Here is a 450054-nt window from a genome sequence, read left to right as displayed (position 1 = left end):
CCATACTCCGGCCCAGGTGCAGAAGGTCTGCGAGGTTTTCGATGCGGCCCGCCGCGCCCTCAAGGAGTGGGAAGCCGCGCAATCCGCCGCCGAATAGGGGCCGCCGCCGAATAGGGGCCGCCGCCGAATAGGGGCCGCCGCTACCTGAACGCGCCCTTGCGGTAGAGCTTCCAGAACAGCACCGACGAGGCCAGGACCGGATGGCGGCGCTGCCAGGGCGTCACCTCGATATTGACGCCCGAGTGCCGCTCGATCTTCCACAGCAGGTACTGCGCGCCATCCTGGAAGGTGAAGGCCGCCTTCACCAGGCGGGCCACCGACAACAGCTTGCCCTGCCAGCGGCGCAGCAGCCATTTGAGGTTCGGGCGCGGCTGCGCCGGCGCCTGCCAGCCGCCGCCCGCCGCCCGCGCGCCCAGCAGCGGCAGCACCGTCGCCGCCACCTCGCCGTAATGGGCGGCGTTGGCCTGGTAGATCTCCTCCGCCCGCTCCGGCGGTTCGGCGCGCAGCTCGGTGCGGTAGGTCTGGCGGAACACGGAAACCCAGAGATCGCGGCTGTTGAAGACACCGTCGACCAGGGCCAGCCCCTCGCCCGCCACCTTGCGCGCCGACCCGCAGAGCGCCGCCACCACCCGCGCGCGCACCGCCGCGTCGCGGCAGTATGGCAGGCGGCAGGGCTGCGCGAAGCGGGCCCAGAGATAGGGATGGAACCAGCGCCCCGAGGCACCGCGCTCAAAATCGGCCAGCGAGACCAGCGCGTACTTGGCGCGCACCTGGCGACCCTCGAAAGGCGCTTCCAGGTAGAAGACGTTGGGCGGCAGCACCCAGTTCAGGAAAGCCCGCAGGCCCCGGCCGTAGACCGCGGCGTAGCTGTCGACCAGCAGATAGAGATCGACAACCTTGCCGTCGTCGTCGCCCAGGCGCAGGCAGGAGCCGTAGAAGATCACCGCCGAGACCGCCGCGCCGTGGCGCGCGCGCGCGGCTTCGACGATGGCGGCGATCGGCGCGGCCACCGCCTCGGCCGTCTCCGCCTCCCGCAAAGCCGTCAGCGCGTCGCCGGGCACCGTTCACAGCCTCACGAAACGGGCTTCGTCGGCGGCGCTCAGGACGATCTCCTTGCCCGGTGCCGGCTCGAAGATCTCGCCGTCCAGGGTGAAGGGACAGTCCATGGCCAGCGCCACGCGCCGCGGGCTGCGGCTCAGATAGGTCTCCGGCGGCAGCTTGCGCTGGGGGCCGCCGTAGAGGATGCGCAGGGCGTAGCGCAGCATTCCCTTGGGAGGATAGGCGATGGCGGTGAATCGCAAATGGCCCCCGGGCTCGTCGCCCCCGCCGTCCCAGAAGGGCCGGCTGCCGAGGATCAGCTTGTCCAATGTGGTCGCGAGGATCAGCAGACTCTCCAGCGTCTGTGTCGGGGCGTCGTCAAAGGTCATCGCGATCCTGTCGCCGTAGAAGATGCTTCCTCCCTCGCGGCCGTTCCCCCCGCCGCGCAGCAGCCAACTGCCCAACAGGCCCGCCAGGGTCACCGCCGCCGCCGAGTCCGACTTGATGTTGTAGGGATGGACCTTGCTGCGGCAGGCATCGATGGCGCGGGTGATCCCGGCGCCGCCGAAGAACATACCGTATTGCGGCGGCAGGTTCAGGGCGTTCTCCAGGCGCAGGATGCGCCGCGAGAGGCAGGCGCGCGCCAGGATCTCCGCATCGGCGGCCAGCAGCCGCCGCAGCCCCGCGAGGCCGCGCCGCTTCAGGCCGACGTCGGCGGCGATCATGTTGGTCATGCCGCGCGGCACCACCACCAGCAGCGGGTCGCTTTCGAAAGGGCGCTGGCCGTAGAGCTCGGTCAGCGCCGCCTGCACCGTGCCGTCGCCTCCGGCCACGGCCACCACGCCAACCTCCTGCCGGGCGAAGCCGCGCAGGATCTCCGGGATGTCGGTGATCTTGTCGAGCACGGCGTGCTCGACATTGGACGCGCCGTCGAGCAGTTCCCGCAGTTCCCCCAGGCCCGCCTTGTTGCGCTGGCTGCCGGGGTTGGTGATGACGCCGATCCTGGGCTTCCCGCCGCCGGCGCTCACGCCGGCCCCGCCATCCAGGAATTCAGCCTGCCGCGGCGCGCCGCGAAAAGCGCCTGCAGGATCTGCAGGGCATGCAGCAGCAGGCAGACCGCCGTCCATACGGCCACCGCGGCGAGACCCAGGTCCGGGCGGCCAAAGAGCGCGAAGAGGGTCAGCAGCACCAGGTTGGGATTGCGCCGCGCGGTGAAAAGGCGGAACCAGGTGTCGATCTTGCGCCAGACGTGGATTTCCAGGCCCAGGCGCCAAATGGCGAGGCCCTCGATCACCCGCTGCAGCACGTAGCCGGCGACGATCACGACAAGCATCAGCGCCAGGCTGTCCGGGCTGACGGCCTGCTGCAGGCCGACGCCCCAGGCCCAGTACCAGAAGGGCGGATGCACCAGATCGATGCCGTGGTCGAAGACGTTGCCCCACTTGCTGGACTGCAGGGTGATGCGGGCCAGCTTGCCGTCGACGGTGTCGAGGAAGGTCATGCCCCAGGCGGCCAGCAGGCCGGGCAGCCAGTTGCCCTCCCAGAACCAGTAGAAGGCGGCGACGACCAGGATCGCACTCAGCGCCGTCACCTGGTTCGGCGTGATGCCGAGCCGCGCGCAGAGCTTGGTCGCGTGAAAGGCCGGACGCGGCCAGAACCACTTGGTGACGAAGTCGGTGGCGCCTTTGTAGGTGCCCATGAACATGCGCCACTCGATGGGCTTCAGGCTTTCCGCGCGTAAAAGCAGGGCATAGGGCTCCTCTCGCTTGCGCAGCGCCTGCCAGTAGGAGGCGCCGAGGTCGCCGCTGGTGACGGCCTGCAAGCCTTCGGGCAGTTCCCCGGCGCCGTCGTGCCGCAACACTTCGGCCGCCGCGCCGGCCAGTCCGGCCGGAGCGTGAACCGCCAGAGGCACGCCCGACGGAGCGCCGTTGGAGAGCAGCACCGCGCCCGGCGCCGCGAGCAGCGCCTGGAGCAGCGGCGTGTCGATAACGCCCTCCGAGCGCAGCAGCAGAACGGAGCCTTCCTGCCCGGCCAGCGCGCCTTCCTCGACGATCTCTGTGACGCCGGCTCGGGCGAGCTGACGGCGCAGGCGCTCTCCAGCGCTGGCGCACCACACCCGGGGATCGGCGGCGCCGACGATGGCGGCGACAATTGGCCGTGGCTCCTTCTCAGCGGGCAAGTGAACTCTCACTATAGAACATTGGTATGAAAATCAGGGCCTTGGCGAGCCTCTTCCGGACGGCGCCAAGGCGCAAGAGGGGCGGTTCCGCTCCATTAATCGGACCCGGCGGCGCTTGTCAAGAAAGCCTCCCTAAGCCGGCCGCTTCTTCAGTTCGTGCCAGTAGATGACGCTCATGGCGACGGCGGTAAGGGCCACCAGGGGCACGGCGCTGGCGATCAGCGGCGGCAGCAGCCCCACCTCGCCCATCGCCAGGGTGATGCCGTTGAAAATGAAGAAGGCGAAGCCGATGGCAATGCCGCCGAGGAACAGCAGCTCGACCCGGCCGCTGCGCTGCGACTGCTGCGCCAGGGCGGCGCAAAGCAGCAGCATCAGCAGCGGCACCAGGCAGGTGCTGAACTTCTCGTAAAGCCAGGTGCGGTAGAGGTAGGGCGCCCAGGTGCCCTGCCCATCGCCTCCGGCGAAACGGCTGATCTGATCGAAAGAGAGATGGCGGGGATGGGCGCTGAGATTGCGCAGGCTTTCCGGGTCCAGCGAAATGCGCCAGTCGCGGCGGGCACTCTGCCTCAGCACGCCGCCCTGGGCGCTGCGCTCCTCTATGCCGCTCAAAACCCACAAGCCGCCGGCATAGTGGGCCTCGGCAACGTCGAGCCGGGCCAGCAGGCCGCCGTTGTCGTCACGCTGGAAGATCGTGAAATCGTCGAGGCGTCCTTCCCCGATGTTCGCGGTGGGCACCCGCACGATGTCGCGGCCGACATGGATCCAGGTCACGCCTTCGGTCAGGCCGGCGCCGTCCGCCCGATCGTACTCACCGATGCCCCACTCGCGCAGGCCGTCGAAGCCCACGGGCACCGCGAAATCGTCGACGGCGAACTGCAGGCCGCCCAGCACGACCGCCAGCGGAATGAGCCGCAGGAAGAGTCCGAACTGCGAAATGCCGGCGCCCCAAATCGCCGTCAGCTCCCCATGGCGGATCAGAGTCGCGAAGGTCAGCAGCCCGGCCAGCAGGGTGGCAATCTTGATGAGGTCGGAGACGATGGTCGGGCTGCGCAGCAGGATATAGCGGACCAGCGGCTCGATGCCGCCGCCCTCGGTCAAGAGGCTATTGGCGTTGACCATCAGGTCGAGGCCCAGCAGGAAGGCGCCCATACCGAAGAGCAGCAGCAGGAAGCGCATCACCAGCAGCCGCGTGAGATAGCCTGCCAGGGTCTTCATGTCGCCGATCCGCTCATTCCGCCAGCCCGTTCATGCCGCCAACCCGATCAATCCGACGGCCGGCGCCGCTTCATGCGCAGGCCGGCGCGCAGGGTCTGCACCGCATCCTCCAGGATAGCAATCGGAGAGAAACGGCCGGCGCCGCCCGGCGGCACCACGAAAGCGCTGCGGTAGTAGAGCCAGGCGCTGCCCAGCGCCAGGGCGGCGAAAGGCAGCCATTGCCCGAGAAGAGGCGGCACGCTGCCGATAGAAGCCAGCGACTTGCCGATGCTGAGGGCCTGATTGTAGGCCACCAGAATCAGCAGGCCCGCGGCGATGCCGTAGGACTGCCGCGCACGCCGCGGCCCCAGGGCGAAGGACACCGCCAGGAAAGGCAGAAAGAGAACGGAGAAGCTGCGCACGAGGCGATCGTGGAAGTCCGCCAGCATCTGGTCCGTCGTCACCCCCTGCGGCGGTGCGTGGCGATAGCGCCAAAGCTCGAAGAGGGTGAGCTCGCGTTCATCCTCGCCGCGCGGCCGGAACCCCTCTTGTCCCACCAGGTCGATGGGCACCTGAAGCTGGTCGAACTGCAGGGCGCCTGCCTGGCCGGCGGAACTGCGGCTCTCCGCCCCGGCCTCGTCCGGCTTTTCGATCGGCGTTTCCAGCCGCACGCCGTCACGCAGCAGCAAGGTCGACTGCTCGCCCTTCGGGGCCACGTGGAGGCTGCCTCGCTCGGCCGTCGTCGCGATCGCCTGGCCCTTGTCGTCCTCCTGGTAGATGAAGACCTTCGCAAACTCCTGACTGTTGCGCCAAATGCGCTCGGCCATGAAGGTCACGCCCTTCACTTCCATGAAGGTTCGCTCCTTCAGATAGACGTTCGCCGCCGCCTCCGACACATTGTGCACCAGGGCGCGATAGATGTAGCGCGTGTAGGGTTGGCCCACTGCGAAATTCGCTGCCGAGAGGACCGAAAGGCCGATCCCCAGAAGGACCACCGGGACCATGAGGCGCGACAGGCTGATGCCCGCCGACCCGAGCGCGTCCAACTCACGGCTGTGGTGCAGGCGGCTGAAAGCCAGCAGCACGCCAAGAAAGAAGGCGACCGGCAGCGCCAAAGCCATGTAGTGCGGCACCAGGAAGGCCAGCATCTGCAGCAACACCGTCAGCCCGCCGCCGGTATCCAGCACCAGGTCGAGCAGCCGCAGCATGCGCTCGGTCAGCAATACCAGCAGTGCGATGCCGATGGCCGCGAAGAGCGGACCCAGCGTCTGCCGCAGGATGTAGCTGTTGATGGTCGACATGGCAGGGCCGCTAACGCTCTCCGTTCTCGTCAGCCGGCCGGGGCCGGCCAAACCGCCCTTACCGCAGCGGCCAGTTCGTCCAGCTCCGCGGGCTCCGGATGGAGGCCGCCGGCGAGCGCCGGGGCCGCCGGCCAGCCGGTGTCCTCGAAGACGAGTCCCTGGAACTCCTGGGCCGCGTCATAGCGCGGCAGGACGTGGAAATGCACGTCCTTGTCCACCATCATCAGCATCAGGTAGTTGATCTTCCGATAGGGGCGGAAGGCGCCGAGCCCCGCCTCGATGTCGCCGATCACCTGCTGCAACTCCGCGAAGGCTTCGCCCGAGATGTCGCCGAAGGCCTGCGCCTCGTCCTTGCAAACCAGCACCAGGGCGGCCAGCGTCGCCTGATGCGGGCGCAGCAGCACCACCCAGCGGCGGTAATCGCGGATCAGGCTGCCGGGGTAGCCGAACTTGGCCATGGTCTCGTTGGGCTTACTTGACAAAGTCACGCTGCGGTCATACCTCGCTTGAACTGACGCTGGCCCGGGCTCTCGCGGGAGCCGCGGGGGGATGGCAACCGCCCCCGCCCCGTAATATCAGATGGTGCCGCCTCGGGCATCCTTCCGGCTTGCAATGAATGGGAATGCGAAGATGGGTCCCAGTTCCCGTACGGTCCAGACAAAAGATGCCTTCCTGCCCCTGCTGACGGCCGTCTTCGCCGCCGCCGCCCTGACCTGGGCCGGATCCTCCCCGGCGCGGGGCGAGGAACCCCTGGAGGCCAAATGCACCGCCCCGGTGGCGGCCGCAAGCGATCCAGCGGCCAGCACGATCCAGGTGACGGTGGACAACGTTCGCAACTCCAAGGGCCTGATCACCGCCGTTCTCTATTCGGACGACCCCGAGACCTTCCTGAAGAGCGGCAAGAGGCTCGACCGGATCCGGGTCGAGGCCCATGAGGGCGAAACCGTGCTTTGCCTGGAGGCCCCCGCCAACGGCCGCTATTCGGTTGCACTCTATCATGACGAGAACGGGAACAAGAAATTCGACCGGGACTTCCTCGGCATCCCCACCGAAGGCTACGGTTTCTCCCAGAATCCCGGTTTCCGCTTCGGCAAGCCGGAGTTGGAGGAAACGCTGTTCAGCATCGACAGCGGCCTTACCAGCCTCCGCATATCGATCCTCTATCTCCAGGGCTGACACCGCTTACAGCGCGTAGCTGCGGGCCTCCTGGAAGCAGCCGCGGGCCGCGTCGAAGCCCCGCGCCCTGACGCCGACGCGCCAGCCCTTGCCGTCGCGCTCGATATCGTAGAGCTGGTAGTGGGCGATCGGATGCTTGCTTGCCCGGCCGGCGGAAGCGGAGGGCACGCCGATCACCGGCACATCGCCCCCGGGCCCTGGGATCCGCTCTACGCCGAAGTTGTGGTCGTGGCCGTGCAGGATCAGCTCGGCACCCGCCTCGGCGATCACCTCGCGGAAAGGCACTGCATCCACCAGACGCTTGCGCCAGGCGATGTTGTCCAGGCTCGGCGGGTGGTGCAGCAGCACGACGCGGAACCGCCCCTCTTCGCCGAGGCGCCGCAGCAGCGTCCTGAGGCGCTCCAGTTGCGCCGTCCCCAAGGTGCCGTGCGCACAGAACAGCGGCGTCGCCTGGGCCGAGGAGAGGCCGACGATGGCCGCCGGGCCGCGGTAGCGCACGAAGGGGAAGCTTTCCGGCCCGCCGCGGTGGCTGGCATCAGCACCGGCATCGCCGCCCTGCCCCGCCTCGCAGGTCATGAAGGGCTGCCACTTGGCCAGCGACGTTTCCCAGGGCACCGCCACATAGGCATCGTGATTGCCCGGGATCACTGAGACGCCCTCCGGCGTCCCCAGGCCCTGCAGCCACTCGGCGACCCGCGAGAACTCCTCCAGGAGAGCGATGTTGGTCAGATCGCCGGTCACCACCAGATGGTCGGGCGCGAGAGTACCCAGGTCCTCGGCCAGGGCCGCCAGCACCTCCAGCCGGTGGATACCCCGGCGCCGCCGCATCCACGACAGCCAGCCGAAAAAGCGCTTGTTCATCAGATCTCTGACACGAACCCTCGGCAAGGGGCCGAGATGCGGGTCTGAGATATGGGCCAGGGTGAACATCGGGCAGGGTCCGCCGCCGCAGGGCAGCTCAGAGGTTGACGTAACACAAGGAACATGTGATCAAAACCGCCTGCGTGAAAGCCAAAAATCGCCACCTGGGATCCATTCCGCGTTGAAAGCCTTGATTATCGGCGCCGGCCAAGGCAAGCGCCTGCTCCCCCTCACGGAAGTGGAGCCCAAAGCCCTTCTCGAAGTCGGCGGCAAATCGCTGCTGGAATGGCAGATCGAATCGCTGGTCGCCTGCGGTGTCGAGGACATCGTGGTGCTGGCCGGCTTCAATCTGGCGGCCGTCGAGGCACGTCTGGAGAGCTTTGCCCGGCGCTGGCCCTCGGCAAGCTTCCGCTGCGTCTACAACCCCTTCTACGGCGTCGCCGACAACCTGGCGACCTGCTGGATGGCCCGCCACGAGATGGCCGGGGACTTCCTGTTGCTGAACAGCGATACCCTGTTCAGCCTGCCAGTGCTGGAGACCCTGCTGGCCAGCCCGCCGGCCCCGGTCAGCCTGGCGGTGGACCACAAGGAGAAGTACGACGACGACGACATGAAGGTGGAACTGCAGGGCAGCCGCCTGCTCGACATCGGCAAGAAGCTGCCGGCCGAGCGCGTCCAGGGCGAGTCCATCGGCATGCTGTATTTCCGCGGGGACGGTCCGCGGCATTTTGCCGCAGCGCTGGAGGCCGCAATGCGCGATCCGGCGGCGCTCCGCCAGTGGTACCTCTCGGTCATCGCGGCCCTGGCCCCGCAGGTCGAGATCCAGGCCGTTACCATCAGCGGGCGCGACTGGTGCGAGATCGACTATCCGGTGGACCTGCAGACGGCCAAGCGCATGGTCGCCTCCTGGCGCCCCAAGCCCGACGACAATCTGGCTGCCGCCGAGTCGTCCTAAGCCCGTTTACGCTCTCGCCAGAATCTCTTCGACCAGCGCCAGGTCTTCGGGCTTGTCGACGTCGATAGCCGCTTCGGCGAAGGGCATCTTGACCGCAGCCACGGCGACCCCCAGGCGTGCCGAGACGCGCGCCATGGCCTGGTCCAGGGTGAAGCGGCGCAACAAATAGCCGAGCAGCAGCAGCGGGCCGAAAACGGCGGCGATGCGCCAGGGCTGCTTGCGCTGCCGTTCGACCCGCAGCCACAGTTCGGGCAGCGCCAGTGCCGCCGGGCTCATCAGCGTGAAGAGGTTGCTGCCGGAATAGCGCTCGTCCTTGAACGCGAGGTAGGTACGCCTGGACTGCGGATAGCGCGCCAGCAGCTCCGCCGAGGCGGTCAACCCCGCCGTCACCGCCGCGCCGCTTGCCCGGCTGGCGGTGCAGAAGTGATCGACCATCGCGGTCGTCAGCAGGGCGTGATCGGCGGTGGTGACGAGCAGCGGAAAGGCTTCGCCGAGATCCCGGGCCGCCTGCAGCACGCTGCGGCTGGGCGAGCCCGCCGCCTGCAAGGCGACCAGCCGCCCCTCCTCCACCAGCGGCGCCAAGGCCGGCAGTTGCCCCAGCAGCGCCGGGTCGCGCAGGGAAACGGCGATGCGGCCAATCTGGGCGCTGGCCGCCAGGGCGGTGACCACCCGTTCCAGCATGGCCTTGCCGGCGACCGGCGCCAGGCACTTGTGCGCCACCCCGGCGGCCCGCGAAACCGGATCGTCGGGCCCGCGGTCCGCCGCCAGCACCAGGGCGGCAAAGCGCGCCGGCGTCCCCTCGCTCATGACCCGAGCCCGCGGGCGTAGATGCGATAGGTCTTGTAGGCTTCGCCGCCGAACTGCTCGATCATGCGGCGCATGGGCAGGTTGTCCTCAAGTATCCAGGACAACTCGCCGCTCTCCACACCCAGCGCCTTTTGCGACTCGCGGATCCTTTCGATGACCGATATCGCCAGGGCCGCGCCCAGCAGGGAACTGTGATAGGCCTTGCGCACCCCCATCAGCGGCACCCGCGCGGTCTTCGTGGTCCTGACCTTCAGGCGCCACAGCAGCTTGGCCCAGCCAAAGGGCAGCAGGCGCCCGTTCAGATCCGCGATGGCCTCGTTCACGTTGGGCAGGCCGATGGCCATGGCGACCGGCTCGCCGCCAAGCTCGGCGATGGCGATCGACTGCGGGCGCACGATGGGCTTCAGCTCCTTGGCCATGTGCTGCAGGTCCGCCTCCGACATCGGGATGAAGCCCCAGTTTTCCGACCAGGCATCGTTGAAGATGTCGCGGATAACGCGCAGATCCTGCGCGTAGTTCTTCATGTCGAGCGGCCGGATCACCAGATCCTGCGACGTCATGGCCTTGCGCATGACATGGGCGACCGCCGGCGGCAGGTCGTTCCTGGCATCGTAGTGGTAGCAGATCAGGTCCTTGATCTTGGCGTAGCCCAGTTCCTCCAGTCGCGCCGCATAATAGGGCCGCGCGTGTCCCATCATCAAAGAGGGCGGATAGTGGAAGCCCTCCACCAGCAGGCCGGACTCCTCGTTGATCGAAAGACTGAAGGGCCCGGCGATGCGTGTCAGTCCCCGGCCGCGCAGCCAGTCTTCCGCCGCCTGCAGCAGCGCCCGGAAGGTCTCGGCGTCATCTTCGGCTTCCAGCATGCCGAAGTGGCCGGTCGCGTCGTTGTGGCGATCGAGGTGCGCCCGGTTCACCTGGGCGGAGATACGGCCCACCGGACGGCCGTCGCGCAGCGCCAGCCAGAAGCGCGCCTCGGCCTTCTGGAAGAAAGGGTTCTTCTTCGGGTTCAGGTGGTCGCGCCGCTCCATGAGCAGTGGCGGAACCCAGGCCGGATCGTCGCGGTAGAGCGCCCAGGGCACCCGAATGAAGGCTTCGCGGTCGCCGGGGGTTTCGACGGCCTTTACCGTCACGGAACCTTCCTTGCGCAAAGCCCGGGGCGCGGTCATTCCTCGCGGCCGCGCCGCAGTACCGCGCTGCCGGGCGCGATGCCGGACAGCGAGGCGACCCAGGGAAAGCGCGCGGACTCCGCTCCGGTGTAACCCAGATTGAAGACCGTCTCGCTGCGCGGAAAGGTCTTGGGCTCGGCGTAGAAGGTGCCGAACAGCCGGTCCCAGAAGTAGTTGGTGATGCCGTAGTTGCCGTGCTCGCTGTGGAAGTGGTGCGCCAGGTGATAGCGCTTGATACGGCGCAGCCACTCCCGCTTCGGCGTGAAGGGCAGATGCTGGATGCAGTGGCAGAACTCGTAGAAGCAGGTCGTCAGCATCCCCGCCGCCGCCGCCAGGGCCGCCGCCGCCGGCCCGCCGATCAACCAGCCGATCGGCAGGGTGACCAGCAGGATGGTCGGCAGCGTCGTGTAGAGCGCGCCGAAGAGGACGCCCAGGTCGTTGGGGTCCTGGTGGTGGTCGAAGTGGATGCGCTTCCACAGGGCGGCGGTCTGCGGAAACTTGTAGAGCGTGCGGCCGTGCAGCACGAAGCGGTGCAGCAGATACCAGACCAGGGGATAGACCAGGACCGTCGCCGCCCCCGCCGCGGCCAGGGCCAGGGGCTCACCGCCCCAATAGGCCGCAAGCGCGATGCCGGCGAGGCCGAGTAGCGCATAGACCTGGATCGCCGGGTAGGTCGCGTAGGCCCACGCCAACTCCCGCAGGGTCATCTTGTCGAGAAAGTACTTGCGGCCGGACCAGGGCGTTCTGGCGAACAACACGTGAGGGACTGCCTTTTCTTCAGGAACGCGATTCGCGCTCAAAACTAAGAGCAAGGCGGGCAACAATCAACGCCCTGCCCCAACCCGGCGCAACGCCGCTAAATCCAGGAAATCCGCGTGCCCGGCTTGTGCTTGTTGATGAATTTGCGCAACCGGCTGCTCCAGCCCGCGGTCAATTCCCGCCGGCCGGCGACATTCAGGCCCGCGTCCAGGGTGTAAACCACCGGCAGGGCGGTGGCGATGCGGAACCCCGCGGCCTCTTCGCCGCTCAGGCCTTCGATCTCGCGCACCAGCCCGCGGATGCTGCTGGTGTGGGCGACCACCAGGACGTTCTCGCCCTGGCCGAGACGCGGGGCCAAGAAGTCCCGCCACCAGGGCGCCACCCGCGCGGCCGCCTGCTCCAGGCTCTCGCCGCGCGGCAGCAGCGCCGGGTCGATGCCGGCATAGAGGGGATCGAGACACGGCAGGCGCGGATCGCCGTCCGGCAAGGCCGGCGGTTCGGCGGTAAAGCTGCGCCGCCAGGCCGCGACCTTGTCGTTGCCGTACTGCAGCGCCATCTTGGCCCGGTTGAAGCCCTGCAGGGCCCCATAGTGGCGCTCGTTCAGGCGCCAACTGCGCTCCACCGGCAGATCGCGCTGGCCCAGTTCCTCCAGCAGGATTTCCAAGGTCTTGGTGGCCCGGCTGAGGTAGGAGGTGCAGCAGAGATCGAAGCGCAGGCCGGCGGCGGCCAGGCTCTGCCCGGCGAGCCGGGCCTCCTGCTCCCCGGTGGCGCTCAGCGGCGCATCGGCCCAGCCGGCAAAGCGATTCTGGCTCGACCACTCCGTCTTGCCGTGTCGGACCAGAACTAAGATAGACATAAATTCCCGTATCGCTTGGGGATCTGCGGAACTCCGTGGGGCCTGACACGGCTGCCTGCGTCGATCAGCGCGCTTTACCCCGCTGGCCGCTGGATATAAACCCTATGTCCAGGCGTCGGCAATGACCCTGTCACGGGATTTCGTGGAGGAAGCCGCGCCCCATCGGTACTTGAAGCCACCGGTTTTCGTCCCTCTTATGCCCGTTCTGGAGCCGCGCACAGCCGAGATGGTGCCCCATCCGGACCAAGACCGTCCCCCCGCGGCGACGCCGCGGCTGTGGCTGCTGCTCGACGACCGCCCCGGCCACACCACCCAGGCGGTGGGCCTGGCCGAGGCGCTGGGCTGGCCCTACGAGACCCGCGAGCTGCGATTCACGGCTTTGAACCGCCTCAGCAACCGACTGCTGGGCGCCAGCCGCCTCTCGCTCGACGCCGCACGCTCCGACGCCCTCTCGCCCCCTTGGCCGGACCTGGTCATCGCCATGGGCCGCCGCACGGCCCCCATCGCGCGCTGGATCAAGCGCCAGAGCGGCGGCCGCAGCAAGCTGGTGCAACTGGGCCGCAAAGCGGCCAACGTGGCAGGGGACTTCGATCTCTCCGTCGCCTGTGCCCACTTCCAGCAGCCCGCCCACCCCAAGCGGCTGGAACTGCTGCTGCCGCCGACCCAGGTGACGCCGGCGCGCCTGCAGGCTGCCGCGGCGCGCTGGCCCGATCTCTTCGACGGCGCGGCCCGCCCGCGCGTCGCCCTGCTGGTGGGCGGCACCACCGCGCACCACCGCCTGACGGCGGAGACGGCGGCACGCATGGCCGGCGAGGCGCAGGCCTTCGCCGAGGCCCTGGGCGGCTCCCTCACCTGCGTGACCAGCCGGCGCAGCGGCGCCGCGGTGGAGCAGGCCTTGAAAGAAGGCGCGCCCGCGGCCGCGATGCATTTCTGGCGCCGCGACCAGCAGGACAATCCCTATCTGGGCTACCTGGCCCAGGCCGATATACTGGTGGTAACCGGCGAGAGCGAGTCGATGCTGGCCGAGGCCGCCGGCGCCGCCAAGCCGCTCTACATCTATCCCGTCCCGCCCAAGCCCGAATCCCTGCGTGCGCGGCTGGCCACCGGGGTGCTGAAGGCCGCGCAGGGCCACGGCAAGTCTGCCGGGGACCAGGGGCTCTGGGCACGGTTCTGCGAGGGCCTGATCCAGCGCGGGCTGGTGGTGCCGCCACGCGATCTGGAGCTGATGCACCGGGGCATGATCGCCGCGGGCGTCGCCCGGGCCTTCGGCGACGGCCGCCCGCCGGCCGCTGCGACCCAGCCACCCCGGCTCGACGCCCTGACCCAGCGCGTGCGGCAGCTCGTGGAGGCGCGCTGACCGTGGTCGAGGCCTCCCCCCAGACCCCCGCACCGGCGGAGGGCTTCCTGGTGCGCTGCGGCCAGGCCAGCAATCCGGGGGAGCGGACGTTCTGGTTCATCGGCCGCAAGCGCGGCGACTTCGAAACCGCGCGCTGTCTGATCGCGGCATTGGCCGAGCGCTATCCGCGCCTCGACATCCTCTTCACCGCGCCGGACCTGGAGACGCGCGAATGGCTTCGCGCAGCCTATCCGCAAGCGGTGGTCCTGCCGCCGCCCCTGCCCTTCGCCTATATCGCCAATCGCTTCCTCATCAATCTCAACGTCCGCTGCCTGATGATCCTGGGCGACCTGCAGCCAGGCGACCGGCCCATCCTGCGCGCCGCCAACCGCCGCGCCACGCCCTCCGCCATAGGGCAGATGCCCGGCGGCGCGGCGGCGCCGGACGCGCGGGCCCTGGGGGCCGGGCCGGAGCGCATCGAGCACCATTTCGTCCTCGACGCCGCCGCCGCCGACCGCCTCGCCGGAGCAGGAGTGGCGCGGCAGCGGATCAGCCTGCTGGCGGGTGCGGCCGAAGACCGTACCGCAGCCGCCATGCCGGTGCTGGCCCGCCTGCTGATGCAGGACTTGAAGCTGAACCGCAGCAAACAGCGGCCGATCCGGCGGCGGCTGGAGGCCTTGGCGCTGTGGGCCATGGCCCAGCCGCGGCTACGCCGCCTGCTGGCCGGCCACGTCCGGCGCCTGGACGATATCGAAGCCCTGCGCCGGGCGCTTGGTGATCCGCGGACCATCCTCTGCCTCGGCAACGGCCCCTCCTCGGAAGCCCCGGAAGTCGGCAAGGTCGAGTACGACGTTCTGTTCCGCGTCAACCATAGCTGGCTGGAGCGCGGCTTCCTGACCCGGCCGGACATGGTCTTCACCGGCTCCAAGGCGACCTTGGCGACGGTCAAGGGCGCGATCTTCGGCCTCCAATCCATCAAGTCGGAGGCCCGCCTGCTGGTCACGCGCCTGATGCGGCCAGACCTCAAGGGCCTGCGCTACGCCACCATCGAGCGCTTCGGCCTCTACCTTTCCGAACCGCGCTGGGACGGGGTGCGCCCCACCAACGGCGCCGCCATGCTGGCCGTCGCCGTGGCGCTGCAGCCCGCCCGCCTCGTCATCTCGGGGGTCGACCTCTACAGCCACCCGGCGGGCAGCTATCCCGGCGACAGCAGGATTCCCAACGCCTATTCGCCCGGCCACGAGGCGGAATCGGAGTTGGCGCTGCTGATGGAGGCGCTGAGCCTGTATCAGGGCGAGCTGGTGATCCTCAGCCAGGCCCTGCAGGACCGCTGGGACGAGTACCGCCGGGCCGGGGCCGCGGCGATCTGAATCTTGCCTGAAAGCCCCCCTTGTTCTAAACGTGATCGGTCTGCTGACCGATTTTTGGCTGGGTCCGGCGCCGCCAGTGGGGGCGCAGCCGCCGGGGCCCGGAATGAGGCTGAACACGCGGTCCTTGGCCGGCGGCGGCTGTGACCACCCATTGTTTTGCGGGCGCGAAGACCGTCTTCCGCTTTGACCCATTTCTGCTGAAGAGAGTTTAGTTCCGTGACCCTCGCCCAACCGAGTTTCAAGACCAAGTACTACCACAAGCGATGGGGGCATCTGCTGCGGCTGGAGCGTGACCGGCCCGCGGGCACCCGCGACGAACCCGAACTGGTGGCGATCGACCCGGACCCCGGCGTCGCCCCCAGCGGGAAGCCGCCGGTGCGGATCTTCCTGGGGACCGAACCGGCGCAGCACCGCGCGGAACGCATCTTCGTCTGGTCGGTCCTGCAGCACCGCGATCCGGCGCGGCGCTACGAGATCTACCTGATGAAGGATCTGAAGGGTTACGACCGGCTGAAGTGGAAGACCGGCTTCACGGCCTACCGCTATGCGATCCCCGACCTGGCGGGCAAGACCGGCCGGGCGATCTACAACGACGTCGACCAGATCTACCTGACCGACCCGGCCGAGCTCTTCGATATGGACATGAAGGGCGCCGGGCAGCTCTGCATCACCGAAAAGGAAACCGCAGTGATGCTGCTCGACTGCGAGAAGATGTCCAAGATCTGGCACCATGAGGACGCCCAGCGCGGCGAACGCCACAAGTTCTTCCGTCACCGCGTGCACGACAACAACCTCTGGGGCTTGCTGCCGGGGGTTTGGAACTCCCGCGACCACGAGTACGAGCCCGGCGTCTCCAAGCTGCTGCACTACACCACCCTGCAGATGCAGCCCTGGCGTCCCTTCCCCAAGGTTCTCAAATACAAGGAGAACCCCAACGGCGAGGTCTGGTTCGAGATGGAGCGCGCGGCCGACGCCGCCGGCTTCACGCTCTTCACCGAGGAGAACCCCAGCCCGCGCTACAAAAAGCTGGTCGAGATGTACAAGACCATGCATCAGGAAGGTTCCCCCGAGGCCGGGCGCCCGGCGAAGAAGACCTTCTCCGGCAAGTCGCTGATCGAGCATGTCGGCCCGATCGCCAACCTGATCAAGGAATGCGACGCCACGACGCTGCTCGACTACGGCTCCGGCAAGGCGCAGTTCTACAAACCCTACCCGGGCGAAGCGGCGGAATCGCGCTTCAAGGCGCAGGACGAGTGGGGCGCAACCAAGGTGACGTGCTACGATCCGGGCTATGAGCCCTTCTCCGGCCCGGTCGAGCCGAAGTACGACGGCGTCATCTGCACCGACGTGCTGGAGCACATCACCGAAGAAGACATCCCCTGGGTGCTGGACAAGCTGTTCCGCCATGCGCGGCACTTCGTCTATGCCGTGGCGGCCTGCTATCCGGCCAAGAAGTTCCTGCCGGACGGCCAGAACGCCCACTGCACCCTGCAGCCGCCGGAATGGTGGCGCGAGCAGCTGGAAGCGGCGGCGCGGCGCAATCCGGGCGTCAAATGGCAGCTCTGCGCCCAGCTGAAAGCGAAAATCGGCAAGGGCAAGAGCGACAGGGTCTTTCGCGGCTGAACCACGGCGCCGCTAGCAGAACGGAACGACATGGCAGAACTTGGATACTCCAAGCTCAAAGGAGTGCGGCGGCGCTTGGCCAAGCTGCGCTTCGGCATCGCACGCAGTCTGATGGGGCGTTGCCGCCTGCGCGACGAAGAGCACAGCTACCGCATAGATCCGGTGTCATTCCGCGAGCTGTGGCGCGTCTCCAGCATCTATCTGAAGGAAACGGGGACCGTCGAGCTGATCCGCCGGGAACTGCGCGACGGTGACGTGTTCTGCGACATCGGCGCCAACATCGGCCTCTACAGCCTTATGGCCGCCGCCCGGGTCGGCCCCAGCGGCAGGGTCTATTCCTTCGAACCCCTGGCCGCCAACTTCGCCAGCCTGGTGGAGAACATCCGCCTCAACGGCTACAGCGACCGCATGACACCCTTCTCCCTGGCGCTGACCGACGAGGCCGGCGTCTTTCCGTTCCACTATCTGAGCGTCGAGCCGGGGTCGTCGGGCAGTCAGCTCCACGAAGCGGTGGACATGAACGAAGCCGACTTCACCCCCCTGGTGACCGAGATGAAGTACGGCGCCAGCCTGGACGGACTGATCGAGGCCGGCGCGATGCGCGCACCGGACGTCATCAAGATCGACGTCGACGGCAACGAAGCGCGCATTCTGCGCGGCATGCGCGGCCTGCTCGCCGGCGCGCAGCGGCCGCGCGTGATCAGCGTCGAGGTGAACGCCCGCGAGAAGGATGCCCTCTTCGGCTTCATGCAGGCCCAGGGCTATGCCTTTTCCGGCCGCAACGACACCATGGGCGGCTTGCGCCAGATCAATGCGGGCAAGGACCCTGAAGAGGTTGCCTACAACGCAATTTTCCGCCCAGCAGAGGCCAAGGCAGCAGCATGCTGAAATTTGACGCGATCAAGTTCGACTACGAACCCTATCCCATCGGCATCGCCCGCGGCGCCATCGATCCCGACTTCTACAAGGAGTTGGTCGAAACCTTCCCGGACGACAAGACTTTCGTCCTGAAAGAGTTCAACGGCGTCAAGTACTCGCTGTCCAAGCACAACAACAAGGCCGGCTACTTCGATCACCTGAGCAAGAACGCCGCCTGGGGCCGCTTCTACGCCTACATCAAGAGCGAGCAATTCATCACCGATACCATGGCGATGCTGAAGTCGCACAACATCGACCTGGGCTTGGCGAACATTCCCTTCAAGGAGCGCATGATCCGGCGCTTCAAAGCGCTGAAGAAGGGCAGCCCGCAGCCGCATTTTCCGAGACTGCGGTCACGCTTCGAGTTCTCTTCCATGCCGGTGACCGGCGGCAGCATCCGCCCGCACACCGACCATCGCTCCAAGGTCGTCACCATGGTGATCCCGATCCTGCGGGAGGGCGAGTGGAACGACGACTACGGCGGCGGCACCAGCATCGTCTGGCCGAAGGATCGCACCCGCAGCTACAACTACACCAATGCCTACATGGACTTCGACGAAGTCGACTGCGTGAAGACCTTCCCCTTCGAGCCCAACCAGTGCCTGGTCTTCGTAAAGACCTATAACTCCTGGCACGCGGTCTGGCCGATGACCGGCAACGATCCCTCGATCCTGCGCCGCACCCTGACCATCAATATCGAAAGCGACTGAGGGCTCAGGCGGGGCGTTTCAGACCGCGGCCGTCCTTCACCAATTCGATCGCGCCACCGTCCACGCGGTAGGTGCGCTCGGCGATCTCGGTCCAGGCTTCGCGGTGGGTGATCGCCAGGATGGTCATCTCGTCGCTCAAGGCGTCGATATTGCGGCAGATGTCCCGCTCGGTGCTGGGATCGAGCGCCGAAGTCACCTCGTCGAGGATCAGCAGCTTGGGCCGCCCGGCGAGTGCCCGGGCCAGGGCGATGCGCTGGCGCTGGCCGCCGGAGAGCTTTGCGCCCTTCTCGCCGACGATGCTCTGCAGCCCCTCCGGCAGATCGCTGACGAAATCCCAGGCGCCGGCCGCTTCCAGGGCGCGCTGCGCCTCGGCTTCGTCGATGCGCGGGTCGCCCAGCGTGACGTTGGCCAGCACGGTGTCGTGGAACAGAATCAGATCCTGCGGCACGTAGCCGACCATGCCGCGCCAGGCCTCCAGGTCGATCCGGCTGAGCGGCGTGCCGTCGATGAGGACCTCCCCGGCCTGCGGCTGGTGAAGCCCCAGCAGCAGATCGGTAAGCGTGGTCTTGCCCGACCCGGAGGTGCCGGTGATCACCGTCAGGCCGCGTGCCGGAATATCGAGGGTGACGTTGTTCAACACCGGCTCGGTGGTGTGGGCGAAGGACACCCTCTCGAAGTGGCAGCCCTTTTCCAGGGTCGGCACGGCGGTCCCCGGATTCGGCTCCTGTGCTGCCGCCGCCTCGTCAATCAGCTTGCGCATGGCCCAGTAGGGGCTTTCCAGCAGCACCGCCTTCTGGAACTGGCGCTGCATCTTGCCGACGCTGGACACCGCCTGGTACAGCAGGATGCCCATGACGATGAGCTGCTGCACCGGCACGTCCCAGCGCGTGGTGGCGACGAAGAAACCCACGCCCACCGCGATGGCAACCAGCATCTCCTCCATGTTCTTCAGCGCGTACTGGCTGACCACCTGACGGCGCAGCGCCCGCTTCAACTGCTCGATCTTGCGGTCGAAAAGATTGGCGAACTTGCCCGACTTGGCCATGGCCTTCAGCGGCTTGATGTTGCTGAGGGCGTCGCTGAGATAGATCACCAGTTCGGAGGTGCGCTCGGTCTGGCGTCGCCCCGCCTTCTTGCTGATGCGCACCAAAAAGTGCAGCGACAGCGCGATGGTCCCGCCGAGGGCGAGCGCGGCCAGGGCGAGCCGCCAGGACACCATAGCGGCGACGACACTGTAAATTACCGCCTGGATGACGTTGACCTGGAAGTTCGCGGCCATGAGGTAAGCCTGTCCGGCGCGGGTCGAATCGACGCTGACCGCGTTGGCGATACGCCCCAGCGGCTGATGGGTGAAATAGCCCCAGCGCACCTTCAGCAGGCGCTTGATCAGCTCCGCGCGCAGGCTGGTGGCGACCTCGGCCACGGCGTAGCCGACGTACTTCATGGCCACCATGGTCAGCAGGCATTTGAAGACGATGCCGCCGACCACCAGGGTGAGCAGCAGTTCCAGCTCGGGCGCCAAGCCCAGCAAGGCTAAAGCTTCCTCGACATAGACCGTAATGGGTGAGGAATCACCGGCACCGTCACTAATGGCGAGGGACAGCAGCGGCAAGAGGGTGGCCAGGCCGATGCCCTCGGCGATGCCGGCCAGCAGCAGGCAGGTCAGCACGAGCCAGGGCTTGGTGCCCCGGGCGCCGTAGAAAATACGAAGGATACCGATCATCGCCCCATCTATTTGCGGGAATCCAGTGCCGGTCAAGCGATTTACGGGCCTGCCGGGTGCAGCGCGGGGCTGAGACGCTTCGATCTTCGGGCCCGCGGCCGGGCCGGCACCCCCATATCGCGGCCTGCGGGTGGCGCCGCAGGCCCCGGGCCGGCCCCTCCCGGCGGCCGGTACGCCCCCCGGCGCTGCTGTGCCATCGTCCCGCGCAGCAAATCAACGCCCGTGGCATCCTTCCGGTGTTACCTTGGCGGCGACAAGCGGAAAGGAGGCCCGGTCCGGACATGGCTGACGGAAGCGACTGGCTGGCCGACAACGTCGCCGGAATCGCCGTCTCCGCGATCAAGGAGATGGCCATGCGCGCAGCGTCCCTGGAGGATGTCGCCTCGCTGACCTGGGGCCTGCCCTCCTTCCAAACCCCGGCCTACATCCGCACCGCCGTGAAGGACCTGCTGGACAGAGACCCGCAGTCGGGCATGTACAGCCTGCCCGACGGCCTGCCCTCCCTGTGCCGCGCCGTCGCGGCGGGGCACGAGGCGGCGACGGGGATCGGGGTGAACCCTGACCGCAACGTCGTCATCACCGCCGGCAACATGCAGGGCCTGAACGCTCTGTTCCATACGCTGCTGAACCCGGGCGACGAGATCATCGTCACCGAGCCCGGTTTCGCCTCCCACTTCCAGCAGATCCGCCTGTGCCGCGGCGTGCCGGTGTTCTGGCCCCTGGACGCCGCCGAGGGTTGGCGGCTCGCCCCGGAGGCGCTGCCCGGGCTCATCACTCCGCGCACCAAGGCCATCGTGCTGGTCTCGCCCTCCAACCCCACCGGCAAGATCTTCACCGAGACCGAGCTGCGCCGCGTCGGCGAGATCGCCCGGCAGCACGGCGTGAAGATCCTGCTCGACGACCCCTACTCGCAATTCTGCTACGAGAACCGGGACCGCTATTTCAATCTGGCTTCGGTGCCGGAGCTGGCCGATACGCTGATCTACCTCTTCACCTTCTCCAAGGCCTACGCCATGACCGGCTGGCGCATCGGCTACATGATCCTGCCCGAGGCGATGAAAAAGGAAGTTCTGAAGGTGCACGACGCGACGCTGATCTGCGCGCCGCGCGTCTCCCAGCTTGCCGCCGAGGCGGCACTGACCGGGGAGCCGGTACACCTGAAGACATTCGAGACCATCCTCGCCCGCCGGCGCGAGCTCATCTGCGCGCGCCTCGACCGCCTGCCCCACGTCTTCGCCTACCGGAAACCGGAAGGCGCCTACTACATCTTCCCGCGCATCGTCGCGGACCACGGCAACGCCCATGACTTCTGCATCGATGTCCTGGAAAAGGCCCACGTCACGCTGACTCCCGGCGCCGCCTTCGGCCCCAGCGGCGAGCACCACCTGCGCATGGCCTACTGCGTCGCCGACGAGGTTATCGACAGCGCCTTCGACCGCCTGGAGAAGCTGTTCGGCGTCTAGGCGGGCCCGGTATCCGGTTTGTTGACCCCGACCACGTCGGGGGGCTAGCTTCCAGACCATGACCGCCCCCACGCCGCGTTCCAGCCCGCAATCCCGTCCCGGCGCCCCCGGCACCGGCCTGCCCGAACACGTGAAGGCGGCGGCCGTCCTGCGCAACCGCGCCGTGGCAGCGTTGAAGCAAGGCCGCGGCGCGGAGGCCGAGGCCCTTTTGCAGGAAGCCGTCAGGGTCTTCCCCGGCTTCGCCGAAGCCGAGATCCGCATCGGCAACATCCGCCGCGCGCGTGGCGACCTCGAGGGCGCGGTCCAGGCCTACCGCCGGGCGCTGAAGATCAAGCCCGACTACGCCTGGGCCCACCTGGAGCTGGCCATCTGCCTGCAGCGCGGCGGCGACACCGAGAGCGCCCTGGACCACTACCGCCAAGCCGTGCGTCATAATCCCAAGCTTTACAAGACCGTGCTCTTCGCCATGGTCGACCAGCCGCAGGGCAGCTTCTGGCTCGATATCGAGGCCCTGAAACGCGAGCTGCGGATCGACGCGCCGGCGCAGGGTCCGGGAAAGGACACCGCATGAAAATCAAGTTCCGCTGCTTTCCCGAGTTGGAACCCCACCTGCCCAAGCCGCAGCCCGCCAAGCGCAGCTCGCCCGACTGGCTGAAGACCATGCCGCTGACCGCCTGGGCCAACGACTTCGAGGAAGAGGTGAAGACGGTGAAGGGCTGCCCGCCGGTGATCGACGCCATGACCCACGGCTTCATGCTGCCGCTGGCCTGCGACCTGCACGTCGACCGCGGCCGCTTCGAGTGGCACTGGGAGGGCCTGCCCGACGACCTGCCGCCGCACGTGCCACGCTCGCCGATCCACTTCCACGTCGCCGAACAGGTCGAGGGCTCGCCGCTGTTCAAGCCCGGCTGGATCCCGGTGAAGTTCCGCAACCTCTGGGCCGCCGAGCCGGAGGACGGCTGGTCGATCCTCTATACCCACCCGATGAACCGCCTCGACCTGCCCTACCGCACCATCACCGGCCTGGTCGACAACGACCGCTACCACGACGTCTTCACCCATATTCCGGCGGTCTGGACCGATTCCGACTTCGTGGGCACCCTGCCCGCCGGCACGCCCATCGCCCAGGCCATTCCCATCCGGCGCGAGACCCTGGAGATGGAAACCGCGCCCATGACTCCCGCCGAGCTCGACGTCTTCCTGGAAGCCACCCGCTCCATCAACGAGAATCCCGGCGAGTACAAGCGGCTCTATCGGGTGGCGCGCTAGGTCTGCCGCCTTGGTCCTGGCGGCACAACAAAACCTTCGATACCGAACTTCGATTATATTCGTTTGTCTCTCCGCCCAGCCGGGGAGAGGATAGCCATTCGGAGCACCAGTCATGTGGGAGCCTCGAGTATGGCAACGCAATCCTCTTCCGGGACACAGCCGCCGAATTTCCTGCTTCGCTACTGGCGCGGAGAAGGGGAACTCTGGAAGGTTTTCTGGCTGTACGGCGTGCTCGCAAGCACCGTCCTGGCCTGCCTCTACGCCGCGGCGATCTATGCAGGCAACCTCGCCGCCGCACAGCTTCTGTTGCCGCTTCTGCTCGTCTATACCGCCTGGATCGTCATTTCGGTCTGGCGCTGCGCCCCAAACGTCGGATGGGATTTCTACACCCATCTCTCCCGCGGCCTGACCATCGCCTGGGCCCTCAACGTGATCTTTGCCCTTCTGGGTCTGCAAATGGATCTGCTTGCCGTCTATGCCGGTCCGCCCGCGTAGCGCGGGCCCGCCTCACCCGGCGCAGCAGGGGTCGGCAGCCGCTGCGTGTCACGCCTCGAAAAGCGCAGCCAACCGTTATCCGCCAGGCGGCGGCACCAGCTCTTCGCAACGGGCGATATTGTGCGCGTGAACCCGCTGCATCTCGCGAAGGTCATGCAGAAGTTCGTCGTCGGCGATCCTTGCGCAGGCTTCCTCGAGCTTACGCACGACCCAGCCTTGTCCGCGGTTCAGCAAGGTAAGGCGCTCGGCCGGCGCGTCGAGCGCCAACACCTTGCCGTGAAAGGCGCCGACGGCGGCACTCGGAGAGCCGCCGAGGCGCCGGACATGACGGGACAGCATGGCGCAGAAACGGGCCTCGTCCATCGCGACGTCCCGCAGGGTGGCACGTTCCGCCGCCTCCCTCGCCTCGCGCCCCATTTCCGCCAGCACGCGGGCGCCCGCACGCTCGCCTTCCAGCAGCTCGTTCAACAACGAAAGCGTCTCCTCCCGGCTCATGTAGCCGAGGTAGCTGGGATCCAGCTCGTGCATGCTGCAGGGCGGCGAGGCATAGCTTCCCCCCGCAGTCCCGCTGGCCGGGCCCTGCCCGCCGCCGGAGACGCCGGCGGGGGTTAGCGGCACGCCACGGTAGCGATGACGGGTCACGCCGGCCTCGGTGACGATGGCATCGAGCGGAATGTCATGCGGCTGCGGGGAGATGGTCGCGAGACGACCGCAGGCATAGCCGACCCCGATGGTCAGCGGCCGCGGATCGAGCGCAGCCAAGGTGCGGTCGTAGTAGCCGCCGCCGTACCCCAAACGATAGCCGCCCTCGTCGAAACCCACCAAGGGCACGAGCAGGGCGGTGGGCCGCACCGGATGACGCTCGGCCGGCACCGGAATGTTCCAGAAGCCGCGCGACATCTTCATACGCGGACGCCAGGCCCAAAACTCCACCGGCCGGTTTTTTTCCACCACCACAGGCAGGGCGGCCTCAGCACCCAGGCTCACGAAATCCCGTACCAGGTGCCGAAGGTCGATCTCGGCCTTGATGGGCCAGTAGAAGCCGATACAGGCATGGCGCAGCTCGGGGAACTGCAGGTGAATCTGCCCACCGATCAAGGGCCGCAGAAACAGCCTTTCGCCACGCGGAATCGACGACCGCCGCGCCAGCAGCGCGCCGCGGGTCTCGCGGCGCCAGCTCCGCACCTCGTCCCAAGCCCGCACCGGCGGCGCTTTGCTCATCCGCCCTCACCCTCCCGGTCCGCCAGCCGCCGCAGTGTCCTGCGGGCCTCCTGAACGATCTGCCCGATCCGCTCGGCGGCCGGGACCACGCGATCCACCACGCCGCAAACCTGGCCCGCATAGAGGGCCAGCACTTCCAAGTCGCCACTGGTGCTCTTCAAAGGCGAGTCCGTGCTGAAGCGATAGAGCGGACGCCCCGCATCCTCCGCCACCACCTGACGCTCGAAGTCCTCCGGCCGGTAGCCGTGCAGGCGCGCGCCAAGGCTGGCGGTCAGGCTGTTGGCGATCACCCGCACCGGCGAAGCCGGGGGCCAGTTGATGGCGAAAGCATCGGTGTGCAAGGTATCCTGCGACCGGGCCGCGACGACACGCTGCTTGTGATAGCCGTGCGCGAAGGACTCCTCGGTGGCCAAGAAGGCGGTGCCGCAGTGAATTCCCTGAGCCCCCAGCGCCAACGCCGCGACCAGGCTTTCGCCGGAAGCGAAACCGCCGGAGGCGACCACGGGGATCGACACCGCCGATACCACCTGCGGCAGCAGCACCAGCGAGGTGAGTCCGCCGCGGACGTGCCCCCCCGCCTCGTAGCCCTGGACGATTACGGCGTCGGCACCGGCCGCCTCGGCGGCGCGCGCCTCCTCCACCGATCCGACCTGGTAGAGCACCTGGCAGCCGGCCTCCTTGGCGCTGGCCACCGCGCGAGCGTCCACTTCCCAGAAGAAGCACAGAGACGGCACCGCCTTCTCGAAACAGACGGCCAACTGGTCGGTCAACAGACCGGGGTCCGTCGCCGCCGGGATGAGATTGACACCGAAGGGCCGCTCGGTACGCGCCCGTACCCCGTCGATCTCTTCGGCGATGAGCTTCGGCGGCTCCCGCACCATGCCGAGAAAACCGTAACCTCCCGCCTCGGCGACGGCGGCGACCAGTTCCGCTCGGGCGACGCCTCCCATACCCGCCTGCAGCACCGGATAGCGGCAGCCGAGGAGATCGCAAAGCGGTGTCGCGAGGACCCCGCCTGCGGTCACAGGCCGCCTCCCCCTCGCCGGCCGTGCCGCGCCAAGGGCGCCTTCGACACGACGGCGTCCCCGCAAGTTTCGTTATTGGCGGCAAAGGCCCAGATCGCCTTGCTCTGGCCGACGCCGGCCGAGAAGCCGCCGATGGCCGCCGGCCCGCGCCCGATCCCGCGAAAGTAGTGTTCCAGAACTTCCTCCTGTCTCTCCTGGCTCTGGGCCTGGCTCTGGGCCTGGCGCTGGGCGCTGGGCCCGGCGCTGGGAGGGATGGCGCCGCAGCCGGGCGGCGGCGTCCTGCCGGTCCTACCCCGGCGACGGTGTGGCCTGGTGCCATCCCACCCGAGCCGCTTCAGGATAGGAACTACGGATTCTTTTGACAAACAACGATTCTGAGCATTTGATATCGAATTATTCGATATTATTTCAATCGAACGCTTTACGACACTGCGGAGGACGGGCCTTGGATACCGAACTCGCACGGACGTTCCTCACCGTCGTTGCCGCGGGCAACTTCGTCGGCGCCGCCGAGCGGCTTCACGTCACGCAATCGACGGTCAGCGCCCGCATCCATGCCCTGGAGAACCATCTCGGCTGCACCCTCTTCGTGCGCAACAAGGGCGGCACCACACTGACGCCCGCGGGGCGCCAGTTCGAGCGGCATGCCTCAACCCTCGTTCGCACGGTGCAGCAGGCGCGCCACGACGTCGGCGTCCCGCGCGGCTTTCGGGCGTCGCTGACGGTGGGAGGACGCTTCGGCCTGTGGGAGCAGCTCCTGCTGAACTGGCTGCCGCACATGCGCGCGGCAGCCCCCGACGTGTCCATCCGCGCCGAGATCGGCTTCGAGCCCGACCTCATGCTGGGGCTGGTCGAGGGCCGCATCGACATCGGCGTCATGTATACCCCGCAGAGCCGCCCCGGCCTCAAGGTCGAGCAGCTCTTGGAGGAACGCCTGATCCTGGTGTCGACCGATCCGGAGGCCGCGCCGGAGCCCGGGCCCGACTACGTCTACATCGACTGGGGACCGGAGTTCTATGCCCGCCACAGCGCCAGTTTCCCCAACTTCATCGGCCCGGCCCTGACCGCCAACATCGGCTGGCTGGGGTTGCAGCACGTGCTGGCCCGGGGCGGCGCCGGGTACTTTCCGGCCCGCCTGGTAAACGACCACCTCGAGGCCGGGCGTCTGACGCACCTGGAGGCCGCGCCGGTTTTCGCCCTGCCCGCCTACGTCGTCTATCCCGTGGACCTGAATGAGGAACTGACGGGCGCCGCGCTCGGCGCCATGCGCAAGCTGGCGGCCCACACCGAAGGCGCCTTCTACTGAGCACCTCCGGACACCTCTGCCGGGCCTTGGACTTCCGCAATAAGAAACATATGATATGCTTCTTATAGGAGGCCCCGTAGCTAGGAGGCCCCGCAACGGAGACCGGCAATGCGACTGACCGTCTACAGCGACTACACCCTGCGGGTACTGATGTACCTCGGTCTGAAGGGCGGCGGACGGGCGACCATCCAGGAAATCTCCGACTGCTACGGCATCTCCAAGAACCATCTGATGAAGATCGTGCAGGACCTCGGCCACGAAGGCCTCGTGACGACGGTGCGCGGCAAGAGCGGCGGCCTGCACCTGGCGCTGCCGCCCGAGGACATCTGCGTCGGCGAGGTGGTACGCAAGACCGAGCCGGACTTCCGCATGGTCGAGTGCTTCGGAGAAGGCGCCGTCGACTGCCTGCTCCATGGCAGCTGCGTGCTCGCAACGGCGCTGGACGAAGCCCTGGAGGCCTTCCTGGAGGTGCTCGACCGCTACACCCTCGCCGACCTCATCAAGTCCAAGCGGCGATTGCGCCAGCTTCTCGACCTCACGTCGGCGCCGCCCGCCTAGAGCCCTTTGCATCCTCCGGGGAAATACCCCGGCACAGCGGGGCCTCCGTGACGAGGGCGCCCTGCCGTGGCGATCAGACTTCGATCACGGTGGTTCCGCCCGCGGACTGAATGTAAGCGGCACTGGCGCCGAGCCCCTTCAGGACGCCTGACGCCTTGCCGTCCGGCAGGACGCTGAGCGCCGTGGAGGCGGCATCTGCGACCGTCGCCCGGAGCGCGACCACCGAGACCGACCGCCCCGGCGGCACCGAGCGCCCGTTGCGCGGATCCAGCAGGTGGCCGTAGCGCCCCGCGGCGTCGAACATCAATCCGTAGCCCCCCGAGGTGGCAAGGGCCGCGTCGGACAGGTCCAGCCGCCGCGCGATACCGCCAGCGCTCTCCGCAGCGGAGAGGCCGACGCGCCAGGGCGCGCCGTCCGGCCGCGAGCCGAGCGCGCGGATTTCTCCGAGGTCGATCAGCACGGAGGTCATGCCGGCATCGCGCAGCAAGTCGCCCACCCGGTCGGTGATATAGCCCTGGGCGATGCCGTTCAGCGTTACCGCCATGCCGGAACGCGCGAAGGCAAGACGCGCCGGTGAGACCTCCAGGCCGCGCCAGTCGACGAGCGGCAAGACGTCGTCGAGCCGCGGCCCCCGCGGATCCGCGTGCGGCGCCTGGAAATGCCGGCGCAACCGCAGCCACAGCGGCTGGATCGTCACGTCGAAAGCGCCCCCGGTCAGCGCACTGACCCGGCCGGCGTACGACAGCAGTTCAACCAGTTCCAAAGGCGGCCCCTCGAGCGCGCCGTCGCGGTTCAAGCGGCACAGCGCCGACTCTTCCCGGTAGAGGCTGAATATCCTCTCCAGGCGCTCGATCTCGTCGACGCAGCGGCGCAGCAGCGCGCGGCCGGCGACAGGATCCGGATGCGCCAGCCGAAGGCTCGCTGCCGCTCCCAGGGCGACGCCGCGCCATTCGACCAGCGGCGCGGCGGCGGCCCGGCCCCGACCGGGCCAGGCGCCGGTGGCGGCGCCGGCGACGGCAGCGGAGATGGCGATGAAGCGCCGCCTGGTCACGCCCCCATGGTTCAGCTTAGTGCGCGTCATGACTGCTCCCTTCGCCCTGTGGCAACTGCGGCGAGCCGAGCACATAGTCGGCCGGCACCTCCGCAAGGCGGACGACGCGCCCGCCATACTCCGCCGCGAAGTCCCGTGCTGCTTCGGATGTGCCGAAAGGCACCACTTCCGGCAATCCCATACCCCCCATATGCCTGCTGCCGATAACCAGCCAGGCTTCTTTCAGCATGACCCAGGTGCCGGGCTCCGGCTCCGTCCAGTCGGTCGCCGCTCCCATGTCGTTGACGTAGATCGCGGCGACGTTCTTGGGTTCGCCTTCCAGCAAAGTGAAGGCGACGGTATCCCTGACCGAGGAGAACCACAGCGGCGTAGCACGGCTGGAAAGATGTACCTGCCCCTTGGGTCCGCTGTGTTCGGCCAGCAGCATGTTGCAGAAGTAGCCGACGGCTTCGCCGCCGTACTCTTCGGGCGGCGGCACCGCCACGGTCTCCTCGCCACCGTCGCAGCCCGCGGCGAAGACCAGGAGCAAGGCGGCAAGAAGAGGGCTTCGACAGCGGCTCATATCTGCCTCCGGGAGAAAACCACCGCGGCAAGACCCAGCGGCACCATCACCCAGGCCGCCAGCGCCGCCAGCAGGACGGCCGGCGAAAGGCCCGACTCGCCGGGCCCCGCCATGCCCGCGTAAACGCTCACGTCTTCGCTGCCGGTCAGATTGAACAGCCGATAGGCGTCCGCCGGATTGAGCAGCAGCAGGGCATCGAACACGGCGGGCCCGACGAAGCGCCCCTGGTCCGCCACCAGCAGCCCCAGCAGCGCCGTGTCGTAAAGCAGTACGAAGAGGAGCCAAACGGCGACGGCGATACCCGCGGCCGTCGCCCTTTCGCGCACGATGACGCTGGCGAGGCTGCCAAGAGCGAGAAAAGCGGCGCCGAGCAGGACCGAGCTGCCGAGCATGGCGACGAAGGCAGGCCAGCCGTCGGCGCCCAAGCCGTCGCGCAGCAACAGTACCGCCACCGCGCTGCCGTAGCCGACGACCGTCGCGAAAGCGAGGATCACCGCCTGGCCGAGGAACTTGCCCAGCAGCACCTCCCAGCGGGCGACCGGGTAGGCCAGCAGCAGTACCAGACTGCCGCGCTCCTGCTCGCCGACGATGGTATCGAACGACAGCAGCAGGGCGATCAGCGGCAGCAGGAAGATCGTCAGGCTGGACAGGCTAACGACGACCACCGCCAGAGAGCCGGCATCCACCGTGCCGGTGGGGGCGCTGCCCAGCAGAGTAAGGCTCAACGCCAGGGCGGCGAGCAGCAGTGTGGTGGCGATAATCCAACGATTGCGCAGGCCGACGCGGATCTCCTGACCCGCGATGACGTGAACGGCTCTCATTGCCCCTCCTCCTTGCCGACGAGCCGGCTGTAGACCGCCGGCAGGCCGGGCACCTCCAGCGCCACGTCCTCCACCACTTCCCAGAGCTCCCCGAGGTTGCCCAGAAGCCGCGCCTTGGCAGCGGGAGCGCAGGCCACTTCCAACAGCCGCTCGCCGCGCGCCACCACCTCGACCTGATCGCCGAGACGTTCGAGCAGCCGCCCGGTGCTGCACGGGGCGACCGTGAAGCGCAGATGGATGGGAAGGGCCGCCGCCTGTCGCAGCTCGGCGACACCGCCCAGGGCGATGAGCCGGCCGCCGTGCAGCACCGCGATGCGGTCCGCGTGATCTTCGATCTCGGCCAGCGCATGGGTGGAAATCAGCACCGTCACGCCGTCACCGCGCAGCTCGTCCACCGCCCGGTAGAAGTCGGCGCGCGAGGCCGGATCGAGGCCGCTGGTCGGCTCGTCGAGCAGCAGCAGTTCGGGGGCGCCGATCAGCGCCTGGGCGAGTCCGAGGCGCTGGCGCATCCCCTTGGAATAGGTCCCGACGCGCCGCTGCGCGGCTTCGCCGAGGCCGACCCGCTCCAGCAGCTCGTCGAGCTGCGCCAAGGAGCAACGTTTCAGCCGGGCGTAGAATGCCAACAACTCCCAGCCCGTCATGGCGCCGTGAAAGGCGACGTTTTCCGGAAGGAATCCCAGCCTGCGGCGCGCCTCCGAGGCCCCGGCGCGGGCCGGGTTGCCGTCGAAGACGCGAACCTGGCCCGCGCTTGGAACGATCAGCCCCAGTATGAGCTTGACCAGCGTGGTCTTGCCGGCGCCGTTGTGGCCGGCCAGAGCCAGGACCTCGCCCGACCGCAGCTCCAAGCTCACGTTCTCGACCGCGGTCAGGGCGCCGTAGGTCTTCGTCGCGCCGGCCAGTGTGACGATGTTTTTCATCGGGCCGCCTCCGGAATAGCGCGAGCCCGGGGCGGCTGCATCAGCGGCGCGCTGTCGACGACCCCGCCGGGATAGAGGGCGGGAAAGCGCGACTGCGCCCAACGGATGGTCGTCACCGCCGGACTGTTGAGCAGCAGCTTGGCCTGCGGCAGCGTCCACAGAATCTCATCGATAAGGTCGTTGGGCCGGTAGGGCTTGTCGGAGATGCCGTCGCCGTCCAGATCGAAGGCCGGGTGATCGCTGTAATAGTTGCCGCGCTCGTCGACGCTCCACTCAACGGTCCGGGTGCCGACGTACTTCACCTGCGTGCGGTTGCCGATGAAGGCGTTCCCGGTCACCCGGTTGCGTTCCGAGCCGGCGGTGAAATGAACCCCGATGGGGCAGCCCTGAAAGAGATTGTCGGCGACGAGGTTCTTGTTGGCGTTGTAGATGAAGACGCACTTCTCGCCGCCGTCACGCACGATGTTGCCGGTGATCTGCGATTCGTTGGTGGCATTCAGCATCAATCCATGATCGCGGTCCCGGATGCTGACGTTGTCGCGGATCTCCAGGCGGTCGGAAAACATGATGGCCCAGCCGACGTGATTGTCCTCGGAGCGGTTGCCGATCACGCGGCTGTCCTGGGTGTACATGTAGTGAATCGCGAAGCGAAGATCCTTGAAGCTGTTGTCCTTGAACAGGTTGTCGCGGCTGGTCGTGACGAAGATGCCGTCGCGGCCGTAGCGGATTTTGTTGCCCGTCACCTGCGCGCCCGGCGCGTTCCAGATCGACACGCCGTTGCCGACTTCCGAGAGGCGCAGGTCGTCGTGGCCGATGATGACGTTGTTCTCCACCAAGGAGCCGGCCGCTCCGTGCAGGTAGACGCCGAAGAGGTTTCCCTCGAAGCGGTTGTTGCGTATTACCGCCTTCGGCGCCTGCTGCCTGACGAGGATGCCCGAATCCATGGCCGGCAGATCCCGGCCGGAGCCGCGGATGGTCAGGCCCTCTATGCGGATCCCCGGCGCCGTCAGGGTCAGCACGCTGCCCTTGCCGTTCCCCACCAGCTCGACGCCCTCCTCGCCCGTCAGCGTAAGCTGCCGATCGATCACGGCCGGACCGGAATGCACACCGGGAAGCAGGCGCAGCACGTCGCCGTCCCGGGCCGCCGCGACGGCGTCGGCCAGCGGCAGTCCCGGTGCCACGTCACGCACTTCGGCCGCGACCGGCGCGGCGGCCAGCAGAGACAGCGTCGCAAACGTGCACACGATTTCGCGTATCATGATATCACTCAACCGAATCCTGTTTGGCCAAGCCGGCCTGACGAGGCCGGCCGGCGGCGACGCCGCCGGCCGGCCCAGGTCGGAAGACCCGGCGTCAGGTCGATCGGGGCTCGACCAGCATGCGTCCCTTCATCTCCATGTGCAGCGCATGGCAGAACCACTGGCAGTAGTACCAGTGCACGCCCGGCCGGCCGGCGATGAAGGTGGCCGAGGCAGTCGCCTGCGGCCCCACCTCCATGGCGACGCCGTGGTTGACCAGCGTAAAGCCGTGCGTCAGATCCTCCACGTCGTCGATGTTGGTGAGATAGATCGTGACCTCGTCACCCTGCTTGACGGTGAACTTCTCGAGGCTGAACACCGGAGCGGCAGAGTACATATAGACTCGCACCTTGTTGCCGTCGCGGATCACCTCGGCGGCGTCCTCCAGCACCACCCCGTCGGCTTCCGCCTGGCGGCGTGCGTCTTCCCACATGGGGTCGTTTCGATCCCAGACATGGACCGGGTTCACCTTGGAACGATGGACGATGGTCGCGTCGTGCGGCTCGGCGAAGCTCGGGCCGTCGTGGACGATGCGCATCTCGTCGCCGGAGATATCGATCAACTGGTCGTTCTCCGGCTTCAAGGGTCCGACATTGAGGAAGCGGTCCTTGGAGAACTTGTTGAGCGACAGCAGCCACCGGCCGTCGGCCTCCTTGGTTTGCCCCATGGAGGTGTGGTTGTGGCCCGGCTGGTAATGCACATCCAGCTTCTGGACGATCGGATCGACATCCTCGCCATTGAAAGCGCGGATCGCGTCTGCAATGTTCCATTTGCAGACTTGGCTATCGATGAACAGCGTCGTAAAGGCGTTGCCCTTGCCGTCGAAGGCCGTGTGCAGCGGGCCAAGGCCCAGTTCCGGTTCCGCCACGATAACGCCGCGGGGCTCGATCTTGTCCTCGAAGAGGTCGTCGAAGCGGCGCACGTCCATGACCGAGACGGTCGGCGACAGCTTGCCGTTCGCCACCACGTGGATGCCGTCCGGCGCGGTGTTGATACCGTGCGGACTGTTGGGGATCGGCACGTAGCGGGTGTAGCGCGAACCGTGGCGCCCGTCGATCACGGGGACGCCGTGCATCTCGGTGAAGTCCCCGTTGCGCACCGCTTCCTCGATCCGCTCGATGTTGAAAATGACCACCCAGTCCTGCTCGGCGGCGGTCATCTCCGCCAAGGTCACGCCGCCTTCGGAGTTGTAGCAGGTGGAGAAGCAGTACTTGCCCTGATAGTCGGCATCGACGTTGTCCAGGTTGCCGTCGACCATGACCTGCCAGGCAATCTTCATGGTGTCGCCGTCGATCGCGGTGAAGACGCCGTGATACTTATCCGGCTCGTCCAGGATCTTGCCGTCGTTGGGCAGCGGCAGGCGGTCTTCGCCGTTGGCGAAGACGTATCCGGTGCGCGGGAACTTCTGCACCCGCAGCCCGTGCACCGCCTCCATGTTCGGCACCTCGATGATCTTGTCGCACTTCATGACATCGCAGCGGACGCGGGCCACGCGCGAGTTGGCCTTGTCGTTCATGAAGACGTAGCGTCCGTCGTAGGTGCCGTCCGTGAACGACATATGCGGATGGTGCAGGTCGCCGTTCAGATAGATCCCGCCCTGGCTTTCCAGGTATTCCCGCGTCTCGGGCAGCAGACCCTCGGTGAGGATCTTCTTGCTCTCGTTGGTCAGGCCCCAGCCGGTGGCGCTGCAGCGGTTGAACACCGGCACCCGCATCAGCTCGCGCATGGAAGGGCAGCCGACGATCCGCATCTCGCCACTCTGGCCGCTGGAGAAGAAGATATAGTATTCATCCAGCTCGCCGGGCGCGACTTCGCCTCCATGGGCCTCTTGGGCTTGGCTCACTTTCGGCGACATCAGGGCACCGCCGGCGAAACCGCCGGTCAGGCCGCCCAAGCCGGCGAGAGTGGCCGCCTTGGCGGTCCCGCCCATCAGGTCACGCCTGGATACCCCTGTCTCTTCGTTGTTGCGTTTCGTCATTTCGTATTCCTTCCAAATAGAGGGGGCACCCCCTTGATGCCCGCCTGCGTTGCCGGCCCGCCCCTAGCGCGCCGCCTGGCCGGAATCCGGCCCCATCCCGGGTGACGAGAGCGCCGCCCGCTTCTCGCGTTTCAGGCGGCGCTGGATCATCACCGGACACTTCCGGTCGTGGTGGTAGAGAACCTGACAGTGCAAACAGGAGATGCATTCGTTGGGATTGATATGCCCTTCCGGATGAATCGCCTGGACCGGACACTCATTGTGACAGCGCATACAAGGGTTGCCGCATTCACGGTAGCGCTTCAACCAATCGAACATGCGCAGCCGCCCGGGGATCGCCAAGGCTGCCCCCAGCGGGCAGAGATAGCGGCAGAAGAACCGCTCTATGAAGAGCCCGGCCGCCAGCAACGCCGCTGCAAAGAGCACGAACCACCATTCGCGCATGAAATGCAGGATGATCGCCGTCTTGAAAGGTTCGACCTCGGCAAGCTGCTCGGCCAGGGCAAGCGAACCCAGAGAGACGCCGAACAGGCCGAGGAAAATGATGTATTTGACGGGCCACAACCGCTCGTGCAGCCACCACGGCACGGTGATTTGCGGAATCTTGACCAACTTGGCGAGGCGATTGCTCAGCTCCTGCAGCGCGCCAAAAGGGCAAAGCCAGCCGCAGAAGGGTCCCCGCCCCCAGAACAGAAGAGCCGCCGCGACCGCGAACCAGAGAACGAAGATCAGCGGGTCGATGAGGAAGTACGACCACTGGAAGTCGGTCCGCAGCGAGTTGGTGAAGGCCAGCACGTTGACCACCGAGAGCTGCGCCTGGGCCACCCAGCCGAGCCAGAACAGCGTCACCGCCAAATAGGCGAGGCGCAGGCGGTCGAAGAGGACCGGCCGCTTGACGAACCAGTCCTGGAAGAAGAACAGGCCGGTCAGAGCCAGAAGCATGACGCCCAGGATCCCGATGGAAGCGACCTTGCTGCGCCACAGTCTCTGCCACAGCGGCGGCTGGTCGTCGCCGACGGCGGGCGCGGCCGAAGGCGCCGACGGCGCCGGCGCCGCCGCGGCGGGCTGCGCCTGCTGGCCGTCAAGGACGCTGGCGTCGCGCTGGCGGTACTGCTCGGGAATCCGATAACTGACCTCGAAACTGGTAAAGGCTTTGTCCAAGGCGCCGATCGGACGCTGCACCAGAAGCTGCAGGCGCCAGGGCGCCGCGGGATTGAAGTTGGCGCCTTCCGGAATCGCAAACACGCCGATCTCGCTGAAGTGTGGCGCGCCTTCGGCGGCAAGATCACCGACGCGGCGGTGCAAGCGGTCGCGGAACCGAATCGTCTCGGTGCCCTGGATCAGCTCGATGCGGTCGAAGATGCCTCCGCGCACATAGCCCGAGCCCTTGAAGGAGTAGCGCCCTTCCCCGGCGATGAGAATCGCGTGCTGGCCCTCGTCCAGAAGGTTCTGCAGGTTGGCGTATTCGGCCTCGCCCAGCAGGCTGCGCCCAATCGCCGGCTGGCTGACCACAGCCATGTAAAGATCGATAAAGGGATCCTCGGGCTGGCCGCGCTCACGCCGGCGCGCCGCCTTCTCGTTGCCCGAGCGCGCGAAGGACTCGTTGACCTGGCCCACGGAGAGACTGAGGCGGCGCACCGCCCCCTCGCCCAGGAGGGTCTGCCAGTCGGAGACTTCGCCGGCCTCGAGATCGAGGGTCCAGGCGGTTTCCTGCCCGCCGGCCAGCGAGAGGCCCAGTTGCTGCGCCGCCCGGGCCGCAGCGCGCACCAGGCTGTCGCCGATGACCAGCACCGTTACCGTGGCGCCGCTGACGATATCCACCTCGGGGGCAGAGCGCCCCGCCGCTGCCGCTCGGATCGGATTGTAGCCGATATAGGCCGACATGAACTCGACGATGGGCGCCTCGGGAATGCCGATCAGCACGATGGGTTCGTGATGCTCGACCAGTTTGGCCGCCAAGATGGTGCCTTCCGCATCGATTGCGGCGATCACGTCGATGGGCTTGCCGGAATAGCCGGTGGTGTCGACGAAATCGGTGGTCAGAAATGCGTAGGCGATGGGTGTGCCGTCCCGCATCAGGGGGATCAGCGGCGGGCTGCCTTGCAGCGCTCCGAATTCTTGCGCCTCGGCGACCAGATCGGCGGGCGTCAACTCGCCGATCAGCCCTTCCAGCCGCGATGCGTTTTGACCAAAGCCATCTGCCGAATTGATAAAAATCAATACTGCAGTTAACAAACTTATAAGTAATTGTCCCCGGCGTTTGAAACACTCGGAAGGTTTTTCTCGCATCACGGTAGTCGCATATTCTCCTAGGATTACGGATAACTATGTTATTACAGCACAATAGGAATTGATCTTAGTCAATGCCGGAATTTTTTATTTTGCGCCTGATGACAGCCTCGGCGCGGCCGTCACTCCGTACGGCCCCGCCCGACGGCCGGAGGACTTAAAAGAACGCATGATCGAGCGACCGCCGCTGCTAACGTCCGACCCCAGCGTCAGGATCGACAGCCTGGAGGCCTTGTTGGGTCTCGCCAATGCCATCGAGCACGAGGCGGTGGCCCGCTACGGCCAGCTTGCGGAGCTGATGGAGGCCCGGGGCGAAGGATCGACCGCTGCGGCGTTCCGCGAGATGCGGGAGCTCGAACTGCAGCATGTCGACTGGGTCTTACGCCTCGGCGAGAAGCTCCACCAGCCGGTCCCCGCAGCCGGCAGCTTCACCTGGACGCTGCCCCCGGAGCTTGCTGAATCCTGGGACAGCGTGCGCGACAGCAGCCTGCTGACCCCCTACCGCGCTCTCGCCATCGCCGTCACCAACGAGGAGCGCGCCTTTGCGCTCTACAGCTATGTCGCCGCTCATGCCGAGGATGCCGAAGTCGCGCGCGAAGCTGAAAAGCTGGCCCGGGAAGAGTTGAGCCATGCCGCCGAACTGCGAGTGAAACGGCGCCTTGCCTTCCACGACAGCCAGGCGGAGGCCGCGCGGCGCCCGCCGCTGCAGATCACCACGCTGGACGACTTCCAGGCGCTGGAGGCACGGCTGGCGGGCGAGGCCGCCGTGGCGCTGCGCGCCGCCGCCCGGCGGCTGGACCAGCTTGGCGACCGGGAGAGCGCGCGGCTGCTCGGCGAACTGGCCGAGCGCGAAGCCCGCCGGGGGCCGCCGACGGCAGCCTTGGACGAGAAGCCGGCGGCACCGGAGGGCGGCGCGGCCGCTGTGCTGCAGAGAGCGCTGCGGGTCTTGGAAAGCGCCAGCGAGATCTACGAAGACTTGGCCGCCCGGACGGAGCAAGAGGCCTTGCTGCCGCCCGCTCAAGCCTCGCTCGAGCGGATGGTCGAAGGCATCAGCCTCCTCACCGCCCGCCTTGCGAAGACCGCCGGCCGGCACGAAGAACCACTGCATTAGCGCCCGGCCCGCCTGGCCGAGTCTCCAGCGGCCGCCGCATCAGTTGACGAGCGCCCCGATCAGCCCCAAGGGATCGCGGGTCAAGGCGACCGACACCACGAACCCGTAAATGAGCAAGGCGGCCAACCAGGCGGAGAAGCGGGCCGTTGGTGAACGCCGGCCGCCAAGCGCCACGATGCCGAGACCGACGTAAACGGCCAGCAGCGTCACCTTCACGGTCAACCAGCCGTCGACGAAGGGATACTGCCCGACGGCGGTCATCAGCATGAGCGCTGCCGTCAGCAACACCGTATCGATGGCGATGCTGAGGTGCCAGAGGGGCGCCGCGCGCGGCCAGGCCGCGCCCAGAACACCGGCAAGGCCGCGCAGGGCGAAGAGCAAACCGCTTGCGACCACCGCCCAGACATGGACGAGTCGGATCTCGGCGTAGAACTCGCTCATGGCTGGAGAGCGGGCCTCGCGTCTCCCGACACTCAGCGCCCTCGGGCCGGTGACTCGCCGGGCGCCGGCCCCGGCTCGCCTTCATCGGCTCTGCGCCCTTCACCCTCGCGCCGTGGCGAGATCCACAGCCCGGCGACGAAAACCGCCAGCGCAACGGCGCCGATCGAAAAGATGATGTCGCCGGGCACCCGCATCCATACGAGCAGGTCGACGATGGGCTGCTGCATGAATTCGGCCGAGCGCGCATAGGCGTACCCGTTGTCGATGGCCGCAAGCAGCTGCAGGGTGCCGAGCGGCAACAGGGTCAAGAGCGCCATGAGAGCCAGACCGATGTTGAAGCACCAGAAACTGACCTTGAGGATGCCTTCGTGCCAGGCCAGGTCGGGCTTCAGCCCGCGCAGGCAGAACAGCACCAAGCCGATCCCCAACATGCCGTAGACGCCGAAGAGGGCCGTATGCCCGTGCAGGGGTGTCAGGTTGAGGCCCTGCATGTAGTAGAGCGAAAGCGGCGGATTGATCAGGAAACCGAAGAGGCCCGCGCCGACCAGATTCCAGAAGGCCACGGCGATGAAGAACATCACCGGCCAGCGGTAGCGCCGCATCCAGGGTGTCGAGCCGCCGAGACGCCAGGTGTGATAGGCCTCGAAGCCGACATAGGCCAGCGGCACGACCTCCAAGGCCGAGAAGCTGGCGCCCAGCGCCAGCACCGGCGTCGGGGAGCCCGCGAAGTAGAGGTGGTGAAGCGTGCCGAGAACGCCCCCCGACATGAAGATGATGGTCGCGAAAAGCACCGCGACGGTCGCCGTGCGCACCGCGATCAACCCCAGACGGGTGAAGAGGAAGGCGATGACGGCCGTCGCAAAGACCTCGAAGAAGCCCTCGACCCAGAGATGGACCAGCCACCAGCGCCAGTACTCCACCATCGATATATGGGTGTGTTCCCCCCACATCAGCGCGGCGGCGAAGAAGACGCCGATGGCGACCGTGGAGAGGAACAGCAAGCCAACGATCGAGCGGGTCTCCGACCTGCCTGTCAGCTCCGGCCAGAGGGCCCGGCCGACCAGGAGCAGCCACAGCATCAGACCGATGAAGAGGAACCACTGCCAAAAGCGCCCGATGTCGGCGTATTCCCAGCCCTGGTGGCCGAACCAGAAATTGTACTCCAATCCCAGGGTCTGCATGACGGCCAGCCACTGCCCGGCGAAGGCGCCCACGACGATCACCAGCAGGCACAGCCAGAGGACATTCACTCCGGCGCGCTGGAAGCGCGGCTCGTGCCCGGAGATGGCCGGGCCGATGTAAAGGCCCGTACCGAGCCAAGCGACCGCGATCCACAACACGGCGAGCTGCGTGTGCCAGGTACGGCTCAGCGAATAAGGCAGGTACTGGGACAACTCGAAACCATAAGCGTCCTGGCCCTCCACCTGGTAGTGAGCGGTAATGGCGCCAAAGAGAATCTGCACCAGAAACAGCGCGAGCAGGACCCAGAAGTACTTTGCCGTGGCGCGCATGGAGGGTGTGACCTTGACCAGGCGCAGCGGGTCGTGCATCGGCGGAGAGTGAGGCGTCTCTCCGCGGCCATGCGTTACCGCATGGTGCCAGCCAAGCAGGGCAACACCGGCCAGCAGAAAGAGCACGCTGAAGGCGGACCATACGAAGGTGCTGGCGGGCGGGCGGTTGCCGACGAGCGGCTCGCTCGGCCAGTTGTTGGTATAGGTGATGGTGCTGTCCGGGCGCTCAGTCGTCGCCGCCCAGGCGGTCCACCAGAAGAAGGCGCCGAGCAGTCGGCGGTGCTCCGGGTCCGGCACGGTGTCGTTCTTCATCGCATAGGCTTCGCGCAGCCCCGCCGTCTGCGGATCGGTGCCGAAAAGGCTCTCGTAGTGCGCAGAAACCTCGGCTATCGCGGCGGCGCGATCGTCACTGACCGTGATGGTGCCATCCGCGGGCGCATAGGTGTTCTCACGCAGACGGTCTTGCAGGCGCCCCTGCAGCGCGGCCTGCTCCTCGGGGGCAAGGCTCTCGTATCCCCCGCCCCCGGCCTCGCGCGCCCAAATATCCATGAGGGCCAGGGCTTCGCGGTGCAGCCAATCGGCGCTCCAGTCGGGCGCGACGTAGCCGCCATGCCCCCAAATCGACCCCAACTGCATGCCGCCCATGGATTGCCAGACCTGACGGCCGCGCTCGATCTCGGCGCGGCCAAAGACCGTTTCGCCGCTTTGCGTGACGACTGCCTCGGGGACAGGCGGTGCGGCCTCGTAGATGCGGCTGCCCGACCAAAGCAGCACCCCGAAGGAAACAAAAATTATCGCCGCCAGAATGATCCAAAGCTTCTTCGTGCTGTTCATTCCGTAAAATCCTTCATCCCCAACTTGTGCTCGCAAAAGCTCTTCGGCGCTCCATCGACGGAGCGTCATCGATTACCGGCTCGCAACGCTGGTTCCTTTCGCAGAGTCCGCGGCCGGCCGTTGCCGGGTGCGGCAGGCGCAACCGGAGCCCACGGCTCTGCGACCTTCACGACGGAGAACCCGCCTGCGGCAATGCCGGTGGACGATGCCGAATCCCATGACCGAGGGTCGTCGCGGCGCATGATCTTAAAACATGCATTTTTGATCAATCAAATAATCTCGATTCCCACTATCGATGGAATCGATACGATCCGCCCCGGCGCCTCTCGATCCAAGGCACCGGCAACAATCTCCCGATTTGATTCAATGACGCGGCGAATCAGACGCCGCAAAGATTTGCTGCTGGTTGGCAATCCGCGGGGCGGCGCGGCCCAACGTCCCCACCCACCTGACCGTATCAAGCGGTGGCCCTTCCCCGCCCCAGCCGGCTGCGGAAGGCTTGCGGACGCGTGCCCAGGCTACGCGCCGCCGGCGGCCGTCCGGCTTCTGCTTGGGGTGTGAAAGGACGAGGCGTTGGAGACCGCCGTACCGGCCCTGCGCGCCGCCGCGGCGATGGGTTTCGCCAGGCGCTCGTAAACCACGACTTCGTCTACGGCGCCCAACGTGCAGACCTTGCGGACCGGCTTGCACCACTGCGCCACTCCGGCGGCGACCAGCACCTTCTTCGCCGCCCGCTGCAGCATGGCGCGCTTCACCGTGGCGGCAACCGAGGTCTCCTCATAGGGCCCTTCCCTGGTCAGCGCCGAGGCCTCGACGACGGCTACGTCCGCATGGAACTGCTTCAAGTACTCGACGGTATCCTCGCCGCCGACGCAGCCTTCCGCCGGATTGTAGACCCCGGGCAGGAGAATCACTTGAATAGTCGGGTTCTTCGCGACCACCGCCGCAATGGCGGCACTGTTGGTGACGACGATCAGGTTGACCGAGAGCCGCGCGAGCTCTCGCGCAGTGTGCAGAACGATACCGCCTCCGCTCAGCATGACGGTCTGTCCAGGCTTCACACGTTGGGCGGCTGCGGCCCCAATTGCGGCCGCTTCATCGACGCCGCCGCCATCGGCCACGCGGCCGCCGGCCTTCGCGCCCCTCGGCAACGGCGCCGTGGCGCCGCCGTAGGCCCGATCGATCAGGCCGCTCTCGGAAAGCTCGTCGAGATCCCGGCGCACGGTTTCCGTGGAGACGCCGAGCCGGTCCGCAAGATCGGATATCCGCACGAAGACACAGGACTTGGTCTCATCGAGAATCCTCGAATGGCGGTCCTGTTTACTCAGTCTGCAAGGCCGTGTCATTCGGTGTATCGCTTTGCTTTCCAGGTAGGCCGGCCCCAGATGCGGTCGCGGCCGGTCGTCGTCGGTCCGGCCCTGCGGCGCTCCGCTTCCGGTCGCTATAGCCAAGGCTCAAGCGGGGCGGAGCCGCCGCTCGGCCGCTTCGGGTTGATAGATGACTGCGATGACTTCCGCCCGCGTGTCTTCTCCATGGAGATCCTGAACCGTGACCTTGTCTCCCGGGCGCCGGCCCAGCAGGGCGAGCCCCAAGGGAGTCGTCACGGAGAGAGCCGCGCCCAAGGGGTGGCTGTCGTCGCTGACGGAGACGACCCGGGTCTCCGCCAGCCGGCCCTCGCGCCGAAAGCGGACCCGAGAGTCCAGTGTCACGATCTGCGCCGGGATTTCGGCCGGGGCGAGAACCACGGCCGAGGCAAGCTTCTCGCACATCTGCTCCTGAAGCCGTGCGGCGCCGAGGCGCTGACTGCTGACGAGGTTTTGCAGGACAACGAAGTCCCTCGCCGTCAGTTGGCACGTTGCGTATCTGCTCATCGTTTACCTCCGTGCGGCCAAGCCCGCGCTGAAGCCCGGGCCTGGGCCGCCACAACTTGAAAATCAGTCCTTGAGACGCGCGGAGCTATTCGACCGCCTGCACGGTCAGGCGCCGCTGCTGGCTTCGCCCTCGGCACATGATCGATTGGCCTTTGGAAAGGCCCAGAAGTGCGATTCCCACCGGAGTCAGAATCGAGATCTTTCCATCGACGATGTTCGCATCGACCGGCAAGACGAGGGTCACCCGCTGGGGCAGCCCTTCGTCTGAGGAGAAGGTGACGGTTGAGCCCAGGCGGGCAATGCCGCGCGGCAATCCCTCCGCGCAAACCACCTTGGCGCGCTCCAATTCGGTAAGGAGGGACTCCGCGATTTCGGGTATGCGCCTGAGCGCGGCCGAGGCAATGGAGACCAACTGATCGTAGTCGCTATCGGACACGACGATGTTGGGCAACGACTGAGAAGCAGTATTTTCGAGCAAGACCACCTCCTGTGCGCTGAGGCAGCCGGGCGCTTCCGCCCAGGCCCTAGCGGCTCCTGGTTCGCACTGAGATCGGATGTTTGGAGCGTCCTTGGAGGCTAAAAAAGCCCGGCAAAGCTATAAACGGCTATGAAATGGGAAGCCTCGCCCCCAGGCTCGGGGGACGCACGATGGCCGAGCCGGGGGTCAATGTCCTGCGAGAGGATTGCCCAGTCGAAGAAAGTTCGAGGTAATCGGAAAAGCCATCATAATGTGTTTAGATTGCCTCTCCCAACCCCGTTGTCAAGCGGGAAAGCCAAAGCCTTTCAGGGAGACCGCCGCTTTGACGCCAAGGCCGGTGGAAATCGCCCTGGTCCCCGCCCTGCGACGGGCTTCGCTTAGCTGGCGGCACTCGCCCCGCCGGTCGGATCGGCCGGCATCGCCGAAGTGCAGGCGGTTGTCTGGCGCCGGCTGGTACAGGCCGCTATGCTCGGCGCGCAGCGAGAAAAGCGCCCGAACTCGATAGCCATCCGTCAAAGAGAAAAGATCCCCCGCCGTGCAACTCTCAATCGTCGCCGCCCTCGTCGGAAAGCTCGCTCCACTGGGCCGACGCGGCGTTGCGAGCGGTATTCTCAAGCGGCCGGTGTCCGGCGCCGTCGAAGTTGCGCGAAGCGGCCTGGAGGGAGACGAGCAAGGAGACAGGAAGCATCACGGCGGCCCGGAGAAGGCGGTTCACCACTACGCTTTGGACCACTATCCGGCCTGGAGAGCGGAATGTCCGGGGATCGCGGGACACCTCGCGGCCCCGGGCGCCTTTGGCGAGAACATCTCGACCCGAGGGATAACGGAAGCCGACGTCTGCATCGGTGACGTTTACCGGCTTGGAACGGCGACGGTACAGGTCACTCAGGCCCGGCAACCGTGCTGGCGGCTGAACGAGCGCTTCGGGCTTCCGACGATGGCCCGCCGCGTCCAGGAATCGGGACGCACCGGGTGGTACTACCGGGTTCTGGACGAAGGCCGCGTCGGGCCCGGCGACGGTTTCGCCCTCGTCGACCGCTGCGCGGAAGACTGGCCCCTGGCGCGCATCCTGCAGGTTCTTTACCACGACACCCTCGACAGGGACCTGCTCCGCCAGCTCGCCGAACTGTCCCCTCTCGCCCCGTCTTGGCGCGGCCTCGCGCGCAGGCGCCTGGAACGCCATAGCGTCGAGGATTGGTCCCGGCGCCTCGACACCCCCACGGACCACCCCTAGCCGGGGCGGGTTTCTTAAAAGAAGTATTTTTCATATTGCTTACTGAACCGCAGCCAACTAGGCTGATCCGCGAAGCTTACGCCTTGCCTGTGCCACTGCGGGGAAACTTGCCATGACATCACCGAATCCCGCCCCCGAAGCCCGGAACCTGCTGCGGCGGCCGGTGCACCCGGACATCACGGAAGAGATGATACGGGCGCTGGTGCATACCTTCTATGACAAGGTCCGCGCCGACGCCGTCCTGGGCCCGATCTTCGACCGGGTCATCGGCGAACGCTGGGACGACCACCTCGCCAAGATGTGCGACTTCTGGTCATCCGTGACGCTGGTGAGCGGCCGCTACAAGGGCCGGCCACTGCCTGCCCACATGCGGCTGAAGGACGTCCGTCCGGAGCACTTCACCCAGTGGCTGGCGCTGTTCCGGAAAACCGCCAAAGAGGTCTGTCCGCCCGATATCGCCGCCGTCTTCATCGAGCGTGCGCAGCGCATCGCCGAGAGCTTCCAACTCGGCATGTTCTTCCATCCCGGCGGCCCTCTCTCCGTTCCCCCGGCGCCGCAGGGAACGGCGCCGTGACCCGGGGCGGCACGCGCTCGATCTCCATTCGTCGTCCCGCCAGGTGTCAAGCCGGGGGCCTGCACACCCGCCGCGCGGCGCAGCGACAGCCGGCGGGCCCGACCGGGCCGCTGCTGCCGGACGCCCCGGCGCCCGCCCCGCGATTCAGCTTCTGGACCGCCCGCGCGTCATTTCCGTAAGCCCTCGATCTCCTCGACCTTGCGGCCGTCCCTGCGGCGGTATGCCGGCATCGACCAGTTGTAGGTGATGGCCAAGCCGCGCACCGCGAAGGTAACCGCGACGCCCGCCGCACCCGCCGCCAGGCTGGGCAGCGCCAGTGCCGCGAGGGCCACGTAGGTACAGGCGCCGAGCCCCGAGGCGGTGACGTAGATCTCACGACGCAGGATGACCGAGGGCTCGTTGCCGACGAGATCGCGCACGATCCCGCCCACCGTGCCGGTGATCACGCCCATGACGACCGCGACCACCGCGCCGGTGCCGTTGTCCAGGCCCTTGGCGGTCCCGGCGACGGTGACCAGTGCGAGCCCCAGGGCGTCGAACCAGAGCAGCAGGCGGTAGCGGGATTCAACGAGATGGGCCGAGAAATGCACCGCCACGGCAGTGACGAGGCAGGCGACGATGTGATGGGGCGCGACCATCCAGAAGACCGGCACATCCAGGAGCAGGTCGCGCACGGTGCCGCCGCCGACGCCGGTCAGCACGGCGAGCCACATGAAACCGACGACGTCCAGGCTCTTGCGCGAGGCCGTCAGGGCGCCGGAAACCGCAAAAACCACCACCGAAAGAATATCGACGGTCAAGAGGAGCTCGGTCGGGGCGACAAGGTTCATCATGGGCGGCCTGCCTTGCTAGGTTCGGGGTCGGTGCCGGCTCTGCGCCGAACACCGCCCCACAGTCTAGCCGACCGCAGGAGAAGAACGCCACGCGAAGGGTACGCGCGTGCTCTGCCCCTTAGACCGCGTCCCCCAAGCGGGTACCTTCAACGCCATCAAAAAGGTGCAGCCTGTTGCGGGAAACCGCGAGGCGCACCTCAGAGCCCTCCTGCAACCGCTGCAGAAAGCGCTCCTCGAATACCCCCTTCATAACAATGCCGGATTTCCGCAGCGTCACGATTCCGCGCGCGCCCAGCAACTCGACGAACTCGACCAGGAAATCGATGGTGCCTGCCGTCTCCTCCCCGGCCAGGTCCTCCGGAAAGTAGAAGTCATCCGGCCTGAGGCCCATCGTCACCGGGCTCTTCTCCGGCAGGCCGCCGGTCGCGATCCCGAAAGCTCCCAGTTCGGTGACCAGCCTGCCGTCCGCCACGGTTCCCTGCAGAAAATTCATCGAAGGGCTGCCGACAAACCCGGCCACCATGACGCTTGCGGGCCGAAAGAAGATGTCGGCGGGCGTTCCCATCTGCTCGATTTGCCCACCGTTCATCACCACGATGCGGTCCGCCATGGTCATGGCTTCTTCCTGGTCGTGCGTCACGTAGACGGTGGTCGCACCGAGTTCACGGTGCAGCCGCAGCAACTCCGTGCGCATCTCGACCCGCAGCTTCGCGTCGAGATTGCTCAGAGGTTCGTCGAAGAGGAAGAGGTTCGGATTTCGGACGATCGCCCGCCCAATCGCCACGCGTTGCTGCTGGCCGCCGGAAAGCTGCTTGGGCTTGCGGTCCAGAAGGTCCGACAAGGACAGCAGGCGCGCTACCTTCTCCACCCGGTCGGCGATTTCCGCCTTCGGCATGTTCCGCGCTTTCAGGCCGAACCCCATGTTCTCGGCAATGGTCATGTTGGGATAAAGCGCATAGTTCTGGAAAACCATGGCAACGTCGCGCTGCCTTGGCTCGAGATCGGACACATTGCGCCCGGCGATCCAGATCTCGCCGGACGTCTGGCGCTCCAAGCCAGCCAGCAGCCGCAGGGTCGTGGACTTGCCGCACCCCGAAGGGCCGAGGAAGACCGTGAATTCGCGGGGCTGGATGGTGAGATCTATGCCCTTGAGTATCTCGACCGCGCCGAATTTCTTGGTGACTTGTATCAGTTGGGCGCCTTCCATAGGCGGAACCTCACGTCTTGACTGCACCGCCGCCGAGGCCGCGGATCAGATGTTTCTGAACAAAGAAGGAAACGACCAGAATCGGCACGACGGCAAGCAGGATGGCCACAGCCATCTTTCCCATATCCACGCCGCGGAAGGTCCAGAACCCGGCTATGGCCACCGGCAGCGTGCGACTCTCGCCACCGGTCAGGATGAGCGCGTAGAAGAGGTCATTCCACGACAGTACGAAGCCGAAAACCGACGCAGCCGCGATCCCCGGGCGGATGGTCGGCAGCACGACACGCCAGAAGGCCTGGAACTGGGTGCAGCCATCGATCATCGCCTGCTCCTCCAGCTCGCGCGGCACCTCGTCGAAAAAACTGATGAGGAACCAAGTGACGACCGGAACGACGAGCGTCAGATGGGTAATGATCACGCCCGCCAGACTGTCAATCAGCCCCAGCCGGTAGAAGACCAGAAACAGCGGCAGGATCAGGATCGCCGGCGGCATCATTTCCGCGGCCAGGATGGCGAAGCGCGAAGCTCCGCCCGCCTTGAACCGCGAAAAGGAGTAGGCCGCCGGGCATCCGACCAGCAGCGCGATCACCACCGTCGATACGGACACGATGAGGCTGTTGAGGACGTTCCGGGGGACTTCCGAGCCGGCGACCACCTCGATCCAGTTGCTGAGCGAGGGAGTGAAAACCCAGACGTCCGGTTCGGATACGAGGTGCGACGGCTTGATCGAGGCGAGGAAAATCCAGATAAAGGGGAACAGCACCACCGCCACCGCCGCGGCGACGACAATTTCGACGGCCAGTTGTGCGATTTTCGCCGAGTATCGCTTGGTCTTCATACCGCGGGCCTCACCTGCGTCTCGTCGACATATAAAGGGCAACAACCAGCGCCAGGGTTATCGTCACCAGGACGAACGCCATCGACGCGGCTTCGCCGAGCCGGAAGAACCGGAATCCGGTCTTGTAGATCAAGAACTGAATGGTCTCCGTCGCGTCGCCGGGACCCCCGCGCGTAATCGCATAGACATATTCAAAGACCTTGAAGGCATCCAGTGCCCGGATGATGACGGCAACGACGATCACCGGCTGCAACATCGGCAGGGTCAACTTGCGGAAGGTCAGCCAGGCCGAGGCGCCATCGACCCTGGCGGCCTCAAAAGGCGACCGCGGCAAGGCCTCCAGCCCCGCCAGGAGCATCAGAACCATGAACGGCGTCCACTGCCAGACGTCGATCAGGATGATGCTGAACAAGGCGAGATCCGGGCCGAACCAGTCTACGGTGATGCCCAGAGCGGCGAGATAATGGGGAATCACGCCGAGTTCGGAATTCAGAAGAAAGCGGAACATCAACCCGACGGCGATCGGCGTGATGAACATCGGCGCCAGTAGTATGGCGCGAGCGACGTTCTGAAACCGCACCAGCTTCTGCAGCAGCAGCGCCAAACCGAGGCCGATGACCAGTTCCAAGGTGACCGCGCCGCCCACGAAAACGAAGGTGTTGCTGAGCGCGTTCCAGAACGAACCGTCGGAGAGTATGAACTCGTAGTTGCCGCTGCCCTCGAAACGCACATCGTCAATTCGGGTCAGCCGGTAGTCGTGCAAAGATATCCAGCCGGAGAAAGCCAGCGGATAGATCATGATGCCCGCGAGCAGCAGGGCCAGCGGCAGGATCAGACGAAGACGCAGCGACACGCGGGCCGGCTCCTCAAAAGCAAACGGCCGGAGAAAATCTCCGGCCGTATGCCAACTGCGGATTACTGGGCGCGCTCGACACGGCGTGCCGCATCCTTAAGCGCGTCCTCGACGGACTTCTGCTCGGAAACGGCGGCGCTAAGCTCCGTCCCCACGATCTCGATGACCTCCTCGGCGCTGTTGCCGGTTGCAAGCGGCGCGGCGTCCTCGAGAATCGACAGAACGGTCTTGTAGTATTCCTCGCCGAATCCCTGCTCCCAAACCTCAGGGTCCGAGACCACGCTCGTCCGCATGGGCGCTCCACCGGCGATGACACGCTGCTTGTCGACCTGCTTGCTGGTGATCCAGGAGACGAACTGCCAGGCGGCGTCCTTCTGCTCCGAATTTGCGGTGACGGACCAGTGCCAGGCCCCCAAGACCGCCTTTCCGCCCGGCACCTCGTAGAGCTTGAACTTACCGGCGAGATCACCCGCGATTCCGTCCTTCTTGTTCAAGGTCGGCAGCATCCAGTTGTAGCTGAGCATGGTCGCGGCGCGGCCGGAAGCCACCGCCCGCAGCGCCTCGTCGAAACCCCAGTTCAAGGAGCCTTCCGGCGCGGCGGCCTTGTAGGTCTCGATGTAGAGGTTCAGGGCCTGGGCGGCCTCCGGGCTGTCGATGGTGACATTGCCCGACTCGTCGGTCACTTCGCCACCGGTCGCATAGAGCCAGTTCTTCCATTCCTCCATGATCTTATAGCCACGCTGCGGCTGCATCGCGACGCCCGCCATCCCATCGGTCGTGAGTTCCTTCACCACCGAGACATAGTCTTCCAGGTTCGAGGGAACGGTCAGCCCTTTTTCGTCGAAGATGTCCTGGCGGACAATCAACCCCAGGGCATAGTTGTAGTAGGGAACGCCGTAGATCTTGCCATCCACCACGCCGACGTTGCGGATCGGCTCGATGAAGTCCTCGAAGTCGTAGCCCTGGCTTTCGGCAATGCGCCCGTCCAGTTCCTCAAGGTAGCCGGCGCGGGCGAACTGCTGCATCCAGGGATTATCGACGATGATCACATCGTAGACCGCCGAGGGCGCCAGAGAGGACGTCAGGATCTTGTCCCGCATCGCATCGAACGGCATCGCGTCAAAGGTGATGGTGATATCGGGATGTGCTTTGGTGAACTCCTTGCTGAGTTCACGCACGATATCGTACTCGGGCACTTCCTCGATGATGATGTTGAGTTCCGCTGCCTCGCTTGCGCTCGCAGTCGCCGTTAGCAAGCAGCCGATTGCGAAACTTCCCAGAAGATACTTTGCTTTCCTATTCATCGTTTTGTCCTTTTGCCTCCACGTCATTGTGCTGTTTCTTCGGAAAAATACTCAGGCCGTCGCCAAACCGCTCCTCGCGGCGGCGAGAATCTCCGGGAGTTCGTCCAGGCCCGTGATCCGGCGATCCGCCGGAGATAGCCGCACGCCGTCCGCCGAGATGGCGACGGCGAGACATCCGGCCGCGGCGGCGCTGCGCAGGCCGGTTTCGCTGTCTTCGACAGCCACCACCTGCTGCGGGACCAGCCCCAGACGGTTGGCCGCCAGGCGATAGGGAGTTGGGTCCGGCTTACCCTTGGCCACGTCGTCGAGGCTCAAGGAAAAATCGAATATGCCGCTGGCGCCCAGCATCTCCAGGTTGACGTCCACGACGCTGCGGTTGGAGTTCGAGACCGCGACCTGGCGAAGCCCGAGGTCTCGCGCTTTCAGAATGGTCTCCACCGCAAAAGGCTGTATCCGAAGTTCGCGGCGGAGCTTTCGATAATGGTCGTTGATCCTGGCGATCCACTCGTCGCGCCCCAGGCGGGCCGGAAATCTCCGCACAAGCGCTTCCCAGACTCCATGGACGCTGACTCCGACGAAGGTATCCTCCGGCAGGTCCGAGATATCGACGCCGTAGCCGTCGCAGGTCGCGATCAGGGCTTTCAAGTGGGTGGGCTCGCTGTCGATCAGCGTTCCGTCGATGTCCCACGCGATGGCTTCGATCTTCATGGTCTGCTCTTGGGTTCGACGGCGGCCATGGCGCGGTACGTCTGGCGAAAACGCCCGTAGCCCTCCTGGTAAACCTGGGCGTTCGCCGCGTTTGGCCGGATCACCTCGCCTTCCCGGATGTATTTGCGGGAACCGGTCCAGTCCTGCGAGAGGCCCGATCCGATCACCGCCATCCAGGCCGCCCCCAGGCAGGACCCCGGATGACCGGTGAGAAGCTGAACCGGCTGCTGCAGGATGTCCGCGACGATCTGCATCCACAGCCGGGAGCGGGCGCCACCGTCGGAGGCCACGAAGCGGCGCGTCGGGTGCCCCATGTCGTTCAACACCTCGATGTGGTGGCGAAAGGCGTAGCCGAAGCCCTCCAGGAGCGCGCGCCACATATGCGCCGGGCGATGATTGAAACTGAGCCCCGTCACGATGCCGCGGGCATCCGGATCGTGGATCGGCGTCTTCTCGCCCAGAAAATAGGGAATGACCTGAACGCCGCCGGCACCCGGCGGGATCTCCTCCGCCAGGCGGTCCAAGTAGGCATGGGGCGTCACCCCCTCGCGGGCGGCGGCGGCCGTCTCGCCGGCCGCGAAGTGATCGACGAACCAGTTGAGCGCCGACCCGCCGCTCGCCATGCAGCCGTTCGGCATATAGAGACCCGGGACCAGGTGATAGTCCAGGTACATGCGCGGGTCCGGCACGGCCCGTTCCGTCGCGATGAGAATGTCCGCGGCGCCGCCGAACTTCAGCAGCACGTCACCGCTGCCCGCGATGCCGGCGGCAAAAGCCGACGCGATGTGATCCGCCGCTCCGCCGACCACCGGCGTGCCAGCCTTCAGACCCGTCTGCGCCGCGGCCTGCGCGGTTACCTGCCCGAGAACTTCGTGCGATGCGACCAGGGGCGGTATCGCCGTCTCGGGAATGTGGGCAAGAGCGATAAGATCGGCGGAAAGCCGTCTTTCATGCACGTCGACGAAGCCGGCTTCCAGCGCCCAGTTCTGCTCGACGGCGCGGCGGCCCGTCAGCCGCCAGTTGATGTAGTCATAGGATCCGCAGACCGTGGCGATCCGCGAAAACACGTCAGGTTCATGCTTTTCTATCCACCGCAGCTTCGCGGTCACGAGCTGCTGGTTGATGCCGTTGCCGGCCCTGGCGAGAAAATCGGATTCCGGCACCTCCGCCAGCAGATCCTCGACCTCCCGCCCGCAACGTCCGTCCGACTGCTGGATCGAGGGGCGCAATACGCGCCCCTCCTCATCCAGCAGCACGACGGCCGGCAGCATCCCCGCGACACCGACTCCGGCAATGTCGTCGGCCTTCATCCCGCTCTCGCTAAGAAGCTGCGGAACGATCGCGCAGACGTTGGCCCACCACTCTTCGGGATCTTCCTCCGCCCAACCCGGTTGCGGCGCCTGAAAGGTCACCGGCCGCGAGGCCAGGCAAAGGCCCTCCTCGTCCGGGCGCAGAATCACGCCGATCGTCGAGGTCGTACCGATATCGATGCCGAGAACCGCGGACATGATACGCCCTAACGAAGCCCTTCGACGACGTCCATGAACCGCTTCACCCGGCTGCCGTCGACGGCGTTCCAGGTATTGCCGTCGACCTTGAAATGCGTACCGATGACGCAGCCGTCGGCCACGGAGAGAACGTCTTGGACATTGTCGATGTTGACGCCGGTATTGGCAAAGACGGGCACGTCGTCGATCACTTCCGCAACCTTGCGCAGATCGGAGGAATCCGCCGGCTGGCCGGTGATCGGACCGGACACCAGGATGGCATCGGCAAGAGAGGAGAAACGAGCGCTCTTGGCGCGCAGTTCGATCGGCCTCTGGTCCAGGCTGTGCGCGAACTCCGCATTGATGTTGAACAACAGCTTCATGTCGTCGCGGCCGAGGTTCCGGCGCAGACGCATCGGCGTCGCGCAGTCAGGTGCCCAGACGCCCATGTCGGAAGCGAACACACCGGTAAAAATCTCACGCACGAAGGAAGCGCCGGTCACGGCGCCGATGGAGACCGAAGCAACCGGATCCCACAGGTAGTTCACGCCGAAGGGGACCTTGATTTCCTCTTTGGCCACACTCACGACAGTGGTCATCGCGGCGATGCTCTCAGGAGTCGCGTTCAGCAGGTAGGGCCTGTCGTTTTCGTTGCCGAACATGATGGCATCGACGCCGCCGGCCTGCAGCTTGCCGATATCGCTCAGGACATCGTCAATGAGCTTGTTCATGCCCCCATCGGCATCGTAAAGCGGCGAGCCCGGAAGCGCTCCGATGTGCGCCATGGCTATTACAACTTTCCGTTTTTCACCGAAGCATTCGAAAATCATAAGGTCCTCTTTCTGAAACGATGCGTCACTCGGCAACGCACACTTTGACACCAGCCTCGTGAAGCTTTTCCGCGAGGCTGCCGGTTGGCTCCTGATCGCACACCAGGGCATTGATCGAACTGAGATCGGTTATCTTGACGATCGAAAGGCGCCCGAACTTCGAACTGTCGAGCAGCACTGCGCGCCGCTCCGCGGATTCGATCATCGCCCGCTTCACTTCGGCATCTTCCAGCGAGTAGTCGAAGAGGCCCTCGTTCGCGAGCCCGCTGGCCCCGAGAAACGCCCAGTCGAAGCGAAAACTCTTGAGCTGATTGCGGGTCATCGATCCCACGGCCGAGGGTTCGGAGCCGCGGATCTCGCCGCCGGGCATATAGAGCCGCGGCACCCCCGACGACAGGAACAGGGCAATCTTCAAGCTGTAGGTGAAAACCCGGATGTCCATGTCCTTGACGGCATGGGCCATGCACAGCGCGGTCGAGCCGATGTCCAGGGCGATCGTCTGTCCCGGCTCCACAAGGCTCGCGGCCAGCTTGCCGATGCGCGCCTTGGCATCGCTGTTGCGCTGGATGCGCTCGTCGATTTCCGGCTCCAGGAGATCGATCCCCCAGGTCCGCGTGCTGGTGATCGGCACCGCACCGCCATGCGCGCGCTCCGCAACCCCTTTCTCCACCATCTGGTCGAGGTCCCGGCGAATGGTCATTTCCGACACATTCAGGTGCTCGGCCAGTTGAGAGATCGACAGGTAGCCGGACTGGGCCAGAAGCAAGGCCAGCCGGTCACGCCTGTCCGGTCCGGAAAGGCGCTTCTCCGGCTTCGTGGTTTTGATTTCGCTTTCGCTGGTCATCGATCCGCAACATCCTTCTGATGTGAAAAACATCACATAGTTTGTGATTAATCAATCAAATTTTGTTATTTCACTCACAAATCTATTGAATCCTGAGCTTCCCCGTCGGAAAATTACAGGATTAACAAACAGCGGGGTCCCCATGAAAACCGAAACCGTTCTGATCACAGGCGCAGCAAATGGCATCGGCCGCGCCACCGCCCTGGCCTTTGGCCGAGAAGGAGCGCAGGTCGCCGTCACCGACAAGGACGAGCAGGGCGCCGCGGCCGTCGCTGCGGAAATCGGTCCGAGAGCGCGCGCTTTTGGCCTGGACGTGACCGATGCCGCCGCCGTCGCGCGGGTCTTCGACGAAGCCGCCGCCGCGCTCGGCCCCATCACGGTGGTGCATGCCAATGCCGGCGTTTCGAGCATGAAGCGGGCGGTGGATCTGACGGAAGCGGACTGGGACTTCAATTTCTCGATCAACGCCAAGGGCGTCTTTCTGACCAACCAGGCCGCCGTACGCCATTTCCTGGCCCATGGCACGAAGGGCGTGATCGTCAACACCGCATCGCTTGCCGCCAAGGTCGGCGCCCCGCTGCTGACCCACTATTCCGCGAGCAAGTTCGCCGTCATCGGCTGGACACAGGCGTTGGCGCGCGAGGTCGCGGCCGACGGCATTCGCGTCAACGCCGTATGCCCCGGATTCGTGAAAACGCCGATGCAGGACCGCGAGGCGGCCTGGGAAGCGGAACTGCTCGGCACGACACCGGAGGCGGTCCTGCAATCCTACATCGACCAGACCCCCCTCGGACGCCTCGAAACCCCCGAGGACGTCGCCGACGTCGTCGTCTTCCTCGCCTCGGACGCCGCGCGCTTCATGACCGGACAGGGCATCAATGTGACCGGCGGCGTCTACATGACGTAAGGCGCCGCCACGGCGCGGCGCCGGTAAACCATGGCGCCGCGTCGTGCCAGAGGCGGGTCGAGAACGAGCGAGAGGCTAATGTATGGTCGAGAGGAAGGCCTTCAGGCGGTCGCTCTGGGCGGAGCCGAAGAAATGATCCGGCGAGCCCTCGTGCTCGATCCGCCCGTCCTCCATCAGGACCAGGCGGTCGGAGATCTGGCGCGCGAAGTTCATCTCGTGCGTGACGATCATCATCGTCATGCCGCTTTCGGCGAGTTCCCTGATCACCGCCAGCACTTCACCGGTCGTTTCGGGATCGAGAGCGCTGGTGGGCTCGTCGAAGAGCATCAGGTCGGGATCCATGGCGAGGGCACGGGCAATGGCGGCGCGCTGCTGCTGTCCGCCTGAGAGCTTGAGCGGATAGGCGTGCGCCTTCTCCGCCAAGCCGACACGCTCCAATAGCGACATCGCCCTGTCGATAGCTTGCTTCTTCGACTGCCCAAGCACGAGCACCGGCGCCTCGATGATGTTTTCGAGCACCGTCATATGCCAGAACAGGTTGAACTGCTGGAACACCATGCCGATGTGGCGCCGCTGGGCGACGATTTGGCGGTTGCCCAAAGGCACCAGCTTGCCTTGCCTTTCGCTATAGCCGATGAGATCGCCGGCCACGAACAGCCGCCCCCCCTGATAGGTTTCGAGCTGGTTGATGCAACGCAGAAAGGTGCTTTTCCCCGAACCTGAAGGGCCGATGATCGAGACGACTTCGCCCCGGGAGACATTCAGGCTCACGCTTTTCAGCACCTGGTGCTCGCCGAACCACTTGTCCAGGTTCTCCGCGCGAACCAGCCAATTCGATCGATCGTCCATAGTCATCGCCTGTCGTCAGCCCCGGCCCGGCCGAGCAGATAGTAGCTCATGCTCTGACGCCAGCCGGAGACAGCTTCGTCTAGTTCGTGGGCCCGCAGCCTGGTCTCGATGATGCCTTGTACGATGTTCCAGATGGTGGTCAGGAGCAGGTAGTTGAGCGAGACCAGAATCAGCAGCTCGAAAGTCTTGAAGGTTACCGCCGACATACTCTCGGTAAGCAGAAATATCTCCTGCACGCCGATCACGCTCGCCAGCGAGGTCGTCTTCAGCATGTGATTGAAGTCGTTGCCGAGTGGCGGGACGATTACGCGCGTGGCCTGGGGCAGGACAATCCGGCGCGTTACCATGAGGGTTCCCATCCCCAAGGATTTCGCCGCTTCGATCTGGCCGCGCGCCACTGCCTGGATCCCGTTACGCACGATCTCGGCCATATAGGCCCCTTCGTGAATCGCAAGGCCGATCACGGCAGCCTGGAAGGAGGCCGAGAGCGTGATGCCGAAAATTGTAAGATCCGAGAACCTGAAGAACCCGGCCGCCGCGAGGCCGGAGAAGAAAAACACCAGCAGCACCAGGACCGGAATGCCCCGAACCAGCCAGACGTAGAACGCACAGAGGCCACTCAGCAGCTTAAAGCGCGACAACCGTCCGAAGCCCACCAGCGTTCCGATGGCCAGCCCCAGCAACATCGCCAGGACGGCCATCGCAACGGTTCGGCCAAGGGCCATCAGGAAGGCATCTCCCGGGTTTACCAGGCGGTCCCAGAAGAAATACCAGTCGAACTCCATATCAGAGTTCCGATCCCTGCATGTTCCACTTTTCGATCAGCTTCGTATAGGTCCCGTCCGCCATGATGGAGTCGAGACTGGCCTGGATCGCCGAAACGAGCTCTTCGTTGCCTTTGCGAATACCGATCCCGGTGAGGATCAGCCCGAACGGCTGGCCTTCCAGGCGAAACGCCTCAGGCCGCAAGCCGACGTAGTAGGACGCCGCCGTCGTCGTGGTTCCGACGTATTCGACCTGGCCGGTCGCCAATTGATGGAAGGTTTCGGTCGTCGTGGGCAGGACGACCAGATTGATTTCCGGCTTGCCCTCGGCCTTCAGCTTCTCGTTCGCTTCATTGGCGAGATTGTGGATGGTCGTGCCGTTCGGAACGGCCAGTTTCTTGCCTGACAGCGCCTCGAGGCTGTCGACGGTCTCGGCATTGTCCTTGGGCGCCACGATGCGCTGGCCGGTCCGCGAAAACGGAACCATCTCGATAATCTCGAGGCGCGAGGGCTTGATGAACAGTTCCTGCATAAGCGCGTCACACTGCTGCGCCTGCAGCGCCGGGATGAGGCCGACGAACTTGAGCTGCACCCAATTGACCTCAAGCCCCATGCGGGCGGCGATCTCGGTGCCGAGTTCGACCTCGAATCCGACCGGACGCCGCTCGGTGTCGTAGTTGGCGCGCGGCGGGTTATCCAGCGTCGCGCAATAGGTGATGGTCCCCTTGTCGGCGAGCTCCGCGGGCGCCGCCAGTTGGCCGGCCGCCGCCGGCGCGGCATTTGCCGCCAGGACAACGGCAACCGCCAGGCTTCCAAGCGAAACGGCCGCATTTCGCAGGCTCGACTGCGGCGCACCTAAACGCCACTTCATTGCAGACAGCTGGTTCATCGATCGCACCCCTGTTCCATAGGTTTGGGAAACAACTTGCGCCATCCTTGATCGCTTCGTCACAAACAAACAATGATGAGCACATTTTTGTTTGATTATGTTGGAACAAATCTCAGATTCGATCAAGCGGGATTGCGCGGAACAGCGTCGTATTCTGATTCGTCGCCTCGCGGGTTGGCACATCTAAAGCCATTTAAAACCTTAGATTTTAGATGAAGGCAAGCCGGCGTTGAGGAGATCGCGAAGTCTGCAAAGCCCCAGATAGAGGCAGAGCCTTGAACAAAAATAAACACAATCACAATCGAATATGTTCGTTCCACGGGCGGCATGCTAAGCTGGCTTGCAATACGTGCCTCATCGCCCGCAGGATTACGCCATGATTGACGATACCAATCACTTGAATCAGGCGGGAGACACCGCCGGCCCGAAGGAATCGCGTCCCCGAATCCCCACGCGGAAGCGGCATCTCTGCATTCTCGACCAGCTCTCGGCGGAGCGCGCCGTTACCGTCTCTGCCCTGGCGGCGGAACTCGATGTATCGGATATGACGATACGGCGCGACCTGATCGAGTTGGAACGCGAAGGACGCCTGGTGCGCGTCCACGGTGGCGCCATCGCGCCCAGCGCGCCGCCCCCGGTCACAATGGACAAGGACGAGCCGAGCTTCGACTCCCGCCTCCAACAGAGGCGGGAGGCCAAACTCGCGATAGCAGGCGCCGCCGCGGAGATCGTCGCGAAGTACCGCACCATCGCGTTGGACGTCGGCACCACCACATTTCTCTTGGCGACATTGCTGCGCAAGCTGGAACACACCAAGATCTTCACCAACAGCATGCGGATCGCCGCCGAACTCGATGGTACGGCCGCGGACGTCTACATCGCCGGCGGCCGGCTGCGCGACGGCGAGCAATCGGTCTGCGGTCCTTCGGCCGTGGCACAGTTCGAGGCCTTGTGGTTCGACGTTTCCGTAATAGGCGTGTCCGGGGTCACAAGCGAAGGGCTGTTCGACTATTCCTTCGAGGAAGTGGACATGAAACGCGTCTACCTGCGGCGCGCCGCCCTCAAGATCGCGCTCTGCGACTCCGCCAAGTTCCAACGCATGTCGCTGATGAAGATCGCGCCGCTGGAGGACTTGGACATCCTCATCACGGATGCCGCGCCGCCAAAAGCGCTCGCCGCCGCCCTGGACGCGGCCAACGTCGATGTCCGAATCGCACGCCCCGGCCTTCCTTCGTAACCTAAGTCCACCCCACGCCCGGAGGATCCGTCACTCCACCTCGTCTCCGAGGCTCAGCGTCTTTACATGAGGCTCCACAGAGACCGTAGTGTCTCACATATGCGCATTTTCAGACGGGCAGTCTCACATCGGCGGACAGCCGCTTGGCGCCAGGAGCGGAATTCCTGTCTCGCCGATCAGCGGGGTGGTTAGGCGCTGACTTTGCCGGCAGCACGATTCTCCGCATGATTGTCTCTCGCGGTCAACGAGGCCGAACGGCAACGAACCACGCTTTTCTGGAAGCTGTTCTGAGGTATCGGGCCTCCTGACGATGCCGTCATCTCCCACGAGCCCTTTTTGGCAGGTCACCACATCTAGGCTGACGAGGCCTTCGTCGCCGCGCATCCACTGATCGAGCCCCCCTGCTACGTACGAGGCGGCACCTTCCTAGGCCGGACAGGCGGGCCGCTTAGACGGAAGCAGTCGAGGCGACCCGAGTACGGCGCCAGAGCCACGCCTCGCCATGACGGGTGTTCTAATCGAGGATATCGATCTCGCCGGAAAGCCAGGGCCATCGCCCGAACAACGTGCCGACAAGCATCTCCTGCAGCGTTTCCCGGGCCGATCCGGCAAGCCTCTCCGGTGCGGCCCCCAGATATCCGCTTCGTCCAATCATGGTAAGGATCCTCGAAAAGACGTGGCGGCGCAGCGGCACGGCTTCCACCCGATCCAGGACGCCTACGTCGTTCATCAGGCACAATGGTGTGGAAAGACTCCAGCCGAGCCCCTTTGCAACGCTGGAATGCAAGCCGGCAATGCTGTCGAACTCCATTCGGAACGGCAGATCCAGCTTCATCCGATTGATCTGCCGCTCCACCTTAAGGCCGATTGCAGAGCGCTGAGAATAGCGTATGAAGGGCCGCCGGCTCAGATCCTCCAGGTCGATGCGCTTGAGCCGCCAGGATTTGGGTACAATGACGATGAAATTCTCTCGGACAAGTGCATGCCGCTCCAGGCTGTCCATATCATCCAGTTCATCCGATGCGGTGATGATGATGTCGGCGGCGTGGTTCAACAGCTCGGCATGGTTGTTCAGAGAACTGCCGACCCAGATCCGCCATCGGTTCGATATGTCACTCATCTCGTCGACCAGGACGGGCCCTAGAATATTTGCCATGCTTTCGACCATTGCCACGGTCAAGCTGGAGAGCCCCACCTCTCGCACTTCGCGGACGGCGTTGTAAGCCTCTGCCGTGGCCCGCAAGACCTCGCCGGACACCCGATAGAGACGAACTCCGGCATGCGTCAACTTGATGGGCCGCGTGTTGCGATCGAACAGGTCCGCTTCGAGCGCCCCCTCAAGTTGCGCAATTGCTTCCGACACACTCGATTGAGTGGTGTTCAGCAGACGCGCCGTCTTTGTCATGTTGCGGGACTCGGCCACCATGGAGAATATCCGTAGCGCCTTTAAGTTGAACTCCGGCGGAAGCTCCATTCTTTAACCCCGAGAAGAGAATTGACTGCCAGGATTGGTCATCCCGGGTTTCCACCAAAAGGATTGAGGACGCAGCGGACGCACCCTCGACCGTTCCCGCTTTCGTAGCCTCGGCACCAAAGAACGGCTCACACCGTCAACGGCTGCCGGAAGTAACCCACCCGGGCCGACTCTTTCGGCGAATGACGATCTTGATAGCATAGCATGCCACCACCTGTCGGCTTGCTACGCATCGTCCCCCGCGAACAGTACAATCGAATTTTCCGATGGTCTCCCTTAGTCGCTTCAGTTTCAACAGAAAGTGTCCTTCACTTTGCCTATTGGTTTGACCAGCCGATAACGAGGCTCCCGCCAAGGGAAGCCGGAACGGACCGCAAATAAAGGGCGAACCGCGGCCGTCACCTGGTCGGCAGACTGCTGATAGGACAGGGGGATCCACCGCATGAAGCACTTACGTATCGCCGCTGCGACAATTGCCTTGTCGATTGCCGGAACCATGAGCGGCTCGGCCGCATCCGAACCGACACAAGGCGGCACGTTCATCATCGGCATCGAGGGTGAGCCGTCGACCGCAACCGCTCATATGGCAACCGACACGACGGCCTTGATGGTGGCCTCCAACGTGTTCAATGGCCTGATCTCGATTGACTTCAACTTCGAGCCGCAGCCCGACCTGGCAACCGGCTGGGCCATCTCCGATGACGGTCTGGTTTACACCTTTCACCTTGCGGAGAATGCGACTTGGCATGATGGCGTGCAGGTAACCGCCGAAGATGTCGAGTTCACATTCAATGAAATCATAGCGAAGGTTCACCCCCGCGCCGCATCCTGGTACAGCAATGTCGCTTCCGCGGTCGCAACAGACCGCTTCACCTTCGAGATCACGCTTAAAGAACCCTACGCGCCGTTCATGACAGTAATCGGGAACGTCCTCGGCTCCGGTACGCTTATCCTGCCAAAGCACGTTTACGAAGGAACCGATCCCAAGACCAACCCGGCGAACTTTGCGCCGATCGGAAGCGGACCCTTCAAGTTCGTGAAATGGGAGCGCGGCAGCTATATCGAGTTGGAGCGTAACGACGACTATTTCAAGAATGGGCAGCCCTATCTCGACCGGGTCATCGTTCAGTTTCTCCCCGACGCAGCCTCCCGTCTTCTCGCCTTTGAGCGCGGAGAAGTCGACTTCCTGCACTGGTACATCGTGCCATACGACCAAGTCGCCCGCTTCCGCAAGGACGATGCCTTCAAGGTTGTCGATCGTGGCGGCGAAGGGGCGGCGACGAACGAGTTCCTGCTCTTCAACCACAGGAACGAGTTTCTCAAAGACGTTCGTGTTCGTCGCGCGATTGCCCACGCGATCGACCGGAAGAACATCGTTGAGAAAGCCCTGTTCGGCGAGGGCCGGGTTGCTCACAGCCATGTCAACAGCGGCCTTGGCTGGATCTTCGACGACCGGAACGACCTCTATACCAACGTGGATGTCGATGCCGCCAATCGACTGCTCGACGAGGCCGGGCACGCTCGGAATGCTGATGGAATCCGCTTCAGCCTGAGGATTGCCTGGGCGACCGGCCGGGAATACGAAGGCCGGGCCGCCGAGATCATCAAGGACAATTTAAGCAAAGTCGGCATCGACGTGCGCATCGAAGCCTCCGACCGGTCCGCCTTCATTGAAAAGGTCTTCCGGCAGTGGGACTTCGACATGGCGCATCAACTGTTCACCACCGGCCCCGATCCGACCATCAGCATCACCCCCCGCTATCACAGCAAGCAGATCAAGAAGATCCCCTTCGTGAACGGCATGGGCTACTCCAACCCCGATCTGGATGCGATCTTCGACAAGGAGCACGCCATCACCTCCCGTGAGGAGCGGGCGGCCCTGTGGCGCCAGGCCCAGGAAATACTGTTCGCCGACCTGCCGGCCCTGCCTCTGTTCGAGGTGCCGGTCGTGAACCTGGTATCGTCGCGCTTCGCGGACGTTATCACGACTCCTTTCGGGTACATTCAGTCGCGCGAGCGCGCCTACCTGAACGACTAAGCAAGGCGCAGAGGGATTCGGGCCGAATCCCTCTGAACCACCTCTCTCCCTCGTAAACTTCCGGGGATCGTCTGATGGCGGCAACCCACCTGCTAATCTACGCCTTGCGCCGCGCTCTGCAGGCGATCCCCCTTATTTTTGTCATTATCATCATCAACTTCTTCCTGATTCACAGCGCACCTGGCGATCCTCTCGACGTGCTCACCGGCAACATGGAGACGACCGAGGAGTACTTGGAGCAGTTGCGAACCGAATTCGGCCTCGACCGACCTTTGATCGAGCAACTGGGCCTCTATCTTTATAAAGCGATCCAGTTCGATCTCGGATACTCCCTTCGCTACCGCCAGGACGTCATCGATCTGATCGTCAGCCGCCTGCCGCCGACCCTCCTGTTGATGGGAACGGCGCTGGTGCTGTCCAGCGGCCTCGGCATCCTCCTCGGCGTGGCCGCCGCGCGGCGCCCCTACTCCTTCGGCGATAACGCCATGACGTTCGTCGCTCTGGCCAGCTATTCGATGCCGGTGTTCTGGCTCGGTCAGATCCTGTTGCTGATCTTTGCCTTGCACCTGGCCTGGTTCCCGGTCCAGGGCATGTACTCACTCCGCGCGCCAAGTCAGGGATTCGGAAGGCTGATGGACCTGCTGCATCATCTGGTCCTCCCGGCCGCGACCTATTCCGTCTATCACCTGACGCTGATCTTTCGACTGACGAGGGTGAAAATGCAGGAAACGATGACCCTCGACTACATCACCACGGCGAGAGCTAAGGGCGTGTCCGAAAGGCGCGTGGCATGGCGGCACGCGCTGCCAAACACGATGATGCCGGTGGTCACCGTAATCGGTCTGAATTTCGGCTTCATGCTGGCCGGGTCGGTCCTGACCGAAACCGTCTTCGCCTGGCCGGGCACCGGGCGCCTTCTCTATGAAGCGATCATGGCAAGAGACTATCCGGTTTTGCTGGGCCTCTTCACCGTCCTTTCGATCATGGTCATCACCGCAAACGTCATCACCGATGTGATCTACGCCTTGCTCGACCCGCGAGTGGTATACAAATGACGCAGGCGGCGGATCTCGAGACACCGGTCGCAAGGGCACCGGGCGTGTGGGCGATCTTCAGGCGCAACCGCCTGTCGACCCTGGGGCTTGCTATACTGGTCCTGCTCCTGGTCCTGTCGCTGGCCGGCCCCTGGCTGTCCGCTCATTCCCCCACTGACACCAACGCCGGCAACCCCTTGGAGCCGCCAAACCTCGCACACTTGATGGGCACCGACGAACTCGGCCGCGACCTTCTGAGCCGCGTCCTGGTCGGTATCCGGGTCTCCCTGATCGTCGGTGTCATCGCGGCCGCGGTGGCTACCCTGCTCGGAATCACAATCGGCTCAGTGGCGGGCTTCTTCACCGGCCGCGTGGATGACGTTCTGATGCGTGTGACCGAGATCTTTCAGGTCATTCCACGATTCTTCCTCGCGGTGGTGCTGGTCGCCTTCTTTGGCGCCAACCTGGTTAACATAATACTGGCGATCTCGCTGCTCTCCTGGCCGGAGCTCGCACGCATCGTCCGGGCGGAGTTCCTGAGCCTGAGAAACCGCCAGTTCGTCGATGCGGCACGCGTTGCCGGCGCCAGTACGTTGTTTCTGATCTTCGTCGAAATCCTGCCCAATGCGCTCATGCCAGTGGTCGTCAACGCAACGCTTCAGGTCGGTCAGGCCATGCTGTTGGAGGCAGGACTGAGCTATCTCGGGCTTGGCGACCCGTCCCAGATCAGTCTCGGCTTGATGCTCCATCAGGCACAGCAGATCATGCGGACTGCGTGGTGGTCGACCTTGTTCCCCGGCCTCTTTCTCGCCCTCGCCGTCCTTGCCATCAACTTGGTCGGCGACGGCTTGAACGACGTCTTCAGCCCACGATCACGCGAGCGCTAGCCATGTCACCCCTGCTTGAGGTCCGCAACCTTGTCACGAGACTCCGCAGCGAAACGGCCAATGTGACGGCTGTCGACAACGTCGCGCTCTCGGTCGAACCAGGCGAGTCCGTCGCCCTCGTCGGTGAGTCGGGATGCGGAAAAAGCATGACCGCGCTCTCATTGATGCGTCTGCTTCCGCCGATCGCGGAGATCGATCCGAAGTCGTCGATCCGACTGAATGAAACGGAGCTCGTCAACCTGCCACCAGACCGCATGAAGAGCGTACGAGGCAGTCAGATGGCGATGATCTTCCAGGACCCGATGACATTCCTCAATCCGGTCATGCGTATCGGTGACCAGATCGTTGAGGCGATCGCGGCTCATGGCACGAAAAACCACGCGGACTGCGCCCTGCTGGCTCTGGAGGCACTGAGGCGGGTTAAGATTCCGGCGCCTGACGTGGTGCTCCGCTATTACCCTCACCAGCTTTCCGGCGGCATGCGTCAGCGTGTTCTGATCGCGATCGCGATCTCGTGCAATCCGGCCCTGTTGATTGCGGACGAGCCGACCACCGCCCTGGACGTGACGATCCAGGCCCAGGTCATGGACCTGCTGAGCGAGCTTCGCCGCGAACTCAACAGCGCCCTCCTCCTCATCACCCATGACCTTGGGCTCGTGGCCGAATATGCCGAGCGCGTCTACGTAATGTACGCGGGACAGATCGTCGAAGAAGCCCCCGTCGACGAGTTGTTCCAGGATCCGAAGCACCCCTATACCCGGGCCTTGCTCCGCTCTTCGCTCTCCATCGAGCACAAAGTCGAGGCTTTCGAGACCATCGAGGGCAATCCACCCAATCTGTCGGCATTGCCCGGAGGCTGCCGGTTCCGCCCTCGCTGTCGCGAAGCGGTTGATCGCTGCCACCGCGATTCCCCAGACCTTCTCGAGCTGTCCGGACTGCGCAAGGGCCGGTGCTTTCTCCTGGAGGAAAGATCGTGACGCCCCTGCTGGAGGTAAACGATCTCAAAGTTCACTACCCTCTGAGCGGCGGGGCCTTCCGACCATCGCCCGGCACGGTAAGGGCTGTCGATGGCGTCAGTTTCTCCGTCAACCGGGGGGAAGTCGTTGCCGTCGTCGGCGAATCCGGTTGCGGCAAGACAACCCTGGCCCGGTCGATCCTGGGACTGGCCCATGTCACCTCCGGCGAAGTCGCCCTCTCCGGAAAGTCTGTCACAAGCAGCGGCACCCTGCGCGACAACGATTTCCGGCGGCGGGTCCAGATGGTCTTCCAAGACCCCTTCGAGTCGCTGAACCCGCGGCGCACCATTCTGCAAACCCTATCTCTGCCCCTGCGCGCCAATGCCGTGGTCCCCAAGGCCCTGCTGCGCGAGGAAGCGATTCGGCTGCTCGACATGGTTGGCCTCAGCCCCGGCGCCGACTTCCTGGAGCGGTATCCACACCAGTTCTCCGGCGGTCAGCGGCAACGCGTAGGAATTGCCAGGGCGATCGCCGTCCGGCCGAAACTGGTTATTGCCGATGAAGCGGTGTCGGCGCTCGACATTTCGGTAAGGGCACAAGTTCTGGCCTTGATGCGGCGTCTGCAACAGGATCTTGGCCTGTCCTATTTGTTCATCACGCACGACCTGGGCGTCGTTCGCTCCCTGGCCGACCGCGTCCTCGTGATGTACCTGGGCCAGGTGATCGAGGAAGGCGGCACCGACGATGTCTTCAACCTTCCCCGCCATCCCTACACCCGCGCCCTGCTCGCAGCCAGCCCTATTCCCGACCCGGAGCGGGCAAGACGACGTCGCCGTATACCGCTGACCGGAGAAGTTCCCTCAGCCATCAATCCGCCGACGGGATGCCGCTTTCACACCCGCTGCCCGATGGCCGGTGCGCGATGCCGCGAGGAAGTCCCGGTTCTCCGCAGCTTCGGCGAGACCCGCACCGCCTGTCACTATGCCGAGGAGGCCGAACCGCGCCGCAATGAGGCTGTGAAATGACGCCGACGCAGGCCCTTGCGCAGCACATCGCCGAGACACCAAGGGCCTGGCCGGACGCGGTGGTTCAGCGAGCCAGACTGGCATTCATCGACACCATCGGCTGCATGCTGGCCGGTCACAGCAGTCCGCAGACCGGGCAAGCCAGCCGCACCGCGCGCTTTACCGCGCCAGGCCGGATCATGATGCCGGGAGCCAACCTTCCGCTGTCACCTTCCGGCGCCGCCCTGGTCGGCGGTACGGCCGCTCATTCGCTTGAGCACGACGATGTCTTCGAACCCCTCCGTTCCCACCCCAGCGCAGTCCTCGTTCCCGCCATTCTCGCGGCGCGGCTGCTCGCTAATTCAGATGGTGCGGACTTGCTTGATGCCTACGTGATTGGTCTCGACGCCCAAGCTGTCATCGCGGGAATCAGCGGAGAGGAACACTACAAGAGGGGCTGGCATTCGACGTCGACCGCCGGTTCCATCGCGGCGGCTGCTGCGGTAGCCCGTCTACTGCGCCTCACCAGCGACCAAGCCACTTCCGCCCTGGCACTGGCCCTCGGCATGGCCGCCGGCTCGAGGCGGGAAACCGGGTGGCCGGCAGAGGCGTTGCTGGCGGGCATGGCGGCCCAGAACGGCGTCATGGCTGCGCTGCTTGCCCGGAGCGGTGCCCGCGCGCGTCCCGGCGCCCTGGAGGGCGTTTGGGGCTTCACGGGGATCTATAATGGAAGCTGCCCGGCGGAAACGGCATTGCCGCCCCTCGCCCAGCTCACTCCGTCGATTGACAATCCCGGATTGTGGTCGAAGCCCTATCCCTGCAGCATTGCGACCCATCGCGCAATCGACGCGATCCTCGACCTCAAGCGGCAGGGAAATCTCCCTCCCGACGGAATCGACCGCATAGAGGTGACAGTGAGCGACGTGGAGGCGCAGAGCCTCACCGGAGATGACACAACGACCGGCCCGGCAACCGCCCGTTTCGACATGAGCCACTGTGTCGCCGTTGCAGTACTCCATGAGCCGACCGAGGAAGCGCCCTTCAGCGATCCGCAGATAATCAACTCTACGCGGATGCAGCACTTGCGCTCCAAGGTTTCGGTGCACAGCCATTCTCACGGTTCGACCGGACCGGAACAGGATTGGGCCGAGGTTCGGATTCGTCCAAAACAGGGAAATGCCCTCTCAAAGCGCATCACTTACTCCCTCGGGCATCCGCAGAACCCGATGGACGAGGACGCGATCCGGCGCAAGTACGCCCGCGGCAGTGCGAACGTGCTGTCCCTCGGCCAGATAGAGCGGACCCTGGATGTGCTGCTGCATCTCGGGGAAACGCCGGTCGATCCGCTGTTCTTCGATCAATTCGCCGCCCCCAGCCACTAAGCTTGATAGGACAAGGAGCAGTTACATGAGTAAGCCCCAACCAGACCTCCGGGCCAGTTCGGAAGCCATCGCCTTTACCAGGGATCACTTCGTCTTCGACTGCCTGTCGCTGTTCTATGTCCTTGACGATGAGTATGCCGAGCGTTGCCTGCAGGCCGGCGTGAATGCCTGCAACATCACCTTCGGGGCCGAAACCGACTGGGCGACGATGATCGCCAACATCGAAAGCGGCCTGGAGAAAGTCGAGAAGAGCGGCCTGCTTACCCTCGCCACGACCTCCGCTGACATCGAAAAGGCGCAAGCCGACGGGAAGCTTGCCATCATCATCGGCACCCAGGGCTCTGTCATGGTCGAGGATAAGCTGGATCGCATCCCGATCATGCACCGGCTCGGCATGCGCTACTTCGGCCTCGCCTACACCGGCGCGACCCTGCTGGCTGACGGTTGCGGTGAAACCCGCGATGCCGGCGTCAGCTTCCTGGGGAAGGAAGCTATAGAGATCGTCAACCGCCTCCCTTTGATTCTGGACCTTTCGCACTGCGGCCATGCAACCCGCGCCGAGGCCACTGAACTGTCTCGCGCCCCGGTCTGCACACACTCGAACGCCTATTCCATCAATGCCAACGACCGGAACACCAAGGACGAAACCGCCAAGGCGATCGCTGCCAAGGGCGGCGTCATCGGTATCTGCGGCCTGCCGAAGTCGGTCCGCGCCAAGGATCCCGAGATTGATCACATGCTGGACCACTGCGACTACTATCGCGATCTCATCGGATGCGACCATATCGGGCTGGGTCTCGACTTCACCGAGGCCTACCGGGCCGATGGGCACATCATGCCCGCTTCTCGCCGGTGGCGCACCTATCGGCCGGACATCTTCGGTACCGTCGACGAGTTCCTGACGCAGACCTATCCGAAAGGACTGTCTACGATTCTCGAGCTGCCGAACTTCACGCAAGGTCTCATCGACCGGGGGTACAGCGAACAGCAAGTCGCGGCGATCCTGGGGGGCAACTGGCTGCGGAATTTCCGGACCTTTGTGGGCTGATTGACGGTCGCGCGTGGACTCCCTGGACGGTGAACCCGATAACGCAGCAGACCACCAACATTCGCGCACTTAGGAAAAACGGCCACCCGGCCCGCCCGACCACAGCATGAGCAACGCGCTGCTCAGCAAGGAAAATGCCATGAGTGATCAGTTCCCCGTTGTGATCGGCATCTGCCTTGATGCCGAAGCCATCTGGACCGGCAAGCTGCCGGCCGATGCCTACCGGCCGGTACTCCTCTCGAACGGGGCCTTCGCCATCAAGGAAGGGCTTAAACCCGTCCTCGAGTTGCTCGACCATCACGGAATCAAGGCGACCTTCTTCATACCGGGGATTACGGCCGATACCTATCCCGAAGCGCTTGCGGAGATTCGCCGTCGCGGACACGAACTGGGCAGTCACACCTACAGCCACCGTTCGGTCCTGGGTCTGACACCAGCGGAAGAACGACAGGAGATCGCGCGCGGCATCGAAGCGGTCGAGCGCAACGGCGGCGTCCGGCCCACGGCGTGGCGCTCAGCCTCCTGGGAATGGTCAAAGCACACACTTGATTACATCCTGGAAGAGGGTGTGACGGTGTCTTGCAACTTCCAGGACCGGATTCGCCCTTATCGTCACTTCAGAGACGGGCTTCCTACCCCGGTTGTCGAACTGCCGGTTCAGTGGCATCTCGCAGACGCACCTTTCTTTCTCTACGGCGGCGACGTGCAGCGGCGCATCCGGCCTGCAGCGGAGGCGGAGAGCGTCTGGATGGAGGAATTCGACGCGACTTACGACTGGCCGGGCGCCTTTTTTCACCTGACGCTGCATGTCCAGCTTATCGGGCACCCCGGCCGCCTGAAGATGCTGGACCGTTGCCTCACTCATATGCGAGGCCGCAACCGGACTCGTTTCCTCACTTGTGCAGAGGCGGCTCTCTTAGTCGAATAGCTTAAAGAAGACCAAGCAGGGTTGCCTGGCAGCCTCAGGGAAACGCTGAAGCACATCTATCTTAGGGGTCTGTACAGGGGGCGGATACGATGGATGGTGTCATCTCGTTCGAGTTCAGGGAGTTAGAGACATTTGTCGCCGTTGCGCGCGCAAACAGCATGACAGGCGCGGCCCAGGTCCTAGGTCTCACCCAGCCAGCGGTCTCCCAGATCATCAAGAACCTCGAGGAGCGTCTGGGAGTCGCCCTCCTGGACCGGCAGACCCGCCCGCTAAGGCTGACCATGGCCGGCGACAAGCTGTACGACGCAGCACAGGATCTTCTCGCCCGCTCGACCAAGGTTGCGGCCGAATTCAACGGGCAGAACCAGTTTCTCAGCCATCGTCTGAGTGTTGCTATCATTGACAGTCTTTCTGGAATCCTCGCTCCGCGGCTCGCCGGGCGTATGGAGAACGCCGTCAGCCGTTGGCAGTTCTTCGCCGGCCTGACACCGGATCGGGAGCAGGACTTCTCAACCGGCCGCTGCGATGTGGCAATTGTGGCGGAGGGACAAGCGACATCGCAGGTCTTTGTCGATCAGAGCCTGATTCTCAGGGAGCCGTACCTCAAGGTGTTCCCCCGCACCTACAATAAAGATGTCCATGATCTGAAAGAAGTCTCCCGGGCGTTGCGTTTCGTACGCTATTCTCTCGCCTCCACGGCCGGCCGCTCCGTCGAGCAGCATCTCAATCGCCTGCGCCTGCGTCTGCCCCTCTGGATCGAGAGCGACAGCCCCCTGGCTCAGCTTCAACTCATCGCCGGCGGCGGCTGCTGGGGTTACCTGACTCCGACATTTCTGCTGAACGCACCGCATCTCCTGGACCAGATCAAGGTCATTCGGCCGCGCGGCCCGAAGTTCTATCGTCGGATCGTGCTGCTTTCCCGACATGGTCAGTTCGACAAGTTGCCGGACACCCTCAGTACATGCTGCCGCGCCGTCATCGCAGAGGACTTGCTGCCTTCGCTCTTCATGCAGTTTCCCTGGATCGAGGACTTTGTGGAGGTACCAGGATATTTCCCCGTTGCAGAAAAAGACCCGCAAGAGACCGCTTCCTCCGGCTTCTCTGTTGGACTGGCTTAGCGCTTCTCCGACATCGGCCGGCATCAGCCATTGAGATGACAGGCCGAATACCGTCCTGGCGCGATTTCCGTCAGCAGCGGTTTCTCCTGCCGGCAGCGCTCAGTCGCGTGCGGGCAGCGTGGATGAAAGTGGCAACCCGTCGGCGGCGCCAGAGGTGACGGGATTTCCCCTTTGATCGGCATGTAGTCGCGCCGCCGCGTATCGAGCCGTGGCACCTCTTCCAGCAGCGCCCTCGTATAGGGATGATTCGGCGCCTTGAACAACTGCTCTGTCGGTGCGCTTTCGACAATACGGCCCAGGTACATGATGCAAACCCGATCGGAGAGGTGTTCAACCACCCCGAGGTCGTGACTGATGAAGAGGTAGGTCAGGTTCAATTCCTGGCGCAGTTTCATGAAGAGGTTGATCACCTGCGCCTGAATCGAAACGTCGAGCGCGGCGATGGCCTCATCGCATACGAGGAACTCCGGTTTGACCGCCAGGGCGCGCGCGATCCCGACACGCTGACGCTGCCCCCCTGAGAACTGATGTGGAAAGCGATCCTTGAAAGCCGGATCCAGGCCCACGTTGATCATGACATTGTCGACATAATCCTCCAAGTCCTCGCGACCAATGATTCCGTGAACGCGCGGGGCTTGACCAATAATCTCACGAACCCGCATGCGCGGATTGAGCGACGCGTAAGGATCCTGGAACACCATCTGAATTCTCAGCCGCCAGGCGGCCAACTCCGCCGCCGGCAGCCCCGAGGCCGGCGTGCCTTGATAGGAAACCGTGCCCTCCGTCGCCTCCGCGATGCCGGCTACAATTCGGCCCAGCGTGGACTTCCCGCAACCGGACTCACCCACCAGGCCGACAACCTCTCCCTTTCCAACGGCAAGGTCGACCAGGTCGACGGCGTGCACCGTCTCCTCTGTGACGGACACACCCAGCCGCGCCGCCACCCGCTCGGCCAAGTCCAATGACCTGACAAACCTCTTCGAGACACCGTGCAGTTCGATCAGCGGGGCAGTCATGGCAAGTCCACCTTATCGTAGTGTAGACAGCGGACTTGTCGACTGGCGGCGGCCTCTTTCAATTCTGGCGCAGTGAGGCAAGCGTCATCGGCATAGCCGCAGCGTGGCCGGAATGAACAGCCCGCCGGCAAAGAGAACAGCGAAGGGGTCATCCCGGGGACCTGCTCGAGAGGCTGTCCTCGACGATTGCGACTCGGTACGGATTGAATGAGGCCGCGGGTGTAGGGATGCAGAGGCCGGTTAAGGACATCTTCGACCCTACCGCTTTCGACGATCTTTCCCGCGTACATGACACAGATCTTGTCCGCAAGCCCGGAGACGACCGCTAAGTCGTGCGTTATCCACAGCAACGCCGTTCCCCTTTCCTGACACAGCTTGCGAGCCTCGTGGAGGATCTGCGCCTGAATCGTGACATCCAGCGCCGTTGTCGGCTCATCCGCGATCAACAGATCCGGCTTGTGCAACAGCGCTATGGCAATGGCGACCCGCTGACGCATCCCGCCGGAGAACTGGTGCGGATAGGCTCTCATCCGCTCGTCGGGCGAAGGAATGCCGACCTGCCCCAGGGTATCCCGTGACAGCTCCAACGCGGCCTCTCTAGAGATGTTGGAATGCGCCAGAACCGCCTCCACCATCTGCGTATCGATCCGCAGGACGGGGTTCAGCGTCATCATGGGATCCTGAAAGATCATCGCGATACGATTTCCTCTCAGACTCCTGATATACGCATCGTCGGCCTGTCTCAGGTCATCACCCTTGAACAGAATCCGCCCGCCGACAATCCGGCCCGGATGGTCGACGAGTCCTATGATGGAAAACCCCATCACCGACTTTCCCGAACCTGATTCACCGACGAGGCCGACAATCTCTCCCCGATCGATGGAGAAGCTGACACCGTCTACGGCTCGGGCGACACCGACCTGGGTGAAGAAGTGGGTCTGCAGCTCTTCGACCCTCAGGGTGGGGCAACTCGCTTGGTCGGACACGATAAGGCCTCCTAGCGACTGAGCCGCGGATTAAGCACATCACGCAGCCTGTCCCCGACGAGGTTGATGCACACGATCGTCAGCAGAAGTGCGATGCCGGGGTAAACGCTGATCCAGTAGGCTCCGCTCAGCACATACTGGAAGCCATTGGCGATCAACAGGCCGAGCGATGGTTCTGTCACCGGCAAGCCCACTCCGAGGAACGATAGCGTCGCTTCCAGCGCGATTGCATGAGCCACCTGAACCGTGCCGATGACGATCAGCGGCGGCAGACAGTTCGGGAGCAGGTGCTGGAAGATGATCCGGCCGCGACCCAGGTTCAGGCACTCTGCGGCCTCGATGTACTCCTTCGCCCGCTCCACCAAGGCCGCACTGCGGATCGCCCTGGCGAAATAGGCCCACTGAGCGATGACCAGGGCCAGGATGATCTTGTCCACTCCCCGTCCCAACGTCGCCATGAGAATAAGGGCGATGAGGATCGTCGGAAAGCTCAACTGAAGATCGACGATACGCATGACGAAGGCATCGACGCGGCCGCCGAAGTACGCGCTCACCAGGCCGATTCCGCTGCCCAAGCAGAATCCGATGACACCGCTGGTGATCCCGACCATCAGGCTGGTTCTCAGCCCATAGAAGATGGCGCTGAGGATGTCCCGGCCCAAGCCATCGCTGCCCAGCACGAACGTGAAATCGCCCATAAAGCTGGTTTCCCCCGGCGCGAGCCGCGAGTTCAGTACATCTACGGTGGCGAGATCGTACGGGTTCGTAGGCGAGATCCAGGGGGCGAATGCGGCGCAAAGCAGGATCGCGAAGACCCCTGCGAGGCTCACCACGGCGAGCGGGCTTGCACAGAAATGGGCCGCAAGTCGCCCGGCTTGGGAAAACCGCGTCATGGCAACAGGAACCCCAACGGTACGGGGCGCCGTCTTACTGGTATCGGACATGGCTCAGCGTACCTCTCGCAGACGGACCCTCGGGTCGAGCACGGAGTATAGAATGTCGACAACCAGGTTGATGAGGATGAACATGAACACCACGACAATGAGGTAGGCGACAATGACCGGCCGGTCGAGAACCTCCATCGAGTCGATGATCAGCTTGCCCATGCCCGGCCAGGCAAAAACGGTTTCCGTGACGACCGCGAAGGCAACGATATTCCCGAACTCCAGCCCGAGCACCGTGATGACCGGAATCAAGATATTCTTGAGGACGTGAACGAAGAGAATGCGTTGCTTGGAAAGGCCCTTCGCTTTCGCGAACTTTATGTAATCCTGATGAATCACTTCCGCGGTGCCGGCGCGAGTCAAGCGAATCACCAGCGCCAGCTTGAAGAGCGCCAGATTAGTCGCCGGCAGCAGTAGATGCGATAGGCCATCGAGGGTGAGAAAGCTAAACTCGATCCCGATAAGCTCTCCGGTCTCCCCCCGCCCGCCTGTCGGCAGCCAGTTCAAGGTTACTCCGAAGAACAAGATCATCATCAACCCGATCCAAAAGGTCGGCAGACTGAACCCAAGAATAGACCCCGCCATAATTCCACGAGAGGTCAGGGCGGTCGGCCGCAAACCGGCCCACATGCCAAGCGGAATGCCGATGACGACAGCAATCAGCATCGCCGCGCTTGCCAGCTCCAGCGTTGCCGGCATCCGTTGGAAGATCAGATCGATGGCCGGGCTTCCGAAGACGAAGGACTCTCCCAGGTCGCCTTGCAGCGCGTTGTAGAGGAAACGTCCGTACTGATACCAGATAGGCTGATCCAGTCCGAGGCTGCGCACGACCTCGCGGATCTCTTCTGCGGTCGCCTCGGGGTTGATCAGGATGTCGACCGGGTTTCCGATCATGTACACCCCGATGAAAACGATCATCGACATGACCAGCATGACAACGGTGCTCTGCATCAGCCGGCGAATAATGAACACGGTCACGAAGCGATCCATCCCCCTAGGTGACTCAGTCCTGTGCGAGCGCGCAAACCGCGCCCCCGCACAGGGCCGATTAGAAGCATCGGGATGTCAGTCCTGCCTGCGGATTGACATGGCCGTTGTCGTTTCGTCGACACGGGGCGTCGCGACCAACCCCTTTCGCGTACCGATGACAACGAACTGGGTATGCAAGGGGATGCCGATCATCTTATCCACGATGTACGCCATCGCGTTCTGCATCTTCTTCTCACGCAGATCCGGATCCAGCTCGCGGACGGCGGCTTCGGTCATCTCGTCATAGCTCGGATCATGGAAGTGCGCGCGATTGCCATGCCCCATACGCCTTTCGCGATCGGGCGTGTGGAAGATGCTGGTCAGGAACGGTCCCGCCGTTCCCGTCGAGGCATTCCCCCAGCCGACGAGGATGAAACTGAAGTGTACCTTCTTGTAAGTGGCGATCTTCGGAAAGAAGACGTTCTTGGGCATGGTCTCGACCTTCATGTCGAGCCCGATGCGGGTGAGCATCTGCCCCACCACTTCACAGAGTTTGGCGTCGTTCACGTAGCGGTTGTTGGAACAGTGAATCGTCAGACCGAAGCCGTCGGGGTACCCGGCTTCCGCCAGCAAGGCACGCGCCTTCTCCGGATCGTATTCCAGCTCCGGAAGCTCCGGATTGAACCCGATAAACCCCTTCGGGACGAACTGATTGGCCTTCTCCGCCAGACCGTCCATCACGCGAGAGACGATGGCATCGCGATTGAGCGCCAAGGACATGGCAAGACGGACACGCCGATCCATCATCGGGTTCCTGATCTTAGATCCGTCCTTTCCGGTCACGAAGGGAGAATCCTCCCGTCCCACGTCCGGGATCAGGTAGATGACACGATCCGACGGCCGTTTGAATACCAGGGTATCTGCATGGTTTTCAATGGCCTTGACCTCGGTCGGCGGCGGGAAATCGATGACATCGATGTCACCACTCAGCAAAGCGGCGACGCGCGCCTGGTCATTCGGAATGATCTTGAAGGTTACCTCGCTCCAGGGCTCCACCTCACCCCAGTAATTCTCATTCCGTTCCAGCACCAGCTCCGCGCCTGGCGTATACTCAACGAACTTATACGGTCCGGTCCCGATGGCGGCGGTGCCTTTGCGGAAGTCGTCGGTCGTCGCGTTCTCCGCGGCCTTCTTGGAGACGATGAAGATATTGCTGAGCGGCCCCAACATCAGCGGGTCAGTCTGTGTGGTATGAATCCTTATCGTGTGGTCGTCGATCTTCTCGAGGTTCTTCACCGACCGCACATTGGCCCCGTAGGGATTCGGATTGTTCGGCACGTTGGAAAGACGATCGAACGAGAAAATAACATCGTCTGCCGTGAAGGGCGTCCCGTCGTGAAACTTGACCCCTTTACGCAGCGACATTTCCCACGTCAGGTCGTCGATGGGTTTCCATTCGACGGCGAGCCCCGGCACCCATTGCGCGTTCGCGTCCTTCTTCACCAAAGGATCGAAGATGTGCTGGGAGTACGCCACATTGGTGGTCAACCACTGGAAATGTGGATCGATCGCCGGGTCCGCACGGGCCCCGATGACCAGTTCGTCCGCCTCTGCACCGACGGTCGCAAAGGCGGCCGTCACGGCCACACAAGCCGCCGCCAATAATCTCTTGATCATTTTCCCTGTTCTCCTCTTGTATTCTGCAACTGGAATTTCCGGCCCCGTGTCATAACCGGTCCCACACCCGCTCGGCCACGCGCAGGAAGTTCCCGCCAAGTATCTTGTCGAGGTCGACCTCGTCGTATCCGCGCCGCAACAGCAACTCCACCATCTCGATAAGTTGCTCCGGTGCCAGGTACGATCCCGCCCGCCCGGCCTGCGGGTAGCCTGACGGGTAGGAATTCGGCGCTGCCGCGCGCTGCCGGGCCTTGTACGATTGGTAGTAGACGTGATCGATACCGATCCCGATGTGATCGGTCCCGACGAGATCGGCGATATGATCGATATGCGCGACGAGCGCGGCCGGCGTCGCAACCATGTCATCCGCCAGGAAGTGCCCTACGCCCGTAACACCGACAAGGCCGCCGGTCCGCGCGCAGGCCTTGATTTGATCGTCGTGAATGTTCCGGGCATGGTCGCACACGGCCTTTGCGTTGGAATGCGAGAACATGACCGGCTGCGTGGACATTTCGATCGCCTCCATACTGGAGCGATAGCCCGTATGCGTGCAGTCCAGGAGCATGCCGCAGCGCTCTATCTCCGCAACGGCGCGCCGGCCGAGCCGGCTGAGCCCTTCGTCTGTGCGTTCATGACAGCCGTCCGCCATCGCATTTTTCTGGTTGTAGGCCAGCAGCATGTGACGCACGCCCAGACGATAATAGAGGGAGATCATGTTGAGATCCTGGTCAAGCGGATTGGTCCCCTGGAAATGGAAACCAACCGCGAGCTTTCCCTGGCGTCGTGCCTCCCGGATGTCCGCCACCGTCTCGGCGAAGCGGATCCAGTGCGACCACGAACGTAGCCTCGCCCGCTCCCTTGCCACCCACTGCAGGGTTTCCTCGAAGCCCATGCGATCCAACCCGACGGTGAGGCTGACGAAGCCGAACCCGCTATCCCGATAACGGGGGAGGGTTTCCTCCTTGCCCTCTTCCCAGTTTCCCCATGGCAGGGTGAGATCGCAGATCAGCGCCCGCGAGTAGATCTCTCTGGCCTTGTCGGAAATGGTCAAGTCGGTCATCTCGCCCCCACCGCCCGCTATTTCCAAACCTCGCGGGCGACGCGGAGGAAGTTCTCGCCCATGATCGCGCGTATCTCGGATTCGCTATAGCCGCGCTCGATGAGCTTCTCGACCAACCGTACATAGTCATCCGGCCCCAAATAGGAACCTGGCCAGTCCGGCGGCGGGTAGCCCTCTGGATAGGTATCCGGACTGGAGCGCCGACGCGCGTGCTGCTGTTCCAGGTAGTAGACGTGGTCCAGGCCGATCGCTATGTGCTCGGGCCCGATAAGTTCGGCGATGTAGTCGACATGCCTGATCCAGGCTTCTGGCGTGGCCACCATGTCGTCCGAGAGAAAATGCCCCACCCCGTTGATACCGATGAATCCGCCGGTGGCCGCGCAGGCCTTGATCTGGTCGTCGCGCAAATTCCGGGCATGGGGGCAGATGTTGCGCGCATTGGAGTGGGAGAAAACGGCCGGCGCCGAGCTCATCTCCATCATCTCCATGCTGGAGCGGTATCCGCAGTGGGTCGCGTCGACGATCATACCGACCCGGTTCATCTCTTCCACCAGGCTCACGCCGAAGCGGCTCAATCCGCCATCGCTTAGTTCGTGACAGCCATCTGCCGCTCTGTTCCTCTGGTTGTAGGCGAAGAGCATGTGGCGAACGCCGAGCTGGTAGTAGAGCTCGACCATGTTGATGTCCCCGTCCAGGGGGTTGCTGCCCTGGAAGTGGAAGCCGACGGCAAGCTTGCCCGCCTCTCGGGCCACATAGATGTCATCGACCGATTCAACGAGGTGACAGGAGTCCCCCCAGTCGCGCATCAGTCTCTTGCGCTGAGCCGCAATATGCTTGACCGTCTCTGTCCGGCTCATGCGGTCGATGCCAACGGTCAGCGATATGAAGGACGCACCGCCGTCTTTCATTCTCGGCAGGATGGTGTCCTGGTTCTGATAGTCGGGACCCCAGGGCAGCGTCGTATCGCAAACGATCGTATCGGACAGCAGGCCGCGTGCCCGTTCGCCAAGACCGGACTTGGTTCTGTTGCTCATCTTGCCGCACCTTGCAGGCAGGCGAGTTCGGGGTTCGAGCCTAGCTTCACGGACACCGGCATGAGTGAAAGCGTCTCCCTCTGCAAATCGCAAACTGAAAACCTCGACGTCCCTCGTCGATAGCCGTCGCCTTACGGAGAAGTCAACGTCGCGCCTTCGTCATGGCACTCGGCTGCGGCAGGAGAACCACAAAAATCGCCATCGGCTTGTCCTGTGAATACAGTGGCTTGAACCCGAACATGCGTCCCGCTTATGGCGCCGATAAACTTCCCTGATGGAGAATGCGCCGCACTTCTACAGCCGGTAGAAGTGATCGTCGGGTCGTGTCACCGGCGCTGAAATGATCGCGCCGGCCCGCCTGACCGGTTGCGTTCACGACGACGGTTCGCCCAATGGCGACCTTCCGTCATTCCGCCTGCCCGGGTGGACCGGTTGATCAGAAAGTGAGGAGCGCTCCTGATGTCACTCAGCACTGAACGGGAACTGGCTCAGCACATCGCGGGACTGCGCTACGACAGCATCCCTGACGAGGCGATCGACGCCGCGAAAATGCTGCTGCACGACACTGTCGTCGACATCGTCGCGTCTCTAAGGAGCGACCTCTGCCGGTCCCTTCGTGACACCTGGAGTGCAGAAGCCGACGGCCCCTGTGCCTTACCGGGCACCGGTCGACGGACCGCGGCCACCACTGCCAGCTTCATCAACGGGGTGTTCGCGCACTGGTACGAATGGGACGACGTCCACTTCCCAAGCATCCTGCACGCCAGCGCGGTACTCTATCCAGTGCTGCTTGCGGCTGGCGAAGTCGAGGGCCGAACGGCCGGCGGCGATTCCTGGCGGGAATTCATATCGGCAACGGTTGCGTCGTTTGACGTCGCCGCCAGAGTCAGCGAATCCATCGTTGGCGCGATGCACAACGGCTGGATGCCAACCAGCACGGCGGCTATAGGTGCCGCTGGCGGCGCCGCACGCCTTCTGGGCCTCGACGTCGCCGGCATTCATTCAGCCATGGGAATTGCCGCCTCTACCATCGGTGTCAGCCGCCAGGCTATAAAGGACAGGGTCAACGGCAAGAACGTTCTCTGTGGCCTGGTGGCCGAAACGGCGATGCGCGCCGCTCTCCTCGCGCGTAGTGGAATTGAGGGACCTTCTGCCTTTGTCTTCGGCGACTTCGGGGCGGCCACCTTGTTTGCGGACAGGAAGGCTTCCTCTTCCGTCGCCCTGTCAGAGTTGGGAAAAAGGTTCTCGGTCACCGAGTCTTCGATCAAGCTGTATCCCTGCTGCTACTCCACGCATGGAAGTATCGACGCCACCCTCGACTTGGTGCAGGCGGCATCGGTCTCGCCGGATGCGGTCGAGAAGATTGAGATACGTCTACCGCAAAAGGCCTTCGAACTTGTTGGTGCCCCCTTCATCCCCGGGGAGCACCCCCGGGTCGCCGCCCAGTTCAGCGCCGCCTATGCCGTGGCCCTGACGATCTGCCGCGGCGCCCCCAGCATCGACCACTTTGACGACGACACCATCCGAAATGCCCGCGATATCCTCTCCCTCGTCGACAAGGTGGAAATCGGCATCAGCGCGGATGCGCGCCACGAGGTACAGCTCCGGTTAGTCGACGGTTCAACGCGCGTTGGTACGGCCTCGGCAGTGAGAGGCAGCCCGCAGCGGCCGGCCAGCAAAGCCGAAAGACAGCGGAAGACGGAAGACGGCCTTTCCATCCTGGATCCACGCACGCCGATCTCCAGCCTGGACGCGGCCCTCGACGGGGCCGCAAATGACGGAATCGGAAAGATTTCGCAGTGGATCAGTGATGCCCGCACCTCTGTTGCACTGCAGGGGCCCTCTTAGCCGATGCCACGACGTGAGAGGGAACCGGCAGCGGGCTGCAGCCACGCCCCGCAATCCATCCGAATGGGCCTCTCCTAGAGACGCCGGCAAGGAGGAATTCAGCGTAGGAAGGCACCACCCCCTTGACGGGGCGCCCTCTTAGAGCAAAAATAGACAGGTATAGACAAGTATTTTGCGGGAAGCACCAATGGCGCGCAAGGGCACCGTCGCCGCCGCGAAACCGGAGCGCATCGCGTCCACCCTGGAAGCGGACATCCGCTCCGGTCGCTTGGCCTATGGAGAGCGCCTGGAGAGCGAGCAGCAACTGGGCCGGCGCTTCTCGGTCAGCCGCACCACGGTGCGCAAGAGCCTGGAGGAGTTGTCCAGCAAGGGGCTGATCGTGACCCGCATGGGCGTCGGGTCCTTCGTCACCTTTAACGGCAAGACCATCAATGATGCAATCGGCTGGTCACGCGCCCTGGCCGACGCCGGGGCCGACCTGGAAACCCGCATCCTGCGTATCGAGGTCATCGACGACCCCGCCCTGGCCGCCGAACTGGAGATCGACAATCCCGCCTTCATCGCCGTCGACCGCCTGCGCAGCCTGGCGCGTGCGGAGGGCACCGCAGACGGCCGCGCGATCTCGGTCGAATTCAGCCGCCTGCCCTGGCTTCCTGCCCTCAAGGATCTGCCCCGCGGCGGCCTGCAGGAAGGTTCCCTCAGCAAAACCATGCGTGCGGCGGGGCTGGTACCGGACCACGGCCAGGAGTGGGCGGAAGTGCATCGTCTGAACGACGACGAAGCCACGCTGCTGGGCGCCGAGACCGGGGCCGCCTTCCTGCGCACGCGTCGCCTGGTGCGCGCCGCCGACGGCCGCCCTATCGAGCAGGTGGTCAGCCTGCTCGACCCGGACTTCTTCGCCCTGCACCTGGAATTCTGACCCCATGCCCGACCGCCCCGTGAAAATCGCCAGCAGAGACCTTCACATCCGCGACCTCCACGACCGTGCCCTGGGCGCTCTGGTGGGCGGGGCGCTGGGCGACGCCTTGGGCATGCCAACCCAGACGCTCTCCCCAGCGCAGATCAGGGCGACTTACGGGAGGGTGACGGGCTTCCTGGCCCCAAGTGAGGATCACCCGGTATCGCGCGGCCTGCCCGCCGGCGCCGTGACGGACGACACCGAGCAGACATTGCTGCTGGCCGAAATCCTGCTCGCCTCCGGCTCTCACTTCGACGACCTGAAGTGGGTCGAGGCCCTGATTGGCTGGGAAGACGACGTGCGGTCCCGTGGCAGCTACGACTTGCTTGGTCCTTCGACCAAGCGCGCCATCGACGCCATCCGCGCCGGCGCCCCGGCGGCCGAGGCCGGGCGCCACGGCGACACCAACGGCGCGGCGATGCGGATCGCACCGGTCGGACTCCTGATGCCCCCGGAGCCCCTCGGTTCCTTGATCGACAAGGTCGCGGAGACCTGCCGCGCTACCCACAGCACCGGTCTCGCCATCGCAGCCGCCGCAGCGGTGGCGGCCGCGGTCAGCTGCGGCCTGGACGGCGGCGACTGGCGCGCCGCGACGACGCTCGCCGGGCGTGCCGCTGCCGAGGCCAAGGACCACGGCCACTGGGTTGCCGGCGCGGATATCTCCGAGCGGATCGGCTGGGCGGTGGAGCTTGCCGCCAATCGTGACCGCACCGCCGCGCTCCAACAGGTCATCGACCTGATCGGCACCAGCGTCGCCTCTCAAGAGTCTGTCCCGGCGGCTTTCGCCGTGCTGGCAATGGCACAGGGCGACGCTTGGCAGGCCGCAGTCCTGGCCGCCAACCTGGGGGGCGATACGGACACCATCGGCGCCATCGCAGCTACGATGGCGGGTGCCCGCGCCGGATTCTCCGCCCTGCCCGGCGACAATGTCGCTGCGCTGCGCGGCTTCGACCTGGCCGCCGCCCGCAAGCTGGCTGAAGCCCTGGTGGAACGGCGGCAGAATGACGTCCGCCTGAAAAGCGCGTCATGACAGGAAGCCGCAGATGACCGGCAGTCCGGCCCTCGCGCGTATGCTGCACATGGGCGGCGCCGTGGTGGACTATGTCTACCGCGTTGCCGAGTTGCCGCCGCGCGGCGGCGAGGCAGTCGCCGCGACGTACGCCCGCCTGCCCGGCGGCGGCGTCAACCAGATGACTGCGGCACGGCGCAGCGGCCTGGCGGTCGCCTATGGCGGCGGCCACGGCAGCGGCCCCGATGGCGCCCTCCTGCGGGCGGCCCTCCGTGACCTGGAAATCGAGGTGCTGCAGCCCGCCAATCGGACGGTCGACAGCGGCAACTGCGTTGTGATGGTGGACGACTCCGGCGAGCGCAGCTTCGTCTCCTGGCCCGGCGCCGAAGGTCGGCTCGACCCGGCAGCACTCACGGCCATTCAAGTCCGCCCGACTGACTGGATCGCTCTGTCGGGCTACACCCTCAGCTACGCGGACAGCCGCAATGTCCTGTCGGACTGGCTCCAGGCTCTGCCGCCGGACCCGCCGGTGATCTTCGACCCCGCACCGGTTGTCGCGGCGATCCCGCCCGATCTTTGTGAGCGGGTATTGCTCCGCGCGACCTGGGTAAGCGCCAATCTCGTTGAAGCCCAGGTGCTGACAGGCGAGGAGCAACCCTCCCGGCAGGCCACCGCCCTGCTCGAGCGGCTCTCTCCGCGGGCGCAAGGGGTCCTTCTGCGTGCGGGCGCGGCCGGGTGCCATCTGCAACTCCGCGGCAAGGCGCCATCGCACCTCCCCGCCTTCGCCGTCGATACCATCGACACCAACGGCGCCGGGGATACTCATCTCGGCGTGTTCATCGCTTGCCTGGCGCAGGGTCACGCGCCGGAAACCGCCGCCCTGCGGGCCAACGCGGCGGCAGCGATCGCCGTCACCCGCGCCGGCGGCGCCAGCGCGCCGACTGCACAAGAAATCGATCTCTTCCTGGCAAAGCGCCAGAACGATCGGAGCGACGAGAAAGCCGGAAACGCCTGATACCAGAAAGGAACAGGGAATGAGCACCAAGATAAAGAACCACGCCATCGGACGCGGCCTGCTGGCCGCCACGCTGCTGGCCACCTTCTCCGCCGGCATGGCGCAGGCCGAGGAAATCCGTGTCCTGAACTGGAAGGGCTACGGCACCGACGAAAGCTGGGCTACGGAGGCTTTCGAGGCAAAGACCGGCTACGCCGTGGTGCACGACTACTTCAACTCCGAGCAGGAGATGCTCACCAAGCTGCGCACCAACCCCGGCACCTACGACGTGGTGATGATCAACGCCGCCTTCACCAGCCAGGCCCTGGAGGAGGGCCTGATCCAGCCGATCGACAGGGACAAGATTGCCAATGCCGCCGACCTGACCCCGGAAATGGCGCAGTCCGAACTGCTGAACTCCGGCGGCAAGACCTACGGCGTGCCCTGGGTGTGGGGCCTCACTTCCCTGGCGATCAACGACAAGGCCTTCGACCAGATGCCCGACAGCATCGAGGTGATGTGGGATCCGGCGCACAAGGGCAAGGTCGTGCTGCGCGACGACGCCCTGGAGGCGGTGCAGTTCGGCGCCATCGCGACGGGACAGGACATCAACGACATAAAAGATCTGGATGCGGTCAAAGAGAAGCTGGCCTCGCTGATGCCGCAGATCAGGACCTTCTGGAGTTCGGAGAACGACTGGAACCAGATGGTGGCCGCCGGTCAGATCGACGTGGGCACCTACTGGAGCGGCGCCGCCTCGCGCGCCAAGGTGAACTTCAATCTGCCGGTCAGCTTCGTCATCCCCAAGGAAGGCGCCGTCGGCTGGCTGGACGGCCTCTCCATCCCCGCCGGCTCCAAGAACGTCGACGCCGCCCTCGCCTTCATCGACTACATGATCTCGCCCGAGTTCTACGTCGAGTGGGTCAACAAGGTCGGCGCGCCGGTCTCCGCCAACCGGAAGGCCGTCGCCGGGCTGGACGAGTCTGCGTTCAATCGGGCGGTCCTGGGTGACCCGGCGGTCGCAGAGCGCGTCGTCTTCCAGAAGCCTGTGTCCGACGAAAACCGCGAGATGTATCTGCAGCTCTGGCAGGAGCTGAAGGCGGCGAACCAGTAAGGCAGACCGGCACGGCAGGGGTCGAACCGCGGTGGCGAAGAGTCTACCATCGGCGGGGCGCGGGCAGTTGAGACCCGCGCTCCCTCTGCTGCTGCCTGCCTATCTCTGGCTGACGGTGGCCGTCTTCCTGCCGTTGTCGGCAATGGTCTTCTTCAGCTTCGTGACCGACCTGCCGATGGCGGGACGCGAGTGGTCCGCAACGCTGGAACACTATGCGGCCTTCTTTCGGACCGATCTCTACGGCCGGCTGCTGCTGCGCTCTCTGCGCCTGGGTCTGGAGGTAACGCTCTACTGCACCATCATCGGGTTTCCCTGCGCCTATGTGCTGGCGAAGGTGCTGAAGGGCCGCAGCCGCGAGGCGGTATTCCTGCTGGTCATTCTGCCGTTCTGGAGTAACGGCCTGGTGCGTGTCTTCTCCTGGGCCGTCTTCCTGCGCAGCGGCGGCGTGGTCGACCTGACGCTGAATGCCGTGCTGCCCTTCGAGGTCTCCATCGACCTGATGTATTCCTACCCGGCCGTGGTCATCGGCCTGGTGCACTCCTACCTGCCCTACATGGTGCTGACCTGCTATCTCACCCTGCAGGCAATCGACGACTCGCTGATCGAGGCCGCGTGCTCGCTGGGCGCCTCGCGCCTTACCGTGCTGCGACGCCTGATCGTACCGCTGGCCATGCCGGGACTGGCCGCAGGGGCTGTGCTGATCTTCGTGCCCGTCGTCGGCTCCTTCATGGAGCCGCGCATCCTGGGCGGGCGCAGCGGCACCTTCTACGGCACGGTGATCGAGGATCAGTTCGTCGCCGTGTTCAACTGGCCTCTGGGCGCCGCACTCTCCTTCATCCTGCTGGCCGTCGTGCTGGCGGTTCTTGCCCTCGCGGCGCCGGTCCTGCGGAGGCATGGCGCATGACCCCGACCCGCATTCTGCACGGCCTCGGCCGCGCCTACGTCGGCCTCGTGCTCACCTTCCTTTATCTGCCGATCCTGATCATGGCGGTGATGTCGTTCAATGCCTCGCCGTTCTACCAGCTGCCCATCGACTGGTCGACGGACTGGTTCTCGGCACTGGCCGGAAACAGGTCGCTCATCTCCGCCGCCTGGAACAGCCTCTACATCGCCGCTATCACCACGGCGGTCGCCACGACGCTCGGAACCGCAGCGGCCCTGGCATTGCACCGCTATCAGTTCCGCGGCAAGAAACTGCTGCAAGCCCTGCTGTTTCCGCCCATCGCTATTCCCTGGCTGATCACCGGCACGGCCATGCTGATTTTCTTCTTTGCCGTCGGCATCGGACGCGGCCTGCACGCGATCCTGCTGGGCCATGTCGCCCTGGCGCTGCCCTACGTCATCGTGGTGGTCTCCGCCCGGCTGCGGACCTTTTCGCCGGAGCTCGAGGAAGCCGCCCTCTCCCTGGGCGCCAGCCAGTGGCAAGCGACCCGCCGCGTCACCCTGCCGTGGATCGCTCCGGGCGTCATCGCCGGCGCCCTCTTCGCCTTCGCCGTGTCCTTCGACCAGTTCGTCGTATCCTATTTCCTCTCGGCGCCCGGCCAAACCACCCTGCCGGTGCAGATCTATGCCGCGATCCGCAAGGGCTTCACGCCGGAGATCAACGCCGTCTCCACCATCATCATCGTGCTGTCCATGACCCTGATGCTGCTGATCGCCCGCTTCTTCCGCTTCGGAGGTGAAAAGTAATGGCCGAAGTCACCGTCCGCGACGTTTCGCGCTTCTACGGCAATCATGCCGTACTGCAGGACGTCTCCATCGACTTTCCCGACGGCGGATTCTACGGCCTGCTCGGCCCCTCGGGCAGCGGTAAGACGACCCTCTTGCGGATTATCGCCGGCTTCGACTCTCCCGACAGCGGCAGCATCGCCATCGGCGGCGCCGACGTCGTGGGCGCCCCGGTGCAGGACCGCCGTATCGGCATGGTGTTCCAGAACTATGCGCTGTTCCCCAACATGAGCGTCGCCGGCAATGTCGCCTTTGGTCTTAGCGTGCGCGGCATTCCGAAAGCCGAGATGTCGCGGCGCGTTTCCGAGGCGCTGGATCTCGTGCAGCTCGGCGGACTGGGCGGGCGCCGCCCCCACCAACTCTCGGGCGGCCAGCGCCAGCGCGTGGCCCTTGCCCGGGCCATCGTCACCCGGCCCCGCGTGCTGCTGTTGGACGAACCGCTGAGCGCCCTCGACAAAGCCCTGCGCGTCGGCATGCAGGTGGAGTTGAAGCGCATCCAGCGCGAGGTCGGCATCACCACGATCTTCGTCACCCACGACCAGGAAGAAGCGCTCACCATGAGCGACCGGATCGGCATCCTGCGGGACGGCCGCCTGGAACAGGAAGGCCCGCCGGCCGAACTTTACGACAATCCGGTCAGCGAGTTCGCCGCGACCTTCCTGGGCGACGCCAACATCTTCCGTGGTCGACGTGCCAACGGCTGCCTGCAGTTGGAAGACGGGACCCGGCTGCGCTGCCGCAGCGCACTGCCGGTCACGGCGGAGGGGACCGCCGCCTGTGCCGTGCGCCCGGAGCGCATCAGCCTTAGCCCCCTTGACGCCTCGGGCCCGGCCGAGGCCGCCGATGGAGACAACCGCTTGTCCGCCCGCGTCGCCAAGCGAATCTTCGCCGGCAACAGCATCTCCTACCTGCTGGACTGGCAAGGCGGTCCCCTCAAGGTCTTCGCCCAAAACACCGGCAGTCCTCCCATCGAGGAAGGCGCCGCCGTCATTTTGACCTGGACGGCCGAGAGCACCCTTCCTCTCGGCTGAGCGGCGCACCCTCGCAGATGTCAGGTCGGGCTGCAGTGTAACCAGTGCCGCAGCGGGTCAAAGCGTCTGTCACGCCGGGCATCGAGAAGAGACCGCTAAGAAACAGATGGCGGACCTCCTCCGCCCGTCACAGATGTGGCGTCTCACATATAGGAGACATCGAGTTCAGCGTAATTTCAGGAACTTAGTCAGAGATCGTCTCACATAAAACGGTACCGCTGTCTCACATATGCGAGCTTTGCGCCCCTTCAGTCTCACATAAGCAACTTTCGCCTGGCAGTGGCAGCCGGCGAGTTCTGTTGCCCCATGTTCCGCTTCAGCGCCCTTCACTGTATCATATTTGGTGAAATCCTTTGACCCACGGCGACTTTTAGGCGAGTTCTGGACAGCAACAATGAAGATTAGAAAAGTAAAAATCAAGAACTTCAAATGCTATTCCGATACATTTGAAGTCTCTTTGAATGACGGAATAAATATTTTTGTCGGCAACAACGAGTCTGGAAAATCAACAATACTAGAGGCAATTCATTTGGCGCTGACCGGCATACTGAACGGTCGGTACATTCGAAACGACCTCTCCAGCTATATTTTCAACCGTTCCGTCGAGCGAGCATATGTCGCGAGCCTCGATACACCAAGTCCTCTGCCTCCCCCAGAGATACTGATCGAGGTCTACTTTTCCGGCGAAAGCAAGGAACTCGCCCTTCTCCAGGGAGATGGCAATTCGGATCGCACAAAAGCCAGTGGCGTTGCCTATCAGATTCAGTTCGACGAGCATAACCACGCCGGCCCTTACGCTGAACTGGTGAAGGCCGGCCAACTCCGCTCAATTCCAATAGAATATTATACTGTGAAGATGGTCTCCTTTGCGCGACAGGGGATCACCCCGCGCAACATCCCAGTAAAATCTGCATTGATCGACTCGGCGAGCTCTCGCCTCCAGAGTGGGTCGGACATTTATATCTCTCGCATTATCAGGGAAAGCCTAGAAGAAAACGAGCGAGCATCGATATCCCAAGCACACAGGCAGCTGCGCGAAGCTTTTATGGCCGATAAGAATCTCATTGCCATCAACGAAAAAATCACGAGCGCTGCAAAAATCAGCGACAAAGCCGTGAGCATCTCAGTCGATTTGTCCTCTCAGAACGCCTGGGAAAACAGCTTGATGACATATATCGACAGCATTCCATTCCACTTCATTGGCAAGGGCGAGCAATGCATCATCAAGACAAAACTGGCGTTAAGTACGAAGAAAAGTGCTGAAGCAACGGTCCTCCTGATCGAGGAGCCAGAGAATCACCTTTCACATTCCCGTCTCAACCAGTTGATCCGCGACTTGACTGATGACAATAACGACAAACAGGTGATCATCTCGACGCACAGCAGCTTTGTCGCCAACAAGTTGGGACTTCAAAACCTATTGCTGCTGCGGCAATCCAAAATTGCTCGTGTCGTCGAGCTAAGATCAAATGACTTCTTCAAGAAACTTGCTGGATACGACACATTGCGGCTCGTTCTCGCGACCAAAGCGATCTTGGTTGAAGGTGATTCTGATGAGTTGATTGTCCAACGTGCATACAAGGACGCGCACAACGGCCGACTGCCGATTGAGGATGGAATTGATGTCATATCGGTCGGCACTTCGTTTCTCCGTTTTCTAGAACTCGCAAAACAGCTCGAGGTGCCTGTTGCGGTCGTGACGGACAACGATGGTGATATCGAGGCATTAGACAAGAAGTATGCCGACTACAGAGATACTTCCTATATCACCATCTGCTACGACGAGACGATCGACAAAGGCAACCTGCAGGTCCGAGAAAAACCTTTTAACTACAACACGCTGGAACCAAAGCTTTTAAAGGAGAATGGTCGCGAAACATTGGACGGTATATTTAAATCAGGCACGAAGTCGGATGACGACCTGCACACTTACATGCGCAACAACAAGACTGAATGCGCATTGGCGATCTTCGGCGCCGAAACGAAGATCAAGTATCCGACCTACATTACAAAAGCCATTGCCATATGACGGCGTCGAACAAAGTTGTCATCGCAGCCGCAGGTTCGGGAAAGACTACTTATCTGGTTCGCGAGGCACTCAAGGTGAAGGACGACAATGTCCTGATCACAACATACACTCAGTCAAACGAAGCGGAAATCAAACAGAAGATACTTGAGATCAATGGTCACATCCCCCCAAACATCGTGGTGATGACGTGGTTCACATTCCTCATCAATCATGGCGTAAAACCTTTTCAAGGTGGACTTTTTGAGTTTCCTGTAAGAGGAATGTTACTCGTCTCGGGCCCGTCTGCTGTGCGCTACTATAATAGTATGGGCAAACCGGTGCGTTGGCGTGAGGATGAGTTCGAGGATCACTTTTTTGATAGCCACCACCAGATTTATTCTGACAAGTTGGCCAAGCTGGTCGTGCGCTGTAACAAGGCCTCGGGCGGAGATGTGATAGATCGCATCAGTAGAATCTTTGGACACATTTTTGTCGATGAGGTGCAAGACCTTGCTGGCTACGATCTCGACATCCTCGTACTGCTTTTCAGAAGCGCCTCTCGAATACTACTTGTCGGTGATCCACGGCAAGTGACGTACCTGACTCACAATGAGTCCAAACACAAGAAGTACGCGGATGGAAAGCTGGTCCAGTTCCTGAGAAAAGAGCTACCAAAAAAGGTTGCCGTTGAAATAGACGATGTCAGTTTGAACGTCTCGCATCGTAACTGCGGCGAGATATGCAGCCTTGCCTCCAAGCTATACCCAGACTTGAGACCGAGCACTGCCTGCACGTGTGATGCATGTCGCGACATCGAGGTAGATGGGTCAGGCGTCTTCATAGTCAGGCCGATAGACTATGGCCGCTACATGGAGGCCTTCCGACCAATTCAGTTGCGCGACAACGTCACCGCTAAGGGGATCGATCGACGATTTCCGGCCATGAATTTCGGAGAATCAAAAGGCCTTGGATTTGACCGGGGAATCATACTTCCAACTCAAGATATGCTCCGATGGCTGTTAAATCCCGATCAGAAACTCAAGCCGCAGACGCGTGCGAAGCTCTATGTTGCCCTCACGCGTGCGCGGTACAGCGTCGCGGTTGTAGCAAATATTGATGAAGCAGAGCTTCCTGCTGGTTTCTCTCTGTATACATAGGCGCTGCGAATTTCTGGCGGCAAAATCACGATGCCTTGGTTGTCTGGCTGGCGTCACTCAACGGACTTATGTGAGATTCTGCGTCTTTATGTGAGACGCCACACAGGCCCCCTACCCCAGGTGCCTTGCCGCCTCGTCCAGGTCTTCCGGACGGTTGGTGTTGAAGAAGGGGTCGAGGGGGCCGGCGGAGGTCTCCATGTCCGGGAAACCTATCTCGACCAGCCTGTAGCGCGCGGTCCAGAGGTCGACCTTGCGAATTTCCTCCTCGACCATCGCTCTGCGCAGGTCCTCGCGCAGGCTGAGGGGCCAGAGGCCGAAGACCGGGTGGCTGCGGCCGTGGGTGACGGCGCAGGCCAGGTCCGCGCCTTCCGCACCGATGGCCGCCAGCATCTTCTCCACCATATTTTCCGGGAAGAAGGGCGCGTCACAGGCGAAGCTCGCCAGCCATTCCGCGCCGGGCGCGTTTTCCGCCGCCCAGTCGAGGCCGGTCAGCACCCCGGCCAACGGCCCGGCGTAGCCCTCCACCACGTCGGCGGCGACCGGCAGGCCGAAGTCCGCGAAGCGCGCCGGGTCGCCGTTGGCGTTCAGCACCAGTTCGCCCACCTGCGGGGCCGCGCGCTCGATGATGCGCGCCAGGATCGGCCGGCCGCCCAGGTCGCGCAGGCATTTGTCGCCGCCGCCCATGCGCCGCGACAATCCGCCCGCCAGCAGCACGCCGGCGACGTTACGCTTATCTGTCATCGCTGAACCGACTCACGCCGCGTCATCGGCGCGGCCGGACTTGCGCTGGTGGCGCGGGTCTTCGTCTTCCAGAGACTCCGGGTCGTGGTCGAAGACCAGGCGTTCGATCCCAGCGAGGGCGACGAAGCGCTTACCCTTGGCGCGGCCCACCAGAGTGAGGCCCGCCTGCCTGGCCAGGTCGACGCCCCAGGCGGTGAAGCCGGAGCGCGAGACCAGGATGGGGATGCCCATCTGCACGGTCTTGATCACCATCTCCGAGGTCAGGCGGCCGGTGGTGTAGAAGATCTTGTCCTCGGGACTGACGTTGTGCAGCAGCATGTAGCCGGCGATCTTGTCGACGGCGTTATGGCGGCCGACGTCCTCCATGTAGAGCAGCGGGCGGTCGCCCTGGCACAGCACGCAGCCGTGGATCGCCCCGGCCTCCAGGTAGAGGCTGGGCGCGGCGTTGATCTTCTTCGAGAGGCTGGCCAGCCAGGACGTCTTGAGCACCGCGTCCCGCGGCAGCTTCACCGTCTCGAACTTCTCCATGAGATCGCCGAAGACCGTGCCCTGCGCGCAGCCGGAGGTGCGCACCTTCTTCTTCAGCTTTTCCTCGTAGTCGGTCTCGCGCTCGGTGCGCACGACCACGACCTCCAGTTCCTCGTCGTAGTCGATGCCCTCGATCACGTCGTCGGGGCGCAGCATGTTCTGATTGAGCAGGTAGCCGACGGCGAGATAGTCGGGATAGTCGCCGATGGTCATCATGGTGACGATCTCCTGCCCGTTGAGGAACAGGGTCAGCGGACGCTCCACCACCACGGCGGTCTCCACCGCCTTGCCGTCCTGATCGACGCCCTCGACGCGCTCGGTGAGGCGCGGATCGTCGGGGTCGGGACGCAGCTCGAATTCGGCCAGGGCGGCCTCGCCGGCCTTGGCCTGGCCCTTGCGGAGCCGGCGCGGGGCCGGCCTATCGTCGTCTTGCTTGCTCATGAGGGAAATATGAAGCCCGGAACCGGCGCCCGCAAGGGTGCGGCCCCTTCCCGGGCAACCCGTGGGGCCGGAGACTTCATTTGGTCCCGGAGCGGCGAAAAGCTATAAGAAGGCCATGCGATTCCAGACCCTTGTCTTCGTTCTCGGCCTCGGCGGCGCGCTTGCGCTGCCCGCCGCCGCCCAGCAGACCCCTGCCCCCGCGCCGGCTCCCGAGCCGCCGGCCCTGCGCTTTGGCCTGGCCGCCGGCGACCTGCCGCCGCTGGCCGAACGCCTGCCCGCCGCGCCGCGCCGCGACCTGCCGGAGCGCGAGGATTGGCGGAGCGGGCGCTACGGCGGCAGCCTCGTCATGCTGGCGCGCGGCGGACGCGACGCCCGCGACCTGGCGCTCTTCGGCTACGCCCGCCTGGTGGTCTGGAACGAGGAGTTGGAGCTGGTGCCGGACATCCTGCACGACGTCCAGGTGCAGGACGAGAAGGTCTTTACCCTCACCCTGCGCGAGGGTCATCGCTGGTCCGACGGCACACCCTTCACGACGGAGGACATCCGCTTCTGGTGGGAGGACGTGGCCAGCAACGCCGAGGTCTCGCCGCGCGGTCTGCCGCCGGAACTGCTGGCCGGCGGTCAGCCGCCCAAGGTGGAGGTCGTCGACGCCACGCAGGTAAGGTTTTCCTGGCCGGCGCCCAATCCGCGCTTCCTGCCGACCCTGGCCGCCGCCTCGCCGCTGTTCATCTACCGGCCGGCCCACTACCTGAAGCGGTTCCACGCCCGGCACGCGCCGGCGGAAGAGCTGAACCGCCAGGCCGCAGCCATCGGCCTCGCGTCCTGGGCCGAACTGTTCCGCCGCAAGGACCGGATGTTCTTCTTCGACAACCCGGAGCTTCCCACGCTGCAGCCCTGGGTCAACACCTCGATGCCGCCGGCCGAGCGTTTCGTCGCCAGGCGCAATCCCTATTTCCACCGGGTCGACGGCGAGGGCCGCCAACTGCCCTACATCGACGAGGTGATCCTGGACCGCACGGAACCGCGCCTCATTCCCGCCAAGACCGCCGCCGGCGAGGTCGGCCTGCAGGCCCGCGGTCTGACCTTCCAGGACGGCGCGGTGTTGAAGCAGGCGGAGAAGGAGGGCCGGCTGAGGCTCCACCTCTGGCCCATCGGGCGCGGCTCGCAGCTGGCGCTCTATCCCAACCTCAACGCCGCGTCGCCCGGCTGGCGCGACGTGCTGCGCGAAGCCCGCTTCCGCCGGGCGCTGTCGCTGGGCATCGACCGCAAGGAGCTGAACCAAGTGCTCTACCAGGGCACCGCCCTGCCCGGCGCCAACACCCTGCTGCCGGGCTCGCCGCTCTACAAGGAAGACGGCCGCAGGGCCTGGGCGGCTTACGACCCGGAGCGGGCCAACGAACTGCTCGACTCCCTGGGCATGATCTGGAAGGACCCCGACGGCATCCGCCATCTGCCCGACGGCCGGCGCGCCGAGCTGGTGATCGAGACCGCCGAGGTCGACCCGGCCGAGACCGACGCCCTGGAGCTGATCAAGGCCCAGTGGGCCAAGATCGGCATCGCCGTCCTGGTGCGCAGCCAGCCGCGCCAGGCCGCGCGCCAGCGCATCGGCAGCGGCGCCACGCTGATGAGCGTCTTCTACGGCCTGGCCAACGGCCTGGCGAGACCGGCCATGTCGCCGGAGGAACTGGCACCCACCAGCGAGAAGCAGAACAACTGGCCGCTCTGGGGACTGCACTACGAGTCCGGCGGCAGCGCCGGGGAAGCCCCGGGGCTGCCGGCGGCACGCCGGCTGCTGGCGCTCTTCGAGGACTGGCGTCTCGCCACCGACCAGGCCACGCGCGCCAGTATCTGGCAGCAGATGCTGGAGATCCACGCCGACCAGGTCTTCACCATCGGCCTGCTGGGCTCCGTGCAGCAGCCGGTCGCCGCCGACCCGCGCTTGCGCAACCTGCCGGACAAGGCCGACTACCTCTACGAGCCCGGCGCCTACTTCGGCCGCTACCGCATGGACACTCTGTGGTTCGCCGGGGAATAGCCGGGCAAACGGGCACAAGTGACGGCGCCTTCGGCGGGCAGATTCCGGTCGTCAGAGTCTACTGGCCTCTATGGTTCCCCAGATCGCGGCGGCGGTGACCGCAAACGAGACCGCCGCGGCGGTCAGGGCGACGCACAGCAGGAGACCGTCTTCCTCCAGGAACGCAAAAGCGAGCAGCATGATTGCGAGGGTGGGAACGATGTTGCTCAGGGGAACCGGGACAAGAAGAGTCGCGCCCAGCAGAAGGATGACGAATCCGACAGCCCGCTTGGTCGTCTCGAACGGCATGGCCCATCGCGGTCGAATGATCCGCTCCAAGCGCTTAACCACAGGAATCAGGCGCCTAAGGATGCGCCGGAGCCGGATCTGCGAGATGCGGCGCGCGGCAAGCCGGCGGGGAAGAAGGGGTTCGTTGCGTCCCAGGATCATCTGAACGGCCGGAATTGCAAGCAGGATGCCGACGACGGGCGAAAGTCCCGGCACCAGACCCACAAGAGCGATCAACAACATCACGATGCCAAAGGAACGCTCCTTCAAATTCGCGACGATCCACTCCAGCGTCACGTCGCTCGGGGCGTCACGCAGCAGGCCTTCCAGAATGATCGACGTCGGAACGCGCATCGCTACCTCAACGAACAGGCTGCCTTGCTTCGACACTTCCACTTGAGCGCAGCCCCCGGCGCACCCATGGCCGGCAGATTTGGAGACGAGAGCCGCCTTGCGGCCCGCCGGCGCCACCGATAAGTGAGCCGCCTAACCCTATAGCAGTTGCATCGTTCCCCTCCCGGGCGCAGCCAAGGGCCCGCGACTGTCCCTCCGGCTCGACGCCTCGTCACAGTTACAAATGCCCGCCGTCAAGCAGCGCCCAGAAGAGATTCGCTTCGCGACCTTCCAGACACGGCAGGCAGGAGACCACCACAGCTTACTCTGCCAGGGCCGGAGCATAGACCGGCGCCTACCGCGCAATGTTACTAAAAATACACACGCTGGTAATTGAGGAAAATCCAAGAAATTATTCAATATTACATTAGCTAAAAACAGATTATCACTATACTTGTTATAATAATATTTTGCCTACTCATTGAAATTACGTCTCGTTATATCCACATAATACCTAACGGCAAATCACTGCCGGCATCACGAAAGGCGCTTCACATGTCGTTTAAGAAATTCTCCTCCGATCAGGACGCAGCGGGCAAAACCGGCAGTACCGAGAATCCCAAGGAAGCCACTCCCGCCGAGAACCCGGCGGCTCAGCCCACGCAGAAGCCCACGGAAGCCGCGCCGACGCCCAAGTCCTAGGCAGCGGACCGGAGGGGGCTGCCCCCTCCGCCACCCTCGCCGGCGCATGTGACGCACAATCGATGACCACCCGCATCATCGAGAAGACGGTTACCTTCCAACGGCCTTTCGTTCTTGCAGGGCTCGATGAGGTGCTGCCTGCCGGCGACTACCTTGTGGAAACCGAAGAAGAACTTATTGGCGGCCTGTCCTATGCCGCCTACCGCCGCATCTCGACGGTGCTCCGCCTGCAGGCGGAATCCGGGCTTCCTCACCTGACGCGGGCGATGACCGTCGATCCGGAGGAGCTGGACCAGGCGTTGCGGCGCGACTGCAATGGAGCCCACGATTGATTGGAGAGAATTCACGAATGCGAATGTCACGCCCCCTTTCGGTAATGATCCTCATGGCGGCCATGGTCGCGGGGGCCGCATGGTACGCGCCGCCACAGGGCAAGGTCACGCAGATAGCTGTGATGCTGCCGCTCGCCACCTACCACACACTCGCCCAGAGGGGCGAAGCGGAGGTCGATTCGACGGGGCATCCGCGATCCGTCGTGCGGGTCATAGAAGATCTCGCGGCGCGGTGAAGCGTTCCCGGAGCCGCCTCTCGCGGAGCCTTTCGGCCATCTAAGGAACCGAAGAAATGATCACCTCACGCAGCAACGCGAAGCAGACCTGTCCGGAGTGCGCAGCTGAGTACCCCAAGCCGGCTGGGCACGTCAGCAACTGCCCGAAATGCGGTGCCAAGCTCTCGGCCGGCCCCGGCGCGGAAGCATCCCCGCCGGTCCAGAGCGTGTGGGGCGCCCCCTTCCCGAAGTAAGAAAGCACATCGGAAACCGGAAACCGCGGCTTCCGCTGCGCGGAGATGAACGAGGCCGGCGGTAAACCGCCCAAGAAACGTCGCCACGCGTCAGGCGTCAACTTGGCTCGACCGCCCGGCGTCGTACTCCATCGCGGTTTCCAGCCGGCCGTCTCTCAGATGGAACAGGCGGTCGAAGCGATCGAATATCTTTTCGTCATGCGTGACGGCCAGGATCGCGGCGTCCTGTTCGGCCGCCACTTTCCGCAACAGGTCCATGACGATCCCCGCACGCTGCGAATCCAGCGCCGCGGTAGGCTCGTCGGCCAGTATGATCCGGGGCCGGTTGGCGAGCGCCCGGGCGATCGCGACTCTCTGGGCCTCGCCTCCGGACAGCTTGGAGGGCATTGCCTCCTTGCGGTGCCCGACGTCCAGATAGTCAAGAAGTTCGGTTGCGCGCTTCCTGGCCTCGACCGCGTCGAACCCCGCCAGATTGAGCACCACCGCCACGTTGTCGGCACTGTTGAGAAAGGGCAGGAGGTTGTGGAACTGAAAGATGAAGCCAACCTTCTCCAAACGCAGCCGGCGCAAGTCGGAACGCAGCCAACGCCCGTCGTAGACCGTTTCGCCGTCCAGCGCCATCCGGCCGCGGTTCGGTTCCAGGATACAGCCAATGACGTTCAGCAGCGTCGTCTTGCCGGACCCGCTGGGGCCGAGCAGCGCAACCACCTCCCCCGGATAGACCTCCAGACTCACGTCGCGCAGGGCATCGACGCGGGTTTCGCCTTCCCCGAAGTGCTTCGAGATATCGCTCACTTGGACGAGAGGTACTTTTCGGGACCTCGCACTCACGATCAACCTCCCAGCGCCGTCGCCGGATCGACCTTGAGGGCAAACCGTACGCCGAGACCGCTTGAGAGGATGCAGACCAGAATGACCACTGCGGCGAGCGCCAGTCCGTCCTCCGGCTGCAGCACGACACGGCGCGGAAAGAAGTCCTTGATGGTTGCGATCAGGAGCGCCCCCAAGCCGAAGCCGATGACACCCATCGCCAGCGCCTGCTGCAGAACCAGGCCGATGATTGTCCGGTCCGGCGCGCCGATCAGCTTCAGGGTGGCGATCTCCCGGATCTTATCCATGGTCATCGTATAGAGGATCAACGCAATGATGACGGCGGAGACCACGAGAAGGATCGCCGTGAACAGGCCGATCTGCTTGCGCGCCCGCTCCACGACCGAACTGGTCAGTATGTTTTCCTGCCCAGCCTGCGTCATGGCGGCCAGATGCTTCCACCGGCGCGCCGTGGCGGCCACGCTGTCCGCCGGCACGTTCGGTGAGACGCGGGCGACGACCGCGTTGATGGTATCCGTATCGCCGGCCCCGGCGCCCCGGGCGAGTGCGCGGCGCGCGGCGGGCGGAGCCAGCTCGAACTGCAATTCCTGGGAATCCCTCAGCGTGAGGTAAACGACCGGATCGCCGCCGGAGGAGACCTGTCCCTCCGTCAAGCCGACGACGGTAAAGGTGTCGCGGCCCAGCGGAACCCGGTCGCCAAGCGCCAGCCGCGTGCGCTTGTCGGCCACCATCTCGTAACGGCTCCGAGCGATGGTGCGCCCCGCGGCGATGCGATCCGGTCCGCCGGGGCGGCCAAGCTCGTAGCCGACCACATAAAGCCGCAGCTTGTTTCCTTCATAGGACGTCTCGACCGACTGGTAGGTTACGCTGCCGGCCGCCGCGACGCCCTGGAGGCGGGCGATCGCTTCGCGCGTGTCGCCGGGAATGCGGGAGGACTCGGCGAAAGGTCCGCGTGTGCCGGACTCCACCACCCAGACATCGACCCCGGGGGTGCGCACCAACGTCAGGGCGTCTTCGACCAGGCCGCGGTAGATACCGATCATGGACAGGACCACTCCCAGCAGGAGGCTGAGCCCGAAGCAGGTCAGCAGGAAGCGGCCGAGGTTGTGCCGGATATCCCGGTAAGCCAGGTTCATGGTGCCCCACCCTGCTTCACCGCCGCCGCCCGGCCTTCACGCAAGCCGGGGCGCAGGACGCGGACGACGGGAACGGCCCCGGGCAGACCGTCGACGATCTCCAGCCGGGAATCGAGCGTTCTCTCGCCGAAGGTCACGTTTCGCCGCCGCAGTTCGCCGTCCTCGACCGTCCAGACGGATCCTTGCAGTCCGTCGAAGCCGTCGACGGCCGCTTCCGGCACCAGCAGCGGATTGTCCAGCGTCGCGGTCCTGATGAAGACCTCGGCCTGCTCGCCGAGATGGAAGCTCTGCGGACAGAGGTCGCAGGCGATGTAGACGCGGCGCTCCTCGCTGACACGATCGCTTTCGATGGCGATGCGCGCGACATGGCCTCTAAAGGTCTGCCGGGGCAGCGACCGCAGGCGCACTTCGGCAGGCTGGTCCAGGCGGAGCCCGCCCGCCCGCGCCTCGTCGACGTAGGCGAGCACCCATACCGTCTCCGCAGCGACCAGGGTAAAGAGCGTTTCGCCCGCGGCCAGCACCGCGCCGAGCTCTTTGTGGCGTTCCACCACCACCGCGTCATAAGGCGCGATCAGTACGTGCTTGTCGAGCAGCACCCGTTCAAGCTCGTATTGGGCCTTCGCATCGTCGAGGGCGGCCTTGGTCACCTCGACATCACTGACCGCGACCGCGAGTTCGGCGGCGGCCACGTCTTCCTCCATCTGCGCTTCCTCGGCCACCTCGACGGAAACGGTCTGGCGGGCTACGAGCGCCTGCTTGCGTCTGTTCGCCTGCTTCTTCTGGGTCAGGACCGCGCGGGCCTTGCCCACGGCGGCCTCCGCCATCCTTACCGCGGCTTCGGCATTCGCGATCCCGGCTCTGGCTTTGGCCACGCGCGCTTCCTGCTCGGTGCTCTGCAGGCGCGCCAGAACATCACCCTTTTTCACCCGGTCGCCGTGATCGGCATTCAGCGCAGCGAGCGCTGCCCCGGTCTCGAACCCGACTTTCGACAGAATGCGTGCTTCGACCGTGCCCAGGCCGAAGACCTCTACCGGAACGTTTTCGGCGGGAAGCGACACCTCGACCTGCAGGGGACGCAGGTAGACGAACAGAAAGACGGCCAGGCCCAGCGCCGCAAGCACGAGCAGCGCCATGAGGGAGCGGACGATGCCTCTCTTCATGGCCGGGTCTCCCCGCGCCCTGCGGCCTTCTCTTTCGCGAGTCCGCTCAACTGGACTTCGAGAAGCCGTGCGCCCTCCCGCGACAGATCGAAGCCGCGTCCGCTGATCGACCATCTCACCGCGAGGCCCTGCACCAGACCGATGAGGAGGAAAGCCAGATCATCCGGGTCCAGATCGTCGCGCAGCTCACCCTCTGCCTTCGCGCGCCCGGCCTGCTCGGCGATGACCCCATGGAAACGGCTCATGAGACCGAAGAAGGCTGCGCGCAGCCCCTTGTTCTTGGTGTGCAGTTCTCGCGAGAACAGGATGGCCGGGATCGCGGGCGTCGACTGGATCAGCCGTAACTGCGCGGCGATCAACGCACGGATTTGGTCGAGCGGCGACGCCGCGGGGTTCCGCGCCTTCGCCCAGCGCGCCTCTACCATCGCGCCGACATGCGCGGCGACCGCCTCCCACAGATCCTGTTTTCTGGGAAAATGCCGGAAAACCCCCGGCTGTGTCAGTCCCACGGCCTTCGCGACGGCCTCGGTGGTCAGCCGCTCGGGGCCGAGTTCGTCGGCAAGGTGGAGGGCGGCATCGATGATCTCGGCCTTGCGGGCCTTTGCTGCTTTTCGAATGCGCATAGCCATCCTTAGTTAGTGATTAATCACTAACTAAGGATGGCGGTGAGAGATGTCAATGCCGCAGATCATTCCGGCATGGCCTGTCTCCCGGCGGGGTAGTCCTGCTGGAGAGATCTCGCTCCGTTGAGCGGTCTCCCCTCGGGTCGGCTATCCGGCTCGCGCAACCTGCCGGCCAAGGCCGACTACATCTACGAGCCCTGTGCATACTTCGGCCGCTACCACATGGACACGCTGTGGTTTGCGCCGGGCGGCTGAAGTTCGGCTGGTGAGTCAAGGCGGACATTTAGCTTATTCATGACTAAGCTGGTCTCGGCAGGACAGCCGGGAGTGACTTGATGGACCTGTGGGGGAAAATTGACGTTACCAAGTGGCAAAGTCTGCCACATATCGCGGGCCGAGCCGCAACTGAGAAGGATGTTCAAGACGGGCGAGCTGTATTCGTCGTCCCGTCTGGGAGCAAGCCTGTCAACATCGGGTTGCCGTTCTGGGCTTTGCAGATATCCGATAGGAACGAAAAAACGCCTGTTATCGCCATTCAGGCTGAAGAGGTAGATGGTGAGGTGATTGTTGGGATCCGATACCTAGATGGCGGTAATGGTGTCTGTACGCTTTCGGAGTTGAGAACTCTGGAATCACCAAATGAACCAGTTTGATTTCTGATTGACCGCTCTTGGCGCATAGCAGAAGTCCAATGCTGCACAATCGAATGATGTGCGCGAGTAGTTTCGCCTGCAGTTGATGGCAGCCACAGCACCGCGAATACCCGGAGCTGTCACCCGCGAACACTCCCGACCTTCTCACCCTCCGCGCAGATCCCTCGCCACCGCCTTCTGCCGGTCGAACTCGGCGCGGCGGCGCGCGATCTCCTCTGGGCTCAGGCGGTCGAGGTTCATGTAGTCCTGCTTCCAGGCGGCGCTGTCGCTCCAGCGCAGCGGCGACTGCAGGGTGGTGCGCGCCGCCGGCGCGCCTTCCAGCAGCTTGAAGGCCAGTTCCAGGGTGAAGTCCTGGGACTTCGGGTCGTGCGGCCGCCCGGCGGCGTTGCCCAGCGGGAAGTCGGAGAAGAGGAAGCGCGGCACGCCGACGTATTCGACGATGTCCTTGGCGCAGCCGAGTACCACGGTGGCGATGCCCGCCGCCTCCAACTGGTCGGCGGCGAGGCTGACGCTCTGATGGCAGACCGGGCAGTTGGGCACCAGGATCACGGCGTCCGCTTTGTCGGCGCGGCATCGCGCCACCACTTCCGGGCAGTCAGTGCCGAGGGTTACGCGATGGCTGCGGTTGGTGGGCAGGCCGTGAAAGCGCGGCGCCAGCGATCCGATACGCCCCTTCGCTGCCGCGCGGCGCAGCGCCGCCAGGGGGAAGTAGCAGCCCTGGTCGCCCTGGGCGTGGTGATCGCGGTCGACGGCGACATGGACGTTGCGCAGGTCGTGGTCCTTCGCGGTGTCGCCGGAATAGACGCTGTAGAACTTGGCTGCCGCGTTGTAGGGCGCCCCCGGCCCCTGGTCGCCCTTGTCCGGCTGGAAGGGCGCCGCCGTCACCACGAGGGCGACGCGGCATTGGCTGAGCGGTTTGCTGAGAGGATGAAAGGCCACCTCGGCCAGATGCGCCCACTCATAAGGCGCGCCGTAGCCCAGTGCCTGGTAGTAGTCGCGGATGCGCCGGCGATAGGGGATCGGCACGTCCTCGGCGGGGGCGAAGCCGAAAGGCGATCCCATCCCGGCGCGGTTGGTCGCGGCGTTTTCTTCCATGCCCCATGGTAATCCAAGGGTTCCATGGAGGTCCATGGCGCCGCGTTTCCCGCGCAATCTCCGCAAGAAAAATAAGGTCGTCTTGACCATCCCCGGCCCGCTAGTATGCCGACGAAGGGCCATGCCAAGTGGTGCGGAAAACAGTCCAGCCGGCCGCGTTGCCCTTGGTATGCCGTAGAACGACAACGAAGCGGCGGAGACCGGACGGGCCCATCGGGCGGGCCCAGCCGGAAAACCCTGTGTTCGAGGCAACGGAGAGTAAATCCATGGAGATGCGCGGCAAGCGCGTCCTCGTCTGCAACTGCGATTCCACGATGCCGCTGGACGACGCAGCCCTGACCCGCGCCTGCCAGGCCGTCGGCGCGGAAGGCAAAGCCGAGATCAACACGCAACTCTGCCGGGCCCAGCTCGGCAATTTCCAGCGCGCGATCCTGGGCCAGCAGCCCGTGGTGGTCGCCTGCACCCAGGAAGCGCCGCTGTTCGGCGAGATCGCCGCCGAAAACAACCCGCAGGCCGAGGTCGACTTCGTCAACATCCGCGAGACCGCGGGCTGGGCGGTGGAGGCCAAGGCCGCGACGCCGAAGATCGCCGCCCTGCTGGCCGCCGCCATGGTCGAGGCCGAGCCGACGCCCATGGTCCCACTCGCCTCCCAGGGCGTTTGCCTGGTCTACGGCCATGACGAGCAGGCCATCGAGGCCGCCAAGCAGCTCGCCGGCCGTCTGGACGTGACCGTGCTGCTCAGCGAGCCCGGCGAGATCATTCCGCCGCAGGTCATGGACGTGCCGATCTTCAAGGGGTCCGTCGTGCAGGCCAAGGGCCACCTCGGCAGCTTCGGCATTACGGTGAACGACTACGCCCCGGCGATCCCGTCCGGGCGCGGCAGGCTGGAGTTCGACGCGCCCAAGAACAACGCTTTTTCCGAATGCGACCTGATCCTCGACCTCACCGGCGGCACGCCGCTGTTCCCAGCGGCGGAGAAACGGGACGGCTACCTGCGCCCGGACCCCGGCGACCCCGCGGCGGTGCAGCATGCGCTCTTCGACATCGCCGACATGGTGGGCGAGTACGACAAGCCGCGCTACGTGAAGTACCGGCCGGAGATCTGCGCCCACTCGCGCAGCCGCAAGACCGGCTGCACCCGCTGCCTGGACGTCTGCCCGACCGGCGCCATCACCTCCGCCGGCGACACCGTCGACATCGACCCTCTGGTCTGCGCCGGCTGCGGTTCCTGCTCCTCCGTCTGCCCCACGGGTGCCGCCACCTACCAGCTTCCCGCCGGCGACAGCCTCTTCCAGCGCCTGCGCGAACTGCTCACAGCCTACCGCGCCGCGGGCGGCAAGCGCGCCACCCTGCTGCTGCATGACGGCGCCTACGGCAGCGAGATGATCGGCCTCATGGCGCGGCTCGGCCGCGGCCTGCCGGCCCACGTGTTGCCCTTCCCGCTGAACGAAGTGACCCAGGTCGGCATCGACTTCCTGGCGGCAGCCTTCGCCTACGGCGCGGACCAGGTGGTGATCCTTGCAGATCCGAAGAAGCGCGGCGAGATGAGCGGCCTGGCCGGACAGATCGGCCTGACGGAAAGCGTGCTCGGCGGCCTCGGTTACGGCGGCGGACGCTTGCACGTCATCGACGACATGGACCCCGACGCGGTGGAAGCCGCGCTCTACGGCCTCACCGCACCGGAGACGGCCATCGAGGCCGGCAGCTTCCTGCCGGTCGGCGGCAAGCGCAGCCGCGCCTTCCTGGCCCTGCGCCACCTGCACGAGAAGGCGCCGGCGCCGGTCGATGCGCTGGCGCTGGCGCCCGGCGCGCCCTTCGGCCGGGTCAAGGTCGACACCGAGGGCTGCACGCTCTGCCTGGCCTGTGTCTCCGCCTGCCCCGCCTCGGCGCTGCTCGACGACGAGACCCGGCCCTGGCTGGGCTTCCAGGAGGACGCCTGCGTGCAATGCGGCCTCTGCAAGGTGACCTGCCCGGAGCAGGTCATCACCCTGGAGCCGCGCCTCAACTTCACGGGGGAGGCCATGAGCGCGGTCACCCTGAACGAGGAAGAGCCCTTCGAGTGCATCCGCTGCGGCAAACCTTTCGGCGTGCGCAAATCCATCGAGCGCATCGCCGATCAGCTTGCGGGCAAGCATTCGATGTTCCAGGAGTCCGGACAGATCGAGCGCATCAAGATGTGCGAGGACTGCCGCATCACCACGCAGTTCGAAAGCGCCGACAACCCCTTCCAGGCAGGCGAGCGGCCGCGCATGCGCACCACCGAAGACTACATCCGCGAACGCGAAGCCGAACAGGCCGCGGCGAAGGTGAACGGCAAGCCCGGTAACGGGTCGGATGCCTGACGCCGCGTCCTGCCGCGGCGCCGGAGGTGGCTGAGCTCGAGGCCGCCTTCAACGGCCTGCACATGGTGCAGCTCCTGGCGGCCAATCTCATCGTGCTCGGCGCGACGGCGGTGCAGGCGGCCACCGGCATCGGCTTCGCCCTCATCGCCATCCCGCTGCTGGCCCTGATCGACCTCGCCTTCGTGCCTGGGCCCAGCGTCTTCGTCGCGCTCTTTCTCGCCCTCTTCATGACCTCGGCAGGCCGCAGTGCCATCGAAAAGCCGGAGCTCACCCGCATCGGCGGCGGCGTGGTGGCGGGCGCGGCCCTGGGCGCGCTGCTGCTGATCTTCATCGACCTGGACAACATGGCGCCGGTCTTCGGCGCCGTCATCCTCGCCGCCGTCGCCATCAGCCTCACCGGCCTGCACCTGCCCTTCACCACCAGGAACCTGATCGGCGTCGGCACCGTCGCCGGGGTCATGGGCGTGCTCTCGGGCATTCACGGCCCGCCGCTGGCGCTGCTCTACCAGCGCAGCGCGCCGGACAAGGCGCGCGCCATGATCGCCTCGGTCTTCTTCGTCGCCTACATCGCCACCATCGCCGCCCTGGCCAGCGCCGGCCATTTCGGCCTGCGCGAGACGATCCTCGGAGTGGCGCTTCTGCCGGGCTTCTTCCTCGGCTACTTTCTCTCCACCCGCTTCTTCAGGATCAGCAATCCCGCCGCCTTTCGGACCGGCGTCCTCGTCATCGCGGCAGCCAGCGCCGTCGCGTTGATGTTGAAGGGGCCCTGATGTTCGTGGGTTAATCGCGCCCGCCGTCTTCAGCAGGGCTTAACTTCCCCTCGCCTAGACTCGCCCGGCTGAACTAAGCTGCGGCTGCCATGAGCGATCTCGACCCCCGTCTGAACGCCTTTCGCGACGACCTTGCCGACGCCCGCCTGAAGGACCGGGTGGCGGCGCCGCGCTACGTCGAGGGCCGCCCGGCGGGGATCGCTCGCGGCATCGTCGACCTGCGCCGCGCGCCCGATGCGTCCTCCGGGCTCGATACCCAGCTTCTCTTCGGCGAGCGTGTGCGGGTTTTCGACGAGGCCGGCGGCTGGACCTGGGTGCAGAGCGAGACCGACGGCTACGTCGGCTACCTGGAGAGCGCCGCCCTGGGCCCGGCGGTCGAACAGCCGACCCACCGCCTGCGCGCCCTGCGCAGCTTCCTCTATCCCGAGCCGAACCTGAAAACGCCGGCGCTGGACTGTCTTTCCATCGCCAGTCCCGTCCAGGTCGTCGGCGAGAAGAACGGCTACAGCGAGATCGCCGGCGGCGGCTGGCTCTACAGCAAACACCTGCAGCCGCTGACCGAGAGCAGCCCCGACTTCGTGGCCACGGCCCTGGAGTTCCTCGGCACGCCCTATCTCTGGGGCGGGCGCAGTTCCATCGGCCTCGACTGCTCGACCCTGGTGCAGCTCTCTCTGGCCTGCGCCGGCGTCAACCTGCGCCGCGACTCCTACCAGCAGGCGGCCACGGCGGGCGAAGCGCTCAACGGCCTGCCGCAGGAGGTGACGCTGGAGCGCGGCGACCTCGTCTTCTCGCCCGGCCACGTCGCCATCATGCTCGATGCGGAGCACATCGTGCACGCCAACGGTTTCACCATGACGGTGGCCATCGAGCGCCTGCAAGCGCTGGAAAAGCGGGTGCTGGAAGAAACCGGCGGCAAGGGCTTCACCGGCGTGCGGCGGATAATGCCCTAGCCCACTTTTATTACGCGAAAATCAGCGGCGCCAATCCTCGCCCCTCAGAGGGCCGCCTGGAGATGGGCAGGCATCCTACCACTTCAGTCGATTCCTATCGCTTCCCCAATAGCTAGTGGTTATAGGCGTCGGATGGGCCCGACTCGTACTCAGGCCCGCTATCCTCTGGTGCCGTCCGGGTGCATCAAATCTGGCAGGAGACTCCAGTCATTGACGGGCAAATGGGAAAAGACAGTGAAAAGCTTCGAACTATTCGCGTTCGTGAGCCGTGGACCTCACAGCGGCAAGTTCCTCTATCCGCATCTGCACAATGATGGGCGTTACGCAGTTTCGATGACGCGCTTCGAATCGGATTATGTCTGGCTGAGCGACAGAAGCGAAATTCTGTCCTGGCTGGAAAAAGGGTACCGCCTGCGCATGTCAAACCCCGAAGATGGCATATCGGCGACAAGTTTGATCCGTCCGGGGGCGATCTACCGGCCCGTTGCAATGTCCCGCAAGTAGCAGGTTCCACTACCTCGGACGTAAACGATTGTTGCCTTCTCTTCCGCTTGCCGCCAAGCTGTCCGCGACGGTGCTTCCCCGCCAAGGGAAGTGAAACGGGAAGTCGGTGCGAAGCCGACGCCGCCCCCGCGACTGTAAGGAGTGTGATCTCCGCGTTCCACAAGCCACTGGCGCCGCGCGCCGGGAAGGCGAACGCCGGAGGAGCTCCAAGCCAGGAGACCGGCCGTCACCCTGTTCAACCAACTTGGGGCGGCGGGCCCCGGAAGGAGCAAAAATTGCGCTTTCTTTCTGTCTTCACGATCGCACTCCTAGTCACTTCGGCAGCGGAGGCCCATACCGGCATCGGCGCGGCTTCCGGCCTGGCCCACGGGTTCCTGCACCCGGTCGGCGGCCTGGATCACATCCTCGCCATGGTCGGTGTCGGGCTGCTGGGCTTCGTCATCGGCGGGCGCGCCTTCTGGCTGGTGCCGGCCGCTTTCGTCGTCATGATGGCGCTGGGCGGCGTTCTCGGCCTTGCCGGCGCCGGCCTTCCCTTCGTCGAAGCCGGGATCGCCCTGTCGGTCATCGTGATCGGAGCCGCACTGGCTTTCGGCAGCGGCGTGCCCTTGGCCCTCGCCATGGCCCTGGCCGGTGGCTTCGCCGTGTTCCACGGCCACGCCCACGGGGCCGAGATGCCGCTGGCGGCCTCCGGCCTCGCTTACGGTTTCGGCTTCCTGGCGGCAACGGCCCTGCTGCACGCCGCCGGTGCCGGTGCCGGATACGCCCTCGGCAAGCTGGCCGGTGCGGCCGCCCCTCGTGCCACACGGCTCGGCGGGGCCATGCTCAGCCTCTTTGGGCTGGCAATCCTGACAGGCGTTCTTTAGAGCCTAGGCCAGCCTGGCCCCGCCTACTGCGGCGGGGCCGGAGGGCCGCCGCCGCCAAGCTGGGCCTGGCACAGCGCTTCGGCGCGGCCTTTGAACAACCCGGCCTGCTGGGCGTTGATGGTCCCTTCGGCCAGCATGTTGTCGATGTCCTTCGCCCGTTCGGCGAAACAGAGCGCTACCGGGTCGTCGGGAGCGGCAACCGCCTGTTCCGGCGGAAAAAGGTCGTCGCGGTGCATGAAGGCCAGGGCCGCCATCATTGATAAAGCGACCCCCACCGCGACCAGCCGGGCGGCTGGGCGGTCCAGAAATGAGACCCCTTGGGACGAGTCCGTCATGGCATGCAAGGCTAGTGCGCCGCCGTCTCGGCGGCAACAGGAGAAAGCCGCGCCCCGCCCCCCGCAAAACCCCGGAAAGTCTGGGGTTTTCGACGCCATAGGCCCCAGAAAAGTTAGGGGCGAATTGGGCCGGGGCTGTTCCTATACTGGCCGGCATCCTATATAGCTAGGCACAAGAACGGACGGCCCCGCCGCGATACGGGGGCTGAAATTGGGTTGGGAGACTCCTGATGGCCGAGATGATCGATCCCTACGGCAGGGCGATCACCTATCTGCGCATTTCGGTGACGGACCGCTGCGACTTCCGCTGCAACTACTGCATGGCGGAAGACATGACGTTCCTGCCGAAGGCGGAGATTCTGACGCTGGAGGAACTCGACCGCGTCTGCAGCGCCTTCGTGCGCCAGGGCGTGAAGAAGCTGCGCATGACCGGCGGCGAGCCGCTGGTACGGCGCGACATCATGAAGCTCTTCCACTCCCTCTCCCGCCACCTGGAAAGCGGCGCCCTGGAAGAGCTGACGCTCACCACCAACGGCAGTCAGCTCAGCCGTTTCGCTCACGAACTCGCCGACCTCGGCGTCCGGCGCGTCAACGTCTCGCTCGATACGCTCGATCCCGACAAGTTCGCCGCCATCACCCGTTGGGGCAAGCTGGACAAGGTCATGGCCGGCCTGGAAGCTGCCAAGGACGCCGGCCTGGCGGTAAAGATCAACGCGGTGGCGCTGAAAGACGTCAACGACGACGAGGTCGACCGCCTCGTCCAGTGGTGCGGCGACGAGGGCTTCGACCTCACCTTCATCGAGGTCATGCCCATGGGCGATATCGGCGAGCAGCGCATCGACCAGTACTGGCCGCTCTCCATGCTCCGCGCGCAACTGGCGGAGAAGTGGACGCTGGAGGAGATCGACTACCGCACCGGCGGCCCGGCGCGCTACTGCCGCGTGAAGGAGACCGGCGGGCGGCTGGGATTCATCACGCCGATGACCCATAATTTCTGTGAAAGCTGCAATCGCGTGCGCCTCACCTGCACCGGCACGCTCTACATGTGTCTGGGCCAGGAGGACGCAGCCGATCTGCGCGAACCTCTGCGCATGGCCGAAGACGACGGGCCGCTGGAACAGGCGATCATGGAGGCCATCGGCCGCAAGCCCAAGGGCCACGACTTCATCATCGACCGCCGCCGCAAGCAGCCGGCCGTCTCGCGCCACATGAGCGTCACCGGCGGCTGAGCCCGCTTCCTCAAAAAACCAGCTTGAAGCCTTCGTGAGTCGCCTCGAAGCCGAGGGACTCATAGAAACGGTGGCTGTCGGTGCGGGACTTGTTCATGGTGAGTTGCACCAGCCCGCAGCCGCGCCGCCGGCATTCCGCGACGGCCCAATCGATCATGACATGTCCGAGACCCTGTCCGCGGCGTGACGAAGCGATGCGCACGCTCTCGATCTGGCCGCGCCACATGGCCTTCAACGACAGGCCGGGAATGAAGGTGAGTTGCAGGCAACCGACCACCGCACCGCCATCGTCGACCACCGCCAGGAACTGGTTGGGATCGGCAGCGATGGCCGCAAAGGTCTCGGCATAGCAGGGGTCGCCGGGCGCCTCGCGGGTCTTGCCCAATTCATCGTCGGCCAAGAAGTCGACAATGGCCGGAACGTCCTCTGCGGTGGCGCGGCGAATCTCAGGATTGGTCATGAAGGCTTCAATAGCCGAAGAAGCAGCGCAGAGCGACCCCTTATCCGCTCATGTCAGCTCTTCCCACAACGGCAGCGCGCCCAGCGCCGCCAGGCCGCAGAGGCCGAGCGCGACTTTGCGATAGAAACCCTCGCTGGCATGGGGGAACAGCCGCGCCCCGGCAAGGATGGCCAGCACGTAGGCCGGCAGCAGGATCAGCGCCTGGCGCAGCACCGCCAAGGTCAACAGGCCGTTCAGCCATAGAGTCAGGCCGGTCACCAGCCCGAGCAGGCCGAAGATGGCGTAGATGTTGGCGCGCACCTGGGCCGCGTCCGATTGCCCGCCCAGCCAGAACAGCACCAGCGGCGGCCCGGAGAGACTGGCCGCACCGCCCGTCACGCCCGCCACCGCGCCCACCGCCGCCGTGCCCAGGAAAGGCAGGCGACGCCGCAGCCGCCAGCCGGCGGCCAGCGCCAGGACGGCGGCCAGGATCGTCAGCGAGATTGCCCAGCGCATGATCAGCGGATCGGCGGAGACCAGCAGCGCCACCCCCAAGGGGACCGTCAGGGTGGCGCCCAGCAGGAGCGGCAGCACTTCCGCCCAGGTGCAGCGCCGGAAGGCACCGAGCGTGATGTGCAGGGTGGCCAAGCTGTCGACAAGGAAGAGCAGCGGGACGGCGACGGTCGGGGCCTCCAGCATGCCCGCCAGGGGGACGAAGATCATCGCCGCGCCGAAGCCGGAGAAGCCCCGCACCAGGCCCGCCAGGACTGCCGGGCCGGCCAGCCAGAGATAGTGCCCCTCGACCAGCCAAGCCCATACCCCCTGCCCCATCGTCCACCGCCCTTGCCCGTTACATCTCCGCCGTCGCGCCGCCATCTGGTGCGCGGCATCCGGCTGTGATACTCCTGCGAATATGCAGATCCAATTGAAATTGATGCAGTTTCTTGCTGCAAGTTTGCAGCGATGACGATCCCGCTGAACTGGGCCGACCTGCGGGTGGTGCTGGCGCTGGCACGCGGCGGCAGCCTCTCGGCGGCGGCGCAGAGCCTGGGCATCGACCAGACCACCGTCAGCCGGCGCCTGGACGCGGTGGAAGCCGCCCTGCGGGGACGCCTCTTCCTGCGCGAGCGGGGCCGCCTCACCCTCACCGCGCTGGGCGAGACGGCGCGCGGCGCCGCCGAGCGCATGGAGGCTTCGGCGCTCGCCCTGGAAGCCGCCGCCGGGGAGTCGGGGGAAACGGTCATCGGACGCGTGCGCATCACCGCCGTGCCCATTCTGGTGAATCAGCTCATCGTGCCGCGTGTGCCGGCGCTGCTGCGGCGCCATCCGGCGCTGGCCATCGACGCCAACGCCGACTCGCGCAACCTCAGCCTCAGCCGGCGCGAGACCGACGTCGCCCTGCGCTTCGCCCGGCCGGAGAGCGGCAGCGGCCTCTGCCGCCGGATCGGCGCCCTCTCCTTCTCGATCTACGCCGCCAAGGGAACGTCGCCGGAGGCCCTGCCCTGGGTCACCTACGAAGAGCGCTTTCTGCACTATCCGCAGGCGCGCTGGGTGGCCGACCATGTCGCGCCGGAGGATCTCTCGCGGCTGCGCATCAACGATGCCGAGGGGCTGGCGCAGGCAGTGCGCTCCGGCCTCGGCCGCGGCGTGCTGCCGGACTTCATGGCGGCCGGCGATCCGGCCTTGCAGCGGGTGTCGGAAACGCCGGTGCTGCACCGCGGCCTCTGGCTGCTGGTACATCCGGACCTGCGCAAGCTGCCACGGGTGGCGGCGGTCATAGACTGGCTCGCCGCCTTGCCCGGCCAACTGCACGCAGAGGTGCGGTAACCCCCTGGCCCTACGGCGTGACGGTTACTGAATTTCGATCTGGTGGGCGAAATCGCGGCCGTTGGAGATGGTGATCTGCTGGAAGCCGAGCATCTTCGCCAGGTCGAAGAAGGTGAAGAAGTCTTCCACGCCCAACTGGGCGAAGACCGGCAGCAACCGCGCCACCGCGGTCATCTGCGCGAAGATCGCGCGGGCACGGTAAATGGTATCGATACGCCCGTCCTCCAGCGCCACGATGATCAGCTTCTCGGCGTCGGAACCTTTGGCGAAGATGGCCGCTTGCGGCGGATAGGGCGCCTTGTTCTGCTCGTTGGTGATGCCGGTGACGAAGGCGATCCGTGCCTTGCGCGAGGCCTCCGGGCTGGTGAAGGAGCGCGCCTTGTAGACCTCCGAGGAGGTCAGTTCCGGATAATAGAAGCCCTCATGGCGGTCTTCCGCCAGGGCCCCGGCCGCCAGGCTGAAAACAACAACCGCCGCCAGCGCCGGCAGCACCCGCCGATACCAGTTTCCCATGCCAAACTCCCCCGTCGCCTAATACCTGTCATCCCTATGGTGGCCCGGCCCGCAGGCCGGACTGCGGAGCAGCCTGCGGCAGGCCCCCGCGTTTGGCAAGACGCTTGCCCCCGCCGCCGCCTCGTAGCCGGCCCTGGCGCCGGGCAGCGAGGGCGCTATACTCGCCGCGCGGTCCGGCTTTCGCCGAGTCGCGCCGAATTCGATCGATTGGCCGTGACCTGCGGGCGGGCCGAGAACGCACAGGACCAAGGGCCCGCAGCGCCATGAGTCGTCGAAGTTTCGCGCTGGTCGCCAGCGATACCCCCGAAGCCGCGGAGGCCAAGGCACGCCTGGAAGCGCGCTACGAGACCGCCGACGTGGATAAGGCGGAGGTCATCGTCGCCCTGGGCGGTGACGGTTTCATGCTGGAGACCCTGCACCGCTTCATGGAGCGGGCGGTGCCCATCTACGGCATGAACTGCGGCACCATCGGCTTCCTGATGAATCAGTTCACCGAAGACGGCTTGGCCGACCGCGTCGCCGCGGCCCAGCCGGTTACCCTGCACCCCTTGCGCATGAGCGCCGACACGGTAGACGGCAAGACCAGCGAGGCTTTGGCCATCAACGAGGTCTCCCTGCTGCGCGAAAGCCGGCAGGCCGCCAAGGTCGGCATCTCCATCGACGGGGTGATGCGTATGGAGGAACTGGTCTGCGACGGCGTCCTGCTGGCGACGCCGGCGGGCAGCACCGCCTATAACCTCTCCGCGCATGGTCCCATCGTGCCCATCGGCGCCCAGTTGCTGGCCCTGACCCCGATCAGCGCCTTCCGGCCCCGGCGCTGGCGCGGCGCCCTGCTGCCGGCCCGCGCCGAAGTGATCTTCGAGGTCCACGAGGCCGCCAAGCGGCCGGTCAGTGCCACCGCGGATTTCACCGAGGTCCGCGACGTGCTGCGCGTCACCGTACGCGAGGACCAGAGCGTCGACCTCAATCTGCTGTTCGACCCCGAGCACAATCTCGAGGAACGGATCATCAAGGAACAGTTCCAGCCCTGAAGCGCCCCTCCCGGCAAAAAAATCGGCGGCTCGAAGCATCCGGAAGCTTCAGGGGGCGAAGCGTCCGGGCGACGAGACCGCCGAGGGAAGGTTCCTTCGGTGCAGCAGGGGTCCGGGGGAGTGCCGGTGAACGGCCTCAGACGCAGCGCGACCAGACGGGCTTGCGCGCCATGACCTCGACCTCGATGCGGGTCAGGCCGATGTCGTGCAACTGGATATCCGTGAGCTTGCGCAGGCGGGCACGCTCTTCAGCCTGGTGTTGCCAGCAAACCATGACGGCAAAGAGGCACGCCGGAACCCGCAACAGAGCCCCGGCCAGTCCCCCGGCGAGCGCCAAAGCGGCCGGCAAACCCTGCGGCGTCTTGCGGAAAGCTGTCTGTTGCATGTCAGTACTCCTTATGTGACCCCCCTTACAGGGGCGTGCCGGAACTGGCGAATATTTTCGCTTTGCGGCAATGTCTTAGGGTCAGAGATATTGCGAATTGCTGAATCCGACAAACGATGATATTTCATAATTCGAATAAGATTTTCTAATTCGAAGAATGGCCAGAAAACTCCCGCCTTTGAACGCCCTGCGTGCCTTCGAGGCCGCGGCGCGCCGCCTTTCCTTCACCAAGGCTGCCGGTGAGCTGCACGTCACTCAGGCGGCCATCAGCCACCAGGTGAAGACCCTGGAGGAGCATCTCGGCCTGCAACTCTTCCGCCGCCTCAACCGACGCCTGGTGCTGACCGAGGCCGGACAGCGCTACCTGCCGGTGCTGCGCGACGCTTTCGACTCCATCGCCGAGGGCACCCGGCGCCTGCACCAGCATGAGGACAGCGGCGCCCTGCACATCAGCGTCGTGCCGTCCTTCGCGGCCAAGTGGCTGCTGCCGCGCCTGTCGCGCTTCCGCGAACGCCATCCGGACATCGACGTCATGGTTTCGGCCAACAACACCCTGGTCGATTTCGCCGACGGCGTGTTCGAGATGGGAATCCGCTACGGTCCGGGAAATTATCCGGGCCTGCGCAGCGACCTGCTGTTGAGCGACGAAGTCTTTCCGATCTGCAGTCCCAAGCTGCTGGCCGGGGCGCACCCGCTGAAGTCGCCTCACGACCTGCGCCACCACACCCTGCTGCACGACGAGGTCTCGCGCCACGACGAGAGTCCGGACTGGCGGAGCTGGCTGCAGGCGGCGGGGATCGAGGGGATCGACTGGCGCCGCGGCCCGGGCTTCAGCGACTCTTCCATGGTGATCGAGGCCGCGGCCGCCGGTCAGGGGGTCGCCCTCGGGCACCGTTGGCTGGCCGCCGCGGACCTGGAAAGCGGCCGCATCGTCATGCCCTTCGGGCCGGTCGTCCCCTCCAGGTTCGTTTACTACGTGGTCTCACCGCCAGCCCTCGCCGAGCGCCGCCGGGTGCGTCTGTTCCGCGAGTGGTTGATGGAGGAAGCCGAGAGGACTGGCGCCGATCCCGTCCCTCTGTCATCATAGAAACAGCTCTGCGTTCATCAGAGTTCCCTCCCGGGCCCTCGGGCCCTACGCCTGGAGTTATTTTTAGCGTGTCCGATCCCCTGAAAGCCGACAACCCGGCCATCAGGCCCGAAACCCGCGCCATGATCGAACGTCTCATCGCGTTCGACACCACGAGCCGCAACTCCAATCTGGAGCTGATACACTACGTGCGCGACTACCTGGCCGACCTTGGGGTCACGGCCAGCCTGGTGCATGACGCCGAGGGACGGAAGGCCAACCTCTACGCCACCTTGGGACCCGCCGACCGGCCCGGTATCGCGCTGTCCGGCCACACCGACGTGGTGCCTATCGACGATCAGGATTGGACCCGCGACCCCTGGCGGGTCAGCGAAGGCGACGGCCGCCTTTTCGGGCGCGGCACCTGCGACATGAAGTCCTTCATCGCCGTGGCCCTGGCCCATGCGCCGCGCTTCCTGGAAGCCGGGCTGCAGACCCCGGTCCACCTCTGCTTCTCCTACGACGAGGAAGTCGGCTGCAAGGGCGTGCCCAGCCTGCTGGACTTCCTGGCGAGCCAGCCGGTCAAGCCGGCCATGTGCGTGGTGGGAGAGCCGACGGACATGAAGGTGGTCACAGGCCACAAAGGCAAGCGCTCGGTCTGCTGCCGCGTGCGCGGCAAGGAGGCCCACTCCTCGCTCGCCCCCTACGGCGTGAACGCCGTCGTCGCCGCCGCGCGAGTCGTCGGTTACCTGGCCGACATGGCCGACCGCAAGGCCGCGGATGGCCCCTTCGACGCCGACTTCGACGTGCCTCATACCACCATCCACACCGGCACCATCGAGGGCGGCACGCAGCTCAACATCGTGCCCGGCCACTGCCGCTTCGAGTTCGAGTTCCGCTACCTGCCGCAGGACGACCCCGAGACCCTGCTGGGCGAGGTGAAGCGCTTCGCCGAGGAAACCGTCGCTCCGGCGATGCGGAAGATCGATCCGGCCACGGGCTTCTCCTGGGAGGAGCTCTCCAGCTTCCCCGGCCTCGATCTCGCGCCGGACGCGGAGGTGGTGGAACTGGCCAAGGCGCTTTCCGGGGGCAACGACACCGGCAAGGTCGCTTTCGGCACCGAGGCCGGCCTCTTCGATCAGCGCGGCATTCCGACGGTGGTCTGCGGGCCCGGCTCCATCGACCAGGCGCACAAACCGGACGAATTCGTCACCCTGGAGCAAGTGGCCCTCTGCGAGCGTTTCATGGACCGTCTGGAGGAACGCCTGCGTGGTTGAGAGCGCGGCCGGAGACAGCGTCGCACGGGAGCCCGTCGAGGCTGTCGTCTTCGATGTCGGCGGCGTGCTGATCGACTGGGATCCCCGGCACCTCTACCGCAAGCTTTTCGACGACGCCGAGGCCATGGAGCGGTTCCTGTCGGAGGTCTGCACCCAGAGCTGGAACGAACAGGTGGACGTGGGCCGCCCGACGGCGGAGATCACCGAAGAGCTGAGCCGCGAGCATCCCGACAAGCGTCCGCTGATCGAGAGCTACTACGCACGCTTCTCCGAGATGATCGCCGGCCCGATCGACGGCAGCGTCACCATCTTGGAACGCCTGCACCGCCACGGCCTGCCGCTGTTCGTGCTGTCCAATTTCTCGGCCGAGATTTTTCCGCCGACCCGCCGGCGCTTCTCCTTCTTCGAGCGCTTCGCCGGGTTCGTCATCTCCGGCAGCGAGGGTATCAAGAAGCCCGATCGCCGCATCTACGAGTTGCTGATCCGGCGCTTCGGGCTGCGGCCGTCGCGCACGCTTTTCATCGACGACCGTGCCGACAACGCCGAGGCCGCCCGCAATGCCGGCTGGCAGGCGCTGCACTTCCATTCGCCCGCGCAACTGGCTCGCGACCTTGCGGCGCTCGGACTGCCCGTCCCCAGCCCGGCCCATTGAGCTGATGCACCGCATGGATACCCTGCCGCCACCCGCCTTCGACCTTACGCCACCGGACATCTCCGGCTGGCGCCGCGGTGACGACAGCTCCAATCTTCCCGGCCCGGGCCACGTCACGCCGGATTACGTCCACAGTTTCGATTTCGGCGTCGCCGGCCACGGCATCGACTGCACCCCGGCGCCGCAACGCGTCATCGAGGTAACGGATCGCGTCACCGCGGCCAGCAACGACTTCACTTTCGTGCGGCCCTTCCGCGGCATGGACGTGCTGGCTCAGGCGGGCACGGTCATCGCCCTCGATCGCGGCGCGCCGGTGGTCACGCCTTACGACAACTGCATCCTCGTCATGCCGGTGGCCCATCCTCAAGCCGGCGCCACCGCGGTGCGCCTCGGCCGGGAGGTCGGATGATGGCGAAGCAGGCCCGACCGATCACGAAGCCGACGCGGAGCTGGCCGCCGCTCCACAAAATTTTGCTGGCGCTGGCGATCGGCGCCAGCGGCGGCTGGGTCGCCGATTACTTTCAGGTGCCGCTGGCCTGGATGCTGGGCGCCATGCTCAGCACCACCGTGGCCGCCATGGCCGGCCTGCCGGTCGCGCTGCCCGTCCTCTTCCGCCTCGCCATGATGGCGGTCCTGGGGGTGATGCTGGGCAGCGGCTTCGCACCGGAAATCCTCGACCGGCTGGGGGATTGGACCATCTCGCTGATCGGTCTTGCCGCCTACACCGCGCTGGCGACAGGAGCGGTCGCCCTCTTCCTGCGCAAAGTCGCCGGCTACGATCCGATCACCGCGTATTTCTCGGCAGCGCCGGGCGGCCTCTCCGAAATGGTGTTGGCCGGCGCCCAGAATGGCGGTGACGAGAGGGTCATCTCCCTCACCCATACTTCGCGCATCCTGCTGGTGGTGCTGGCCCTGCCCTTCCTGATGCAGATCACCTTCGGCTACACTCCGGGCCCGCGGACCAGTGCCGGCATCCCGCTGGTCGACGCCCAGCTCTTCGACATGCTGGTTCTCACCTTCTGCGGCGTTGCCGGCTTCATGCTGGCCCGGTTGGCGCGCCTGCCGGCCGCCGCCGTCCTCGGCCCCATGTTTCTTTCCGCCGCCTTCCACATGAGCGGCCTTACCGAAGCCAAGCCGCCGACCGAACTGGTCGCCGCCGCGCAGGTCGTGGTCGGCACCACAATCGGTTGCCGCTTCGCCGGCGTGAGCATGAAGCTGGTCGGGCACACGATCCTGGCCTCGATCGGCAGCACCGTCATTCTGGTGGCCGGAGGACTGCTCTTCGCCGTGGCGCTGCACCCGGTCACCGGCCTGCCCACCATCGGCATCTTCCTGGCCTATGCCCCGGGCGGCGTCGCCGAGATGAGCCTCATCGCCCTGGCCCTGTCGATCGATGCGGCGCTGGTGGCGACCCATCACATCGTGCGGATCTTCCTCATCGTGGTGTGCACGCCGCTGGTCTTCCGGCTGCTGCCGGCACGCCTGATCGGCCGCCGCGGCGTGCCCGCGCCTGGCGAGGACTGAAGCTTCTCCCTGCGACCGGGCCTGATCGCCGCCCGTTTCTTGACACACCGCTGTCACCCGCGACCCGGCAGGCTGCGATCAACAGCATCCGCAAGCCGGGAGATGCTGGACAGCAGCGGGGCCCTTTCATGTCGGATCGTCTTCTGGTCGTCTTACTGGCGTTGCTTCTCGTGGCGCCGCTGTGGTTCCTGCTCGACCTCGAGATCTTCGGGCCGGCCGAGCCCGAGACGGGCGAAGACCCTCTGCGGAGCCTGTCCATGGAAGAGATGATGCGTCACGCCGACGGCCTTATGGACCATGCGGCCACCCGCAGCGGCGCCTTGGCCGCCAACTAGATCCACTTCAGCCGGCGCAGCAGCCAGATCTCCAGCCCCGCAATGACGGCGAGCAGCAGGCAGACCGCGGCGAAAGCCCAAGACGATTCGACGCCGGGAATGCCGCCGACGTTGATCCCCAGAAGTCCGGTGATGAAGCCCAGCGGCAGAAAGACCGCGGCGATCACCGAGAGGACGTACATGCCGCGGTTCATCTCGTCGGAGATGCGGTTCGCCAACTGATCGTGGACGACGGATGCCCGCTCGCGACCGGCGTCCAGGTCTTCCACATAGCGAGTGATGCGGTCCGCGGCCTCGCGCAGCAGATGCCGCTCGCGCTGGTCCAGCCAGGGCGTCGCCTCCTGGTCGCCCGCCAGACGCAGCAGCGCCTCGCGCTGCGGGGCGAAGTAGCGGCGCAGCAGGATGGCCTGCCGGCGCACGTTCGCCAGGCGCTCGCGCAATTCCGGGCTGGAGCTCTCCAGCACTTCGTCTTCCAGGGCATCGATCCGGTCGTCGATCTCGGCGATGACCGGTTCCATGCGCGCCGCCAAGCGGTCCGCCAGCAGCGCGAGGAACTCGCCGACATTCTTCGGGCCGCGCCCCTGGTCCAGCATTTCGTCGATGTCGGTCACCGCCAGCAGGCGGCGCAGCCAGACGGTAAGAAGCTGGCGGCCGTCGGTCCAGATACGGATCGAGACCATGTCCTCCGGATCGGAATCCGGATTTAGGTTGACGCCGCGCAGGATCAGCAGCAGTCCGCCTTCCAGCGGCGTGCAGCGCGGCCGCGTCTCCTCGGCGGTCAATGCCTGGCGGACCAGGGGCGGAATGCCGCGTTCTTGGGCCAGCCAACGCGTTGCCGAGGCGGAGGTGCGCTGCAGGTGCGCCCAGCAGACCTCGTCGGTGGCGTGATCGTAAGCGCCGGCCGACTCCCGCCGGGCCCCGCCCCGGCCGTCGAAGACGCTGATGAAACTCCAGTCGCCGCTTGATCCGTCGCTCATGCCGCCTCCCTTGTTGTCCCACCTTCCACGCAGCGCTTCGCGCCCAGAAAGGCCTTCCTTCCGTCCAGCCGGCTGTTACCATCCCCGCCGACGCGAAAGATGGAGCCCCTCCCATGCCCGAATGGCTTGCCGATCCCGATATCTGGGCCAGCCTCCTGACCCTGACCTTCCTGGAAATCGTCCTCGGCATCGACAACATCATTTTCCTGTCGATCATAACCGAAAGAGTGGCCGAGCACCGCCGCTTGTTGGCCCAGCGCCTGGGACTCGGCCTGGCGCTGTTCGGGCGCATCGCCCTGCTGGCGGGGTTGGTCTGGCTGACCAAGCTGACCGCGCCGATCTTCGAGATCTTCGACCTGCCGGTTTCCTGGCGCGACATCATCCTCATGGGCGGCGGCCTCTTCCTGCTGGCCAAGGCCACGTCGGAGATCCATCACACGGTCGAGGGGCCGGCGGGGGAGAACGCCGCCGGCGGCAAGTCCGCCTCCTTCGCCATGGCCATTGCCCAGATCCTGGCCATAGACTTGGTCTTCTCGCTCGACTCGGTGATCACCGCCGTCGGCATGACCGACAAGCTGCCGATCATGGTTGCCGCCGTGGTCATCGCCATCGCGGTCATGATGTTCGCGGCGACACCGATCAGCGGCTTCATCCGACGCCACCCGACCACGAAGATGCTGGCGCTGTCGTTCCTGCTGCTGATCGGCGTCGCCCTGGTGGCAGACGCCCTGCACTTCCACGTGCCGCGCGGCTATCTCTACTTCGCCATCGCCTTCTCGCTGATGGTCGAGCTGTTGAACCTGGCTGCCACCAGGCGGCGCCGCAAGACAGGGGAAAACGCGGGCTAGAGCAGATCAGGGCCGGCCGGAAGCACCGAAGGCGACCCACCGTCCCTGTGAACCTGCTCTATACCTCTGGAGTAGATCGGGGCGCTTCCCCGCCCTGGGGCGGCGTCCCGAAGACAGGCCCGCAATCTGATCTACATCTCCCTCACGGATTGAATTTGAACTCACGATTTCTTTATCGGATGGCGAAATTTCGGGCGCCCATCAACTAATGAGAAGATTTTCCAGGTTTCATTTCGCGCCCGACAAGAGAAAACGCCGCAGTGAATTCCTTTTGTTTCAGCCTCTTAGAAGAGCCCTCTTGGGAGACAGGCGCCAACCGCTACTTCCGCGCGATTTTTACGGCCCAGGATAATCGTTTCTTAAGAAGAGTGGGTCATCAATGCGGCCTCTATAGATAGATTTTCTCCAGAATCAGACAACCAGCCCACCGGGGAACTTCGCCGGCTCACAGCCCAAGGCGCCGCTCCGGAGCAGAAGGCGAAAACCCTGTCTGGAGAACGTCCGCGGCAAAACCGGCAGCGGCGGGTCGGAGGCACAGTTCGGGCTTGGGAAAAGGGGGAGCCTCACTATGTTGAGCAAGAAGCAATCTGGCATTTCCGCAAACGAAGCGCGGCCTGCCGCCGCCAAAACCGCCGGCACCGGGCGCGGCGCGGCGGCTTCAGGGTCCGCAGGTCCGCTCGGCTTCGTCAACAACATCAAGATTTCGACCCGCGTATTCTCCGGCTTCGGCGTAATCCTGGTGCTGCTGGGGGCACTGGGCGGGCTGTCGGTCTACTCGCTCAACGCGACCAACGACGCTTTTACCGAGTACCGTGCTCTGGCGCGTCAGGGCAACGCGATCGGCCACGTTCAGGCGAGTCTGCAGATGACCCGCATGAACGTGAAGGATTTCATCATCACGAAATCCGACAACGACAAGAACGGCGTCTTCGACCACGCGGGCAAGACCGCGACGTTGATCGACCAGGCGCTGGAACTGGTTGAAGCCCCCGACCGGCGGACCCTGCTGACGAACATGAAGTCGCAGATGGAAGAGTACGTCAGTCACTTCCAGAACATCACCGAGATGAACGATCGCAGCAACGAGATCGTCGACGGCGCGCTGAACCAGATCGGACCTAAGATCGAGGAAGACCTGAGCGCCTTGGTGGCGAGCGTCTTCGACGACGGCGACGTGGAAGCCTCCTTCGCGGCGGGCAACGTTCTGCGCGGTTTCTTGCTGGCGCGCCTCTATTCCGCGACCTTTCTGGTCGACAATCAGGAAACCACTTACCAGCGGGTGATGGAAGAGTTTGGCGCCTTGGATCAGTCGACGGCCGAACTGATGGCCGGCCTTCCCGACCTGCATCGCCGCAGGCAGGCCCAGGCGGTGATCGAGGAGATCGCCTCCTACCGCGACGCCTTCGATCAGGTTTACGCCATCGTCGTACAGCGCAACGCCGTCGTAAGCCAACAGCTCGACCGCATTGGTCCAGCCATCGCCCAGCAGATCGACGAATACAATCTCTCCCTGCGGGAACGCCAGGGCGCGATAGGCGACAGCACCTCGACTGCGATCGACGAGGCGAGCCTCGTCGGCAGTGGGCTCTCGGTCGTAAGTATCGTTCTCGGCATCGCCTTTGCCTGGCTGATCGGCTTGAGCGTTTCGCGCCCGGTCAATCGCATGACCTCGGTCATGGTGGAACTGGCGAAAGGGAACAAGACCATCGAGGTTCCCGCCCAGCACCAGAAGGATGAAATCGGCGCCATGGCCAAGGCCGTCCAGATCTTCAAGGAGAACGCCCTGGAGGTCGATCGCCTGGCCGCCGAACGCGCAGAGCAGGACAAACGAGCGGCCGAAGAAAAGCGCCAGTCCATGCTGAAACTCGCCGACGACTTCGAAGCCTCGGTGAAAGTGGTCGTCGACGCGGTCTCCACCGCTTCCGGGGAGATCAAGTCCTCCGCGCAGGATCTGACCAACGCGGCCGAGGAGGCGACGGACAAATCCACCGCGGTCGCCGCAGCGGCGGAACAGGCCAGCGCCAGCGTTCAGACGGTGGCCGCCTCGTCCGAGGAGATGGCCAGTTCGATCAACGAAATCGCCCGCCAGGTCGACGAGTCGACGCAAGGCACCAGCGACGCCAAGACCGAAGCCGAGCAGACCGATTCGGTGGTTCGGGAACTGGCGAGCGCCGCGCAGAAGATCGGCGAGGTGGTCACGCTGATCTCGGACATCGCCGAGCAGACCAACCTGCTGGCCCTGAACGCCACCATCGAGGCGGCGCGCGCCGGGGAAGCCGGCAAGGGCTTCGCGGTCGTGGCGTCCGAGGTCAAGAGCCTGGCCCAGCAGACGGCGAAAGCCACCGAAGAGATCGCGAGCCAGATCGACGGCATCCAGACGACCACCGACTCCGCCGTGCAGGCCATCGCCCGCATCAAAAGCACGATCGTGAAGGTCGACGAAATCGCCGGGTCGATCTCCGCGGCGATCGAGGAACAGACGGCGGCGGTGGCCGAGATTTCCTCCAACACACAGCAGGCGGCGGCCGGCACCCAGGAAGTCTCCACGAATATCACCGATGTTCACAAACGGGCGGAGCAGACCGGCACCGCGGCGCGCCAAGCCCTGGAGGCCGCCACCGGGCTGAGCCAGCGTTCGGGCGAACTGAACCAGAAGGTCATGGAGTTCCTTTCCAGCATTCGCGCCGCCTAGAGCAGATCAGGGTCGGCTGGAATCGCCGAAGGCGATCCACCGGCCCTGTAAACCCGGTCTAGGCCAGGCCGCCGCAACCTGCCGGCGGCCGGCGCCTCAGCGCGCAAAACCCCGCACAGGCGCGCCCGATTGAGATGGGCGCCCGGTAGAGATCGCCGCTTCTCAGGAGCGGGCGTTCGGCATTCCGAGCGGCCTTGTTACCGACGTCCGCTCTGCCCGGCTCCACGCGAAACGGCCGGCCCAAGGTCGTTCTTCAGTTCCCGGTTTTCTTCCCGCCACAAGCAAGACATGGGCTGCGGCAATCACCGTCGCGGCCCAGCCGTCTTGCGCGCCTTCTCAGCCGGCGGAACCGTCAAAACCCTTAGTGGTCTTCTCGATTATTACTTCAATAAATAGTGGCGCAAATCAAACGGGGTTAAAGAAAAAAACTATACGTCTTAATCCATTAACACGTGTGCTTCTCGCAAATATCCATATTTCAATCAATGAGATGGTCCTCTTTCCCCTGAATTCGCAGAGAACAAGAACTACTCCAGATAGATCACACGCAAACCAGGTAATCGTTTTTTAGGGAGAAAAGCTCATTGCTATGATCATCGGCGCCAATCATTTCGTGTAGCAAGCAATCTCTTTGATCGAATACTTGCCCGAAGCACAACCTCAAGGTCGGCCCCGAAGAGCATGAGAAAGCGCAAGATGCCGCGGAGAGGGTCATCCCGAGAGGACCGGTGGCGGCTTGTTCGAAACACTCAAGATAGCTGATGAGAAAGAGGAAAGTCGCAAATGTTGAGCAAGAAGCACGCAAAGGACTCTGACAAGGATGGGCAGTCCGAGCCCACCGCAGCCGTCAGCGCCGACGTCAAGAGCCCAGGCACCGGCGGGATGCTGAATTTCGTCAACAACATAAAGATCTCGACCCGGGTCTTCACGGGTTTCGGCGTGATCTTGCTGCTGCTGAGCATTCTGAGCGGCATGTCGATTTACTCGCTCGACGCGACCAACGACTCCTTCACCGAATACCGGACCCTCGCCCGCCAAGCCAATGCCATCGGCCGGGTGCAGGCGAACCTGCTGATGACCCGCATGAACGTGAAGGATTTCGTTATCACGAAGTCCGACGCGGACAAGCAGGCCGTCATCGACTTCGCCGCCAAAACGGAAGCGATGATCGATGAAGCCCTGGAACTGGTCGAAGATCCCGACCGGCGCGCCCTGCTGGAGGGCATGAAGGCCCAAATTCAGGAATACACCGCCAGTTTCGGGAACGTCGTCGCCCTGAACGACAAGCGGAACCAGATCGTTCAGGATTCTCTGGACAAGGTCGGGCCGCAGGCCGAAGGGGACCTGACGGCGATCATGGAGAGCGCCTACAACGACGGCGATGCCCAGGCCGCCTTCACGGCCGGCATGGTCCTGCGCAATCTCCTGCTGGCACGCCTCTACGCCACGAAATTCCTGGTCGACAACCAGGAATCCTCATATCAGCGGACAACCGAGGAACTCGCCCGCCTGGCCGAGCTTTCCGGCGACCTGCTGGCCAGCCTGCAGAATCCGCACCGCCGGCAGCTTGCCCAAAGCGTGATCGCGGAGGTCGACACCTACCGCAAGTCCCTCGGCGAGGTGTATCAGGCCATCAACCAGCGCAACGCCGTCATCAGCGACCGGCTCGATCAGATCGGCCCGTCCGTCGCCGAGGCGATCGAGGGCTACAAGCTCTCGGTCAAAGACCGTCAGGACACGATCGGGCCCCGCGCTTCCGCCGCGATCGAGGCAGCCGAGACGTTCGACACCATCCTTTCCGTGGTCAGTATCGTTCTCGGCATCGCCTTTGCCTGGCTGATCGGCATGAGCGTCTCCCGCCCGATCAACCGCATGACCTCCATCATGGTGGAACTGGCCAAGGGCAACAAGACCATCGACATCCCGTCCCAGCACCAGAAGGATGAAATCGGCGCCATGGCCAAGGCCGTCCAGGTCTTCAAGGAGAACGCGCTGGAGGTCGACCGCATGGCCGCCGAACGCGCGGAGCAGGAAAAGAAGGCCGCGGAGGAGAAGCGTCAGTCGATGATGAAACTCGCCGACGACTTCGAAGCCTCGGTGAAAGTGGTCGTCGGTTCGGTCTCCACCGCTTCCGGGGAGATCAAGTCCTCCGCGCAGGACCTGTCCAATGCGGCCGAAGAGGCCACCGGAAGGTCGACGGCGGTTGCCGCCGCGGCCGAGCAGGCCAGCGCCAGCGTTCAGACGGTGGCCGCCTCTTCCGAGGAGATGGCCAGCTCGATCAACGAGATCGCCCGCCAGGTCACCGAGTCGACGCGAAGCACCAGCGACGCCAAGACGGAGGCCGAACAGACCGATTCGGTGGTTCGGGAACTGGCGAGCGCCGCGCAGAAGATCGGCGAGGTGGTCACGCTGATCTCGGACATCGCCGAGCAGACCAACCTGCTGGCGCTCAACGCCACCATCGAGGCGGCCCGCGCCGGAGAAGCCGGCAAGGGCTTCGCGGTCGTGGCGTCAGAGGTCAAGAACCTGGCCCAGCAGACGGCCAGGGCGACCGGCGACATCGCACAGCAGATCGACGGTATCCAGTCGACCACCGGCTCCGCGGTGCAGGCCATCAGCCGCATCAAGGAGACCATCGTCAAGGTCGACGAGATCGCCGGGTCGATTTCCGCGGCCATCGAGGAGCAGACCGCAGCCGTGGCCGAGATCACCTCCAGCACACAGCAGGCGGCGGCCGGCACCCAGGAAGTCTCCACGAACATCACAGATGTTCACAGAGGGGCGGAGCAGACCGGTATTGCCGCACGCCAGGCCCTGGAGGCGGCCACCGGCCTGTCGCAGCAGTCGGTGGAACTGAACCACAAGGTGGAGGAGTTCCTCGCCCGCATCCGCGCTGCCTAGAGCAGATCAGGGCCGGTGGATCGCCGACGGCGATCCACCGGCCCTGGCGACAAGCCACCCTGAGAGCGGAGGGGCAGCCAGCGATCATCGCCGGCTGCCCCTTCCGGTCTTACGGCCTTACGAGAACTTGGCGGTTATCCCGCCATCGACCACCAACTCCGCCGCCGTGACGTACTTGGCCTCGTCGGAGGCGAGGAACAGGGCGGCGTAGGCGACGTCCCAGGCATCGCCCATTCTTCCCATCGGGCATTGAGCGTCGCGCCTGCGGATCATTTCCTCGACATCGCCCTGCGCATAGGCCTCCTTCAGGGGCTCCACGATCATCGGTGTGTTCATAAGGCCCGGCAGCACCGCGTTGGCGCGTATGCCCTGCCCGGCATACTGCATCGCGATGGATCGCGTGAAAGGCACCACTGCGCCTTTGCTCGTCGAGTAGGAAATATAGGGTACCCCAGTGTCGCGGATGCCGGCGATGGAACCGATGTTCACGATCGCGCCGCCGCCTTGCCGCAGCATCACCGGGATGACGTGTTTGCAGGCCAGGAACATGGACTTGAGATTCACGTCGAGGACCCGGTCCCAACTCTCCTCACTGGTCTCCACCGGCCCGCCGACCTCCAGGATGCCGACATTGTTGTCCAATACGTCGATTCGCCCGAAAACCTCCAGGCAGCGCGCCACCATTGCCTCGGCATCGCCGGCATCGGCGCCATCGGCGCGGCAGGCCTCCGCGGCGCCCCCCTCCCCGCGGATGATCTCCGCGGTTTCCTCCGCCGCTGCCGCGTTAATGTCGACGCAGAAAACCTTGGCGCCTTCCCGCGCGAAGAGCACCGCCGCCGCCTTGCCGTTGCCCCAGCCAGGCCCGGAGGAGCCCGCGCCGACGATCACGGCCACTTTTCCCTCGAGACGTCCCACCATGACTTCTCCTTTCGCCGCCTGGCCCCCTCCTCCTTCATAAGAGAAGACGGCGCCTCTTAGAAGCCGGGATCGGGAAGGCAGGCGCCCGGAGACGGCCGGGAGGCTGCGGGAGGGTTGCCCCGCGGACCGCACCCAGGGGTGGATGAGGCTGCGGTCCGCGGGACGAATGACGGGCTGGGTGAAGGGGTGGGAGAGCCCTGGTCAACCCGTCATCTTTACATCACGCCCAGGCGCCCCCGGATAGGGGAACAGCGAGAGCGGCACAGGCAGCGGCAGCGGCCATCCCTGCCCCGCCAAGCGGGACCGATAGCGGCAGAGCCGCCTGTCCTCCCGTATGTCGCGGCTGCCTCGCCACCGGTTCAAACAAACTTCGCCCGGCGGACTCATCACGGCCCCAGGGAAACGCTGTGGCTGTAGGCGCTGTCGATCATCACCCGCGATATCTCGCCATAAGCCTTGGTCCAGGCCGCTTCGGCCGCCGGCGTGTAGTCGTCCTCCAAGATATCGGCCAGCATCCGCGTCAGGGCCTTGCCCAGCGACGGGTAATGCTCCGGGCGCACGCCGTAGGCCACATGGCGCAGGGCCAGGTCCTCCAGAACCGGCCGCAGCCCCTCGAAGTTCTGAAGCTCGGCAACGATGAGCCCCAGCTTGCTGATGAACTGGGCCCCCTGCAGTTCCATGTCGTTGAGAAAAAGCGCGCGCGTCTGCGGCGCGATCTCGAAGAGATGGGTGTAGAATCGGTCCGCCGCTTCCTGGCTTCTGTCCGCCACCTTGCGGAAACCGCCCTGCACCAGCTCCCTTTCCGCACTGCTCATGGCCATCGGCGGCGTGTCTCCGGGGTTGCAACCGCTGCTGCGCCGTGACCAGCGGTCACTCGCCACAGCGTCGTGAAAGGGATACAGAGACAAGCTGCGGACTTGAACCCGCGAAACCGCACAAGGAAAATGCAGCTTCGCATGTTCCCCGGAGGCCAGGAATGGACTGGGATAACCTGAAAGTCGCACTTGCCATCAGCCGCATGGGCTCGCTCACCCAGGCGGCCCAATCCCTGGGGATCGACCAGTCCACCGCGGGGCGGCGGCTCTCGGCCCTGGAAGCGGACCTGGGGGTCATCCTCTTCGTCCGCTCCAAGACCGGATTCGCCCTCACCGACGCCGGCGAAGCGGCCATCGCCCGGGCCTTGGAGGTGGAGCGCAGCATCGACCGCCTGAAGGACGCCGTGACCCCGGACGAGGAAGGCCCGGTCGGCATCGTGCGCCTGCTGGGCAACGCTTGGACCCTGGACCGCCTGGCGCGGAGCGTCATGGCGCCTTTCCTGGCGGCCAACCCGCGCCTCGACCTGCGCATCATGACCCTCACCCCGCGCGCCCAGACCCGCGGCGAGGCCACGCTGTCGCTGTGGTTCGAGGTCGAGCCCAAGGAGAGCGAGTTCGCCATCAAGCTGGGCGAGGTGCCCTATGCGGTCTACTGCGCGCGCGGCAAAGACCCGGACGAACTGGGCTGGGTGGCCTTCCATGACGAGGACGCCATGCGGCCCTCCATCGCCCGGGCCCACAAGAAGCTGCGCAGCCGCGGCGAAAAGGTCCGCGTGACCTCGACCGACGCCGGCATCATGCTCTCCGCGGTGCGCGAGGGCATCGGCAAGAGCCTGCTGCCCATGTGCCTGGCCGCCGACGACGAGCGGCTGGTCCGCGTCCAGGAGGGCGCGCCGGACTTCGTGCGCAGCCTGCACCTCCACGCCCACCCCGATACGGTGGAATCGCAGCGCATCCAGGCCACCATCCGCTGGCTGCGCGAGAACTTCAAGGCCGCCTTCCAGCCCCCCGCGTGAGACCTTACCCGGCCGCCCGACCGGACATGCCCCTCGCCCGCCCTTGCCTCCGGAGGCCGCCATGGGGCACAAGAAGGGCCTGCCCGTTCGATGGCTCAAGCCCGCTTGATGGAATTGGTAGATATACGAGACTTAAAATTTAATTGAAAATCAGTATGTTAGCGGATATTTCCCGCGTGTGGATAGGAAGAGGAGGTTTTCGAGAAACTCCAATCCGCTTAAGGAATTGATCTTCACGCGGATCAACGATCGCGATGTTGCAGAATGTTGCGGCAACATCCGCAACCACCTATAGGTTGAAGCCATTGCTTCGCGGGCGTGGCGAAATTGGTAAACGCAGCAGACTTAAAATTTGCCGGCCACTAGGCCTTGCGGGTTCAAGTCCCGCCGCCCGCACCACATTGCTGGAACGTCCAAATGGCCGATAAGCCTGAAGAGCAGGACGACTTTGACAATAGTAAATGGTCGTTCGACCTAAAGAAACTTCACGCCCACCTGGACGGTGACACCGAAGCCGATGTCATTATCAAAGGCCATTTGTATGTCGAGCACGTGCTCATCGAAACTCTACGAGAAGCCTTGGCAAGACCAGCGTTGCTCAATATCGAGCGTCTAAACTTTCCGGCAAAAGCAGAACTCTGTGCCGCAATGAATTTGATTCCCGAAGATGCGCTGCGGCCCGTGAAGTATGTGAACGCGATGCGAAACAAGATCGCCCACGACCTCGAGTTCGCAGTCGGCACAAAAGAGAAGCTAGAGTTCTTCAAACTGTTTCCCAAAATGGGCCAAGAGTTGATTAGGGAAGACAAAAAGCCAGGCCAGAGCAAAGACCCAGGAAGCATCAACTTGGGTCACTACTTTATGGTCCTGGCAATTATCATGGACTGCTTCCGCCTAAGATACATCGAGCAAAAGAAGAAGCGCGAAGAGGCGTACGAAAACGCGAAGCGCGTGTTGGACTTGTTCAAGGAGGATTCAGAAGGAGAATCAAGTGACGAAGAAACCCGTTGAGTCACTCCTACTCGTGTGAATTGTGGAACCCCACAAATCCATGCGAGCAATTGATTTCACCATTGCTCCATAAACAACTGATTCTAATAAGATTTCGACGAGACTTAAAATCTCGGGGCCGCAAGGCCGTGCCGGTTCGAGTCCGGCAGCGGGCACCATCGACAGCCATAAGCCAGGCCCCTTCCCGCGCAAGGCGCAACTTCGCGGCCCCAAGGAATAAATCCGGCGGTTTCGTGTTACTCTTGTAGGCGGTTTTGTAGCAAAGGAACAAAGATGAAGAAGATTGCTGCGGTAAGCGTCCTCCTAAGCTCCTTACTTCTGCTCGGCGGCTGCGCCTATGCGGTCGGCGGCGCTCTGGGCGCCGGCGGCACGGCCACCGGCTACGAAGTTCACCTCGACAACGAGCGTGACCGGGTCGAGAAGCTGTACAAGGACGGCAAGATCGACAAGCGGGAGTACGAAATCCGGCTCGACCAGATCCGCCGCGACTCCGCCATTCAGTAGGCCGCCTGGTCTCCCCACAACCCGCGACCCCGCGGCCCGGCCGGAACGTCCGGCGGCCGCCCCTTTGCCCTAAGGCTTGGCCATGAACAGCGCCGCGTGCGCGGTGATCAGGCAGGCCAGCAGGCTGCCCCCCATAACCGGCAGGTAGACGATGGCGTGCCAGGGGTCGCTGAAGTCGATGACGAAGAACAGCGCCGCGACCCCGACGGCGGCCAGGGCGACCTGCAGCCAGACCGTCCCGAAGCCCGGTGTCAGCGCCGCCGCCAGCCAGCCGTAGGCGGCCACCGTCGCCGCCAGCAGCACGGCGATGGCGCCGTAGGTCGCGTAGTAGCCCGCGTGGTAGACTGGGCCGGGGATCAGCCAGAACAGCGCGCCGGCCAGCAGGTGCAGAGGCACGATCGCATAGCCGGCGTAGCTGGGCAGGGTCATCCCGCTGGGTCCTTTCCTCTTTCCCCTGGCGGCAGCGCGGCCGTCACTCGGGCGCGCGGGGCTGGAGACGCCGCGGCGGGACCGGCTGCGGCTGCGGCGCCTGCGGCAGGACCCGCAGTTGCCTGGGCGCAGCCGCCCCGGCCCCCGGCTGGCGCGGCTCGACGGTCAGGCCGCCCGGCGCCGGCTGCACCGCAGGGTTCACCGCCGGCGCGCTGCATCCGAAAACGAAGGGTTGTTGCGGCACCGAGGCGATGACCCTGCCGTGCCGGTCGGTCAGCTTCAGGCCGAACTGGCGCGACAGCGTCAGCGGCAGATTGGCATGGCCCGGTGCCGGGACAGAGTTCCAATGGAGCGGTGCATCCGCGCCCTGGAACACCTTCTGGCCCGGCGTGATGCTGAAGTCGTACCTCTGCGAGAAGAAGGCGGTGCCGAAGAACATCATCTCGCCGCTGGCGTTGCCGCGGCCTTCCAGCACGGCGATCAGCTTCACCGTCTCGGGACAGATGCGGCCGTGCACCATCACCTTGCCCTGCGGCACCACCTTCAGCGTGGCATAGACCAACCGGTCCGTGGCCAGGCTCTGCGGCCCGCCTTCCGTGCAGTCCATGGTGTATTCGGCCCACTCCGAACGGAAGTTGTGGCTGACTCCGACCATGCGCACGAAACCGGTTTCGGCCCATTCGGTGTTCTGGATGTCGTACCAGTGGCTGAAGGTCGCGGTCCTCGACTCGCCGGTATTCACCGTCCACACCTGGCTCTGCTTGCCCTGCTGGTTCTTGTAGCGGAACTTCACCGTCGCGTTCTTCTGGTCGGTGGTGATCCAGCCGTCCAGGCGGATCTTGCAGACCCCGGTGACGCCGTACTGCTCGTAAATCGACAGACCCTTGTTCACGACCTTCGACGGCGGCGCGGCCAGGGTGGTGCTGGCCTGCGGGATCGCCGCGCCGGGCCACTTCTTGCACACGACCTCGACCTTCTTCTGGCTATCCCAAGGGACAGCAGCGACGAACACGCCGTTGCTTCCCGGACCGCTGTTGTTGACGTCGAGGCTGCTCACCACGCCCAGCACCAGCTTGCGGTCCTGGCCGAAGATCGCGGAGTTCGGAAGCCCCTGGGCGCGCAGGCGGCCCGCCAGCTCATTGCACTGCGTCCTCACGAAAGCCCCCCAGGCGTATTCCGGCAGCTCCAGCCGCTCGGTGCGATTGACGCTGTTCGGCCGGTCGTACCAGGGATAGGACTTGGATTTGCCGAAACTCTGGAACCACATCCGCACGCCGTCTTCGCGGGCCAGGCCCAGAAAGGCAGTCCAGGACTTCACCCCGCCGGCGAAACCGGTATCGATCTCCAGATGCACATCGGCCGCCAGCTTGGCGAGCGGATTGGTGCTGTGGTAGCTGCTGCCGTTGCTCTCGACCTCAAGGCGCGGGGAAGCAAGATGCGTCACTTCCGAGCTGTAGCTGTCGGCCCGGGCCGGGCCGCTCAACGCCAGCACGGCGGCCAGGCCGGCCAGAAGCGCAGCAGGAACGGGAGAAAGCGGGGAAAGGGTCCTATTCGGCATCATTCTCATGGTCTCTGGTCCTGGGTAAAGCGGTCCTAGGCGTCTTCTCTCCCGTAGGTCGTATGGATCGGCCGCGAGGTTCAACCGAGCCCGCGGCCACTTGACCAAAATGTTGGGGAGCGGCATTGGCCGCTCCCCCTCGTTCAGCCGGGCGTTTCCGCCGCCCGCCATACACCCCTTAGTTCAAGGCGCCGGGCACGATCACCACCGTAGCCTTGGGTTTGGCCGGCGCCGCCTTTTCCTGTTTGGCGCCGATCAGCGGGATACGGAAATCGGAGGTCTCGCAGGCCGCCGGTCCCTTGCCGACCGGGCAGACCCGAAGCTGCCAGCTACGCCCGCCGCTCAGGGCCGCCAGCGGGAAGCTGGCGTTCATGCCCTTCATCTGCTTGGGCAACTGCGCCGAGCTGACCTGCGTCACCTTGCCGCCCGACTTGCGGAAGAAGGACAGCTTGTAGGTCGCCGTCGGCTTGCCGCCGGTCAGGCGGATCTCGCCCTTCCGCACCGTGCCCTTGGGGGCCATGATGGCAAGCGGCAGGGCCTGCGGCTGGACCAGCACGCCCGTCGCGGCCTGCTGCGAAGCCTGGCCCGGCTTCTGGCCGCCCGTCAGGCCGCCGGCGCCGGCGATGCCCGTCGTCGAGATCTTCTGACAGGCGAAGCTCTCCGTCTTCTTCACCGTCTTCACCACGTAGTTATGCTCGTTGGCGAACTTCAGGGTGAAATCCAGCGTCTGCTCTGTCTGCGTCGCCGCATTCCAAGAGAGCTCATGCTCGGCGTCGTAGTTGTGGCCCCAGTTGGCCTCCAACTCGACGTCGTGCTCCTTGATGAAGGTCTCGCCGACATAGAGCACGGCCGTACCGCTCAGCGGCTGGTCGTCGCTCATGACGTTGCCGTGCAGGCGCACCTTCGCCGGGCAGACCCAGCCGGGCAGCTTCTTCTGGCCCAGGGTCGACAGCGACAGGGTCACCGACTTCGGCAGGTTGTCGTTGCTGGCGATGCCGCCGGGCGCGTTGTCGAACTGGGCATTCACCTCCGGCTTCTTGCACTCGAAGTTCTGTGCGGCCTCCAGCTGGTCGACGAGGTCGCCGACCGCATTGGTGACGTTCATGCGATAGGACACGTTCTGCTGGCCGGTCTGATTGCCCTCCCAGGACAGCGTGTGCTCGCCCTGGATGACGATCTGCTTACCGTCTTCGGCCTGGTACTGTTTCAGCACCTTCAGCTGGTTGCCGGCAAAGATCGCGACGCCGCCCGATACCTCGCCGCGGCCTTCAAGGATGCCCCAGATCTTTACCGTGGTCGGACAGATGCGGCCCCGGTACATGACCGTGTCGGCGGTGGCGATCCCTTCCAGGTGCGTCGCCTTGGGCGGCAGCAGGCTGACCTTGTCACCGGGGTTCTTGGTGCAGTCGGTCTCGTAGTTCGACCAGTTCGAGAAGAAGGCGTGGCTCTGTCCGACCATGCGGATCTTGCCGCTCTTTTGGCCGTTTCCGGCAGGATAATCGTGCTTGAAGGCGACCTCGCCGTCGCCGCCGGTGACCACTGTCTTGACGTCGCTCTTCTTGCCCTTGTCGTCGACATAGACGAACTTCACCTGGGTATTCGGAAGATCCGAGACGAGAGAACCCGAGAGCTCCAGATCGCAGGTGCCCTGGGCAACGATCTTCGTCACTGGTTTGACGTTCAGGTAGGCGCCGGTGATCGCCTGCGCCACGGGCTCGAGCGACTCCGAGGCCTGGCAGATGACATTGAGCTTCTTGAAGCTTTCGAAAGCCTCCACCTCGGCGGGCAAATCGTTCGACGCTCCCGTGGTGTTGTAGTTGATCCCCGCGCCGATCGCGACCTGGACCCAGCGGTCGGAGCCGAGGATCTCACTCTTGCTCATCCCCTGCTCCTGCAGCCGCTGGGCATGCGTGTTGCAGGCGACGACTGCAGTGCTGCCATAGTCTGCCCGGGGAATCGTGAAGTCGAACTCCTCGGTGACCTTCTTGGGCCGCGGGGAGTTGTAGGTCTTGTCGGCGCCGCTGGTCTTGAAGTTCCCCCAAACGGCGACATAGCCGGACTGCTGCTTCGAGATACCGAGGCGCGGCCAGGCGCTCCAGAACTCGACCCGGCCCGACCAACCGGCATCGACCATCAGCGCGATCGTCCCGTGGAGCGAGCTGCCCGACACGGCATCGGTATACTCGTTCCCGTTGGACTCGACGACGACGGTCGGGCTGTTGACCGACTTGACCTCGACGTCCCAGGTATCCGCCTGCGCCGGCCCAGCCGTGCAGACGGCGCCCAGGGCGCCGGCGAGAAGAACGCCCAATGTGAGTGCGAAGGAATGATTTTTTCGGCGGCAGCGGGCTGCGCACGGAATGTCACCAGACATGGCTCGGTTCCTGTTCTCTTGAGAATGAAGAGTCCCGGCCGCAGAGCCGGAGCGTCAGGCTCTAGTCGAGGAACGCGCCACCAAGGTTCAATGCGGCTGGGTCAATAGGTCATGGAATTACCGCCAAAGCCCGCCGCCTTGAAGCCGCGAAAGCGCACAAGGAGAATGCAGCTTTGCCGCATTGCTCACTCAAGCCCTTGAAAGATAATAAAAAATGAGAAGCAGGCCGCGCGGGCCGTACCTCCTCGGGGCGCCTTGGCTACCCCCTAAGGATGACGGGCGGCCGAGTCGCCGCCTGCGGCCGCCCGTCAGCGGAACCGCACGGAGGAAACGCGTGCCGCCCCACAGCGCACCGGCACCGCTTGGCGCCGGTGACATCCTTATGGTCGTGATCGCCCAACTCAGGGTTCAAAGAGAAACCGCCGCAGCCGCCTGCCGCAGCGCCGCTCGGCGCTGCGTTCATTCCTCCGGCAAGGGCATGGCGTCGTCGTCGCCGGGCACCGGCGCAAAGCGCCCTTCGCGCCAGTCCGCCTTGGCCGCTTCGATGAGGTCCAGGTCCGAAGCGACGAAGTTCCACCAGATGTGGCGCTTTCCCTCCAACGGCGCACCGCCCAGCAGCATGAGCCGGCTGGCGGGCCCGGCTGTGAGCGACGCAGCGGCCCCTTCTTTCAGAACCAGCAGGCGGCCCGGCGCGTATTCGCGGCCGCCCAGGCTGACACCGCCGCTGACCACGTAGACCGCACGCTCGTCATGGTCCTGCGGCAGGTCCAGCCGCGCCCCGGCTTCCAACTCAGCGTGCAGATAAAAGAGATCGGAAAAGGCCGGAGCCGGCGAAGTCTGGCCATAGGCGCGCCCGGCAAGGAGGCGCAGCCGGCTGCCCTCCCTTTCGATGAGCGGCAAGTCCTCCAACGGATGATGGGAAAAGCCCGGCGCGCCCTGTTCCTCGGCCAACGGCAGGGCGATCCAGGACTGCATGCCGTGCAGCTTCGCCTCCCTGGCCCTTTCGATCTCGCCGCTGCGCTCGGAATGGACGATACCGCGCCCAGCAGTCATGAGGTTCACCGCGCCAGGGCGGATCGCCTGCAGGCTGCCCAGGCTATCGCGGTGCAGGATCTCGCCCTCGAAAAGGTAGGTGACGGTGGCCAGGCCGATGTGCGGATGGGGACGCACGTCGATGCCCTCGCCCACCGGCAGCACCTCGGGACCGAATTCGTCGAGGAAGATAAAGGGCCCCACCATGCGGCGCTTGGCGAAAGGCAGGATGCGCTTCACGCCGAAGCCGCCGAGATCGCGCTTGCGCGGTTCGATCACCAGTTCGACGGGATCAGACTCGCTCATCGGGCTCTCCATGCGTTGTCTGCAACGAGCTCAGCGCGCGGTCTTCAGCCGCCAAGCCTCCCTGAGGGCGAAAACCGCCGGCAGCGCCGCCAGGGCGATCAGCAGCCAGCCGGTCCACAGAGCGCCCAGCCGGCGCTCGATGATCGCGGTGGCGTAGAACTCGTCGATCACCGGCTGACCCCAGCTCTCGTAGAACAGGGCCGCCACGCCCCAAACCACCAGACAGCCCGCGCCGGCGGCCAGCGCGGCCAAGCGGATGAGGGAGCGCGCCAAGTCGGCGCTACCCATGGCCAGGGCATAGACCATCAGGGCCGTGAAGAACAGCAAAGGCAGCAGCTCGATGGGGACGAGGCCCTGGCTCACGCCAGCGGTCCCGCCGCCCGGCCCGGACGCTGCTCAGGCGGACTGCCGGCCCGGCGGCGCATTTTCAGGTCCTTCCTCCCAGACACCCTCGACGCCGAGCCCCAGAAGCATGGCATCCAGCGCCGCGGCGGCCTGGGCCAGTTCGCCCTCCTCGGTGGAGCGCAGCACCAGGCGCGTGCCGAAAACACCCTCGCGGTTGAAGGGATAGCTGCCGATCTCGACGCCGGGATGGCCGTCCTGCACCGCGGCCAGGCCCGCGGCGACGAAGCTCTCGCCCATCTCCACTTTCACCGTGCGCGAACGCAGCGGCTTGCCGCCCACCAGGCTGTGCTTCAGGCTCTCGAACATGGCCTGCATGACGGCGGGGATGCCGGCCATGACGAAGACGTTCTCCACACGAAAGCCGGGCGCCTTGCTCACCGGGTTCTCGATCAGCGTTGCGCCCTCCGGCGTGCGCGCCATGCGCAGCCGCGCCTCGGTCAGCTCTCCCGCCGGATAGTGCGCCGCCAGAATCGCGCGGGCCCGGGGATTGACGGTGAGCGGCAGACCGAAGGCCTTGGCCACGCAGTCGGCGGTGATGTCGTCGTGCGTGGGGCCGATGCCCCCGGTGGTGAAGACGTAGTCGAAGCCGCGACGCACCTCGTTCAGGGTGTCGACGATCACCGCTTCGACATCGGGGATGACCCGCACCTCCGTTAGGCGGATGCCGAGATCGTTCAGACCCTGGCCGATGTAGGCGAGGTTCTTGTCTTGGGTGCGGCCGGAGAGAATCTCGTTGCCGATGATGAGCAGGCAGGCCGTCACCGCCCTCCCCCGCCTGGCTTCCCCCGGTCCAGCGGTCGGGGACATGCCCCTCAGAACTCCAGGCGCGGCAGCACGGTATCGGCCCGCGCGTAACCCTTGGATTCCATGCAGGAGGACATCAGCGACGTGCGCCGGTTGCGCAGGTCGTACTCGTCGACCCGCTTCTGCAGCGGCGCATAGCGCGACTCGTTCGACAGGGTATCGATGCCCGCGTTGCGGTCGTTGAGGTACTGAGCGTCACGGCGCGTCTGGCCCTGGGCATAGCGGTAGCAGTCCTCGACGTCGGCGCGGTAAGCCTCCTCGTCCTTGGGCGACTGCACGGCCCAGGTGGTGCCGTCGGGGCCCTCGATGACCACCGGTTCGCCGCCCGCCGGGGTCTTGCTCGCCGTCTCGGGCAGCCGCTCGTTCGGCGCCGGCTGAACTCCGGGGCTGGAAGGCTGATCCGGATCGGGCGGCGGCAGCGCCGTGCCGGTCTGCGCCGCCGGGCTTGCGGTTTCGCCGGAACTGTCGGGCTCCGCCGCGCAGGCAGCCAGCAGCAGGGCCGCCGCGGCAACGGCAGAGAACGTCTTCAAACAGGAGGGCACGAACATATGGCAATTCCTTGGGCGAGCGGGCGTCGCGGAGCGCTGGGAACAAGGTTAATGCATTGCAGAGTGGCGTTCCCCGCGTCAAGTTGCAAGCCTATGGCGACTCCGCTGCCGGCGCCGCCGCCGCTTCGAGACTTAGAATTAGCCCTCTTCCATGCAGTTTCCAGATCCCCTGATCCCCGGCCGCCTGCTGCGGCGCTACAAACGTTTTCTCGCCGATATCGCCCTGGGCGACGGCAGCGAGGTGGTCGCCCACTGCGCCAACCCCGGCTCCATGATGGGCCTGGCCGAGCCGGGTTCCCCGGTCTGGCTGTCCCCCTCGCGCAATCCGGCGCGCAAGCTGAAGTACTCCTGGGAGCTGGTGGAGGTACCCGGCGAAAAGGAAGGCGCCCTGGTGGGCATCAACACCGGCCGCGCCAACGCCCTGGTCGCCGAGGGCCTGGAGGCCGGCAAGGTGCCGGAGCTCGCCGGCTACGCCCAGCGCCGCGCCGAGGTGCGCTACGGCACCAAGAGCCGCGTCGATTTCCTGCTGGAGGACCCCGGCCGCCCCGCCTGCTACGTCGAGGTCAAGAGCGTCACCCTGAAGCGGCGGCCGGGCCTGGCCGAGTTCCCCGACGCGGTCACGGCCCGCGGCACCAAGCACCTGGGCGAGCTGGCTGAAATGGTGCGCCAGGGCCAGCGGGCGGTGCTGTTCTTCCTGGTCCAGCGCGGCGACTGCGACCGGGTGGCCCCGGCCAGGGACATCGACCCGACCTATGGCGAGGCCCTGGACCGGGCCCTGTCCGCTGGGGTTGAAATCCTATCCTATCAATGCAACCTGTCCCCGGCAGGCATCGCATTGGACGGACGCCTGCCGCTGGCGGTATAAGCAGGCAGTCTCGCGACGACGGTGGCGGAGATCCGGCGCCGGGCCGGCTGGAAATCCGGGCTGAAATGACTAAGTAGTACGGCAGTAAAGGCAAAGGGCCGAGCCAATGAAGCAAGGTTACAGTGCAGAGCGCGTCAGTCCCTCGGAGGGCGGCTACGTCATCCATGACGAAGCCGGCTTCGAAGGCATGCGCCGCGCCGGGCGGCTGGCGGCCGAAACCCTGGACATGATCACCCCGGAAGTGAAGCCGGGCGTCACCACGGAGCACCTGAACCGACTGTGCCATGACTTCATCCTGGCGGCCGGCGCCATCCCGGCGCCGCTGAACTACCGCGGCTTCCCGAAGTCGGTCTGCACCTCGGTCAACCATGTCGTCTGCCACGGCATCCCCAGCGAGGACAAGCGCCTGGAGAACGGCGACATCATCAACATCGACGTCACCGTCATCGTCGACGGCTGGCACGGCGATACCAGCCGCATGTTCTTCGTCGGCGAACCCAAGATCAAGGCGCGCCGCCTGGTCGAGGTGACCTACGAATCGATGATGCGCGGCATCGAGGTGGTGAAGCCCGGCGCCACCCTGGGCGACATCGGCCATGCCATCCAGTCCTTCGCCGAGAAGCAGCGCTTCTCCGTGGTCACCGACTTCTGCGGCCACGGCCTGGGCCAGGTCTTCCACGATGCGCCCAGCGTGCTGCACTACGGGCGCGCGGGCACCGGCGTGCCGCTGCGCGAGGGCATGTTCTTCACCATCGAGCCGATGATCAACGCCGGCCGCCCCGAGGTGAAGATCCTGCAGGATGGCTGGACCGCGGTAACCCGCGACATGAAGCTCTCGGCCCAGTTCGAGCATTCGATCGGCGTCACCGCCACGGGCTACGAGATCTTCACCCTCTCTCCCACCGGCTGGCACCAGCCGCCCTACGGCTAAACAGCCTGCCGCCGGATCCGCCGAAGGGACGATACCCCTCCGGTCAGCCGGCCAGGAAATCCGCCGCGATGCGCTTGTCCCGCAGCGGGCGCACCACCTCTATGGATTTCTCGTAGAGGGGATGGGCCTTGTAGGCGGAAAGCTGCGCTTCGTCCTCGAATTCGCCATAGACAATGAAATCCGGCCCGCCCGGGCTGAGGCGGTCGGTGCCGAAGTTGCGGCCGATTTCGAGGTGGCGTCTGTCGGGAATATCCAGCAGCAGGCTCAGCCCTTCGTAGATCGTTTCACGGTCTTGCGGATTCTTGGCCGTGAAGAAAACGATGTGACGAATCATAGCTTTGCGCCTGCCGGGAATCCGATTTCAGCGGTATCGGCCGGCAGTCTCGCAAGCAGCCGCGGCAAGGTCAAACGACTCTCCTTCTCCAGCCTTCGCTTTTCCCTCGCCCGCCGGGAGAGAGGGGGCGGCGCAGCCTGCTGCGCAAAGCAGCCTCACGCCGGCGCCGCCCCCTCACCCCGCTGCGTCTAGGCGCGCTTGCCTCGCCAAGACCCGGCGGCCCTCTCCTGTTTCGGGGAGAAGGTCTGGCTCCTCACACCACCTCGACTCGCAGCAGCGAGCGGACGTGCTGGATCTGGTTGAGGATGGTCACCTGCGGCGAGCCGGCAAACAGCAGACCGACGGCGAAGTTGTTGCGGTCGGCCACCAGAGAACCGGAGTCGCCGCCCGACGACATCGGCGTGGTGAGGATCTGGTCGCGGAAGCGGGCGACCTTGCCGCCGCCGTAGTTCACGTCGACGGTGGCGTTCACCGCGGTGATGCGCCCCGTCGTGTAGTTGGTGGTGCGTCCGGTTTTTTGCAGCACCGTGCCCACCTGCACCTGCGCGCGGGGGCGCCAGCCGCGCAGATGGCCGACCCAGTGAATCTCCCGCTTCAGGTCGTGGAACTGGCCTTCGGCCACCGCCGCGTCGATCAGGTTGCGGTGCAGGGGCCGCGGTACCGGCGGATCGAAGGTGATGGGAATGAAGCGGCTGAGCGCCGCGATGCGGTCGGTCGGGTCGACGCCGCCGTCGAAGGGGCCCGGCTGCAGGATGGCATCTCCCGGGGTGGCGTTGTTGGAGTTGGCCAGTACGTGGTTGTTGGACAGGATGTAGTAGTGCTGCGGCATGCCCACCGGGTTGCCGGGCGTGCCCACCATGTCGTAGACGCAAGTGCCGATGGTGCCGGCCGTGATATTGCGGTGGCCGACGCTGTAACCGCCCGAGGCCGGGCGCGCGCGCCGGGCGAGCAGCTCGATGCCGACCTCGATGGGCTCGGCCTGGCCGGCGAAGGGTTCGCCGATGGCCAGCACGTCGGTCTGCATCTCGCCGATCTTCTTCGGGATCATGTCGTTCGGGCCCAGTTCCTCCTTGTCGACTTTCTGGGAGACCAGCGCCAGCAGTGCCGGCTTGCCGGTCGGCTCGCCGTTGCTCCACTTCACGCCATAGCCCATGCCGACCACGTTGGCGGGGGCCGTGTCGGGCTTGAGGAACTCTTCGACCTTGGAGGCACTGGCTTTCTGGACCTTCTGAGCTTCCTCAGGGTCCAGCATCATCTTCTGTACATCCATCATGATCGTTTCTCCCGAATGGGCACGGCCGTGGTGCCCCGGCGCTCCCGCGGGGTCCCGCGCAGGGCGGGACCGCGGTGGAGCCGGACCCTACTGCGCCGTGATTTCGCCGATTTCCTCGACGTCGAGCGGGCAGCCGTCCAGTTCCTTCGGCAGGACCTGATCGCGCTGCAGTTCGGATTCCGGAACCTTCTTCGTGACCATGACCTTGATCACCGGCCGGCCCGCACGCTCCCCGACCGCAACGGCATTGACGTTGGGGTAGGCCAGCAAGGCGTCTTCGTGTTTTCTCAGCACGGCTTCGATATCCACGAGCATCTCCTCCGCTGTCTCGGCCGGGCCCAACCCGCGCCCGGTCGTTGTGGCAGGCTATCATGGCCGGTGAACGGCCGCAGTGAAGGCTCCGCCTCCGGCTCGACGCCAAAGGGGTGAGGCTGTTCATGGCCGCGCTACTGCGCGTCGCTTCATTGTCTTGGAAGGGGCCGCGGGGGGCGGCTCCCGCCTACCTGCTGCTCGCTACCTGCTGTTCCGTTGCGTGCGCCCGGCCGGGCCGCCGCCACACCTGGGCGGTGCTCGACAGGACATCGCCGTCCCGAGGCCTTTACACTCCGCACGCCGCGGCGGAAACCGGCGGGGCCGAGCCGTTGCGTGTGGAGCGACCGAGGAGGACGACCGACAAAACGCCTGTTGCGGTCATGAGCAGTTGAGCCGACGCTACGCCTGCGCGGAAAACCTGTCTATCGGTCGCCGGTTGAAAAGCTGGGCGAAATCGAGGTGTTTTTCCGGCGCAATGGGATAGCCGAGGCGAAAAGACCGCAGCACGGCAATTGTCCGCCGGGCCGCTCGCGCCCAATGCCGGGCACAAGGCCCGCGAGGTGTCGTGGGATCACCGGCACCATGGGTTCACAAACCGCCTTAAGAAGCAGCGGCGGCAGCGCTCAGCCGACGTCCAGCCCCCGCGCCGCGTGCTCGGCCGCGACTTCGGGCCGCAACCCCTTCTCGTGTGCAGCACGCCAGTTATAGCTGGTGGCCGTCAGCTCGTAGCCGAGGATCGCCAGTTCGCACTCAGCCCAGCTCATCCAATCGTTAAACTCGTCGGTCGGCGTGGCGGGGGCGGCGCGTACCGGAAAAGCGATCACATTGGCATCGGACATGACGAATCCCTTGATGACGTAGACCTTGACGAAGTTACCAGGGTGACTATCAACAAACCAATTATAGCGGCCGATTTGGTTAACAAATTGCTATCTCCGGGGCTGCCCGATCCTCCGGTTGAAGGTCTCTTCGTCCTGCTCTCTAATTGCGATACTGAGGATTCCGGCGACGGCGAGAGGCGGCAGGCGACAGATGAGCGAGGACGGCAGCGGCAAGCCCCACTACCACGGCCATCGCGAACGCCTGCGCGAGCGCCTGCTGACGCGCGGCGGCGACAGCCTCTCCGACTACGAGATCCTGGAGTTCCTGCTGTTCAGCGCCAAACCGCGCGGCGATACCAAACCATTGGCCAAAGCGCTGCTGGCGCGCTTCGGAACCCTGTCGAAGGTGCTGACGGCGCAGACCGAGACGCTGGCGCAGGTGCCGGGCATGGGCCGCGCCTCCATCGCCGCCCTGAGGATCGTCCCCCAGGCCGCCGAGCGCCTGGCCCGCGAAGAGGCCATGGAAGGCGACGTCATCTCCTCCTGGGACAAGCTGCTGGCCTACTGCCGGCTGAGCATGGCGCACCAGCCGGTCGAGCAGTTCCGCCTGCTGTTCCTCGACAAGCGCAACCGCCTCATCGCCGACGAGGTGCAGCAGCAGGGCACCATCGACCACACGCCGGTCTACACCCGCGAGGTGGTGAAGCGCGCGCTGGAACTGGGCGCGGCGGCCCTCATCCTGGTGCACAACCACCCCTCCGGCGAAGCCGAGCCCTCGGCCGCCGACATCGCCATGACCGAGGAGCTGGTCAGCGCCTCGCAAAAACTGGGCATCGTCATCCACGACCACCTGGTGATCGGCCGCGCCGGCCACGCCAGCTTCCGGGCGCTTGGCCTCCTATAGAGCCTAGAGCCTGCGCAGGACGTAGATTTTCGCCTTGAGGCCGATGCCCGGCAGGTGGTCGCCGTAGGCGTCGGACACGACCTCTATACGGCCCGCCTCGACCAGCACCTTGATGCGCGCCTCGTAGCTGGGGTCTTCCAGGGCGTGGTCGTTCAGGGAAAAGCCGAAGCAGCCGCCTTGCGGCAGCAGCGCCACGACCTCGTCGATCAGCGCGGCGGGCGCGTGGCCCGGGCTGAAGACCCCGACGGCCGTAATGTTCGCGTAGTCACCCGGCCTTGCGGGGATGGGCGCGTTCAGATCGCCTTTCAACAGCGTCCGGTAGACGCCCTTGGCGGCGGCGGCCTTCAGCATCTCCTGGGAGAAGTCGGTGCCGTCGATCACCGCGAAGCCGGCCTTATGAAGCGCCACGCCCGACAGCCCGGTGCCGCAGCCGAGATCCAGCAGGGGCGCGGCCTTGTCGGCGACGGCCTCCGCCATGGCCGCGGCGGTGCGGGCGGGGGAGGCATAGCGGTTCTCCTGCAGCTCCGCGTCGTAGCTTTCGGCCCAGGACTCGTAGAGCGCCCGCGTCTGGGAGGCGTCGCCCAGCTCGTAGGCTTTGTCCAGAAACTTGGTCTGCTTGGCCATCCTCGCCTCCGGCCCCCAGTCTAGGGACTCTGCCCTATTGGCGCAAAAACGGTCCCCGGACAGGCCGCCGGTGGCGTTGCCGCGGCCCCGCCCCGCGGCTATAACAGGGCCTTTCCGGCCCCCTCTAGACTCAGGAAGTTTTTCGCATGATCCCGCGCTACAGCCGCCCCGAAATGACCGCCATCTGGGAGCCGGAGAACAAGTTCCGCATCTGGTTCGAGATCGAGGCCCATGCCTGCGACGCCCAGGCGGAGTTGGGGGTCATCCCCAAGGAAGCGGCCAAGGCGGTGTGGGAGCGCGGCGCCTTCGAGGTCGACCGCATCGACGAGATCGAGCGCGAGACCAAGCACGACGTCATCGCCTTCCTGACCAACCTGGCCGAGCATGTCGGCGAGGAAGCGCGCTTCGTGCATCAAGGCATGACCTCCTCCGACGTGCTGGACACCTGCCTGGCCGTGCAGTTCACCCAGGCCAGCGACCTGCTGCTGGCCGACCTGGACCGGGTGCTGGCGGCGCTGAAGGCCCGCGCCTTCGAATTCAAGGACGCGGTCTGCTTGGGGCGCAGCCACGGCATCCATGCCGAGCCCACCACCTTCGGCGTGAAGCTGGCCGGCCACTACGCCGCCTTCGCGCGCTGCCGCGCGCGGCTGGAAGCGGCGCGCGCGGAGATCGCCACCTGCGCCATCTCCGGCGCCGTCGGCACCTTCGCCAACATCGATCCCTTCGTCGAGGAATACGTCGCCGGCAAGCTGGGCCTGACGCCGGAGCCGGTCTCGACCCAGGTCATCCCGCGCGACCGCCACGCTGCCTTCTTCGCCGCGCTGGGCATCGTCGCCTCCTCCATCGAGAATCTGGCCACCGAGATCCGCCACCTGCAGCGCACCGAGGTGCGCGAGGCCGAGGAATACTTCGCGCCGGGGCAGAAGGGCTCCTCGGCCATGCCGCACAAGCGCAACCCGGTGCTGACCGAGAACCTGACGGGGCTGGCCCGCGTGGTGCGCGCCGCCGTGGTGCCGGCGCTGGAGAACGTGACCCTGTGGCACGAGCGCGACATCTCCCATTCCTCGGTGGAGCGCATGTTCGGCCCCGACGCCACGGTGACCCTGGACTTCGCCCTCAACCGCCTGGCGGGCGTCATCGAGAAGCTGCTGGTCTATCCGGAGAACATGCAGAAGAACCTCGACCAGCTCGGCGGCCTGGTGCATTCGCAGCGCGTCCTGCTGGCGCTGACCCAGGCCGGCATCAGCCGCGAGGACGCCTACCGCCTGGTCCAGCGCAACGCCATGAAGGTCTGGGGCAACGAAGGCGACTTCCTGGAGCTGCTGAAGGCCGACCCGGAGATCGCCGGCAAGATCGCCGAGGACAAGCTCGCCGCCTGCTTCGATCCGAGCTACCACACCAAGCACGTGGACACGATCTTCGCCCGCGTCTTCGGCAAGGACGCGGCGGCCCAGGCGGCGGAGTAACGCTCCGAACGAAGGAGCACCCCTCCGGTTTCAAGGGAGACGCAGCATGGACCGCTTCACCGGCGGCTGCCTCTGCGGCAAGGTCCGCATCGTTGCGACGGGACAGCCCTACCGGGTCGGCCTTTGTCACTGCCTCGACTGCCGCAAGCATCACGGCGCGCTCTTTCACGCCTCCGCGGTCTTCCCCCAGGATGCGGTGACGATCGAGGGCGAAACCCGCGACTACGCCGGGCGTTTCTTCTGTCCCAACTGCGGCTCCACAGTTTTCGGACGCAGCGCCGACGAGATCGAAGTGAACCTGGGGTCCCTGGACGCGCCCGACCAACTGCAGCCGACCTACGAACTCTGGACCCTCCGCCGCGAGTCCTGGCTGCCGCCCTTTCCGCTGAAGAAGAGATTCGAGCGCGATCGCGACGCCACCGGCCGCGTTGAGGAGTAGCGGCACCCGCTCCCGAGCCGCAGAGAGGCCAACAGAAAAGGGCCGCCCCCAAGGGACGGCCCTATCTCGTTTCAGCGCTCGGCCGTGATGCCGGGCAGCCTATTCGCTCATGATCTGCTGCTTGGCCTCGGTCAGCAGCTCCTCCATGCGGTGACGCAGGCGGTGCTCGCTGAAATCGACGCCCTTGGCCTCGATGTCGGCCATGACCTTGCGCACGACGTCATCGATGCCCGGCTCGTCCAGGTCGGAAGCGACGACGTCCTTGGCGTAGCTTTCCACCGCCTCGCCTTCCAGCCCGAAGAGCTCCCGCGCGACCCACTGGCCCAGCAGCTTGTTGCGCCGGACCTCGGTGCGGAACTGCAGGTCCTGGTCGTGCTTGTACTTGTCCTCGAAAGCCTTTTCGCGTTCGTTGAATGTCGACATCGGTCGATAGGTCTCCTGAGGTGGCCCTTTCGTGGCCCCGGGAAGGCCTCCCGGGGAACGGCGTAGCCGACCCTTCACATAGCGGTTATGCTCGGCTGCCTGCGGCAGTAGCGGTTCAACAAGGGGGTTATAGCGTCCTTCGCGGCTGCGATAAACCTCTCCCTTGGGGATTTCTGCGGGTTTCCCCGCTTCCAAGCGGCCATCCACCTTCCTCTGAGCGATCTTCCCTCAAGATATGTGTACCCTCGTTATCCTGCGCCGCCCCCGGCACCCCTGGCCCCTGGTGCTGGCGGCCAACCGCGACGAAATGATCGACCGGCCCTGGGCGGCGCCCGGCCGGCACTGGCCGGACCGCCCGGAAGTCGTCGCCGGGCTGGACCGCACCGCCGGCGGCTCCTGGCTGGGCCTCAACGACCACGGGGTGGTGGCCGCCATCCTCAACCGGCGCTCCTCCCTGGGGCCCGCGCCCGGCAAGCGCAGCCGCGGCGAGCTGGTGCTGGAGGCCCTCGACCACGCCGACGCCGTCCAGGCCGCCGAGGCCCTGGCCGAGCTGAACCCCGCCGCCTACCGCAGCTTCAACATGGTGGTCGCCGACAACCGCGACGCCTACTGGCTGCGCAACCTGGGCACGCCGGAGGCCAAGGTCATCGAGGTGCGCCCCTTGCCCGAGGGCCTCTCCATGCTCACCGCCGACGACCTCAACGACCGCGCGAGCCCGCGCATCGCCCAACACCTGCCGGCCTTCCAGGCCGCCGCCGCCCCCGACCCGGACGCGCCCGGCGCGCCGGGCGGCGACTGGGCCGCCTGGCAGGAAATCCTGGCCCGCGGCGCCGTCAATTCCGAGACCGCCATGACCGTCGAACGGGGCGGATTCCAGACCGTCTCTTCCTCGCTGCTGGCGCTCCCGGCGGCGGCGCAGGCGCCCGGCGCGTGCCCGGCCGCACCGCTTTGGCTCTTCGCACCCGGGCGCCCCGACCGCAACGCCTACACGCCTCTTGAAGGCCTCGCGCCGTCTCTGAAAGAATTATAAAAATACATAAATATCAATAAGTTATATTGATACTCGTTGTGCCGGCAGGCGTCATTGTTTTGCCCCCCTTCTCCTGCTATATGACGTAGTCCCAAAGACTTCGGGGGCCGCAATCCGCCCAAAGCCACAGGGAAACGAACGCGCAGGCGGCGGACCGAGGACTGCGCGATGGGAACATAAACCCAACCCCGATGCACGCCGCCCAGCCGGACGGCCTTACTTTCAGGTGCAAGAGATGCGACGCAGACAGATCTACGAAGGAAAGGCCAAGGTCCTTTTCGAAGGGCCGGAGCCGGGCACGCTCGTCCAATACTTCAAGGACGACGCCACCGCCTTCAACAACCAGAAAAAGGGCGTCATTACCGGCAAGGGCGTGCTCAACAACCGCATCTCGGAGTACCTGATGACGCGGCTGGAGAGTATCGGCGTGCCGACGCACTTCGTGCGCCGCCTCAACATGCGCGAGCAGTTGGTCCGTGAGGTCGAGATCATCCCTCTCGAGATCGTGGTGCGCAACGTCGCCGCCGGCTCCATGGTCAAGCGCCTGGGGCTGGAGGAAGGCGCGCCGCTGCCGCGCTCCATCGTCGAGTACTACTACAAGAACGACGAGTTGGGCGATCCCATGGTCTCCGAAGAGCACGTCACCGCCTTCGGCTGGGCCAACACCCAGGACCTGGACGAGATGCTGCAGTACGCCTTGCGCGTGAACGACTTCCTCTGCGGTCTCTTCCTCGGCGTCGGCCTGCGCCTCGTCGACTTCAAGCTGGAGTTCGGCCGCCTGTGGGAGGAAGAGGAGATGCGCATCGTCCTGGCCGATGAGATCAGCCCTGACTCTTGCCGCCTGTGGGATGTCGCCACCAACGAGAAGCTGGACAAGGACCGCTTCCGCCGCGACATGGGCGGCGTCGAGGAGGCTTACCAGGAAGTCGCCCGCCGTCTCGGCGTGCTGCCGGAAGCCGGCCCGGTCGACATAAAGGGGCCCCGGCTCCTCCAGTAGAATCCTCCTGGCAAGCCGGCACTGCCGGACCGCGGCGGCCGGCGGATGCCGCCGCCTTCTTTGCGCTACGCCCCGGCGGCGGAAGCGCAGTAGAATGGAGCCATAGAGGTTGCGAATCTGACGAGGAGAATTCGATGCCCTTCCGCATTCCGGTGAGTCGCGCTTCGGCGATTCTGGTTGCCCTGGCGGTGCTGACCGTCGTAGCCGCCTTCACGGCGGCTCCGGCCCGCGCCGAGAAGGCGGCAACCATCGAGCAGCACTCCCGCGAGGCCCTGGCTCTGCTCAGGAAGAACTCCGCGCCTGCCGACAAGATCGCCGAGGATGCCGTCGGGATCCTGGTCTTCCCGAAGATCGTGAAGGGCGGCCTGATCATCGGCGGCCAATACGGCGAGGGCGCGCTGTTCCAGAACGACGCGGTGAAGCAGTACTACAGCACCGCCGCCGCCTCCTTCGGTCTGCAGGCCGGGCTGACGACCTTCGGTTACGCCGTCTACTTCATGAACGATCAGGCCCTCGGCTACCTCGACAACAGCGACGGCTGGGAAATCGGCACCGCCCCGAACGTGGTGGTTGTTGAATCCGGCGCCGCCGCCTCGCTCACCACGACCTCGGGGCGCAAAGACATCTATGTCTTCTTTTTCGATCAGAAGGGCCTGATGGCGGGCCTGACCATCGAAGGCACCAAGATCACCGAGATCAACCCCGACTGAGCTCCGCCGGCAGCACCACCTTCCTCCTTCACAGCCGCCGCCTATACGCTGTAGAGTTGCATCAGCACGCGTAGCCGGTGCAGGGGAGGAATGAACGATGTCCATTCGCGTACTGGTCACCTTGGCCTTCTGTGCCGCTGTCGTCGCCTTCAGCGACACCTCCGCCGCCGAGGACGCCGCAACCATCGAGCAAAAGTCTCGCGCGGCATTGGCATCCCTACTGAAGCAGTCCCCAGGGGCGGCTGCGATCGCCAAGGAATCCGTTGGCACTCTCGTATTCCCGGAAGTCGTCAAAGGCGGCCTTATCATCGGTGGCCTCTACGGGGAAGGCGCGCTGCTGGAGAGCCACAAGGTGACGGGCTACTACGAAACCGTCGCCGCCTCCATCGGCTTGCAAGCCGGCATCCAGAAGTTCGGCTATGCGGTGTTCTTTCTGGATCAGGGCTCCCTGGGCTATCTGGACCGCAGCGACGGCTGGGAGATCGGCACGGCGCCCTCGGTGGTGGTGGTGGACTCAGGGGCCGCCGGCAAGCTGACGACGACCTCGGCCCGCGAGCGCATCTATGTGTTCTTCTTCGACCAAAAGGGCCTGATGGCGGGCCTCGGGATCGAAGGCACCAAGATCTCTGAATTCAAACCCGAATAGCCCGGATGGTCTCTCGAGACACTGCCGGCGTGATCGCGCCGCCGCCGCTGATCTACCTTGCCGGGCTGGTGTTGGGCCGTGGCGCCGACTGGCTGCTGGATCTGCCGGCCCTGCCGGAGCGCAGCGCCGGCGGCGGGCTGTGGCTGGGCCTCGCCTTCGGCGGTCTCGGGCTGCTGCTGATCCTTTGGGCCGGCGGCCGCTTCTTCCGCGCGGGGACGCCCCTGCCGCCGCACCGTCCGGCCACCGCGCTGGTGACCGAAGGGCCCTACCGCCGCAGCCGCAACCCCATCTATCTGGGCCTCGCTCTGATCTATCTCGGCGTGGTCTGCGCAACTGCGAGCCTGGGGATCCTGGTTTCCTTCCCGCTGGTGATCCTGGTCATGGAATTCGGCGTCATCCGCCGCGAGGAGCGTTACCTGGAGCGCAGGTTCGGCCGCGACTACCTGGACTACAAGGCCCGCGTCAGGCGCTGGCTCTAGACCGTCAAGGGCGTCCGCCCCGCCGCCGGTGCAGCCCGCCGGAGGGCGGCTTTTCCACCCTGCGCGGCCGGTCTTCCCGGTTGTCTTGCCGGGCCGGCGCGGCTAATGTCCGGCCAACTTTCACCCCCGCGAGTCGGAGCGATTTGCCCATGAAGGCCCCCCTATGAAAGCAAGGGTTCATGTCACACTGAAAAACGGTGTTCTGGACCCCCAGGGCAAGGCCATCGAGCATGCCCTCTCCTCCCTCGGGTTCGACGGCGTCAACGACGTCCGCCAAGGCAAGGTCATCGAGTTCTCCCTGAGCGAGAGCGATCCGGCCAAGGCCCGCGCCGAAGTCGAAGCGATGTGCGAGAAGCTGCTCGCCAACACAGTCATCGAAAACTACACCATCGAGTTGAACGGCTAGCCGCCAAGTGTCCCAGATCGCCCGCGATATCTACTGGATACCCTGGGAAGAACCGGGCTGCGAGCACCTGAGCCTGCGCGGGTCGACCGGGGAAACCCACGCCTTGGGCATGATCCTGAGGATGCGCGACGAGCGGCACTTTCGTTGCCGCTACGAGCTGGAGACCGACGACCGCTGGCGCGTGAGACGGGTCAGCTTCGCGGTCAACGCCGGCGACGAGACGGCGCCGCGGCGCCTGCTGCTGGAAAGCGACGGCGCCGGCCACTGGCGGGTCGACGGCCAGGAAGCACCGGACCTGGAGGGCTGCCTGGACGTCGACATCCAGGTCACCCCCTTCACCAACACCCTGCCGATCCGCCGCCTGGATCTGGCCGAGGGCGACAGCGCGGACATCCGCGTCGTCTACCTGCCGGTGCCGGAGCTGACGCCCCGCCCCGCCGATCAGCGCTACACCTGCCTGCGGAAGCTGGGGGCCCAAGGCGGGCTTTACCGTTACGAGGGCCTGTTCCGCAGCTTCACCGCCGACTTGCCGGTGGACGCCGACGGACTGGTCCTCGACTACCCCGAAACCTTCAAGAGGAGCTGGCCCCTATGAAGGCCGCGGTCATCGTGTTTCCGGGCTCCAACTGCGACCGGGACGTGCAGGTCGCTCTCCGACGATCGATGGGCCGCGAGCCCCTGATGGTCTGGCACAAGGACAGCGACTTCGACAAAGTCGACCTCATCGTGCTGCCCGGCGGCTTCTCCTACGGCGACTACCTGCGCTGCGGCGCCATGGCCGCCAACTCCCCGGTGATGAAGGAAGTCGTCGCCCGCGCCCGGAAAGGCGTGGCGGTGCTCGGCATCTGCAACGGCTTCCAGGTGCTGGCCGAGACCGGCCTGGTGCCGGGCGTGCTGATGCGCAACGCCAACCTGCGCTTCGTCTGCCGCGACGTGACCATCAAGGTCGAAACCAGCCAGAGCCTCTTCACCGCCAAGTACGAGCAGGGCCAGGCGATCCGCGTTCCCGTCGCTCACCACGACGGCAACTACTACGCCGACGACGATACCCTCTCGGCCATGGAAGACCGCGGCCAGATCGCCTTCCGCTACTGCGATACCGAGGGCAATCTCTCCGAGGCGGCTAACCCCAACGGCTCCCAGCGCAACATCGCCGGGATCTACAACGAGACCAAGACGGTGCTGGGCCTCATGCCGCACCCGGAGCGCCTGGCCGATCCCAAGCTGGGCGGCACCGACGGGCGCGCCTTGTTTGACGGCCTCGTGGAGGCACTGTCGTGAGTTCCGCCATGTCCGATGAACGACCCCAAGATCCTCCCGTGACCCCCGAAGTGGTGCGCGAGCACGGCCTCAACGAGGACGAATACGGCCTGATCCTCGACATCATGGGCCGCGCGCCGAACCTGCTGGAGCTCGGCATCTTCTCGGTCATGTGGTCGGAGCACTGCTCCTACAAATCTTCGAAGAAGTGGCTGAAATACCTGCCCACCACGGGCCCGCAGGTCATCAAGGGACCGGGCGAGAACGCCGGCGTCATCGACATCGGCGAGGGCTTGGCCGCCATCTTCAAGATGGAGAGCCACAACCACCCCAGCTACATCGAGCCCTACCAGGGCGCGGCGACCGGCGTCGGCGGCATCCTGCGCGATGTCTTCACCATGGGCGCGCGCCCGGTGGCGAACCTCAACGCCCTGCGCTTCGGCTCGCCCGACCATCCGAAGACCCGCCACCTGGTCGCCGGCGTGGTCGCCGGCATCGGCGGCTACGGCAACTGCGTGGGCGTGCCGACCGTGGGCGGCGAGGTGAACTTCGATGCCTCCTACAACGGCAACATCCTGGTCAACGCCATGACCGTGGGCATCGCCCCGGCCGACCGCATCTTCTATTCGGCCGCCGCGGGCGTCGGCAAACCCGTGGTCTACGTCGGCTCCAAGACCGGGCGCGATGGCATCCACGGCGCCACCATGGCCTCGGCGGAGTTCGGCGAGGACTCCGAGGAGAAGCGGCCCACCGTGCAGGTCGGCGACCCCTTCACCGAGAAGCTGCTGATCGAGGCCTGCCTGGAGCTGATGGCCACCGACGCCATCGTCGCCATCCAGGACATGGGCGCGGCCGGGCTCACTTCCTCCTCCTTCGAGATGGCCTCCAAGGGCGGCTCCGGCGTCGAACTGGAGCTCGACAAGGTGCCCTGCCGCGAGGACGGCATGACGCCCTACGAGATGATGCTCTCGGAAAGCCAGGAGCGCATGCTCATGGTGCTGCAGCCCGGCAAGGAAGACCTCGCCCGGGGCATCTTCGAGAAATGGGACCTGGACTTCGCGATCATCGGCCGGCTCACCGATAGCGGACGCATGGTGCTGAAGATGAACGGCGCGGTGGTCGGCGACCTGCCGATCGACCCGCTGGCCGAGGCCTCGCCGGAATACGACCGCCCCTGGACGGCGACCGCGCCGCAGGACGAGATCGATCCCGCGAGCTTCACCCCCTCGGTGAAACCGTCCGAGGCGCTGAAGCGCCTCATGGCGACGCCCGACCTCTGCTCCAAGCGCTGGATCTGGGAGCAGTACGACCACATGGTCATGGCCGACACCGTGGGGCGGCCCGGCGGCGACGCCGCGGTGGTGCGCATCCACGGGAGCAACCGCGGCCTCGCCATGGCCAGCGACTGCACACCGCGCTACTGCAAGGCCGACCCGGAGCGCGGCGGCGCCCAGGTGGTGGCCGAATCCTGGCGCAATCTCACCGCCGTGGGCGCCAAGCCGCTGGCCATCACCGACAACATGAACTTCGGCAACCCCGAGCGCCCGGAGATCATGGGCCAGTTCGTCGGCTGCGTGGCCGGCATGAAGGCGGCCTGCGAGGCACTGGACTACCCCGTCGTCTCCGGCAACGTCTCGCTCTACAACGAGACCAACGGCCAGGCCATCCTGCCGACCCCGGTGATCGGCGGCGTCGGCCTGATCGACGACCTGGACCGCATCGCCGGCGCGGCCCTGCCCGGCCCCGGCCAGGACCTGGTGCTGATCGGCGAGACCGGCGGGCATCTGGGCGCCTCGATCTACCTGCGCGATATCGAGGGCCGCAGTGACGGCGCGCCGCCGCCGGTCGACCTGGAGGTCGAGCGCCGCCACGGCGACTTCGTGCGCGAGAGGATCCATGACGGCACCCTCACCGCCTGCCACGACCTCTCCGACGGCGGCCTCGCGGTGGGCCTGGCCGAAATGGCCCTGGCCGGCGACTGCGGCGCCGATATCACCGGCGCGGAGCAGGAGCCCGGAAATCCCCCTCTTGCCGCATGGTTGTTCGGGGAGGACCAGGCGCGCTATCTTGTGACGACCGCCCAGGCGGACGTCCTGCTGGCCGCCGCCGTGGAGGCCGGCGTGCCGGCCCGGGTCATCGGGCGGACCGGCCCCCGGGGCGCGGAGGCACGCTTGATCCTGGCGGAGGGAGAGGCCATATCCCTGGCGGAACTCAGGGCGGGACACGAGGGCTGGCTGCCCGGCTACATGGACCGCTGAGCGCGGTCCCCCAAAGGACAACACCACGGCCCGAGAACGAGGGGCTCCTGGCGGAGTCCGGAACGAACGAGAGATTGGGATCGACACTATGCCGATGAACCCCGGGGATATCGAAGGCATGATCAAGGCGGCGATGCCGGACGCACAGGTGCGGATCGAGGATCTGCGCGGCGACGGCGACCACTACGCGGCCTACATCGTGTCCGAGGCTTTCCGCGGCAAGACCCGGGTGCAGCAGCATCAAATGGTCTATGAGGCCCTGCAGGGCCGCATGGGCAACGAGCTTCACGCCCTGGCGCTGCAGACATCGGCGCCGGCAGAAGGCTAAAGGCCGAGGCCCGAGACCACACACATCAACAGCGGCCCTCTGGGAGGCCGGGCGGCAAGGCTGTAGGCACGCCGCCAAACGGGAAAGGAGTTCAGGTTGTGGATGATACGGTAGCCGCGCGGATCAAACAGGAGATCGACGACAACCAGGTCGTGCTGTTCATGAAGGGCACGCCGGTGTTTCCGCAGTGCGGTTTCTCGGCCGCGGTGGTGCAGATCCTCTCGCACCTCAACGTGAAGTTCAAAGGCATCGACGTGCTGCAGGATCCGGGCATCCGCCAGGGCATCAAGGACTTCTCCAACTGGCCGACCATCCCCCAGCTCTACGTGAAGGGGGAGTTCGTCGGCGGCTGCGACATCATCCGCGAGATGTTCCAGAGCGGTGAGTTGCAGGAATTCCTCGCCACCAACGGCGTCGACGCCAAGCCGGCCGCCTGATCAACCGACAAAGCCTTCCTTAGAAAGGGCCGCTGCTCCGTGAAGGACAGCGGCCCTTTCGGCGTCTCCGGCCTTTGTCAGTTGCCGCGCCGGTGCAGGGCGATGTGGGCGGCCATGCCCTCAATGTTCTCGCCGCGCCATGCCTCGTACTGCTGCCAGCCACTGTAGGCATCCAGGGTGATCTCGGCCTTCATCTCCTCGACGGACTTGCCCGCGCGCGCCGCCGCCAGCACCTGGTCGTAGAGGGTCTCCAAATAACGGCGGTGGTCGGCGGCGTCGGCCTTGGTGCCCATATCGCCGTGGCCCGGCGCCAAGATGTCGAAGTCGATCTCCTCGACCCGCGCGATGGCGTCCATCCACTGCGGGAAGTAGGCGTCGGAGAGCGTGCGGAAGGGCAGCCGCTTCACCGAGATGAAATCAACCGCGAAGACCACCCGCTCGGCAGGGAAGTGCATGACGATCATGTTGTCGGAGTGGTTCGGCCCGACGTGGACGAGTTCGACCGTCTTGCCGCCGAGGTTGAGGCTCATGCGATCGGTGAAGGTGATGTCCGGCACCGCGGTCGGCCGCCCCTCGCCGAGGATCGCCGCCTTTGCCCGCTCGTGAGCGATGATGGTTGCGCCGGCTTCGGCGAAGACCTCGCCGCCGGCGATGTGGTCAGCGTGGTCGTGGCTGTAGACCACGTAACGGATCGGCTGCCCGAAGCGCCGCTGCACTTCGTCGTTCAGCCAGCGCGCGGCCTCGGCATTGATCGGATCGCTGGCGATGACGCCTTCTTCGGTGACCAGGAACACCGAGAAATGGAAGTTGTTCTGAAAGCGATAGAGGTCGCCGGCGATCTGGGTGATCGCGCGTTGCGGGGCGCTCTGCTGCGCTGACGCCGGATGGACCGCAAGCCCAAGAGCCAGCGTTAGAAAGACTGCACATATCCGCCAAGCCATTGCATCTTTCCTCCAGTGATGGGACCTGCCGGAAGTGTACTTGAGGCCGCTACCCGGCAAAGCGCCACCGCTTGCAAGCGACCATCACTTTGCCGTGAGACGGCCCTTACCACTGCCGCTATGCCAGAGCGACAGAAATGGGCCGCTGCCTCCGGGCCGCGGCCCTCTCCTTGGTTGGTCCCGCGCCTAGGCTCAGGCGGACTTGCGCGCCTTCTTGCCCGGCGCCGGGGCGTTCTTGGCGGTGAAGCGGTGGCCCTCGACCAGCTTCAACAGGTCGAGCGAGCTGAGGATGCCGACGACGCGTTTCTCGTGCGTCACCACGACGTGATGGATGCGGTGCTTGCGCATGACGCGCGCCGCCGCGCTGACGTCGTTGTAGGCCGGCACGCAATAAACCCTGGTGGTCATGATCCGCTTGACCGGGGTCTCGCCCTTCAGCTTGCGCGCTACGTCCGCCGTGGTGACGATGCCCGCCGCCTCGCCCTCCGGCCCGACGACCGGCACCGCGTGGATGCGGTTGCGCTCCATGAGACCGCGCAGATGATCGACGCTGTGATGCGGCTGAGCGGAGATCACCCGCTTGGCCATGAGGTCGGCAATCTTGATGTTCACGGCGGGGCCTCCCCCTCTGCTGTCGATGCGATCCGCCATCTTCGCCCGCGCCGGCGGCCGCCCCCATGCGCCAGATCAATGCGCCCCGGGGGCCGCGGCCGTCGCCTCGGCCCAGTCCCGCGCGGCCCCTCTTAAAGTCGAATCTTAAGTCGAGAAAAGCTTCGTAATTACTTGTTTTAGATTAATATTTTTGAACATCTAAAGCGATACTCTTGAAGCCTGATCTGCAATCGCAATGCCGCGCCGGCATTCCGCTTCGGCCGGACCTCACCTCCTACATGAGGTTCCCGGCGGGGAGATTTCGGCGAACCGGGCCGCCCCGCCAACCTCCAGCCCCCGGTCCATGGCCCCCAGCCCATAGCCCATGGCCACGCCGTTCGGGACCGTCTTCTCCAGCCGGTCGAGGGGCGCCTTCCCGGCCCTCCGGCTGGGCAGCGGCACCTTCGAAAGGCCCCGGCCGCCGGCGTGGCGTGACCAGGCGGCATGGCCCTGGGTCCGCTGGCCACAACCTCGCCCGACAGATCATCTCTCTTATTTTTCCATTACAGACCAGAGGATTAGACCAATGTCTTGAAGACACTTGTGCGTTTGAACCTTACGGCGGGTAGAACCGACTACCAGGGAGATTCAACCCTGAGCAAGGAACCATCACATGTTCAAGAACCTGGTTCTGGCCGCCACTGCCGCCGCCATCGCCGTTCCTCTGACTGCGCCCGACTTCGCCGGCGGTTCCACCGCGCAAGCACGCTCGGCGCAGCACAGCGCCCAGTCCGGCCAACTCAAGGCGCCGGCGAAGCGTCCGGTCAAGCCGGCCCCCGGCCCGGTCAAGCCGATGGACGGCCTCGGCAGCAGGTTCATCGACCTCGCCGGCGAGTACATGAACCCGGTGATTCAGGAAGGTAAGGCCGGCAGCCACTACTGCTCCAGCGAGCCCGGGAACGGGCGCTCGCGCTACGTCCAGATCGTTGTCCGCAATAAGGGCAACACCTTTGCTACGCCGGTTCAGGTCTCCTTCACCTTCGCGACGGGCCAGTTCCTGACCCATACGATCCCGATGATCCAGGCCGGCGCCGCGAAGGGCTCCGCCGTGGCCATCCCCGATAGCGCCTGGAAGAACGGCAAGGCCCAATTCCACATCAGCATCGACCCGACCAACAGCATCGGGGAGTCCAACGAGGGCAACAACTCCTTCCACAGCTTCTGCACGGACCCCAACTGACCGGGAGCCGGTCGGCGGCGTCCGGTCAGCCGACCTCCTCGACCGTCACCGGATCGCCGTCGCGTGCCGCCGCCAGGGCGGTCACGTCGCCCAGGGCATCGGCCCAGACGTTGGCCGGCGAGGCCAGGCGGATCTCGCCGCCCTGGGAGACCGGCGTCGGGCCGAAGCCGATGGCGATGGCGTCGCCGTCGGTCCAGAAGGCGATCTCCCCTGGCTCCACCACCGCCTTGGCGTCCGGCTCGCGCGGCAGGCTGACGGGGGTGTCGAAGTAGACCTCCTCGCCCCAGGTCCGCGCCGTCGAGCGGAGCGGCAAGGCCGCCAGGATCGCCTCCGCGGTAGGCGTGTCCCGGGTCTCCACCTCGATGGCGGCGCTGCCGGCGGTGATACGTAGCTTGGCCATGTCCTGCGGTTCCTCCTCTGCCGCCGCCTCGGGGCCGTCCCCGGCGGCGCTTCAATCGTCACAGCGGCATTCTAACGCAAGCTTTTGATCGGAAAAAGAAAAGGGCCGGCGCGACCCTGACGGTCGCTGCCGGCCCTCTTGCGGGGTCTGGCTCGCGGCTTAGCGCGAGTAGAACTCGATGACCAGGTTCGGCTCCATGGAGACCGGATAGGGCACGTCGGCCAGCTTGGGCTCGCGCACGAAGGTGGCCTTCATCTGGTTGTGGTCGACGTTCAGGTAATCCGGCAGGTCGCGCTCCACCGACTCGACGCCCTGGAGGACCAGCGGCAGCTCGCGGCTCTTGGCCTTCACCTGGATCACGTCGCCTTCCTTCACCTGGTAGGAGGGAATGTTGACGCGCTTGCCGTTCACGGTGACATGGCCGTGGTTGACGAACTGGCGGGCCGCGAAAACGGTCGGCACGAACTTGGCGCGGTAGACGACGGCGTCGAGGCGGCGCTCCAGCAGGCCGATCAGGTTCTCACCCGTATCGCCGCGGCGCCGGTTGGCCTCGGCGTAATAGCGGCGGAACTGCTTCTCGCCGATGTTGCCGTAGTAGCCCTTCAGCTTCTGCTTGGCGGCGAGCTGGATGCCGAAATCGGTCGGCTTGCGGCGGCGCTGACCGTGCTGGCCGGGGCCGTATTCGCGCTTGTTGACGGGGCTCTTGGGACGGCCCCAGAGGTTGACCCCGAGGCGGCGGTTGATCTTGTACTTCGACGCAACGCGCTTGGACATGGCCGAGCGGCTCCTTTCTTTCACGATGCCGCCCCGTTCCGGGGTCGGCCTTATTGTTCCGGTAGTCCCAGGAAGCAGCCTGCGGAAACCTGTCCACAAGGCCGGCCGGAGGTTTCCAGCCTTTGCGAAGGTCCGCCAAAACGGGCTAACCTTCAGGAGCTTCTGGGCGGGGTCGAGGCCCTCTGGCCCTCCCACTTTCCCGGAAAGGAAGCGGGGACTATACGCAGAGCCGCAGGAAAGTCAATTAGGCTGGCATCCGCGCCCAAACAACCTTAGATTGCCTATAATCGTCACCCCACCACCCCGGCCCCAGAGCAGAGAAAAGCCCGGATTTATCCCCTGATGTCCGTCTCAGAACTCCACCTGCCCGACCATCAGAAAGGCCTGCTCCTCACCACCTTGGGGGTCGTGGTGCTGACCCCGGACAGCCTGTTGGTGCGCCTGGCCGGGATGGAGCCCTTCTCGCTGCTGGTTTGGCGCGGCGTGCTGCAGGCGATCGGCATCCTGGCGATCCTGGCGGTCCTGCACCGGGGCGGGATCCTGGCGCAGATCCGCTCGATCGGCCGCTGCGGCATCCTGCTGGCCGTGGTTTTCACCGGCAGCACGCTGTTCTTCATCCTGGCCCTGAGCCATACCACGGTGGCCGACGTGCTGATCATCATCGCCGTCGCGCCCCTGGTTGCCGCCCTGCTGAGCCGCAGCTTCCTGGGCGAGGCGGTACCTCTGCGCACCTGGCTGGCCATCGCCTCCACCCTGCTGGGCATCGGCCTGCTGGTCTCCGAGGATCTGGGCAGCGGCTCGCTGTGGGGCGACTTCGCCGCCCTCTGCTGCGCCATCTGCATCGGTGCCAGCCTGACCATCACCCGCCACGGACGCGCCGTCAGCATGATCCCCGCCATGTCCCTGGCCGGTGTCCTCACCGCCCTGGCCGCCCTACCCCTGGCACTGTGGCTGGAGCCGGGCAACATGATGCCGGCCGGGTCCCACCTCCTCGCCGTGCTGCTCATGGGCCTCGTCGTCGCTCCGGTCTCCTTCGCCCTCATCACCGCGGGGCCACGCTACCTGCCGGCAGCCGAAGTCGGCCTGCTGATGCTGCTGGAGACCGTGCTGGGTCCGCTGTGGGTCTGGCTGGTGATCGGCGAGTATCCCGGAAACCTGGCCATCGCGGGCGGCGCCATCGTGATCGCGACCCTGGCCGGCCACGCCCTGGCGGGCAACCGGCGGCGGCGCGCCGCCCTTCCGTGATTCTCCGAGAGAAGCAGCCCGGGGCATGATCAGGATCACCAACTCGGTGGAGCTCGATCCCGGCGAGATCGAGGAGACCTTCCTGCGCGCCGGCGGCCCCGGCGGCCAGAACGTCAACAAGGTCGCCACCGCGGTGCAACTGCGCTTCGACCTGCGCCACTCGCCCTCCCTGCCGCCGGCTCTGCGCGCCCGCGCCGAGCGCCTGGCCGGCAAGCGCCTGACCAAGGAGGGCGCGCTGGTGATCACGGCCAACCGTTTCCGCAGCCAGGAGCGCAACCGCGAGGACGCGCTGGAGCGCCTCGTCGAGCTGCTGCGCGAGGCCGCCATCCCGCCGACCCCGCGCCGCCCGACGCGCCCGTCCAAGGCGGCCAAGAAGAAGCGCTTGGAGGCCAAGACCCAGCGCGGCCAGATCAAGAAGCTGCGCCGCGGACCGCCCCGCGAGGACTGAAGCACCCTGCCGACGGCGCAGAAAGGAAACACCCCCTCCCGGACGGAAGGGGGTGATTCGTTACGGCGATGAGGGGCATGCCGACTGCCGAGCTGGACTGTCCGGCGGTTCCCGCGGTGGAATTTCCGGCTGATCCGGCCAATCCGGCGGGACCTCCGGCTCCGGCCGATCCGGATAATCCGGTGGAATCTCCACCGGCGGCTCTTCGGGCTCATCCGGGTCGGGCATCGGCGGCGGCACCGGTTCCGGCGGCCGCTCGGGCGGGGGCCTGGGTGTTCCCGTTTCGGGACTATCCCGCAAAACCGGAACGGCTCGCCGCATCACCGCCTCCCTAGCTCTCAGGACTCCGCGTCCGGCGCCTCGAGAACGTGGCTCGGCGCCGGATCGTGGGGTACCAGTGCTTTGTCCTCGCCTTCGCTCCACGACGCGATGCGCACACCGACCAACTTGGCGCCGTCGGAAGGGTCGTCGTCGACGGCCTCCCAGACATGTAGGCCTTCGTTGTCGAGGAAGAAGGTGTGATCTCCGAAGTTCTGCTTCAACAGCGGCATAGAGGGGTTGTCGTCCGGCACGACGCTGGCGCCGGTATGCTCCTGCACCCTCTGAGTCTGCAATTCGCTTAGCCGCATCTTCACTACCTTTCGATTTTCTTGGAGGGGACGCTCGCTCTGCCGGAAGAACTCTCGGCGGGCGCGTCGCTGCTTGAGCGTTGTCTCGGGTCCCTCTAATATATTTTCAACTCAAAAGTTTTCAAGTCAAAGGACTCTGGAGCCGCCGGAGAAGGATTCAAGCTTGTCATGGCGTTAGCAGAAGGTGCCGCTACAGGTCGGCGCAAGGTTCAATCGGATTCGGGGACCAACCGGGAGGATCCTTCGCAGGAGGTCTTGACCGCGCTCAGGCGTATCATCCGCGCCACCGACCTGCATTCCAAGCGGCTGACCCGAGAGGTTGGCCTGACGACTCCGCAGGTCGTGGTCCTGCAGGCGGTACGCGATCTGGGAGAGGTGACCAGCGGAGAACTGTCGCGCCACGTCAGCCTCAGCCAGGGCACCGTGACGACGATTCTCGACAGGTTGGAAAACCGCGGGCTGATCGAGCGCTACCGCAGCGCCAGCGACCGCCGGGTGGTGCACAGCCGCCTGACGCGCCAGGGCAGCGACCTGCTGCGCCAGGCCCCGCCCCTGCTGCACGAACGCTTCATCGAGGCCTTCGGGGACCTGCCGGCGGCGCGCCAGCGCGGGATCATCGAGACCCTGGACGAAGTCGCGGCGATGATGGGGGCGTCCGGCCTGGACGCCGCGCCGCTGCTGGACAGCGGCGCCTCGGCAAAGCGGGAGCGCTAATCAAGCCCCGTCGCCTGCGCAGAGAGCCCCCTAGCCGCGCCCGATGAAGGGCATCTTGGTGGACATGATGGTCATGAACTGCACGTTGGCCTCCAGCGGCAGGTCGGCCATATGGACGACGGCGTTGGCCACGTGGGCCGCATCCATGGTCGGCTCCGGCTTGATGGAGCCGTCGGCCTGCGGCACGCCTTGGCCCATGCGTTCGGTCATATGCGAAGCGGCGTTGCCGATGTCGATCTGCCCGCAAGCAATGTCGTAGGGCCGCCCGTCGAGGGAGATCGATCGCGTGAGCCCGGTGATTGCGTGCTTGGAGGAGGTGTAGGGTGCCGAACCCGGCCGCGGCACATGGGCGGAGATGGAGCCGTTGTTGATGATGCGCCCGCCCTGCGGCTGCTGGCGCTGCATCAGCTTGAAGGCCGCGCTGGCGCAGAGGAACATGCCGTTCAGGTTGACGTCGATGACCTTCTTCCAGGCGCTCCATTCCAGATCGCCGAAGTTGGTCGCGGGCACGTTGGTCCCGGCGTTGTTGAAGATCACGTCCAGGCGGCCGAACTCTCCGTCGATCTTGGCGAACATCGCCACCACCGAGTCGGGATCGGAAACGTCGCAGGTGATGACCAGCATGGCGCCTGCCCCTTGGTCGCTGGCCTCGGCGGCGGTCTCCCTCAGCGCCTCTTCGCGGCGCGCGCAGATGGCGACCTTGTAACCTGCCTTGGCCAGCGCCAGCGCCGCCGCCTTTCCGACACCCGAGCTGGCCCCCGTCACCAATGCCGTCTTCGCCATGACTTTCTCTCCAAGACTTCTGTTCCGGATTCTTCGCCGGACCGCTGACGCCGGCCCGGGCGCGCGGCAGTTTAGAGACTTGGACCGAACAGTCCTACGGGAAACTTGAGAGAAGAAAGCCCGGCGGCCCCGCCCTTCGTGAGTCGGGACCGCCGGTTGCGGGATTGAAGCTAGACCTGGATCATGAAGCTGCGTTCGCTGACGTTCACGTGGGTCCAGGTATCGTCGTCGCAGTTGACGATGGTCCGCTTGCGCGCGATGAGCCGCAGCAGGTAGCAGCAGCTCGTCGGGAAAGCGTCCGTCGCCACCGGGATGGTCAGCCGCATGGTCCCACCATGCCAGACCGGGGGCACGGCCCCCAGGCCCTGCGCGGCCGCATAGGTCGCCGCAGCCTGGACCGCCGGCGGCGACCAGGGCACCGGTGACGGCCCCAGCGGCGTCAAGGATCCGAAGGGCAGCAGGCTGTGCACCTGGTCCTCGCCCCAGTGCGCATCCAGGGAGATGCGCGCCAGGTGTCCGTCGGGATCGTAGGCGGCGAAGTCGATCTGCACTTGATCGTTCGGCGTCACCGGCACGTTGCCGCAGGGCGCCACGTTGGTGAAGCTGCTGTCGGGATGGATGATCCGGACCGAGATAATGTCGGTGTCGGGTTCCGTCGTGCAGACGTGCACCGTCCCGGCGCCGCAGGCCTGGCCGTTGGCGTTGGTCGGACCGCCGGTGGTCGTGCGATTGTCGAGCGCAACGACCAGGCCGTTGTCGTCCTGCGTGCCGCAGAGCGGCAGCAGCTCCGATGCCCCCAGCTTATTGCCGCTCAGCGTCCAGCTCCGCAAGCGCAGGCGATAGCGCCCGTCGGTGAAGAGCCCCGCGGTCTTCCAGGTCATCAGGCGGTACATGGTGATGCTCCACCAGAACCGCGAGGTGCCCCAGCTCGGCAGGTCGTTGTCCTTTTCGAAGCGCTGGCGGCTCTTGATCACGTAGTGGTCCGTGCCGCCGGTGTCCTCGACCAGGTTGAATCCGAAGGGAACCGAATGCCAGGCGGGCGGATCGGCGGTGCCCAGCTTGGGTCCCCAATAGAGCCTGGTGAAGCCGCCGGCCGCGCCGGTCGGCATGGCGTTCCAGGTCATCCCATCGTCGTCGGAGTACTCGAACTCGTAGTAGTCGACATCGGCGGCCAAGCCGAAGCGGCCGCTGATCGGCACGTTACCGGCGTAAGGTCGATCGCTCCAGGTGCCGCCGCCGGCCGGATTGCGGAAGCCGTCCGTCGGCAGGGCGACGCCAGGGGCAGCCGGCGGGTTGCCGCCGATGTTGGCGATGAGGTCGTTACAGATGCTGTCGATGACCAGGCAATCGCCTTCCGGTTCGTCGAAGTCGCCGAGGCAGCAGGCCTCGTCGTTGGACACCAGCGAGACGTCGAGAGTGGTCGGGATGTTCCAGCGCGTATCCCAGATCGACTCCTCGAGCACCACATGCTCCTGGCCGTCGCAGGTCTGCGTCGCCTCGAAGACGACATCCGGGTGGCAGTCCCACCACGGCAGCCAGGGGCGCCACGGCCAGACCCGCAGCCGCTCCAGCTCGGGCAGGCGCGGCAGGCGCTTGATCAGGCGGTCGGCCAGTTTCGGCAGCCGTTCCGGATCGATGGCGGTCACGCCGGGGTTGGCCGGCATGCCGTCGTCGGACAGCAGGGTCTGAAACACTTCCAGCGAGGGCTGCGGCGAAGGATCGCCGAGACGCGGCAGGTTCGGCTCGCGCAGCAGCTCGGGCTGAATGCGTTTGACGAGATCGGGCTCCAACCGCCAGAAGCGGTGGCGCCACCACCACCAGGGCCACCAGCCGCAGCACCAACGGAACTTGATCTCGAAGGCGCCGTTGGCGTCTGTCGTGTCGCAGGCGATGAGCTGGCGATTGCTCCACCACCAGAACCAGTCGACGTCGTAGGCGCAGACCTTGGCGCCGGGCACCGGCCGGCCGTCGGGGCAGCGCAGCACGCCGCGGATGGTGAAAGTGCGGCACCAGCGCAGCCACCAATGCCAGTAGTAGGGAGAGATCACCACCGGCGCGACTTTCAGCTCCGGCTTGCCGGCCCACTGACGGCCGCTGACGTCCAGGGTCACGGTCTGCAGCGCCAGCAACTCGTCGTCGGAGGCGTCGACCGGCCCCACCGCGACGCGCAGCTTCTTGGGCAGGGCCGCCAGGGTGAGGCTCGCCTGGCCCTTGCCTTCGCGCCCCAACTTCACCCTGTCGGAAACGATCTTCCCGTCGCTGTCGCGCGCGACGACCTTCAGTAGGGCGCCGCCATCGCGGTCGTCGATGCCGCTGGCATCGAGCGGCACGACGAGAGTGTAGGTCTTCCTCGACGGCTTCTTCTTTTCTTCGGCCATAAGTCTCTCCGTTCCTTAACCGGGGTGGCGGATGCAGAGAGGTAGGTCCGGCGGCACGAAGCTGCGCCTTCCTGACAGCAAGCTTTGAAGGCAGGCACCTGTCCCCGTGCCGCTTCGCTGCCTTTCTGTGCCCGCTGATGGCAACAGCTTCCGGCCCTCGCGCGCAACGGCGCAGAGGACTAGGCGATGTGTTAAATTTGTGGGGAAGGCGGCGCGGAATCGCCGGCACCTGCAACCTTCGCGCCGCGGACTTTCATGAGTGGAGACTCAATTGCACCGGGGGTTTGGCTCCGCCGGCGGCGGCTAAGTACCTCCGCCGCCCTTCTTGCCGCCGCGCAGCGCCGAGATGATTCCGTGCAGGGTGTTCACCTCGCCCTCTGTCGGGGCGATGCGGTGGAAGAGGTTGCGCAGGTTGCGCACCATGGTCGGACGTTTCTCCGGCGGCCAGAGAAACCCGGTCTCGTCGAGCGCCGCTTCCAGGCGCTCGAAGAAGTTGACGATCTCCGCCTTGCTCGCCGGTTCGCCGGGCCCGGTCTCCAGCTTGCGCGGCGCCGTCGCGTCGGCGGCCAGGAACCACGCATGGCCGACCAGCAGCACCGCCTGCGCCAGGTTCAGGGAGGAGAAGGCCGGATTGAGCGGCACGGTGAGCGCAGCATCGGCCAGCGCGATATCGTCGTTCACCAGGCCGGAGCGCTCGGGCCCGAACAGCAGCCCGGCCCTGTGCCCCGCCGCGGCCTCGGCGCGCAGCTCCGCCGCCGCCTGAGCGGGCGTCACCACCGGCTTCACCATGCCGCGCGGGCGCGCCGTGGTGGCGTAGACCCGCTGCAGGTCTGCGACCGCCTCCTGCGTCGTGTCGAAGAGACGCACCCCCTCGATGACCTGCCGGGCGCCGGAGGCTGCCGCCTCCGCCTTCTCGCTGGGCCAACCGTCGCGCGGACGCACCAGGCGCAACTCGGTGAGGCCGCAGTTCAGCATGGCGCGGGCCACCATGCCGATGTTCTCGCCCAACTGCGGATCGATCAGGATAACCGCCGGGCCGGGTGCCAGGTCTGCTTCGCGGGTGCGGTCGGTGCCGGACAAGAGTCTATCGCGCGTTCTATTGCGGCAGCAGGGTTTCGGCGCGCCGCACCGCATCGCCTAGCGGCATGCCGCTCTTCAGGTCCTGATGGAAGAACAGGCGGAAAACCGCCTGCCCCAAGGGAGTCAGCCCCGGGCCGCTGTCGGAATCACGCACCAGGCCGGTCAGCTCCGGCCCCAGCGTGACCCCGCCCAACCCCCAAACGGTCGCCAGGATGAAGGCGGCTTCGCGCGCACGGGCCGGCTCGTCGTCGGCCAGCAGCATGACGCCGCGGCGGCGCTGGTCCTTTTCGAAGACGAACATGAAGGGCCAGCGGCCCATCTCGAAGTTCGCCAACATGCCCTTGTTGAAACCGCCGGCGGCGGCGATCTCGGCCAGATCGAGGCGCGAGCCGACGATGATGACCAGTTCCGCTTCCGGTGCGAGCACGCCCAGGTCCTGCGCAGGCGTCACCGCCGGCCCGGTCTCCAAAAGAGATATCTCCAGCCCGGACACCTCGGCGAAGGGCGCCGCCACGCCTTCCAGCACGGGCCGCAGCGCTGCCGCGTCTTGCGCGAAGATCGCGATCTCCAAGGCGCCGGAACGGCGCCAGAAGGACTCCCGCGGCAAGCCGAAGAGGTTGCGCGCCTCGCCGCGGTCGACCAGCCGGGTGAAGGCGGCCAGCACCTCCGCCGGCGCCGCCGTCTCGCCCTCGCTGGCCTCCACCGCGGAGGGCGCGTCGGAAGGGCTCTCCGTCTGGGCGGCCAGCGGCAGCGGGCCCAGCAGCAGGACGGGGGCGATCAGCAGGGCGTGGAACGTCCAGGCGGCACGTCTCATTCGGCAACCTCCTGCGGAATCGACGCTCCATCCTGGAAAAGCTTCCAGGTGATGCCGTCGTGCAGGGCGTTGAAAGAAGCGTCGATGATATTGGTCGAGACGCCGATGGTGGTCCAGCGCCGGCCGCTGGCGTCGGCGCTCTCGATCATCACGCGCGTCACCGCGCGGGTGCCGGCCTGCGGCGTGAGGATGCGCACCTTGTAGTCCACCAGGCGCATGTCCTGGAGCTGCGGGTAGACCGGCACCAGGGCTTTGCGCAGGGCGGTGTCCAGCGCGTTGACCGGGCCGTTGCCGTCGGCCACCTCCATCTTAGCGTGACCGGCGACTTCGAGAGTCACCGTGGCCTCCGACTCGGTCACCAACTCGCCCTTCGCGTTCCAGCGCCGGTCGTCCATGATGCGGAAGCGGGTCAGCGAGAAGTAGCCCGGCACCTCGCCGCGCGCCCGGCGGGCCAGCAGCTCGAAAGAGGCCTCGGCGCCATCGTAGGCATAGCCCTCGAACTCGCGCGACTTCACCTCTTCCACCAGCTTGTTGACGCCGGGATCCTTGGGGTCGAGCTCGATGCCGACCTCGCTGAGGCGCGCCAGGATGTTGGAGCGCCCCGCCTGGTCGGAGACCACGATATGGCGGCGGTTGCCGACCAGGGCCGGGTCGATGTGCTCGTAGGTACGCGGATCCTTGGCGACGGCGGAGACGTGCAGGCCGCCCTTGTGCGCGAAGGCCGACTCCCCGACGTAGGCGGCGTTGCGCGCCGGCTGACGGTTGAGCCGCTCGTCGAGCAGCCGCGACACATGGGTAAGCTGCGACACGCCGTGATCGTCGATCCCGATGTCGTAGTCGCTCTTCAATTTCAGCGAGGCGATGAGCGAGATGATGTTGGCATTGCCGCAGCGCTCGCCCAGGCCGTTGAGCGTGCCCTGTACCTGGCGCGCGCCGGATTTGATCGCGGCCAGGGAGTTGGCCACAGCGTTCTCGGTGTCGTTGTGGCAGTGGATGCCGACGTGGCTGCCGGGGATCTTCTCGCAGACCTGCGCCACGATGCGCTCGACCTCGTCCGGCAGGGTGCCGCCGTTGGTGTCGCAGAGCACCACCCAGCGGGCGCCGGCCTTGTGGGCCGCCTCGATGCACTCCAGCGCATATTGCGGATTGGATTTGTAGCCGTCGAAGAAATGCTCGGCGTCGAACATCACCTCGTCCTTGCGGGTCAGGGCATGGGCGACGGAGTCGGCGATCATGGCGACGTTCTCGGCGCGGGGAATCTCCAGCGCCACGTCGACATGGAAATCCCAGGACTTGCCGACCATACAGATGGCGTCGGCCTTGGAGTTCAACAGCGCGGCCAGACCCGGATCGTTGTCGGCGCTGCGACCGGGCCGGCGGGTCATGCCGAAGGCGACGAAGCGGCTGGTCTTGAAGTCCGGCGGATCGGCGAAGAAGGCGTCGTCGGTCGGATTGGCCCCCGGCCAGCCGCCTTCGACGTAGTCGAGGCCCAGCTTGTCCAGGGCGCGCGCGATGGCGCCCTTGTCGGGCACCGTGAAGTCCACGCCCTGGCACTGCGCCCCGTCGCGCAGGGTCGAATCGAAAAGATAGACCCGCTTGTCGTTTACCATGATCCCGTCCTGACCTGCTCGCGCCGGGGCTTCTTCCCCTCGAAAACCCCAGGGGCGCTATTCAGCACAGGCCGGGGGGTACGTCAACTTGGGGCGGCCCGGCGCCCGCGGCGATGTCCGCCGCCGCTCGGCGCAATCCTGTGCAAGACCGCCTGCCCGAAGCGCCGCAAGATCCGGGCACAAGATGCGGATAGAGCGCATCCTCCGCCCCGCTTAGCGTAGACGTCATGACAACACCTGCCAAAACCGCTTCGCGGCTCACTTCACTTCAGCGGCACGTCCTGCGGCGGCGGCGCGGCGCCATGGGTGAAACTGCGTCCCTCCTCCAGCAGCCAGTCGCGGAAAGCGATGACCTTCGGCTTGCGCGCGGCGGCCCGGGTGGTGAGGGCGAAGTAGCTCATGGAGCCCTCCAGCGCCCGGTCGAAAAGGCGCACCAGGCGCCCCGCGCGCAGGTCGTCGTCGGCCAGCGCCGCCCAGGTCAGCGCCACGCCCTGGCCGTGCATCGCCGCCTGCAGCAGCATGTAGCTGCTGGGAAAGGTCGGCCCCGCATTGGCGTCGACGCCGGTGACGTTCAGAAGCGTCAGCCAGACTTCCCAATTGGCCATGGAATTCACCTCCAGGCGTACCGAATCGCTGTGCAAGAGGGTGTGGTGCTTCAGGTCGCGGGGCCGGCGCAGCGGCGGCCCCTTGGCCAGCAACTCCGGGCTGGCCACGGCAAAAACCGTCTCGTGCATGAAGGGCACCGCCGTCAGCTCGGGAAACGGTCCCTGGCCGAAGCGGATCGCCATGTCGACGCTGTCCGACTGGGCCAGCAGATCGATCACCATGGGATCGGGACGAATACGCAGATCGACTTCCGGGTGGCGCTGATAGAAGCGTCCCAGGCGGGGAATCAGCCACTTCACCGCCAGGGAGGGACTGGCAGAAACTGTCAGGATGCCGCCCTCCTCCGGCTGGCGCAGTTCCTCGATCTTGTCGAAGAGGCGGCGGAAGGCGCGCTGCGCCGTCTCGGCCAGGGCTTCACCCTTGTCGGTCAGCGTCAGGCCACGCGCTCCACGGTTGAAGAGAGCGAAGCCGAGGCTGGCCTCCAACTGCTTGATCTGCTGGCTGACAGCGCCTTGGGTGACGTGCAACTCGGCGGCTGCCTTGGTGAAACTGAGGTGCCGGGCCGCGACCTCGAAGGTGCGCAGGGCCGGCAGCGGCGGCACCGCCATCAGCACATCTCCCCGATTGTCCTTACATTAGTGCAGCTAATATTCAGCATTATTAATCGTCGTTTGCGAGTTTTGAGCAATCGCACGATATTTCAGGACAGAAGCCACTCCTTCTGTCAACGCCTCCGTCAACCTCAGCCAATCAGGTGACCTAATGACGAGCCTTACGACCGGGGCCTCCCGAAGGGTCCCCGACACTCCCCGTCTCCCCAAATCTCCGGGCGCCGACCTCGGCCGGCCGGAGCTGCGCTGGCAGCGCAGGGGCTCCCCCTTGACCCGCGTCCTGCTCTGGGCCTTTTTCGCCGCCGCGGCCCCGCTGGTTCTCTGGCAGCACCGCCTGCGCGAGCGCAATGCCCTGGAACGCTTGCCCGACTACATCCTGCGTGACATCGGCCTTCACCCCGCCGAGGTGCGTGAGGAAACGAGAAAGCCTTTCTGGCGGGCCTAGATCGAATACGCCAGAACCCTCACCTGCAGACTCACAAGCGGCGGAGGCCACCCGGCTCTCCGCCGTTTTTTTTGCCCTAATTGCCCCCAAGGGCCGCCATAAAGCCGCCGCACCGCCGGGTGAACCTGACGCAGGCTCGCGCCGACCTACCTCGACACCAGCGAAAGGGAGCCCATGCCCGCTTCGACCTTGCCGACCCGCCGCCGCTGCCTCGGCACCCTGGCCGGTAGCTTGGCCGGTGGCCTGATGCTGGGCGCGCTGCCGCCCGCCCGGCCTGCCGCCGCCGCACTCGCCTCCCGGAATCCGGCCCGGCGCCTGGCGGCGCGGCTCAACGCCGCCGCCCTGGCGCGCACCCGGGCAAAGGTGGTCTACGACCCCGCCTATGTGCGCCTCGCCTACCCCGGCGGCGACGTGCCTGCGGATCGCGGCGTCTGCTCCGACGTGGTGATCCGCAGCTACCGCGCCCTCGGCATCGACCTGCAGCAGCTTGTGCACGAGGACATGCGCACCGCCTTCGATGCCTACCCCAGGCACTGGGGCCTCAGCCGGCCCGACAGCAACATCGACCACCGCCGGGTGCCCAACCTGGAGACCTTCTTGAGACGCCAGGGCGCCGCCCTGCCGGCCAGCGGCGACCCGGCGGACTACCGGCCCGGCGACCTGGCGGCCTGGAACCTAAGGGGAAGTTCGGGCTTCCTGCCGCACATCGGCATCGTGACGGACCGCAGGGGGATCACCGGGCGGCCCAAGGTGGTGCACAACATCGGCGCCGGGCCGCGCCTGGAGGACGTGCTCTTCGACTGGCCGATGACCGGTCACTACCGCTGGCTGCCGCTCGAGCTTGCCAGGGATGAACGGGCTCCGGAGTAGTCAAGTCGCGCTAGGCGGAGTTGGTCTGCACCAGGATCACGCCGACGATGATCAGCGCGATGCCCGCCGCCTTGGCCAGGGTCATGGTCTCGCCGAAATAGAAGATGCCGACCAGGGCGACGCCGACCACCCCGACCCCTGCCCAGATGGCGTAGGTCAGGCCGACCGGCAGCGTCTTCAGGGTCTGGGCCAGCAGCAGGAAGGCGACGGCGTAGCCGACGACGACGATGCCCGCAGGCCAGAGGCGCGTCATGCCGTCGGAGGCCTTCAGCGCCGAGGTGGCGATCACCTCCGTCACAATGGCCAGGACCAGCAGCAGGTAGGGGATAACGGGCGCGGTCATGATCCGCTCTCCCCGCTCCGGGTCATCTCCCCGAGGCGCTTGAGCACCGCCTTGCGCTCCCGCGCCGAGAGCACCTCGATACCGAAGAGATCGTTCATCCACAGGCCGTCGGCGGCCAGGCGCACGATGCTGGCGGTCGTCGCATCCAGGCCATCGGCACGGCTGAGGTCGTTCCACGCCGTTTCATGCCGCCGCAGGCTGTCCAGCAGGCCGGGGTCGGTAGCCCCGGCGGCCAGCAGGGCGGTGGCGAGCCGGTCCAGCGGGTCTTGCCCCGAAGGGTCGACCGCGCAGGCGGCCAGGTAGGCGCGGGTCCAGCGGCCCGGTCCTTCGTCCTTGGCCATGGCGCGCTCGATGCGCGCCTCGGTCATCTCGATCAACTGGTCGACCATGCCGCTCAGCAGCTCTTCCTTGGTGGCGAAGTGGTAGAGCAGCCCGCCCTTACTGACGCCGGCCGCGGCGGCCACCGCCTCCAGGGTGAAGGCGCCGACGCCCTGGTCCAGCACGACCCGCCCGGCCGCCTGAAGGATTTCCTGCCGTCTGTCGCGTCTGATCATGCTTCAAACTATACCGTCTGGACGGTATAGTAAAGAGCGGCGGCGGATGCGAGCGGCGGCCCCGGCGGGGTCAGGTGTCTTCGTCGGGAAACTCGGACCCGGTCTGCGGCGCGCCGCGCAGCCGGGCGATCTCCTCGGCCACCCGCTGGGCGCCGGCAATACCGTAGAAGGCCTCGATGCGGGTGCCGCCGCCGGCGCTGCGCTGCCACCAGGGCAGCTTGCGGTCGTGAAAGACGACGGTGCCGAAGCCGGGCCCCGCCGCGCTCACCATGGGCGCGTCCAGATCGCCGGGCGCGAAGCTGCGCAGCCGCCGCAAGGGCCAGGTTTCCTGCACCAGAACCCGGCGGTCGGTGACGGCGTAAAGCGTCCCCACAGCAGCCTTGCGCGCCGTGACCTGCGCGGCGAGCAGCCAGAGGCAATAGAGCACCGCCGCCAGCAGAAAAAACGTCAGCAGCAGCCCGCGGCCGCCTGCCGGCCAGTTCGGCAGAAAACTCAGCCAGAAGAAGCCGGCGATGACCACCAGGCCCAAGGCCCCGCGGATCACCTGCGGCAGCCTGGAGCGCGCCAGCACCTGCGGGTCCGGGCGGTCGGCCCAGACCAGGGTCTCGCCCGGCGCCAAGAGGGCGCGGGCCGCAGCCAGGGAATCATCGGAAGGAGTCATGAATGTTCGGTCGCTGCCCTTTGGGAGGGCGCAGCTTCCCGGTTTGCCCGGCGGCGGTCAAGCGCCCCTCCGGGACGGCAAGCTACTCTTGCCCGGTGGGTGCGGTTAACCGCCGCGGAACAGCGCCCCCCGCGCGCGACTCCAAGGTTAACCGCGCTTCTTGAGGGGGTATGAGGCGGCTTTTCCTGTGGAAAAACCGGGCCTAAGCGCGTAAAACCGGCGGTCCGACAACATCAACGATACCTGAGAGTTAAGAAAGAGGACCGTCATGGCCACCCCCTGGGCGCCCGATAGCTGGCGCAGCAAGCCGATCCGGCAGGTGCCGGACTACGCCGACAAAGCCGCGCTGGAGCGTGTGGAGCAGCAGCTCTCCAACTATCCGCCGCTGGTTTTTGCCGGCGAGGCCCGCCGGCTGCGCGCGCAGCTGGCCCAGGTGGCGGAAGGCAAGGCTTTTCTGCTCCAGGGCGGCGACTGCGCGGAAAGCTTCGCCGAGTTCCACCCGAACAACATCCGCGACACCTTCCGGGTGATGCTGCAGATGGCGGTGGTGCTGACCTTCGGCGCCGGCTGTCCCATCGTGAAGGTGGGCCGCATGGCCGGCCAGTTCGCCAAGCCGCGCTCGGCGCCGACGGAGACCATCGACGGCGTCGAGCTGCCGAGCTACCGCGGCGACATCATCAACGGCATCGAGTTCACCAAGGACGCCCGCGAGCCGGACCCCGAGCGCCTGGTGCGCGCCTACAACCAGGCCGCCGCAACGCTGAACCTGCTGCGCGCCTTCGCCCAGGGCGGCTTCGCCGACCTGCACAAGGTGCACCAGTGGAACCTGGAGTTCGTCTCCGACGGCGCCCAGGGCCAGCGTTACGACGAACTGGCCGGACGCATCGACGAGGCGCTGAACTTCATGCGCGCCTGCGGCATCGAGCCGGCGACGGTGCCGGAGCTGCGCGAGACCGACTTCTACACCAGCCACGAGGCGCTGCTGCTGTGGTACGAGCAGGCGCTGACCCGCACCGACAGCCTGACCGGCCAGTGGTACGACTGCTCGGCCCACATGCTGTGGATCGGCGACCGCACCCGCGACCCGGCGGAGGCGCACGTCGAGTTCATGCGCGGCATCTGCAACCCCATCGGCATGAAGTGCGGCCCGACCACGGACCCGGACGATCTGATCCGCCTGCTCGACACGCTCAATCCGAAGAACGAGGCCGGCCGCCTGACCCTCATCGCCCGCATGGGCCACGACAAGGTGGCCGAGCACCTGCCGGCGCTGATCCGCGCCGTCGAACGCGAGGGCAAGAAGGTGGTGTGGTCCTGCGATCCCATGCACGGCAACACCATTAAGTCGGCCAGCGGCTACAAGACGCGGCCCTTCGACCGGGTGCTGGCCGAGGTGAAGAACTTCTTCGCCGTGCACCGCGCCGAGGGCAGCTACGCCGGCGGCGTCCACTTCGAGATGACCGGCCAGGACGTCACCGAGTGCATCGGCGGCGCCCAGGCGATCAGCGACGAGACGCTGGGCGACCGCTACCACACCCACTGCGACCCGCGCCTCAACGCCAAGCAGTCGCTGGAGCTGGCCTTCCTCATCTCCGAGGCCCTGAAGGACGAGCGCATCGCCCGCCAGAACGGCGACAGCGACAAGGTCGCCGCGGCCTCCTGAGCGTCACCCCGGCTAAGCGTCATCCCCGGCGGCCCGCCCTGCGGCCGCCGGGCAGCCGCTTCGCCGGCACCGCCCAGGCGCCTCGCCGGCACTAGCGGCCGGTACGGCGGAGCCCGGATTGCCTTGCTGGTTGATATTTGCAGACCTGCCAGTCGCCCTGCGCTCTGGTCCCAGCGGGCGCCTTCGCGCTAGACTTCGTCAAGCAGCCCGGCGAAAGATGACGGAGGCTGCAGCTTTCGGAAGGAAGAGCCATGCCCGAAGGCCCCAGCCGGCCCAAATCCCCTGAAACCGAGGCGGAGGGGTTGACCGCCTGCGGCGTCGGCTGGCCGACCGCCGAAGCCGACATCTCCGCCTGGACCGACGTCTACTTCAAGCGCACCCGCAAGGCGGTCGAGCGCTTCGGCGATATCCAGGCCACCTACGCCATCTTCATGCGCCGCCCGGTCATCTCCGCGCCGCGCCTGGCCCTCGACTGGCTGGCCGACATCGGCCGGCGCCGCGGCGTCAGCTTCGAGATCGACCTGCGCTATCCCGAGGGCAAGTGGGTCGGCGCCGGCGAGCCCATGTTCTACGTCACCGGCCCGCTGTCGCAGCTCTCGGACCTGGAGACCCTGCTGCTGCAGAAGCTGGGGCCGGCCTGCGTGGCCGCCTACAACGCCTATGCCATGTGCGCGGACCTGCCCAAGGTGGCCTTCCTGGCCATGGACGCGCGGCACTGCGCGGGCACGGAGATGGCCGAGTTGATGGCCTATGCCGCCTCCGTGGGCTCGGAGCGGGCGCGCCGCAAGGTCGGCGCGGTCGGCTTCATCGGCAACGCCACCGACGCCACCGCCCACTACTTCGGCCTCGACGCCGGGCGCGGGACCATGCCCCACGCCTTCATCGGCTACGCCGGCTCGACCCTGCGCGCCGCGGAAATGTACGACGAGACCTTCCCCGACGAGCCCATGACTGTGCTGGTCGACTACTTCGCGCGCGAGGTGACCGACGCCCTCACCTGCTGCCGGCGCTTCCCGCGCCGCGCCGCAGCCGGCAGCCTGGCAGTGCGCATCGACACCCCCGGCGGCCGCTTCATCGAGGGCCTGGACCCGCCGGAATCCTATGCGGTGCTGGAGCGCAACGCCCCCGGCGCCCTGCGCGGCTACCGCTCCGACGACGAGTTGCGCTACCTGGTCGGCCCCGGCGTCTCCGCCGCCGCCGTCTGGCGCATGCGCGAATGCCTGGACCGCGAGGGCTTCAACAAGGTGAAGATCGTCGCCTCCTCCGGCTTCGGGCCAGCCAAGTGCCGCCTCATGGCCGAGGCCAAGGCTCCGGTCGACGTCATCGGCACCGGCTCCTACCTGCCTTCGAAGTGGTCGGAAACCTACGCCACCGCGGATGTCGTGGACTACGACGGCGTGCCGCGGGTGAAGGTCGGGCGCGAGTTCCTGTTGCGCCGCTAGGCCGCATCCCGCATAACCCGGCCCATGACGCACACCACCGCCAACGACTCTCGCGTCGAGGAACTGATCGGCAACTTCTCCTTCCTGGACGACTGGGAAGACCGCTTCCGCTACGTCATCGACCTGGGGCGCAAGCTGGAGCCCATGGACGAGGCCCTGAAGACGGAGGAGACCAAGGTGCGCGGCTGCACCAGCCAGGTCTGGATCGTCGACGAGGTCCGCCCCGGCACGCCTCCCACCCTGCACTTCATCGCCGACAGCGACGCCCACATCGTCAAGGGGCTCATCGCCGTGCTGATGGAGATCTACGACGGCCGCACGCCGGAGGAAATCCTGGCGGTGGACATCAAGGGGGCCATCGGCCAGCTCGGTTTCGAGCAGCACCTGAGCCCCAACCGGGCCAACGGCCTGTTCTCCATGGTCGAGCGCATCCGCGCCCTGGCCGCCAAGGAAGCTCAAGGGAAGGCCTGAAAGCCGCCGCCGGCGCCCGGCGCAAAGCTGGGTTGCTGCGCGCCGTCTTGCCGCTCCCCCTCGGGGCAGGGTAAGTATCTGCCATGGCTGACGCTCTGAAGATCGCGCTCGCGCAGTGCAACCCCACCATGGGCGATATCGCCGGCAACCTGGCCCTGCTGCGCAAGGCGCGGGCCGAGGCCGCGGCGGCAGGCGCCGATCTGGTGGTCGCCTCGGAGATGGTCATCACCGGCTACCCCACCGAGGACCTGGTGCTGAAGCCGATGTTCCTCGACGCCGCCCTCAGCGCCATCGAGGCCCTGGCGCAGGACACCGCCGACGGCGGCCCCGGCATGATCGTCGGCGGCCCCTGGCGCCAGGACCCGAACGCCAAACCGCCGCTGTTCGGCAAGGTCTTCAACACCGCCTATGTGCTGGACGGCGGCAAGGTGGTCACTCACCGCACCAAGCACGAGCTGCCGAACTATGGCGTCTTCGACGAGAAGCGTGTCTTCGGCGCCGGCCCCCTGCCGGGCCCGGTGAACTACCGCGGCGTGCGCCTGGGCGTCATGGTCTGCGAGGACATGTGGCTCCCCGACGTCAGCGAGTGCCTGGAGGAGTCCGGCGCGGAGATCCTGGTGGTCATCAACGGCTCGCCCTTCGAGATGGACAAGATCGAAGAGCGCATGCAGCTCGCCGTTCAGCGCGTCACGGAAACCGGCCTGCCGCTGATCTACGTGAACCAGGTCGGCGGCCAGGACGAGCTGGTCTTCGACGGCGCCTCCTTCGCCCTCAACGCCGACCACGGCCTGCCGGTCCAACTCCCCGCCTTCGAGGAGGCGCTGGAGGTGGTCGAGTGGCGGCGCGGCGACGATAGCAATGGCGGGGGCTGGGCGGCGGCGGCGGGACGCCAGGTGGCGCCGGACAGCGATTTGGAACTGGCCTATCGCGCGCTGATCCTGGGCCTGCGCGACTACGTGAACAAGAACCGCTTTCCGGGCGTCATCCTGGGACTTTCCGGCGGCATAGACTCGGCGCTGACCGCCGCCGTGGCGGTCGACGCACTGGGGCCGGAGCGCGTGCACAGCGTGATGATGCCCTCGCCCTACACCAGCCAGGAAAGCCTGGACGATGCCGCGGAAGCCGCGCAGTTGATGGGCATCGAGATCGACAGCGTCTCGATCGAGCCGGCCATGAAGGCCTTCGACGAGATGCTGCAACCGATCCTCAACGGCTATGCTGCCGATACGACGGAAGAGAACATCCAGGCGCGCTCGCGCGGCCTGACCCTGATGGCTGTCTCCAACAAGCTCGGCTACATGGTGCTGTCGACGGGCAACAAGTCCGAGGTCTCGGTCGGCTACGCCACGCTCTACGGCGACATGGTCGGCGGCTTCAATCCCATGAAGGACCTCTACAAGACCATGGTCTTCGAGCTGGCGCGCTGGCGCAACCAGGCGCTGCCGCCGGGCGCGCTGGGCCCGGCCGGGCGAGTCATCCCGGAGCGCATCATCACCAAGCCGCCCTCGGCCGAGCTGAAGCCCGACCAGAAGGACGAGGACAGCCTGCCGCCCTATCCGATACTGGACGACATCCTGAAGGGGCTGATCGAGGGCGAGGAAAGCGTCGACGTCATCGCCGCGCGCGGCCACGACCGTGAACTGGTGAACCGCGTCTGGCACATGCTGGAGCTGGCGGAGTACAAGCGCCGCCAGGCCTGCCCCGGCGTGAAGATCACCCGCCGCGCCTTCGGCAAGGACCGCCGCTATCCGATCACCAACGCCTTCCGCGGCCCCGCGTAACGCGAGCTGCGCAGCGGCACCGCGACCTTACGGGAGCCCCCTTGCCGCTCGCCCGCAAGGGCGAAGCGGGGGCGCTTCCCTGCGCGAAAAAAGGCCCCGGCAAGTCGGAGACTGCCGGGGCTGAGGTAAGGGGGATGTGACGACGTGACCGTTGCCTGGAGCCTAGAGACTTGGGGGAACCCTGGAACTCCCGGTCACTGGAGCATCCGCTCAGGCGGCTTCGGACGCCTGAGCGGTGCGGCGGACGCCTCGTAGCTTATCGGCCACGTCTTCGGCCAGCTTCGGGCGAAACTTCAAAGAGATACGATTCGTCGTGGCGCTCACCACTTCGCCTTCCAGGCGGTTGCCGTGTCCGTCGATCTGCAGCACGGCGGCAGCGCCGATCTGGAAGTCGCAGCCATTGGCGCGGATCGCCGCGCCCGAAGGCGAGATGTCCACCATGCGAGCGCTAATGGTTTTTCCGTCGATAGTCAGCATGCAAGAAGCGTCGGTTTCCTCGCGCACTTCCTTGCGGCGGTCGGCGTGGCGGATGCGATCGATGAAGACCTTGGACTGTTCATCCAGTTCCTGCGCCTTGCCGCGCACGTCTTCGGAAGCGGAAGTCACCTTGCCGGCGCTCTGCCGGGTTTCCGCCGCCGCCGCGGAGACCGATTGCATGGCTTCCAGCACCGCTCCAACGCCCGTCGAGGTCTCGGCAACGCTGCGCGAAATCTCCTGGGTCACGGAGGTCTGTTCCTCGATGGCCGAAGCGATGGCGCCGGAGGCCTCCCCCATCTGCCCGATGGCCCTGGAAATATCGTCGATCTGATTGCCGACGCCGGAGGTCGCTTCCTGGATGGCCCGGACATGGCCCGCGATCTCTCCCGTGGCGTTGGCCGTCTGCTGGGCCAAGGACTTCACCTCGCCGGCGACGACCGCGAAACCCTTCCCGGCCTCTCCGGCCCGAGCGGCCTCAATGGTGGCGTTGAGGGCCAGCAGGTTGGTCTGCTCGGCAATCTCCTCAATCAGCCGGACGATGCCGCCGACCTTCTCCGCCGCCTCGTTGAGCCCGCCGACACTGTCGGTCATGGTCGCCGCCTTGGTCACGGCGGCATCGGTCACCCTTGCGGCGTCGCTCACCTGGGACGCGATCTCCCCGATCGAGGCGGAAAGCTCTTCCACGGCAGCGGCCACGGTCTGGGCATTGGAGTTGGCCTCCTCGGCGCCGTTCTTGGCGGTATCCGCCTGCTGCGCGGTTCCTTCGGAGTTGCTTTGCAGCCCCTCGGCTTCCGCCGAAAGGCCGGCGGAGGACTGCGACAGAGCGCCGATGATGCCCGCGATCACGTCGCCGAACTGATCGGCCAGGTCGTTGAGGCGGCTGGAGAAGTCGGCGTCCTTCTCGGCCAGGTAGACGGAGATGGCAAGGTCCATGTCCAAGGAGATCGCCTTGTCGATCGACTGGATCAGCTTGCTCGCCTTCGCCAGCCGCCCTTTGCCGTTGAAGCTCACCGCGCCCGCCGCCGCCTCCTTGAGGACCGCGGCGATCAGGGCCTGCTTGATCAGGCCGTAGCCGCCGATGTACCAGCCCGGCTGCAGGCCCAGTTGGCAGTGCGCCTTGCCGATGCGCGCGACGGAGTCGAAGTACTCGTCGTCGAACTTTCCGGAGAACATGCGCATCCAGTGTTTCGCCTGGGCCTCGCGGGCGTGGGCGGCGTGGGCTTCGTTGACGAACATGGACCGTAGTTCGTCTTCCTCGCCGATGTGGCGGTAGAAGTCGTCGAGGATCTGCGGAATCAGCTTTTCGACCGTCGGACGGAATTCACTCAGCAAGCTGCGCGCCTCTTGGTCGATACGAAGGTACTCAAGCTTCTTGGCGCGCGACTGGGACTCGGACATATCATTCTCCTGGCAAAATATCGGCGACCGCCGTCTAAATCCGTCTTTCCGGCAAACAGGCTCTCAGCCACTCGGCGGAGGCTTCCGCCCTTTCAATCCCGCATCGACTCAACCATTGGCAGCACTCCACCGACGATTGAGTTGCGTGTATTTCGGATCACTTTGCAATCTTTGGGTCATTTCCTAAAAAACTTCTTAATTGTCTTGTTTAGTTATATAAACCAACTAACTATAGGTAGATGTTCTCTGCGGGAAGTACTCCTTCCGGCAGTTGCCCACGCCGGCCAGAAAGCCCCCGTTCGACGGAGAGGTCTTTGCGGTGACCGCCGGGAGTGATACCTAGGGACCGTCCGGGCCGCCCGCCGCTTGTGGGGCGGCGGCTCTTTCCCGCCGGCCGGCCGGACGGTCAGACCGGCACCATGAATTCGCAGCACCGCGGCCCCGCCGCTCCCGTCTCGCCCGAGGCCCTGGTTGACGCTGAAAGTCCGTTTCGCCCCCAGTCCCACCGGTCTGCTGCACGTCGGCAACGTGCGCCAGGCGCTGATCAACTGGCTCTTCGCCCGCGCGGGCGGCGGACGCTATCTGCTGCGCATCGACGACACCGATACGGAGCGCTCGACGCCCGAGTTCGCCGCCGCCATCGAGCGGGACCTGCTGTGGCTGGGCCTGACCTGGGACGAGAAGGCGGTGCAGTCCGAGCGGCTGGAGCGCTACAGCGCCGCCGCCCAGCGCCTGGAGGCCGCCGGGCGGCTCTACCCCTGCTACGAGACGCCGGAGGAACTGGGCCTGAAGCGCAAGGTGGCGCTGGCCGCAGGCCGTCCGCCGATCTACGACCGCGCCGCCCTGGGCCTGAGCGACGAGGACAGGGCGAAGCTGGAGGCCGAAGGCCGCCGCCCGCACTGGCGCTTCAAGCTGGAACCGGGCGAGATCGCCTGGGACGACCTGGTGCGCGGCCCCGTCTCCTTCCAGGGCGAGAACCTCAGCGACCCGGTGCTGATCCGCGAGGACGGCCGGCCGCTCTACACCCTGACCTCCGTGGTCGACGACGTCGAACTGGCGGTCACCCACGTGCTGCGCGGCGAGGACCATGTCGCCAACACCGCCGTGCAGGTCCAGCTCTTCCAGGCGCTGGGGGGTGCCGTGCCGACCTTCGGCCACCTCTCCCTCATCGCCGGGGCCGGCGGCGAGTCCCTCTCCAAGCGCCTCGGCAGCCTCTCCCTCGCCTCGCTGCGGGAGAGCGGCCTGGAGGCCATGACCCTCAACTGCTACCTGGCGCGTCTGGGCACGCCCGACCCGGTGGAGCCCCTGCCGGACCTCGCAAGCCTGGCCGAGGGCTTCGACCTCTCGCGCTTCGGCCGGGCGACCCCCAAGTTCGACCCCGCCGAGCTGGAGCACCTGAACGCCCGCCTGCTGCACGTCACGCCCTTCGAAGCCGTCGCCGAACGCCTGCCCGAGGGCTTCGATACCGGTCTCTGGGCCGCGATCCGTCCCAACCTCACCCGCCTCGCCGAAGCCGCGGTGTGGCAGAACATCTGCCGCGGCCCGGTGATCCCGCAGGTCGAGGACGCCGGCTTCGCCCGCCAGGCCGCCGAGCTGCTGCCGCCGGAGCCCTGGGACGAGACCACCTGGGGCGCCTGGACCGGGGCGGTGAAGGCGGCCACGGGGCGCAAGGGCAAGGCCCTCTTCCTGCCGCTGCGCCTGGCGCTGACCGGGCTCGACCACGGCCCCGAGCTGAAGGCCCTGCTGCCGCTCATCGGCCGCGAGCGGGCCGAGGCCCGGCTGGCCGGCAAGACGGCCTGATCCGTTGCACTTGACCCCAATGCTCTTGACCTGGGCCCTGAGCGCCGTAAAGTCCGCCCCATGACGATCCGGATCGCCCTCTGTCCCGCGCGATGTCTGCCCTGCCCGGCCTGAAGCCGCCGGCAGACCCCTTCGCGTGGCCCGGATAAGCCCGGCCACCCCTTCCCAGACGATCCGGACTTCTTCCCCCAATGACTTCCATTGACCTGCAGTTTCACAACACGCTGACGCGCAAGAAGGAGCGCTTCGCGCCGCTCGATCCCCAGAACCTGCGCATCTACGTCTGCGGGCCGACGGTCTACGACCTGGCGCACATCGGCAACGCGCGCCCCGTGGTGGTCTTCGACGTGCTGTTCCGTCTGCTGCGCCACGTCTACGGCGAGGCCCACGTCACCTACGCGCGCAACATCACCGACGTGGACGACAAGATCATGCAGGCCTCCAAGGAGACCGGCGAGCCCATTGAGTCCGTGACCGCGCGCACCACCCAGGCCTACCACGACGACATGGACGCCCTGGGGGCCCTGCGCCCCACGGTGGAGCCGCGCGCGACCCAGCACATCGCCCAGATGATCGCCATGATGGAGGCGCTGATCGCCAAGGGCCACGCCTACGCCGCCGAGGGCCACGTGCTGTTCTCCGTGCCCTCGATGGACGACTACGGCGCGCTCGCACGCCTGGACCGCGACGCGTTGATCGCCGGCGCCCGGGTCGACGTGGCGCCCTACAAGAAGGACCCCGCCGACTTCGTGCTGTGGAAGCCCAGCAACGACGACCAGCCGGGCTGGGACAGCCCCTGGGGCCGCGGCCGCCCGGGCTGGCACATCGAGTGCTCGGCCATGTCGGCGGAGCACCTGGGCGAGACCTTCGACATCCACGGCGGCGGCCTGGACCTGGTCTTCCCGCACCACGAAAACGAAATCGCCCAGAGCCGCTGCGCCCACGGCACGCAGATCATGGCCAAGGTGTGGATGCACAACGGCTATGTCGTGGTGAACGGCGAGAAGATGTCGAAGTCGCTGGGCAACTTCTTCACGGTGCGGCAGTTGCTGGAAGAGGGCTTGCGCGGCGAGGCGATCCGACTGGCGCTGCTCTCCGGCCACTACCGCGCGCCGCTCGACATCACCCGCGAGAAGATCGCCGAGTGCAAAGGCCAGCTCGACCGCCTCTACGGCGCGCTGCGCGGCCTCGACGCCCGCGCCGGAGCAGACGTGCCAGCCAAGGTGCTGGCGGCACTGGCCGACGACCTCAACACGCCTCTCGCCATCGCCGAGCTGCACGAGATCGCCACGGCGCTGCACAAGGCGACGGACGAGACGGAGAAGCGGAAGCTGGCAGGATCGCTGCTGGCCGGCGGCCATTTGCTGGGCCTGCTGGAAGGCGACGCCGAGGCCTGGTTCAAGGGCGAGAGCGCCGCAGGCGGTCTGTCAGCCGACGACATCGAGAAGCTGATCACGGCCCGCGCCGAGGCCCGCAAGGCTAAGGACTTCGCCGAGTCAGACCGCATCCGCGACGAGCTGACCGCGCAGGGCATCGTCCTGGAAGACGGCCCCGCCGGCACCACCTGGAAACGCGCGAACTAGACCGGACCTAACCGTCCCATGAACCCTCGGGTCAAGCCCGAGGGTGACGACCCGGTCTTGGGCGCACTGCCTGGATTGAGGGTACGCACTGGCGCCCCTTCCTCCCCCACCGTCATGCTCGGGCTTGACCCGAGCATCCATTGTGCCGCCAACTCCTGGACGTGCAGTACTACGTCTACATCCTGGCCAGTGCGCCCAACGGAACCCTCTACATCGGAGTGACGAACGACTTGGTGCGCCGTGTCTACGAACACCGCGAGGCGCTGGCCCACGGCTTCACCAAACGGCACGGCGTGAAAACTCTGGTCTACTACGAGATCCACGACAGCCCGGAGCAGGCAATCCGAAGAGAGAAGGCCCTGAAACGCTGGAACCGTGACTGGAAGATCGCTCTGATCGAGCGCGACAACCCGCAGTGGGTCGATCTCTGGGACGGCCTGAGCGGCTGACGAATGGACCCTCGGGTCAAGCCCGAGGGTGACGATTGGGTGTGGGACACGCATCTGCACCTCGCCTACCACCACCGTCATGCTCGGGCTTGACCCGAGCATCCATTCCGATGAAGCGCTCCCTAGCCGGCAGCCTTGGCCGCTGCCGCCTCCCGACGCCGCTCCAGCCATTCCACGATCGCTGCCGCTGCAATTCCGAGGGGCAGCGTCAGATACCACCCATAAGCGGCCACCAGGATGCCCATCCCCAATACAGAAAAATTGAGCCCTCTGGCCCAGAAAGGCGGGTTGGGCAGAACGATATTCACAATCAGCAGCAGGAAGCCGTAGGACCCACCGATAAGCAGGTGCTCGATCACAACCGTCGAGCAACCAGCAACAAGTGCGCGGCCCAACAATGGCTCACAGCGCAAGCGCCAGCCGAAGCTCCAAACCACGACATAGGAGATGGCAGCCGCAATGCCGGCGGCCAGGCTGAAAGTTAGTCGGATCGCGAGAGCTTCGGAGAACGATCTGCCCGAGTGAGGGATCCCATGAAGCACCATGGCGGCCAAAACCGCAATCACTGCAGCGCCCGCGAAAATGGCTGCTCCCAGAAAGACGCTCCTGGAAACAATCGCCATGCCCCCTACTCCGCCGCCTTGGCCTGGTCGCCGGGGATGGGCTCGCGCATGGTGACGAACTCTTCGGCCGCCGTGGGGTGGATGCCGACGGTGGCGTCGAAGATCTGCTTGGTGGCGCCGGCCTTGATGGCGACGGCCATGCCCTGGACGATCTCCGGTGCGTCGAGGCCCACCATGTGGACGCCGACCACGCGCTGGCTGTCCTTGGCGACGATCAGCTTCATCATGGTCTTCTCGTCGCGGCCCGAGAGGGTGTGTTTGAGGGGGCGAAAGGTCGAGCGGTAGATGTCCAGCTCTCCATGCCGTTCGCGCGCCTGCAGCTCGGTGAGGCCGACGGTGCCGACCGGCGGATGGCTGAAGACGGCCGAGGGCACGTCGGCGTGGTCCATGGCGCGCGGCGTGCCGCGGTAGACCGTGTCGACGAAGGCCATGGCCTCCTGGATCGCGACGGGGGTGAGGTTGATGCGGTCGGTCACGTCGCCAACGGCGTAGATGTTGTCGACCGAGGTTTTGGAGAATTCGTCGACCTTGATGGCGCCGTTCTTGGCCAGCGCCACGCCGACCTCCTCCAGGCCCAGGTTGTGCACGTTGGGGCTGCGCCCGGTCGCCGCCATGACCAGGTCGCACTCGATCTCCGAGCCGTCGGAGAGGTGGACCAACAGGTCCTTCTCGCGCTTCTCGATGCGCTCGATTGTGGTCTCGACGATAAGGTTGATGCCCTTCTTGACGATCTCGCCGGCCAGGGTGTTGCGGATGTCGTCGTCGAAGCCGCGCAGGATCTGCGGGCCGCGGTAGATTTGTGTCACCTCGCTGCCCAGGCCGTTGAAGATGCCGGCGAACTCCACGGCGATGAAGCCGCCGCCGTTGATCACCACGCGCTTCGGCAGTGCTTCCAGGTGAAAGGCCTCGTTGGAGGAGATGCCGTGCTCCCAGCCCGGCTCCATGGGGAAGGTCGGGGTGCCGCCGGTGGCGATGAGGATGGTCTCGGCGGTGAAGGACTTGTCGCCCACCTCCACGGTATGGGCGTCCAGCAGACGGGCGTGGCCGTGGAAGAACTCGACGCCGGCGGTCTTTAGCAACTTCTCATAAATACCTTCCAGGCGGTCGATCTCCTGGTCCTTGTTGGCGATCAGCCGCGTCCAGTCGAAAGACGGCTCGGGCACGCTCCAGCCGAAGCCGGCGGCATCCTCGAAGTCCTCGTGGAAGTGGCTGGCGTAGGACAGCAGCTTCTTGGGTACGCAGCCGCGGATCACGCAGGTCCCGCCGTAGCGGTAGGATTCCGCGATGGCCACCTTCGCCCCGGTCGCCGCAGCCATGCGCGCGCCCCGGACCCCGCCGGAGCCACCGCCAATGACAAAGAGATCGTAGTCGTGCCCGGCCATAATTTATCCTTCGGTCTGTCCGCCGCCCCTGACTGAGCCTGGGCCCGCCAGGCAACCATCCGCCGGAAGGCCGGGTCGAGTCCGCGCCTGCCTAGAGATCAATCTAGGCAGGCCTACGCTGCACCGCAACCGCACGGGAGGCTTCGGCACGGCGGAGGGGCCCTTTAACCATAGAAAACGAGAGGGTTTGCCGACTCCGGGAAGAGCGCAACCCTCGGAAGATAGGGCCGAAGTCTCAGACAGTTGCACGGTTCAAAAGATCGCGCCAAGATACTGATAGGGATGCAACAAATAAAGGCATAACGAACGGTAAGCCCCTATAGGCGAATGAGGGGAAGAACATCCGGAGTTGAACCATGTTTTTCCAGAAGCTTCTGCAGAAGGTCATTAAGTCCGGTAATCTGCGCATCATCGACGCCAGCGGTAAGGCCCACGACTGCGGCGACGGCACGGGGCCGCGCTGCACGATGCAAATTCACAAGCGCCACCTCGAGTACAAGCTGGTCTTGAATCCCCCGCTCTTTCTCGGCGAAGCCTACATGAACGGAGGAGTCGACCTCACGGAAGGCACCCTGCGTGACTTCATCGGCCAGCTCGCGCGCAACTACCATCATCTCGAAAATAACAAGCTGGTGAAGTTCGGCTTCGCGCTGGGCGGCCACGTCCGCCGCATGAAGCAGTACAACCCCATCGGCAAGGCCCGGAAGAACGTGGCCCACCACTACGACCTCTCGGGCCAGCTCTACGACCTCTTCCTGGACGCCGACCGCCAGTACTCCTGCGCCTACTTCCGCAACGGCGACGAGACCCTGGAGCAGGCCCAGACCGACAAGAAGCGCCACCTCGCCGCCAAGCTGCTGTTCGACCGTCCGGACATGAAGCTGCTGGACATCGGCTCCGGCTGGGGCGGGCTGGGCCTCTACCTGGCCCAGGCCGGCGACTGCGAGGTGACCGGCGTCACCCTCTCGACCGAACAGCACAAGGTCAGCCAGGAACGCGCCAAGATGGCCGGATTGGACGACCGGGTACAGTTCCACCTGCGCGACTACCGCGAGGACTCCAACAAATACGACCGCATCGTCTCGGTCGGCATGTTCGAGCACGTCGGCAAGAGGAACTACCGCGAGTTCTTCGAGAAGGTGAAGGACCTGCTGGAGGACGACGGCATCTTCGTCCTGCACTCGGTCGGCCGCGTGAACGAGCCGGGCCCGGTCAATCCCTTCATCCGCAAGTATATCTTCCCCGGCACCGACGTTCCGACCCTGGGCGAGGTGCTGCCGGCGATCGAAGACGCCATGATGATCGTCACCGACGTGGAAGTCCTGCGTATCCACTACGCCGAGACCTTGCGCATCTGGGAAGAGCGCTTTCAGGCCAACCGCGACAAGATCAAGGAACTCTACGACGAGCGCTTCTGCCGCATGTGGGAGACTTACCTGATCGGTTGCGAGATGGGCTTCCGCTATCAGGGGCTCATGGTGTTCCAGATCCAGATCGCCAAGAAGATCGACGCCGTGCCGCTGACGCGGGACTACATCTACGAGTGGGAACACAAGCGCGCCGAGGAGGCCAGCCAGGCGGCGGAGTAATCCGCCTCCTGCGGACAAAGGAAGGGGCCGGTCCCGCCAAGCGCTCGGAGGGACCGGCCCCTTTCTTCGTTTTCGCTGTCCGTCACCCTCGGGCTTGTCCCGAGAGTCCAGGAGCAAACGCTCTACTACCCGCCCTGGATGCTCGGAACAAGTCCGAGCATGACACGGGGCGCGTGGATCACACGCCGCCCATGCAGAGGTACTTGACCTCCAGGAACTCGTCGATGCCGTACTTGGAGCCTTCGCGGCCGATGCCCGACTCCTTGACGCCGCCGAAGGGGGCGACCTCGGTGGAAATGAGGCCGGTGTTGATGCCCACCATGCCGGTCTCCAGCGCCTCGCCGACCCGCCAGATGCGGCCCATGTCGCGGGCATAGAAGTAGGAGGCCAGACCGAACTCGGTGTCGTTGGCCAGTGCCACACCCTCTTCCTCGGTCTTAAAGCGGAACAGCGGCGCCACCGGACCGAAGGTTTCCTCGCGGGTCACCTTCATCTGCGTGGTCACGTCGGTCAGCACCGTCGGCTGGTAGAAGGTGCCGCCGCGCTCGTGCCGGGCGCCGCCCAAAGCGATCTTGGCGCCCTTGGCGGTGGCGTCGGCCACATGCTCCTCGACCTTCTCCAGGGCCGCCACGTCGATCAGCGGGCCCTGGCTGACGCCGTCTTCCAGCCCCGGGCCGACTTTCAGCTTCTTCACCGCCTCGGCAAGCTTGGCGGCGAACTCGTCGTAGACGCCTTCCTGCACCAGAATGCGGTTGGCACAGACGCAGGTCTGGCCGGTGTTGCGGAACTTGGAGATGATGGCGCCCTCGACCGCGGCGTCCAGGTCGGCGTCGTCGAAGACCAGGAAAGGCGCATTGCCGCCCAGTTCGAGAGAGACCTTCTTGATGGTGGAGGCGCACTGCTGCATCAGCAGCTTGCCGACCTCGGTCGAGCCGGTGAAGGATAGCTTGCGCACGACCGGGCTGTGGGTCATCTCGCCGCCGATCTCGCTGGCCGAGCCGGTCAGGATGTTGACGATGCCCGCCGGGATGCCCGCGCGCTCGGCCAACTCGGCCAGGGCGAAGGCCGAATACGGCGTCTGGGTCGCCGGTTTGATGACCACAGGGCAGCCGGCGGCCAGGGCCGGGGCGCACTTGCGGGTGATCATGGCGTTGGGGAAGTTCCACGGCGTAATCGCCGCCACCACGCCGACCGGCTGCTTGACCACGACAATGCGCTTGTCGGGCTGGTGCTGCGGGATGGTGTCGCCGTAGATGCGTTTGGCCTCTTCAGCGAACCACTCGATGAAGCTGGCACCGTAGACCACTTCGCCCTTGGCCTCCGTCAACGGCTTACCCTGTTCCAGGGTCATCAGCCGCGCCAGATCCTCCTGGTTTTCCAGGATCAGGTCGTACCACTTGCGCAGGATGTTGGCGCGCTCCTTGGCCAGCAGGCCGCGCCACGCCGGCCAGGCCTTCTCCGCCGCCTCGATGGCGCGCCGGGTCTCGGCGGCGCCCATCTTGGGGACGGTGCCCAGCACCTCGCCGCTCGCCGGGTTGGTGACTTCGATCACCGCCCCGCTGTCGGCGTCGGCCCAGCGGCCATCGATGTAGCACTGTTCCCGGAACAGCCGGGGATCGGAGAGTTGTGGCGTGGCTGTCGTAATTTTCTGCGCTTGCGCGGTCATTTAGGGTCCTCCACTGTGGTCGGCAAGGATACCGACATTGTCAGATCTCGGCTGCGAGTATAGACCTGTCAGGCGAAGCGGCGAAAGGCCAGCCGCCGCCCATTCATGGGGACAGGCGCCCCCGGCCTGGCTGCCGCCCGCGGCCGCGTCCCGCAACCCGGAGACCCTTCATGGCCCAGCGCTCAGCTCTTCTCACGGCCACCGTCCTGGCGGCAGCCTGTCTCTGGCCGACCGGTCCGCAAGCGGCGGATTCGACCCGCTGCGCCGGCGAGGTCGGTCGGCATCTAGAGGAGCTTCCCCTGGCCGACGGCGAGGTCAAGAGCGTCCGCATCATCGAGCGGGTGAACATCGCCGACGACTTCGGGCCGGAGATCTTCGGCGTCGACGCCTGGGTACGCCTCAACTCCTGCAGCGGCTGGCTGGTCATCAACATGACCGCCAAGTGCTACGTCCGCCAGAGCTACACGCGCGGCGACTGCCGGGTCGAGGGCTTGTCAAATTTCTGAGCGGCCTACATTTTGCTTTAATCGTCCTTTCCTGAGACTTCCAGGAGCCCCGTCGATGCGATGGCTGCCGCTCGCCTTGTCCGCCCTTACCCTGCTCAGCGCGCCCGCCGAGGCCCTCGACTGCAGCCGCAAGGCGCAGGACGAATTAACGCGCCTGGAACTGGGCGAGGATGACATCCGCAGCATCCGCTACGTTCGAAAATACAACCCGAACGAAAACGGCCCGGACGTTCTGGGAGTGCGCGCCTGGGTGCGCCTCAAGGCCTGCGACAGCGGCTATCTGGTGATCGACATGACGCGTACCTGCTTCGTGCGTCAGAGCTACACCCGCGGCGACTGCCGCCTGGAAGACGTGACCGCCTACTGAGACCTGCCGGCCACCTTCCTCCTGCCATGCCATTTTCGCATCCCAGGGTCGCATGGCCTTGGGAAATGTCTCGTGCGGCATATCTGCTGGTTATGGAACACCCGCAGGAGCATTTCGCCATGATTGCGCAGCTTACCCGTCCTGCCGCCGCCCTCGCAGTGGCCCTTGCCCTCCCCCTCGCCGTCTCTACCATCGTCACGGCGGGCCCCGCCACCGCCGCCGCGCTTTGCCAGCCGCAGATCGACCGGACCCTGCAGGATCTCTCCGTACCGCAGTCGGAGGTGAAGTCCGTGAAGGTCGTGCGGCGTTCCGGCGGCGCACGCTCCGCCTCGAACTATCGGCTGGATGCCTGGATCGGGCTCGAGTCCTGCAGCAGCGGTCACCTGGTCATTGACATGACGCGCAACTGCGTCGTCCAGCAGTCCTACACGACCGGCGACTGCAGCCTGCCCGGTCTGCCCCAGCGCTAGACGCCGGAAGTTTCCACCGCGCGCCGGCGCCGCGTCACGCCGAACGGAGCAGGTCGCCCGCCTCGCGCTGTTGTGCCGGCAGAGCGATGGTCACCGTCGTGCCCTCACCCAGCACCGACTGCAGCGAGATCGTGCCCCGCTGCAGCTCGATGAAGCGCTTGGCCAGAGTCAATCCCAGGCCGGCGCCCTCATGCGACCGGTCCAATCCACGATCGGCCTGGGTAAAGGCATCGAAGCAGGAGTCGATCCGCTCTGCCTCGATGCCGATGCCGTTGTCGGCGACGGTGATGACGATGCCGTCTCCCGGCCGGTCCGTCAGCGTGAGGTCGACCCGCCCGCGCGCCGGCGTGAACTTCACCGCGTTCGAGAGAACATGGGCGAGGGCCAGCCCCAGGAGTCGCTCGTCGCCCTTGAAGCGCAACGCCGCGTCCGGCAGTACGACTTCCAGATGCTGCCCCTTCTCGGCGACCCGGGGCGACAGGCGCGAGGCCACCCGGCGGCAGAGCTCCGCCAGGTCGAAGTCCTGCTCCCGCACAATCAGGTCGTCGATCTCGACGCGTGAGAATTCCAGAACATCGGAAACCGTGTGGTAGAGCCGCTGGCCGCTCTCGCGGATGTCCTTGGCATAGGCCAGATACTGCGGCTTGCCGATCGGTCCCAGCATCTCCTGCTCCATGATCTCGGCGAAACCGATGATGGCGTTGAGCGGCGTCTTAAGTTCGTGGCTCATGTTGGCCAGGAACTCGGTCTTGCTCTGGTTGGCCATCTCCGCGTCGGTCTTGGCGCGCCGCAGCTCGCGCTCACGAGTCAGCAGCCGGCGCTCGGCCTTCACCCGCCGGTCGATGTCGCGCACCAGCAGAACGAAGACGCTCTCGCCGTCCTCGGTCAGCTCGCCGACCGTCAGATCGGCATAGAACAGCTCTCCGTTGCTGCGCCGGCAAACCAGGCGGCGCGGCCGCCCGGCGCTCCTGATCCGCCGCAGGGCTTCGGCGAGGCTCTGCCGGGCAATCGCGTTCGGCCGGGCCAGGAATTCGGAGAGGGAGCGCCCCTCGGCCCGGCCGGGGGTCCAACCGAACATACGGCTGGCGGCCTGGTTGATGGAGCGGATGTTGCCTTCGGCATCGGCGGTGACCAGCGCGTCGAATGCGTTCTGCGCCACAGCGCCCATCAGCCTCTCCGAGCGGTTGCGGGCCAGGGTCTCGGAGACGAGGCTGGCCGCGACGGAGCGAAAACGCATCAGGAATGACAGCGCACCGGCACCGAAGGAAGCCAGGGTGAAGGGCACGAGATCCAGCACCAGCGGCACCGCCGCCTGCAGCGTCACCGCCCCGCCCCACAGCACGGCGTTTGCGCCGCAGATGATGATGAAATTGGTGCCGTAGCTGCGGTTCCTGGTCAGGAAAGCCAGCAGCAGCACAAAGGCGGAGACCGAGACCACAAGGAACCAGAGCGGCGGTCGCTGGAGCGCCCGCTCCAGCATCAGGGACTGCAGCGCCAGCATCTGCACGATGACGCCTGGCATTACGCGGTGATTGGGGACCGCGAGAATGTCCCCCAGTTCGATGGCCGTGGCGCCGACATAGACCGGGCGCCCGGTGAAGGTATCCGCCGCGACATTGCCGCTGGCGACGTCGAAGTAGGAAAGGCGTGTAATGCTGGAGGCATCAATGCCGAAATCGATAAGGAAACTCCGTCGCGCGGCCGTCTGCGGCTGCAGCATGGCGGCGGCCACGCTCGGCAGCCTGCTGCCGCGCCAGGGGAGCGACATCTGGACTTCGCGCACCAAGCCGTCCCTGGAGGGAACGAGGTTGGCGGAGACAAGCCGTCCCTGCGCGGCGAAGCGGGGCAACGGCGCCGTATCGATGTAAGCCTGGTCCGTCGCGCTCCACTGCCGGAATGCCGCAAGCAGCGTTTTCCCGGCGCGGCGTGCCAGGGCGCCCTCCAGGGCGGCGTCTTCCGCCTCTGCGCTGGGGAGGCTGAAATCGATATCGAGAAAGACATCGCCGGCACCGGCCGCCGTGAGCCGGTCGAGCAGCAGCGCGTGCAGCGACCGCGGCCAGGGCCAGTGCCCGATAGCGTTGACCGATTGAGGGTCGATCTCGATGACGATCGGCAGGGGATGCGCCGGCCGCTCGACCAGACGCATCCTGAGATCGATCAGGGGCCGCTCGAGAGGTTCCAGGGCGCCTCCGCCAAGAGCGGCAAAAGTCACCAGGCAAGCCAGGAGGCAGGCGGCACAGCGCCTGGTGGAGACGCTCATTCAGTCCCCAGGTTACTTGTCCTGGCCCCTGCCATTGTCGCGGCCTTTGTCACCGCCATTGCCACCACCGTTGCCGCCGCCTTTGTCGCCGCCGTTGCCGCCGCCTTTGTCGCCGCCGTTGCCGCCGCCATTGCCGCCGCCGTTGCCGCCGCCGTTGCCGCCGCCATTGCCGCCACCGTTGCCGCCGCCATTGCCGCCACCGTTGCCGCCGCCATTTCCGCCACCGTTGCCGCCGCCATTGCCGCCACTATTGCCGCCGCCGTTACCGCCACTATTGCCGCCGCCGTTACCGCCGGCATTGCCGCGCGCATCGCCGGACTTACCGGGTGCGCTGGAACTGCCGGACGCGCTCGGCTTGGCGGAGTTCTTCGCACCGGACTTGCCGGGCGACGTGGCGCCTACGTCGACACCGGGCGCTCCGCTCGACGCCCGCGCCGTTTGGCCGGGCGTCACATCCACGGAAGTCCCGCCACCGCGCCTGTCGGACACGCCGACCCGGCCTTCCTGCACGGCGACGCTGGTTTCCTCAGCCTCGATGTCGACATCGAACTTGGTGCCCTTCACAACGGCCACGACATAAGGCGTGTGAACCGAGAAAGTGCCCGCCGGGCGCTTCTCGACGGTATAGGTCGCGCTGCCGGAGGTTTGATCGATCTCCATCCTGCCAAAGGTCGACCGGCGGGCTGCCACCACCAGGGAGGTATTGGCCCGCAGTTCGATACGGTCCAGGCCCTTGGCGACCACGGCCGCACCCGTCCCACCGGTTCGCAGCTCCGCGCCGTCCGGCACGCGGCTCTCGAGGGTCAGTTCCGCCCAGTCGCCGCTGCCCGCGGCGGCGCGCCATTCCGCCCTGCCGCTGGTGGCAAGGACCGACCATTCGGCGCTCGAGGAGGCCGGGTCGGGCCGCAGCATCAGCGCCGCGGCAGCGGCCATAAGGAGCACGCCGGCCGAAACAATGACCTGGCGGCGAAGATCCGACACTGCAAGCTTGGTCGAAAATGCCATGGTTCCATCTCCTGGAGATCCCGGACCGCCCTCGCTCCGACAAAGTGCTGACGAAGCCGGCGGGCCGTTAGCCGGGCATACCTGTCCCGGCGCGCCCTTCCTGAAAAGGTCGCATAGTTTTAGGAAATGAAGATGAACGACTCTTTACCCCACACTACCTATTGGAGAAAATCCCCGCGGCAGGCGCTCAAGACCGTTCACCAATTAAGGCCTTGATTAAGAGCGTAGAATCCAGGAAATCCGCGAAAAAAGCCGCTGAGCCACAAAGAAAAACTCTCCGCGGGGGCGAATTAGGCGGCTACTCATCGCGCGTGGGCAACTTTAGCGTACAAACGAGTCCTATTCGACCGTCACCGCCTTGGCCAGGTTGCGCGGCTGGTCCACGTCGGTGCCCTTGAGCACAGCCGTATGATAGGCCAGAAGCTGCACCGGCAGGCTGTAGAGGATCGGCGCAACGAAGGGATCGACCGCCGGCAATTCGACCACGTGGGCCGCCTGGTCGCCCGCCCGGGCGATGCCCTCGGCATCGGACAGCAGGATCACCTTGCCGCCGCGGGCGGTCACCTCCTGCACGTTGGCCGCCGTCTTTTCGAACAGCGGGCCGGCCGGTGCGCAGACCACGATGGGCACGTCCTCGTCGATGAGGGCGATAGGGCCGTGCTTCATCTCGCCAGCGGCATAGCCCTCGGCGTGGATATAGCTGATCTCCTTCAGCTTCAGGGCGCCTTCCAGGGCGATGGGATAGAGGGCGCCGCGGCCAAGATAGAGGACGTCGCGCGCCTCCATGATGTCGACCGCGATGGCGCGGATCGCGGCGTCATGGTTCATCACCTCGGAGACCCGGGCCGGCACTTCCATCAGCGCCTGCGACAGGGCCGCTTCACGCGCGGCGTCGATCGCGCCGCGCGCCCGCGCCGTGGCCAGCGCCAGGCAGGCCAGCACCGTCAGCTGGGTGGTGAAGGCCTTGGTCGAGGCGACGCCGATCTCCGGACCCGCCAGGGTTTGCAGGATCGCGTCGGACTCGCGGGCGATGGCGCTCTCGGCCACGTTGACCAGCGACAGGATCTTCTGGCCGCAGCGCTTGGCGTAGCGCAGCGCCTCCAGGGTGTCGATGGTCTCGCCCGACTGGGAGATGAAGAGGCTGACTCCCTTGTCCGGCATCGGCGCCTCGCGGTAGCGGAACTCCGAGGCAATGTCGACCTCCACCGGCTGGCGGGCGATCTGCTCGAACCAGTACTTGGCCACCATGCCGGCGTAATAGGCGGTGCCGCAGGCCGAGATGGTCAGGCGCGAGATATCCGAAAGGTCGATCCCCAGCTCCGGCAGTTCCACGTTGCGGTTCAGCGGATTGAGGAAGGTCCGCAGCGTGTCGCCGATGACCGCAGGCTGCTCGAAGATCTCCTTCTGCATGAAGTGACGGTATTCGCCCTTGCCGATCATGGCGCCCGAGAGAGCGGTCTGCTTCACCTCCCGCTCGACCGGGCGATCCTCGGCGTCGTGCACCTGGGCGCCCCCCTTCGTCAGCTCGACCCAGTCGCCCTCCTCCAGGTAGCAGATGCGGTCGGTCAAGGGCGCCAGCGCCAGGGCGTCGGAGCCCAGGTACATCTCGCCGTCGCCATAGCCCACGGCCAGGGGAGAGCCGCGCCGGGCGCCGATCATCAGGTCGTGCCGCCCGGCGAAGACGATGGCCAGCGCGAAGGCGCCTTCCAGGCGCTTCAAGGTGGCCGCAACCGCCTGCTGCGGCGTCATCTGCTGGTCCAGGAAGTCGGAGATCAGGTGGACCACCGTCTCGGTGTCGGTTTCAGTCTCGAAGCGGTGGCCGGCGGCTTCCAGCTCGCCGCGCAGCTCCTTGAAATTCTCGATGATGCCGTTGTGCACCAGGGCGACGCGTTCGTTGGCGTGGGGATGAGCGTTGATCTCGGTCGGCCGGCCATGCGTCGCCCAGCGGGTGTGGCCGATGCCGATGGTGCCGTCGACCGGTTGACGCTCGACCACGGCGGCGAGGTTGGAAAGCTTGCCCTCGGCCCGGCGGCGGTCGATCGAGCCGTTCATCAGCGTCGCGATGCCGGCGGAATCATAGCCCCGGTATTCCAGCCGCTTCAGCCCGTCGAGAAGCAGGGGCGCGACCGGCGCTTCGCCGATGATGCCGATGATGCCGCACATAGAGCCTGGATCCTTTCCTTGCGAGAACGCTGTTTAAGACGGCTTGCGCCTGGAACTCTTCCCAGCCGGCTTGGCCGCAGCCTCCTTGGCGGCCTGGCGCTCGTCACGGAAGCGCGCGGCCGAGCCTTCGCGGATGCGCTGCTCGCTGCGCTCGACAGCCAGGGCGTCGGCGGGAACATCCTCGGTGATGGTGCTGCCCGCGGCGACCAGCGCACCCTCACCCACGCTGACCGGCGCGACCAGCGCCGTGTTCGACCCGATGAACGCCTTGGCGCCGATCACCGTGCGGTGCTTCAGGAAGCCGTCGTAGTTGCAGGTGATAGTGCCGGCGCCGACGTTGGCCGCCGCCCCCACCGAGGCGTCTCCCAGATAGGTCAGATGGTTGGCCTTGGCGCCCTCGCCCAGCTCGGCGTTCTTGATCTCGACGAAATTACCGACATGAGCGGCGCGGCCCAGTTTCGCCCCGGGGCGCAGCCGCGCAAAGGGGCCCAGGATCACGTCATCGCCGACCTCGGCGCCTTCCAGGTGGCAGAAGCTGCGGATCTCGACCCGGTCGCCGACGGTGACGCCCGGACCGAAGAAGACCGAGGGCTGCACCGTGACGTCACGGCCCAGGCGGGTGTCGGCGGAGAGCCAGACCGTCTCCGGGTCGACCAGGGTCGCGCCTTCGGCCATGACGCGCCGGCGCAGACGCTGCTGCATGACCTTTTCCACCAGCGCCAGGTCGGCGCGAGAATTGACGCCCAGAACCTCCTCGGCCGGGCACTCGACCACACCGGCGGGCCGCCCCTCGGCATGGGCCAGGCCGAAGATGTCGGTCAGATAGTATTCGCCCTGGGCGTTGTGGCTGCCGAGGCGCTCGATGAGGTCGAAGAGGCGGCGCGCCTCGCCCAGGACAATGCCGGCGTTGCAGAGGCCGATCTGGCGCTGCGCGGTATCGGCGTCCGCGAATTCGACGATTTTCTCGATGCGGGCCGCCTCACCTGCCTTGGCGTCATCCAGGATCACCCGGCCGTAAGCCGCCGGGTCGGCCGGCCGGAAAGCCAGGCCGACAAGGTCCGGCGCCTGCGGTGCAGCGCGCGCGGCGGCCAGGCGCTGCAGCGTTTCGCTGGTCACAAGCGGGCTGTCGCCGAACAGCACCAGCAGGTCGGCACCGGCATCGGCCGCCGCCTTCAGGGTTTCTCGGGCAGCGTCAACGGCATTACCGGTGCCCAGGGGCTGCACCTGCACGGCACAGCGGCAGGGTGCTGCGGCGGCGGCCACGTCGTCCATTCCAGGCGCGATCACCACCACCGTCTCGGCCGGCGCCAAGGGCTCCACCGCGGTCAGCACGTGGCGCAGCATCGGCTGGCCGGCGACCGGATGCAGAACCTTGGCCAGGTCGGATTTCATGCGGCTGCCTTTCCCGGCGGCCAGGACAACGACGGCAAGCTTGCGATCGGACATAATCTGGTCAGAAGATCTCTACGTAGAAGGGACCTGGGAAGTATGCCTGCACAGTAAAACGATAATCGACTCGCCGCCCCGAACGGTGCGGACTTTGCCACAGCGCAAATTTTCCCATCAAATCAACAATTGTTGCTGGTTATTACAACCTGCCACGCGAAGAGACAACAAGTCCGCTCTGCGGCCAGGGAGGCAAAGGCGAAAAGGCGGAAGCGGGATCCGCCCCTCCGAAACCGGAAAGAGAAAGAGGCGGGTACCGCTGGGTACCCGCCTCCAACTGCTTTGCACCAGTAAAGCCGAAATCGCGTCGTCAGTTCTCAGCGATGCGCCAGGCCGTTCCGGTAGGAACCACCGGTCGCACGGGAGACCGCAGCAAGCCGGCTCGCCGTCGACGGACGCGAAGATGCAAGGCGGGCAGCAATCAGGCGACGCGTCGCAATGGCCTTACGCGAAGGCGTCTTGCGGGCGGTCGTCCGACGGGCCGCCGTCTTGCGAGCGGCACTCTTGCGAGCAGCCGTCTTGCGGGCCGTGGTCTTGCGGGCCGGGCTCTTGCGAGCCGCGGTCTTACGGGTCACGCGCTTCTTGGCGGCCGTCTTGCGAGCCGGGCTCTTGCGAGCAGCCGTCTTGCGGGCGGTCGTCTTGCGCGCCGTCGTCTTACGGGTCACGCGCTTCTTGGCGGCCGTCTTGCGAGCCGGGCTCTTGCGAGCAGCCGTCTTGCGGGCGGTCGTCTTGCGCGCAGCCGTCTTACGGGTCACGCGCTTCTTGGCGGCCGTCTTGCGAGCCGGGCTCTTGCGAGCAGCCGTCTTGCGGGCGGTCGTCTTGCGCGCAGCCGTCTTACGGGTCACGCGCTTCTTGGCGGCCGTCTTGCGAGCCGGGCTCTTGCGAGCAGCCGTCTTGCGGGCGGTCGTCTTGCGCGCCGTCGTCTTACGAGCGGTCGTCTTCTTGGCGGCCGTCTTGCGAGCAACCGTCTTGCGGGCGGTCGTCTTACGCGCCGTCGTCTTACGAGCGGTCGTCTTCTTGGCGGCCGTCTTGCGAGCCGGGCTCTTACGAGCAGCCGTCTTGCGGGCGGTCGTCTTGCGCGCCGTCGTCTTACGAGCGGTCGTCTTCTTGGCGGCCGTCTTGCGAGCCGGGCTCTTACGAGCAGCCGTCTTGCGGGCGGTCGTCTTGCGCGCCGTCGTCTTACGAGCGGTGGTCTTCTTCTTGGCAGCCGTCTTCCGAGCCGGGCTCTTGCGAGCCGTCGTCTTCCGAGCCGTGGTCTTGCGAGCCGTGGTCTTGCGAGCCGTGGTCCGCCGGGCCGTGGTCTTCCGGGCAGCCGTCTTGCGAGCCGTCGTCTTACGGCGCGCGGTGGTCTTCTTTGCGGTCTTGCGAACCGCCTTAGTACCAGACTTCCGGGAAGCCTGTTTGCTAGCGATAGCCATTGCTATTTCCTCGTCTAACTCCATAAACCCATTTGGATTTCGGCTAATGGCAAACGGTTATTATCCCGATTCAATTAATAAACGATTACCATTCCAGGTATCGACGAGACGCCTGATAGTACCGATTATTCCCAACTTATCTTGAATGCAGAGCAATGACTGTGATCATTTAGAGTCACTATAATATCATGTTTTTATTGGATAAAAAATTCAACCAGTGGTGCGATACAGCGGCGATTCAACGATCTCGGGGCCTTCTCTCGGCAAGGTTTCGGTCTACCACTTCATAGGGATTATTGGCCGCTGCATCAGTCAGGACATGGCCGGGGAGAGATTGTTTCTTGATTGTAACGAGGTAAGTCTTCGGCACTGCGAAAGAGCCGGATTTCCGGGCTTTTCAAGACCGCAAGCGGAGGGGGAGGCCGCGCTTGACAGGCCGGAGCGCCTGTCCTAAATCACGCTTCCCTTTTGCCAAAGCCCCCTTTCGGGCGTCGGCGACGGGCGATTAGCTCAGCGGGAGAGCGCTCCCTTCACACGGGAGAGGTCACTGGTTCAATCCCAGTATCGCCCACCATTCCCAGCAAAACGGCGATTTTTTCGACTTTGGTCGCTGGTTGCCCGCAACGGCGCCGGTCTCGGCGGCAGCCGGCCAGTCCCGATCTCTCCATCAGGCCGATTTGGCGGCCGGCGGGGTTTCTGCGGGCGCGTTGCCGTTGTCGGCCTCGGGAAGCTGCACCTGTCCCCTTTGCCGTGCAAGCCGGACCAGGCGCAAACGCAGCACCTCTTCCAGGCTGCGCAGCGGGCGCCGCAGGTAGGGGCTGACAATATCCTCGTCCCCCATGACCTTCAGCTACGTCGATGTTGTCGGTGGAGTGTCATGCGGAAATCCGCACTCGGTCACGCTTGAGCGGCCTCAGCCCTCGCGCCAGGCGGCAGTGGACTTGCAGCGCTTGCAGATCCGCTCGCCCGGCCAGGAGCTCTCAAAGCGGTCGCGGCACATGAGGCAGCGCCTGACTTTGGAATCCTCAGGCTCAACGGGGCCCGGCTTGCTGAGGGTAGCTTGCTTCATGCATGTTAGATAGGCCGCGATTCAAGATATTCAAGGGGTTAAGCCCACACATGGCACAATCCAAATACGACTCACGCGGGCATTTTTAAGCCTCCAACCCACCTGTCGGTCTGCGATCGCTTAGGCCGTCCGCGGGGTGGCGCCGCGGGCGAAACCGCCGGAAAGCCCGAAGAAAGGCCTGAGGGCAGTGCCGAGATAGCTGCCGCCCAGCGCCGCGGCGAACCACAGCCAGCCGTGCAGGCTGCCGGAGGCGATCCCGCTGAAATAGGCGCCGACGTTGCACCCGAAGGCCAGGCGGGCGCCATAGCCCATGAGCAGACCGCCCAGAGCCGCCGCCAGCACCCGGCCCCAGGGCAGGCGCCAGGCCGGATTGAAGCGCCCGGCCAGGCCCGCGGCCAGGAAGGCGCCGGCCAGCACGCCGAAGTTCATCACCGAGGTCGTGTCGGCGAAGACCGAGCCGGCCAGCGCCCTGCTGGGGAAAGGCCAGGTCCAGAAGGCATAGGCCGAGAGGTCGACGCCCGCCGCGGCGGCCAGCTTGCCGCCCCACAAGGTGTAGCCGAAGCTGATGGTCCAGGGATGACCGGCGGAGACCAGGGTGACGGCGTTGAGCACCGCCAGGGCCACCGCCCCCCAGACCAGCGGCCAGGGCCCGCTGACCAGCCGCTGCGCCAGCGGGCCGCCGGACGCCGTGCTGGCCGCCGCAAAATAAGGGTGGCGCCGCCGCTCGATGACCAGCGTCGCCCCGGCGATGGCCGCGAAGACGGCGAGCTGTGCGGCCAGCGCCGGCCACAGCCCCCAGGCCTTGAGGATCGAGATGCTGCCCAGGCTCGGCGCGCCGAGCCACCAGGGCAGATGCGCCGCGCCGACGACCGAGCCCACCATGAAGAAGATCAGGGTGAAGACCATGGCGGTGGAGCCGCCGCCCACGGTGTAGAGCGTGCCCGAGGCGCAGCCGCCGGCGAGCTGCATGCCGACGCCGAAGAGCCCCGCCCCGACCAGAACGGAGATTCCCAGCGGCGCCACGGCCCCGCCGACATCGACGCCGATTGCCGGGCCCTCGGCGATCAGGGGGAAGAACAGCAGCGTGGCCAGGCCCAGCATCAGCATCTGGGCGCGCAGCCCCTCGCCCCGCCCCTCGGTCAAGAAGACCCGCCAGGCCGAGGCGAAGCCGAAGGCGGCGTGGTAGAGCACCAGGCCCAGCGCCCCGCCCAGCAGGTAGAGGCCGGCCATCTTCTGGCCTTCGGCGCCGAAAATGTAGAGTGCGCCGCCGGACAGCAGCAGCAGGGCTGGGATCGTCACCCGCCAATCGGGCCGCCGGGTCTGAGAGGAAACGGACGGAGTCATCGCTGGGCGTTCTCTGTTGAGCATCCTGGTAACAGATAAAAGCGCCGCGGCGCCCGTCTGTCGAGGCGGACGCACGGCATCGTGAGCGGCCTTGACCGGCGCGCGCTTTATCCGGCGCGCGCGTTATTCGGTGACGGGCGTGCCCTGCTGCACCGGCAGCGCCGCCTGGGCGGACCAGTCGACCATGGAGCCGTCGTAGACCCGCGCGTTCTTCTGGCCCAGGATCTCGCTCTGGGCAAACCAGCCGAGCGCCGCCCAATGGCCGGTGTTGCAGAACATGATGGAGCCGGCGCCTTCGCCGTCCGGCGACAGGCCGGCGCGCTGCAGCAGGTCGCCGATGCCCTCGGCCTTCACGAAATGGCCCGCCGCGTCGACGAAGCTGGAGTCCGGCACCGAGACCGCGCCGGGAATGGTGCCCGCGCGCTTGGCCCAGGTATGGCGCTTCTGGCCCAGGTAGTACTCCACCGGCCGGGCGTCGATCAGCAGACCGCCCTGCGCGCGCGCCGCCTCGACATCGGCGCGGTCGGCCAGCAGTTCGGGGCGCAGCTCGGCGGAAAAGATGTCGGGCAGCGGGTCGACCCAGCCGCTTTCCACCGGGTTGGCGGGATCGGCCGTGTAGGCGCGGTAGCCGCCATCCAAGATCGAGACCTTGTCGTGGCCCACCACCTTGAAGGTCCAGTAGACACGCGCGGCGCTGCCGGCATCGAGGGCGCCGGTGCCGGCCGAGACGATAACCACCTGACTGTCGTTGCTGATGCCCAACTCTCCGATCAGCGCCTCCAGGGTTTCCAGCCGGGGCAGTTGGGCGGGAACGCCGTCGCGCTCGGTACGCCAGCCGGCCTTCAAATAGTCGCTGTAGATGGCGCCGGGGATGTGCCCGGCCCGGTAGACCTGCTCCGAACCGCCGTCGAGCTGGTTGCGGATGTCGAGCACCACCAGGTCGTCGCGCTCAGCATTGGCACGCAGCCAGGCGACGTCGACGAGCGGCGGCGCCGCTTCCTCGGCGAGGGCGGCGCGGGGGGCCAGGACGGCGGCGGTGGTAACGGCGAGCGCGCCCAGGGCGGCAGCCGCCGCCAGGCGCCGGGTCACCAGGCGCCATTTCAGCGGCAAGAGGGCCTGCATGACGGACCTTTCTGCTCCGGGGAATATCGGCAAAAAACACTATTTCACACCGTAGATTTATATAAAATTACATTTTTATAACGTTCTTTATGCCGCTATTTTGCCTCTTGTAGAGTCACCGCACAGTCGATTGAAGGTGTAGCTTCAGGTCCGTTCGCGGCCGGGCCCGGAATTCTCGAATTAAGGTGGACGTCGGCAATTTGGAAAGCGAATGGGGGTAATGTCTCCAGCTGTCGAACCGCCCGCGTTGGAGTTGGCGCCGGGGTCCGTGCTGGTCTACGTCGGCTTGGACCTGGTTGGCGACGGCCTGATCAAGCTGCCTTTCCTGCGCGCCCTGCGCAACGCCTTCCCCCACGCGCGCATCACCTGGCTTGCCGGCAAAGGCAAATCGGCCTACGCCCACGGCCTCGCGCCGCTGGTCCGCGGCCTCCTGGACGAGGTCGTCGAAGAGGCCGACGTCGGGCGGCACTGGCACGAGGCCTTGAGCCCCGCCCTCAAGGGTACCCCTATGGAGGGGCGCCGCTTCGACCTGATCATCGACAGCCAACGCCGCGCCGGCACGACGCTGCTGCTGCGGCGCATTCCGCACGAACATTTCATTTCCGGCGCCGCCGACTATTTCTTTTCCAGCCGCCGCCCACCCAAGCCGCGCGAGAAGCCGCCGGCCATGGTGCAGCAGCTCTTGAGCCTGGTGGAACTGGCCAGCGGCCGGCCGGCCGACACTTCGGGCGAACTGCCCGGCGATCCGCGGCTCGACGCCCTGGCCACCGCCCTGCTGCCGGCCGGGCGCCGCTACATCGGCCTGGCGCCGGGGGCCGGGGGCAAGCACAAGTGCTGGCCGCTGGAACGTTATCTGGACCTCGCCGAGGCGCTGCTCCACGCCGGTAGTACGCCGGTCGTCTTCCTCGGCCCGGAGGAAAGCGACTGGGCCGCGCGGGTCGCCGAAGCGGTGCCGGCGGCACTGCTGCCGTTGCAGTCCCAGGCGGTGGAGGACGCCGGCCCCTCGCCCCTGGTCACCATCGCCCTGGCACGGCGCCTCAGCCTGGCCGTGGCCAACGATGCGGGGGTCGGTCACATGATGGCGGCGGCGAACTGTCCGCTGATTTCACTTTTCGGCCCGACGCCGCCGGAAAAATTCGCGCCGCTGGTCGCTCATGCCCGGGTGCTGCGGGCACAAGACTTCGCAGGCGATGCGGCGGGGCAGACGGACGGCGCGGCCATGGAGCACATCCCGCTTGGCGCCGTTCAGGCGGCAATCGACGATCTGCTGCGGGAAATCGAAGACGCGCAAAGCGACAAACGGCATTTGACGGGACAGGGGCCGCCCAGTCGCGGCCCGGCGGGGAGAGCCGCCTATTCGGAGGGGAAAGTTAGATGAAAATCATCACAGGCATTGCAAAGCCGCTGGGCGTGGTCGCCGCGCTCTTCCTGGTGGGGCTCGGGGGATTTGCCTGCACCGAAGTGAAGGACACCTTGGACGGCGCCGACCGGACCCTGTCCGGCGCCCTCAACACCGACGATCCGGAATTCGAAGGGCTGAGCGGCGGCGAACTGGCCGAAGCCATCTATCAGAAAGGCCTTGGACTGCGCGACCAAGGCAGGAACGAGGACGCCTTCGCCCATTTCCTCGACGCCGCCGAACGCGGCCACGGCCCCGCCGCCTACGAGACCGGCGAGGCCTACAACGCCGGGCTCGGCGTGGAGAAGGATCTCAACGCCGGAGCCAAGTGGATCAACGCCGCCGCCGCGCGGGGCGAACCGCGCGCGCAGTACGCCGTCGGCGCCGCGCTCTACAACGGCGCCGGCGTGGAGCAGGACTACGTCCGCGCCGTGCGCTACCTCGGCAATGCCGCCAGCCAGGGCCACCCCGGAGGGCAGTACCTGCTGGGCGAGTGCTACGCCAACGGCCGCGGCGTGACCAAGAACCTGTCCTGGGCCGCGCGCTGGTACGGCAAAGCCGCAGCGCAGGGCCATGCCGATGGCGCCTTCTCCTATGGTGTGGTGCAGGCCGCGGGCCTGGGGCTGCCAAAGAACCTGACCTCCGGCTATGCCTGGCTCGACATCGCCAGCAACCGCGGCCACGGCAAGGCCGGCGAGGTGCGCGCCGCCATCGCCAACAAGATGACGCCGCTGCAGATCGAGGAGGCCAAGAGCCGCGCCAGCGCCTTCCGCCCTTCGAACGAGGCCGACTTCGCCGACAAACCGACGGTGATGTACGTCCAGCACAGCCTCAACCAGCTGGGATTCAATGCGGGGCCGGTGGACGGCCTGTCGGGGCCGCGCACGCGAAACGCCATCGGCGCCTACCTGAGCAGCGTCGGCGCGGAAGGCGAAGCCGACATCACGCCCGAAGTGTTGCAGAAGATCTTCGAAGGGCAGCAGGCAGGCGCCTCTTCGGTCTGAACATCAGGACCGAAAGCGCACTAGAAAAATCGCACTAGAAAAGGTCGAGCTGCGAGGGCGCGGCGGGCAGCTCCTCCTCGCGCAGCAGTTCGGCGTCGTCCTCACGCACGGAATTCACCCGCTTGGAGACCGGCGTCAGGGTCACCGCGGCGTCCGGCAGCGGCTTCAGCAAAGCCGCCAAGGCGTCGCGTGACGCGGCCGGGTCCAGCCAGGGGCCGACTTCCTCCGGCGTCAGGATCACCGGCATACGATGATGCACCTCGGCCATCTTCGCGTTCGCCTGCGTGGTGATGAGGGCGCAGCCCCCCGCCGGCTCCCCCTGCTCCCCGGCGGTGGGTTCCCAGATCGCCGCGAAGGCGAAGGGCGCGCCGTCGGTCAGCCGGATGCAATAGGGTTGGCGATTGCCGCCCTGGCGCCATTCGTAGAACCCGTCGGCGAAGACCACGCAGCGGCGCCGGGCGAAGGCATCGCGGAAGGAGGGCTTCTCCGCCACCGTCTCGGCCCGCGCGTTGATGAGGGGCGCCCGCCCCGGTTCTCCGGGATGCCGCCCTTCCTTCGACCAGGACGGCAGCAACCCCCAGCGCATCCACACGAAATGCCGCCGCGCCTGGTCGTCGCGGATCATCGCCGCCACCGCCTGGCTGGGCGCGATGTTGTAGCGCGGCTCCAGATTCGGCTGCTCCAGGAAGCCGAAAAGCCGCTGCACCGCTTCCGGCGGCGCGGTCAGCAGGAAGCGCCCGCACATGATTCAACCCTCCCCGTATACGGCACGACGAGAGATTCTTGTGGGTAACCCGGCCCGCACCCTTGCCGCAACGGCATCAGGCGTTACTATGGTAAATGTTCTTGCTTTGTTCACGATGACAGATTCAAGGCACCCGGTATAGATTGAGACCCATATCTGGTGTGGGCGATGGGCATCAGCCCCAGATATTGTTACCGTAATTGAATACCACAGTCATCCACAGGTGGATCAAACTGTGGACGGAGGGGAAAAAAGCATGGATGGATCGGGGATTTTCGGGCGCACCACGTCGGATGAATCCGGACCGGATCTTGTGGATAACGCAAGGTCGCTAGGAAAACAAGCCGAAGCCCTCCCCCCGATTCAGACGGCCCCGGTCCAGCCCGCCAACGACGACAGCGAGGACCTCTTCGACGCCCGGGAAGTGCGCGACGAGTTCCAGAACGCGCGCGGCATCAGGGTCCACATGGACCGCAGCCGCGACGCCAACCTGACCGAGTTCGGCAAGGCGACGCTCAGCGACCGCTACCTCATGCCGGAGGAGTCCTACCAGGATCTCTTCGCCCGGGTCGCGGCCCACTATGCCGACGACAGCGCCCATGCCCAGCGGCTCTATGACTACATCTCGAAGCTGTGGTTCATGCCGGCCACGCCGGTGCTGTCCAACGGCGGCACTAACCGCGGCCTGCCGATCTCCTGCTTCCTCAACGAGGCCGGCGACAGCCTGGACGGCATCGTCGACCTGTGGAACGAGAACGTCTGGCTGGCCGCGCGCGGCGGCGGCATCGGCAGCTACTGGGGCAACCTGCGCTCCATCGGCGAGAAGGTCGGCCACAACGGCAAGACCTCCGGCATCATCCCCTTCATCCGGGTCATGGATTCCCTTACCCTGGCGATCAGCCAGGGTTCGCTACGGCGCGGCTCGGCGGCCTGTTACATCCCGATCTCCCACCCGGAGATCGAGGAATTCATCGAGCTGCGCCGACCAACCGGCGGCGATCCCAACCGCAAGGCGCTGAACCTGCACCACGGCATCGTCATCTCCGACGCCTTCATGCGCGCCGTCGAGAAGGACGAGGAATGGGGCCTGACCAGCCCCAAGGACAACGCCGTGATCCGCAAGGTGCGCGCCCGCGACCTGTGGATCCGCATCCTCACCGCCCGCATCGAGACCGGCGAGCCCTACATCATCTACGGCGACCACGTGAACCGGCAGATCCCGGAGCACCACAAGCTGGCCGGCCTCACCGTGAAGATGTCGAACCTCTGCAGCGAGATCACCCTGCCGACCGGCGTCGACCACCACGGCGTCGACCGCACCGCGGTGTGCTGCCTCTCCTCGCTGAACCTCGAGAAGTATTTCGAATGGCAGGAGGAGGAAGGCTTCATCGAGGACGTCATGCGCTTCCTCGACAACGTGCTGCAGGACTTCATCGACAAGGCGCCCGAAGGCATGGCCCGCGCCAAGTACTCGGCCCTGCGCGAGCGCTCGGTGGGCCTTGGCGTCATGGGCTTCCACTCCTTCATGCAGGCCAACCGCATTCCCCTGGAAGGCGTCATGGCCAAGGTGTGGAACAAGAAGATCTTCGCCCACATCCGCAAAGGCGCCGACGCCGCCTCGAAGAAGCTGGCCGAGGAACGCGGACCCTGCCCCGATGCCGAGGAGTTCGGCATCATGGAGCGCTTCTCCAACAAGATGGCCATCGCGCCGACCGCCTCGATCTCGATCATCTGCGGCGGCGCCTCGCCGGGCATCGAGCCCATCGCGGCCAACTCCTTCACCCACAAGACGCTGTCGGGCTCCTTCAACGTGCGCAACAAGCACCTGACCGCGCTGCTGGAGGAAAAGGGCGAGAACAACGAGGACGTCTGGACCTCCATCACCATCAACGGCGGTTCGGTGCAGCACCTGGACTTTTTGGACGACGACGACAAGGACGTCTTCAAGACCGCTTTCGAGCTGGACCAGCGCTGGCTCATCGAGCACGCCGGCGACCGCGCCGAGTTCATCTGCCAGGCGCAGTCGCTGAACGTCTTCGTGCCGGCCGACGTGCACAAGCGCGACCTGCACCAGATCCACTACCAGGCCTGGAAGAAGGGCGTAAAGAGCCTCTACTACTGCCGCTCCAAATCGATCCAGCGCGCGGAGTCGTCCCAGCCGGCGGCCGTGGCGACGACGGTGCCGCATCTCGGCAAGATCGCCTCCAAGGATCTGCCGGCCGCGGCGGAATCGACCACCGACTATGAGGAGTGTCTCGCCTGCCAGTGACAAGGCTGTCGCGGCGGCTGCAGCGGCCGCGAGGCTAGAGACCTTCGAAGGGCTAAGGTGCGCTAGACGCGCTTCGGGGGTGAAAGGGGCCGGTGGTTCGGGGGGACCGCCGGCCCCAACTTCCCCCGGATACATTTTTGAGTACGAAATTTTTTGACAGACACGGCGATCGCGCCCGCCAGAGAAGCGCGATGCCATCCTTGGGAGAAACGACAAGATGTCCCTGCTCGATGCCAGCCCCGTCTACAAGCCCTTCCGCTACCCCTGGGCCTATGACGCCTGGCTGATGCAGCAGCGCCTGCACTGGCTGCCGGAAGAAGTGCCGCTGGCCGACGACGTGAAGGACTGGAACCGCAACCTGACGGACGCGGAGCGCAACCTCTTGAGCCAGATCTTCCGCTTCTTCACCCAGTCGGACGTGGAAGTGAACAACTGCTACATGCGCCACTACAGCCGCGTGTTCCAGCCGACCGAGGTGCAGATGATGCTCTCGGCCTTCTCCAACATGGAGACGGTGCACATCGCCGCCTACTCCTACCTGCTGGACACTATCGGCATGCCGGAGGCCGAGTACTCCGCCTTCCTCCACTACAAGGAGATGAAGGACAAGTACGACTACATGCAGGAGTTCGGCTGCGACACCAAGGAAGACATCGCCAAGACCCTGGCCGTCTTCGGCGCCTTCACCGAGGGCCTGCAGCTCTTCGCCTCCTTCGCGATCCTGCTGAACTTCCCGCGCTTCAACAAGATGAAGGGCATGGGCCAGATCGTCACCTGGTCGGTGCGCGACGAGTCGCTGCACACCCAGTCGGCGATCCGCCTGTTCAAGACCTTCATCGAGGAAAACCCGGAGATCTGGACCGACGCCTTCGAGAAAGACCTCTACAAGGCCTGCGAGACCATCGTGACGCACGAGGACGCCTTCATCGACCTGGCCTTCGAGCAGGGCGGCGTCGAGGGCCTGGAGCCGGTGGACGTGAAGGCCTACATCCGCTACATCGCCGACCGCCGCCTGACCCAACTGGGCCTGCAGCCGATCTACCGCTCGGCAAAGAACCCCCTGCCCTGGCTGGACGCGATCCTGAACGGCGTCGAGCACACCAACTTCTTCGAGAACCGCGCGACCGAATACTCCAAGGCCGCCACCCAGGGCACCTGGGAAGAGGCCTTCGACTAGGCCGACCCGCTTTCGGCAGGGGAACTGAGCCCCTCGCCCTCCTGCCTGCGCGAAGCCGAAGCGGCTCCGCTTCGGCGAAGGCAGGTCGAGATGCGCTCTGATGAGCGCTCCTCAGGGTGAGGGGCTTTTCATTTTGGGAACTTCAACGCCAGTAGCCTCATCCTGAGGAGCTTGCGCAGCAAGCGTCTCGAAGGATGACGTCGCACCGTCCGCCCCCCTCTCCATCCGTCACCCTCGGGCTTGTCCCGAGGGTCCTGGGGCCGCAGGCCCGACACCTGCCCTGGATGCCCGGGTCAAGCCCGAGGGTGACGGCGAGGAGACGCTATTCCGGCGGCTCCAGCGACACGCTGCCGTCGTCGTTGAGGGTCCAGAAGGGGTTGTAGGCGACTTCCCAGAGATGGCCGTCGGGGTCGGCGAAATAGCCGGAGTAGCCGCCCCAAAAAACCTTCTCGGCGGGTTTCATGAGCGTCGCACCGGCGGCCACGACCTCCTTCATGGTGGCGTCGACGGCCTCCGGGCTTGCGACGTTGTGGGCCAGAGTCATACCGCCGAAGTTCTGCCCCGGCTTCAGCTCGGCCAGAGGCACCGCGGCATCCTCGGCCAGAGCCTCCAGCCCATAGAGCCCGAGCAACCCGCCGCCGGCAAGCTGATAGAAAGCGACCTGCCCCTCAACGCCGTCGCTCAGCGTCCAGCCTAGCCCTTCTTCATAAAACTTCTGCGCCCTGGCGAGGTCCCGAACCCCCAGGGTCACCATGGTCATCCGCTGCTCCATCGACTCCGCTCCATTTCTGTTGGGCGGGGACCCTAGCCCAAGCGCCTCGGAACAATCTCCTGCCAATTCGCCGGGGCACGCCCCAACCGATGAGCCGCCTTCCCAGGAAAGCATCACGACTTTCCACTTTCTCGCGGCCCCTTGTCTCGCCTATCATTGGGGCCAACTCCTCATATAACCCACCTTCACGGAGAACGTTTCAGCCATGGGGCGATTTGGCGTAGGCCAAGGCCTGCGGCGGGTGGAAGACTCGCGCTTCCTGACCGGCCAAGGCCGCTATACCGACGACATTCAACTTGAAGGGCAGACCTTCGGTGCCCTGGTGCGCAGTCCCTTTGCCCATGCCGAGATCAGGTCGATCGACCTGGAAGAGGCGAAGGCGGCGCCGGGCGTGCTCGGCGTCTTCACCGTGGACGACCTGGACGCCGACGGAATCGGCAACATTCCCTGCGTCGTGCCGCTGCCGGGCAAGGGCGGCACCGAGACCATCATGCCGCCGCGCCCGGCGCTGGCGCGCGGCCGGGTGCGCCACGTCGGCGATCCTGTAGCCTTCGTGGTGGCCGAAACGGCGGCCACGGCGCGCGACGCCGCCGAGCTGGTGATGGTCGACTACGATCCCCTGCCGGCGGTGACCGACACCAAGACCGCCAAGGACCCGGGCCAGCCCCAGGTCTGGGACCAGGCCCCCGGCAACAGATGCCTGGTGTGGGAGGCCGGCAACGAAGCCGCCACCAAGGAGGCCTTCGAAAAGGCCCACCACGTCACCAAGCTGGAATTCGTGAACAACCGTGTGGTGGTCAACGCCATGGAGCCGCGCGCCGCCATCGGCGACTACGACGCGGCCAGCGAGACTTTCACGCTCCATACCGTCTCCCAGGGCTCGCACCGCATGCTGCCGTGGCTGGCCGATCACATCCTCAACGTGCCCAAGGAAAAGCTGCACATCATCACCCCGGACGTCGGCGGCGGCTTCGGCATGAAGATCTTCGTCTATCCGGAGATCGTGCTGGTGCTCTTCGCGGCGCGGCGCCTGGGCCGGCCGGTGCGCTGGATCTCTGAGCGCGGCGAAGGCTTCCTCAGCGACACCCAGGGCCGCGACCACGTCACCCTGGCGGAGCTGGCGACGGACGAAAACGGCAAGGCCTTGGGCATCCGAGTCACCACCACCGCCAACATGGGCGCCTACCTCTCGAACTTCGCGCCCTTCATCCCCACGGGTTGCTACGCTCCCATGCTGAGCGGGCTCTACACCTTTCCCACCGGCTATGCCGAGGTGACCACGGTCTTCACCAACACCGTACCGGTCGACGCCTACCGCGGTGCCGGCCGGCCGGAAGCGTCCTATCTGGTGGAACGCCTGATGGACGCAGCGGCGCGCGAGATCGGCATGGCGCCGGACGAATTCCGGCGGCGCAATTTCATTCCCAAGGACGCGCTGCCCTACACCACCGCCTTCGCCCAGACCTACGACAGCGGCGACTTCGCCGGCCTGCTGGCGCGCGGCCAGACGGACATCGACTACGCCGGCTTCGAGACGCGCCGCGAGGCCGCCGCCAAGGCCGGCAAGCTGCGCGGCCTGGGCTTTGCCTGCTACGGTGAAGTCTGCGGTTCCGTCGGCGAGGAGACGGCGCGCCTGAAAGTGAAGGAGGACGGCGGCGTCGAGCTGTGGGTCGGCACCCAGTCCAACGGCCAAGGCCACTTCACGGCCTACAGCCAATTGCTGGCCGACAAGCTGGGCGTGGAACCCGGCCAGGTGACCGTCCATCAGGGCGATTCCTGGGACCTTCCCCAAGGCGGCGGCACCGGCGGCTCGCGCTCGCTGCTGATGGGCGGCCAGGCGCTGGACGGCGCCGCGGACAAGGTGATCGCGCGCAGCCGCAAGGTCGCCGGACACCTGCTGGAAGCCGCCGAGGCCGACATCGAGTTCCAGGAAGGCGTCTTCACCGTGGCCGGCACCGACAAGACGGTCACGCTGACCGAGGTCGCCAAGGCGGCCTACGGCGACGACAGCCTGCCGGAAGAAATGAAGGGAGACCTGGAGGATCAGCACCACATCGTCGCCGGCCCCCAGACCTATCCCAACGGCAGCCATCTCTGCGAGTTGGAGGTCGACCCGGATACCGGCGTGGTCAAGCTGCTGCGCTATGTGGTGGTCGACGACTTCGGCGTGGTGGTGAATCCGCTGCTGGCCGCCGGTCAGGTGCATGGCGGCACCGCACAAGGCATCGGCCAGGCGCTGCTGGAGCATACGGTCTACGATAGCGACGGCCAGCTGCTGACCGGGTCCTTCATGGACTACACCATGCCGCGGGCCGACGACGTGCCGGCCATCGAGCTGACCATGGTGGAGGACACCCCCTGCACCACCAACCCCATGGGCGTGAAGGGCGCCGGCGAAGCCGGGGCCATCGGCTCCTGCCCGGCGGTCATCAACGCCCTGGTCGACGCCCTGGCGCCGCTGGGCATCCGCCACATCGACATGCCGGCGACGCCGGAGAAGGTGTGGCGCGCCATCCAGGACGCCAAGCGACAGGAAGCCGCCGAGTGAGCGAAACCGAGAAAACGCTTCAGGGAATCCTCGACCAGGACGAAGCCGGGGCCGACGACATCCTCGCGGTGCTGCGGCTCATCGCCGAACGCGCCGGCAAGGTGATCCTGGCCTACTACGTGGAGGCCGAGGAGATCGAGGTGCGCGAGAAGGACGACGCCTCCCCCGTCACCGAGGCCGACGAAGCGGCGGAGACCTTCATCCTGGGCGCCCTCAACACCCTGACGCCGGACATCCCCGTGGTCGCCGAGGAAGCCATGGCGGCGGGCGACGAGCCCGACATCTCCGGCGGCCGCTTCTGGCTGGTCGATCCCTTGGACGGCACCAAGGAGTTCATCTCCCGCAACGGCGAGTTCACCGTGAACATCGCGCTCATCGAGGACGGCCAGCCGGTCGCCGGGGTGGTCCACGCCCCGGCCATGGCCATGACCTGGGCGGGGATCTGCGGCGACACCCCGGACGGCGGCAAGGGCAGCGGCCGCGCCGTCTTCGCCGAGACCGACAAGCCGCTGGTGGAGATCCGCGCCCGCGAGATCCCGGAAGACGGCGCGGTGGTGGTGGCCAGCCGCCGCCACGGCAGCGGCCGCGAGCTCGACGACTTCCTGGCGAAGTACAAGGTGGCCGAACGGGTGACCGCCGGCTCCTCGCTGAAATTCTGCCTCGTCGCCAGCGGCCGCGCCGATCTCTATCCGCGCTTCGGGCGCACCATGGAATGGGACACGGCGGCCGGCCATGCGGTCCTGCTGGCCGCCGGCGGACAGGTCCGCGACATGGACGGCGACCCCCTGGACTACGGCAAGCCCGGCTTCGAGAACCCCCACTTCTACGCCATCGGCGTGGAGTGAGAGCGCCCCGCAGCGGCCCGGAATCGTTTTCCGCAACCCCAGCTTTGGTTTGGTCCGCGGTCTAGGCAATCGCTCGGTGAAGGACGCGCGCCCTATCGGTCGCGGGTGTTTTTTGCTGCGCTACGGCAAGGGCGGCCGCAGCCGCTGCGCTGTCCCGCCGCCTGCCTCGGCTGCAGCCGCTTTGCAGGCGCGAAAGACACGGCAAAAGCCCGGAAACCCGCCGATATTCCTAGCATTGGACTCTTGACCAAAGCACCCGCAGAGTCGCAAGCTAACCGCACGTGGCCGGGAAAAACCGGTGACGATTTAGCCGCCGCAAAGCCTGTGCGGTGACTCGTCAGGAAGCTCCCAACGTACCGCGGTGCGGAGCGGTCCTGTCAAGCGAGAGCGAAAGACCGGGGCCGTGAGCCCCGGTCTAGCTTTGTCGGCCCGCGGCCAACCGCCAGACTGAAAGTACCGTCGTATGGACAGGGCGGCCGAGACGCGGCAGTCTGCCGCCATGCCTGACGATTCGAAAAAGCCCGTAAAAGATGCCGATCCGCTGCGCAGCCACGGCGGCTTCGCCGATCTGGTCGGCTATAGATTGGCCAACTGGGAAGAGGATGTCGCCGAAGTCGGCCTGACAGTCGAGAAGCGCCACTTGAACCGCAGCGGCGTCATGCACGGCGGCGTGCTGACCACGCTGATCGACACCGCCTGCGGCTACTGCGGCTGCTACACGCCGGAGGGGGTGACGCCGCGCCGCGCCTTCACCCTGTCGCTGACCAGCAACTTCATCGGCACCGCCAAGGAAGGCCAGCGCCTGGTGGCCCGCGCCACCTGCAGCGGCGGCGGCAAGTCGCTGTTCTTCGCCGCCTGCGAAGTGCGCGACGAAACCGGCCGCGTCGTCGGCAGCGGCCAGGGCACCTTCAAGTACATCACCCTGCGGACGTAGGATCTGCCCGTCGCCATGGAGACCTGCCGGACCGAACGCCTGATCCTGCGCCCGCGCGGGCCTGCCGATTTCGAGGCCTGCCTGGAGATGGACAGCGACCCGGAAGTGATCCGCTACGTCGGCCCGCCCTGGTCCAACGAGGAAGAACACCGGGATTTCCTGCGGCGGCGCATCGAAGCGCGTTATCCGCCCGGCCTCGGCTACTGGTCGATCTTCGCCAAGGACGATCCCACGCGCTTTCTCGGCTGGGTCATGCTGCACCCCTACAGCGTAGCCGGCGCCGAGGTCGAGATCGGCTGGCGCCTGCGCCGTGACGCCTGGGGCCGGGGCTACGCCACCGAGGCCGCCGCGCCGGTGCTGGCTCAGGGTTTTGCGAAGGCCGACATGACCGGAATCGTCGCCGACATCCATCCCGACAACCACGGCTCCATCCGCGTGGCCGAGAAAATCGGATTGAGCTTCACCGGGATGGTTGACCATGATGGCGAGGCGGCGCGGCGCTACGGCATTGACCGTGCAACTTTCGCGGCACGCCGCGCGGCGGCGGGCGCTCAGCCGAACAGCAAGTAGAGCACATAGATCACTGCGGTCACGGTGAGCGCCCAGAGCCGCCCGCGGAACTGCTCTTCACCTTCCTCGCGGCGCAAGCGCTCGCTCTCGGCCAGGGAGCCGGCGTTCTGTTCCAGCTTCATGCGGATGCGCGCGACCGCCAATTCGCCTTCGTGATCGATACCGCCGACCATATCGTCCCTTTCCGCCCGTCAGGCGACGGTTTCCAGGCGCTCGCCAAAGCGCTGCTGCACCGTATCCGCATGGCGCGCGCTCACCGGAACCTGTTCGCCGTTGCGCAGCACGATCTTCAGGCCGCGCTTGCCGCTCTTCAGGGCCTCGACGCCGGCATCCGCCACCCAAAAGGAGCGGTGCACCTGCAGCCCCGATTGCCCTTCCAGTTCGCGCAGCGCATCGCCGAAGCGGTAAAGCGTGGTCACCGCGCCCTCGGCGGTCACCACCCTGACGTAGTGCTCCTGCGCCTGCACCGCCAGGACCGGACTTCTTAGCGGCGGATCGAACCGCTGGAAGAAGCTGGGCGCCGCCGGCGTCGCCGGGCGCAGCGTCACCGGCGCCGGAAAGGGCGCGCGCCCCGGCGCCCCGCCCTGCCCCGCATCTCTCTGTCCCGCATCGCTCCGTTCCGCTCCGCCGTGCTCCGCAGCGGCAGCCGAGGCCTGCAGTGCCATCACCACGCGGGGCAGAACGATGAGGGCGCAGAGCACAAGGTGATTGTCCAGGTGATAGAGCGATTCCATCGCGAAGAGCGCCGCCATACCGGAGGCCGAGGCCGCCGCCGCCGCGGCGCCGCCGCTGTCGGCGCCGAAACCGCCGATGCCGAGCTCCGGCAGGCCGAGCAGCAGGTCGAGCATGGTGACGCTCAAGGTAAAGAACGGCAGGGTGATCAGCGCCGCCGCCGGGGCCAGCCAGCCCCAGGCCCAGCGGCCCCGCAGACGCGCCCCCAGCGGCCCCATTTCCAGCAGCAGCAGGCAACCGGCAAACAGCAGATATGCCATCAGCAGCCGGACGGCCCAGTAGCCATAGCTGAACAGCAGCGAGAACTCGGCAAAAGCCTCGCGGGGATGACCGGCCAGAAGCAGACCGGTCAGCAGAGTCGCCACCAGTCCCCAGAAGGGCCAGGGCATCGACGTCGAGGACATGCGAACAGCCATCACGGGCCCTCCCGGGCCTGAATTTTCATGCTGCATGAAAATGCTACTCGAAGTTAAGTCCCGACCGGCACTGATTTTTTCGTGATCTTCAGCCCAGACGTTCGTGCAGTTGCACATTCGAGAAATAATTCGCGCCCTCCCCTGTTCGCAAACCCAGGCCCCGACTAGGCTTTCCAGGAAGAAGCGGCGGCTCCGGCGCCGGGCGAAACGGTCCCCCAAAGCCACCGGCCGCGACACCGGTCGGGACCGCCCCGAAATGCCCCTGCCCTGCCGGAGCCGCCGTTTCCCACCTTCGCGTCCGACAGACGACAACTCTTCAGGAGCCCGACCAGCGATGACCGCCCCTGCAAAGACCAAGCCGAAGGCCGCACCGAAAATCACCCAGGAGGTGATCGATCTCTATGACGACTACACCCACCTGACCCTGGACCGCCGCCGCTTCTTCGACCACCTGACCCGGGTGGCCGGCGGCAGCGCCGCGGCCTGCGCCCTGCTGCCGCTGCTGGAGAACAACTACGCCCAGGCAGCCATGGTGGCCCCGGACGACAGCCGCGTGACGACCGGCACCGTCACCTTCCCCGGCGCCAGCGGCGAGTTGAGCGGCTATATGGCGCGCCCGGCCAGTGTGCCGGTCACCGAGAAACTGCCGGCCGTGCTGGTGATCCACGAGAACCGCGGCCTCAACCCGCACATCGAGGACGTCACCCGGCGCATCGCGCTGGAGGGCTTCGTGGCGCTGGGCGTCGACTTCCTCTCGCCCGCCGGCGGCACGCCCTCCGACGAGGACCAGGCGCGCGAGATGATCCGCGCCCTCGACAGCGCCCAGACCATCCAGAACGCGGTGGCGGCGGTCGACTACCTCGCCAAGCACCCGGCTTCCACCGGCAAGGTCGGCGCCGTCGGCTTCTGCTGGGGCGGCGCCATGGCCAACCAGGTGGCGGTGAACGCGCCCGCCGTCTCGGGCACCGTCGCCTACTACGGCCGCCAGCCCTCGGCGGAGCAGGTGGCGAACATCCGCGCGCCGATGCTGCTGCACTATGCGGGGCTCGACGAGCGCATCAACGCCGGCATTCCCGACTTCAAGTCGGCGCTGGACGCCAACGGCGTGGCCTACGAGATGTTCACCTACGAGGGCGCCAACCACGCCTTCAACAACGACACCAACGCTGCGCGCTACGACCAGAAGTCAGCCGAGATCGCCTGGGGGCGCACCGTCAACTTCTTCAAGGAGACGCTGCAATAACAGGGAGGCCCCGGCGGTTGTCCGCCGGGCGGGGCGGCGCGACGGCAGAGCGGGCCGGAGCGCCGTCCCTTTTTTGCTCGCCCTACTCGCCCCGGAAGATCGGCTTCTCTTTCGCCCGGAAGGCGCGGATGCCTTCGCGGTAGTCGGCGGTGTCGCAGGACAGCAGCGGCTCGCGCCAGGCTTCGGCGTCCAGGGTCTCCGGGCGCAGCGCCTTCTTCGCGAGGCTCTTGTGCCAGCGCGCGGCCAGCGGGGCGCCGGCGGCGATGCGCTTCACCGCGGCGGCGGCTTCGGCCTCCAACTCGCCGTCGGGCACCACGCGGGTGAGCAGCCCCTTGGAGAGCGCCTCTTCGGCGGTGAGGATGCGGCCCTCCAGCAGGATCTCCAGCGCCGCGGCGCGCCCGGCCAGTTCGACCAGGGCGATCATCGCCGGGTAGGGCAGGCAGTGACCGATGCGGTTGATGGGAATGCCCAGGCGCGCGTTCTCGGACGCGATCCGCAGGTCGCACTGCACCGCCAGCTCCAGGCCGCCGCCGACGCAGGGACCCTCGATCACCGCCAGGGTCGGCGCCGGGCAGTCGGCCACGGCCTCGGTGGCGCGGTCCATGATCCGGGCGTAGTCCTCGGCCTGCGCGGCGCTGTAGCGCTTCTCGGGGAACTCGGAGATATCGGCGCCGGCGGCGAAGGCGCCGCCGCGCCCGCGCAGCACCAGGCAGCGCAGGCCGTCGTCGCCGGCCAGATCCAGCGTCAGGTCGCCGAGGCGCCGCCACATGGCGAGGTCGAAGGCGTTGCGCCGCTCCGGCCGGTTGAGCCACAGGGTCGCGACCGCCGCGTTCTCACCCACTACGGCGCGTTCCAGCTCGATCGATGGCGCCTGCCGCGCCGCCCCTGCCGCCGTCATGCCGCCTGTCCTCCCGTCCCGCTCCAGTTGTCTCATCTGGCTGTTCGGGCCGCAGCTTAAGGCGCGGGGCTGCGCCGCAAAACCCGTTTTCATCGCCGGGACAAAGCAGCCATGCAGCATGGACACTGGTCGGTTTACTTCCCATATAGCATGCTGGCAAAAGCGTCATCTTGTCGCCGCGGCGGGAGGGTGGCGCTTCTTTCGCCGCCGCCCCGGCCTTCACAACTCGGATTCTCTTCGCCCATGAGCGCGCCCGCGCAGCCCTCTTCGGATTCCTCGCTTTCCGCCGCACCGCGCCCGGCACTCGGGATTCTCATCGCGGTGACGGCGCTGGGGCCGCTGGCGCTCAACATCTTCATTCCCGCGATGCCGGGCATGGTCGCGGTCTTCAACACCGACTACACCACCATCCAACTCACCCTGACGCTCTATCTCTTCGGCGTCGCCATCTCCCAGCTCTTCATGGGGCCGCTCTCCGACCGCTTCGGGCGCCGCCCGGTGCTGCTGGGCGGCATCCTGGTGTTCCTGGCCGGCAGCCTGCTGGCGGCGCTGGCCGATTCGATCCTGCTGCTGATCGTCGGGCGCATCATCCAGGCCGTTGGCGGCTGCGCGGGGCTGGTGCTGGGCCGCGCCATCGTGCGCGACACTCACAGCCGCGAGGAATCCGCCAGCATGATCGGCTACATCACCATGGCCATGGTGGTGGCGCCGATGGTCGCGCCGCTGCTGGGTGGGCACCTGGACCAATGGTTCGGCTGGCGCTCGACCTTCTTCACTGTGGCCGCGGTCGGCGTGGTGGCGCTGGGTTTCGCGTGGATGCTGTTGCACGAAACCCATCACCAGCGCCATGTCTCCACCGGCCCGCTGGACATGCTGCGCGGCTTTCCAGTGCTGCTGCGCGACCGGGGCTTCAACGGCTATTGCCTGAACGTGTCCTTCACCACCGCGGTTTTCTTCTCCTTCCTGGCCGGGGCTCCTTACATCATGGTCGAGCTGATGGGCCGGCCGTCGAGCGACTACGGCAACTACTTCGTCCTCAACGCCCTCTGCTATATGGCGGGCAACTTCCTCTCCGGCCGTCTGGCCACCCGCGTCGGACCCGAGCGCATGGTGCTGAGCGGCAGCCTGGCGGCACTGGCAGGCACCGCCCTGCTGACCGCCCTGTCGCTGGGCATCGAGATGACGCCGCTGGCTCTCTTTGCCCCGGTGATGCTGGTCGGCCTGGGCAACGGCCTCAGCATGCCCAGCGCCACCGCCGCAGCCATCTCGCGCCGACCGGACCTGGCGGGCACCGCCTCCGGCCTGCTGGGCTTCACCCAGATGATGATCGGCGCATTTGTGACCCTGCTGGTCGGCTGGCTGCAGGCCGACACGGTCTATCCCATGGTGACGGTCATGATCGTCTCGGCGGTGATCGCATTCTTCGGCTATCTGCTGGCCCGCGAGCCCCTGCCCCTGGAGTGCCGCGCCCAGCCGGCGCCCGAGTCGGATTGAGTCCTCCGCCCATCGCCTCCATGGCGGGCGGCCCGATTGTCATTCGCGGGCTTTGGCGATAAACAGGGCGAACCGAAATTGAAGGGGCCCGCCATGCCGACCGCCGCATCCAGTTCCAGCGACATCGCCGAAATCACCGCCCGCATCCTGCTGGAAATCGAAGCGGTGCTGTTCCGCCCGGACGAGCCCTTCATCTTCACCTCCGGGCGGGCCAGCCCGGTCTACGTGGATTGCCGCAAGATCATCTCCTACCCGCGCGCCCGCGCGCAGCTCATGGATTTCGCCTGCGATACGATCCAGCGCCAGGCCGGCTACGAATCCATCGACTGCATCGCCGGCGGCGAGACGGCGGGCATCCCCTTCGCCGCCTGGATCGCCGAGCGCCTGGGCCTGCCGATGCTCTACGTGCGCAAGAAGCCCAAGGGCTTCGGCCGCGACGCGCAGATCGAGGGCTACCTGCCCGAGGGCAGCCGCGTCCTGCTGGTGGAAGACCTGGCGACCGACGGCGGATCGAAATTGAATTTCGTCGAGGCGATCCGCAAGGCCGGCGCCGAGATTTCACATACCTTCGTAATCTTCCACTACGGCATCTTCCCCCAGGGCGTCGCCGCCCTGGCGGAGAAGGGCGTGAAGCTGCATGCCCTGGCAACCTGGTGGGACGCTCTCGCCGCCGCCGAGAACAGCGGCTACCTGTCGCCGTCGCAGGTCGAAGAGGTGCGCAGCTTCCTGCAGGATCCGGAGTCCTGGTCGGCCGCCCACGGCGGCAAGGAATCCGGCGACGAGGATCGCACCTCCGGGACCTGACGCGGCAGCCTCTACCCGTAATTGCAGCTTCCCGCCCGATACCTCTCGGCGGAGTCCCATAGCTGGCGCAAGCTGCGAAATTAACCATAACGCCATCGCTTTTTTCCCCCGCAGGCCTTAGGGGCGCTTCTCTTCGCCGCCAAAATCAGTACTATCGAAGATGGAGCTCAGGGACGGGGGTCGATGAGCGAATATAGACGAAGAGACGGCATCATCCGGCGCGTGGTGTCGGCCTTGCAATCTGCGCCCCATGGCAGCCAGGAATTGGACTGCATGATTAGCTATGCCCTGAAACTAGCCCGGGGCGAGTTCGATCAGGTCATGATGGAACTGCTGGTCAATGAAGGCTTCTCCTGGGATGTCATCTCGGAAATCTGGGAAGGCAAGGTCGAGCCCTACACCCAGTCGCTCGACTGCGGCGTGGAAGGCGAGAACATCGCCTTCGTGATGAAATCCGAGCGGCGCGAGCAGTGGGCCGCGGTCCACAAGTCATCTGACGGCGAGGAATACGTCGCCTGGGCCCGGACCGAGATCCTTGCGCGGCGGCTGGCCGCCTTGAAGGGCATTATCGCCGAAGCGGAAAAGCGCATCGCCGACAGCGAAGCTTCGGACGGCAGCGACGACGAAGACGCCGAGGAAACACCCGCCGACCCGGAGCACCTGCGCATGGTCTCGGCGGCGGGCACGGCAAGAGATGCTGAAAACTGGACCGTCCTGTTCTGATCGGGAAGCCGATGGGCGCCAAGCTGCTCTAGCCTGCGCCGGGCCGGACCGTACCAACAGCGCCCTGGCGGCAAGCCGTCCGTAGAAGGGGGCATCGTGGAGATGCAACGCAGCAGCAACCGGCCGGAAGAGGCGGTGCCCTACGTCATCGTGATCGGCAGCGAGAAAGGCGGCACCGGCAAGTCGACGACGGCCGTCCATCTCGCCGTCGCTTTGATGAAGCTGGGCTTCCGGGTCGGCACCATCGATCTCGACGCCCGCCAAGGGACGCTCAGCGCCTTCGTACGCAACCGCGCCAGCTATGCCGAACAGCTCGGCCGCGGGCTGGAACTGCCGAAGCACCGCGCCATAGAACGCTCCACGTCGGGCGAACGCGCCGCCGCCGAAGCGGACGAGGCGGGCCGGCTGCAGGACGCTTTCGACGACCTGGCCGACTGTCACTTCGTCGTGGTCGACACGCCGGGCAGCGACACCTACCTCTGCCGGCTGGGCCACAATCGCGCCGACACCTTGATCACGCCCTTGAACGACAGCTTCCTGGACATCGGGGTGCTCGCGCAGATCAATCGCGAACGCCGCGAGGTCGAAGCGCCCAGCGTCTACAGCCAACTGGTCTGGGAGCAGAACAATCAGCGCGTGGTCACCGGCCGCCCGCCGATCGACTGGGTCGTCCTGCGCAACCGCCTGGCCCACATCGAGGCCCGCAACATGCGCGAGATCTCGGCCCTGCTGGATCTGCTGGCCAAGCGTATCGGGTTTCGCACCGCCCCCGGGATCAGCGAGCGGGTGGTCTTTCGCGAGCTCTTCATGAAGGGGCTCACCGCCCTGGACCTGCCCCATCAGGCCGGCGGCCAGGCGCGTGGTCAAGCGCGCGGCCGAGACAAGGGCGCGCTCGAAACCAGCAGCCATGCCGCGGCGCGGCAGGAGATTCAAGACCTGCTGTCCGCCATCGGCCTCTTCGAGTCGCAACCCGCTTGAGGGCGCGGCCTGCGGCCGCCGCGGGCGCCTCGCGCAAGAGACGGCCGGCCGGACCTAGAGCAGATCAGGGTCGGCTGGGATCGCCCAAGGCGATCCACCGGCCCTGTGACTCTGCTCTATGCCTTTGAAATAGATCGGATTCACACGATTAGGCAGAACCACATTGTGGTTCCGCCTAATCGTGATCCGATCTAGCGATCAGGGGCGTTGAGCCTGTTGCTCCGGGGCCCTGTGGCCCCCCGCCGGATCCTCCGGATCGTCCCGCACCACCTCGGTTTGCGGCTCTTCACCCGGCAGCGCGCGGCGTACCACGAGACAGCCCTGTCCCTCGGCTTCCAGGCGGCGGCAGACCTCGCGCGCCGCGCCGAGGTCGGCGATGGTGCCGCTGCGCACACGGAAGAAGGTGCCGGCACCGTCGACGCTGGCTTCCTGGACCCGCAATTCCAGGGCGCCCAGGAGGTTCGGATAAGCCGCCGCGAGACGGAGGCGCTCGCGCTCCGCAGCGGCACTCTGGCGCACCGAAGCCACCTGCAATTCGAAGTCGCCGTCCCGCGATAGCCGGGCGTTCGGCATCAGCCTGTCGCCGCGAACCGCCGGCTTCGGTTGCGGAAGGGCCACGCCGACATCCGCCTCGGATGTTTCCCGCGGCGTCACGGCGGCGCCGGCGCCGCCGCTCGACTGCGGCGCGGCCGGCACGCCGGGCGCGGGCTGCTCGGAGAGGTTCTCCCGCTCCGCCGGTGCGGGAATGGCAACCTTGCCGCGTTCCGTCTTGGGCACGAGGCTGAAGGCGTTGGCCCCAGGCACCAGCGAGGCATCGGGCAACACCACCCATTCGCCGTTGGCATCGGCCTGCACGCTGGCGATCGGCTCGCCGTTATTGAGCAGGATCCATTCGCTGCCCGGTGTCGCACGGCCGGCGATGATGGACTGGCCATCGGGCTCGATGCGGATGACGTCGAAGGAGGGTTCCGGAGCCTGCGCGGCGGCCCCTGCCGGAGCGGATTCCCCCATAAGCGGGATCGCGTCAGGCACATCCGCCAATCGAACCGCCGCTCCTGTCCCATTCGCCGCCGTCCCATTCGCCGCCGTCCCATTCGCCTCGGTCCCGTTCGCCGCCGTCCCGTTCGACGGAACTTCGGCCGCAGGCGTCTCGACCGGCGGCACTTCGGGGGCGCCGGAGAACGCGATGTAACTGCCCAGCCCCAGGGCGGCCCCGAGCAGCACCACCGCGGCGCTGCGCCAAGGCAGCGCCACGCCCGACGGCTTCGGAGGTGGCGCCGCGGTCGCGGCCTCGGGCGTCTGCGGCTTCGGTCGCGGCATGGGCGTGGCGCGTAGAGCCGCCGCCTGGCGCAGCGCTACCGTGGCCGAGAGCGCGGCCTCGGTGCCGAGCTTCTGAGACACCGCGGGCCTCACGGGGGCGGCCCCCGGCTTCAAGGCCTCCGGCGTCCCATCCGTCTGTGGCGCGCCCGGCTCTTCGGCCTCGATCTCCTCGGAGCCGTCCTGCTCGGCCGCCAACTCCGCCCCAGTCCGGCCCGAGACCTCGGCCTCGGCGGCCTGATCCCCGACGGTCTGGCACCCATCAGTCTGGGGCTCGTCCTCATCGTCCCGTGGCACGTCCTCGATGGCCGCGACATTCTCGTCACCGGAGACGGTTTCGGGCTCGGGCCCGGCGTCCATTCCTGAGGCGGCATCGCCGTTGCCGGCGGCGGCGGAATCCTCGGCTGGAGCGGGTGCAGGAGACAACTGCGCTTCCCCCTCCGCCTCGTCCGGCGCCGAATCTCCCAGCGCAGGGCGCCGCCCGTTCGCCTGGCGCAGCGCCCTCGCACCGCGATCCAGCAGGCTGGCGGGCGGACTCGGCTCGTCCGCCGTTTCGGCCACCGGCACGGCAGCGGTCCGCTCCGCCTTCTCCTCCGGCTCACGGGGCTCGGCGGTCTGCGTTCCCTGGACGCCGTCGTTTTCGCGCTCTCCCGCCTGCGCCTCGACGAAGGCGAGCAGCGGCAGTTCCTCGGGCTCCTTGGCCTTTCTCGCGGCGGCGCTGAGATTCATCCTGCGCACCCCCTCGGCGGCGCGCTTCGGCTTGAGTTTCCGCTCCTCCAGGGGGGCGCCCTCGATTTCCGCGATCAGGAGGCTGGCAGGCGAAGCCCTGCCTTTGCGCGCGAAGAGATTGCTCGTCAACGAGGCGGCCTTGTGCTGGGTCATCTCAGGCCCTGCCCTCGGCCTTGGTCTGCAGGGTCATGGCCGCCACGGGACCGGGGATCGACGGCAAGCGTCGCCGCCGCATTCCGCCCCCTTCCAGGCGATCCTGCAGATAGCTCCACAGTTCGGCGATCTCGTCGGCGGAGCGGGACTCGCCGGGCAGTTCCATCACCGTGCGGCCATCGATCATGGCCGCCGCGAAATCCACGCGCTGGTGGACGATCGACGGCGCCAGGGGGCCGTACTGAGACAGCAGGGTCACGGCCTCGTTGGTGATACGGGCCCGCGCGGCAGCCCCGTTGACGACGAAGACCAGCGGCTTGCCCAGATGTTCCACCAGTTCCATGGTCGCGCCGATGGAACGCAGGTCGTGCGGGCTGGGCCGGGTCGGGATAACCACCAGGTCCGCAACGCGGATCACATCGGCGATGGTCGCGGTCAGCGCCGGCGGCGTGTCGATGATCAACAGTTCCATGCCATGGGCGGCCAGTTCCCTGATGTCGTCGGCCAGCCGCGGCACTGCTGTCTGTATGAAGAAGGGGTTCGGCGCCGTGCGCTCGTTCCACCAGTCGGCCAGACTGCCCTGGGGGTCCACATCGATGAGGCCGACCGGCCCGCTTCCACTCATCTCCGCCTGGACAGCCAGATGCCCGGCGAGGGTGGTCTTGCCCGAGCCACCCTTCTGAGACGCAACAACCAAAACCTTCAACCTGCTTGCCCCCCGAAGTTCTCTGGGAGCCAACTATACTTGGCACACTGCGGCCCGACGCAGCGCCAGTGGCTCCGATCACGTCCGACACCGAAGACTAAGCCTCAATGCCCAGCAGCGAAAGTTAACAATTAGTTAATTTCTACTATATATAGCGTATCAATGGAAGGCGATGTTACAGGTCTTGCGGTAAAAATCACTTCCAGATTCCTTCTTACCCTGCGCCGCGGGCTTTGCGCAACGCAACCTGAGATAAAAATACCCGGAAAGACACTTATTCGAAGACGATCAAATCGGGGCCAGGCCGGCGTCCGCGCCAGGATACCGGCAAAGAAAATAATCGAAAATTGATGAGAGACGGCATGACAGGCGCCAGAAAGTAGATAAAATTTTACTCAAGTATAATATAAATTAGAATAAAACTGCTTTTTATTTATACCTTTACTTAAACTTCCGCAAATATTATTGTACCTGGCTGATTATATGCCTGGATTGAATGGAGGATACGATGCAGATCCAACCAGCCCCGGTGCCTCTCGCCAACACTGGCGCAGAGACCGCTGGCAAGACCCAGGAGGTCGCCGCCGGGGCCAAAGCGGAAACGCCGCGCCCGGTGGACGCGGCGCCGAAGGACCCTCCCCCGCGGTTCCCCTATCCGGAGCCCAACCGGGGACAGTCGGTCGACATAGAAGCTTGACCGCCGAACCTTCGCGCCGTCTGCGCCGGGGAACAAAGATGTCTCTACCCAGACCGCTCCGAAGGGAAAGCCCGGCTTTCCCTTCGGAGCGCTTCCGCTTGGCAGCCCTATCATAAACACTTGTGCGCAGAGGGCCGCTCTCCATATACAATCGAAGAACAGTGCGGTGTCGGAGTCGCCGGATGGTGCGCGGTCAGACGCCGCCAGACGGACCCGCGACGATGGCCGCCACTTCGATGACAACCGAGCCCCTATGCCCCTAGAGCCGCCCCTCTTGGCGCCCCTGCGGCGCAACCTCGGATTTCTGCGGCGCTGGCTGCAGAATCCCAAGGCGGTGGGCGCGGTCGTGCCCAGCGGCCGCAGCCTAGCCTGTGCCATGGTGGCCGGCATCGACCTGGAAGCCCCCGGCACCGTGGTCGAGCTGGGCGGCGGCACCGGCAACATCACCGCCGCGCTTCTGGAAGCCGGCGTTCCCAGCAACCGCATCGCCGTGGTCGAGCGCGACCCCGGCTTTGCCCGTGTCATCGCCGCACGCTTCCCCGAGGTCACCTTGCTGCAGGGCGATGCCGCGGAACTGCGCCGGCTGCTGCGTGATGCGGGCATCGGCCCGGTAAAGGCAGTGGTCTCCGGCCTGCCGCTGCTCTCCATCCCCGATCGCGTTTGCCTGCGCATCATCGCAGAGGCCGTCGAGGCGTTGCAGGAAGACGGCGTGCTGCTGCAATTCACCTACGGCCCGGCTTCGCCCGTGTCGCGGCGCATCCTGACCCGGCTGGGACTACAGGCGGAGCGCATCAACTGGGTGGTCGACAACATCCCGCCGGCCAGCGTGTGGCGCTACCGCGTGCCGCAGCGCGTCAGTCTGCAAACACAGCAAAGCGCCTGACGCAGCCTCTTCGCGCTTCCTTTTCCGGGAAACCCGCCGAAGGTCACTCCGCGGCGTCGACGCGGCGAATGATGCGGGCCGGCTTGGCCTGAATGCGCCGCTTAAAGTCCGTCGTGCGGATCATTTCACGCACCCGCGGCTGGATCTCCGTGCGCCAGCGCGTGCCGTTGAATACGCCATAGTGACCGACGCCGGGCTGCACATAGTGGTAATGGTCGTCGATGGGAATGTTGACGCAGAGATCATGCGCCGCCTCGGTCTGGCCCAGCCCGCAGATGTCGTCCAACTCGCCCTCGACGGTCATCAAGGCCGTCTTGCGAATCTTGCGGCAATCGACCGGTTCGCCGCGATGCATCATCCGGCCCTCCGGCAGGGCGTGGTCCTGAAACACGGTCTTCACCGTTTGCAGATAGAACTCCGCCGTCAGGTCCATGACCGAAAGATACTCGTCGTAGAACTTCTGGTGCTGCTCCACGGAGTCGCAGTCGCCCTCGATCAGGTGGCGGAACAGATCGGCATGGGCGTCCATGTGCCGCTCCAGGTTCATGGTCATGAAGCCGGAAAGCTGGACGAAACCGGGGTAGACGCGCCGCATGACGCCGGGGTTCGGGTAGGGCACCATGTGGATCACCGACTGCTCGAACCATGACAGCGGCCGCGAGGCGGCCAGCTCGTTCACCACCGTCGGATTGCGCCGCGTGTCGATGGGCCCGCCCATGAGGGTCATGGAGGCGGGCTGCATCGGATCGTCGGCCGCCGCCATGGCGGCCACCGCGGCCAGGACCGGAACCGACGGCTGACAGACGCCGATCACGTGGGTGTTGGGTCCGATGAACTGCAGGAACTCGATGATATAATCGATGAAATCGTCGAGGTCGAAGCCGCCGTACATCAGCGGCACCACGCGGGCGTCGCGCCAGTCGGTCACGTAGACGTCGTGTTCCGGCAGCATCGCCTTGACCGTGCCGCGCAGCAGCGTCGCATAGTGCCCCGACAGCGGCGCCACGATCAGCACCTTCGGATCGTAGCGTTTGCCGGCCGCACTTTCATCGCGCTTGAAGTGCAGCAAGTCGCAGAACAGCTTGGAATGCACCACCTCCGGTTCGACCTTCACGGGCAAACCGAAGATCTTGGTTTCGTCGATGCCCCACTCCGGCTTGCGGTAGCGGCGGGTCACGTTCTCGAAGACTTCGCAGGCCGCCGCCATGGCCTTACCTGCGGGCGTATAGGCGACAGGATTAAAGGCGCTGCGGTAGAAACGGCGCAGTGCGTCCGACTGCAGACGCAAAGGCTGCACTGCAGCATGAGTCATCTCGTAAGCGTGGTAAAGCAAGGTCACTCGGTCCCCAGAGTTGGCGCACCCTGTAGGGCACTCCCACTGTGCTGCCTTGTTTTTTGCGCTGAACCGGCACCGCCGCTCCGCACCGCGCCATCCTGACAGCTCATGTTGCGACGCAGCAAAACATTAGCATTCCCCCCACTTCGCGCGAAGCAAAAAGTCACGCCCCTTCCCGATGCCCCCCGGCCCCGCTTGACGCAGGTCAATGCCTTGGCAAAGCGGCAAAAATACCCTCTTCGGACAGTTCCGGCGCTTCGCTGCGAAGCTCAACCGGGAAGCTTCATCCCGACCCGAGGTGGAAGAAATGGCCAGCATCATAGATGCACTGCGCAGCGACCATTCCCGCTTGACCAAGCTCCTCGACGCCCTGGAACGCCAGGTCGACGCCTTCGGCGAGGGCGGCACCCTGGATTTCCAGATTGCCGACGGCGTCCTGCATTACTGCCGCACCTACCCCGACCTGCACCATCACCCGCGCGAGGACTTGGTCTTCGAACGTCTGAAGGCGCGCGATCCGGCGACCGCGGAGGCCCTGGGCGACCTGCGGGGCGAGCACCGCAAGCTGGCCCAGGCGACCGAGCGTTTCGCTGCCGCTTTGGAGGCCGTGGAACAGGACGTTCCCATGGAGCGGGACGAACTGACCGGCGCGGCCGGCGATTTCCTGAAAGCCTATCGCCACCACATCATGATGGAGGAGAAGCATTTCTTCCCCGCCGCACAGCGCGCCCTGACGCCGGAGGACTGGCGCCAGTTGGCCGCCCAATCGGCGCCGGTTGCCGACCCCCTGTTCGACATCCGCGAGGACGAACGTTTCGACGCCCTGTTCGAAGACATCGTCGCCTGGGACAGTAATCTGCCCAGCGGCGCCTGACCCCCCGTCTTTTTTCGGCCTGCCCATCGAAATCTCCTTCAGGCTTTGTTAGGGTCTGACTGACAGTTTGCCGCTCACCGGAGATTTCGTAAGCAGCAGACTTCATTATCAAAAATGAGATTCTCGGAGGCCAGGCGCATGAGGCCCCGCACGCTCGCCCGCAGCCTGATTTTCACAACCGTCCTCGCCGCCATGGCGGCCGGCGCCGCCAGCCCGCCGGCCCGCGCGGCCGAGCCCAGCGTGACCATCGGCACGGGCAGCCGCGCCGGGGTTTACTTCCAGGTCGGCCGCGCGCTCTGCCGCCTGCTGGCGCAGGGCTCGCAAGACGCCGTGCCGGCCTGCAGCGCGCTGCCGACCGCCGGCTCCATTGCCAACCTGCGCGACCTGCGGGCCGGCAAGCTGGACTTCGCGGTGGTCCAGTCGGACTGGCAGTACCATGCCCTGAACGGGACCGGCGGTTTCTCCGCCGACAAACCGGATTCCGGTCTGAGGGCGCTCTTCTCGGTCCACGGCGAGCCCTTCACCCTGGTCGCCCGGCGCGACGCGGAAATCGCCCGCCTGCAGGACCTGGCCGGCAAGCGGGTCAACATCGGCAATCCGGGTTCCGGCCAGCGCGGCACCATGGAAATCGTCATGCTCGCCATGGGCTGGGAAAAATCGACCTTCACCCTGGCCGAGGAACTGCCGGCCAGCCAGCAGTCCCTGGCGCTGTGCCACGACCGGGTCCAGGCCATGATCTACATCGTCGGCCATCCCAACGACTCGGTCGAGCAAGCGGTGCGGCTCTGCGACGCCGTCCTGGTCGAGGTCTCGGGCCGGCCCATCGACATCCTGGTGGCGAAGTACCCCTTCTATTCCCGCATGGAGATCCCCGGCGGCCTCTATGCCGGCAACCCCCGCGACGTACAGACCTTCGGCGTCAGGGCGACGCTCGTCACCTCCGCCAGGATCGACGCCGACACCGTCTATGCCCTCACCAAAACGGTTTTCGAGAACTTCAGCGCCTTCCGCGCCATGCATCCGGCCTTTCAGCATCTCATGCCGGAGCGGATGATCACCGACGGGCTCAGCGCACCGCTCCACGAGGGGGCGCTGCGCTACTACAGGGAACGCGGCTGGCTGTGAGGCCCATAGCGCCCTATGATCCCATCAGCACGGTCCGGCGGCACAGCAAAGGCGGAGAGCACTATGAGCGAAGGCGACACCACTCAGAACATGGCCCAGAACATGGCCGTCTTCTGCGACTTCGAGAACGTGGCCCTGGGCGTCAAGGACGCCAAGTACGCCGCCTTCGATATCGCCAAGGTGCTGGAGCGCCTGCTGCTGAAGGGCGATATCGTCGTCAAGAAGGCCTACTGCGACTGGGCGCGCTATAAGGAATTCAAGGCGCCCATGCACGAGGCCGCCTTCGAGCTCATCGAGATTCCCCACGTGCGTGTCTCCGGCAAGAACTCAGCCGACATCCGCCTGGTCGTCGACGCGCTGGACCTCTGCTACACCAAGCCGCACATCGACAGCTTCGTCATCATCTCCGGCGACTCCGACTTCTCGCCGCTGGTCTCGAAGCTGCGCGAGAACAACAAGACGGTGATCGGCGTCGGCGTGAAGAACTCGACCTCGGACCTGCTGACCGCGAACTGCCACGAGTTCATCTACTACGACGACCTGATCCGCGAGTCGGACAAGCAGCAGAAGGCCAAGCGCCGGCGCAGTGCCAAGAAGAGCACGGCCAAGAAAAAACCCAGCAGCGAGGAAATGCTGAAGCAGGAGGCTTTCGACCTGGTGACCGAGGTCATCGACGACCTGTTCAAGGAACGCGGCCAGCAGGAAAAGGTCTGGGGTTCCATGGTCAAGCAGACCCTGAAGCGCCGCAAGCCCGGCTTCAGCGAGAGCTACCACGGCTTCCGTTCCTTCGGGCAGCTGCTGGAGGAGGCCGAGGACCGTAAGCTGCTGGAACTGCAGCACGACGAAAAGTCCGGCGGCTACATCATCACCCGCCTGCTGGATTAGAGGGCAAGCATGGTCGAAATGGCGCCGATACCCGCTGTCGGCGGAACCTCGGGCGGCCGCCTATCGCGCATGCGTTGCGCAGAAATTCCATGAACGGGAGTTCGATTCGACCATTGCCCCGGTCGTACTAGAAGCCTAGCCTCCAAGTACAGGCCAACAGACGAGAGGCCAGTGATGGCGCGCCAGCAACGGAAATTGGCGGCGATCGTTTCGGCAGACGTCGTGGGTTACTCTCGGCTCATGCAGGCAGACGAGGCCGGCACCCATTCCCGCCTCAAGGCCCGCTACCAAGAGCTGGTGGCTCCTATGATCGAGGACTACGGTGGGCGCATCGTCAAGCTGATGGGTGACGGCCTGCTATTGGAGTTTCCGAGCGTCGTCAGCGCTGCCGAATGGGCGGTGGAAGCGCAGACTGCGGTCGTGGCGGCAAATGCCGTCGAGCGCCCGGAACATCGCATCGAATATCGTATCGGGGTCAACGTGGGCGACATCATCGTCGACGGTGACGACCTTTACGGCGACGGAGTTAACGTCGCTGCGAGATTGCAAGAGATCGCCGAGCCGAATGGCATCTGCTTATCTGATGCCGCTTTCCAGCAGGTGCGTAGCAAGGTTGATGCGGAATTCATTGGCGGCGAAGAGGTGGCACTCAAGAATATCTCGCTCCCTGTGCGAACTTGGCATTGGTCGACCACTGCTCCGGCGCCATGCGTCTCACCGCCACTAGGGGTGGCTGAACCGAGAACCACGCACGACAAGCCGTCCATCGCCGTTCTGCCCTTCGAGAACATGAGCGGAGACGCCGAGCAGGAGTATTTTGCGGACGGAATCACTGAAGACATTATTACTGAGCTTGCTCGGTTTCGCAGCATGTTGGTCATCGCTCGCAATTCTTCATTCACCTACAAGGGACGCAACTGCAAGGTTCAGGACGTGGCAGCGGACCTGAATGTCCGTTATGTCGTAGAGGGGAGCGTACGCAAAGCCGGCGATCGCGTTCGGGTAACGGCGCAGCTCATCGACGCGGCGAGCGGCAACCACCTCTGGGCCGACCGTTACGACCGCGAGCTGGTGGATATCTTCGCGCTGCAGGACGAGATCACTCAGACCATCGTCTCGATACTGCCGGGTCGGCTGGCGGAGGCCGACGCGGAGCGCGCCCGGCGCAAGCAGACATCGAACATGACCGCTTATGACCACCTATTGCTGGGGCTCATGCGGTTCCGGCGATTCACCCGGATTGAAAACGTGGTGGCGCGCGAGGAGTTCCGCAAAGCCATCGAGCTCGACCCGTTATACGCCCAAGCCCATGGACTACTCGCCGCGACCGATGTTTGGGACGTGTTCGCGGATTGGCAGAACAAGCCACTGGACGAGGCCTTCGAGGCGGCGCAGCGTGCCTTGACCCTCGACGAATACGACGGTTTGCCTCATGCGGTCCTCGGTTACATCTTTTTCCAGCACAGGCAGGATGCGGAAGCTGATATGGAGTTCCAGCGCGCTGTTGCCTTAAACCCCAACGACGCCGACGCGATCGCTTTCAGAGCCAACATTCTGGTCTATTTCGGCCGTTGGGAGGAGGCCCTCAAATTGATCAGGGATGCTATGCGCTTGAACCCGATTCCACCGAGCTGGTATTTCTGGTTTGAGGGGTTGGCGCTCTATTCCGGTCGCGACTACGAAGCGGCGGTGCGGGCCATCCGCAAGATCCGTCCCCAGCTTCGTCCAGGTCATGCTTACCTCGCTGCTTGCTTGGCATATCTGAACCGCAAGGACGAGGCCCGCACGGAACTCGACGCGTTCGTCGGCTGCGAGCAGCGGGATCTAGCAGGCGTTGACGAGTCCGCGCGTTACACATCTCGGGACTTGGCGCTGGAGCGTGCCAGCCGGTACAGGCTTGCCTCAGACGCCGAACATTTCCTCGAGGGCCTGCACAAGGCGGGGTTTCCTGAATAGACGACCCTGGGCACGAACGCCCCCAAGGGTTGAAGCGCGACCGACCACCCTTGAGAGCCGCCGGTCTCTCCGAGGGGAGGATCGGAAACCGGTCTTGAAGCCCACAGCGATGTGTCGCCCTGCCTCACCCGGCGATCGCCACCTCGCTGAGCACGGCGGTGAAATGGCAGGCCGCGGCGGCCAGGACGAAGGCGTGCCAGATGGCGTTCTGATAGGGCAGCCTTTGCCAGAGGTGGAACACCACGCCCAGGCTGTAGAGCCCGCCGCCGACGGCCAGCAGCACCAGTCCCGGCACGGAAATCGCGCTCAGCAGTGGCCCCGCCGCGACCACGATGCTCCAGCCGAGCAGCAGGTAGGCGGCGACGGAGAGGCGGTCGAGGCGGTTCGGCCAGAACAGCTTCAGCGCCACGCCGGCCAGCGCCACACCCCAGACAAAGGCCAGCAGGCCTAAGCCCCAGGCGTCGCCCAGCACCACCACCATGAAGGGCGTATAGGTCCCGGCGATCATCACGAAGATAGCGGCGTGGTCGAGGCGCCGGAACACCGCTTTCCAGCGGCCATGATTGGAAAGATTGTAGAGCGCCGAGCAGCCGAGCATGGCCAGCAGGCCCAGGCCGTAGAGCGCCAGCGCCAAGTGCAGCAACAGATCGTTGCTGGGCCAGGCGGCGATGGCCAGGGAGACGACCGCCGCCAGCCCGAAGACCAGGCCCAGTACGTGAACCACGCCGTCGGCGACGCGCTCGGCGCGGCTGTACTGCGGGTGCGTAATGTAGCTCTCGGCCATGTCCCCGTCCGACGATATGCTAGCCCTGGCCCTCCAGGTCCATCTTCAGGCTGAACAGTTCCAGCATGTCCTTCAGCACCACGATGCCGACCAGCCGGTCGCCGACGGCGACGATCAGGCGGCTGGCCCCCGTGCGGCGCATCAGGGCCATGGCCTCGATGGCGTCCATGCCGGGGTCGACGGTGTTCTCCTCGGTGCAGGGCGCCATCAGTTCGTCGACGCGGCGGTAGGGCCAGGCCTCACGCGGCACCGTCTTCACCTGGCGCGCCGAGATGGCGCCGAGGAGGTGGCCCTCCGCGACCACGGGGAAGAGGTCGTAGTGGTACTCGTAGACGTAGTCCTCGACGAAGGCGGCCAGCGGCAGATCCGGCGGCACGGCGACGGTTTCGTGGGTCATAAAACGGCGCACCGGCTCACCCTCGAAGAGGCGGCGGGTGATCATCTGCTGGTAGGAGGCCTCGGCGGCGCCGCGCACGAAGAGCCCGATGAGGAACCACCACATGCCGCCGATGAAGTTGCCGGTCACCACGCTGAGCAGCCCCAGCAGCATCAGCGCCATGCCGAAGCCCTTGCCGGCGCCCGAGGCGATGCGGGTGGCCTGGCGGAAGTCGCCGCGCCAGTGCCACAGGGCGGCGCGCAAGACCCGCCCGCCATCCATGGGAAAGGCCGGGATCAGGTTGAAACCGCCGAGCAGCAGGTTGATGAAGGCGAGGTAGCCCAGCACGCCGGTGACCGGCACCGGCAGCCCCTGCGCCCGGCCCAAACCGGCCAGCAGCCAGAAGGCCAGCGCCAGGAAGAAGCTGGCGATGGGTCCGGCGATGGCCATCCAGAACTCGACCTTGGCGCTCTTCGGCTCCTCGGTCATCTCGGCGACCCCGCCGAAGATGAACAGGGTGATGCCCTTGATCGGCAGGCCGTAGCGCCGCGCCACCAGGGAGTGCGAGAGCTCGTGGAAGATCAGGGAGAAGACCAGGCCCGCCATACCGGCGATGCCCATCCACCAGAAGGCCGCCTGGCTCAGGCCCTCGTCCGCGTACCAGGCCGGAAAGACGCCCTTGGCCAGGGACCAGGTCACCAGCAGGGCGAGGAAAATCCAGCTGATGTCGACCCGTATCTTGAAGCCGAGCAGTTCGAAAAGGGTGATGCCGCGTCCGTTCATCCCGAGACCATTTCTCCTGCCGTGCAGCGCCTTTGCGCTCTCAATTCTCCATATAATCACCGAAAGGTGATTTCCAACCAATCCCTTGCGGCGCCGAGGGGGTCCCACAGCCCCTTCGCGGCGCCGCGCCTGTCGGTTAGGATGGAGTCCCGGAATCGCCAGGGGGCGGAGAGGAAAAGGCATGCGCAAGCTGATACTGACGTTCTTCCTGGCGCTGGCCGCCTTTGCGTGGCCGCCCGCCGCCGCCGAAGAATTGCGCATCGGCATCTCCCAGTATCCCACCACCCTGCATCCCAGCCGCGAGCCCTCGGTCGCCAAATCCTACGTCGCCTCCATGACCCGCCGGCCGATGACGGTCTACGATCAGCAGTGGGAGCTGATCTGCATGCTTTGCACCGAGCTGCCGTCGATCGAAGCGGGAACGGCGGTGCCCGAAGACCTGCCGCCGGGCGTCGAGGGCGCGGGCGACGGGCGGGGCATCGCCCTCACCTACAGCCTGCGGCCCGACGCCACCTGGGGCGACGGTACGCCGGTCACCACCAAGGACGTGCTTTTCACCTGGAAGGCGGGGCGCCATCCCACCGCCGGCATCGGCAACCTGGAGCTCTACAAGCGTATCCACGCCATCGACGTGATCGACGACAAGACCTTCGTCCTGCACGCCGACCGCATCTCCTTCGAGTATGCGGCGATCAACGACTTCCGCATCCTGCCCGCGCACATCGAAGAGCCGATTTTCGACACGGCGCCGGAGGACTACCGCAACCGCACCACCTTCGACACCGACCCGACCGACAAGGCGCTCTACTACGGCCCCTACCGCATCACCGAGGTCGTCCCGGGCTCGCGCGTGGTGCTGGAGCCCAACGAGACCTGGTGGGGCAAAGCCCCCGCCTTCACGCGCATCACCGTGCTGATCATCGAGAAGACGACGGCGCTGGAGGCGAACCTGCTGTCCGGCAACATCGACATGATCTCCGGCGAGTTGGGCCTCACCCTCGACCAGGCGCTGGCCTTCGAGAAACGCCACGGCGACCGCTTCGATGTCATCTACAAGCCGGGGCTGCTGTACGAGCACATCGACGTCATGCTCGACAACCCGATCCTGGCCGACAAGCGGGTACGCCAGGCGCTGCTCTACGGCATCGACCGCGAGGCCATCAACGAGCGCCTCTTCGAGGGCCGCCAGCCGGTCGCCCACACCAGCGTCTCGCCGCTGGACTGGGTCTATTCCGAGGACGTGAAGACCTATCCCTACGATCCGGCCAGGGCCGCCGAGCTGCTGGAGGCCGCCGGCTGGAGTGAGATGAAGCAGGGCCTGCGCCACAACGCGGCGGGGGAGACCCTGCAGCTCGAGTTCATGACCACCGCCGGCAACCGCGTGCGCGAGCTGGTGCAGCAGGTGCTGCAGAGCCAGTGGAAACAGCTCGGCATCGACGTGCGCGTGCGCAACGAGCCGCCGCGCGTGTTCTTCGGCCAGACCGTGCACGAACGCCGCTTCACCGGCCTCGCCATGTTCGCCTGGGGCTCGTCGCCGGAGAACGTACCGCGCTCCACCCTGCATTCCGAGGAGATTCCCACCGAGGCAAACGGCTGGTCGGGGCAGAACTACACCGGCTTCAGGAACGCCGAGATGGACGAGCTCATCGAAGCCATCAACCTGGAGCTCGACCGTTCCAAGCGCGAGCAGATGTGGCACCGCCTGCAGGAGATCTATGCCGAGGAGGTGCCGGTGATCCCGCTCTATTGGCGCGCCAATCCCTACATCCTGCCGAAATGGCTGAAGGGCCTGCGCCCGACGGGACAGCAGGCCTCTTCGACGCTGTGGGTCGAGGAGTGGAGCGTCGAGGGGCGCTGAGCGAAGCATGCTCTCCTATCTCGCCCGGCGGCTGATCGAATCGCTCTTTGTGCTGGCCGTCATGTCGCTGGTGATCTACTGGCTCATCGGCCTCATGCCGGGCGATCCCATCGACATCATGATCTTCTCCGACCCGGAGATGACCCCGGCGGAGGCCGAGCGCCTGCGCGCCATCTACGGCCTCGACCGGCCGATCCTCGAGCGCTACCTGGCCTGGCTCGGCAACGCTCTCTCCGGCGACTTCGGCTATTCGCGGCTCTACAACCAGCCGGCCCTTGATATCCTGCTGCCGCGCCTGGGCAACACCGTGGTCCTCATGGGGCTCAGCTTCCTGCTGGCCCTGGCCATCGCCCTGCCCGCAGGGATCTACGCCGCGACGCGCCCGCAGAGCCCGGTCGACCACGCCATCAACCTCATCGCCTTCGCCGGCATCTCGGTGCCGCCTTTCTGGCTCGCCATCCTGCTGATCATCCTCTTCGCCGTCACCCTGGGCTGGCTGCCCGCCGGTGGCATGGGCGATGGCCGGGACTTCTGGGCCGATCTGCGCTACCTGGCGCTGCCGGTGATGGCGCTGACCATTGCCACGGTGGGCGGCGTCATCCGCTTCATGCGCGCCGCCGCCATAGAGGCCCTGCGCCAGGACTATGTGCGCACGGCGCTGGCCAAGGGTCTCAGCGGCCGCCAGGTGGTGCTGGGCCACGTGCTGCGCAACGCCATGATCCCGGTGATCACCATACTGGCGCTGCAGATGGGCAACCTCTTCTCCGGCGCGCTGATCACCGAGCAGATCTTCGCCTATCTGGGCATGGGCAAGACGATCTTCGACGCGGTCATCGGCAACGACTATAACGTCGCCCTGGCCGGCCTGCTGCTGGCGACGCTGACCACCCTGCTGGCCAACCTGCTGGCCGATCTGGCCTATAGCTGGCTCGACCCCAGGATCACGTACCAATGATGGAGACACCGCAGCCCCGGGGCCTGCTGGCCGCCGAAGCCGCCCACGCCCAGGGCGCGGCGCTGACCGTGCGGCGGATCTTCTGGCGCCGCTTCCTGCGCCACCGCCTGGCCGTGGCCAGCCTCGCCTTCCTGATCCTGCTGGCGCTGGCCTCCGCCGCCGCGCCGCTGGTGGAGGCGCTGCTGGACGTCGACGGCAACCTGGTCGATCTCTTCAACGCCAAGCAGCCGCCCTCGCCCGCCCATCCCCTGGGCACCGACGAGCTGGGCCGCGATCTTCTGGTGCGCCTGCTCTACGGCGGCCAGGTGTCGCTGGTGGTGGGCTTGGCCGCAGCGCTCTGCGCGGCGGTGATCGGCACGCTGCTGGGGCTCGCCGCCGGTTACTACGGCGGGCGCCTGGACGCCCTGCTGATGCGCTTCACCGACGGCGTCATCGCCCTGCCGATCCTGCCGCTGCTGATCATCCTGGCAGCCATCGACCTGGGCAAGATCGGCCTGCCCCAGGGCCTGGTGACTTCGGAGAGCATCAGTCTCTACCGCATCGTCTTCCTCATCGCGCTGGTCGGCTGGACCACCGTGGCGCGCCTGGTACGCGGCGCCACCCTGTCGATGAAGACGCGGGAGTTCGTGCGCGCCGCCGAAGCGCTGGGCGCCTCCGCGCCGCGCATCATGCTGGTGCACATCCTGCCCAACGTGGTCTCGCCGATCATCGTCGCCACGACGCTGTCGATCGGCGGCATCATCCTGCTGGAATCGGTGCTGAGCTTCCTGGGCCTCGGCATCCAGCCGCCGCTGCCCTCCTGGGGCAACATGCTGACCTCGGCGCAGGAGCTGATCTGGGACGCCCCGGCACTGGCGATCTACCCGGGGGCGCTGATCTTCCTCACGGTCATCGCCTTTAATTTCCTGGGCGACGGTCTGCAGGACGCGCTCGACCCGCGCGCCCTGCAAGGCGAGGACTGAGCGCTAGCTGGCAGGTTCCGGCGCAGGCTCAGCCTCCGGCGCCGCTTCGGGTTCCGTCTCGGCTTCCGGTTCTGCCTCGGGCTCTTCCTCAGGCTCCGGCTCCGGCAGGGCCACGGTCACCGTGGCCTGGTCGACGCCGTAAAACACCATAGCCACCTCGCCCTCGAAGCCCTCGGGCGCGCGGTAGCCGATGGCGCGCACCGGCACGCTGCCGCCGCAGGGCACGCTGACGCGCTGGCCGATGCCGGCGTCGTAGACCTGCCCCGTGGCCGGGCCTTGCGAGCCCTCGCCGCTGAACATTTCCTGGCTGGCGATCTCGAAGGTCGGCGGCGTCATGCCGCAGTATTTGGAGCGCACGCCGTAGACCACGACCTCCTGGCCCGGCTCGATGGCGAAGGTGCCGCCGGCGGGCACCCGGGGCGGGCCGGATTCGTAGTAACCGCGCGGCCCGCCACAGCCGGCGGTCGCCAGCACCACACCCGCGACGGCGAGCGCGCCTGCGCTCCATCGAAGCCCCTTCATCGTACCCCCTCTGTCGAACTGACGGCCGGCTGCCCCGCATTGGCGGGCAGGCCGGGATTCTGTGCCGGGGGAAGGTACTAAGAGCGGTCCCTTGCCGTCAAACCGCAAAGGGGGGAAGTGAGGGGGAGCCTAGGCCGGGCCGTGCAGGCCGGACCGGCGGCGCGCCAGCAGGTAGGAGAGGACGGCCCCGGCGATGAAACCGCCGGCATGGGCCTTCCAGCCGACCTGCGCCCCGGCCAGAAAATCGCCCAGCCCGGAGATGCCGAAGACCAAGTTGAGGCCCATGAAGACCCCGACGAAGGCCAGGGCGCGGCGGCGCTGGCCGGGCTGGCCGCTGGCGAACATGAAGCGCATGGCCGCCCCGGTCATGCCGTAGACGGCTCCGGAGGCGCCGATCAGGGCCACCGGCTCGGCGCCGCGGAACCAGAACTCCGCCAGCGCGCCCGCCGCGGCGGTCAACGCGAAGAGCAGCAGGTAGCGGATCAGGCCCAGGTGGCGCTCCACGAAGCTGCCGAAGGCCAGAAAGAAGCCCAGGTTCAGCGCCAGGTGCATGAAGTCGGCGTGCAGGAAGGCATAGGTCACCAGCGACGGCAGCGCCGTGAGGCTCGGCAGGTCGCTGCCCGGGGGCCAGAAAACCGGTGAAACGAAAGCCAGCGCCGACATGAACGAGGTCCAGGCCGGCCCCTCCAGGATGTTCTGCAGCGCAAAACCGGCCAGCACCGCCAGGGTCAGCCACAGCGTGCCCGGCGGCAGATTGAACGCCGGCTCGCGGCCCCCGAAACGCGGCGGCGGCGGTCCCTGACGGTCGTCTTGGGAAGGGTCGGGCTGGGCGGACATCTGGGGCGCAATCGGCTCCACCGAGGAAAAGCCCCTTTGATGTGACCTCTCGCCAGCGCCGGGGCAAGGGAAAAGGCGGGTCTTCTACACTACTTAGCGGGATCAGCGGGACCTCGAGCGCCCGGCCCGCTCGAAGCTGCCTTCCCGGCGGACCCTGCCGCGCTGCTCCACCACCACGATGAGCAGCAGGAACTGGTCCACGTTCCGGTGGTCGCCGGCCAGCGGCAGGATCAGGCGGTCGTAACGCAGGAAGCTCTCGCCGTCGCCGATGGGGAAGACCCGCTCGGAAAAGTGCGGTTCCTTCGACCGGCGCAACTCGTCGTAGAGCGCCTGGGCCGACTTCAGGTAGTCGCCCTGGTAGAGCTCGTCGAAGGTCTTGCCGGTGGGGTCGCGCCCGGCCCGCGAGACGATCTCGGTCCCCGCCAGGCGATAGCGGTAGCGGAAACCACCCTCGGCGGCCTCGACCGCGATCATGGCGACGCGCGGCAGCAGCTTGGGGAAGTCGGCAGGGTCGATGTCGTGGCGGCCCGGCAGGCCATCTGCCGGCTTGCGCGCCCGCCAATACTCGAAAAACCAGATGTGGTCCGGGTGCGACAGCGCCGACAGCGGCGCTGCCTCGGCCGTATAGCTGCGGTCTTGCGGTTTCTCGCTCATCCGACGTCTCCGGCAGGGGCCGAGAGAAGCAAGATACCCGGCTGGAAAGCGGCGCGGCCAGCCTTCAGTGCCCGATATCTCCAATGCGTAGCTTACCTCTTTCCCAAAGCGCGGCAACGACCGGATTCAGCTTTCACGGCGATAATCAGGCTGACTTCGGCAGGGTCTGCTCCACCAAGGTCGCCCAATAGCTGGCGCCGACCACGGAAATCTCGTCGTTGAAGTCGTAGTGCGGGTTGTGCACGGCGCAGCCGCCGGGGCCGCCCTCCGTGCCGTTGCCCAGCCAGACGTAGCAGCCGGGCTTGGCCTCCAGCATGTAGGCGAAATCCTCCGAGCCCATCAGCGGCTCGGCGCCCATCACCACCTTGTCCTCGCCCACCACCTTGGCGGCCACGGCGCCCGCAATGGCCGTCTCGGTTTCCGAGTTGACCAGCGCCGGGTAGCGCCGCTCGTAGCGCAGGGTCATGGTCGCGCCCTGGGACTCGCAGATGGCGCGGGCCATGCGGTCGATGTCGCGCTCCATCTGGTCCTGGGTTTCCTTCTTGAAGGAACGCACGGTGCCGCGGATGACCGCGGTCTCCGGGATCACGTTCCAGGTATCGCCGGCATGGAACTGCGTCACGCTGACCACCACGGAATCGAGCGGCGCCGTGCGGCGGCTGGCGATGGTCTGCAGCGATGTCACGATCTGCGCGCCGGTCACCACCGGATCGATGCCGAGCTGCGGCATGGCCGCGTGGGTGCCCTTGCCGGTCACCACGATCTCGAAGATATCGAAAGCCGCCATGGCCGGGCCGCTGCGCAGCGACACCGTGCCCACCGGCATGCCGGGCATGTTGTGCAGGCCGTAGACCGCTTCCACCGGGAACTGCTCGAAGAGACCCTCCTCCACCATGACCCGGCCGCCGCCCTCGTTCTCCTCGGCAGGCTGGAAGATGAAGGCGACGCGGCCGTCGAAGTTGCGGGTCTCGGAGAGGTATTTGGCCGCGCCCAGCAGCATGGCGGTGTGGCCGTCGTGGCCGCAGGCGTGCATCTTGCCGTCATGGCGGGAGCGGTGGTCGAAGCCGTTGAGCTCCTGGATGTGCAGGGCGTCCATATCGGCGCGCAGGCCGATGGCGCGCCCGGAGGCGTTGCTTTGTCCGTCCAGCACGCCGACCACGCCGGTGGTGGCCAACCCGCGATGCACCTCGATGCCGAACTCGGCCAGTTTCTCGGCCACGAAGTCGGCGGTGCGCACCTCCTCGAAGGCGGTCTCCGGATGGGCGTGGATGTCGCGGCGCCAGCCCTTGATCTCTTCGTGGAACTCGGCGATGCGGTTGATGACGGCCATGGGCGTGACTCTCCTACAGGCGCTTGTGTTCAGGTTTCGGTCGCGGCGGGCGGGCCCGCCCGCTCCACCTCCGGCAGCCGGCCCTCGGCCGCCGCGTGGCAGGATACCTCACCCGCCGCCGTCGCCAAGGGCCGCGGCGCCTCGCGGCGGCAGCGCTCTTCGGCGAAGGGGCAGCGCGGGTGGAAATGGCAGCCGCTGGGCGGCGCGATGGGGCTCGGCACCTCGCCGGCCACGGGGATGCGCGCACGCCCGGTCATCTCCAGGTCCGGGATGGCGTCCAGCAGCATGCGCGTATAGGGATGTTGCGGGCGGCGGAACAGGGCCTTGGCCTCGCCCCATTCGACCAGGCGGCCCAGGTACATGACGCCGACGTAGTCGGAGATGTGATAGACCACGGCGAGGTCGTGGCTGATGAAGAGGTAGGTCAGACCCAGCTCGCGCTGCAAGGTTTTCATCAGGTTCAGTATCTGCGCCTGCACCGAGACGTCGAGGGCCGAGGTCGGCTCGTCGCAGACCAGGAATTCCGGATTGCTGGCCAGCGCGCGGGCGATGGAGATACGTTGGCGCTGGCCGCCGGAGAACTCGTGCGGAAACTTCTCGCCGTCGGCCGCCGAGAGGCCGACCTGCTCCAGCAGTTCGCCGACCCGCGCGGCGATGGCGCTGCGTCCCGAGATGAGCTTATGGGCGCGGATCGGCTCGGCGATGATGTCGGCCACCCGCCAGCGCGGATTAAGGCTGGCGTAGGGATCCTGGAAGATCATCTGCAGGCGCTTGCGCAGGGCGGTCGCCTCGGCACGCTCGGTGACGCCGGCCATGTCCACGCCCTCGAAGAAGATGCGCCCGCGCGTCGCCCCGTAGAGCCCGACCACCAGGCGCGCCACCGTCGACTTGCCGCAGCCCGATTCGCCGACCAGGCTGAAAGTCTTGCCGCGCGGAATCCTGAAGGAAACGTCGTCGACCGCCGTCAGAAGAACGCGCTTCTGGCCTTGCAACAGCCGGTTCAGCAACGGCGGCGAAACGTCGAAGAGCTTGGCCAGCCCCTCGACCTCGACCAGGACGTCCTGCGTCGCTTCGACTGCGCGCGCCTCAGCCATCGGTGCCGCTCCGTTCGGATACTTCTCCATAGAGCCAGCAGGCCGCCTCCGTTTCGCCGCCCACCGGCGCCAGCTCCGGGCGCGCCTGGCGGCAGCGGTCGAAGGCCTTGGGACAGCGCGGATTGAAGGCGCAGCCCGTCGGAATGGCGTTGAGGCGCGGCATGGCGCCGTCGATCTGGGTCAGGCGTTCGACATCGTGGCCAACCAGGGGGATCGAGCCCATAAGGCCCTCGGTATAGGGATGCCGGGCGCGCAGCACCACGTCGGCCACGGGGCCGATCTCGACGATGCGCCCGGCATACATCACCGCGACCCGGTCGGCGGTCTCGGCGATCACGCCCATGTCGTGGGTCACCAGCATGACGGCGGCGCCGTGCTCCCGGCAGAGCCGCTTCAGCAGCGTAATGATCTGCGCCTGGATCGACACGTCCAGCGCCGTGGTCGGCTCGTCGGCGATGATGAGCCGCGGGTTGGCGCAGAGCGCGAGCGCGATGACCACCCGCTGGCGCATGCCGCCGGAAAATTCGTGCGGGTACTGGTCGATGCGCCGCTCGGCCGCCGGGATGCCGACTTCCTGCAGCAGCTCGATGGCGCGCTTGCGCGCGCCCTTTTCGCTGAGGTCGGTATGGGTGAGGATGGTCTCTGTGAGCTGCCGCCCGACGGTGTAGAGCGGGTTCAGCGAGGTCAGCGGATCCTGGAAGACCATGCCGATGTGGCGCCCGCGGATGCGCCGCAGCTTCTCGTAAGGCAGGTTGTCGATGCGCCGGCCGTCGAAGAGGATCTGCCCGCTGCCGATGCGGCAGGGCGGCTCCAGCAGGCCGATGACGGCGGCGCCGGTCAGCGACTTGCCGGCGCCGGACTCGCCGACCACACCCAGCACCTCGCCCTCGCCGATCGAAAAAGAGATGTCGTCGACGGCCACCAGGGTACCGCGGCGGCCGGGAATCTCGACGCGCAGGTTCTCGACCCGGAGCAGCGGCTGGTTGGTTCCGGTCTCGCTCATGCCCGTCACCGCAGCTTGGGGTTCAGGGCGTCGCGCAGCCAGTCGCCCAAAAGGTTGACGGCCAGCACCAGAATGGCGAGCGCGGCGCCGGGGAAGATGGTGATCCACCACGACCCGGAGAAAAGGAAATCGTTGCCGACGCGGATCAGGGTGCCCAGCGAGGGCGAGGTCGGCGGCACGCCGACCCCCAGGAAGGACAGCGTCGCCTCGGTGATCACGGCGATGGCCAGGTTGATGGTGGCGATCACCAGGACCGGTCCCATGACGTTGGGCAGCACGTGACGCAGCATGATGAGCAGCGGCGGAATGCCGATCACCCGGGCGGCCTGGACGTATTCCTTGCTGCGTTCCACCATGGCCGAGCCGCGCACGGTGCGCGCGTACTGCACCCAGAACGACAGGCCGATGGCCAGAACCAGTACGTAGAACCAGATCTCGCCGTGCAGATCGCGCGGCAGCACGGTACGGGAAAGCCCGTCGATCAGCAGGGCGATGAGGATCGCCGGAAAGGTGAGCTGCACGTCGGCGATGCGCATGATGATCGCGTCCAAAGTGCCGCCCAGATAGCCGCTCAGCAGGCCGAGCCCGACCCCCAGCACCATGGCGAAGAGCACCGAGGCGAAGCCGACGCCGAGCGAGATGCGCGAGCCGTAGATCATGGTCGAGAGAATGTCCCGGCCCTGGTCGTCGGTGCCCAGCAGGAAGCGCGGATCGCCGCCCTGCATCCAAACGGGCGGAATCTCGGAATCGAGCAGGTCGATGGAGGCAAGGTCGAAGGGATCGTAAGGCGCCACCAGCGGCGCGAAAAGCGCGGAGGCGACGAACGCCACGGTGATGACCGCGGAGATCATCACCACAGGCGAACGGGTGAAGGAGTGCCAAAGATCGCTGTGGAAGAAGCGCCTGACCCCATCCGCGAGGTGCGCCGCGAAGCCCACCCGCACGCCTGCTTGCTGGTTCTCGCCGGCAGTCATCGGCCCTCCGCTATTGATGCCCGCCGGACACGGCCTTGTCGGCGCGCAGGCGGGGATCGACGACGTAGTAGAGCAGGTCGACGACGAGATTGATGAAGACGAAGAAGAAACCGATCATCATCAGGTAAGAGGCCATGACCGGGATATCGACCTCGTTGATCGCCTGGATGAACAGCAGGCCCATGCCCGGCCACTGGAAGACCTGCTCGGTGATCAGCGAGAAGGCGATGATGGAGCCGAGCTGCAGCCCGGTGATGGTGATCACCGGCACCAGGGTGTTCTTCAGGGCGTGACCGAAGTTCACGGCGCGGTTGGTCAGGCCGCGGGCACGGGCGAACTTGATATAGTCGGTGCGCAGCACCTCCAGCATCTCGGCGCGCACCAGGCGCATGATGAGCGTCATCTGGAAGAGCGCCAGGGTGATCGACGGCAGGATAAGGGCCAGCAGACCGGATTTGGTGAGGAAGCCGGTCGACCACCAGCCGAGCTGCACCGTATCGCCGCGCCCGAAGGTCGGCAGCTGAGGTATCAGGTAGAACCCGGCGGCGGCGTTGATGTCCTGCGACATGACCCCGAAGATCAGGATCAGCAGGATTCCGATGAGAAAGGTCGGCAAGGACACGCCGACCAGCGAGACGCTGAGGAAGATTTGCGACAGCATCCCGCGCCGGTGCAGCCCGGTATAAACCCCCATAGGCACGCCGATGAAAAGCGCCAGAATGGCGGCGATGAGGGATAACTCCAGGGTCGCAGGCACCCGTTCGGCGATCAGCTCCGCCACCGGCCGGCGGTGACGGTAGGAGATGCCGAAATCGCCCTGCACGGCATTGGCAAGGAAGCGCCCGTACTGCACGAAGAAGGGGTCGTCGAGGCCCAGGCGCTCGCGCAGCTCCTGGCGCTGCTCCAGGGTGGTGTCCTGGCCCACCATGTTGTTGATGGGGTCGCCCACGTAGTTGAAGAGCGAAAAGGCGATGAAGCCGACCGCCAGCATCACCAGAATCGATTGAAAGAGCCGTCGGAGAACGAAGGCGATCATGCGTTGCTACTTCGATGCCTGAAACGGATGCCCGCGAAAAGCGAATCGAAGCGGGCCCGGACAACCTGTCCGGGCCCGCTTCATAGCACCTTGCCTACTTCACCGTCACGTACTGAAGGTGAAAGACGTTGTCGGGGCGCTGGGCCACGGTCACGCCGTCGCTGACGCCCCAGGACAGCGGCTGCTGATGCAGCGGAATGTGCCCGACGTCCTCGGCATGGATCCTGTTGGCCTCGTCGATCAGGGCCTGGCGCTTCTCCTGGTCGGTCTCCACCTGGATGAGGTCGGTCAGCTCGGTCACCCGCTCGTTGCAGTAGCCGCCGAGATTGAAGGCGCCCTTGCCGTCGACCCGGCAGGCCATCAGCGAGAAGAGTGCGTTGTGGGCGTCGAAGGTCGAAGGCGTCCAGCCCAGCAGGTAGAAGCTGGTGTCGTAATTGTTCTGCGCCAGCACCTTGCCGAAGTACTTCGACTTGGTCTGGGCCAGCAGGTCGACCTTCACGCCGATCTTGGCCAGCATGGAGGCGACGGCCTGGCAGATCCGCTCGTCGTTCACATAGCGGTCGTTGGGGCAGTCCATGGTGACTTCGAAGCCTTCGGGGTAGCCCGCCTCGGACAGCAGCCCCTTGGCCGCGTCGACGTCATAAGGCAGGCGTACATTGAGGTCGGGATTGAAGCCATTGATCTGCGGCGCGATCATCAGATTGCTGGGCGTCGAGGCTCCGCGCATGATCTTGCTCTTGATCGCCTCCATGTCGATGGCCTGAAAGAAGGCCCGGCGCACGCGCTGGTCCTTGAAGGGGTTCTTGCCCTTCACGTTGGAATACAGCAGTTCGTCGCGGTCCTGGTCGAAGCCGAGGAAGATGGTGCGTGCCTCCGGCCCGGTCAAGGGGCTGACGCCGCTCGCATCCTCAAGCCGCTTCCAGTCCTGCACAGGAACCGGATAGGCCATGTCCACGTCGCCGGAGATCAAAGCCGCCACGCGGGTCGCGTCCTGGCTGATCGGCGTGAAGATCGCCTCGGTGATGTTGCTCTTGTTGTCTCCCCACCAGTTGGGGTTCGGCACCAGAACGGAGCGCACGTCCGGCTGCCGCTCCTTGACCATGAAGGGGCCCGTGCCGTTCTCGTGCAGATTGGCGTAGTTGCCCTGGTCGTCGCCCTTGACGTTGGTGGCCTCGGTGGTGTTGTTCGCCTCCGACCACTCCTTGTCCATGATGTAGAAGATTTCGAGCTGCAGCGGCAGGATCGGATTGGGTTTCTCGGTCACCAGGTCCACGGTGAAGTCGTCCACCTTCACCGCTTCCTTGATCAGGCCCGAGATCACCTTCATGTCGGAGCCTTCGGTGCGGATGCGGTCGACGGAGAAGATCACGTCGTCGGCATCGAAGGTATTGCCGTTGTGGAACTTGACCCCCTGGCGCAGGGTAAAGCGCCAGACCGTGGGCTCGACGTTCTCCCAGGAGGTCGCCAGCGCCGGCTGCAATTTCAGGTCCGGCGTGCGGGTCACCAGGCCTTCATAGAAATTGGACTGGAAGCCCAGGGTAAAGGTCTCGAAGAGGCCATGCGGGTCGATCGTCTGCACATCGCCTTGAAACGCCCACTTGAAGGTCTTGGCCCCGGCCGGTGCGGCGCCGGGCAGCGCGGACATGACCAACAGGCCGGCGCCCAGCGCCGCTGCGAAGAAACCGCGCCCCGAAATGAACCCTTGTCGCAGAAACATTACCGCTTCCCCCTGTTCGTCCAAGTTGTGCGCAAATCGAGAGCGCCTGCTGGTTTGTTTTCCGGCGTCGCAACCTCTAATGAGATCTTCGGCCTGATTTGAAGCAGCCTAGCCTATTACGAGCCGCTTCCGGAAAACAAGCGCATTGCTGGGCCTTTTCCCCTACAAGAAGTAGGCTTTAGAGGCCCTGCTTGACGAAGCGGCCATCTTTCATGATCGCCGCCAAATGCGCGTCTTGGTTTTGCAGGAGGCTGAGGTCCGCCAGCGGGTCGCCATCGACCACCAGTAGATCGGCGAAGGCGCCGGGCGCGACGACGCCGAGATCGCCGTCGGCATTCAGCAGGGCCGCGTTGACCGAGGTGGCGGAGCGCAGAATCTCATCCGGCGCGAGGACTTCCGCGCGAATCGAGAACTCGCCCGACTGCTGGGATTGCATGGCGCCCAGCAGGTCGGTGCCGAAGCCGACCGAGACGCCGGCGGCCTTGAGAATCTCCAGCGACTTGACCCCGGCCTCGCGCACCACCTTCAGCTTCTCCAGGCTGACCGGCGGCAAGCCCAGTTCGGGCCCGAAGCGCTCCAGCGCCTCGTAGGTCACCAGGGTCGGCACCACGTAGGCCCCCGCCGCCGCGCAGGCCGCAGCGGCGGCTTCGTCGATCAGGTTGGCGTGCTCGATGGAGCGCACCCCGAAGGCGACGCAGCGGCTGATGGCCTCCGGCGTATAGGCATGGGCCATAACGTAGCTGCGCCAGGATTCCGCCTCCCAGACGATGGCGCGGATTTCCTCCTCGGAATACTGCAGGTTCCAGATCGGGTCGCTGGGCGAGGCGACGCCGCCCGAGGCCATGATCTTGATCTGCGTCGCGCCCTTGCGCAGTTCCTCGCGCGCGGCCTTGCGCACCGCCGGCACGCCGTCGGCGATGGTGCCGAAGATATGGGCGCTCTGGCCGCAGAAACAGTAGTCGCCGTGCCCCGCTTCCAGAGAGCGGAAGTCCGCATGGCCGCCGGTCTGGGTCAGCGCGCGCCCGGAGTAGAACAGGCGCGGCCCTTCGATGAGCCCGGCCTTGATCGCCATGGCCAGGCCATAGTCGGCGCCGCCGGCGTCACGCACCGTGGTGAAGCCGCGCTGGAGCGCCGCCTCCAGCAGGTGGCGCGCGTGCTGATGCAGGAAGGAGCGCGGCAGATCCTCCATCTTGGCGAAGTCCGGCTCCGCCGCCATGGCATGGAAGTGCGCGTCGATAAGCCCCGGCATGAGGGTGCGGCCCTTCAGGTCGAAGACCTCGGCACCGCTTGCCTTGATCGGCGTATCGGAGACTTCCTTGATGCGCTCGCCGTCGACCAGCACGTGCCGGCCGTCGAGCAGTTCCGTCCCCAGGCCGTCGAACAGCCGGCAGTTCTCAAACAGGATCATGTGTCGCAGCTTCCCTCGTTCACCCCTTGCCATTCCATGCTATGCGGCAGCGGTCGGGCTGCAAACCGGTAATCAACCGCCAACCGGCGGACGGCCGCTGCGCAATTCCCGCAGCGCCGCGCGGGCCAGCGGCTCGGCCTCGGCCCAGCCCATGCCGGGCTTCAGGCGCGGGTCGTAGAGTATCTGCAAAAAGAGGCGGTCTCGGGGCGTCAGATCCACCTGCTTTCCGGAATCGCTGAACACCGAATCCGCGTCCGGGTCGAGGCCGAATCTCGGGCCCAGGATCTCCGCCGTCTCCTGAACCAGGCAGCCCTTCACGGTGCGGGCGCCAAGACCGGTGCGGATGAAGACCACGCTGAAGTCGATGGTGCGTCCGCTGGGCCAGCCGCCCCACAGCAGGCCGAAGCAGGTGGCGCTCTGCTCCATGCGGGCAATGAGGTCGTCGAAGCTGCGGGTGTCGAAGATGCGGTGGGCGTAGAGCGAACGGTGGCGGCGCGCCGCGGCGAAGGGGTCGTCGGCGAAGAAGATCAGCAGGTTCGCCTCGCCCGCCGCGGCCTCGGCGATCTCCAGGCCGGTCAGCGCGCCGAGGTCGGCCAGGTGCCGCCGGGCCTCCTCCCGGTAGGCCTCCTCCGATTCCCCGACGAAGGCGGCGCGGATCGGGATTTCCCACTTGGCCAGGCGGTCGCCGCCCGGGCGCTCGGCGCCGTAGGTAACTTGCCGGAAATCGCTGAGCAGGGCTTCTTCGGCCGGGTCGGGCGGCGGCGCGGGCGCCGCGCAGGCTGTCAGGAGCAGTGCCGCCGCCATCGCCAATCCGCCGCCGGTTTTCCGCATCCTCATAACCGCTCTCCTGACAATTTCCGCTCCGGCGCCGCCGCCGCGGGCAGCCGCCCTGCCCGATTTGCACGGCTTCGCAGGAGCTTACCTGCTATTATCGGAGCAGGGAAAGCGGCCGCGCGATTGCCTCGCGCCGCCGGCGCCCCCAGATAAAGCCCGTCCACCCGATCCGCCATTCCGGAGCCAGCCGCAGCCAGGACCCGCATGTACGCCTTCTTCGAGCGCCTTTTCGACCCCCTCGCCCCCTCCAAGGTCACGCGGCCGCCCCAATCGACCGCGGCCTTCTTCTGGCATTTCCTGGGTCCGATCCGCTGGCTGCTGCTCATCACCCTGGCGATTTCCGGCATCGCCGCCGGGGCCGAACTGGCGCTCTACGCCTTCCTCGGCATGCTGGTCGACTGGATCACGGAAGGCGCGCCGGAAACCTTCCTGGAGGCTCACGGCTGGGCCCTGATCGGCATGGCCTTCGTCGCCCTGCTGCTGCGTCCGGTCGCCACACTCGCCTCCCGCGGGCTGATCAACCTGGCCATCGTGCCGGGCCTGACCAACCGGGTGCGCTGGCTGAACCATCGCTATGTGCTGCGCCAGAGCCTCACCTACTTCCAGAACGACTTCGCCGGGCGCATCGCCCAGAAGGTCATGCAGACCGGCCACGCGGTGCGCGAGGCGGTGGTCAACGTCATCGACGGCGTGTGGTTCCTGGCCATCTACCTCTTCGGCACCCTGGCGCTCTTCGCCGGCATCGACTGGCGCATGCTGCTACCGGTGCTGATCTGGACCGCCGCCTACGGCGCCGTCATCTACTTCATGGTGCCGCCGGTCCGGCGCAAGTCGGCCGCGGTGTCGGAAGCCAACTCGGCGCTGACCGGCCGCGTGGTCGACAGCTACACCAACATCCAGTCGGTCAAGCTCTTCGCCCACACCAGGCGCGAAGACGATTTCGTCGCCGAGGTGATCGACCGCCACACCACCGCCTTCCGCCGGTTGATGCGCGCCATCTTCGTGATGACGGTGACGCTGACGCTGCTCAACACGGTGCTGATCCTGGCGGTCACCGCGCTGGCCGTGGTGCTGTGGATGGACGCCAGCATCTCGGTCGGCGCCATCGCCGTGGCCATCGGCCTGATCATCCGCCTGACCCAGATGTCGGGCTGGATCCTGCGCACCATCACCCACCTCTTCGAGAGCATCGGCACGGTGCAGAACGGCATCGAGACCATCTCCCAGCCCTACCAGGTGACCGACCGGCAAGGCGCACCGGCGCTGCAGGTGAGCGACGGCGAGGTGCGCTTCGAGGACATCGGCTTCCACTACGGCCAGGAAGGCGGCGTCATCGACAAGCTGTCGCTGACCGTGCGTCCCGGCGAGAAGGTCGGCATCGTGGGACGTTCGGGCGCCGGCAAGTCGACCCTGGTGAATCTGCTGCTGCGCTTTTACGACCTGGAGAGCGGGCGCATCCTCATCGACGGGCAGGACATTGCCCAGGTGACCCAGTCCAGCCTGCGCGCGCAGATCGCCATGGTGACCCAGGACACCGCGCTGCTGCACCGCTCGATCCGCGACAACATCGTCTACGGCCGCCCGCAGGCCAGCGAGGAGGAGATGCTGCGCGCCGCCGAGCTGGCCGAGGCCAGCGGCTTCATCCCGGAGCTGCGCGACCTGCGCGGGCGCCGCGGCTACGACGCCCATGTCGGCGAACGCGGGGTGAAGCTCTCCGGCGGCCAGCGCCAGCGCATCGCCATCGCCCGGGTGATCCTGAAGGACGCGCCGATCCTGGTGCTCGACGAGGCCACCTCGGCCCTCGACTCCGAGGTCGAGGCGGCGATCCAGAGCCAGCTGCAGCACCTCATGGCCGGCAAGACGGTGATCGCCATCGCCCACCGGCTCTCCACCATCGCCGCCATGGACCGCCTGGTGGTCATGGACAAGGGCCACATCGTCGAGCAGGGCAGCCACGCCGAGCTGCTGGCCCAGGGCGGCCTCTACGCCCAGCTCTGGGAGCGCCAGTCCGGCGGCTTCATCGGCATCGACGAGGCCAGCGCCGCCGCGGCGGCCCTCAAGGCGTCCTGACGCCGTAGCTCGCGGGACCCCGACAGCGAGTATCATCATCCTTCGAGACGGGCTTTCAGCCCTCCTCAGGATGAGGCTCTTGCCGATCCTTGATCGCCCTCATGCTGAGGAGCGAGCGAAAGCGAGCGTCTCGAAGCACGAGGTCGATCAAGCACGCTCAGCCGAACAGCAGCCGGTCGAGGCCGCGGACCAGGCCCTTCACCTCACGCACCTTGCGCGCCGCGGCGAGGGTTCCCTCGACGTAGGGCTCCGCCGTCTCGCCGGCGTCGTGGCGCAGCGACATGCGCGCCCCGGGCACCGCGAAGACCGCCTCCACGGACCCGACATAGCTGGGCAGGCGCAGGGAGTGGACCTGCACGCCGTTGATCCTGCCGCCGCGGGCCTGGGGCGTGCCGCTGACCTTCTCCAGCGGGTGGCCGAGCGCGGGCTGGCACACCTCGCCCAGGCGCTCGGCCATCTCCCGCGCCGTGCCGCTGGGCGCGTCGGGCTTGGCCGCGCTGGCATAGTCGATGACTTCGAAATGGCCGATGTGCCGGGCGGCGATGAGGGCGAAGTGCTGCACCAGGGCGGCGGTGAGCGAGAAGTTGCCCGCCGCCAGCACGCCGACGCCGGCGGCCCTGGCATCTTCGTCGATCTCCGCATAGTCGGCCGCAGTGAGGCCCGAGGTCCCGACGACCACCGAGATGCCGCGGCCGATCGCCGCGCGGGTATGCTCCTTCACCGCCTCCGGGTGGGTGTAGTCGATCAGCACCTCCGCGCCCGCCAGGGCTTCGCCCACGTCGGCGGTGATGGTCACGCCCGTCGGCGCCCGCTCCAGGGCGTCGCCGACGTCCAGGCCCGCGGTCTTGCGCGCCAGGGCGCCGGTCAGTTCCAGGTCGCCGGCGTCCAGAATCCCGGCGGCGACCGCCCGGCCGGTCCAACCGGTCACCCCGGCCATGCAGATCTTGGTCATATTGCTGTCGTTCCTCAAAGCTTGCCGTTTCCCCTTCTCTAGCACCGAAGGCGCCGCCACTCCATGCGGCGGCTGTCCATGCAGCGGGCACAGCCCGCCTATGCGCCCGGCCCCGGCGTCAAAAGCTTGGCCGCGCGCCGGAGACGGGGTTAGGCTGCGGCAGCGCGAGCCTCGCCCGCGTCCTTCTGTCTTTAGGAGAATACCCATGAGTGTCCGGCCAAACTCGGCGGCCAGCCGTGACATCGCCTATCACCTGCACCCCTACACCAACGCCCGCAAGAACGAGAACGAAGGCTCGCTGATCCTCGACCGCGGCGACGGGGTCTACGTGATCGACGAGGACGGCAACCGCTATCTGGAGGCCATGGCCGGGCTGTGGTGCGCGGGCCTGGGCTTCAGCGAGAAGCGCCTGGTCGAGGCGGCGACGAAACAGATGTCGAAGCTGCCCTACTACCACTCCTTCGCCCAGAAGACCGCGACTCCGGTGGTCGACCTGGCGGAAAAGGTGGTGCAGATGACCCCGCCGCAGCTCACCAAGGTGTTCTTCGCCAGCTCCGGCTCGGAGGCCAACGACACCGCCATCAAGATGGTCTGGTACTACAACAACGCGCTGGGCCGGCCGGAGAAGAAGAAGGTCATCAGCCGCGTGAAGGGCTATCACGGCGTCACCATCGCCGCCGCCAGCCTGACGGCCATGCCCTACGTGCAGACCGACTTCGACGTGCCGATCCCCAACATCATTCACACCGGCTGCCCGCACCACTACCGCTTCGCCGAGGAAGGCGAGAGCGAGGACGCCTTCACCGACCGCTTGGCGCAGGAACTGGAAGACCTGATCCTCAAGGAAGGCCCGGAGACCGTCGCCGCCTTCATCGGCGAGCCGCTGCAGGGCGCCGGCGGCGTCATCGTGCCTCCGGAAGGCTACTGGGCGAAGGTCCAGGCGGTGCTGAAGAAGTACGACGTGCTGCTGATCGCCGACGAGGTCATCACCGGCTTCGGGCGCAGCGGCAGCCTCTTCGGCTGCGAGACCTTCGGCATCCGGCCCGACATGATGACCATGGCCAAGCAGCTCAGTTCCGCTTACATGCCGATCTCCGCCGTGCTGGTGTCGGACGCCATCTACCAGGCCATCGCCGACAACTCGGCCAAGCTGGGCTCCTTCGGCCACGGCTATACCTACAGCGCCCACCCGGTCTCCGCCGCCGTGGCGCTTGAGACGCTAAAGATCTACGAGGAGCGCGACATCGTCGGCCATGTCCGCGCGGTCGCCCCGCGGCTGCAGGAGGGCCTGCGCCGCTTCGCCGACCACCCGCTGGTGGGCGAGGTGCGCGGCATCGGCCTCATCGCCGCGGTGGAACTGGTGGCCGACAAGGCGACCAAGGCCCCCTTCGACCCCCTCGGCAAGGTCGGCGCCTTTTTCGCCGGCCGGGCCCAGGCCCACGGCGTGATCTTCCGCAACCTGGGGGACAGCATCGCCTGCTGCCCGCCGATGGTCATCACCGAGGCGGAGATCGACGAGGTGCTGGACGGTTTCGGCAAGGCTTTGGAGGAGACCGCGGCCTGGGCGGCCGAGCAGGGGCTCGGGCAGGTCGCCTGAAGAAGAGGCGGTCGGACCGCGCCGGCGGATAGCCCGCAACTATTTGAAATCTATGGATTTCAAAGATCCGGTGGGCCGAACGTGTCGATTTGACGCGGCCAAAGCGGCACCTTATTGATTTTAGTCAGGTTTAATCCCTGCCGCTTCTGATATCCTGCGGCTTTCCTGGCTTGCTGAGAGGGTAGGCAATCAGGGCCGGAGCGACCGGCGGTTAAAGGAAAATCCCGACACTTCAATACGTTAAGAGCATGGACTTCGAGCACTTCTTTGCACAGGAGATGGCTGGCCTCAAAGCCGAGGGCCGCTATCGAGTCTTCGCCGAGCTTGAGCGCCAAGCCGGCGATTTCCCGCACGCCCGGTGTTACAACGCCCAGAATACCGACGCCGTCACCGTCTGGTGCTCAAACGACTACCTGGGCATGGGCCAGCACCCGGAGGTTCTGGCCGCCATGCACCAGGCCATCGACAAGTGCGGCGCCGGCGCGGGCGGCACCCGCAATATCTCCGGCACCAACCACTATCATGTGCTGCTGGAACGCGAACTGGCGGCCCTGCACGGCAAGGAAGCCGCCCTGCTCTTCACCTCCGGCTACGTCTCCAACTGGGCGGCGCTGGGCACCCTGGCCGCGCGCCTGCCCAACTGCCACGTCTTCTCCGACGCGCTGAACCACGCCTCGATGATCGAGGGCATCCGCTATTCCAAGGCCCGCAAGACTATCTTCCGGCACAACGACCCGGCCGACCTGGATCGCCTGCTGAGCGAGGCCGACCCCGGCGCGGCCAAGCTGGTGGCCTTCGAATCGGTCTATTCCATGGACGGCGATATCTCCCCCATCGCCGAGATCTGCGACGTGGCGGAAAAACACGGCGCGATGACCTACCTGGACGAGGTTCACGCCGTCGGCCTCTATGGACCGCGCGGCGGCGGCATCGCCGAGCGCGAGGGCCTGACGGACCGCCTTACGGTGATCGAGGGCACCCTCGGCAAGGCCTTCGGCGTGATGGGCGGCTACATCGCCGCCTCCGCCGCGCTCTGCGACTTCGTGCGCTCCTTTGCCTCCGGCTTCATCTTCACCACGTCGCTGCCGCCGGCGGTGGCCGCGGGGGCGCTGGCCAGCGTCTCCCATCTGCGCCGCAGCCAGACCGAGCGCGACACCCACCAGGAGCGCGCGGCGACGCTGAAACGCCGCCTGACCGAGGCCGGACTGCCGGTCATGCCCTCCGAGAGCCATATCGTACCGGTTCTGGTCGGCGATCCGGTGGCCTGCCGCGCGGTCACCGACCGTCTGATGGAGCAGTACGCCATCTACGTGCAGCCGATCAATTATCCGACGGTACCGCGCGGCACCGAGCGCCTGCGCCTGACGCCGACGCCGCTGCACAGCGATGCCGAGATGGACCGCCTGGTGGCGGCTCTCTGCGAGATCTGGCAGGCCATGGACCTGCGCCGCGCCGCCTGAACGGCCGCTCCGGCCCCGTTATCAACCAACAATTGTTACAGCCGCCACGCCGGCAGGGCATTGCTCCCGCGGGCGCGGCGGGCAATGCTATGCGCCTGGAGGTACCGAAACCGAGCGCCACGGGCCAAGCCGGGACGCTCGAGCTGGGGGAAGGCAGCGCATGATCAACGGCAAATTCGAAGCCGCCGGGCGTTTTTCGGCGATGGCTGTGGCACTGGCACTGTTGGGTGCCGCCGCGCCGGAGGGCGCCCGCGCGCAGGAACCGGCGGCGGTGGAGACCAAGGCCGGAACCGAAGCCGGCGCGGCAACGGAGCCTGCCGGCGACGCAGCCGCCGAGCCGGGCGGCGCCGCGCCCGCAGCCGCGCCGGCTGAAGAGCCGGCCCCGCCGACGCCGATCGCCAAGCCCGATCCGGCGGCCCCCGCGACACCGACCCCCGATCCGGATAAGGCCGATCCGGCCAAGACCGATCCGGCCAAGACCGGCCCGGCCCCCTCCGAGGTGGCGCAAGGCCCACTGACGGTGGTGTCCTGGGGCGGCGTGTACTCGAAGAGCCAACAGGAAGCCATCTTCCATCCCTTCACCCGCGCCACCGGGATCGAGATCAAGGACAAGGTCTACGCCGGCACCCTGGACCAGATCCGCAGCCAGCAGGCCGAGGGCGCGATGACCTGGGACGTGGTCGACGTGGACCCGGCCGATGCCGAGGCCGGCTGCGAGGAGGGCCTCTTCGAGAAGCTGAGCTTCGTGCTTCCGGCCGCGCCCGACGGCACCCCGGCCCTCGACGACTTCCTGCCGGGCACGATCCATCCCTGCGCCATAGGTTCGGTCGCCTGGTCCATGGTGCTCGCCCGGGCCGGCAGCGAGGATGCGGCGCCGGCCGATGACCTGCGCCCCGACAGCCTGGCGGATTTCTTCGACCTGCAGACCTTCCCGGGCGGGCGCGGGCTGCGCCGCACGCCCATGGCGAACCTGGAGTGGGCGCTGCTGGCCGACGGGATTGCGCCGGAGGAGGTCTATTCTCTGCTGCGCACCGACGCCGGCGTCAAACGCGCCCTGGCCAAGCTCGACACCATCAGGGAGGCGATCGTCTGGTGGGAGGACGCCGGCGAGCCGGCCGCGCTGCTGACCAGCGGGCAGGTGGTCATGTCCTCCGCCTACAACGCACCGGCCTTCAACGATATCGCCGTGCGACAGCGCCCGGTCGAGCTGATCTGGGACCGCCAGCTCTGGGACATCGATCTCTGGGCTGTGCCGGCAGGCGCCCCGCACCGGGAGGCGGCGCTGGAGTTCGTGCGCTTCGCCACCGGCACGGAGCCGCTGGCACGACAGACCCGATGGCTGCCCTACGGGCCGGTGCGGCGCTCGGCGGCGCCCCTGGCCGGCGATTTCGTCCATACGGACATCGATATCGCCCCCTACCTGCCGACGACGCCGGAGAACCTGGAGACCGCCCTGCGCAACGACGCTGTCTTCTGGCGCGAAGAGGGCCCGGCCCTGGTCGACCGCTTCAACGACTGGCTATCTCGGTGAAATATCGGCCCAGCGAGCCAAATCCCGATAAATTAACGCCTAATAAGCCTGATTTCGTTCACAGAAGGGGTTGGGGTTTTTTGACGGTTTCATCCCTCGAACTGATCGGTTAGGCTTCGCCCGATAATACAAAAGAGCCGTAGGCTACAAGCTCCTAGAACGAGCATTGTGGTAATACTAACGGTAACTTCGGGGGCGCAGGGAGAAACCGCGGGTGAACAGCGGACAAGAGGATTTTATTGTCGAATTCGTCGGCGTGCAGAAGAGCTACGACGGCGAAACCCTGGTCGTCAAAGACCTCAACCTCAACGTAAAGCGGGGTGAGTTTCTCACCATGCTCGGGCCTTCGGGCTCCGGCAAGACGACCGTCCTGATGATGCTGGCCGGCTTCGAGGTGGCCACGCACGGCGACATTCTGCTCAACGGACGGCCGATCAACAATGTGCCGCCGCACAAGCGCGGCATCGGCATGGTGTTCCAGAACTACGCGCTGTTCCCGCACATGACGATCGCGGAGAACCTGGCCTTCCCGCTTCAGGTCCGCCGCATGGGCAAGGCCGAAGCCGAGGAGAAGGTGAACCGCGCGTTGTCCATGGTGCGCCTCGACGGGTTCGAGCACCGCCGGCCGGCGCAGCTTTCCGGCGGCCAGCAGCAGCGCGTCGCCGTGGCCCGCGCGCTGGTCTTCGAACCCGAACTCGTGCTGATGGACGAGCCGCTGGGCGCGCTGGACAAGAACCTGCGCGAAGAGATGCAGTTCGAGATCAAGCATATCCATGAGAGCCTCGGGGTTTCGGTCGTCTACGTGACGCACGACCAGTCCGAGGCCCTGACCATGTCGAACCGCATCGCCGTCTTCGACGACGGAATCATTCAGCAGCTGGCACCGCCGCCGGAACTCTACGAAGAACCGCAGAACGCCTTCGTCGCGGCCTTCATCGGCGAGAACAACCGCCTGACAGGCCGCGTCACCGGCACGAACGGGCAGAGCTGCACCGTGGAACTGGACAGCGGCGGCACCGTCCAAGCCTTGGCGGTCAACATCGCCGGCCAAGGTGAAAAGACGACGCTGTCCCTGCGGCCCGAGCGGGTCTTGATCAACCCGCCGCAGGATCAATATCCCAACACCTTCGAGGCCAAGGTCGAGGAACTGATCTATCTCGGCGACCACATCCGCACGCGGATCAATTTCGCCGGCAACGACCAGTTCGTCGTCAAGGTCCCCAACGCACAAGGACACGCCATCATCAATGAAGGCGGTTCGGTACGCGTGGGCTGGGCCATGGAGGATTGCAGGGCCTTGGACGCCTCCTGAGGCGGACCGGAGCCCTGATGGAGTCTCGCGCCGACGACCGGCGATTCCTGCCCGCGTTGACACGCAGACTCATACCTTTGCGAGAGAGCCGGCCTGTCCGGCGAAGAAAAACAGGGAGAATTTTTCTATGAAGAAAGCCTTGCGATACACAACCGTCTGCCTCGCCGGCGCCGCGACCATGGCCTTCGCGGCTTCGGTGCAGGCCGAGGAACTGAATGTGGTTTCCTGGGGCGGCGCCTACACCGCCAGCCAGCTTAAGGCCTATCACCAGCCTTACATGAAGGCCAATCCGGGCGTCACCCTCAACTCCGTCGACTACAGCGGCGGCCTCGCCGAGGTCCGCGCCCAGTCGGAAGCCGGCAACGTCACCTGGGATCTGGTCGACGTGGTCGTCTCCGACGCCATCCGCGGCTGCGACGAGGGCCTGTTCATGGAGATCGACCATGACGAGATGCTCGCCGCGGCGCCCGACGGCACTCCGGCGACCAAGGACTTCCTGGAAGGCACGCTGTCGGACTGCTTCATCCCGCAGATCATCTATTCGACGGCTTTCGCCTATCGCACCGATGCCTTCAAGGGCGAGCAGCCGAAGACCATGGCCGACGTGTTCAACCTCGAGAAATTCCCGGGCAAGCGCACCCTGCAGCGTGCGCCGATCAACAACCTGGAATGGGCGCTGATCGCCGACGGCGTGTCGCCCTCCGAGGTCTATGACGTGCTCGACACGCCGGAAGGCGTGGACCGTGCCTTCGCCAAGCTCGGCACGATCAAGGACGAGGTGATCTGGTGGACCGAAGGCGCCGTGCCGGCCCAGTTGCTGGCCGACGGCGAAGTGGTCTTCGGCACCGGCTACAACGGCCGCCTGTTCTCGGCCATCGAGGAAGAAAAGCAGCCGCTGGCCATCATCTGGGACGGCCAGGTGCTCGACATCGACGGCTGGGCGATTCCCTCCGGCGGCAAGAACAAGGACGACGTGCTGAAGTTCGTGAAGTTCGCGACGGACACCCAGCGCCTCGCCGACCAGGCCAAGTACATCTCCTACGGCCCGGCGCGCACGTCCTCGCTGCCGCTGGTCGGCAAGCACGCCGAACTCGGCATCGACATGGGTCCGCACATGCCGACCAAGTATGCCGATCAGGGTTTCCTGACCAACTTCCAGTGGTGGGCCGACAACCGCGACGAACTGAACGAGCGGTTCGAAGCCTGGCTGCAGCAGTAGAAGCCAGCGAAGGGGACGGGGCCTTCCCGTCCCCTTCGTTCTTTCTGTACCGGCCGAAAAACAAGCATCACCAAGAAAGAGCGGACGGACCATGGTTCAGGCGGTAGCGGATCAAGGCGATGTCATGCGGACAGCGGACGGAATGCCGCTGAAAGTCTCCATCGCACGCGCCATGCGGCGCAACAAACTGATGGCCCTGGCCCTCATCGCCCCCTTATTCTTCTTCATTCTCTTCAGCTTCCTCATTCCGATCTTCGACATGTCGCTGCGCAGCATCGACAATTCGGTGATCCCCGATGTGCTGCCCAAGACCGTGGCCGCGCTGGCCGAGTGGGACGGCGAAGACCTGCCGCCGGAAGACGCCTTCGCGGCGCTGGCCGCCGATATGAAGGCAGGCCGCGAGAGCCGCGACATCGGCAAGGTCGCCACGCGCCTGAACTACGAGCTGAGCGGCATGCGCGGCACCGTCATGGGCTCCGCCCGCAAGATCGCCAAGGTCGAGGAGGGCCCCTACAAGGAGGCCATGATCAAGGCCGACAAGGATTGGTCCGACCCCGCCGTCTGGCAATTGCTGAAGCGCCTTAGCTCGCCCTACACCATGGGCTACTACCTCAACGCCATCGACATGCGATTCAGCCCGGACGGCGCGATCGAGGCGCAGCCGGATTTCCGGCAGATCTACATCGACCTCTTCCTGCGCACCTTCTGGATGAGCATTCTCATCACCGGCCTGACCATCCTGCTGGGCTATCCCATCGCCCACCTGATGGCGACCATGCCGCTGCGCTACAGCAACCTGTTGATGATCCTGGTGCTGCTGCCCTTCTGGACCTCGCTGTTGGTGCGCACCACGGCCTGGATCGTGATGCTGCAGTCCGAAGGGGTGCTGAACGACATATTGGTGGCGCTGGGCCTCTTCTCGGACGACGCCAGACCGCAGCTTGTCTACAACAAGATCGGCACCATCGTCGCCATGACGCACATCCTGCTGCCCTTCATGGTGCTGCCGCTCTACAGCGTGATGAAGACCATCCCGCCGAGCTATATGCGCGCGGCGCGCTCCCTGGGCGCCAATCAAGCGACCGCCTTCATAAGGGTCTACGTGCCGCAGACGCTCTCCGGTATCGGCGCCGGCAGCATCCTGGTCTTCATTCTGGCCATCGGCTACTACATCACGCCGGCCCTGGTCGGCGGCACCTCGGGCACTTTGATCAGCAACCAGATCGCCTACCACATGCAGCAGTCTCTGAACTGGGGACTCGCCGCGGCTCTGGGCGTCATTCTGCTGGCCACGGTGATCGCGCTGTATTTCCTCTACAACCGTGTTGTCGGCATCGACAAGATGAAGCTGGGGTAACAGACCATGGCACTTCCTTCCTACGCCGGCCCCGGAGAGATCGCCTGGTACTACGGCTACCGCTTCGTCTGCGGGCTGATCTTCCTCTTTCTGATCGTGCCGATTCTGGTGATCATTCCACTGTCCTTCAACTCGGTGCCTTTCTTCACCTTCACGCCGGAGATGCTGAGCTTCGATCCGGCGGGCTATTCGCTGCGCTGGTACAAAGACTTCCTGAACAATCCCCAGTGGATCCACTCGCTGCAGAACAGCTTCATCATCGCCATCGCCTCGACCATCCTCTCGACGGTGCTGGGCACGCTGGCCGCGCTCGGCCTCAGCCGCCCCTACACCCCCTACAAGGCGGTCATCATGGGGGCGCTGATCTCGCCGATGATCGTGCCGCTGATCATCTCGGCAACCGGCATGTTCTTCTTCTACACCAACGTCGGACTGGCCCAGACGCACCTGGGAATCATTCTGGCGCACACCGCGCTGGGCACGCCCTTCGTGGTGATCACCGTCACCGCCACCCTGGTCGGCTTCGACCAGAGCCTGATCCGCGCAGCACAGAACCTGGGCGCCTCGCCGCCGACGGTGTTCTTCAAGGTCATCATGCCGCTGATCCTGCCGGGCGTGATCTCCGGCGGCCTCTTCGCCTTCATCACCTCCTTCGACGAGGTGGTGGTGGTGCTCTTCCTGGCCGACTTCGATCAGCGCACCATCCCCTTGCAGATGTTCTCCGGCCTGCGCGAGCAGATCAGCCCGACCATCCTAGCGGTCGCCACCATCCTGGTGACGATCTCCATCCTGCTGCTCACCTCGGTCGAACTGCTGCGCCGCCGCTCCGAGCGTCTGCGCGGCATGACCCCGCAATAATCCCAAGGGCCGCAGCGGCCGGGAAAATCGCGCGCCTGCAACCATCCTAATCCGCCCGGGCCTTCCCCAGGGAAGCGCCCGGGCAGCTCATTTCCGCGCCCGGCGACGAAGACCGGGCTCCCGAAGCAAGCTCACCTATTTGCGATTGCTTCTTATTTGCATTTATATGGACATTTAACCCGCCCTCGCCTATAGTCCGCAGCCTGGAAGCGGCGCGGCAATCGCGCCACATTCAAGATCCCGCAGGCACCAACCGGAATCGCCCGCCATGTACCGCGACAACACCCTGATCCCCAGCGAGGCCGTGCGGCTGCTGGCCCTGGGTATCCTAGCCAGCAAGCCGAAGAGCTATGCCGAGCTGGCGCGCGAGGTGCGGCATTTCACCGGCCGCATCGTCGGCCCTTCGCTGGACCTGGTCGGCGCCCCGCTGGAGGTACTGAAGGTCGAGGGGCTGGTGCAGAACCAAGGCGGCGCGCCCGACCTGCCGGACGACGATCCTGAGGCCGAGAACCAGTTGCTGACGGTCACCGAACAGGGCCGCGCCGAGCTGCTGCGGCTGCTCTCGGCCAACGTGCGTCCGCAGATCAGCGACCTCAACAAGCTGATCGTCGCCCTGAAGATGCGCTTCCTTCACCTCATGGACCCCGCCGACCAACGCGTCCAGGCGGAGCTGCTGCACGACATCTGCGAGCGTGAGCTGGCCCGCTTGATCGACCTGCGCCAACATCACGACGTCGAAGCCGGCCATCTGCACGACTGGCTGGATCTGGAAATCGCCCAGTCCCAGGCACGCCTCGACTGGACCGTCCGGCTGCGCGACCGCCTGGCCTGAGGTGCCGGCTCCCGCCATACAAAGGCTGTCGCCCCGGGACTTGGTCCCGGAACCCAATGCCGTCGGCAAGCAGCACTCACCGAGCGTGAAGCCCTCGCAGCCCGATCAGGCGGCAACGATCATGGGTCCCGGCAACGAGTGCCGGGATGACACGAGAGCAAAACCCAATTAATAGAGGTGCTGGCCGCCGGTGACGAAGATCTCGGTCCCGGTCACGTAGCCGAAGTCCGGCGTGCAGAGCCGGAACACCGTCGCCGCCACTTCCTCCGGCCGGCCCATGCGGTGCAGAGGAATGCGCGGGATCAACGCCTCGTATTCCTCCCCGATCATCGCCGTCTCGATTTCACCGGGCGCCACGGCGTTGACACGCACGTTCAGCTCGGCGAACTCCACCGCCATCTCACGGGTCAGCGCCGAGAGCGCCGCCTTGGAGGTCGAATAAGCCGAACCGGCGAAGGGGTGCACGCCGTGCCCGGCGATGGAGGTGATGTTGACGATCGCGCCCTGGCCCTTGCGCAGCGGCGCCGCGAAGCCGCGGCCGAGTGCCAGGGGCGCGAAGAAGTTCAACTCGAAGACTTCGCGCCAAAGGTCGAGGTTGCCGTTGAGGCAGCCGAGGCGCTCCTTGAAGGCCGTCTTGGGCGAGACCGCGGCGTTGTTGACCAGGGCATGGACCGGGCCGTCGCCGATGATCGACTTGGCCTCGGCGACGAAGTCCGCGACCGCCTTCTTGTCGGCCAGGTCGGCGGTGATGTGGTGGGTCCAGTTGGGGTCGCGCAGGCAGTGCTCCGGCACCTCCTCACGCGAGCAGGTGATGATCTCCCAGCCCTCGTCGCTGAAGCGCTTCACCGTGGCATGGCCGATCCCGCGGCTGGCGCCGGTCAGGATCACCCTCTGGCGTTGTTCCGTCATGGCGCGATCTTACTCTGGAAGCCGCGCGGCGCCACTGATGATTTCCCGGCCTTGGGCGTTTCGCCGCTTTGGGCGCTCAGCGGACCGAGACCACGCGGAAGGTCCGCAGCTCCCCGTCCTGTTCGCGGATTGAGACGTACTCGCCTTTATTGAAGATGTGGGACTCGAACTTAAAGCCGACCTCGTCGTCGTCGGGATCGCCTTCGATATCGTAGTGAAAGGCCCACTTGCCGCCGCGGGTATGGCGCAGGTGGCCGGTCTGGTCGTCTTCGCCCTGCCAGAAGCGCGTGACGGTGCAGTCCTTGCGCGCCTGACGCCAGCCTTCCGCATCGATGTGGCCCTCCGGCGTCAAGGGCGCCTTGAGAATATAGCCCCTGTCCGGACTACCGTTCGGGAAATCCTGGTCCCGGGCGAGTTCCAAACGGATCGTTTTCAAAGACATCCAACCTCCTGAGACAACCCTCTCCTCCGGGCCGCCTGCCGCGCCATCGACACAAAGCCGGGCCCGGCAACGCGGGCCCGGCCGCTAGCTTCGCCTATTCCCGCGCGCAGCGCAAACCTGCGGCCGGCGCGGCCGCGCGGATCGCTAAGGCTCAATGTTTCATCAGAACCGCGATCTTGGCATTCTCCAAGACGCCTTCGGTCGCACCGCCCAGAATGCGCTCGCGCAGACGGCTGTGGCCGTAAGCTCCCATCACCAGGCAATCGGCCCCGGCATGGTTGGCCTGATCGAGCAGTCCTTCGGCAATGGATTCCGACCCCGGCGTGTAGGCCCAGGTCTTGCCTTTGACCCCGTGCCCGGCCAGGAAGCGCGCTAGGGAACTCGGCTCCATCACCTCTTCATCCTCGCGCGCGGTGATGATCACCACCTCCGCGGCCTGCTTCAGCAGCGGCAGGGCGGCGGTGGTGGCCACGGCGCCCTCGCGCGAACCGTCCCAGGCGATGGCGACCTTGCTGCCGAAACCCGCCTTGAGGTCCGCCGGTGCCACCAGGACCGGCCGGCCGCTGCCGAAGATCGCGGCGTCCATGGAAGCCGTCTCGTCGCCCTCGGTGAGCGCCGGATGCGGCATCACGATCAGATCCGCCAAGCGGCCCCGACGCTCGATCTCCTCGGGCTGGCGCCCGGTCACCTGCTCCAGGCAGACCGCGAACTGCCCCGCCTCGGTCAATTCCTCGGGCTGGATCTCCGGCAGGCCCGCACCGCTGCACAAGCGCTTGTAGCTGGCCTCCACCGCTTCGCGACGCTTGGCATTGCTGGCCTCGACGGACGCCATGATCTGCTCCATCGCCGTGCCGGACATGCCCTCGCCCACGTAGGGCATCAGGTCGCGGGGATCGTTGGCCACGTGAAGAAGATCGACCCGCGCGCCGAAACGCTGGCCAAGGTCGATGGCGGCGGCCATGGCCGCGTCGCTGCCTGCGGCTCCGTCGGTGACGGCGAGAATGGTGCCCCAATCCATGGCTGGCTCCTTAATCTGAGGAAAAGAAATTCAAAATGATTCCCTGCCGGGCCCCGGCGATCCAAGCTTCGCCCGCCTGCCCGCCCGATGGAAGGATGAATAGTCCGGCGCGGCATTGACCTGCGTCAAGCCCCCCGCAAAGCAGGGCAGCCCTGCACCGTTCAATGGCCCGGCTCGCCGGCCGGGGCGTCGACCTCCGGCTCGTAGGGATCCTGGTGAACGATGACCTCGGCGCCGGGAAAGGCGTCACGCAGTTCGTTCTCCACGTCGTCGGCAATGTCATGGGCATTCATCAAGCTGAGCCCGGCATCCAGCTCGATATGGCATTGGATGAAGATCTGCGGCCCCGAGGCGCGGGTGCGCAGGTCGTGGAAGCCCAGAACGCCGTCGTGATTGACGATCACGTCGCGGATACGGTTGCGGTCTTCCTCCGGAAGTTCGCGGTCCATCAGCATGTCGAGGGCGCCGGCGGCGATCTGCCAAGCGTTGTAGAGGATATAGAGTGCGATGGCGATGCCGAAGGCCGGGTCGATGAAGCGCCAGCCGAACTGTGCCGCCAGAACCAAAGCCACGATCACGGCGCCGTTGACCAGAATATCCCCGGTGTAGTGCAACTGATCGGCGCTGATGGCCAGCGAGCCGGTACGCCGGATGACGTAGCGCTGCAGGGTGACCAGTCCCAAGGTGGCGATGATGGAGAAGATCATCACCGCGATGCCGACCTCGCTGTTGGTCAGCGGCTGCGGGGTGAAGAAGCGCTGGCTCGCCTCGATCAGCAGGAAGACGGCCGAACCGGTGATGAAGATCGCCTGGCCCACCGCCGCCAGGGGTTCCGCCTTGCCGTGGCCGAAACGGTGCTCGCGGTCGGCGGGCACCAGGGCGTGGCGGACGGCGATGAGGTTCACCATCGAGGCGGCTGCGTCCAACAGCGAATCGATCAGCGTCGACAGGATGCTGATGGAATCGGTCAGCAGGAAAGCGACCAGCTTCACCACGATCAGCACGCAGGCCGTCGCCACCGACGCGGTGGTGGCCAGGCGCAGCAGCCGGGACGCCTCCTCTCCCGTTGCCCGTGGCGCGGCCTGCTCCGACCCGCTCATGGCCCGACCCTCATAGCCCGTCTCTCATGGATACAGCCGCTCCGTCTGCCAGTCGTCCCCGGCGTCCTGGCGCGTATAGACCAGACGGTCGTGCAGCCGGAAGGCACCGTCCTGCCAGAACTCGATCAGCCGCGGCACCAGACGAAATCCGGACCAATGAGGCGGGCGCGGCACCTGAGCGACCGCATATTTGGCGGCATAGAGCGCAACCCTCTTCTCCAGCTCGAAGCGTCCTTCCAGGGGCCGCGACTGCTGGCTGGCCCAGGCCCCGATCTGGCTCTGTTTATGGCGGCTGGCGAAATAGGCGTCGGCCTCGGCGTCGCTCACCTGCGCCACGGCGCCCTCGATGCGCACCTGGCGGCGCAAGCTCTTCCAGTGGAACAGCAGCGCGGCCTTCGGCGTCGCCAGCAACTGACGGCCCTTGCGGCTCTCGTAATTGGTATAGAAGACGAAGCCGCTCTCGTCGTAGCCTTTCAGCAGAACCATGCGGCAGGACGGCATGCCGTCGCCGCCCACGGTGGACAGGGCCATGGCGTTGGGATCGTTGGGCTCCGATTCCTCGGCCTCGGCCAGCCAGGCCGCGAAGACCTCAAGGGGGTCGGCCGACCGGTCCGATCTGATCTCCATAAAAAGGGATTTCCCTAGCGTTCGGGTTGATATCTGAGTCCATGCCACCATATAGCGGCCCCAGGGCCTAGAAAAAGCGAGAAAACCCCTTAATCGGCGGGATTCTCCGCAGCTCGTCCGGCGGCGGGGATGGTTTTGCCGAGTCCCCCGTAAGACACAGGTAAATCCGGCGATTGCCATGAGATCGCCCTAATTTTGAGCCAAGTCATTCCCCAGGGCCATCCAGCGGGGCTATGAAGCCCAAAGATCCCGCAGGCCAACAGTTTATCAGGGCCGCCCCCTTGGGGCCCCGCATGTGGAGAGAGGGACGTTCTATGAAACTTCGAGTCGTCATCGCCGCCGGCGCCATCGCGCTGACCGCCGCCGCCTGTGAAAACAGCAGCCTGGGCGGCACCAAGCAGACCATCGGCACTCTGGGCGGCGCCGCCGCGGGCGGCCTCTTCGGCGCCCAGTTCGGCAGCGGCTCCGGCCAGCTTGCCGCCACCGCCGCCGGCGCCCTGCTGGGCGCTTTCATCGGCAGCGAGATCGGCCGCACCATGGACGAGGTCGATCGCCAGAAGGCGGAAGCCGCCTACACCCGGGCAACCACCGCGCCGGTGGGCGAGACCATCACCTGGAACAACCCCAACACCGGCAACAGCGGCACGATCACCCCGACCCGCGACGGCACCTCCTCGACCGGCGCCTACTGCCGCGAGTTCCAGCAAACCGTCATTATCGGCGGCAGGGAAGAAGCCGCCTACGGCGTGGCCTGCCGCCAGCCGGACGGTGCCTGGGAAATCCGCAACTAGCGGCGGCGAATCCACACCGCCGCAGCTCCCGGCGGGGCTCACAGAGCCCCTTGGGCGAGCGATTGGGAAGGGGTATTCTTCAACGGAATACCCCTTTTCCCGATTCCCCAACCTTAAACTTCCGGGGTCGCGACCGTAGAGCCTATGCAGGATCCCTATCAGCTGCTGAACGTCGACCGCAAGGCTTCGCAAGAGGACATCAAGCGCGCCTACCGCAAGCTGGCCAAGGAGCTGCACCCGGACATCAATCCGGGCAACGAGGCGGTCGAGCAGAAATTCAAGGAAATCTCCCAGGCCTACAGCATCCTGGGAGACGCGGAGAAGCGGCAGCGCTTCGACAAGGGCGAGATCGACGCCAGCGGACAGGAGACCCCCTTCAAGGGCGGCTTCTATCGCAACCACGCGGGCACCAAGCGTGGCGCCAAGTACAATCCCTTCGACTTCGGTGAGGACATCAGCGCCGACGACATCTTCGCCGATCTCTTCGGCGCCCGGAACCGCCGGGTCCGGCGCCCCGGCGCCAACGTCTCCTACACCGTGCCGATCACCTTCCTGGAGGCCGCCAAGGGCGCCAAGAAACGCATCAAGCTGGCCGACGGCAAGACGCTGGACGTGCGCATTCCGCCGGGCACGGAAGACCGCCAGACCCTGCGCCTGAAGGGCCAGGGCATGCCCGGAGTCGGCGGCGGGCCGGCCGGCGACGCCCTGGTCGAGGCGCACATCCAGCCGCATCCCTTCTTCGAGCGCAAAGGCAACAACGTGCACGTGGAACTGCCGGTGACGCTGCAGGAGGCGGTGCTGGGCGCCACCGTGACCGTCCCTACGGTGCACGGCAGCGTGTCGATGAAGATCCCTGCGGGCTCCAACAGCGGCTCGACGCTGCGCCTCAAGGGCAAGGGCATCAAGGCCCGCGACGGCGACGAGATCGGCGACCAGTACGTGAAACTGAAGGTGATGCTGCCCGAGCGCCCGGACCAGGAACTGCGCGACTTCATCGAAAACTGGAGCCGCTCGCACGACTACGACCCGCGCCGCAAGGCCGGCCTCACCTGAGCTTCATAAGCCCACCTAGAGCCCCACTCGGCCACGCTCGGGCAGGTTGTGGAGCAAAAGCTTGGAAGTGCTGTAGTGTGGTGCCGGCCACTCAAGGAGGGCGTGCCATGACCTACTTTCAGAACCTGGACCGGATCGCCAAGACGCTCGATATAGACCCTTCGACGAAAGACCATCCGATCAAGCGGATATTCGTCGTGGATGGCGAACATTTGACCGCGAACGTCGGGATTGTCAGGGACAGCGGCAACGCGCTTCACACGCAGAAGAACCATGATGAGGTGCTTGTCATCATCGATGGCGGCGTGAACTTTCGAGTGGGCGAGGAGATCGAGGAAGTGAAGCGCGGCGATCTGGTCTTCATCCCCCGCGGCACGCTCCACGGTCCGATTCTGGACGAGGGGCAGAGCTTTGCCGCCTTGTCGATTTTCGCGCCGAAATTCGATCGGTCACAGCCGAACATAGATTGGGACCGGGACCGCTGACCGGTCGGCGGCTCCGGGCAAACCGGGAACAACATTGGGAAGAGCCCCCGTAACAAGGGGGTGCGCCGGGCAGGCGACAGCGCAGGATCGGGAAGCGAGGGGGAGCGCATGCTGGTGAAATTCGACGAAGTGCTGGTCTCGGTCGATATCGGTGCCAGCGAACTGCACGCCTGGATCGAGCAGAACTGGGTGCTGCCGGTCGAGGAAGGCGGCGACTACTTCTTCGACGATACCGACGTCGCGCGCGTACGGCTGATCGCCGAACTGCGCAACGATCTGGGCGTCAACGAGGATGCCATCCCGGTGGTGCTGCGCCTGCTGGATCAGGTCTACAGCCTGCGCCGCGCCCTGGCGGATCTGAACGAGGCCATCCAGGAGCTCCCCGAATCGGCGCAAGAACAACTGCGGAGCTATCTCAGCGACAACGAGGACGACGGCGAGCGCACCGCCCACTGACGCGCGGCGGGGCCGGGGCTGTCCTCAAGGACTGAGCGCCGCCAGCTTGGCGCCGAAGCCGACGAAAATGACGCCGGTGACGGCTTTGAGCCAGCGTTGGAATCGGCCGCTGCGCGCGGCCCGCATCAGGCGCCCGAACAGCAGCACCATGGCCGAGAACCACAGAAGGTTCAGCAGGGCGTGGACGGTGACCAGCACGAAGGCGCTCCGGACCGCCCCCTCGCCCAGCGGCATGAATTGCGGAAAGGCCGCCAGGTAGAACATCGACACCTTCGGGTTCAGGGCATTGGTCAGGAACCCCTCGAGGCAGGCCTTGGCGAACTTGCGCCGGCGCTTCGCGGGGGCGACCTGGGCCACGCTTTCGACGCCCCGCCAGGCGTCCCGCAAGGCCTTGAGGCCGATCCAGCAGAGATAGGCCGCACCCAGGACCTTGACCACGAAGAAGGCCTCGGCCGAGCGCACCAGAAGGATGGAGATGCCGAAGATCGACAGGGCGCCGTGCAGGTAGAAGGCGCCGACGAATCCGGCAATGTTGGCGAAGCCCGCCGCGCGTCCCGACGTCGGCACCGTTTTGGCGATCAGGACGCCGTTGGGGCCGGGGGACATGACCAGCAGGCCGGCCACCGCCGCGAAGCCCAGAATATGCACAAGTTCCACTTCGGTCCCCTCTGTTCGGATTGATCCGGAAATCAGCGCTCGTCCTGCGGAGCCGGGTGCAGGCGCGCCACCCCGTCGGGCGGGTCGCTGGCCGTCGCCTTGTCGATCAGCGCCGCCAGACTCTTGCCCTTGACCGCGGCCCCCACCTGCCCCGCCTCGGTGACGATGGCCTCGACCCCTTCGGGCCAACCCTGCCCCGGGTCGAGAGTCAGGTCCAGCGCCGTCATGAGTTCGTCCAGATTGGCGGCGGTCAGGTCGCGGGCCAGGAAGAAGCGGCCGCTGCTGCGGCTGATGAAACCGCTCCGCTTCAAGGCTTGGAGCACCGCCGAGAGCTGGTCCAGGTCAGCCGGCAGGCCGCGCGTCAGGGCCGTCTCCTTCAGCACCGTGCCGCTGCGCGCGGCATTGCGCAGCCGGTAGAGCAGCGCCAGGGCCAGGGCCAGGCGGTGGCCGGCGCCCCTGCTGCCTTCATCCAGCCGGTCGACCAGCCGCCATTCCCGCGCCGCCGCCGCGATCTCCGCGCCGAACAGCACCACTGCCCAGGAAAGGTACATCCAGATCAGGAAGACCGGCACCGCGGCCAGCGCCCCGTAGATCGCCTCATAGGAGGGAAACTGCTTGAGATAAAAAGCGAATCCCCACTTAAGACCCTCGAAGAGGGCCGCCGCGACGACACCGCCGGCCAGCGCATGGGTGAAGGCGACACTGCGCGCCGGCACCACCATGTACAGCAGGGCGAAGCCCCCGGCGGTCAGGAGAAACGGCAGGAGCTGAGTCAGGCCGAAGGCGCGCTCGCCTTGCTCGAACACCGCCGTGGCGAAGCCGTAGCTGGACAGCGACATCGAGGTGCCGAGCAGGATCGGGCCGATGGTCAGCACCATCCAATAGGCCATGATGCGGATCATCAGCGGCCGCGGCTCGGTCACCCGCCAAATGGCGTTGAAGGCGCCGTTGACCGCCGAGAGCAGCAGGATGGCCGTGACCACCAGCGCCGCCATGCCGATTCCGGTCATGGAGCGGGCGTTCTCCACAAAGGTGGCGAGCTGGTCGCTGACCTCCACACCGGCGTTGGGAACCAGGTTCTCGTACAGGAAGAGCTGGGCATCCACCCGCAATTGTTCGAAGGCCGGAAAGGCTGAAAGCAGGCTGAAGCAGATGGCCAGGATGGGGACGATGGCCAGCAGCGAGGCATAGCTGAGTTGGGTGGCCCGGCGCAGGCACTGGTCGCCCAGAAAGCGGCGGCCGCAATAGCCCGCGAAACGGATCAAATTCCGCCAGAATCCTGATAAATCGGGCTTCTTCATGGCGTTTTCCCGGCTCCGGCCACACTCCCCCGAAAGATCGCCACTCTACAGCAAGAATCGGCGGAAATGTGGGATTATTCGGAGGTCGCAGCGTTGACCCCTGAATCCTTTGGTGTAGGATGCCGCACGTTTTGCAACGCCTTTGAGTCCAGATTTACATTGAGGAAATGGAATGACCGAGCCCCAACCGCTAATGGCCGGCAAACGTGGCCTTGTCATGGGGGTCGCCAATGACCGGTCCATTGCTTGGGGCATCGCCAAGGCCGCGCACGACCAGGGGGCCCAACTGGCCTTCACCTACCAGGGCGAGGCCCTGGAGAAGCGCGTGCGCCCGCTGGCCGAATCGGTCGGCTCCGACCAGGTCATCGCCTGCGACGTCACCGACGACGCCTCCATCGACGCCGTCTTCACCCAGATCGAGAAATCCTGGGGCAAGCTCGACTTCCTGGTCCACGCCATCGCCTATGCCGACAAGGAAGAGCTGAAGGGCAAGTACCTGGCGACCAGCCGCGACAACTTCCTGCGCTCGCTCGACATCTCCTGCTATTCGCTGACCGCGATCAGCCAGCGGGCTGTGCCGCTGATGAAGGACGGCGGCAGCATCCTGACGCTGACCTACTACGGCGCCGAGCGGGTCATGCCGCACTACAACGTCATGGGCGTGGCCAAGGCGGCGCTGGAAGCCAGCGTGCGCTACCTGGCCGCCGACCTGGGCGATCAGCACATCCGCGTCAATGCCATCTCCGCCGGGCCGATCAAGACCTTGGCCGCCTCCGGCATCGGCGACTTCCGCCATATCCTGAAGTGGAACGAGTTGAACTCGCCGCTGCGTCAGAACGTCAGCATCGAACAGGTCGGCGGCGCCGGCCTCTATCTGCTCTCCGACCTTTCGACCGGCGTCACGGGCGAGGTGCATCACGTCGATTCCGGCTACCACGTGGTCGGCATGATGTCGGTCGACGCGGCACCGCAGCTCGCGGAGCTGCTGAAGAACTTCACGCCTCAGTCCTGAGGCCCTCCTTCCACCCGCGAGGGCGATCCGGCGATGGCAGGCAACAGTTTCGGAGAGATCTTTCGCTTCACCACCTGGGGCGAGAGCCACGGCCCGGCCATCGGCTGCGTGGTCGACGGGGTGCCGCCGCGCATCCCGCTTGAAGCTTCGGAACTGCAGCACTGGCTCGACAAGCGCAAGCCCGGCCAGTCGCGCTTCACCACCCAGCGCCGCGAGCCGGACGAAGTGAAGATCCTCTCCGGCGTCTTCGAAGGGCAGACCACCGGCACCCCGGTCTCGCTGGTCATCGAGAACCAGGACCAGCGCTCCAAGGACTACGGCGACATCGCCGACAAGTTCCGTCCGGGGCACGCCGACTATACGTATTGGAAGAAGTACGGCATCCGCGACTACCGCGGCGGCGGGCGCTCCTCGGCGCGCGAGACCGCCATGCGGGTCGCCGCCGGCGGCATTGCCCGCAAGGTGCTGAACCACATCCTGACGCAGCCCGTCGTCATCCGCGGCGCCCTGGTGCAGATGGGCCCGCACCGGATCGAGCGCGGCAACTGGGACTGGGGCCAGATCGACGAAAATCCGTTCTGGTGCCCCGACGCCAAGGCGGCCCGGGACTGGGAGGGCTTCCTCGACGGCATCCGCAAGGCGGGCTCCTCCACCGGCGCGGTCATCGAGGTGGTGGCCTCCGGCGTGCCCGCAGGCCTCGGCGAGCCGGTCTACGACAAGCTCGACGCCGACCTGGCCAAGGCGATGATGTCGATCAACGCGGTCAAGGCGGTGGAGATCGGCGCCGGCCTGGAAGCGGCGGCGCTCAGCGGCGAGGAGAACGCCGACGAGATGCGCCTGGAAGGCAACCGCGTGGTCTTCACCTCCAACAGGGCCGGCGGCATCCTGGGCGGCATTTCCTCGGGCCAGGACGTGGTGGTGCGCTTCGCGGTGAAGCCGACCTCCTCCATCCTGACGCCGCGCAAGACCGTGGACCGCCACGGCAAGGAAACCGAAATCGTCACCAAGGGCCGCCACGATCCCTGCGTCGGCATCCGCGCGGTCCCGGTCGGCGAGGCCATGATGGCCATCGTGCTGGCCGATCACCTGCTGCGCCAGCGCGCCCTGGCCGGAAACGTCGAGGACTAGACAGGATGGCCGAGAAGCTGATCAACCTCTACAGCGATACCCAGACCCAGCCCTCCAAAGCCATGCGCCTGGCCATGGCCGAGGCCGAGGTGGGCGACGAGCAGCGCGGCGAGGACCCCAGCGTCAACCGGCTTTGCGAGATGACCGCCGAACTGCTGGGCAAGGAGGCGGCGGTCTTCCTGCCCTCGGGCACCATGTGCAACCAGCTCGCCATCCACATCCACTGCCGCCCGGGCGAGGAGATCATCGCTCACCGCTCGGCCCACATCCTGAACGCCGAGGGCGGCGGCACCGCCGCCTTCTCCGGCGCCCAGGTGCAGGGCCTCGACGGCCCCGGCGGCCTGTTTTCGGTGGAAGCGGCACGCGCGGCCATCCGCCCCAAGAGCCGCTACAATCCGCAGACCCGCCTGATCGCCGTGGAGCAGACCGCCAACTTCGGCGGCGGCACCATCTGGCCGCTGTCGGACATAGAGGCGCTGGGTGCCCTGGCGCAGCAGCAGGGCCTCGCCTACCACATGGACGGCGCGCGCCTGCTGAACGCCGTGGTGGCGGCAGGCGTATCCGCTAAAGACTTCTCCGCGCCCTTCGACAGCGTGTGGATCGACCTCTCCAAAGGCCTCGGCTGCCCGGTCGGCGCGGTGCTGGCCGGCTCCAGCGAGTTCATCGAAGAAGTATGGCGCCTGAAGCAGCGCACCGGCGGGGCCATGCGCCAGGCCGGCATCATCGCCGCCGCCGGCATCTATGCCCTGGAGCACAACGTCGAGCGCCTGGCCGAGGACCACGACAACGCGAAGCTCTTTGCCGAGTCCCTGCGCAACCTGCCGGGCATCTGGGTCGACGTCGACGCGGTGGAAACCAACATCGTCTTCTTCGACATCGCCGGCACCGGCCTTTCCGCCGAGACCTTCTGCGCGGCGCTGAAGGAAAAGGGCGTCGACCTGGGCGGCGCCGGCGCGCGCATCCGCGCCGTCACCCACCTGGACATCTCCCGCGCCGACGTCGAAGCGGCCATCACCGCCATCCGCGAAGTCCTGAGCGACGCCAAGGCGTAAGCGCTTCACCCCCTCCCTAACCCTCCCCCATCAAGGGGGAGGGAGTTAAACCGCGAAGCCGCTTCGCTCTTCGTCCCTTCCCCCTTGTGGGGGAAGGTTGGGATGGTGGGGGGGGGCCGCGCAGCGACCCTCAAAGGGATTCTACCGCGCGAAGACCGCGACCAGTTCCAGGTGTCCCGACCAGGGGAACTGGTCGATGGGCGTCGCCTCTTTCAGGCGGTAGCCCCCGTCGACCAGAATGCGGGCGTCGCGGGCGAAGGTCGTCGGATTGCAGGACACGGCGATGACGACCGGTACGTCGCTGGCGGCGATCTCCGCCGCCTGCTCGCGGGCGCCGTTGCGCGGCGGATCGAAGACCACCACATCGCCGCCGGACAGCTCGTCGGCCAGCACTGGGAAGCGCGCCAGATCGCGCAGCTCCGCCTGCACCCGTACAACGCCCGTGGCGCGGCGCGCGGCGGCGTCCAGGGCCATGAGCGAGTCCTCCGCCCCCTCCGCGGCGTAGACCTGCAGGCGTTCGGCCAGCGGAAAGGTGAAGGTGCCGCAGCCGGCGAAGAGGTCGGCGGCGGTCTCCGCGCCCTCGGGCACCGCGGCCATGACCAGGTCCACCAGCACGGCCTCGCCTTCCGCCGTCGGCTGCACGAAACCGCCGGGCGGCGGCAGCACCGGCACGCCGCCGAAGGTGAGGACCGGATCGCGGCGCACGGCGAGCGGCTCCGGCGCCTCGCGGCCGTCGGTCCAGGACAGCCGCGCCAAGTCGCTCGCCTCGGCAAAGGCGGCCAGGGCCTCGCGGTCGGTCAGGGTGGGTTCATGGCGTGAATCGAGCAGCAGGTCGACGCCGGTCTCGCAGAGCGTCGCCGTCACCCTTGCTCCTTCCTGGACCGCCAGGATCCGCTCCAGCAGACCGTGCAGCGGCGCGATGAGCGCCTGCAATTCCGGCACCACCAGCAGGCAGGCATCGACATCGGTCAGTTGGTGCGACTCGCGCTCGTAGTACCCGAGAAGCTGGCCGCGCGCCGTCTTCAGCGCGCTCCAGGTGATGCGCCGGCGCCGTCCCGGCGGCACCCGGCGCAGCGGATGCAGCGTCTCCGGCGCCAGGCCGCGGCGCTCCAGCGCCAGGCGCAGCAGGCCTTCCTTCCAGTCGACGTAAGCGGGCTCGGCCAGGTGCTGCAGGGCGCAGCCGCCGCAGGGCCCGAAGAAGGGACAGGGCGGCTCGGCCCGGTTGGGGCCCTCTTCCAGCAGTTCGATGACCTCGCCCTTGAAGCCGCCGCCGCGCTGCCCGGTGACCCGCGCCAGCACCCTGTCGCCCGGCACCGTCTGGGCCAGGAACAGCGGCCGCCCGTCACAGCTCGACAGGCCGTCGCCCTTGGCCCCCAAGGCCTCCACCGTCACTTCAAGCTGGCGGCCGCCGCCACGCCGCGCCTTACGCCGCATGGTCCGGCCTTTGAACTATCTTAAATCGCATATCCGCCTGTCTTCACGTCACGCCATCGCGCGCAGCGGACTTTGCGGGATCGCCCGCTCAAGCACAAGCGGCCAGACAGCCGCCCGGCGCCTTGCCCGCCTACCTCTTCCGGGCTTCCTTGAGCGAAAATTTAACTGGCCAGGGAAGGTCCGGGACGCTGAGATAGGGCCATGACCCGCATCATCATGTTTCTGCTGAAGTGCCTGCTCGGCCTCTTCGCGACGGTCGGCTTCCTGCTCATCGCCGGCATCGCCGCCACGGCGGTCTTCCTGCCCCGCTTCGACGGCCTGGAGCCGGCCGCAAGCGACGTGCCGGAGGAGACCGTCCTGCTGCTGGATCTTTCCCGCGGCCTCATCGAGCAGCGCCCCGTCAATCCCCTCGCCCGCGCCTCCCTGGGCCATGCCCTGGTGCTGCGCGAGGCGGTGGAGGCCCTGGAGGCCGCCGGCCGCGACGACCGGGTGAAGGCCCTGGTGATCCGCGCCGGCTGGGGCGCGCCGGGCCTGGCGCAGGTACAGGAACTGCGCGACGCCGTCACGGAGTTCCGCGCCCAGGGCAAACCGGTCACCGCCTTCGCCGAAACTTTCGGCGAGGCCGGCAACGGAACCCTGCACTACTTCCTGGCCAGCGTGGCCGGCGAGGTCTGGATGCAGCCCTCCGGCGACCTGGGCATCACCGGCTTCGCGTTACAGCAGCCCTTCCTCAAACCGCTGCTCGAGGAGATCGGCGTGCGCGCGCAGGTCGCCCAGCGCGAGGAATACAAGGGCGCCATGAGCTTCCTGACGGAAGACGGCCTGCCGGAGCCGCAACGCCGGAACCTGCTGCGCTATCTCGAGTCCGCCCTGGGCCAGATCGTCACCGCCGTGGCCGAGACCCGCGACATGGAGGCCGGCACCCTGCGCAGCCTCATCGACCGTGCCCCCTTCCGCGGGGCCGAGGCCCAGCGCCTGGGCCTGGTCGACCGTTTGGGCTACTGGGACGAGGTGGAGGCCCTGGTCCTGGAGGCCGCCGGTCCCGGCGCCGAGATCCTGCCGCTGCAGGCCTATCTCCGCGCCGCACCGGGGCCCGTCGCCGAAGGCCCCGTCGTCGCCCTGGTGCACGGCGAGGGGCCGATCGTGCTGGCCGGCGGCGAGAACGACCCGGTCTTCGGCAGGGTAACGGCAGGCGCCGTCGACATCGCCCAGGCCCTCTCCGACGCCATCGACGATCCGGAGGTGGAGGCGATCCTGTTCCGTGTCGACAGCCCCGGCGGTTCCTATGTCGGCTCCGACACCATCTGGCGCGAGGTGCAGCGCGCCCGCGATCTGGGCAAGCCGCTTGTCGTCACCATGGGCAACGTCGCGGCCTCCGGCGGCTATTTCGTCTCCGCCCCGGCCGCCGCCATCGTCGCCCAGCCCGGCACCCTGACCGGCTCCATCGGCGTGGTCAGCGGCAAGGTTTCGCTGCGCGAACTCTGGGCCGATTTGGGCGTGAACTGGGACGGCGTACAGGCCGGCCGCCGCGCCGCCATGTTCAGCCCCAACGCGCCCTTCAGCCGCGAGGAGTGGAGTTGGCTGCAGCAGACCCTCGACGCCACCTACGCCGACTTTACCGGCAAGGTGGCCGCCGGGCGCGGCCTCAGCCAGGACGCCGTGCAGGCTGTGGCCAAGGGCCAGATCTGGTCGGGAAGCGACGCCAAGGAAGCGGGACTGGTCGATGCCCTGGGCGGCTATCGCAAGGCGCTGAACCTGGCCAAGGAAGCGGCCGGCATCGACGCCGGCACGGCGGTGCGCCTGCGCCCCTTCCCCGAACCGCGCGATCCCTTCACCGCGCTGCTGGAAGGCGCCCTGGGCGGCGAAATCGAAAGCCCGGCGGCCCTGTCGCTGATCCGCAGCTTCGCACGCCTGGCCCAGGCCCTGGCGCCTTTGGCCGAAACCGTGGAGTTGCTGAACGGAGATCCGCGCAGCCATAGCTTGCAGATACCGGATACCGTTCTCGCAGATTGAGATTCTTCGGAACGAGATTCCCACAAAATAACGCGCGTCATGGCGAAGTGTGGGATTCTTTCCTGATTCCATCTTGTGACCGTCACCGGGCGCTGGCTATGCTCGGTAGCAAGGCACGAATGGGAGATCGTGTGACTACGCCAGCCATAGAAGCCCGAGGCCTGTCCAAGGTCTTCGGCGCCGGGACAGATGCGGTTCACGCACTTGACGACGTTTCGCTGACGATCCGTCAAAACGAATTTTTCACCCTGCTTGGCCCTTCAGGCTGCGGCAAGACCACGCTGCTGCGCCTCATCGGGGGATTCGAGCAGCCGAGCCAGGGCGACATCTTTCTGGAAGGCCAGCGGCTGACCGGCCTGCCGCCGTTCAAGCGGCCGATCAACACGGTGTTCCAGAGCTATGCGCTGTTCCCGCACCTGACGGTGGGGCAGAACATCGCCTTCGGCCTGGAGATGCTGGGCCGCCCCAAGGAAGAGCGCTCCGCCCGGGTCGAGCGGATGCTCGCCCTGGTGAAGCTGCAGGGCTATGCCAACCGCAAGCCGGCGCAGCTTTCCGGCGGGCAGCAGCAGCGCGTCGCCCTGGCCCGGGCGCTCGCCAGCCAGCCCAAGGTCCTGCTGCTGGACGAGCCGCTCTCGGCGCTGGACCTGAAGCTGCGCAAGGAAATGCAGATCGAGCTCAAACGCCTGCAGACGGAAACCGGCATCACCTTCGTCTTCGTGACCCACGACCAGGAAGAGGCCCTCACCATGTCCGACCGCATCGCGGTGATGGACAGCGGCAAGATCCTGCAGATCGGCTCGCCGACCGAAATCTACGAGCATCCTCAGCGCCGCTTCGTCGCGGACTTCATCGGCGAGACCAACTTCCTGGAAGGCCGCATCGAGGAGTCCGGCGGCACGTCCGTGGCGCAGCTCGCCTGCGGCCACCTCCTGCCTCTCGACGGGCAGGCCGGCGGCGGCGCCAAGGGGCAACAGGTGACCCTGGCGGTGCGTCCGGAGCGCGCCGAGATCGTACCGCCGCAGGGCGAGGGCCTGCCCGCCACGGTGGGCGCCGTGGTCTACATGGGCACGGACACCACCTATCACCTGACGCTGGCCGACGGCACCCCCTTCACGGTGCGCAGCCAGAACCACGAAGGCGCGCGGCTGGACCTGGCCAGCGGGGCCGCCGTGAAGGTCCGCATCGCGCCAGCCGCTATCCAGCGCCTGGCGGACTGACCGCCATGACCGCTGCCGCCAGCAGAAAACGCGCCCTGCAGATCGCCCCCGCTCTGGCGATCATCGGTTTCTTCATGCTGGTGCCGCTGGGCCTCATGGCCTACGTGTCGATCCTGGAGAAGGGACTGAACGGCGGTGTCGTCTGGGACCTGCACACGCCCGCAGCCTACGTGAACTTCATCTTCGAGCGCGACCTCGACGACAGCCTGCTGCTCAACACCGACTACCTGCAGATCTTCGCGCGCTCCTTCGGGCTGTCGCTGCTGACCGCCACCCTGGCCCTGGCCATCGGCTTTCCGACGGCGCTTTACATGTCCATGCAGCCGGAGGGACGGCGCAACCTGCTGATCTTCCTGGTCACCATTCCCTTCTGGACCAACCTGCTGGTGCGCAACTACGCCTGGATCCTGCTGCTGCGCAACGGCGGCTTGGTGGAGAATCTGCTGCATTGGCTGGGCATCGCCGGCGACCAGCCTCTGGGATTGCTCTACACGCCCTATGCCGTCTCCATCGGCCTGACCTATACCTATCTGCCCTTCATGGTCCTGCCGATCTACGCCAGCCTGGAAAAACTCGACTCGCGCCTCATCGAGGCCGCCTTCGACCTGGGTGCCGACCGCCGCCGGGCCTTGACCCGCGTCATCCTGCCGCTGGCCGCGCCGGGCGTCGCCGCCGGCTGCGTGCTGGTCTTCGTGCCGGCGCTGGGCGCCTACGTGACCCCGGAACTTCTGGGCGGCGGCAAGTCGATGATGATCGGCAACCTGATCCAGAGCCAGTTCGGCGCGGCGCGCAACTGGCCTTTCGGCGCGGCGCTGGCCTTCGCACTGCTGGCCATCGTGCTGCTGGCGATGATGATCTACCTGGTCCGCTTCCGCCGCGCGCCCTCGGGAGGTCACTGATGGCGGGAGATCACTGATGCGCGTCGACGTCACCAATCCGCTGTGGCGCTTTCGCGGCCTCCGCGCGACGACCTGGCTTTTCTTCGCCTACCTCTACCTGCCGATCGTCGTTCTCATCGTCTTGAGCTTCAACGAGAACCGCCTGGCGACGATCTGGAGCGGCTTCTCGACCCAGTGGTACGGTATCGTCCTGGACAACGACGACATCATCCGCGCCGCCGGCAACTCGCTGATCATCGCAACGGTATCGACCCTGGCCGCCACCCTCGCCGCCACCCTGGCCGCGCTGGGCATGTCGAAGGGCCGCTTCCGCGGCGCCGACGGCGTCTCCGGGCTCATCGCCCTGCCACTGGTGGTGCCGGAGATCGTGACCGCCGTGGCCACGCTTCTGTTCTTCATCCTGATCGGCTTCCAGTTGGGCCTGTTGACCGTGATCGTCGCCCATACGGTGTTCTGTATCCCCTTCGCTTATCTGCCGATCCGGGCACGGCTGGAAGGCATGGATAAGGCCCTGGGCGAAGCCGCCAGCGACCTTTACGCCAACGACTGGCAGGCGTTCCACCGGGTCACCCTGCCGCTGCTCTGGCCGGGCATTCTCTCGGGCGGCATGTTGGCTTTCATCATTTCGCTGGACGACTTCGTCATCACCTACTTCGTCGCCGGCGCCGGCGCGACCACGCTGCCGGTCTATATCTTTGGCATGATCCGCATCGGCATCACCCCGGAGGTCAATGCGATCTCCTCCCTGATGCTGATCGTGTCGATCCTCTTCGTCACCCTGTCGTTTCTGGTCGGCAGGATGCGGCGATGATCCCACGGCGGCGAAGCGGCGCCGCGCGGGACGGACGATAAATCCGCAAGGCTAAGATAATTGGAGGCTCAGATGGCATTTAAGAAACTCTTGGGAAGCGTCGCCTGCGCGGCGGCCCTGGCTCTCACGATGGGGCCGCTCACCGCGGGCAGCGCCCAGGCCGAAGGCGAGTTGTTCCTCTACAACTGGTCGAACTACTTCCCGCCGGACCTGCTGAAGAAATTCGAGGCCGATACCGGCATCAAGGTGACGCTCGACGTCTACGATTCCAACGAGACCATGCTGGCCAAGCTACAGGCCGGCGCCTCCGGTTACGACGTGGTGGTGCCTTCCGCCTACATGGTCAAGATCATGATCGACGAGGGCCTGGCCGAGAAGATCGACGCCGGCTCAATGCCGAACTTCAACAACGTCGTGGCCCCGCACAACAACTTGCCGGCCGATCCAAAGCGCGAGTATTCCGCGCCCTACATGTGGGGCACCACCGGCTTCACCTACGACGCCGCCAAGGTCGGCGAGCTGGAGAACTCCTGGAAGGAGGTTTTCGAGCCGCGAGATGCCCTGAAAGGCCAGATCGCCATGCTGAACGACGAGGTCGAGGTCTACAACGCCGCGGCCTACTACGTCGGCGTCTCCAAGTGCACCGAAGATTCCAAGGACGCGCAGAAGATCCTCGACGTACTGGAAAAGCAGAAGCCCTTCGTCGCCACCTACAACTCCGATGGCACGATCGACCGGATGGCCGCCGGTGAGGTGCTGGCGCACATGCAGTGGAACGGCGCCTCGCACCGCACCAAGGAGAAGCTGCCGACTGCGGCCTACCTCTACCCCAAGGAGGGCATCACCTTCTGGAACGACAACTTCGTCGTGCCGGCCTCGGCGCCCAACAAGGAAAACGCCAAGACCTTCATCAACTGGATGATGGCGCCCGAGAACGCCGCCGTGGCATCCAATTTCACCGGCTACATGAACGCCATCCGCGGCTCCGACGCCTTTATGGACGAGTCCCTGAAGGCCGACCCCGCGGTGGTCATGCCGGAGGAATACGCCGACCGACTGCGGCCGAACGAGAACTGCTCGCCGGCCGCCCGCGAGCTGCGCAACAAAGTGTGGACGCGCCTGAAAAAGTAAGCCGACCGCTCGGGGGCGGGCCGCGGCCCGCCCCCCCCCCGCGCCGCAGAGTTTGTACATGACAGTCCCCTCCTCCTTTACCTTGGCTCTCTGGGCCACCAATCTCTCGACACCGATCAGCGGTCTCGGCGCCTGGGCCGATCGTGTGGAATCCAAGATGGCCGAAGCCGCCGCGGGCGGCGCGAAGCTGCTGGTCATGCCGGAGTACGCGGCCGAAGCCTGGTTGTCCTTCAAGCCGGAAGGGCTCGCCTCCGACAGGGAGATCGCCTGGATGGCCGAGCAGGCCCCGAGCGCGCTGGAACTGCTGCGCGACCTGCCCGCCCGCCACGGCATCGGCCTGCTCGCCGGCACCATGCCCTGGCGCGTGGACACCAAGAAGGGGGGCGGCTTCAGCAACCGCGCCTGGCTGCTTCTGCCCGACGGCCGCGCCATTGCCCAGGACAAGCTTTCCCTGACCCCCGGCGAGCAGGAGCCGGACTACTGGAACCTGACGCCCGGCAACGAGCTGCACATCGTCGAGTGGGAGGGCCTCAGGATCGCCACGCTGATCTGCCTCGACATCGAGATGCCGGCGCTCTCGGTCCTGCTGGCACCGCAGGCCCCGGACCTCATCCTCGTGCCTTCGATGACCCACCGGCTCTCGGGCAATTCGAGGGTCTTCGGCTGCGCCAAGGCGCGTGCGGTCGAGCTGATTTGCGCGGTGGGCGCGACCGGGTTGATCGGACGTTCCCCCGGCACGACACTCAATCCCACCAACGTCGGCGCCTGCGCCCTGTTCCTGCCCTGCGAGCCCAGCCTCGGTATGCACGGCGTGCTGGAAGCCATTCCGCCGCTGGCGGAGCACGAGGCCGACGGCCCCCTGGTGTTCGCCCGCGACATCCCCTTCGCCGAGATCCGCCGGCTGCGCGCATCCGGCGCCGAAGTCTGGCCCGGCGCCTGGCGGGCCGACCACGTCACGCTTGTCGAGGATCCCCTCCCGTGAAGACCGTCTACAGCGAAAAGCACAAGCTTCATCACGCCAAGCTGGAGCTCATCAACGGCCAGATGGAGCCCGCCGTGGAGATGCCTTCGCGGGCCGAAACGGTGCTGGAGCGCGTGAAGGCCGTCGGCCTGGGCCCGGTATCGGGCCCCAGCGTGCACGGCCTGGGCCCGGTGCTGAAGGTGCATGACGCCAGCTATGTCGGCTTCCTGGAAAAGGCCTGGGACCTGTGGACCGCCGAGGGCCGCGACTACGACGCCCTGCCTCTGGTCTGGCCGGTGCGCGGCCTACGCCAGATCGAGCCGGAACACATCGACGGCAAGCTCTCCTACTTCTCCTTCGACGCCGGCACGCCGATCACCGCCGGCACCTGGGAGGCGGCCACCGCTGCCGCGGACGTGGCATTGAGCGGTGCTGACGAATTGCACCGGGGCGCGACCTCGGCCTTCGCGCTCTGCCGGCCGCCAGGCCACCACGCCGCGGCCGACTTCTACGGCGGCTATTGCTTTCTCAACAATGCCGCCATCGCCGCCCAGTCCTTCATCGACGCGGGCGCCGGGCGGGTCGCAGTCCTGGACGTCGACTATCATCACGGCAACGGCACGCAGGCAATCTTCTACGACCGCCCCGACGTCTTCTTCGCCTCGATCCACGGTGATCCCCGGCAGGAGTACCCCTTCTTTCTCGGCTATGAGGACGAGACCGGCGCGGGCGCGGGCGAGGGATGCAACGCCAATTACCCGCTTCGCTGGGGCAGCGGCTTCGACGTCTGGCGGGCGGCGCTGGAGGATGCCTGCAAGAAGATCGCCCACCACGGACCCGAGGTGGTGGTGGTGTCGCTGGGCGTCGACACCTTCGAGAAGGATCCGATCTCGCAGTTCAAACTGAAGTCCGACGACTACTTCGTCATCGGCGAGACCATCGCCGCGCTCGGCAAACCAACGCTCTTCGTCATGGAAGGCGGCTACGCGGTGGCGGAGATCGGCATCAACGCCGTCAACGTGCTGCTGGGGTTCGAGGGGCGCCGCTAAAGCCCTTAGGGGCGCCTCATTTCGTCACGACGAGACGGTAGCCGACGTCGCACTCTTCCAGGTCGAGCACCTTGGAGTAGCGCTGCGCCCAGGCGCCCGAGTTCAGGTCGTCTTCGAGTCTTTTCAGCCCCTCGGACACGTTCTCCAGCGTCCAGAAAGAAGACATGGCGGCCCGAATCTTGACGTCGAGATAGGCGGCGGGGCGCCGCCAGTAGGCATACAGGAACCCGTCGGTACAATCGTGTGGAACGGGCACGGCCGAGATCTCCACCGGGCCAAGCCACGTCTCGTAATCGGTCATTCTCGGCATGATCACGTCGTCCAGCGCCGCCAGCTCCGGAAAATAGTCGGTAAGCCAGGCGCCCCGTTGCGCGGGATCGAAGGTCAGCAGGACAACGGAACCCCTGGTCACGCGGCGCATTTCCGACAGGCCTTTGCCTTTGTCGGTCCAATGATGGACCGTCAGGACCGCCATGGAGGCATCGAAGGAATGGTCGCCGAAAGGCAGGCCTTCCGCATGGCCCTGAATGACCGAAGCGGCAGTCCCGGCGCGCTGCCGGATCATTTCCGCCGAGGGCTCGACTGCGGTGACCCGCCTGCCGGCGGGCTCATACGAGCCGGCGCCGGCGCCGACGTTCAAGACGGAGTCCGCGGCGCCCAGCGCCGTCGCGATCCTCGCCGCGATCCTTGAATCCGGCTTCCTGAGATTGGAATAGTTGACCCCGATCGTATCGTAGGATCTGCGTCTTGAACCGGGCGTCATGACGCCGCCTCCCCCTCAAGCTGTCTACCACCGCCGGACGGTCTTGCGCGCCACCAGCAGGAATTCCTTGTTCCCTTCGGGGCCGGTGACCGGGCTTTCGGTGACGCCTTCCACCGACCAACCCGGCTGGCTGTCGACCCAGGCCGCGATACGCGCGCAGACCTCTTCATGCAGGGCGGGGTCGCGCACCACGCCGCCCTTGCCGACCCTTTCCTTGCCGACCTCGAACTGCGGCTTGATCAGCACCGCCATGGCGGCTTCTGGCGCGGTGAGGGCCAGCGGGGCCGGCAGCAGCACCTCGAGGCCGATGAAGCTGGCATCGCAGACCAGCAGATCGACCGGCTCCGGCACCTGCCCGGGGGTCAGGGTGCGGGCGTTGGTGCGCTCCAGCACCACGACGCGGGGATCGTTGCGCAGCTTCCAGGCCAACTGCCCGTGTCCCACGTCGACGGCGTAGACCCTGGCCGCGCCGTGCTGCAGCAGCACGTCGGTGAAGCCGCCGGTCGAGGCACCGACGTCGAGGCAGATCAGCCCCGCCGGGTCGAGGCCGAAAGCCCCCAGCGCGTGCGCCAGCTTCAGCCCGCCGCGGCTGACCCAGGGGTGGTCCTGGCCGCGCACCTCCAGCGCCTGATCCTCGGCAACGCCTTCACCGGCCTTGGCCAGCTTGCGCTCCCCGGCGAAGACCTTCCCGGCCATGATCAGGGCCTGGGCCTTGGCCCGGCTTTCCACCAGGCCGCGCTCGACCAGCGCCACGTCGGCGCGGGTCTTGCCGGCCTTCGGCTTGCTCACGGGACTTTGCTCCTGGGGGCCTTGCTCATCGCTGGACGAGGCCTGCGTCAGGCAGGTAGCGCTGGCGGCGGTGGAAGCGCCAGATCACGGCCGAGGCAACGAAAGCCAGGCCGCAGGCGAGCCCCACCCAGACACCGCGGCCGCCCAGGCCGAGTGGAAAGGCCAGCACCACCGAGGCGACGAAGCCAATGATCCAATAGCCGCCGATGGCCAGCCACATGGGCACGTTGGTATCGCTGAGGCCGCGCAGGGCGTGGACGCCGATGACCTGGCCCCCGTCGACCAACTGGAACAAGGCGGCGATGACCAGGAAGGCCACGGCCAATTCCACGACCTCCGCGTTCTCCGGCGTCGAGAGGTCGAGGAAGAGGCCGACCAGGAAGTGCCCGGCAAACCAAAAGACCAGCGCCGAGCAGGTCATGAAGAGGGTGCCGGCAACGAGCGCCGCCCAGCCGGCCCGCGTCACCCCGTCGTGGTCTCGCGCGCCCGCGGCGAGGCCGACACGCACCACCGCCGCTTGCCCGATGCCCAGCGGCACCATGAAAGCGACCGCGGCGCACTGCAGGGCGATGGCATGGGCGGCCAGCGCCTCGGTGCTGATGAGCCCCATGAGGAAGGCGGCGGCGGAGAACAGCCCGGCCTCGGCGACGATGGTCAGACCGATAGGCACGCCGACGCGGAACAGCTCGAAGAAGCGTGGCCAGTCGGGACGCCAGAAGCGCAGCAAGATGGCATAGCGGCGGAAACGCCGGTCCCACTGCACGTAGCCGAGCAACGCCAGGAACGAGAGGATCTGCACGATGGAGCTGGTGACGCCCGCACCCATCAGCCCCCAGCGCGGCAGGCCGAAGTTGCCGAACATCAGGCCGTAGTTCGAAACCGCGTTGACGCCCACCGCGATGACGGTGATGACCAGCACCGAGCGTGGACGGGAATGGGCGGTGACGAAACTGCGCAGCACCACGAACCACAGGCTGGGCAACAGCGACCAGGCGACGGCCTGCAGGTAGTCCTGGGCCAGCAGCGCGATGGCCGGCTCCTGCCCGAAGGCCAGCAGGACCCAGCGGCCATAGAAGATGATCGCGGTGAAGACCGCCCCGAACAGCAGCGTCAGCCAGAAGCCCTGACGCACCGTGCGGCGCACACCGCGGAAGTCCCGCCCGCCCAGCGCTTGCGCGGTCATAGGCGCGACCACCGTGGCGATGCCCAGGCCGAAGAGGAACAGCGGGATGAAGATGTTCATGCCCAGAGCGCCGGCGGCCAGTTCCTCCGGCCCCAGCCAGCCCATCATCACGATGTCCGTGGTGTTGATGCCGATCATCGCCAACTGGGTGAAGACCAGCGGCGCAGACAGCCGCAGCGTCGCGAGGATCTCGCGGCGCCACAATGCAGCAGCACTAAGCTCGCCATCGGCAGCCAAGGCCGCGGCGTTGGGGAGAAGCGTTCCGGACATGGCGGCAATATGACCGGTTTCGCTGAAGGGGAGAAGCCACTTCGCGCGCAGGGCCGCTATGCGCGGCTCTTTCGATCCTTCCCGCGGTCAGCCAGCGGTCACGCGCGGGCGGGCGACTCCAGCTCGTCCTGGCCCAGCGCCCCCAGCACGGCGGCGAGGATACCGGCGCGGTCCAGGCCCGCCTGGGCGATCTGCACCTCCGGCTTGTCGTGGTCGATGAAGCGGTCGGGCAGAGTCAGGGGACGGAACTTGAGGCCCTTGTCGAAGACGCCTTCCAAGGCCAGGAACTGCATGACCTGGGTGGCGAAGCCGCCGATGGCGCCCTCCTCCACGGTCACCAGCACCTCATGCTCGCGGGCCAGGCGTCGCACCAGGTCTTCGTCCAGCGGCTTGGCGAAGCGGGCGTCGGCCACAGTGGTGGAAAGCCCGCGGGCCGCCAGGTCGTCAGCCGCCGCCAGGGCGTCGGCCAGACGCGTGCCCAGGGACAGGATCGCCACTTTGCCGCCTTCGCGGATGATCCGGCCCTTGCCGATTTCCAGCGGCGTGCCGCGCGCCGGCATCTCGATGCCCAGCGCCTCGCCGCGCGGATAGCGCAGGGCCGAGGGCCGGTCGTCGATCTGGCAGGCGGTCGCCACCATGTGCATCAGCTCCACCTCGTCGCTGGGCGCCATGATCACGAAATTCGGCAGGCAACCCAGATAGGTCAGGTCGTAGCTGCCCTGGTGGGTGACGCCGTCGGCGCCGACCATGCCGGCACGGTCGATGGCGAAGCGCACCGGCAGGCTCTGGATCGCCACGTCGTGGACCACTTGGTCGTAGCCGCGCTGCAGGAAGGTGGAATAGATCGCCGCGAAAGGCTTGAAACCCTCGCAGGCCATGCCGGCGCAGAAGGTGACCGCATGCTGCTCGGCGATGCCGACGTCGAACATGCGTTCCGGAAAGCGCTCGGCGAACTTGTTGAGACCGGTGCCCGAGGGCATGGCGGCGGTCACCGCGACGATGGTGTCGTCGTGCTCGGCCTCGGCGATGAGGCCCGCGGCGAAGACGTTCTGATAGCTCGGCGCCTTGGGCGTGCCCTTAGCCTGCTTGCCGGTGACCACGTCGAACTTGGCGACGCCGTGATACTTGTCGGCGGCGGCCTCGGCGGGCTCGTAGCCCTTACCCTTCTGCGTGACGCAGTGGATCAGCACCGGGCCTTCGTAGTGCGAGTCGCGCACGTTCTTCAGCACCGGCAGCAGGTGGTCCAGGTTGTGACCGTCGATGGGGCCGACGTAGAAGAATCCCAGTTCCTCGAACAGCGTGCCGCCGGTCAAGAGGCCGCGGGCGTATTCCTCGGCCCGCTTGGCGGCCATCTCGATGGGCCGCGGGAAGCGTTTGGCCAGCTCGCGGCCCAGCGAGCGGACCGAGAGGAAAGGCTTGGAGGAGATGAGCTGCGACAGATAGGCGCTCATGGCGCCCACCGGCGGCGCGATCGACATGTCGTTGTCGTTGAGGATGACGATGAGGCGCGAGTTCATGGCGCCGGCGTTGTTCATCGCCTCATAGGCCATGCCGGCGCTCATCGAGCCGTCGCCGATGACGGCGATGACCGCGTTGTCCTCGCCGCGGAAGTCGCGCGCCACGGAGAAACCCAGGCCGGCGGAAATCGAGGTCGAGCTGTGCGCCGCGCCGAAGGGGTCGTATTCACTCTCCTTGCGGCTGGTGAAGCCGGAGAGGCCGCCGCCCTGGCGCAGGCTGCGCATCCGGTCGCGCCGGCCGGTCAGGATCTTGTGCGGATAGCACTGATGGGAGACGTCCCAGATCAGCTTGTCCTTGGGCGTCTCGAAAACATAGTGCAGCGCCGTGGTCAGCTCCACGACGCCCAGGCCGGCGCCCAGGTGGCCGCCCGTCGAGGAAACGGCCTCGATCATCTCCGAACGCAACTCTTCGGCGAAATCGCGGAGTTGCTCTTCACCCAGCTTACGCAGATCCGCCGGCTCGTTGACCTGATCCAATAAGGGGGTGGGACGCCTGTTATGACCTATTTGTGCCACGCCTTAAATCACTCCTGCCGCCTTGCCGGCGTCTCGTTGTCACACCGCAACAATATTAACAATACCCCGTCGCGCCCGCATCCCTGCCGCCGCGAACTTCTCGTGGCGCCCCCTCAGGACCGGCGGGAGACGACGAAATCCGCCGCCTGCCTTAGAAGGTCCGACTTTTGGCCGAAAAGATCAAGCCGCGCACAAGCGGAGTGAACCAGCTCCCTGGCTTTTTCTCGCGCCTTTTCAACGCCAAGCTGGCCGACGAATGTGGCTTTTCCAAGGTCCGCATCCTGGCCTGTGGGCTTGCCCAGGGCCTCGGGCGTGCTCTCTTCGTCCAACAGGTCGTCGGCGATTTGGAAAGCCAGGCCCAGATCTTCCGCGTAGGCGACCAGGGCCTGCCGCTCGCCGGCCCCCGCCTCGCCGAGGATCGCCCCCGCCTCGCAGGCGAAGCGGATCAATGCCCCGGTCTTGAGGCTCTGCAGCTCCGATATCCCCGCCAGGTCCAGGCTGCCGCGCTGCGGCGAGATGTCGATCATCTGTCCGCCGACCATCCCCGCCGCCCCGGCAGCGGCCGCCAGCCGGGCCACCAGATCGCAGCGCACTTCCGCCTTCTCATGGGTGCGCGGGTCCGACAGCACCGTGAAAGCCTCGGTCAGCAGACCGTCCCCGGCCAGGATGGCGATCGCCTCGTCGAAGGCCAGATGCGCCGTCGGCTTGCCGTGGCGCAGATCGCTGTCGTCCATGGCCGGCAGATCGTCGTGGATCAGGCTGTAGCAGTGCACCATCTCCAAGGCCGCGCCGGCGCGCAGCGCCTGTTCGCCGGGCACGTCGAAGAGCCGGGCCGTTTCGCAGACCAGAAAGGGCCGGAGGCGCTTGCCGCCGCCCAGCGCGGCATAGCGCATGGCTTCGACGACCGTGCCGCGCGGGCCCGCGGCCGGGGGCAGCAGCCGGTCGAGCAAGCCGGTGACGGCCTCGGCCCGCGCCTTCAGCGCCTCCTGCAGGCCGCCGCCCTCCGGCGGCAGGCTCCGGGTCCGGGCCTGGCTATTCGACATCGAGAGCCTCGCTGCTCACGCTGCCGTCGGCGGCCAGGCTGATCTTCTCGATCTTGGCCTGGGCCTCGCGCAGCTTGGCATCGCAGTGCCGCTTCAGGGCGGCGCCGCGGTCGTAGTCGCCGATGGCGCTGTCCAGCGTGCCCTGGCCCTGTTCCAACTTGCCGACGATCGCCTTCAACTCGTCCAGCGCTTCCTCGAAGCTCATCTTGCGGATTTCGGCGGGAATGTCGTTGTCTGCCATGCTTTCGATCTCACTCCGTGGGGCCCCACGCCCCCCTTCACTGCTTGCGCCGCGGCGGAATCGCGGCGGGTTCTCCGCCGACCATGCCGGAAGCGCGGGCGGGAAAACAGCCCCTAGATAGCCAGGGGACACCATTTTCCGTCCGTTTGCCCCTTCTTTGCCCCATAAGGCGGGGTCTGCGCCCCGGCGCGGCCTTTCACCGCGCCATCAACGTGCGGACGTGGGCAGCCACGCTGCGCCCCAGGGCGGCGGGGTTGTAGCCGCCTTCCAGCACCGAGACCAGCCGCCCGCCGCAGGAGTTGCGCGCCAAGGCCATGAGCTGCTGCGTCGCCCAGACGTAGTCATCCTCGGTGAAGTTGAGGCCGGCCAGCGGATCCTCGGCATGGGCGTCGAAACCGGCGGAGATGAAGAGAAACTCAGGTTGGAAGCTCGTCAGGGCCGGCACGATGTTGTCGCGCATGCCCTGGCGGAATTCTTCCGAACCACCGCCGGGCGGCAGCGGCACGTTGACGATATTGGCGTTCACCCCGCGCTCCCGCGCCGCGCCGGTGCCGGGGTAAAGCGGCATCTGGTGGGTCGAGGCATAGAAAAGATCGGGATCGCTCCAGAACGCCGCCTGGGTGCCGTTGCCGTGGTGCACGTCGAAATCCACCACCGCGATGCGGTGCAGGCCATGCGCCGCACGCGCATGCAAGGCGCCGACCGCGACGTTGTTGAAGACGCAGAAGCCCATGGCATGGTCCGGCTCGGCATGATGGCCCGGCGGGCGCACCGCGCAGAAGGCGTTGTCAGCCTCGCCAGCCATGACCGCGTCGACGGCGGCCACAACGGCGCCGGCCGCGCGCAGCGCCGCTTCGCCGGAGCCCGGTGAAAGGATGGTGTCGGCGTCCAGGGCCCGCTCCCCCTCGCCGTCGCTTGGAACCGCCTGCAGGATGTTCGCGACGTAGTCGCCGGGATGGACCAGGGCGATCTGGCTTTCCTCGGCCCGCGGCGCCTCGCGCCGCTCCAGCGCGTCGAACTCCGAGGCGGAAAGCGCCTCGCGAATCGCCTTCAGGCGCACCGGGCTCTCCGGGTGCCCGATGTCTGGGATGTGGTCTTCGCAGGCGCTGTGACTGAAGAGAAGAGTGGTCATAAAGTGGCTCAATTGGGCTTTCGATTCGTCCGACTCGCCCAATCATAGAACCTGAAGCCCGCCAATTTAACCGAGCAATTTCCCTGCCGGGACGCGAAGAAGCGCCCCGAAAGGCGGAAACGCACCCCGCGGACGCGCCTTCAGGGCCCTGTCAGCAGTCCCGCCCAGGCTGCTTCTGCGGCATTGACTCACCTCCTAACTCACGCCAATTGTGGGAAATAGCTGATTTTTCCAGTGCGGACGGCGGCAGGACGCCCCTCCGCGACCCAAGGGCCAGTGGAGAGCGAAATTGATCGCGTACGTACGAACGGCAAAACGCCGCTCGGCAGTTGACGGCATTGCGCCGTCGGCGGCCATTCTTCTGGCCCTGACCGCCCTTTGGCTGGGCAGCGGCCCCGCCGCCGCCCAGCAGGATGTCGCGCGGGTCCGCGTCGACGCCGTGCGCAGCGAACCCTTGAGCCAGACCGTGCCGGTGATCGGCCGGCTGGTGGCCCGCCAGGCGGGCTCCGTCGCGGCGCGCATCAGCGGGCCGATCCTGGAATTCCGCGTCGAGGTGGGCGACCGTGTCACCGCCGGCGACGTCATCGCCGTGCTCGACGACGCCACCAAGCGGGCCGAGCGCGACCTCGCCGCCGCGGGCCTGGCGGTGGCGCGCGCCGAACTGAAGACCAAACAGGCCCAGATCACCTTGGCCCAGCAGGAACTGAAGCGCCTGGAAGGGCTGAAAAAGTCGGCCGCTTTCAGCCAGGCCCGCTTCGAGGACGCCCTGCAGGAAGTCGTCATCGCCGAGGCCGGGGCCCGCGAGGCCGAATCCTCCGTGACCTCGGCGCGCGCCCAGTTGCGCCTGGAGGAAATCGACCTGGAATATACCCAGATCACGGCGCCCTACGACGGCGTCGTCACCCGGCGTCTCAGCGAAGCCGGCTCCTACGCCTCGGCCGGCGACGAACTGGTGTACATGATCGCCGACCGGAGCCTGGAGGTGGAGGCCGACGTGCCCTCCAACCGGCTGCTCGGCCTTTCGGCCGGCACGCATGTCGACGTCACCCTGGACAACGGCACCAAATTCCAGGCCGCGGTGCGCGCCGTCATCCCCAACGAAAACCCCCTGACGCGCACCCGCGCCGTGCGCTTCCTGCCGGACTTCGGCGCGCAGGGACAGGCCGCCACCGGCCCGCTGGCCAATGAGCAATCGGTCACCGTTCAGGTGCCGATCGGCGCACCGCGGGAGATCGTCTCGGTTCACAAGGACGCCATCATCAAGCGGCCGAACGACACCGTCGTCTTCGTCGTCGTCGACGGTATGGCGCAGCCGCGCAGCATCGTGCTCGGCGAAGCGGTAGGCAGCCGCTACGAGGTGCTCGACGGGCTAGCCGTCGGCGAGTTGGTGGTGGTGCGGGGCAACGAACGGCTGCAACCGGGAACGCCGGTGAAGATCGAAGAGGCGTCTTGATGAACCTCATCAAGACAGCCATCGAACGTCCCATCGCCGTCATCGCCGCCGTGCTGATGGTGGTGATGTTCGGCCTGGTGGCCCTGCAGACCATCCCCATCCAGCTTGCCCCCGACATCAACAGCCCGGTCATCACCGTCACCACGGAATGGGCCGGCGCGGCGCCGGCCGAGGTCGAGCGCGAGATCACCAACCGTCAAGAAGAAGAGCTGAAGGGCATCGAGGGACTGGAGGAGATCACCTCGCGCTCCGAGCGCGGGCGCAGCCGCGTCACTCTGGAGTTCGCCGTCGGCACCAACATGGACCGGGCGCTGCTGCTGGTTTCCAACCGCCTGGACCGGGTCAACGGCTACCCCAGCGAGGCCGACGAGCCGACGCTGGACACCGCCGGCGCCGAGGACAACGCCATCGCCTGGTTCATTCTGACGCGCGAGCCCGGCAACGAACGGCCGATCAGCGAATACGGCGATTTCGCCGAGGACGTGATTCAGGAGCGCCTGGAGCGCGTCCCCGGAGTCAGCCGGATCAACGTCTACGGCGGCACGGAGCGGGAGATCCGGGTGACCGTCGACCCCCAGGTTCTGGCCCGCTACCGCCTGACGGTCAGCGAGGTCGTGGACTCCCTGCGCCGCGCCAACGCCTCCTTCAGCGCCGGCGACGTCGACGAAGGCAAGCGCCGCTATGTGGTCCGCACCGAGGGCGAGCTCAACACCGTCGAGGCAGTACGCTCCGTCGTGGTGCGCAGCGACGAGGACGCCGCCAGCGGCCGTCTGGCACGAGTCCTGATCGGCGACATCGCCGAGGTACGCTTCGGCTACAAGGAGGCGCGCGCCGCCATTCGCATGCGCGGCGACGCCGCCCTGGCCATGAACGCCATCCGCGAGACCGGAGCCAACGTCATCGAGACCATGAAAGGCATCCGCGCCGCGATCACGGAGCTGAACGAAGGCCCCATCCCCGCCGCCGGACTGAAGCTGCGCCAAGTCTACGACGAGACAGTCTACATCGATTCCGCCATCGACCTGGTGCAGCAGAACATCTGGGTCGGCGGCACCCTGGCGGCCATCATCCTGCTGCTCTTCCTGCGCTCCTTCCGCGCCACCCTGGTGATCTCCCTGGCCATCCCCGTCTCGGTGATCGGCGCCTTCGTGGCCATGGCCGCGCTGGGACGCTCGATCAACGTCATTTCCCTTGCCGGCATCGCCTTCGCCGTCGGCATGGTGGTCGACGCCGCCATCGTCGTGCTGGAGAACATCTACCGCCTGCGCGAGCAAGGCCGTCCGGTGCGCGAGGCCGCCTATCTGGGCGCCAAGCAGGTCTGGGGCGCGGTGCTGGTCTCGGCGCTCACCACGGTCATGGTCTTCATCCCGATCCTGGTCATGCAGTTGGAGGTAGGCCAGTTGTTCCGCGACATCGCGGTGGCAATCTCCGTCTCGGTGCTGCTGTCCCTGCTGGTCTCCATCACCGTGCTGCCCGCCTTGTCCAGCCGCCTGCTCGGCAACGGCAAATCGCGCTCCGATCACAGCGTCACGCGCCTGCGGCTGCCGGTCGTCGACCAGCTCGCCAGGGGCTTCGTCGCCACGGTGGTCGGCTTCACACAACTCGTGGTGCGCAGCCGCCTCGCCGCCCTGGGCACCGTTGCTGCGGTCACCACGGTGGCGCTCTACGGAAGCTGGCACTACCTGCCCAAGCTGGAGTATCTGCCCGAAGGCAACCGCAACCTGGTCTTCGGCATCATCATCCCGCCGCCCGGCTATAACCTCGACACCATGGTGAGCATCGCCGAGGGCGTCGAGACGGCGACCCGGGAGCACTGGACCGAGGAAGAAACCTCCCTCGAAGAGGCCGCGAAAGACGAGAGGCCTCTGGGGGAGCGGATCGGCGCCCTGCCCGGCGAGCTGCTGCAGGCTGCGCGGGACGCCGTCGGCGGCCTGCTCGCGGGCTTCGGCGCCGGCGCCGGGGAACGGCCACCGCCGAAGATGGACCGCTTCTTCTTCGTCGCCTTCAACGCCAATACCTTCATCGGCGCCACCTCGGCGGAGCCGCAGCGCGCGGCGGAGGTCATTCCCTTGCTGGAGGGCCCGGTGTTCAGCGAGCCCGGCACCTTCGGCTTCATCAACCAGCCCTCCATCTTCGGGCGCGGCATCGGCTCGGGGCGCAAGATCGATCTCAACATCTCCGGCCAGCACCTGGAGCCGATCCTGCAGGTGGCCCAGCAGGCGGTGGGACGCATCGCGCAAATCCTCCCCCGCGAGACGGGCAACCAGCTACGGCCCAACCCCGGCCTGGAACTGGGCGCGCCGGAGGTTCGGCTGTTCCCCGACCGTCTGCGTCTCGCCGACAACGGCGTCAGCGCCCGCCAGTTCGGCGAAGCCATCGATACCTTCAACGACGGCCTGCGCGTGCTGGAGGTGACGGTCGGCAACGACCGCCTGGACCTCATGCTGCAGGGGCCGGAAGCCAACGTCGCGGAAACTCAAGGGATTTCAAATCTGCCGGTGGTGACCTCCAGCGGCGACATCCTGCCCGCCTCCTCGCTGGCCGAGGTGGTCCTGACCTCCGGCCCCACAGAGGTGCGCCACCACGAGCGCGCCCGCACCATCACCCTGGAGATCCGGCCGGCGCCGGGCATCCCCCTGGAAGCCGCGCTGGAGATTCTGCGCGACCAGGTCATGGCGCCGATGGAGCAGGCGGGCCTGCCGCCGGGGGTAAAATTCAGCATCTCCGGCACCGCCGACAAGTTGACGCAGACCTGGAACGCCATGGTGCTGCAACTCGCCATCGCGATCGCCATCGTCTATCTGGTCATGGCGGTGCTTTTCGAGAGCTTCTTCTATCCGCTGATCATCCTGCTGTCGGTCCCCCTGGCCACCGCCGGCGGCGTCGCCGGCCTGGCGGTGCTGAACCTCTACGCCTATCAGCCGCTGGACATGCTGACGCTGCTGGGCTTCGTCATCCTGATCGGCATCGTCGTCAACAACGCCATCCTTCTGGTGCATCAGACTCTCTATCACCTGCGCGAAGAGGGCATGGCCGCGGGACCGGCGATCGTCGAGGCGACGCGCAACCGCATCCGGCCGATCTTCATGTCGACCCTGACCTCGGTCGTCGGCATGCTCCCGCTGGTGTTCTTCCCCGGCGCGGGCTCGGAGCTTTACCGCGGCCTCGGCTCCGTGGTGATCGGCGGTCTGGCGCTCTCGGCGGCGCTGACCTTGCTGATCATCCCGCCGATGCTGTCGCTGCTGGTCAGCCTGCTGGAAGGGCGGGAAGCTGTCGCGGCCCCCGCGCAGCCGCCCGGCGGCCGCGGAACCCAGCCAGCCCTCGGCGAATAGCCGGCGGTCCTAGATCGGGTTCACAGGGACGGTGGATCGCCTTCGGCGATTCCAGCCGACCCTGGTCTGCCCTAACCCGCCTTGCGGATACGAAACAGGAAAACCCCGTCGCTCTCCTGCCACTCCACCAACTCGTCGCCGGTGGTCTCGCAGAACGACTGAAAGTCCGCGACCGCGCCCGGATCCGTCGCCTTGACCTCCAGCACACCGCCCGCGGCGACGCCCTTCATCGCCTTGCGGGCCCGCAGCACCGGCAGGGGACAGCGCAGGCCGGTCGCATCCAAAAAAGTAGTAGTCACTGATCCCTTGTCTCTACTCTCAAAATCAACAGACAACTCAGATGGTTAGTTCTGGGCATAAAATCCACCTCCGCCCTTGACCATCGTCCTCGGCGAACAAGTTTCAACACTATGTCGTTCGGATCCCTCCTCCTGACCTCTGGCCGCGCCAGCCGTTTGCTCCGGGCGATGGGCAACGAGCGGCGCCTGATCATCCTATGCCATCTCTGCGATCGCGAACACTCGGTCAACGAGCTGTGTCGCCTGGTCGGGCTCAGCCAATCGGCTCTGTCGCAGCACCTGGCCAAGCTGCGCCGGGACAATCTGGTCAAGACGCGGCGTTCGGCCCAGACCGTGTACTACTCGGTCTCCAGTCCCGAGGTGGCGCCGATCCTGAAGGCCCTCTCCGAAGTCTTCCCCTCGGTCGCCGCGGCGGCCGCCAATGCACGCAACGACGGCACCTCCCAGCACCGGCCCTCCGGCGCGAGGACCGCGGACGCGCGCGCCGCCTGGCGCAAATCCAGCGCCTAGCCGTTTTATCGGCATCCCAAAAAAGTCACTCCCTTCCCGGCGGCCGAAGGGGCTATCCCCGGTAGTATGGTTAAGAGGCGCCTAAGCGCCCCGGTGAGTCCCGACGTGATCATTTTGCACGGTTGATCGCCGGAAACGGTTTGCGGTAAGCCTGATGCCGACATTGCCAGTAAAAAGCCCGTTTTTCACCCATCGCCGCTGGGTCGAACTGCCAACAGAGATCCAGAGAGTGACCGGAAAACCACGCCCTTCTTCCCCGACGCCAGATCCCATCGACATCGCCATCGGATCTCGCCTCCGCCTGCGCCGCCTGGCCATGGGCTTCAGCCAGGAGACACTGGCCCGCGCCCTCGGCATCACCTTCCAGCAGATTCAGAAATACGAACGCGGCACCAACCGCATCTTCGCCAGCCGCCTGTTTCAATTGTCCCAAGTGCTGCGCGTGCCCGTCGGCTATTTCTTCCAGGGCATTCCGGCCGACGGCGAGGCCCCGGCGCCGGAAGCGGCCGGCAGCGACGGCGAAGCGGGCTCCGACGCGCAGGTCGGGGCCTTGTTGGGCAAGAGCGATACGCTGAAACTGATCCAGGCCTATAACCGGATTTCCGATCCCAACGTGCGGCGGCAGATCTATGCCCTGGTGAAGACGGTCGGCGACTAGAACCGGCCCGCCGGCTCGCCCCCGGCCCCGCCGTGACGGCTCCATCCGGCCGCCATCCCGCCCCGAACGGACATTGCCTGGGCCACTGCGCCCTGGACGGCAGCCGCCGCAACCCGCTAAATGGCTCCAGCGGTGCCTCCGGGGTACCGGCACGCCCCCGCCTGCGGGGGAGCTAGGGGTCTCATGCCGGACGTCAGCCAGCGCCATTCGCAGCCGCCCCGCCCGCGGTGCGTCCGGGCGGCAGTCCTGGTGGCGGCCGTCCCGCTGGCGGCCGTCCTGGCGGCCGCGATAACGGCGGGCGCCGGAACGGCAGCGGCGCAGGACGCACGCCATTTCTCTCCCACCTATGCCGCGTCGGAGGGGTCGCCCTACAGCTCGGTCTACGCCCGCACCTTCGGGGCCGGAGGGCCGCCTCCCGCCGCTCCGGCAGCGCCGCTGATCACCAGCGCCGCTCCCTCGACCCCGGTCTCACCCGCCGCACCGCCGGGCCGCGGCCCGGAGGACGGCGCCGTATCCGCGCCGGGAAATGATGTCGTATACGTCATCGAGGGGGGCCGCCTGCTGACCTACCGGGCCGCAGACTATGCCCGCGGGCGCGGCGCCGTCGCGGGCGCGGCCATCCCCCCGGCGGTCACCGGCTCGGCCGGCGCCGCACCCGCCACCGAGCTTTCCGGCATAGCCGGCCGTCTCTACCGGCCCTCCCCGCCCGCGCCTCTGGCCACCGGCGCCGGACCCGGCGGGCCGATCCGGCTCATTCCGCCCTCCGGCCAGCCGGGAAACTAGACATCTTGGCCTGCCGCCGCCGCGGTGGTAGAGCCTCCCCCCAAATGAGAACCGACGACTTCGACTTCGATCTGCCTCGGGAACTGATCGCCCAGCACCCCATGGAGCCGCGCGACCAGGCGCGGCTGCTGCATGTGGGCGCCCCCGGAACCGAAACGGGCCGGGCCGACCGCCGCATCGCCGATCTGCCGGACCTGCTGCGCCCCGGCGACCTGCTGGTCACCAACGACACCAAGGTAATCCCCGCCCGCCTGACCGGCAGGCGCGGCACCGCCGGGGTCGAGGTGACGCTGCACCAGTCCCTGGACGGCGGCACCTGGAAGGCTTTCGCGCGCCCGGCCCGCAAGCTGAGCGTCAACGACCGCATCGACTTCGGATCTGACGCTTCGGGGGACTTCACCGCCGCGGTGATCGACAAGGGCGAGGCCGGCGAGGTCACGCTGCACTTCGACCGCCGCGACGGCGCCCTGCTGGCGGCCCTGGAAGAGCACGGCGTCATGCCGCTGCCGCCCTATATCACCCGCGGCAAGACCGGCGATCCGCGCGACCGCCACGACTACCAGACGGTCTTCGCCGAGCGCGAGGGCGCAGTGGCCGCGCCCACCGCCGGGCTGCACTTCACCCAGCCCCTCCTGCGGCGCCTCGAGGAACGCGGCGTCGGCCGCGCCAACGTCACCCTCCACGTCGGCGCCGGTACCTTCCTGCCGGTGAAGACCGAGGAGGTCGAGGCCCATGTCATGCACAGCGAATGGGGCGAGATCAGCGCGGAGGCCGCGACGGCGATCAACGCCGCGCGCGGCGCGGGCGGGCGCATCGTCGCCGTCGGCACCACGGCGCTACGCCTGCTGGAGAGCGTCGCCGCCGAGGACGGCACCCTCTCCGCCTTCACCGGCGAGACCAACCTCTTCATCCTGCCCGGCTACCGCTTCAAGGCCGTCGACCTGCTGATGACCAACTTCCACCTGCCGCGCTCGACCCTCTTCATGCTGGTCTGCGCCTTCGCCGGCAAGGCGCGCATGGCGGCGGCCTACGCCCACGCGATCGCCGAGGGCTACCGCTTCTACTCCTACGGCGACGCCTGCCTGCTGGAGCCGGAGCAGCACGCATGAGCGGCTTCGGTCTCGACTACGACGTCCAGGCAACGGACGGCGCCGCGCGGCGCGGCCGCCTGACCACCGCGCACGGCGTGGTCAACACCCCGGCCTTCATGACCGTCGGCACCGCCGGCACGGTGAAGGGCCTGACGACGGACCAGGTCAAGGACAGCGGCGCCGAGATCATTCTCGGCAACACCTACCACCTGATGCTGCGCCCCGGCGCCGAGCGCGTTGCCGCCCTGGGCGGCTTGCACAAGTTCATGAACTGGCCGGGGCCGATCCTGACGGACTCCGGCGGCTTCCAGGTCATGTCCCTGGAAGAGCTGCGCAAGATCACCGAGGAGGGCGTCACCTTCCGCTCCCACCTGGATGGCACGCCGCACAACCTGACGCCCGAGCGCGCCATGGAAATCCAGGAGCTGCTCGACGCCGACATCACCATGGCGCTGGACGAATGCACGCCCTTCCCGGCAACGGAAAAAGAGGCGCGGGAATCCATGGAGCGCTCCATGCGCTGGGCGGCCCGCTGCAAGGAGGCCTTCACGCGGCGCCCCGGCTACGGCCTGTTCGGCATCGTCCAGGGCAGCGTCTATCCGGAGCTGCGCCACCGCTCGGCGGAGGCCCTGAAGGAGATCGGTTTCGACGGCTACGCCGTGGGCGGCCTGGCCGTCGGCGAGGGCCAGGAGGCGATGTTCGAGGTGCTGGATGCCACGGTGCCGCACCTGCCGGCGCAGCGCCCGCGCTACCTCATGGGCGTCGGCAAGCCCGCCGACATCGTCGGCGCGGTGAAGCGCGGCATCGACATGTTCGACTGCGTGCTGCCGACGCGCAGCGGGCGCACCGGCCAGGCCTTCACGCGGCGCGCGACGCTGAACATCCTCAACGCCCGCCACCGCGACGACGCCCGCCCCCTGGACCCGGACTGTCCCTGCCCGACCTGCAGCGACTACAGCCGCGCCTACCTGCACCATCTCTTCAAGGCCAAGGAGATGCTTGGCCCCATCCTGCTGACCCGTCACAATCTGCACTACTACCAGCAGATCATGGCCGGCCTGCGCGAGGCCATCGAAGCTGGCCGCCTGGAGGATTTCGTTGCCGACTTCGAGCGACAAGCCGCGGAAGGCGATATCCCCGCCCTCTGACGACCTGAAGATCCGGATCCGCGAGCATGCGCTGGCGCTGGGCTTCGACGCGGTCGGCTTCGCTCCGGCGCGGGTCGCCGAGACGGCACAAGCCGAATTTCTCGACTTCCTCGACCAGGGCTGCCACGGCGACATGGACTGGCTGGCGCGCAACGCCGAACGCCGGGCCGATCCGCAAACGCTCTGGCCGGAGGCGCGCAGCGTCGTCGTGCTGGGCCAGAACTACGGGCCCGGCAGCGACCCCCTGGCCCTGCTGGAGCGCAAGGACCGCGCCTCGATTTCCGTCTACGCGCGCAACGCCGACTACCACGATCTTATCAAGAAGCGCCTGAAAGCGCTGGCGCGCTGGATGCACCAGGATCTCGCGGCCGATGTGAAGGTCTTCGTCGACACCGCGCCGGTGATGGAAAAACACCTGGCCCAGGCCGCGGGCCTCGGCTGGCAGGGCAAGCACAGCAACCTGGTCTCGCTGGAGCTCGGCTCCTGGCTGTTCCTGGGCGAGGTCTTCACCGACCTGGAACTGGCGCCGGACGGCGGCGAGGAGGATCACTGCGGTTCCTGCCGGCGCTGCCTGGATGTCTGCCCCACCGACGCCTTCCTCGGGCCCTACCGGCTGGACGCGCGGCGCTGCATCTCCTACCTCACCATCGAACACAAGGGGCACATTCCGCGCGAGTTCCGCGCCGCCATGGGCAACCGCATCTACGGCTGCGACGACTGCCTGGCGGTCTGCCCCTGGAACAAGTTCGCCCGGCGCAGCAGCGAGCCCGCCTTCCTGCCGCGCGCCGAGCTTTCGGCGCCGCGCCTGGCCGACCTGCTGCAGCTCGACGACGCCACCTTCCGCCGCGTCTTCGCGGGCTCCCCCATCAAGCGCGTCGGCCGCGACCGCTTCCTGCGCAATGTGCTGATCGCCGTGGGCAACAGCGGCGAGGCCGCACTGGCGCCACGCGCCGAAGTCTTGCTCGAGGACGCCTCGCCGCTGGTCCGCGCCATGGCCGTCTGGGCCCTGGCGCGCCTGCTGCCCAGGAACGACTTCACTGCCCTCCGTGGCCGGCGGATGGCTTTGGAAAGCGACACCGACGTCCTGGCGGAGTGGCGCGCGGGCAATGCCCCTTAGTCCGCGTCACGCCTCAGCTCGGCGCGCAGCCAGCGGCGGAAGGCTTTGCCGCCGGAGCTGAGCTCGCGACCCGCGGGGTAGTTCAGGAAGTAATGGCTGCCGGTATCGGCCGCCTGCCCGAAGGGTTCCACCAGACGGCCAATAGCCAGGTCGTCCTGCGCCAGGCTTCGGAAGAAGAGCGCCACACCGTGCCCGTCCAGCGCCGCCCGCCTGAGGGCGTTGGAGTCGTCCAGCCGCGTCGCCTGAAGCTCGCCGGTGTCGCTCACCCCGGCCGCCGCGAACCACGCGGCCCAGTCGCTCAAGCGGAATTCGAAAAACAACTGCCGGCCGAGCAGGTCCGCCGGCCGCCTGAGCCCGCCGCATCGATCCAGGAAAGCGGGCGAACACAGCGGCGTCATGGAGCCGTCGAGGACCCGTTCGGCGGCGACGCCCGGCCACTCTCCCGCACCCCAATTGATGCCGAGATCGATCTGGTCGCGCCGATAGTCGGGTGGCTCGTAGGAATGATGGAGCCTGAGGTCGATCTGCGGGTGCGCCTCGACGAACCCCATGATCCGAGGAGTAAGCCAGCAGGCCGAAAAATAGGGCGCCACGCTGACGGTCAGAACCGTCCGCGCCGGATGCGACGATACCTCGCGGACGGCCGCCGCCATCGCGTCGAGGCTGTCACGCAGGGCGGCGGACAGGGACCGGCCGGGCGCCGTCAGTTCGTTGCCCCGCGGCCGCCGCTCGACCAGCCGCACTCCCAGTTCGCACTCCAGAAGACGCACCTGCCGGCTGACCGCGGCCTGAGTTATGCCCAGTTCGTCGGCGGCGCGGGTGAAGCTCAAGCTGCGCGCCACGGCCTCGAAAGCCCGCAGCGCGGCGAAAGGCGGCAGGTAGCGCCGGGCCATTTCATTACCTCAGGTTATGTCTCTTCGCCGCAGAGTCATTTGCCCGAAGCTTCAGGTCAAGCCATTCATAGCGGCGGCTTCCGGCGACTGGTGCCGGTATATCGCAGTTTCTTCCAGGGAGATCACAATGACGGGAATGGCAAAGCCGCTATGCCGCAGCGCGGCCGAGATAACCAAGGGCGACCTGAAAGTTATGACGATCAGCGAGGCGGAGGTTCAGCGGCTGCTCGACCCCAGCGACTTGCTGGAGGGGCTCGCCGAGGGTTTCCGGGCGCTGGCACGCGGGGAGGTTCAAACGCCCGACCGCCCGGCCGTCACCCTGCCCGGCACAGGCTTCCTGCTGTCCATGCCGGCTTGGCGCGCCGGAGGCCCGATCATGGTGAAAATGGTCAGCGTCTTCGAGGGAAACCTGGACCTCGGCCTGCCCAACCACCTGGCCATGATCAACCTCTTCGACGAGACGACCGGCGCGCCGCTATGCCTGATGGACGGCACCTGCATCACCGGCATCCGGACCGCTGCCGCCGCGGTGCTCTCAGTCCGTCTGCTCGCCCGGCCGAAGGCGGCGGTGGCGACCATCATCGGCGCCGGCGTCCAGGGGCGCGAGCACCTGCGGCTGCTGCCCCTGGTGCGCGACTTCGACGAGATCCTGGTCACCTCCCTGAACTTCGACGATGCGCGGAAACTGGCGGCCGGCCATCCCCGGGCACGCGCGGTAGAAGATCCTGAAGCGGCGGTGCGCCGTTCCGACGTCGTCTGCCTGGCCAGCCATTCCTATGCGCCGGTCATCGAGCCTTCCTGGGTGAAGCCTGGAACCCACGTCACCTCCGTCGGCTACGCGCCGCCGCGGGGCGAGCTGCCGGCCGTGCTGGCCCACGACCACCAGCTCTATGTCGAGGACGGCGCAGCTTTCGCGGCGCCACCCGTCGGCTGCGGGGAACTGCAAGGCATCGACCCGGCCGCGGCGATCCACCTCGGGGATGCGCTGCTCGGCCGCGCGCCGCTGCGGGAAAACGACGAGGAGATCACCGTCTACAAGGCCATGGGGATCGCCATGGAGGATCTTGTCGCGGCCGAACTCGTCTACCGCCGCGCCCTCGCCGAGGGCAATGTCCCCAGCGCCCTTTTCTAGCCGCGGCCCACTAGTTCGACGGCACTTCGCCGTCCCGCAGCTTCTTGGTGATGTCCGGCGGGTAGCAAACATAGTTGACGCGGTTCGGCTGGCTGAGCGAGCAGCCGTTCCAGAACACATCCTCGTCTTTTTTCACCACGCGCCCGCCGTCGCAGCGGTAGATCGCTTCCGCTTCCACTTCGGCCGGCTCGTTGAACGCCGGGCTGTAGCAGATACCGATGGCCCGCGGCTGCAGACGCGGCAATTGGTTCTGGCCTTCGGCCTCGGCCGCCTCCATTGCCGCATCGGAGCCCCCGACCTGGAAAGGCGCCATGGAACAGCCCGCCAGCAGAACCGACGCACAGATCATCAGCAGAAGGCCAAGCGGCCGACGAAAGGACATGGGCGACTCCCCAGAACAGGCCCCGAATCAAGTGGTGCCCCTTGATACGGCAGATGCGCCTTGCCTGTCACCCGCCAAGCCCCAGCCTTCTTATTTTACTATTTTTATATGTGATAACGATAATTTTTACATCTTTATATGGACAAATAATATATTCAGCCCTACCTTCAGCGTGAAATAGGCCTGGGCGGCTGCGGCCGCCGGCCTGCGGCAAAACCCCAGGGATTGCGGCCCCAGGAAAGCGGACGTCGAAGGAAGCAGGAAAGCGTAGCATGCGGTATTTCCCGGCATTTCATGACCTTACCGCCCGCCCCAGCCTGGTGGTGGGGGGCGGTGAAGCGGCGGCCCGGAAGCTGCGCCTGCTCATGAAGGCGGGCGCCCGGCCTGTCGTGGTCGCCCCCAAGGCCGTGGCCGAGATCGCAGCCCTGGCCCGCCGGGGCGAGATTACCTGGCACCCGCGGGCCTTCCGGGCCGGCGACGTCGCCGGCTGCGGCCTGGTGATCGGCGCCAGCGGCCTGGCCGCCGTCGACGCGGCCGTCGCCGAGACGGCCCGGAGCCGCGGCGTGCCGGTCAACGTGGTCGACCGCCCCGACCTCTCCAGCTTCATCACCCCGGCGATCATCGACCGCGACCCCGTGGTCATCGGCATTTCCAGCGGCGGCGACGCGCCGATCCTGGCGCGCCAGATCCGCGCCCGCCTGGAAACCCTGCTGCCGGCCAACCTGGGCCGCCTCGCCCGCTTCGCCGGCGCCTTCCGCGGCGCCGTCGCCGCCCAGATCGGCGACGGCCTGCAGCGCCGCCGCTTCTGGGAGCGTTTCTTCAGCGGCCCGGTGGCCGACAAGGTGCTGGCCGGCGACGAGACCGGCGCCCGCGAGACCATGCTCGGCCTCATCAACGGGCGAGACGCCCAGCGCCAGGAGGCGGGCTCCGTCGCCATCGTCGGCGCCGGCCCGGGCGACCCGGACCTCATGACCTTCAAGGCGCTGCGCCGCCTGCAGGAAGCCGACGTGGTGCTCTACGACAAGCTGGTCGGCCCGGAAATCGTCGACTACGCGCGCCGCGATGCCGAGCGCATCTACGTCGGCAAGGCCAAGGGCCACCACACCAAGACCCAGGACGAGATCAACACCCTCATGGCCGAGCAGGCCCTGGCCGGCAAGCGGGTCGTGCGCCTGAAGGGCGGAGACCCTTTCATCTTCGGGCGCGGCGGCGAGGAGATGGATTACCTGCAGGCCCGCGGCATCGCCGTGGAGGTCGTGCCGGGCGTCACCGCGGCCGCCGGCTGCGCGGCGGCGGCGGGCATCCCGCTGACCCTGCGCGGCACCGCCCTGGCCGTGACCTTCCTGACCGGCCACGCCAAGGACGGCGAGCCGGAGCTGGACTGGGCGAGCCTCGCCTCGGGCAAGCAGACCCTGGCCGTCTACATGGGCGTCTCCACTGCCGCCACGCTGGCCGGCCGCCTCATCGAGCACGGCCTGGCCGCCGCCACCCCGGTGGCCGTCATCGAGAACGGCACCCGCCCGGAGCAGAAGGTGGTCACCGGCCGCCTGGATACCCTGGCCGAAAGGCTGGAAGTCGAAGGTGTCACCGGCCCGGCCCTGATCGTCATCGGCGAGGTGGCGCGTCAGGCGCTCGAGGCCGACATCACCGCCGACCTGCAGAACGCCGCAGCGGCCCTGCCGCAGGCCGTATAGAGAAAAGAGCCGCCGCCATGAGCAAGAAGAACGACAAGTTGAAGATCGTCACCGCCAACCGCCTGCGCGAGGGCGACGTCGTCTACCTGACCGACACCGGCAAGTGGTCGACGCACCTGAACCAGAGCCGCGCGACCCGCGACGCGGCGGAATTGGAGGCCATGCTTGCCCTGGCCGAGGAAGCCGTCGCGGCGCGCGAGATCGTCGCCCCCTACGACATGGAAGTGGTCGAGGTCGACGGCATTCTGCAGCCGCTCTCGGCGCGCGAGATCATCCGCGCCGCCGGCCCCACGGTGCGGGCCGATTACCGGGGAAATGAACAGCAGCGCGACCGCGCCGCCTGAAAGGAAGTCTGAGAGATGTACCGTTACGACGAGTTCGATGCGGCCTTCGTGCGCCAGCGCGTAAAGCAGTTCCGCGGACAGGTCGAGCGCCGCCTCGCCGGTGATCTGAGCGAGGACGAGTTCAAGCCGCTGCGCCTGATGAACGGAGTCTACCTGCAACTGCACGCCTACATGCTGCGCGTCGCCGTGCCCTACGGCACGCTGTCGTCACGGCAGCTCCGCAAGCTCGCCGGCATCGCCCGCGACTACGATCGCGGCTACGGCCACTTCACCACGCGCCAGAACATCCAGTACAACTGGCCGAAGCTGCAGGACGTCCCGGACATCCTCGCGGAGTTGTCCGAGGTCGAGATGCACGCCATCCAGACCAGCGGCAACTGCATCCGCAACGTGACCGCCGACCACTTCGCCGGCGCCGCCGCCGACGAGATCGAGGATCCGCGCATCTATGCAGAGATCATCCGCCAGTGGTCGAGCCTGCACCCCGAATTCTCCTTCCTGCCGCGCAAGTTCAAGATCGCCATTACCGGCGCGCCGAACGACCGCGCCGCCGTGCGGTTCCACGACATCGGCCTGCAGATCCGCCGCGACGAGGCCGGCGAGGTCGGCTTCGAGGTCATCGTCGGTGGCGGCCTGGGGCGTACGCCGGTGGTCGGCACGTCGATCCGCAAATTCCTTCCGAAGCGGCACCTGCTGAGCTACCTGGAAGCCATCCTGCGCGTCTACAACCAGCTCGGCCGGCGCGACAACCTCTTCAAGTCGCGCATCAAGATCCTGGTCCAGCAGACCGGCGCCGAGACCTTCAAGGATCTGGTCGAGGACGAGTGGCAGCAGATCAAGGACGGCGCCCTCACGCTGCCGGCCGACGAGATCGAGCGCATCGAAGCCTACTTCGCGCCGCCGCCCTTCGAGGCGCTGGAGAGCAACCAGCCCGCCTTCGAGGCGCGGCGCTTCGAGGACGGCGACTTCGCCCGCTGGGTGCGATCCAACGTCACCGCGCACAAGGCGCCCGGCTATGCCTGCGTCACCATTTCGCTGAAGCCGGAGGGCAAAGCGCCGGGCGACGCCAGCGCCGAGCAGATGGAGGCGGTCGCGGACCTGGCCGAGCGTTTCAGCTTCGACGAGATCCGCGTCACCCACGAGCAGAACCTGGTGCTGCCGCACGTAAGGCTCACCGACCTGGCGGAGGTCTGGGAAGCGCTGGTCGACAACGGCCTGGGCACGCCGAACGCCGGCCTGGTCTCCGATATCATCGCCTGCCCGGGCCTTGACTACTGCAACCTGGCCAACGCACGCTCCATTCCGGTGGCCCAGCGCATCACCCAGCGATTCAGCGACCTGAAGAAGCAGCACGAGATCGGCGACCTGAAGATCAAGATCTCCGGCTGCATCAACGCCTGCGGCCATCACCATGCCGGCCATATCGGCATCCTGGGCGTCGACAAGAAAGGCGAGGAATTCTACCAGATCACCCTTGGCGGCAGCGCCGACGAGAATGCGGCGGTCGGCAAGATCCTGGGGCCCGCTTTCTCCTACGACGACGTCGTCGACGCAGTCGAGACCATCGTCGACACCTATCTGGACCTGCGCCGCGACGGCGAGCGTTTCAACGACACCTATGCCCGGGTCGGCGCCGCGCCGTTCAAGGAGAAGCTCTATGCCGTTGCTTAAGAACGGAGAGGTCGTCGCCGATCCCTGGACGGCACTGGCCGAGGACGCCGCCCCTAACGGCGATGTCATCGTCAGCCTGGAGCAGTGGCGGACCGGCCGCGAGACGCTGCGCGCCCACAACGGCCGCCTGGGCTTGCGCCTGAAGAGCGACCAGTCGCCGGCCGAGCTGGCCGGCGATCTCGACCGCTTCGACCTCATCGCGCTGGAGTTCCCGCGTTTCGGCGACGGCCGCGCCTATTCCTATGCGCGCCTGCTGCGCGAACGCTACGGCTTCACCGGAGAACTGCGCGCCGTCGGCAACGTGCTGCGCGACCAGCTTTTCTTCATGGTGCGCTGCGGCTTCGACAGCTTCGAAGTGGCCGACGGCAAAGCCATCGCCGGCTGGCAGGAGGCCATGAACGAAATCTCGGTGCTCTACCAGCCGACCGGCGACCGTCGGCGGACAGCCTTCGCCCTGCGCCGCGGCGCGGGCAACGGCTGACCGGCCCTCAGGAGACTCCGGAGCCCTCATGACCCAGGCCGCCGCCCCGCTGTCCCGCCCTTCCCTGGTCGTCCGCCCGCCGGCCAATCAGGACAACGGACTGCGCCTCAGCGAGCGGGCGCGGCTGCTGGAACTGCGTTACCGTGGGCTGGACAGCCAGGCCATCCTGGACGCGGCCATCAACGAGGTCTTCGCCGGACGTATCGCCGTGGTCTCCTCCTTCGGGACGGAATCGGCGGTGCTGCTGGACCTGGTGGCCCGGGTCAACCGCCACACGCCGGTGATCTTCCTGGAGACCGGCCAGCACTTTCCCGAGACCCTGGCCTACCGCGACACCCTGGTCGACAGGCTGGGCCTGACCGACGTGCGCAGCGTCGGCCCCAGCGCCGGCGACCTGGACTGGGCCGACCAGGACGGCGCCCTGTGGCGGCGCAGCCCCGACCTCTGCTGCCAACTGCGCAAGGTGCTGCCGCTGGAACGAGCGCTCTCCGGCTTCAGCGCCTGGATCAACGGGCGCAAGCGCTTCCAGGGCGGCCGGCGCCAGCAATTGGGCCTCTTCGAGGCGGCCGAGTCGCGGATCAAGGTAAACCCCCTGGTGACCTGGGACACAAAGGATCTGGCCCGGGCCTTCGTTGAGCGCGATCTGCCGCGCCACCCGCTGGGCGCCCGGGGCTATCCCTCGGTGGGCTGCGCCCCCTGCACCTCCAAGTCCCAGGGTGACGGCTCGCGCGCCGGGCGCTGGGCGGGCAGCGGCAAGACCGAGTGCGGCATCCACAAGGCGCCCTGGAACGCCAGGGGGGCTTCCCAGGCACCCGCCAAGGGGCTGCGCTGAGCCCTTCCTCCGCGCCCCTTCCCAACGGCCCCTGCAGCGGCCCGTTAACCATCGCCGGGACTCGCCCCTCGCGACTCGGAGCGGCCTGGCGGCCGAAATCACAGATTTGCCCTCCCCCGCTCCGGCCGCCGCGCCCACGGAGGCCCTCCAAGGGCCTCAGTATTGATCCCCGAGAGTCGTCCCCACGCCAAGATTCAACCGCCCCGAGTCTAATAGAGGACCTATGAATCACGCTCCCGCAGTTGCGAGATTCATTGTAATGGAGTCCAGAATTCTTACTCGCTCGGCGAACACATCAGAGCACAAGAAAGTATTAGTTACCCTCGTATCCAAGCATACCTAAGTAAAAATCATCCAAAAGCAACATTGTTACCATTTTTTTCGGAAAACTTTTTGAAGATATACAGGATTAATAGTTAATTTTCTTAGGATTTTATGAGAATTTGTCTCAAATATAAGACGATTCTTCTTGATATCCCAGGTTAAGATTGTGTAAACCTTTGTCCGTGGACGAAGCTCCCCTGGGCCGGAAGAGCCCCTGCGGCGTTGCTTGAACCCCGAAAGGGGGACCCGCCGGCAGAGCAGGAAGGGCGGCAGGCCCCGACGAGAACCAGGGCACGTTCCACGGATTGTTCACAGGGTAATGGACGTTAGATGAACCGGATTGCAAAGATGCTGGCCGATTGGCGGCCGCAGCGGGACCGTTGGTTCGCTGCCGCCTGCCACGTGCTCACCGGGCAGCGCCATACCAGACACGGCCTCAGCACGAAGGCCGTTTGCTCCGCCCTCAGCGCGCCCTTCGCCTGCGTCATCGCCGGCGCGGCCCTGGCCGGTGTCGCCTCCAGCGACCAGGTCGACGAAGCCTGGACCCGGGTGACCGCCCAGAGCTTCATTCCCGTGGACGCCAAGGACATCGATCCCGATCAGTTCTACGTGCGCCAGGTCGGCATCAGCCAGCTCGATCTCGAGGAGCAGATCGCCAGCACCTTCACTTCGAACCCGGGCAAGCTGCGCGAAGAGCTGACCTGCCTGGCCCAGAACATCTATTTCGAGGCCCGCAGCGAGCCCCTGGACGGCAAGCTGGCCGTCGCCCACGTGGTGATGAACCGTGTCGCCTCGCGCTTCTTTCCCGATACCGTCTGCGGCGTGGTGCAGGACGGCACCGACGAGGTGCTGCACCGCTGCCAGTTCTCCTGGTACTGCGACGGCAAGGCGGATGAAATCGAGGACCAGGGCGCCTGGCAGGAAGCCACCGAGCTGGCGAGCCAGGTGTACTGGGGCCGCGCCGAGGATCCCTCCGGCGGCGCCCTGTGGTACCACGCCGACTATGTGAACCCGTTCTGGCGGAAGTCTTTCGCGGAGGGGCCGACGATCGGCCGCCACATCTTCTACACCCGCAAGCCGCAGACGGCCCCGACGCAGATCGCACAGGGCAACTGAAGGGCGCGGCGCGAGAACACGGCTTAGACAAGGCGAACGAGAAACGGCATCCCGAACGGGCCGGCGAAAGCCGGCCCGTTTCGTTTATGCGCGCTGCGGAGCGCTCAGCCCCGGCGCTGCGAGCGGCCGGTCAGGATACCTTCGATGGCGTTGTAGGCCGCGTCGGTCAGGCCGATAAAGACACCGCCCACCACGCCGTTGTCCCCCATTTCGCGGACAATCTCCACGGAGAGGCTCAGCGGCGCGCCCTGCGGCGCCTTCAGCTCCAAGCGGGACTGGGCGCCCAGCCGGAAACTGAAGGGCGTACGGTCGGTGGCGTCCAGCGCCGCGCCGAAGCCGGCGGCGCTGAGATCGGTCAGCACCACCTCATGGCCGCCCAGGGTGGCCTCCAGGTTCAAGCCGCGCCGCCGGTCGCGGCGGCGCTCCTTGCGCATGACCTTCATGCCGTTGCGGTTCACCCGCCCCTCCTCGTTCTTCTTGTCGCGGCGGGGAAGGACTCTAGGGCCGGCTTCTGTAGAAAACGTTACGCGCCGACAGGGATTTATTAACCATAACCTTGTTGTGCCGGTAGGTCATGACAGCGGCGACGACTCAATACCCGCTCCCAATTCATCACCGGACATCTTCAATCGATTGCCGTGACAGCAGAGGCAGACATCGTCCTATCGGTTCATGAACGCCGCTTGATACTTGGTTAACGACTTCCAGGCATGGTGTCTGGTCCGTAGCCAGTACCCAATGTGAGTCGGCGAATGAGTAAATCTTCGATACAAGGGCAAGAATACCGAAGCGCGTTCAAGCTCTACAGCGAGGACGGAAAACGGGCTGTTGACGTGCTGGAGTTCGAAAACGGTGAGACCTATATCGATGAGCAGGAATGGGTCGAAGGGACTACATTCAAGAACAGGCATTCAGGAAAGTTGGTCGGTCCCTTCGCTTCGCCAGCAGATGCAGAAAAGTTCATAGTGGCGACACCTTGGTTCTGCGGTAGCCACAAATAGTCGTTCGCTTTTCACCCGGCGCGGAAATTGCATCGTGATCGATGCTAAATGCTGACTTAGTGCGTCGCGCCGTCGCCCTGGGAGATGTAGTCACAACCAGCTTCAGCGTCGTCTCGTTTCCTGAATCAGGGTTTCGATGTCCGTTGCAGATAGAGCCTGGAGCTCATTGAATGCCGCGGCAGTGAGTTCTTGGTTTCCGGTTCCTTCTCCGCCTAGGCGGTAGCCAGTCTCGGAAGGATGGAGCACGAAATAGAACGGCGCGGCTGCATTACCTGGTACCGACATGACAACTACCGTGCGTCTATCGCTGCAACTGTAAACGAGCCACTGCGAACCGCCGAAAGCCTTTGTGGTCGGACCGATATCGCAAACCAAGTCTGTTGGCTCTGTCCCGGATTGCTGAGCATTTGCAATGCTTGTTTGGCTCAACACCAGCAATGCCAAGGCGAAGAGTTTTGCCAAATTTGTCACGGCTGCGTCCTTTTCAGGTGGCTACTGAGTCCATGCGTCGCGAAGCATGAGAAGCAGAATTTAAGAACTCCTTTCGCGTTCGCTTAGGTATGCCGCGATAGCCGGCGCTCAGTTCTCCTCTTGGCACACAGCGGCCAAGGCTTTGCGTCAGCAAGCAGGTCTGCTCTCCAGCGCTTACCCGAAATCCGTGGTCGGGTTCCGTGAGTGGCAGTGGCCGGTTTATACGAGACACCTAGTACAGCAGGTGGCGCGCCACCTTGCCGGTAGGGGTCAGGGGCAGCGCCGCCTGGAACTCGACCAGTCCCGGGCACTTGCCGTCGGGCAGCTCGCGCGCCAGCCAGCCGAGCAGGTCTTCCGCGGCCAGGCTGCAGCCGTCACGCAGCACCACGAAGGTCTTGGCCTCCTGACCCAGGTAGTCGTCGGGCACGCCGATCACCGCCGCCTCGGCGACCGCTGGATGGGCCTTCAGCACCGCCTCCACCTCGGCCGGGTAGATATGCTCCTCGCCGCGCAGGATCTTGTCGTCGGCGCGGCCCAGGATGTCGAGGCGCCCGGCCTCGTCGAAGCGGCCGATATCGCCGGTCCTGAGCCAACCGCCACGCAGCGTCCGTGCGGTGACCTCGGGCAGGTTGAGGTAGCCCTTCATCACCCCCGGTCCGCGCAGCAGGATCTCGCCCTGGGCGCCCGGCAGGGCGCTCAGGGCGCCGCCCGCCTCCAGCGCCACCTCGACGCCCGGCACCGCCGGGCCGACCGTGGTGGGCCTGAGGCCCCGTCCCGACAGCACCGAGCCGCCGTCCCGTGTCCCGCCCCAGGCGACGATCGAAGACGCTTCGGTGAGGCCGTAGCCGGGCACGATGGGCAGGCCGAAGCGCTCGGCGAAGGCCTCCGACAGGCCCGCCTGCAATGGCGCGCCGCCGGTGGCGCAGAGGCGCAAGGAGGCCCGCACCGCCGCGGTGTCGACGCCGTCGGCGCGCTCCATGAGATACTGGTAGTAGATCGGCATATGCACGAAGTAGCTGACGTTCCGCTCGACGATCAGCCGCCAGATCTGCGCCGGGTCGAAGCCTTCGACCAGCACCAGGGTCTCGCCGTTCAGCATGGCCAGGTTGAGCCCGCAGACCTGGCCCATGACGTGGAACAGCGGCGTCGAGATGAGCCGCACCCGGGTGCTCGCGCGCGGCGCCAGGGCCTGGTTGATGCGGGTCATGGCGAGCAGGTTCGCCTGGGTCAGTTCGACGCCTTTCGGGCGGCCGGTGGAGCCGGAGGTGTAGAGCAGCACCGCGGTAGCATCGGCCGCATAGCCGTGGGTCCGCGCGTGATCCGGCTGCCCCGCCATGAGGTCGCTGAGCGCCCGAGTGCCGGCGATGGGCGAGGCTGCGGCGATGTCGGCGGGAATGACCCAGGCCTGCCGGCAGGCCGCTGCGGCCTCGGCGGCGGCCAGGGCCTGCTCGCCGTAGCTGGCATCGCCCGGAGCACCTGCCGGGCCGTCGTAGGTCAGCAGGGCCTCGGCGCCGGAATCCTCAAGCTGGAAGCGGATGTCGCGCTCACGCAGCGTGGTGCTCAGCACCACCGCCAGGCCACCGATCTTCAAGATGCCGTAGTAGGCGGCGAGGAAGCCCGGCCGGTTGCCGCAGGCCAGCGCGATGCGGCTGCCAGGGCCGTAGCCCGCCGCCCGCAGGCCGTTGGCCACCTGGCCGGCCATGCTCCGCAACTGAGCGAAATCGAAGCTTCGCCCCTCGTGGATCAGCGCCTGGGCCCGCGGCTGCCGCGCGGCAGCGCTGTCGAGAAAGGACGCGACGTTCGACATGACTCTCTCTCCCTCTTGCGACGGGACTCAGCCCGGCTGCGCGCGCGCTTCGGGCCGGTAGATCCAGATCACCACGGCCAGCGCGACGAAGGTCAGCAGCGCGCCGACGAGGTACGGCCAGCCGACGCCAAGGCTGCCGAGGGCGAAGCCCCCCCAGACCGGCCCCAGGATGCGCGCGAAGCTGAGCACCGCGTGATTGAGGCCCATGGCGGAGCCCTGCACGCCATCCGGCGTGGCTTTCGACAGCAGCGATTGCAGGCAGGACAGGCACATGGCAATGCCCGCGCCCAGCAGCATCAGCGCCAGGGCGACCGCGAGGTCGCCGGGCCACAGCACGAAGAGCAGGAAACCCACGCCCATGGCGGCGCTGGCCCCGGCGGTCACCCGCCCTTCCCCGTAACGCCGGCAGAGCTTCGGGATCAGCACCCAGAGACTGAAGACCGCCGAGGCGCCGGCCAGGGTGAAGGCCAGCGAGACGTCGCGCGCATCCCAGTCCAGGACACGCTGCGACCATAACCCCAGGGTCGAATCCATGGAGGCGTAGACGAAGGACAGTACGGCCATAAGCGCGATCGGGGCGAAGCAGAGCGGCGCCATGACGATGCGCCGTGAGGACACTCTGAGGTGCGCCGACAGGGGCTGCCCAGGGGGCCGCCCGGCATCCGCCCCGAGCAGCAGCGTCAAGAGGATCGACAGCACCGCGAAGCCTGCGGCCCCCAGCGCGGCGCCGTGGTAGTCGTCGCCGCCGGCGCCAAGCAACTGCCGGCCCAACAGCGGCCCGATGATGAAAGCCAGCCCATAAGCTGCGTTCACATTGGCCATGCCCCAGACCCGGGTCTGCGTAGAAGTTCGGTCGGCGACCAGCGCCTGGATCACCGGGATCGCGGCATTGCTGACGCCGGCGCAGGCCCGCGCCAGGAACAGCAGCGCCAGGCCGTCGGCATGGGCCAGCAGCAGATTGGCGAAAGGCGCCGTCGCCATGGCCAGGAAGATCACCCGCCGCCGCCCCAAGCGGTCGCTGAGCCGGCCCCAGACCGGCGCCAGCAGCAGCACCACGACGGTATCGGTGACCAGCAGCAGGGAAACGGTCAGCGGACTCGCACCCAGCGCCAGCGCCTGAAACGGCAGAAAGGGATAGACGATCCCCAAGCCCACCAGATAGGCGAGCGCGATCAGCATCGGGACGGGCATGCTTCGGGCTCCCGGCGGTCAGGCGGCCGGCGCCGGGCAGATCCGCATCAGCAGCGGCCCGCGCGGGCGCAGCGTGATCATCGGCTCCGGCTCGACGTTCTGGCCGGGCAGCAGTTGCAGGTCGAAGCGCTGCACGATGGCCGAGATGGCGATCATGGACTCCAGCACCGCGAAGCGCTCGCCCAGACAGGTGCGCGGGCCGTCGCTGAAGGGGAAGTAGGCGAAACGCTGCCCCGCCGCATCGGCCGATTCCGTATCGAAGCGGGCGGGGTCGAAGCCTTCGGGATTGTCCCACAGTTCAGGCCGGCGGTGCACGGCGAACATGTTCAGCATGACGTTGGTGCCGGCGGGCACCTGCAGGCCGTCGATGCGGTCGTCGGCGACCGCGGTGCGCGAGAAGGTCCACAGCGGCGGATAGAGACGCAGGGACTCGTCGAAGACCATGCGCGTGTATTTCAGCGCCGGCAGTTCGGCGAAGCCGGCCATGCGTCCGTTCAGCACCGCGCGGGCCTCACCGCGCAGGCGGCGCAGGGATTCCGGATGCAGCGACAACAGATACCAGCACCAGGTCAAGGCGTTGGCCGTGGTCTCGTGGCCGGCCAGGATCATCGACTGGATCTGCCCGCAAAGCTGGCGGTCGCTGCGGCCGTTCTGGTTCGCCAGCAGTAGGTCGAGCAGGTCGCTCTCGGCGCCCTCCCCGCGCGGCGGTGCGGCGCGCCGCGCGGCCACCAAATCCAGAACGAAACGGTCGAAGCTGGCGAGCGCAGCGCGCACCTCGCGGTTACGCCGGGTCGGCAGCCAGCGCGGCAAGCCGAGCGGCGACCAGATACGCTTCTCGGCATCCTGCAGAATCACCGTCAGCGCGCGAAAAACCTCTTCATGCCGGTCTTCGAGACGCAGGCTGAAAAGCGTACTCATGAGGATGTCGAGGGTGAGGCGCATCATCTCCGGGATCACGTCGACGACCGTCCTTCGGGCCGCCAGGTCCGACCAGCGACGCTCCAGGTCGGCCACCGCCTCCTGCATGGACGCGGTCATGCTGCGCAGCTGGCAACCCTGGAAACTGCGCCCGGCGGTCTTGCGCTGGGACAGCCATTCCTCGCCTTCGGCCAGAAAGATGCCGTCGCCCAGGATGGAGCGCAGAACGTCGTAGAACTTGCTCTTCTCATAGTTCAGGCGATTGTCCTGCAACACGTGGCGGATCATCGACGGGCTGTTCAGCATCAGAACCCTGTCGGGGCCGACGGACAGCTCGACCGCATCGCCATGGTCGCGCGCGACACGGGTGAAGAACCGCAAGGGGTCGGCGCGCAACTCCGGCAGCACGCCCAGAAGAGGACGTCCCTTCAGCTTCGCCGGGGCAACGGCCGCCGCCTCGCCGCGACGGCCGGCGACAAGGTCTTCGGTTGCGTGATCGAAAGCCAAGCTCATCGGTCTTCTCCCCTTCCCCGCCGCCGCGCGGCGTCACCTCGCCGCGGGCGGCATGTTCCTCAACGACCGCTCAATGCCGCCGGGTTATCTCGCTGATGGAGGCCGGAGAGAACCGCGCCGTGCCGTCGCGGTCGACTTTGGCCAGAGACTTTTCCGACAGCGCGATGGAGTCGGATACCGCTTCCGCGGCAACGCCGATCAGGTGCGCCGCGAAATGCAATCCCGTGCGTCCGGCCTCGATACGCAGGTATTCGAGGCATCTCTTGATCGCCGCCGCATCCTGCAGCGGATCCAAGAGTTTCAGTTCGATCGGACCATTTTTCTCAGACATCTTGTCCTCCTTCATCTCAATCAGCGGCTCTTTGCCGGAGAGCCATGGGGGTCACGGTCAGGCAACCGCGGCTTCATCATGGAAGGGCGCGTTGCGAACTACGGAGTGCTGGATGCCGGCCACAGATCTCAGGCTGGCCAGCGTGGCATGGTTCATGTCGAAACGGCCGGTGTAAGCCAGTTCGCCATTGATGCGCGCCGCCCGGGACTGCCACTTCGGCGGACAGCCGAGGCGCGGCAGCAGACGCTCCATCCGGGCGTCGTAGACGGTGATGAGCTCGCGGATGCCGAGGGCGATGCAGGTTTCCGTCACCGCGCAGAGCAGGTGGCTGCTGGTGCGCCGGCGCATGCCCCTGCCCTCTACCGCGAAGCGGCTGCCCTCCCAGATCAGCGGATGGTAGGGCGCCTTGGCGCCGTACAGAAGTTGGGGAAAGACATTGCGCAGCATGTAGGGTCCGGTGGTCGGCAGGAAGCGCCAACTGCCCGCCAGGCGGCGCCCCTCGTCAAAGGCCAGCAGGTAGATGGGATAGTAGTCGTCGAACTGGTCGCGCTCTTCGCCGCCACTGGCCGGCACGTTCCAGCCCAGGCGCTGTTTGAAGACGCGATAGCGCTGCTGGAACATGAGCCGCAGCTCTTCGGCGTAGGCTGGGTAGAGATCCGGTGTTACGACATCGATCACGGCGGCCCGTTCCTCCATCATCTGACGGGAGGATTGGAGCGCGCGGGAAGTGCCGAGACAGCCCCCCAGAACTGGGGGGTGCGCGAAGCAGGCGACAGCCGGTAACGCGCGGCCGGGAGGGCCACGGACCAGTTAAATTGTTATGTTTCAGCTGTTTAGGGGACGATATATCCCTGGATAACGGCCTTGACCACGGCGTGGTGCTTGGAAAACACGCCGAGCTTTCGGGTCGCGTTCTTCAGGTGGAAGAGCACCGTTTCCTCGGAAATGCAGAGGATCTGCCCGACCTCCCAGGCCGTCTTCCCCCGTGCCGTCCACACCAGGCAGTCGCGTTCGCGGTCGGTCAGGCGCACGCGCCCCTGGTCGGGCGCGCTCTCGGCCAGGCTCAGGAAGGCCTGGTGCGTGTTGATGGCCAGCCAGACCAGGTCGCGATAGCTGCGCCGGTAGGCCTCCTGGAATTCGCTCTCGCTGCCGCCGCCGACGATGCTCAAGGTCGACAGGCCGCTGTCGGGACCGTGGATGGGAATGGTGGCGCCGTCCCTGATGCCGTGGTCGCGGGCCTCGTCGAGAACCTTGCGCTGACCGTTGGACAGGTCGTTGCGCGAGCCGATCTCACGCCACTGAAAGGGCATCACGCGACCGACAGCCGCCTGCAGAGTCGGATCCAGGTCTCCGTAGTCCTGAGCGAGATAATAGTCGACCCAGCTATCCGGCAGGCTGGAGAGGAACTCGTGAACCTGATTGCCGCTGCGCGAGCCGGACGGCACGAAAGAGCGCAGTTTCTTGCCCAGCGGGGGACGGACATGCACATAGGCGAAGCGCTCGAAGCCCATGTCCTTGAGGACGACGTCCAGCCTGACCCCGATTTCCGCCGTGTTGCGGGCCCCCGAGAGAGCCTCCACAAATCCTTCGACGCCGGTGCCGGGCAGGCTCGCTTTCATCCCCGCGCTCCCCGCCGCCGGGAAGCCGCCTCGCAGGGGCCCCAACACCCCCTGCGAGACAGTGCTTCAAGAGAGGAGCCGCATACGGAACGTCCGAGACGGAAGAAAAGCGGCGCGCCGCGGCTGGCAAGCAGCCGTGTCACCCTCCCTACCCGACTTGCCTCGCTGACGACCGTCGTAACCCCCTCCGTCGCTTCAAAAGCCCCGATCAGCTCTCTGTGGTGCGTCCCAAGGTCTTCAGCAATGACAAGACCTCGGCGCGCACCTTGGCGTCGGGAATTCTATAATAAGAACTGATAAGTTGCAGCGTTTCACGCTGATTCGTGAAATCGGGGTCGGAGGAATGGATCGTGCTGGCCACGGTGACACCTGCCTCCTGGCCCGCCGCCGAACCGGACTCCCCTTCGGATTCCACGCCCTCGAAGAAATAGGTCACGGGAACACTCAGAATCCGCGAGAGCTCGTAGAGTTTGCTCGCGCTGATACGATTTGCCCCACGCTCGTATTTCTGAATCTGCTGGAAGGTCAGTCCCAGCGCGTTAGCCAATTTCTCCTGAGAATAGCCCAAGAATACACGGCGGAGGCGCACACGGCCGCCGACATGGACATCTACGGGATGGGCCTGTCTGGCCTTCCCCATCGTTTGTTGAGCAAGCATCCGAACTCCATGCTAATCAATGATTCCATGACCCCGTCCACAATCTATGCGAATTAGCTAGGAAGTCACAAAGGAAAAATACCCGCTAAACTGGTAAATCGATAAACCCAACAGGATGATTTTGCTTCCTTAACGAGAGTCGATATTTAACCATGCCGGGTATTCAAATATTGCCGCGAGTTATACTGTTGCGGCATTTCACTTACGAATCACAACCTTAACGGCGCGAAAACCGCGATACCCGCCTAAAGCGAGCTAAAACCCTAGCCTCGCGGTTACGCCGGCGCACAGTTCCGGGTCGTTCGGTTTTACCTGAAGGGAGATTGGAGTAGCGTCAGTTGCAGACGGGCCAGCGAACTTCGAAGCAAGTGCCGCAATCCGGGCCGCTACTGCCTCCGGAACATTTCAGGCGCAGGTCGCCGCCCAGCGATCGCGCGGCCGAGCGCGCCACCGCGAGCCCCAGGCCCGTACCGTCAATGTTCTCTACTTCCTTGGCACGCCAGTAGGGCTTGAAAATCTGTTCCTGCTGGCCTTCGGCGATGCCGGCGCCGAAGTCGGTGACGGCAATCGCATACTCGCCGTCCTCTTTTGCCAGCCGGACCTTGATCGGCCCCTCGCCCTTCGAGTACTTGACGGCATTCTGCAGCAGGTTCGACAGCACCGTGTGCAAGGCCAATTCGTCCACCTTGGCAACCGGCGCGCCGATACCGTCTTCGAGTTGCAGTTCCTGTTTGGACCGCAGGGCCAGGGATACCTCCCGCCACATCGCCCGGCAGAATTGGGCCAGGTCCAACGCCGTTCCGCGCTCCCCTGCCCGTTCCCGCGCCGCATCGCTGCGCCCCATCACCAGGACGTCGTCCACCAGGCAGGCCAGGGTGCTGACGGCACGGCGGATGGTCCGCGTCTCCTCGCGCCGTTCGCCCTCGCTCATCTGATCGCCGAACCGGTCCAGCATGTCGGCCGAGGTCCCGATCGCCTGGAGCGGGGTTCGCAGCTCATGAGAAAACATCGACACGAAATCGGATTTCTGCGAGCGCCGCTGCTTTTCCTGATACAGCGAGACCGACAGGCGGCCTTCTCGCGAAACCATCGTTTCGACGCGCTTGACCGCAAGGAAGAGGAGGAAACCGACCGCCAGAAGCGAGACCAGGAGAAAGGGAGCGACACTCCAGAGCATACCATGGCCGTGCTGATGGTCGCGCCAGATGATGTTCCCTAAGACCTCGCCGTCAAGGCCCAAGACCGGGCACTCGTAGTAGCCTTTCGGCGCCGGGCCGCGAATGAAGTGCAAATCCTCGATGTGACCGCCGACGCCGGCGCGGTTGAAGAAGGTCAGGTCAAGCGGCTTCACGAAAATCATGACGTCGCCAAACCCGTCGGCGCCGGGCGTGTCTACCAAGGGGCTTACCAGGCTTGCGGCGATCAGCGAGACCTCCTGCTCATAAATCACGAGCCCCGCCGCCGGCACCTTGTCGATAGAATTCGCGCTGCGCGCGGACTCGATCAGCAGGCCGGCGCCCTGCGGCAGCGAGGGCGCTTTCGATTCACTGACGCGCTTGCCGTGCTCGAACGCCAGCCTGACGCGGTCGTCCGTCCCGACGACCCAACCTCCGGTAATGCCGAAGACACTGTGCAGATATTCCGACAGGCCGGTTTTCGCCCAACGCTCGTCGAGGATCACGCCGGAATCCACGATCGCCTCGTCCCACCAGGCATAATCGATCACAAGCTGACGCAGATTGTCCCGCCTGATCTGGACCATCGACTTGACGAGCGCGCGCTGCGATTGCACTTCGCGCTCGTTGAGCGAGTCGGCGCTCCAGTACAGCACCCCCGCCACCACCACGAGCGAGATGGCAACCAGCAAGAGAACGGGCAGCAGAAGATTGCGCCGCCGCTGCGCCAGCAGTTCGCGGGTCGCCTCGAAACGTGAGCGAGGCTCTCGCTCGCGCTCTATCGTGCTTACCATTCCCTCAAATACCTACGCTGGCGGAAATGCTTTAACGCGTCTGACGCAACAACGGGAATGAGAATTTAGGCCTCTTCTTTTAGCGCAAACACTATAAACGGATTGCGCGGACTGACCAGCCGCTCGGCGGCTTTGCTCCCCCAAAAAACCGCAACTAGCCGCCTTTCCAAGCCCAAAAATCAGGCAAAACACCGGACAAGTGAAGCGAAATGCCGGATTGCCCTTGCAGCTTGTGAGGGTGACGGCAAGGGCGGAGCCGCCGAGGATTCCCCGTTGGCGGGACTCGCCGCCAAGGTGCACACTCCCGACCGAGTCGCCGCATCCATAAGTCGATCCGCCAACTCCCCGGAAGGCCAGCCTGGGCAGATGCAAGAGACTTTTTCCCTATACCTCGGGCTCCCAACGGCTCCGCCCCCCTGTGGCCTGGGTGCCGTTGCCCGGGGAGGAGCGGTCTGCGAAATTGGCCGGGCGCCAGCGGCTGGAGAAAGAACCTGAGCGTATGACCCATCCGATTGCACCCAAGAACCCCACGGCGCCCCGCGAGATGCCGGGCCGGGAGTCCTCAGAACGCCTGGCGTGGTTGCTGTCGCGCTGCAGCCTTGGCGATCAGGCGGCCTTCGGCGAACTCTATGAGGCGACGTCCGCGAAACTCTTCGGCATCGCCTTGCGTATATTACGGCGGGAGGCTTGGGCCGAAGAGGCCCTGCAGGAGGCCTTCGTGAAGGTATGGCGGCACGCCGGCAGCTATGATCCCGGCCGAGGGCGGCCGATGACTTGGATGATCAATATCGTTCGAAACCAGTCCCTGGACCTGCTGCGGCGGGCCGACTATCGCGTAGCCGAGGAGGAATGGACCGCGGCGAAGGACCGGCGCACCAGTGCCGACAACCCGGCGGCCAGCGCGGAGACCAGCGAGGAGATGCAGAAGGTTCTCGCCTGCCTGGGCCGGTTGGGCGAAGAGCAGCGGGATTGCATTCTTCTGTCCTACCACCAAGGCCTGACACCGACCGAGATCGCGGGCCGCATGAAACGGCCGGCCGGCACCGTCAAGACATGGATTCGCCGAGGTCTGATGAAGCTGCGCGAATGCCTTGAGCAAAAGGGGGTGGGTCAATGAGATACGACGATCCCCACCTGCAGGAAGCCCTGGCCAGCGCCTACGTGGCCGGCGCGCTGCACGGTCGCGCGCGGCGCCGCTTCGAGGTGCTGATGCGTTCGCGCCCTGACCTGCGCCGCCGCGTCGAGGCCTGGGAAGATCACCTGACGCCGCTGAGCGACGCCACCCCTGCCGTGCAGCCGCCGGCGCGGGTATGGCAAGCAATTCGCAAGCGCGTGAGTCCCGACGGCAGGTCCGCGCCGGGGCGCGGCGGTTTCTGGAACAGCCTTGCCTTCTGGCGCCCTTTCGGCGCCGTGGCCGCCGTCTTCGCGATCTTGCTCGCCGGCTATGCCGCCCTGGAGACCGTGGCGCCCTGGGAAGAAGACCAGGTCGCCCGGGATACGCCGCGGCAAGCCAGCCCCAGTTACGTCGCCGTCCTGGAGGACGACGCAAGCCAGCCGGTCATGGTGGTGACCGCCTTCAAGGGCCCCTGGCGTGTGGTCGTGGAACCGCTGCGGGAGCTTTCGCCCAGCGCCGGCAAGACCTTCCAGGTTTGGGCGGTGGAGCGCGACAGCGGCAGCGTCCGCCCGCTGCTGCAGGTGAGCAGCGGCGAAGTGCTACGCCTGCCGCTGGACGACGACGGCTGGACCGCCATCAAGACGTCGGAATCCCTGGCGGTCACCTTGGAGGACGCCGGGGCCTCCCCCGCCGCGCCCACGGGCCCCGTGCTCTACTCGGGTCTCTGTCTCAACCTGAAAGGACCGGCCGAGACCTGAGCCCGCATTGCGGGCCCGCGAGAGCCGGTCCTTCACAGCGCGAAGGCGAGCAAGTGGTTGTCCCAAAGCACCGGCATCGCCGCCGGGTCATCGAGGCGCCGCATCTCGCCGCTCAGCGCATTGTAGCGCAGCAGCCTGCCGTGGCCGTTCGACAGCAGAAATCCGCCTGGCCCGCCCGAAGCGGCGACACCGCAGCCGTCGCTCAGCTCGACAGCCCCGAGATAGCTGCACCCGGCCATCGACCAGAAGGTGACGCAGCCGCCGCGCGGCGCCGAGGCCGCCAGCACCCGGCCGGAGACGTCCACAGCCGCGCTGCCGCAATATTGGCGCATGGCCCGCAGGACCGTCTCGTCCGCCTCCGGCAGGAAGATCTCCTCCTCGCCCCGGTGCAGGCCGACCAGCGGCACCAGGCGGTTGCGCGGTCCCTCGAACTGCATGACGAAGCCGACCTCGTCGTCGGAGGTGACAGCCAGATGGCGGATCGAGAGCTGGTGCAGGTCCGGCGCCAGGCGATGATCGTGCAGCAGCGCGCCGGAGGCCGTGTCGATGTAGGTCAGCGCGGGCTGCATGCTGTCGATGTTGAGCTTGCGCCGGCCCTTGTCCGGATGGGTCAGGATACCGCCGTTGGCCACGGCGAGCGTACGGCCGTCGGACATCAGCACCATCTCGTGCGGCCCGATGGCATAGGCCTCCAGCTCGCTTTCGCGGCGATAGGCGGCATCGGCATCGTAGACGCCGATACGGCCGCGCCCCTTGCCGTAGTCGTTCTCGCAGGCGAAGAGCCAGCGGCCGTCGGGGCTGAAGACGCCGTGGCCGTAGAAGTGATGTCCCGGCGGCGCATCGATCCGGCGGGCGGGGTCCGGCGACAGGGGATCGAAGGCCAGCGCGAAGCGGCCCGGCCGGCGCGCGAAGACGACGACCTCGCGCATTGCCGGACGCCGCGCCGCGCCGTGCCCGCGGCCGGGCAGCGGCAGAGTGGCGACCACATGACCGTCGTCGCGGACGACGCGGGCCAGTGTCCCGCCATCTCCAGCGGCGCAGGCGCTGACGACATAGCGCGCGGACGACGCCGCTTCCGCCCCCGTCCAGCGCAGGCCCCCGGCCGCCAGGAGCCCGGCGGCAGCGGCCAGAAAATGGCGTCTCTCAATCGCCGTCATAGCTGTTGAACCCGATTGGCAGATCGAGAACCTCCGAAAGCGGTCCGCTGAGCAGTTCCATGAGCCGGCCGGTTTCGGCGCGAACGGCATCCAGCTTTTCCCAGCCATCCGGCTGCCGCAGGGCCACGGCCAGAGACTCCGGCTGTGCCGCCAGCGCGGCCGACAGGCGCTCGAACGCGGCGCCGATCGCCCGGTCAAGCCCCGCGCCCTCGGGCTGCTCGCGCAGCAGCGAGGAAAGACTGACGGCGCCGGTGCCCCGATAGAGCGCCCGGGCGGCTTCGATATTGATGCGGACATTGCGCAGGGAGCGCGACGCGCGCCAGGACTCGGCCCGCGTCTGCCGGGCCGACGCCGGCTCGTCGCCCAGAGGCCGGCCGAGCTTGTAGTCCTCCACCAGCAGAAGAGCGCCGCGCAGGGCCTTGGCGAACTCGAGCGAAGCTTCCTTGGCATCGAAGTAGTGCTCATTGCCGTCAGCCGCCGACTTGACGACCTGCGCGTAGGAAGAACCGCCGTCCCGCCAATCGGCCAGCAGTGCGCCGGCGATGCCGCGCAGGTTGCCGCCGATGGCCAAGGCCAGAGGGCAGGCGAGCGGCGATGCCCGGACCGCATCGCCATCGTCGAACAGCAGCCGCTCCAGAGCCGGGAATCCTTGTACCGCGACGCTGCCTTCGGCGAAGGCCCGCGGCTCCAAGGCCTTGGTATCGCGCTGGGAGAGCATCCGCGCCAGGTGACGGCGCAGGGTACCGCGCTTGTCCGGCCAGAACTCGATGCGGTCGTAGCGCAGGAACAGCACGGCGGGCCCGAAGCGCAGGTGTTGCACGGCCATCCAGGCATCCATGGCATCGTTGTAGGCGGCGGCGCTTTCGCGTGCCTCCAGGCGGCCGTCGGCGCAGGCCTCCCGCAGCGAAGCCTCCAGCACCGCGGTCCGCTCGGCGAAGGCCGCGTAATGGGGGATGACGTAGCTGTCGACCAACGCGGCGTTGAGCGCCGCATAGTCGGGCGCCGCCGCCGCGGCGGGCAGCGTTTGACCGCCCAGCGCCAGCAGCAGGATCGTCGCCGCCGTCTTGAGCCTGCGCCAGAATCGCATAACTAAGTCTCCCAAACCGGACCGCCGGTCACAGCGTCCGCAGGAATGCCAGCAGCGCCTCGCGCGCTTCGGCGGGCAGGTCCACCACCTCCTGCTTGGCGGCTTCCGCCTCGCCGCCGTGCCAGAGGATCGCTTCCAGCAGGTTGCGGGCGCGCCCGTCGTGCAGGAACTGGGTGTGGCCGTTCACTCTCTCGGTGAGGCCGATCCCCCACAAAGGCGCCGTACGCCATTCCCGGCCGGATGCCCGGCCTTCGGGGCGGTGATCCGCAAGGCCCTCGCCCATGTCGTGCAGCAACAGGTCGCTGTAGGGCCAGATGAGCTGAAAGGACTGCTCCTCGCCCAGGGCGTCGCGCCGCGTCACGTACTTGGGCCGGTGACAGGCGATGCAGCCGCTCTCGTAGAAGACCTGCTTGCCGGCCAGGACCTGCGGGTCGTCCAAGTCCCGGCGCGCCGGCACCGCCAGATTGCGGCTGTAGAAGGCAATGAGATCCATCATCTCCGCCGAAGCCTCCAGGCCGTCGTGCTGGCGGCTGTCGCCGTTGGGCGCCTGCCTGCAGGCGACCTGCGCCTCGGTGCAGTCCCCCGCGGCCGCGGGCATGGTCGGCGCGGAAAGGCCGATGTCCCCGTTGATGGCATGGCTGCTCTGCTGAAGCAAGTTGGGCTGGCCCGCCTTCCAGCCGAAGCGGCCAGGCACCACCCTCCGCCGTACATCGTCCCAGACCCTGTTGACGCGGCCGGAGATGCCGTCGCCGTCCGCGTCCGCCGGATCGGCATGGCTTTCGATGTCCTCGTCGTGGACGGCCTCCAACAGACCGAGGCCGATCATCGGCGGCGCAACGCGCGGCGAGATCATGATGTCGGGGTGCAGCGGGCCATAGGCGAGATCGGTGATCGTGTAGGTGGGGCGGCGCAGCGAGACCTTGGTGCCGTCGGCCAGCACCACCTCCATCTCCTCGTATTCGATGTGCATCCTGCCTTCGGCCTTGTGCCCCTTGATCGCCAGATCCTGCAACTGGCCGCCGTAGGTCGGCTCGGGAATCACTCCAGCGCGGCCGCTGGCCAGCAAGGCACGCTGCTCGTCGTTCTGCGGCGCGATGCTGAGGCGCAGCAGCATGGAGACCGCCGAGTCTTGCGCCGAGGCCGGCGGATGGCCGCGCCCGTCCTTCAGGTGGCAGCGCTGACAGGAACGTGCATTGAACAGCGGCCCCAAGCCGTCGGCCGAGGTGGTCGAAGCCGGCGCGGAAACCCAGAGGCGCCGGAAGAGGCCGTTGCCGATCTTGAAATCGAGCTCGCGCTCGAAGCTCATGTTCGCGGAGGGATGGGAGAAGGCATCGCCGTTGACCGCATTGACGGAGGTCGCCGCACCGCCGGACTGCCGCTCGAATCTCTCCGGCCCGGTGAAGTCCTCCGTCGGCGCGATCGCCGCTTCGATACGCGCCTTTTCAGCAGGTGTCGGGGCGGCAGCCATGGCTGCCGGCCCCCCCCGCACTGCCGCTCGAATCTCTCCGGCCCGCCCGTCATCAACAGAAGACCCAGGAGGGCCGCGCTAGGATAGTTCATCGCTTTCTTTACTCAGCACAAACCCCGAAGAGCGCCTGCTCTCCGGGCCGTTTCCCCAGCGATCACTGGAACACGGCCTGCGGGTCGTCGAGGCTGTCCGACCCCTCGAACGCGATGGCCGAGAGGTCGAGTACGGCCACGGCGCGCTCGATCGCCTTGGTCTGGTCGGTCAGCGCCTGCACCACGGCCTCGATCACCGCGTTACCCTCGGCATTGCCCTCGCCGATCATCTGGTCGTAGGCCTCGACCGTCTCGGCGCGGTCGACCATGGCCTGCATGGTGCCCTTGGTCGCCGTGAGCTTGCCGCGCAGGTCGCGGTCCACCGCGCCGTCCTTTGCGGCGACCAGGTTTGCGAGGCTCGGGCCCGACACGACACTGCCGTCGACGCGGGTGTAGCTGCCGGTGTAGACGTTGATGACGCCCTGCTGGTCGTAGTAGTGCGAGTAGTGAGTGTTGTCGCTGAAGCAGTCGTGCTCTTCCTCGGGATCGTGAAGCATGAGGCCCAGCTTGATGCGCTCGCCCGCCAGTTCGCCGTAGGAGAGGCTGCCCATACCGGTCAGCATGGCGGCCAGGCCCGCGTCGGGCGCGCCCGACAGCAGGCCGCCGCGCGCCCCGCCGTCCGCCGCCCAGAGCGCCACCATGTCCTCCAGGTCGTCGATCAACAGGCCGGTCGCCGCTTTCAGATAGGCCGCCCGGCGCTCGCAGTGGCCGCCGGTGCAGCTGGTCTTGCTGAAGTCGCTGGCCGGACGCTTGCCGGCACCCGGGCCGGTACCGTTCAGGTCCTGGCCCCAGAGCAGAAACTCGATCGCGTGGTAACCGGTGGCCACGTTGGCCTCGACTTCCTCGGCCTCGTGCAGCACCTCCGCGAGCAACGTCTTGTCGATCTTTCCGGCGTCGACCATCTGGCCGTTCACGCGCAGCGTCTCGTTGGCAATGACATTGGCGGTGTAGATCGGGTTCTCGTCGGATTCGCTCCCGTAAGCGGACTCGTCCACGTAGTCGATGAGACCTTCGTCCAGCGGCCAGGCGTTGACCTTGCCTTCCCAGTCGTCGACCACCGCATTTCCGAAGCGATAGGCCTCCGTCTGCTGGTAGGGCACGCGCGCGGCGATCCAGGCCTCGCGCGCCGCTGCCAGGGTGACGTCGGAGGGATTGGCGATCAGCGCGTCGACCGCGCTGTCCAGCGTCCGCGCGGTAAGCAGTGAGTCCTCGTAGGCGGCATGGGCGATATCCGCGTAGGTCTTCAGGACCGCCCGCTTGTCCACCTCCGCCGCGCTCAGCGGCACGGCGAGCGGCCCCACAGCCAGCACCGTGGCCAATAGCGCGCTCCGGGCGGCTGTCTGCAACATTTTCATCGGTTGACTTCCCCTCTTCACATCGCTGGCGCGCGTCATCGCCCTAATCGCTAATAACACGCATTCTTAACAAAGCTGCCGGAAAAAGGCCGCCCCGGTGGAAGGAACGGCCCTGGCAAGCAAAGGCTCGAGGCGCGATCTTACACAGACCAGCGCGATTGACAATCATTATCATTCGCATCATGGTCGTCCCTTCAGCAAGACGGATTCCGGGGTCCGACCGATGCACCCTAGCCTTCTAGAAGTCCGTCTCGACAAGAAGGCTCCTGGCGCCGGCAAAGGCGGTTTACGCGGCGCCACGGCAGCCCGCCCGCCCCGCGGCGCTGCGCGGCACTTCGACCGCCTCAGGGACGATGCCGACATGTACCTCTGGCGTAATCTCCCCGAAGGGCAACTCAGCGCCGTCTTGCGCTGGGCTTGCGGAGCGCGGTCGTCATCGGCATCCGCGAGGGGGGCCGGACCTGCCGCGTCCGCTGCCCGGCCCCCTTTTCTCCAACGCCCCGTCGCCCGCCGGCTCCGGACGCGGCGGCGAGACGCTCAGGCCTCGCCGCGGGCGGGGTAGTCTTTTTCCTTGATAAAATCGATGGCTTTCAGAAGTTGGTCCAGCGGCGGACGAGCGAAGGGCAAGGTTTGGATGTAGGCGGCATAGAGCGTGCCGTCCGGCTTCATCAGGAAAAGGCCCGGCTCGCTGAACTGTGCCGGTTCCTCTATTCCGATCGAGGTCTTGCCGCGGCTGGTCGAGATCGGCAGCTCCAGTTCCCGCGCCTTTTCGATGCTGAGGCCATAGGCGACCGGTACTTCGGAGAGTTCCCAATCCTTCTTGGCCATCTCGGCACGCTCCTTGCCATCGCCGCTCACCGCGACCACGTCGACGCCTCGCGCCTTGAACTCGCTCATGCGCCGGTTCAGGTCCTGCAGGTAGTTCCGGCATAGCGGACAGTGAGCGCCCCGGTAGGTCACCACCATGGAGAGGCTTTCGGGCTTGCGCTCCGACAAGGTCCAGGTGCCGCCGTCGAGCAGCGGAAAGGACATTTCAGGGGCGGGGTGGCGTGTCTTCAGCATGTTCTTGACATCCTCTTGCATCTGATTTCTGGAACGATCATTCAAAAACAGGTCAAAAAAACTCAATCGAGCGATTCGAGTGCGATGCGCACCACGCTGCGCAGGGCGGCCCGCTCGGGCGACACCTTGGCCATCACGCGCAGGCCGTTCGCGGTGGCGGTGAGGAAGCGCGCCAGGTCGGCGGGCGACTTCCCGGCGCCGATCTCGCCCTCCTTGCGGGCGCGGGTCAGCACCCGGCGGAAGGCGGCCTCCATGGCCGCCATGTTGGCGGCCACGGCCAGCCGGGTGTCGCGGTCGTGCGGCGCCAGCTCGATGGCGGCGTTGGTCATGAGGCAGCCCAGCAGGCGCCCCTCGCCGACCGAGAACTCGATGACCTCTTTGAAGAAGGTGGCGATCTTCTCGCGCGCCGGCCCCGGCTCCTCCAGCTTGGCGAGGCGCCGGGCGCTGACGTGGCTGCGGTAGTGCTCCACCACCTCCAGGAAGAGGCCGTGCTTGTCGCCGAAGGTGTCGTAGAGGCTGCCGCGGTTGAGGCCGGTCGCGTCCACCAGGTCCTGCACCGAGGTCGCCTGATAGCCCTGGCGCCAGAAGACGCCCAGCGCCTTCTCCACCACCTCTTCACGTTCAAATCTGCGGGGCCGGGCCATGGGCCGGCTTCCTCCGCGCTCAGTTATGGAACGCTCATTCCATAACCTGCGGGAGGCCTCCCGTCAAGGACGGGGGCCAGAAGGAACAGGGAAGGGCACTATTCGCCGCAGTCGCGCCCTTCCCTGCGCCCGCAAGGCAGTCGGGAGACTAGGCCTTACGGGAGACGAACCAGACGTTCAAGGGGTCGTGGTCGAAGGTCGATTTCTCCGGCGCTGCGAAGCCCGCTTCCTTGAGCATCTCCAGCGCCGTTTCCCAGCCCCACATGGTGCCGAGGCCTGCGCCGCCCTGGCCCAGGGAGACCGGCATGCAGTGCATGCAGGAGGCGGTGTAGAGAAAGGCGGCCATGGGGAAATCCAGGTTGTTTTCCAGCTTCGCCGAGCCGCCGATATCCTGCATCAGGTAGACGCCGCCGGGCCGCAGCGCGCCGTAGAGGCCCTTCAATAGGCCCTGCGGGTCCTTCTGGTCGTGTACGGCGTCGAAGGAGGTCACGAGGTCGTAGGCGTCCTTCTCGTCGAAGCCGGTGAGATCGCGCCGTTCGAAGCGGATGTTCTCCAGCCCGGCGGCCCTGGCGGCCTGCTGCGCCCCGGCAACGGCGTCGGCGCAGAGGTCGTAGCCGGTGAAGCGGCTGTTGGGATAGCGCGCGGCCATGGCGATGAGGGCCCGACCGCTGCCGCAGCCCGCATCCAGCACGTCGATGCCCTCGGCCAGGCGGCCCGGCAGTTCCGGGGCCAGCGGCAGGATGAGGTCGAAGAGCTGCGCCACCACGGTCTGGCCGCTGTCCTCGGCCATCATCTGGTGGAAACAGGGATAGTCCTCGTAACGGGTGCCCTCGCCGGTCTCAAAGCATTCCACGATGCGGTCGTGGGCGGCGGCGATCACCGGGATGGCGTTGGCCGCCACCGCGAGGTTGCCCAGCGGCGCATCGCGGGTCAGGCAGGCGGCGTGCTCGGCCGGCAGGCAATAGCTTCCAGTCTTCACGTCATAGATGACGATGCCGCCGGTCACCATGGCGGCCAGCCATTCGCGCACGTAGCGCTCCGACAGTTCCGCCGCGTCGGCGATGGCCGCCGAGGTGCTGGGCGGCAAGCCGGCCAGGGTGTCGAAGAGGCCGCTGCGATGGCCCAGGGAAATCATCACCGTCACGGCCGCGGTGTTGACCATCCCGGCCATGCGTTCGGCAAAAGCCTCCGCAGCGGCCTCGTCGAAGGCCGGCAGGGCGCGTGTCGCTTCCATCATGTCGAATCTCACTCTCGAATTGGCGCGGCGAACTTCAATGCGGCGGGGAGAGATTGCAGAACGCGCCGGAAGAAGGTAAGTGGGAGAAACGCCGAAACAGAGGCGTTTCTGCCACGACAGCGAGGCCTCCGGCCATGGCCGCCCCCGCAGGAAGATCGGACCAGTCCGAAAATCCCATCCGCGTCACTATCTTGGCGCTGCCCGAAAGCTCCGCTTCGGTGCTCTACGGGCTCTATGACGTGCTTTCGAGCGCCGGGCGCCTGTGGTCGCAGATCACCGGCGAAACCGAGGCCGGCCCGACCATGGCCGTGGAGATCGTCTCCCCGTCGCGCGAGCCCTTCCGCTGCTGGGGCGGCGTGCCGGTCGCCCCGCAGGCGGCCCTGGCCGAGCGGCCGGAAAGCGATCTCGTGGTGGTGTCCGATCTGGCGATTCCCATCGATTTCGATCCGCGTGGCGCCTGGGCGGAGAGCGCCGCCTGGGTCCGGCAGCAGTACGAGGGCGGCGCCGTGGTGGCTGCCGTCTGCACCGGCTCGGTCCTTCTCGCCGAAGCCGGCCTGCTCGACGGCCGGACGGCGACCACGCACTGGGCCTTCGAACGCCTCTTCGCCACCCACTTCCCGGCGGTGAAGCTGAGCGTCAAGGACCTCATGCTGCCGGATGCCCCGGGGGGACGCATTCTTACCAGCGGCGGCGCCGCTTCCTGGGAAGACCTGGTGCTGCATCTCATCGCGCGCTTTTGCGGCGACGCGGAGGCCCGGCGCATGGCCAAAGCCTTCCTGATCGGCGACCGCAGCGACGGTCAACTGCCCTACGCCGCCATGGTCAAGCCGCGCCCCCACGACGACCAGGCGATCGCCGACTGCCAGCAGTGGATCGCCGAACACTATGCCGCGCCCAACCCGGTCAGCCGCATGGCCGAGCGTTCCGGCCTGCCGGAGCGCAGTTTCAAGCGGCGCTTTCAGGCGGCCACCGGCTTCAAGCCGGTCGTCTATGTGCAGACCCTGCGCGTGGAGGAAGCCAAGGAATACCTGGAGACCACAGACTGGCCGACCGAGCAGGTCGGCGCCACCGTCGGCTACGAGGACCCGGCCTTCTTCCGCCGCCTCTTCAAGCGGCACACCGGCATCACCCCCGCCCGATACCGCCAGCGCTTCCGCGGGCCGAGCAAAGCGGCCAGCGGCAGCTAAGCGACGACGATCTCAGCCGGAGTCCAGCGCTCGCGGCGGCGCCGGCGGCGTCCCGTCTCGTCCTCCGCCGAGTAGTCGGAGAGAATCAGCGTCCGAGTGAAGCGGGCGCTGTCAGCAAAGGCGTTTATGATGGCGACCGCATAAGTTCGCTCCCCGTCGGGCATGACCGCGGCCACGTAGACCCCACAGCGCCCGCAGAGATAGTAGTCGGCGATGCCGAGGCCGAAGCGGTAGCGCTGCACGGCGTCCTCATCGCGCAGGGTGAGCGTCACCTTGCCGGCCGGGTCGGACACCGCGCGCGAGGCATGCTTGCGGCAGAAGCTGCACTGGCAGGCCCGCACCTCGGTCTCCTCCGGCGCCACGTCGCTCTCGTAGGTGATGGCAATGGCGCCGCAGTGGCAGCCGCCGTGGTGTTTCACGAAAGCCTCCCCTCAGCCTTGTCCGCCGCGCAGGCGCTCCAGGAGGCCCGGCAACTCGCCGAGGCGCTCCAGGCGGTGGAAGCGTTCGCTCTCGGGATCCTCGTCGTGGGCCTCGTGGGCCCACAGCAGGGCGTAGGGCACGTGCACGCCGTGGCCGCCCAGCTCCAGGATAGGCAACACGTCCGAGGGCATGGAGTTGCCGACCATGACTGTGCGCTCCGGCGCGATGCCGTGACGCTGGAAGATGGCGTGGTAAACGCCGGCGTCCTTGCGCGGCACGATCTCCACCTGCTCGAAGTGGCCGGCCAGGCCGGAGCGTTCGATCTTGCTCGTCTGGTCGACGATGTCGCCCTTGGTGATGAGGATCACGCGGAAGCGCCCCTTCACCGCGTCCAGGGTCCGCTCGACATCGTCCAGCAGGTCGACCGGCGCCTCCATCATGGCCTTGCCGAGCCCAACGATCTCGTGGATATCTTCCGCCGTGATGCGGCACCCCGTAATCTGAATGGCCGCCTCCACCATGGACAACGTGAAACCCTTGATGCCGTAACCGAAGAGCGCGAGGTTCTTCATCTCCACGGTGAAGAGCGCGTCGTGGATGTCCTCGCCCGGGCGGTAGCGCTGCACGATCGCCTCCAGGGCCTTCTGGGTGTCCTGGAACAGGTGCTCGTTGTGCCACAGCGTGTCGTCGGCATCGAAGGCGACGGTATCGATCATTCTGCTTTCCCATCAGGATTTCGCCTCGCCCTTCGAGACGGGCTTTCAGCCCTCCTCAGGGTGAGGCGAGGTACCAGATTTGACCTCGTACTTCGAGGCGGCGCTGACGCGCCTCCTCAGCATAAGGTCAAATCTGTTCCCTCACTCCACCGCCTTGACGCGGCCCTCCACCTTGGGCGCGACCTCGCCGGCGGCGGCAACGAAGTCCATGACCATGGTGGCCATGTACTTGGCCGCGGCGGCGTCGATCAGGGTCTTGCCCTGGGTGAAGACGGTATAGCCGTCGCCGCCCTTGGCCAGAAAGTCGTTTGTCGCCACGGTGTAGGTCGCGGCCGGGTCCAGCGGCTTGCCGTTGACGCTGACCGACGTCACCCGTGCCCCCGGCGCCGCTTTGCGGCTCCACGTCATGGCGAGGCCGGAGGTGCTGGGAAAGCGCCCGGCGCCCTCCTCGACTCTGCTGACCCCGTGCTCCAGCGCTTCCCTGAGCTGCGCCCCGGTCAATTCCAGCTTCACCGTGCGGTTGCCGAAAGGCAGTTCGGTCTGGATATCGCGGCGGGTCAGCGTTACCCCGGCGGGATAGGTCTTGTCGCCGCGGATGCCGCCGCCGTTGGTGATGGCCACGTCGGCGGCCACGCCCTGACGGATCGCATCGGCGATGAGGTTGCCGATGGCGGTTTCCTCCCCGCGCACCGAGGCGCGGCGGCTGTCCAGCGGCGTCGCCGACTTCCCGACGGCAATGTCCAACTCCTTCGACAGCTTGTCGAGGTAGGCCTGCACCTTGGCGGCCATGGCGGCCTCCGGCTCGACGCCGGCGGTGGAGCGGATGCGGAATTGCGGCGTCCAGACGAAGGTCTGCTTGCCGCGGTTGTCGACCGTGTCCATGGTCACCTCGACCACCATGAGGTTCTCGCCCTGGGAGCCGGACTCCACGAAGGCGCGCTGGCCGTTGTAGTAGGTGATCTGCAGGTGGTCATGGCCGGACAACAGAATATCGATGCCGCTGTCGCCGTTGACCAGCTCCAGGTCCTCGGCGATGCCGGTGTGGGCCAGAGCGACCACCAGGTCGGCGCCGTTTTCGCGCAGATTGTCGCTCAGCTTGCGCGCGGTGGCGACCAGCGGCTCGAAAGTGACGCCCTCGGCGCTGGAGATCTCCGGCGTCTCCGGCGTGGTCAGTCCCAGGAAGCCGACGGTGTAGGGCCCGGCCTCGGCGGTCCAGGTGGCCAGGGTGCCCTCCAGCAGCGTGCCGTCCGTCATGGCATTGGACCCCAGGATCGTGAAACGCGCCTCGGCGACGCGCGCGCGCGTCACCGCCGCGCCGAAGTCGAACTCGTGGTTGCCCAGGACCATGATGTCCAGCTCGGCCTCGTTGAAGAGGTCCATCATGTGGGCGCCCTTGTCGAAGCCGGACAGCAGCGAGGGCGAGATGGTGTCGCCGCCGTGGGTGAAGATCGCGTGGGCCGCCGCCGCGCGCTCTTCATTGACCAAGGTCATGAGGCGCGCCAGACCGCCGCGGCCCTTGGAATCCTCGATGCGGTCGATGTCGTTGATGTGCAGGAGGGTCAGCTTGACCGGCTCCGCCGCAGACGGGGCGGCGAGCAGCAGGACAAGAGCGGAAGCGGCGAAGGCGATTTTTATCCTTTGATCAAACATCTTCGTTTCCCCTGTTGAAAAGCTGAAAGAAAACGTTTCGACAAAAATTCCTTCAGGGCGCCGCGAAGCCGCGCAGCGGCATGCCGGGGCCGCGCTGCAGCCAATTGTCCTCGGGATAGCGGCAGGCGCCGTCGATGAGGTGCAGGGTATAGGCGTGGCGCGAGCGCGCCGAGCGGTTGGGCGCACTGCCGTGCGGCAGCTTGCCGTGCAGCACCACCAGCGATCCCTTGGGGACCTCCAGCGGCACGGCCAGACTTTCATCCCAGGGTGAGGTGTCCAATCGCTCCATCGCCAGAGCTCCGTCCTTGCGCCGCCAGCGCTCGCGCAAGGGGCCGGCGTGACCGCCGGGCAGCGCCCAGAGGCAGCCGTTCTCCAGCGTCGCGTCCTCCAGGGCGAACCACAGACCGGTAACACTCAGGGGCTCGGTGTAGAGGAAGGTCGAGTCCTGGTGCCAGCCCACCTCGCCGCCGATGCGCGGCTGCTTGAAGATGTACATCGACTGCAGCAGCAGCGGCTCGGCGAGTTCCAGGTCGCCGGCCAGGGCCGCCAGCTGCGGCAGGCGCGAGAAGCGCGAGAAGACCGGGTCCAGGTCGTGCTGGGCATGGCCGATCTTGTTGATCGACAGGCGCTTGTCCTGGCGCAGCTCGCCCGCCGCGTCGAATGCCTCTTCCTCGAAGAAGAAGCGGATCTTGTCGCCGGACGCCAGGAAATAGTCGTCGCGGCCGTGCACCTGCCCGCGTGTCGAGAAGATGCTGGCGACCTCGCCGGGATCGAAGGCCGCCACCAGTTCCTCGGCCCGGGTCATGAGCGCGTCGCAGTCTGCGGCGGCGACCATATGCTCCAGCACCAGGAAACCGTCACGCGCGTAAGCCTCGCGCATCTGCGCGGTGAGGCGGCCGCCCGGCGGCGCGGCGAAGCGCGGCGGCTCGGAGGTTTGGCGGGCAGCAGTCGGGGCGAACATGCTCTTCAGACATCCTCCGCGGTGATGCGTTGATGGACGACCGGAGACGGTTCCGGTCCAGTCTCGCCGATCTGGAAGGCTTTCTGCAAGAGCGCCGCCGCCGCATCGGCGCCGGCCTCGTCGGCTGCGTGGACCACGGCCAGGGGGTCGGCCGCCGAAACCGTCTGTCCCAGGGGCACGATATCGTCGAAGCCGACGGCGGGATCGACGGCATCCTCGACGCGGCGCCGCCCGCCGCCCAGCTCGATCACCGCCAAGCCGACGGCGCGGGTGTCGATCGCGCCGACCACACCGGCCGCCTTGGCCTGCACCGCTCGGCGGACCGGCGCGCGCGGCAGGATCTCCCGGGCGCGCGCGAGGAAATCGGCTGGCCCGCCGAGTGCGGCCACCATGGCATCGAAGCGTTCGGCGGCCCGGCCCGAGACCAGGGCGTCCTCGGCCCTGGCCAGCGCGCTCCCGCGGTCGTCGGCCAGCGCACCGAGCAGCAGCATTTCGGCCGCCAGGGCCAGGGTCACCTCGCGCAGGCGCCGATCGCCCTGTCCGGTGACCAGGAGTTCGACGCACTCCATTACCTCGAGAGCGTTGCCGGCGGAGCGCCCAAGGGGCTGATCCATGTCGGTGATGAGAGCCGTGGTGGGCAGCCCGGCCCCGGCCGCCACCGAGACGATGCTCTCCGCCAGGTCGCGCGCCATCTCCGGCGTCGCGGCGAAGGCGCCGTTGCCGGCCTTCACGTCCATCACCAGGCCGCCCAGCCCGGCGGCCAGCTTCTTGGAGAGAATGGAGGCGGTGATGAGAGGAATGGATTCCACCGTCGCGGTGACGTCGCGCACCGCGTAGAGGCGCTTGTCGGCGGGGGCCAGGTCGGCGGTCTGGCCGATGATGGCGCAACCCGCCTCGGACACCACCTGCTGGAAGCGCACGATGTCCGGCGCGGTGTGGTAGCCGGGAATGGACTCCAGCTTGTCCAGGGTGCCGCCGGTGTGGCCGAGGCCGCGCCCGGAGATCATCGGCACGAAGGCGCCGCAGGCGGCCAGGACCGGCGCCAGGATCAGGCTCACCTTGTCGCCGACGCCGCCGGTGGAATGCTTGTCCAGCACCGGGCCCGGAAGATTTGCATCCTGCCAGTCGATGCGCCGCCCGCTGGCGGTCATGGCGCGGGTCAGCGCCACGGTCTCCTCCGGCGTCATACCGTTGAGGAAGACCGCCATGGCGAAAGCGGCGATCTGCCCTTCGCTCAAGCTGTCTTTGGCGATGCCCGCGACGAAGGCCTCGATCTCCTCGGCCGAGAGGCGCGCGCCGTCGCGCTTGTGGCGGATGATCTCCTGCGGCAGGAAAGCCATCAGTAAGTCCGTGACATATCCGGTGGGGCGGATGCAACCCCCAGAGCCGCCAACAGGTCGTCGAGCAGGCCGCTGGCGCCGAAGCGGAAGCGGCGCGGATTGGCCCAGCCCTCCCCCATGATGCGGTCGGCCTGCGCCAGATACTGCCCCGCCGTCTCGGTATCGCGGATCCCGCCGGCGGCCTTGAAGCCGACATCCCGACTTGTCTGGGGGCCGCTGTCCTTGATGGCCTGCAGCATGGCCTCCGCGGCCTCCAGGGTCGCCGAGACCTCGACCTTGCCGGTGGAGGTCTTGATGAAGTCCGCGCCCGCGGCGATGGCGTCACGGCTGGCCTCGTAGATCTTTTTCGTCTCGCCCAGGCGGCCGGTTTCCAGGATCACCTTCAGCAGCACATGTTCGCCGCAGGCCTTCTTGCAGAGGGCGATCATGTCCAGCGCCGCGGCGGTGTCGCCCGCCAGCCAGCGGTTATAGGGCATGACGAGGTCCACTTCGTCGGCGCCGTTGTTGACGATGTCCTCGGTCTGTTTCACCGCCTCGGCGATGTCGCCGCCCCCTGCGGGAAAGTTGGCGACCGCCGCCACGCGGATGCCGCTGTGCTCCAGCAGGCCGCGCGCTTCGGTGATGAAGCGCGGCCAGATGCAGACGGCGGCGACCGGCCCCGGCGCGGTGAGCGCGCGGTTGCACAGGACGGACACCGTTTCGACATCGTCATTGTCGCCCAGGCTGGTCAGGTCGAGCAGGCGGATGGCGCGCGCCGCCACCGCCTTGCGCTGCTCGGCTTGGTCAGACATCGCTCAGCTCCTCCAGAAAGGCGGTCAGCAGGCGGGTCATGTCGCCGGCCGCCGCCGTGGCATGCTTCATGGTGTGCTCGTGCGACAGGCTTTCCCCGGACAGGCCGGCGGCGAGGTTGGTGATCATGGAGAGCGCCGTGACCTTGAGGTCCAGCAGGCGCGCGACGATCACCTCGGGCACCGTCGACATGCCGACCGCGTCGCCGCCCAGCACCTGCGCCGCCCTGATCTCCGCCGGCGTTTCGAAGTGCGGGCCGCAGAACCACACGTAGACGCCCTCGCTGAGCGCGATGCCGAGACGCCCGGCAACATCCAGAATCTGCTCTCGCGCCGCCGGGTCGTAGGCGTCCACCAGGTTGACGAAGCGCGCGTTGCCCGCCAGCCCGAAGAGCGGCGAGACCCCGGCGAAGTTGATGTGGTCGCGCAGCAGCAGGAGGCGCCCTGGCCCTACCTGGGGGTCGAGGCTGCCGGCGGCGTTGGTGAGGATCAGGCGTGCACAGCCCAGTTCCTTCAGCGTCGTCAGCGCCAGGTTCATGCCGTCGGCGCGGCCGCACTCGTAGTAGTGGGCGCGGCCCTGCATCACCGCGACGCGGCGCCCCGCCAGCCGTCCCAGCACCAGGCTGCCGCCGTGGCCGGCGACCGAGGGCTGCGGGAAGCCCGGCAGGTCGGCGTAGCGCAGGATCACCTTCCGCTCCACCGCCTCGGCCACCGCACCCAGGCCGGAGCCCAAGACCAGCGCCACCTCCGGCGCTTCCGGGATCTGCTTGCGGATGAGATCGGCCGTCGCGGCCGCCGCCTCGAACATGCGGATGCTCACTCCCTGTCCAGGTTATCGGGACCGAAGGACAGCGGCAGCAGCTCGCCCAAGGTCACCGTCTTGCGCAGGCCCTCGGGCCCGCAGATGTGAATCGCCACCGCGTCGGCGGCGAACTCGCGCAGGCGCTGGCGGCAGCCGCCGCAGGGCGTCACCAGCTTGTCGCCCGCGCCCGCCACCGCGACCTCGGTGACGCGGGTCTCGCCGGCCATGACCATGGCCGAGAGGGCCGAGGTTTCGGCGCAGCAGCCCTCCGGATAGGCGGCGTTCTCCACGTTGCAGCCGGCATAGACCTTGCCGCTGGCCCCGCGCACCGCGGCGCCGACGGAGAAGTTCGAATAGGGCGCATAGGCTTTCGACATGGCGGCGACCGCCGCCTCGATCAGGTCCGCGCTCATGGTTCAGCGTTCCTTCACATAGGGCCTGCCGATGGCCTTGGGCGCCACGGCGCGGCCAATGAAGCCGGCCAGCAGCACCACTGTCAGCACGTAGGGCAACGCCTGGATGAGCTGCACCGGGATCGGCCCGATCACCGGCAGCTCGACGCCCTGCAGGCGGATGGCGATGGCGTCCAGGAAGCCAAACATGAGGCAGGCCAGCATGGCCGGCAGCGGACGCCACTTGCCGAAGATGAGGGCGGCCAGCGCGATGTAGCCCTGCCCCGCCGTCATCTCGCGCACGAAGGCGGCGTTCTGGGCGATGGAGAGGTAGGTGCCGGCGAAGCCGCAGAGCACGCCGTCGCAAAGCACGGCGGTATAGCGCAGCCGCGCGACCGAGATTCCCGCCGTGTCGACCGCGTTGGGGTTCTCGCCCACCGCCCGCAGGCGCAGGCCGAAGCGGGTGCGGTAGACCACCCACCAGGTGAGCGGCACCATGGCGAAGGCGACGTAGACCAGCAGGTTGTGGCCCGAAATCAGCTCGCTGTAGATCGCGCCGAGAACGGGCACGTCCGCCACGGCCTCGGCGCCCGGCAGGGTGATGGGCGTGAAGCGCGCGCTATTGGGCACCGACGGCGTCTGGCCGCCGCGTGCGAACCAGGCGGTGCCCAGCACCACCGTCAATCCGGAAACCAGGATGTTGATGGCGACGCCGCTGACCACCTGGTCGCCGCGGTGAGTGATGCAGGCAAAGCCATGCAGGAGCGCCAGACAGATGGAAACGGCAATGCCGGTCCCCAAGGCCAGCCAGGCCGAGCCGCTGACCGCGGCCATGCTGGCCGCCGCGAAGGCCGCCGCCAGCATCTTGCCCTCCAGGGAAATATCGATCACGCCGGAGCGCTCGGAGAACAGCCCGGCCATGGCGCAGAACACCAGCGGCGTCGCGACGCGCAGGGTGGCGTCGAAAGAGAGCAGCAGGTTCAGGAGAAGGTCGGTCACCGTCTAACCCTCCTGCGCCGCCGGGCGCTGCGTCATGCCGACGATGCGCAGGTAGGCCCGCTCCACCGGCCCCTTCATCATGTAGGCCAGCGCACCGGAAAAGAGAATCACCAGGCCCTGGATGGTCACCACCATCTCGCGGGTCACCTTGGGTTCCTCGAAGGCCAACTCGGCGCCGCCCTGGTACAGCATGCCGAACAACAGGCTGGCCAGGACGATGCCGATGGGATGGTTGCGCCCCATCAGCGCCACGGCGATGCCGGTGAAGCCATAGCCGGCGGTGAAGTTCAGCAGGAGGCGGTGGTGAACGCCCATGACCTCGTTGATGCCGACGAAGCCTGCCAGCGCGCCGGAGACGCACATGGCCAACATGACCACCTTCTTCGGATCGATACCGGCATAGACCGCCGCCGTCTCGTTGGCCCCGACGGTGCGAATCTCATAGCCCCAGCGAGTACGCCAGATGAAGAGGTAGACCAGCACGCAGCAGACCGCCGCCCAAACGGCGGACAGATTCAACGGCGAGGGAGTCACCGCAATGCCGAACCAGCCGAACATCTCATGCACGAAGGGCAGATGTCCGGCCTCGGCGAACTCACGGCTCTCGGGCGACATGTTGCCGGGCTGGATCAACACGTTCACCATCAGATAGACCATCAGCGCCGCGGCGATGAAGTTGAACATGATGGTGGTGATGACGATGTGGCTGCCGCGATAGGCCTGCAGGTACGCGGGGATGGCGGCCCAGGCGGCGCCGAAGGCGGCGGCCAGCAGGATCGACAGCGGCAGGAGGACGATGAAGGGCAGATAGGGGTCCAGCGCCAGGATACCGAGCCCGACGCCCAGGCCGCCGATGTAGGCCTGGCCCTCGCCGCCGATGTTGAAGAGACCGGCGTGGAAGGCGACGGCCACGGCCAGCCCGGTGAAGACGAAGTTGGTGGTGTAGTAGAGGGTGTAGCCCAGAGCCTCGTCATAGCCGAAGGCGCCATAGAGGATGATCTCCACCGCCTGCAGCGGGTCGACGCCGATGGCGAAGAGGATGACGCCTGAAACCAGGAAAGCCAGGGCGATGTTGACCAGCGGAATGAGGCCGACGTCGATCCAGACCGGTATCTTGACGGAAGCGGTGCTCATTCCGGCCCCACCGCGATCGCGCCGGGCAGGCCGGGATGGGTGGCCAGCGCCTCCTCTTCCGTCGCCGCGTTGGCCATCATGAGGCCCAGCAGACGCTCGTCGGCCTGCGCCGCCGGCACCTCGCCGACGATACGGCCCTCGAACATCACCAGTATGCGGTCGCTGAGCGACATGATCTCGTCCAGTTCCACCGAAACTAGCAGCACCGCGCTGCCGGCGTCGCGCATGGCGATGAGGTTCTTGTGGATGAACTCGATGGCGCCGATGTCGACGCCGCGCGTCGGCTGGCCCACCAGCAGCAGGCGCGGGCGGCGCGACAGCTCGCGCGCCAGCACCATCTTCTGCTGGTTCCCGCCGGAGAAGTTGGCCGTCTTCAGTGCCGGGGCCTGGGGGCGCACATCGAAGTCGGCCATCTTCTTGGCGCAGTCGGCACGGATCGCTTCGCCCTTCATGAAAAGTCCGCTGTTGTAGGCCGGGTCGCGGTGATAGCCGAGGATCGCCGATTCCTCGGCCTCGAAACCGCGCACCAGGCCACTGCGCAGACGGTCTTCCGGCACGTGAGCGGCTCGCATCGCCCGCATGGTGGCCGGATCCAGGGCGCGCGTCGCCGAGAAGCGCTCACCCAGCAGCTCAAAATGGCCGGAGGTAACCGGGCGGATGCCGGAAAGTAGTTCCAGAAGCTCGCTCTGGCCGTTGCCCGAAACCCCGGCGATGCCGACCACCTCGCCGGCGCGCACCCGGAAGCTCACATGGTCGACGCGAGCCACGCCGGCCCGGTCGATGAAAGTCAGGTCTTCCACCGAGAGCACGGTGTCGCCGACCTTCGGCGCCTGCTTTTCGACCCGCAGCAGCACCTTCCTGCCGACCATCAGCTCGGCCAGCTCTTCCTTGCTGGTCTCCGCCGTGACCCGGTCAGCGACCATCTCGCCGCCGCGCATGACCGAGACGTTGTCGGTGATGGCCATGATCTCGCGCAGCTTGTGGGTGATCAGCACAACCGTCACGCCTTGCCGGCGCAGCGAATCGAGAATGCGGAAAAGCTGGTCGGTTTCCTGCGGGGTCAGGACGCCGGTCGGCTCGTCGAGGATCAGGATCTCGGCGCCGCGATAGAGCGCCTTCAAGATCTCGACGCGCTGCTGCTGGCCCACCGGCAACTCGCCGGCCAGAGCGTCGGGATCGACATCCAGGCTGTAGTCGCGCTCCAGGCGTTCCAGCTCGGCACGGGCCTTGGCAACGCTGGAGGTGAGGATGGCGCCCGATTCCGCCCCCAGCATGATGTTCTCCACCACACTCATGGTGTCGACCAGCATGAAGTGCTGGTGGACCATGCCGATGCCCGCGTCGATGGCGTCGCGCGACGTGCGGACCGGCGTCGGCTTGCCACCGATGAGGATTTCGCCGCTATCGGCCTCGTAGAAGCCGTAGAGGATGCTCATCAGGGTCGACTTGCCGGCGCCGTTCTCGCCGATGATGCCGTGGATGGTGCCGGCCCGGACGGTCAGGCAGACGTCCTTGTTGGCCTGAACCGCGCCGAAGGCCTTGTTGATGTGACGCAGCTCGATGGCCGGCGGCGCAGCGTCCTGGCCGGGCTGTGCGCCGGGCGCTATATGCGTGTCTTCAGCCACGAGACCCCCTGCAGCCGCCCGGAGGCCCCGGTCCGGCGCAGGACCGGACGGGGCCTACCGGCCGGAAACTAGTAGCTGCAGCTGTCGCTGGCCATGTAGTCGTGGACCTGCAGCTTGCCGGCGACGATATCGGCGGACGCAGCCTCGACCTTGGCCTTCATCTCGTCGGTGATGAGATCCTTGTTGTACTCGTCCAGCGCCCAACCGACACCGTCCTCGGCCAGACCCAGCACCTGGATGCCGGAAGTCCACTTGTCGTCATGGGCGTCCTTGAAGGCGGTATAGGCGGCCACGTCGACGCGCTTCAGCATGGAGGTCAGCATGGTGCCGGGGTGCAGGTAGTTCTGGTTGGAGTCGACCCCTATGGCCAGCTTGCCGCTGTCTTCGGCCGTCTGGTAGACGCCGACCCCGGTGCCGCCGGCGGCGGCATAAACCACGTCGACGCCCCGGTCGAACTGGCTCTTGGCCAGCTCCGAGCCCCGGGTCGGATCGTTCCAGGCCGCCGGCGTGGTGCCGGTCATGTTCTGCACCACTTCGGTGTCCTTGCTGACGAACTTGGCGCCCTGCTCATAGCCGCAGGCGAACTTGCGGATCAGCGGGATGTCCATGCCGCCGACAAAGCCGACCTTGCCGGTCTGGGACTTCAGCGCCGCGATCATGCCCACCAGGAAGGAACCTTCATGCTCCTTGAACACGATGGAGCGCACGTTCGGCAGATCCACCACGGCGTCGATGATGGCGAAATGGGTATCCGGAAACTCCTTGGCCACCTTCTCCAACGCCGGGGCCTGCGCGAAACCGACGCCGACCACCGGATTGGCGCCGCGCTGGGCCATGCGCCGCAGCGCCTGCTCGCGCTGAGTTTCGTTGGTGACCTCGAATTCGCGGTATTCGAGACCGGATTCCTTCTTGAAGCGTTCGACACCGTTGTAGACGCCCTCGTTGAAGGATTTGTCGAACTTGCCGCCCATGTCGAAAACCACGGCCGGGCTGAATTCGGCCGCGGCGGCTGTGGACAAGGAAGCCAGTGACGTGGAAACGACCAGGGCCGCCGCAGCGGCGGTGACTTTGCGTAACATGAAGATGCCTCGCCTGAGTTCTTGTTGTTCGCTTCATATCGCAGCGCCGCGTGCAGCCGGAAGGTGGCCCGCAACCGCCGCGCACAAGAAGCTACGCTACCACGAACGCCCGGAAGCGCCAGTTCAAAGTGGCCTCCTTGCGCTTCAACCGGCGGCGAAAGCGGGAATGAGGGAAAGCGCGAAAAAAGACCGGGCCGCCTGGGGCCCGGCCCTGAGTGAGCTGGGGCTCTCGAACCGCTGCAAGGCCGGAATTCGCACCCGAAGCTGCGATCCCTGCCGCGGGGCGCGGACACCCGGCCGGCTACCGGCCTTAGGGGGTGCAGGCCGGTTCCCCGAACACCTCACAGCGCCGCCGGCCGCGACCCTTCCATAGGAGACCGGCCATTTCGCGAAACCGGCCGGAAGGTCAAAGGCGCGCCCGCGGCACCGCGCAGGATAGAGAGCCGAGGTTACGGAGATTTGTCCGCGGAATGACAATCGTGTCACCCCCGGGCCCGCCCCTGCGAAAACCGGCGGCGGAGCGTCGAGCTTCCGGCTGGCCCGCAAGCCCGGCTCATCGGCAGTCCCAGCCGGCCGATTGAGACCTGATTGTCACAAATAGGTCAGATCATTCTCATGCCTGCGGGCCAATATAGGGCAAAGGCCAAAGTGGCGTTGCGTGAGGGGAAGTTTCGATCGGCAACCGCGTCCCGCAAGGGGACGCAACGCAATCTGAAAGGCAGAATTCATGATCGAACAGCATGCGGTCCGGAAAACCGCCGCCCGGCGGCCCGCCGTCTCCGTGGCCCAGCGGGAGCCTGCCCGGCGAGAGCGGCCCGGTGCGGAACCGCCCGGACGCAAGCCCCAGGGGGAAACCGCCGACTGGATCGTCGGCGAACCCTCGGTGGAGGACCTCCTGCGCGATCCCCTGATCCATGCCGTCCTGCGGCGCGACGGCCTCGGCCTGCAGGACCTGCTGCAGGCCGTCGCCCTGGGCCGCAGCCGCCTGGCCCCGCCCAGGGTGGAGAACGACGCCGCCTGACGTCCGCCGTCGGCCGTCCCCGCACCCCCAGGACTTGCGGCGACGGCGCACAGCCGCTATTGGCTGTGACGCAGCGCGCCGCAAGGCGCGCCGCAGACCAACGGGCGACAAGCAGGCAAACGGGGCGGGGTATGCTGCGCATCGCAAGCATCGGCGAATGCATGATCGAGCTCTCGGAAACCGCCGGAGGTGACGGCGCCATGCACCTCACCTTCGGCGGCGACACCCTGAACACGGCGGTCTATCTCGCCCGCTCCCTCGGCGACTGCGATGCCGAGGTGCACTATGTCACCGCCCTGGGCGACGATCCCTTCAGCGACGAGATGCTGGCCGCCTGGCAGGGCGAGGGCTTGAAGACCGACCAGGTGCGCCGCCTGCCCGGCCGCCTGCCCGGCCTCTACATCATCCGCACCGACGAAAACGGCGAGCGCAGCTTCCACTACTGGCGCAACGCCGCCGCCGCCCGCGAGCTCTGCCGCCCCGAGCAGGCCGAAGCCCTGAAGGGCGCCCTCGCCGGCTTCGACTTGGTCTATCTCTCCGGCATCACGCTCGGCATCCTCGATGCCGAGAGCCGCGGGCGTCTCTTCGGCCTGCTGGAAACCCTGAAGCAGGGCGGTTGCCGCATCGCCTTCGACACCAACTACCGCCCGCGCCTCTGGGAGAGCCCCGAGGAGGCCCGCGAAGCCGCCACCAAGGTGTTGTCCCTGGCCGACATCGCGCTGCCGACCTTCGAGGACGACGCCGCCCTGTTCGGCGACACCGGCCCGGAGGCCACGGTCGAGCGCCTGTTCGGCCTGGGAGTCGAGGAAGTCGTGGTGAAATGCGGGGCCGAGCCCTGCGTCATCGGGCGGCGGCGCGGCATCGCCCGCGTCACGGGCGAGAAGGTCGAAAAGCCGCTGGACACCACCGCGGCCGGCGACTCCTTCAACGGCGCCTATCTGGCCGCGCGCTTGGCCGGCGCCGGGCCCGAGGAGGCCGCGGCCGCCGGTCACCGCCTGGCCGCCCGGGTCATCGCCACCAAGGGCGCCATCATCCCGGCCTGAGCCGCTCGCCTTTATAGACGACCTCACTTACCTGTTGATTTTTCAGCATTTCCTGGTCCAGCGCCGCCGCACGCCGCTCCATGTAAAATTTCCACGCGAAAAGGCTTGAAAGCCTCCGGGAATCTGCCTAAATCGAGGCCGATTTAGCACTCTATTGTGGAGAGTGCTAGCTGGTACAGGCAGCGATTCACAAGGGGAAAACCTATGAAATTCAGACCTTTGCATGACCGCGTCGTCATTCGCCGCGTCGAGGAAGACACCAAGACCGCCGGCGGCATCATCATTCCCGACACCGCCAAGGAAAAGCCCAGCCAGGGCAAAGTGGTCGCCGTCGGCCCGGGCGCCCGCAACGAGAAGGGCGAACTGGTCGCCCTCGACGTGAAGGCCGGCGACACCGTGCTGTTCGGCAAGTGGTCGGGCACCGAGGTGAAGATCGATGGCGAAGACCTCCTGATCATGAAGGAGTCCGACATCATGGGCGTGATCGAGGCCACCAAGGCCTCCAAGAAGGCCGCCTAAAGCGCAGTTCTTAGGAGAGAACGAACATGTCTGCGAAAGACGTCAAATTTTCCACCGACGCGCGCGAGCGCATGCTGCGCGGCGTCGACATCCTGGCCGATGCGGTCAAGGTCACGCTGGGCCCCAAGGGCCGCAACGTGGTTCTCGACAAGTCCTTCGGCGCGCCCCGCGTCACCAAGGACGGCGTGACCGTGGCCAAGGACATCGAACTGAAGGACAAGTTCGAGAACATGGGCGCCCAGATGGTGCGCGAAGTGGCGTCCAAGACCAACGACATCGCCGGTGACGGCACCACCACGGCGACCGTGCTGGCCCAGTCCATCGTCCGCGAGGGCGTGAAGGCGGTGGCCGCGGGCATGAACCCCATGGACCTGAAGCGCGGCATCGACCTCGCCGTGACGGCCGTGGTCGATGAGTTGCAGAAGCGCTCACGCAAGGTGACCGCCAACGAGGAGATCGCCCAGGTCGGCACCATCTCCGCCAACGGCGATGCCGAGGTCGGCGCCATGCTGGCCGAGGCCATGCAGCGTGTCGGCAACGAGGGCGTGATCACCGTCGAGGAAGCGAAGTCGCTGGAGACCGAGCTCGAGGTCGTCGAAGGCATGCAGTTCGATCGCGGCTATCTCTCCCCCTACTTCATCACCGACGCCGACAAGATGCAGGCGGTCCTGGAAGACCCCTACATCCTGATCCACGAGAAGAAGCTCTCCGGCCTGCAGGCCATGCTGCCGCTGCTGGAAGCCGTGGTGCAGTCCGGCAAGCCGCTGCTGGTGGTGGCCGAGGACGTCGAGGGCGAGGCCCTGGCCACCCTGGTGGTCAACCGCCTGCGCGGCGGCCTGAAGGTCGCCGCCGTGAAGGCGCCGGGCTTCGGCGACCGCCGCAAGGCCATGCTGGAGGACATCGCGACCCTGACCGGGGGCCAGGTGGTGTCCGAGGACGTCGGCATCAAGCTGGAGAACGTCACCCTGGATATGCTGGGCCGCGCCAAGCGGGTCATCATCACCAAGGAAGAGACCACGGTGGTCGACGGCGCCGGCAAGAAGGCCGACATTCAGTCCCGCGTCGGTCAGATCAAGGCGCAGATCGAGGAGACCTCCTCGGACTACGACCGTGAGAAGCTGCAGGAGCGTCTGGCCAAGCTGGCCGGCGGCGTTGCGGTGATTCGCGTCGGCGGCGCCACCGAAGTCGAGGTGAAGGAGCGCAAGGACCGCGTCGACGACGCCCTCCACGCGACCCGCGCCGCGGTCGAGGAAGGCATCGTCCCCGGCGGCGGCGTCGCCCTGCTGCGGGCCGCGGCCAAGCTCGCCAAGCTGGAAACCGAAAACGACGACCAGAAGGTCGGCATCCGCATCGTGCGCAAGGCCCTGGAAGCGCCGGTACGCCAGATCGCCCAGAACGCGGGGACCGACGGCTCCATCGTGGTCGGCAAGATCCTGGAGAACAAGGACGCCCAGTGGGGCTACAACGCCCAGACCGGCAAGTACACCAACCTGGTGAAGGATGGCGTCATCGACCCGACCAAGGTCGTGCGCGCCGCCCTGCAGGACGCCGCCTCGGTGGCCGGCCTGCTGATCACCACGGAGGCCATGGTCGCCGACAAGCCCGAGAAGAAGGAGCCGGCGATGCCCGCCGGCGACATGGGCGGCATGGGCGGCATGGGCTTCTAATCCTGCCCAACTCCGTAAACTCAGATGCGACTTTCGGGGCCGGTTTCGACCGGCCCCTTTCTTTTTTCGGTGGCAAGTCCTTGAAATCACAGCCCGCAAAGGGCCCGCCCGACGCTCCTCCTTGACGTCTAGAAAATATATTCATATATATGAAGATATGAACTTGCGAGACATGCAAAGCTCGGCCACGGCGGCCGCCGACCTGATGAAGGCGCTGTCCAGCGAGAACCGCCTGCTGCTGCTGTGCCAGCTCGCCGACGGCGAGAAGACAGTGGGCGAACTGGCGGAGACCCTGGGCCTGCGTCAGGCCGCGGTTTCCCAGCAGCTCGCCCTGCTGCGGCGCGACGGGCTGGTCAACGCCCGGCGCGACGGCCGCACGATGCATTACAGCCTGACCGGCCGCGAGGCCCGCGCCGTCATCATGCTGCTTTACGAACTGTACTGCGTGCCGGCGCGGCAGACGGTCGAAACCTGACCCAGCCCGCCGCTGCCCGGCACCCCGAACACGCCTGACGACGAGGAGTATCTAGAAAATGTCCACGCTCAATAAGATCGATGCGCACAAGGCCAAGTCCCTGATCGACAGCGGCGCGGCGATCCTGGTGGATATCCGCGAGAGCGACGAATTCGCCCGCGAGCACGTGCCCGGGGCGCACCATGTGCCGCTGTCGGGGTTCAGCCCCAGCGACTTCCCGCAGGACCGCCAGAAGGCCGCCATCTTCCACTGCGCCAGCGGAACGCGCACGGCCGAGGCCGCGCCGCGCATCCTGGCCAGCGGCTTCGCCGAGGTCTACATGCTGGAGCAGGGCCTGGCAGGCTGGAAAAAGGCCGGTCTTCAGACGGTGATCAACCGGAAGGCGCCGATCTCCATCCAGCGCCAGGTGCAGATCACCGCCGGCATGATGGTGCTGATCGGCGTGATCCTGGGCTTCACCGTCTCGCCCTGGTTTTTCGCGCTGTCCGGCTTCGTCGGCGCCGGCCTGACCTTCGCGGGCGTCTCCGGCACCTGCGCCATGGCAAGCCTGCTGGCCTTCATGCCCTGGAACCGCCGGGTGATGGCGCCCACCACCACCCTGGCACAGGGTTCCTAGTACGGGGTTCCCGGTGCGGGGCTTCTAGCCGCGACTCCGGGCGGAAGGCTAAACTCGTGGGCGTGACCATCGCCCGCGAAGAAGATCTCTACGAACCGGTGAAGGCCTTCCTGGAAGGCCAGGGCTACGCCGTGAAGGCGGAGGTGCGGGGCTGCGACCTGGTCGCCCGGCGCGGCGAGGAGCCGCCGGTCATCGTCGAGCTGAAGAAGGCCTTCAATCTGGCCCTGCTGCTGCAGGGCGTCGACCGCCTGAGCCTGAGCGAGCAGGTCTACCTCGCCTTCGGCGCCCCGGCCAGGGCGCTGACCTGGCGGCGCGACCGCAAGAGCGTGCTGAAGCTCTGCCGCCGCCTCGGCCTCGGCCTGCTCATGGTCCACCCGTCGAAGAACCTGGTGGAGCCTTTGCTCGACCCCCTGCCCTACCAGCCGCGCCTCAACCGCAAGCGCCAGGCTCTGCTGCTGAAGGAGTTCGCGCAGCGGGTCGGCGACCCCAACACCGGCGGCCAGACCCGCCGCCCCATTGTCACCGCCTACCGCCAGAACGCCTTGCGCTGCGCCGTCCTGCTGGACGCGCAGGGACCGACCAAGGCCGCCGAGGTGGTGCAGGGTGCCGGCGTGAAAACGGCGGGCACGATCCTGCAGCGCGACGTCTACGGCTGGTTCCGGCGGGTCGAGCGCGGCATCTACGCGCTCTCGCCCAAAGGGCGGGAAGCCCTCACGCTCTATGCCGACGTGATCGACGAGCTGAACGGCAAGCCCGGCAAGCGCAGGGGCCGCGGCGGGTGATCCGCTTTCGTCCCCTCGCCGATGCAGACCTGCCGATGCTGCTGGACTGGCTGCAACGGCCCCACGTGAAGGAGTGGTGGGACGACGGCGACGACACCTTGGAAAAGGTCTGCGCACACTACGGCGCCCGGGACGGCACCAGGCGCTTCATCGCCGAGCGGGAGGGGGTGGCAATCGGCTACTTCCAGTACTACCGCAATGGCGCGGGCGAGATCGGCTGCGACCAGTTCCTCGCCGGCCCGGAGAGCCTCTCGCACGGAATAGGCTGCGCCTGCCTCGAGGCCTTCATTGATCTGATCGCCGCCGCCGAAGCTCCCGCAACCATCCTCGTCGACCCGCACCCTGACAATGCGCGCGCCATCCGCTGCTATGAGAAGTGCGGCTTCCTGAGCGACGCGGAACGCTCATCGCCGGCGCTCTGCTGCATGACCAAGGTTCTGCCGGAAAGCTGAAACGGCCGGCTAGGCGGGGTAACTGGCCAGCGCCTCCGCGATCTCGCGCTGCGCCGGCAGGCTGGACTGGGCGCCCAGATGCCGGCAGGCAAGTCCGCCGGTAACGATGCCCTGGGCCAGACAGTCTTCCATCGCCCGGCCCGCCTCCAGCGCCGCCGCGAAGCCGCCGACGAAGGCATCCCCCGCCGCGGTGGTGTCCACCACCTCCACCGCCAGCGCCGGCAGGCGCCGCGATCCCGCCGCGCCATAAGAGGCCACGCCCGCGCGCCCCAGGGTGACGATGCAATGGCTGACGAAGTCGGCGGCGAGGCGCGCTCCGACGTCCTGCGGATCGCGCTCGGCGAGGCCGAGTTGGCCCGCGAGTTGCGCGGCCTCGGTTTCGTTGACGATGAGGACGTCGACCTGGCGCAGCACCTCCGCCGGCACTGGCCCGGCAGGCGCCAGGTTCAGCACCACCTGCGCCCCCGCCTGCTTGGCGAAGGCCACCGCCTCCCAGTTCTCCAGGTGCGGAACCTCCATCTGCAGCAGCAGCACATCGCCCGCCTCCAGGCCGGCCCGGCGAAGCTGCGCGGCCCGGGTCTCCAGGTTGGCGCCGCTGGCGACGATGATGAGGTTCTGCCCCGCCGGATCGACGCCGATGAAGGCGCAGGCGGTGCGCCCCTCGCGCTCGGCGATGGCGGCGAGGTCGACGCCCTCCTCGCGCAGGCTCCGCAGGGCGGTCTCGGCGAAGGCGTCGCGGCCCACCGAACCGACCATGCGGACCGCCGCCCCGGCGCGCGCGGCGGCCAGGGCCTGGTTGGCGCCCTTGCCGCCCGGCACCACCGTATAGTCCGGCCCGATCACGGTTTCGCCGGGCCCGGGCAGTTGCGCCACCTGGCAGACGAGATCGGCGTTCAGCGATCCGAAGACGGTAATCATGGGGCGGCCCGCTCGCGGTCAGGAAGGCGCTGACAGTATCGCCGCCCCGTCGCGCGTTCAAGCCGCCGCGCCGCAGGCTGCGCAGGCTCAGACAGCGACCCCGCGCGGCCTCTGCGCTTCCTCGGCGGCGGAAATCATGATGCTTGAAACCTGCCCGTAGGCCTCGCGCCACGCCTCCTCGACGTCGTGCGTCCAGTCCTCGCCGAGAGCGCGGCGCAGGGTCCACAACAGGGTAGCGCCGACCACCTTGTAGTGGTGCGGGCGCACGCCGTAGCCCACATGGCGGCGTCCAAGTTCCGCCAGGGTTGGCTCCAGCGCCTCCAGCCGGTCCAGGCTCGCCACCGCGAGGGCCAGAGCGCGCAGCAGCTTGGCACGCTGGGCCGCCATGTCGCTGTGCACGAAAAGCAGTCTAAGCGGCGGATCGACCTCGAAAAGGCGGTCATAGAACAGCTCGGCGACGGTGTCGCCGGCAGCGGCCGCCTGCTCCCAGGTACGGCGGATCAGCAGTTTCTTCTCAGGCGTCATGTGTCCGGGTCCTCGCGAAAAGGCATGGAGGTCTCGCGCAGCCGCCCCGCGGACAGCCACCTTCCTGGGTCGCCCGCCGGCTGGAAAAGGTTCACCCGGAAATTTCGGCGGTACGGCCCTGGCGGCGCCGAGGCGATCGAAGCCTGGCCCACTGCGAGGAAGCTCTACAGCACCCCCTGGCCCGATGTTCGTGGATTAGGGCAGTTCGCTTCTCATGGCGAACAGCATTCAGGTGTGAGGAAATCACCCCCACCCTAGCCCTCCCCCATCCAAGGGGGAGGGAACTGTGTGGTGAGGCCGCCATTTCGTCCCTCCCCCCTCGATGGGGGGAGGTTAGGAGGGGGGTGGGGCTACGGCCACGCCGTAACCTGCACCACGGAGCGCCTTACCGCGTCGCCACGGCGACGCCGGCGCCGATGAGCAGGCCGCCGGTGACCCGGTTCAGCCAGGTGAGCGCGCGAGGGCTTTTCAGCATCCGCCCGGCTCGGGCCGCCAGGTAGGCATAGAAAGTCAGCACCGTGAAAAGCACCAGGGTGACCACGGCGGAGAGCGCCGCCACGTCAGGGACGGTCAAAGCCGCAACGTCGACGAAGGTCGGCAGCAGGGCGCCGTAGAAAATGATGACCTTGGGATTCCCCAAGGTGACGAAGAAGCCGAGAGCGGCCGAGCGGTGCAAAGGAACCCTCGACGTCGCCGCCTCCTGCCCGGCGGCTTCCATTCGGGGCAAATCGGCCCGGCTGCGCCAGGTCTTCACCCCCAGCCATATGAGATACGCGGCACCGAGGATCTTCACCGCCAGGAAGAACTCGCCCATGACGGCGGCCAGCGCGCTAAGGCCCAGGATGGCCAGTACCAGAAAAAGGAGATCGCCCAGCACCAGCCCGGCGATGGTCGCCAGGCCCGCCTTCATCCCGCCGGTCAGCGCCCGCGCCACGACCATGAGGAAACCCGGCCCCGGCGAAGCGGCGAGCAGGAACATGGCGAGCGTGAAGGCCAACAGGGTTTCAAGCGACATCGACAGCATCATGGTGGCGGGGATCCCCAGAGGTGGTTGCAGCGCCAATCGTAGCAGATCGCCCCCTTGTCGAGGTAGAGGCTTTGGCAGCGGCGCGGAATTGGCCATAATCGCCTCGAGGAACCGAAGCCCCGGGGCGGAGAACCGCCGCAGGAGAGGGCCTGGAACAGGAGGAACGCCTCATGTCGGGCGAGGAACACACCAATCCCCCCGCGCAAGCGGGCGAAGACTTGCCCAAACCCGCCCCGCGGGTGCTGACCATCGCCGCCGGCGACATCGTCGACGCCCTGGACCTGGGCCTGCGCGATTTCCGCGCGGCGCCGCTCTACGGGCTCTTCTTCGGCGGCATCTATGCCGTCGGCGGCATGCTCATCGTGCTGACCGCCTCGGCCCTGCAGATGAGCTACGTCTCCTATCCCCTGGCGGTCGGCTTCGCCCTCATCGGCCCCTTCATCGCCGTCGGCCTCTACGAGGTGAGCCGGCGCCGCGAGAAGGGCGAGCCTCTGCAGTGGGGACCGGTCCTGGGTGTCATCTTCGCCCAGCGCCGGCGCGAGACCGGCTGGATGGCCTTCGTCACCCTCTTCATCCTGGTCATGTGGATGTATCAGGTGCGCGTGCTGCTGGCGCTCTTCATCGGCCTGCACGCCCCCACCACCTTCAACGGGTTCCTCGATGTGGTGGTCGGCACGCCGGAGGGCCTGATCTTCCTCGGCATCGGCCATGTGGTCGGCGCCTTCAACTCCCTGGTGCTCTTCTCGCTGACCGTCGTCTCCTTCCCGCTGCTGCTGGACCGGGAGGTCGACTTCGTCACCGCCATGATCACCTCGGTGCGCGCCGTCTTCACCAACCCCAAACCGATGATCGGCTGGGCCTTCATCATCATGGTGCTGCTGATGATCGCCATCGCGCCCTTCTTCATCGGCCTCTTCATCGCGCTGCCGATCCTGGGCCACACCACTTGGCACCTCTACCGCAAGCTGGTGGCGCCGGAGGGCGGCTGAGCCGCCCCTGCCTCGCCCTTCGAGACGCGCTAACGCGCTCCTCAGGGTGAGGCACTCTTTCTCCACCTCATCCTGAGGAGCCGCCGCACGGCGGCGTCTCGAAGGATGGCCCACATACTCAGTCGATCAAGCCTCGTTCGCGCAGGACCGGTTCCATCACGGCGTAACTGCGCATGCCCGGCTGGCCGCAGTTCTGGTGAGCAACATAGGGCAGGTCGCCAAATTTATCGGAGACAACATCGCTCCATTCGTCCAACACGACGACAAGATCGTCACCGATCTCTTGCTTGAACGCCAAGAGATCAATCGGTTTGAGAAAGGCCGTGGTGACCCACACCGCTGTCCAGGTTTTCCGCTCTTCGCCTTGGTAAGTCGTGGTGACGCGGAAGGTGATCTCCACCCGGTGGCTGACAATAGTCGGATCACTCGAGTTCCACTCGGGATAGCGGTAATCAACGGGTTGACCACGAAAGATGACCTCCGCCCCGTTGAAGTAGTTTTCGTAGAACGGCTTGTCCGCTTCGTAAGGCTCATCGAACATGCAGGCCCTGACTGGGCTTGCTTGCCCGGTCGTAATCACAGCCACCAGCAGGACGCCAGCAAAGCATCGAGCGAGAGTAACACCCTTCGTCATCCCTTCCCTGCCCCCTCCGGAAACAGCTTCGCCAACCCTTCCGGCGAGGCCTCGGCGATGCCGCGCTCGGTGATGAGGCCGGTGACGTAGCGCGCCGGGGTCACGTCGAAGGCGTAGTTGGCCACGGGGCTGCCCGCCGGCGTGATGGTCACCGTCTCGATGGTGCCCGCCGCCGTGCGGCCGGTCATCTGCGAGACCTCCTCGCCGCTGCGCTCCTCAATGGGGATCTCCTTCACGCCGTCGTGCACCGTCCAGTCGATGGTCGGCGAAGGCAGCGCCACGTAAAAAGGCACGCCGTTGTCCCGGGCGGCCAGCGCCTTCAGATAGGTGCCGATCTTGTTGCAGACGTCGCCGCTCGCCGTCGTGCGGTCGGTGCCCACAATACAGATGTCCACCTGGCCGTGCTGCATCAGGTGCCCGCCGACGTTGTCGGCGATCACCGTGTGGGGCACGCCGTGGCCCTTCAGCTCCCAAGCCGTGAGTGAGGCGCCCTGGTTGCGCGGCCGGGTCTCGTCGGCCCAGACGTGGATCGGGATGCCTTCCTCGAAGGCCATGTACATGGGCGCCGTCGCCGTGCCCCAGTCCACCGTCGCCAGCCAGCCGGCGTTGCAGTGGGTCAGGATGTTGACCGGCGCGCCTGCCGGCTTCCTCTCTGCGATCTCGCGGATCACCTTCAGGCCGTGGCGGCCGATGGACTGGCAGATCTCCACGTCCTCGTCGCAGATCTCCGCCGCGCGCTTGTAGGCCGCGGCCAGGCGCGCCTCGCGCGGCAGGTTGGCCAGGGTGGCGCGCATCTCGTCCAGGGCCCAGCGCAGGTTCACCGCCGTCGGCCGGGTGGCGTAGAGCAGCTTGTAGGCGCGCTCGAAAGCCTCGTCGCTCGCGTCCTCGCGCAGCGCCAGGCAGACGCCATAAGCCGCCGTGGCGCCGATCAGCGGCGCGCCGCGCACCAGCATGGCCTTGATGGCGTGGGCCGCCTCTTCCACCGTCTTCAAGGTCACGGTCTCGAAGCGGTGCGGCATCCGGGTCTGGTCGATGATCTCCACCGACCAGCCGTCGTCGTTCAGCCAGATGGTTCTGTAGGGCTTGCCGTCGACCTTCATGCTGCGTCCGTCACCTCTCGTCGTCCGGGAGGCGACATCCTAAAGGCCGAACCTCGCGCTGTCATCCGGCGCCGGGAACGGCCGGCCCTTATGGCTTCAGGCGGATTGCACCGGGGCGCCGCCCAGCTCCCGCAGACGGCGCCGCAGGCTCATCCTGTCCAGGGCGGCGACCGGCAGGTTCACGAAGACGCCGATGCGATTCTCGATCTGACCGTAGACCTCGGCGAAGGCCTGGCGCTTCTGTGCTTCCGGTCCCGCGACGGCGGCGGGATCGCGGAACGGCCAGTGCGCCGTCACCGGCTGTCCCGGCCAAACAGGGCAGACCTCGCCGGCGGCGTTGTCGCAGACCGTGATGACGAAGTCCATCCGCGGCGCGCCGGGCGCGGCGAACTCATCCCAGGACTTGCTGCGCAGCTCGCCAGTCGGGTGGCCGAGGCTGTGCAGCAGATCCAGAGCGTAGGGATTGACCCGCCCCGTCGGATGGCTGCCGGCGCTGTAGCCCTTGAACCGCCCTTCCCCGAGACGGTCGACGATAGCCTCGGCCATGACGGAGCGCGCCGAGTTGCCGGTGCAGAGAAAGAGGACGTTGTAAACCTTCCCGGTCTCATTCTCCGAGATCATGCCGTTTCCCCCTTGCGCCGGGCCGTGTTGTTGCCGGCCAGGCCGTCACAGATTTCCGGGCGCCCATGGCAGCAGTCGTCCAGCAGGAAACCGACCAGGCCGCGCATGGCCGCGAAGTCGGCGGCGTAGAGGATCTGGCGGCTTTGCCGCCGCGACACCAAGAGCCCGGCACGTTCGAGTTGGGCCAGGTGGAACGACAGAGTCGCCGGCTGCACGCCGATCTTGCGGGCCACCTCGCCCGCCGGCAGTCCGGCCGGGCCCTCCCGGACCAGCAGGCGGAACACCGCAAGGCGGGTCGGCTGCGCCAAGGCCGCCAGGGCCTGCGTCGCCCGGTCTTCTTGCATGGTTTCTTCCATATTTTGATAATCGTTTAAATATCAAAATATGGCAAGCCCCTTCCGGAAGCTTTATGACGAGGGCCAACAAGGAAGGCGGCAGGGGAAAGCGGGGCCGCCGCAGGGGAATGGAGTACCGATGCCGCAAAATGATGTGATTCTCGTCGTCAACGCCGGCTCCTCGAGCATCAAGTTCTCGCTCTATCCGGCGGCAGAAGACGGCGCGCCAGGGTACGGTGAGCCCCGGGGCGGCGGCCTCATCGAAGGCATCGGAGTCCACCCACAGTTCAAAGCGGACATCGGGGACAAGACCTTCAAGGACGGCTGGCCCGACGGCGCCGGGCTGAACCACGAACACTTCTACGGCTTCCTGCTGGACTGGCTGGCCCGCGAAGCGCCCCACTGCGCTGTCGCCGCGGCCGGGCACCGCGTGGTTCACGGCGGCACCGCTTTCGCCGCGCCGGTCGTGGTCGATGCCGAAGTGCTGAGCGCCCTGGAAGAACTGGTGCCGCTGGCCCCTCTGCACCAGCCGCACAATGTCGCCGGCATCCGGGCGCTGAGCGAACGCGCGCCGGATATTCCTCAGGTCGCCTGCTTCGATACCGCCTTCCACCGCTCGATCCCCGCCCGCGACCAGCTCTACGGCCTGCCTCTCTCCCTCGCCGATCAGGGACTGCGGCGCTACGGGTTTCACGGCCTGTCCTACGAGTTCATCGCCGGGGCCCTGCCGCACTACGATGCCGAGGCCGCCGCCGGGCGCACGGTCGTCGCCCACCTAGGCAACGGCGCCAGCCTCTGCGCCCTGCAGGACGGCCGCAGCCGGGCCTGCACCATGGGCTTCTCCACCCTCGACGGCCTCATCATGGGCACCCGCTGCGGGGCTATCGACCCCGGCGTGCTGATCTATCTGCTGCGCGAGAAAGGCCTGGATGCCGACGGCCTGGAGAAGCTGCTCTACAAGGAGTCGGGCCTGCTCGGCCTCTCGGGGCTCAGCGCCGACATGCGCGACCTGCTGGCCAGCGGCAAACCGGAAGCCCGGCAGGCCGTGGAGATGTTCTGCGACCGCGTGGCCCAGCAGGTCGCCAGCCTGGCGGCCATGCTGGGCGGCCTCGACGCCGTGGTCTTCACCGCCGGCATCGGCGAGCGCTCGGCCCCGATCCGCGCGGCCATCTGCCAACGCCTCGCCTGGCTGGGGGCGGAGCTCGACACCGCGGCCAACGAGGCCGGCACGGCGCGCATCGCCGCCGCCGGCAGCCGTCTCGGCCTGTGGGTCGTGCCGACCGACGAGGAAGCCATGATCGCCCGCCACACACGCCGCTTGCTGGCCGGCAGCCCAGCGGAAACCGCGCGCGCATGACCGCACAGCTTCTCGACGGCCTCGCGGCCGTGGCCTCCCGCTACGACGCCTTTCTGCTGGACCAGTTCGGGGTGCTGCACGACGGCACCGACGTCTATCCCGGCGTGCTCGGCTGCCTGGAGGCGCTGAAAGACGCCGGCAAGCGGGTCGTTATCCTCTCCAACTCCGGCACCCGGCGCGAGGCCAACCGCGCGCGCCTGGCCCGCCTCGGCATTCCCTGCGACCTCTACGAAGACTTCATCACCTCCGGCGAGGTCACCCGAAGCTATCTGAGTTCGGCGCCGGCGGAGCTTCGGGCAGAGGATTCGCACGGCGGCGCCCTGCGCTGCCTGCCGCTCGGCGCCTTGAGCGGCAGCGCTTCGGAACACGCCATCCTGGCGGGATTGGACATCGCGGAGGCCGCCGGCGTCGAGGAGGCCGACTTCGTCATGGTGGCGAGCTTCGGCCAGGAGCCGCCGCCGCGCGACGCCTTCGACACCGTGCTGGCCGCGGCGCGGCAGCGCGGCCTGACGCTGGTCTGCGCCAACCCCGATGTGAAGGGAGTGAGCCGCAAGGGCCTGATCCACGCTCCCGGCGCGGTGGCCGCCAGCTACGAGGCCGCCGGCGGCAAGGTGGTCTACATCGGCAAGCCACACCCGCTGATCTACCGCCATGTGCTGCAGAACCTGGCGCCGGTCCCGCATGCCCGGGTGCTGGCGGTAGGCGACTCGCTGTCGCACGACATCGCCGGCGCCCAGGGCGTCGGCATTGCCTCGGCCCTGGTGGTCGAGGGCATCCACCGGGAGGAACTGGGCGATCCGGAGCGGTCGGCAGCCTTCGAAAGCCGACTGGCCGCGCTGGAACGGCACTACCACGCCCAGGCCGACTACGTGCTGCGCTGCCTTTCCTGGTAGGCAGCAAGAAGGCGCGGCCGCCGAAGCAGCCGCGCCCTCTTGGGAATAGGCTTTTCGCGAATATCGGCCAGGGAACCCTGGCGGCTGAGGCCTAGCGGCTCTTGAAGCGGCTGCGCATGGCCAGATCGGCGCGTGCGGAGAGATCGGCCCGGGCCGAAAGATCCGCGCGCGAGGACATATCCGCCCGGCCGGCCATGTCGGCACGGGTGGTAAACTCGCCGGCGGTCATGTTGCTCGCGTTGCCGATGGCCGCATCCAGCAGAATCTCCTCCAGCCAGCCGGTGGCGACCTCGATGCGGACGGAGAAGTCGACCTTGTCGTAGCCCCACATCTTCACGTCCTTGAGGAACTTCTCGCCCATCATCTCGACGCCGAACTCGCTCATGGTCGGATCGTTGACGTTGATCGACTCGCCAGGGCCATGCACCAGGAAAACGTAGGGCGCGTCCAGCTTGTAGTAGCTGCCCTCGTAGGAGAAGCCATAGATGCGCGCGAGCTGCGGATCGTCGTTCGGGCTCAGCTTGCTCGCCAGGGTGCCGCCCTTTCCGGGCCCGCTCTGGCTGGCCATCTTCTTCAACCAAGCGGTATCGACACTGAGGCCGTCGAACAGCCGCCCAAAGAGCCTGATCTGCGATGAAGACAGAATCGAATCGTCGAAAATCGAAGCTCCCCCCGCAGGGCGTTTGCCACCTCTTGCCATCTTCCCCTCCTCGTCGTCGAAGCTCCGGCGCCGCGAATCCGCCGAGCTTTCTCCCCGGTTAAATTGAAAAAAGTCGAACGCGGCGGATCATAACACCGCTGTATCGAGTAACAAGTATGCTACCTCATACTAACGTGTGGATTACCTCACAATTGCATACGGAATTTGTGGTTGAACATACCGTACACACGGGCGTAGGCATCCGGATCGTCCAGCAGCGCCTCCGGCGCAGCGGCCGCCTGCGGTGACGCCCCGCGCCGGCGCAGCCATTTCCAGCGCGCCAGATAAGGCGCGGAGCGCGGCGGCGGCGCCTCGCGCAGCGGTGCGGAGTGCAGGGGAATGCCGCGTTCCTGGAAATTCTCCGCGAAGGCCCGCAGATTGGCGCCCTGGCCGATCTCAGCCATGACGTCCAGAAACGTCTCCGCGAAGTTCGCGTAACTCATATGCGCGGGCGAGAGCCGCTGCCAGGTCGCCGCCAGAGCGTAGCCGGTAACCTCCCGCGCCTCGATCAGGGATTCGATGAAGGCGTCGCGATTGCGCGCGACGGCGCCTTCATGCACGCTTTGAAATCCGGCGAGACTGCTCTCCACGCCTTCCCGGTCCCAGCCGCGCGGGTCCATTTCCGGAGGGATGACGCCACGGCGCGCCAGCCCGTCCTGATAGATCTCCACCAGGTTGTCGAACACCGCGCCGGTCAGCGGCTGCGCCAGGTGATGGCCATTGCGGTCCTGGCCGCTGGGGTCGATCCACTCACCCTCCGGCGACAGCCGCAAGGTGGCCAGGTCGTTCATGTGGGTCTCGTTGCAGGCGATGCGGATCTGCTCGTTGCGCCCCAGTTCGCCGACGCGGTTCAGCCAGTTCAGCACATAGAGATTGCCGCCGGTTTGGTCGATCAGGTCGTCCAGCATGGACTCGAAATGCAACGAGGAGACCAGCGCCACCATGTCGGACATGGACTCGTGGAACGCCAGGAACTGCGGCGTCAGGCTGTCGAAACCGGGGATGCCCATCTCCGAGAACAGCAGGGTGTGCCCCACCTCGTGCGCCAGGACATCGAAGTTCAGCGCGAAGGGGTGATAGGTGCCGGCTTGGTTCACCCGCCCGCCGGTTTCGATGAAACCGATTCCGGCGTGGGCGTTGTCCCAGTCGACCTCGGGCACCAGTTCGACGACGAAGCCGTCGCTCGGATCGTACCAGGCGACCGTCCTGCCCAGGTAATTCTCCCAGATGTCGAGGACGAAGCGCACCGAGCCGTACATATGCGCGGCGAGGAACTGACGGCTGCCGACGGGGATGTGATCGAAATGGCCGTCGGCGCCGGGGCGCGCCGGCGGAAAGACCGGGCCCTGGTAAGGCGGCATATAGGGAAACTCATAGGGCGCCGCCTTGCCGGCGGCATCGACGACGCGCATGGCGCCGTCGAAGGGACCGGCGGCGATCGACCCCGGCCGCGGCGACACGCGGACCGTCTCGGGTTCGGAAAAGCCCTCCAGCTCCGGCATCTGCGCGAACAGCCGGAAGCGGGTGCCCTCGGCGACGCCGGCGACCTCCTCCAATCCGTCCCACAGCATGGTCATGCCACATCCCCCAAGAAGAACCGGCCTGTTCTAACGCGACTCCCCGGCAAGCGCCAGATAGGCCCGCTCGCGCGCCAGGGCGTCAAGCAGGCTCTCGGCATCGGCGAAGCCCATCTCACGCGCCGCCTGCGCGCTATCCCGCGGCGCGGCGCGGCCCAGGCGGACCTCAAAATACCAGTCAACCAGGGGCTGAGACGAGAGCGCAGAGGGGGCAGTGTGTCCCTCGCCCGCCTTCTCGAGCCTTTGCCGCTTGTCGCGGGCGCGTGCGGCGAGCGCCGGATAGTGGCCCTCGCTGCGCAGCACGTCCAGCAACGCCGCCGCCAGGGCCGGACCGGCACTCTGTGCCCGGCTTTCCACGGCCGACTCGTAGGACAGCAGCCGATCCAGCCCCTCCCGGTCGAGATCGCAGTCCGCCGCCCAGGCCTCCAGCGCCGCGCGCGACATCAGGCCATGACGCCGCCGCAGCCGGTCCAGGGCCGCGCGCCGCGCCCCATCGTCGATTGGCGGCGCGGCCTCGGGCACCTGCAGTTGCAGCCGCAAAACCGCGAGGCGGCGCAGCGCCGCATGGAGATCGGGATCGAGGTAGAGTTCCTCCAACACCCGCGCCTCTTGCGCCGCGACGGGAGCGGCGGCGTCCGCGGACTGCTCGACGAACTGCGCCCAGAGGCTGGTGCGCTCGAAGACGAAGGCCTCGCGCTCGGCCGGCGGCTCCAGCCCGCTTTCGGACAGAGCCTCCAGCAGCGCCCGGGCATCGGCACGCTTCTGCGATATCCGCCCTTGCGGCAGCCAGGCCGTCAGGGCCGCGGCCACCGCCGGCTCCACCTCCAGTTCGTCCATGACTTCGGGCAGGGCGGCGAAGCTGCGCTCGCGGTAAAAGCGGCGCTTGAAGGCGGCGACCAGGCCGTCGCGCAAATCCTGGCCGATGATCCCGTCGCGCGCCGCCGCCGCCAGGGTCTCGCGCAGATCGACCATGGCGTCCGACAGCGCCGGGTAGGCCAGCTCCGCCGGCCCGTGAATCACCGCCACCTCGTCGTCGTCCTCGAAGAGTTCGCTGTCGTAGGGCGCATAGGTCCCGACCCGATAGGCCTCGTAGATCTTGCCGACGCCGATCATGCCGTGACGCTGCAGCTCGGCGGCGCGCAGCGCCCCCATGCTGGCGGCGCCGTAAACCGGAATGCCCTGGTCCAGCGCCCAGAGAATTTCCTTGTGCCAGACCGAGGGCACATCCTGGAAGTAGCCGTCGATCACGGCGATGGCCTGTGGCCGGCGCTGCTGCACGAGGCGGTAGATGTCGCCCTGGCGCACCGGCGGACGGTAGTCCGCATCGAGAATCTTCTCCGCCTCGGCGCGCGGCAGGCTGGGGCCGAGGAACACCGCCGTCATGACCAGTCCCCCTCCCCCAAGCCGCAAGCGAGGGCGCGCAGGCCGGGGCGATAGTCGCTGCCGGCGCCCTGATAGGCACCTTCCAGACCGGAAGCTACGACGCGGACCACCGGCAGGCCGACCTCGGGCTTGGTGAGGTCGACCGCCACGACCTGCGTGATGCCTTCGGCGGCCAGGCGGTCCAGCACCCGTTCCAGATCGCCGGCGACGGTTTCGCCGCTGAGGTTGGGAACGTCGTCGAAGCGGCGGCGCGGGGGGTCGGACAACCACAGCCTGGCGGTGCGGTTGCGCGCCAGCTTGGCCGCGCTGTCATAGGACTCCGGCACGTAGTCGTCGCGCGAGCCGGCGATCCGGGTGGTGCGCGACTGCGCGGCCTCCGTCAGGGCGCGCAGCAGGGCGACCTCCCGGTCGGGATGGCAGCCGGCGCCCAGCTCCGCTTCCACGGCGGTGTCGCTGCGCTCGGCCACCGCGCAGCAGAAAACCGGCACGCCCAGATCGGAGGTCACGTCCCAGAGGCCGATATCCAGGCCGGCGCGGGCGTAGTGCGCCAGCAGCGTGCGGCAGCGCACCGAGCCGACACTCTCCGGGTCCAGCTTGGCCGCGGCCCGCGCGCCGTCGCCGCCGAGGCGCCAAAGGCTGAGCGCGTCGCGCTCGATCAGCTCGCAGAGCGCGTGCAGCGCCGCCTCGGTGAAGGTGTTGCCGGAGGCCAGGCCGTTGGTGTTGGCGGGAAAGGCGAAACTGCCCTGGGGTTGCGGCAGGGTGTAGTTGGTGGAAACCAGTTCCAGCGGTACCCAGAGCGGTTCGCCGCCGGCCAGCGGCGCGCCCTCGATCCAGAGGATCTGCTGCGCCGGGTCGAAATCGCCGAGCCGAGAGCGCGGCAGTCCCTCGACCTCGATCACCCGGTGTCCGCGGCTCAACTCGTCGTAGGAGACCATCTTTAAAGGGGCGGTAATGGTCTCGCCGTGCCAGGTCTCCGCCGCCTCCATGAAAGCCGAGACCTTCGCCTCCAGCGGTGTCAGGCCCTTGCCCTGGGAGACCGCGATGGAGCGCGACAGCGGCCGGCAGGCCATGTAGACGGGGATGCCGATGCAGTCCAGCCCGGTAACGTTGGCCAGCCGCGTGATACCGATGCGCTCGGCCAGCGGCAGGAAAGCCTCCAACGTCTCTTCCGGACTGCGGCAGCGGTGGGTGCCGCCGCGGTAGGCCTTGGCAGACTCCCTAGCCGCCTCGGGGGGCACGCCGGCGCGGCGCCGTGAGACCGAAGCGTCCATCGGCACTCAACTTTCCCAGCGCCGGGCGGTCGCCAACAAGGCCCTGGCGGCGGCATAGTCGGGCGTTCCCGCCATGGCTTCCAGCCCCTGCAGGCGCGTCTCCAGAGTATCGCAGGCGTCGTCGATGCGGCCCTGGCTGCGCAGCAGGCCGGCCAGGCTGGTTGCGGCGCGCAGCGCCAGGGTGCGGGCGCCCTGATCGCTCGCCAGGTCCAGCGCGCTGCGGTAAGCGGAGACCGCGGGTTCCGGGTCGTGCGGCATGCGCAACTGCAGCAGGTAGCCGACGCGGCGGCGCAGCTCGGGCAGCCAGATTCGCAGGCCCATGGCCTCGAACTCCGCCTGGGCCGCCGTGGTCTCCTCCAACGCTTCGTCGATGCGCCCGTTCAGCGCCAGCACTTCGGCGAACATATCGTAATAGACCGGAAAGTCCTCGCGCGTGCCGATCAGTTTCTGGCGCTCCAGCCCCTCGCGGATCTCCGTCAGTCCCTTGGAAGGGTTGCCCAGCCGCGCGTTGGCCCAGCCGGCAAAGACCAGGGCCTTGGCACGGTGGTCGGTGAAGCCCTGTTCTTCGGCGAAGGCGATCATCTCCTCGGCGATGCGCAGCACCTCCGCTGCATCGCGGCGGTAGAGGCGATGCATGATGGTGATGTCCTTGTGGTGCATCCAGCTGCCGCCGTGTCCGAGGGTCTCCATCCAGGCCTGCGCCTGGCGCTCCGACTCCAGGGCCTCCTCCGGGCGGCCGAGCAGCCAGTAGACCAAAGACCGCTCGCCATGGCCGCAGACCTTGGCGTCGTGGTTCCCGTAGAGCGTCGCATGAGTGCGGTAGTCGCCCTTCTCGTAGAGATCCAGGCCGCAGTCGATGTGCTCCAGGCAGCCCTGGAAGTCGCCGCGGTTGAAGTGCGAGGCCCATTGGCAGTGATGCGCCTGCAGCAGCAGCGCCTCGTCCTTGCGCGCGCCGGCGCGGGTCAGCAGCTCGTCGGAGCGCTTGTTCATTTCGTTGAAGTCGCGCGACAGACGCCACCAGCCCCAGTAGACCGGGAAGTGATCCTCGGACTCCGGCAGGCTGCGGCACAGCTCGTAGCCCTTGGCGTAAATCTCCTCCACCTCGCTGGAGCCCGGTCCGTGCAGGGCGATCAGCGCCGGGCCCAGGCGGATCAGCACCTGGAGGCGCAGAGCCTGGGTCTGCGGCGTCTCGCGCAGCTGATCCAGGGCGTCCAGGCCGCGGCGCAGGTGGTGCACCGCCTCGACGATGGCCGAACGTGCCAGGCTGATACGCCCCGCCTGCAGCCACAGCTTCGCCGCTTCCTCGTGGCTGCCGCCGGCGGAAAGATGGTTGGCCAGCAGATCGGGCCTGTCCGTTTCGATCTCCGGCACCAGCTTCTTGAGCGCCGTCGCCGTCGAGGAATGCAGCCGCTGGCGTTCCTCGCGCAGCAGCGAATCGTAGGCCGCTTCCTGCACCAGGCCGTGCTTGAAGACGAAGGTCTCCTTCCCGCGCTGGTCGATCTCCCGATAGATCAAGCCGGCATCGGAGAGGGTCACCAGCGCCGACTCCAGATAGGCGGCGTCGAAATCGCCGACCTGGGAAATCATCTCCCGCGTAAAGGAACGGCCGAGCACGGAGCCGACCCGCGCCACCATCTTCGCCTGACCGACGCGGTCAAGCCGCTCCATGAGCGAGTCCTGCAGCGAGATCGGAATGGCCGAGCCGGCGCGGCGCTTCGGCTTGCGCCCCTTGGCCGACTGCTCGAAATCCAACTCCACGACGCTCTTGGTCAGCTCCTCGACGAAAAGCGGGATGCCGTCGGTCTTTTCGACGATCTCGCTGACCACGGCCTTGGTGAGCGAGGTTCCCTGGGCGAGGCTGGCGATCAGCGCCTGAGTGTCCTTCACCGGCAGGCGGCCCATCTCCAGCCGCGTCACATGCGGCAACGACTCCCAAAGCGCATAGCCGCTCTCACGCGACGTCACGATGACGTAGATCCGTTCATTCGGAATGACGTCGATCACCCGGTCCAGCAGTTCGATCGAAGTCGGGTCGAGCCACTGGAAGTCGTCCACCACCAGGACGATGGGGCACTCGCGGCTGCGCGAGACGAGGTTGTCGACGATGGCCTGAAGAAGACGTTCGCGGTTCTGCTTGGCGGCGGTCTGAGACTGCGGCTGGTCGATGGAGACGGGTGAGAGCAAGTCGGTGAAAATGTCCAGGCGCGCCTCGCGTTCCGGCCCGTCGCCCATCACCACCTTCTCCAGCTTGTGGCGGATGGTCGCCGCGCTGTCGCCGGGGTCGATATTGGCCAACTGGCGATAGCGCTGGATCAGGGGATGAAGCGGGCTGTCCTGGTTGTACGGCGTGCCCTGATAGGTCTGCACCATGGCTTCGTCGCTCACCTCGCGCAGAAACTGGTGCACGAAGCGCGACTTGCCGATGCCGGGCTCCCCCGTGATCATGATCACGCGGCCGGTCCCGCCCTTCACTTGGCGCCATTGACGGCGCGCCAGGTCGAGCTGATCGCTGCGGTCGGCGAAGGAGGTCTGGGACCAGCGCCCGAAGGTTACGGCGGCGCGGTCGCCCTGACGTTCGCCCAGCAAGCGCCAGATGCGTACCGGCTCGGAAATGCCGTGGAACTCCCGCCGGCCGAGATCCTCGAAATCGAACTCATCCTGCGCCAGGCGGTAGGTCACGTCGGCTACGACGATCTCGTTCGGCCCCGCCGTGCCCTGAACGCGGGCGGCCAGATTGGGGGCGATGCCGATGGCCGGCTGCTCCACCGCGGCGCCGGCGCCGATCAGGTCGCCGACGATGACCACGCCGGAAGCGATCCCGATGCGCACCGCCAACTGGGTGTCGGCCGGCAACTGTAGCTGCCCGATGCCTTCGGTGATGCCCAAGGCGGCGTGCAGTGCGTGGACCGGCGCATCTTCGTGCGCCATGGGATAGCCGAAGTAGGCCAGGATGCCGTCGCCGACGAAGCGCGCGATATATCCTTCGTGGGTGCCGATGATGGAGGCGCAGAAGTTCTGATAGCGGCGCACCACGTCGAGCAGATCCTCGGCTTCCAGACGCTCGGACAACACCGTAGAGCCGACGATGTCGCAGAACATCACGGTGAGGTGGCGGCGCTCGGCGGGCACCCGGTCCCCGGGGGCCGCCTGGGCGAGAGCTACGGCGGGCCTGGACCCCGCCGTCGCCAGAGACTGCGCCGCGCGCAGCAGCCGCTTGCGTTGACCCAGCGTCAGGCCGAGCTGGCGCAGATCCTCCTCGGTCAGCTCCGGAATGAGTTCGAGATCGACGTCGTTTTCCTCGAAGACCTCCGCAAGTCCGCCCAGGCCGATCGCCGTCAACCAGCGTCGAATGGCCATCGCCGCGCCCCTCTCTCCCTGCGGAAGCGACCGGGCGATCCCCGTCCCGCACCCTGCGGCCCGCACCGCCGCGCGACCGGCTGCCGCCTCCGCCGTCTGCAACCGCAAGTCGGCCGCCGCCCGCCCGCCCGGCAAGCGCCCTCACGCGCGGAATTGCTGAAATGGATGCGTGCCAAATCTGCCTCCCCCTTCGAGCCTCTATACTACTCCGTTGGAAAAGCCGTCGACGTGTTTTCTGTCACATTCCGGAGAGAATACAAAGCGATGCAGCCGCACCACGAAATACCTCGGCCAAACATGCGCGCGATGCGAGAAATCCGCGATTCCGGCAGGCTCCGAAACCGGGCGGGCTCCGAGGGTGCCGCTAGGGCACCACGCCGCCGATCTGCTCGGTGATTTCCTTGGCCGCCTGAACCACCCGCGCGCCCAGTTCGCCCAGCCGGGTCTCGGTCACCCGGACCGAGGGACCGGAAACGGACACTCCGGCAATGACCTCGCCGTGCTCGTTGTGAATGGTCGCCGCCACGCAGCGCATGCCGACGGTATGCTCCTCGTCGTCGACGCCCCAGCCGCGCGCGCGCGTCTTCGCCAACTCGGCCCGCAGCGCCGTCGGATCGACAATGGTCTTGTCGGTGAATCGCGGCATTCCCTTGCGGTGCAACAGGGCGGTCAGGGCCGCATCGTCGATTTCCGCCAGCATGGCCTTGCCGACCGCCGAAGCATGCATCGGCGCGCGCCGGCCGGGGCGGAAGAAGGCGCGCATGGGGGCATGGCTCTCGAACTGGGTCACGTAGACCAGCTCGTTCTGATCCTCCACGGCCAGGTTGACGGTCTCGCCGACATCCTCCATGAGGCGGCGCATGACCGGGCGGCCCAGGGTGACGAGGCGGCGGTTGCGCAGGAAAGCATTGCCGACGTTGAACGCGCCGACGCCGATCACCCAGACGCCGTACTCCTCGTCGAAGTCGGCGAAATGGCGCTGCTGCAAGGTGGTCAGCAGGCGATGAGTGGTGGAGGGCGCCAGGCCTACGGATTGCGCCAGATCGGTCAGGGTCATGCCGTCGGCCCCGGCCAGGCGTTCCAGGATTGAGAGGGCCCGGTCGAGCGACTGGACCTGCCCGCCCCCCTTGCCGGCGTCTCGCTTGGCGCCCCGGCTCTTCGCGGCGGTTCTCGGCATGATGAGCGATTCTCCCTTCCCTCGGCAGGCGCAGCATAGAGGGCAAAGCCCAAAGCTGTCAGCAGGCACGTCGCCCGCCACGCCTCAGGTATCTTTCGGTATCCAATTCCATTTTATAGTCCATAAAATACCACTGAAATACAGGATTTTCACAGCGGTCACGATTATTATTCCACGATACGGAATATAATTCCGTTTTCATTGACATATGGTATACCACCTGACATCCTCACGGCTCCAGCGAGACTCAGCATTCGATCAGGAAGTTTGGGCGGAGGAGAGACGATGACCCTGATGACCGCAGCAGAAGCCGCCGTTCGCGTGATGGAGAAGGAAGGCGTCAGCGTCGCCTTCGGGGTTCCCGGCGCGGCGATCAACCCGCTCTACGCCGCCATGAAGAAGCGCGGCACCCTGGACCACGTGCTGGCGCGCCACGTCGAAGGCGCCTCCCACATGGCCGAGGGCTACACCCGCGCCACGCCGGGCAACATCGGGGTCTGCATCGGCACCTCGGGACCGGCGGGCACCGACATGATCACCGGGCTCTATTCCGCCTCGGCCGATTCCATTCCCATCCTCTGCATCACCGGACAGGCGCCGCGCGCCAAGCTGAACAAGGAGGATTTCCAGGCCGTCGACATCGAATCCATCGCCAAGCCGGTCACCAAGTGGGCCATCACCGTGCAGGAACCCGCCCTGGTGCCGCGCGCCTTCCAGCAGGCCTTCCACCTGATGCGCTCAGGCCGGCCCGGCCCGGTCCTCATCGACCTGCCGGTCGACGTGCAGATGGCCGAGATCGAGTTCGACGACGAGACCTACGAGCCCCTGCCTGTCTACAAGCCCGCAGCCAGCCGCAAGCAGGCGGAAAAGGCGCTGGCGATGCTGAACGCGGCCGAGCGCCCGGTGATCGTCGCCGGCGGCGGCATCATCAACGCCGATGCCGCCGACCTGCTGGTCGACTTCGCCGAAGTGACCGGCGTGCCGGTGATCCCGACCCTCATGGGCTGGGGCGCCATCGCCGACGACCACCCGCTGATGGCGGGCATGGTGGGCCTGCAGACCAGCCACCGCTATGGCAACGCCACCTTCCTGCGCTCCGACTTCGTCTTCGGCATCGGCAACCGCTGGGCCAACCGCCACACGGGCTCCATCGAGGTCTACACCAAGGGCCGCAAGTTCGTGCACGTCGATATCGAGCCGACGCAGATCGGCCGCGTCTTCATGCCCGACTACGGCATCGTCTCCGACGCCAAGGCGGCGCTGGAGCTCTTCGTCGAGGTGGCAAAGGAATGGAAGGCCGCCGGCAAGCTGAAGGACCGCGGCTCCTGGTCGCGCGAGTGCGAGCACCGCAAGAAGAACATGCTGCGCAAGAGCCACTACGACGAGGTGCCGCTGAAGCCGCAGCGTGTCTACGAGGAGATGAACGAGGCCTTCGGCCGCGACACCTGCTACGTCACCACCATCGGCCTGTCGCAGATCGCCGCGGCGCAGTTCCTGCACGTCTACAACCCGCGCAACTGGATCAACTGCGGCCAGGCCGGCCCGCTGGGCTGGACCCTGCCGGCGGCACTGGGCGTGCGCAAGGCGCGCCCGGAGCAGGAGATCGTCGCGGTGTCCGGCGACTACGACTTCCAGTTCATGATCGAAGAACTGGCCGTCGGCGCGCAATTCAAGCTGCCTTACATCCATGTGGTTGTGAACAACGCCTATCTGGGCCTCATCCGCCAGGCGCAGCGCGGCTTCGACATGGATTACAACGTCCAGCTCTCCTTCGAGAACATCAACACGGCGGATCTCGGCGAGTACGGCGTCGACCACGTGAAGGTCGCCGAGGGCCTGGGCTGCAAGGCGATTCGCGTGAAGAGCCCCAACGAATTCAAGGAAGCCTTCGACGAGGCCCACCGGCTGATGCAAGAATTCCAGGTGCCGGTCGTGGTCGAGTTCATTCTGGAACGGGTCACCAACGTCTCCATGGGCACGGAGATCGATGCCGTGAACGAATTCGAGGAGACGCTGTGCCTCGATCCCACGCTGGGTCCCGACGGCCTGCCGAACGACAGGCAGCCGGAATTGGCGCCCGCCGAGTAGCCCGCCGCAAAAAGGGCTTGCCGTTCCGGCGACAAAGGCTATTCACCTGGCTATCATCAAGTTCCGCCCGCCCGGGACCGGCAAGCTGTCGAAAATTCAGGAGGAGTTCAAGAATGCCTAAGTTCGCCGCCAACCTGTCGATGCTCTACAACGAGCACGACTTCCTCGACCGCTTCGCCGCGGCCGCGAAAGACGGCTTCCAGGGCGTCGAATACCTCTTCCCCTACGCCTTCGGGAAGGACGCCTTGGCCGAAGCGCTGAAGGCCAACAATCTGACCCAGGTGCTGCACAACATGCCGGCGGGCGACTGGGACGCGGGCGAGCGCGGACTGGCCTGTTTGCCAGACCGCGTCGGGGAATTCCAGGACGGCGTGGGCACCGCCATCGACTACGCCAAGGCCCTGGGCTGCACCCAGCTCCACGCCATGGCCGGCCTGCGCCCCGAAGGCGCCGATCCGGACGAAATCGACCGCACCTACATCGACAATCTGCGCTTCGCCGCGGAGAAGACCAAGGAAGCCGGCATCAAGCTGCTGATCGAGGCGATCAACACCATCGACATTCCCGGCTTCTATCTCTCGACCTCGGCGCAGGCGCTCTCGGTCATCGACACCGTCGGATCGGACAACCTTTACTTCCAGTACGACATCTATCACATGCAGGTCATGGAAGGCGATCTGACCCGCACCATCGAGAAGAACCTGGCCAAGATCCCCCATATGCAGCTGGCCGACAATCCGGGTCGCCACGAGCCGGGCACTGGCGAGATCAACTACGGCTTCCTCTTCGATGCCATCGACAAGATGGGCTACAAGGGCTGGATCGGCTGCGAGTACAAGCCCAAGGCCGGCACCTCGGAAGGCCTCGGCTGGCTGCGCCCCTATCTCTCCGCCAGCGCCGCGGCGGAATAAGCCGCGCGCCTGCAAAAAATTCGAGCGAAAGGAACGGAAAGTCATGGCAAAGATCGGATTCATCGGCCTCGGCATCATGGGCGCGCCCATGGTCGGCCACCTGCTGGACGGCGGGCATGAGGTCACCAGCACCGTGCACCGCACCCCGGCGCCGGACGAGCTGACCGGCAAGGGCCTGAAGCTGGTCGACAGCGCCAAGGCGGTGGCCGAGGCGAGCGACATCATCATCACCATGGTGCCCGACACCCCGCAGGTCGAGGCCGTGCTGTTCGGCGAGAACGGCGTCGCCGAGGGCCTCTCCAAGGGCAAGCTGGTGATCGACATGAGCTCGATCTCGCCCATCGAGACCAAGGTCTTCGCCCAGAAGATCAACGAGGCGGGCTGCGACTACCTGGACGCGCCGGTCTCCGGCGGCGAGGTCGGCGCCAAGTCGGCTTCCCTGACCATCATGGTCGGCGGCACGGAGGCGGCCTTCGAGAAGGCCAAGCCGATCTTCGAACTGATGGGCAAGAACATCACCTTGGTCGGCCCCAACGGCGTCGGTCAGACCACCAAGGTCGCCAACCAGATCGTCGTCGCCCTGACCATCGAGGCGGTGGGCGAGGCCCTGGTCTTCGCCTCCAAGGCCGGCGCCGACCCGGCCAAGGTGCGCCAGGCGCTGATGGGCGGGCTCGCCACCTCGCGCATCCTGGAGATCCACGGCGAGCGCATGATCAAGCGCACCTTCGATCCGGGCTTCCGCATCGAGCTGCACCAGAAGGACCTCAACCTCGCCCTGCAGGGCGCCAAGGCGCTGGGCGTCAGCCTGCCCAACACGGCGACCGCGCAGGAGCTGTTCAACGCCTGTGCCGCCAACGGCGGTTCCGCCTGGGACCACTCCGCCATGGTCAAGGCGCTCGAACTCATGGCCGCTCACCCGGTCGCAAAAGATTCCGCCGCCTCTGCTGCGGCGGAATAGTAGGGGGACTTCTCCAAGTAGTCCTTCCCTGTGCCTTCGACTGAAGCCCGCCGGCGCCCACCGGCGGGCTTTTTTCTTTGGCGCCCGATCCCACGAAGCGCCTTGCCGCGGAAGGAGCAAAACGTCAAGCTTGCAGCCAGAAGAAAACCGCAGATGCAAACGCGCGCGCGGAAGGAGAAACCGGGCCTCCTCCTCGCTTCGTGGACAGCTTCGGGTGACGCCAGGCAATGGCGCGGCGATCCAGGGTTCTCATAGCGATGCAAGGAGGGCCAATGCGATGAAACTGGAGGACTTCTTCAATCAGCACAACATCATCGACCTGAGCTTCTTCAATTTCCGCAACGCGATTACGGCCTGCTACTTCGCCAACGAGGATCTGCAAGTCTTGAAGGTGAACGAAAACTTCAAGAGCTTCTTTCCCATCCTCGGCAACGTCACCAACGCCTACTTCCCCGACGTGCTGGAGCAACTGGGCGTCCCCGGCGCCCAGATCGAAAACTTCGTCACCAACCTGAACGGCGAAGGCTCAATCCTCATTCCCGAAATTCACATCCGATTGGACGGGGAGGACCGGGTATTTTCCCTGCTGTCCACACGCACCACGGACGATGTCTTCTCCTATCTCAACGGCGTCCAGGGCCAGTTCGTCGACCGCACCGCCGAGTGGCAGTTGAAGCGGGAACGGGAGGACCTGCTGGAACAGAAGATCCGCGACCGCGAAATCATCGAAGAGAAGAGCCGACAGCTCGAAAACCTCGCCACCCGGCTGGCCAAGTATCTCTCGCCGCAGATCTACCAGAATATCTTCTCGCAAACCGACGAGCAGTCCAGCGCCTATACCCGCAAGAACCTGACGATCTTCCTCTCCGACATCGTCCAGTTCACCGACCTGAGCGATACCCTTGAGCCCGAACGCCTGGCCAAGGTCGTGAACTCCTACCTTTCGGAGATGGCCTCCATCGCGCTCGATTGCGGCGGCACCATCGACAAGTTCATCGGCGATGCCATCCTCGTCTTCTTCGGCGACCCGGAAAGCGAGGGAGAGGCCGAAGACGCGCTGCGCTGTGTGGAGATGGCGCTGCGCATGCGCGCGCGGGCAGCCGAGCTGCAGAAATACTGGCGCAAGCTCGGCGTGACCCAAGGTCTGCATCTGCGCATGGGGATTGCCACGGGCTTTTGCACGGTGGGCAACTTCGGCTCCGAGCAGCGCCTCGACTATACGGTGCTCGGCAGCCCGGTGAACCTGGCCTCGCGCCTGGAAGTGGCGGCCAAGCCGGACGCCATTCTGGTGGACGAGGCCACCCACAGCTTGATCCACGGCCACGTTCGCTGCACGGCCGTCGAGCGCATCACGCCCAAGGGCTTCACCCGCCCCGTCCAGGTCTACCAGGTCGACGACTTCCTCTCCGAAGAGCACCGCAAGCTGCGCCGCCGCCTGTCGCGCATCGGCGAGCGGGTCGAGGTCAATGTCATCGACAGCTCGGATATCCGCGCTGCCATCGAGGAACTGCGGCGCATTCAGGAGGAATTCGAGGTGCAGTTCGCCGAAGGCCAGCGCGGCATCGAGACGACAACGGTTGGCAAGGAGCGCCCGGGCGACTAATCAGAAGGGGATGACCTATCCCAACCTGAAGCCCGCCGGATGATCCTGACCCTTGCCGTCGCCGGCTACCGCTCGCTGCGTGACCTCGTGCTGCCGTTGGACCGCCTCAACGTGGTCACCGGCGCCAACGGCAGCGGCAAGTCGAGCTTCTACCGCGCCCTGAGACTGCTGGGCGAAGCGGCGCAGGGCCGCATCGTGCAATCTCTGGCGGTCGAAGGCGGCCTGGAGTCGACCCTCTGGGCCGGTCCGGAAAGCTTCTCCCGCGCCGTGAAAGCCGGCGAAGCGCCGGTACAGGGTACGGTCCGGCGCGAAAGGGTGAGCCTGAAACTGGGCTTCGCCTCCGAGGACTATGGCTACGCCATCGACCTCGGCCTGCCGCAGCCGAGCAGCAGCCTGTTCGGCCACGATCCCGAGATCAAGGCCGAAGCGGTTTGGATCGGCGAGATGCTGAAGCGCAGCAACCTCATCGCCTCGCGCGGCGGCGCAGGCGTTCACATCCTGGACGAACAGGGCAAGCGCGCAACTGTAATCACCGACCTCGCCCCCTTCGACAGCATGATGACCCACGCCGCCGATCCGCGCGGCGCGCCGGAGCTGCTGGCCTTGCGCGAGCGCATGCGCGGCTGGCGCTTCTATGACCACTTCCGCAGCGATACCGAGGCGCCGGCGCGGCGCCCCCAGGTCGGCACCCGAACGCCGGTGCTGGCCGCCGACGGCGCCGACCTCGCCGCCGCCCTGCAAACCATCCGTGAGATCGGCAATCCGGCCGCCCTGAACCAGGCGATCGAAGACGCCTTTCCGGGCAGCTCTCTGGAGATTTCCGTGGCGGACGGCCTGTTCGAAGTGGCCATGCGCCAGCACGGCCTGCTGCGGCCACTGCGCGTATCGGAGCTTTCGGACGGCACCCTGCGCTATCTGCTGCTGGTGGCGGCCCTGCTGACACCACGTCCGCCCTCCCTCATGGTGCTGAACGAGCCGGAGACCAGTCTTCATCCCGACCTGCTGGCGCCGCTTGCCCGCCTCATCGCCGCGGCAGCCGAGCGATCCCAAGTCATCGTCGTCACCCATGCCGAGGCGCTGGTCGAGGCTTTGTCCGGCGAGAAAGTCGGTACCGTCTTCACCCTGGAGAAGGATCTGGGCGAGACTGTCGCCCCCGGCATCGAGGCGCCGGCCTGGGCTTGGCCCAAGCGCTAGTCAAATTGACTCCCGGGCCCTGAGGATCGCCGCTATGGAGCGCGCGATGTCGTCGTCGCTTGTCGCCCAGGAAGAAACGCTGATCCGCATGGCGGCACGCCCCTTCCAGACGGTTCCGCCGCACCAGCAGGTACCGTCGTTCTGAACTGCTGCGATAACGAGTTGCGTGCGGGAATCATCTCCGAAGCAGGCGACGACTTGGTTCAGCACCACCTCGTTCAGGATCTCGGCGCCGCCGGCCTGCAGGCCCTCGGCAATGCGGCGCGCCTGGCGGCAACTGCGTTCCACCATCTCGGTCAGGCCGGACCGCCCCAGCGCTTTCAGTGCCGCCCAGACCTCTAGGGCGCGGGCGCGGCGCGAGCTGTCGGGCGTCACGTTCATGGCGTCGCGGTGCTCGCTGGCCAGAAGATAGGACCCGCTGATCGACATGGCCCGGGCCAGTGCTTCGGGATCGCGGACTAGGGCAATGCCTGAGTCGTAGGGCACGTTCAGCCACTTGTGCGCATCGGTCGCCCAGGAATCGGCGCCGCTGAAGCCTCTGGCAAGGGGCGCGAGTTCGTCCGAGGCCAGCGCCCAGAGGCCGAAGGCGCCGTCCACATGGACCCAGGTCTCGCGCTGACGCGCCCAGGCGACGACCTCTTCGGCCGGGTCGAAGGCGCCGGAGTTCACGTTGCCCGCCTGAATGCAGACGATGGCGGGGCCGTCGATCCGCGGCAGCCTGTCGGCGCGCAGGCGACCCTGATCATCGGCCTCAGCGCGCAGCACCCGCTCCCGCCCCAATCCCAACAGCGAGAGCGTCTTGAAAAGAGAGGCATGCGCTTCGCCGCCGACGACGACGGGCAGGTCCGGCGCCCCAAAAAGCCCCTGGCGGTCGACGTCCCATCCCGCGCGCACAAGCAGATGGTTCCGCGCCGCCGCCAGGCAGGTGAAATTCGCCATGGTCGCGCCGGTCACCAGGGCGCCCTCGGCCGCCGCGGGTAGGCCTAATGCCTCCTTCACCCAGCGCAGGGCCGTGGCCTCGAAGCAGGCAACCGCCGGAGAGCTGACGAAGCTGAAGCTGTTCTGGTCCCAGGCCGCGGCGAGATACTGGGCAGCCAGCGTCGCCGGCAGCGCGCCGCCGGTCACGAAACCGAAGTACCTGCCGCCGGCGCTGGCGACGGTGGCGGGCGATCCGTAGCCGTCGAGAAAGGCAAGAACGTCGCCCGCCTCGCTCGGGCCGCCCGGCAGCGGGCCGTCGAGCGCCCGCATCAAGCGGTCTACCGAACCCGGCAGAGGCCCAACCTTCCGCGCGGGCAGACCGTCGAGATAGTCCGCCGCCCGCGAGGCCGCATCACTGAGAAGCTCTTGCAAGGAGGTGCTGTCCATCCTGCCTGCCAGCCTAACGCGGCACCGGGCGCCCGACAATCGTGGCGCGCCGATGCAGCCGCTGATCGTCGGCCGCCCGGCCTGAAGCCCGCCTCCGACCCCGCGGCTCCAAGCGACGGTGCGGAGAGATCATGCTCATGAGGAAGATCAAGTGCGGGTTCGCGAAATGCCGCTGTTTCGGTGACGGTCTTGCCGGCGCTAGCGGCGGAAGGTTTCCGTCGCCATGAAGATGCGCACGGCGGTGGTCAGCCAACAGAGGCCGCCGAAGACCCAGGCGAACCAGGAGAAGAGATCGGGAAAGAGGCAGATGGCGACGAAGAGGGCGATGGTCTCCGTCCCTTCCGTCAGGCCGCCCAGGTAGTAGATGGACTTGGTGCCGCGCGCCGCCGTGGTGATGCCGCGCTTGGCGGCCAAGGCCGCGAAAGCGAGGAAGGAGGCGCCGGTGCCGACGAAGCTGAAGATCAGGAAGGCCGCCGGCAGCGCCTCACCGGGCCGCCCCACGGCGAAGAAGAAGACCACACCGGAATAGAAGAGGAAGTCGAGGACGATGTCGAGATAGCCGCCCAGGTCACTGATGCGGGCATGACGCGCCACCGCGCCGTCCAGTCCGTCGGCAAGGCGGTTCAGCAGGATGCAGAAAAGCGCCAAGTGATAGCTTTGCAGCGCCAGCAGCGCCCAGCCTCCCGTGCCGACGAAGAAGCCGGTCCAGGTGACGCCGTTGGCGGTGACGCCCAGCTGCGCAAGGCGCCGCCCGAAGCGGTCGAGCGGCGGATCGATGATCTTGCGCAGGTGGGCGTCCAGCATGTCATTCCTTACCCTGCCCGCCCCGCGGACACCAGCGGGCAGAGGGTCACGCTTACGTCAACTCATATCCACATAGCGCCCGAGACGGACCGCCGAGGCACCGGGATCGAGGCGCCGCGAGGGCATGATCAGCACGCAATCGTCGTAGGGGGTGGTAACGGGCTTGTCGCCGTCGTAGCCGATAACGCTGCCGGCCTTGGGGATCACTTCAAGGCCGCTGTACCTCTCGACGAAGCGGAAGTTCTCGGTCTCGATGGTCACCGGCCCCGTCACCTCGATGAAGCGCTGCGGCGGCAGTTCGACACCGGCCAGCCCTTCGGCGGCCCAGTCGGCATCGACCATCTCGTTGACCAGCAGGAAGCGCAGGGCGGTGTGGATCGCCAGCGGCCCGGCCTCCGCTTCCCAATGCTGGCCGCATTCCATCAGCAGCGCGTTCTTGGGGCCGGCAGGATCGGCAAAGCCTTCGTAGTCGCGCATCCGCTTGCCGGCAGCGTGCCCGGCGTCGGTCACCACGATCTCCGGCAGGCCGACGGCCTTGGCCAGTTCGCGCCCCTTGGCCAGAGGACCCGCCATCATCATCGCCGGCTGCTTGCGCTGCATGGAGTGGATGTCCAGCAGCATGTCGACGGTGTCGATGAAGGGCCGTACGGTCCGGGCCCGGGTCAGCTCCACGGATTGGCGCGGCCCGTCCAGAACTTCGGCGGTCCACAGCCGGTTGAAGTCCTCGTCGACATAGCGCGATGTCGTCGGTGTGGCAGGATCAAAGCTGAAATAAGCATCGACGTTCATGAAGCCGAGGGAGAGCTTCCCGTGGAGCGGCTTGACGTCGTGCTTGAACAGCCAGTCCAAAGCAATGGCGCCGCAGAGCTCGTTGCCGTGCACCACGGCGGTGACCATCACGTGCGGGCCCGGCCGGCCGCTGTCGAAACAAGTGATGTAGTCGATGCCGGTGTTCCCGGCCTTGTAGGGCGCAATGTCCGGCGCCGTCAATTCAATGGGATACTCATTCTCTACGATCGGCGATGGCATCAGTCGTCTCCCTGCCCAACTTTTTTGTCCATATAGTCGTTCCTTTCGGCCACAACCGGCCAGTCCGCATCCCGCGCCAGGGGAAAGAGCCCGGCGGGTGCATGGCGATAGGGCAACCGCCCGAGATCGGCGGTGCCCCAGTCCGGCGTGTCGACGATCACGATGGCCGCGGCCAAGGGTTCGTAGACAGCACGGAAATGTGTCTTGGAGCGCAGCAGCACGATGTCCTGACCGCCGAAGTCGACGCCGAACTGTTCCAGCGCGTCCAGGTCGATGGCCGAAGTGCACACGGAGATCACGCTGACCGTGACCCCGCCGAAGCGCAGCAACGCCGAGGGGCCGAGGTCGATGCGCCGCCCCTTGCGCATGGGGCCGGTTCCGGTGAAGACCTTGCGGCCGGCCCAGATCACCTCCGCCTCGGCCTGGATCGGCCCGCCGGCGCGCTCGGAGGACTTGCCGCCCAGCGCCACCGCAAGCCGCGCGCCCCGCCCCGCCGCCACCGCGGCCTCGGCGGTTTCCGGGTCCCAGAGGTAGGGACAGTGCACCGCCAGGCCCCCGCCATCCGGATCGGCCGCTGCGGCGATCAGGCGGCGCAGCGCCCAGGTGGAATCGTTCATGCGGTCGGCGTGTTCCAACAGCACCACGGGCCGCGACTCGCCTTGCGCGATCCGCCTGGCTTTGGCGAGGCCGCCGTCGAGATCGTCGACCAGTTCCTCGTGCAGCAGCGCCTCGCGCGCGTCCCAGACGCGCCCCGCCAGGCGTTCGGCCTCGCGCTGCGCCAGAGCGCGGTCGCCGTCGGCCACCACGGCGACGGAAAAGCCCAGGTCCGGCGTGTCGGCGTAGGCGAAGCCGCAGAATACCGAGGCATCGATGATCCCAGGCACCCTCTCCGGCAACGTCAGGGAGTCGGCGACGATGTCCCGCAGCGGCGCCAGCGCGGTGGCGGTGAAGATGGACGGCAGCACCACCGGCGGCTTCACCAGGGCGAGCTGCGGATCGGCCGCCCCGTTCAGCCTGGCCAGCAGGCAGCGCGCGGCGCGGGCACCGGTTTCCGCCATGTCGACGTGGGGGGAAAAGTGAAAGCCGAAGAGCGCGTCGCAAAGCCGGGCCGTGCGCGGCGAGAGATTGGCGTGCAGATCGAAGGCCACCATGACCGGCAGATCGGACCCGAGCGCATCGCGCAGCGCCTGCAGCAGGTCGCCTTCCGGATCGGGGTGCCGGGGCGTGGTCATGGCGCCGTGCAGGAACAGCAGCACGCCGTCCAGCGGCCCCGCGTCGCGCAGGCGCCCGATCAGTTCGTCGCGGAAGTGATCGAAGGCCGCGTCGCTGGCGTGCCCCGCCGCCGAGCAATCGGTATAGACCAGCGGCACCGCTTCGGCTCCGGCCGCCGCCAGCACCTCCAGAAAACCGCCGGCCACCGTCGCGGTGCCGGCCAGGCTTTCGGCCAGGTCGCCGCCGCGCCGCGCCTCGCGTTCGAAATCGGCAAGTCCGGTTTCCAGCGGCAGGAAGGAAACCGATTCCAGGGCGAAGCCGCCCACAGCGATGCGCAAGCCCCGGGCACGCCCCGTTGTCATGATGTCATCCCTCACCCAGATAGACGTTGCCCATGGACTGGGCCAGATAGGCGCGCAGCGCCGCGAGGAGTTGCTGGGCCGGACCGGAGAAGCCGCGGTCGGAGAGATGCAGCACGCCGTAGCGATTGATCAGGCGCGGCGTCAGCGGCCGCGCCTCCAGGTCGCCGCGGCCGGTTCCGCCCCAGGACAGCGCGTTCAATATGGCGACGCCCTGGCCCAGGCGCACCATGTCGCAGATGGTGCCGGAGAGATTGGTCTCGGCGCGCAGGCGCATGGGCACCCCGGCGCGGCGGAACATCTGCTCGATACGGTGGCGCGACGGATAGCGCCGGGTCATGGTGATGAGCGGTACCTCGGCCAGATCCTCGACGCCGATCGCGCGCTTGGCGGCCAGCGGATGGCCAGGCGGCATGAGGACCACCGAATGGGTCTCGATCAGCGGGATGGCATCGATGCCGGGATGGCTTTCCAGCAGGGACGCGAAGGCCAGTTCCACCTGGTCGCGCAGCAGCCAGTCGATCATCATCTCGGTGAGGCCGGTCTCCATGGTGAGCACCAGATGCGGGTGCTCGAGGAGAAAGCCGTCCAGCAGCCGGTGAACGACCGCCTCGTAGAGCATCGGCGTGACGCCGATGCGCAGGCGCTCCGTGCCGTGACGGCGCACATCAGCGGCGGAGCGGCGCACCCGCTCGATGCCGTCCAGCGCCTGCCCGACGTCGACGGCGAGGCGGTGGGCTTCCGGAGTCGGGGTGAGTTTGCCCTTGGCGCGGAGGAACAGCGAGAAGCCGAGCTCTTCCTCAAACTGCCGCAGCAGGCGGCTGACGGCAGGCTGGGACACGCCCAAGTAGCGCGCCGCGGCACTCACGGATCCCGCCTCCATAACCGCCTGGAAAGCCTCCATCATTCTGGGCGTCGGCAAACGCCGGCCCTCCGGATAGGCTTGCGAATCGAGAGCATAGCTCATAACAAATTGTTATAGCCTCTATGACCCTAATGCTACGTTTTGCCTGAGCGAATACGTTCAAGCCTGGAATAGGCATTTCGCTTTGACAGCCTCGTTAGACACTCGCATTATACCCAGGAAGGTCCCGCCGTCGAGTGATGGGAAGGGTCCAAGAGCGATTTCCGGGTGGGCGGCGGCCCGCCACGGGAGACAGGAACAGGCGCATCAACGTCTTACGGGGAACGAACTCATGCGAAAGAGTACTCTGCTTTGCGCGGCCTCTCTGGCCGCCGTCTTGGTGTCACCGGTGCTGGCATCACCCGCCGCCGCGCAGGATCTGACCATCGGCGCATCGGCCGAGCCCTCGGCCCTGGATCCGCACTATCACAATCTCGGCCCGAACAACGCCATGCGGCGCCATGTCTTCGAGTCGATGGTGCTGCAGGACGAAAATCAGCGTCTGCAGCCGGGCTTGGCGACATCCTGGAAACCGCTCGACGACACCACCTGGGAATTCAAGCTGCGCGAAGGCGTGTCCTTCCACGACGGCTCGCCCTTCACCGCGAAGGACGTGATCTATACCGTCTGCCGCATTCCCAACGTGGAGAACAGCCCTTCATCCTTCACGGTCTACACCAAGGCCATCGCGGACATGCAGGCCCCGGATCCGCACACCTTGATCATCAAGACCGACGGGCCCTACCCGCTGCTGCCGGTCGAGGTCTCGACCTGGGGCGTGCTCTCGGCCGCCGCCAACGGCGTGACCGGCGACATCGGCTTCGGCCGCGAGGGCTGCAGCGGCACCGGCGACTACCCGAAGACCGACGACTTCAACACCGGTAAGGCCGCCATCGGCACCGGCATGTACAAGTTCGGCGAGTACAGCCGCGGCGACAAGATCGTCTTCCAACGCAACGACAACTACTGGGGCGGCAAGGCCGACTGGGCCACGGTCACCTTCCGGCCGATCACCAGCGACGGGCCGCGCGTCGCCGCCCTGCTGGCCGGCGACGTCGACATGATCGACAAGCCGCCGCTGCAGGACCTGGAGCGCATCAAGAACGAAGGCTTCCAGGTCTCCCAGGGACTTTCCAACCGCGTCATCTACCTGCACATGGATCAGGAGCAGGAGCCGACCCCGGGCGTCACCGGCACCGAGAAGAACCCCTTCAAGGACGTGCGGGTGCGTAAGGCGGTCTCCATGGCGATCAACCGCGATGCCATCGTGGCACGCATCATGGGCGGCGTTGCCGTGCCGGCCGGCGAGCTGTTGCCGCCGGGCATGTTCGGCTCGACTCCGGGCGCCGGCGCGGAGGAATACAATCCCGACGCCGCCAAGAAGCTGCTCGCCGAGGCGGGCTACCCCGAGGGCTTCGGCCTGACCATCGGCTCGCCGAACGACCGCTACATCAACGATGCCCAGGTCGCCCAGGCGGTCGCGCAGATGCTGACCCGCGTCGGCATCGAGACCCAGGTCGATGCAGTCACCGCCAGCACCTTCTTCAAGCGCCGGAACCAGTACGAGTTCTCCATGTACCTGGCCGGCTGGGGCTCGGGCACCGGCGAGATGTCCTCGCCGCTGCGCGCGCTGGTGGCCACCCGCAACAAGGACAAGGGCTACGGCGGCACCAACCGCGGGCGCTACTCCAACCCGGACCTCGACGCCCTCATCGACCAGGCCCTGGCCACGGTCGACGACGACAAGCGGGAGAAGATCCTGCAGCAGGCCAGCGGCGTGGTGATGGCCGACTATGGGATCCTGCCGTTGCATTTCGAGGTGACGCCCTGGGCCTTCCGCAAGGGCATCACCTACACGCCGCGGGCGGACCAGTACACCCTGGCTCTGGGTGTGAAGCCGACCAACTGACGGTCTGATGTTCCCACGCGGGGCGGAGAGGACTCTCCGCCCCGCTGTGGTATCTTCTTTATCCAAAGGTTCGACGAACCGCCAACTGCGGCAGGGCACAGCCGATGCTCGTCTATCTTCTGCGCCGCCTGGGCCAGAGCCTCTTCGTGGTCGCCGCCATGGCGGTGCTGGTCTTCATCGGCGTCTACGCGATCGGCAGCCCGATCGACATCATGATCAGCCCCGACGCCGATCAGGCGGAGATGGAGGCGGCCATTGCCCGCCTGGGCCTGGACAAGCCTCTCTGGGAACAGTTCTTCATCTTCGTCGGCAATGCGCTGCAGGGCGATCTGGGCAAGAGCTTCGTCTATTCCACTGACGCCGTCGGCCTCATCCTCTCCAAGCTGCCGGCGACCATGGAACTGGCCATGCTGGCGCTTATTTTCGCCGTCTTCATCGGCGTGCCGCTGGGCATGGTCGCCGGACTGCGGCCCAATTCCCTGGCCGGCAAGTCCATTATGACCGGTTCCATCCTGGGCTTCAGCCTGCCGAACTTCTGGCAGGGCATGATGCTGATCCTGCTGTTTGCCGTCGTCCTGAAGTGGCTGCCCTCCGGCGGACGCGGCGACACGGCCGAACTCTTCGGCATCCCCTTCAGCTTTCTCACCCTCGACGGCCTGTCGCACATGCTGCTGCCGGCGATCAACCTGGCGCTCTTCAAGACCTCGCTGGTGATCCGTCTGGCGCGCGCCGGCACCCGCGAGGCGGCCTTGCAGGACTATGTGAAATTCGCCCGCGCCAAGGGCCTCTCGCCGCACCGCATCGTCCTGGTCCACATCGCCAAGAACATCATGATCCCCGTGGTCACCATCCTGGGGCTGGAACTGGGCAGCATGATCGCCTTTGCCGTGGTGACCGAATCGGTCTTCGCCTGGCCCGGCATGGGCAAGCTGCTGATCGACTCGATCAACCTGCTCGACCGCCCGGTGGTGGTCGCCTATCTGATGCTGACCGTCTTCATGTTCATCATCATCAATTTCATCGTCGACATGCTTTACTGCGTGCTCGATCCACGAGTGCGCCTTTCGGAGGCCAAGGCATGACCGACGCGCTGAAGGACACGGAAACCAGGGCGACGGCGACGCGGCCGGATTGGCGGGCCTCGCCCCTGTTGCGCTTCGGCGCCGAATTCACCGAGAGCCCCATCGCCGTGGTGGCGCTGCTGGTGACGCTGCTGCTGGCCCTCATGGCCCTCTTCGCCGACTGGATCACGCCGCAGAATCCCTACGACCTGATGCAGCTCGACATCATGAACAACATGCTGGCGCCGGGGGAAACCACCTTCGACGGCGAGATGACCTTCCATCTCGGCACCGACGACCAGGGCCGCGACATGCTCTCGGCCATCGTCTTCGGCCTGCGGCTCAGCCTGGGCGTCGGCGCCATGAGCACTCTCATCGCGCTCTCCCTGGGCATGTCCATCGGCGTGCTGGCCGCCTATTTCGGCGGCAAGGTCGACGCCGTCATCATGCGCGTCGTCGACCTGCAGCTCTCCTTCCCGGCGATCCTCATCGCCTTGATCCTCCTGGCCGTGCTCGGCAAGGGCGTCGACAAGGTGGTCATCGCGCTGATCACCGTGCAGTGGGCCTACTATGCCCGGACGGTGCGCGGAACCGCCTTGGTGGAGCGGCGCAAGGAATACATCGAGGCGGCGACCTGCCTCGCCCTTTCCCACCGGCGCATCGTCTTCCGCCACCTGCTGCCCAACTGCCTGCCCCCGCTCATCGTGGTGGCCACGGTGCAGGTCGCCAACGCCATCGCGCTGGAGGCCACCCTCTCCTTCCTGGGGGTCGGCGTGCCGATCACGGAACCCTCGCTGGGCCTGCTGATCGCCAACGGCTACGACTACATGCTCTCGGGCAGGTACTGGGTCGCCTTCTTCCCCGGCGTCGCCCTGGTGGTCACCATCGTGGCCATCAACCTGGTCGGCGACCAACTGCGCGACGTGCTCAATCCCCGGCTAAGGCGATGAGGGGGCTGTGCCGATGACCACGCCGACGCTCGAAGTCAGAGATCTCCAGACCCACTTCTTCAGCAAGGAAGGCGTGGTCAAAGCAGTCGACGGGGTCAGCTTCCAGGTCGCCCCCGGCGAGGTTCTGGGCCTGGTCGGCGAGTCCGGCAGCGGCAAGTCGATCACCGGCTTTTCCATCCTGGGGCTGGTCGATGCGCCGGGGCGCGTCGCCGGCGGGCAGATCCTCTTCCAGGGCCGCGACCTGGTGCCGCTGCCGGAGAGCGAGCGCCGCAAGCTGCGCGGCTCCAAGATCGCCATGATCTTCCAGGATCCCATGATGACGCTGAACCCGGTGCTGCGGATCGACACCCAGATGACCGAGGCGGTGCTGGCCCACCGCGACGTATCGAAGGCGCGCGCCCTGGAGATCGCCCGCGAGGCCCTGGTGAAGGTGGGCATCGCCTCGCCGGACGAGCGCCTCGCCGCTTACCCGCACCAGTTCTCCGGCGGCATGCGCCAGCGCGTCGCCATCGCCATCGCCTTTCTGAACGAGCCCGAACTGATCATCGCCGACGAGCCGACCACCGCCCTGGACGTCACCATCCAGGGCCAGATTCTGCACGAGGCCCAGACCCTCTGCCGCGAGACCGGCACGGCGATGATCTGGATCACCCACGACCTGGCCGTCGTGGCGGGCCTGGCCGACCATATCTGTGTCATGTATGCCGGCCGCGTGGTCGAGCAGGGCCCCATCGACGCGGTGCTGGATCAGCCGGCGCATCCCTACACCGTCGGCCTCATCGGCTCGGTGCCCAGCCGCAACCGGCGCGGCGGGCGGCTTTTCCAGATTCCCGGCATGACGCCCTCGCTGCTGAACCTGCCCGAAGGCTGCGCCTTCCGCAGCCGCTGCCCGCGCGCCGACATCCGCTGTCTGGAAGAGCCCCCGGTGCACGCGGCCAGCAAGGGCCGCGAAGTGCGCTGCGTACACCCCCATGACGAACCCCTGGAAGAGGTGCTGTCATGAGCGCGCCCCACCCGAGCGATCCGGCCCGGAGCCCCGCGGAGCGGCGTATGATCCTGGAGGCCCGGGACGTCAGCAAACGCTTCGTGAAGCGTCTCGACCTGGCCGGCAAGATCGCTCAGCGCCTCGGCTCCTCGATCCACGAGGAGATCGTGCACGCGGTCGACGGCGTCAGCCTCTCCATCGGCGCCGGCGAAGTCCTCGGACTGGTCGGCGAGTCCGGTTGCGGCAAGTCGACCTTCGGACGCATGGTCGCCGGCATCCTGCCTCCCAGCGAGGGCTTCCTGAGTTTCGACGGCAAGCCGGTCTGGAACGACGGCAAGGTCACGGCGCGGGACACCGCCCTGGCGGTGCAGATGATCTTCCAGGACCCCTTCGCCTCCCTGGACCCGCGCATGCGCGTCGAGGACATCGTCGGCGAGGCGCCCCTGGTGCACGGCTTGGTGCCGCGCAAGGAGGTCGGCGACTACGTTGCCGAGGTCATGCTGCGCGTCGGCCTGGACCCGGACTTCCGCCGCCGATACCCGCACCAGTTCTCCGGCGGCCAGCGCCAGCGCATCGGCATCGCCCGCGCCCTGGCGGTGAAGCCGCGCTTCCTGGTCTGCGACGAGGCCATCGCCGCCCTGGACGTCTCGATCCAGGCGCAGGTCATCAACCTCTTCATGGACCTGCGCCAGGACCTGGATCTCACCTACCTCTTCATCAGTCACGACCTCTCGGTGGTGGAGCACATCGCCGACAGGGTCGTCATCATGTACCTGGGCCGGGTGGTGGAGATCGCCGCCACCGAGGACATCTTCGACGACCCCAATCATCCCTACACCCAGGCGCTGCTGTCCGAGGTGCCGCGCATCGAACTGCGCAAGCGCGACTACCAGCCGGTCAAGGGCGAGATCCCCTCGCCCCTCGACCCGCCGCCGGGCTGCCACTTCCATCCGCGCTGCCCCCACGCGACGGAGCGCTGCCGCGCCGAACGGCCGGCTCTGCGGGAAATCGCCCCCGGACGCTGGTCCGCCTGCCACCTGAACGATTGACCATGACCGAGAGCGCCGCCCCCTTCGACGAAAGGGCCTACGACCTCCGCCTGCCCGAGGGGCAGGAAGCGCCGCTGCTCCTCGACTCGCCCCATTCCGGCCGCGTCTATCCCGCCGACTTCCGGACCCGGGTGTCGGAACCGGTGCTACGCGGCGCCGAGGACTGGATGGTCGACGACCTGGTCGGCGAGGCGCCGCTGGAGGGCGCGACCTTGCTGGCCGCCCGCTTCCCGCGCGCCTATATCGACCCGAACCGGCGCCTCGACGACATCGACCCGGCGCTGATCGACGGCACTTGGCACGAGCCGCTGAACCCCGGCCCCAAGACCGCGCTGGGCATCGGCCTGTTCCGCGCCAAGACCAATGACGGCCAGCCGCTGCTCGCCGGGCCGCTGTCGGTGGATGGTCTGCGGGCGCGCATCGAGCGCTGCTGGCGGCCCTACCGGCAGACTCTCAGCGAGACGCTGGACCGCCTGCACGCCCGCCACGGCGCTGTCTGGCACATCGACATGCACTCCATGAAGTCGGTGGGCACGGCGATCACGCCGGACGGGCCCGGCGCGCGCCGCCCCGACATGGTGATCGGCGACCTGGAGGGCGAGAGCTGCGCCCCGGACTTCACCGCCCTGGTGGTGGAGAGCCTGCGCGCCAAGGGTTACAGCGTCGCCGTCAACGATCCCTACAAGGGCGCGGAGATCATCCGCACCTGCGGCCGCCCGGCGGAGAACCGCCATTCCCTGCAGATCGAGATGAGCCGCGCTCTCTACATGGACGAGGCGACGATCGCCGCCGGTCCGGGCTACGCCAAGCTGAAAGCCGACCTGCGGCAACTGGTGGCGGAGGTCGCCGCCTGGACCCGGGACGTGAAGGCGGCTTAGGCGTTATTCTCATGCAGTTCGGTGAGGTAGGTGTTCCACCCCCTCCCCATCCCTCCCCCATCAAGGGGGAGGGGGCTGTTCGCCGACCGCTCGTTTGAATTCCCTCCCCCCTTGCGGGGGAGGGTTAGGGTGGGGGGGTGAGGTTTCCCCTTACTCCGCCGCCAGGGAGGAACTGCGGCCGGGCAGTGCGCCGCGGATGACGTAGGCCAGGGTCTGCACCACCTGCTGCGGCGTCTCGCAGACCGCCAGCGCCGCGCCGTCGACTTCCTTCAGCGCGTGGGTCAGCGCCGGATCGTGCAGGGTGATGAGCGACTTGCCCAGCGCCGCCGCCGTGCCCGCGTCGAAGGCCGCGTTCCACTGCTTGTACTTGTCGCCGAAGCGCACCACCACGACGTCGGCCTCGGCGATCAGGGTGCGGGTGCGGATGGCGTTCATGCGCGAACCCTTCTGGTCGCGCCAGAAGGGATTCTCCTCCTCGCCCAGGATGACCGCGCCGCAGTCGTCGCTGTCCTCGTGCACGGTGATCGGCGCATCGAGGCGGACCGGCAGGCCGGCCTCGGCCACGCCCTCGGCGATCTGCTCGCGCCAGTCGGAATGGATTTCGCCGGAAAGATAGACTTTCCAAAGCCTTTCGCTCATATCGCGGCTCCTCGAAACGCTCAGTTAGGGGTGTTGCCGGCGTTTCTAGCACAAAGCTCAGGGGGCCGCAGCCCCCGCCGATTGCAGCGCCGCCAGGGCCGCCTCGGCGGCGGTGCGGCAGGGCTCGACAACCGGCAGGCCGAGTTCTTCCGCCAGGTCGTCGCGGTATTGCGGCATCCCGGCGCAGCCCAGCACCAGAACCTCGGCGCCCTTGTCATCCCGGAGCGCCCGGCCAACGTCGACCATACGGCCGAAGGTGCGATCCCGGTCCTGCAACTCCAGCACGCCCAGGTCCAAGGGCAGGCTGCCGGCGAAACTCTCGGACAGGCCCAGTGCGGCAACGTAGCGCCGGTGCCGGACCGACGACGCCTCGAGGATGGCGAGAATGCCGAAGCGCGGCCTCAAGGTCAGGGCCTTGCGGAAACCGCTCTCGGCGATGCCGAAGACCGGCCGCCCGGTCTCTGCCCGTGCCGCCTGAAGGCCCGGATCGCTGAAGCAGGCGATCACCGAGGCGTCGGCGGCCTCCCGCTTCAGCCGCGCCAAGAGCGGCGGCACCACGGCGTCGATCTGCGCCTGGGTCTCGATCCCCGGCGGCCCCTCTTCCAGGGTCACGCAGTCGATCTCAGGGCCTTGCGCGGCGCGCAGCGGCGCCACCGCCGCGCTGATGCCCTCGGTCACCGCCGCGGTCGAGTTGGGATTCACGATGACGATACGTTGGCGCATGCCTAAAGCAGCTCCGCGCCGAAGTTGCGGGCCGGATCGAGTTCCGGCTCCCGATGACCCGCTGCCTCGATCTCCGGAGTCCGGTCCAGGAACAGGCCCGAACCGCGCTCCGCCTGCAAAGCTTCTTCCTCCACGATCACCCGCCCGCGGGAGATCACGAAACGCGGCCAGCCGGTCAGGGTCATGCCCTCGTAGGGCGTATAGCCGGCGTTGTCGTGCAGCAAATCGTATGTGACGCGCCGCTGCCAGGCCGGGTCCCAGAGCGCCAGGTCGGCGTCGGCCCCGACGGCGAGACTGCCCTTGCGCGGGTGCAAGCCATAGATTCTCGCAGGATTGGCCGACGTCAGCGCGACAAACTCGTTCACGGTCAGACGGCCCTTGCCGACTCCCTCGGAAAAGAGAAGCGGCAGGCGCAATTCAAGTCCCGGCACGCCATTGGCGATCTGCTTGAAATTCGCCTTGGGCCCATGCTTCAGCTTGCCGCTTTCGTCCATACGGTAAGGCGCATGGTCGGAGGAGAAAACCTGGAAGGTGCCGTTCTTCAGGCCGCGCCAGATCGCCGCCTGTCCGGCTTCGTCGCGCGGCGGCGGCGAGCAGCAGAACTTCGCCCCCTCCATGCCCTGGCGGTCCAGGTCCTCGGCGGTCAGGAAGAGGTACTGCGGGCAGGTCTCGCCATAGATCTTCAGGCCCGCGTTGCGCGCCGCAAGAATGGCATCGGCCGCCTCCGGTGCCGAGACATGCACGATGAGCAGCTTGGTATCGACAAGACGCGCCAGTTGGATGGCGCGGCTCGTTGCCTCGCTCTCGGCAATTCGCGGATGGCTGACGGCGTGATACTTCGGTGCGCCGTGGCCGCGCTCAAGCAGCCGTTCGCTGATCCAGGAAATGACGTCGTTGTTTTCGGCATGGATCATGGTGACGGCGCCGTGGTCCCGCGCCACGCAGAGAACATCCAAGATCTGCCGGTCGTCGATCTTCAATTGATCGTAGGTCATATAGACCTTGAATGATGTATATCCGTCCTGGATCAGCGCCGGCAGTTCCTGGCCCAGAACCTGTGCCGTGGGATCCGAGATGATGAGGTGAAAGGCATAGTCGATCACCGCCTTGGGCGCGCAGCGTTCCTGGGCGTCCTTCACCACGTCGCGAAGAGACTGCCCGCGATGCTGGGCGGCGAAAGGCAGAAAGGTGGTGGTGCCTCCGAAGGCCGCCGAAACGCTGCCGGAGTAGAAATCGTCCGCCGTCCAGATGCGCGTCGAAGATTCCTGCTCCACATGGCAGTGGGCGTCGACGCCGCCAGGCAAGACCAGCAGGCCCCCGGCATCGATGATGCGTCCGGCGGAGCCGAGTTCCTTCCCCAGCGCGGCAATGCGTCCGTCCTTCACCGCGATGTCGGCGGCGAAGCTCTCGCTGGCGGTGACAAGCGTACCGCCGCGGACAATCAGGTCGTAATCGCTCACGCCGCGAGCCCGAGGGTGGAGAGCCGCGCTTCGAGGCGGTCGATCAGGTGTGTGAGCTCGGCTTGATCCTCGGCGGAGAGGTTCGGCCCCGGCGCGCGCACCTTGGCGGAAGCAATGGCGCCGCGGCGGCGCAGCACCTCCTTGCGGAGGGCAAGACCCAGCCCCGGTTGCAGCTCATGGCGCACCAGAGGCAGATAAGCGTCGAAGAGATCTTCCGCCGCAGCCTGCTTACCGGCCGTGAAGAGGCCATAGACCTGCACCAGCATTTCCGGAAAGGCGAAGCCGGTCATCGCGCCGTCAACGCCGCGCGCCAGTTCCTGCGGGTAATGAATGCCGCCGTTGCCGACCAGGATGGAGATGCGACGCCGCCCGTCTTTCTCTGCGCTCTGGCGCAGCCCGGTGATCTTGGCCAGGCCCGGCGAGTCTTCGTGCTTCAGCATGACCATCTGCGGATGGCGGTCGATCAAGGTATTGAGCGTCGCCACGGACACCGGCGCGTTGGTGGTCTGAGGGTAGTCCTGATAGACCAGCGGCACGTCCGCGCCCAAGGCGTCGCAGACCTGGGCGAAGTAGCTCAACACCTTGGCCTCGGTGTTCAGCCCCGGAAAGGGCGCCACCATGACCCCGGCCGCCCCCTTGTCCATGGCCGTATGGGCAAGGCGGGCCAGGTTGTCGAGGCCGGCATTGCTGACCCCGACGATAACCGGCAGCCGGCCAGCGGCGCGGTCCAGGACCCGGGTCAGAAAGGTCACCGATTCTTCGGGGGTCAGCTTCGGCGCTTCCCCCATGATTCCCAGGATGGTCATGCCATGGACGCCGCTTCTGAGGTAAAAATCGACCAGAGAGTCGGTGCTGGCGAGGTCCAGCGTTCCGTCCTCGGCGAAAGGCGTCGCCGAGATGATGTAGACGCCCTTGGTTTCCTCTGAAATGCGCATCTCTTGCCTCCCCAGTCCTGACCGCATGACCGTGGACAAGGATTGGCCGAAGCGGCCGTCAGGTCAAGCCCGGGCCAGCCTGACTGGGGAGCGAAAAGAAAGGGCGCCCCTCCTTCCTGGAGAGGCGCCATCCTGTCGGACGAAGCGGCGCCGAAGGAGTTACGCCGCTGCCGCCTTGGCGTCGGCGGTGGCGTCGAGGGCCTGGCCGATGTCGGCTAGGATGTCTTCGATATTCTCGATGCCGACCGAGAGGCGCAGGTAGCCCGGCGTCACCCCGGTGGCGAGCTGGTCCTCGGCGCTGAGCTGCTGGTGCGTCGAGCTGGCAGGATGGATGGCCAAAGTGCGCGTGTCACCGATGTTGGCCACGTGATAGACCATCTGCAGCGAGTCGATGAAGCGGGCGCCGGCCTCGGGGTCGTCGTTCTCCAACTCGAAGCCGACCAGGCCGCCGCGCCCGCCGGAGAGGTAGCGCTCGACGCGCTCCTGCGAATCGGAAGCGCTCATGCCCGGATAGATCACCTTCTTGACCAGCGGGTGGCCGGCCAGGTAGTCGGCCACCGCCTGGGCGTTCCTGCAATGCTCGCGCATGCGCAGAGGCAGCGTCTCCAGACCCTGGATGAAGTTGAAGGTGTTGAAGGGGCTGAGCGCCGTGCCGAGGTCGCGCAGCAAGGTGCAGCGTGCCTTCACGATATAGGCCACGGGACCCATGGGCTTCGTCGCCTCGGTCCAGACCGCACCGTGGTAACTCGGGTCCGGCTGGTTCAACATGGGGAAGCGCCGGGCGTGCTTCTCCCAGTCGAAGCGGCCGCCGTCGACGATGACGCCGCCGATCGAGTTGCCATGGCCGCCGATGTACTTTGTGCAAGAATAGACGACGATGTGGGCACCGTGGTCGATGGGACGGCAGATCACCGGCGCGGCAGTGTTGTCGAGGATCAGGGGCACGCCCAGCTCCTCGCCGATGACCGCGACCTCAGCGATGGGAAAGACCTTCAGCATGGGGTTCGGCAGGGTCTCGGCGTAGTAGGCGCGGGTGCGCTCGTCGGTCGCCCGGCGGAAGTTTTCCGGATCGGAAGCGTCGACGAAACGGACCTCGATCCCCAGGGTCTTCAGGGTGTTGGCGAAGAGGTTCCAGGTGCCGCCGTAGAGGCCGGTCGCGCTGACGATATTGTCGCCGCTGCCGGCGATGTTGAGAATGGAGAGCGTCGTCGCCGCCTGCCCGGAGCTGACCGCGAGCGCCGCCGCGCCGCCTTCCAATGCCGCCATGCGCTGTTCGAAGGCATCGTTGGTCGGGTTCATGACGCGGGTGTAGATGTTGCCCATTTCCTCCAGCGCGAAGAGCCGGCGGGCGTGGCCCGTGTCCTCGAACTGGTAGGAGGTGGTCTGGTAGATCGGCACCGCCACCGCATTGGTCGCCGGGTCGGCGCGGTAGCCGCAGTGCAGAACGGCGGTTTCGGGGTTCTTGGTGAAATCCATATTCGTATCCTTGCGATAAAAGGGTTTAAGCAATCACGCCGCTGAAGCGCGCCGCGACGCCGCGGCCAGCGCGTCGGCAGAGTCGACGTGCCGCTCGATCAGGGTATTGACCGCTTCGGCATGGGTCAGCGGCGCCATGTGGCCGGCGCCGAAGACCCGGGCCGCCGTCACCTCGGGCGCCGCATCGACCAGCTTGTCGGTCACGCGCCGTCCGACTTCCGGCGAGGTCTCTCCGGTGACGGTCAGAAGCGGCATGGCGAGGCGGGTCAGATCCGACAGCGGCCAAGTCTCGCCCAGCACGCTGGCGAAGTTGCGCATCACCGCCCGGGCCTGTGCCGAGAGGCGTTGACGCTGGGCGGCCTCGCAGCGGTCCCAGGTGCCGGCGCCGTTCCAGAAGTCGACGAAGGCCGCCATGCCGTAGGCGGGCCAGCCGGCCGCCACCGCCCCGCGCAGCCGGTCCCGCACCCCCAGGACGCCACGGTAGAGACGCTTGTCGGCGTCACTGCCGCCTTGCGGCAACAGGTGGAAGACCACCGGCTCGATGAGGGTCAGGCTGCGCACCCGCCAGGGATAGGCCAGCGCAATCTTCAAGGCCACGGCACCGCCGTAGGAATGCCCGACCAGGTGAAAGGCCGGGGCCGAGGGGCCGACCGCCCGCAGCACCGCCGCCGCCTCGGCGGCGAGGCAGTCGGCACGATCGTGCGGCTCAGGCGCCGCGGCGAAGCCGTAGCCCGGCAAGTCCGGCGTCACTACCTGGCGCTTGCCGGCGAAGCATTCCACCAGGGAGCGCCACTGGCCGCCGGTGGAGGCGGAGGAATGCAACGCCACCACCGGCAGGTCGTTTCCGATCCAGCGGGCGGAGACCTGCCCGGCGGGAAACGGATGGGTCGGGGTCCCGGCCGTCGACATCGTCGTCATGACACTTGTCCCGCCGTGCCGCCTAAGCCGCCTTGGCAGGCGCGCAGGCGCGGCAGATCGCCTCGATATGGCGGTGGTCGGTGCCACAGCAGCCGCCCATCACGACGATGTGGTCGAGCAGACGGCGAAGGTCGCTGTGCTGCGCGCCGAACTCCTCGGGATTGCCGTCGTCCAATTCCTCGGCTTCGTCGAGCTCGGCATGGCTGAGCCGCGAGGCGTTGGCGCGCAGCCCCCGGATCCGCCGCACCCAGCTTTCGCCGGCGGCCAGCGCCCGGCTGAAGTGATCGGGATGGGCGCAGTTGATCATGAAGTAGACGGGGCCGTTGCCGGTCTCCGCATCCACCGTCTCGACGGCTTCCTTCAGGGTCTCACCGGACGGCAGGGTCCCGTCGGTCTCCACGGTGAAGGAGATCACCACCGGCAGGCCGGCGGCCTGGGCGGCGCGGGTGATGCCGATGGCCTCGGGCAGGTTGGTCGTGGTGATGGCGGTAACCATGTCGGCCTCGGTGTCGGCGAAGGCGTCGATCTGTTCGGCGTGATAGGCCTGCGCCGCCTCGGCGGTCATCGCCTCGCCCGGGTTGTAGCCGTCGCCGCGCGGGCCGACGCAGCCGCTGATCACCATCGGCGACCGCTCGGTCTCGAAGGTGCGGCGCAGCTCCGCCAGCAAGGCGATGGACTGCTTGTTGACCTCCGCCATGTCGGCCCTGGTGTAGCCCAGCTTGGCGCCCCAGTCGGCGGAAGCGCGCCAGGTCGGGCTCTCCAGGATGAAGCCGTGGCCATTGTCGCGGGCGATGGCGGCGTGGGTGCTGAAGTAGCGCCGTAGGGCCGCCTGGCCCGAGCGATCCTTCATCAGGTCGAAGGCGGCGAAATAGGGCAGGTCGAGCCCATCGTGAAATATGAGCGTGGTCTCGATCCCACCGTCGGTCAGGAAAAGTCCGCCACCGGAAAGCTGTGGCAGAGTGTCTCGGTACTTGGCCATTGAGAGTCTCCTCACTCGGTCGCGGCCGATTTGGCCGGCAATGGAGAGCGACCCTACGCCTTCACCATTTCTGCATGATGTCCCGGTTTCGAAACAAAACGCCGCGGCGGGGCAACAGAATTGAAACACCGCACCGCCGAGGCACAGGCGCGCCCGGACAATCTGAGGTGGCAAGCTCCGCCCGGCGGCACTGCCGGTCCGGCCCTGCGCAGGCGGCAGAGCAGCCTGCGGTAAATGCCGCCTCTCCCGCGGGGTACGGACATGCTAGAAGGGCCGCTGCCGAGCGATCCCCGGCAACCGGCGGTCTGTTGCGGCGTGGCAAAACCGGGGTAGCTACCTATATAGCTTAGCAGGGCTTCACGACGGGCAAAGAAACAGGACCTTGCCTCTTTGGATGCAATCAATCGAACCGCCCGGCGACGAGGGGCGGCGCTATCGCGATGACGTCAGAGGCAGGAGTCGGGCCTTGAGAACCCGGACCACCGCCCTGCGGAGCGGTTTTGCGCGGTTCCGGCGCTGTCTGGCGATGTTCGCGCTCTGCCTTGCAAGCGCCGGCCAAACCTCTATGGCACGGCCCGCGCTGGCTGGGCAGGCCCCTGAGTTCGTCGGCCCCTCGGAACCGGCGCCGGCGGCGGCGCAGGAACAGGGAATCCTGCCCTACCGGACGGTGGTGGAGGGCGTCGAAGAGGGCGAGCTGCGCACGCTTCTGGAAGGCTCGTCCCAGTTGATCGCCCTCGGGGAGAAGCCGCCCGCCACCATCGCCGGCCTGCGCCGGCGGGCGGAGGGCGACATCCAGCGATTGACCGCCGCGCTGCACTCCGAGGGCTACTATCAGCCGGCCGTCGATCTCGAAATCGACAGCGAAGTCAGGCCCACCCAGGTGACGCTGCGCATAACCCCCGGACCGCGCTACACACTCCAAGCCTACGACATCACCTTCGACGGCAACCCGCCGCCGGCCGAGGCCGAGCAACCGCGCCTGGACGAGATCGGCATCGCACTTGGCATGCCGGCGCGCGCGCCCGTCGTGGTCGGCGCGGAGCAAAGCCTGGTCAGCCTGCTGCAGGAACGCGGCTACCCCTTTGCGCAGGTGCGCGAGCGCAAAACCTTCGTCAATCACGAGAAGACCGAGATGACCGTACGGCTGGCTATCGACGCCGGGCCGGCCGCCGTCTTCGGCCCCCTCTCCTTCAAGGGCCAGGAGGAGGTCGAGGCGGACTATCTCCACCGCATCTCCGAATGGCCCCAGGGCGAGCCTTACGACCGGCGGGTGGTCCGCAACCTGCAGCGCCGCCTTGCGGCCACGGGATTATTCTCCTCGGCCAACGCGGAGACTGCAGCGCAGCCCACACCCGACGGAAGCCTGCCCGTCACCGTGACCCTGGTCGAGCGCGAGCAACGCTCCATCGGCGGGGTCGTGAACTACTCCAGCGACGTCGGGCCGGGCGCGGAGATCTTCTGGGAGCACCGCAACCTGCTGGGCCGCAACGAGAAGCTGCGGGTCAGCGCCATCGGATCCCTGATCGAGCAGTCGGGCGACATCAGCTTTCGCAAACCGGCCTTCCTGCAGGCCGACCAGGATCTGCTGGCCGATCTTTCCGGTGGCTTCGAGGACAATGACGCCTACGAACGCCAAGCCGTCGATGGCCTGATCGCCCTGGAACGGCCCCTGTTCGAGAACTGGCGGGTAACGGGCGGCATCTCGCTCGGCTACGAGATCGTCGACGAGGGAGCCGACAACGGCGAAGGCGAACGACAGTTCACGCTCCTGGGCCTGCCGGTGACGGCGGCCCGCGACACCAGGGACGATCTGCTCGACCCGGCGTCCGGCAGCCGCCTGCACTTTTCGCTCACCCCCTTCACCGGGGCCGGCGACGACACTCTGCTGTTCCTCACCGCCATAGCCGGCGGCTCGGCCTACTACGCTCTCGACAGCGACGAGCGCTTCATCCTCGCCGGCCGCGCGCGCGCCGGCACCATTCTCGGCGAGAAGAACGACGCCCTGCCGGCCTCCAGCCGCTTCTATGCCGGCGGCGGCGGGTCGGTCCGCGGCTACGAGTACCAACTCGTCGGCCCCCTGGACGACGACCAGGACCCCTTCGGCGGCACCTCCCTGCTGGAGCTGGGCGGCGAAGTGCGCGTGCGCGTCACCGATGAGATTGGTATCGTACCCTTCGTCGATGGCGGCACGGTCTACGACGAGCCCTACTTCAACAGCGGCGAGACCCTGCGCTGGGCCGCCGGCCTGGGATTGAGGTACTTCACCGGCTTCGGCCCACTGCGCCTGGATGTCGCCTTTCCTCTGAACCCGCGCGACGGCGTCGACGAAGCATTCCAGTTCTACGTGAGCTTCGGACAGGCATTCTGAGATGCGCCGGGCGAGAGTCATCGTGAAATGGGGACTGATCGGCCTCGGCACGCTGCTGCTGCTGGCCGCCGGCTCCCTTGCCGTCGGCTATACCTGGCTCGACAGCGACGGCGGCCGCAGTTGGCTCGCGCGCCAGATCGAGGACGCGGTGTCCAGCCCCGGCGAAATGGAGCTGAGCATCGGCCGCCTGGACGGCGCGCTGCCTGCGCGATTGCAGGCCCGCGACGTGGCGCTGCGCGACGCCGAGGGCGCCTGGCTCACGATTGCCGGGCTCGACCTCGCCTGGCGGCCCTGGTCCCTGCTGGGCGGCGAGCTGGAAGTCGACTCCCTGGTTTTGACCCAGGTTGCCTTGGCGCGCCTGCCCGCCGCCCCTGCGGAGCCCCCGGAAGCAAGCGCGGACGGCGGCGACGGCCAGCTTCGGCTTTCGCTCAAGATCACCCTCCACCGCTTTGCTGCCGACGAGATCGCGCTGGGCGAGCCGGTTCTCGGCCAGGCCGCCCGCTTCACCCTGGACGGCGCGGCCGGCAGTGCTGAGGACGGCAGCTACGGCATGGCCCTCGACCTTGAGCGCCTGGATGGCGCGGAGGCGCAGCTTCACGCCACGCTGGACTACGATCCCGCCGCCGATGCCCTCACCGCCCGGATCGACGCCGCCGAAGCGCCCGGCGGCCTCCTCGCCGCCCTCCTGGAAGTTCCGGACCTGCCGCGCGCCGAGATGACGCTGGACGGCAGCGGCCCCTTGCGCGACTGGCAGGGCGCCTTCGCACTGTCACTCGGTGACACCGCGCAGGCCGAGGCCGCGATCGGCCTGCGGCGGGCGCCGGGCGGCGACCTCGGCTTCAGCCTTCACGGCCGGGCCGCCATTTCGCCGCCGTCGCGAAGCGACCTCTGGGCCCTGGCGGCGGGAGACACGGCGCTGAGTCTCCAAGGCGCCTGGCGCGATTCGGATCGCCTCGACCTGACGGAGCTGACGGCCTCCAACGACAACCTGCGCCTCGCTGCCCGGGGCTCGCTCGCGCCAGACGGCGGGGCGCTGGACCTGACCGTGACCCTGACGGCGGAGGAGAGCGCCGCCCTGGCCCGCCTCGCCGGCTTCAACCGCCTTGAGAAGCTCTCCGCCGAGATGGCGCTGAGCGGCAGTTTCGACGCGCCCCGGGCGGAGATCAGCGTGCAGGCCGTCAACCTGGACGGCCCGGACGCAGCGGCGGCGGCGCTCGACATCGCGGGAAGCATCGATGCCGAAACCGGCGGCGCGGCGCCGCTGCTGGCCCTCGACCTGACCGGGCGCATCGACGGCCCGCGCCTGCCGCAAGCTGAAGAGGTCAATCGGGTGCTGGGCACGACCCTGCCCTTCGCATTGAAAGGCAATCTCGACCTCGACAGCCTGGCGCTCGAGATCGCCGCGCTGGACGCCGAGGCCGGTGCCCTGCGGCTTTCGGGCAGCGGTCCCTTCAATCTGGACGATGGCTCGGCGGACCTCCAGGTGGACCTGCGGGTCAACGATCTCGGCACGTTGCAGCCGCTCACCGGCATCCCACTCGGCGGGCCGTTGCGCCTGACCGGCCCCCTCGCCCTTCAGGATTACGGCGCCAGCCTGCAGGCCGACCTCATCGGGCGCTGGGACAACCCCTCCAGCGACATCGGGCTCATCACCGCCGCCGCCGGCCGGGGCCTCGACATCGCCGCCCGCTTTGCCGTCGCCGACGGCGAGGTTCGCATCCAGCAGGCAACGGCCCGCTCCGCCACCACCGATCTCAGCGCTAGCGTCACCGCCGCCGGCGACGAGCTGCGCGACGGCCGCTACAGCCTGACGCTAGAGGATGCGGCGGTCCTCGCGGCGGAACTGGGCGCGGATCTCGCCGGCGCGGCCGAGCTGCGGGGCACTTTTTCCGGCCCCTTCGATGCCATAGCCCTGACCGGCGAGGCGCAGGTGGCCAGCCTGGCCCTCGGCGCTCAGGCACTGACAGATATCTCAGGGGGCTACGACCTGCGCCTCAAGGGCGCCGAGGTCGACGGTCCGGTGAGGATCGCCGTCCTCAGTCCCTTCGGCCGCGCCGAGGCCGAGGCCGAACTGCGGGTCCGCGGCGATGCCGTGACCCTGGCGGCGCTGACCGCGCGCCTGCCCGAAACCAAAGTCACGGGCGAGGTCATAGTGCCGCTGGACGGCAGCGGCCCGCAGGCCGAACTGGTGGGCGAGTTCACCGGCCTAGGGATCTGGCTGGCCGCCGCCGGGCAGGACGGCAGCGGCAAGGGCAAGGTGACGCTGCGGTGGAACCGGCCGGGCACGACCGCGCCGCTGCTGGCGACGGCCGAGCTCGCCGCGCTGACCCTGCGCCCGGAGCCCGGCGCCCAAGCCGTGCAGATCGACCGCCTGAACCTGGAACTGCGGGCCCAGGGACCGGACCTGACGCAGCCGGCAACCTTCACCGCCAAGGCCGAGACCCTGCGCTGGCAGCGCCTGGAACTGGCGCGCCTTGACCTCGACGGCGGCGGCACCCTCGATGCCCTGGACCTGCGGCTGGCCGCCGCCGGCACCTGGATCGAGCCGCTGGGCCTGAAGGCCGCGGGTCGGATCGCGCAGGCCGGCGAAAGCCTCACCGTCACCCTCGATGAAGCCCAGGGCGCGGCCTTCGGCCACCCCCTGGCGCTGCGCCAGGCCGCGACCCTCACCCTGACGCCGGGCACGACCCGGCTGGAGGGGCTCGACCTCGCCTCCGGCGACACCCGTCTCACCGCCGAGGGCCGCCTGGACGGTGAGACCATTGCCGCGACCGCGCGCCTGGAAACCCTGCCTCTGACCACCGTCGACGCGTTCTGGGAGAGCGGCCTGGAAGGCACCGTCTCGGCGACGCTCGACCTGCAGGGCCGGACCGCCGCCCCCCAGGGCAACGCCACGGTGACGGCCAGCGGCCTGCGGCCGCGTGACAGCGGCGATCTGCCCGCGCTGGACCTGAGCAGCTCCGCCGAGTGGCGCGACGGCCGGGTGACGCTGGACGGCCGTCTGGGTGGCGCGGAGGTGACCGCCGCCAACTTCAACGCCGCACTGCCCTTGCGCCTTACCCCGGGCGGCGGACTGGAGCTGCCCCAAGACGGCGCGCTCTCCGGCGCCCTCGACTGGCGCGGCGGCCTCGACACCCTGCTGGTCTTCGTCCCCTTGCCGCAGCACCGCCTCGGCGGCAGCGCGGAAATCGCCGTCACCCTGGGCGGCACGGTCGGCACGCCGGCCTTCGACGGCAGCCTCGCCCTGTCCGAAGGCCGCTACGAGAGCCTGGAGCACGGCACCATCCTGCGCGACCTGGCGCTACGGGCGGAACTGGCGGGCGACCGGATCATGCTGGCCAGCCTCACCGCCAACGACGGCGCCGGCGGCAAAGTGAGCGGCGCGGGCGGATTGACGATCGATCCGCTGCGCGACTTCCCCTTTGACGTCGAAGTCCGGCTCGACAGGTTCCACGCCCTGCGGCGCGACGACGTGACCGCGGTCGCCGGCGGCACGATCGAGCTGACGGGCGATGCGCAGACGCCGCGCATCAAGGGGCGCTTCACCACGGAAACCGTGGAGATCAGCCTGGCCACCCAACTTCCGCCCAGCGTGGTGAAGCTGGACGTGGTGGAAGTGAAGGACGGCGTGGTGCAGCAGGCCCCGGCGCAGGAGGAAGCGGCTCCGCCGGTGGATGCGGAACTGGATATCGTCGTCGATATGCCCAAACGTGTCTTCGTGCGCGGCCGTGGCCTCGACTCCGAATGGGCCGGGCGCATCGCCGTGGCGGGCACCACCGCCGAACCGGCGGTCAGCGGGCAAGTCAACCTGGTGCGCGGACAGCTGTCGGTGGTCGGCAAATCCTTCGTTCTCCAGGACGGCAAGGTAACCCTGCCGCAGGACGGCGGCGGGGAAGCCCTGCTGGACGTCACCGCGCTGCATAAGGGCAAGGAACTGGAGGTCACCGCCCGCATGTCGGGACCCATCGTCCAGCCGGCGCTTGAGCTCTCCTCCGTGCCGGAAGTGCCCCGGGACGAAATCGTCTCGCGGGTGCTGTTCAACAAGTCCGCATCGCAACTGACGGCGGCGGAGGCGGCGCAGCTTGCCCTCGCCCTGCGCGACTTGACCGGACAGGGCGGCGGTACCGATGTCCTGGGCTTCGCCCGCCGCACCCTGGGCGTCGACGTTCTGCGCGTCGACACCACCACCGAGGGCGACGCCGCGGTGGAGGCGGGCAAGTACGTGACCGACGAGGTCTACGTCGGCGTCAAGCAGGGCGCCAAGCCGGAATCGACCGGCGTCGAGGTCGAGGTGGAACTGACGCCCAACATCACCATTGAAAGCGAGACCACCGGCGATGGGGTCAACAAGTCGGGCCTGCGCTTCCAGCTCGACTACTAGGATTCCGCCGCGGCGCCGGTCCGCGTCTCCACAGGGATCGGCTCGGTCACCAGCAGGTGACGGTGCGGATAGGGGATCTGGATGCCGTGCTCCTTGAAGGCGTCCCAGATTGCCAGCAGAACCAGGCCTTTCACGTTGGCGACGCCGTCCTGCGGATCGCGGATCCAGAAGCGCAGCACGAAATCCAGCGAGGAATCGCCGAAGCCCGTCAGATGGCAGACCGGCGGCGTGGACTGGTCCACCCTCTCCGGCTTGGCCGCCGCCTCGCGGGCGATGCGCCGCACCTCATGCGGGTCGCTGTCGTAGGAGACCCCGAACTTGATCTCCATGCGCACCAACTGGTTGGTGAAGGACCAGTTGACCACGCGATGGGTGATCAGGTCCTCGTTGGGGATCAGGTATTCCTTGCCGTCGCGGGTGACCACGGAGACATAGCGCGCGCCCAGCGAGGAGATCCAGCCGAAGGTCTCGCCCAGCTCGATGACGTCGCCCGGCTTGATCGACTTGTCGAGCAACAGGATCACGCCGCTGATGAGATTGGAGACCACCTTCTGCAAGCCGAAGCCGATGCCCACGCCCACCGCGCCGGAGAACACGGCCAGCGCCGTCAGGTCGATGCCGACGCTGTTGAGGGCCATGACCACGGCAAGGGTGATGAGGGTGATCTTAAGGAGCTTGCCGAGCAGCACCTGGACCGAGGGGGTGAGGTCGGGAATGCCGCTGATGCGCCGCTCCATGAAGCGCGACAGGGCCGAGGCGGCCCACAGCAGCACCGCCAGGGTCAACACGCCCTTGACCACCGTCAGCAGGGAAATGCGCAGATCGCCGAAGGAAAGCGCCAGGGAGTCGAGCAGCGCCACCGTGGGGTCCAGCAGCCCGACGATATTGAGCGCGGCGATGGTCCAGGCGCTGAAGGCCAGCATACGTGCCAGGGCCGGATTGCGCACGAAGGTGGTCACCAGGCGGATCACCACCCAGGCGGTCAGAAGACTGGCGACGATACTCAGCAGGTAGCTGCGGCTCGGCCAGGTGCTTTGCAGCATGACGGCGATGGCCAGCCACAGCAGCAGCAGGTAGATGAAGGGTGTCACAAGGTCCGGCAAGGCCCGCAATTGCGCGGTAAAGCGTGCCGAGAGAACGCTGCGGCCGGTCCAGGCCTCCAGGCGCGGCCGCAGGCGCCGCCCCGCCAGCAGGGACAGGCCGAACAGCAGCACCAGCAGCAGGACCTGACCCAGGGTCCAGACGTTGGCGACATGCTGCAGCAGCCAGTCGCCGGCGTTCTGGAGAGCCACCGCCAGCTCCTCGCCGCTCAAGAGGTTGTCGTTCAGCAGCTCGTCCATTGCCTCGCGCCGCACTCCGGCCTCTTCCGGAGCTGTATGCTCCGGACCTGTATGCTAATGCGGAACCCCGATTTCGCGAAATACCATCACGATTTCCGCCCGATTATCGGCGACCGGCGCTAGACGATCGGCGCCTCGCCGGCCAATTCCGAGGTCAGGCCGGTTTCGTAGGCCGCCTCGGGCTCGAAGTCGTCCAGCGATCTGGCGATAACCTGGGTGCCTTCATGGCGTGCGATGTGGAACAGCGCGTCGCCTTCGTGCACCAGGGGGATGTTGCTGCGCCCGATGATCACGCCGCCGATGCTGGCGCGCACCTCAATCTCGTTTTCGCCGAAGGGGTCGGAGACGACGCCCAATACCTGGCCTTCCTTCACCGCACTGCCCAGGGCCGCGGCCGAGCGCAGCAGCCCGCTGTGCGGCGCGCGCACCCACTTGCTGGAGCGGATCACCAGGGAGCTCGCGCGCTCGGTCTTGCGCCGACGTGACGGCGCCAGCATCTCCAGCGCGCGCATGACCCGCACCACGCCCTTCACGCCGGCGCGGATGCAGCCCTCGTCGAAGCGCAGAGCCTCGCCGGCCTCGTAGACGATGACCGGCACAGACAGCCCGGAGGCCGCCTCGCGCAGGCTGCCCTCGCGGAAGCCGGTGTTGATCACCAAGGGCACGCCGAAGGCCTGGGCCAGTCGCTCGCATTCCGGGTCATCCAGGTTGGCGCGGATCTGCGGGAAATTGTCGCGGTGGATGGCGGCGGTGTGCAGGTCGATGCCGTGCGTGGCGTTGGCCACGATCTCGTCGAGAAAGATCCGCGCCAGGCGGCCGGCCAGCGAGCCCTGGGCGGACCCGGGAAAGCTGCGGTTGAGGTCGCGGCGGTCCGGCAGATAGCGGGACTGCGACAGGAAACCCAGCACGTTCACGATGGGCACGGCGATCAGCGTGCCCTGCAGGCGCTTCAGGGCCGTCAGGCGCAGCAGGCGGCGGATGATCTCGACGCCGTTGATTTCGTCGCCGTGCAGGGCTGCGCAGACGAAAAGGCAGGGGCCCGCGCGCCGGCCGCGCACCACGTGGATCGGCATGGTGATCGGGGTGTGGGTGGAAAGGTCGGTGACCGGCAGGTCGATGGTGCGCCGCTGTCCGGGCAGGATCTCCACCCCGCCGATAACCATCGGCTTCTGGCGCGTCTTGCGCGCCGGCGCTTCCTGCCGCAAGGCCCTCGGCTGGGGCTGGGGCTGGGCCTTCGCCTTGGCACGGCTCCTGGGCCTGGTTCCGCTTTCGCTCTTGGTCATCCTGTCGTCGCCAGCGGCGGCAGGCGGTCCGCCCCATGCGGCCTCCGCCTCCTGCCCCGAATCTCGCCTTCCGGGAGTCTCGCCTTTTGCGGCGGCGACATCAACCGGCTTGCGCGCGGCCGCTTTCCGACCGCCTAGCCGCGGCCCCGGGTGCGGGTCTTGTTCGGTTTGGCGTTCTTTTCCAGGAAGGCGATGATCGCGCCGGCCACGTCCTTGCCGGTCGCCTTTTCGACGCCTTCCAGCCCCGGAGAGGAATTCACCTCCATGACCACCGGCCCGTGGTTGGAGCGCAGCATGTCCACGCCGCAGACATTGAGCCCCATGATCTTGGCCGCGCGTACCGCCGTGGAGCGCTCCTCCGGGGTGATCTTCACGGAGGCCGCCGAGCCGCCGCGGTGCAGGTTGGACCGGAAATCGCCCTCGGCCCCCTTGCGGATCATCGCGGCGACGACCTTCTCGCCGACGACCAGGCAGCGGATATCGGAGCCTCCGGACTCCTTGATGAACTCCTGCACCAGGATGTTGGCCTTCAGGCCGCCGAAGGCCTGGATCATGCTCTTGGCGGCACCCGGCGTTTCGCCCAGCACCACGCCGATACCCTGGGTCCCCTCCAGCAGCTTGATGACCACCGGCGCGCCGCCCAGCATCTCCACGATGTCGTCGGCGCGGCTGGTCGAATGGGCGAAGACCGTGACCGGCAGGCCGATCCCGCGGCGCGCCAGCAACTGGTGGCTGCGCAGCTTGTCGCGCGAACGGCTGATGGCGACCGATTCGTTCAGCGGATAGACCCCCATCATCTCGAACTGGCGCAGTACGGCGGTACCGAAGAAGGTGACCGAGGCGCCGATACGTGGAATCACCGCATCATAACCCTCGACCTTCTCGCCCCTGTAGTACATCTCCGGACGGTGCGAGGCGATATGGATATAGACCCGCATGGTGTCGATCACATCGATCTCATGGCCGCGGTCTTCGGCCGCCTCGATCAATCTCTGGTGCGAGTAGAGGTTCGGGTTGCGTGCCATAAGGGCGATTTTCATGCCAGCCTCGCTTTCGCTCTGAGTTTCTTATGGCCCGTTTTTTCGGACACCTTGGCTTTGGGCTTGCTTTTCACTTTGGTCGACGGCTTGGTTTTCGGCCTGCCGGACAGCTTGAAGGAACCGCCGGGATCGACCACGAAGCGCCGGCGCACGGCGCGGCGGCCGAGCAGCATTCGAAAGCCCATCTCGTCGCGGTTGGTCAAGGTCATTTCGATGGGCCAGACCTCCTCGCCCAGCTCGATCCGGGTCTCGATGACATAGCGCTTCTCGCGCTCCCCGTTCGAGGACGTCACGATTCTCTCGTCCTCCACCCGGGCCTCGCAGGCGACGACCGGCGTGGCGTGGCGCTGGACCGGATGCAGCGAAAAACGGACGAAGCGCTCGCCATCACGCTCGAAAGGACGGATTTCATAGGCGTGGATGGCGGAGGTGCGGGCGCCGGTGTCGATCTTCGCCTTGATCCTGTCGACGCCCAGATCGGGCAGGCAGATCCACTCGCGCCAGCCGACGACCGTCTTCGGCCGCTTCACGACGCCACCCCGAGCGACGGCGCAAGGCCGGCGCGGCGAAGCCGCGTATCGACGCTGCCCATTGCGTTCAACACAGAACCTGAATCAATTGAATTGTCCCCAGCCGCAGCCGCGGGAGTCTCCCGCAGTTCCTCAGGATAAACATTGTTGACCGCGTGATGTCAAAAAGCCAGTCGCCGGCGCCGGCCGGCACGGCGAAAAACCTGTGCAAAAATGAGGGCCTCCGGCGCGGGGCGCCGGACTCCGCCGGGGCTGCGCTAAGGGGATGGCCGGGTCAATGGCGCAGCACCTTCCAGCCGTCGGCGGTCTTCATCCAGACGCCGGCCTGCCAGAGCGTTTCGGTGCCGTTGTCCACCGACAAGGCGAACTGCAGCGGCGCATTGCCCTCGGCGTCCTGGACCTGGTAAGCACGCCCGCCCAGCACCGGCGTCGCGGTCAGCGCGCCGGGCTCGACGATCTCCGAGGCCTGGCCGAACAGATAGTCCGCCATCTGGCGCAGCATTTCCGGCGCCTGGGGATCGTCCAGCGCGAAGTCGTGGAGCATCGGCTGCAGGTGGGCGAAGTAACCATCCACGTCTTTGTTCCGGGCGGTCTCGACGAGGCCCGCGACCGCCTCCAGCAGGCCCGCGTCGTCGCTCGGCATGGCCGAGAGGTAACTGTAGGCGGGCAGCCCGGTCACGGTGAAGGTCGTGCTGTCGGTGCCCGGCGCGTCCAGCGCCACCGTGCCCAGCACATTGCCGTTCTCGCCAGGATCCTTCGGCATCTCGCCCCGGCATCCCTTGAAGACCTCCGCCGCAGCCGTGGGCGCGCCGCCATCCCTGGCCGCCAGTTCGATGGAGAGGGTGTTCTCCCCTTCCAGCAAGAGGTTCGGCGGCACGAAGTTCGCCATGCCGCTGCTGCTTTCGCGCAGCAGCGTGACCTCGTTGACGCGGATGGTCAGGCTGCCCCGGTCGCTGCCCTTGTAGGCGACGGCGACGATTTCATCGCAGCTCTGGGCGGAAGCGGGAACGGTCATGAACAATGCTCCACAGGTTGCCAGAGCACTCAAGGCGAAATATAGGGCTCTGCAGTTCTTCAGCATGAAAACGATATCCTCTCGTGGCGTCGCGTCGGCTTCGACAGCCGGGCAACGTGGTGGATCACCGATCGGCACAGTCAGTTCGCGATCGCTATTTCGCGCGCTCCGACGCGCACTCTGTCGCCCTCCAAAGTCACCGGCGTTCCGGCTTCGGCTCCCAGGTTCATCTTGCCGATGGCGGTCAACTGCAGGCGTGTGGACCAGCGCTCGCCATCGAAGATCAGCATCTTGCGGGGTTTGAGGAACAGCAGCGTCGAGAAAATGCCGCTGCCGCCGCTCTTCTCCCAGGTCACGACCACCTGCGCGTCACTCGCGGTGCTGCCGATGAAGCGATAGCTGAACCAGCAGCCTTCGGGACAATCCTCCTTGGGCCGTTGCGCGGCGGAGGCGGCCCCGACCAGATCGATGCTGGCGCCGATGCGCCCCTCTTCATCCAGCGAAACCTCGAAGCTGTCGCCGCAGCAGAACTGGTTGGCGTCCTGTGCGGCCGCCAGGTCCACGGCGGTCACCACCGCCCGCGCGTCGGCGGGCAAACCGGCCAAGGCCTTGACGATCAGCGGATGAATGGCCCTGCCTTCGTAGACGAAGGCGTCGCGCAGGCAGGTCCGTGGCTTGCCGCAGCTCTCCAGGAGCTGGGTGACGACGGCCTCGGTGTCCTGCGCCGTGGCTCCCAACGGAGCGCCCAGACATAGGAAGGCCGCCAGGATAAAGGGCGGTACCCCCGGCAGGAACACCCTCCGCGCCGTAATTCTCATTCTCGTCTCCACGCCGAAAAACCTCTTGCCGCCCCTTGGTCGGTCCTAGGGGCCGCCGGGTTCAAAAATTAATCCGCCATCAGGATCGCGCAGACCGTTCACCCGGTCGCGACCAGAACGGCGGTGCCGCCCAGGTAGATGAGCAGGATCAAGAGGCTCTCGAAGCCGATGTTGGCAAAGCCGTACTTTTCCCGCCGCAGCAGGCCGAGCAGCAGAACCGCCGTCAGCATGATGGTCAGTGCGATGACGAAGACCGGCTGCTGCGAGGTGGCGTGGTAGATGGAACCGTCCCGGTAGGCGATGTCCGAGGCCGCCACCAGGATCACGTCGAAGGTATTGCCGCCGATGATGCCGCCGACCGCCAGCGTCAGGGCGCCGCGGCGCACCGCGGCCAGGGTGGTCACCAGTTCAGGCAGCGAGGTGGAGACCGCGGTCAACAGGGTGCCGACGATGGTTTCGGAAAGGCCGGTCTTGCCGGCGATGGCAATACCCGCCTGGCCCAGGGCATAGCCGGCGAGACCGACGATGACGAACAGAAGGCCAAAGCGCGCCAGAAGCACATAGAGCGCGCGGCCGCCCTGCGGTTCCTCGGGCACGTCGGTGCGCGTCTCCTCCGTCTGCTTCGGCCCCCACAGCGGCTCCTTGTGGGTTTGCGAGGCCAGCCGCATGCCGAAGAGGTAGGCGATGAGAATGACGAAGCTGGCGGGATGGCAGCCCAGCAGCGTCACCGGCGGCGTCAGCCCGGCAACCAGGGGGAGACTTAGGAGGCCGACCAGCAGCGCGCCCTGGGTCAGGTTGGTCAGCGAGGCCGCGGCGTGTTCCAGGTTGGCGCGGCGGTAGGTGATATCGGCGATGGCCAGGAAAGCGGTCTGCACGGCAATGCCGCCGACGGCATTGCTGAGCGCCAGGTCTGGAAAACCCTGCCATGCGGTGGAAACCGAGGTGACGAAGCCGGAAAGAGAGGTGCTGGCGCCCAGCAGCAGCCCGCCGGTGATCGCCTCGCCCAGACCGCTGCGGTCGGCCAGCCGGTCCGCGACCTGGGCCATGGCCGTGCCGGCCGCGGCGATGGCCAGGACTGTCACGCCGAAGACCGCGAAAGCGGCCCAGAGCGGTTGCGCCAAGAGATCCATCAGTTGCTCCCTGCCCTCCCTCTTAGGACGGCTGGCGCGCCGCCGCAAGTCGCGGGAAGCGATTTTCCGGTAAGCTCAGCCCTGCATTTCGGCGATGCTCCTGCGGAAGCGGAAGGCGGCGAAGGCGAAGAACAGTCCGCCGATGGCCGCCACCAGCGCGAACTGCGGCCAGACGACGTCGAATCCCGCGTCACGGAAGAGGATCGCCTGGGCGAAGCTCACGAAGTGCTTCGAGGGAACGCCCTCCATCAGCGCCTGGAGCCACTCCGGCTGGCTCTCGATGGGCGTCTCGCCCCCGGACAGCAGGTTCATGGGCAGCGCCACCAGCATGAACAGCAAGCCGAACTGCGGCATGGAGCGCGCAACCGTGGCGAGGAAGATACCCAGCGCCGTGGCGAAGAAGAGGTAGAACACCAGCCCCATGAGGAACAAGCCCCGTGAGCCTGCCACGGGCACTTGCAGCAGAGTCTCCACCACCAACAGCAGACAAAGCCCTACCGCAATCAGGATGACCAGCCCGTTGGACCAGACCTTGGCCATCATGATCTCGAAAGGCGTCAACGGCATGACCAGCAGGTGCTCGATGGTCCCGTGCTCGCGCTCACGGATCAGCGCCGCGCCGGTCAGCACGATGGACAGCATGGTCACGTTGTTGATGACCTGCATGATGCTGGTGAACCACGAGCTCTCGATATTCGGATTGAAGGCGTAGCGCGCCTCCAGGGCCACGGCGTTGCGGGGCGGCGCTCCACTGCCCAGGAAGGTGCCGATCTCCTGGCTGATGATCGACTGGATATAGCCGTCGCCGATGCCGGCCTGCATCATCGCCGTCGCGTCGATGTTGACCTGCAGTGCCGGATCGCGCCCGGCCAGCACATCGGCCTCGAAGTCCGGCGGGATCACGACCACGAAGGTGTAGGTGCCGAAATCCATGCCCGGATCGATCTCGGCGAAATCGATCATCCGCGGCTCCTGGAAGAAGGGCGGCAGAAAGGCCTGGCGGATACGCGCGGAAAGCTGCGAGCGGTCCTCGTCGACGATGGCGATGGAGGCGTTGCGCAGGTCGTGGGACATGCCGGTGGCCGCGGTGTAGATCGACAGCGAGAAGGCCCAGATCACGAGCGCCAGCAACACCACGTCGCGGCGCAGACTGAAGAGCTCCTTGACGCCCAGGTGATAGATGCTCGCAAGCCGGCCCATCCTCACAGCTCCTGCTTTCTCAGCAGCAGCAGGCTGACCGCAGTCAACACCGGAAAATACATCGCCAGCGCCAGAAAGCTGTCGCGCAGTTCGGCGAAGCCCAGCGCCTTGGTAAAGGTCCCCACGCAGATGGTCATGTAATAGCCCGTCGGAAAGACGTTGCCGAAGACCGCCGCACCGCCTTCCAGGGACGACACGGGCTGCATCATGCCGGAGAACAGGACCGACGGCACCATGGTGAAGATGGCCGTGCCGAAGAGCGCGGCGACCTGAGTGCGCGTGAAGGAGGAAACCAGCAAGCCGATCCCCGTGGTGGCGATCACAAAGAGCAGCGCGCCAAGGCTCAATGCCAGGAAGCTGCCCTTGACCGCTACGCCGAAGAGAAATACCGCCAGTGCCGTCATGACCAGGAAGTTCACCAGGCCGACAACGACGTAGGGCAGTTGCTTGCCGAGCAGGAACTCCAGCCGGGTGACCGGCGTCACGTAGAGGTTGGTGATCGAACCCAGCTCCTTCTCCCGCACCACGCCCAGCGCCATGAGGATGGCCGGAATGAAAACCAGCATAAGAACGATGTTCGCCGGCACCATGGCGTTCGCGCTTTCGAAATTCTGGTTGTAGCGGTAGCGCGACTGGATCTCGGCCGGCAGCCTCGGCGGCGCCAGGTCCGGGTTTTCCCGGCTCAAGTCGGCGAGATAGCCCCGGTGCAGGCCTTCCAGATAGCCCCTTACGGTCTCGGCGCGGAACGGCATCGCGCCGTCGATCCAGCCGGCGACCTGCGGCTGACGTCCTCGCAGCAGATCCCTACCGAAGTCCGGCGGAATTTCGATCGCCAGGGTGATGTCACCCGCCTTCAGGCGATGATCCATGTCCTCGTAGCTGTCGATCGGGGGGCGTTCCTCGAAGTAACGCGAGCCGGTGAAGCCTTCGAGATAGCGCCGGCTTTCCGGCGTCTTGTCGCGGTCGAAGGCGGCGTAGGTCAGGTTCTCCACGTCGAAGGTGATGCCGTAGCCGAAGACCAGCAGCAAGAAGGCGTTGCCGGCCAGCGCGAAGGCGAGGCGAATCGGATCGCGCAACAGTTCCCGGCCCTCGCGCAGGCTGTAGGCCAACAGGCGGCGCAGGTCGAAGCCGAAGGCCGGACGCGCCGCAGGCGGGGCGTTGCCCTCGCCCAGGGGAGAAACCCTCTCCGGCGCCGCCGCTGCCGCTCCCCCGTCCCCCGTCGCCTCTTCCAGGTAGGCGATGAAAGCTTCCTCGAGAGTTGCGACGCCGCGCGCGGCGGCCAGGGCATCGGGAGTATCGCTGGCGAGGACCTTGCCCGCGTGCATCAGCGAGACCCGGTCGCAGCGCAGCGCCTCGGTCATGAAATGGGTGGAAATGAATATGGTCACGCCCTGATTGCGCGACAGGTCGGCCAGCAGTTCCCAAAACACGTCGCGGGCCATCGGGTCGACGCCGGATGTCGGCTCGTCGAGGATCAGCACTTCCGGCTCGTGGATCACCGCGACGGCCAGCGACAGACGCTGACGGACCCCCAGCGGCAGGTCGCCGGAGAGCGATTCGGCATAGTGCGCCAGTTCGAAGCGGGCCATCAGCTCGTCGACGCGCGCCTCGATGCGCTGCGCGGGCAGATGAAAGAGGCGTGCGTGCAGCCGCAGGTTCTGCTCCACGGAAAGCTCGCCATAGAGCGAGAAGGACTGCGACATGTAGCCGACACGCTTGCGCGAGGCGATGTCGTGGGAGCGGGTCTTTTCGCCGAACAGCCAGGCTTCGCCTTCGCTGGGCGGCAGCAGGCCGGTCAGCATTTTCATGGTCGTGGTCTTGCCGCAGCCGTTGGAGCCCAGGAATCCGAAGATCTCCCCCCGCTCGATCTGGAAGCTGACGTCGTCCACGGCGGTGAAACGGCCGAACCGCCGGGTCAGGCCCTCAGCGACGATGGCCGGCGCGCCGTCGCGGCGCCGGCGCGGCGGAATCTCCAGCTTGCGATGCCCCCGGCGCCGTTCCTCCGGCAACAGGGCAATGTAAGCCTCCTCCAAGGTTGCCGCACCCTGAGCCCGCTTTATCTCCGCCGGGCTGCCGGCGGCCAGCACTTGCCCGTCGTTGATCACCACGAGGCTGTCGAAGGTCTCGGCCTCGTTCATGTAGGCAGTGGCGACCAGGACCGCCATGTCCGGACGTTCGCCGCGGATGCGCGCGATCAGTTCCCAGAACTGGCGGCGCGACAGCGGATCGACGCCGGTGGTCGGTTCGTCGAGGATCAGCAGGTCGGGGTCGTGAATCAGCGCGCAGCAAAGACCGAGCTTCTGCTTCATGCCGCCGGAAAGCTTGCCGGCGCGGCGGTCGGGAAAGGGGTCGAGCCCGGTGCTCTTCAACAGAGAGTCGATGCGCCGGCGCCGCTCCTTGGCGCCCTGACCGAAGAGACGGCCGAAGAAGTGCAGGTTCTCGGCCACCGTGAGATCCATATAGAGGTTCTTGCCGAGCCCCTGGGGCATGTAGGCGATACGCGGCTGCGTCGCCTCGCGGTGGCGGCGCGCGGCCATGTCGCCGCCCAGCACCTCGACGCGGCCCTCCTGGATCTTGCGGGCCCCGGCGATGAGCGCCAGCAGGGTCGACTTGCCGACACCGTCGGGGCCAATGAAGCCGGTTATGCCGCCCGCCGGCAGGCCCAGCGACACGGCCCGCAACGCCGCCGTCTTACCATAGCGATGGGAGACGGCCTCCAGCCTCGCAGCCAGCGCCTCCGCAGCCGCCATGGCCCGGGTCATTGCCCGGCGACCGCAGGCAGGCTGACGGCGAAGCGCTCCGGCCAGGCGCCGCCGCCGCCCAGCATGACATAGGCCTCGCCGGGCAGGCCGCTGCGCACCTTTTCGATGTGCTCGCGCAACAGCTCCGGCGCGATCTTGACCTTGATCCTGAACATCAGCTTCTCGCGCTCACTGCGCGTTTCCACCTCGCGCGGGGTAAACTGGGCCTCGGCGGAAATGAAGGAAACCTGAGCCGGAATCACGTACTGCGGCACGGCATCCAGGATGATGCGCGCCTCGCTGCCGACCAGCAGGCGGCCGATCTGCGCCGTCGGCAGGAAGATCGTCATGTAGACGTCGGTCAGGTCCAACAGGGTGATGACGCGTCCGCCGCTGGCCAACACCTCGCCGGGCTCCGCCAGGCGGTACTGCACACGCCCTTCGCGCGGCGCGGTGAGCGTCGAATCGTCGATCTGGGTCTGAATCAGCTCGGCCTGCGCCTCGGCCGCCTCGACGGCGCGCTGGGTGCTGGCCAGGCGCGCCCGGGCCGCCTCCAGAGCCGCCTTGGCGGTATCGCGCTCGGTCCGCCGCTGATCGGCAAGCTGCTTGGAGATATGGCCCTTGGCGACCAGCGCTTCGGCGCGCGCCAGCTCCTCTTCCGCGAACTTCAATTCGCTTTGCCGCTGCACGATCTGGGCGCGCGCCTCGATGACGTTCTCCTGCGCCTGAGCGATGCTGGCCCGGGCGGCGGCCAGGGAGGCACGCAGCTCGGCGGTGTCCATGCGCGCCAGCACCTGACCGGCCGCCACCATGTCGCCTTCGTTCACCAGCACCTCGGCCACACGCCCGGCGTATCTGGTGGCGACCTGGACCTCCTCGGCCTCGATGCGGCCGTTGCCGCTGGCGATATAGTCGGGAAGCCGGTCGTGGTTGTCGCGCCACCAGAGATAGCCCGCCGAGGCCGCCGCAAGTGCGGCCACAACGGCAATCAAAAGAAGACTTCTGTTCATCCGGAACCTTTCCGACCAGCGCAGCGGGGCCTTGGGCAAAGCCGCAAGATAAGCTCAGGCTCCCGAACCGCGCCCTCGCCGGCTCGAAACTACAATGGCGCGGAAGTTGCCGCAATGCGGCGCGCGGCAGCTCAGCGATGCATCTCACGCAGCGCGTTTCAGGCGGCCAGGGCCAGCTTGACGAGCAACCCCAGGGCAGCCACCACCAGCACTCCGGCGGCCCAGAGCGCGGCAAACCACAGCAAGCGGCGCAATGCGTTCATGGGTGGTCCTGGTGATAGCCTTCCTCTGGGTCGACCTTGCCGCGGAACACCCAGTAGGCATAGCCTGTGTAGAGCAGGATGATAGGAATCAGCACCGCGGCCCCGACCAGCAGGAAGGCAAGGCTGGCATCCGGCGCCGCGGCCTGCCAGATGGTGATGCTGGGCGGCACGATGTAGGGGTAGAAGCTGATGCCGATGCCGGCATAGCACAGCGTGAAGAGCCCCAGCGCGGCCAGGAAAGGCCGCAGCGGCCGATGATCGGTGAGCCCGCTGAACAACATCCAGGCGCAGGCCGCCACCAGGGCCGGCACCACCAGACTGAAGATCATCGTCGGCCAGGCAAACCAGCGCTCCAGGAATGCCGGGTTCAGGAAGGGCGTGGCCAGGCTGACCACGGCGATGAGAATCAGGGTGGCGACGGCACTGACCCAGGCAAAGTCCGTAGCCCGGCGCTGCAGCCGGCCTTCGGTCTTCATCACCAGCCAGGTGGCGCCCAAAAGGGCGTAACCGAACACCAGGGCGACGCCCGTCAACAGGCTGAAGGGGGTCAGCCAGTCCCACCAGCCGCCGGCATAGGCGCGGTCCGCCACCTCGATGCCCTGTACCAGTGCGCCCAGGGTGATGCCCTGGGCGAAGGCGGCGAGCAAGGAGCCGCCGGCGAAACCCCAATCCCAAAGGAACCTGCCGCGCCGGGTGCGGTGGCGGAATTCGAAGGAAACCCCGCGGAAGATCAGGCCTATCAGCATGGCGATGAGCGGCGCGTAGAGCGCCGGAAGGATGGTCGCATAAGCCAGCGGGAAGACCGCGAAGAGGCCGCCGCCGCCCAGCACCAGCCAGGTTTCGTTGCCATCCCAGACCGGCGCCACCGAGTTCATCGCCACGCTGCGGTCGCGGCCTTCGCCGATCAGCGGAAAGAGGATACCGATGCCCAGATCGAATCCGTCCAGCACCACATAGGCCAGCACCGAAAAGGCGATCAGAGCAGCCCAGATGAAAGGAAGGTCCAGTTCCATCGGCCGCGCCTCCTCACTCGGCCCGTCGGGGGCCGGGGGCCGCCATGGCGGGCCCAGGGGTGATCCCGGCGGCGCGCAGGGGCCCCTGATCCTCCGCGACCTTGGCACCGGGCGGGCGGGCCATCAGCCGCAGGACGTAGAAGGTGCCGGCGCCAAAAACCGCGAAATAGACCAGGATGAAGGCGAGCAGCGAGGCGCCCACCGCTGCGGCATCGAGCGGCGAGGACGACTGCGCGGTGGTCAAGAGGCCGTAGACCGTCCAGGGCTGACGCCCAACCTCCGTCGTCACCCAGCCGGCCAGCACGGCAGCGAAACCGGCTGGCGCCATGACCACGGCGGCGGCATGCAGCCAGGGCGACGCATAGAGGCGCCCGCGCAGGCGCAGGACCGCGCTCCATAGGCCGAGTCCCACCATGGCGAAGCCGAGCGCGACCATCACGCGGAAACTCCAGAACACCACGGCCGAGGGCGGACGCTCGTCCTTCGGCCAGGCCTTGAGCCCCCTCACCTCGCCGTTCCATTCATGGGTCAGTATCAGCGAGCCGAGATGGGGCACCTCGAGGGCGTAGCGCGTCTCCTCCGCCTCGTCGTCGGGCAGGCCGAAGAGGATCAGCGGCGCCCCCTGCCGGGTTTCCCAATGGCCTTCCATGGCGGCGATCTTGGCCGGCTGGTGCTCCAGGGTATTGAGGCCGTGCATGTCGCCGGCCAGCACCTGCAGCGGGGCGACCACGAGGGCCATCCACATGGCCATGGAGAACATCAGGCGCGCGCCGCGGTTGTCCCGGTCGCGCAGAAGATGCCAGGCTCCGACGCCGCCGACCACGAAAGCCGTGGTCAAATAGGCGGCCAGCACCATGTGGACGAAGCGGTAGGGAAAGGAGGGGTTGAAGACCGCCGCCCACCAGTCGGTCGGCACGAACTGACCGACCTCGTTCACACCGTAGCCGGCGGGGGTCTGCATCCAGGAATTCACCGAGAGGATCCAGAAGGCGGAGAACAGCGTGCCGACCGCGACCATCAGCGTGGCGAAGAAGTGCAGCTTCTCGCCGACCCGCTTCTCGCCAAACAGCATGACGCCCAGAAAGCCGGCCTCCAGGAAAAAGGCGCTCAACACCTCGTAGCCCATCAGGGGGCCGAGAATCGGGCCGGTTTTGTCGGAAAAGACGCTCCAGTTGGTGCCGAACTGGTAGCTCATGACGATGCCCGAGACGACACCCATGCCGAAGACAACGGCGAAGATCGTCTTCCAGTAGGCGAAGACCTGCATGTAGCGGCCATCCCGCGTCCACAGCCAGAGGCCCTCCAGCACGGCGAGATAACTGGCCAGGCCGATGGTGAAGGCGGGAAAGATGATGTGTGCCGAGACGGTGAAGGCGAACTGCGCCCGCGCCAGGGTGAGAGCGTCAAAGAGATCGAACATGCCAGGGCGACCCTCAACTGCCGTTCACAGAGAAGCCGCAGACTGCCACCCGAAGTGGATGGTGCGAAGCCGACGCCTTGTCGCTGGGCGCTTTTGCCGCAGCGGGCGCCGAATAGTACCCTATTCGGCGCAATAACATAAGTGGCCGCCACGCAGCCGCCTGCCGCGGCGGCGGGACCGGCATTCCTAGCGGCGCCCCGCAGCCGCGCCCTGCCGAAGCCGGCCGGGGCGGCCGCTTAGCCCGCGAAAATCTCGTCCAGCGTGCCCGGCAGCGCATCCAGATCACCGATCCGGTAGCGCGCGTCGTAGCCGGGTTTGGCCTCGACATCGCGGTGCAGCCCCGTCAGAACCCGCACCGTGGGCATGCCCTTCCTGTTCAGGTTCACGAAATCCTTGGCGGGGTTGTCGGCCACATAGACCATGTCGCCCCAGCCGCAGCCCTCGGCGGCGCGGATCCGCTCGAAGCAGTAAGTCGACGGCTTGGCGTGACGCAGGCCGAAACGGTGGGTGATCATCACCCGCCTGAAACGGGGCCAGAGGCCCAGAGCCTCGACCTTGTTCTCCTGGACGACCTTGTGACCGTCGGTCACCAGATAGAGCGGCGCGCCGCCTTCGTAGCGCTCGAGCGCCCGCCGGGCCGCCGGGAACAGCGACAGCGACGGCTTGTGATGGCGGTAGGCCTTCACCAGGGCCTCGACACCGCCCTGCGTCCGCTTGCCGTAGCGCTCCAGCAGGGCATCGAAGATGCGGCCGCGCCCCTGGGCCTCCAGCACCTCGACCATGAACCCGAAAGACTCGGCGGAGTCCCAGCCGAAGACCCGTTGCGTGTGGTCGGCGACGGCCCGCAGCCCGCTCTCCACGTAACTGCGCTCGTCGTAGAGCGTGTCGTCGAGATCAAAGATCAAAATCATGCAGGACCACGTCTTCGGGCAGCCGCACCTGGCGCAGTTCGCCCTCGATGCGGTGGAACGCGGGGGCGGCGTCCGGAGCGTGCCGCTCGGCGAGACTCCAATAGAGCATGTCCAGGCCGGCGGCGATAGAGGCGGTCGAGGCGCCGCCGAAGCGGCAGTTGCACTCGATGACCCGCAGCCCGCCGCCGGGTGGAACGATGGCCTGCATCACGGCGGGACCGCGCAGGTCCAGCGCACCGAGCACCTCAAGGGCGGCGGCCTCCAGCGCGGCGTCGCGAAACGTCGTAGTGATCTGGGACTCCCCGCCGACCACGCAGTCGCGGCGGCGCAGGACGAGGCCGCGCGGCACGCCGGAACGATCCATCCAGGCGTCTATACTGATTTCTCCGCCGGGCTCGAAGGGCTGAAAGATCGGGGCTTCCAGGCCGCGGGCGTGATCCAGCGCGGCCGCGCGCGGCAGGTCGATCCCGATACTCCGTGACCCGGCGCCGAAGCGTTCCTTCACGACGAAACGCTCCCCCACCAGCCCGTCGAGGGCCGTGGCCGCCGGGATGAAGGGCAGGCCCCGCGCCTGCCCGAAGTCCGCGAAGGCCAGCTTGTCGAGGCAGCACCCGACGCTTTCCGGCGCCGAAACGATGACATCGATCCCGGCCTCGGCGAACAGTGTCCTGGCCTCTGCCCAAAAAGCCAGTTCCCCGTCGCGCGTCGGCAGCACGGTGCCGATGCCACGTTGGCGGCAGCCTTCCATAAGGCTCTGCGGCGTGGTGCCGTTAAGGCGGGGCAGCTGCCAGAAGCCGTCGGCGACGTAGCGCGCCGGAGCCTGCGGGTCGATGTCACCGGCGATCACAGCGGCACCGGGCACGGCCCGGGCGGCCGCCGCCTTCATGGCGCGGACCAGCGGCGCCTTGCGGGCCGCGCTGGTGATCAGGATGTTTGCCGCCGGGCCGCCCACAGGCGTCACTCCGCCGCGTCGTCGCCGGCCAGGCAGCCGTGCAGCAGGGCGTCCGTCGGGCGCCCGCCGATGATTACGTGATGGCGCAGGCAGCCTTCGCGCCGGAAACCGCAGGCCTCCAGCGTCGCGATGTGGACATGGCGGATGGCGTAGGTCTCGGTATGCAGGCGGATGAAGCCCAGGTCACGAAAGGCCAGCTCCTTCATCAGCTTCAGGAACTGCGCGAAGAGCGCGCCCAGTTCCGCGTCGCTGCGCGGCACCGCCGGATCCAGCAGGAAGGATATCTCCGCGCGGCGGTGTTCCCAGGCGATGTGGACCAGCCCGCCGTAGCCGATCGGCTCGCCGTCCTCCAGATAGATCAACAGGATGTTGCGCGGTTCGGCCGCTTGCTTCGTTGGCCAGATCTCCCGCGCATAGTAGTCCGCCTGCTGCTGCGGCGAAATCGGGGCGGCCTGGCGCAGCACGTCGATCTGGGCGTTGCGCCACCGGCGGATCGCCTCGATGTGCGCCGGCTCGACCGCGCGCACCGCATAGCGGCCGTCGGCGATCTCCGCGCGCGGCATGCAGCGGTAGCCCCCGCCGCCCTCCGCCTGTGCTGCGCTGAGGCCGGCCTTGCTCATTCCACGACCAGATAGGAGGTCAGCGGGCTCGCCGGATCGCGCCGGATGGCGTAGCGCGACAGCCCCAGCACCTCCTTCAGGGCCAGGGTCTCGCCCGGGAACTCCGGCATGTTCAGCTCGTCGAAAGCCAGCACGCTGCCCTTGGTCAGGTGCGGCTGGATTGCCTCCAGGCAATCGCGCGTCGGCTTGTAGATGTCGAAGTCGAAGTAGGCCAGCGCCACGATGGTCTCGGGGTGCTCCTTCAGATAGGCCGGCAGCGCCTGCGTCGCATCGCCCTTCACCAGCTCGAACTTCCGCTTGTGCGGGATCGGCGAATTGGCGTTGTGGAAATCCAGGATCGACTCCAGCTCCGCCGCCCAGTCTTCCGAAACACTGTAGTCGCCGGCCTTGGCGTGGCCGCCGTCCTGGGGCGCCACCGCGGGAAAGCCCTCGAAGGTGTCGAAGCCGATGATCCTGCGGTTGTGGTTGTAAGGCTCGTGGATGCCCCTCAGCGAGGAGAACAGGGCCATGTTCTGACCCCAGCGCACGCCGAACTCCATGATGACGCCGTGCACAGGCACGATCATCTCGTAGAGCTTCTGCATGAAGTTGATGCGCGACAGGGTCTGCCGGGTCAGAAACAACCCGATGTTGTCCAGCAGTTCGGCGTCGGGGATCGGCGCGCCCCGCAGCTTGTCGACCAGGTCCTGCTTGCGGTCGGTCTCGCTCCGGGTCGAGCCCACCAGCGTCCGGATCTCTTTCTTGGCCGTCATGGAATTCCCCTCAAGCCTTGGGCCGCATGAACGCGGTGATGTTCCGTCCCAGCCCCACGTCGGCCAGGGCGGAATAGAAACGGTTGGCCGCCTCGATGCCTGCCGCCCCGACGATCCGCTCCAGCTGCAGACGGGCGCGGTGCGCGGCGCCGCCCTGCGATCGGTCGCGGACGTAGTTCGAGCCTTCGTGCGCCAGGAACAGGTCGATCGGGAAATCGGCCTGCACGTCGAGACAATCCCAGCCGGTCGCCTCGGCGGTGCGCCGCAGACTGTCGATGGTGAAATAGGACATGTGGTCGGGAATGGCGATCCAGAAGCGCTCCGGAATCGCCCCGCCGGCCAGCAGATCCTCGTGGTAGGCATTGCCGTCGTTCGGCACCGTGGCGACCAGCAGGCCGCCGGGGGCGACGAGGGAACGCAGCGAGTCCAGCAGGCCCAGCGGGTCGAGCACGTGCTCCAGCACATTGCCCAGCCAGACCAGGTCGTGGCGCTCGCCGGCCTCGATGCGCCGGCGCAGCAACGCAAAGAGGTCCCCCTGCTCCACCTTGTCGGCGAAATCCGGGTTCATGGACTCGACACCGGCCCGGCTGTGGTCGACGCCGGCCACCGTCCAGCCCTGCTTGGCGAAGGCCGCCAGGACGAAACCCTCGCCGCAGCCCACGTCCAGCAGGTTGCCCGGTCCGTCGCGATGCAGCAGTTCCAGGGCGCGGGCGGCGCGCTGGGCGATGCGCAGGTCGATGACCGCCAGTTCATCCGGCGGGTAGGATTTGCGGTAGCTGCTTTTTTCCTGCTGGTAATAGGTCTGCGCGTAGTAGTCCGAGAGTTCATCCTCGCTCGGCCGCGACACCACCTCCAGAAAACCCAGCGGGTTGCGCTTCAGACGCGGGTCGTTCATCCGAAAATCCTCTCATGCTTCAGCTCGGCCAAGGCCCAGTCGTCCTCGTTGTCGATGTCCTGGACGCGCACCGCCGGCAGCACCAGGGAACCGGTGTTCGATCCCATCAGGACCCCGTCGCGCAGGAAGGCGGCGGTGCGGAACCAGTACCATTGGCCGGCATCGTGATAGGCGGCCGGCAAATCCTGGGAGCGGGTATTGAGGTTCTCCGGGAAGTTCAGCTTCACCCGCCCGTCTTCCTCCCGCTTCAGGGACCGCCAGATCGGGTAGCTGAAGGCGGCGACCGGCATCAGAACGTCGAATCCCTCTTCCAGCAGCCGCACCTTGCCGGCGGAAAGATCCTCGGCACGCACGAAGGGCGCCGTCGGGTAGAGGCAGCAGGCGAGATCGAAACTGCACCCCGCGTCGCGGTAGCGCGCCAGAACCTCGGTCAGGACGGCACTGGTCGTCGCATGGTCGTCCGCAGTCTCGGACGAACGCAGGAAAGGAACCTCGGCACCGCAGGAGCGCGCGACCTCCGCGACCTCCGCATCGTCGGTACTGACCATCACCGCGTCGAACACGCCGGCCTCCAGCGCCGCGGCGACCGACCAGGCCAGCATCGGTCTGCCGCGGAAGGGGCGGATGTTCTTGCGCGGAATGCGCTTGCTGCCGCCCCGCGCCGGGATGATCGCCACGGAAGTAAGTGCGCCGCTGCTCATGTCGCCACGACATCCGCAAGGCCGCCCTCGATCATGGAAACATCCAGCGGCTCGCCGAAGGCCAGGTCCCGCGCCGCCTTGCGGCCAATCACCGCGTCCAGGTACTTCGGCTTCATGCCGTTGCCCGGCCGGATCGAGCGGACGTTCTCGTGGCTGAGAGTCTCTCCCCTGGCGACCGGTGCCACCACATAGAGCGAGCGCCGGTTGCGCAGCACCGAAGCTTCCGACTTTGTCGGTTCATAGGCCGGCGCGCCGACGGCGGCGTGGGCGACCGCGGACTCCTCGACCAGGCGCGCCAACTCTGCCGGCTCCAGGGAAAAGGCGCTGTCCACTCCGCCGTCGGCCCGGGCCAGGGTAAAATGCTTCTCGATCACCGCCGCCCCCAGGGCGACGGCGATGGTGGCGACGGTGGTGCCCAGGGTGTGATCCGAAAGCCCGACGGTCACGCCCAGGCGCTTCCTCAGGTCGGCGAGGGTCGCGAGGTTGGCCTCCTCCGGCGGCGCCGGATAGGCCGCTGTGCAGTGAAGCACGACGATGTCGTCATTGCCCTCGCCGCGCGCCGCGGCGACGGCTTCCTCGATCTCCTCGAGGCTCGCCATGCCGGTCGAGATGATCATCGGCTTGCCGCTGCGCGCCGCCTTGCGGATCAGCGGGATGTCGATGATCTCCGGCGAGGCGATCTTGTAGGCGGGGGCGTCGAGGCTCTCCAGGAAGTCGACCGCCGTGGGATCGAAGGGCGACGAAAAAACCGTGATCCCCAGATCGCGTGCGCGGGCGAAGATCTCCGGATGCCATTCCCAGGGGGTGTGCGCTTCCTCGTAGAGCTCGTAGAGCCGCCGGCCGGCCCACAGACCGCCCTCGACCATGAATTCCGGCCCGTGGTGGTCGATGGTGATGGTGTCGGCGCGGTAGGTCTGCAGTTTCACCGCATCCGCGCCGGCGGCCTTCGCCGCCTCCAGAATGCTGAAGGTCCGGCGGATGTCGCCTTTATGGTTCCCGGACATCTCGGCAATGATGTACGGGGGTTCGTCCGGGCCGATCCTGCGCCCGCCGATCTCCAACGTCCTGGTCGATGCCATAGGCCTTAACAATCTCTTACCGTCGCACCCCGCTCTAGTATCGCATAATGGTTAATATAGTTTTCCCAAGCCTTAATGCCGATCCGCGAATCGCTTCGAAAAGGCGGCTTTCCGACCGCCATGATCCACCCGGGCGCGGCGGAGCGGCGGCGAGCCGCGGGCGCCGGGCCATCTGGACCGGGGCCGCGGAGGGTGGCATGCTGGCGGGGTCGTCCACCCGGAGGAGGTGTTGATGGTACGGATCGGAGGTCCCCTCGCGGCCCTGCTGGCGTTATTCCTCGCCGCCGCCCCGATTCCGGCTGACGCACAAGCCCCGGCAAGCCCGGGGCAGGAAGCCCAGACCGACCGCCGCCTCGCCGTGGACCTGGAGTTGGTGCTGGCCGTCGACGTCTCACTCAGCGTCGACTCCGAGGAGGCGCAGCTCCAACGCCAAGGCTATGCCCAGGCCTTCCGCGATCCTCTGGTGGTGGACGCCATCGGCGGCGGCATCCTCGGCCGGATCGCCGTCACCTATTTCGAATGGGCGAACTCGGCGCACACCCGGCTCGTCGTCGACTGGACCCTGATCGACTCCCCGGCCGCCGCGGAGCGCTTCGCCATGGCCTTGGCGGCGCGCCGTCCGGGGCCGGCGCACTACACCTCGATCAGCGGCGCCATCGACTTCGGCAGCCGGCTGTTCCAGGACAACGGCTTCGAGGGCACACGCGAGGTGATCGACGTCTCGGGTGACGGCCCCAACAACTGGGGCGATCTGGTGACCCGCGCCCGCGACCGCGCCGTGGCCCAGGGAATCACCATCAACGGCCTGCCGATCCTCGACCGGAGCAGCGGGCCTTTCTCGCGCTACAACATCCCCAACTTGGATCTCTACTATCGCGACTGCGTGATCGGCGGCCCCGCGGCCTTCATCGTCGTGGCGCAGGACTTCACCGCCTTCGCCAGCGCCATCCGCCGCAAGCTGATCCTGGAGATCGCCGGCCCGCCCGCGCCGCCGCCGCGATCCGCCCAGCTCGCCAAGTCCCCGCTCGTCGATGCCCAGTTCATCGACGACGGCGATGCCCGGATAAGCCCGCCTTGCGATATCGGCGAGCAGTTGTTGCGCTCCCGCGAACAGGATTTCTAGGAGACGGCCAGAACGCACAACCGGAACGATTTTTGCCACCCCCTCAATTGCCGTCCCCATGGCGCTATGCTGACCCTCACTTCCTGGTCCCGCCGCCCCAGGCCGGGCGGACGAACCAGGGGGCAAGCGGCGCTGCGGATGGTGGAGGCTGCAGATGAAGGATTTCGACCTCTCGAGATTCCTGTTCAATAGCGTGGGCGTCATAAGCGTCTTTCTCGCCGGAATCGCCTTCAGCGTCTTCCACCCGGCGCCGCGCGAGGTGGCCTATTTCATCCGCGACAGCGTCGTCACGGTCTACGAGGAACGCTTCACCCTGACCGGCGTCCTGCCCGATCACTTCCTGCAGGACGCCCGCTATGACGGCGACGGCGTCACGGTGAACGACCTTCCGGACGGCGGGCGCGACCTGGTCCTCCTTTCGGGCTTCTTCGAGGGCAACAACCAGCTTCGGCTGATTCGGCGCGACGGCGGCGTCGTCGCCCGCTGGCCGGTCGTCTTCTCCGATCTGATCCCGGATACGAGCTATCTGCCCTGGCCGCCGGCCGGCGACTGGAACGTCGATATTCACGGCGCGCTGATCGAGCCGGACGGTTCGGTGGTCTTCAATCTCGAATACTCGGGCCTCGTCAAGCTCGATCGCTGCGGCCGAGTTCTCTGGACCCTGCCGCGGATGACCCACCACTCCGTCGAGCGCAGCGCCAGTGGCGGCTATTGGGTGCCCGCGCGGCGATACTGGGAAGACGACGGCGCAACGCCCTACCCACCCTTTCAACCGCCCTTGCTCGAAGACACCCTGCTGCACGTCTCCCAGAACGGCGAGGTGCTGAACGAGATCGCGCTCGTCCAGGTGCTGTACGACAACGGCCTGGAGCCGCTGCTCACCGCGACAGGGCATGCCTTCGCGCCCTGGGCGTTCTGGAACGGCGAGATCATTCATCTCAACAAGATCCAGGAACTGCCTGCGCCGCTGGCCGAGGACTTCCCGCTGTTCGAAGCGGGCGATCTGGCACTTTCGATCCGCGATTCCAACCTGGTCCTGGTGATGGACCCCACCGGCGGCCAAGTGAAGTGGTGGCGCGTCGGCCCCTGGCTGCGCCAGCACGACCCCGAGTTCAAGCCCGGCGGCACCATCGTGGTCTTCAACAACAATGTCTACAAGACCGCCTACCCGACTTCCGAGGAGAAATCTCCGGTCGCCTACGCAACCGGCTCCAACGTCATCGAGATCGATCCCGAAAGCGGTCGCTACGAGACGATCTACGGCGACGGACAGGATCAGAAGATGCTGACAGTTATCCGCGGCAAGGTGGAGTTGCGGCCCGGCGGCGGCCTCCTGATCACCGAGTTCGAGGGCGGCCGGGCGTTCGAGACCGACGCCGAGGGCAAAGTGGTCTGGGAATTCGTCAACCGCTACAGCGCCGGGCAGGTCGCCGAAGTGACCGAGGCGCGCGCCTATCCGCAGAGCTATTTCAACGTCACAGAGTGGTCCTGCGGCAGCTAGGCCCGGCAACCTGAGGAGAACGTCCCCATGCTTCGAGGAACCTTCTGCGCTCTGGCACTCACCGCCTTTCTGGCCGCCTTTCTGGCCGCCGTTCCGCAGGCCGCCGAGGCCTACATCGGTCCCGGCGCCGGCATTTCCGCCATCGGCACGGTGGTCGCGCTGCTCGGCGCCGTCGCGCTGATGGTCGTGGGCTTCGTCTGGTATCCGATCAAGCGGCTGCGCCGCAAGATGCGCGAAGCCAAGAAAGACCGCGAGTCTCCCTCGGCCCGATGACAGCCGCCGTCGCTCTCGCCTCGATCTGCATCTTCGTCGCGGCGTTCTGGCTGCTCGGTATCCCGTCCAGGGCCGCCGCCGCGCTGGCCGTTACCCGCGGCGCCTTCGCCACGATGCGGGACACCGCGCTCGACGAAGAGGCGCGGGAGAAGGAAGTCCAGCGCGCCTCCCTGAAGCTGCTCCGACTCTTTTTCTCCATCCTCGGCCGCAGCCTCCTGGCCCTCATCGCGTCCTTGCTGCCGATCTGGATCGCCGACGCGCTGGGCCTGGCGCCGCGCGACACTATCCTGCTCTTCCTGGCGCGCTGGGACGTGATCCTGGCCGTCTCCCTCGCGCTGCTCGCCGCCTATCTTCTCTGGACCCGGTTATGGCCTTCACGCTGAACTACACCCTCCTCGACCGCTGCCTGCACCGGCTCGCCTTCGGGGTGCCGGGCCTGCAACTGACGGCGGCGGACCTGGAGAGCAGGCTCTATGCGGCCGAGCTTCGCAAGGTGACGGCGGAGCATCCGGTCTTCATCGCCTCGCTGCCGCGCGCCGGCACCACGCTGCTGCTGGAGGTGCTGCATCGCTTTCCCGTCTTCGCCGCCCACCGCTACCGCGACATGCCCTTCGTCATGGCGCCGATGGTCTGGGCGCGGCTCAGCGGCGCCTTCCGCAAGCGCGCCGAGCTCGCCGAGCGCGCCCACGGCGACGGCATGGAGATCGGTTTCGACAGTCCCGAGGCCTTCGAGGAAGTCCTATGGCACGCCTTCTGGCCGGAGAAGTACCACGACGGCGGCATCGACCTGTGGCGCGCCGGCGACGGCAAGGACGAAGCCGCCGCCTTCTTCGCCGAGCACCTGAAGAAGATCGTCGCCCTGCGCCGTCCCCCGCAGGAAAACGGTGGCGAAGCGCAATGCGGGCGCTACCTCTCCAAGAACAACGGCAACATCGCGCGCCTGGACCTCATCACGGCCATGTTCCCCGGCGCGAAAATCGTGATCCCCTTCCGCCGGCCGCTGGAGCACGCCGCCTCTCTGCTGCGCCAGCACGAGAACTTCCTTGCCCTGCACGACCAGGAGCCCTTCGCGCGCCGCTACATGGCCGACATCGGCCACTACGAGTTCGGTGCCTTGCACCGTCCCATCGCCTTTCCCGGTCGGGCCGAGCTCGCCAAAGGCCGCGACCGGCAGCGCCTTGATCCCGGGGGCCTCGACTACTGGCTCGCCTACTGGATCGCCGCCTTCGCGCATATCGCCGGACGGCAGGCCGGCAACCCCGAACGAATCCTCCTGCTGTCCTACGAGGACACCTGCGCGGGCGGGCGCGCCGCCCTGGCCGATCTCTGCGCCCGCCTGGACGTGGATGCCGGCGGCAAACTGGACGCGGCGGCAGCCCTTTTCAGGGCTCCGTCCCCGCCGCGCGCCGACGCGCGTGGCGCCGACCCGGCCCTGGTGGCACGGGCGATGGAGGTGGAAGCGCGCCTGCGGGCGGCGGTGGTCGCCTAGTGCAGACCGGGGTCGGCTTGACTCGCCCAAGGCGACCCACCGGCCCTGTGACTCTGCTCTATACCTTTGAGGCAGATCGGTTTCACACGATTAGCGCCCCTGCCGCAGCCGCCCGGCCGCGTCACGGTCGAGGATCGTCTTGCCGATCGGCCAGAGCGAGAGCGGCACCAGTTTCAGGTGCGCCCAGGCGAAGGGAATGCCGATGAGGGTGATCGCCAGGGCCAGAGCGGTGACGATGTGCCCCAGCGCCAGCCACCAGCCGGCGAGGAGCAGCCAGATGAGGTTGCCCAGCGTACCCAGCGGACCGGTCCCGAAATCCTCTTCTCCCGTCACCGTCTCGCGCGCCACCGCCACGCGCCCGAAGGGCAGCAGCGAATAGCCGGCGATGTTGAAAGCCGCCCGCGCCCAGGGCAGCCCGATGACGGTGATCGCCATGAGCACCCCCGCGATCCCCCAGGCCAGCGACATCCACAGCCCGCCGAAGAGAATCCAGAGAAGGTTCAGGAGAACGCTGAAGAGGGACATGGGGGATCAACTTTCCAAGAGTGACTGAGAGGCAGCGGCTGAAGCGAACTTAGCACAAAAGCTCAAACGGCCTCTCCAACCGAACGCCGCAGGCATGCGGCAGGTACCGAAATCTCGATCTCCTGGAAGACACAGCTTGGATCCCAATGCCGTCTTGCCGAGCCAGAACGGACAGGCCCCGCTTGATCTCCAATCTCAGGCTCGCAGCGCCGTCTTCTCTCTAACGCATCGGTGAGGAGAGGCCCCGACGGCGCGGCTCTCCGCTGCGCACCGCCAGCGCGCAGCCGGCGATCACCACGGCGCCGCACAGCACGCCGAAAGTGGGGTATTCGCCGAACAACAGGATTCCGGCAGCGAGAGAGAAGACCAGGCGCAGATAGGGGAAAGGCGCCAGCGCCGAGACCTCGCCGACACGGTATGCCTCGACGGTCAGCACCATGCCGAGGGTGCCGAGCCCGCCGGACAGCGCCAACATGCCGAGAGCGGCGGGCGCCAACGGATGCCAAGCCTCGATCAGTCCCGGCAACGCGCCGGCTGTGGTGACAAGGCCAATGTAGAACATGATCGTCGGCGTCGCCTCGGTGCGCGCCAGGACCCGGTTCTGGAACACCAGGACCGCCGCCGCCAGCGCGGCGATCAAGCTGTAGACGATGCCGACGTTGAAGACGGACGTCCCGACATCGGCAATGCCGCTGGCGAGCGCCACACCGCCGAAGCCCACCATCGTCAGGATCCAGCGCCGCGCGCCGACCTGCTCCTTCAGGATCGGCCCCGCCAGCGCGACGACGAAGAGCGAGGTGGTGAAGGTAAGCGTGGTGGCGAGCGCGAGGTCGAGAACCTGAAAGCTGCGGTAGTAGAAGTACCAGCAGATCAGGCTGGTGATGCCGCGCGCCAGGTGGAGCCCCGGCCGCCCCGTCTTCACAAGCTGCGGGTTCCGAAGCAGTATCCAGACGGCGACGGCGAGAAGCTGCACCCCGGCCCGCGCGAAGACGATCTGCCCGTCGCTGGCCGCGTCGCCCAGTAAGCGCACGACGCTGACCTCGCCGGTGAACACCAGTCCGGCTAGCGCAAGCAGCAGGGCACCTCGGCGGTTATCGTCATGCAAGGTGCATCACCGCCTTCGGAAGGGCGCATAGGCCGCGGGTTGCTGCTGGCCGACCCTGCGCAGGATCGCGACCCAGGCGGCGACACCCTCTTCGATGGCCGAGAGGCGCAGGAACTCGTTGGGCGCGTGGAAGCACTCGTCGGAGGTGGAGAAGGAGAACATCACCGTATCGATGCCGAGCGCTTCCTGCACCAGGTCGGAGAGCGGCAAGGTCGCACCGATGCGCACGCGCAGCGGCTTGCGGCCCAGAGTCTCTTCCAGCGCCGCCTCGGCCGCCGCCAGCAGCGGGTGCCGGGCAGGCACGCGGTACGCCTTGGTCCAGCCACGGTCGCCGCTGAAGGTCAGTTCCGCTTCGGGCGGACACAGCCCGCGCAGATGGTCCTTCAGCAGCCCGAGAATACGCTGCGGGTCCTGCCCCGGCACCAAGCGGGCGGTGAACTTCGCGTGCGCTTCCTTGGGGATCACGGTCTTGCTGCCGGCGCCCTGGTAGCCGCCCCACAGGCCGTTCACCTCCAAGGTCGGGCGGTCCCACAGCCGCTCCAGCGTCGAGTAGCCGCTTTCACCCTTCTCGCGGGCGCCCACGGCGTCTGCCCAGGCCGCGCCGTCGAAGGGAATGGCCGCCAGGTCGGCCCGGGCCTTCTCGTCCGGCATCTCGATGCCGTCGTAAAAGCCCGGCACGGCCACCCTGTCCTCGGAATCGTGCAGCCCGGCCACCAACCGGCTCAGTTCGTGCAGCGCGTTGGGAACGGCGCCGCCGTAGCGGCCGGAGTGCAGGTCGGTCGAGGCCGTGCGCAGGGTAATCTCGAAGCCGCCGTTTCCGCGGGAGCCGACGTTCACCGACGGCAGGTCGGCGCGCCAGCGCGCGCCGTCGGCGGAGAGGATCGCGTCGGCCGCAAGCAGCGCCGCGTTCTGCATCAGGATATTGGGTAGCGAGGGGGAACCGGTTTCCTCCTCGCCTTCCAGCAGAATTTTCACGTTCACCGGCAGACCGCCCTCGACCGCCAGGAAAGCGCCCAGCGCTTCCAGCGCGATCATGCTGGGACCCTTGTCATCGGAGATGCCGCGGGCATAGAGCCGGCCGTCCCGCTCGGTCGCCTCAAACGGCGGGCTGTCCCAAAGCTCCAGCGGATCTGGCGGCTGGACATCATAGTGGCCGTAGACCAGTAGAGTTGGCTTGCCGGGCGCGCCGAGCCATTCGGCGTAGAGCGCCGGATGGCCGCCGACGCCGCCGTCCAGTTGCCGGACGTTCGAAAAGCCCGTACCAGCCAGGAGCTGCGTCAGGAAATCGCGCGCCGCCGCCATGCCGTCTCGGTAGTCAGGGTCGGTGCTGACCGAGGGGCAGGCGAGATAATCCTTCAGGCGTCGGCGAAAATCCTCCCGCCGCACGCGGCAATGTGCGACGACGGCGTCTTCGCGCGCCGCCGCTTCTGAATCCGTCACGTATGACCTCCGTCGACCGATAAGACCTGGCCCGTGATCCAGGCCGCCTCTTCACTGACCAGGAAAGCCACCGCATTCGCGATGTCTTCCGGGCGGCCAAGACGGCGCAGGTGGATGCGCTCCACCAGCGCGCGCTGGCCTTCTTCGCCATAACTCTCCCACTGGCGCCGGGTCGCTTCGTTCGACAGCACGAAGCCGGGCGCCACCGAGTTCACGGTGATGCCCCGGGGTCCCAGTTCCAGCGCAAGCTGCCGGGTAAGCCCGACGAGCGCATGCTTGGCGGCGGTGTAGGCCTGGACGCGGGTAAGGCTGGGCCGCAGGCCGGCCCCCGAACTAATGGTCACGATGCGGCCCTTGCCGCGCGCCTTCATGGCCGGCGCCAGGGCCTGGGCCAGGAAGAAAGCGCTGTCTGTATTCGCCGCGAAGATCGCGCGCCAATCCCGCTCCGGCACCTCGTCGACCGGCTGGTGAACCTGACCGCAGACGCCGCCGGCGGCGTTCACCAGAACCTCCGGCGCGCCTTCCGCCTCCTGCAACGCGGCAGCCAGCTTCTGCACGTCCTCGCGGCGTCCGAGATCGGCGGCGTAGGCCGGCATCGCGAGGGCGGCGGCGGCCTCCTCGAAGGCCGCGCCGGGCCGGTCGCAAACCGCGACCCTGAAGCCGTCCGCGGCAAGGCGGCGGGCGATGGCGGCGCCGATACCGCCGACCACGCCGGTAACCAGGGCAACCGTCATCCCGCTGCTCCCGTCGGCAGGGCCTCGGCCAGCAGGGCAAAGGTCTCTGCGGACTGCGGGCGGCGTCCGTCCTCGATGTCGTGGATCAACGCGACGAGGCGGGCCAGCACCGGCACTGCGATGCCGTGCCCTTCGGCGATCTCCGCGATGATGCCGATTTGCGGGTCGACCTCGGTGGGCCGCTTGCGCACGGCAAGATCGCGCCAGATGCCGGAATGGGTCTTCGCCGTCTTGGAATTGAACTCGGCCAAAGCGGCAACGGAGTCGCGCGCCGCAGCCTCGCCCGCGCCCGGCATGTAGGCCGCAGGGTCGAAGCCGTTGAAGCCCAGCGGCTGAATGCCCTCGGCCCGGGCCACCGCCATGACTTCACGCCCCAACGCAATGAACAGCGGCACGCGGGCGGGATCGGCGAAGTTGGCGGCCATGCTGTCCGGGGTCAGCGCGGTGGCAAAGAGCATCGCGCCGTAGGCGAGCTTGCCCCAGAGGTAGCCCCAGATGTTGTCGGTCAGCACGGCCTCGGGCTCGAAAAGCCGGAGCAGCGCATGCATGTCCCGTGTACGGGAACGCAGGCTCCCGTCGATCTCGCCGACCACCACCGCGCCGCGGTTGCCGAAGAGAATGCGCCCCGGCGCCTGCCAGTCGGCGCCGAAGTTCACAAAGGCGCCCATCGTCCGCTCCGCGCCCGCCAGCGCGGCGATGCGGCGCTCGTTGAGGCCGTTCTGCGCCGACAGCACGAAGCCGTCGTCGGCGAGGTGCGGCAAGAGCTGACCCACCGCCGCCTCGGTCGCCTGCGCCTTCACCGCCAAGACGATGCGGCGGTAGCGTCCCTCCACCTCGGCCGGCGCCACGCAGGGAACGACCTGACGGAAGCTTTCGACGGGGCCTTCGATCTGCAGGCCATCGGTGCTGCAGGCGCGGGCATGTTCCGCCACGATGTCGACCATCAGTACCGGCCGGCCGGAGCGGGCCCAGTAGGCGCCCAGGATGCCGCCGATGGCCCCGGCACCCCAGATCAGGATCGGTTCTTCCGACACGCTGCCTCTTTCCTTTCGATGTGAGACGGACGTCAACGGTTCCAGTCCGGCCAGGGGCCTTCCAGCGCCTCCCGCGTTTCTTCAACGCCGATTTTCCAGAGTTCCAGTACCTGCTCGTCGGGTAGCTGCCAGGGGCCGCCGAAGTTGCCGTCGCCCAGATGATTTTTCAGATCTTCCGGCGGCAAGGTGCGGATCTTGGCCATATCGGGAGCCGGCTTTTCGCCCTCCGGCGCCTCGGCATGGGGAAGCCGGGTCCAGGGGAAGTTCTCCATCCAGTTGGCGTGGCTGCCGATCGGATGAATCTCCTTCACCTTCGCCATGGTGCGTGGCGCCGCCCACCAGTTGTGCAGCCGCACGGAGATGTCGCCGCATTCCGCCATCAGTTCCTGTCCCAGGGGGCCGACCGGGTTGTTGCCGCCGTGGCCGTTCACGATGAGGATCTTGCGAAAGCCCGAGCGGCGCAGCGACAGGAGGACGTCGCGCATCAGCGCCATCAGCGTTTCCACCCGCAGGGTGACCGTTCCGGGATAAGCGCTGAAGTAGGGCGTAAGCCCATAGGGGATGACCGGGTAGACCGGCACGCCCAGCGGCTCCGCCGCCTCGCGGGCCACCCTTTCGGCCAGGATCATGTCGACGCAGAGAGACAACTGAGCGTGCTGCTCGGTCGAGCCGATCGGCAGGATACAGCGCGTATCACGCTCAACCTGGCGTTCGACATCCATCCAATTCATTTCCGAGATCATCATGCGCGTTTGGTCCCCTTCGAACGCTTGTCACGGTTTTCATAAAATTCGCTGGGCAGTTCGCCCGGCAGCGGCGCGCAATTCAGCACGACCTTGGCCAACAGATGGGACAGGCTGCGCAGCTCGTCCTCGCTGAGACCCTTCAACATCTCTTTCTCGCGCAGCTCGAACGCCGGCAAGGTGCGCTGGAACAGCGCCTCGCCTTCCTCGGTAAGATAGAGCGCCTGCGACCGGCCATCGTTTGGATCCCGCCGCCGCGTCACCAGCCCCAGATCCTCCAGGCGCGATATGGCGCGCGACAGGCTGTTCTTGGGAAAGCCGGAAGACTGCGCGATGTCTCGCGCCTGTCCGCCCTCGCAAAGCGCCAGGGAGTAGATCACCACGTACTCGATACGGCTGAGGCCTTCGGTCTGCTGCACCCAGTCGTAGCAAGCCGAGTTGTAATGCAAAGCCAGATAGTTCAGGCGAAAGGCAAAGGGACAGGGATTGCGCCACAGCTTGGCTTCGGTCATCCGATCCATTCCCGATACGCCGCCCTGGCTTTCCGGTGCTGTGAGATCAATTTGCGTCGGCATCCGGTTCGCTCTCGATGTGCCCAGAGAAATTTAGTTCCATATAGAACTTGACATAGAGAATATTCCATAACATCGTTAGCAAATCAAGTTCCATACAGAACTATTTCGAGATTCTGCAAAAAAGGAGCAGGGGGTACGATGAACACCAGACGACTCTTGGCATCCGCGGCCATTGCCCTGGGTGTCGCCCTATCGGCAGAGCTGTCTGTCGCGCAGACACTGACGATGGGTGTGCGCGGCGGGCCGGAATCCCTGGACCCGCACTACTCCGCGCTGGGCAGCCACGCGGAAGCGGCAAAGCACATCTACGACACGCTTGTGTGGTCCGGCGACGATCTGCAGATCGAGCCCGGCCTGGCGACCTCGTGGACGGCGCTGGATGACACGACCTGGGAGTTCAAGCTGCGTGAAGGCGTGAAGTTTCACGACGGATCGGACTTCGACGCCGAGGACGTGAAGTTCTCCATCGAGCGCATCCCCGTGGTCAGCGGCCCGACGACGACCACCATCTACGTGCGCCGGGTCGCCGCGGTGGAGATCGTCGATCCCCACACCATCCATATCAAGACCGACGGCCCGGCGGCGACGCTGCCCTACGACTTCGTGCGCCTCTTCATCGTCAGCTCCGACGCGGCCAAGGACTACTCCACCCCCGAAACCGCCGCGGCGGGCTTCAACGGCGGCCCCGCCGCCGTCGGCACAGGCCCCTACAAGCTGGTGAGCTGGGAGCCCAAGGGCGACCTGGTGCTGGAGCGCTTCGACGGCTACTGGCGCGGCAAGGGTCCCTGGGAAAAGGTGATCCGCAAGGAGATGCCGAACGACAGCTCGCGGCTCGCAGCCCTTAAGGCGGGCCAGGTCGACGTGATCAACTACGTCTCTTCCGTCGACTATCTGGCGCTGCAGCGCGACTCGAGCGTCGACGCCATCGTCGGCGACAGCGTCTACATCATGAACCTGCAGCTCGACCAGCGTGCCGACACGCCGCTGGTGCGTGCCAAGGACGGTTCCAAGCTGGACAAGAACCCGCTGCGCGACGCCAAGGTGCGCGAAGCCATCGACCTGGCCATCGACCGGCGATCCATGGTCGACATCGTGCTGGAAGGCCTGGGCAAGCCGGCCAACCAGATGATGCCGCCGGGCTTCTTCGGCTCCTCCGACAAGATCGCAACCCCCGAGTACAACCCGGAGCGGGCCCGCAAGCTGCTGGCCGACGCCGGCTATCCCGAGGGCTTCGAGATCGACCTCTACTGCACCTCCGACCGCCTGCCCGGCGATGCCGCGATCTGCCAGGGTCTGGGACAGATGTTCACCCAGGTCGGCATCAAGACCAACGTGAACGCCATCTCCAAGACCGTCTACTTCCCGGCCCAGGCCCGGCTTGAATACTCGGTCTTCATGAATGGCTGGGGCACGCTGACCGGCGAGGCCTCCTACACCCTGGGCTCCCTCGCCCACTCGAACGACCCCGAAGTGAAAATGGGCGCGTACAATCGTATCGAGTACAAGAACGAGACGGTCGACAAGCTGCTGGAAGAAGGTGCCAAGACCCTGGACCCCGAACCCCGCCGCAAGCTCTATGAGCAGGCGATGGTCGAGACCATGGCCGACCGCGTCTACATCTCCGTTGTGCAGCTGCAAACCGTCTGGGCTTCCAAGGCCAACAGCGTGATTTTCCAGCCGCGTTTCGACGAAGATACCCTGGCATTCTTCATCAAGCCGAAGAGCTGATCTGGGCGAGCCGGGGCCGTCACGGCCCCGGCTCTTCCCTTCGCAGTGTGGGTCGGGGACATGCTCGGTTTCATCATTCAGCGTCTTTTGCAGGCGAGCCTGGTCATGGCCGTGATGTCGGTCATCGTCTTCGTGGGCGTCTATGCAATCGGCAATCCCATAGAAATCGTCATTCCGCCTGACGCCACCCAGGAAATCCGTGCCGAGACCATCAAGCGCTTCGGCCTGGACCTCCCCCTGTGGCAGCAGTACTTCATTTTCCTGTCGAACCTCGTGCAGGGCGACTTCGGACGCTCCTTCATCTACAACACCCCGGTTCTGGAGCTGATCGCCGGCCGCCTGCCGGCGACGCTGGAACTGGTGCTGATCTCCATCCTGACCGCGACTCTGCTGGGCGTCAGCCTGGGCGTCTATGCCGGCTACCGTCCGCATAGCTGGCTTGCACGAACGATCATGGCCCTCTCCGTCCTCGGCTTTTCGGTGCCCAGTTTCTGGGTCGGCCTGATCCTCATCCTCACCTTCGCCGTCAACCTGGGCTGGCTGCCGGCCGGCGGCCGCGGCGAAGTGATCGCCTTCCTCGGCGTCGACTGGAGTTTCCTCACCCCCGACGGCTTGGCGCATATCCTGCTGCCTGCCTTGAACCTCGCCTTCTTCAAGCTGGCGATGATGATCCGCCTGGCTCGCGCGGGCACGCGGGAGATCATGTTGACCGACACCATCAAGTTCGCGCGCGCCGCCGGCATCTCCGAAGGCCGCATACTCCGCCGGCATGTCCTGAAACTGATCGCCATCCCGATCATCACCGTCTTCGGGCTCGAGCTGGGTTCCACGCTCGCCTTCGCCGTGGTGACCGAGACCATTTTTTCCTGGCCGGGTGTCGGCAAGTTGATCATCGACAGCATCACCGTTCTGGACCGCCCCGTGATGGTCGCCTACCTGATCCTCACTGCGCTGCTGTTCGTGCTGATCAACCTGACGGTCGACCTGGTCTACGCGCTGATCGATCCGCGCATGCGCGCGCGAGGGGCATAATGGCCGCCAACCAGACACCTCTTGGCCGTTTCTGGGCCGAATACCGGGACAACCGCATCGCGGTCCTGGCCCTCGCCGTCGTCGTCGCGCTTGGCCTGCTGGCCCTGCTGGCGCCGCTGATCGTGCCGCAGAATCCCTACGACCTGGCGCATTTGTCGCTGTTGGATGCGCGCCGCCCTCCGGGCTTCGTCGGTTCGGGCGGCTATATCCACTACCTGGGGACCGACCCCCAGGGCCGCGACCTGCTGTCGGCAATCTTCTACGGCCTGCGCATTTCCATCATGATCGGGCTTGCCGCAGGCTTTGTCGCCCTGGTGCTCGGCACCGCCGTCGGGATCTTCGCCGCCTACGCGGGCGGCCGCCTGGAGGCGATGTTGATGCGCGTCATCGATCTGCAGCTCTCTTTCCCCGCCATTTTGCTGGCGCTGGTCCTGGTGGCGCTGCTGGGCCAAGGCAAGGGTCAGCTCATCTCCGCTCTGGTGGCGGCGCAGTACGCCTACTTCGCGCGCACCGCCTATGGCGCGGCGCGCGCCGAGCGGCACAAAGAATATATCGAGGCCGCTCTGGCCACACCCTTGTCCGGTGCGCGGGTCGCCCTGCGCCATCTGCTGCCGAATTGCCTGCCGCCGCTGATCGTGGTGGCGACGGTGCAGATCGCCAACGCGATTTCGCTGGAAGCGACGCTGAGCTTCCTGGGTCTCGGCCTGCCGGTCACCGAGCCCAGCCTGGGCATGCTGATTTCCAACGGATTCCCCTACATGATGAGCGGGCGCTACTGGATCTCGGTCTATCCCGGCATCGCGCTGATCATCCTGATCGTCGCCATCAACATCGTCGGCGACCAGGTCCGCGATCAGTTCAATCCGAGGCTACGGCGATGAGCGCGGACACGAAAGCCGTGCTGGAGGTGCGCGACCTGAAGACCCACTTCGACACCCGGGACGGGGTGGTGAAGGCGGTCGACGGCGTCAGTTTCAGCCTGCAGCAAGGCGAGATCATCGGCCTGGTCGGCGAGTCCGGATCCGGCAAGACGGTCACGGGATTCTCGCTGCTGGGGCTGGTCGACCCGCCCGGCCGCATCGTTGGCGGCAGCGTCAAACTGAACGGCGCTGAGCTGGTCGGCCTGCCGGAGAAGGACCTGCGCCGCCGGCGCGGCCGCGAGATCGCCATGGTGTTTCAGGACCCCATCGCGACGCTCAATCCCCTGCTCACCATTCGCCAGCAGATGGTCATGGCGTTGCAGGCCCACCAGCGCCTCTCGGTCAAGGCGATGGAATCGCGCTGCGTCGAGGTGCTGAGCAAGGTCGGCATTCCCGAGCCGGCGGCGCGGCTCGGCGCCTATCCCCACGAGTTTTCCGGCGGCATGCGCCAGCGCGTCGCCATCGCCATCGCTCTGCTGCACGATCCCGCGGTCATCGTGGCCGACGAACCGACCACGGCCCTCGACGTTTCGATCCAATCGCAGATTCTTCACGAGATGCGCAGCCTGACCGCGGAGACCGGCACGGCGATGATATGGATCAGCCATGACTTGGCGACTGTTTCCAGCCTCGCCTCGCGGTTGCTGGTCATGTACGCCGGCCGTGTGGTCGAGGAAGGCCCCGTGGCCCGCGTCCTGCGCGACCCGCGCCATCCCTACACCCAAGGGCTGATCGCCTCGCTGCCGTCGACCAGCGAACCCGGCGCGGCGTTGGCGCAGATTCCCGGCACCACGCCCTCGCTGCTGTCGCTGCCGCCCGGCTGCCCCTTCGCGCCGCGCTGCGCCAAGGCCGATGAGATCTGCGTGCAGCCGCCGTCCATGTCTACGGCGGGCGACCGCCAGTGGCGCTGCCATCACCCGCTTGGCGCCCCCGCCCCGGGAATGACGGCATGAGCGCCTTCCTGCAGATCGACGGCGTGACCCGCGACTTCCGCCCACGAATCTCCCTCGGCAGCCGCATCGCCGCCAAGCTCGGCGCCCGGGTCGAGATGCGTACGCTGCGCGCCGTGGACAACGTCAGCCTGTCCCTGGAGGAAGGCCGCACCCTGGGCCTGGTCGGCGAATCCGGCTGCGGCAAATCCACCCTGGGCCGGGTCGCCGCCGGTATCCTGCAGGCCTCCGCCGGCAACGTACTGCTGGACGGACGGCCGGTGATGAGCGACGGCCGCAAGGCGACGACGCGCATCCAGACGGTGTTCCAGGACCCCTTTGCCTCGCTGGACCCCCGCATGAAGGTCGGGGATGCCGTTGCCGAGGGACCGATCAGCCACGGCCTGACCACCCGCGCCGGCGCGCAGGACTATGTCGCTCAGTGGTTCGCGCGGGTCGGGCTCGACCCCGCCTTCGCCGCACGCTATCCGCATCAGTTCTCCGGCGGTCAACGCCAGCGTATCGCCATCGCCCGCGCATTGGCGATGCAGCCGGACCTGCTGATCTGCGACGAGCCGGTCGCATCCCTGGACGTGTCGATCCAGGCCCAGGTGATCAACCTTTTCCTCGACCTGCGCCGCGACCTGAACCTGACCTGCCTTTTCATCAGCCACGACCTCTCGGTGGTACGGCACGTCAGCGACCGCATGGCGGTGATGTACCTCGGCCGCGTCGTGGAAGAAGGCGAGACCGAAACCCTGTTCAGCACGCCGGCACATCCCTATACGAAGGCGCTGCTGGCGTCGGTTCCCAAGCTGGTCCTGGATGACGACACTCTGGTACGCTTCGAGCCGATCCGGGGAGAAATCCCTTCACCCCTGTCCCCGCCGCCCGGCTGTCACTTCGCGCCGCGCTGCGCATTCGCCCAGTCAAGCTGCGAAGCCGCTCCGGAACTTCGAGAGGCAGCAAGAGATCACCGTGCGGCCTGCCACTTCGCAGAAACCGTCATGCGCAGCTAAAGGGCCGAACGGGCCGCAGCCGGCCGGCTCACCCCTTGGAGACGCCCTGCCAAGCGAGCGGCAGGACGGCAGCCAGCAGCGCAAGCTTCAACGCCTCGGCGGGAAGGAAAGGCAGGAGGCCGAATTCGAGCAACGGCTTGCCCCATCCCACCAGCACGCCGAGCCATCCGAGCCCCAGCGCATAGAGGACCGAAAGCCCCGCGAGAGCCGCAAGCGCTGTGGTGGCCAAGCGGCGGTCGAAGCCGCGCTGGGCAAACCAGCCGGTGACATAGGCGGCGGCGACGAAGCCGGCGAGGTAGCCGCCGGTCGGCCCGGTCATATAGGCAAGGCCCAGGCCTTTCTCCGGCGTGCCTGCGAAGACCGGCAGACCGGCAAGCCCCTGCGCCAGATAGAGCAGCACTGTCGCGGCCCCGAGCCGCGGGCCGAGCGCGAAGCCGAGGAAAAGCACCACGAAGCTCTGCATGGTCATCGGTACGGGATAGAAGGGAATCTGAATCTTGGCCGAGGCCCACAGCAGCAGCGATCCGGCGACGGCCAGGAACAGCAGCCATGGCAGGCTTCTCTTGCCGCTTCCGAGGGCGAGGGATAGCGTGGGATAAGCGGTTGCCTGGGTGATCATCTTCGGAAGTCCTTCTGCTTCAGGCGAGCGCGTCGCGGATGGCGTTCATGACTGCGGCACGGTCATGGCGGGCGGCCAGGGCCGTGTCCATATCGACCCGCACGAACTGTACCGGCGTGTGCGGCTGCAGTTGACCGATCAGGTCCATATCGGCGGAAATCACCGTGCCGAGCATAAAGTAGCCACCGCCCGACACCGCATCCCGGTGTAGCACGATGGGTTCGGTGCCGCTGGGCACCTGGATCGAGCCATAGGGATAGCAGGCATCGGTGATGTTGGAGGGATCGGCACCAGCCCCGAAAGGCTGTTCGCGCGCGACGAAGTCCAGCTTGCGCCCGCCCTGGAAGCGGTAGCCCATGCGGTCGGCCTCGTTGGCCACCTTCCAAGTGTCCTCGAAGAAGTTCTTCTGGGCGGCTTCGGTGATCCGGTGCCAGTAGAGTCCGGGCAGGACCCGAAGCTCCGCCGGACTACCGGGCCCGCGACGCAGCTCCTGCGGGACGGCAAGCCCCTCCTTCACGGCTTTCACACCGGTACCGAGCGGCAGGGTGTCGCCCGGTTGCACCGCGCGGCCGTCGATGCCGCCCAGCGCGCCGATGGCATAGGTCGAGCGGCTGCCCAGCTTCGGCTGCGTGTTGATGCCGCCGGAGACCGCGATGTAAGCGCGCGCGCCCGCCTTCAGGAAGTCGAAAGACAGCACCTGACCGGCCTTTACCGGAAAAGCGGTCCAAGTCCCACGCGGCTCGCCGTCCACCTTGGGCGGCAGCTCCGCGCCGCAGACGGCGACCATGGCATCTTCGGTGAACTCCAGCTCCGGTCCGACAAAGACCGATTCAAGGCCTGCCGCGCCCTCGTCGTTGCCGACCAGCAAGTTGGCCGCACGCAGAGCCAAGCGGTCCATCGCGCCGCCCATGGGGATGCCAAGATGGTAGTAACCCGGCCGCCCCAGATCCTGGATCGTGGTTGCGATACCGGCGGAGATCACATTAATCGGCATAGAGCGCCCCCATCAGCTTGGCATTGGTTCCGTCGATGTCGGCGTTGTACTCATCCAGTGAGAAACGGACATTCTTGATCCGCGGTGCGAAGGTTCCAGCCTGCACCTCGGCGACGGCTTCGTCGTATTCCGCGCGGTCGATCGGCTTCCACTTCACAATGTCGCCCGGCCTGAAGAACACCATGAAGTCTTGCAGGTAGGAGACCTTTTGTTCCGGATCGAAGATCGGCATCGGAGTGATGCCGAACATCTGATAGCCGCCAGCCCCGCGCACCGAATAAATGCAGGAAAAGCAGCCGCCGTAGCCGACGGTCAGGCGCGGCGTGTCCGTGCGCGGACGCAGGTATTTCGGCACCTCGATCTGCCGTTGGCGCTCGACCATCTGGTACAGGAACGGCAGGCCGGAGACGAAGCCGACCATGGAGACGAACCATGGCGCCCCCGAGTGCGCTTCGATAAATTTCTCCACGCTGTCGTAACCATTGATCGAGGCGGCATATTCGATGTCGGTCGCGTCGGGGTCCTGGTGGCGCTCGCGAAAGCGCATCAGAGTCTCATTCGTCCAAGGGTCCTGATAATAGACCGGCACTTCGACGATGCGGGTGTCCAGCGCATGTTCGGCGCTCTCCGCCGTCGCTTCCAGCCGCTTCAGTTCGGCCATCAGATCATCTGGGCGGATGACGTCCGGGTCGAACTTGATCTGGAAAGAGGCGTTGGCCGGACAGATCTCCGTAACGCCCTCGATGCCGGCCTCGCGCACCGCGTTGGTCATGGAAAGGCTGACGAAGAAGGCCTCCAACGACATGGCTTCTTCGACTTCGACGAAGATATGCTCGTCGCCGCCAAAGGTGTATCGGCTAGTCATGCGGCTCGGCCTCCCTTTTGCCTGATGAGATCGATGTTTTGGTCCAGCCAGTGCTCCAGCCAGCGCGTGTGAACGGCACTGCTGCGCAGCTCCTCGCTGTCCAGCAACGCCTGGAACAGCGGCGCCGTCGTTGGCAGCCCCTCGATACGCAACTCAGCCAGCGCGCGGGACAGCCGCCGCAGGGCTGCCGGGCGGTCTTCGGCCCAGACGATGAGCTTGCCAAGGAGGGAATCGTAGAACGGCGGCACTGCGTAGCCCGGATAGAGCATGTGATCGAAGCGTACCCCCGGCCCGGCCGGAACGCTGAGCGCGCCAACAACGCCGGGAAAAGGCATGAAATTGTTGGCAGGGTCTTCCGCGTTCAACCGCACCTCGATGGCGTGGCCGCGGCGCTGGATCTCGTCCTGACGCAGGCGCAGCTTCTGGCCATCGGCAATAGCGATCATCTCCGCCACCAGGTCAACGCCGCAGATCATCTCGGTCACCGGGTGCTCGACCTGGATACGGGTGTTCATCTCGATGAAGTAGAACGCGCCGCTGTCATCGTCGTAGAGGAACTCGACCGTGCCGGCACCTTTGTAGTCGACCGCCTTGGCCAGGGCGACCGCCGCAGCGCAAAGAGACTCCCGCGCCGAGTCGGCCAGCACCGCCGAGGGCGCTTCTTCCCAGACCTTCTGGCGGCGGCGCTGCAGGGAGCATTCACGCTCGTAGAAGTGCACGACATCCATGCCGTCTCCCAGCACCTGCACCTCAATGTGGCGGGCCCGCTCGACGACCTTCTCGACATAGATGCCGCCGTCGCCGAAGGCCGCCTTGGCTTCTGCGGAAGCCTGCGGTGCGAGGGCGCGGAACTCCGACGCATCGCCGGCCACGCGGATGCCGCGGCCGCCGCCGCCGGCCGCCGCCTTGATCATCACCGGAAAGCCGATATCCTCGGCCAGCGCCACCGCTGCATCCATATCGCCCAGAAGTCCGTCGTTGCCCGGCACGGTCGGCACCCCGGCCTTCTTGGCTTCGGCGCGGGCGGCGGCCTTGTCGCCCATCAGCCGGATGGTGTCCCCGCTGGGACCGACAAAGATCAATCCGGCCGCTGCGACCGCGTCGGCGAAGTCTGCGTTCTCGGCAAGAAATCCATAACCCGGATGGACCGCGTCGGCCCCGGTCTGGCGGGCCGCAGCCAGGATCGCCTCCATATCCAGGTAGGACTTCGCCGCCTGCGGCGGGCCGATGTTCACCGCTTCGTCGGCCAACTGTACGGCGCGGCTGTCGGCATCCGCGTCGCTGTGAACCTGGACCGTGGCAATACCGAGGTCCTGCGCGGCGCGGACGATCCGCACCGCGATCTCGCCGCGGTTGGCGATCAGCAACTTCTTAATGGACCTTGTAACGGCTGGCATCAGTCCAGCTCAGCGATGGTTTGACCGGCCATCACCGGCTCGGAGTCACCGATGGGAAAGCTTGCGACCGTTCCGTCGTCATCGGCCTTCACCTCGACGTAGGTCTTCATGACCTCAACCAAGCCCAGGGTGTCGCCCTTGGCAACGGCGTCGCCGACCTCCTTGTAGGGCGGCTGATCCGGTGCCGGCTTTCGATAGAAGGTCCCCGGAATGGGGGACTTAACCTCGTGCCTCGCCATGGCATGTTCTCCTTTTTCTATTGGGCGCCTTGTCAGGCGGCTTCCAGCTCGCTGACCGCCTTCCGCACCGCCTTGGCAACGTCGATAGCATTGGGGGTGTCCGAATGAACGCAGATCGTCTCGGCGCGTACGGAAAGAGACTTGCCGTTGATGGACTTGATCGCACCTTCGCGCACCGCCTGGACACAGCGCGCGGCGGCCATACCCGGATCGACGGCATCGTGCTTGCGAGTGATCAGCAATCTGCCGTCGTCGTCGTAGCCGAGATCGGCAAAGAACTCGGCTTGGAACGAAATACCGCGATCGGCGCATACCTGCTCGTGCAGCGTAGCGGCCATCCCTAGTACCGGAACCTTGTAAATCTCGGCGACATCGGCAACGGCGTGCGCAATCGGCTCCTGCTGGGCCGCCATGCCGTAAAGAGCGCCGTGCGGCTTCATATGCGACAAGGTCATCCCGGCTGCCTCCAGGAAGCCTTTCAATGCGCCGACTTGATAGATGATGATGTTCGCCATCTCTTCCCGGTCGATCTTCATCTCCCGCCGGCCGAAGCCCGGCAGGTCGGGCAGCGAGAAGTGCGCGCCCACCTTCACGCCGTGGGCCAGCGCAAGCTCCACTGTGCGCCGCATGTGATTCGGGTCCGATCCATGAAAGCCGCAGGCGACGTTGGCCTGCGTGATGTAAGGCATCATGCCTTCGTCATCGCCCATTTTATAAAGACCGAAGCTCTCGCCCATGTCGCAGTTAATATCGACAGGCATACTCTCTTTCTCCTTAGTCTTTGAGCGAGGCGACATAGCGGAGCCGGATCTGATCGGCGATGACCGCTAGTATCAAAAGAGTGCCCAATACGACTGTCTGCAAATAGGATTCGATGCGCGCCAGGTTCATGCCGTTCTGCACCAAGCCGATGAACAGAGCGCCGAGAACCACATTCTCCAGACGGCCGACGCCGCCGCGCAGACTCACCCCGGCGATAACGCAGGCGGCAATGGACTCAAGCGGCATCGAGGCACCGATATTGGCCTCGCCCGTATCCAGCCGCGCGGTCAGAAGCATGCCGGCCACGGCCGCGAAGAAGGCGCAGAGCACATAGGTGAAAAACAGAGTTCCAGTGGCATTGATTCCCGACAGCGCGGCGGCTTTCAGGTTGCCGCCGACGGCATAGAAATAGCGCCCTTGCGGAGTCCGGTAGAGGAAAGCATAGAGCGCCACGGCGAGCAGCGCCGCGACATAGACAGGCGCCGGGATTCCGAACAACATGCCGAATCCCAGAACGTCGCCGAAGGCCTGGGGCATGCCGTAGACCGGCACGCCGCCGGTCAGGTAGAGCGCGATGCCGAAACCGACCGAGGCCATACCGAGCGACATCATGAAGGGGGAGACGTTGAAGAAGGCGACGCCGATGCCGTTGACGACGCCGATGGCGACGCCGGCGGCAATGCCGGCGAAGCAGCCAACGGCGATCGCCAGCCACACCGCATCGGGTGCCGCGGCAAAACTAGCTGCCATGGCCATTGCCCCCACGACCGAGGACAGCGCCACGATGGTGCCGACCGAGAGGTCGAAGCCGCCGGTCAAGAGAGCCATCATCTGTCCCAGCGAGACGATCATCAGATAGACCGATTGACGCAGCACGTTCATCAGGTTGCGCGGCGTCAGGAAATTGTCGGACATCAGCGTGAACACCACCACGGCGATCACCAGCAGGAACGGCAGAATGCCGAGCTTGACGAAGAGCCGCTTGGCCGCATCGCCTGCGCCGCCCCTTGGCCGTGCGGCCGCGGTGTCCTTGGCCATCATGCGGCCTCCCTCTCGAAGAAATGGGCGAGCACATTCTCCTCCGTCAGCTCTCCTGCGCGCAGCTCAGCCTGAACGCGGCCGCGATAGAAGACGTAGGCGCGGGTGGTCAGGTGGAGGATTTCGGGCAGGTCGGAGGAGATCAGAACAATGCCGACACCGCTGCGCGCGAGCCCGACGATGAATTCGTAGATCGACGCCCGGGTGCCGACATCGACGCCGACAGTCGGCTCATCGAAGACGATGAGATCGTAGGCGCGCGTCAGGCTGCGGGCCAACATCACTTTTTGTTGGTTGCCGCCGGAAAAGTGATCCACGGCCCGCTCGATGCGCAGCGGCGCGAGATTCAGGCGTTCCGCCAGCGCGGCGACCGTCCGCGTTTCGCCGGCGCGGTCGAGAACAATGCCGTTGGAAAAGGGTGCGATGCCGAGTGAGGCCAGCGCGACGTTCTCACGCACCGAGCGCATCATCATCAGGCCCTCGCTGCGCCGGTCGGCGGGCAAGTAGAGAAAACCATCGCGGATGTTGCGGCGCGGCCCCTGTCCGGTGATATCCCGGCCCCGCAGTACTACTTTGCCGGAGTCGATCGGGCCGGCACCGAAGCAGGCCTGCATCAGTTCCGATTTACCGGAGCCGACGAGGCCGGCCATGCCGACGATCTCGCCGGCCCGCACGTTCATCGAGGCCTGGATGACCGTTTCGTCGGGCGTGGTCAGGTTGCGCACCTCCAGAACCTTGTCGCCGGGGGCTGCGAGGTCGAGCGGCGGGAAGATGCCGCCAACGACCCGGCCGGTCATCAGGCGCACCAGATCGTCTTCGGAGGTGGTCTTGGCATCGACGGTGTCGATGTAGCGTCCGTCCCGCAGCACTGTAATACGGTCGCCGATGCGCCGGATTTCCGCCATGCGGTGGGTAATGTAGACGATCCCCACGCCGCGCTTGGTCAAGCGGCCGATCAGGTCGAAGAGATGATCGGTCTCGTGGTTCGTGAGCGAGGCCGTCGGTTCGTCGAGGATAAGGACGGAAAGGTCGGACCGGAAGGCTTTGGCGATCTCGACCATCTGCTGCTCGGCGCGCGTCAAGCGGTCGACGCGCTGCTCGGGCTTCAGAGCGAAACCCAGCTCCCCAAGGATCTCCAGCGACTCGCGGCGAATACGCGCCCGGTCGATGAAGCCGCCGCGCGTCGGCTCGGCACCCAGAAAGAGGTTCTCCTCCACGGTCATCTGCGGGATCAGGGAAAACTCCTGGAACACCGCCGAAATGCCGTAGGCGCGGGCGTCGTGAACCGACGCCAGCGTTATGTGCTCTCCCTTGATGAGGATGCGACCGGCACTCGGTTGGTTCGCGCCGGCCAGGATGGAGATTAGGGTGGACTTGCCGGCGCCGTTCTCGCCGAAGAGAACATGTACCTCGCCGGCACGCAGATCGAAGTCCACGCCGTCCAGCGCCCTGACGCCGGGATAGTCCTTTGTCACGGCAATCGTCTGCAGCAGGGGGGAGGCCGATGGTGACGGCCCCCCGCCTTGCACGGCGGCCTGTGAAGTCGACATGGTCCGCTAGTCGCCGGCGCCTAGTCGACCGAGAAGACCGGACTGAAGCCGTTCGGCGCCAGCGTCGACGAGGGGTCGAACTTACCGTGGTTTTCCTGGGTCACGACATAGAGCGCCGGCCCGACGTGCTTCTGATAATCCTTGCCTTCCAGGATGCGCACGGCCTGGTCGACCGCGACGCGTCCCTGGATCACGGTTGAATCCGTCGGTGCCGCAAGGATCTGACCGCGCGCAATACCCCGGTCAACGCCTGGCGTGTAGTAGTAGGAGACGACCTTGACCTGGTCGGTCAGGCCCCGGGCACGCAGGATCGGCACGGCAGCCTCCGCCGTCACCGCAGTGCCAACGATGTAGCTCAGTTCGGGATAGGCCTCGAGCGCATCTTCGACCAGCTTGGCCTGCGCTTCCTTGCCGGTGTCGCCATACTTGGTGTCGACCAGTTCGACCGCGCTGCCGGCGACCGCGCGTTGGAAGCCGGCATTGCCCGCTTCCACCCAGCCTGCGCCGGCCGGCCCTGGGAACCAAGCCACCTTTGCCGCCTGGCCGCCTGCGGGGTGCGCCTTGGCGAGGAACTCACCGGCCTTGGCGCCCATCTCACCGAAGGAAACCAGCGACTTCGCCGAGAGCTCGCTGGAGGACATGCCGTTGATGACGTCGATAACCGGGATGTTCTTGGATCGAATCTCGCTGACCAGGTTGTTCAGCCCGTCAAAGGAGATCGCGCCGATAACGACCGCATCGGCCCCTGCCGAGACGCAGTCCTCTATCTGGGAAATCTGGGTATTGAGCTCGGTATAACCACCCGCCTCGACGACGTTGGCCTTCACGCCCAGGCGCTTTGCCTCTTCGGTGATGCCGTAGTCGACCCCCAGCCAATAGGCGTCTTTCATGTGCGGGAAGGAAACGCAGATATCCCACTTTTTCGCGGCCTTTTCGAGCGGCACATAGTCCATCGCCTTGCGCGGGCTTTCCATGTTGAACGGCGGATCCCAGACTTCGACCGAGTAGGGGTACCAGTCGCCCGCGACTGCGCTGCCCGTGAGCGCGAGCACCATCGCCGCAGATGCCGGCAATGCGCTGAGCTTTCTTTTCATGATTGAGCCTCCTGTTCTCGCCGGGCCGCTGCGGCCCGCTTTGTTGACCGCCACCGGGAGGACGGTGCGAAAATCAAAGAACGCGGGGGTGGAATAGTAAAATACGAATATCAGACGCTATGAATCTGATTTTCTAATGTCAGTGACCGGTGTACAAATAAGTGCGTTAAGCCGCCGCCGTTCGTTGCGCTGAGGCTGGATATCTACATAACCAATTGGAATAACATATATTATTTCTGCCTCCCTGCCCGAACCGCGCGCTTGTTCCTGTCCAGTCACCGGTCAAGGGGCGTTAGCGTCGATTCTGTTTTTTCGATATGGACCATCTAAGAAATGAATGAGCCCTCGATTCGACAGATCCGCTATTTCATTGCCGTTGCGAATTCCGGGCAGATCTCACGTGCGGCCATGGGGCTCAATGTCTCCCAGTCGGCGGTAACCACGGCCGTCAAGCAGCTGGAAGAGATTGTCGGAACCCAGTTGCTGGAACGGCATCCGGGCGGCGCGGCTCTGACTTACGAGGGGAACATCTTTCTCGACCATGCCCGCCGGATCATGGCGGCCGTGGACGAGGCGGTACGCTCGCCGCGCCGACGGCGCGACGACGTCACGGGAACGCTACGGCTGGCCATGACCTACACGGTCGCCGGCTATTTTCTGCTGCCCTTTATCGAACGCTTCGTTCGTGCCTTCCCGGGCGTGGACCTCAAGCTCACGGAGGCTTCGCGCAACGCGATCGAGGAAGGACTGGTCTCCGGCACCTTCGACCTGGCCGTCATGCTGACCTCCAACATCGTCAACCAAGAAGGCATATCCTATGACACGCTGTTGCAGTCGCGCCGCCGTCTCTGGCTGTCATCGCAGCATGCACTGCTCGATCAGCCTTCGATCTCGCTCGCCGACGTCGCTGCCGAGCCTTACATCATGTTGACGGTCGACGAAGCCAGTAATACGGCGCAGCGCTATTGGAACCGCACGAGCTACCGCCCGCGCACCATATTTCGAACCTCCTCGGTAGAGGCTGTGCGCTCGATGGTTGCCAGCGGCATGGGTGTGACCATCCTTTCCGACATGGTGTACCGGCCCTGGTCACTGGACGGCCGCCGCGTCGAAGTCATCTTGCTCGCCGATCCCATTCCCACCATGGATGTCGGCCTGGCCTGGGCCACAAACGTCGAGCAGAACTCCGCCGTCTCGGCATTTCGCGAATTCATGCACATCGGCGAGGAACAGCTTCCGCGCTAGCCAACAGCCGCCGAGCGCCGGGCAATCAACCTGGCAATGCCGGGCAGACTGACAGTTCGCTTGCCGCCTCCGAAGAGGCGCTGAAAGCTGCGGTTTTTGGCTGGAAGAATTGGCGTCCCCTAGGGGGGCTTGCGGATTTAGTCATATCAATCGCTTAACAAGCGGTGGGACCGCGAAACTTCCTATCCTGTTTCATGGCTTTCTAATGCGTAAAGTCCCACCGCCTCGGATTGGGGAGGCGCCCGCATGACTGCCCAACTAACCTTGGCACGTCTGAGGGCGCAGGCGCCGAAGGTGCGCACGATCATCCCGCGCACTGCGCGGCCGCCTGGCGAAACGCGAACCGCCGCCCTGGCTGGGAACCGGGGCGGCGGCGCATCACATACTGCAGCCGGCGAGCTGCGGGCGCCAGACTACCATCGGCAGCCGGCGGTTCAAGCGTGTTCGCACGCGGACGCAGCCGCACCCGGTCCCCGCTCCCCCCGCGCCCCCCTCGCGGGGGCGACGCGCCCGGCGCGCGAGCTGCGCGGCAGCGATGCGGTGGCGCGCAAACCAGAAGAGGGGGGCGGCGTCGGAGAGTCCCTGTCGCGCGCGCAGTTGTGCGCACGGTTCGGCATCGATCGCAGCACGCTTTGGCGCCGGATCAAGGCCGGCCGATTCCCAAATGCGGATATGGTGGTCAACGGCCGCCCCGCCTGGTCGACGCAAGCGCTCTCCGCATGGGAGCGGCCCGAAGGCTTCACCCGCGCTCAGATATGCGCGCAACTCGGTATCGATCGCACCACCCTTTGGCGCTGGCTGAAGGCCGGCCGGTTTCCAGGCGCCGACCTGGCGATCGATGGGCGCCCGGCCTGGTCGGCGCGCGCAGTCACTGAGTGGAGGCGTGCTGAAGCAGAGTGGCTGGAAGCAGAGGAAATGCGCAAGCTGGATGAGCTGTACCGGCAGTTTTTGGCGCAAGAGGAAATCATCCGCCAGCAGTTAGCTGCCGGCGAAGAGGCGCGCCGACGGTCGCGAGAGTGGCGGGCCAGGTTTCAGCGCAAGACCGCTCTTGAATATGCGGCCGAATCATATGACCAGGTCGATTGGGCGAACCCCTAGGAACACGCCCGACTAGTCCGCGCTGACGCGGTGCGTCTAGACGCACTTCGGCAAGCGCAGCGTGCGCAGCGGCGCGCCTGCCAGCTGTGCAACACCCGCCCCTCGGCGTCGCTGCGCGCGCCTCACCATTTCCCTGCCGTTTCGCTGTCGAGGTGCGCGGGTTGCGCGGCAACCCTCGCAACCCGCGCCACCTCATAAGTCGCGGAAATAACCTGCATTTTTTGCCTACGCAGGCACCGGCTGCGAAGGTGCGAGGGTTTCTCTGACTGCAGCTTCTATACGATCCATGTATGCAACACAGACGCAACGCTTGTTGCATCCATGTTGCATTGAGAATTGAAATATCTCCGCAATAGGGGGTTTTCCCTCGCACCCTCGCAAGAGAAGGAAAAAGCCTTTTAAATTCAACAGGTAGGAAGCTGCGAGGATAACTGCCGGACCCGCGCGGACCCTCGCAACCCGCGCAACACTTGCGACGTCTCGCCGTTCGATCCTATCGTCGCGCCGGCGGCGGCCTTCCTGTCGCCAATTGCGCACGTAAGGGGGTGATGACATGGCTGACGAACAGCAGCACGACGATCCCGACGGCGACGAGGCTATGGACTCCGTCTTGGATGCCTCGAAGCATCTGACTGACTGCATCGGCTTGGGCACTGCCGACGCGGCGCACTGCCTGATGGGCGGCGCGCTCTTTATCGCCCAAGAGGAGATGAGCACTGCGGACTTCGCAGAGTGGCTATCAGAAGTCCGCCAGGTGCTGGACGAGCGAGAGGCCGATCTGCGCGGGCGGGCGAGCTGACACATGCCGACGATGCCGCCGACCTGGCGCCCGCCCGGTGCGCCAACCAAGCGCGAGCGTGACGCCGACTACAAGCGCCGCAGGCGCGACCATCCCGACCAGGCGTTCTTGCGCACGCGGGCATGGCGTGACCGCCTCCGGCCGATCCAGCTGCAACGTGAGCCGTTCTGTCGGCACTGCGCCGAAGACGGGCGCACCGTGCCGGCGACCGAAGTCGACCACATCGTTGTGCCCAACGGCGACCCGATGCTGCAGCGCGATCCGGACAACTATCAAAGTCTGTGCAAGAGCTGCCACGCCCGAAAGACCCGCGCGCAGCAGACCCGGGGGGCGGGTCAAAAAGGCTAAAGGCGCCCGCTGGGAACCGTCGCCCCAATAGAAAATTCCCGCCCGCGAAATTCAGAATATTTTTTTTTGTACGAGTCCCTGAGACGCGCCTAGCGAATTACCCCCTTCTTGCGCCAGAATTCTTTGAGGCTTTCAAGGTCAAGCTTGGTGCGGACATTGACTTTGCCGTCTTCCGTATACGTCGTTTTGATGAGCCCACGCCTGGCGGCGGACTTCAGCCCTCGGAAATTGAGATGCCGTTCTACGCTCTCCGCCGAATAAGTCCCGGCCCAGATCCCCGCCGCGGTGGGAATATCAAGCTCTGTCACGTCTTCGCCTAGTGTCAACAAGCCCTGCATGATCCGCTCTTGTTGTCGACGGCTGGTAAGAAACAGCGTCGCGCGCTCGTAAATCCACAGCGCCAAAGAAACCGCCGCTAGGCCGGATACCAGCGCCAGCATCGAATAGGCAACAATCGCCGACGTGCTCAGCCCGTCCAACCACCCCGAAAAGAACGAAATCACGGCAGGGGCGACGCCGACTAGGTAGAGCGCCCCCTTGACCGTGACCAAAAAACGAAAGAAAGACCCGATAAACTTCCAGATATTTTTCATACTCCCGATTCTGCCGCCAGGCGACTGCTGCCGTCTAGGGGATAATTCCGTCCTTGATTGACTGGGCTTGGCTTCAGAGAGCTGCTAAGGCTTCAGTCCACCGGCGCGGCCGCCAACATAGCGTCCAGGTCTGCCAGCGCCGACCTGGCGCGCTCTATGCGGCGGCGATCGCGCCTGGTGCTGCCGGCCGGCGCTGAGGTGTCCGCTTCAAACGCGTCAACGGTCTGGTCGACGCGGTTCGCCAGGCTGCGCGCACCGTCGCTGAGGAAGTATGCGGCGTGGCGACAGTCGAAATCGGATTCGCTACAAGCGTCGGCCAGATCGGAGAGGCTTGCGGCTAGGTTCTGGAGCTGCTGCCGACAGTGCTGCAGCCCTTCGATCGCCGCCGGCGCGCCGCCTCCCTGATACGCCGCCACGTTGGCCTGGCCGATCGCATCGGCGACGTCGCAGGCTTTCTCCGCCAGGTCATCAAGCCAAGACTGGACTCGCCTGGCGCTGTTGCCGCGCGCCACCAGGCGCAGTGTCGCAGCAAAGCAACCGGTGTCGCCGTCGATAACATCAACTGCGTCGCGGAGGTCATTCACCCTTGCATCTACAATAGTCATTTCATGCCTTCCCGTGGTTTCAACAGTCGCAAAATGCGCCTGACCTTCAAATCGTCTTGTCAGTCTCAAAGACTTTCAACAACAA

At 66.3% G+C, this 450054-nt stretch carries 430 protein-coding genes, 2 tRNA genes and 1 riboswitch (1 of these 433 cut by a window edge); of the genes, 200 read left to right on the top strand and 232 right to left on the bottom strand.

Annotated elements, in window-relative coordinates; genetic code table 11:
• Positions 1–97, top strand: partial view of an aminotransferase class I/II-fold pyridoxal phosphate-dependent enzyme gene (locus tag AAFN88_RS10875; RefSeq protein ID WP_347520329.1) — the end only. 1118 nt of this gene lie to the left of the window's left edge; 97 of the gene's 1215 nt are visible here — the last part of the coding sequence; its start codon lies beyond the left edge, outside the window; it ends in the stop codon at positions 95–97.
• Between the two features lie 43 nt (positions 98–140).
• Here the strand turns inward: AAFN88_RS10875 and AAFN88_RS10870 are convergent, their stop codons facing one another.
• The 6 genes from AAFN88_RS10870 to AAFN88_RS10845 all read right to left on the bottom strand — a co-directional run bounded on the left by AAFN88_RS10870 (position 141) and on the right by AAFN88_RS10845 (position 6200).
• On the bottom strand, positions 141–1061 hold the full coding sequence (locus tag AAFN88_RS10870) for a hypothetical protein (RefSeq protein WP_347520328.1): 921 nt from the start codon (positions 1059–1061) through the stop codon (positions 141–143).
• Between the two features lie 3 nt (positions 1062–1064).
• Positions 1065–2066 carry a diacylglycerol kinase family protein gene (locus AAFN88_RS10865; RefSeq protein WP_347520327.1) on the bottom strand — a complete coding sequence of 334 codons (1002 nt, stop codon included), beginning with the start codon at positions 2064–2066 and terminating at the stop codon, positions 1065–1067.
• Positions 2063–3217, bottom strand: a complete 1155-nt coding sequence (locus tag AAFN88_RS10860; RefSeq protein ID WP_347520326.1) for a CDP-alcohol phosphatidyltransferase family protein — start codon at positions 3215–3217, stop codon at positions 2063–2065. The genes AAFN88_RS10865 and AAFN88_RS10860 overlap by 4 nt, the downstream gene beginning before the upstream one ends.
• 132 nt (positions 3218–3349) lie before the next feature.
• Entirely contained in the window at positions 3350–4432 is a 1083-nt protein-coding gene (locus tag AAFN88_RS10855; RefSeq protein ID WP_347520325.1) for an LptF/LptG family permease, read from the bottom strand.
• A gap of 47 nt (positions 4433–4479) precedes the next feature.
• A complete protein-coding gene (locus tag AAFN88_RS10850; protein ID WP_347520324.1) occupies positions 4480–5712 on the bottom strand; it encodes an LptF/LptG family permease in 1233 nt (410 codons plus the stop codon).
• 29 nt (positions 5713–5741) lie between these two features.
• Entirely contained in the window at positions 5742–6200 is a 459-nt protein-coding gene (locus AAFN88_RS10845) for an HIT family protein (RefSeq protein WP_347520323.1), read from the bottom strand.
• Positions 6201–6342: 142 nt separating this feature from the next.
• Here AAFN88_RS10845 and AAFN88_RS10840 point away from each other — a divergent pair, with 142 nt between their 5' ends.
• Positions 6343–6888 (top strand): DUF2141 domain-containing protein, encoded by a 546-nt coding sequence (locus AAFN88_RS10840; RefSeq protein WP_347520322.1) that lies wholly within the window; start codon positions 6343–6345, stop codon positions 6886–6888.
• A 6-nt stretch (positions 6889–6894) separates the two neighbouring features.
• Here AAFN88_RS10840 and AAFN88_RS10835 read toward each other — a convergent pair whose 3' ends face one another.
• Positions 6895–7818: a metallophosphoesterase gene (locus AAFN88_RS10835; RefSeq protein WP_347520321.1), complete on the bottom strand. Its 924-nt coding sequence runs from the start codon at positions 7816–7818 to the stop codon at positions 6895–6897.
• A 112-nt stretch (positions 7819–7930) separates the two neighbouring features.
• Between AAFN88_RS10835 and AAFN88_RS10830 the strand changes: the two genes are divergently transcribed.
• Entirely contained in the window at positions 7931–8704 is a 774-nt protein-coding gene (locus tag AAFN88_RS10830; RefSeq protein WP_347520320.1) for a phosphocholine cytidylyltransferase family protein, read from the top strand.
• Positions 8705–8710: 6 nt separating this feature from the next.
• Here AAFN88_RS10830 and AAFN88_RS10825 read toward each other — a convergent pair whose 3' ends face one another.
• From AAFN88_RS10825 to AAFN88_RS10810, 4 genes are all read right to left on the bottom strand, one after another.
• On the bottom strand, positions 8711–9511 hold the full coding sequence (locus AAFN88_RS10825) for a nucleotidyltransferase family protein (protein ID WP_347520319.1): 801 nt from the start codon (positions 9509–9511) through the stop codon (positions 8711–8713).
• Positions 9508–10641 carry a dATP pyrophosphohydrolase gene (locus AAFN88_RS10820; RefSeq protein ID WP_347520318.1) on the bottom strand — a complete coding sequence of 378 codons (1134 nt, stop codon included), beginning with the start codon at positions 10639–10641 and terminating at the stop codon, positions 9508–9510. Before AAFN88_RS10820 ends, AAFN88_RS10825 begins: the two co-directional genes overlap by 4 nt.
• Positions 10642–10673: 32 nt before the next feature.
• Complete coding sequence (locus AAFN88_RS10815; protein ID WP_347520316.1) at positions 10674–11435, bottom strand: sterol desaturase family protein; 762 nt, start codon at positions 11433–11435, stop codon at positions 10674–10676.
• Between the two features lie 98 nt (positions 11436–11533).
• Positions 11534–12292: a 2,3-diphosphoglycerate-dependent phosphoglycerate mutase gene (locus AAFN88_RS10810; protein ID WP_347520315.1), complete on the bottom strand. Its 759-nt coding sequence runs from the start codon at positions 12290–12292 to the stop codon at positions 11534–11536.
• Between the two features lie 121 nt (positions 12293–12413).
• Here AAFN88_RS10810 and AAFN88_RS10805 point away from each other — a divergent pair, with 121 nt between their 5' ends.
• From AAFN88_RS10805 to AAFN88_RS10785, 5 genes are all read left to right on the top strand, one after another.
• Positions 12414–13649 carry an ELM1/GtrOC1 family putative glycosyltransferase gene (locus AAFN88_RS10805; protein ID WP_347520314.1) on the top strand — a complete coding sequence of 412 codons (1236 nt, stop codon included), beginning with the start codon at positions 12414–12416 and terminating at the stop codon, positions 13647–13649.
• A gap of 2 nt (positions 13650–13651) precedes the next feature.
• Positions 13652–14998: a hypothetical protein gene (locus tag AAFN88_RS10800; RefSeq protein ID WP_347520313.1), complete on the top strand. Its 1347-nt coding sequence runs from the start codon at positions 13652–13654 to the stop codon at positions 14996–14998.
• Between the two features lie 216 nt (positions 14999–15214).
• Positions 15215–16621, top strand: coding sequence for a hypothetical protein (locus AAFN88_RS10795; RefSeq protein WP_347520312.1), 1407 nt, complete (start codon positions 15215–15217; stop codon positions 16619–16621).
• Positions 16622–16651: 30 nt separating this feature from the next.
• Complete coding sequence (locus tag AAFN88_RS10790) at positions 16652–17509, top strand: FkbM family methyltransferase (protein ID WP_347520311.1); 858 nt, start codon at positions 16652–16654, stop codon at positions 17507–17509.
• Complete coding sequence (locus tag AAFN88_RS10785; RefSeq protein ID WP_347520310.1) at positions 17503–18249, top strand: hypothetical protein; 747 nt, start codon at positions 17503–17505, stop codon at positions 18247–18249. The genes AAFN88_RS10790 and AAFN88_RS10785 overlap by 7 nt, the downstream gene beginning before the upstream one ends.
• Before the next feature lie 4 nt (positions 18250–18253).
• Here the strand turns inward: AAFN88_RS10785 and AAFN88_RS10780 are convergent, their stop codons facing one another.
• On the bottom strand, positions 18254–19972 hold the full coding sequence (locus tag AAFN88_RS10780) for an ABC transporter ATP-binding protein (protein ID WP_347520309.1): 1719 nt from the start codon (positions 19970–19972) through the stop codon (positions 18254–18256).
• A gap of 281 nt (positions 19973–20253) precedes the next feature.
• Here AAFN88_RS10780 and AAFN88_RS10775 point away from each other — a divergent pair, with 281 nt between their 5' ends.
• From AAFN88_RS10775 to AAFN88_RS10760, 4 genes are all read left to right on the top strand, one after another.
• On the top strand, positions 20254–21435 hold the full coding sequence (locus tag AAFN88_RS10775; RefSeq protein ID WP_347520308.1) for a pyridoxal phosphate-dependent aminotransferase: 1182 nt from the start codon (positions 20254–20256) through the stop codon (positions 21433–21435).
• A gap of 58 nt (positions 21436–21493) precedes the next feature.
• A complete protein-coding gene (locus AAFN88_RS10770) occupies positions 21494–22006 on the top strand; it encodes a tetratricopeptide repeat protein (protein ID WP_347520307.1) in 513 nt (170 codons plus the stop codon).
• Positions 22003–22704, top strand: coding sequence for a hypothetical protein (locus AAFN88_RS10765; RefSeq protein ID WP_347520306.1), 702 nt, complete (start codon positions 22003–22005; stop codon positions 22702–22704). Before AAFN88_RS10770 ends, AAFN88_RS10765 begins: the two co-directional genes overlap by 4 nt.
• Before the next feature lie 129 nt (positions 22705–22833).
• Positions 22834–23199 carry a hypothetical protein gene (locus AAFN88_RS10760; RefSeq protein WP_347520305.1) on the top strand — a complete coding sequence of 122 codons (366 nt, stop codon included), beginning with the start codon at positions 22834–22836 and terminating at the stop codon, positions 23197–23199.
• A gap of 75 nt (positions 23200–23274) precedes the next feature.
• Here AAFN88_RS10760 and AAFN88_RS10755 read toward each other — a convergent pair whose 3' ends face one another.
• On the bottom strand, positions 23275–24420 hold the full coding sequence (locus tag AAFN88_RS10755) for a 5-formyltetrahydrofolate cyclo-ligase (protein ID WP_347520303.1): 1146 nt from the start codon (positions 24418–24420) through the stop codon (positions 23275–23277).
• Positions 24417–25445, bottom strand: coding sequence for a nitronate monooxygenase (locus AAFN88_RS10750; RefSeq protein ID WP_347520302.1), 1029 nt, complete (start codon positions 25443–25445; stop codon positions 24417–24419). Before AAFN88_RS10750 ends, AAFN88_RS10755 begins: the two co-directional genes overlap by 4 nt.
• A 445-nt stretch (positions 25446–25890) precedes the next feature.
• On the opposite strand from AAFN88_RS10750, the gene AAFN88_RS10745 reads away from it, so the two are divergent.
• Both AAFN88_RS10745 and AAFN88_RS10740 read left to right on the top strand, forming a co-directional pair.
• On the top strand, positions 25891–26751 hold the full coding sequence (locus tag AAFN88_RS10745) for a LysR family transcriptional regulator (protein ID WP_347520301.1): 861 nt from the start codon (positions 25891–25893) through the stop codon (positions 26749–26751).
• A 108-nt stretch (positions 26752–26859) separates the two neighbouring features.
• Entirely contained in the window at positions 26860–27309 is a 450-nt protein-coding gene (locus tag AAFN88_RS10740; RefSeq protein WP_347520300.1) for an Rrf2 family transcriptional regulator, read from the top strand.
• Between the two features lie 73 nt (positions 27310–27382).
• Here AAFN88_RS10740 and AAFN88_RS10735 read toward each other — a convergent pair whose 3' ends face one another.
• From AAFN88_RS10735 to AAFN88_RS10705, 7 genes are all read right to left on the bottom strand, one after another.
• Complete coding sequence (locus tag AAFN88_RS10735) at positions 27383–28390, bottom strand: FAD:protein FMN transferase (protein WP_347520299.1); 1008 nt, start codon at positions 28388–28390, stop codon at positions 27383–27385.
• Positions 28377–28922: a nitrous oxide reductase accessory protein NosL gene (locus AAFN88_RS10730; protein WP_347520298.1), complete on the bottom strand. Its 546-nt coding sequence runs from the start codon at positions 28920–28922 to the stop codon at positions 28377–28379. Before AAFN88_RS10730 ends, AAFN88_RS10735 begins: the two co-directional genes overlap by 14 nt.
• A complete protein-coding gene (locus AAFN88_RS10725) occupies positions 28919–29743 on the bottom strand; it encodes an ABC transporter permease subunit (protein WP_347520297.1) in 825 nt (274 codons plus the stop codon). Before AAFN88_RS10725 ends, AAFN88_RS10730 begins: the two co-directional genes overlap by 4 nt.
• Positions 29740–30660, bottom strand: coding sequence for an ABC transporter ATP-binding protein (locus AAFN88_RS10720; protein ID WP_347520296.1), 921 nt, complete (start codon positions 30658–30660; stop codon positions 29740–29742). Before AAFN88_RS10720 ends, AAFN88_RS10725 begins: the two co-directional genes overlap by 4 nt.
• Entirely contained in the window at positions 30657–31904 is a 1248-nt protein-coding gene (locus tag AAFN88_RS10715) for a nitrous oxide reductase family maturation protein NosD (RefSeq protein WP_347520295.1), read from the bottom strand. Before AAFN88_RS10715 ends, AAFN88_RS10720 begins: the two co-directional genes overlap by 4 nt.
• A 109-nt stretch (positions 31905–32013) precedes the next feature.
• Positions 32014–33936: a TAT-dependent nitrous-oxide reductase gene (gene nosZ, locus AAFN88_RS10710; protein WP_347520294.1), complete on the bottom strand. Its 1923-nt coding sequence runs from the start codon at positions 33934–33936 to the stop codon at positions 32014–32016.
• A 63-nt stretch (positions 33937–33999) separates the two neighbouring features.
• The gene (locus AAFN88_RS10705; RefSeq protein ID WP_347520293.1) at positions 34000–36087 is read right to left on the bottom strand and encodes a 4Fe-4S binding protein; all 2088 of its coding nucleotides are present in this window, start codon (positions 36085–36087) and stop codon (positions 34000–34002) included.
• 307 nt (positions 36088–36394) lie between these two features.
• Here AAFN88_RS10705 and AAFN88_RS10700 point away from each other — a divergent pair, with 307 nt between their 5' ends.
• The gene (locus AAFN88_RS10700; RefSeq protein ID WP_347520292.1) at positions 36395–37336 is read left to right on the top strand and encodes a hypothetical protein; all 942 of its coding nucleotides are present in this window, start codon (positions 36395–36397) and stop codon (positions 37334–37336) included.
• Between the two features lie 39 nt (positions 37337–37375).
• Here AAFN88_RS10700 and AAFN88_RS10695 read toward each other — a convergent pair whose 3' ends face one another.
• From AAFN88_RS10695 to rnk, 5 genes are all read right to left on the bottom strand, one after another.
• Positions 37376–37777: a SirB2 family protein gene (locus AAFN88_RS10695; RefSeq protein ID WP_347520291.1), complete on the bottom strand. Its 402-nt coding sequence runs from the start codon at positions 37775–37777 to the stop codon at positions 37376–37378.
• A gap of 32 nt (positions 37778–37809) precedes the next feature.
• Positions 37810–40122: a nitric-oxide reductase large subunit gene (locus AAFN88_RS10690; RefSeq protein WP_347520290.1), complete on the bottom strand. Its 2313-nt coding sequence runs from the start codon at positions 40120–40122 to the stop codon at positions 37810–37812.
• Between the two features lie 518 nt (positions 40123–40640).
• Entirely contained in the window at positions 40641–41468 is an 828-nt protein-coding gene (locus AAFN88_RS10685; protein WP_347520289.1) for a DeoR/GlpR family DNA-binding transcription regulator, read from the bottom strand.
• A 108-nt stretch (positions 41469–41576) separates the two neighbouring features.
• The gene (locus tag AAFN88_RS10680; RefSeq protein WP_347520288.1) at positions 41577–41993 is read right to left on the bottom strand and encodes a GreA/GreB family elongation factor; all 417 of its coding nucleotides are present in this window, start codon (positions 41991–41993) and stop codon (positions 41577–41579) included.
• A gap of 85 nt (positions 41994–42078) precedes the next feature.
• A complete protein-coding gene (gene rnk / locus AAFN88_RS10675) occupies positions 42079–42471 on the bottom strand; it encodes a nucleoside diphosphate kinase regulator (RefSeq protein ID WP_347520287.1) in 393 nt (130 codons plus the stop codon).
• 535 nt (positions 42472–43006) lie between these two features.
• On the opposite strand from rnk, the gene AAFN88_RS10670 reads away from it, so the two are divergent.
• Together AAFN88_RS10670 and AAFN88_RS10665 are read left to right on the top strand one after the other, a co-directional pair.
• Complete coding sequence (locus AAFN88_RS10670) at positions 43007–43705, top strand: MOSC domain-containing protein (RefSeq protein ID WP_347520286.1); 699 nt, start codon at positions 43007–43009, stop codon at positions 43703–43705.
• 112 nt (positions 43706–43817) lie between these two features.
• On the top strand, positions 43818–44279 hold the full coding sequence (locus AAFN88_RS10665) for a group III truncated hemoglobin (RefSeq protein ID WP_347520285.1): 462 nt from the start codon (positions 43818–43820) through the stop codon (positions 44277–44279).
• Positions 44280–44446: 167 nt separating this feature from the next.
• On the opposite strand, the gene AAFN88_RS10660 is transcribed toward AAFN88_RS10665, so the two are convergent.
• The 9 genes from AAFN88_RS10660 to AAFN88_RS10620 form a co-directional block, all read right to left on the bottom strand.
• On the bottom strand, positions 44447–45112 hold the full coding sequence (locus tag AAFN88_RS10660) for a trimeric intracellular cation channel family protein (RefSeq protein ID WP_347520284.1): 666 nt from the start codon (positions 45110–45112) through the stop codon (positions 44447–44449).
• Positions 45113–45230: 118 nt separating this feature from the next.
• A complete protein-coding gene (locus AAFN88_RS10655) occupies positions 45231–46319 on the bottom strand; it encodes a sn-glycerol-3-phosphate ABC transporter ATP-binding protein UgpC (RefSeq protein WP_347520283.1) in 1089 nt (362 codons plus the stop codon).
• 10 nt (positions 46320–46329) lie between these two features.
• A complete protein-coding gene (locus tag AAFN88_RS10650) occupies positions 46330–47157 on the bottom strand; it encodes a carbohydrate ABC transporter permease (protein WP_347520282.1) in 828 nt (275 codons plus the stop codon).
• 10 nt (positions 47158–47167) lie between these two features.
• On the bottom strand, positions 47168–48010 hold the full coding sequence (locus AAFN88_RS10645) for a sugar ABC transporter permease (RefSeq protein WP_347520281.1): 843 nt from the start codon (positions 48008–48010) through the stop codon (positions 47168–47170).
• Positions 48011–48072: 62 nt separating this feature from the next.
• Positions 48073–49314 carry a sugar ABC transporter substrate-binding protein gene (locus tag AAFN88_RS10640; protein ID WP_347520280.1) on the bottom strand — a complete coding sequence of 414 codons (1242 nt, stop codon included), beginning with the start codon at positions 49312–49314 and terminating at the stop codon, positions 48073–48075.
• A 51-nt stretch (positions 49315–49365) separates the two neighbouring features.
• Complete coding sequence (locus AAFN88_RS10635; protein ID WP_347520279.1) at positions 49366–50022, bottom strand: HAD family phosphatase; 657 nt, start codon at positions 50020–50022, stop codon at positions 49366–49368.
• Positions 50019–51530 carry an FGGY-family carbohydrate kinase gene (locus AAFN88_RS10630; RefSeq protein WP_347520278.1) on the bottom strand — a complete coding sequence of 504 codons (1512 nt, stop codon included), beginning with the start codon at positions 51528–51530 and terminating at the stop codon, positions 50019–50021. Before AAFN88_RS10630 ends, AAFN88_RS10635 begins: the two co-directional genes overlap by 4 nt.
• 8 nt (positions 51531–51538) lie before the next feature.
• Positions 51539–52339 (bottom strand): BtpA/SgcQ family protein, encoded by an 801-nt coding sequence (locus tag AAFN88_RS10625; protein WP_347520277.1) that lies wholly within the window; start codon positions 52337–52339, stop codon positions 51539–51541.
• Positions 52340–52364: 25 nt separating this feature from the next.
• Positions 52365–53183, bottom strand: coding sequence for a DeoR/GlpR family DNA-binding transcription regulator (locus AAFN88_RS10620; RefSeq protein WP_347520276.1), 819 nt, complete (start codon positions 53181–53183; stop codon positions 52365–52367).
• A gap of 142 nt (positions 53184–53325) precedes the next feature.
• Between AAFN88_RS10620 and AAFN88_RS10615 the strand changes: the two genes are divergently transcribed.
• Positions 53326–54090 carry an SDR family NAD(P)-dependent oxidoreductase gene (locus tag AAFN88_RS10615; RefSeq protein ID WP_347520275.1) on the top strand — a complete coding sequence of 255 codons (765 nt, stop codon included), beginning with the start codon at positions 53326–53328 and terminating at the stop codon, positions 54088–54090.
• 75 nt (positions 54091–54165) lie between these two features.
• Here the strand turns inward: AAFN88_RS10615 and AAFN88_RS10610 are convergent, their stop codons facing one another.
• The 3 genes from AAFN88_RS10610 to AAFN88_RS10600 are packed head-to-tail and all read right to left on the bottom strand — an operon-like array spanning position 54166 to position 56592.
• Positions 54166–54939, bottom strand: a complete 774-nt coding sequence (locus AAFN88_RS10610) for an amino acid ABC transporter ATP-binding protein (protein WP_347520274.1) — start codon at positions 54937–54939, stop codon at positions 54166–54168.
• Positions 54940–54941: 2 nt separating this feature from the next.
• Positions 54942–55724 (bottom strand): amino acid ABC transporter permease, encoded by a 783-nt coding sequence (locus tag AAFN88_RS10605; RefSeq protein ID WP_347520273.1) that lies wholly within the window; start codon positions 55722–55724, stop codon positions 54942–54944.
• Position 55725: 1 nt separating this feature from the next.
• Positions 55726–56592 carry an ABC transporter substrate-binding protein gene (locus AAFN88_RS10600; RefSeq protein WP_347520272.1) on the bottom strand — a complete coding sequence of 289 codons (867 nt, stop codon included), beginning with the start codon at positions 56590–56592 and terminating at the stop codon, positions 55726–55728.
• 376 nt (positions 56593–56968) lie between these two features.
• On the opposite strand from AAFN88_RS10600, the gene AAFN88_RS10595 reads away from it, so the two are divergent.
• Positions 56969–57829 (top strand): DeoR/GlpR family DNA-binding transcription regulator, encoded by an 861-nt coding sequence (locus AAFN88_RS10595; RefSeq protein ID WP_347520271.1) that lies wholly within the window; start codon positions 56969–56971, stop codon positions 57827–57829.
• Between the two features lie 514 nt (positions 57830–58343).
• Here the strand turns inward: AAFN88_RS10595 and AAFN88_RS10590 are convergent.
• The gene (locus AAFN88_RS10590; protein ID WP_347520270.1) at positions 58344–59303 is read right to left on the bottom strand and encodes a LysR family transcriptional regulator; all 960 of its coding nucleotides are present in this window, start codon (positions 59301–59303) and stop codon (positions 58344–58346) included.
• A gap of 442 nt (positions 59304–59745) precedes the next feature.
• Between AAFN88_RS10590 and AAFN88_RS10585 the strand changes: the two genes are divergently transcribed.
• From AAFN88_RS10585 to AAFN88_RS10545, 9 genes are all read left to right on the top strand, one after another.
• Positions 59746–61341 carry an ABC transporter substrate-binding protein gene (locus tag AAFN88_RS10585; protein WP_347520269.1) on the top strand — a complete coding sequence of 532 codons (1596 nt, stop codon included), beginning with the start codon at positions 59746–59748 and terminating at the stop codon, positions 61339–61341.
• Between the two features lie 74 nt (positions 61342–61415).
• On the top strand, positions 61416–62396 hold the full coding sequence (locus AAFN88_RS10580; protein WP_347520268.1) for an ABC transporter permease: 981 nt from the start codon (positions 61416–61418) through the stop codon (positions 62394–62396).
• Entirely contained in the window at positions 62393–63262 is an 870-nt protein-coding gene (locus tag AAFN88_RS10575; protein ID WP_347520267.1) for an ABC transporter permease, read from the top strand. Before AAFN88_RS10580 ends, AAFN88_RS10575 begins: the two co-directional genes overlap by 4 nt.
• A gap of 2 nt (positions 63263–63264) precedes the next feature.
• The gene (locus AAFN88_RS10570; protein WP_347520266.1) at positions 63265–64239 is read left to right on the top strand and encodes an ABC transporter ATP-binding protein; all 975 of its coding nucleotides are present in this window, start codon (positions 63265–63267) and stop codon (positions 64237–64239) included.
• Positions 64236–65243 carry an oligopeptide/dipeptide ABC transporter ATP-binding protein gene (locus AAFN88_RS10565; protein ID WP_347520265.1) on the top strand — a complete coding sequence of 336 codons (1008 nt, stop codon included), beginning with the start codon at positions 64236–64238 and terminating at the stop codon, positions 65241–65243. The genes AAFN88_RS10570 and AAFN88_RS10565 overlap by 4 nt, the downstream gene beginning before the upstream one ends.
• A complete protein-coding gene (locus tag AAFN88_RS10560; RefSeq protein ID WP_347520264.1) occupies positions 65240–66604 on the top strand; it encodes an MmgE/PrpD family protein in 1365 nt (454 codons plus the stop codon). The genes AAFN88_RS10565 and AAFN88_RS10560 overlap by 4 nt, the downstream gene beginning before the upstream one ends.
• A 25-nt stretch (positions 66605–66629) precedes the next feature.
• Complete coding sequence (locus tag AAFN88_RS10555; protein WP_347520263.1) at positions 66630–67652, top strand: membrane dipeptidase; 1023 nt, start codon at positions 66630–66632, stop codon at positions 67650–67652.
• Between the two features lie 106 nt (positions 67653–67758).
• Positions 67759–68580, top strand: coding sequence for a polysaccharide deacetylase (locus tag AAFN88_RS10550; protein ID WP_347520262.1), 822 nt, complete (start codon positions 67759–67761; stop codon positions 68578–68580).
• An 89-nt stretch (positions 68581–68669) separates the two neighbouring features.
• Positions 68670–69698: a LysR family transcriptional regulator gene (locus AAFN88_RS10545; protein ID WP_347520261.1), complete on the top strand. Its 1029-nt coding sequence runs from the start codon at positions 68670–68672 to the stop codon at positions 69696–69698.
• A 23-nt stretch (positions 69699–69721) separates the two neighbouring features.
• Here AAFN88_RS10545 and AAFN88_RS10540 read toward each other — a convergent pair whose 3' ends face one another.
• The 7 genes from AAFN88_RS10540 to AAFN88_RS10510 all read right to left on the bottom strand — a co-directional run bounded on the left by AAFN88_RS10540 (position 69722) and on the right by AAFN88_RS10510 (position 77384).
• Complete coding sequence (locus AAFN88_RS10540) at positions 69722–70714, bottom strand: oligopeptide/dipeptide ABC transporter ATP-binding protein (protein WP_347520260.1); 993 nt, start codon at positions 70712–70714, stop codon at positions 69722–69724.
• Positions 70711–71700, bottom strand: a complete 990-nt coding sequence (locus tag AAFN88_RS10535) for an ABC transporter ATP-binding protein (RefSeq protein WP_347520259.1) — start codon at positions 71698–71700, stop codon at positions 70711–70713. Before AAFN88_RS10535 ends, AAFN88_RS10540 begins: the two co-directional genes overlap by 4 nt.
• A gap of 11 nt (positions 71701–71711) precedes the next feature.
• Positions 71712–72644, bottom strand: a complete 933-nt coding sequence (locus AAFN88_RS10530) for an ABC transporter permease (protein WP_347520258.1) — start codon at positions 72642–72644, stop codon at positions 71712–71714.
• A 3-nt stretch (positions 72645–72647) separates the two neighbouring features.
• Complete coding sequence (locus tag AAFN88_RS10525) at positions 72648–73622, bottom strand: ABC transporter permease (protein WP_347520257.1); 975 nt, start codon at positions 73620–73622, stop codon at positions 72648–72650.
• 87 nt (positions 73623–73709) lie between these two features.
• Complete coding sequence (locus AAFN88_RS10520) at positions 73710–75290, bottom strand: ABC transporter substrate-binding protein (protein ID WP_347520256.1); 1581 nt, start codon at positions 75288–75290, stop codon at positions 73710–73712.
• A gap of 49 nt (positions 75291–75339) precedes the next feature.
• Positions 75340–76350: a membrane dipeptidase gene (locus AAFN88_RS10515; protein WP_347520255.1), complete on the bottom strand. Its 1011-nt coding sequence runs from the start codon at positions 76348–76350 to the stop codon at positions 75340–75342.
• 17 nt (positions 76351–76367) lie between these two features.
• On the bottom strand, positions 76368–77384 hold the full coding sequence (locus tag AAFN88_RS10510; RefSeq protein WP_347520254.1) for a membrane dipeptidase: 1017 nt from the start codon (positions 77382–77384) through the stop codon (positions 76368–76370).
• 459 nt (positions 77385–77843) lie between these two features.
• On the opposite strand from AAFN88_RS10510, the gene AAFN88_RS10505 reads away from it, so the two are divergent.
• The 10 genes from AAFN88_RS10505 (at position 77844) to AAFN88_RS10460 (ending at position 89231) form a co-directional block, all read left to right on the top strand.
• Positions 77844–79232, top strand: a complete 1389-nt coding sequence (locus tag AAFN88_RS10505; protein WP_347520253.1) for an MmgE/PrpD family protein — start codon at positions 77844–77846, stop codon at positions 79230–79232.
• 187 nt (positions 79233–79419) lie between these two features.
• Positions 79420–80151 carry a GntR family transcriptional regulator gene (locus AAFN88_RS10500; protein WP_347520252.1) on the top strand — a complete coding sequence of 244 codons (732 nt, stop codon included), beginning with the start codon at positions 79420–79422 and terminating at the stop codon, positions 80149–80151.
• Between the two features lie 4 nt (positions 80152–80155).
• Positions 80156–81220 (top strand): ADP-ribosylglycohydrolase family protein, encoded by a 1065-nt coding sequence (locus tag AAFN88_RS10495; protein WP_347520251.1) that lies wholly within the window; start codon positions 80156–80158, stop codon positions 81218–81220.
• Positions 81221–81233: 13 nt separating this feature from the next.
• Positions 81234–82214, top strand: coding sequence for a PfkB family carbohydrate kinase (locus AAFN88_RS10490; RefSeq protein ID WP_347520250.1), 981 nt, complete (start codon positions 81234–81236; stop codon positions 82212–82214).
• Positions 82215–82233: 19 nt separating this feature from the next.
• Complete coding sequence (locus AAFN88_RS10485) at positions 82234–83307, top strand: ABC transporter substrate-binding protein (RefSeq protein WP_347520249.1); 1074 nt, start codon at positions 82234–82236, stop codon at positions 83305–83307.
• A gap of 67 nt (positions 83308–83374) precedes the next feature.
• A complete protein-coding gene (locus AAFN88_RS10480) occupies positions 83375–84211 on the top strand; it encodes an ABC transporter permease (RefSeq protein WP_347520248.1) in 837 nt (278 codons plus the stop codon).
• Entirely contained in the window at positions 84208–84996 is a 789-nt protein-coding gene (locus tag AAFN88_RS10475) for an ABC transporter permease (protein ID WP_347520247.1), read from the top strand. The genes AAFN88_RS10480 and AAFN88_RS10475 overlap by 4 nt, the downstream gene beginning before the upstream one ends.
• Positions 84996–86066 carry an ABC transporter ATP-binding protein gene (locus AAFN88_RS10470; RefSeq protein ID WP_347520246.1) on the top strand — a complete coding sequence of 357 codons (1071 nt, stop codon included), beginning with the start codon at positions 84996–84998 and terminating at the stop codon, positions 86064–86066. The genes AAFN88_RS10475 and AAFN88_RS10470 overlap by 1 nt, the downstream gene beginning before the upstream one ends.
• 394 nt (positions 86067–86460) lie before the next feature.
• Positions 86461–88095, top strand: a complete 1635-nt coding sequence (locus AAFN88_RS10465; RefSeq protein ID WP_347520245.1) for an AAA family ATPase — start codon at positions 86461–86463, stop codon at positions 88093–88095.
• Positions 88092–89231, top strand: a complete 1140-nt coding sequence (locus AAFN88_RS10460; protein WP_347520244.1) for a UvrD-helicase domain-containing protein — start codon at positions 88092–88094, stop codon at positions 89229–89231. Before AAFN88_RS10465 ends, AAFN88_RS10460 begins: the two co-directional genes overlap by 4 nt.
• A 111-nt stretch (positions 89232–89342) precedes the next feature.
• Here AAFN88_RS10460 and mobA read toward each other — a convergent pair whose 3' ends face one another.
• Positions 89343–89972 (bottom strand): molybdenum cofactor guanylyltransferase MobA, encoded by a 630-nt coding sequence (gene mobA, locus AAFN88_RS10455; RefSeq protein ID WP_347520242.1) that lies wholly within the window; start codon positions 89970–89972, stop codon positions 89343–89345.
• A 12-nt stretch (positions 89973–89984) separates the two neighbouring features.
• Positions 89985–90941, bottom strand: coding sequence for a formate dehydrogenase accessory sulfurtransferase FdhD (gene fdhD, locus AAFN88_RS10450; RefSeq protein WP_347520241.1), 957 nt, complete (start codon positions 90939–90941; stop codon positions 89985–89987).
• A 115-nt stretch (positions 90942–91056) separates the two neighbouring features.
• Here fdhD and AAFN88_RS10445 point away from each other — a divergent pair, with 115 nt between their 5' ends.
• A complete protein-coding gene (locus tag AAFN88_RS10445) occupies positions 91057–92976 on the top strand; it encodes an ABC transporter substrate-binding protein (RefSeq protein WP_347520240.1) in 1920 nt (639 codons plus the stop codon).
• Positions 92977–93027: 51 nt separating this feature from the next.
• Here the strand turns inward: AAFN88_RS10445 and AAFN88_RS10440 are convergent, their stop codons facing one another.
• On the bottom strand, positions 93028–93639 hold the full coding sequence (locus tag AAFN88_RS10440) for an exopolysaccharide biosynthesis protein (protein WP_347520239.1): 612 nt from the start codon (positions 93637–93639) through the stop codon (positions 93028–93030).
• Between the two features lie 492 nt (positions 93640–94131).
• On the opposite strand from AAFN88_RS10440, the gene AAFN88_RS10435 reads away from it, so the two are divergent.
• The 3 genes from AAFN88_RS10435 to AAFN88_RS10425 all read left to right on the top strand — a co-directional run bounded on the left by AAFN88_RS10435 (position 94132) and on the right by AAFN88_RS10425 (position 94846).
• Positions 94132–94278 carry a hypothetical protein gene (locus AAFN88_RS10435; RefSeq protein WP_347520238.1) on the top strand — a complete coding sequence of 49 codons (147 nt, stop codon included), beginning with the start codon at positions 94132–94134 and terminating at the stop codon, positions 94276–94278.
• A 62-nt stretch (positions 94279–94340) separates the two neighbouring features.
• A complete protein-coding gene (locus tag AAFN88_RS10430) occupies positions 94341–94610 on the top strand; it encodes a hypothetical protein (RefSeq protein ID WP_347520237.1) in 270 nt (89 codons plus the stop codon).
• A 23-nt stretch (positions 94611–94633) separates the two neighbouring features.
• The gene (locus tag AAFN88_RS10425) at positions 94634–94846 is read left to right on the top strand and encodes a hypothetical protein (RefSeq protein WP_347520236.1); all 213 of its coding nucleotides are present in this window, start codon (positions 94634–94636) and stop codon (positions 94844–94846) included.
• Between the two features lie 323 nt (positions 94847–95169).
• Here AAFN88_RS10425 and AAFN88_RS10420 read toward each other — a convergent pair whose 3' ends face one another.
• From AAFN88_RS10420 to AAFN88_RS10405, 4 genes are read right to left on the bottom strand one after another with little or no spacing between them, the layout of a single operon-like run.
• On the bottom strand, positions 95170–95874 hold the full coding sequence (locus AAFN88_RS10420; RefSeq protein ID WP_347520235.1) for an ABC transporter ATP-binding protein: 705 nt from the start codon (positions 95872–95874) through the stop codon (positions 95170–95172).
• A 38-nt stretch (positions 95875–95912) separates the two neighbouring features.
• Complete coding sequence (locus tag AAFN88_RS10415; RefSeq protein WP_347520234.1) at positions 95913–97046, bottom strand: ABC transporter permease; 1134 nt, start codon at positions 97044–97046, stop codon at positions 95913–95915.
• Positions 97043–98206 carry an efflux RND transporter periplasmic adaptor subunit gene (locus AAFN88_RS10410; RefSeq protein WP_347520233.1) on the bottom strand — a complete coding sequence of 388 codons (1164 nt, stop codon included), beginning with the start codon at positions 98204–98206 and terminating at the stop codon, positions 97043–97045. The genes AAFN88_RS10415 and AAFN88_RS10410 overlap by 4 nt, the downstream gene beginning before the upstream one ends.
• Complete coding sequence (locus AAFN88_RS10405; RefSeq protein ID WP_347520232.1) at positions 98203–98829, bottom strand: TetR/AcrR family transcriptional regulator; 627 nt, start codon at positions 98827–98829, stop codon at positions 98203–98205. Before AAFN88_RS10405 ends, AAFN88_RS10410 begins: the two co-directional genes overlap by 4 nt.
• A 123-nt stretch (positions 98830–98952) precedes the next feature.
• Here AAFN88_RS10405 and AAFN88_RS10400 point away from each other — a divergent pair, with 123 nt between their 5' ends.
• On the top strand, positions 98953–99084 hold the full coding sequence (locus AAFN88_RS10400) for a hypothetical protein (RefSeq protein ID WP_347520231.1): 132 nt from the start codon (positions 98953–98955) through the stop codon (positions 99082–99084).
• Positions 99085–99164: 80 nt separating this feature from the next.
• The gene (locus AAFN88_RS10395) at positions 99165–99482 is read left to right on the top strand and encodes a hypothetical protein (RefSeq protein ID WP_347520230.1); all 318 of its coding nucleotides are present in this window, start codon (positions 99165–99167) and stop codon (positions 99480–99482) included.
• A gap of 144 nt (positions 99483–99626) precedes the next feature.
• On the opposite strand, the gene AAFN88_RS10390 is transcribed toward AAFN88_RS10395, so the two are convergent.
• Entirely contained in the window at positions 99627–100577 is a 951-nt protein-coding gene (locus AAFN88_RS10390; protein ID WP_347520229.1) for a hypothetical protein, read from the bottom strand.
• A 239-nt stretch (positions 100578–100816) separates the two neighbouring features.
• Between AAFN88_RS10390 and AAFN88_RS10385 the strand changes: the two genes are divergently transcribed.
• The 5 genes from AAFN88_RS10385 (at position 100817) to AAFN88_RS10365 (ending at position 106006) form a co-directional block, all read left to right on the top strand.
• Entirely contained in the window at positions 100817–102919 is a 2103-nt protein-coding gene (locus AAFN88_RS10385) for a 4Fe-4S dicluster domain-containing protein (protein ID WP_347520228.1), read from the top strand.
• Between the two features lie 26 nt (positions 102920–102945).
• Positions 102946–103689: a sulfite exporter TauE/SafE family protein gene (locus AAFN88_RS10380; RefSeq protein WP_347520227.1), complete on the top strand. Its 744-nt coding sequence runs from the start codon at positions 102946–102948 to the stop codon at positions 103687–103689.
• An 89-nt stretch (positions 103690–103778) separates the two neighbouring features.
• On the top strand, positions 103779–104639 hold the full coding sequence (locus tag AAFN88_RS10375) for an NlpC/P60 family protein (RefSeq protein WP_347520226.1): 861 nt from the start codon (positions 103779–103781) through the stop codon (positions 104637–104639).
• Positions 104640–104849: 210 nt separating this feature from the next.
• Positions 104850–105143, top strand: coding sequence for a hypothetical protein (locus tag AAFN88_RS10370; protein ID WP_347520225.1), 294 nt, complete (start codon positions 104850–104852; stop codon positions 105141–105143).
• Between the two features lie 51 nt (positions 105144–105194).
• Positions 105195–105386, top strand: a riboswitch (cobalamin riboswitch).
• A 32-nt stretch (positions 105387–105418) separates the two neighbouring features.
• Positions 105419–106006 (top strand): HupE/UreJ family protein, encoded by a 588-nt coding sequence (locus AAFN88_RS10365; RefSeq protein ID WP_347520224.1) that lies wholly within the window; start codon positions 105419–105421, stop codon positions 106004–106006.
• A 23-nt stretch (positions 106007–106029) separates the two neighbouring features.
• On the opposite strand, the gene AAFN88_RS10360 is transcribed toward AAFN88_RS10365, so the two are convergent.
• On the bottom strand, positions 106030–106263 hold the full coding sequence (locus AAFN88_RS10360; protein ID WP_347520222.1) for a hypothetical protein: 234 nt from the start codon (positions 106261–106263) through the stop codon (positions 106030–106032).
• Between the two features lie 317 nt (positions 106264–106580).
• Between AAFN88_RS10360 and moaA the strand changes: the two genes are divergently transcribed.
• A complete protein-coding gene (gene moaA / locus AAFN88_RS10355; RefSeq protein ID WP_347521654.1) occupies positions 106581–107570 on the top strand; it encodes a GTP 3',8-cyclase MoaA in 990 nt (329 codons plus the stop codon).
• 10 nt (positions 107571–107580) lie between these two features.
• Here the strand turns inward: moaA and AAFN88_RS10350 are convergent, their stop codons facing one another.
• The gene (locus tag AAFN88_RS10350) at positions 107581–108030 is read right to left on the bottom strand and encodes a GNAT family N-acetyltransferase (protein ID WP_347520221.1); all 450 of its coding nucleotides are present in this window, start codon (positions 108028–108030) and stop codon (positions 107581–107583) included.
• Positions 108031–108078: 48 nt separating this feature from the next.
• Positions 108079–108840, bottom strand: a complete 762-nt coding sequence (locus AAFN88_RS10345; protein ID WP_347520220.1) for a sulfite exporter TauE/SafE family protein — start codon at positions 108838–108840, stop codon at positions 108079–108081.
• Positions 108841–108972: 132 nt separating this feature from the next.
• Here AAFN88_RS10345 and AAFN88_RS10340 point away from each other — a divergent pair, with 132 nt between their 5' ends.
• Positions 108973–109836, top strand: a complete 864-nt coding sequence (locus AAFN88_RS10340) for a LysR family transcriptional regulator (protein WP_347520219.1) — start codon at positions 108973–108975, stop codon at positions 109834–109836.
• Between the two features lie 24 nt (positions 109837–109860).
• Here AAFN88_RS10340 and AAFN88_RS10335 read toward each other — a convergent pair whose 3' ends face one another.
• A complete protein-coding gene (locus AAFN88_RS10335) occupies positions 109861–110349 on the bottom strand; it encodes a molybdopterin-guanine dinucleotide biosynthesis protein A (RefSeq protein ID WP_347520218.1) in 489 nt (162 codons plus the stop codon).
• 263 nt (positions 110350–110612) lie between these two features.
• On the opposite strand from AAFN88_RS10335, the gene AAFN88_RS10330 reads away from it, so the two are divergent.
• On the top strand, positions 110613–111380 hold the full coding sequence (locus AAFN88_RS10330; protein ID WP_347520217.1) for an NAD kinase: 768 nt from the start codon (positions 110613–110615) through the stop codon (positions 111378–111380).
• A gap of 136 nt (positions 111381–111516) precedes the next feature.
• On the opposite strand, the gene AAFN88_RS10325 is transcribed toward AAFN88_RS10330, so the two are convergent.
• The gene (locus tag AAFN88_RS10325) at positions 111517–111765 is read right to left on the bottom strand and encodes a DUF1127 domain-containing protein (RefSeq protein WP_347520216.1); all 249 of its coding nucleotides are present in this window, start codon (positions 111763–111765) and stop codon (positions 111517–111519) included.
• A gap of 157 nt (positions 111766–111922) precedes the next feature.
• Here AAFN88_RS10325 and AAFN88_RS10320 point away from each other — a divergent pair, with 157 nt between their 5' ends.
• The 6 genes from AAFN88_RS10320 (at position 111923) to AAFN88_RS10295 (ending at position 116619) form a co-directional block, all read left to right on the top strand.
• The gene (locus AAFN88_RS10320) at positions 111923–112852 is read left to right on the top strand and encodes a transcriptional regulator GcvA (RefSeq protein ID WP_347520215.1); all 930 of its coding nucleotides are present in this window, start codon (positions 111923–111925) and stop codon (positions 112850–112852) included.
• Positions 112853–112920: 68 nt separating this feature from the next.
• Positions 112921–114108, top strand: coding sequence for an acetylornithine deacetylase (gene argE / locus AAFN88_RS10315; protein WP_347520214.1), 1188 nt, complete (start codon positions 112921–112923; stop codon positions 114106–114108).
• Complete coding sequence (locus AAFN88_RS10310; protein WP_347520213.1) at positions 114101–114760, top strand: HAD family phosphatase; 660 nt, start codon at positions 114101–114103, stop codon at positions 114758–114760. Before argE ends, AAFN88_RS10310 begins: the two co-directional genes overlap by 8 nt.
• Before the next feature lie 13 nt (positions 114761–114773).
• Positions 114774–115169: a hypothetical protein gene (locus AAFN88_RS10305; protein ID WP_347520212.1), complete on the top strand. Its 396-nt coding sequence runs from the start codon at positions 114774–114776 to the stop codon at positions 115167–115169.
• A complete protein-coding gene (locus AAFN88_RS10300; RefSeq protein WP_347520211.1) occupies positions 115169–116284 on the top strand; it encodes an AbrB family transcriptional regulator in 1116 nt (371 codons plus the stop codon). Before AAFN88_RS10305 ends, AAFN88_RS10300 begins: the two co-directional genes overlap by 1 nt.
• Positions 116285–116412: 128 nt before the next feature.
• Positions 116413–116619: a hypothetical protein gene (locus AAFN88_RS10295; RefSeq protein ID WP_347520210.1), complete on the top strand. Its 207-nt coding sequence runs from the start codon at positions 116413–116415 to the stop codon at positions 116617–116619.
• On the opposite strand, the gene AAFN88_RS10290 is transcribed toward AAFN88_RS10295, so the two are convergent.
• The gene (locus AAFN88_RS10290) at positions 116616–117596 is read right to left on the bottom strand and encodes a zinc transporter ZntB (protein WP_347520209.1); all 981 of its coding nucleotides are present in this window, start codon (positions 117594–117596) and stop codon (positions 116616–116618) included. The two genes, AAFN88_RS10295 and AAFN88_RS10290, sit on opposite strands and share 4 nt — an antisense overlap.
• Positions 117597–117709: 113 nt before the next feature.
• On the opposite strand from AAFN88_RS10290, the gene AAFN88_RS10285 reads away from it, so the two are divergent.
• From AAFN88_RS10285 to AAFN88_RS10275, 3 genes are all read left to right on the top strand, one after another.
• On the top strand, positions 117710–118444 hold the full coding sequence (locus tag AAFN88_RS10285; protein WP_347520208.1) for a TerC family protein: 735 nt from the start codon (positions 117710–117712) through the stop codon (positions 118442–118444).
• A 568-nt stretch (positions 118445–119012) separates the two neighbouring features.
• Positions 119013–121136: a methyl-accepting chemotaxis protein gene (locus tag AAFN88_RS10280; protein WP_347520207.1), complete on the top strand. Its 2124-nt coding sequence runs from the start codon at positions 119013–119015 to the stop codon at positions 121134–121136.
• A gap of 783 nt (positions 121137–121919) precedes the next feature.
• Entirely contained in the window at positions 121920–124037 is a 2118-nt protein-coding gene (locus tag AAFN88_RS10275; RefSeq protein ID WP_347520206.1) for a methyl-accepting chemotaxis protein, read from the top strand.
• A 117-nt stretch (positions 124038–124154) separates the two neighbouring features.
• Here the strand turns inward: AAFN88_RS10275 and AAFN88_RS10270 are convergent, their stop codons facing one another.
• Positions 124155–124955, bottom strand: coding sequence for a glucose 1-dehydrogenase (locus AAFN88_RS10270; protein WP_347520205.1), 801 nt, complete (start codon positions 124953–124955; stop codon positions 124155–124157).
• Between the two features lie 386 nt (positions 124956–125341).
• Positions 125342–125776 (bottom strand): globin domain-containing protein, encoded by a 435-nt coding sequence (locus tag AAFN88_RS10265; RefSeq protein WP_347520204.1) that lies wholly within the window; start codon positions 125774–125776, stop codon positions 125342–125344.
• A gap of 155 nt (positions 125777–125931) precedes the next feature.
• Here AAFN88_RS10265 and AAFN88_RS10260 point away from each other — a divergent pair, with 155 nt between their 5' ends.
• From AAFN88_RS10260 to AAFN88_RS10245, 4 genes are all read left to right on the top strand, one after another.
• Complete coding sequence (locus AAFN88_RS10260) at positions 125932–126786, top strand: LysR family transcriptional regulator (protein ID WP_347520203.1); 855 nt, start codon at positions 125932–125934, stop codon at positions 126784–126786.
• Between the two features lie 312 nt (positions 126787–127098).
• A tRNA-Leu gene (locus AAFN88_RS10255) sits at positions 127099–127185 on the top strand.
• An 18-nt stretch (positions 127186–127203) separates the two neighbouring features.
• The gene (locus tag AAFN88_RS10250) at positions 127204–127797 is read left to right on the top strand and encodes a hypothetical protein (RefSeq protein WP_347520202.1); all 594 of its coding nucleotides are present in this window, start codon (positions 127204–127206) and stop codon (positions 127795–127797) included.
• A 273-nt stretch (positions 127798–128070) separates the two neighbouring features.
• A complete protein-coding gene (locus AAFN88_RS10245) occupies positions 128071–128301 on the top strand; it encodes a hypothetical protein (RefSeq protein ID WP_347520201.1) in 231 nt (76 codons plus the stop codon).
• A gap of 69 nt (positions 128302–128370) precedes the next feature.
• Here the strand turns inward: AAFN88_RS10245 and AAFN88_RS10240 are convergent, their stop codons facing one another.
• The 7 genes from AAFN88_RS10240 to AAFN88_RS10210 form a co-directional block, all read right to left on the bottom strand.
• Complete coding sequence (locus AAFN88_RS10240; protein WP_347520200.1) at positions 128371–128730, bottom strand: hypothetical protein; 360 nt, start codon at positions 128728–128730, stop codon at positions 128371–128373.
• A gap of 43 nt (positions 128731–128773) precedes the next feature.
• Positions 128774–130291 carry a hypothetical protein gene (locus tag AAFN88_RS10235; protein ID WP_347520198.1) on the bottom strand — a complete coding sequence of 506 codons (1518 nt, stop codon included), beginning with the start codon at positions 130289–130291 and terminating at the stop codon, positions 128774–128776.
• A gap of 175 nt (positions 130292–130466) precedes the next feature.
• Positions 130467–132599 carry a hypothetical protein gene (locus AAFN88_RS10230; RefSeq protein ID WP_347520197.1) on the bottom strand — a complete coding sequence of 711 codons (2133 nt, stop codon included), beginning with the start codon at positions 132597–132599 and terminating at the stop codon, positions 130467–130469.
• A gap of 522 nt (positions 132600–133121) precedes the next feature.
• Entirely contained in the window at positions 133122–134000 is an 879-nt protein-coding gene (locus AAFN88_RS10225; RefSeq protein ID WP_347520196.1) for a pirin family protein, read from the bottom strand.
• Between the two features lie 30 nt (positions 134001–134030).
• The gene (locus tag AAFN88_RS10220; RefSeq protein WP_347520195.1) at positions 134031–134363 is read right to left on the bottom strand and encodes a hypothetical protein; all 333 of its coding nucleotides are present in this window, start codon (positions 134361–134363) and stop codon (positions 134031–134033) included.
• A 33-nt stretch (positions 134364–134396) separates the two neighbouring features.
• Positions 134397–135212: a molybdopterin-binding protein gene (locus AAFN88_RS10215; protein ID WP_347520194.1), complete on the bottom strand. Its 816-nt coding sequence runs from the start codon at positions 135210–135212 to the stop codon at positions 134397–134399.
• A gap of 5 nt (positions 135213–135217) precedes the next feature.
• Positions 135218–135757, bottom strand: a complete 540-nt coding sequence (locus AAFN88_RS10210; RefSeq protein WP_347520193.1) for a hypothetical protein — start codon at positions 135755–135757, stop codon at positions 135218–135220.
• 151 nt (positions 135758–135908) lie between these two features.
• Between AAFN88_RS10210 and sfsA the strand changes: the two genes are divergently transcribed.
• Together sfsA and map are read left to right on the top strand one after the other, a co-directional pair.
• A complete protein-coding gene (gene sfsA, locus AAFN88_RS10205) occupies positions 135909–136622 on the top strand; it encodes a DNA/RNA nuclease SfsA (RefSeq protein WP_347520192.1) in 714 nt (237 codons plus the stop codon).
• 106 nt (positions 136623–136728) lie between these two features.
• Complete coding sequence (map, locus tag AAFN88_RS10200; RefSeq protein ID WP_347520191.1) at positions 136729–137553, top strand: type I methionyl aminopeptidase; 825 nt, start codon at positions 136729–136731, stop codon at positions 137551–137553.
• Between the two features lie 43 nt (positions 137554–137596).
• Here map and AAFN88_RS10195 read toward each other — a convergent pair whose 3' ends face one another.
• The 4 genes from AAFN88_RS10195 to AAFN88_RS10180 form a co-directional block, all read right to left on the bottom strand.
• The gene (locus tag AAFN88_RS10195) at positions 137597–137887 is read right to left on the bottom strand and encodes a Dabb family protein (RefSeq protein WP_347520190.1); all 291 of its coding nucleotides are present in this window, start codon (positions 137885–137887) and stop codon (positions 137597–137599) included.
• A gap of 253 nt (positions 137888–138140) precedes the next feature.
• Positions 138141–139160: a hypothetical protein gene (locus tag AAFN88_RS10190; RefSeq protein WP_347520189.1), complete on the bottom strand. Its 1020-nt coding sequence runs from the start codon at positions 139158–139160 to the stop codon at positions 138141–138143.
• Between the two features lie 87 nt (positions 139161–139247).
• Entirely contained in the window at positions 139248–139469 is a 222-nt protein-coding gene (locus AAFN88_RS10185; RefSeq protein WP_347520188.1) for a hypothetical protein, read from the bottom strand.
• A 626-nt stretch (positions 139470–140095) separates the two neighbouring features.
• The gene (locus tag AAFN88_RS10180) at positions 140096–140311 is read right to left on the bottom strand and encodes a hypothetical protein (RefSeq protein WP_347520187.1); all 216 of its coding nucleotides are present in this window, start codon (positions 140309–140311) and stop codon (positions 140096–140098) included.
• A gap of 193 nt (positions 140312–140504) precedes the next feature.
• Here AAFN88_RS10180 and radC point away from each other — a divergent pair, with 193 nt between their 5' ends.
• Positions 140505–141197: a DNA repair protein RadC gene (radC, locus tag AAFN88_RS10175; protein WP_347520186.1), complete on the top strand. Its 693-nt coding sequence runs from the start codon at positions 140505–140507 to the stop codon at positions 141195–141197.
• A 3-nt stretch (positions 141198–141200) separates the two neighbouring features.
• Here radC and AAFN88_RS10170 read toward each other — a convergent pair whose 3' ends face one another.
• Entirely contained in the window at positions 141201–141821 is a 621-nt protein-coding gene (locus AAFN88_RS10170; RefSeq protein ID WP_347520185.1) for a methyltransferase domain-containing protein, read from the bottom strand.
• A gap of 146 nt (positions 141822–141967) precedes the next feature.
• Here AAFN88_RS10170 and purB point away from each other — a divergent pair, with 146 nt between their 5' ends.
• On the top strand, positions 141968–143287 hold the full coding sequence (gene purB, locus AAFN88_RS10165) for an adenylosuccinate lyase (RefSeq protein WP_347520183.1): 1320 nt from the start codon (positions 141968–141970) through the stop codon (positions 143285–143287).
• A gap of 46 nt (positions 143288–143333) precedes the next feature.
• A complete protein-coding gene (locus tag AAFN88_RS10160) occupies positions 143334–143726 on the top strand; it encodes a GFA family protein (protein ID WP_347520182.1) in 393 nt (130 codons plus the stop codon).
• A gap of 99 nt (positions 143727–143825) precedes the next feature.
• Here AAFN88_RS10160 and AAFN88_RS10155 read toward each other — a convergent pair whose 3' ends face one another.
• Positions 143826–144149, bottom strand: a complete 324-nt coding sequence (locus AAFN88_RS10155; RefSeq protein ID WP_347520181.1) for a DUF1476 domain-containing protein — start codon at positions 144147–144149, stop codon at positions 143826–143828.
• A gap of 235 nt (positions 144150–144384) precedes the next feature.
• Between AAFN88_RS10155 and AAFN88_RS10150 the strand changes: the two genes are divergently transcribed.
• From AAFN88_RS10150 to grxD, 11 genes are all read left to right on the top strand, one after another.
• The gene (locus AAFN88_RS10150; RefSeq protein WP_347520180.1) at positions 144385–145179 is read left to right on the top strand and encodes an NRDE family protein; all 795 of its coding nucleotides are present in this window, start codon (positions 144385–144387) and stop codon (positions 145177–145179) included.
• Between the two features lie 235 nt (positions 145180–145414).
• Positions 145415–146176, top strand: coding sequence for a phosphoribosylaminoimidazolesuccinocarboxamide synthase (gene purC, locus AAFN88_RS10145; RefSeq protein ID WP_347520179.1), 762 nt, complete (start codon positions 145415–145417; stop codon positions 146174–146176).
• A 134-nt stretch (positions 146177–146310) separates the two neighbouring features.
• Positions 146311–146886, top strand: coding sequence for a lipid-binding SYLF domain-containing protein (locus tag AAFN88_RS10140; protein ID WP_347520178.1), 576 nt, complete (start codon positions 146311–146313; stop codon positions 146884–146886).
• Positions 146887–146983: 97 nt separating this feature from the next.
• Complete coding sequence (locus AAFN88_RS10135; protein ID WP_347520177.1) at positions 146984–147532, top strand: YSC84-related protein; 549 nt, start codon at positions 146984–146986, stop codon at positions 147530–147532.
• Between the two features lie 5 nt (positions 147533–147537).
• Positions 147538–148011 carry an isoprenylcysteine carboxylmethyltransferase family protein gene (locus tag AAFN88_RS10130; RefSeq protein ID WP_347520176.1) on the top strand — a complete coding sequence of 158 codons (474 nt, stop codon included), beginning with the start codon at positions 147538–147540 and terminating at the stop codon, positions 148009–148011.
• A gap of 163 nt (positions 148012–148174) precedes the next feature.
• Entirely contained in the window at positions 148175–148417 is a 243-nt protein-coding gene (purS, locus tag AAFN88_RS10125; protein WP_347520175.1) for a phosphoribosylformylglycinamidine synthase subunit PurS, read from the top strand.
• Positions 148418–148424: 7 nt separating this feature from the next.
• Positions 148425–149012 (top strand): putative glycolipid-binding domain-containing protein, encoded by a 588-nt coding sequence (locus tag AAFN88_RS10120; RefSeq protein WP_347520174.1) that lies wholly within the window; start codon positions 148425–148427, stop codon positions 149010–149012.
• The gene (purQ, locus tag AAFN88_RS10115; RefSeq protein ID WP_347520173.1) at positions 149009–149698 is read left to right on the top strand and encodes a phosphoribosylformylglycinamidine synthase subunit PurQ; all 690 of its coding nucleotides are present in this window, start codon (positions 149009–149011) and stop codon (positions 149696–149698) included. Before AAFN88_RS10120 ends, purQ begins: the two co-directional genes overlap by 4 nt.
• Positions 149699–149706: 8 nt before the next feature.
• Positions 149707–151935 carry a phosphoribosylformylglycinamidine synthase subunit PurL gene (gene purL / locus AAFN88_RS10110; RefSeq protein ID WP_347520172.1) on the top strand — a complete coding sequence of 743 codons (2229 nt, stop codon included), beginning with the start codon at positions 149707–149709 and terminating at the stop codon, positions 151933–151935.
• A gap of 88 nt (positions 151936–152023) precedes the next feature.
• Positions 152024–152263 carry a BolA family transcriptional regulator gene (locus AAFN88_RS10105; protein WP_347520171.1) on the top strand — a complete coding sequence of 80 codons (240 nt, stop codon included), beginning with the start codon at positions 152024–152026 and terminating at the stop codon, positions 152261–152263.
• Positions 152264–152361: 98 nt separating this feature from the next.
• The gene (gene grxD, locus AAFN88_RS10100) at positions 152362–152700 is read left to right on the top strand and encodes a Grx4 family monothiol glutaredoxin (RefSeq protein WP_347520170.1); all 339 of its coding nucleotides are present in this window, start codon (positions 152362–152364) and stop codon (positions 152698–152700) included.
• 77 nt (positions 152701–152777) lie between these two features.
• On the opposite strand, the gene AAFN88_RS10095 is transcribed toward grxD, so the two are convergent.
• Both AAFN88_RS10095 and AAFN88_RS10090 read right to left on the bottom strand, forming a co-directional pair.
• A complete protein-coding gene (locus AAFN88_RS10095) occupies positions 152778–153641 on the bottom strand; it encodes an MBL fold metallo-hydrolase (protein WP_347520169.1) in 864 nt (287 codons plus the stop codon).
• 192 nt (positions 153642–153833) lie between these two features.
• Positions 153834–154253: a CBS domain-containing protein gene (locus AAFN88_RS10090; RefSeq protein ID WP_347520168.1), complete on the bottom strand. Its 420-nt coding sequence runs from the start codon at positions 154251–154253 to the stop codon at positions 153834–153836.
• 652 nt (positions 154254–154905) lie between these two features.
• Between AAFN88_RS10090 and AAFN88_RS10085 the strand changes: the two genes are divergently transcribed.
• Complete coding sequence (locus tag AAFN88_RS10085; RefSeq protein ID WP_347520167.1) at positions 154906–155472, top strand: CARDB domain-containing protein; 567 nt, start codon at positions 154906–154908, stop codon at positions 155470–155472.
• A gap of 25 nt (positions 155473–155497) precedes the next feature.
• Here the strand turns inward: AAFN88_RS10085 and AAFN88_RS10080 are convergent, their stop codons facing one another.
• Positions 155498–155872, bottom strand: coding sequence for a cyclophilin-like fold protein (locus tag AAFN88_RS10080; protein ID WP_347520166.1), 375 nt, complete (start codon positions 155870–155872; stop codon positions 155498–155500).
• A gap of 159 nt (positions 155873–156031) precedes the next feature.
• Positions 156032–156646, bottom strand: coding sequence for a 30S ribosomal protein S4 (gene rpsD, locus AAFN88_RS10075; RefSeq protein ID WP_347520165.1), 615 nt, complete (start codon positions 156644–156646; stop codon positions 156032–156034).
• A gap of 342 nt (positions 156647–156988) precedes the next feature.
• On the opposite strand from rpsD, the gene AAFN88_RS10070 reads away from it, so the two are divergent.
• Both AAFN88_RS10070 and arfB read left to right on the top strand, forming a co-directional pair.
• Positions 156989–157891: a DMT family transporter gene (locus AAFN88_RS10070; RefSeq protein WP_347520164.1), complete on the top strand. Its 903-nt coding sequence runs from the start codon at positions 156989–156991 to the stop codon at positions 157889–157891.
• Positions 157892–157916: 25 nt separating this feature from the next.
• Positions 157917–158339, top strand: a complete 423-nt coding sequence (arfB, locus tag AAFN88_RS10065; RefSeq protein ID WP_347520163.1) for an alternative ribosome rescue aminoacyl-tRNA hydrolase ArfB — start codon at positions 157917–157919, stop codon at positions 158337–158339.
• Positions 158340–158677: 338 nt separating this feature from the next.
• On the opposite strand, the gene AAFN88_RS10060 is transcribed toward arfB, so the two are convergent.
• The gene (locus tag AAFN88_RS10060) at positions 158678–158968 is read right to left on the bottom strand and encodes a hypothetical protein (RefSeq protein ID WP_347520162.1); all 291 of its coding nucleotides are present in this window, start codon (positions 158966–158968) and stop codon (positions 158678–158680) included.
• 255 nt (positions 158969–159223) lie between these two features.
• On the opposite strand from AAFN88_RS10060, the gene AAFN88_RS10055 reads away from it, so the two are divergent.
• Complete coding sequence (locus AAFN88_RS10055) at positions 159224–159682, top strand: MarR family transcriptional regulator (RefSeq protein ID WP_347520161.1); 459 nt, start codon at positions 159224–159226, stop codon at positions 159680–159682.
• Positions 159683–159712: 30 nt separating this feature from the next.
• Here the strand turns inward: AAFN88_RS10055 and AAFN88_RS10050 are convergent, their stop codons facing one another.
• The 6 genes from AAFN88_RS10050 to gcvA all read right to left on the bottom strand — a co-directional run bounded on the left by AAFN88_RS10050 (position 159713) and on the right by gcvA (position 167561).
• A complete protein-coding gene (locus AAFN88_RS10050; protein WP_347520160.1) occupies positions 159713–160465 on the bottom strand; it encodes an SDR family oxidoreductase in 753 nt (250 codons plus the stop codon).
• Positions 160466–160635: 170 nt separating this feature from the next.
• Positions 160636–162843, bottom strand: a complete 2208-nt coding sequence (locus AAFN88_RS10045) for a hypothetical protein (protein ID WP_347520159.1) — start codon at positions 162841–162843, stop codon at positions 160636–160638.
• A gap of 303 nt (positions 162844–163146) precedes the next feature.
• Positions 163147–163923 (bottom strand): RNA methyltransferase, encoded by a 777-nt coding sequence (locus AAFN88_RS10040; protein WP_347520158.1) that lies wholly within the window; start codon positions 163921–163923, stop codon positions 163147–163149.
• A 16-nt stretch (positions 163924–163939) separates the two neighbouring features.
• A complete protein-coding gene (locus AAFN88_RS10035; RefSeq protein WP_347520157.1) occupies positions 163940–164737 on the bottom strand; it encodes a hypothetical protein in 798 nt (265 codons plus the stop codon).
• Positions 164734–166347 (bottom strand): citramalate synthase, encoded by a 1614-nt coding sequence (gene cimA, locus AAFN88_RS10030; protein WP_347520156.1) that lies wholly within the window; start codon positions 166345–166347, stop codon positions 164734–164736. The genes AAFN88_RS10035 and cimA overlap by 4 nt, the downstream gene beginning before the upstream one ends.
• Before the next feature lie 263 nt (positions 166348–166610).
• A complete protein-coding gene (gene gcvA / locus AAFN88_RS10025) occupies positions 166611–167561 on the bottom strand; it encodes a transcriptional regulator GcvA (RefSeq protein WP_347520155.1) in 951 nt (316 codons plus the stop codon).
• 271 nt (positions 167562–167832) lie between these two features.
• On the opposite strand from gcvA, the gene AAFN88_RS10020 reads away from it, so the two are divergent.
• Both AAFN88_RS10020 and AAFN88_RS10015 read left to right on the top strand, forming a co-directional pair.
• Positions 167833–168009 carry a DUF1127 domain-containing protein gene (locus AAFN88_RS10020; protein WP_347520154.1) on the top strand — a complete coding sequence of 59 codons (177 nt, stop codon included), beginning with the start codon at positions 167833–167835 and terminating at the stop codon, positions 168007–168009.
• A 174-nt stretch (positions 168010–168183) separates the two neighbouring features.
• On the top strand, positions 168184–168879 hold the full coding sequence (locus AAFN88_RS10015) for a DUF1287 domain-containing protein (RefSeq protein ID WP_347520153.1): 696 nt from the start codon (positions 168184–168186) through the stop codon (positions 168877–168879).
• Positions 168880–168889: 10 nt separating this feature from the next.
• On the opposite strand, the gene AAFN88_RS10010 is transcribed toward AAFN88_RS10015, so the two are convergent.
• The 3 genes from AAFN88_RS10010 to AAFN88_RS10000 all read right to left on the bottom strand — a co-directional run bounded on the left by AAFN88_RS10010 (position 168890) and on the right by AAFN88_RS10000 (position 170437).
• A complete protein-coding gene (locus AAFN88_RS10010; protein ID WP_347520152.1) occupies positions 168890–169222 on the bottom strand; it encodes a multidrug efflux SMR transporter in 333 nt (110 codons plus the stop codon).
• Positions 169219–169776 (bottom strand): TetR/AcrR family transcriptional regulator, encoded by a 558-nt coding sequence (locus AAFN88_RS10005; protein WP_347520151.1) that lies wholly within the window; start codon positions 169774–169776, stop codon positions 169219–169221. The genes AAFN88_RS10010 and AAFN88_RS10005 overlap by 4 nt, the downstream gene beginning before the upstream one ends.
• A gap of 70 nt (positions 169777–169846) precedes the next feature.
• A complete protein-coding gene (locus AAFN88_RS10000) occupies positions 169847–170437 on the bottom strand; it encodes a hypothetical protein (RefSeq protein WP_347520150.1) in 591 nt (196 codons plus the stop codon).
• Between the two features lie 268 nt (positions 170438–170705).
• Between AAFN88_RS10000 and AAFN88_RS09995 the strand changes: the two genes are divergently transcribed.
• From AAFN88_RS09995 to AAFN88_RS09980, 4 genes are all read left to right on the top strand, one after another.
• Complete coding sequence (locus AAFN88_RS09995; RefSeq protein WP_347520149.1) at positions 170706–172100, top strand: class II 3-deoxy-7-phosphoheptulonate synthase; 1395 nt, start codon at positions 170706–170708, stop codon at positions 172098–172100.
• A gap of 251 nt (positions 172101–172351) precedes the next feature.
• The gene (locus AAFN88_RS09990) at positions 172352–173542 is read left to right on the top strand and encodes a nicotinate phosphoribosyltransferase (RefSeq protein ID WP_347520148.1); all 1191 of its coding nucleotides are present in this window, start codon (positions 172352–172354) and stop codon (positions 173540–173542) included.
• Positions 173543–173566: 24 nt separating this feature from the next.
• Complete coding sequence (locus tag AAFN88_RS09985; protein WP_347520147.1) at positions 173567–174013, top strand: SufE family protein; 447 nt, start codon at positions 173567–173569, stop codon at positions 174011–174013.
• A gap of 83 nt (positions 174014–174096) precedes the next feature.
• A complete protein-coding gene (locus AAFN88_RS09980; protein ID WP_347520146.1) occupies positions 174097–175794 on the top strand; it encodes an NAD+ synthase in 1698 nt (565 codons plus the stop codon).
• Between the two features lie 210 nt (positions 175795–176004).
• On the opposite strand, the gene AAFN88_RS09975 is transcribed toward AAFN88_RS09980, so the two are convergent.
• A complete protein-coding gene (locus tag AAFN88_RS09975; protein WP_347520145.1) occupies positions 176005–177669 on the bottom strand; it encodes a protoglobin domain-containing protein in 1665 nt (554 codons plus the stop codon).
• 471 nt (positions 177670–178140) lie between these two features.
• Between AAFN88_RS09975 and gltX the strand changes: the two genes are divergently transcribed.
• The 3 genes from gltX to AAFN88_RS09960 all read left to right on the top strand — a co-directional run bounded on the left by gltX (position 178141) and on the right by AAFN88_RS09960 (position 181501).
• Positions 178141–179469, top strand: coding sequence for a glutamate--tRNA ligase (gene gltX, locus AAFN88_RS09970; RefSeq protein ID WP_347520144.1), 1329 nt, complete (start codon positions 178141–178143; stop codon positions 179467–179469).
• Between the two features lie 200 nt (positions 179470–179669).
• Positions 179670–181052, top strand: coding sequence for a cysteine--tRNA ligase (gene cysS, locus AAFN88_RS09965; RefSeq protein WP_347521653.1), 1383 nt, complete (start codon positions 179670–179672; stop codon positions 181050–181052).
• A 140-nt stretch (positions 181053–181192) separates the two neighbouring features.
• Complete coding sequence (locus AAFN88_RS09960) at positions 181193–181501, top strand: GIY-YIG nuclease family protein (RefSeq protein WP_347520143.1); 309 nt, start codon at positions 181193–181195, stop codon at positions 181499–181501.
• 122 nt (positions 181502–181623) lie between these two features.
• On the opposite strand, the gene AAFN88_RS09955 is transcribed toward AAFN88_RS09960, so the two are convergent.
• Together AAFN88_RS09955 and gor are read right to left on the bottom strand one after the other, a co-directional pair.
• A complete protein-coding gene (locus tag AAFN88_RS09955) occupies positions 181624–182124 on the bottom strand; it encodes a hypothetical protein (protein ID WP_347520142.1) in 501 nt (166 codons plus the stop codon).
• Positions 182125–182129: 5 nt separating this feature from the next.
• Entirely contained in the window at positions 182130–183506 is a 1377-nt protein-coding gene (gene gor / locus AAFN88_RS09950) for a glutathione-disulfide reductase (protein WP_347520141.1), read from the bottom strand.
• A gap of 356 nt (positions 183507–183862) precedes the next feature.
• Between gor and AAFN88_RS09945 the strand changes: the two genes are divergently transcribed.
• On the top strand, positions 183863–185095 hold the full coding sequence (locus AAFN88_RS09945) for a cyclopropane-fatty-acyl-phospholipid synthase family protein (RefSeq protein ID WP_347520140.1): 1233 nt from the start codon (positions 183863–183865) through the stop codon (positions 185093–185095).
• Between the two features lie 178 nt (positions 185096–185273).
• On the opposite strand, the gene gabD is transcribed toward AAFN88_RS09945, so the two are convergent.
• On the bottom strand, positions 185274–186761 hold the full coding sequence (gene gabD / locus AAFN88_RS09940; RefSeq protein ID WP_347520139.1) for an NADP-dependent succinate-semialdehyde dehydrogenase: 1488 nt from the start codon (positions 186759–186761) through the stop codon (positions 185274–185276).
• Between the two features lie 170 nt (positions 186762–186931).
• Here gabD and AAFN88_RS09935 point away from each other — a divergent pair, with 170 nt between their 5' ends.
• The 3 genes from AAFN88_RS09935 (at position 186932) to AAFN88_RS09925 (ending at position 188104) form a co-directional block, all read left to right on the top strand.
• Complete coding sequence (locus AAFN88_RS09935) at positions 186932–187267, top strand: hypothetical protein (protein ID WP_347520138.1); 336 nt, start codon at positions 186932–186934, stop codon at positions 187265–187267.
• A 55-nt stretch (positions 187268–187322) separates the two neighbouring features.
• Positions 187323–187634: a hypothetical protein gene (locus tag AAFN88_RS09930; protein ID WP_347520137.1), complete on the top strand. Its 312-nt coding sequence runs from the start codon at positions 187323–187325 to the stop codon at positions 187632–187634.
• Between the two features lie 119 nt (positions 187635–187753).
• Positions 187754–188104, top strand: coding sequence for a hypothetical protein (locus AAFN88_RS09925; RefSeq protein WP_347520136.1), 351 nt, complete (start codon positions 187754–187756; stop codon positions 188102–188104).
• A 34-nt stretch (positions 188105–188138) separates the two neighbouring features.
• On the opposite strand, the gene AAFN88_RS09920 is transcribed toward AAFN88_RS09925, so the two are convergent.
• The 5 genes from AAFN88_RS09920 to AAFN88_RS09900 all read right to left on the bottom strand — a co-directional run bounded on the left by AAFN88_RS09920 (position 188139) and on the right by AAFN88_RS09900 (position 196396).
• Positions 188139–190364, bottom strand: a complete 2226-nt coding sequence (locus AAFN88_RS09920; RefSeq protein WP_347520135.1) for a CHASE2 domain-containing protein — start codon at positions 190362–190364, stop codon at positions 188139–188141.
• A 12-nt stretch (positions 190365–190376) separates the two neighbouring features.
• The gene (locus AAFN88_RS09915; RefSeq protein WP_347520134.1) at positions 190377–191369 is read right to left on the bottom strand and encodes a FecR family protein; all 993 of its coding nucleotides are present in this window, start codon (positions 191367–191369) and stop codon (positions 190377–190379) included.
• 339 nt (positions 191370–191708) lie between these two features.
• Positions 191709–193532 carry a glutamine--fructose-6-phosphate transaminase (isomerizing) gene (gene glmS, locus AAFN88_RS09910; protein WP_347520133.1) on the bottom strand — a complete coding sequence of 608 codons (1824 nt, stop codon included), beginning with the start codon at positions 193530–193532 and terminating at the stop codon, positions 191709–191711.
• 33 nt (positions 193533–193565) lie between these two features.
• A complete protein-coding gene (gene glmU / locus AAFN88_RS09905; RefSeq protein WP_347520132.1) occupies positions 193566–194978 on the bottom strand; it encodes a bifunctional UDP-N-acetylglucosamine diphosphorylase/glucosamine-1-phosphate N-acetyltransferase GlmU in 1413 nt (470 codons plus the stop codon).
• 317 nt (positions 194979–195295) lie between these two features.
• Positions 195296–196396, bottom strand: coding sequence for a histone H1-like repetitive region-containing protein (locus AAFN88_RS09900; protein WP_347520131.1), 1101 nt, complete (start codon positions 196394–196396; stop codon positions 195296–195298).
• A gap of 499 nt (positions 196397–196895) precedes the next feature.
• Between AAFN88_RS09900 and AAFN88_RS09895 the strand changes: the two genes are divergently transcribed.
• Positions 196896–196970 (top strand) — tRNA-Val (locus tag AAFN88_RS09895).
• Positions 196971–197063: 93 nt separating this feature from the next.
• On the opposite strand, the gene AAFN88_RS09890 is transcribed toward AAFN88_RS09895, so the two are convergent.
• The 3 genes from AAFN88_RS09890 to AAFN88_RS09880 form a co-directional block, all read right to left on the bottom strand.
• Positions 197064–197237, bottom strand: a complete 174-nt coding sequence (locus AAFN88_RS09890) for a hypothetical protein (protein ID WP_347520130.1) — start codon at positions 197235–197237, stop codon at positions 197064–197066.
• A gap of 348 nt (positions 197238–197585) precedes the next feature.
• Complete coding sequence (locus tag AAFN88_RS09885) at positions 197586–198809, bottom strand: YeeE/YedE family protein (RefSeq protein ID WP_347520129.1); 1224 nt, start codon at positions 198807–198809, stop codon at positions 197586–197588.
• 123 nt (positions 198810–198932) lie between these two features.
• Positions 198933–199931 (bottom strand): rhodanese-like domain-containing protein, encoded by a 999-nt coding sequence (locus tag AAFN88_RS09880; RefSeq protein ID WP_347520128.1) that lies wholly within the window; start codon positions 199929–199931, stop codon positions 198933–198935.
• Positions 199932–200151: 220 nt separating this feature from the next.
• On the opposite strand from AAFN88_RS09880, the gene AAFN88_RS09875 reads away from it, so the two are divergent.
• Complete coding sequence (locus AAFN88_RS09875; protein WP_347520127.1) at positions 200152–201309, top strand: glycosyltransferase family 9 protein; 1158 nt, start codon at positions 200152–200154, stop codon at positions 201307–201309.
• The gene (locus tag AAFN88_RS09870) at positions 201306–202334 is read left to right on the top strand and encodes an SEL1-like repeat protein (protein WP_347520126.1); all 1029 of its coding nucleotides are present in this window, start codon (positions 201306–201308) and stop codon (positions 202332–202334) included. The genes AAFN88_RS09875 and AAFN88_RS09870 overlap by 4 nt, the downstream gene beginning before the upstream one ends.
• Before the next feature lie 34 nt (positions 202335–202368).
• Here the strand turns inward: AAFN88_RS09870 and AAFN88_RS09865 are convergent, their stop codons facing one another.
• The gene (locus AAFN88_RS09865) at positions 202369–203079 is read right to left on the bottom strand and encodes an SOS response-associated peptidase (RefSeq protein WP_347520125.1); all 711 of its coding nucleotides are present in this window, start codon (positions 203077–203079) and stop codon (positions 202369–202371) included.
• 424 nt (positions 203080–203503) lie between these two features.
• Between AAFN88_RS09865 and AAFN88_RS09860 the strand changes: the two genes are divergently transcribed.
• Positions 203504–205348, top strand: a complete 1845-nt coding sequence (locus AAFN88_RS09860) for a ribonucleoside-diphosphate reductase subunit alpha (RefSeq protein ID WP_347521652.1) — start codon at positions 203504–203506, stop codon at positions 205346–205348.
• 217 nt (positions 205349–205565) lie between these two features.
• Complete coding sequence (locus tag AAFN88_RS09855; protein WP_347520124.1) at positions 205566–206525, top strand: ribonucleotide-diphosphate reductase subunit beta; 960 nt, start codon at positions 205566–205568, stop codon at positions 206523–206525.
• Positions 206526–206847: 322 nt separating this feature from the next.
• Here AAFN88_RS09855 and AAFN88_RS09850 read toward each other — a convergent pair whose 3' ends face one another.
• Complete coding sequence (locus AAFN88_RS09850) at positions 206848–207297, bottom strand: VOC family protein (protein ID WP_347520123.1); 450 nt, start codon at positions 207295–207297, stop codon at positions 206848–206850.
• A gap of 205 nt (positions 207298–207502) precedes the next feature.
• Here AAFN88_RS09850 and AAFN88_RS09845 point away from each other — a divergent pair, with 205 nt between their 5' ends.
• The 4 genes from AAFN88_RS09845 to AAFN88_RS09830 all read left to right on the top strand — a co-directional run bounded on the left by AAFN88_RS09845 (position 207503) and on the right by AAFN88_RS09830 (position 212194).
• The gene (locus AAFN88_RS09845) at positions 207503–209845 is read left to right on the top strand and encodes a xanthine dehydrogenase family protein molybdopterin-binding subunit (RefSeq protein ID WP_347520121.1); all 2343 of its coding nucleotides are present in this window, start codon (positions 207503–207505) and stop codon (positions 209843–209845) included.
• 26 nt (positions 209846–209871) lie between these two features.
• Entirely contained in the window at positions 209872–210690 is an 819-nt protein-coding gene (gene cysQ / locus AAFN88_RS09840; protein WP_347521651.1) for a 3'(2'),5'-bisphosphate nucleotidase CysQ, read from the top strand.
• A gap of 499 nt (positions 210691–211189) precedes the next feature.
• Complete coding sequence (locus AAFN88_RS09835) at positions 211190–211624, top strand: PaaI family thioesterase (RefSeq protein WP_347520120.1); 435 nt, start codon at positions 211190–211192, stop codon at positions 211622–211624.
• Positions 211625–211639: 15 nt separating this feature from the next.
• A complete protein-coding gene (locus tag AAFN88_RS09830) occupies positions 211640–212194 on the top strand; it encodes a GNAT family N-acetyltransferase (protein ID WP_347520119.1) in 555 nt (184 codons plus the stop codon).
• Here AAFN88_RS09830 and AAFN88_RS09825 read toward each other — a convergent pair.
• Both AAFN88_RS09825 and AAFN88_RS09820 read right to left on the bottom strand, forming a co-directional pair.
• On the bottom strand, positions 212176–212367 hold the full coding sequence (locus tag AAFN88_RS09825) for a hypothetical protein (RefSeq protein WP_347520117.1): 192 nt from the start codon (positions 212365–212367) through the stop codon (positions 212176–212178). The genes AAFN88_RS09830 and AAFN88_RS09825 overlap by 19 nt on opposite strands.
• Positions 212368–212385: 18 nt before the next feature.
• Positions 212386–213342 carry a LytTR family DNA-binding domain-containing protein gene (locus AAFN88_RS09820; RefSeq protein WP_347520116.1) on the bottom strand — a complete coding sequence of 319 codons (957 nt, stop codon included), beginning with the start codon at positions 213340–213342 and terminating at the stop codon, positions 212386–212388.
• A 334-nt stretch (positions 213343–213676) separates the two neighbouring features.
• Here AAFN88_RS09820 and AAFN88_RS09815 point away from each other — a divergent pair, with 334 nt between their 5' ends.
• Positions 213677–214585 (top strand): dienelactone hydrolase family protein, encoded by a 909-nt coding sequence (locus tag AAFN88_RS09815; protein WP_347520114.1) that lies wholly within the window; start codon positions 213677–213679, stop codon positions 214583–214585.
• An 82-nt stretch (positions 214586–214667) separates the two neighbouring features.
• Here the strand turns inward: AAFN88_RS09815 and AAFN88_RS09810 are convergent, their stop codons facing one another.
• On the bottom strand, positions 214668–215483 hold the full coding sequence (locus AAFN88_RS09810; RefSeq protein WP_347520113.1) for an enoyl-CoA hydratase-related protein: 816 nt from the start codon (positions 215481–215483) through the stop codon (positions 214668–214670).
• 243 nt (positions 215484–215726) lie between these two features.
• Between AAFN88_RS09810 and AAFN88_RS09805 the strand changes: the two genes are divergently transcribed.
• The 4 genes from AAFN88_RS09805 to AAFN88_RS09790 all read left to right on the top strand — a co-directional run bounded on the left by AAFN88_RS09805 (position 215727) and on the right by AAFN88_RS09790 (position 219482).
• Positions 215727–216977, top strand: coding sequence for a multidrug effflux MFS transporter (locus AAFN88_RS09805; protein ID WP_347520112.1), 1251 nt, complete (start codon positions 215727–215729; stop codon positions 216975–216977).
• A gap of 93 nt (positions 216978–217070) precedes the next feature.
• Complete coding sequence (locus AAFN88_RS09800; protein WP_347520111.1) at positions 217071–217781, top strand: orotate phosphoribosyltransferase; 711 nt, start codon at positions 217071–217073, stop codon at positions 217779–217781.
• Positions 217782–218054: 273 nt separating this feature from the next.
• A complete protein-coding gene (locus AAFN88_RS09795; RefSeq protein ID WP_347520110.1) occupies positions 218055–218504 on the top strand; it encodes a hypothetical protein in 450 nt (149 codons plus the stop codon).
• A gap of 102 nt (positions 218505–218606) precedes the next feature.
• The gene (locus AAFN88_RS09790) at positions 218607–219482 is read left to right on the top strand and encodes a division plane positioning ATPase MipZ (RefSeq protein ID WP_347520109.1); all 876 of its coding nucleotides are present in this window, start codon (positions 218607–218609) and stop codon (positions 219480–219482) included.
• A 198-nt stretch (positions 219483–219680) separates the two neighbouring features.
• On the opposite strand, the gene AAFN88_RS09785 is transcribed toward AAFN88_RS09790, so the two are convergent.
• Positions 219681–221681 carry an SPOR domain-containing protein gene (locus AAFN88_RS09785; protein WP_347520108.1) on the bottom strand — a complete coding sequence of 667 codons (2001 nt, stop codon included), beginning with the start codon at positions 221679–221681 and terminating at the stop codon, positions 219681–219683.
• A 1-nt stretch (position 221682) separates the two neighbouring features.
• Entirely contained in the window at positions 221683–222387 is a 705-nt protein-coding gene (locus AAFN88_RS09780; protein ID WP_347520107.1) for a ParA family protein, read from the bottom strand.
• Between the two features lie 971 nt (positions 222388–223358).
• Between AAFN88_RS09780 and AAFN88_RS09775 the strand changes: the two genes are divergently transcribed.
• On the top strand, positions 223359–223967 hold the full coding sequence (locus AAFN88_RS09775) for a methyltransferase domain-containing protein (protein WP_347520106.1): 609 nt from the start codon (positions 223359–223361) through the stop codon (positions 223965–223967).
• 43 nt (positions 223968–224010) lie between these two features.
• Here the strand turns inward: AAFN88_RS09775 and AAFN88_RS09770 are convergent, their stop codons facing one another.
• A complete protein-coding gene (locus tag AAFN88_RS09770) occupies positions 224011–225306 on the bottom strand; it encodes a polyhydroxyalkanoate depolymerase (RefSeq protein ID WP_347520105.1) in 1296 nt (431 codons plus the stop codon).
• A 304-nt stretch (positions 225307–225610) separates the two neighbouring features.
• On the opposite strand from AAFN88_RS09770, the gene AAFN88_RS09765 reads away from it, so the two are divergent.
• The 4 genes from AAFN88_RS09765 to AAFN88_RS09750 all read left to right on the top strand — a co-directional run bounded on the left by AAFN88_RS09765 (position 225611) and on the right by AAFN88_RS09750 (position 230143).
• A complete protein-coding gene (locus tag AAFN88_RS09765) occupies positions 225611–226177 on the top strand; it encodes a hemerythrin domain-containing protein (protein ID WP_347520104.1) in 567 nt (188 codons plus the stop codon).
• A gap of 138 nt (positions 226178–226315) precedes the next feature.
• Complete coding sequence (locus AAFN88_RS09760) at positions 226316–227302, top strand: TAXI family TRAP transporter solute-binding subunit (RefSeq protein ID WP_347520103.1); 987 nt, start codon at positions 226316–226318, stop codon at positions 227300–227302.
• Positions 227303–227365: 63 nt separating this feature from the next.
• Positions 227366–228187, top strand: a complete 822-nt coding sequence (locus AAFN88_RS09755) for an NYN domain-containing protein (RefSeq protein WP_347520102.1) — start codon at positions 227366–227368, stop codon at positions 228185–228187.
• Positions 228188–228361: 174 nt separating this feature from the next.
• Positions 228362–230143: an adenylate/guanylate cyclase domain-containing protein gene (locus AAFN88_RS09750; protein WP_347520101.1), complete on the top strand. Its 1782-nt coding sequence runs from the start codon at positions 228362–228364 to the stop codon at positions 230141–230143.
• A 124-nt stretch (positions 230144–230267) separates the two neighbouring features.
• Here the strand turns inward: AAFN88_RS09750 and AAFN88_RS09745 are convergent, their stop codons facing one another.
• Both AAFN88_RS09745 and AAFN88_RS09740 read right to left on the bottom strand, forming a co-directional pair.
• Complete coding sequence (locus AAFN88_RS09745) at positions 230268–230927, bottom strand: hemolysin III family protein (protein WP_347520100.1); 660 nt, start codon at positions 230925–230927, stop codon at positions 230268–230270.
• Between the two features lie 19 nt (positions 230928–230946).
• The gene (locus AAFN88_RS09740) at positions 230947–232086 is read right to left on the bottom strand and encodes a site-2 protease family protein (protein ID WP_347520099.1); all 1140 of its coding nucleotides are present in this window, start codon (positions 232084–232086) and stop codon (positions 230947–230949) included.
• 181 nt (positions 232087–232267) lie between these two features.
• Between AAFN88_RS09740 and AAFN88_RS09735 the strand changes: the two genes are divergently transcribed.
• The 3 genes from AAFN88_RS09735 to AAFN88_RS09725 are packed head-to-tail and all read left to right on the top strand — an operon-like array spanning position 232268 to position 235861.
• A complete protein-coding gene (locus AAFN88_RS09735) occupies positions 232268–233944 on the top strand; it encodes a peptide ABC transporter substrate-binding protein (protein ID WP_347520098.1) in 1677 nt (558 codons plus the stop codon).
• Positions 233945–233951: 7 nt separating this feature from the next.
• On the top strand, positions 233952–234899 hold the full coding sequence (locus tag AAFN88_RS09730; protein WP_347520097.1) for an ABC transporter permease: 948 nt from the start codon (positions 233952–233954) through the stop codon (positions 234897–234899).
• A complete protein-coding gene (locus AAFN88_RS09725; RefSeq protein ID WP_347520096.1) occupies positions 234896–235861 on the top strand; it encodes an ABC transporter permease in 966 nt (321 codons plus the stop codon). The genes AAFN88_RS09730 and AAFN88_RS09725 overlap by 4 nt, the downstream gene beginning before the upstream one ends.
• 3 nt (positions 235862–235864) lie before the next feature.
• Here the strand turns inward: AAFN88_RS09725 and AAFN88_RS09720 are convergent, their stop codons facing one another.
• From AAFN88_RS09720 to AAFN88_RS09670, 11 genes are all read right to left on the bottom strand, one after another.
• On the bottom strand, positions 235865–236383 hold the full coding sequence (locus AAFN88_RS09720) for a hypothetical protein (RefSeq protein WP_347520095.1): 519 nt from the start codon (positions 236381–236383) through the stop codon (positions 235865–235867).
• Positions 236384–236512: 129 nt separating this feature from the next.
• Complete coding sequence (locus tag AAFN88_RS09715) at positions 236513–237220, bottom strand: rhomboid family intramembrane serine protease (protein ID WP_347520094.1); 708 nt, start codon at positions 237218–237220, stop codon at positions 236513–236515.
• A 102-nt stretch (positions 237221–237322) separates the two neighbouring features.
• A complete protein-coding gene (locus AAFN88_RS09710) occupies positions 237323–237874 on the bottom strand; it encodes a PAS domain-containing protein (protein WP_347520093.1) in 552 nt (183 codons plus the stop codon).
• A 145-nt stretch (positions 237875–238019) separates the two neighbouring features.
• Positions 238020–239204, bottom strand: coding sequence for a M20 aminoacylase family protein (locus AAFN88_RS09705; RefSeq protein WP_347520092.1), 1185 nt, complete (start codon positions 239202–239204; stop codon positions 238020–238022).
• 29 nt (positions 239205–239233) lie between these two features.
• Positions 239234–240298, bottom strand: a complete 1065-nt coding sequence (locus AAFN88_RS09700) for an ABC transporter ATP-binding protein (RefSeq protein WP_347520091.1) — start codon at positions 240296–240298, stop codon at positions 239234–239236.
• Complete coding sequence (locus tag AAFN88_RS09695) at positions 240291–241301, bottom strand: ABC transporter ATP-binding protein (RefSeq protein ID WP_347520090.1); 1011 nt, start codon at positions 241299–241301, stop codon at positions 240291–240293. The genes AAFN88_RS09700 and AAFN88_RS09695 overlap by 8 nt, the downstream gene beginning before the upstream one ends.
• 5 nt (positions 241302–241306) lie before the next feature.
• On the bottom strand, positions 241307–242275 hold the full coding sequence (locus tag AAFN88_RS09690; protein ID WP_347520089.1) for an ABC transporter permease: 969 nt from the start codon (positions 242273–242275) through the stop codon (positions 241307–241309).
• A gap of 10 nt (positions 242276–242285) precedes the next feature.
• Entirely contained in the window at positions 242286–243311 is a 1026-nt protein-coding gene (locus AAFN88_RS09685; protein WP_347520088.1) for an ABC transporter permease, read from the bottom strand.
• 94 nt (positions 243312–243405) lie between these two features.
• On the bottom strand, positions 243406–245028 hold the full coding sequence (locus AAFN88_RS09680; protein WP_347520087.1) for an ABC transporter substrate-binding protein: 1623 nt from the start codon (positions 245026–245028) through the stop codon (positions 243406–243408).
• A gap of 178 nt (positions 245029–245206) precedes the next feature.
• Positions 245207–246436, bottom strand: a complete 1230-nt coding sequence (locus AAFN88_RS09675; protein ID WP_347520086.1) for an amidohydrolase family protein — start codon at positions 246434–246436, stop codon at positions 245207–245209.
• Positions 246437–246508: 72 nt separating this feature from the next.
• Positions 246509–247273: a DUF2927 domain-containing protein gene (locus AAFN88_RS09670; RefSeq protein WP_347520085.1), complete on the bottom strand. Its 765-nt coding sequence runs from the start codon at positions 247271–247273 to the stop codon at positions 246509–246511.
• A gap of 201 nt (positions 247274–247474) precedes the next feature.
• Between AAFN88_RS09670 and AAFN88_RS09665 the strand changes: the two genes are divergently transcribed.
• Positions 247475–249340 carry an ABC transporter ATP-binding protein gene (locus tag AAFN88_RS09665; RefSeq protein WP_347520084.1) on the top strand — a complete coding sequence of 622 codons (1866 nt, stop codon included), beginning with the start codon at positions 247475–247477 and terminating at the stop codon, positions 249338–249340.
• 157 nt (positions 249341–249497) lie between these two features.
• On the opposite strand, the gene dapB is transcribed toward AAFN88_RS09665, so the two are convergent.
• Complete coding sequence (gene dapB / locus AAFN88_RS09660; protein ID WP_347520083.1) at positions 249498–250292, bottom strand: 4-hydroxy-tetrahydrodipicolinate reductase; 795 nt, start codon at positions 250290–250292, stop codon at positions 249498–249500.
• A gap of 205 nt (positions 250293–250497) precedes the next feature.
• Between dapB and AAFN88_RS09655 the strand changes: the two genes are divergently transcribed.
• From AAFN88_RS09655 to AAFN88_RS09620, 8 genes are all read left to right on the top strand, one after another.
• On the top strand, positions 250498–251889 hold the full coding sequence (locus AAFN88_RS09655; RefSeq protein ID WP_347520082.1) for an aspartate aminotransferase family protein: 1392 nt from the start codon (positions 250498–250500) through the stop codon (positions 251887–251889).
• Between the two features lie 248 nt (positions 251890–252137).
• The gene (gene hemA / locus AAFN88_RS09650) at positions 252138–253349 is read left to right on the top strand and encodes a 5-aminolevulinate synthase (protein WP_347520081.1); all 1212 of its coding nucleotides are present in this window, start codon (positions 252138–252140) and stop codon (positions 253347–253349) included.
• Between the two features lie 160 nt (positions 253350–253509).
• Positions 253510–254880 (top strand): extracellular solute-binding protein, encoded by a 1371-nt coding sequence (locus tag AAFN88_RS09645; RefSeq protein WP_347520080.1) that lies wholly within the window; start codon positions 253510–253512, stop codon positions 254878–254880.
• 214 nt (positions 254881–255094) lie between these two features.
• Positions 255095–256192 (top strand): ABC transporter ATP-binding protein, encoded by a 1098-nt coding sequence (locus AAFN88_RS09640; RefSeq protein WP_347520079.1) that lies wholly within the window; start codon positions 255095–255097, stop codon positions 256190–256192.
• 127 nt (positions 256193–256319) lie between these two features.
• Entirely contained in the window at positions 256320–257411 is a 1092-nt protein-coding gene (locus tag AAFN88_RS09635) for an ABC transporter substrate-binding protein (RefSeq protein WP_347520078.1), read from the top strand.
• Between the two features lie 124 nt (positions 257412–257535).
• Entirely contained in the window at positions 257536–258768 is a 1233-nt protein-coding gene (locus AAFN88_RS09630; RefSeq protein WP_347520077.1) for an ABC transporter permease, read from the top strand.
• A gap of 6 nt (positions 258769–258774) precedes the next feature.
• Positions 258775–259626 carry an ABC transporter permease gene (locus AAFN88_RS09625; protein ID WP_347520076.1) on the top strand — a complete coding sequence of 284 codons (852 nt, stop codon included), beginning with the start codon at positions 258775–258777 and terminating at the stop codon, positions 259624–259626.
• A gap of 268 nt (positions 259627–259894) precedes the next feature.
• Complete coding sequence (locus AAFN88_RS09620) at positions 259895–260458, top strand: hypothetical protein (protein ID WP_347520075.1); 564 nt, start codon at positions 259895–259897, stop codon at positions 260456–260458.
• 168 nt (positions 260459–260626) lie between these two features.
• On the opposite strand, the gene AAFN88_RS09615 is transcribed toward AAFN88_RS09620, so the two are convergent.
• The 5 genes from AAFN88_RS09615 to pdxH all read right to left on the bottom strand — a co-directional run bounded on the left by AAFN88_RS09615 (position 260627) and on the right by pdxH (position 264554).
• A complete protein-coding gene (locus tag AAFN88_RS09615) occupies positions 260627–261367 on the bottom strand; it encodes an SDR family oxidoreductase (protein ID WP_347520074.1) in 741 nt (246 codons plus the stop codon).
• Positions 261368–261443: 76 nt separating this feature from the next.
• Positions 261444–261809 (bottom strand): hypothetical protein, encoded by a 366-nt coding sequence (locus tag AAFN88_RS09610; RefSeq protein ID WP_347520073.1) that lies wholly within the window; start codon positions 261807–261809, stop codon positions 261444–261446.
• A 151-nt stretch (positions 261810–261960) separates the two neighbouring features.
• Positions 261961–262827 carry a universal stress protein gene (locus tag AAFN88_RS09605; protein ID WP_347520072.1) on the bottom strand — a complete coding sequence of 289 codons (867 nt, stop codon included), beginning with the start codon at positions 262825–262827 and terminating at the stop codon, positions 261961–261963.
• A gap of 161 nt (positions 262828–262988) precedes the next feature.
• Complete coding sequence (locus AAFN88_RS09600; protein WP_347520071.1) at positions 262989–263927, bottom strand: cation diffusion facilitator family transporter; 939 nt, start codon at positions 263925–263927, stop codon at positions 262989–262991.
• 24 nt (positions 263928–263951) lie between these two features.
• Complete coding sequence (gene pdxH, locus AAFN88_RS09595; protein WP_347520070.1) at positions 263952–264554, bottom strand: pyridoxamine 5'-phosphate oxidase; 603 nt, start codon at positions 264552–264554, stop codon at positions 263952–263954.
• Between the two features lie 314 nt (positions 264555–264868).
• Between pdxH and AAFN88_RS09590 the strand changes: the two genes are divergently transcribed.
• The 4 genes from AAFN88_RS09590 to AAFN88_RS09575 all read left to right on the top strand — a co-directional run bounded on the left by AAFN88_RS09590 (position 264869) and on the right by AAFN88_RS09575 (position 267339).
• Positions 264869–265345: an RT0821/Lpp0805 family surface protein gene (locus tag AAFN88_RS09590; protein WP_347520069.1), complete on the top strand. Its 477-nt coding sequence runs from the start codon at positions 264869–264871 to the stop codon at positions 265343–265345.
• A 144-nt stretch (positions 265346–265489) separates the two neighbouring features.
• The gene (locus AAFN88_RS09585; protein ID WP_347520068.1) at positions 265490–266398 is read left to right on the top strand and encodes a J domain-containing protein; all 909 of its coding nucleotides are present in this window, start codon (positions 265490–265492) and stop codon (positions 266396–266398) included.
• Positions 266399–266505: 107 nt separating this feature from the next.
• Entirely contained in the window at positions 266506–266883 is a 378-nt protein-coding gene (locus AAFN88_RS09580; protein WP_347520067.1) for a cupin domain-containing protein, read from the top strand.
• Between the two features lie 108 nt (positions 266884–266991).
• Positions 266992–267339 (top strand): chaperone modulator CbpM, encoded by a 348-nt coding sequence (locus AAFN88_RS09575; protein WP_347520066.1) that lies wholly within the window; start codon positions 266992–266994, stop codon positions 267337–267339.
• Positions 267340–267363: 24 nt separating this feature from the next.
• On the opposite strand, the gene AAFN88_RS09570 is transcribed toward AAFN88_RS09575, so the two are convergent.
• Both AAFN88_RS09570 and AAFN88_RS09565 read right to left on the bottom strand, forming a co-directional pair.
• A complete protein-coding gene (locus AAFN88_RS09570) occupies positions 267364–267996 on the bottom strand; it encodes a LysE family translocator (RefSeq protein ID WP_347520065.1) in 633 nt (210 codons plus the stop codon).
• A gap of 32 nt (positions 267997–268028) precedes the next feature.
• Positions 268029–269261, bottom strand: a complete 1233-nt coding sequence (locus AAFN88_RS09565; RefSeq protein ID WP_347520064.1) for a YihY family inner membrane protein — start codon at positions 269259–269261, stop codon at positions 268029–268031.
• Positions 269262–269469: 208 nt separating this feature from the next.
• Here AAFN88_RS09565 and fabI point away from each other — a divergent pair, with 208 nt between their 5' ends.
• From fabI to AAFN88_RS09550, 3 genes are read left to right on the top strand one after another with little or no spacing between them, the layout of a single operon-like run.
• Positions 269470–270309, top strand: coding sequence for an enoyl-ACP reductase FabI (fabI, locus tag AAFN88_RS09560; protein WP_347520063.1), 840 nt, complete (start codon positions 269470–269472; stop codon positions 270307–270309).
• 33 nt (positions 270310–270342) lie between these two features.
• A complete protein-coding gene (aroC, locus tag AAFN88_RS09555) occupies positions 270343–271437 on the top strand; it encodes a chorismate synthase (RefSeq protein WP_347520062.1) in 1095 nt (364 codons plus the stop codon).
• A 5-nt stretch (positions 271438–271442) separates the two neighbouring features.
• Complete coding sequence (locus tag AAFN88_RS09550) at positions 271443–272489, top strand: GntG family PLP-dependent aldolase (protein WP_347520061.1); 1047 nt, start codon at positions 271443–271445, stop codon at positions 272487–272489.
• A gap of 141 nt (positions 272490–272630) precedes the next feature.
• On the opposite strand, the gene AAFN88_RS09545 is transcribed toward AAFN88_RS09550, so the two are convergent.
• Positions 272631–273923 carry a class I SAM-dependent RNA methyltransferase gene (locus AAFN88_RS09545; protein WP_347520060.1) on the bottom strand — a complete coding sequence of 431 codons (1293 nt, stop codon included), beginning with the start codon at positions 273921–273923 and terminating at the stop codon, positions 272631–272633.
• Between the two features lie 201 nt (positions 273924–274124).
• Between AAFN88_RS09545 and sppA the strand changes: the two genes are divergently transcribed.
• From sppA to AAFN88_RS09510, 7 genes are all read left to right on the top strand, one after another.
• Entirely contained in the window at positions 274125–275936 is a 1812-nt protein-coding gene (gene sppA, locus AAFN88_RS09540; RefSeq protein WP_347520059.1) for a signal peptide peptidase SppA, read from the top strand.
• Between the two features lie 131 nt (positions 275937–276067).
• The gene (locus AAFN88_RS09535; RefSeq protein ID WP_347520058.1) at positions 276068–277153 is read left to right on the top strand and encodes an ABC transporter ATP-binding protein; all 1086 of its coding nucleotides are present in this window, start codon (positions 276068–276070) and stop codon (positions 277151–277153) included.
• A 5-nt stretch (positions 277154–277158) separates the two neighbouring features.
• Positions 277159–278052 (top strand): ABC transporter permease, encoded by an 894-nt coding sequence (locus AAFN88_RS09530; protein ID WP_347520057.1) that lies wholly within the window; start codon positions 277159–277161, stop codon positions 278050–278052.
• 16 nt (positions 278053–278068) lie between these two features.
• On the top strand, positions 278069–278863 hold the full coding sequence (locus tag AAFN88_RS09525; protein WP_347520055.1) for an ABC transporter permease: 795 nt from the start codon (positions 278069–278071) through the stop codon (positions 278861–278863).
• Between the two features lie 72 nt (positions 278864–278935).
• Positions 278936–279994: an extracellular solute-binding protein gene (locus tag AAFN88_RS09520; RefSeq protein ID WP_347520054.1), complete on the top strand. Its 1059-nt coding sequence runs from the start codon at positions 278936–278938 to the stop codon at positions 279992–279994.
• A 58-nt stretch (positions 279995–280052) separates the two neighbouring features.
• Positions 280053–280976, top strand: coding sequence for a nitrilase-related carbon-nitrogen hydrolase (locus AAFN88_RS09515; RefSeq protein ID WP_347520053.1), 924 nt, complete (start codon positions 280053–280055; stop codon positions 280974–280976).
• The gene (locus tag AAFN88_RS09510; RefSeq protein ID WP_347520052.1) at positions 280973–282004 is read left to right on the top strand and encodes a histone deacetylase family protein; all 1032 of its coding nucleotides are present in this window, start codon (positions 280973–280975) and stop codon (positions 282002–282004) included. The genes AAFN88_RS09515 and AAFN88_RS09510 overlap by 4 nt, the downstream gene beginning before the upstream one ends.
• A 16-nt stretch (positions 282005–282020) precedes the next feature.
• Here the strand turns inward: AAFN88_RS09510 and AAFN88_RS09505 are convergent, their stop codons facing one another.
• From AAFN88_RS09505 to AAFN88_RS09475, 7 genes are all read right to left on the bottom strand, one after another.
• Complete coding sequence (locus tag AAFN88_RS09505) at positions 282021–282644, bottom strand: class I SAM-dependent methyltransferase (RefSeq protein ID WP_347520051.1); 624 nt, start codon at positions 282642–282644, stop codon at positions 282021–282023.
• A gap of 147 nt (positions 282645–282791) precedes the next feature.
• Positions 282792–283556 (bottom strand): TlyA family RNA methyltransferase, encoded by a 765-nt coding sequence (locus AAFN88_RS09500; protein ID WP_347520050.1) that lies wholly within the window; start codon positions 283554–283556, stop codon positions 282792–282794.
• A gap of 25 nt (positions 283557–283581) precedes the next feature.
• The gene (locus AAFN88_RS09495) at positions 283582–285009 is read right to left on the bottom strand and encodes an MATE family efflux transporter (protein ID WP_347520049.1); all 1428 of its coding nucleotides are present in this window, start codon (positions 285007–285009) and stop codon (positions 283582–283584) included.
• A gap of 98 nt (positions 285010–285107) precedes the next feature.
• Entirely contained in the window at positions 285108–287003 is a 1896-nt protein-coding gene (gene dxs, locus AAFN88_RS09490; RefSeq protein ID WP_347520048.1) for a 1-deoxy-D-xylulose-5-phosphate synthase, read from the bottom strand.
• Positions 287004–287155: 152 nt separating this feature from the next.
• Positions 287156–288085 carry a polyprenyl synthetase family protein gene (locus AAFN88_RS09485; protein WP_347520047.1) on the bottom strand — a complete coding sequence of 310 codons (930 nt, stop codon included), beginning with the start codon at positions 288083–288085 and terminating at the stop codon, positions 287156–287158.
• A complete protein-coding gene (locus AAFN88_RS09480; RefSeq protein ID WP_347520046.1) occupies positions 288075–288326 on the bottom strand; it encodes an exodeoxyribonuclease VII small subunit in 252 nt (83 codons plus the stop codon). The genes AAFN88_RS09485 and AAFN88_RS09480 overlap by 11 nt, the downstream gene beginning before the upstream one ends.
• Positions 288327–288522: 196 nt before the next feature.
• Positions 288523–289458, bottom strand: a complete 936-nt coding sequence (locus AAFN88_RS09475) for a histone deacetylase family protein (protein ID WP_347520045.1) — start codon at positions 289456–289458, stop codon at positions 288523–288525.
• Between the two features lie 289 nt (positions 289459–289747).
• Here AAFN88_RS09475 and AAFN88_RS09470 point away from each other — a divergent pair, with 289 nt between their 5' ends.
• Positions 289748–290911: an efflux RND transporter periplasmic adaptor subunit gene (locus tag AAFN88_RS09470; RefSeq protein WP_347520044.1), complete on the top strand. Its 1164-nt coding sequence runs from the start codon at positions 289748–289750 to the stop codon at positions 290909–290911.
• A complete protein-coding gene (locus AAFN88_RS09465) occupies positions 290911–294243 on the top strand; it encodes an efflux RND transporter permease subunit (protein ID WP_347520043.1) in 3333 nt (1110 codons plus the stop codon). Before AAFN88_RS09470 ends, AAFN88_RS09465 begins: the two co-directional genes overlap by 1 nt.
• Positions 294244–294314: 71 nt before the next feature.
• On the opposite strand, the gene AAFN88_RS09460 is transcribed toward AAFN88_RS09465, so the two are convergent.
• Positions 294315–294542: a sulfurtransferase TusA family protein gene (locus AAFN88_RS09460; RefSeq protein ID WP_347520042.1), complete on the bottom strand. Its 228-nt coding sequence runs from the start codon at positions 294540–294542 to the stop codon at positions 294315–294317.
• Positions 294543–294653: 111 nt separating this feature from the next.
• Here AAFN88_RS09460 and AAFN88_RS09455 point away from each other — a divergent pair, with 111 nt between their 5' ends.
• The 6 genes from AAFN88_RS09455 (at position 294654) to queG (ending at position 299849) form a co-directional block, all read left to right on the top strand.
• A complete protein-coding gene (locus AAFN88_RS09455) occupies positions 294654–295052 on the top strand; it encodes a metalloregulator ArsR/SmtB family transcription factor (RefSeq protein WP_347520041.1) in 399 nt (132 codons plus the stop codon).
• 229 nt (positions 295053–295281) lie between these two features.
• On the top strand, positions 295282–295710 hold the full coding sequence (locus AAFN88_RS09450; RefSeq protein ID WP_347520040.1) for a helix-turn-helix domain-containing protein: 429 nt from the start codon (positions 295282–295284) through the stop codon (positions 295708–295710).
• A gap of 183 nt (positions 295711–295893) precedes the next feature.
• Positions 295894–296493 carry a hypothetical protein gene (locus AAFN88_RS09445; RefSeq protein ID WP_347520039.1) on the top strand — a complete coding sequence of 200 codons (600 nt, stop codon included), beginning with the start codon at positions 295894–295896 and terminating at the stop codon, positions 296491–296493.
• Between the two features lie 44 nt (positions 296494–296537).
• Positions 296538–297602: a tRNA preQ1(34) S-adenosylmethionine ribosyltransferase-isomerase QueA gene (gene queA / locus AAFN88_RS09440; RefSeq protein ID WP_347520038.1), complete on the top strand. Its 1065-nt coding sequence runs from the start codon at positions 296538–296540 to the stop codon at positions 297600–297602.
• Entirely contained in the window at positions 297599–298732 is a 1134-nt protein-coding gene (gene tgt / locus AAFN88_RS09435) for a tRNA guanosine(34) transglycosylase Tgt (RefSeq protein ID WP_347520037.1), read from the top strand. The genes queA and tgt overlap by 4 nt, the downstream gene beginning before the upstream one ends.
• Positions 298683–299849, top strand: a complete 1167-nt coding sequence (gene queG / locus AAFN88_RS09430) for a tRNA epoxyqueuosine(34) reductase QueG (protein WP_347520036.1) — start codon at positions 298683–298685, stop codon at positions 299847–299849. The genes tgt and queG overlap by 50 nt, the downstream gene beginning before the upstream one ends.
• Here queG and AAFN88_RS09425 read toward each other — a convergent pair.
• Positions 299846–300742, bottom strand: coding sequence for a LysR substrate-binding domain-containing protein (locus AAFN88_RS09425; RefSeq protein ID WP_347520035.1), 897 nt, complete (start codon positions 300740–300742; stop codon positions 299846–299848). The two genes, queG and AAFN88_RS09425, sit on opposite strands and share 4 nt — an antisense overlap.
• Positions 300743–300869: 127 nt before the next feature.
• Between AAFN88_RS09425 and AAFN88_RS09420 the strand changes: the two genes are divergently transcribed.
• Complete coding sequence (locus AAFN88_RS09420; RefSeq protein ID WP_347520034.1) at positions 300870–301874, top strand: ornithine cyclodeaminase family protein; 1005 nt, start codon at positions 300870–300872, stop codon at positions 301872–301874.
• A 10-nt stretch (positions 301875–301884) separates the two neighbouring features.
• Here AAFN88_RS09420 and AAFN88_RS09415 read toward each other — a convergent pair whose 3' ends face one another.
• Positions 301885–302256, bottom strand: a complete 372-nt coding sequence (locus tag AAFN88_RS09415) for a hypothetical protein (RefSeq protein WP_347520033.1) — start codon at positions 302254–302256, stop codon at positions 301885–301887.
• A 272-nt stretch (positions 302257–302528) separates the two neighbouring features.
• Between AAFN88_RS09415 and cysG the strand changes: the two genes are divergently transcribed.
• The 6 genes from cysG (at position 302529) to AAFN88_RS09385 (ending at position 308718) form a co-directional block, all read left to right on the top strand.
• A complete protein-coding gene (gene cysG / locus AAFN88_RS09410; RefSeq protein ID WP_347520032.1) occupies positions 302529–303950 on the top strand; it encodes a siroheme synthase CysG in 1422 nt (473 codons plus the stop codon).
• A gap of 17 nt (positions 303951–303967) precedes the next feature.
• Positions 303968–304294, top strand: coding sequence for a DUF2849 domain-containing protein (locus tag AAFN88_RS09405; RefSeq protein WP_347520031.1), 327 nt, complete (start codon positions 303968–303970; stop codon positions 304292–304294).
• A gap of 15 nt (positions 304295–304309) precedes the next feature.
• On the top strand, positions 304310–305965 hold the full coding sequence (locus tag AAFN88_RS09400) for a nitrite/sulfite reductase (RefSeq protein ID WP_347520030.1): 1656 nt from the start codon (positions 304310–304312) through the stop codon (positions 305963–305965).
• On the top strand, positions 305952–306446 hold the full coding sequence (locus AAFN88_RS09395; RefSeq protein ID WP_347520029.1) for a DUF934 domain-containing protein: 495 nt from the start codon (positions 305952–305954) through the stop codon (positions 306444–306446). Before AAFN88_RS09400 ends, AAFN88_RS09395 begins: the two co-directional genes overlap by 14 nt.
• A gap of 28 nt (positions 306447–306474) precedes the next feature.
• Positions 306475–307278, top strand: a complete 804-nt coding sequence (locus AAFN88_RS09390; protein ID WP_347520028.1) for a phosphoadenylyl-sulfate reductase — start codon at positions 306475–306477, stop codon at positions 307276–307278.
• Between the two features lie 654 nt (positions 307279–307932).
• A complete protein-coding gene (locus AAFN88_RS09385; RefSeq protein WP_347520027.1) occupies positions 307933–308718 on the top strand; it encodes a cell wall hydrolase in 786 nt (261 codons plus the stop codon).
• 104 nt (positions 308719–308822) lie between these two features.
• On the opposite strand, the gene AAFN88_RS09380 is transcribed toward AAFN88_RS09385, so the two are convergent.
• A complete protein-coding gene (locus AAFN88_RS09380) occupies positions 308823–309176 on the bottom strand; it encodes a PilZ domain-containing protein (RefSeq protein ID WP_347520026.1) in 354 nt (117 codons plus the stop codon).
• A gap of 294 nt (positions 309177–309470) precedes the next feature.
• On the opposite strand from AAFN88_RS09380, the gene AAFN88_RS09375 reads away from it, so the two are divergent.
• Positions 309471–309719 carry a hypothetical protein gene (locus AAFN88_RS09375; RefSeq protein WP_347520025.1) on the top strand — a complete coding sequence of 83 codons (249 nt, stop codon included), beginning with the start codon at positions 309471–309473 and terminating at the stop codon, positions 309717–309719.
• 102 nt (positions 309720–309821) lie between these two features.
• Here the strand turns inward: AAFN88_RS09375 and AAFN88_RS09370 are convergent, their stop codons facing one another.
• The 9 genes from AAFN88_RS09370 to AAFN88_RS09330 form a co-directional block, all read right to left on the bottom strand.
• Positions 309822–310190: a hypothetical protein gene (locus tag AAFN88_RS09370; RefSeq protein ID WP_347520024.1), complete on the bottom strand. Its 369-nt coding sequence runs from the start codon at positions 310188–310190 to the stop codon at positions 309822–309824.
• 232 nt (positions 310191–310422) lie between these two features.
• Positions 310423–311997 (bottom strand): AMP-binding protein, encoded by a 1575-nt coding sequence (locus AAFN88_RS09365; protein WP_347520023.1) that lies wholly within the window; start codon positions 311995–311997, stop codon positions 310423–310425.
• 27 nt (positions 311998–312024) lie between these two features.
• Complete coding sequence (locus AAFN88_RS09360) at positions 312025–313188, bottom strand: MFS transporter (RefSeq protein WP_347520022.1); 1164 nt, start codon at positions 313186–313188, stop codon at positions 312025–312027.
• 18 nt (positions 313189–313206) lie between these two features.
• A complete protein-coding gene (locus tag AAFN88_RS09355) occupies positions 313207–314619 on the bottom strand; it encodes a cytochrome P450 (protein ID WP_347520020.1) in 1413 nt (470 codons plus the stop codon).
• 70 nt (positions 314620–314689) lie between these two features.
• Positions 314690–314965 carry a hypothetical protein gene (locus AAFN88_RS09350; RefSeq protein ID WP_347520019.1) on the bottom strand — a complete coding sequence of 92 codons (276 nt, stop codon included), beginning with the start codon at positions 314963–314965 and terminating at the stop codon, positions 314690–314692.
• Between the two features lie 42 nt (positions 314966–315007).
• Positions 315008–315628: an acyl-homoserine-lactone synthase gene (locus AAFN88_RS09345; RefSeq protein WP_347520018.1), complete on the bottom strand. Its 621-nt coding sequence runs from the start codon at positions 315626–315628 to the stop codon at positions 315008–315010.
• A gap of 155 nt (positions 315629–315783) precedes the next feature.
• On the bottom strand, positions 315784–316569 hold the full coding sequence (locus AAFN88_RS09340) for an autoinducer binding domain-containing protein (protein WP_347520017.1): 786 nt from the start codon (positions 316567–316569) through the stop codon (positions 315784–315786).
• A gap of 208 nt (positions 316570–316777) precedes the next feature.
• Entirely contained in the window at positions 316778–317227 is a 450-nt protein-coding gene (locus AAFN88_RS09335; RefSeq protein ID WP_347520016.1) for a helix-turn-helix transcriptional regulator, read from the bottom strand.
• A 334-nt stretch (positions 317228–317561) separates the two neighbouring features.
• Positions 317562–319196: an ATP-binding protein gene (locus AAFN88_RS09330; protein WP_347520015.1), complete on the bottom strand. Its 1635-nt coding sequence runs from the start codon at positions 319194–319196 to the stop codon at positions 317562–317564.
• A 460-nt stretch (positions 319197–319656) separates the two neighbouring features.
• Here AAFN88_RS09330 and AAFN88_RS09325 point away from each other — a divergent pair, with 460 nt between their 5' ends.
• Together AAFN88_RS09325 and AAFN88_RS09320 are read left to right on the top strand one after the other, a co-directional pair.
• The gene (locus AAFN88_RS09325) at positions 319657–320313 is read left to right on the top strand and encodes a sigma-70 family RNA polymerase sigma factor (protein ID WP_347520014.1); all 657 of its coding nucleotides are present in this window, start codon (positions 319657–319659) and stop codon (positions 320311–320313) included.
• Positions 320310–321068 (top strand): anti-sigma factor, encoded by a 759-nt coding sequence (locus AAFN88_RS09320; RefSeq protein ID WP_347520013.1) that lies wholly within the window; start codon positions 320310–320312, stop codon positions 321066–321068. Before AAFN88_RS09325 ends, AAFN88_RS09320 begins: the two co-directional genes overlap by 4 nt.
• A gap of 32 nt (positions 321069–321100) precedes the next feature.
• Here the strand turns inward: AAFN88_RS09320 and AAFN88_RS09315 are convergent, their stop codons facing one another.
• The 7 genes from AAFN88_RS09315 to AAFN88_RS09285 form a co-directional block, all read right to left on the bottom strand.
• Positions 321101–322225, bottom strand: a complete 1125-nt coding sequence (locus tag AAFN88_RS09315) for a DUF1513 domain-containing protein (protein ID WP_347520012.1) — start codon at positions 322223–322225, stop codon at positions 321101–321103.
• Positions 322212–323312 carry an imelysin family protein gene (locus AAFN88_RS09310; protein ID WP_347520011.1) on the bottom strand — a complete coding sequence of 367 codons (1101 nt, stop codon included), beginning with the start codon at positions 323310–323312 and terminating at the stop codon, positions 322212–322214. The genes AAFN88_RS09315 and AAFN88_RS09310 overlap by 14 nt, the downstream gene beginning before the upstream one ends.
• 28 nt (positions 323313–323340) lie before the next feature.
• Positions 323341–324780 (bottom strand): di-heme oxidoredictase family protein, encoded by a 1440-nt coding sequence (locus AAFN88_RS09305; RefSeq protein ID WP_347520010.1) that lies wholly within the window; start codon positions 324778–324780, stop codon positions 323341–323343.
• 154 nt (positions 324781–324934) lie between these two features.
• Entirely contained in the window at positions 324935–326227 is a 1293-nt protein-coding gene (locus AAFN88_RS09300; protein ID WP_347520009.1) for an imelysin family protein, read from the bottom strand.
• Between the two features lie 537 nt (positions 326228–326764).
• Positions 326765–327289: a peroxiredoxin-like family protein gene (locus AAFN88_RS09295; protein WP_347520008.1), complete on the bottom strand. Its 525-nt coding sequence runs from the start codon at positions 327287–327289 to the stop codon at positions 326765–326767.
• Between the two features lie 62 nt (positions 327290–327351).
• Positions 327352–327933, bottom strand: a complete 582-nt coding sequence (locus AAFN88_RS09290; protein WP_347520007.1) for a TetR/AcrR family transcriptional regulator — start codon at positions 327931–327933, stop codon at positions 327352–327354.
• A gap of 148 nt (positions 327934–328081) precedes the next feature.
• Complete coding sequence (locus tag AAFN88_RS09285) at positions 328082–329170, bottom strand: class I SAM-dependent methyltransferase (RefSeq protein ID WP_347520006.1); 1089 nt, start codon at positions 329168–329170, stop codon at positions 328082–328084.
• Between the two features lie 134 nt (positions 329171–329304).
• Here AAFN88_RS09285 and AAFN88_RS09280 point away from each other — a divergent pair, with 134 nt between their 5' ends.
• Complete coding sequence (locus AAFN88_RS09280; protein ID WP_347520005.1) at positions 329305–330357, top strand: helix-turn-helix domain-containing protein; 1053 nt, start codon at positions 329305–329307, stop codon at positions 330355–330357.
• Here AAFN88_RS09280 and AAFN88_RS09275 read toward each other — a convergent pair.
• The 12 genes from AAFN88_RS09275 to AAFN88_RS09220 all read right to left on the bottom strand — a co-directional run bounded on the left by AAFN88_RS09275 (position 330354) and on the right by AAFN88_RS09220 (position 342263).
• The gene (locus AAFN88_RS09275; RefSeq protein ID WP_347520004.1) at positions 330354–330776 is read right to left on the bottom strand and encodes a hypothetical protein; all 423 of its coding nucleotides are present in this window, start codon (positions 330774–330776) and stop codon (positions 330354–330356) included. The genes AAFN88_RS09280 and AAFN88_RS09275 overlap by 4 nt on opposite strands.
• Positions 330777–330788: 12 nt before the next feature.
• Positions 330789–331493 (bottom strand): HAD family hydrolase, encoded by a 705-nt coding sequence (locus AAFN88_RS09270; protein ID WP_347520003.1) that lies wholly within the window; start codon positions 331491–331493, stop codon positions 330789–330791.
• 141 nt (positions 331494–331634) lie between these two features.
• Positions 331635–333143: a bifunctional UDP-sugar hydrolase/5'-nucleotidase gene (locus AAFN88_RS09265; RefSeq protein WP_347520002.1), complete on the bottom strand. Its 1509-nt coding sequence runs from the start codon at positions 333141–333143 to the stop codon at positions 331635–331637.
• A gap of 52 nt (positions 333144–333195) precedes the next feature.
• On the bottom strand, positions 333196–334104 hold the full coding sequence (locus AAFN88_RS09260; protein ID WP_347520001.1) for a phytanoyl-CoA dioxygenase family protein: 909 nt from the start codon (positions 334102–334104) through the stop codon (positions 333196–333198).
• 5 nt (positions 334105–334109) lie between these two features.
• A complete protein-coding gene (gene deoA, locus AAFN88_RS09255) occupies positions 334110–335444 on the bottom strand; it encodes a thymidine phosphorylase (RefSeq protein WP_347520000.1) in 1335 nt (444 codons plus the stop codon).
• Positions 335444–336235, bottom strand: a complete 792-nt coding sequence (deoC, locus tag AAFN88_RS09250; protein ID WP_347519999.1) for a deoxyribose-phosphate aldolase — start codon at positions 336233–336235, stop codon at positions 335444–335446. The genes deoA and deoC overlap by 1 nt, the downstream gene beginning before the upstream one ends.
• On the bottom strand, positions 336228–337040 hold the full coding sequence (locus tag AAFN88_RS09245; protein ID WP_347519998.1) for a purine-nucleoside phosphorylase: 813 nt from the start codon (positions 337038–337040) through the stop codon (positions 336228–336230). The genes deoC and AAFN88_RS09245 overlap by 8 nt, the downstream gene beginning before the upstream one ends.
• Positions 337041–337048: 8 nt before the next feature.
• Positions 337049–337447 (bottom strand): cytidine deaminase, encoded by a 399-nt coding sequence (gene cdd / locus AAFN88_RS09240; protein ID WP_347519997.1) that lies wholly within the window; start codon positions 337445–337447, stop codon positions 337049–337051.
• A 3-nt stretch (positions 337448–337450) separates the two neighbouring features.
• A complete protein-coding gene (locus tag AAFN88_RS09235; protein WP_347519996.1) occupies positions 337451–338425 on the bottom strand; it encodes an ABC transporter permease in 975 nt (324 codons plus the stop codon).
• Between the two features lie 3 nt (positions 338426–338428).
• The gene (locus AAFN88_RS09230) at positions 338429–339559 is read right to left on the bottom strand and encodes an ABC transporter permease (RefSeq protein ID WP_347519995.1); all 1131 of its coding nucleotides are present in this window, start codon (positions 339557–339559) and stop codon (positions 338429–338431) included.
• Positions 339556–341184 carry an ABC transporter ATP-binding protein gene (locus AAFN88_RS09225; protein ID WP_347519994.1) on the bottom strand — a complete coding sequence of 543 codons (1629 nt, stop codon included), beginning with the start codon at positions 341182–341184 and terminating at the stop codon, positions 339556–339558. Before AAFN88_RS09225 ends, AAFN88_RS09230 begins: the two co-directional genes overlap by 4 nt.
• 68 nt (positions 341185–341252) lie before the next feature.
• Positions 341253–342263, bottom strand: a complete 1011-nt coding sequence (locus AAFN88_RS09220; protein WP_347519993.1) for a BMP family ABC transporter substrate-binding protein — start codon at positions 342261–342263, stop codon at positions 341253–341255.
• A gap of 727 nt (positions 342264–342990) precedes the next feature.
• On the opposite strand from AAFN88_RS09220, the gene AAFN88_RS09215 reads away from it, so the two are divergent.
• The 8 genes from AAFN88_RS09215 (at position 342991) to AAFN88_RS09180 (ending at position 348838) form a co-directional block, all read left to right on the top strand.
• Positions 342991–343284, top strand: a complete 294-nt coding sequence (locus AAFN88_RS09215; protein ID WP_347519992.1) for a hypothetical protein — start codon at positions 342991–342993, stop codon at positions 343282–343284.
• Positions 343285–343415: 131 nt separating this feature from the next.
• Positions 343416–344327, top strand: a complete 912-nt coding sequence (locus AAFN88_RS09210) for a sugar kinase (protein WP_347519990.1) — start codon at positions 343416–343418, stop codon at positions 344325–344327.
• A gap of 204 nt (positions 344328–344531) precedes the next feature.
• Positions 344532–344846: a co-chaperone GroES gene (gene groES / locus AAFN88_RS09205; RefSeq protein WP_347519989.1), complete on the top strand. Its 315-nt coding sequence runs from the start codon at positions 344532–344534 to the stop codon at positions 344844–344846.
• A 26-nt stretch (positions 344847–344872) separates the two neighbouring features.
• Entirely contained in the window at positions 344873–346513 is a 1641-nt protein-coding gene (groL, locus tag AAFN88_RS09200; protein ID WP_347519988.1) for a chaperonin GroEL, read from the top strand.
• Between the two features lie 172 nt (positions 346514–346685).
• Positions 346686–346988 carry a metalloregulator ArsR/SmtB family transcription factor gene (locus tag AAFN88_RS09195; protein ID WP_347519987.1) on the top strand — a complete coding sequence of 101 codons (303 nt, stop codon included), beginning with the start codon at positions 346686–346688 and terminating at the stop codon, positions 346986–346988.
• Between the two features lie 58 nt (positions 346989–347046).
• Positions 347047–347604 carry a rhodanese family protein gene (locus AAFN88_RS09190; protein WP_347519986.1) on the top strand — a complete coding sequence of 186 codons (558 nt, stop codon included), beginning with the start codon at positions 347047–347049 and terminating at the stop codon, positions 347602–347604.
• Positions 347605–347660: 56 nt separating this feature from the next.
• Positions 347661–348386, top strand: a complete 726-nt coding sequence (locus tag AAFN88_RS09185; RefSeq protein WP_347519984.1) for a DUF2161 family putative PD-(D/E)XK-type phosphodiesterase — start codon at positions 347661–347663, stop codon at positions 348384–348386.
• Entirely contained in the window at positions 348383–348838 is a 456-nt protein-coding gene (locus AAFN88_RS09180; RefSeq protein WP_347519983.1) for a GNAT family N-acetyltransferase, read from the top strand. Before AAFN88_RS09185 ends, AAFN88_RS09180 begins: the two co-directional genes overlap by 4 nt.
• 9 nt (positions 348839–348847) lie before the next feature.
• Here the strand turns inward: AAFN88_RS09180 and AAFN88_RS09175 are convergent, their stop codons facing one another.
• From AAFN88_RS09175 to AAFN88_RS09165, 3 genes are all read right to left on the bottom strand, one after another.
• Complete coding sequence (locus AAFN88_RS09175) at positions 348848–349756, bottom strand: ribokinase (RefSeq protein ID WP_347519982.1); 909 nt, start codon at positions 349754–349756, stop codon at positions 348848–348850.
• Between the two features lie 87 nt (positions 349757–349843).
• Positions 349844–350281 (bottom strand): globin domain-containing protein, encoded by a 438-nt coding sequence (locus tag AAFN88_RS09170; RefSeq protein WP_347519981.1) that lies wholly within the window; start codon positions 350279–350281, stop codon positions 349844–349846.
• A 385-nt stretch (positions 350282–350666) separates the two neighbouring features.
• Positions 350667–351344, bottom strand: a complete 678-nt coding sequence (locus AAFN88_RS09165) for a LysE family translocator (protein WP_347519980.1) — start codon at positions 351342–351344, stop codon at positions 350667–350669.
• 134 nt (positions 351345–351478) lie between these two features.
• On the opposite strand from AAFN88_RS09165, the gene AAFN88_RS09160 reads away from it, so the two are divergent.
• Positions 351479–352297 carry a DUF2189 domain-containing protein gene (locus AAFN88_RS09160; protein WP_347519979.1) on the top strand — a complete coding sequence of 273 codons (819 nt, stop codon included), beginning with the start codon at positions 351479–351481 and terminating at the stop codon, positions 352295–352297.
• Positions 352298–352415: 118 nt separating this feature from the next.
• On the opposite strand, the gene AAFN88_RS09155 is transcribed toward AAFN88_RS09160, so the two are convergent.
• The 4 genes from AAFN88_RS09155 to AAFN88_RS09140 form a co-directional block, all read right to left on the bottom strand.
• Positions 352416–352931, bottom strand: a complete 516-nt coding sequence (locus AAFN88_RS09155; protein ID WP_347519978.1) for a hypothetical protein — start codon at positions 352929–352931, stop codon at positions 352416–352418.
• The gene (gene mtnA, locus AAFN88_RS09150; RefSeq protein ID WP_347519977.1) at positions 352928–354031 is read right to left on the bottom strand and encodes an S-methyl-5-thioribose-1-phosphate isomerase; all 1104 of its coding nucleotides are present in this window, start codon (positions 354029–354031) and stop codon (positions 352928–352930) included. Before mtnA ends, AAFN88_RS09155 begins: the two co-directional genes overlap by 4 nt.
• A 96-nt stretch (positions 354032–354127) precedes the next feature.
• A complete protein-coding gene (locus AAFN88_RS09145; RefSeq protein ID WP_347519976.1) occupies positions 354128–354652 on the bottom strand; it encodes an arsenate reductase ArsC in 525 nt (174 codons plus the stop codon).
• Positions 354649–354996, bottom strand: a complete 348-nt coding sequence (locus AAFN88_RS09140) for a helix-turn-helix transcriptional regulator (protein ID WP_347519975.1) — start codon at positions 354994–354996, stop codon at positions 354649–354651. Before AAFN88_RS09140 ends, AAFN88_RS09145 begins: the two co-directional genes overlap by 4 nt.
• Positions 354997–355126: 130 nt before the next feature.
• Here AAFN88_RS09140 and AAFN88_RS09135 point away from each other — a divergent pair, with 130 nt between their 5' ends.
• Together AAFN88_RS09135 and AAFN88_RS09130 are read left to right on the top strand one after the other, a co-directional pair.
• Entirely contained in the window at positions 355127–356344 is a 1218-nt protein-coding gene (locus AAFN88_RS09135) for an acetate/propionate family kinase (protein WP_347519974.1), read from the top strand.
• Positions 356341–357237, top strand: a complete 897-nt coding sequence (locus AAFN88_RS09130; protein ID WP_347519973.1) for a TIGR01459 family HAD-type hydrolase — start codon at positions 356341–356343, stop codon at positions 357235–357237. Before AAFN88_RS09135 ends, AAFN88_RS09130 begins: the two co-directional genes overlap by 4 nt.
• 91 nt (positions 357238–357328) lie before the next feature.
• Here the strand turns inward: AAFN88_RS09130 and AAFN88_RS09125 are convergent, their stop codons facing one another.
• The 6 genes from AAFN88_RS09125 to bhcR all read right to left on the bottom strand — a co-directional run bounded on the left by AAFN88_RS09125 (position 357329) and on the right by bhcR (position 366702).
• On the bottom strand, positions 357329–357937 hold the full coding sequence (locus AAFN88_RS09125) for a hypothetical protein (RefSeq protein ID WP_347519972.1): 609 nt from the start codon (positions 357935–357937) through the stop codon (positions 357329–357331).
• Positions 357938–358083: 146 nt separating this feature from the next.
• Positions 358084–359514 carry a hypothetical protein gene (locus AAFN88_RS09120; protein WP_347519971.1) on the bottom strand — a complete coding sequence of 477 codons (1431 nt, stop codon included), beginning with the start codon at positions 359512–359514 and terminating at the stop codon, positions 358084–358086.
• Between the two features lie 30 nt (positions 359515–359544).
• Positions 359545–360897 (bottom strand): TfuA-like protein, encoded by a 1353-nt coding sequence (locus AAFN88_RS09115; protein WP_347519970.1) that lies wholly within the window; start codon positions 360895–360897, stop codon positions 359545–359547.
• The gene (locus AAFN88_RS09110) at positions 360894–362168 is read right to left on the bottom strand and encodes a YcaO-like family protein (protein ID WP_347519969.1); all 1275 of its coding nucleotides are present in this window, start codon (positions 362166–362168) and stop codon (positions 360894–360896) included. The genes AAFN88_RS09115 and AAFN88_RS09110 overlap by 4 nt, the downstream gene beginning before the upstream one ends.
• A gap of 6 nt (positions 362169–362174) precedes the next feature.
• Positions 362175–365525, bottom strand: coding sequence for an adenylate/guanylate cyclase domain-containing protein (locus AAFN88_RS09105; RefSeq protein ID WP_347519968.1), 3351 nt, complete (start codon positions 365523–365525; stop codon positions 362175–362177).
• 364 nt (positions 365526–365889) lie between these two features.
• The gene (bhcR, locus tag AAFN88_RS09100) at positions 365890–366702 is read right to left on the bottom strand and encodes an HTH-type transcriptional regulator BhcR (RefSeq protein ID WP_347519967.1); all 813 of its coding nucleotides are present in this window, start codon (positions 366700–366702) and stop codon (positions 365890–365892) included.
• Positions 366703–366987: 285 nt separating this feature from the next.
• Between bhcR and gcl the strand changes: the two genes are divergently transcribed.
• The 5 genes from gcl to AAFN88_RS09075 all read left to right on the top strand — a co-directional run bounded on the left by gcl (position 366988) and on the right by AAFN88_RS09075 (position 373456).
• Positions 366988–368790, top strand: a complete 1803-nt coding sequence (gcl, locus tag AAFN88_RS09095; RefSeq protein ID WP_347519966.1) for a glyoxylate carboligase — start codon at positions 366988–366990, stop codon at positions 368788–368790.
• A gap of 113 nt (positions 368791–368903) precedes the next feature.
• Positions 368904–369701 carry a 2-oxo-tetronate isomerase gene (otnI, locus tag AAFN88_RS09090; RefSeq protein WP_347519965.1) on the top strand — a complete coding sequence of 266 codons (798 nt, stop codon included), beginning with the start codon at positions 368904–368906 and terminating at the stop codon, positions 369699–369701.
• Between the two features lie 43 nt (positions 369702–369744).
• Positions 369745–370659, top strand: a complete 915-nt coding sequence (gene glxR, locus AAFN88_RS09085; protein WP_347519964.1) for a 2-hydroxy-3-oxopropionate reductase — start codon at positions 369745–369747, stop codon at positions 370657–370659.
• A gap of 277 nt (positions 370660–370936) precedes the next feature.
• A complete protein-coding gene (locus tag AAFN88_RS09080; protein ID WP_347519963.1) occupies positions 370937–372262 on the top strand; it encodes an adenylate/guanylate cyclase domain-containing protein in 1326 nt (441 codons plus the stop codon).
• Between the two features lie 39 nt (positions 372263–372301).
• Entirely contained in the window at positions 372302–373456 is a 1155-nt protein-coding gene (locus tag AAFN88_RS09075; RefSeq protein ID WP_347519962.1) for an AAA family ATPase, read from the top strand.
• Here the strand turns inward: AAFN88_RS09075 and AAFN88_RS09070 are convergent, their stop codons facing one another.
• From AAFN88_RS09070 to AAFN88_RS09050, 5 genes are all read right to left on the bottom strand, one after another.
• Positions 373457–374704: a pyridoxal-dependent decarboxylase gene (locus tag AAFN88_RS09070; protein WP_347519961.1), complete on the bottom strand. Its 1248-nt coding sequence runs from the start codon at positions 374702–374704 to the stop codon at positions 373457–373459.
• A gap of 315 nt (positions 374705–375019) precedes the next feature.
• Positions 375020–375625, bottom strand: coding sequence for a CDP-alcohol phosphatidyltransferase family protein (locus AAFN88_RS09065; protein WP_347519960.1), 606 nt, complete (start codon positions 375623–375625; stop codon positions 375020–375022).
• A 57-nt stretch (positions 375626–375682) separates the two neighbouring features.
• Positions 375683–376654 carry a M14 family metallopeptidase gene (locus AAFN88_RS09060; protein ID WP_347519959.1) on the bottom strand — a complete coding sequence of 324 codons (972 nt, stop codon included), beginning with the start codon at positions 376652–376654 and terminating at the stop codon, positions 375683–375685.
• Complete coding sequence (locus tag AAFN88_RS09055; protein WP_347519958.1) at positions 376654–378228, bottom strand: M81 family metallopeptidase; 1575 nt, start codon at positions 378226–378228, stop codon at positions 376654–376656. The genes AAFN88_RS09060 and AAFN88_RS09055 overlap by 1 nt, the downstream gene beginning before the upstream one ends.
• Before the next feature lie 4 nt (positions 378229–378232).
• Positions 378233–379147, bottom strand: coding sequence for a LysR family transcriptional regulator (locus AAFN88_RS09050; protein ID WP_347519957.1), 915 nt, complete (start codon positions 379145–379147; stop codon positions 378233–378235).
• A 274-nt stretch (positions 379148–379421) separates the two neighbouring features.
• Between AAFN88_RS09050 and AAFN88_RS09045 the strand changes: the two genes are divergently transcribed.
• From AAFN88_RS09045 to AAFN88_RS09020, 6 genes are all read left to right on the top strand, one after another.
• Positions 379422–381038: an ABC transporter substrate-binding protein gene (locus AAFN88_RS09045; protein WP_347519956.1), complete on the top strand. Its 1617-nt coding sequence runs from the start codon at positions 379422–379424 to the stop codon at positions 381036–381038.
• A 104-nt stretch (positions 381039–381142) separates the two neighbouring features.
• A complete protein-coding gene (locus AAFN88_RS09040; RefSeq protein ID WP_347519955.1) occupies positions 381143–382120 on the top strand; it encodes an ABC transporter permease in 978 nt (325 codons plus the stop codon).
• Complete coding sequence (locus AAFN88_RS09035; RefSeq protein ID WP_347519954.1) at positions 382117–383049, top strand: ABC transporter permease; 933 nt, start codon at positions 382117–382119, stop codon at positions 383047–383049. The genes AAFN88_RS09040 and AAFN88_RS09035 overlap by 4 nt, the downstream gene beginning before the upstream one ends.
• 13 nt (positions 383050–383062) lie before the next feature.
• Positions 383063–384052, top strand: coding sequence for an ABC transporter ATP-binding protein (locus AAFN88_RS09030; RefSeq protein ID WP_347519953.1), 990 nt, complete (start codon positions 383063–383065; stop codon positions 384050–384052).
• Entirely contained in the window at positions 384049–385083 is a 1035-nt protein-coding gene (locus AAFN88_RS09025) for an oligopeptide/dipeptide ABC transporter ATP-binding protein (RefSeq protein WP_347519952.1), read from the top strand. The genes AAFN88_RS09030 and AAFN88_RS09025 overlap by 4 nt, the downstream gene beginning before the upstream one ends.
• Positions 385084–385085: 2 nt before the next feature.
• Positions 385086–385961: an N-formylglutamate amidohydrolase gene (locus tag AAFN88_RS09020; RefSeq protein WP_347519951.1), complete on the top strand. Its 876-nt coding sequence runs from the start codon at positions 385086–385088 to the stop codon at positions 385959–385961.
• A 150-nt stretch (positions 385962–386111) separates the two neighbouring features.
• On the opposite strand, the gene AAFN88_RS09015 is transcribed toward AAFN88_RS09020, so the two are convergent.
• The 7 genes from AAFN88_RS09015 to AAFN88_RS08985 form a co-directional block, all read right to left on the bottom strand.
• The gene (locus AAFN88_RS09015; RefSeq protein WP_347519950.1) at positions 386112–386600 is read right to left on the bottom strand and encodes a YtoQ family protein; all 489 of its coding nucleotides are present in this window, start codon (positions 386598–386600) and stop codon (positions 386112–386114) included.
• Positions 386601–386657: 57 nt separating this feature from the next.
• Positions 386658–387323: an aspartate/glutamate racemase family protein gene (locus AAFN88_RS09010; protein WP_347519949.1), complete on the bottom strand. Its 666-nt coding sequence runs from the start codon at positions 387321–387323 to the stop codon at positions 386658–386660.
• A 2-nt stretch (positions 387324–387325) separates the two neighbouring features.
• Entirely contained in the window at positions 387326–388783 is a 1458-nt protein-coding gene (hydA, locus tag AAFN88_RS09005; protein ID WP_347519948.1) for a dihydropyrimidinase, read from the bottom strand.
• On the bottom strand, positions 388780–389718 hold the full coding sequence (locus AAFN88_RS09000) for a dihydrodipicolinate synthase family protein (RefSeq protein WP_347519947.1): 939 nt from the start codon (positions 389716–389718) through the stop codon (positions 388780–388782). Before AAFN88_RS09000 ends, hydA begins: the two co-directional genes overlap by 4 nt.
• Positions 389719–389877: 159 nt before the next feature.
• Entirely contained in the window at positions 389878–391194 is a 1317-nt protein-coding gene (locus AAFN88_RS08995) for a PLP-dependent transferase (RefSeq protein ID WP_347519946.1), read from the bottom strand.
• 33 nt (positions 391195–391227) lie between these two features.
• Positions 391228–392112, bottom strand: coding sequence for an alpha/beta hydrolase (locus AAFN88_RS08990; RefSeq protein ID WP_347519945.1), 885 nt, complete (start codon positions 392110–392112; stop codon positions 391228–391230).
• A 22-nt stretch (positions 392113–392134) separates the two neighbouring features.
• The gene (locus tag AAFN88_RS08985; RefSeq protein ID WP_347519944.1) at positions 392135–393091 is read right to left on the bottom strand and encodes a homocysteine S-methyltransferase family protein; all 957 of its coding nucleotides are present in this window, start codon (positions 393089–393091) and stop codon (positions 392135–392137) included.
• Positions 393092–393656: 565 nt separating this feature from the next.
• Between AAFN88_RS08985 and AAFN88_RS08980 the strand changes: the two genes are divergently transcribed.
• Both AAFN88_RS08980 and AAFN88_RS08975 read left to right on the top strand, forming a co-directional pair.
• Complete coding sequence (locus AAFN88_RS08980; protein ID WP_347519943.1) at positions 393657–395459, top strand: autotransporter assembly complex family protein; 1803 nt, start codon at positions 393657–393659, stop codon at positions 395457–395459.
• A 22-nt stretch (positions 395460–395481) separates the two neighbouring features.
• Complete coding sequence (locus AAFN88_RS08975) at positions 395482–399840, top strand: translocation/assembly module TamB domain-containing protein (protein ID WP_347519941.1); 4359 nt, start codon at positions 395482–395484, stop codon at positions 399838–399840.
• Here AAFN88_RS08975 and AAFN88_RS08970 read toward each other — a convergent pair.
• From AAFN88_RS08970 to pseI, 19 genes are all read right to left on the bottom strand, one after another.
• Positions 399837–401195: a mechanosensitive ion channel domain-containing protein gene (locus tag AAFN88_RS08970; RefSeq protein WP_347519940.1), complete on the bottom strand. Its 1359-nt coding sequence runs from the start codon at positions 401193–401195 to the stop codon at positions 399837–399839. The two genes, AAFN88_RS08975 and AAFN88_RS08970, sit on opposite strands and share 4 nt — an antisense overlap.
• Positions 401196–401299: 104 nt before the next feature.
• Positions 401300–402463: a succinylglutamate desuccinylase/aspartoacylase family protein gene (locus AAFN88_RS08965; RefSeq protein WP_347519939.1), complete on the bottom strand. Its 1164-nt coding sequence runs from the start codon at positions 402461–402463 to the stop codon at positions 401300–401302.
• A gap of 134 nt (positions 402464–402597) precedes the next feature.
• Positions 402598–403503, bottom strand: coding sequence for a 30S ribosomal protein S6--L-glutamate ligase (gene rimK, locus AAFN88_RS08960; protein WP_347519938.1), 906 nt, complete (start codon positions 403501–403503; stop codon positions 402598–402600).
• Complete coding sequence (locus tag AAFN88_RS08955) at positions 403500–404033, bottom strand: RimK/LysX family protein (RefSeq protein ID WP_347519937.1); 534 nt, start codon at positions 404031–404033, stop codon at positions 403500–403502. Before AAFN88_RS08955 ends, rimK begins: the two co-directional genes overlap by 4 nt.
• 274 nt (positions 404034–404307) lie before the next feature.
• Positions 404308–405048 carry a hypothetical protein gene (locus AAFN88_RS08950; RefSeq protein WP_347519936.1) on the bottom strand — a complete coding sequence of 247 codons (741 nt, stop codon included), beginning with the start codon at positions 405046–405048 and terminating at the stop codon, positions 404308–404310.
• 140 nt (positions 405049–405188) lie between these two features.
• Complete coding sequence (locus AAFN88_RS08945; RefSeq protein ID WP_347519935.1) at positions 405189–405866, bottom strand: hypothetical protein; 678 nt, start codon at positions 405864–405866, stop codon at positions 405189–405191.
• 98 nt (positions 405867–405964) lie between these two features.
• Complete coding sequence (locus AAFN88_RS08940; RefSeq protein ID WP_347519933.1) at positions 405965–406996, bottom strand: sodium:calcium antiporter; 1032 nt, start codon at positions 406994–406996, stop codon at positions 405965–405967.
• 75 nt (positions 406997–407071) lie between these two features.
• Positions 407072–408196 carry an ABC transporter permease gene (locus AAFN88_RS08935; protein ID WP_347519932.1) on the bottom strand — a complete coding sequence of 375 codons (1125 nt, stop codon included), beginning with the start codon at positions 408194–408196 and terminating at the stop codon, positions 407072–407074.
• Positions 408197–408198: 2 nt separating this feature from the next.
• The gene (rbbA, locus tag AAFN88_RS08930; protein ID WP_347519931.1) at positions 408199–410946 is read right to left on the bottom strand and encodes a ribosome-associated ATPase/putative transporter RbbA; all 2748 of its coding nucleotides are present in this window, start codon (positions 410944–410946) and stop codon (positions 408199–408201) included.
• Positions 410947–410954: 8 nt separating this feature from the next.
• On the bottom strand, positions 410955–411929 hold the full coding sequence (locus AAFN88_RS08925; protein WP_347519930.1) for an HlyD family efflux transporter periplasmic adaptor subunit: 975 nt from the start codon (positions 411927–411929) through the stop codon (positions 410955–410957).
• A 277-nt stretch (positions 411930–412206) separates the two neighbouring features.
• Positions 412207–413223, bottom strand: coding sequence for a cytochrome d ubiquinol oxidase subunit II (gene cydB / locus AAFN88_RS08920; protein WP_347519929.1), 1017 nt, complete (start codon positions 413221–413223; stop codon positions 412207–412209).
• 13 nt (positions 413224–413236) lie between these two features.
• Complete coding sequence (locus AAFN88_RS08915; RefSeq protein ID WP_347519928.1) at positions 413237–414643, bottom strand: cytochrome ubiquinol oxidase subunit I; 1407 nt, start codon at positions 414641–414643, stop codon at positions 413237–413239.
• A gap of 236 nt (positions 414644–414879) precedes the next feature.
• Positions 414880–415554 carry an HAD family hydrolase gene (locus tag AAFN88_RS08910; protein ID WP_347519927.1) on the bottom strand — a complete coding sequence of 225 codons (675 nt, stop codon included), beginning with the start codon at positions 415552–415554 and terminating at the stop codon, positions 414880–414882.
• A complete protein-coding gene (locus AAFN88_RS08905; RefSeq protein ID WP_347519926.1) occupies positions 415538–416515 on the bottom strand; it encodes an ATP-grasp domain-containing protein in 978 nt (325 codons plus the stop codon). Before AAFN88_RS08905 ends, AAFN88_RS08910 begins: the two co-directional genes overlap by 17 nt.
• Positions 416512–417126, bottom strand: coding sequence for a GNAT family N-acetyltransferase (locus tag AAFN88_RS08900; protein ID WP_347519925.1), 615 nt, complete (start codon positions 417124–417126; stop codon positions 416512–416514). The genes AAFN88_RS08905 and AAFN88_RS08900 overlap by 4 nt, the downstream gene beginning before the upstream one ends.
• On the bottom strand, positions 417123–417878 hold the full coding sequence (locus AAFN88_RS08895) for a class I SAM-dependent methyltransferase (protein ID WP_347519924.1): 756 nt from the start codon (positions 417876–417878) through the stop codon (positions 417123–417125). Before AAFN88_RS08895 ends, AAFN88_RS08900 begins: the two co-directional genes overlap by 4 nt.
• A gap of 10 nt (positions 417879–417888) precedes the next feature.
• Entirely contained in the window at positions 417889–418773 is an 885-nt protein-coding gene (locus AAFN88_RS08890; protein ID WP_347519923.1) for a methyltransferase domain-containing protein, read from the bottom strand.
• Positions 418770–419474, bottom strand: a complete 705-nt coding sequence (pseF, locus tag AAFN88_RS08885; RefSeq protein WP_347519922.1) for a pseudaminic acid cytidylyltransferase — start codon at positions 419472–419474, stop codon at positions 418770–418772. The genes AAFN88_RS08890 and pseF overlap by 4 nt, the downstream gene beginning before the upstream one ends.
• On the bottom strand, positions 419471–420553 hold the full coding sequence (pseI, locus tag AAFN88_RS08880; protein ID WP_347519921.1) for a pseudaminic acid synthase: 1083 nt from the start codon (positions 420551–420553) through the stop codon (positions 419471–419473). Before pseI ends, pseF begins: the two co-directional genes overlap by 4 nt.
• Positions 420554–420785: 232 nt before the next feature.
• On the opposite strand from pseI, the gene AAFN88_RS08875 reads away from it, so the two are divergent.
• The 5 genes from AAFN88_RS08875 to AAFN88_RS08855 all read left to right on the top strand — a co-directional run bounded on the left by AAFN88_RS08875 (position 420786) and on the right by AAFN88_RS08855 (position 424939).
• A complete protein-coding gene (locus tag AAFN88_RS08875; protein WP_347519920.1) occupies positions 420786–421676 on the top strand; it encodes a DUF1194 domain-containing protein in 891 nt (296 codons plus the stop codon).
• Between the two features lie 154 nt (positions 421677–421830).
• Positions 421831–423177 (top strand): arylsulfotransferase family protein, encoded by a 1347-nt coding sequence (locus AAFN88_RS08870; RefSeq protein WP_347519919.1) that lies wholly within the window; start codon positions 421831–421833, stop codon positions 423175–423177.
• A gap of 27 nt (positions 423178–423204) precedes the next feature.
• A complete protein-coding gene (locus AAFN88_RS08865; RefSeq protein ID WP_347519918.1) occupies positions 423205–423450 on the top strand; it encodes a hypothetical protein in 246 nt (81 codons plus the stop codon).
• Positions 423447–423833 (top strand): hypothetical protein, encoded by a 387-nt coding sequence (locus tag AAFN88_RS08860; protein ID WP_347519917.1) that lies wholly within the window; start codon positions 423447–423449, stop codon positions 423831–423833. Before AAFN88_RS08865 ends, AAFN88_RS08860 begins: the two co-directional genes overlap by 4 nt.
• Positions 423818–424939, top strand: a complete 1122-nt coding sequence (locus tag AAFN88_RS08855; RefSeq protein ID WP_347519916.1) for a sulfotransferase — start codon at positions 423818–423820, stop codon at positions 424937–424939. Before AAFN88_RS08860 ends, AAFN88_RS08855 begins: the two co-directional genes overlap by 16 nt.
• Before the next feature lie 90 nt (positions 424940–425029).
• On the opposite strand, the gene AAFN88_RS08850 is transcribed toward AAFN88_RS08855, so the two are convergent.
• The 7 genes from AAFN88_RS08850 to AAFN88_RS08820 form a co-directional block, all read right to left on the bottom strand.
• Positions 425030–425464: a YccF domain-containing protein gene (locus AAFN88_RS08850; RefSeq protein ID WP_347519915.1), complete on the bottom strand. Its 435-nt coding sequence runs from the start codon at positions 425462–425464 to the stop codon at positions 425030–425032.
• Between the two features lie 220 nt (positions 425465–425684).
• Complete coding sequence (locus AAFN88_RS08845; protein ID WP_347519914.1) at positions 425685–426569, bottom strand: DMT family transporter; 885 nt, start codon at positions 426567–426569, stop codon at positions 425685–425687.
• Positions 426570–426575: 6 nt separating this feature from the next.
• A complete protein-coding gene (locus AAFN88_RS08840) occupies positions 426576–428009 on the bottom strand; it encodes a dipeptidase (protein WP_347519913.1) in 1434 nt (477 codons plus the stop codon).
• The gene (locus AAFN88_RS08835; RefSeq protein ID WP_347519912.1) at positions 428006–428743 is read right to left on the bottom strand and encodes an SDR family oxidoreductase; all 738 of its coding nucleotides are present in this window, start codon (positions 428741–428743) and stop codon (positions 428006–428008) included. Before AAFN88_RS08835 ends, AAFN88_RS08840 begins: the two co-directional genes overlap by 4 nt.
• On the bottom strand, positions 428740–429777 hold the full coding sequence (locus tag AAFN88_RS08830) for a 2-dehydropantoate 2-reductase N-terminal domain-containing protein (RefSeq protein ID WP_347519911.1): 1038 nt from the start codon (positions 429775–429777) through the stop codon (positions 428740–428742). Before AAFN88_RS08830 ends, AAFN88_RS08835 begins: the two co-directional genes overlap by 4 nt.
• 32 nt (positions 429778–429809) lie before the next feature.
• The gene (locus AAFN88_RS08825) at positions 429810–430523 is read right to left on the bottom strand and encodes a creatininase family protein (protein WP_347519910.1); all 714 of its coding nucleotides are present in this window, start codon (positions 430521–430523) and stop codon (positions 429810–429812) included.
• Complete coding sequence (locus AAFN88_RS08820) at positions 430520–431032, bottom strand: MarR family transcriptional regulator (RefSeq protein WP_347519909.1); 513 nt, start codon at positions 431030–431032, stop codon at positions 430520–430522. Before AAFN88_RS08820 ends, AAFN88_RS08825 begins: the two co-directional genes overlap by 4 nt.
• A gap of 201 nt (positions 431033–431233) precedes the next feature.
• Here AAFN88_RS08820 and AAFN88_RS08815 point away from each other — a divergent pair, with 201 nt between their 5' ends.
• The 5 genes from AAFN88_RS08815 to AAFN88_RS08795 are packed head-to-tail and all read left to right on the top strand — an operon-like array spanning position 431234 to position 436723.
• Positions 431234–432823 carry an ABC transporter substrate-binding protein gene (locus AAFN88_RS08815; protein WP_347519908.1) on the top strand — a complete coding sequence of 530 codons (1590 nt, stop codon included), beginning with the start codon at positions 431234–431236 and terminating at the stop codon, positions 432821–432823.
• A 60-nt stretch (positions 432824–432883) separates the two neighbouring features.
• Positions 432884–433855 carry an ABC transporter permease gene (locus tag AAFN88_RS08810; protein ID WP_347519907.1) on the top strand — a complete coding sequence of 324 codons (972 nt, stop codon included), beginning with the start codon at positions 432884–432886 and terminating at the stop codon, positions 433853–433855.
• On the top strand, positions 433855–434736 hold the full coding sequence (locus AAFN88_RS08805) for an ABC transporter permease (protein ID WP_347519906.1): 882 nt from the start codon (positions 433855–433857) through the stop codon (positions 434734–434736). Before AAFN88_RS08810 ends, AAFN88_RS08805 begins: the two co-directional genes overlap by 1 nt.
• Positions 434733–435728: an ABC transporter ATP-binding protein gene (locus AAFN88_RS08800; RefSeq protein ID WP_347519905.1), complete on the top strand. Its 996-nt coding sequence runs from the start codon at positions 434733–434735 to the stop codon at positions 435726–435728. Before AAFN88_RS08805 ends, AAFN88_RS08800 begins: the two co-directional genes overlap by 4 nt.
• Complete coding sequence (locus tag AAFN88_RS08795) at positions 435725–436723, top strand: ABC transporter ATP-binding protein (RefSeq protein WP_347519904.1); 999 nt, start codon at positions 435725–435727, stop codon at positions 436721–436723. The genes AAFN88_RS08800 and AAFN88_RS08795 overlap by 4 nt, the downstream gene beginning before the upstream one ends.
• Before the next feature lie 28 nt (positions 436724–436751).
• Here the strand turns inward: AAFN88_RS08795 and AAFN88_RS08790 are convergent, their stop codons facing one another.
• The 9 genes from AAFN88_RS08790 to torT are packed head-to-tail and all read right to left on the bottom strand — an operon-like array spanning position 436752 to position 445281.
• On the bottom strand, positions 436752–437342 hold the full coding sequence (locus AAFN88_RS08790) for a biotin transporter BioY (RefSeq protein WP_347519903.1): 591 nt from the start codon (positions 437340–437342) through the stop codon (positions 436752–436754).
• A 19-nt stretch (positions 437343–437361) separates the two neighbouring features.
• Positions 437362–438336 carry a biotin-dependent carboxyltransferase family protein gene (locus AAFN88_RS08785; protein ID WP_347519901.1) on the bottom strand — a complete coding sequence of 325 codons (975 nt, stop codon included), beginning with the start codon at positions 438334–438336 and terminating at the stop codon, positions 437362–437364.
• Positions 438326–439201, bottom strand: a complete 876-nt coding sequence (locus tag AAFN88_RS08780) for an allophanate hydrolase subunit 1 (RefSeq protein WP_347519900.1) — start codon at positions 439199–439201, stop codon at positions 438326–438328. Before AAFN88_RS08780 ends, AAFN88_RS08785 begins: the two co-directional genes overlap by 11 nt.
• Positions 439198–440598, bottom strand: coding sequence for an acetyl-CoA carboxylase biotin carboxylase subunit (locus AAFN88_RS08775; RefSeq protein WP_347519898.1), 1401 nt, complete (start codon positions 440596–440598; stop codon positions 439198–439200). The genes AAFN88_RS08780 and AAFN88_RS08775 overlap by 4 nt, the downstream gene beginning before the upstream one ends.
• Positions 440598–440837, bottom strand: coding sequence for an acetyl-CoA carboxylase (locus AAFN88_RS08770; RefSeq protein WP_347519896.1), 240 nt, complete (start codon positions 440835–440837; stop codon positions 440598–440600). The genes AAFN88_RS08775 and AAFN88_RS08770 overlap by 1 nt, the downstream gene beginning before the upstream one ends.
• 32 nt (positions 440838–440869) lie before the next feature.
• Complete coding sequence (locus AAFN88_RS08765) at positions 440870–441598, bottom strand: LamB/YcsF family protein (protein WP_347519895.1); 729 nt, start codon at positions 441596–441598, stop codon at positions 440870–440872.
• A gap of 13 nt (positions 441599–441611) precedes the next feature.
• Complete coding sequence (locus AAFN88_RS08760; protein ID WP_347519894.1) at positions 441612–442637, bottom strand: ABC transporter permease; 1026 nt, start codon at positions 442635–442637, stop codon at positions 441612–441614.
• Positions 442637–444187, bottom strand: coding sequence for a sugar ABC transporter ATP-binding protein (locus AAFN88_RS08755; RefSeq protein ID WP_347519893.1), 1551 nt, complete (start codon positions 444185–444187; stop codon positions 442637–442639). Before AAFN88_RS08755 ends, AAFN88_RS08760 begins: the two co-directional genes overlap by 1 nt.
• 20 nt (positions 444188–444207) lie before the next feature.
• Positions 444208–445281, bottom strand: coding sequence for a TMAO reductase system periplasmic protein TorT (gene torT / locus AAFN88_RS08750; protein WP_347519892.1), 1074 nt, complete (start codon positions 445279–445281; stop codon positions 444208–444210).
• Positions 445282–445614: 333 nt separating this feature from the next.
• On the opposite strand from torT, the gene AAFN88_RS08745 reads away from it, so the two are divergent.
• The 4 genes from AAFN88_RS08745 (at position 445615) to AAFN88_RS08730 (ending at position 448771) form a co-directional block, all read left to right on the top strand.
• Positions 445615–446526 carry a LysR family transcriptional regulator gene (locus AAFN88_RS08745; protein WP_347519891.1) on the top strand — a complete coding sequence of 304 codons (912 nt, stop codon included), beginning with the start codon at positions 445615–445617 and terminating at the stop codon, positions 446524–446526.
• A 540-nt stretch (positions 446527–447066) separates the two neighbouring features.
• The gene (locus AAFN88_RS08740) at positions 447067–447624 is read left to right on the top strand and encodes a helix-turn-helix domain-containing protein (protein ID WP_347519890.1); all 558 of its coding nucleotides are present in this window, start codon (positions 447067–447069) and stop codon (positions 447622–447624) included.
• A 553-nt stretch (positions 447625–448177) separates the two neighbouring features.
• Positions 448178–448423: a hypothetical protein gene (locus AAFN88_RS08735; RefSeq protein ID WP_347519888.1), complete on the top strand. Its 246-nt coding sequence runs from the start codon at positions 448178–448180 to the stop codon at positions 448421–448423.
• A 3-nt stretch (positions 448424–448426) separates the two neighbouring features.
• On the top strand, positions 448427–448771 hold the full coding sequence (locus AAFN88_RS08730; protein WP_347519887.1) for an HNH endonuclease signature motif containing protein: 345 nt from the start codon (positions 448427–448429) through the stop codon (positions 448769–448771).
• Between the two features lie 89 nt (positions 448772–448860).
• On the opposite strand, the gene AAFN88_RS08725 is transcribed toward AAFN88_RS08730, so the two are convergent.
• On the bottom strand, positions 448861–449364 hold the full coding sequence (locus AAFN88_RS08725) for a hypothetical protein (protein WP_347519886.1): 504 nt from the start codon (positions 449362–449364) through the stop codon (positions 448861–448863).
• A gap of 92 nt (positions 449365–449456) precedes the next feature.
• The gene (locus AAFN88_RS08720; RefSeq protein WP_347519885.1) at positions 449457–449969 is read right to left on the bottom strand and encodes a hypothetical protein; all 513 of its coding nucleotides are present in this window, start codon (positions 449967–449969) and stop codon (positions 449457–449459) included.
• Between the last annotated feature and the right edge of the window lie 85 nt (positions 449970–450054).

The sequence above is a fragment of the Pelagibius sp. CAU 1746 genome (assembly GCF_039839785.1).
Lineage (GTDB): Bacteria > Pseudomonadota > Alphaproteobacteria > Kiloniellales > Kiloniellaceae > Pelagibius.
Note: the sequence above shows the minus strand (reverse complement) of the source record. Positions and strands in the feature narration are given on the sequence as shown.

What these genes read in the sequence shown, in the direction of transcription:
- AAFN88_RS10855 (WP_347520325.1), bottom strand. Translation starts at nt 4,432, where the DNA reads ATGAAGACCCTGGCAGGCTATCTCACGCGGCTGCTGGTGATGCGCTTC.
- AAFN88_RS10850 (WP_347520324.1), bottom strand. Translation starts at nt 5,712, where the DNA reads ATGTCGACCATCAACAGCTACATCCTGCGGCAGACGCTGGGTCCGCTC.
- AAFN88_RS10840 (WP_347520322.1), top strand. Translation starts at nt 6,343, where the DNA reads ATGGGTCCCAGTTCCCGTACGGTCCAGACAAAAGATGCCTTCCTGCCC.
- AAFN88_RS10835 (WP_347520321.1), bottom strand. Translation starts at nt 7,818, where the DNA reads ATGTTCACCCTGGCCCATATCTCAGACCCGCATCTCGGCCCCTTGCCG.
- AAFN88_RS10825 (WP_347520319.1), bottom strand. Translation starts at nt 9,511, where the DNA reads ATGAGCGAGGGGACGCCGGCGCGCTTTGCCGCCCTGGTGCTGGCGGCG.
- AAFN88_RS10810 (WP_347520315.1), bottom strand. Translation starts at nt 12,292, where the DNA reads ATGTCTATCTTAGTTCTGGTCCGACACGGCAAGACGGAGTGGTCGAGC.
- AAFN88_RS10805 (WP_347520314.1), top strand. Translation starts at nt 12,414, where the DNA reads ATGACCCTGTCACGGGATTTCGTGGAGGAAGCCGCGCCCCATCGGTAC.
- AAFN88_RS10790 (WP_347520311.1), top strand. Translation starts at nt 16,652, where the DNA reads ATGGCAGAACTTGGATACTCCAAGCTCAAAGGAGTGCGGCGGCGCTTG.
- AAFN88_RS10785 (WP_347520310.1), top strand. Translation starts at nt 17,503, where the DNA reads ATGCTGAAATTTGACGCGATCAAGTTCGACTACGAACCCTATCCCATC.
- AAFN88_RS10780 (WP_347520309.1), bottom strand. Translation starts at nt 19,972, where the DNA reads ATGATCGGTATCCTTCGTATTTTCTACGGCGCCCGGGGCACCAAGCCC.
- AAFN88_RS10775 (WP_347520308.1), top strand. Translation starts at nt 20,254, where the DNA reads ATGGCTGACGGAAGCGACTGGCTGGCCGACAACGTCGCCGGAATCGCC.
- AAFN88_RS10770 (WP_347520307.1), top strand. Translation starts at nt 21,494, where the DNA reads ATGACCGCCCCCACGCCGCGTTCCAGCCCGCAATCCCGTCCCGGCGCC.
- AAFN88_RS10765 (WP_347520306.1), top strand. Translation starts at nt 22,003, where the DNA reads ATGAAAATCAAGTTCCGCTGCTTTCCCGAGTTGGAACCCCACCTGCCC.
- AAFN88_RS10760 (WP_347520305.1), top strand. Translation starts at nt 22,834, where the DNA reads ATGGCAACGCAATCCTCTTCCGGGACACAGCCGCCGAATTTCCTGCTT.
- AAFN88_RS10755 (WP_347520303.1), bottom strand. Translation starts at nt 24,420, where the DNA reads ATGAGCAAAGCGCCGCCGGTGCGGGCTTGGGACGAGGTGCGGAGCTGG.
- AAFN88_RS10740 (WP_347520300.1), top strand. Translation starts at nt 26,860, where the DNA reads ATGCGACTGACCGTCTACAGCGACTACACCCTGCGGGTACTGATGTAC.
- AAFN88_RS10735 (WP_347520299.1), bottom strand. Translation starts at nt 28,390, where the DNA reads ATGACGCGCACTAAGCTGAACCATGGGGGCGTGACCAGGCGGCGCTTC.
- AAFN88_RS10730 (WP_347520298.1), bottom strand. Translation starts at nt 28,922, where the DNA reads ATGAGCCGCTGTCGAAGCCCTCTTCTTGCCGCCTTGCTCCTGGTCTTC.
- AAFN88_RS10725 (WP_347520297.1), bottom strand. Translation starts at nt 29,743, where the DNA reads ATGAGAGCCGTTCACGTCATCGCGGGTCAGGAGATCCGCGTCGGCCTG.
- AAFN88_RS10720 (WP_347520296.1), bottom strand. Translation starts at nt 30,660, where the DNA reads ATGAAAAACATCGTCACACTGGCCGGCGCGACGAAGACCTACGGCGCC.
- nosZ (WP_347520294.1), bottom strand. Translation starts at nt 33,936, where the DNA reads ATGACGAAACGCAACAACGAAGAGACAGGGGTATCCAGGCGTGACCTG.
- AAFN88_RS10700 (WP_347520292.1), top strand. Translation starts at nt 36,395, where the DNA reads ATGATCGAGCGACCGCCGCTGCTAACGTCCGACCCCAGCGTCAGGATC.
- AAFN88_RS10695 (WP_347520291.1), bottom strand. Translation starts at nt 37,777, where the DNA reads ATGAGCGAGTTCTACGCCGAGATCCGACTCGTCCATGTCTGGGCGGTG.
- AAFN88_RS10690 (WP_347520290.1), bottom strand. Translation starts at nt 40,122, where the DNA reads ATGAACAGCACGAAGAAGCTTTGGATCATTCTGGCGGCGATAATTTTT.
- AAFN88_RS10685 (WP_347520289.1), bottom strand. Translation starts at nt 41,468, where the DNA reads ATGACACGGCCTTGCAGACTGAGTAAACAGGACCGCCATTCGAGGATT.
- AAFN88_RS10680 (WP_347520288.1), bottom strand. Translation starts at nt 41,993, where the DNA reads ATGAGCAGATACGCAACGTGCCAACTGACGGCGAGGGACTTCGTTGTC.
- AAFN88_RS10665 (WP_347520285.1), top strand. Translation starts at nt 43,818, where the DNA reads ATGACATCACCGAATCCCGCCCCCGAAGCCCGGAACCTGCTGCGGCGG.
- AAFN88_RS10660 (WP_347520284.1), bottom strand. Translation starts at nt 45,112, where the DNA reads ATGATGAACCTTGTCGCCCCGACCGAGCTCCTCTTGACCGTCGATATT.
- AAFN88_RS10655 (WP_347520283.1), bottom strand. Translation starts at nt 46,319, where the DNA reads ATGGAAGGCGCCCAACTGATACAAGTCACCAAGAAATTCGGCGCGGTC.
- AAFN88_RS10650 (WP_347520282.1), bottom strand. Translation starts at nt 47,157, where the DNA reads ATGAAGACCAAGCGATACTCGGCGAAAATCGCACAACTGGCCGTCGAA.
- AAFN88_RS10640 (WP_347520280.1), bottom strand. Translation starts at nt 49,314, where the DNA reads ATGAATAGGAAAGCAAAGTATCTTCTGGGAAGTTTCGCAATCGGCTGC.
- AAFN88_RS10635 (WP_347520279.1), bottom strand. Translation starts at nt 50,022, where the DNA reads ATGAAGATCGAAGCCATCGCGTGGGACATCGACGGAACGCTGATCGAC.
- AAFN88_RS10630 (WP_347520278.1), bottom strand. Translation starts at nt 51,530, where the DNA reads ATGTCCGCGGTTCTCGGCATCGATATCGGTACGACCTCGACGATCGGC.
- AAFN88_RS10625 (WP_347520277.1), bottom strand. Translation starts at nt 52,339, where the DNA reads ATGATTTTCGAATGCTTCGGTGAAAAACGGAAAGTTGTAATAGCCATG.
- AAFN88_RS10620 (WP_347520276.1), bottom strand. Translation starts at nt 53,183, where the DNA reads ATGACCAGCGAAAGCGAAATCAAAACCACGAAGCCGGAGAAGCGCCTT.
- AAFN88_RS10615 (WP_347520275.1), top strand. Translation starts at nt 53,326, where the DNA reads ATGAAAACCGAAACCGTTCTGATCACAGGCGCAGCAAATGGCATCGGC.
- AAFN88_RS10610 (WP_347520274.1), bottom strand. Translation starts at nt 54,939, where the DNA reads ATGGACGATCGATCGAATTGGCTGGTTCGCGCGGAGAACCTGGACAAG.
- AAFN88_RS10605 (WP_347520273.1), bottom strand. Translation starts at nt 55,724, where the DNA reads ATGGAGTTCGACTGGTATTTCTTCTGGGACCGCCTGGTAAACCCGGGA.
- AAFN88_RS10600 (WP_347520272.1), bottom strand. Translation starts at nt 56,592, where the DNA reads ATGAACCAGCTGTCTGCAATGAAGTGGCGTTTAGGTGCGCCGCAGTCG.
- AAFN88_RS10595 (WP_347520271.1), top strand. Translation starts at nt 56,969, where the DNA reads ATGATTGACGATACCAATCACTTGAATCAGGCGGGAGACACCGCCGGC.
- AAFN88_RS10590 (WP_347520270.1), bottom strand. Translation starts at nt 59,303, where the DNA reads ATGGAGCTTCCGCCGGAGTTCAACTTAAAGGCGCTACGGATATTCTCC.
- AAFN88_RS10585 (WP_347520269.1), top strand. Translation starts at nt 59,746, where the DNA reads ATGAAGCACTTACGTATCGCCGCTGCGACAATTGCCTTGTCGATTGCC.
- AAFN88_RS10580 (WP_347520268.1), top strand. Translation starts at nt 61,416, where the DNA reads ATGGCGGCAACCCACCTGCTAATCTACGCCTTGCGCCGCGCTCTGCAG.
- AAFN88_RS10575 (WP_347520267.1), top strand. Translation starts at nt 62,393, where the DNA reads ATGACGCAGGCGGCGGATCTCGAGACACCGGTCGCAAGGGCACCGGGC.
- AAFN88_RS10570 (WP_347520266.1), top strand. Translation starts at nt 63,265, where the DNA reads ATGTCACCCCTGCTTGAGGTCCGCAACCTTGTCACGAGACTCCGCAGC.
- AAFN88_RS10560 (WP_347520264.1), top strand. Translation starts at nt 65,240, where the DNA reads ATGACGCCGACGCAGGCCCTTGCGCAGCACATCGCCGAGACACCAAGG.
- AAFN88_RS10555 (WP_347520263.1), top strand. Translation starts at nt 66,630, where the DNA reads ATGAGTAAGCCCCAACCAGACCTCCGGGCCAGTTCGGAAGCCATCGCC.
- AAFN88_RS10550 (WP_347520262.1), top strand. Translation starts at nt 67,759, where the DNA reads ATGAGCAACGCGCTGCTCAGCAAGGAAAATGCCATGAGTGATCAGTTC.
- AAFN88_RS10545 (WP_347520261.1), top strand. Translation starts at nt 68,670, where the DNA reads ATGGATGGTGTCATCTCGTTCGAGTTCAGGGAGTTAGAGACATTTGTC.
- AAFN88_RS10540 (WP_347520260.1), bottom strand. Translation starts at nt 70,714, where the DNA reads ATGACTGCCCCGCTGATCGAACTGCACGGTGTCTCGAAGAGGTTTGTC.
- AAFN88_RS10530 (WP_347520258.1), bottom strand. Translation starts at nt 72,644, where the DNA reads ATGTCCGATACCAGTAAGACGGCGCCCCGTACCGTTGGGGTTCCTGTT.
- AAFN88_RS10520 (WP_347520256.1), bottom strand. Translation starts at nt 75,290, where the DNA reads ATGATCAAGAGATTATTGGCGGCGGCTTGTGTGGCCGTGACGGCCGCC.
- AAFN88_RS10515 (WP_347520255.1), bottom strand. Translation starts at nt 76,350, where the DNA reads ATGACCGACTTGACCATTTCCGACAAGGCCAGAGAGATCTACTCGCGG.
- AAFN88_RS10510 (WP_347520254.1), bottom strand. Translation starts at nt 77,384, where the DNA reads ATGAGCAACAGAACCAAGTCCGGTCTTGGCGAACGGGCACGCGGCCTG.
- AAFN88_RS10505 (WP_347520253.1), top strand. Translation starts at nt 77,844, where the DNA reads ATGTCACTCAGCACTGAACGGGAACTGGCTCAGCACATCGCGGGACTG.
- AAFN88_RS10500 (WP_347520252.1), top strand. Translation starts at nt 79,420, where the DNA reads ATGGCGCGCAAGGGCACCGTCGCCGCCGCGAAACCGGAGCGCATCGCG.
- AAFN88_RS10495 (WP_347520251.1), top strand. Translation starts at nt 80,156, where the DNA reads ATGCCCGACCGCCCCGTGAAAATCGCCAGCAGAGACCTTCACATCCGC.
- AAFN88_RS10490 (WP_347520250.1), top strand. Translation starts at nt 81,234, where the DNA reads ATGACCGGCAGTCCGGCCCTCGCGCGTATGCTGCACATGGGCGGCGCC.
- AAFN88_RS10485 (WP_347520249.1), top strand. Translation starts at nt 82,234, where the DNA reads ATGAGCACCAAGATAAAGAACCACGCCATCGGACGCGGCCTGCTGGCC.
- AAFN88_RS10475 (WP_347520247.1), top strand. Translation starts at nt 84,208, where the DNA reads ATGACCCCGACCCGCATTCTGCACGGCCTCGGCCGCGCCTACGTCGGC.
- AAFN88_RS10470 (WP_347520246.1), top strand. Translation starts at nt 84,996, where the DNA reads ATGGCCGAAGTCACCGTCCGCGACGTTTCGCGCTTCTACGGCAATCAT.
- AAFN88_RS10465 (WP_347520245.1), top strand. Translation starts at nt 86,461, where the DNA reads ATGAAGATTAGAAAAGTAAAAATCAAGAACTTCAAATGCTATTCCGAT.
- AAFN88_RS10460 (WP_347520244.1), top strand. Translation starts at nt 88,092, where the DNA reads ATGACGGCGTCGAACAAAGTTGTCATCGCAGCCGCAGGTTCGGGAAAG.
- mobA (WP_347520242.1), bottom strand. Translation starts at nt 89,972, where the DNA reads ATGACAGATAAGCGTAACGTCGCCGGCGTGCTGCTGGCGGGCGGATTG.
- fdhD (WP_347520241.1), bottom strand. Translation starts at nt 90,941, where the DNA reads ATGAGCAAGCAAGACGACGATAGGCCGGCCCCGCGCCGGCTCCGCAAG.
- AAFN88_RS10445 (WP_347520240.1), top strand. Translation starts at nt 91,057, where the DNA reads ATGCGATTCCAGACCCTTGTCTTCGTTCTCGGCCTCGGCGGCGCGCTT.
- AAFN88_RS10435 (WP_347520238.1), top strand. Translation starts at nt 94,132, where the DNA reads ATGTCGTTTAAGAAATTCTCCTCCGATCAGGACGCAGCGGGCAAAACC.
- AAFN88_RS10430 (WP_347520237.1), top strand. Translation starts at nt 94,341, where the DNA reads ATGACCACCCGCATCATCGAGAAGACGGTTACCTTCCAACGGCCTTTC.
- AAFN88_RS10425 (WP_347520236.1), top strand. Translation starts at nt 94,634, where the DNA reads ATGTCACGCCCCCTTTCGGTAATGATCCTCATGGCGGCCATGGTCGCG.
- AAFN88_RS10415 (WP_347520234.1), bottom strand. Translation starts at nt 97,046, where the DNA reads ATGAACCTGGCTTACCGGGATATCCGGCACAACCTCGGCCGCTTCCTG.
- AAFN88_RS10410 (WP_347520233.1), bottom strand. Translation starts at nt 98,206, where the DNA reads ATGAAGAGAGGCATCGTCCGCTCCCTCATGGCGCTGCTCGTGCTTGCG.
- AAFN88_RS10405 (WP_347520232.1), bottom strand. Translation starts at nt 98,829, where the DNA reads ATGCGCATTCGAAAAGCAGCAAAGGCCCGCAAGGCCGAGATCATCGAT.
- AAFN88_RS10395 (WP_347520230.1), top strand. Translation starts at nt 99,165, where the DNA reads ATGGACCTGTGGGGGAAAATTGACGTTACCAAGTGGCAAAGTCTGCCA.
- AAFN88_RS10390 (WP_347520229.1), bottom strand. Translation starts at nt 100,577, where the DNA reads ATGGAAGAAAACGCCGCGACCAACCGCGCCGGGATGGGATCGCCTTTC.
- AAFN88_RS10375 (WP_347520226.1), top strand. Translation starts at nt 103,779, where the DNA reads ATGAGCGATCTCGACCCCCGTCTGAACGCCTTTCGCGACGACCTTGCC.
- AAFN88_RS10360 (WP_347520222.1), bottom strand. Translation starts at nt 106,263, where the DNA reads ATGATGGCGGCCCTGGCCTTCATGCACCGCGACGACCTTTTTCCGCCG.
- moaA (WP_347521654.1), top strand. Translation starts at nt 106,581, where the DNA reads ATGATCGATCCCTACGGCAGGGCGATCACCTATCTGCGCATTTCGGTG.
- AAFN88_RS10350 (WP_347520221.1), bottom strand. Translation starts at nt 108,030, where the DNA reads ATGACCAATCCTGAGATTCGCCGCGCCACCGCAGAGGACGTTCCGGCC.
- AAFN88_RS10345 (WP_347520220.1), bottom strand. Translation starts at nt 108,840, where the DNA reads ATGGGGCAGGGGGTATGGGCTTGGCTGGTCGAGGGGCACTATCTCTGG.
- AAFN88_RS10340 (WP_347520219.1), top strand. Translation starts at nt 108,973, where the DNA reads ATGACGATCCCGCTGAACTGGGCCGACCTGCGGGTGGTGCTGGCGCTG.
- AAFN88_RS10335 (WP_347520218.1), bottom strand. Translation starts at nt 110,349, where the DNA reads ATGGGAAACTGGTATCGGCGGGTGCTGCCGGCGCTGGCGGCGGTTGTT.
- AAFN88_RS10330 (WP_347520217.1), top strand. Translation starts at nt 110,613, where the DNA reads ATGAGTCGTCGAAGTTTCGCGCTGGTCGCCAGCGATACCCCCGAAGCC.
- AAFN88_RS10325 (WP_347520216.1), bottom strand. Translation starts at nt 111,765, where the DNA reads ATGCAACAGACAGCTTTCCGCAAGACGCCGCAGGGTTTGCCGGCCGCT.
- AAFN88_RS10320 (WP_347520215.1), top strand. Translation starts at nt 111,923, where the DNA reads ATGGCCAGAAAACTCCCGCCTTTGAACGCCCTGCGTGCCTTCGAGGCC.
- AAFN88_RS10305 (WP_347520212.1), top strand. Translation starts at nt 114,774, where the DNA reads ATGGATACCCTGCCGCCACCCGCCTTCGACCTTACGCCACCGGACATC.
- AAFN88_RS10300 (WP_347520211.1), top strand. Translation starts at nt 115,169, where the DNA reads ATGGCGAAGCAGGCCCGACCGATCACGAAGCCGACGCGGAGCTGGCCG.
- AAFN88_RS10295 (WP_347520210.1), top strand. Translation starts at nt 116,413, where the DNA reads ATGTCGGATCGTCTTCTGGTCGTCTTACTGGCGTTGCTTCTCGTGGCG.
- AAFN88_RS10290 (WP_347520209.1), bottom strand. Translation starts at nt 117,596, where the DNA reads ATGAGCGACGGATCAAGCGGCGACTGGAGTTTCATCAGCGTCTTCGAC.
- AAFN88_RS10285 (WP_347520208.1), top strand. Translation starts at nt 117,710, where the DNA reads ATGCCCGAATGGCTTGCCGATCCCGATATCTGGGCCAGCCTCCTGACC.
- AAFN88_RS10280 (WP_347520207.1), top strand. Translation starts at nt 119,013, where the DNA reads ATGTTGAGCAAGAAGCAATCTGGCATTTCCGCAAACGAAGCGCGGCCT.
- AAFN88_RS10275 (WP_347520206.1), top strand. Translation starts at nt 121,920, where the DNA reads ATGTTGAGCAAGAAGCACGCAAAGGACTCTGACAAGGATGGGCAGTCC.
- AAFN88_RS10270 (WP_347520205.1), bottom strand. Translation starts at nt 124,955, where the DNA reads ATGGTGGGACGTCTCGAGGGAAAAGTGGCCGTGATCGTCGGCGCGGGC.
- AAFN88_RS10265 (WP_347520204.1), bottom strand. Translation starts at nt 125,776, where the DNA reads ATGGCCATGAGCAGTGCGGAAAGGGAGCTGGTGCAGGGCGGTTTCCGC.
- AAFN88_RS10260 (WP_347520203.1), top strand. Translation starts at nt 125,932, where the DNA reads ATGGACTGGGATAACCTGAAAGTCGCACTTGCCATCAGCCGCATGGGC.
- AAFN88_RS10250 (WP_347520202.1), top strand. Translation starts at nt 127,204, where the DNA reads ATGGCCGATAAGCCTGAAGAGCAGGACGACTTTGACAATAGTAAATGG.
- AAFN88_RS10245 (WP_347520201.1), top strand. Translation starts at nt 128,071, where the DNA reads ATGAAGAAGATTGCTGCGGTAAGCGTCCTCCTAAGCTCCTTACTTCTG.
- AAFN88_RS10240 (WP_347520200.1), bottom strand. Translation starts at nt 128,730, where the DNA reads ATGACCCTGCCCAGCTACGCCGGCTATGCGATCGTGCCTCTGCACCTG.
- AAFN88_RS10235 (WP_347520198.1), bottom strand. Translation starts at nt 130,291, where the DNA reads ATGATGCCGAATAGGACCCTTTCCCCGCTTTCTCCCGTTCCTGCTGCG.
- AAFN88_RS10225 (WP_347520196.1), bottom strand. Translation starts at nt 134,000, where the DNA reads ATGAGCGAGTCTGATCCCGTCGAACTGGTGATCGAACCGCGCAAGCGC.
- AAFN88_RS10215 (WP_347520194.1), bottom strand. Translation starts at nt 135,212, where the DNA reads ATGTCCCCGACCGCTGGACCGGGGGAAGCCAGGCGGGGGAGGGCGGTG.
- AAFN88_RS10210 (WP_347520193.1), bottom strand. Translation starts at nt 135,757, where the DNA reads ATGTTCGTGCCCTCCTGTTTGAAGACGTTCTCTGCCGTTGCCGCGGCG.
- sfsA (WP_347520192.1), top strand. Translation starts at nt 135,909, where the DNA reads ATGCAGTTTCCAGATCCCCTGATCCCCGGCCGCCTGCTGCGGCGCTAC.
- map (WP_347520191.1), top strand. Translation starts at nt 136,729, where the DNA reads ATGAAGCAAGGTTACAGTGCAGAGCGCGTCAGTCCCTCGGAGGGCGGC.
- AAFN88_RS10195 (WP_347520190.1), bottom strand. Translation starts at nt 137,887, where the DNA reads ATGATTCGTCACATCGTTTTCTTCACGGCCAAGAATCCGCAAGACCGT.
- AAFN88_RS10190 (WP_347520189.1), bottom strand. Translation starts at nt 139,160, where the DNA reads ATGATGGATGTACAGAAGATGATGCTGGACCCTGAGGAAGCTCAGAAG.
- AAFN88_RS10180 (WP_347520187.1), bottom strand. Translation starts at nt 140,311, where the DNA reads ATGTCCGATGCCAATGTGATCGCTTTTCCGGTACGCGCCGCCCCCGCC.
- radC (WP_347520186.1), top strand. Translation starts at nt 140,505, where the DNA reads ATGAGCGAGGACGGCAGCGGCAAGCCCCACTACCACGGCCATCGCGAA.
- AAFN88_RS10170 (WP_347520185.1), bottom strand. Translation starts at nt 141,821, where the DNA reads ATGGCCAAGCAGACCAAGTTTCTGGACAAAGCCTACGAGCTGGGCGAC.
- purB (WP_347520183.1), top strand. Translation starts at nt 141,968, where the DNA reads ATGATCCCGCGCTACAGCCGCCCCGAAATGACCGCCATCTGGGAGCCG.
- AAFN88_RS10160 (WP_347520182.1), top strand. Translation starts at nt 143,334, where the DNA reads ATGGACCGCTTCACCGGCGGCTGCCTCTGCGGCAAGGTCCGCATCGTT.
- AAFN88_RS10155 (WP_347520181.1), bottom strand. Translation starts at nt 144,149, where the DNA reads ATGTCGACATTCAACGAACGCGAAAAGGCTTTCGAGGACAAGTACAAG.
- AAFN88_RS10150 (WP_347520180.1), top strand. Translation starts at nt 144,385, where the DNA reads ATGTGTACCCTCGTTATCCTGCGCCGCCCCCGGCACCCCTGGCCCCTG.
- purC (WP_347520179.1), top strand. Translation starts at nt 145,415, where the DNA reads ATGCGACGCAGACAGATCTACGAAGGAAAGGCCAAGGTCCTTTTCGAA.
- AAFN88_RS10140 (WP_347520178.1), top strand. Translation starts at nt 146,311, where the DNA reads ATGCCCTTCCGCATTCCGGTGAGTCGCGCTTCGGCGATTCTGGTTGCC.
- AAFN88_RS10135 (WP_347520177.1), top strand. Translation starts at nt 146,984, where the DNA reads ATGTCCATTCGCGTACTGGTCACCTTGGCCTTCTGTGCCGCTGTCGTC.
- AAFN88_RS10130 (WP_347520176.1), top strand. Translation starts at nt 147,538, where the DNA reads ATGGTCTCTCGAGACACTGCCGGCGTGATCGCGCCGCCGCCGCTGATC.
- purS (WP_347520175.1), top strand. Translation starts at nt 148,175, where the DNA reads ATGAAAGCAAGGGTTCATGTCACACTGAAAAACGGTGTTCTGGACCCC.
- purQ (WP_347520173.1), top strand. Translation starts at nt 149,009, where the DNA reads ATGAAGGCCGCGGTCATCGTGTTTCCGGGCTCCAACTGCGACCGGGAC.
- purL (WP_347520172.1), top strand. Translation starts at nt 149,707, where the DNA reads ATGTCCGATGAACGACCCCAAGATCCTCCCGTGACCCCCGAAGTGGTG.
- AAFN88_RS10105 (WP_347520171.1), top strand. Translation starts at nt 152,024, where the DNA reads ATGCCGATGAACCCCGGGGATATCGAAGGCATGATCAAGGCGGCGATG.
- AAFN88_RS10095 (WP_347520169.1), bottom strand. Translation starts at nt 153,641, where the DNA reads ATGGCTTGGCGGATATGTGCAGTCTTTCTAACGCTGGCTCTTGGGCTT.
- AAFN88_RS10085 (WP_347520167.1), top strand. Translation starts at nt 154,906, where the DNA reads ATGTTCAAGAACCTGGTTCTGGCCGCCACTGCCGCCGCCATCGCCGTT.
- AAFN88_RS10080 (WP_347520166.1), bottom strand. Translation starts at nt 155,872, where the DNA reads ATGGCCAAGCTACGTATCACCGCCGGCAGCGCCGCCATCGAGGTGGAG.
- rpsD (WP_347520165.1), bottom strand. Translation starts at nt 156,646, where the DNA reads ATGTCCAAGCGCGTTGCGTCGAAGTACAAGATCAACCGCCGCCTCGGG.
- AAFN88_RS10070 (WP_347520164.1), top strand. Translation starts at nt 156,989, where the DNA reads ATGTCCGTCTCAGAACTCCACCTGCCCGACCATCAGAAAGGCCTGCTC.
- arfB (WP_347520163.1), top strand. Translation starts at nt 157,917, where the DNA reads ATGATCAGGATCACCAACTCGGTGGAGCTCGATCCCGGCGAGATCGAG.
- AAFN88_RS10060 (WP_347520162.1), bottom strand. Translation starts at nt 158,968, where the DNA reads ATGCGGCTAAGCGAATTGCAGACTCAGAGGGTGCAGGAGCATACCGGC.
- AAFN88_RS10050 (WP_347520160.1), bottom strand. Translation starts at nt 160,465, where the DNA reads ATGGCGAAGACGGCATTGGTGACGGGGGCCAGCTCGGGTGTCGGAAAG.
- AAFN88_RS10045 (WP_347520159.1), bottom strand. Translation starts at nt 162,843, where the DNA reads ATGGCCGAAGAAAAGAAGAAGCCGTCGAGGAAGACCTACACTCTCGTC.
- AAFN88_RS10035 (WP_347520157.1), bottom strand. Translation starts at nt 164,737, where the DNA reads ATGAGACGTGCCGCCTGGACGTTCCACGCCCTGCTGATCGCCCCCGTC.
- cimA (WP_347520156.1), bottom strand. Translation starts at nt 166,347, where the DNA reads ATGGTAAACGACAAGCGGGTCTATCTTTTCGATTCGACCCTGCGCGAC.
- gcvA (WP_347520155.1), bottom strand. Translation starts at nt 167,561, where the DNA reads ATGGCGGTGCCGCCGCTGCCGGCCCTGCGCACCTTCGAGGTCGCGGCC.
- AAFN88_RS10015 (WP_347520153.1), top strand. Translation starts at nt 168,184, where the DNA reads ATGCCCGCTTCGACCTTGCCGACCCGCCGCCGCTGCCTCGGCACCCTG.
- AAFN88_RS10010 (WP_347520152.1), bottom strand. Translation starts at nt 169,222, where the DNA reads ATGACCGCGCCCGTTATCCCCTACCTGCTGCTGGTCCTGGCCATTGTG.
- AAFN88_RS10005 (WP_347520151.1), bottom strand. Translation starts at nt 169,776, where the DNA reads ATGATCAGACGCGACAGACGGCAGGAAATCCTTCAGGCGGCCGGGCGG.
- AAFN88_RS10000 (WP_347520150.1), bottom strand. Translation starts at nt 170,437, where the DNA reads ATGACTCCTTCCGATGATTCCCTGGCTGCGGCCCGCGCCCTCTTGGCG.
- AAFN88_RS09995 (WP_347520149.1), top strand. Translation starts at nt 170,706, where the DNA reads ATGGCCACCCCCTGGGCGCCCGATAGCTGGCGCAGCAAGCCGATCCGG.
- AAFN88_RS09990 (WP_347520148.1), top strand. Translation starts at nt 172,352, where the DNA reads ATGCCCGAAGGCCCCAGCCGGCCCAAATCCCCTGAAACCGAGGCGGAG.
- AAFN88_RS09985 (WP_347520147.1), top strand. Translation starts at nt 173,567, where the DNA reads ATGACGCACACCACCGCCAACGACTCTCGCGTCGAGGAACTGATCGGC.
- AAFN88_RS09980 (WP_347520146.1), top strand. Translation starts at nt 174,097, where the DNA reads ATGGCTGACGCTCTGAAGATCGCGCTCGCGCAGTGCAACCCCACCATG.
- AAFN88_RS09975 (WP_347520145.1), bottom strand. Translation starts at nt 177,669, where the DNA reads ATGTCCGAGTCCCAGTCGCGCGCCAAGAAGCTTGAGTACCTTCGTATC.
- AAFN88_RS09955 (WP_347520142.1), bottom strand. Translation starts at nt 182,124, where the DNA reads ATGGCGATTGTTTCCAGGAGCGTCTTTCTGGGAGCAGCCATTTTCGCG.
- gor (WP_347520141.1), bottom strand. Translation starts at nt 183,506, where the DNA reads ATGGCCGGGCACGACTACGATCTCTTTGTCATTGGCGGTGGCTCCGGC.
- AAFN88_RS09945 (WP_347520140.1), top strand. Translation starts at nt 183,863, where the DNA reads ATGTTTTTCCAGAAGCTTCTGCAGAAGGTCATTAAGTCCGGTAATCTG.
- gabD (WP_347520139.1), bottom strand. Translation starts at nt 186,761, where the DNA reads ATGACCGCGCAAGCGCAGAAAATTACGACAGCCACGCCACAACTCTCC.
- AAFN88_RS09935 (WP_347520138.1), top strand. Translation starts at nt 186,932, where the DNA reads ATGGCCCAGCGCTCAGCTCTTCTCACGGCCACCGTCCTGGCGGCAGCC.
- AAFN88_RS09930 (WP_347520137.1), top strand. Translation starts at nt 187,323, where the DNA reads ATGCGATGGCTGCCGCTCGCCTTGTCCGCCCTTACCCTGCTCAGCGCG.
- AAFN88_RS09925 (WP_347520136.1), top strand. Translation starts at nt 187,754, where the DNA reads ATGATTGCGCAGCTTACCCGTCCTGCCGCCGCCCTCGCAGTGGCCCTT.
- AAFN88_RS09920 (WP_347520135.1), bottom strand. Translation starts at nt 190,364, where the DNA reads ATGAGCGTCTCCACCAGGCGCTGTGCCGCCTGCCTCCTGGCTTGCCTG.
- AAFN88_RS09915 (WP_347520134.1), bottom strand. Translation starts at nt 191,369, where the DNA reads ATGGCATTTTCGACCAAGCTTGCAGTGTCGGATCTTCGCCGCCAGGTC.
- glmS (WP_347520133.1), bottom strand. Translation starts at nt 193,532, where the DNA reads ATGTGCGGCATCATCGGCATCATCGGCGAAGCGCCGGTCGCGCCCCTG.
- glmU (WP_347520132.1), bottom strand. Translation starts at nt 194,978, where the DNA reads ATGTCCGATCGCAAGCTTGCCGTCGTTGTCCTGGCCGCCGGGAAAGGC.
- AAFN88_RS09900 (WP_347520131.1), bottom strand. Translation starts at nt 196,396, where the DNA reads ATGGCTATCGCTAGCAAACAGGCTTCCCGGAAGTCTGGTACTAAGGCG.
- AAFN88_RS09890 (WP_347520130.1), bottom strand. Translation starts at nt 197,237, where the DNA reads ATGGGGGACGAGGATATTGTCAGCCCCTACCTGCGGCGCCCGCTGCGC.
- AAFN88_RS09885 (WP_347520129.1), bottom strand. Translation starts at nt 198,809, where the DNA reads ATGACTCCGTCCGTTTCCTCTCAGACCCGGCGGCCCGATTGGCGGGTG.
- AAFN88_RS09880 (WP_347520128.1), bottom strand. Translation starts at nt 199,931, where the DNA reads ATGCAGGCCCTCTTGCCGCTGAAATGGCGCCTGGTGACCCGGCGCCTG.
- AAFN88_RS09875 (WP_347520127.1), top strand. Translation starts at nt 200,152, where the DNA reads ATGTCTCCAGCTGTCGAACCGCCCGCGTTGGAGTTGGCGCCGGGGTCC.
- AAFN88_RS09870 (WP_347520126.1), top strand. Translation starts at nt 201,306, where the DNA reads ATGAAAATCATCACAGGCATTGCAAAGCCGCTGGGCGTGGTCGCCGCG.
- AAFN88_RS09865 (WP_347520125.1), bottom strand. Translation starts at nt 203,079, where the DNA reads ATGTGCGGGCGCTTCCTGCTGACCGCGCCGCCGGAAGCGGTGCAGCGG.
- AAFN88_RS09855 (WP_347520124.1), top strand. Translation starts at nt 205,566, where the DNA reads ATGTCCCTGCTCGATGCCAGCCCCGTCTACAAGCCCTTCCGCTACCCC.
- AAFN88_RS09850 (WP_347520123.1), bottom strand. Translation starts at nt 207,297, where the DNA reads ATGGAGCAGCGGATGACCATGGTGACCCTGGGGGTTCGGGACCTCGCC.
- AAFN88_RS09845 (WP_347520121.1), top strand. Translation starts at nt 207,503, where the DNA reads ATGGGGCGATTTGGCGTAGGCCAAGGCCTGCGGCGGGTGGAAGACTCG.
- AAFN88_RS09835 (WP_347520120.1), top strand. Translation starts at nt 211,190, where the DNA reads ATGCCTGACGATTCGAAAAAGCCCGTAAAAGATGCCGATCCGCTGCGC.
- AAFN88_RS09830 (WP_347520119.1), top strand. Translation starts at nt 211,640, where the DNA reads ATGGAGACCTGCCGGACCGAACGCCTGATCCTGCGCCCGCGCGGGCCT.
- AAFN88_RS09825 (WP_347520117.1), bottom strand. Translation starts at nt 212,367, where the DNA reads ATGGTCGGCGGTATCGATCACGAAGGCGAATTGGCGGTCGCGCGCATC.
- AAFN88_RS09820 (WP_347520116.1), bottom strand. Translation starts at nt 213,342, where the DNA reads ATGGCTGTTCGCATGTCCTCGACGTCGATGCCCTGGCCCTTCTGGGGA.
- AAFN88_RS09815 (WP_347520114.1), top strand. Translation starts at nt 213,677, where the DNA reads ATGACCGCCCCTGCAAAGACCAAGCCGAAGGCCGCACCGAAAATCACC.
- AAFN88_RS09810 (WP_347520113.1), bottom strand. Translation starts at nt 215,483, where the DNA reads ATGACGGCGGCAGGGGCGGCGCGGCAGGCGCCATCGATCGAGCTGGAA.
- AAFN88_RS09805 (WP_347520112.1), top strand. Translation starts at nt 215,727, where the DNA reads ATGAGCGCGCCCGCGCAGCCCTCTTCGGATTCCTCGCTTTCCGCCGCA.
- AAFN88_RS09800 (WP_347520111.1), top strand. Translation starts at nt 217,071, where the DNA reads ATGCCGACCGCCGCATCCAGTTCCAGCGACATCGCCGAAATCACCGCC.
- AAFN88_RS09795 (WP_347520110.1), top strand. Translation starts at nt 218,055, where the DNA reads ATGATTAGCTATGCCCTGAAACTAGCCCGGGGCGAGTTCGATCAGGTC.
- AAFN88_RS09790 (WP_347520109.1), top strand. Translation starts at nt 218,607, where the DNA reads ATGCAACGCAGCAGCAACCGGCCGGAAGAGGCGGTGCCCTACGTCATC.
- AAFN88_RS09785 (WP_347520108.1), bottom strand. Translation starts at nt 221,681, where the DNA reads ATGACCCAGCACAAGGCCGCCTCGTTGACGAGCAATCTCTTCGCGCGC.
- AAFN88_RS09765 (WP_347520104.1), top strand. Translation starts at nt 225,611, where the DNA reads ATGGCCAGCATCATAGATGCACTGCGCAGCGACCATTCCCGCTTGACC.
- AAFN88_RS09760 (WP_347520103.1), top strand. Translation starts at nt 226,316, where the DNA reads ATGAGGCCCCGCACGCTCGCCCGCAGCCTGATTTTCACAACCGTCCTC.
- AAFN88_RS09755 (WP_347520102.1), top strand. Translation starts at nt 227,366, where the DNA reads ATGAGCGAAGGCGACACCACTCAGAACATGGCCCAGAACATGGCCGTC.
- AAFN88_RS09750 (WP_347520101.1), top strand. Translation starts at nt 228,362, where the DNA reads ATGGCGCGCCAGCAACGGAAATTGGCGGCGATCGTTTCGGCAGACGTC.
- AAFN88_RS09745 (WP_347520100.1), bottom strand. Translation starts at nt 230,927, where the DNA reads ATGGCCGAGAGCTACATTACGCACCCGCAGTACAGCCGCGCCGAGCGC.
- AAFN88_RS09740 (WP_347520099.1), bottom strand. Translation starts at nt 232,086, where the DNA reads ATGAACGGACGCGGCATCACCCTTTTCGAACTGCTCGGCTTCAAGATA.
- AAFN88_RS09735 (WP_347520098.1), top strand. Translation starts at nt 232,268, where the DNA reads ATGCGCAAGCTGATACTGACGTTCTTCCTGGCGCTGGCCGCCTTTGCG.
- AAFN88_RS09730 (WP_347520097.1), top strand. Translation starts at nt 233,952, where the DNA reads ATGCTCTCCTATCTCGCCCGGCGGCTGATCGAATCGCTCTTTGTGCTG.
- AAFN88_RS09725 (WP_347520096.1), top strand. Translation starts at nt 234,896, where the DNA reads ATGATGGAGACACCGCAGCCCCGGGGCCTGCTGGCCGCCGAAGCCGCC.
- AAFN88_RS09720 (WP_347520095.1), bottom strand. Translation starts at nt 236,383, where the DNA reads ATGAAGGGGCTTCGATGGAGCGCAGGCGCGCTCGCCGTCGCGGGTGTG.
- AAFN88_RS09715 (WP_347520094.1), bottom strand. Translation starts at nt 237,220, where the DNA reads ATGTCCGCCCAGCCCGACCCTTCCCAAGACGACCGTCAGGGACCGCCG.
- AAFN88_RS09710 (WP_347520093.1), bottom strand. Translation starts at nt 237,874, where the DNA reads ATGAGCGAGAAACCGCAAGACCGCAGCTATACGGCCGAGGCAGCGCCG.
- AAFN88_RS09705 (WP_347520092.1), bottom strand. Translation starts at nt 239,204, where the DNA reads ATGGCCGTCATCAACCGCATCGCCGAGTTCCACGAAGAGATCAAGGGC.
- AAFN88_RS09700 (WP_347520091.1), bottom strand. Translation starts at nt 240,298, where the DNA reads ATGGCTGAGGCGCGCGCAGTCGAAGCGACGCAGGACGTCCTGGTCGAG.
- AAFN88_RS09695 (WP_347520090.1), bottom strand. Translation starts at nt 241,301, where the DNA reads ATGAGCGAGACCGGAACCAACCAGCCGCTGCTCCGGGTCGAGAACCTG.
- AAFN88_RS09690 (WP_347520089.1), bottom strand. Translation starts at nt 242,275, where the DNA reads ATGACTGCCGGCGAGAACCAGCAAGCAGGCGTGCGGGTGGGCTTCGCG.
- AAFN88_RS09685 (WP_347520088.1), bottom strand. Translation starts at nt 243,311, where the DNA reads ATGATCGCCTTCGTTCTCCGACGGCTCTTTCAATCGATTCTGGTGATG.
- AAFN88_RS09680 (WP_347520087.1), bottom strand. Translation starts at nt 245,028, where the DNA reads ATGTTTCTGCGACAAGGGTTCATTTCGGGGCGCGGTTTCTTCGCAGCG.
- AAFN88_RS09675 (WP_347520086.1), bottom strand. Translation starts at nt 246,436, where the DNA reads ATGATCCTGTTTGAGAACTGCCGGCTGTTCGACGGCCTGGGGACGGAA.
- AAFN88_RS09670 (WP_347520085.1), bottom strand. Translation starts at nt 247,273, where the DNA reads ATGAGGATGCGGAAAACCGGCGGCGGATTGGCGATGGCGGCGGCACTG.
- AAFN88_RS09665 (WP_347520084.1), top strand. Translation starts at nt 247,475, where the DNA reads ATGTACGCCTTCTTCGAGCGCCTTTTCGACCCCCTCGCCCCCTCCAAG.
- dapB (WP_347520083.1), bottom strand. Translation starts at nt 250,292, where the DNA reads ATGACCAAGATCTGCATGGCCGGGGTGACCGGTTGGACCGGCCGGGCG.
- AAFN88_RS09655 (WP_347520082.1), top strand. Translation starts at nt 250,498, where the DNA reads ATGAGTGTCCGGCCAAACTCGGCGGCCAGCCGTGACATCGCCTATCAC.
- hemA (WP_347520081.1), top strand. Translation starts at nt 252,138, where the DNA reads ATGGACTTCGAGCACTTCTTTGCACAGGAGATGGCTGGCCTCAAAGCC.
- AAFN88_RS09645 (WP_347520080.1), top strand. Translation starts at nt 253,510, where the DNA reads ATGATCAACGGCAAATTCGAAGCCGCCGGGCGTTTTTCGGCGATGGCT.
- AAFN88_RS09635 (WP_347520078.1), top strand. Translation starts at nt 256,320, where the DNA reads ATGAAGAAAGCCTTGCGATACACAACCGTCTGCCTCGCCGGCGCCGCG.
- AAFN88_RS09630 (WP_347520077.1), top strand. Translation starts at nt 257,536, where the DNA reads ATGCGGACAGCGGACGGAATGCCGCTGAAAGTCTCCATCGCACGCGCC.
- AAFN88_RS09625 (WP_347520076.1), top strand. Translation starts at nt 258,775, where the DNA reads ATGGCACTTCCTTCCTACGCCGGCCCCGGAGAGATCGCCTGGTACTAC.
- AAFN88_RS09620 (WP_347520075.1), top strand. Translation starts at nt 259,895, where the DNA reads ATGTACCGCGACAACACCCTGATCCCCAGCGAGGCCGTGCGGCTGCTG.
- AAFN88_RS09615 (WP_347520074.1), bottom strand. Translation starts at nt 261,367, where the DNA reads ATGACGGAACAACGCCAGAGGGTGATCCTGACCGGCGCCAGCCGCGGG.
- AAFN88_RS09610 (WP_347520073.1), bottom strand. Translation starts at nt 261,809, where the DNA reads ATGTCTTTGAAAACGATCCGTTTGGAACTCGCCCGGGACCAGGATTTC.
- AAFN88_RS09605 (WP_347520072.1), bottom strand. Translation starts at nt 262,827, where the DNA reads ATGGATTGGGGCACCATTCTCGCCGTCACCGACGGAGCCGCAGGCAGC.
- AAFN88_RS09600 (WP_347520071.1), bottom strand. Translation starts at nt 263,927, where the DNA reads ATGAGCGGGTCGGAGCAGGCCGCGCCACGGGCAACGGGAGAGGAGGCG.
- pdxH (WP_347520070.1), bottom strand. Translation starts at nt 264,554, where the DNA reads ATGGAGATCAGATCGGACCGGTCGGCCGACCCCCTTGAGGTCTTCGCG.
- AAFN88_RS09590 (WP_347520069.1), top strand. Translation starts at nt 264,869, where the DNA reads ATGAAACTTCGAGTCGTCATCGCCGCCGGCGCCATCGCGCTGACCGCC.
- AAFN88_RS09585 (WP_347520068.1), top strand. Translation starts at nt 265,490, where the DNA reads ATGCAGGATCCCTATCAGCTGCTGAACGTCGACCGCAAGGCTTCGCAA.
- AAFN88_RS09580 (WP_347520067.1), top strand. Translation starts at nt 266,506, where the DNA reads ATGACCTACTTTCAGAACCTGGACCGGATCGCCAAGACGCTCGATATA.
- AAFN88_RS09575 (WP_347520066.1), top strand. Translation starts at nt 266,992, where the DNA reads ATGCTGGTGAAATTCGACGAAGTGCTGGTCTCGGTCGATATCGGTGCC.
- fabI (WP_347520063.1), top strand. Translation starts at nt 269,470, where the DNA reads ATGACCGAGCCCCAACCGCTAATGGCCGGCAAACGTGGCCTTGTCATG.
- aroC (WP_347520062.1), top strand. Translation starts at nt 270,343, where the DNA reads ATGGCAGGCAACAGTTTCGGAGAGATCTTTCGCTTCACCACCTGGGGC.
- AAFN88_RS09550 (WP_347520061.1), top strand. Translation starts at nt 271,443, where the DNA reads ATGGCCGAGAAGCTGATCAACCTCTACAGCGATACCCAGACCCAGCCC.
- AAFN88_RS09545 (WP_347520060.1), bottom strand. Translation starts at nt 273,923, where the DNA reads ATGCGGCGTAAGGCGCGGCGTGGCGGCGGCCGCCAGCTTGAAGTGACG.
- sppA (WP_347520059.1), top strand. Translation starts at nt 274,125, where the DNA reads ATGACCCGCATCATCATGTTTCTGCTGAAGTGCCTGCTCGGCCTCTTC.
- AAFN88_RS09530 (WP_347520057.1), top strand. Translation starts at nt 277,159, where the DNA reads ATGACCGCTGCCGCCAGCAGAAAACGCGCCCTGCAGATCGCCCCCGCT.
- AAFN88_RS09525 (WP_347520055.1), top strand. Translation starts at nt 278,069, where the DNA reads ATGCGCGTCGACGTCACCAATCCGCTGTGGCGCTTTCGCGGCCTCCGC.
- AAFN88_RS09520 (WP_347520054.1), top strand. Translation starts at nt 278,936, where the DNA reads ATGGCATTTAAGAAACTCTTGGGAAGCGTCGCCTGCGCGGCGGCCCTG.
- AAFN88_RS09515 (WP_347520053.1), top strand. Translation starts at nt 280,053, where the DNA reads ATGACAGTCCCCTCCTCCTTTACCTTGGCTCTCTGGGCCACCAATCTC.
- AAFN88_RS09495 (WP_347520049.1), bottom strand. Translation starts at nt 285,009, where the DNA reads ATGTCCGGAACGCTTCTCCCCAACGCCGCGGCCTTGGCTGCCGATGGC.
- AAFN88_RS09485 (WP_347520047.1), bottom strand. Translation starts at nt 288,085, where the DNA reads ATGTCGAATAGCCAGGCCCGGACCCGGAGCCTGCCGCCGGAGGGCGGC.
- AAFN88_RS09480 (WP_347520046.1), bottom strand. Translation starts at nt 288,326, where the DNA reads ATGGCAGACAACGACATTCCCGCCGAAATCCGCAAGATGAGCTTCGAG.
- AAFN88_RS09475 (WP_347520045.1), bottom strand. Translation starts at nt 289,458, where the DNA reads ATGACCACTCTTCTCTTCAGTCACAGCGCCTGCGAAGACCACATCCCA.
- AAFN88_RS09465 (WP_347520043.1), top strand. Translation starts at nt 290,911, where the DNA reads ATGAACCTCATCAAGACAGCCATCGAACGTCCCATCGCCGTCATCGCC.
- AAFN88_RS09455 (WP_347520041.1), top strand. Translation starts at nt 294,654, where the DNA reads ATGTCGTTCGGATCCCTCCTCCTGACCTCTGGCCGCGCCAGCCGTTTG.
- AAFN88_RS09445 (WP_347520039.1), top strand. Translation starts at nt 295,894, where the DNA reads ATGCCGGACGTCAGCCAGCGCCATTCGCAGCCGCCCCGCCCGCGGTGC.
- queA (WP_347520038.1), top strand. Translation starts at nt 296,538, where the DNA reads ATGAGAACCGACGACTTCGACTTCGATCTGCCTCGGGAACTGATCGCC.
- tgt (WP_347520037.1), top strand. Translation starts at nt 297,599, where the DNA reads ATGAGCGGCTTCGGTCTCGACTACGACGTCCAGGCAACGGACGGCGCC.
- AAFN88_RS09425 (WP_347520035.1), bottom strand. Translation starts at nt 300,742, where the DNA reads ATGGCCCGGCGCTACCTGCCGCCTTTCGCCGCGCTGCGGGCTTTCGAG.
- AAFN88_RS09420 (WP_347520034.1), top strand. Translation starts at nt 300,870, where the DNA reads ATGACGGGAATGGCAAAGCCGCTATGCCGCAGCGCGGCCGAGATAACC.
- AAFN88_RS09415 (WP_347520033.1), bottom strand. Translation starts at nt 302,256, where the DNA reads ATGTCCTTTCGTCGGCCGCTTGGCCTTCTGCTGATGATCTGTGCGTCG.
- cysG (WP_347520032.1), top strand. Translation starts at nt 302,529, where the DNA reads ATGCGGTATTTCCCGGCATTTCATGACCTTACCGCCCGCCCCAGCCTG.
- AAFN88_RS09405 (WP_347520031.1), top strand. Translation starts at nt 303,968, where the DNA reads ATGAGCAAGAAGAACGACAAGTTGAAGATCGTCACCGCCAACCGCCTG.
- AAFN88_RS09400 (WP_347520030.1), top strand. Translation starts at nt 304,310, where the DNA reads ATGTACCGTTACGACGAGTTCGATGCGGCCTTCGTGCGCCAGCGCGTA.
- AAFN88_RS09395 (WP_347520029.1), top strand. Translation starts at nt 305,952, where the DNA reads ATGCCGTTGCTTAAGAACGGAGAGGTCGTCGCCGATCCCTGGACGGCA.
- AAFN88_RS09390 (WP_347520028.1), top strand. Translation starts at nt 306,475, where the DNA reads ATGACCCAGGCCGCCGCCCCGCTGTCCCGCCCTTCCCTGGTCGTCCGC.
- AAFN88_RS09385 (WP_347520027.1), top strand. Translation starts at nt 307,933, where the DNA reads ATGAACCGGATTGCAAAGATGCTGGCCGATTGGCGGCCGCAGCGGGAC.
- AAFN88_RS09375 (WP_347520025.1), top strand. Translation starts at nt 309,471, where the DNA reads ATGAGTAAATCTTCGATACAAGGGCAAGAATACCGAAGCGCGTTCAAG.
- AAFN88_RS09365 (WP_347520023.1), bottom strand. Translation starts at nt 311,997, where the DNA reads ATGTCGAACGTCGCGTCCTTTCTCGACAGCGCTGCCGCGCGGCAGCCG.
- AAFN88_RS09360 (WP_347520022.1), bottom strand. Translation starts at nt 313,188, where the DNA reads ATGCCCGTCCCGATGCTGATCGCGCTCGCCTATCTGGTGGGCTTGGGG.
- AAFN88_RS09355 (WP_347520020.1), bottom strand. Translation starts at nt 314,619, where the DNA reads ATGAGCTTGGCTTTCGATCACGCAACCGAAGACCTTGTCGCCGGCCGT.
- AAFN88_RS09350 (WP_347520019.1), bottom strand. Translation starts at nt 314,965, where the DNA reads ATGAAGGAGGACAAGATGTCTGAGAAAAATGGTCCGATCGAACTGAAA.
- AAFN88_RS09340 (WP_347520017.1), bottom strand. Translation starts at nt 316,569, where the DNA reads ATGAAAGCGAGCCTGCCCGGCACCGGCGTCGAAGGATTTGTGGAGGCT.
- AAFN88_RS09335 (WP_347520016.1), bottom strand. Translation starts at nt 317,227, where the DNA reads ATGCTTGCTCAACAAACGATGGGGAAGGCCAGACAGGCCCATCCCGTA.
- AAFN88_RS09330 (WP_347520015.1), bottom strand. Translation starts at nt 319,196, where the DNA reads ATGGTAAGCACGATAGAGCGCGAGCGAGAGCCTCGCTCACGTTTCGAG.
- AAFN88_RS09320 (WP_347520013.1), top strand. Translation starts at nt 320,310, where the DNA reads ATGAGATACGACGATCCCCACCTGCAGGAAGCCCTGGCCAGCGCCTAC.
- AAFN88_RS09315 (WP_347520012.1), bottom strand. Translation starts at nt 322,225, where the DNA reads ATGACGGCGATTGAGAGACGCCATTTTCTGGCCGCTGCCGCCGGGCTC.
- AAFN88_RS09310 (WP_347520011.1), bottom strand. Translation starts at nt 323,312, where the DNA reads ATGCGATTCTGGCGCAGGCTCAAGACGGCGGCGACGATCCTGCTGCTG.
- AAFN88_RS09305 (WP_347520010.1), bottom strand. Translation starts at nt 324,780, where the DNA reads ATGGCTGCCGCCCCGACACCTGCTGAAAAGGCGCGTATCGAAGCGGCG.
- AAFN88_RS09300 (WP_347520009.1), bottom strand. Translation starts at nt 326,227, where the DNA reads ATGAAAATGTTGCAGACAGCCGCCCGGAGCGCGCTATTGGCCACGGTG.
- AAFN88_RS09295 (WP_347520008.1), bottom strand. Translation starts at nt 327,289, where the DNA reads ATGCTGAAGACACGCCACCCCGCCCCTGAAATGTCCTTTCCGCTGCTC.
- AAFN88_RS09290 (WP_347520007.1), bottom strand. Translation starts at nt 327,933, where the DNA reads ATGGCCCGGCCCCGCAGATTTGAACGTGAAGAGGTGGTGGAGAAGGCG.
- AAFN88_RS09285 (WP_347520006.1), bottom strand. Translation starts at nt 329,170, where the DNA reads ATGATGGAAGCGACACGCGCCCTGCCGGCCTTCGACGAGGCCGCTGCG.
- AAFN88_RS09280 (WP_347520005.1), top strand. Translation starts at nt 329,305, where the DNA reads ATGGCCGCCCCCGCAGGAAGATCGGACCAGTCCGAAAATCCCATCCGC.
- AAFN88_RS09270 (WP_347520003.1), bottom strand. Translation starts at nt 331,493, where the DNA reads ATGATCGATACCGTCGCCTTCGATGCCGACGACACGCTGTGGCACAAC.
- AAFN88_RS09265 (WP_347520002.1), bottom strand. Translation starts at nt 333,143, where the DNA reads ATGTTTGATCAAAGGATAAAAATCGCCTTCGCCGCTTCCGCTCTTGTC.
- AAFN88_RS09260 (WP_347520001.1), bottom strand. Translation starts at nt 334,104, where the DNA reads ATGTTCGCCCCGACTGCTGCCCGCCAAACCTCCGAGCCGCCGCGCTTC.
- deoA (WP_347520000.1), bottom strand. Translation starts at nt 335,444, where the DNA reads ATGGCTTTCCTGCCGCAGGAGATCATCCGCCACAAGCGCGACGGCGCG.
- deoC (WP_347519999.1), bottom strand. Translation starts at nt 336,235, where the DNA reads ATGTCTGACCAAGCCGAGCAGCGCAAGGCGGTGGCGGCGCGCGCCATC.
- AAFN88_RS09245 (WP_347519998.1), bottom strand. Translation starts at nt 337,040, where the DNA reads ATGTTCGAGGCGGCGGCCGCGACGGCCGATCTCATCCGCAAGCAGATC.
- cdd (WP_347519997.1), bottom strand. Translation starts at nt 337,447, where the DNA reads ATGAGCGCGGACCTGATCGAGGCGGCGGTCGCCGCCATGTCGAAAGCC.
- AAFN88_RS09230 (WP_347519995.1), bottom strand. Translation starts at nt 339,559, where the DNA reads ATGAGCACCGCTTCCGTCAAGATACCGGTCTGGATCGACGTCGGCCTC.
- AAFN88_RS09220 (WP_347519993.1), bottom strand. Translation starts at nt 342,263, where the DNA reads ATGTTACGCAAAGTCACCGCCGCTGCGGCGGCCCTGGTCGTTTCCACG.
- AAFN88_RS09215 (WP_347519992.1), top strand. Translation starts at nt 342,991, where the DNA reads ATGATCGAACAGCATGCGGTCCGGAAAACCGCCGCCCGGCGGCCCGCC.
- AAFN88_RS09210 (WP_347519990.1), top strand. Translation starts at nt 343,416, where the DNA reads ATGCTGCGCATCGCAAGCATCGGCGAATGCATGATCGAGCTCTCGGAA.
- groES (WP_347519989.1), top strand. Translation starts at nt 344,532, where the DNA reads ATGAAATTCAGACCTTTGCATGACCGCGTCGTCATTCGCCGCGTCGAG.
- groL (WP_347519988.1), top strand. Translation starts at nt 344,873, where the DNA reads ATGTCTGCGAAAGACGTCAAATTTTCCACCGACGCGCGCGAGCGCATG.
- AAFN88_RS09195 (WP_347519987.1), top strand. Translation starts at nt 346,686, where the DNA reads ATGCAAAGCTCGGCCACGGCGGCCGCCGACCTGATGAAGGCGCTGTCC.
- AAFN88_RS09190 (WP_347519986.1), top strand. Translation starts at nt 347,047, where the DNA reads ATGTCCACGCTCAATAAGATCGATGCGCACAAGGCCAAGTCCCTGATC.
- AAFN88_RS09175 (WP_347519982.1), bottom strand. Translation starts at nt 349,756, where the DNA reads ATGATTACCGTCTTCGGATCGCTGAACGCCGATCTCGTCTGCCAGGTG.
- AAFN88_RS09170 (WP_347519981.1), bottom strand. Translation starts at nt 350,281, where the DNA reads ATGACGCCTGAGAAGAAACTGCTGATCCGCCGTACCTGGGAGCAGGCG.
- AAFN88_RS09160 (WP_347519979.1), top strand. Translation starts at nt 351,479, where the DNA reads ATGTCGGGCGAGGAACACACCAATCCCCCCGCGCAAGCGGGCGAAGAC.
- AAFN88_RS09155 (WP_347519978.1), bottom strand. Translation starts at nt 352,931, where the DNA reads ATGACGAAGGGTGTTACTCTCGCTCGATGCTTTGCTGGCGTCCTGCTG.
- mtnA (WP_347519977.1), bottom strand. Translation starts at nt 354,031, where the DNA reads ATGAAGGTCGACGGCAAGCCCTACAGAACCATCTGGCTGAACGACGAC.
- AAFN88_RS09145 (WP_347519976.1), bottom strand. Translation starts at nt 354,652, where the DNA reads ATGATCTCGGAGAATGAGACCGGGAAGGTTTACAACGTCCTCTTTCTC.
- AAFN88_RS09140 (WP_347519975.1), bottom strand. Translation starts at nt 354,996, where the DNA reads ATGCAAGAAGACCGGGCGACGCAGGCCCTGGCGGCCTTGGCGCAGCCG.
- AAFN88_RS09135 (WP_347519974.1), top strand. Translation starts at nt 355,127, where the DNA reads ATGCCGCAAAATGATGTGATTCTCGTCGTCAACGCCGGCTCCTCGAGC.
- AAFN88_RS09130 (WP_347519973.1), top strand. Translation starts at nt 356,341, where the DNA reads ATGACCGCACAGCTTCTCGACGGCCTCGCGGCCGTGGCCTCCCGCTAC.
- AAFN88_RS09125 (WP_347519972.1), bottom strand. Translation starts at nt 357,937, where the DNA reads ATGGCAAGAGGTGGCAAACGCCCTGCGGGGGGAGCTTCGATTTTCGAC.
- AAFN88_RS09120 (WP_347519971.1), bottom strand. Translation starts at nt 359,514, where the DNA reads ATGACCATGCTGTGGGACGGATTGGAGGAGGTCGCCGGCGTCGCCGAG.
- AAFN88_RS09115 (WP_347519970.1), bottom strand. Translation starts at nt 360,897, where the DNA reads ATGACGGCGGTGTTCCTCGGCCCCAGCCTGCCGCGCGCCGAGGCGGAG.
- AAFN88_RS09110 (WP_347519969.1), bottom strand. Translation starts at nt 362,168, where the DNA reads ATGGACGCTTCGGTCTCACGGCGCCGCGCCGGCGTGCCCCCCGAGGCG.
- AAFN88_RS09105 (WP_347519968.1), bottom strand. Translation starts at nt 365,525, where the DNA reads ATGGCCATTCGACGCTGGTTGACGGCGATCGGCCTGGGCGGACTTGCG.
- bhcR (WP_347519967.1), bottom strand. Translation starts at nt 366,702, where the DNA reads ATGCCGAGAACCGCCGCGAAGAGCCGGGGCGCCAAGCGAGACGCCGGC.
- gcl (WP_347519966.1), top strand. Translation starts at nt 366,988, where the DNA reads ATGACCCTGATGACCGCAGCAGAAGCCGCCGTTCGCGTGATGGAGAAG.
- otnI (WP_347519965.1), top strand. Translation starts at nt 368,904, where the DNA reads ATGCCTAAGTTCGCCGCCAACCTGTCGATGCTCTACAACGAGCACGAC.
- glxR (WP_347519964.1), top strand. Translation starts at nt 369,745, where the DNA reads ATGGCAAAGATCGGATTCATCGGCCTCGGCATCATGGGCGCGCCCATG.
- AAFN88_RS09080 (WP_347519963.1), top strand. Translation starts at nt 370,937, where the DNA reads ATGAAACTGGAGGACTTCTTCAATCAGCACAACATCATCGACCTGAGC.
- AAFN88_RS09075 (WP_347519962.1), top strand. Translation starts at nt 372,302, where the DNA reads ATGATCCTGACCCTTGCCGTCGCCGGCTACCGCTCGCTGCGTGACCTC.
- AAFN88_RS09070 (WP_347519961.1), bottom strand. Translation starts at nt 374,704, where the DNA reads ATGCGGGCGCTCGACGGCCCGCTGCCGGGCGGCCCGAGCGAGGCGGGC.
- AAFN88_RS09065 (WP_347519960.1), bottom strand. Translation starts at nt 375,625, where the DNA reads ATGCTGGACGCCCACCTGCGCAAGATCATCGATCCGCCGCTCGACCGC.
- AAFN88_RS09060 (WP_347519959.1), bottom strand. Translation starts at nt 376,654, where the DNA reads ATGCCATCGCCGATCGTAGAGAATGAGTATCCCATTGAATTGACGGCG.
- AAFN88_RS09055 (WP_347519958.1), bottom strand. Translation starts at nt 378,228, where the DNA reads ATGACAACGGGGCGTGCCCGGGGCTTGCGCATCGCTGTGGGCGGCTTC.
- AAFN88_RS09045 (WP_347519956.1), top strand. Translation starts at nt 379,422, where the DNA reads ATGCGAAAGAGTACTCTGCTTTGCGCGGCCTCTCTGGCCGCCGTCTTG.
- AAFN88_RS09040 (WP_347519955.1), top strand. Translation starts at nt 381,143, where the DNA reads ATGCTCGTCTATCTTCTGCGCCGCCTGGGCCAGAGCCTCTTCGTGGTC.
- AAFN88_RS09035 (WP_347519954.1), top strand. Translation starts at nt 382,117, where the DNA reads ATGACCGACGCGCTGAAGGACACGGAAACCAGGGCGACGGCGACGCGG.
- AAFN88_RS09030 (WP_347519953.1), top strand. Translation starts at nt 383,063, where the DNA reads ATGACCACGCCGACGCTCGAAGTCAGAGATCTCCAGACCCACTTCTTC.
- AAFN88_RS09025 (WP_347519952.1), top strand. Translation starts at nt 384,049, where the DNA reads ATGAGCGCGCCCCACCCGAGCGATCCGGCCCGGAGCCCCGCGGAGCGG.
- AAFN88_RS09020 (WP_347519951.1), top strand. Translation starts at nt 385,086, where the DNA reads ATGACCGAGAGCGCCGCCCCCTTCGACGAAAGGGCCTACGACCTCCGC.
- AAFN88_RS09015 (WP_347519950.1), bottom strand. Translation starts at nt 386,600, where the DNA reads ATGAGCGAAAGGCTTTGGAAAGTCTATCTTTCCGGCGAAATCCATTCC.
- AAFN88_RS09010 (WP_347519949.1), bottom strand. Translation starts at nt 387,323, where the DNA reads ATGCGCCAACGTATCGTCATCGTGAATCCCAACTCGACCGCGGCGGTG.
- AAFN88_RS09000 (WP_347519947.1), bottom strand. Translation starts at nt 389,718, where the DNA reads ATGCGCATTTCAGAGGAAACCAAGGGCGTCTACATCATCTCGGCGACG.
- AAFN88_RS08995 (WP_347519946.1), bottom strand. Translation starts at nt 391,194, where the DNA reads ATGGATTTCACCAAGAACCCCGAAACCGCCGTTCTGCACTGCGGCTAC.
- AAFN88_RS08990 (WP_347519945.1), bottom strand. Translation starts at nt 392,112, where the DNA reads ATGACGACGATGTCGACGGCCGGGACCCCGACCCATCCGTTTCCCGCC.
- AAFN88_RS08985 (WP_347519944.1), bottom strand. Translation starts at nt 393,091, where the DNA reads ATGGCCAAGTACCGAGACACTCTGCCACAGCTTTCCGGTGGCGGACTT.
- AAFN88_RS08980 (WP_347519943.1), top strand. Translation starts at nt 393,657, where the DNA reads ATGGCACGGCCCGCGCTGGCTGGGCAGGCCCCTGAGTTCGTCGGCCCC.
- AAFN88_RS08965 (WP_347519939.1), bottom strand. Translation starts at nt 402,463, where the DNA reads ATGACCAAGAGCGAAAGCGGAACCAGGCCCAGGAGCCGTGCCAAGGCG.
- rimK (WP_347519938.1), bottom strand. Translation starts at nt 403,503, where the DNA reads ATGAAAATCGCCCTTATGGCACGCAACCCGAACCTCTACTCGCACCAG.
- AAFN88_RS08950 (WP_347519936.1), bottom strand. Translation starts at nt 405,048, where the DNA reads ATGACCGTTCCCGCTTCCGCCCAGAGCTGCGATGAAATCGTCGCCGTC.
- AAFN88_RS08945 (WP_347519935.1), bottom strand. Translation starts at nt 405,866, where the DNA reads ATGAGAATTACGGCGCGGAGGGTGTTCCTGCCGGGGGTACCGCCCTTT.
- AAFN88_RS08940 (WP_347519933.1), bottom strand. Translation starts at nt 406,996, where the DNA reads ATGGATCTCTTGGCGCAACCGCTCTGGGCCGCTTTCGCGGTCTTCGGC.
- AAFN88_RS08935 (WP_347519932.1), bottom strand. Translation starts at nt 408,196, where the DNA reads ATGGGCCGGCTTGCGAGCATCTATCACCTGGGCGTCAAGGAGCTCTTC.
- rbbA (WP_347519931.1), bottom strand. Translation starts at nt 410,946, where the DNA reads ATGGCGGCTGCGGAGGCGCTGGCTGCGAGGCTGGAGGCCGTCTCCCAT.
- cydB (WP_347519929.1), bottom strand. Translation starts at nt 413,223, where the DNA reads ATGGAACTGGACCTTCCTTTCATCTGGGCTGCTCTGATCGCCTTTTCG.
- AAFN88_RS08915 (WP_347519928.1), bottom strand. Translation starts at nt 414,643, where the DNA reads ATGTTCGATCTCTTTGACGCTCTCACCCTGGCGCGGGCGCAGTTCGCC.
- AAFN88_RS08910 (WP_347519927.1), bottom strand. Translation starts at nt 415,554, where the DNA reads ATGATTTTGATCTTTGATCTCGACGACACGCTCTACGACGAGCGCAGT.
- AAFN88_RS08900 (WP_347519925.1), bottom strand. Translation starts at nt 417,126, where the DNA reads ATGAGCAAGGCCGGCCTCAGCGCAGCACAGGCGGAGGGCGGCGGGGGC.
- AAFN88_RS08895 (WP_347519924.1), bottom strand. Translation starts at nt 417,878, where the DNA reads ATGACGGCCAAGAAAGAGATCCGGACGCTGGTGGGCTCGACCCGGAGC.
- AAFN88_RS08890 (WP_347519923.1), bottom strand. Translation starts at nt 418,773, where the DNA reads ATGAACGACCCGCGTCTGAAGCGCAACCCGCTGGGTTTTCTGGAGGTG.
- pseF (WP_347519922.1), bottom strand. Translation starts at nt 419,474, where the DNA reads ATGAGCAGCGGCGCACTTACTTCCGTGGCGATCATCCCGGCGCGGGGC.
- pseI (WP_347519921.1), bottom strand. Translation starts at nt 420,553, where the DNA reads ATGGCATCGACCAGGACGTTGGAGATCGGCGGGCGCAGGATCGGCCCG.
- AAFN88_RS08875 (WP_347519920.1), top strand. Translation starts at nt 420,786, where the DNA reads ATGGTACGGATCGGAGGTCCCCTCGCGGCCCTGCTGGCGTTATTCCTC.
- AAFN88_RS08870 (WP_347519919.1), top strand. Translation starts at nt 421,831, where the DNA reads ATGAAGGATTTCGACCTCTCGAGATTCCTGTTCAATAGCGTGGGCGTC.
- AAFN88_RS08865 (WP_347519918.1), top strand. Translation starts at nt 423,205, where the DNA reads ATGCTTCGAGGAACCTTCTGCGCTCTGGCACTCACCGCCTTTCTGGCC.
- AAFN88_RS08860 (WP_347519917.1), top strand. Translation starts at nt 423,447, where the DNA reads ATGACAGCCGCCGTCGCTCTCGCCTCGATCTGCATCTTCGTCGCGGCG.
- AAFN88_RS08855 (WP_347519916.1), top strand. Translation starts at nt 423,818, where the DNA reads ATGGCCTTCACGCTGAACTACACCCTCCTCGACCGCTGCCTGCACCGG.
- AAFN88_RS08850 (WP_347519915.1), bottom strand. Translation starts at nt 425,464, where the DNA reads ATGTCCCTCTTCAGCGTTCTCCTGAACCTTCTCTGGATTCTCTTCGGC.
- AAFN88_RS08835 (WP_347519912.1), bottom strand. Translation starts at nt 428,743, where the DNA reads ATGACGGTTGCCCTGGTTACCGGCGTGGTCGGCGGTATCGGCGCCGCC.
- AAFN88_RS08825 (WP_347519910.1), bottom strand. Translation starts at nt 430,523, where the DNA reads ATGATGATCTCGGAAATGAATTGGATGGATGTCGAACGCCAGGTTGAG.
- AAFN88_RS08820 (WP_347519909.1), bottom strand. Translation starts at nt 431,032, where the DNA reads ATGACCGAAGCCAAGCTGTGGCGCAATCCCTGTCCCTTTGCCTTTCGC.
- AAFN88_RS08815 (WP_347519908.1), top strand. Translation starts at nt 431,234, where the DNA reads ATGAACACCAGACGACTCTTGGCATCCGCGGCCATTGCCCTGGGTGTC.
- AAFN88_RS08810 (WP_347519907.1), top strand. Translation starts at nt 432,884, where the DNA reads ATGCTCGGTTTCATCATTCAGCGTCTTTTGCAGGCGAGCCTGGTCATG.
- AAFN88_RS08805 (WP_347519906.1), top strand. Translation starts at nt 433,855, where the DNA reads ATGGCCGCCAACCAGACACCTCTTGGCCGTTTCTGGGCCGAATACCGG.
- AAFN88_RS08800 (WP_347519905.1), top strand. Translation starts at nt 434,733, where the DNA reads ATGAGCGCGGACACGAAAGCCGTGCTGGAGGTGCGCGACCTGAAGACC.
- AAFN88_RS08795 (WP_347519904.1), top strand. Translation starts at nt 435,725, where the DNA reads ATGAGCGCCTTCCTGCAGATCGACGGCGTGACCCGCGACTTCCGCCCA.
- AAFN88_RS08790 (WP_347519903.1), bottom strand. Translation starts at nt 437,342, where the DNA reads ATGATCACCCAGGCAACCGCTTATCCCACGCTATCCCTCGCCCTCGGA.
- AAFN88_RS08785 (WP_347519901.1), bottom strand. Translation starts at nt 438,336, where the DNA reads ATGCCGATTAATGTGATCTCCGCCGGTATCGCAACCACGATCCAGGAT.
- AAFN88_RS08780 (WP_347519900.1), bottom strand. Translation starts at nt 439,201, where the DNA reads ATGACTAGCCGATACACCTTTGGCGGCGACGAGCATATCTTCGTCGAA.
- AAFN88_RS08775 (WP_347519898.1), bottom strand. Translation starts at nt 440,598, where the DNA reads ATGCCAGCCGTTACAAGGTCCATTAAGAAGTTGCTGATCGCCAACCGC.
- AAFN88_RS08770 (WP_347519896.1), bottom strand. Translation starts at nt 440,837, where the DNA reads ATGGCGAGGCACGAGGTTAAGTCCCCCATTCCGGGGACCTTCTATCGA.
- AAFN88_RS08765 (WP_347519895.1), bottom strand. Translation starts at nt 441,598, where the DNA reads ATGCCTGTCGATATTAACTGCGACATGGGCGAGAGCTTCGGTCTTTAT.
- AAFN88_RS08760 (WP_347519894.1), bottom strand. Translation starts at nt 442,637, where the DNA reads ATGGCCAAGGACACCGCGGCCGCACGGCCAAGGGGCGGCGCAGGCGAT.
- AAFN88_RS08755 (WP_347519893.1), bottom strand. Translation starts at nt 444,187, where the DNA reads ATGTCGACTTCACAGGCCGCCGTGCAAGGCGGGGGGCCGTCACCATCG.
- torT (WP_347519892.1), bottom strand. Translation starts at nt 445,281, where the DNA reads ATGAAAAGAAAGCTCAGCGCATTGCCGGCATCTGCGGCGATGGTGCTC.
- AAFN88_RS08745 (WP_347519891.1), top strand. Translation starts at nt 445,615, where the DNA reads ATGAATGAGCCCTCGATTCGACAGATCCGCTATTTCATTGCCGTTGCG.
- AAFN88_RS08735 (WP_347519888.1), top strand. Translation starts at nt 448,178, where the DNA reads ATGGCTGACGAACAGCAGCACGACGATCCCGACGGCGACGAGGCTATG.
- AAFN88_RS08730 (WP_347519887.1), top strand. Translation starts at nt 448,427, where the DNA reads ATGCCGACGATGCCGCCGACCTGGCGCCCGCCCGGTGCGCCAACCAAG.
- AAFN88_RS08725 (WP_347519886.1), bottom strand. Translation starts at nt 449,364, where the DNA reads ATGAAAAATATCTGGAAGTTTATCGGGTCTTTCTTTCGTTTTTTGGTC.
- AAFN88_RS08720 (WP_347519885.1), bottom strand. Translation starts at nt 449,969, where the DNA reads ATGACTATTGTAGATGCAAGGGTGAATGACCTCCGCGACGCAGTTGAT.